Here is a 461373-nt window from a genome sequence, read left to right on the forward strand (position 1 = left end):
CTACAAAATTTTTTGCGCCCTTCAAATCCAAGCTGAGTATTTCCCGAACTGCCTTGAGAATCGCAATCTTTCTATCTGCCGGCACTTCTTGCAAAACCACAGTAAACTCAGTTTTTTCTAGAGTTTCGTCTGTCGTCAAATTAAGCTGATCTGGTAAAACTGGAATGATTAGCTTAGGCGAAGAAGCATCTACGTTAAAGGTTTCTTCAATACGCTTAACCAGTTCAGCCGTCTCCAGCATGGTTAGGGTTTTTAATTGTTCTAAAATTTCAACATTTTTATTAGACATAATGACCCTCCACAGAACGTATCTACGGCATTATAAAATCATGCCGGCACTCAGACATTCCCCAAAACAGCCTTTTGATTAAAATAAAAAAATCACTCCACGCAAGTTCACAAAGCCTTTGCTAAAAACGTGGGAATTGAACCCACATCCCTTGCGGGACTTGATTATCAGTCAAGCGCCTGTACCAATTCGGCTAGTTAGTATGTAAGCTTTGCCGGTTGGGGCGCAGAGTGAAAATTCATCTGGCTGAAAAGGAGCATGAAACTTGAATAAAATATCACTTCGCGCAAGTTGATAAAGCTGTTTGTTCAGACGCAGGATTTGTTCGCGTAAGCGTCTCCGTTCGCGCAGCGTTCCGCAGGAAAGGAGATACCTGCAAGAGCTTGAATTAAAATCAAGTGCCTTATCCATTTGGGCGAGTATGTAAGCTTTGCCGGTTAGGGCGCGAAGTGGAAATTTTAAAATCTGAAAAAACTTACAAAAATTTCAAAAAACCTCAATTTTTGTAGGAGAGAAAGTCACTTCGCGCAAGTTAAGAAAGCCTTGGTGACATATACGGGAGTTGAACCCGTGACAGTTTCCTTAAGAGGGAAATGCTCTACCACTGAGCTAGTATGTAAGCTTCCTTAGTTAGGGCGCGAAGTGAACTTTCAACTACCTGATTTCTCTCTCGCACAAGTTGCTAAAGCTTTTAACATATATGCGCTCTATCCGTTGAGCTACATCCCCAAAAAGAGGGGATGATAGGAGTCGAACCTACAACCTCTGGCTACGAAACCAGATGTATGTAAGCTTTACCTGTTAGGGTACGGGAAAGAAATCTTTTGATATTTTAGATTTAAGATAAATTATCTATCTAAAATCTAAAATTGATTTAGCCGTAAACAGCTTCTGGACGTACAATTAAGTCACCGCTGGGACGCCGATCCAGAACGTAAGAATCAAAGCGATTGCGGCTGACATCAAAATGCTGGGCGAGGCGTTCTTTAATGGCGCTGTCATTCATGCCGGCAGCCACGCCTAGCTGACTTTCGGTAACATCATAAGAACGCCCTTCAAAACGAATGTGAACCATGCCGGCACCTCCTTAAACACTGATTTTTAAGTAATTCAATGGATTTCAACTGAACTGCCTATCTTGGAACGAGTACGCTCAGTTTAATGAACTTGCCAGCAATTAAAATATTCAAAATGCTGAGAAATTCTACAGCAGAAACCGCCGCTCTAAATGATAGACTTGCTGAATGCTCCGGATTTCATCCCCACATTTACTCTGATTAGAGACAGTAAAATTTTCTTGGGTTAGATCCGTAACACATTGACTGAGATTAGGTTGATGCAGTCTAAATTTTGACTCTGAATGAGTCTCGTCCCGACTGCTCAATCTGGTGTAAAGTAACAACATAACACTGTAATCTCTGTTACGAGATTTTCTGAGTTACAACGATTAAATTCCGATTTGTTATTTGATTTTCAAGGTTTAGATGTCGAACTAAATGTCGAAGTTTTTGCCTCTTTTTTGTTCGTCACGTTTTTATGCTACATTTATACTACAAGGTTGTCAATAGATTGGGAAAAAAAGTTTTTAGAGCCTCAAAAGCGATGTAGTTCAAAGACTACACATCTTTAACTGAGGCAACATGATTGTGAACTTTGCCCCAACCGGCATCCTCTAGCGCGAGAGTGGGATGCTACGCCTCACTTTTCGGCTGCCGGTGAATCGAGTAGGTGGTATAGGAGTTGAACCTATCTAGTACCGGTTAAAAGCCGGTTGCACTAACCGCTCTGCCAACCACCCATTAAATTGATGCCAACGAAAGCTAGAGGAATCCTTTGTAGGCAAAGGAACAATTCTGCGTCCCGCCGGCAACAAAAGCCCCTCTGGATGGAATCGAACCATCACAGCCGGTGTTCGTAGCACCAGCGTCATCTCCATTGACAGAGGGAAATCCACCAGAGAGGTACTGCCCCTCCTGTTGCCGCGTTATCAGCACGGTGCCTCACTTTTCGGCCTCTGGTGGGTAAGAAATAAAAAGAAATCGTTAGGAAATACCTTAGTTTTCAAGACAAATTACCGACTATTTAGCAGCATCCTTCTAGAGTGCAGACTTGGAGGAAGATGGAAGAATCGAACTCCTACGGTTATCAGCCGTACCACGGTTTTCAAGACCGCTTGCCGGCCATTCGGCGGCACCTTCCTTAAGGGTGTCTGACGGGAATCGAACCCGCTTTTACTGGCTTCACAAACCAGCGTCTCGACCGCTTTGACTTCAGACACCATTTTGTTAGTGGAGAAACTAAAATTGCGTAAACCTTATATTCTCCACAACAATGGAAACTAGGGGAGTCGAACCCCTATCTCGACTTTGCAAGAGTCGGGTGTTACCGTTACACCAAGTACCCATGAAAACGATTAGTCAGTCAAGCAACTTTTAAAAACAACCGAGAATAATGTGCGATTGCACATCCGAAAGATAGCGTGCAAGTTATTAGAGCATTTTGCGTTTTCTCAGTTACTAAAGGGACTCCGCCGATGAGTTACTACACACTCTTTAAAGGATGGCTACTTCTAAGCCTACCTATCGGGTTCTTTGCACTCCTCGTTCGCAAACGCCCACTGTATTAGAACAGCGTTACTTTTCCTCTCGTACTAAAGTATGTAAGCTCTGAAGATTGGGTCACGCTGCAATGTGCAATCGCTCCATCCCGTGTAATTAATAGCAGAAGAAGACAACCTCCTTTTTGAACTGTATCAAGCACCCCCACCAGGATTCCAACCTGGGACACTCGCCTTAGAAGGGCGCTGCTCTGTGCACTGAGCTATAGGGGTAATAAATGGTAGTCCTGACAGGGTTTGAACCTGTGACATCCTCTTTGTAACAGAGGCACTCTCCCAACTGAGTTACAGGACTACAAAAGCGAGTGATGGGACTCGTTCGCGTAGCGTCTCCAAAGGAGATACCCATGCGCTGAGACTGGCAGACTCAGATGCTAGCCGCTACATCACACCTGCATTGTGGAAAACGGATAACTAGAGCGTTTGTCTAGAGCCTATCCGCATTCTGAAGCTGGTGACAGGAGTTGAACCTGCAACCGACTGATTACAAATCAGTTGCTCTGCCGGTTGAGCTACACCAGCACTGACTTTGGTGACGGGGGTGAGAGTTGCACTCACTGATTTCCAGGGTATGAACCTAGCAAGCCACTCTTGCTTTATCCCCGCAATATCACCCAATACTTCCAACAGGATTTGAAAATTGAAAATTATGTGATAATCATTTTATTGCCATCTCTCATAATTATGAATCAACAAGTAGAAGTAGTATGCAATTACTGCAACCAAAAATTTATGCGCTTTGTTAGTAAGTACAACCAAGATGTAAAAAAAGGCTGGAGGCAGTTCTGTTCAAAAGAATGTCATTGGCTAGCTCAAAGCAAAAGAAAGCAGGTTGTTTGTGCATATTGTGGTACTACATTTATCAAAGAAGAAATCCAAATCAAACAAACAAAAAATAATTTCTGTTCTCGATCTTGCTCTGCTAGCTACTCAAATCGAAATAAAACCAAAGGTAATCGCAGATCAAAACTAGAGATTTGGCTAGAATCTCAGCTATCTATAATCTATCCAGCGTTAGAAATACATTACAATCGTAAAGATGCTGTTAACACTGAGTTAGACATTTATATTCCATCAATCAACCTAGCCATAGAGTTAAATGGAATTTTCCATTATGCTCCTATTTATGGAAAAGACAAACTATCCCAAATTCAAAACAACGATCAAATAAAATTTCAAGCTTGCTTAGAAAAGGGTATAGATCTATGTGTTATTGATACTTCAAGCGTTATCTACTTAAAGATAGATAAGGCTCAGAAGTACCTACAAATAGTTACTCAGGTTATTGAGAATAAATTAGCTCACCCGAAAATTAAAGGGAGTTGACTTATTCCGACTTGAGTAGCGAGGTCGCCACGCTTCACATATTTAGGTTTAACACCTAATACCCCTGACAGGCATCGAACCTGCAAAAACACTCGGTCTGAGCGAGTGATGTTTTCCAATTACATCACAGGGGCAAAGTCGGGATGGTTGGATTTGAACCAACGACTCCATGCTCCCAAAGCATGGCTTCGGGCCACTGAATTACATCCCGTTGATACTTTTGGTGGGAGTCGTTCGCGTAGCGTGCCAAAGGCATACCCACAACAAATAAAACAGATTTTAAATCTGCCGCGTCTGCCAATTCCGCCACAGGAGTGCGTTTTGGCTGCCCCGCCAGGGATCGAACCTGGATCGTCTGAGTCAAAGTCAGATATGCTGCCGAATTACACCACAGGGCAATGAGTGGATGCCGGGGCAGGGAAGTGCTTCGCACCGCTTCGCTAACGAACCTGCATGACTTCTGCTTCAGAGGCAGAGGACTTTACCAATTCGTCTACCCGGCAATCAATGAAAGGCTGCCTCAGTAGGACTTGAACCTACAACCTTGCGGTTAACAGCCGCTTGCTCTGCCATTGAGCTATGAGGCAATGCCGGCCCCCCAGGTCGGTTTCGATCCGACGACCTCCTGTTCTTCAAACAGGCGCTACTACCAACTGAGCTACCGGGGGAAAAGCGGAGAGAGAGGGATTTGAACCCTCGACGGTCGTTAAACCGCTCTTTCTTAGCAGGAAAGCGCCTTAAGCCACTCGGCCACCTCTCCATGTTTGAACGCGGGAGAAAGAATTGTTATCCCGCAAAGGGTCGGGCTGGATTTGAACCAGCAGTGCTGATAGCTCCGGTTTTACAGACCTTTACCTGCGCCAATAGGGAGCCGACCCAGAAAATTTGGTAGTGCTGACGGGACTTGTTCGCATAGCGTGCGCTTTAGCGCATACCCGCAAATCACCTGATCGAAAGTCAAGCGGCTTAATCCATTTGCCTACAGCACTATGATTGGCGAAGGGACTGAGATTTGAACTCAGATCTACGGTTTTGGAGACCGTGATGTTGCCAGTTACACCATCCCTACATTTGGTAGCACCGGCGGGACTTGTTCGCATAGCGTGCGCGTTAGCGCATACCCGCATTACCCGGCTTATGAGGCCGGCGCTTTACCAATTAAGCTACGGTGCGACGCCAGAGGCTGAGGTGGGATTTGTTCGCGTAGCGTCTCCAAAGGCTGAGGTGGGATTTGAACCCACGAGAAAAATCAGTTTTGCAGACTGACGCCTTCAACCACTTGGCTACTCAGCCATTTGAAGTCCCGACGAGATTTGCACTCGCAATCTTCACCTTGAGAGGGTGACGGCTTAAACGAATTCGCCTACGGGACTGTAAATTTGCTTCCCAGAATCACTGCTGAACGAGGCTGACGGGTCTCGATCCCGCGACCTTCTGTTCGACAGACAGATGCTCTACCAACTGAGCTACAGCCCCATGAAATCAGCAGTTTGTCTTCTGGTTTTTGGACTTCTCGGCGGTTGACTCGGTGGAAGATGACCCAAGGGGGCTATCCTCAATGTTGTAGTACGAACCGCCGTTGTCCAATTTTTAATGACATGGCCTTTTACTTATTCAGTTTTCAAGGTTCAGAGTTTGTATTGCTTTCGGGATAAGCTTTTCAGCTCTTTCTCTCTCGCTCCACATTTATATACTACAAACATAATACAAAAAGTGTCAAGGGGTTGTGCAAAAGTTTTTTTACGCGGCACTCTAAAGCAGAAAAGCCTTATAAAATCAAGTATTCAAGAGGTCTATGCCTAGAAAAAGCTCAGACAAGGAGGCAAAGAAGCCAAAAATTTCTTCCGTACTACACCGGCACCGTACTACACCGGCAGATCACAAAGCCGGCATTGAGCCACCCAACCCATATATAAAGACAGCTCATCCCTCTTTCGCTGCTTGAGGAAGGAATTGCTTTCAGTTTGAAACACCAAAAATTACTTCGACTTCACCGGCAGCGCGTTAAACTGGGCCATAAACCGGCGATCAATCCAATCCTTCCACCACCACAGCAATGGCGAAGGGCCAAAACCCCAAGCGCCACGGGATGCAATTGCCGAACCAGTGCCGGTGCCAATTAAAGAGAGATATTGCTTCTGCGGCTGATATGGCTTTAAGGACTCTGCTAGCAAACTTCGCCGCAGGTTTTCATATAAAGGTTTGCCTTGCCGCACTGCAAACACCCCAGCCTTGGGGCAAGGATTCTGTATTATGGTGGCAACATCACCGGCAGCGAAAACCTGGGGGTGAGAGATAGATTGCAGAAATTCGCTCACTTGGATAAAACCGCGCTCATCCGTCGCTAAACCGGCATCTTGAAGCCAAGCCGGTGCGGATGCCTGAGTTACCCAAAAAATGCGATCGCACTCCACACTCAAACCCGACTCAGAATGAACTATTAAAGATGAATTCTGCTTTTCTACCGCACAGACGGTTTCCCCTAGATGTAGTTGAATAGCGCGTTTTCTCAGAATTTTCTGTAAGCGCCGGCGTACCCATCCGTTATAGCTGGGCATAATTTCACCGTCGCGATGGAAGATATGAATTTGTAGAATATCTGCCGGCAATTCAGTCTGCTCAAGAATTTGCCGTAAGCGTGCATCCATAGTCAATGCCAGTTCCACACCACCGGCACCCCCACCAACAATGGCAAGACTGAGGGGTTTTTTAGGAATTTCTGCAATTTCTTCAAGCAGCCGGTGCCAAATCGCTAACAACTGCGGCACCGGCTTTGCTGGAATTGCAAATTCAGTCGCACCGGGTACTGATATTGTGGCGGGAGTGCTGCCAATATCAACCGATACTACATCGAACGCCACCGGCAAACTATTGGCACACAACACTTTATTGTTCGCTAAATCTAAACCGATTGCTTCGTCAATAATTAGTTTAGCTCCGGCAAACTGTGCTAATTTTCGTAAATTTATATGACACTCATCAAATTTATAAAAGCCGGCAACATAACCAGGCAGCATCCCCGAATAAGGCGCATGAGGTGTATTTGAAATCAGCGTTAGCCGGATTCCGGGCAGTGGGTTTATCCCAAATAGTTGCAGTACAATCGCATGACTATGACCGCCGCCAATCAGCACTAAGTCTTGATCAATGGGTTGTGAGATTTGCTGCATTAAAGAGCCGGTGCTGAAACGTTAAATACTTCGATCAAAAGATTATCCACCACAACTTCCACAATCTGCACCGCTATAATTAAGTATTCCACAGGCAAGGTCAGAATGGCAGCCGGCGCATCCCTCCCAAGCTTCAAAGCCGCAGCTAATCGCCTCACAGCCATCTTCAAGAAACTCAGAACAACGACTGTTTGCCAGATTGCCGCCATTCCTATCATGACGCCGACGTTGTGCTTCCTTGTTTGGATCGGGCGTTCCAATCTTAGATTTCAGAACTTGATTGGCAGCTTTGCAAGCTTGCAGCCAATGTCGAGAGATAGCAATCGCCTCAATTAAACCCTGCTCTAAGATAGTACGTTTGATAAATTCCGAGCAAGACTCTTTTCCATGTAGTACCCGATACGCACAGGAAAACCCTTTTTTGGGGGAAATATGTTTTTGATAGCCACGGCTCAAAGCTGCTGCTGAGCTACGAGTGACTGAGTCAACCTTTGTTGTGATAACCATCTGTTGGATACCAATCTTAATGCCAGTATCTACAATGGGGAGCGTTTAACAAATGCTGAGGCACACTTTTTAGTTTTATTTATTATCTGATAACTGTAGGTAAACTGCCGGCATTTTTATAATTTTTTAATTGTTGAGCTTTTTATCCTTTGGTTTTATCTTCATAGGTGTAAGTTTTGTGATTTTCCTATCTTGAACTATGGCTCATAGTAAAAGTCTTGCTTTTGAGGGCGCGAATTGGAAGTAAATGTAACATTTTTTTAAAATTAAATAGATTTAATAAAGCTGGAATCAATCAGGAAACGCTCAAGGCTAGCCAAGCCGCTCTGAAAAGTATGCGGATTTGCACTTAGCAAGTTTTCTTTGCAAGAATTTAACCTTTTAACCATGAAAGTTTAGCTGGCTTCAGAAAATTATTAAAAAATAAGATTTAATTTTTAACAGTCATTTTAATCTTCAGGCTTGACAACTCTTAAAAATCGAGAAAAAATATAAGTTGAAAGTCAAAAAACTATAAGAGCCTTGTTTTAAGCTTTAATTTAAAAAATTTTAAGGTAGCCTATTGTGTTAGAGATTTTATTAATTTTTATCTTGGGTTTAACACCGCCCTTGCTATCTTTATGGAGCCGGCGGCTGGCAGAAGCGCGGGCAACCTCGCGGCTGAGGGCGGCGAGGGAAGCAGCAGCAGCACGGGGGCTGCGAAGCCTCGCACTTTCTCCAGATACGCGTCCTCCTGAAAGGGTGGGCCAATTCCTTGGCGATCCTTCGTGCCGGTTTAATGCCAAATCGGCTTATATTCGCTGTGCGGTTAATCCCATAGGGCCATGCCAGGATTGTCCTCAGTATCAACCACGGGAGGATATCAATTTTGGACTTTGATTTTTAACCGGCCAGTCTACTTAAACTCATTAATTAACCGGAATTTTTACCCAAATTAGCAGTTCCGTGTTTGCGTCGATTTGTCCACCGGCATCACTTTCTACAAGATAATTGTCACAGGCAAAACTGGCCACCTTCAATTAATCCAGCCAATTTCTTGACACAATCGGTAAAAATTTATAACAATTGTAGGTTGGCTGTCTATTCAGGCTCGGATCAGGTATGGCCTACGGTCAGGCTGCGCCAATTGGCAAAGCAAAAGCTGGCCCTCGCCCCATGAGCGGGATCGCTCAGCTACCTGTACGGCAATTTACTCAACAAATCCATGACTTACGCAATTATCGAAACCGGCGGCAAACAATTACGGGTAGAACCGGGCCGCTTCTATGATATCGAGCTGCTTCCTGTAGAACCAGACGTAGACCTCACCATCGACAGAGTCTTGTTCGTTCAGCACGACGGCGGTGTTAGTATCGGTCAGCCCTTCGTCGAAGGCGCAACCGTCGAAGCCACAGTGCTACAACACCGGCGGGGCCGGAAAGTGCTCGTCTACAAGATGAAGCCCAAAAAGAAAACCCGTAATAAGCGGGGACACCGGCAAGAAATCACTCGCCTGATGATTAACTCCATCAGTCTGAATGGCTCAGTGTTCAGCGCCGACGAGTCGGCATCTACCGCGCCAGCGTCTCAGCCAGAAGACGCCTATGAAACTGCGGCAGAATAAGTAAAGGGAATGGGGCATAGGGCATAGGGCATGGCTGCGCCAACCTAAAGGTACGGTTATTGAGAAGTCTTTCTTTCCCTCTTCCCATACCCCTAGCCCCAAAAACAAATTGTAAAGAGACTCGGAGGAAACTATGGCTCATAAGAAAGGAACCGGCAGTACACGCAACGGACGCGACTCTAATGCCCAGCGCCTAGGCGTCAAGCGCTTCGGTGGCCAAACCGTCCGAGCCGGCAATATTTTGGTACGCCAGCGCGGCACCAAGTTTCACCCAGGCAACAACGTCGGCATTGGTTGTGACGATACCTTGTTTGCCCTGATTGATGGCGTTGTCACCTTTGAACGCAAAGGAAAAACCCGCAAGAAAGTAAGTGTTTACGCCAACCCAGTTGCTGAGACTGAACCCGTTGCGGCTCAAGTCTAAGCATCATTGGCTAGTTAAGATAAATCGTGAGGGGTGCATGGCTGTGCACCCCTCTTTTTATGGAAATGTTACAGAACGTTACCTAAATACGCTTTGTTAGGGCAGCGACAAGTTTTAGACTGGATCTTTGATATTTTTTGACCGTTAACAAACGCCATGTTTCCAATCCATCGCCCTCGCCGCCTTCGCAGCCATCCTCAGGTGCGTCGGATGGTACGTGAAAATGTAGTGACCACAAGCGATCTGATTTACCCTCTATTTGCCGTGCCAGGAGAGGGGATTGCTAAAGAGGTCAAATCCATGCCGGGAGTTTACCAACTCTCGGTAGACAAAATCGTACAAGAAGCCAAGGAAGTCTACGACCTCGGCATCCCCGCTATTATTTTATTTGGCATTCCCGAAGATAAGGATATTGACGCCACCGGCGCTTGGCACGATTGCGGAATTGTGCAAAAAGCCACGACAGCCGTTAAAGAAGCGGTGCCGGATCTGGTTGTGGTTGTGGATACTTGCTTGTGTGAATATACCAGTCACGGGCACTGTGGCTTTCTGGAAGTCGGCGACTTGACGGGTCGAGTTTTGAACGATCCCACCCTGGAGTTGTTGAAAAAGACAGCCGTGGCGCAAGCAAAAGCCGGTGCTGATATTATTGCGCCTTCTGGGATGATGGATGGGTTTGTGCAAGCCATTCGGGAAGGATTGGATGCTGCCGGCTACCAGGACACGCCGATTATGTCCTACGCGGCTAAGTATGCCTCGGCTTATTATGGGCCGTTCCGCGATGCTGCTGACTCGGCACCGCAGTTTGGCGATCGCCGGACTTACCAAATGGACCCTGGCAATGGACGGGAAGCGCTGAAGGAAATTGCCCTAGATATCGCAGAAGGGGCGGATATGCTGATGGTGAAACCGGCATTGGCTTATATGGATATCATCTGGCGCGTTAAGGAAGCAACAAACCTGCCGGTGGCTGCTTACAACGTTTCTGGCGAATATTCGATGGTTAAGGCGGCTGCCCTTAATGGTTGGATTGATGAAGAGCGAGTGGTGATGGAAACCTTAACCGGCTTCAAACGTGCCGGTGCTGACTTAATTCTCACCTACCACGCCAAAGACGCCGCCCGCTGGATACGTTAGAGTCCTGAGTGGGAGAGGGGAAGAGTGGGAACACAAGAAAATGCCCCATGCCCCATGCCCAATGCCCATACCTTTAGGTTGGCGCAGCCTTGCCCCATTCCCCATATCCCATTTAGTAAAGGCGCGATCAACCGCGTCTTTATTTTTATCTTTGAACACATTAAAAAAACTTCTCTAATCTATAAGCTAATATTTACAGTTACTAACTCAAGTGCTTGATTAAATGTCAGCAAATCTCAACAAAAATCTCCTGCTAAATCTTCCTAAAGGTTGAAAGTTTCTGTAAAAAGCAATACTATTTTGGATAGAGAATCAAAATTTATCTATGTCAATTTAAAGTTTTAAAGGCGGCTTAAACAGCGCAATCATCGCGACTAGACCGTTGAAAAGCTTGCCGAGACTAAATGAGTAAAAATAGCTAATGATAACTCTTGGTTCTCCAAACCGCGCTAAGCATTCTACAGTGAGACAGCAGGGCAATCATAAACTTAAACATTCCTGACCGTACATTTATGAGCATCTTCTAACATTCATGACCGCACGCTTGCTAGTTTTCCTGTGAAATACAGAAAATATTTCTATTGAAAGATTTATTCTACAGGGGTAGGTGCGGAAAAATGAGTTTGTGCAAGGTATAGTCAGTATCAAAGCAAATCCAGGTAACAGGGAATTAAAAACAATGGATTGCAGTCATATTCAATTTTGCGACCGTAAGTCAAAAATCGATCTCAAGCAACTTCAAGAGCTGTTTAAGTTAGCGGCTTTTTGGGCACAGGAGCGGCAAATCGAAGATTTAGCGATTGCAATTGCCAATAGCGAACCCGCCATTAGTGTTTGGGATGGGGATCGCATGATTGGATTTGCTCGCGCTACATCCGACGGAATCTATCGAGGGACGATCTGGGACGTGGTGATTCATCCAGACTATCAAGGTGCCGGCTTGGGACGCAAGTTAGTGCAAACTGTTTTAAGCCATCCCCGACTGAGTCGCGTTGAGCGGGTTTACCTGATGACAACCCACCAGCAAAAGTTTTACGAACGCATTGGTTTCGAGGAAAACCAAAGTACAACAATGGTACTGCACAATCCTCTGCTCGTTAGTCAGATTCCGGCTCAGGAATTACCAGTGGAAGTGAGCATTGAATTCTGATCTGGTTGGAGGCTTCTGAGGAAGATGTTGGTGGCGCTACAACTTCTAAGCGCCCATTCATCATTTCTAGGAGATTCTGATTCATCAGCAGTTTCATGCCGGTTGATAGATCAAAGTTGGCGCTAAATTCACCGTCTGTCACCGGCACTAATGGTACTGAGTCTAAAGGTTCGTTCCAACCCAAGCAAACAGCTTTATCCCAAACTGCCGGCACGGGGGTATCAATCCAAATGTAGGCGACTCCTGATGCCGGTGACGAATCGGCAGAAATAGCAATGCTGCCGTGTTGCATCTGGGTAATGGCGCTGTCTACCAGATAAACTAACACTTGGGTGAGGCGGCGAGCATCTGCTAAAACGTAAATATCTGGATCAGGCAGTGTGACTGGCAGACGCAAATTGCGATTCTCTGCCGGCAAATGAGTCAAATCTTTAACTGAATTTAAAATCGCAGCTAACTGTAGTGGCTGAATTTGCATCCTATCTGAGCCATGCTCAGTTTTAGCAACAACGAGGATGCTATCTAAAAGTTCTAACAGTTTTAAGGCTGATTCATGAGCTTGTGCTAAAAATTCTCGTTCTTCATTTATGTCGTCACACAGATCAGCCAAAATTAATTGATAGGCACCGATCATGCCATTAAGTGGCGAGCGCAGTTCATGAGAAGTTCTTGCTAAAAAACCCCCTTTAAACCGGCTCATCTCTGATGCCATCTCATACGCTAATGTTGTTTGTTTTAACTTTTCCAAGAGCGCCGGCACGTCTTGATTGGGCGCTGCAGCCTCTAGGCTAACCGGCTCGTTAGATTTTCGCATCGAGCTTTGTGAGCGCAATAGCCAACTCCCGCCAACCCCAAGCCCCAGCCCAAAAAGTAGATATACCCAGTTACTCCAGTCCATAGTTTTGAGTTAAAGCGATTAGCAATTAATAACTAGCATTAACAATTAGCAATTAGCGAATCGCTGGCCGCTAACTCATAACTGATCTTCATTACGCTTAGATTAACTTTAGCGCTCCCTGACGCAAGATTTCCCAACTGCGGCCAGTCCACTTGGCGACGGTGGAAGGAATGCCGGCGTTTGGTGAGATTAACTGGGCTTTATCTAACCGCAGCGTGAAAACTTCAGGGAAGTGCGCTTCAATTTCTGCCATTGTTTGCAATGCCGGCTCACCGCTGCGGTTGGCGCTAGTCGTGGCGAGTGGGCCGGTTTGCGCTAGGATTTGCCTTGCTAGGGCGTAATTTGGCACTCTCACGCCAATAGTCGTGGGTTCTAGGGGGTTCATTACTGCGGGGACGCGTTCGCTTGCCGGCAGCACCAATGTCAGGGCACCGGGCCAGTATTGATCCGCCACTTGTTGCCAAATTTGCAATTCTTCAGGGGTGCCGGTGACATAAGGCCACAGATCGGCTGAGCTTGCCCCCATTAAAATCAAAGGTTTATCGGGTGTGCGCTGCTTGGCAGCAAAAATCAATTCCGCACAGTCAGGCCGGCTAGCCAATGCCGGCACCGTATCCGTTGGAAAACTCACTAATTTGCCAGATTTTGCGCCGATTACGAGCGCGTCGAGTGAAACTTGTGTCATGACTGTTGCACCTTCACCTATCTTGCACTCGCTGATTAACGGGTTGATGCCTGCATCACTAATCACTAAAAATTAAGCGCGAATGTAAGCCATTGCAAAGCGCTCAACACCGGCTAAATCGGGGAATATTTGAATTCTCTCATAACTTTCTTGCCGGCTGAGTAATTCCACCACAGCCTCGGCTTGTCCCGCCATCATTTCAATCAGCCAAATACCACCGGGACGCAAATATGCCGGCGCGGTTTCTACCAAATGCCGGATGCAATCTAAACCATCCTCACCACCGGCAAGCGCCAGATGTGGTTCGTGTTTGGCGACTTCGGGTTGCAACTGCGCTATGATGCCGGCGGGAATATACGGCGGGTTAGAAACCATGCCACTGAGTCGGTTTTTTAGGGCGTCCAAAGGCTCAAACCAAGAACCTTGATAAAACTGAATTCTGTCTGCAAACCCTAACTGCTGGGCGTTTTGTTGCGCGATGGCCAAGGCAGCAGGGCTGAAATCGACTGCATGAATTCGTGATTTTGTCAATGCTTCAGCTAGGCCGATTGCTATCGCACCGCTGCCGGTACCTAAATCTACCCAATGTCCTTGCTGCATCTCCGTTGTAGAACCGGCAACCGCCAAATCGATAATACACTCGGTTTCCGGACGTGGGATTAGGACTGCCGATGAAACAGTGAGGGAAAAATTCCGCCAAGGTGCTCGTCCTACTAAATATTGAACCGGCACTCGTTCTGATAAGCGCCGGTTCCATAGTTGGGTGAGTTCAGGCAAAGGCAGTTGCAGGGGAATTTGCGAACGTTCTTTAAAAGATTCCAGCCGCAGCGCTAAACGGTCAAGACCGGCTACTTCTTGCAGTAGCCAGTCCACTTCTGCCGGTGGGATATCTGCCGCTACCGCACCCGCCTTCGCCTCAACTCGCCACTGCCAAAGCTCTAACCCTGAGACAACCATGCAATTTTAGATTTTAGATTTTAGATGATTCTAAAACCCAAAATCCAAAATTCCTATCGTTGAGGAGCCGGCGCAGGTGCGTTTTGACCTGCTGGAGTTGCCGGTTGGTTGGCGCGTAAATAGTCAATCGTTTCGCGGGGTGGGATCAGCACCAGTTGGTTCAGTTGCGGATCATCACTTTTTTGCAGCGTCTCAATTACGCCTTCGAGATCCACAACCTTAATTTGCACTTTGCCGGCTAAATCAGGCTGTTGTTGCTCAAAGCGGGCAACCATCGTCTGCAAGTCATCTTTGTTAAAGAAGATAGGGATCACGCTTTGCTCACCCTGCTGAATCGTCAGGTAGCCTTTATCTGGCCCACCTGTCGCCACAAACATTGGCACCCCGTTAAATTGGCTAACTTGTTGTCCCTGTTGCTTTAGCAATGCCACGGCTGCATCCACCTGCTGCTTCATCGGCACATAAGCAATTTCCAGCTCATCTGGTTTGTCTTGGCTGGCTTGATCCATCTGGTAAACTTCAGCCAGGGACACCGGCACGACTTTCACGGTTCCTGCCAGTTGAGGATCTTTGGCTTTTAGCTTATCAATGAATGCTTGAGCGTCTAGCTGACTAATAAAAATGCCGGCAACTGAAGTCTGCTTGTCTCCATTGGGAACCGTCGCTGTTAAGGGTGCTCCCTGTGCATCAGTAATGGTGAAGACCGGCACCAGTTTCAGCTTTTCCATAATTTGATCTTCGGGCAATGCCAGCGCTTTGATGCTGCCGGTTAGCGGTGCTAGCAAAACAGTGCCAATTAAACCCAGCGTAGCGCTCCACCGAATCAGTGATTTCATAATTTCTCCGAGTCTTGATATTGCAACAGTGTTAGAAAAAACGGAACTTTTGTGCGCTCAAAACATCTTTATTTTTTTCTCAGATTTATCTGGCTGAACGACTGAGCGGCTAATTTTCCTTAATATATTTTCAGGTTGCTCACTCATCGTCAAGCGTTTAATTTCTTCAATACTCCTACTACTGGTTTATAACCTCTGCCGGCTGCTGTAACTGATCTGAGCGTTAATCGTGCCACCCTTGGCCTGATAAAACAACTTGATCAGGCTAACACAAAATTGTTCTCCACTACAGAATCGTTTAGATCCGTTAATTGTTCCCGAATCTATAGAGTGCTGCCGGCTTTGAGGACTCAACCGTACTTGACTCAGCCTTTTAGGAAAGAGTTCCACTTATAAGTTGAACCCAATTGCCTTTCAATGCATAGGAATTATGTTTATCCCTCGGTAACTGGCTGAGTCTTGCTGGTAGGATGTTAACACAAACGCCGCCCTTTGATTGCTGGAAATCATACTCCTTTCAGGTGATTGCCTCTATTTGGTTTTTCTGAAAGGAAAAATTTACCGGATCGTTCTACTTTCTTTGTGAATGTTTAAACTTATGGTTAATCAATCATGCCTTATGGCTATCACTTTATTTAAAGTATGCTGATAAGTATGCTTTTTATCCTGTTCTTAGCAGAATAAACAGATGCTTGCCATTTACTAATAAAACACTACTTAAACGGAATTATTAATAAATTGTCCTCTCCCTGTTTGGGATAGCCGGCACTTTTCCTAACCGATGATAGGAAAATATCTATCTTTAGGATGAAGCAGTTGCTAAGTTGTTAGACCAATAGCATTCAAGCCGGCAACAGAAGTGCAGTGACGGCTAGTCGGTGTAAAAATTAAATCGGGATGACAGGATTTGAACCTGCGGCATCCTGCTCCCAAAGCAGGCGCGCTACCAAGCTGCGCTACATCCCGTTCTTCTCTCGTTCTATTCTATGGCAGTTAGCACACAGAATGATACACGTTTTTATCTTTCTTCTGATCTTAGCTAACGACGCACCTCTTCCCTAGGGTCAAGGCGACCAAACTCCAAGGCGCGATAATCAGCAAACCCGCATCTCACACAATACAAGGTTTTTTTAAACTTAGCAACCCAAGCAGATGTTTCTTGTCTTCGCTTGTTTTACCGTGCTTGTTTGCAACACCGGCACTGATGACGCCTGTAAGTTTTGCCTTAACGGTAGCACCGGCACCAAAGTTTCCTTCAGATTGCTCGGTTTTACAGGATTTGCAAAGTTTTATTGAACTTGCCAAGCCAGTTACCAAGCCGCGCTTTATTCCAGCAGTTTTAGATTATAGTACACTTTGCCTCCAAATGATCAGATGCCGGCAAAATTTTGTGCTGCGGTGCCGGCTGCTCTATTGGGCAAAACCGGCCTAACCGATAGGATCGAAGGATGTTTTCCGGGACAAATAGCTGTTTGGCCCTCTAAAATGCTCCCTGATCCAGTTGGATAATTAATAAAGAATCCCAGTTGCTTGGGACAGGGGAAACTGCTTTGCCGCTTTTGAGTCGATACAATAGTTGCACCGTTTCTTTTCCCCCGGCTGTTTTGTGAGTGGCCCTCTCTTTTTGAGTTCTTCTGCACTTTCAGTTATTTCTAGCTTGTATACTGCTGAAATTGGCTATCCTCCCTCTCTATTTTCATTTGACGCACCCTAGTCCATTTTTAGAGAATGAATATAATCCCTGCACTGCATGGTTCAGGGGACAGTGAAGAGATTTTCCGGTGAGGCTGATCCTTCATCAAATAAGTGAAAACGAAAGATAAATTTGCTCCATGACAACTCCAAACATTCTCCAATACGAATCTAAAATCTGGGCAACCGCCGATCTGCTGCGAGGCTGTGGCATCAAAGAGTCGGAATGGCCATCATATATGATGCCGTTTTTTGCCCTGGTGATGATTGAAAGCCGTTTGGTCAGGATGTTTGATCTACTAAAGGCAGAAATTGGTGAAGAGGCGTTAGAGGATATTCCTCAAGAAGATTTAATCGAGCTAATTCAGGACAGGGGACAGGGCTATAACGTTTATATTTTTGAGAAGAATCAAACTCTAAAGGATATTTGCCACAACGATAAATCCTTTGATATTGATTTTGAGGCATACCTACACGGCTTTGATGCGGAAACGAAAGATTTGTTGGGAGTGGATGCTGCCGAGGGGGAGAAGTTTCTTGATATTAAAGGCATCATTGCCAAGCTCAAAGCGAAAAAGGTGCTGTTGGGCTATACGAAGGAATGGAGTGGCATTGACCTCAAACCCTTTGATAACTCGGCAATTACGACGCTAGAAGAACACATTAAACGTCGTTGGGCAGACATTTCGGCAGAGACGGCAGGGGAACAGTTCACACCTGACGATGTAATTGGGCTGATTGCTGAGATTATCGCTTCTAAGATTGAGGACTCGGATCGCCTGTTGAAAATCTATGACTGCACCTGTGGCGGCGGTAATTTGCTCTTTGGGGTGGAAGACCGGATTAAGGCCAAGGTAAAGCGGCTAACTCAAACCTTTGGGCAAGACTGGAATGATGCGCTTTACGCCTTAGCCAAGATTGAAAGTCGGTTTCGACTAGATTCTAAGATTGAGCACGGTAACACGCTCACAGATGACAAGTTTTATAACGATGAATTTGATGTGGTGATTGCCAATCCGCCTTATGGGGTGGACTGGAAAGGCTTTAAGAAAGACATTGAGAATGACAAAACTGGGCGGTTTGAGTATCTGCCGTCTATTTCAGATGGCCAATTGCTGTTTATGCAGCATTTGATCTCGAAACTCAATGCCCTAGGTATGGGAGTTGTGGTTCATAATGGCTCGACGCTGTTTAGTGGTGATGCAGGTTCGGCAGAAAGCAATATTCGGAAATGGATGCTGGATTCGGACATTGTGGAAGCGGTGATCCAGTTGCCGACGGATGAGTTTTTTAATACGGGCATTTACACCTATCTCTGGGTACTGAACAAGAATAAACCCGTCAATCGCCGTGATCGCGTGATGTTGATTAATGCCAGTGAGAAATTTAAGCCGCTGAAAAAGAGCAAGGGATCTAAGCGGAAAGAGGTGGATGAAGCTAGCCGATTGGAGATTGTGGAAACTCTAGCTCGATTCGTGGATAACGATTATGCACGAGTGTTTGATAAAGAGTTTTTCTATTTCAATAAGCAGGCGATTAGGCTCACGAATGTGGATGAGCAGGGCAGGACTTTTGCCAGTCGTCTCAAGGAGGGCAAAACCAGTCAGAAGCTGTCGCCGCTGAAGTTGGAAAACGGGGAACGGACGTTAACGGAATTTACGATTACGGAGTATGATTCGGAGCGGTTTGGCTCTTTGGCTGAGGTGTATGAGCAAGATATTAAGCCCTTTGTGAGTTCGCTGGACTACAAAGAGCAGCCATTGGTTGTGACGACGGAAAAGGCGCTGTATAGCTTTGATGCTGACCAGGAAACGCTGATTAAAGAAGGGTTAGGTAAGCGGGAGGCGTTGGGTTGTGGTCAGATTGTTGTGAAAGCAGCGTTTAAGAAGGGGACGAAAACCCAGCCTGAACGAATAGAAATTACGGTGGAATTAACGCCGGATTATCAGAAGGATTATGAGATTATTCCGTTTCATCGAGATGAGGCAGCGAACTGGGCAGAGATCCAGGCGTTTATGGCGAAGTATATTACTAAGCCGTTTGAGTATTTGGAAAATGTGGTGGGAGTGGAAATTAATTTTAATAAGGCGTTTTATAAGCCTGAGAAATTAAGAAGTGTAGAGGAGATTTTAGGAGAAGTTACCGCTCTTGATGAGGAGTTAAATAAGGTTGAAAAGGGGCTGGCATTATGAAAATTGAACGTTATCAAGCCTATAAGGATAGTGGGATTGAGTGGATCGGCGAAGTACCTCATCAGTGGAAAATAACTCATATAAAGCGAATTTGCAAAAAAGTTACTGACGGCGCACATACCTCACCTGACACATCATCAGAAGATTACCCCTTCTTAACTGTAGTAAATCTAAAAAATGGAAGTTTGGATTTCGAGAACTGCTTATATACATCTAATTTGGACTATCAAAAATTAGTTCGCAATGGCTGCAATCCAAAATTGTTTGATGTTCTTTACAGCAAAGATGGAACAATATCTGAATCAGTTGCAATATATGAAGAAAAAGATTTTGTTGTTGGCTCATCGTTTATTATTTTGAGACCAAACAAGAAAGATATTAATTCAAAATATTTCAGTTACTTGCTCACATCTTCTATCATGAGATTTCAAGCCAGTATTTATATTAAAGGTGCTACTTTACCCAGAATCTCTATTTTCAATGTAGCCAAACTATTTTGTATGGTTCCATCTCTCACCGAGCAAAAAACAATTGCCCAATACCTCGACACCAAAACCGGCCAAATAGATCGCAAAATTGACTTACTCACCCAGAAGGCAGCGCTATACGGCGATCTCAAGCAGTCTCTCATCAATGAAACTGTGACACGGGGGCTTGATAAATCTGTGCCGGTGAAGGATAGCGGAATTGAGTGGATCGGTGAAGTGCCTGAGCATTGGGTTATTAAGCGTATCAAAGATTTGTCGTTCCTTCAGAGTGGAGACAACATTGTTTCAGAACAAATAGAAGACACAGGTCAATATCCAGTTTATGGCGGCAATGGTTTGCGAGGCTACTGTTCACAATATACAAACGATGGCGATCATATTCTTATAGGTCGCCAAGGAGCCTTGTGCGGCAATATTAATTATGCCTCTGGAAAGTTTTGGGCATCTGAACATGCAGTAGTTGCATACTTAAAGCCTTTCGTCCACATCAAATGGTATGGAGAAATACTTAGGATTATGAATCTTAATCAGTATTCCCTATCTGCTGCTCAACCTGGCTTGGCGGTAGATAGAGTAAAGCGGCTATTGCTACCTGTTCCACCTCTTACCGAACAAAAAGCGATCGCCGACTACCTCGACACCAAAACCGCCCAAATTGACCAAATTATTCAAACCATCAACACCCAAATCGAAAAACTCAAAGAACTGCGTAAAACCCTGATTAACGATGTTGTCACAGGCAAAATAAAGGTAGTCTGACCTATGAGTGAACTGCACCTGCAAGACAAATTCCTCATCCCCTTTTTTCGAGAAAGTTTAGGCTACCAAGAAGTTAAAGCCAACACAATCACCAATTCCCTGATCATCGAGGAAGACTTACAAACCTTCATCTCCACCACCGAACTCAACGAAAAGCCCTACGAAGCCCTACTCAAAAAATATAGCGGCAACGCCCAACAACTGCTAGCAGATCTAATCGAACTGATCCAAGAGCGCATCGCCAGCAGCCGCAACATGGCCCTCTTCATCAATGCCAACAAATCCGTTACCCTGCAAGGCATCAAACTCCACCTATTCTACACCGACGACAGCGTAATTCACGACAGCAGCCTCTTTGCCCAAAATATCTTCTCTGTTGTTCAAGAACTGCCCTATAAATACCACTATCAAAGCAAACAAATCTTTTCCTTCCGTCCTGATCTCTGCCTCTTTGTTAATGGCATTTACCTCGGCTATAGCGAACTAAAATCTAACCTCAGCAACCAAACCGCCCGTAAGAATGGACGGGGTAAAGTCATCAAAGACTACTTTGATGCTGTCCGAATCTATCACGACACCTTTGATCAAAATCCTCACCTCAGCGACAAAGAAAAAGACTCCTACCGCAAAGACTTTCTCAAAATCTTTGAAAAAGCCATTCACATCACCACCACCGACATAGCCGAAACCTACGTCATTCGGACGCTCTCTGACTATTTCGACGACATCCTCACCACCTGCCGCGAAGGGAAGTTTGATCGCGAAGAGTACGAAAAGAAAGTTGTCAAAGCCTTCAAACCCTATCCACTGCTTAATTCCACCGCTGAACAAAAGGAAAAACTCAAAGAACTCTTCATTGCCCACTACGGCAAAAGCTTCATTGAAAAAGAAATCCTCTACTACAACTTTATTGAGCGGGATGTTTACGTTGTCAACGGTAAAAAGGAACTCAAAAACGAAATTGGGCAACTAATCTCACCCCGTCCCAAACAAAAATTCGGCACCGATAAAATTCTGGCTAAAATTGACGAATTCTTAGAACATGAAGCCGAAGACGACTACTTCATTCACCAGCTAGAACAGCAGCTAGCCCACGTCTCCACCGCCAAACGTCAGGAACTTATCGAAAAGCGCAAAGCCTACGCTAACAACAAAAACGTCTATTCTCTCCTATTGCAATATGCTGCCGGGTTCGGCAAATCCAACATTATTGGCTGGACAGCTCTACAACTCAAAGATCTACGCCGCAACGGTGAATACATTTACGACAAAATTATGATTGTGGTTGATCGCCTGCAACTCCGCAGCCAGATCGACTCGAAAATGCTGAATATGAACATCGATAACCGGATGTACATTGAGGCACATAACAAAAAAACCTTCCAAGAAGCCCTCCGATCCGACACCCGTTTAGTCATCGTCAACCTGCAAAAATTTGGGGCTGTGCGAGAAATGCTCGACTCCGACACCCTACAAAAACTCGCCCAACTCCGCATCGTCTTTTTGATCGACGAGATTCACCGCTCCAACAGTGGCGATCAACACGAAGAAATGGTCAATATCTTTGACGAACTGCAAACCCCCTTTGACTCACAGCAGCAATACAACCAAACCCGCACAAAGAAAAACCTGATAGTCGGCTTCACTGCCACCCCCGACGATCACACCCTCGCCCGCTTTGGTGAATTTAGCGGCTATGCCGAAAGCGAAAAACTCTGGGTTCCCTTCGACTCCTACACCATGAAAGAAGCCATTGAGGACGGCTTTATTCTCAACCCCCTGAAAAATATTGTCCCCGTCGCCTCTAAGATGCTGTTTGACATCCCCAGCAATGAACTGGAGGGCTTCACCGAGCCAAATTACAAAGATGCCGATAAAAAGCAAATTTATGAAAACCGCGAGCGCATCAACGCCATTGCCCAATATGTTGCCGATTTGCTGGTGAAAGATGTCTATCGGCAAATCCGAGGCACCGGCAAAGCAATGCTGGCGGTGTATTCGATTAAAGCAGCAATCGCTTACAAACAAGCTGTAACCCAACATTTCAACGAACTCATCAAACAGCCCAAATACGCCAAATATGCCGGCGCTCCTATCCATATTGTCTACTCCAGCAACCAAGACGAACAAAGCGCCACAGGACTAAACGAAGGACTCACCGAAGAAAAAGTCTTAGAAAGCTTTGCCCTCAAGAAAAATGGCTTAATCATCGTGGTAGCCAAATTACAAACTGGCTTTGACGAGAAAAAACTGCACACCCTATTTTTAGATAAAGAAATTAAAGGCATTGCCGCGATTCAAGCTATCTCACGGGTAAACCGCACTGCCAAATACAAAAATGATTGTAAAATCGTTGATTTTTCCTATAACAATGTCAACGTCCAAAATATCAAAGATGCCTTCGAGCATTTTTCGGATGTCGTTGTTAGTGACTTCGATCCTCACAGTGACAAACGAGTTTTAGAAATTCTGTTTACAGAGCTTAAAAAATCCGATGTTTACGAGCAATTCTTTGAGGTCTTTCTCGCAATTTTCAACAATAACGCTAAACGCAATCATCCTGAAAGTTGCCTCGACTTAGAAAGCAGCATCGAAAAGTATATTGATGCCAACCCCAAGCGCACTGCCGGCACCAAAGCTAAAGCTGCTCAGTATTTCACCATCCTCAACCGCATTGAGTATGTGATTAGCCTAGATGAGAAGTACAGCGAACCTAGCTTGCTAGAATTCCTGCGTCTGTTCAATACCATTTACAATAGACTACACCGGACTGATGATATTAAAGACGCAATCGAAGTCTATTTTGATAACCAAATCGGCATCATTGAAGTTGAAACCCAAGAACCAGAGCCAAAGAAAAAGAAACCCACTAAGGTTGCTGAAGGCAAAGAACCTAGCAATACAGCATATCAATTTGATATTCTTGCTATCCTCGATGCGCGTAATGAACAAGAAGCTTTAAAAGGAGAACGTATTCAAGAATTTGCCTTAAAAATTAGCGATCTCTTTGAATATGTGCGGAATGCTGAGGACGGCAAACGTTTGATTATTAAGATTAAATCAAATGTTACAGAAGAGGAAATCTATGAAGACTTTGCCAAAATCTATCGCAAATATAAAGTATTAAATCGAAAACAAGTGGGAGATTATTTTTTTAGAGAAATGGAAGATCTGGTTAATAAACTTTGCGATGATTTTGAAGTGACGGTTCGTAATGCTGATCAGCAAAGTATTTAAGCACTGAGTGGGTTCTGAGTTGGGCTAGGGTATGTTTTGCTAACCCACCCTACGACACTACTGTCGGCTTGAATGTCTAGATGAATCGACACTTGAAGAATTTCTGCCGGCACCCACTTCAATTAAAAAATCACTGAAAAAACTGCATCGAAAAGTTAGCTCAATTTTAAAATTGAACTGTTAAATTGAGTATTTATATTCAGGGAAGATCGCAATTTCTCTCGTTAAAATCTATTGATAGATTTTGCCATTGGGTAAGGTGGCTCCCTTCAGCTTGATTCCCTGACGATTTGCGTCTGCTACATTGGCATTTCGCAAGTTTGCTCTCGTCAAATCTGCCTCAGACAAATTGGTGCCAATTAGATGTGCGCCACTCAAATTCGCGCCGGCAAGATTAGCACCGCTCAAGTTCGCTTGAATCAAGTAAGCGCCACTGAGATTTGCTAAGCTCAAGCCGGCACCACTCAAGTTCGCGCCGGTTAGCAGTTTTCCGCTTAAATCAGCACCACTCAATTCTGCCCCACTCAGATTAACCCCACTCAAATTAGCCTGCTTTAAACAAGTATTTCTTAAGTCTGTCTTGCTCAAGTTTGTCTTGCTCAAATTAGCACGTCCTAAGGTTGCTTCACTTAAATCGGCTTCACTCAGATTCGCCCCATTTAAGTGCGCGTTGTTTAGATTCGCTGAGCTTAGGTTCGCGCCTGCCAAGTTTGCCTGAGATAAATCAGCCTCGCTCAGGTTCGTTTGCCTTAGCTTCGCCCCCCGGAGGTTTGCCTTGCTTAGGTTAGCCCCACTCAAGTCTGCCTTGCTCAAACTAGCTTGGGTGAGATTGGCTTCCCTCAAATCGGCTTTGCTCAGATTGGTGCCAATCAAGTAGGTGAGACTGAGCTGACTTCCGCTGAGATTGGCTCCGCTGAGGTTAGCGCCGCTCACATCTGCGCTTGTCAGGATCGCTCCAGTCAAGTTGGCTCCGCTCAAGTCTGCCCAATTTAAGTGTGCGCCGCTCAGATCCGCTCCGCTCAAGTCCGCTCCACTCAGATTTGCCCCACTGAGACTTGCTCCATGCAGGTTAGCTTTAATGAGTTTGGCTCCCCTCAAATCGGCTTTGCTCAAACCGGCTCCACTGAGATACGCCCCACTCAAATCTGTCTCACTGAGATCCGCTTTACTTAAGCTTGCCCGACTAAAATCTCTCGCCCCTGATGCATAGCGTTGCAGCAGTTCATCGCGGGTAAAGCTCGGTCTAGGCCCAGTCGTCACGTTAGCTATCATAATAAGTACACTTTGTTAAATTTATTTAGGGTTCTATGAAAATTGTATTGAAAATTACAACTTAGTATAAACTGCAAATTCCCTGAACTTTCATTAAAGTTTATTTAAACGTATAGAATTATTTATTTTTTTAATAAAAATTAACATTTCGACAAATTTTGAGGGATTTTCCACATACTTCCAGAGTTTTATTCTTGCCGGTCGCGGCACTCTTTTTCCTCTGGGCCATAAGGATGAATGGCGCAAATTAAGTAGTGGCCCCCATAGTGCTGACCATGATAGTAGCGGCAGCCTAAGCAAGGCTTTGGAAAAGTATTAAACCGGCTATTGCCGTGTGCTGTGTGATCGCTGCCCTCTGCCGATGCCGGCATCATTGGCCGGATACCATAGTCGATCTGAAGCCGTTGGATCATGCCATCGGCTGAATGGATAGCGCGACGAATCACTTCCAGTGTTGAAAGCGCCGGCATTTGTAATTCCATTAAAAGTTGCCGGTTGAGTGTGTCCGTTTGCACAGTGCAGTGGGTGATGCTACCGCCGTTTTCCTCCAATGTTTGAGAAATGGCCATAAGCACCCCACTAACAGACATACAATAACCAGATAGATGAATGCGTTCTGTGTTGGTGGTGGCTTGAATAATCAAGCTAGCAGGAGTAATGAACTCATCGGGAATTGCTGAGGAGTTCGGCTTAAAAGAATTTATCATTGTTGCTTTTAACTAGGAGTGCGCCCTTCTTTATTAATCAGATGCTTTACATCTAAGGGCGCGAGTGTCTTCTCTAAATCCCCCCAAAGATAGATTTGCAAGTATTTTTGAAAAGTTATTTTCAGCCGTTAAATTTATTTTTTCCTTTCAAATTGCAGCACCCCAAACTTTCACTTGTGTGTTCAGATTGCCAGCCTTTAAACTGATGGAATAAATTAAAGATTGAGCAGCGAATAATATGGCATTAACCCCATCAACAATGTTGGCGCTAAAAACTCAAGCGCCAGATTTTCATCTGCCGGATGTCGTTTCCGGTCAAACAATTTCTCTGGCCACATTTGCCGGCAAAAAAGCCCTACTGGTAATGTTTATTTGCCGGCACTGTCCCTTCGTCAAGCACGTACAAGCAGAACTTGCACAAATTGGCAAAGACTATAGTGGCAAAAATGTTGGCATCCTGGCGATCAGCGCCAACAATGCGGCAACCCATCCAGAAGATGCCCCCGACAAACTTAAAACAATGGCGCAAGAACTCGGCTTCACTTTCCCCTACGGTTATGACGCCAGCCAAGAAACAGCCAAAGCTTACACAGCCGCTTGTACACCAGACTTTTTTGTATTTGACGCCAACCGGCAACTAATCTATCGCGGCCAATTGGATGATAGCCGGCCTAGTAACGGGCTGCCTGTCACAGGCAAAGATTTACGATCTGCGCTTGATGCAGTGCTAGCCGATCAGCCAGTTAACCCAGAACAAAAGCCGAGTATCGGCTGCAATATTAAGTGGAAACCAGGGAATGAACCTGGGTATTAGCAAAATAGAAAACAATCAGGCTAAATTTCTTGCCGGCGCAGAAATGGAATCATTGCATTACACACCTTTTCAGACCAATGTTCTTGGGGGTAATGCCGGCCTTCTTCTAGTTTGACAAATTCTGCATTTTGAAGGCTGTTAGCAAAGGTTTGTGCTTGGGAAAAAGGCAGCCAAGGATCGTTCATTCCCCAGATCATCAAAGTGGGTTGCTGCCATGCAGGAAAGCCGGCGGCAATTTCTGCCATTGCTGGAACCATCTGCATATTTCTGACGGTGTAGAGCAAACTGCGCCCAGCGTCGGAACTCTTGAGAAACGGACGCCGGTAAACATCTAAATCTTTATCAGATATTTGGTAACCACTGCCGCCTTCGAGAGTTCGGTCAACCAGTAGCGGGTCTTGGGTCATCATATCTCCCACCAGCGGCAAACCCAATTGCTTAATCTTCCAAGGCAACTTGGAATCAGTCGTTACCGGCGTATTGAGAATCACCAAGCGCTCAATTTGCTGTGAATGACGCAGCGCATATTGCAAACCGGCAGAACCCAAAAATCCCTGAACAACTAAATAAAATCGCTCAATTTCCAAAGCTTGAATAAAGCCGGCAAGCACGTCAATAAACGCATCTGGGGTATAGGCAAAGTCGCGCCGGTCTGGTTTAGACGATAAGCCAAACCCGATCCAGTCCGGGGCAATTGCGCGAAAACCTTGCTCTGCCAAAGCCGGCAAAACTTCATTCCAGCTGTAACTCTGGGAGGGTAAACCGTGCAGCAACAGCACCGGCAGCTTATCACTTTTGCCAATGGGCTTAGCTTGCCGGTAAAACCACTTCAGCTTGCCTACCTCAATCAATTGTTCGTCAATTGCCACAATGTTTCCCCATGCCCGTGCTCGCTAACTGTTCGAGCTTACCGCCCAACGGGATTACTGAGCAAGCCGCTTGCCGATCAGATCAATTCAGGGCAGGGGAACGCAATCGCGCTAAATTGAATAAATCCCTTAGTCGTTAGCTTTTGGCAAACGCATTGCGAATTGCTAAGTGATAAAACCTTTGTTTGCTGGCTCCTACGATGACTGAAACACCACAAGACACCCCAAATCCCGAACATAAAGACTTAATATTCTCCCTGCGGCGCAAAGAAGGCACCTGGGTAGAATGGGGACAAGCCTGCCAAACCCTGCAAAAAGCCGGTTATCAACCCCAGGAAATATTTGAAGAAACCGGCTTTGAACCGATCCAGCAAAATCAAGTAATCGTCGGTGCTCAAGTCTACAGCTCAATGGTGAGTACCGGCGTTTCAGAGGCAGCGCGAGAATACTTTGAGCGTCGCGGCAGTGAGATCCTGTATGAATTACGCATTCTGACGCAGCCAGAACGCGCCGCCGCCGCCGAATTAATCGTTGCCCAATCGCTGGATGTCGAAGCTGCGCGTGATGTTGCTAAAGCGATCAAAGACTTCTCTCGGCTTGGGAAGTTACCAGAAGGCTTTACCAACCATCCGGGTGATGCTACTGCTTATTACTTTTGGAAACTCGCCAAACAAAAAGCCGACTTACAAGAGCGATCACGTTTCATTGCTCAAGGCTTGAGGTTTGCACACACTCAGACAGCCAGACAACAGGTAGAGAAACTGCTGACAGACTTTAGCGTAGTGTCATCACAACCGGCCCCTCGCTTGCCGGTTTACCGTCTGGAAACCTCCGATGAACTGCCCCGAGTTTTGCCAATTGTCGGCAAGATGCCCCTGACATCAGCAGAATTGGAAGCCGTGATGCCGGTGCAGGAAACCGGGCCATTTAAAATCATTCATTCAGTCGCAAACCAAGCCTGGGTTCCCATCCCCGGCTGGCAAGTGCTGCGCCAAGCCGAAGATCCCATCGTCATTTTGTGTGACAGCGAACAACTGCCTAGTCCACTTCCCGGCAAACCCGAAGAAGTGTTAATCGTTGTAGACAGAACCCAGCAAGAATGGGATGCCAACAACTACTTTTTAGTAGAAACTGCCGGCCAAGCGCAATTGCAGTGGTTTCCAGAAAACCCCGACATTCCCATTATTGGGCGAGTCATCCTGATCATGCGTCCGAAAAAAGTTTTGGATGAAGAGTTTACAAAAGATCCTTGGCAGATTGACGAATAAAAGCATGAGGCAAAACTGCGCCCACCGAAATGGATGGCTTTTGTTATCGTCATTCACCATAACTGAGGAATGAGGCAAGGGATAGGGGTTTAGGAAGTAAAAAGTTTTCTTGATACTTCCCCTTTCCCTCTCTATCTTCTAAACTGTTTTTCCACAGCATTCACCTTTAGGATCGTGCTTAAAAAAGCAAAGGGTGAACTGTCGCACCCTTCGCACTTGAACAGATAACCGGCATCATCGCTAGATAGTTACCGGCTCAAACACCTGCCGGCCCAATTTCACACTTCACTTAGGAAGATAGCCGGCTGCTTCTAACTTCTGCAAAACCTTCATCGCACTTTCTTCCTCACTCTCTTGATCGGTGTGACATTCCACATCCGGGTCAGTGGGTGACTCATACGGGTCATCAATGCCGGTGAAGTTCTTAATTTGTCCCGCCCGCGCCTTTTTGTAAAGCCCTTTCACATCGCGATCTTCACACACTTGCAGAGGCGCATTCACATAAACCTGAACAAAATCCCCGATCCGTCCGCGCACCTCATCCCGAATCTCACGATAGGGCGAGATCGCAGAAACTAAGACAATCACCCCATTACGGGTCAACAGATGCGCTACAAAGCCGATGCGGCGGATATTCTCGTCCCGATCTTCCTTACTGAAACCTAACCCTTTGGTCAAGTTCTCACGCACAATATCCCCGTCGAGAACTTCTACTAAGTACCCGCGCTCGCGCAGTTTGTTTTCCACTGCCCGACTAATCGTGGTCTTACCGGCACCACTGAGTCCTGTAAACCACACTGTCACCCCACGTTGTTCCATCTTTGCTCAACTCTCGACTTTTTGCGATTTTAGATTTTAGACTTTAGATTTTAGCCTTGCGTGCAGTCCAAAATCCAAAATATACTGCAAGCCGGTACAAAAAGTGCGGATTAGGTGGCCGGTCATTTTCCGACATCGCTGAAAAGTCCACCTTTCCATCACCCCGCGTTTGGGCAATCGTACCGGCAGCCAGTGTCAATTACTCTTCCTCAATCCATTCGATTTGTCCTAACATCTTCTCTAATTTGCTAGCCAGCGACGAGGAACCGCTCACCATAACCGTTGTAGGTTTCTGATTTAAAAGGTCTTGAATGTATTTTTGAGGCGACATCTCTTTAACATTCGTTTCCACAGCAATCCCCGCTTGAAAAAACCGGCTTTGCGCTTCCTCTAGAATGTCTGTAGCCAAAGCGCGATAGCCTTCTAACATCGAAGTTTCTAGATTTCGCAACGCCCCAGAACCTAGCCAACCTTGCTGGCCCAAGCCGCGCACTATATCAGCGACAGAACCCGGATCGATTAAAAACACCACATTCATGCCGGCACCGGCAAGCTTAGCTGCCTCCAGCGCCCGATTCAGTCCTTTTTCGTAAGCATAGAGGTTCGTCAACACGAGCACCTGGGTCGCCATCCTACCACCTCAAACCCACGAGAGGCCAGTACAGTTTACTCATCGCTAAAAAAACCAAAAAAGTGAGAATATCCAGCCAAATTCCTAAGCGCAAGACGGCTAGGGGGCGCACGAACCCGCTGCCGACTGCGATCGCAATCGCCGGCGTGCTAACGGGAAACATGAAGCCCAAGCCGGCAGGCACAACAACACCTAGTGTAATCGCATGGGGATCGATGCCGTAGTTAGATGCCAAAGATAGCGCCACCGGCATCAGCATTGCCACCGTTGCCGCATTGCTCATAAACTCTGTCAGGCAAAGCGCTATGAGTACAACCGCAGCAAAAATCAATAGGGGTGATTCAATTCCCAAAGCAAGTAGTTGCTTTGTCAGCGCTTCCGCTGCGCCGGTATCTCGCAATGCTGCACTCAGGGCGATCGCACTGCCATACATCACAAAAATTCCCCAATTTACATCCTCCTCTACCTCGCGCCAATCGGCAATGCCCAGCACAAATGCCAAGGACACCCCTAAAAATCCTACTGTTGCCAGTCCTAAACGATCTCCTTGAAAGATCCATAGAACAATCGTCAGCAGCATCACACCGGCAGTATAAATTTCCCGCCGGGAAATGGAACCCAGCTTGTTATTGCGGGCTTCTAGAAACTGCTGTGCTGCCGGTAGAGAAACCTCTTCGCCTCGCCCCGCGATCACCAGCACGATGCCGGCTGCCAGCAACAGTACCAGCACCACTGGAATTGACCACAGTGTCCACTGCACGAAGCTAATCGTCTGGTTGGTAGCATTCTGCAATATTCCTAAAGCTAGCGGCCCTCTTGCGCCGCCTAGTAACGTTGTATTAGAACCAATCACCGCACCCCACGCCATCGCCAAAAAAGCCGCAAAACCAAAACTCCCTCCCGGCTTGCCACCGGCGGCGCGGACGACCTCAAGCACGATTGGGAACAGCATCGCGGCAACTGCGTGGGCGTTAATAAAACAAGACATCACCGCCGCCAAACCCAAAATAGACAATATCAGCGCACTTTGATTGCGGCCAAACCGGCTCACCACCGCTAGGGCTAAACGAGTGCTGAGTCCGGATCGCATAATGGGGCTGGTGAGGATCAGTGCGCCCAACACGAAAAACACCGCTTGATCGCCAAAGTAAACGTAGGTACTTTTCGTAGAAATCGCGCCGCTAAAGGGTAATAAGAACAGAATCAACAAGCCGGTGACAGCGAGTGGTAGGGTATTAGTCGCCCACAAGAAAACAGCCACGCCAAAGACAGCTAATGATCGCCTAGCTTCTATTGAAAAACCTGGAAGCGGTAACACCAGAATTGTTGCGTAAATTGCCGCTGCCATAATGTACCAGAGCCAGCGGCCCTCTTCAGAGCGGCAAAAGCGCCCAAAAGAGCGCAGACCATCCAATATCAACGAAGAAAACGGTTTGCTGTCCATGCCTCTTTTGAAAATTTACTGAGCCACAGTGATGGGCGAAGTTTGTAATGGAAATTTGGCTTTTTACTGGCTTAGAACTCGCATTATTTACTGTCAGCATTCCAACACTTTTCTAGAATCTCGATTGAAGCTGACACGCAAACTTGGTCGGTGTAGCAGCTTGAGAATACTAACAGACTGATGCACGACTTTAAATCGGCTCATTTTATATTAAGAAAATTTAACCGATTGGGGTAAATTGTTTAATCAGGGTTATACAGTAAAAAGCATTTCTTTAGCTCGCGCTAGATTGCTGTAGCTTAGCGGCCTTCTGGCGGGCACTCTAAAAGCAATCAATCAGTAAGGTTGTGTCGTTATGTCTCGCCTCAATAATCGCGCTTTTGAAATTTTGCGGGTCGAAGTCTTTAAATGCTCTGGAAATGATATCGCCGGCAAAGTACAGCGGGATATTGCCCTGAAGCGGTTAGAAAAGCTGCGGATGCAAAATGGATCGCCGGCTACCTTTGCAGAATTGCGTCAGACAATGAGCGATATTTTGCCAAATTTCAATGAGAAAGTGCTGAAGGAGGCGGCGAATGCCAACAAGCCGAAGGGAATGTTCGGTTTACTCATGTTTGCAACCGTTTCCGTTGCCGGCGCGGCTGGGTTTATCTGGGTGGCAAATCTCCCATTTCCGATGATTCGTAAGCCGGTGGCTTCAGTTGCACCTCTGATCTTGCTGCCCAGCTACATTAAGATGGATAACGACTACCGGCAAGCCATCTCCTTGGTGGAACAGGCAGACCAACTGGTTAACAAAGCAAGCGGGCCGGCTGATATTAATTTAGGCGCAGAAAAAGTTACGAAAGCGCAAAAACACCTGAACGGACTGCCGGTGTGGTTTTTGGGCTATGAACCGAAGTTTTATTGCAGTTTCTTTGGCTGTAGTTGGAAGTTTACCTATGATGAATTTGAAAAAGCCCGTAAACAGATCGGGCGCATGGAAGCAACAATCTTCCAAGAAAAGAATGCTCAAACTTTGTTATCTCAAGCAGAAGAAGGACTGAACGCCGCCAAACAGCAATATCAGCAGGCTAAACCAGGGGCAGATCAACAAAAAGCGATTGCGGCTTGGCAAGTCAGTATTGACCAAATGGGAGAGATTCCAGAATCCACTTTAGCAAATCTCATGGCACGGAAAAAACTGCAAGCTGCTCAACGCGATTTTGCAGAAGTGGTGGGAGACACTGCCGGTCGTCAGCGCACAAATACATTAATTGAAGCTGCCAAAACATTTGCAATGGCAGCAGCAGAATCTTCCCAAAATCCGCCCCATAGTGCAGATGAGTGGGGCCAGATTGCTGATCTGTGGGAACAAGCAATTCATCAACTCAAGCTTGTGCCATTACAAGATTCTGGCTATACCGATGCTGTTGGGAAAATTGCTCAATATCAAAAAAATCTGGGAATTGTCACCACGCGCCAGAAAGCTGAGCAAGAATCTGTGGAAGCGCTGCAACGAGCAAAACGTTCGATTCCAAATTTGCAACGTTTAGCCAGTGCTGAAACTGAAAGTGGTGCGATAGCCGGCCAACTACAGGAAATTATCACCGATTTGGAAAACGTTAAAACCGGCACAACCGCTTATTCAGAAGCCCAAGATTTATTGAAATTCGCACGAGAAAAACTGAAGTAACTTGAGTTTGAAGGAATTTAGATACTTGGGATCAAAGCCGGCTCATTGCAATTCGGGTAAGTCGGCTTTTTTTCTTAACCTATCCCATCGGTGAAAAACCTTTAAAAGAATTTCAATTCCAATAATCAGGCATTTTATTTAAAACATTTCTCTTTTATTATAATTTTTTTAAAAGAAACGGTATGTTAGCCCTCACCCCATTTTGTAAGAAATATGCCGTAATCTTTTTTAGTAACCAAGACTTTTCCTATGAAATCGGTAATCTAAACGGTTAAACTCGACCTTGGAAGAGGATGCGACATCTGCTTATTCGCGCTACAATACCATACTTTAATCGATAACAGCATTTAGCGTGGGTGCGGTAGTGGAACAAGGAGCAGAATTTGTGGCAGAAGTTGCAACACAGCCCCACAGCAGTCGGGGCACTTTTACCTAAAATCGTAAAATCGAATATTTTTAAGCGGTTAAGTGATGAAAATATCGAGTTATTGACGCCGGCATCAAACAGGCAAATATTTTGAAAAGATGCAGTAGGATTTAATTCTGCACTGCCAAGACCCGTGATCTGCTGCCGGCATCAAGCTGGAACATCCCCCAACAAATAAGCATCAAGCGCTAACAACACAGCCAAAGGGCGTTACTCAAACCGCGCACCAGCGATGCCCTCGCCTGGGGTACGGGAAAACTTAACATAGATTCAATCTGCTGATTCCTTGCCAATATGAGCTATTGCCTCAATCCGAGCTGCCCGCAGCCGCAGAATCCGGTTACGGTTAAGTTTTGTCTGAGCTGTGGGACAAAATTACTACTCAAAGATCGTTACCGTGCCATTCAGCCCATCGGGCAGGGGGGTATGGGGCGAACCTTTTTGGCAGTCGATGAACACCGGCTGCGTGCTCGCTGCGTGATTAAGCAATTTTTACCGGCACCGGAAATTCAAGGCAATTCTGATGCAATGGCTAAGGCTGTTGGGCTGTTTGAGCAAGAAGCGAGACGCTTACTGGAACTGGGGGAACAGCACTCGCAAATTCCGGCTTTGCTGGCGTATTTTGAACAAGATAAAAGCTTGTATTTGGTGCAGCAGCTAATTGAAGGGCAAGATTTGTGGCAGGAGTTGGAAGAACAAGGGGCGTTTAGTGAAGAACAGATCCGGCTGCTGTTAAATGATTTGCTGCCGGTGTTGCAGTTTGTCCATGAAAACCAAATCATCCACCGCGATATCAAGCCGATGAATATTATCAGACGTCGCAGAGATGGGCAGCTGGTGGTGATTGATTTTGGTGTCTCCAAACAGTTAAGCAGTACAGGTTTTGCCAGAACGGGAACGCGAGCCGGTACAGAAGGTTACGCACCCATTGAACAGCTTCGCAGTGGCAAAGCCTATCCAGCCAGTGACCTTTACAGTTTAGGCGTGACTTGCATTCATTTGCTGACTCATACAGCGCTCGAAGAATTATTTGATCCGCTGAATGGACGGTGGCTGTGGCGTTCGGTGCTAAGGCAAAAAGGGAAAGATGTCAGCGCTCAACTCGCGCAAGTTTTAGACAAAATGCTGAAAGAGTGGGTGAATGATCGCTATCAGTCGGCATCGGAAGTGCTGAAAGATTTGAAAGCAGAACCCTTGAAGCCGGCAACTTCACCCCATGTGCCGGCCACCTTGCCGATGAGAGGCATTCAAATGCCGCAAACGCCACCCATCACGGTTAGGCCGGCATCCAAACCGCTGATTACCAGTACAGCAGATAGCTTTCTTCCTTTCAACGCACCGACGACGTGGAAACGGGTTCAGATTCTTACGGGACACTCGCGCTTTGTTAATTCGGTTGCGATTAGTCCAGATGGTCAGATCCTTGTCAGTGGTAGTTCTGACAAAACGATTCAACTGTGGCAGCTAGCAACCGGCGAGCATCTGGGTACGTTCACAGGTCATTCAGATGATGTCACCTCGGTTTGCTTTAGTCCAGATGGGCAGACGATCGCCAGTGGCAGTTTGGATAGAACGATTAAGCTGTGGCAGCTTTACACCGGCAAACTATTATGTACGCTCACAGGTCATTCAGACTGGGTGCTGTCGGTTGCTTTCAGTCCGGATGGCAAGACGCTGGCGAGTGGGAGTTGGGATAAGACGATTAAAGTTTTGCATCTGGCAACTGGAAAGCTGATCTACACCCTGACGGGGCATTCTGACGGCGTGAGAGCGATCGCCTTTAGCCCAGACGGGAAGATTCTTGCCAGCGGTAGCTGGGATAGAACCCTTAACTTGTGGAATTTGGCGAATGGGCAACTGCTGCACACGTTAGCCGGTCATACCGATCCGGTGAGTTCTATTGCAATTAGTCCCCGTTCTCTCACCCTTGCTAGTGGCAGTGAGGACAAGACGATTAAACTGTGGCAGTTGGGGAATGGTGGGCAATTGCAACAAACTCCACTCCGCACCCTTGCCGGTCATTCAAATTGGGTGAATACCCTGGCAATGAGTTCCCGCGCCCAGATCCTCGCTAGCGGTAGTCGGGATAAGACGATTAAGATTTGGCATTTGCCCACCGGCAAGCTGTTGCACACGCTTTCTGGGGAATCTTACTCAGTGAATTCGGTTGCTTTCAGTCCGGATGGTCAAACCCTGGTGAGTGGCAGTGAGGATAAGACGATTAAGATTTGGCGGATGTCGCCGGTGGTGGAAGCGTGAGGTGAAGAAAAATTTTAAGTTGTAAAGTATTGCGCCGGTGTTGAAGTGTATGTTATGTTGATAATCCGTTCGGACGCATAGCTCAGTTGGTTAGAGCACTACGTTGACATCGTAGGGGTCACTGGTTCGAGTCCAGTTGTGTCCATTATCTGAAAAGCCTTCATCGAAAGTAATTTAAGCTATTTTTGAAAATAGCGATTGCTAGCGATTTGATGTGGAGAAGGCGCTCGCATTCTTAAAATTTGGTGTGCCGGTGATGCCGGTGTGGTTAAATCAAATTCATCAGCATTTGGCATCTAGGTTAAAGAGATAGCTAAATTTCACTTGGGCGTAACCCGAGTTATTAATATCTAATCAGTAGTTATAGTTTTTATGTCTCGTAACGAAGACCTGACTCGCAAGGAACTAATTGATCCCGTTTTAGACTCTCTAGGTTGGAAAGCCAACCTGATCAGACGTGAAAAAACTCCTGGTGGAGTCGATATTATTGACGGTAAACCTCGTAAGCGTAGTGAGCGAGTTGATTATTTGTTGTGTTTGCCTGCCACGAGAGGCAATCAACCTTTGCCTGTCGCGCTGATTGAAGCCAAGGCAGAAAATAAATTACCAAGTTTAGGGATACAGCAGGCACTAGATTACCAAAAACGATTTAATGTGCCCTTTGTTTTTTCCACTAATGGGCATTTATATGCAACATGGGGTGAAGATACGCGACAAATTGAAACGAATTTGGATATAGCTAATTTTCCAACGCCTGAAGATTTACGCAGCCGATGGGAAGCTATTAAAGGGTTTAAGTTGGATACGAATGCTGCCCGTGCTTTATTTATATCTCCGAAGGGGGGAGCTAGAGCTTTATATTATTTCCAAGATGCAGCGATTAGGTCGGCTTTAGAAAAAATTGCCAGAAGAGGTGATAAGTGGAATAGAATTTTAATTCAACTGGCTACGGGTACAGGTAAAACTATTTTAGCTACTCAATTACTGCATAAATTGGCAGAATCAGAGCAGTTGACTAGAGCTTTATTTGTAGTAGATCGGGACGAGCTTCGCAGCCAAGCTCTAGGCAAACTAATGGCAATTTTTGAGGATAACGCTAGAGTTGTCACGACTGATAAACCTAATACAAATGCTCGGATTCTTGTAGCCAGCTACCAAACTTTATTAGGCAAAGAAGAAAATGAACCGCTGTTTTGGAATCAATATTTTAAAGATTTACCATTGAGCCATATTATTATTGATGAGTGCCATCGCTCGGCTTGGGGTTCGTGGAGTATAATTCTTGAAGATCACTCCGAGGCAGTACATATTGGTTTAACAGCAACACCTCGCATAATTATCGGCGGTGAAGGAGAAACAGCTAGACAGGACGATGAAGAAATTACAGCACATAATTTAGAATATTTCGGTCAACCTGTTTATGAATATGGGATTACTGAAGGTCAAGCAGACGGCTATTTAGCGGCTTGTGAAGTTATTCGCCGTGCAGTAGATTTAGATCAAATAGAAATTACCCGCGAAGATATTGAGATGCGCTCGGTTATCGATCCATATACAGGTAAAACTGTAAATCCTGGGGATATTGCACCGAGTTATAGTGTGAAAAGTTACGATCGCTTGCTGCTTTTACCAGATAGAGTAACCGCGATGAGCGAGGATATTTTTCAACATTTACTAGATACAGGAACACCGTATCAAAAAACAATTATTTTTTGTGCTAGTGATGCTCATGCTTCAAATGTTGCAATTGAACTGAATAATATTTACTCTCGCTGGTGTCAGCAGAGGCAAATTGAATCGTGTGAATGGTTTGCTTTTATGTGTACTGGCAATCCAGACTTAAGACCGCCTGCAAAAAAGCTAATTCCTGAGCTTAGAGATAGTAAACAAAGCCATTATATTGCGACAACGGTTGATTTACTGTCAACTGGGGTGGATCTTCCTAATTTAGAAAATGTAATTTTCTTTCGTTACTTGGAATCACCTATTTTGTTTTATCAAATTATCGGAAGGGGAACCAGAATCGGCGATCCATCAGGATCGAAGGTGATGTTTAGAATTTATGATTATACAAATGCTACGCGCCTATTCGGTCAACCTTTTGAGAGTCGCAATAAACCGACAACAGGAGGGGATGAAGAAGGTGAAGGGAATCAGCCAGAAGGAGATAGCAGCAATAAGGACAGACCAACACGGCGAAAAGCTAATCTGATTCAGGTTAAAGGGTTTACGGTTAGTGTGGCAGGTGAAGGTAAATCAATTTTATGTAACGAAGATGGGACGGATGTTTTAGTACCAGTGGAAGAGTATAAGCAACGGGTAGCGGCTAGGATACTGGCTGAAGCGGAGAATTTAGATTCGTTACGGAAGGTTTGGGTTGTTACCCCCAGGCGGCGTAAGTTGTTGCAAAATCTGCCAAAAGGGGAATTATCCCTGCGATTAATTCGAGAGTTGCAGGATCAGAGGGATTGCGATTTATTTGATGTGTTGGCAGATTTAGTGTATGGTATTGCTGCTAAGAGTCGTGCTGAAAGAACTGCGGCTTTTAGCTATAAAAATCGTAATTGGTTGCGGGAATTACCGGAACCAACTGCTAATGTTTTAAGTGCGATCACGAGACAATTTGAGAAAGGTGGTATTGAGGAACTCGAAAACACAACGATTTATGATGAATATGAGGTAAGAAATGCCGGAGGTTTTGAAGCGTTAATCGGTTTAGATACTCCGCCAGAACAGTTAATTCAAGAAGTAAAATTGAGGCTTTTGAGTGCATGATGGAATTGAAAAAACTTCACAAAAGTTGGAACTTGGTGAAACTAGAGGCATTATGTGAAAAAGATACCGGCACTAGAGATCCTAGCTTGGAATCAGACAAATCTTTTATCTACGTTGATATATCCAGCGTTGATAATGTAACTAAACGCATTATTAATTCTCAAAGTTTACTAGGAAAAGATGCACCAAGTCGAGCTCGTAAAGTAATTCATACAAATGATGTTATTGTTTCGACTACTAGACCGAATCTAAATGCAGTTGCATTAGTGCCGCCTGATTTAAATGAGCAAATATGCAGCACAGGTTTTTGTGTACTGCGTGCTAACAGTGATTTAGATCCCAACTATCTATTTGCTTTTGTTCAGAGTACAAGGTTTGTAGATAGTTTGACTAATCTAGTATCTGGCGCACTATATCCAGCAGTTAATGATGAACAAGTTCGTACGCAACTGATTCCTTTACCCCCCCTCTTGTCAGAACAGAAAGCGCTCGCATCTCGTTTTAAGCGTCAAATGGAAGAAACAGAGCGAATGCGGCGAATCGCAGAACGTCAATTAGAAGCAGCTAAGGCAATACGGGATTCTATACTTCGTGAAGCATTTACTGATTTAGAAATACAAGAAATTCCCATAGTTACGATTGATGAAGTTACATCGTTAGTTATTGATGGCCCTCATGCTACACCTACTTATGTAAAGCAAGGAATACCTTTTGTTACTGTACAAAATATTCGAAATAGAAAGTTATCTTTTGACAACCTCCAATATATTTCGCCTCAAGACCATGAAGAGTTTACCCGTCGTGGAAAAGCAGAAATTGGTGATATCTTAATGACAAAAGATGGAACTTTAGGTATCCCTTGTTTAGTGGATGATGCCCGCGAGTTTAGTTTCTTTGTAAGTGTTGCTTTAATTAAGCCAATAAGAGATCGGATAGACAGCGAATATTTTTTTTACGCTCTTGATAGCCCCTTGGTTCAAAGTCGCATTGATGAACAGTCAGCAGGCGCAGGTCTTAAGCATATTGTTTTAGAAGAGATAAAAGCGCTAGAAATCCCTCTACCAGAGACTAAAGAAGATCAAATTGAATTCGCCCAAAGCCTCAGATGCCGTATAGAAAAATTAGCTCCGATTATTGCTACTGCTGAAAAACAATTAGAAGCAATCAATGCCTTACCCAAAGCATACCTACGCGAAGTCTTTGGCATATTTGAGCCACCGGAACTAGACGAACGGCCAGATATAGATGACGAGGCTGAAGAATGGGAGGAAGAAGATAAGCAGGAAGATTAAAAGAAAAGGAGACGCGGTCAGCGCAATCGCCCTGTAATCATAAAATTTTGACAATTTGAACTAAAAGGTGAAACAAATATGGCAAAAAATAAAAAATCAACTAATGCTAAGGGGCGTGTTATTACAACCCAGGCCCAAATGGATAAAGCGATTTGGAGTATCTGCAATCTTTTACGCCGTGACAAGTGCAAAGGCGCTCGGCTTTATGTACCTGAACTGACCTGGATGCTATTTCTGAAAGCCCTAGATGTCGCTGAACAAAAAGAGAAAATAAAAGCAGTAACGCTCGGAACAGAATTTTCTGCCAGTATTAAAGAGCCTTACCGTTGGGGAGATTGGGTGGTTGGTGATAAACGTAAAGAATTACAAACAGGGGCAATAGGTTCAGTGCTGAAATTTGTTAACGAAGAACTATTCCCCTATTTAAAAAGCTTAGATGACATTGATAAAAATCCCACCCCAACTGGGCAACAGCGAGTTATCGCTGAGATATTCCGCAACAAAGAAAAAACGATTATTTCTAGTGAAACAAACCTCATGGATGTACTCGATGAGGTAGAAAAATTGTCACAAGCCGAATTGAGCGATAAACATATATTTCCGATCTCCCAAGCATTAGAGGGATTATTGCTTCGGATGGGGGACAGAAAAAATGACGGTGGACAATTTTTTACTCCTCGCGAAATCATCCGTGTCATTATTAAGGCAGTAAATCCTCAAATCGGTAAAACAGTTTACGATCCTGCTTGTGGTACAGGTGGATTTTTAATTGAAGCCTTCAAGTATATAATGGCTCAAAAGCCCACGGGTACGCAGATTAAAACTCTGAAAACTGAAACATTTTGGGGAAGAGAAGATGCCCCAGAAGCTATCCCTATTTGTTTAGCAAACATGGTATTACACGGCATAGAATTACCCCGAATTTGGCACGGCAACACTTTAACGGGAATTGCTACCTACGGAGAGTTATTTGAGGGCGCACCTGCTCAGTTTGATTATATCTTCACTAATCCCCCTTTCGGCAGTAAAGAAGGCGAAGCAGCACAGCAAAACTTTAAATATCAGTGCAATAAAGCCCAAGTTCTTTTCATGCAGCATATTATAGATGGTTTAATTGACCATCTCAAAGATGGTGGGACTTGCGGCATGGTAATTGACGAAGGGCTATTATTTCACACCAAAACTGATGCGTTTACCCAAACCAAACGCAAACTGCTAAGTGATTGTAATTTATGGTGTATTGTCAGTTTACCTCCTGGTGTCTTTGTGAACGCAGGAGCCAATGTCAAGACAGATTTACTATTTTTTACCAAGGGTAAACAAACCGATAAAATATGGTATTACGATATAACCATGACAGCAACTTTAGAAGACCGTAAAGTTGGTAAAAAAACACCACTTTTAGCAGAACATTTCGATGATTTCTTTGCCCGATTAGCCTTAGATCCAAACGATCCAGGGCGTGAAAGTGAGCGAAGTTGGACAATAGACTTTACTAAAAGAAAGCGGGAAGCGAAAGCTAAATCTGATACCCTCAAGCAGGAAGCAGAGGAGTTTAATCAAAAAATTAAGCAACATCGGGAAACTCTTAAAGCAATGAAAAAAGCTGGACAAGAGAATACCCAGCAGTATCAAGACCTTGACGAAACAATTAAAGAACTAGACAAAGAAGTAAGAGAATTACTAGCTAAAGCCAAAGCGATCCATGATGCAGTCTATAACATTAAGGCTACTAATCCTAATGCACCAGATCGGACGGATAAGCGAACACCGGAAGAACTTATCGCAATTATTGAGGAAAGCCAAAAGGAAATCATGGCAGGCTTAGAGGCGCTACGAATGATTTAAAGAATATCTTTATATATCTAAATATATCTAATCAACGCCTTTTGATACTTCTCCATTTGTGCAAACCTCATAAAGCAACGCTGATACCACCCATCCACCCACAACACCGGCATCCTATACCTTGGCCTTGCCTTACAATTGAACACTCCGACAGCTAACTTAGCTATCGCACCCCGTTGTCCTCTTCAACCGCCACTCCATCCGATGAGCAGGCGACTGCATAACAATAACGAGTTCCTTCCAAGTCAAAATTACTGGGAGTTAATTGCTTCTGTTAGCTATCTAGTCATGCTCTCGTTCATCTGTGACTTTTCCCCTCTCTTTTCTATTGCCGGCTATGATTTTCCTTGTTGTGGTTGTTTAGACTCCACAATGGCTTTTGTTGGTTCTAGTCTTCCAGTAGATTCAACAGCAGCAGCTACCTCGTAGAGAGCATCAAGCCGGCCAGTAAAAATTTCACAACTCACCACAAGAGATTAACTAATTGTTCGTGGTAACGCTCACTTCTTCTGGGGTAGATTTCGCGGTGGTACAGCACGACCCTCATAAAACCGGCGCTCTAACTTGCCTAACCCCCACCATGCCAATGCCGCAGTAACCGGCAGCAAATTTAGGAACACAGAAGCATGATTCAATAACGGCAGAATCGCCCACAAAATTATGCCTAAGAATGCCACAATCAATCGAATTCGCTTCAAGTTGGCAAGCGCACCACGGCAGCTCGAACAATTCACCGTATGAGAATGGTAGCGGTCAAGCAACACTTCAGTAGATAGCGGCGGCGACAACGATTCACCAGGAAAAGGCTCAGCTGCAAACACGTTCACCCATTGACGTAATTGTGAGACAAAGGCATCTGCTTTCGTAGGCAAATAAAACGCCTTGTTAAAGTGTTCACTACCCCCCTTGGCTTCTAAATAACGCTCTTGGAAATGCAAAAAGATTTGGTCATCTTCTAAGATGTTATTTTGCCCAATGTGGGAATACCAGCGCGGGGTTAGTTTGATAAAAAAGGCGGGAAGTTTGGAGGAAAACTTAAAGGGAAACCGAGCAAACACCCGACACTCACCCTTACGAATCGGTGTAGCATAAACCACGGTCATGGTTCTGCCAAACTGCTTTGAGGTCAGGTCATGCCACATTAAATTGGGAGCAATAAAGCGAGTGTGTTGCTGCCCTAATGTGCCTTTGCGTGGGCCTTCTTCCCACAAGCCGGTGAAACCTTGCTTACTTGATGAGCGCACTTCTAACTCAACCGGCGCAGCATTGGCGCGGTTGCCGACTGATTCATGGTGCGTAAATGGCACATGACTGGCATCCAGCACATTTTCCAGTAGTGTCAGCGCATCATAGGGCAGATCCCGAAATGTGTTGAGGCAAATCCATCCGTCAGGCGATTCCTCAAGCGGTTCAATAATTGGGACTGCAACTTTTGGCGCATTGTCCGGTTGACCCGGATACACAAACAGCAATCCTTGGCGCACCGCAGTCGGCAACGATTGGACACAAGCCCGTTTTGATTGTTCTGGTGCTGTCCCAGTCAGCGCTTGCGGAATACGCTCACACGCACCATCCCCTTGAAATGCCCAGCCGTGATAGGGACATTCCAGCAATCCATCTTCAGCAATTCTCCCTTCAGAAAGCGGCGCTAACCGATGGGGACATTGATCCTCAAAAGCTCGCCAGCAGTTAGCTTGAGTGTCCCACCACAACACCAGGTCTTGACCGAGCAGGGTAAACTTATTGGGCTTAGTCTTGTCTAAATCTTCAACATAATGGACAGGATACCAGGCTTCCTTGCAGTCAAATCGAGTCGGGTCAGTGCCGCCGGCAAGAAATTCATTCGGCTGGTTGACTGAGACTTGCGCTTCGGTCAGCATATTCAAATCTAGCTTAAGAATAAAGATACTTTACACATCTTAACAACTCACTCACCTCATGCAGGGAGTGATGATTGTGCATTGCCAATATTTAGCGATTCATCTTGAAGTCACAGGCTGCTGAGTTTCCTCGCCGGCACATCGCAGGTTATGTAATAGCAATTCTTTAAACGCTCACGAGAGACAGTTGATTAGTCACTTCAACCCGACCACGACGTAGAGAGTAAAGCAGCCGGTCAATGGCGGTGAAATATTCAGAAGCAATTGATTCATCCAGCAGCGCAGCCAGCAATCCATAGCGGTCAGCCTTGGTGATAGGATGAGTGCCGGTGACGGTTGCGCTCGACACTCTAGGTCTGCACCGCAAATTGTTCTGGGTCAATATCCCAGTTCGCCCAGCGGAAGCTTCTCTCTTCAACAATAACGAGTTCCTTCCATTCAAGGTTACTGGGGGTTAATTGCTGCTGTTAGCGATCTAGTCATGCTCTCGTTCATCCGTGACTTTTCCCCTCATCGTCTTCAACTGTGCTCGCTTAGTTTTGCTATCGAGACGTTTCCTTTGAGAACTGCGAGTTGGTTTGCCCTTTCTGCGGGGTTTGGGTAATGCCACTGCTCGTTTAATCAACTCTTGCAGCCGTTGCAACGCTTCTTCTTTGTTTTGCTCTTGGCTACGGTGTTCTTGAGCTTTGATTACTATTACCCCTTCCTTGGTAATGCGCTGGTCATTTAGCTTCAACAGTCGCTCTTTGTAGGGTTCGGGCAATGAGGACGCCATGATGTCAAAGCGCAGGTGAATGGCGGTTGATACCTTGTTCACGTTTTGTCCACCGGCACCCTGAGAGCGCACTGCACTCATCTCAATCTCAGGTTCCGGGACGCTCACGGTGTTAGAAATTTGCAGCATCGTTTATTAATAATTTTAGGAGAAAATCAAAGTGCTGTCCAACTGACAATTCCCAAGCTTCCAGAGTGCAATTGCTGCCGATTCTATATCCATTTTGCATCCAACCGGCAGATGCCTTTACAGTTAAAGAACCCACCTCGATAGGAATGCCGGCAGGTTGCGTTCGCTTAGTCGCAGGAATAATATTGAGCTACAGCCATCCTAAATCGGTTGCCAGAAAATTAAGAATTCCTAATCACCCGAATCTTCTTTTTGCTCTTCAGGGAAAAGCTGAGAAGCAACATATCCTCCCAATTCTAAAAGCTGATCGAGCAAGAAGCTGGTAATGCTGAGATAAAGAATTGCCACAATTAAATCGCTAACTTTCTTAAGCTTATAAGCCTCCCAGATTGAAAAGCCGATTCCTCTAGTGCCGGCCAGCATTTCCGCAGCAATCACGGCAAACCATGCTACCCGAATCCCCAACCTTAAACCTGTAAAAATATAAGAAACACCCAAGCTATTAGAATTTTGTTGAAACTGTCGTACCCCCATTGAAGTATGAATAATAATCTGTAAAAGAGCGCTGATAAAACTGATAAAAATAATCGCAATCTGCGTTTGTTTGAAGGCAAGGAGGGCGAGGGGCAATAAAACAATAGAAGGGATGGTGCCGGGTATTTGAAAGAGTCGCCTAAATATATGATAAGACAAGCGGTTCTTTCCAATCAAAATGGCAATGGGAACTCCCAAAATAACAGCAGGAATATAACCCCAAAACAATAGCTGTAGGCTGGCTAAAATTGCCGAAGGTAAACGCCACTGTGTCTCTAGTTGCACGCTGGCTAAAATTGCCAAAGACATATCCTGATTTATCCTTTCATTGCGAACATTCCGCAGGAATAACCGAAAAGCAAAAGCTTCTAGCAATAACTCAAATCAAAAATGCGGGTAAATTCGCAAATATTCCAGCCAGAAATCAACTGGAAACATCCCAAGCGAATTGCTAATTGGTCATGGGCAATTGCTACCCATTTAAACCCTAAGATTTAAAAATCTAAGATCGGCTATCTCGCCGCCCTAACTCATAGACTCCAGAACCAATACAGGCAATCATCCCCATACTGATCGCCCAACTGCGCCCCAAACCAATTTCCACGCCGTAGTTGCAAAGCGCACCTACTAGGAAAAAGGGCACAATGCTAAACAGGGAAGCATAGAATGAATTTTGCGCTTCTCGACCGGCACGAGTTCTGTCAAACTCCTCGGCAGAAGTGTAAAGAGATCGCTCAGCAAAATTAAACCAGCGGTTTAGCTGTTCTATCACCCATTCACTAACCGGCGAGAAGCCCAAATACAGAGCCAGCGACCACAGACTCACCCCAGCGATTACTGTGGCATCGAGAGCGAACTTAAACGGAAATATTTCAGTCAGCATCGGTCAAAAAACCATTTAAAGCAAGGTATTGGTAATAGTTCTTAAAGATTTTAGCCTTTGTGAGATTTTAACCTAAAATTCCGCCTGAATTTTTTGCACGATTGAACTCAAATCATGCTTTAATAGTCTTCCGGATCGGGTGCGTTGAACTGGAATGATGGGCTAGCTTTGAAGACTGAATTAAGTTAGTGGGCTTAATGAATTTGCAAGCATTTTGCTTGACAAGAATCAAAATATAGTATAATGCGTTGTTCTCAAACTCACCTGGCGGTTGAGGAGTGTCACATAATGAAGGGAATGGGTTTAGCGCGTCTGAGACGCTTATTGTTCGTGGCCGGTTTAAGTGTGTTCGCTGTAGTTGCCTTAGGCTCTCAGCCCGATCCAATCAGAGCGCAAGCCGGTGAACCACAGCAAGTTGCCACCGGCAGCACTTGGCAAGGTGCATCCTTTCCTGTAGAAAATTTTCAAGATTATACCTCTGCCTTTGGCCCACGGGGATATGGAGATTTTCACTACGGACTTGACCTCGCTGCCCCACAAGGCAGCTATATCCGTAACTGGTGGGCCGGCGTCGTTGTAGAAGTCATTGATGATGGTCGATGTGGCACCGGCCTTGTCATTCAATCTGGCCCCTGGGAACACGTCTACTGCCACCTGGAAGGTCAAGTCGCCAAAGCCAACGGTCGGAATTATCTCATTGATCGCGCCGGCGGACTGCAAATTTGGCACGGCCAACAGATCCTAGCCGGTGCCCGGATAGGACGGGTTGGTATGAGCGGTCGTACGAGCGGCCCGCACTTGCACTGGGGGCTGAGATACTCCAACCAGTGGATAGACCCAGCCATTGTCCTACGGGCAATGTACGGCCAGCAAAGAGCCTCAGTTTCCAGCAGAACCCAAGAATAGCGAAGGACTAGGAACGCTTTGAGGGATGAGGGATGAACGCCATAGGCGCATTTCTCCTACTCTCCCACTCCAGTCCCTAGCCCCTATTCCCTCACGCCGAATGGCTTGAGGCCATCTGATGCTCCGGCAGTTGTGTGAATTCACTAACAATTTTGCGGAACTCATCGCCCTCAATGGTTTCCTCGTCTAACAGGAGCTCCACCAGGCGATCCATCAGGGTGCGGTTTTCGCCGATCAGCCGGCAAGCTTCGTGATAACAGCGAAGCGCAATCATCCGAACTTGCTGATCGATTTTAATCGCCACCTCCTCTGAATAATCAGAGCGTGCCATCCAGTCTCGACCCAAAAACACTTCATTATTGTTCGGACTTTCTAAAGCCAGGGGACCCAACTCAGACATCCCGTAGCGTGTGACCATTTCCCGCGCTAAATCGGCCACCACCCGGATATCATTGCTGGCACCCACCGTGATTTCCGCATCGCCAAACACGACTTCCTCAGCCGCCCGACCGCCCAAGGCAATAGTGATTCGATCTCTCAGCCAAGCCCGACTGTAAAGACCGCTATCCACCATCTCTTCATTAAAAACCTGTTGGGCAAAACCGCCAATCCCGCCTGAACGGGGAATAATGGTGACTTTATTCAACGGATCAGAGTTCTTCAGCAGTGTCATCAGCAGAGCGTGGCCCACTTCATGATAGGCAATCAAGCGCTTTTTCTTGCTGTCGAGCAACGGCGTTAGGGTGAGTCCAATGGTGATGCGATCAATGGCATCGTCAACTTCCAATGACCCAATCGCTTCTTTGCGCCGGCGGGCTGTCAAAATCGCCGCTTCGTTGAGTAAATTGGCCAAATCCGCCCCGGAAAAACCGGGTGTGCGCCGCGCGATCGCGTCGAGTGACACTTCCGGTGCCAGCTTCTTATTGCGGGCGTGAACCTCTAAAATCCCCAACCGGCCATTGTAACCGGGTAAATCAACCGTTACCTGCCGGTCAAACCGGCCTGGACGCAGCAAGGCAGCATCAAGCACGTCAGGACGGTTGGTTGCGGCAATAATAATAATGCCGGTGTTCCCCTCAAACCCGTCCATTTCGGTGAGCAACTGATTCAGGGTTTGCTCCCGTTCATCGTTGCCGCCACCAATTCCGGCACCCCGCTGCCGGCCTACTGCGTCAATTTCATCGATGAATACTAGGCAGGGAGCGTTTTCCTTCGCTTTTTTGAATAAATCTCGTACCCGTGAGGCACCCACCCCAACGAACATCTCGACAAATTCCGAACCCGACATACTGAAGAACGGCACACCGGCTTCCCCAGCAATTGCCTTGGCTAGCATGGTTTTGCCGGTTCCGGGAGGGCCAACCAACAGCACGCCTTTGGGAATCTTCGCACCCACGGCTGTGAAGCGTTCTGGCTTCTTCAAAAACGTGACAACTTCTTGAAGTTCTTCTTTCGCTTCTTCAATACCGGCCACGTCATTAAACATCACGCCGGTTTTGGCTTCCATCTGGAACCGCGCGCGAGTTTTGCCAAAATTCATCGCTTGGCTGCCGGCTTGGCTCGACCGGCGCAAGATCATCATCAATCCCCCAATTAACAGCATAATCAGCAGTAAATTGGCAACCAGCCCCACTGCCGCGCTGTGATCTGTAGAGGGCTGCAGATCGAGTTGAATATCCTCGTTAAGCTTGTTTTTTTCGCGAATTGCTTGATAAATCTCTGGGTATTTCTCCAATAAATGCACTTCATACTCTTTTTGCTTCGAGTCCTTCAACTGGACTTTGGCAATTTCTTGAGCGGGATCAATCTCAACTTTTGTGACTTCACCGGCATTTATTTTCTGCAACAGCTGGCTGTAACTGAGCGTTAAACGCTCTGCCGCCGCCAGACTCGGCGTTGCCAACAATAACCCCTGCACCATCAACCAACCAGCAGCGAGAGAGCCAAGGCGGCGTGCCGGCTCACGCAGCATTGAGCCTACGCTTTTCGTTGCTAAAGGCTCTGTCGTCGCCCGATTGACCTCAGATCCGCCTGCCGGTCGCTGCCCCATGCTTGCTTTCATCCAGGAACCTTTCATCTCACTACCGCCTGCTGACTTGTCTAACTCTTGCTTACGATCCTCAGAAGCTCGACCCACCGGCACGAGTTGAGAAAACCTTTTCAATCTTTAGTTTATCTTTCCCGATTCTAGCTTTAGCAGCGGTTGCCTTGCATCTGCACAGCAGTTACCCCCCTGCAACCAAGCCGGCAAGTTGACAGGAAATTTTTCAACTCGCTACAATAAACGTAGTCATAACGACTTCGTTTTACAAAAAAACTTGACTCAATACTGTCCTTACAAAGATCGGAGAAACAGCCACTATGGTGAAAATTGTTGGAATTGCTGGAAGTTTGCGCCCTCAGTCCTACAGTCACCTCGCACTGCAAGCCGCAAGCCGGCGGATAACCGCACTCGGCGCACAGATGGAAATCCTTGATTTGCGCCAGATGCAGTTGCCATTTTGCAGCGGCGAAAAAGAATATCCGGATTACCCAGATGTTGACAAACTTCGCAATGCCGTAAGCCGTGCGGACGGACTGATTTTATCGACTCCGGAATACCACGGCAGCGCCAGCGGTGTGATTAAAAACGCCCTGGATCTGATGAGCTTCGATCAGCTCTCTGATAAAGTTACAGGTTTGATTAGCGTTTTGGGGGGTCAGTCTAACAGCAACGCCCTCAATGACTTGAGAGTAATTATGCGTTGGGTACACGCCTGGGTAATTCCCGAACAAATCGCCATCGGTCAAGCCTGGACAGCGTTTGGCAAAGACGGCAAGATTGTGGATGAAAAACTTTCCCAGCGCTTTGATCAATTTGCTGAAAGTTTGGTAAATAATACCGCCAAACTCCGAAACGTTGCTTGAGAATCTCCTCGTTTTTCTCCGCGTTTGGCAGGAAGCTGAAGCCGCCGCCTCGGTCTTTTCTTAAGAATGTTTTATGCGATGGCAATGAGTAGTAAAGCAGCGAGAGTCAGGGTTAAAGCTTGCAGCGCGATTGTTCCTGCCAGCCATCGCAGCGGTTTCCAAGTAACTTGCATAATTTATTTTCCTCAGCACCTGAGGTGGACTGACGAAAATTATCCTCTAATGCTCCAAAATATGCCAGCGATCCCCAGTTTTTAATACAAGAAATATTTCAATGGTGAAGTTGTTCGCCTTTGCTTCTCAAACCCTCGCTCACAGGCAACTAAAGCCACTTTTAACGGTCTAAAACTCTCTAAGTAAAAACTCGCACACAAGCGCAACTAAAACTTTTCAAAAACTCTCTAACTCACTCAGCGCTCAGCATTCAGCACTCAAAACTTAAATCTGTAGAACCGGCATTAAGAAAAGATTAAAAAAGTAGGGCCGGCATTGCCGACCCTACACAATCTATAGCAATTCTTAATGATGATGGTGGTGATGAGCGCCATCGTGAGCGTGGTCGTGATGGTCGTGATGCTCGTGGTGCTCGTGATGCTCGTGAGTGTGAAGCGCCGGCAACGCCATCTGGGGATTGACAGATAACGCTTGTTCTGAGAGAAGCGCTTCAATTTGGGGAACCGCCCACTCAGCCGCCATCTTGAGAAACTCAGGACTATCGTTCACGCAAGCCATTTGCACATAAGTCACATCTGGATGCCGGCGTTGCAGCGAGTGAATGATGTGATCCACATCTAGCAGCGTTTCGTGATTTTCCGTTGCAAAGCCAATCGGCATCATCACAATTGCTTTGGCACCCAAATCAATCAAATTGCCGGCAGCTTGATCTGCATTCGGCTGAGTCCACTCAATCAACGGCGTGTCATGGTTGAGCCAGCCCACAGAAATTAACGGATAGCGATACATCAGCTTTTCGCGCACCAGTTCGTACATCGCCTCACTTTCAGCGATCCCAGAGGTAAATCCCTTCGCCTTGTGGGGACAGCCGTGGTTCATCAAGATGATGCCAATTTGAGAAGGCAGATATTTATCAGCCAATTCAGCGGCAATTTTCTCCTCAACCAACTGAGCGAGCAAATCGATATAAGCCGGCTCATTATAGAAAGAGGGAATATAGCGCATTCCCTTCACCCAGTGTTCATCCCCATCCGCAAGTTCAGCCAAGGCTTTGTTGACTTGCTCGACGGCAATACCGCTGGTGAAGATAGAATCCACCACTAACAGCGGGTAAATCAGCAGCTTGTCGAAACCTTCCGCCTTTATTTCTGCCAGAACTTGAGACGGCAGAAAAGGGGCGCAGAAGTTAAACGCTTTAAACACACGTACCGACTCACCCCAGCGGTGTTGCAGTTCGTGTTCAATACCGGCACGTTGCCGCTCAAAAATCGCATTATGCGGTGAAATAAAATCGTGATGAGTGTGTCCCCACTCGTGCCGGTCAAAAATCGCCAGCAGTTTTGCTAAGGGCGGGTAGATCCAAGTCGGAACCGGCGCAAATTTAGCCGTGAGGAGATTGAGCGCCTGTTCGTTGTAGTTGGCGAAATCTTCGTAACTTTCAACCTCGCCATAGCCCATTAGCAAGACGGCAACCCGATCATTACCGGCAGCCGAGTCAGGGGGGTGTGCGTGCAGTTTTTCAGGGGTGGCAACCACGTCAGGTTCCTCCAGAGGATTAGTAATGAGGAGTACAGCGCTGGGGCATGGCGTTGTGGTGCTCTTCCAAATTGCCAGCGCTGCACGTCCATTCTCTTAGGTTAGCATCCCCTCCAGGGGCATAGGATAAAAGACTTCACAAATCACCTTAACTTAGGACGCTGTGGCAACGCGATCCCGTCCCTCTTTCTTTGCGCGATACAGCGCCGCATCAGCAGCGCGAACCACCGTCGAAGCATTCACTCCGTGTAAAGGGGAAGTTGCCACCCCCAATGAGAGCGTAATCATTCCCAAAGGCTGCCGGTGGTACTGAACGTGCAAGTGCTTCACACCCTCGCGTAACTGCTCGGCTCGTTGCTGCGTTATCTGCAAAGACGCTTCAGGCAAAATCAGCGTGAACTCTTCACCTCCATAACGGCAGGCAACATCTGAACCTCGGATCGAACCTTGCAAAAATACGGCCAATTCTTGCAGTAGAGTATCCCCGGCTTCATGGCCGAATGTATCGTTGAAGTGCTTAAAGTGGTCAATATCAAGCATGATGATGCCCACCGAGTGTTTTTGGCGTTCAGCTCGGTGTAATTCGCGTTCTAGAGATTCTTCGAGATAGCGCCGGTTAAACAAACCCGTCAGGGGATCGCGAATGCTTTGGTTTTTGAGCGTTTCCCGCAGCCTTAAGTTAGCCAATGACAAGGCAACGTGTTCGGCAACCGTCACTGCCAACTGTTGTTTAGCTTCTGTAAATTTCCCCCGTTCTGATCCACTCAAAAACAACAGCCCCAAGTTTTCTCCCTGTGCTGTCATCGGGACGCAAAAACATTCCGCCGGCAAGGGTTGGGTAAAGTGCTGGCAGGCTAAACCACTATGGGTATTTTCAAATAGATGCGCTCGGCCACATCGAATGGCCCAGCAATCATTAGTTGAGAATACCAACTGGCTGGAAAGCTCCGATCCCCAAGTGGTTGCCGCCTCCACCATATTTCCAGAAGCGCTGATCGCATAAATGCCGCCTGAGTGGTGGGGGAACAGTTTTTGGATTAATCGCGGGATCACCGTGTACGCTTCTTCTAAGGTGAGACACGCTTGGAGTGAATCAGTGATGCGGCTGAGCGAGCGAATTTCAAAGTTAGCCTGTGAGAGTTCTTCGACAAGCTGTTCAACTCTGGACGTGTGGCGCTGGAATCTCAGCAGATAAATCGCAAAACAGCCCGTGAGGATCAGTCCGCTGGCAAGCGCCATCCACGCAATCCAAGGTCTGTGTTTTAAGAGGTATTGAGGGGTTGGGACGATTAGAAGCGACCACTGCCGGCTGCCCACATTCAACAGGCGAGTGCAAGTGCTTGGGTTGGGACAGACCAACTTGCTGTTCATTTTGAGCCGATCTTTGCCGGTGGGTTCTGTTAGAGCGCGATTCGTGCTTGATTCATAAAAAGCAAGGAAGTTTTCTGTAGCGCCTGGAGTTTCGTCGTAAAACGCAATATTGAGATCCTCTAAGTCCAGTCCTGTGATGGAGGTTTTAACAAAATCAGCTAGCAAAAAAATACTGATGACAAACCCTTTCAAGTTCTGCCGGCGTGTCAGAAGTGTGTTGTGGGGAACGCGGTTTTGATAGATGGGCAAGGCGACTAAGAAGCCCGGTTGATTGCTCAGTAAATCGAGCCGGCTGGTGGCGATCGCGTTGCCGGTGTCCCGTGCTTGTTCCAAAGCTGATCGGCGTCTAATCTCTGAGCCATAGTCGAAACCAACTCCCAAGTTGTAGTTTCCCACCGGCTCAATGTAAGCAGCCGGGAAATATTCTGCTCTCGCAGCCGCCCTGACCATTGTCCCCTGACTTTGCTGTTCTGTAATCTGGAAAGAGGCGTCACCTTGCGCCTTACGGACTGTCTCGAAAGCTGCTCGCTGGGCATTTGTGACACGGGGAATCCACCCCAGCGCTTCAATACTGCGATGGCGAGACAGCATCTTCGTGCTTAACTGGCTGAACTCCTGCCGTGTTACCTCTCTAGGGGAAACGGTATAGAAGTCACCAATGGCTAGCAGCGCTTCAAAATTTCTGTCGATATTTTTCTGCAATGAACTCGCTATGTTGTCGGTTCTTTTTTGGAGTTGAAGGTTCAGTCCTTCCTGTTGCCAGTGCCGCACGACAAAAAACGCTACGGCTGATAATCCCACCCCAGCAAAGATCATGAAGCCAGCGGCGAGGTAACGACGCACAAATAAATCCCTGATGGCTACATTTAGCGATTTGCCCTTGGCACTCATTTGATGTACCTGCTGGATGTTTTATCCAGATATAAACTTTTAGTGGACAGGAAAGTGATGTGCACATCACAGCTTTCCCAGGACTAGCGGTGTCGGTTTTAATGTACCCAGTGATTTAAGGGCAGTAACCAGCGCCTTTGATAACAATATTTCACTCTTGAGTCGTACTAAATCTTGTTAAAAATTTGTTTTTAATGAATTAGATTGAAAAGTTAATCTATGCAAAGTAAAAGTGAGTAATATAACAAGGATGAGGGCCACCGGCAAGGAATTGCCCTTAGGTTGTAGGAAAGCAGGCGTTTAATTCACCGGCTTCGTCTCCAGCTCTAGGGTGCTGCGAGTTCCCTCCCGTGTCCGTGAGATAATCTAACAACTTTGACAGCAGAGCGCCTCATCCAACAGCAGTAATTTTTCAGGGTTCCGACTTGTCGGTAGATAGTCATAACATTTTGTTAAGCATGAGACTGGCAACTCAGCAAGTCGGTTCCCGAACACGACATTGTGCGATCCCCATAGGAGAGCAAAGACCTCAATCAGTGTCATTCCTGAAGAGGAGGCATCTAAAATTAACGAGCTTGCAATTCGCAAACGAGAAAATCTGTGAGTTTAATTATTTGTCCGGGCATTCATCACCCACGGTTGACAGAAACCTTTATTAAAGAGTTACTGGATCAACTTCAGGAACGGGGCTCGGCTGCTTGTCAATCCGAGACATTACTGGTTTTCCCAACTCAGGACTACCCAGCTTATTGTGCCCCTGAAATTTTCCAGTTTTTGCAAGCGCATCTGGGCAGTGGCGCAACCCTGAGACAGCCGGAAGCGTCGTTAATCTTTATCAGCTTTAGTGCCGGCGTTGTCGGTGCAATTGGGGCGGCGTGGGCATGGCAGCAAATCGGCGGGAGGGTAAATGCGTTTATCGCCTTGGATGGTTGGGGGGTGCCGCTGTATGGGGATTTTCCCATCTACCGGCTCAGTCACGATTACTTCACCCACTGGAGTTCTGCTTTACTGGGAGGCGGGGATGAGAGTTTCTATGCCTCACCGCCGGTGGAACATTTAGACTTGTGGCGCTCACCGCAAACTGTTCAAGGATGGTGGTTTCGCAAAACCGGCTTCGGGTTTGAACCGCCGATCCCCACAAATGCCGCCCTGTTTTTAGCTACCCTTATAGAGCGTCACGGTGTACTCCTCCCACCTGTTTGTGAGGAATAAATCGTTTTATCTTAAACCACTTATTGCTAGATTGTTTCTATGCTTCCAGTCACTCCTCCCCCCTCTGGCAGCGGGTTTCGCACCTTATTCCAGAATCGACCCTTTATGGCGCTGTGGAGCGGACAAATAGTCTCCCAGGTGGCGGATAAGGTCTTTTTTGTCTTGCTGATTGCGTTACTGGTGGAGTATCAACCACTCCCCGAATTAAGAAATTCTATGCGATCAGCACTGATGGTGGCTGTCACGCTGCCGGCAGTTTTCTTTGGTTCGGCGGCGGGGATCTTTGTGGATCGTTTTAACAAGAAGCAAATTTTGGTCGTCACCAATGCCATGAGAGGGTTATTAACGCTGGCATTGCCACTGCTGCCCAAGCAGTTTATCTTCTTGTTAGCCATTGGATTTTTAGAATCGATTTTGACGCAATTTTTTGCGCCGGCTGAGCAAGCGACAATTCCGCTGTTAGTCCCCAAGCAAGGGTTAATGTCAGCCAACGCTTTGTTTACCACAACAATGTTGGGTTCGATGATTGTCGGTTTTGCCGTCGGGGAACCTTTGCTCAGCCTCAGCCAAAGATGGGGTGGAAATTACGGTCAAGAATTCTCAGTCACAGTGCTGTATTTGATAGCAGCAGCTCTGTTTTACTTGATTCCGCTCAAAGACAATACCAGAGACGATGCGATTGTAGCGGTTCACCCCTGGAGCGATTTCAAAGAGGGCTTGCGCTATCTCAGGAAAAACCGCTTAGTGAGTAATGCAATGCTACAGCTGACCATTCTCTACTCGGTCTTTGCGGCGCTGATGATATTGGCGATCAATCTGGCCCAGGATATTGGCCTTAAGCCAACTCAATTTGGCTTTCTGCTGGCGGCGGCAGGCGTGGGGATGGTATTTGGGGCGGCAGTCTTAGGGCATTGGGGTGAGCGCTTCCACCAAAAGCCTTTGCCATTGATTGGATTTTTGATAATGGGCTTTGTGCTAGGCGTGTTTACCCTGGTTCACGAACTTTGGCTGGGTTTAACGCTGAGCGGGTTATTGGGCTTGGGAGCGTCGCTGATTGGGGTGCCGATGCAGACTTTAATTCAGCAACAAACGCCAGAAAGTATGCGGGGCAAGGTTTTCGGGTTTCAGAATAATGTGGTGAACATTGCTTTGAGCGTGCCCTTGGCAATTGCCGGCCCGCTTACCGATATGGTTGGGTTACGGGGGGTGATGCTGGCGATGAGTTTTGTCGTGTGCATCGTGGGGATTTGGGCTTGGCAAAATACCCGCCGGGTGTTGCAAGATGTAATTTAGGGCAGGGGGCAAGGCTGCGCTAACTGGAAGAAATTGGGAATTGAAAATTTTCTTAACTTTTCCTTCTTGCCCTTTGTTTTCTCTAACTCATTGCGCTTGGTGCTTTTACGCTTCCCCTCGCCCGTTCTGTTTGGCTTTAAAACGCATCAAGATGTTAAAGTCTGATCAAAATTGCGCTATAGTTATACCTTCTAAGGCATGATTATTAAATAAAATCATCGACTATTAATCAATAAAAAAACTCATTGCGTGAGGTTTGTCTGTGCAACTGCAAAGAAGTGTGGCAACCAGTATTGCAACTGGTGCCTTTGCCCTAATTGATAGTCTCAAGCGCCACGGCGTTAAGCATATTTTCGGTTATCCGGGCGGCGCAATTCTGCCGATCTACGATGAGCTGTACCGAGCTGAAGCTGATGGCGGTATTCAGCATATTTTGGTTAGACATGAGCAGGGTGCGGCTCATGCGGCAGATGCGTACTCTCGTGCTACCGGCCAGGTGGGAGTGTGTTTTGCCACGTCTGGCCCCGGAGCGACGAATTTAGTCACCGGCATCGCTAACGCCCACATGGACTCGATCCCGATGGTGATTATCACGGGTCAGGTAAGTCGGGTGGCAATTGGCACGGATGCGTTCCAGGAAACGGATATTTGGGGCATTACGCTGCCGATTGTTAAGCATTCTTATGTGGTGCGCGATCCCAGAGATATGTCGCGGATCGTGGCGGAAGCGTTCCACATCGCCTCCACGGGGCGTCCAGGGCCAGTTTTGGTGGATGTGCCAAAAGATGTGGCGCTGGAGCAATTTGACTATGTGCCGGTGGAACCGGGATCGGTCAAGTTACCGGGATACCGGCCAACGGTAAAGGGCAATCCCCGCCAAATTAATCAAGCGATCACGCTGATTCGGCAATCGCAGCGTCCGCTGTTATACGTGGGAGGCGGTGCAATTGCTGCCGGTGCTCATGAAGAACTTCAGGAATTAGCGGAATACTTCAACATTCCGGTGACAACGACACTGATGGGCAAAGGTTCGTTTGATGAAAATCATTCGCTAGCCTTGGGAATGTTGGGGATGCACGGCACCGCTTACGCAAATTTTGCAGTGAGTGAGTGCGATCTGTTGCTCGCAGTTGGGGCGCGTTTTGATGATCGCGTCACCGGCAAGTTGGATGAGTTTGCCTCCCGCGCTAAGGTAATTCATATTGATATTGACCCGGCTGAGGTCGGGAAAAACCGCGCACCAGAGGTTCCCATTGTCGGGGATGTCAGGAAAGTTTTGCAGGAGTTGCTGCGCCGCATTCGGGAACTGAAGGAGCCGGCTGATCCTAACCAAACGAAAGCATGGCGGGAACGGATTGATCGCTGGCGTGAAGATTATCCGTTGGTGGTGCCTCGGTATGAGGATAGTTTGTCGCCGCAAGAAGTGATTGTGGAATTGGCAACTCAATCTCCCCACGCTTACTACACGACGGATGTAGGCCAACACCAAATGTGGTCGGCGCAATTCTTGAAAAATGGCCCGCGCAAGTGGATTTCTAGCGCCGGCTTGGGAACGATGGGCTTTGGGGTGCCGGCGGCGATGGGTGTCAAGGTGGCACTGCCTGATGAACAGGTGATTTGTATTGCCGGTGATGCCAGTGTCCAGATGAATATTCAGGAGCTGGGAACCCTTGCACAGTATGGCATTAATGTCAAGATTGTGATTGTCAATAACGGCTGGCAGGGGATGGTGCGCCAATGGCAGCAAACGTTCTATCAAGAGCGTTACTCGTCCTCGAATATGGAAGTGGGGATGCCGGATTTCGTGATGCTAGCTCAGGCTTATGGCATCAAGGGAATGAGCGTTAGCAGTCGGGATGAGCTGAAGGATGCGGTTGCTGAAATGCTGGCGCATAACGGGCCGGTTTTGATGAATGTCCACGTCAAGCGCAATGAAAATTGCTACCCGATGGTTGCCCCCGGCAAGAGCAACGCGCAGATGATCGGTTTGCCAGAACGCAGCAAGTTGGAAAAAGCGGCAGAACTGCTTTACTGTAGTAGCTGCGGTGCTAAGAACATTTCTAGCAGTAATTTCTGTCCGGAATGTGGCACGAAGCTGTAACTTAATACCGGCTTGTTGATTAATTTGAAGAGACGCGAGAATTCGCGTCTCTTTTAGTATGAGTAAAAGTGAAGGGTGACGTCAGCTTATCTTTCTATTTGCCGGCTGCCGGCACGAAAGTTAATAATTTTCACGCGCTGCCGGTGTTGAAAAGAAACTTAATTGATTGTTAATTATGATACCCTACACGTTAAATTTTCATGTTTTGTATTATGGCAACTTTACCAGGTTGCCTTATTTTTTTAGAATAAATACCTACTAAGTTGGTAGTCAATAATTACCAATAATTGCTATATATAAAACATAAAGCGCAGTTTAATAAACGTCAAGCAAATTAAGGAGATATTATGCCCAATCCGCGAGGCCGGCCACGACTAGAACGCACCGTCATCATGGCACGGGTTGCCCCGGACACACCCACCGCCTTACGACGCGAAGCGATTAAACTGGGGTTTATTCACGGCAAAGGGGCAGCTTTGGGGAAACTGCTAGATGCTTGGGCAACCGGAGAGTTTGTCTTGATTCGCCGTGAGTACCTGGAAAAACTTTCGATTAAATGATTGACATCAATAAAGCAAGAGTTCTGGATTTTTTTGCTTAAAGCCGCGTTCGCCACGCCCTCCCAATGCTGGGAAATTTTAAATGCTGAGGCCGGCTGGCGAAAATTTTTACTTCCGCTTTCGGCGATCTTAACAGGTCGTCTTTTTTGTTTTTATAGTTTAAGATATTGCTGAAGCCGGCACAGTAACATTTTCAAATCAGAGTCTCTGATAGTTCGCTGTGCTCGGATATTGATGGCTTAAGAATTCAAGTTAAATCACTTGTTAATCGATAAATAATTTACCAACCTAATCTCTCTCTATTTTGAGACAGGTTAAAAGTGAGATCAGCGCTTGTAAATCTTTATCGATTAACGATAGCAACTTGGGTTAATATCTAAACCAACTTTTTAATATCGCCATAGGCACGATAGAAGCCGCCGTGTGCGGACTCCCGCACCTCTTGAACAAGATAACGTTCGCCTTCGTTGCGAATATTCTTGGGAAACTGCACATTCCATGTCGAATTATATCCGGGAGAGACAGCGCGAACCCTGAGCTTTCCTCCCTCCCGGAAGCACTCAACAATCACCCCTTGATCGGTGTTTGATGTGGTTTCTAAAGTGTTAGAAGGTGCGGCACCTTCTGTTTTTGGTGCTTTAATCGTTACAGTTTCCGGAACTGTGCCGGCTTGTGCGGCTTTGATCGCAATTTCGCTGGCGTCAATGCAGGCTAAAGAACCATCTGTCGTGACGATGTAGATGCAATTACCAAAAAACTGCATCGATAAAGCTGATCCGCAACCACTGCCAAGCTTCCACAAACGTTCTCCAGCTTGGTTAAAACAGTAAATTGAGGAAGAGTTGTCGCCGGCAAACACATATTTGCCATCCTCAGCCGTGGCACAAGAGTAAACCGCAGCATCACACTTGTAAACTGTGCGAACTTCGCCTTGCTTGCTAAAAGAATAAACTTTTTTATCACTGGTGCCGGCATAAACAGCCGATGCTTCTTGCCAGCCAAATAGGACAACACCGGCAGTTTTTTGATGCCAAAGCATTCGACCTTCTTTTGCATCATACATCGTCACCCCATTGCTGTGACCATGATAGACACCTGCGCCGTCACAGCGCACCATCCAGCCATCCGAACCCTGACTTAGGCGAGTCCACTGAGACTCGTCCTCATGATCAACTGTTGTCACACCTCCGTTGGCATCAGAGACTCCTAAAAACCCATCTTTGATATCCAACCAATAGATATCAACATTTTCATCAATTTGGTAGGCGACACGCGGGATCTTGCCGTTTAAATCGTAAACATTTCCATCATCGCAGCCGGCATAAATCCAGATATCATCGGCAACCAAACATTTGACCCCATCAGGAAGTTTAAACTGATTCAATACTTGACCATTTTGATCCAGAGCAAACACCTTCCCATTCTGATTTCCGACCCAACAGTGTTCTGCATCAATAAAAATCCCAAAAGCAGACGAACCAGAGGCAAATTTCCAGATCACCGGCGCTTGTTTCGCTGTTGAACTTTGGCTGGCCACTTCCCGCCTGGTTACGGAACGCTTCTGCCGTACTCCCTCAATGGCCGGTTCGTAACCTTTTTTCAGCTTTTCGTTAATCTTTTTAGTTGCATCCGCCTTAGCTTTTTCAACAGAGGGGTACGTTTTGGTCTGAGTTTGTCCAGCATCGCCAATACGACCATATCGGATAGTTACTTGAGTATGATTAATCGTGACTTCATAAAATTTATGACTTCCGCCATCTGTCTCAGAAAGCTCTAGATAGGTCTTTTCTTCAGCCATAATATCCTCCTCTCTAATAAGGATTATTGTTAATCAGCCAAAGGCTTACAAACGCAACTTTCCCGCATCACCTGTTTGGTACGAAAAGAGTCTTGTCTTATCAATAATTTTTAGAAACCTCTAAAAGCAAATAAACAAATGAAAATCTCGCTACAATTTAAACTCTTTTCAAGTCTAAATTAGTTGCTGTAAAAACTTGTTCAATTCCCTGCATCAAATCTAGCGGCTAGCTCCTCACGAGATAATTGCAGGATCAATTGAGTGCGTTCTAGTGTTGAAAGTTGCATTATAGTAGGAATAACTTTAGATATGTTCGTCGATTTTCTCAAACTTTACTTGCAGCAGACTTTCGAGCATCAGTTGCATTCCTCGCTGCTCTCCTTGCTGTAAAGCATCTTCTTTCCATTGCACATAAAGTGGGGATAATTCCATCAGTAACTCCTTCTCTTCTTCATCTAAATTTTGACTGCTTTGCAAATTCGCTCGCAAGTTTGTCAGTAGCTTTAGTGCGTTTGAGCGTAACGGGTTATCTTGGGAAAGTGCGGCAAATTCAGCAATAGCTTGTTTCTGAACATTTCCCTTACCCAAAATCCAGCGAATTTGCAAAAAAGCTATCGGCTACTTTCTAAAAACGCATCCACTTCTTCTGCTGTCGGCTGCGCGGCGATTGCTCCGGGTTTTGTAGCAGTTAGCGCTCCTACCGCACTCGCATACGTCACGACTTTTTTTGCAATTTCAGGATCTTCTAAACTGTGAATTCCATGCCGGCACACTTGATGAACAAAACCGGCAACAAAACCATCCCCCGCGCCGGTTGTATCCACCACATCCACTGAAAAAGCCGGCAGCTTCCCTTCATTGCCTCCCAAACAGTAAGCACTTCCTTGGGCACCGGCAGTCACCAACACACCTTCCAAAGAGTCCAGACGATATTTAATCGCACCGGCATCCGTCGTATTAAACAGCCACTCAGCCTCTTCCTCTGCGATTTTTAAGAAATCAATTTGCTTGATTAACTCTTGAATAATCGGCTGAGCTTGACTCGGATCTGGCCAAAACATCTCACGCCAATTCACATCCACCAAAATCTTAATATCGTACTGATTTGCCAACTTTAAAGCTTGATAAATTGCCTGCCGGGTGTCAGGATAGGCAAGTTCCAAGGTTCCCAAAACCAAAAACTCAGCAGTTTCAAATAATTGCACCGGCAGCCGATTCGCCTGCAAATAAGTATCCGCAAATTCGGTTGTTTTTAACTCCCCAAATCCAGAAAACACCCGTTCGCCGGCTTGGGATCTCACCACATAAATTTGCCGTGTTGGTGCCGTTTCATGGCGCTGCACACCGGCACTATTTACCCCCACTTCTTCTAGCAAATTTACCAGCGTATCCCCTGGTTCATCCTGCCCTACACAGCCAATAAAACCAGTCGGTGTCCCTAACTTTGCCAAAGCGCAAGCAACATTCGCCGGCGCACCTCCCGGATAGGGTGTCCAGGATTCAACCTCTTCTAGTGCTCGCCCTGGTTGATCAGCCAGAACATCGAACAGAATTTCACCGAGGCAGAGTACACGGGGATTAGACATATCAATTTTGGATAGATTTGAGCTAGCAGTTTGTATGGGCAGGTTTTACGGTCAGGTTATGTGTTAAAAGTCAAATTAATTTCCAAAACCCGTCCGACTTTCCACCTTTCACAATCTAATAAGGCAACCCTCTCGTCAAGAGGGTTGCCTCATTTCAGAAATTTCCTAAAACGAACAGATTATGCAGACCGGCTTTCACCTAGCTGGTTTTCTTGGCGCAGATACGCCTCAATATACGGATCAAGATTTCCGTCCATCACATCCGCAATATCAGTCGTTTCAACGCCGGTACGCAGATCCTTTACCATCTGATACGGATGGAACACATAGTTGCGGATTTGGTTACCCCAAGCTGCTTCTACCATGTCCCCCCGAATCTCAGCAATTTCCTTGGCGCGTTGCTCTTGGGCGATAATCAGCAACTTTGCCGTAAGAATAGCCATTGCTTTTTCCTTATTTTGCAGCTGGGAGCGTTCCTCCGTACAGCGTACAGCAAGGCCGGTGGGGATATGAACAATTCGCACAGCCGTTTCCACCTTGTTGACGTTCTGGCCACCTTTACCGCCGGCACGAGACGTGGAAATATCTAAATCCTTGTCTGGAATGTCAAGCTTTACGGATTTATCCAACACCGGCATCACTTCCACGCCGGCAAAACTTGTTTGTCGCTTGCCATTGGCATTAAACGGCGAGATCCGCACCAGCCGATGCGTTCCTTTTTCAGCCTTCAAATAACCATAGGCATAACGCCCTTCAATTTCCAGCGTCACCGATTTAACGCCGGCTTCATCACCCTCAGAAATCTCCGCCAGATGCACCTGATAGCCGTGGTTTTCACCCCAGCGAGTATACATCCGCATCAACTTTTCCGCCCAATCTTGCGCGTCAGTCCCACCAGCGCCGGCATTAATCGTCAGTACCGCACCACTTTCGTCATAAAGCCCAGAAAGCAGCTGTTGCAACTCCCACCGATCCAGTTCTTGGTTCAGCTTGGTAACATTCGTTTGCGCTTCTTGCAGCAAAGCCTCATCTGCTTCTAATTCCAGCAATTCTAAAACCGCCTTGGCGTCTTCCAAACTCGTTCGCCATCGGTCATACTGCTGCAAGTGAGATTTCAAATCGTTAAGTTCTTGCAGGATTTTTTGGGCTGTAGCTTGGTCATCCCAAAAGGCCGGTTGCCCCGCCAACTGCTCCAAATCTTGAATTTTAGCCGTCAGTGCAGGGATGTCAAAGATAGTCCTGGGTTACACCCAGGCGTTGAGACAGCGTTTCGACTTCACGTTTTATGTCTGAGACTTCCATAGTCAAAGCTTTCTAGAGAATATAGTTGCTTACTTCATCAATCCTAATACCATTTTACCGTTTAAATTTTAGATGTTCAGATTTTGAAACGCTGATGGGTAGGGAGTTTCAAAGTCCTGAGTGCTGGGTGCTGAGTAAGTTAGACCGTGCTTTCAACGAAAGCGCACAAAAAAAGGCACGATCACCGTGCCCTTATACTTCTAAATGTGTAAAACGGTTTCAATCTCTGCTATTTAAAGCAAGCAGCAAACGCAGGATGAAAACAAACAAGTTGATGTAGGTCAAGTACATTGACAAAGCCGCACTCAGGTACTGATCATCGCGGTAGGTACGCGGCAGGACGAAGAAATCAACCACTGCAAGGCCGGCAAATATAAACACGCCAATTCCAGAAATGGCGATTTCTAACCAAGTCGGAGTGTAAACCCCAAAAAACGACAGCAATACTTGGCCAACTATCACAACCAGCAGGGCAATCAGCCCTAGCTGGACTGTTTTAGCAACAGCCATGCCGTCTTTTTCAGACAAATTCGAGCCAATTTGTCGCGCCGCAATAAAGGTAACGCCACAACCTAAAGCAGCAGACCCAATTCCAGGCAATCCAACACCGGCATTGCTCAGCGCCAAGAAAACTAACCCGCTGAGGGTATAACCCGTCAGCAAACTGAAGGTCGCTAGCAGAGGCAGTGCAACACCGTTATTTCCTCTTTCTGCAACGCCACGCGCCACAAAAAACAGAATAAAGTACAGCACAAATGCCCCCCACATAGTGGGCATAAATATTTCCGGGTTAACACTCATCACCCTCAAACCGCCATAGGTGCCCAAAGCCGTTAAAACCAGGCCACCTCCCACAAAGGGCAACGCGTTAGCAATGACGTTGGGACCCACCAGTGTTTGGTGTTTGGCATCCCGAATCGCTGCTCGGAAGTTACTGGTACTACTCATAAACTTTCCTCGGATGGGCAAGCAGAAATATCACTACTATGCTTATTTTTACTTATTTTTACTTAAATGGCCGGCACTGAGTTAGAGACAAGAAGGAAGGGTCATAAGTATCTTTCTAAAGAAACGCTAAACCCAATCGCGCTATTGGGCCAAAACTGTACGTGTTTCTGCTGAGACTGGATTGGAGTGCCCCTGGCAATTCAGTAAATGAACGATAGTTTCTCATTGGCTTCTCACGCACAATAAGCTTAGCTTTGATTCAGATGGGATATAAAGCGTCCAGTTTGTTAACCAGCCCAATTCTCTGAACCAAAGGGTTTCTACCTTTGAGGATTTTCTAAGCATGGCAACTCAATCCTCTGTCCGCTCTCGCGGCATGGAACTGTTGATTTCTTACAAACACAATCCCTCTGTCGAAATTCGTAATCAGCTAGTGCGGTTGAATATTGGCTTAGTACGCAAAATCGCTCATCGCGTCAGCCATCAGTGCGCCGAACCTTACGAAGACCTCGAACAAATCGGTTATCTTGGCTTAATCCGGGCGATTGAGCGATTCGATCCGACACAAGGATGCGCCTTTAGCTCGTTTGCCGTTCCCTACATTCGCGGCGAAATGCTGCATTTTCTCCGTGACAAGGGCAGTTCTGTTAGAATTCCCCGCCGGTGGCAAGAATTGCAAAGAGAGGGGCAGAAGGTGCGCGAAGAATTTACCAACAATCAGCGCCGTTCCCCCAGTGAGGCTGAAATTGCCCAACAACTTGGAGTTTCTGTACAAGAATGGCGCGATAGCCAGTTAGCCACACAAAATTGCACTCCCCTCAGTCTGGATGCCACAGTTAGCCAGCAAGTTGAGACACCGATGACGTTGGGTGATACCTTGCTTGATGTGAATTACCAATCACTGCAACGGGCTGAAGAGGAACGTCAACAACTACACAGCGCTTTGGGCGAGTTGGAAGAAAAAACCCGCGAAGTGATTGAATTTGTATTTTTAAATGATATTTCCCGCAAGGATGTGGCCAAGCAAATTGGCGTCAGCCCGATGACCGTAACCCGGCGAATTCAAAGAGGGGTTGAAGAATTAGTCTCGCTGTTGCGACCTCAAATTGCCTGAAAGAAAGGTAAAAGGTAACAAGCCAGCCTAAAAAATATTCTGTTTGCCTTTTTCCTGTTTTCTCCCAGTGGAGGTCGCTTGAGTTCTCAAGATCAAATTAGGGAGCTTTGTTTGGAGGGTTGGCAGACTGGGCGCTAGAATTCACGGGCGACTCAGATGGGACAACATCAGGCAAAGACCGGCCTGCTATGTAAAGCCACGCTAAGCCGGCTAACCCCAAAAGCATCCCCCCAACACTCACCAGTTGAGCGATCCGCACCGGGCCAAGCATTAAGCTATCTGTCCGCAAGCCTTCAATCCAGACTCGACCGGCACTATAAGTTGCAAAGTAAACAAGAAACAATGTGCCCAATTTCAGATGTGGCTTGCCCTTCAGGCTTCGGAAAAATAAGGTAATTAGTAAGCCAAATACCGCCAAGTCCCACAAAGATTCGTAAAGAAAGGTGGGATGGAAGTATTCAAAATTGATGTAGCCTGCAGGACGCTGTGCTGGAGGAATATAGAGTTTCCAAGGCAGATCGGTTGGCCGGCCAAATGCTTCTGAGTTGAAAAAATTTCCCCACCGGCCTATTGCCTGACCCAAAATTACAGAGGGGGCAACAATATCTGCCAATTGCCAAAAGGAAATTTTTTTCAGTCGCGCAAAGATTAAAGCTGCGATGATGCCGCCTATAATCGCGCCGTGAATAGCAATCCCGCCTTTCCAGATCGCAATGATATCGCCTGGATCTTTGGCGTATTGCGGCCACTGAAACAGCACATAGTAAATGCGGGCGCAAGGAATGGCCGCTAAAACCAACCAGATGGCTAAGTCGCCGATTAAGTCTGGGTTGACGTTACGGTACTTGGCCAAATACTGGGAAAGTGTCAATCCTATCAATACTGCCGAGGCGATCAACAGGCCATACCAGCGCACGCTAAGCGGCCCTAGGCTGAAGATAATAGGGCCGGGAGAAGCAAATTGAAAGGCTAAGGGAAAATTGAGAATATCCATCATAAGATTTCTTCAGAGGGCGCAAGCCTGTTTGTCCCAAGGCGAATTAGCGGCAACTCAGTCCACATAATGTCCTGTGGTGAGACCGGCTTTAATTATTATCAATGTTTAACTGGGGTGCAAGGATTCGAACCTCGGAATGGCTGGACCAAAACCAGCTGCCTTACCACTTGGCGACACCCCATTGCTGTCACCTTGATTATATTAACACCCTACCACCTGAAGTTGTCAAGAACTTTTATATTTTTCTGAGAACTTTTTTTAACCCCTCCTTTCTGGCCAGCGAGAGGGCTTAGGAGCCAGGGAGCCGGTGGGGATAGCTTTGCGAGAGTGCCCACTTAATTTAAGGCGTACACTTTTTTGGGAAAGTCACCATTTCTTCAAATAACCTGCCATCTGTAACTTTCTTATCGTAAATTTTTCTAACCTTATTTTTAAAAATAAGGCTTAAAGAAATATGGTCACTTTATAAATGCAGGATAATATCCCCTACAGAAAAGCCCTTTCACCTATCAGCCGGTGAGAGAGCAAACAAGAGTAACAATTTAAATATCATCCCGCCTAAAACCCAATTTTTCGCTCCCTGAGGGCAACACAGGGAGCGAAATAAGATGCCTAAGCGTCAGATCACCACTCTTAACCCTCGCCTATCTCAAAATACTTAGTCTTTTATTAAGCAATTTCTAAGTGTTGTTGCAACTTGTGTGGTAGTCCGGCTGCTTTTTCTAGATTCAGGTATGGTAGTAAGGATGCTGAATAATTAAGCAAATATAAAGACAGGTTCGGCTGATCTTCCAGCCTACCAATTTAAAAACGTGTTCCTCACCATCTCCATCCGAGATGGGTAAACGATAGAAGGAGGTTGTATGACTCCCTCAATGCTTCGTCACCTATGGGTTGTGGTTGAAAAGGCCCAAGCAAACTTTCTGTTAAACCTTGATGATGCCAGCTTAGAGCAGTGGTTGCTCAAGCAGTTCAAACAAGAGCGCTCGCTCAATCATGATGAAGTGAATATTTTAAATTCCTACATCCGATCTAAACTGTCACTGATCCGCGACCTCGCTCAGGAGCGGCAACTGACAGAACTGTTCGGACACGGGTCTCTCTGCTGAAAAGCTTTGGCCCAAGGAAGCGTTTAGGCGTTTTGAGCGCGAGTTCCCCTGCCGGCCACCGGCACCCACTCGCCATAAACTTGACATCAAACGCCTATTATTGCCTTCATTGCTAGCAACCAAGGGCAAGGCTTGTCAGCTTGTCGTTTGTTCCTATTGTGGCTCCGCTTTTTCTACAGATCCATCGTTGACACCAAGGGTTAGTTCCAACGGTGTGCCAGAAGCGTGTGCCTTAATTGCCTGCCGATAGACTTGGTAGTTGGTCGGTAGTGTAACGGTTTGTACGCCCTCTTGATAACTCAGCTTGTACTCCACAGTTTTCTGAAGCTGTGGGGAACTGGCTTTTTCCAGCGGTTTCTGTAGTCGTTTCTCAATGTCATCCACTGTGGGGCGTGGCGGGAGTGCCGGCCACCACAAGCCTTTGTCATCAGGGCCGGTGGTTGCCCCTTCTGGCTTCTCGCCATTACGGTTCAGTAGAAAAGTTGAGCCAAAACTTTCGCGGCGGGGCATTTTATCGCCGGCAGGATTTATTGAATATTCCACTTGCCAAGTATAGGTTGTTAGAGCGGTTGCTTCATAGCGCTCTGCGGTTACAGTGTTGCAACCGGCAACGGTTAATGCCACAACAGTCCCAACCAAACACCGCAGCCTACCCATGCCCATTCTTTCCCTCTGAGTCCGCACTCTTTCGCCTCTGACCCCAGCATTCAGACAATTACTACTGTTTGTCTTAACAATCATATCAAATATATTTGTTGGATAAACACGATTAAACAAAATCCCAGTCTATAGAAGCAATAATAGGAAAAATTACATCAATATATTTCAATTCAAAATTCAAAGTTTAAAATTGATTAAGAAGTACCTACAGCAATTAAAATCGTGCAATTAGCGCCCCTATTTCCGATTGTCTATCAACTTCTCAAGCCGGCCTTTCCCAGCTGCCTGTGGACAGGGCCAAATACTTCCCCTGCCATTGCCCTAACCTTTGATGATGGCCCGCATCTCGAACACACCCCTCAACTGCTAGAAGTTTTAGATCGCTACGGCATTGTCGCCAGTTTCTTTTGGTTAGGGGCGTGCGTTGATCGGGTGCCGGCAATCGCTAAACAAGTTTATCAGCGGGGTCACTGGGTTGGCTTGCATGGATACGAGCATCGTGCCTTTCCCCAGCTTAGCGAAGAAGCTCTCAAACAAAGCTTAAAACAAACCCAAATCGCGATCGCCAATGCTTGCGAACTGGATCTGCAGTATGTCCAGCAGTCTATGCGAGACGTGCGTCCTCCTAATGGGATCTTTACCCCTCAAACTTTGCAGTTGTTGCGCCAGTGGAACTACCGGCCCGTTATGTGGAGTGTAGTCCCAGAAGATTGGGTGCGTCCCGGAGTGGATCTTGTGGTGCAGCGGGTGATGCGGCAAGTTAGACCGGGTTCCGTGATAGTTTTACATGACGGATACTTTGGCGGACAAGACGTGGCGCAGACAACCGCCCAACTAATTCCCCTGTTACTGGAGCAAGGCTATCAATTTGTTAGCATCAACCAGCTGTGGAAGGCAAATCAACTTTAGATTTTAAGTCTAGATTTAGTTTGACCCAAAAAGCTCATAGGCTTTTTAAGCACAAGAACAGTGCGATTTCATAGCAAAGTCAGTTAAATCGATTTTTGATATTACGGATCGAAACCCTCCACTGCCGGCAGCCACCCAATCTTCCCCCACAGCAACTCTATTCGTGGGTTGTCCCATCCGGCATAATCGCTCCTCTGAGATCGGCATCACGCAAATTAACCCGAACCAGATTAGTGTCAATCAAGATAGCATCCCGCAAATTTGCGCCGGTGAGGTTTGACCAACTCAGTTTAGCCCGATACAGCGTCGCCCCAGTCAGATTGACTTCCCGTAAAGTTGACCAACTTACATTGGTTCCGCGCAGTTGAGCCTTACTCATATTGGCTCCCGCTAAGTTAGATCCACTCAGCTTGGCTTTGCTCAAATTTGCCCGACTCAAGTCTGCTCCTGTCAGGTTCGCCCCATTCAAAATCGCATTCGTTAAGTTGACTCCTTCTAGGATAGAGTTAATCAGAATCGCAATTGTGAGGTTGACCCCTTCTAAGTTGGCGCGGCTCAGATCGGCTTCAGTCAGGATAGCCCGACTCAAATTGGCGTCGCTGAGATTGGCTGATTTAAGATTGGCTTTCGTCAGTTTTACCTCACTGGCAATCACCTCACTGAGTGTTGCTCCCTGGAGATTGACCTCACTCAAATTTGCCCGACTCAAGTTTGTCTCACTTAAATTTGCTTTTTCTAAATTGGCTCGGCTCAGATCGGCTCCGATTAAGTTCATCTCACTTAAAATAGCCCCACTCAAGTTCGCACCCTGAAGTTTAACTTCCCGCAAATTGGCTCGGCTGAGCTTAGCTTCTTGCAAATACGCCCCACTGAGATCTGCATCCCGTAAGTTAACTCCACTCAAATCTACTCCCTGTAGGTGGCACCCGCTCAGTTTTAGATCGCGAAAATCTCGTTCACCGGCTGCATATCGCTTTAGAAGTTCGTTGGCATCCATGTCCTGTATCTCACACACTATATAACTTACACAATCTACTGAGGCCGGGTTTTAATTTATCGTCTCAGATGACATAAGATTTTAGTTCTAACCTTTTTCAGTCTGCCCAATAAGTGTCGCTCCATAGCAACCGCCGCAAAGTTGTCTACAAATTGTCTCCTTTCACCGGCACAAACCGCGCAAACAATCATAGATTCTGAGACAATCAGAGTTGTCATGGTCATTGGTCATTGGTCATTGGTCATCAGTCTTGGGTAATGACTGATGATTGACGGTTCATCGTTCATGCCAGCAATGAACAATGAACAATGAACAATGAACAATTAGAAATTAGCAAGCTCACAACTGACAAATGACAAATGACAATTTGAGAAGCAGCGTTGTGACCCAAGGTGTGCAGCGTTCGCCAAACCGGGCAATGCTGCGTGCCGTTGGGTTTGGTGACGGAGATTTCACGAAACCGATTGTGGGAATTGCCAATGGTTACAGCACGATCACACCGTGCAATATGGGATTGAACCAGTTGGCGCTGCGGGCTGAGGCAGGAGCGCGGGCTGCCGGTGCCATGCCCCAGTTATTTGGCACGATTACGATCAGTGATGGCATCTCGATGGGAACAGAGGGGATGAAATATTCCCTGGTATCGCGGGAGGTGATTGCAGACTCGATAGAGACAGTTTGTAATGGCCAAAGTATGGATGGGGTGCTCGCGGTTGGTGGCTGCGATAAAAATATGCCAGGGGCGATGATTGCGATCGCTCGTTTGAATATCCCCGCAGTTTTTGTCTACGGCGGCACGATTAAACCAGGCCATCACAACGGACGGGATCTGACAGTTGTCAGTCCTTTTGAGGCTGTGGGTGAATACAGCGCCGGCAAAATTGATGAGGCAGAACTACTGGAAGTCGAGCGTAAGGCTTGCCCCGGTGCCGGTTCTTGCGGCGGTATGTATACGGCTAATACCATGTCTTCTGCATTTGAGGCAATGGGAATGAGTTTGATGTACTCTTCCACGATGGCGGCTGAGGATGCAGAAAAAGCAGACAGTGCAGAAAAGTCGGCATTTGTTCTGGTTGAGGCAATCAAAAACCAGATTTTGCCCCGTCAAATTTTGACTCGCAAGGCGTTTGAAAATGCGATTTCGGTGATTATGGCCGTGGGTGGATCTACAAATGCAGTGCTGCATTTGCTGGCAATTGCCCATGCGGTAGGTGTCGAGTTAAAGCTTGAGGACTTTGAAACGATTCGCGCCAAGGTGCCGGTGTTGTGCGATCTCAAGCCGAGTGGTCGCTATGTTGCAACAGATTTGCATAAAGCCGGCGGGATTCCGCTGGTGATGAAAATGCTGCTAGAGCACGGCTTACTGCACGGAGATGCGCTAACTGTAACCGGCAAGACGATTGCAGAACAGTTGGCAGATGTCCCATCTGAACCGGCAGCCGGTCAAGATGTGATCCGTCCTTGGAATAATCCGCTTTACGCTCAAGGGCACTTGGCAATTCTCAGCGGAAATCTGGCGACAGAAGGCGCAGTTGCCAAGATTAGCGGTGTCAAAACTCCTAGTATCACCGGCCCTGCACGCGTGTTTGAATCAGAAGAGGAGTGCTTGAAAGCAATTATGGCCGGCAAAATTCAAGCCGGTGACGTGCTGATTGTTCGCTATGAAGGGCCAAAAGGTGGGCCAGGAATGCGAGAAATGCTGGCTCCTACCTCGGCGCTTATCGGTGCCGGCTTGGGAGATAAGGTGGGGTTAATTACTGATGGCCGGTTTTCTGGGGGCACTTATGGCTTGGTGGTTGGCCATGTCGCACCCGAAGCCGCCGTTGGGGGGACAATCGCCCTGGTTCAGGAAAACGATAGCATTACCATTGACGCCCGTACCCGTTCGTTACACCTTCATGTACCTGATGAAGAATTAGAGCGCCGGCGCAGTGCTTGGCAGCCGCCTAAGCCCCGCTATACAAGCGGTGTGCTGGCTAAATACGCCAAGTTGGTTTCTTCCAGCAGTGTTGGGGCGGTTACGGATTTAGGTTTATAGGGGAATTGGGAATGGGGCATTGGGGATTGGGGATTGGGCATAGGAGGGAGTGCTGAGTAAGAGAGGGGGACAGTATTCTCTATATTTATTAACCATTCCCCATGCCCAATGCCCCATGCCCTCTTTAATTATCTTTCAGCAGAATTTGCCGCAACCGTTGTGGCAGCAAGCGAAAGATCAAGCGCTCGATCTTGGGACGCCGGCATTGAGACAAAAGTCCTAAAGAGATAATGGCAATCCCCACAACCGTCAGGGTAAAGGGAGAAAAGACGGAGTCTTGAAAAATTTGATAGGCTAGGTTGCTGAGATATCCCAAAACGCCCATCCCGCCAAACAACAAAAACACTCGCCGTTTTAATAGTGCTGAGAGGACGATTAATCCGCCATTAATTAGGCAGTAAAGGAATCGCTGCAAATCGCTGTCTCCTCCCATGAGCGATAGGGCAATCCAGAAAGAAAGTAACCCGAATAAATATAGCCAAAAAGCATAATCTTCTTGACCTCTTTTAGTGTGAAGATCGACCCAATAAGCAACGACTAAACACGCTAATCCAAACCATAATCCAACCAGCAGTTGCTGTTCCCAAGTAAACGCTATCTGCCCAAACAGCAAAGGCGTTAAATCCATCGACATATACCAGAGGGAGAAGGTAATGGGAGCGCTCAGAAAGGGAAATGGGATAGCTTTGAGAGCGACTGCGCCGGCTAGGATGGTTGCCAGTTCTAAGAGGAACCGGCTGCCTTTAACCCAAATATAGTAATCTTGGTAATTGCCGGGATTGCCTAGTGGCCAAATTCCCAGCCATCTTTGCAGGCTATATGTTGCGAGAGGGGCAAGACAAACGGCTATCGTTACCAGCAAGCCGCCCAGAACTTTCAGGTTTTTTTTGTACCAAAGAATAGTGCCGGCAAGGAAAAAGCAGAGGATGTAGAAGCTTGCTGTTAGACACACCCCGCCACTGCCAAAGGCTTCTTCAGCGAGAAGCATGAACCAACCCATCGCACAGATGACGATGGCGGCACCAAAGGAGTAGGCTGCATTCGCCATGCCAAATTGTGAGCGGCTCTTGTTGCGCTCTGAGAGTGCCTCCCAGAGCGCTTCTGCCTGTTCAGGGGCGATAAGTTCCTGGGAGGCAGCCCATTGAAAATCCTCTTTGGATACTTTCATTTGTCAAAGTTTCAGTGTTCAAGGTCAGCTTCCAGCAATTTTTAATTTTAAAGAACTAAACGGAACTGTACCCAAAAGCTGCCGGCCTTTAATCAATTTTAGATTTTAAAAAATGTCAAAGCCAGTAGAATCCTCTTTCTAATAGGGTTTTAGCGTTTGTTAGCAGATTTAAGCTTAACTTTGCCCCACCGGCTTTGAGGAGAAAGCAAAAAGGGCGCAGTTAATTGCGCCCCGGTTAGTGTTGTCTTGTCAGTCTAAAAGAAGTTTAGGAGTGAGTTGCAGTTGCTCTCTCTGATGCCTCACCGGCTGCCGGTGCCGGCTGCAATGCGACGTAAAGCCGGTTGAGGGCATTTACATAAGCATGAGCGGAAGCGACGATAATATCAGTGTTGGCCGATCGCCCAGAGAACACGCGCTCTCCATGCTTTAGACGAATTGTCACTTCTCCAAGGGCGTCAATGCCGGCAGTTACAGACTGCACCGAAAACTCAATCAACTGATTCGGCACATTCACCACGCGGTTAATCGCTTTATACACAGCATCCACGGGACCTGTACCAATGGCTGCATCGGTTAATTCTTCGCCTGTCGGTGTCCGCAGCGTCACGGTTGCTGTGGGACGAGCACGATCTCCGCAGGAAACCTGAACCAATTCCAGACGGAACATTTCAGGCGGTTGTTGAATTTCATCATTAACAATCGATTCGAGATCCCAATCGGTAATCTCTTTCTTTTTATCCGCAACGGTTTTAAACTTGATAAACGCGTTATTTAGCTCGGTTTCTGACAGTTCAAAACCCAATTCTTTGAGGCGGGTTTGGAAGGCGTGCCGGCCAGAAAGTTTACCCAAAACAATTTGATTCTGGGTCAGCCCAATCGATTGGGCGTCCATGATTTCATAAGTCAATTTGTTTTTGAGAATGCCATCTTGGTGAATCCCTGACTCATGAGAAAAAGCATTTGCCCCAACAATTGCTTTATTCGGCTGCACCAACATCCCGGTGAGGCTAGAAACCAAGCGGGATGTTTTGTAAATTTGCCGCGTGTCAATATTCGTGAGAGGCGCTTCAGAATCAGCCGGACGCCCTAAGAAGGGATTAAAATACTGACGCCGGACGTGTAAAGCCATCACCAATTCTTCCATCGCCGCATTACCGGCGCGTTCACCGATGCCATTGATGGTACATTCTAACTGCCTTGCACCGTTCTTTACGGCTTCTAGAAAGTTGGCAACTGCTAAACCTAAGTCATTATGTCCGTGAACGGAAATAATTGCTTGGTCGATGTTGGGGACATTTTCTTTAATTCCCCGAATGATCGCCCCAAATTCCGAGGGAGTGGTGTAACCGACGGTATCTGGAATATTCACGGTTGTTGCGCCGGCAGCAATGGCTCGTTCTAATACCTGATACAAAAATTCTGGATCTGATCTGCCGGCATCTTCTGGCGAAAATTCCACATCCTCGACAAAAGTTTTGGCGTAGGCAACCATTTCTTCGGCAATCGCCAGCACTTCTGCGCGGGTTTTCTTGAGCTTGTATTCTAAGTGAATATCAGACGTGGCGATAAACGTGTGAATCCGCGCATGAGCTGCCGGTTTCAAAGCGTTTCCAGCGGCTTCAATATCTTTTTTGGTAGCTCTAGCTAAACCGCAAATAATCGGCCCATCTTCTGTTCCCACCAGTTGGGCGATTTTCTGTACGGCTTCAAAATCACCCGGACTGGTAAAGGGGAAGCCGGCTTCAATCACATCCACGCCCAGTCTGGCTAATTGTCGAGCAATGGTTAATTTTTCATCCACATTTAAGGTGGCTCCAGGGGACTGCTCCCCATCCCGAAGTGTCGTGTCAAAAATGATAATTCGGTCTTGTGTTGGTTTCATTTCAATTACCTCTTCTAGCTTGAGCTTTTTGTCTTGTGTATTGTCTCTTTTGTCTGGAATCTTGTGCCTTTTATCCTTAATAAACGAGCGAGGACGGGAATTTAATAATCTATCTTTTCTATATGGTCGCGAATTTCGTTGAGATCGATATACCGATCTGTTGCATTCCGCAGTTCCCTAGCAATCATTCCTTCTGTAGACACTACGGTGATATGAGTATTTTTGGAGCGCAGCAGTTCAATTGCTCGTTCAAAATCTCCATCTCCACTAAATAGAACTACTCGGTCATATTGGTCAACCGTATTAAACATATCAACAACAATTTCTATGTCTAAATTTGCTTTTTGTGAGTAGCGTCCGGAGGAGTCATCGTAATATTCTTTCAGAATTTTTGTGCGGACAGTGTACCCCAAACTAATTAATGCGTCTCGGAACCCGCGCTGATCTTGGGGATCTTTCAGACCTGTATACCAAAAAGCATTGATTAGTCGCACCTCTGGCTGTTCACTTCTGAAATATTCCAACACTCTTCTGGGATCGAAAAACCACCCATTTTTTTGTTGAGCGTAGAACATATTGTTTCCGTCTACAAAAATAGACAGACGGTTCATTGAATAATTCATAGAAAGTTAGGTCTAAAATTTGTAGAAAACTACATTAAGCAGAATAGCCTATTCTAGCAATTCCCTTTCAAAATTGGTACTTATTAATAAGTTTTTAGGGACTAGATGTTTAACCGGCAAGTTCGATTTGGGCAAAACTGCCTGTTAATCGCACTTATGAGGGATTTTTGCTTTTCCTAGACTCGCAGTTCACTCGCTTTTGGGTAAGCGAATGAACACTTAGCTCATGATGGTAAGACGTTATCGGCTGCTAATTGAATGTAACAGAGTGCAATTCTCCTAGATATTTCAGATTTTAATTTAAGTAGCACCTTTAGGATGATAATTTTGTAACCCTTTGAGAAAGATAGATGCTTGGCAAGGCGAGAGATTTCGCACCGGCTGCGTCATCACCATCTTTCAACTTTACCTCTAATTGACACGCTCTAACTCGCAGAAAGCCGGGGTCAGGATTTTGTCTGAGTATGCGAGTGTGTCAAACACGAGCCTGACAAAATGCTAGCCGAGGGCGCTTTTGCCGGCGCGTAGGGGCGCAAGATTGTATGTGCCCAAGAGTTACAGGTTACTTTGGCTGCTGCGATTTTCCCTTGTTGCAAGGTTAACCGTGGGGTTGCACGGGTTGGCAATGGGGGTACTGTGTATGACAACAGAACGTCCAATCTGCCAGTTTTTATGGCATCCACAGGTTACAGCCGGCGAAAACCTTGTATTTATTTTCTCATACTTTGTCTTATCGGCGAGTTCTTGCAAAAGTGCCGGTTGCAACGCTCAACCGCCAGCTTTCTCGCGTCAAAAATGAAGCAAAAGTGGGACTGGGAGGGCGGAAAACCCAATAACTAATCGGCTGTAGATGCCTGTAACCGGCGCAGTGTGTTTTATTATGGTTGCCGGCTATAAGCGCCTACTGGCCTCAGCTTGCAGCTATTGTGGGCGCTGAGGATTACACTATGAACTCGCTTTGCATAACCCGCAGCGTTTGTGATTTCGTGGAGTGATTGCCGGTGCTTCACCCCACAGATTTGATCACCATCAAATTGCTCCCTTGCACCCCTGAAATACATAGACTCAGCCTCAAGCCATGTTGGTTTCAATCGCCCAACGCGCCAACTCTGTGCGGTTGTGAAGACTGGTTTTGCCCAGCATATTGGAGACATGGCTTTCTATTGTCCTTTGGCTGACATTCATCACTTCAGCAATTTCACGGTTTGCCATGCCCCGCGCCACTAACTGAACGACTTTTAGTTCGGTAGGAGTTAATTCCACATCGAAGGGCACCTGAATTTTCGGCCCATTATCTCCTGCTTTGTTTTGATGATTGATCAGGCGGTTTGTGTGTTTGAGGGAAGATTCTACTTGCGCGACGAGTTCTTCTGGCTCAAACGGCTTAACCATATAAACATCAGCCCCTGTGTTTAAGCCTTTCACCTTATCTTGGCTTTGTCCTTTTGCCGAAAGGAATAACACTGGAATCCAATTTGTTTTGGGATCTTGCCGGACGTGCTGTACAAATGCATAGCCGTCCATTTCTGGCATCATCACATCACAAATAATCATGTCTGGATTTTCTTGTTCCAGAATCTCCAGCGCTTCCCGACCGTTTTCTGCTGTGATGACTTCATACCCTCGAAATTCAAGGTAATCCTTGACAAGCAAAATTAGGTTTGGGTCATCATCAATCAGTAAAAGTCGCCGTTGATCTCGTATGCTGGTTTCCTTCATACTGTGCAACTCGTATTGCCTGAATTAAGGGTTTGTGTGAGCGATTTTCTTATCAGTAGAATATACGATTTCATGTCTCTGCGGCTGCACTTGCTTTTCCTTTCTTTATCAAGGAAAAACCTCTATTTTTTTTAGATTATGCCCCTTTAAATTGAGAACAACCGTAGAGATACGGAGGTCATACACTTTACTATGGTGCTATTATATAAGATTTGGCGGTGGTTGGCTACTTTTAAGGAAATTAGGATTGAGACAGTGTGGCTGCCAGTAGATGGGAATAGGAAAAGAGAGAGGGAAAATCTTAGAGTTTTGGCGCTTAATCCCGTTGTGATTCAATCGGCGACTGTCAGAGTTTAGATGCCGGCTGTTCTGGGATCACCGGCTCAAGCGTCCCGCCATCTGCCGGTTTTTGTTCAACAGGTTGCGCTAAATCTGCCGGCACCTCAAGGGGTTGTGGCAAAGGATGCGTTAAAAAGGCATATTCTGCAACCACCTGGTTCCCGATTAAATGTTCTTGAATAATTCGCTCGATCACTTCAGGAGTGGCATTGCGATACCAGACGCCATCTGGATAGACCACAATAATTGGCCCACACGCGCAAACTCGCAGGCAGTTGGCTTTCGTCCGGAAGATGCAGTTGGGGCGAGTTTCAGTGGGTTGATCGAGTTTTAATTGCTTTAGGCGCTTTTTCAAATACTCCCACGATTCTAAACCGGCTTCCTTTGTGCAGCACTTGGCATTGGTTTGATCGGCGCAGATAAAGATGTGTCGCTGAATTTGCGGCAGTCCCAAGCTTTGCACACAAGCTGCTAAAGCTTGGTTATTGAAAGATTCATCGCTCTGGGGTGGTTGAGTGACAGACGAAGTCATATTAAGCGTTCAGAGGTTAAAGGGATTTTGTTCGGGGAGTTTCTAGGGTTGAGCGAAAAGTTTTGTTTAAACCTGCCATGACTTAGAGGCAAGCGGCAGATCGCCCTCACACTGGCTCCACACGTTAAGTATTTCTACTGTATAGCCGGCATAACAGGTTAAGTTCGGGAACCCGTACAGAAAAATTAGTTGCGCTTTGGGCGCTGACTCAGGTAAATTAGCACTCAGGAGTTGAGAGTGCTAACTCAAGACACCAGCTCAGAAAAAGTCGCAACCCCGGAAGGATTGACAAATCGAGAAGCCCTGATAGGTATATCAGCGGTGAGTCGGTAAAATCGAGTACCAGCCTTTAAGGAAATATCGGGCTGACTTCTGAGAAAGGTGCGTTCTCAATTTAATTCAATTTAACCTGTAGTAGGAGCGAATTTTTATGGCAGCTGTATCTCTGAGCGTTTCCACAGTTAAACCTCTAGCCGATCGCGTTTTTGTCAAAGTGACTGCCTCGGAAGAGAAAACCGCTGGTGGCATTCTTCTGCCTGACACCGCCAAAGAAAAGCCCCAAGTTGGTGAAGTGGTGCAAGTTGGCCCTGGCAAGCGGAACGAAGATGGCTCCCGTCAAGAGATGGAAGTCAAACCAGGAGACAAGGTTCTCTACTCGAAGTATGCCGGCACCGATATCAAACTGGGAACCGAAGAATACGTTCTGCTCTCGGAAAAAGATATTCTCGCTATCGTTTCATAGCTTTTGTTAAATGCCAGCAGTCAAATGACTGATGGCAAATGACCTCTGACAGAATTGACACATCCAAAATCTAAAACACGGAATCGCAGACATTTTTATGGCTAAGCGCATCATTTACAACGAAAACGCTCGTCGCGCTCTTGAAAAGGGCATGGACATTCTGGCTGAAGCTGTGGCCGTTACCCTCGGACCCAAAGGCCGCAACGTAGTTCTAGAAAAGAAATTTGGCGCTCCCCAGATTGTGAATGATGGTGTAACCATCGCCAAAGAAATTGAACTGGAAGATCATGTTGAGAACACCGGCGTTTCTTTGATTCGTCAAGCGGCTTCCAAAACCAACGACGCTGCCGGTGATGGCACCACAACCGCAACAGTTCTGGCTCACGCAATGGTGAAAGAAGGGCTGCGGAACGTAGCTGCCGGCGCGAATGCCATTTCCCTAAAGCGCGGGATTGACAAAGCAACCCAATTCTTGGTGAGCAAGATTGCTGAGCACGCCCGTCAGGTAGAAGATTCCAAAGCAATCGCTCAAGTCGCTTCGATCTCTGCCGGCAACGACGAAGAAGTTGGCCGGATGATCGCTGAAGCGATGGACAAGGTGGGTAAGGAAGGCGTCATTTCCTTGGAAGAAGGGAAATCGATGACCACCGAACTGGAAATCACCGAAGGGATGCGCTTTGACAAAGGCTACATCTCTCCTTATTTCGCAACTGATATGGAGCGGATGGAAGCGGTTTTCGATGAGCCGTTTATCCTGCTGACGGATAAGAAGATCGCCTTGGTGCAAGATTTGGTGCCGGTGCTTGAGCAAGTTGCTCGTTCTGGCCGTCCTCTGGTGATCATCGCTGAAGATATTGAGAAAGAAGCTTTGGCAACCTTGGTGGTCAACCGCCTGCGGGGTGTGCTAAATGTGGCCGCTGTGAAGGCTCCTGGCTTTGGCGATCGTCGTAAGGCTATGCTGGAAGATATCGCAGTGCTCACCGGCGGTCAATTGATCACCGAAGATGCCGGTTTGAAGCTGGATAACACCAAGCTGGATATGCTGGGTAAGGCTCGTCGCATCACCCTCACCAAAGACAGCACCACGATTGTTGCAGAAGGCAATGATCAAGCAGTGAAAGCTCGTTGCGAACAAATCCGTCGTCAAATGGACGAAAGTGATTCTTCTTATGACAAGGAAAAGCTGCAAGAACGTCTGGCTAAGCTAGCCGGTGGTGTTGCAGTGGTTAAAGTCGGCGCTGCCACTGAAACCGAAATGAAGGATCGCAAGCTGCGTCTGGAAGATGCCATCAACGCCACCAAGGCGGCTGTGGAAGAAGGGATTGTTCCCGGCGGTGGTACAACCTTGGCTCACTTGGCTCCTCATTTAGAAGAGTGGGCAAATGGCAACTTGATCAATGAAGAATTGACAGGTGCTTTGATTGTCGCTCGTGCCATTCCTGCGCCTCTGAAGCGGATTGCTGAAAATGCCGGCATGAATGGTGCTGTCATTGCTGAGCGCGTCAAAGAGAAGGATTTCAATGTTGGTTACAATGCGGCGACTAATGAGTTCGTCGATATGTTTGAAGCCGGCATTGTTGACCCTGCTAAGGTGACTCGTTCTGCGCTGCAAAATGCTGCTTCTATTGCCGGCATGGTGCTGACAACTGAGTGCATTGTGGTTGACAAGCCTGAACCGAAAGAAGGTGCCGGTGCCGGTGCTGGTGCCGGTATGGGCGGCGGCGACTTCGATTACTAAATCGATAAAGTTTGGGATGCCGGCTATATGCCGGTGTCACAAAATCGTTGCTACATCTAATTTTGGGAATTTTTTCAGCCGCTTCTACACAGAGGCGGCTTTTTTATTGGGGGTTAATTCCGCTAACGGAGTAGAGTAATGTAGGGACGTAACCTCAAACTTTAAATCATATTTAAAATAGACAAATTACTAGGTCTAATACTGAAAATATCTGTTAAACATATCAATTATGGTTCTTGTAAAAGCTTTATATACGACAAATTGCGGTGCTGCCTATGCCGGCGACTCGCTGGAATTACTTGATGAGCTTGAAAGCGATTCGATAAATTTAGTCATGACTTCACCCCCCTTTGCGCTGCAACGAGAGAAGAGTTATGGAAATGTTGATCAAGATGCTTATATAGATTGGCTTTTTGCTTTTTGTAAAAAGGTGTATCGCGTATTGGCACCGGATGGCAGTTTTGTCCTAGATTTGGGCGGCGCTTATCAAAGTAAACGTCCAGTGCGATCACTCTACAATTACCGGCTTTTGATTAAGTTATGCGATGAGTTAGATTTTCGCCTAGCTGAGGAGTTTTTTTGGTATAACCCTTGTAAGTTACCGTCGCCGATAGAATGGGTTAATAAGCGCAAAATTCGGGTTAAGGATGCTGTCAATACGGTTTGGTGGCTGTCAAAAACTGACTATCCTAAAGCTAATGTGAAGAATGTTCTGGTTCCTTATTCGGAACGCATGAAAAAACTGCACCAAAATCCTGCTAAATATTATAAGCCGAAGGAACGGCCTTCAGGTCATGATATCAGCGCCGGCTTTGCTACAGATAATGGCGGCGCAATTCCTTCTAATTTATTGCAAATTCCTAATACTGAAAGCAACTCTCAATATATTCAGATGTGCAAGGCGGTTGGTGTTCCTGCACATCCGGCGCGGTTTCCCCAAAAACTGCCGCTATTTTTTATTAACTTTTTAACAGATCCCGGAGATACTGTTATTGATATCTTTGCCGGCTCGAATACGACTGGATATGTTGCTGAAACTTTAAACCGGCAATGGATTGCTTTTGAGCAGAATCCTTCTTATCTAGCAACCTCTGCGTTTCGATTTATAGATAACAATCAAAATATTGAAGTTATTTCAAGCTTATTTAATACATTGATTAAAAGGCAAGAATCGATCAATATTCCAATTCATTTGCAGTTTTATAACTAAAAATATAGTAATCTTAAAAGAGCTGGGAACAAGCAAATAATATAATAAGCTCGCTGTTTGGGTATTTTGCCGGCTTGCCGCCATTTTCGGGAGCAAGATGCTCTCACTCCCTATATTTTGGCAAATTTGGGATACACTTAACTGGCTTTCTCTGATTTTATCAGCGTTGCTAATTCTTGTAAAAGTAAGTCTTGTTCCTGTTTAATTTTGTCGAGCCGGCTCAGAATGTTTGTCATTCGCTCTTGGCGATCACTAGAGGTATAAATTTCGTTTGAGTTTGTGGCAACTAATCCACTCGCTTTCACTTTTCCTGGAGATTTAGAACCCAAAGCAAAAATAAACTGAATGAGTTTAAACGGTGCTTGCAGGAAAAATAACCAAAGTTTTTCTGTCAAACTGGAAACTGCTTTGAGCAATCCTGAGAAAAGGAATAGAATTAAAAGTAAAATTCCGGCTGTTTGCAGGGGATGATTCACTAACCAAAAAAGTCTGGGGTGATCGTAAATCCAAGCATTGAGGGATGAGCTGATAGCTGATTGAATGCCCTCTGAAAGAGAATGGTTGAGAGATTCGGCTTGTTGAATTGTGTTTTCTAAAGATGCTTTTGCTTTGTCGGTGGCTTCGGTAACGCTATTAACAGCTTGATTCCTTGTTTCAGTAACAGTAGTAAGAGCTTTTGCTGTGGTTTCAGACAAAGCGCCTTTGGCTTTTTCTGTTACCTCAGAAACACTTTCGACTGCTTTATTTGTGACTTGATTGAGGTTGGTGAAAGCTTGGTTGCTTGTTTGAGTGATCGTGTCTTTTGCGTTGCCGGCAGTTTCAGATAAAGATGTTTTAGCTTTTTCAGTTACTTCGGTTACAGAGTTAAGACTTTTGCCGGCAGTCTCAGTAAAAAAATCTTTAGTCTTCTGAAAGTTTTGTGAGATTCCTTGAAGTAAGGCGATTTCTAGCATAAACTCATTTCTGTCTGCTCAATTTACTCTGCCAATCAAAATTCTATCCTTTTTTAAGTTTTTTAACTACAGATAAACGCAGATGATAGCGCAGCGTGCCGGCAGGCATATACAGATTAATGTAGATGGGTGATAACTTTCAAGAAAACGAAAGAAGCGGATTAACAACCCGCTTCTTAGATGTTTAACTAGGCTTTGAAAGAAAGCTTAGAATGCTGTTAGGCGATAACAGATAAACGTTCCATCAAGGCAGAACGGGCGTGTTCACGATCATCGAAGTGAATTTTTTCGGTTCCTAGAATTTGATAGTCTTCATGTCCTTTACCGGCAATTAAAACACCGTCCCCAGGCTTAGCGAGTAAGATCGCTGCACGAATTGCAGTTGCGCGATCACCCAAGACTGCCGGCTCAGCAGATGCGGGAATGCCGGCTAAAATATCTTGCAAAATGCGTTCCGGATCTTCAGTGCGTGGGTTATCTGAAGTCACGACAACTTTATCAGCAAGTTCAGCAACAATCTTACCCATCAACGGGCGCTTGGTGCGGTCACGATCTCCGCCGCAACCAAACACACAAATCATATTACCCGGAATAAAAGGCCGTGCCGCTTTCAGCAAATTCTCCAAACTATCTGGCGTGTGGGCGTAATCTACAATCACGCTGATATCTTGATCAGCTTTGATCTGTACCCGTTCCATCCGTCCCGGTACTCCCGAAAACTGTTCCAGTGCCTTAGCCATTTGTTGCAAGTCTAAACCGAGATGCAAACCGGCACCTACTGCCGCCAACATATTCGCTAAATTGTACTGACCTACCAAGGGCAAATTAAATTCAGCATCTCCAGCCGGCGTGTGCAGAATTCCCTTAACGCCGGTGGGAGAGTATTTTAAATCACTTGCCCACAAATCAGCGGTAGAATCGGAAGTGCTGTAGCTCCAAACTTTTTCTGCCGGCAACTGAGCAATTAACCGTTTGCCATAAGCATCATCCGCGTTAATTACAGCACGTTTTTGCAGATAATTCGGGCTAAATAGCAGCGCCTTCGCCTCAAAATAATCTTCCATATCGCGGTGAAAATCCAGGTGATCCTGAGTCAGATTGGTAAATACCGCGACTTCAAAGGGACATCCCAGCACTCGCCCTTGTGCCAGTGCGTGAGAACTAACTTCCATCACACCAACTTGAGCACCGGCTTTTGCGGCTGATGCCAGTTGTTGCTGCAATTCCACAGCAAAAGGCGTTGTGTGAACCGCCGTTTGCACAAAACCCGGCCAACGCGCGTACAGGGTGCCAAATAAGGCTGTGGGCAGCTGAAGTTGGGTGGTTAAAAATTCTATCAGATGGGTGGTTGTGGTTTTGCCATTGGTGCCGGTGACACCTACCATTTTCAACTGTTGCGCCGGCTGTCCATAAAACGCAGCCGCTACATAAGCACAGGCTTGCGTCATATCCGTTACAGGAATCACACAAGCACCATCCACTGGCCCGTTTTTCTGGGCAGCTTGGGGCGAAACGAGGGCAGCCACAGCGCCGGCAGCCAGCGCACTCGGCCAAAAATCTCCCCCATCCACTCGCGTTCCCGGCATCCCAATAAACAAATCTCCCGGCTTACAAGCGTGAGAATTGGTCGCTAAACCCGTCACTTCAACGTCGGGAAGCATTTCTGTCGGCAATTGCACAACGTTCGCAACACTAGCCAATAATTCGCGCAGTTTCATATCAGTGAGTCCTCACACCACTTCATATTTTGCCTATTGTTAACGATTATTCGGGAAATATTTCTGTAACATTTGTGCCAACTGCCTTAAGGAAGCGCGGGGAGAAGGGCGGGGCAATGGTTCTTCGACTGCCGGCGCTTCGCTTGCAGCGGCAGTTCTGCACAGCACAGGAATCTCATACTGATACGCTTGGAACCAATCCTCACGAGTCGTAATATCCCGGATTTCCAGCTCAAAATCGATTCCTTGAATTTGTTCGAGCTTTTCTTGCAACCCCTCGCACAAATGGCAACCGGGCTTACTGTACAAAATTAAACGCATATCATTTTTGTAAATTTTGTTCGACCGGCAACCGAACGGTGTTAGATCATCCAGAATTATCAGCCTTTAATAGCCGGTAAGTAAACAAGTGCAGGATCAACTTCCGCAGAAACTCAGAGGCTGTTTGTCAAGAAAATCTCAAGGCTTTCAGAAGCGCCTACGTCAAGAAGGACAATGTAGTAAAAGTAACAAACTCAACAAGCCTACTCAAGCGGCTTAAACAATGGGGAGTAGCAGTTACTAGCAACGCTGAGGCCGGCTGCTAAAACAGATGGTAACAAGCACACAGTGCCAAGCCGCATTCGTATCCCAGAGAAAAAAACAGAGAAATCCAGACCTCCTATGGATCTTATTCAGAAATGTTGAATCGAGATACAAAACTTTACTTCATAAACAGCCTCTTAGACCTGGTACGATGGGATAAAACCATTGCTGTACTTACCGCTTGTGGATCGGGATATAGGAGTTACTTCTCAAGAGTATGTTCCTATTAGAGAAATGGACAAATGGATTATTTGACTTGGAATGATTTAATCGCCTCTCATTTCTTCCAAGCAGAAATGGCGGGTAGCACAGTTTATCTGTACGTCACAGAGGAACTAATAATAGAGCTGGGTCAAACAAGGGGTGCTGACCTTGCAGATTTTATCAAGGCAGTTAAGACTGGCCCTATTGGAGTGCATGGGAAGGGCATCTGCCAAAAAGCCTTGCAGAGCATGAATGACTGGAAGTACCGACGCGGACGAAAAGGTTATCCTCTCTACGTCGGCTATTTGGCACTGTTTGTCCTTGCTGCTGGTATAGAAGAAGATTTTGCACCCCATGCCTACTACCCTCGTTTGCGGAGATTATTGGGTGAAGAACATACATCTGGACAATATCGGGACTTTGACCAGATGGGGATACTTTGGGATGACTTAGGGCGGTGGGCGAATGAAGACAAATTAGGTGAAGTGGGGATCTTCAATATCAACATTGCTGGAAATTGGATTCATGTTGGCAGACCGATTGCACAAACTCTTTTGACTGAGGAAGAGCGTCGCTCACTTCCCTATATTTTTGCTTCTGCTGACTTAGATCCGACTGCACCTCCCTCGGAAGAGGTGATCGCATTCCTATTAGTCAAGCACGGAGGTAAGTACCTACGAAACCAGACACTGAAATTATTAAAAGAAAGCAGCGACACCGAGGAATTACGTCAAGCGCTGCTCGGAAGAATTATTGATGAGTTACGCGAGTGGGATGGAACTGCTGAAGTGCCATCATCTGATGGAAGCAAAATTTATGGATTCTTGAAATTGTGCTGCAACCTCGATGAGAGCGCGGGACGTGCTACCTTGAGTCTGCGTTGCACTACCAAACATGAATTTCCTGAAGATGACCTGTTTTTGTCTTTAGAAGATAATTCTCAATCCTTTTCCTGTTACGAAGATGGTGGGAGTTGGTCTTCACAATTAATATCTGAGTCAGACGGAAAACTGCTGGTAGCCTCTGAATTTGATTGGTTGAAAGATTTGCAATTGCGATCTGCTGATTCTAGATGGTGTTTTAGACTGCCACCATCTCCGATTCGAGTATTCGTTGAGGGAGATACTGAGGGATTACCCGATCTCGTTGAAGTGCGGCAACTTCCCACTCAAAAGACATTTTATTTAGCTGCCTATGAAGACTGCTGGGAATTACTAGAAAAATGGGGAAAATCAGAGTGCAAAGACTTTGAAACATTGCGAATCACAGAGGGTTTACCAAGTCGATGGCGCTTCTTCAAAGCGGCATTAGCTTACAGTGACAAACTAATTAAACGTGAATATCCTGTGCTGGCGTTTCCAACCACTGTGCGACTAGAGTTGAGGGGAATACGCCTTGACAGAGGTAATAAATTCTTCAAATTTGCGCCTCCAAAAGTAGTTTTACAAGGGAAGAATGAATCAATTAAATTATATTGGAATGACAAGCTATTACATTCCAAAGACGTAGCAGATATTTATGAATTACCTACAGAAAGCACATTGGATAAACAACTACATATTGAAGCCCGTAGAGGTAAAGAAATACTTAGGCGTTGCTCTCTTTCTTGGGTTGAAGAGTTTTCTTCTGGTAGTTGTTTACCTACGCAAAAGTTAGATTGCTTTGGAAATTTTCAAAAGGATGTAGATAACAACACGGTAGGTGTGAGGGGAGCCTGGATTGAGGGTGTAGATTGCCCTCCGTTTAACTTTAATACTCTTTTGCCGATCCAAGACGGGCAAAAAATTGTCTTTGTCGGGAAAGAAACCGGACAAATTGTCACTTGTCCCGATGAAGCACTTCCTATAGACTGGTATCCTGTTTGGGCGATCGCAAAAGGTCGTCTGCTGAATAAAGCTATGTTTTGTGGCTCCAGTCTCAAGGAATCAGAACCTCATCGCTCAACTTGCAACGACAAGAGAAAATTGCAACAATGGAAAGAAATCTTGTGGGATAGTTCTGGTCGGACTTTACCTCCTATGGAAGATAATCGTCTAAAAGATTTATGGAAAAAGTTCCAAAAGGAGGCAAAGCGTGTCAGAATCTAGTGATGAATTAGTCTACGTTATCTCCGCTAAACAAGAAATGTCTTGGTTAGCTTTTAAACAGGGATTTGATTCTCTTTACACTCTTCATTTTGCAGGGAATCAATTAGAAAAAGAAGAGTTAAAAAGCAAAAGAATGGCAACGGTTCGTACCCTCAACGCATTAGCTCATTGTGAATTTGATTTTACAGAAAATTATAGTAAGGTTTATGCAGCTCCCCCTGTATTGGTGCGATTGCCAAGTGCCGGCTTTCCTCAAGCCATTTTAGCAGGATCGCGATCGCCTACTACTATTCAACAATTATCAGATGCTTGTCAGTCTGTGGGAAATCACATCAACATTGAAATCCAAGAACAAGCGAGTGAATTAGGGCTGATACCGAAGCGAGTGGCTGTACAAGCAGAGGATGTAAGGGAATTGCAGGCGATCGCATCCTCTCTCAGCATACCTTTTATCGAAACGCCCTCAGCCTGGTCTTTGCTGCATTTTGCCGCCAGTATTGACGACTACTTAGCTACTCTCAAATGGGCTAACGCTCCAGAATTGAACTGGAAACACCAAACCTTTGAGCCTAGTTCATTACAATTTAAAACCATCGAAAAAACCGACACTAATATCCGTATCAGCCGATACAGTCATCCCTCTCGAAACACAAAGACTTGTTATCTTTGGCAAGACGAAATGTGTACCGAAATAGACATTGATTGGGGAAGGTATGCCGTTCTCAAAGCACTGCGGCGGAATGTCCTAATCTATGACAAATGCAGATTCACTATGGCAGTACCAGCCAGCGCCAATCTGCCGCGACTCCTGGAAAGAGCCTTAACTCTTTGTTCCGGTTATGCAGCAACATATGTAAAAAAAATGCCGCACGATCCGCAAATTCAGGGATTCAATTTATTTTCCGCTGTACCACCTCAAATAGCAGAAATGACCGCAGCTAAATTAGGGCAAACACTTTTGCCCCAATCTTTAAATATAACATAGTGAGGGAATTTATGCACGACCCAATTAACGCCTTTAACACCATCAGCGACAACTTCCTACTGTACATAAAAACCGCTTTCGGAACTCAATTTCCCGAACTAGAACGAGAACGCGAAAGACTGCTGCGCCAACCCGGTGCATTCCATCAAGAACCCTGGATTGAACCGATGCCCCGCTATCAAAGATCGGGTAAAACTATCTATGATTTAGATATTTCCAATGTGCCGGGATTAGATGAATCAGCCCTTCAAGATTTTAAACAGCTTGCCTCCTGCGGACTTGTAGGCAATTACGAACTGTACAGCCACCAAATCCAAATGCTGCGGCAGGCATTAGCGGGTCAAAATGCTGTAGTAACGGCGGGTACTGGTTCAGGAAAAACTGAATCTTTTATGTTACCGCTATTTGCTTACCTTGCCCAAGAATCGAGGAATTGGACTGCTCCTAAATCAGAACCAGCCTACCTCAATAACTGGTGGGAAAATAAAGATTGGCAGAATGAATGCAGCCCATTGGTGAAGACAAAAGGCAGTTTTAAGAAATCTTATCGCGTCCCTCAGAGAAGTCACGAAAACCGGGATGCTGCTGTTCGTGCCCTGATTTTATATCCCATGAATGCCTTAGTTGAAGACCAACTTACCAGGCTGCGTCGCGCTTTAGATTCTGAAGCGGCGCGAGAGTGGTTTCAAAATAATAGAAAAGGCAACCGAGTTTATTTTGGAAGATACAACGGTGTTACACCCGTACCGGGGCATGAATACACAGAAAATCGTAAACCTAATAGCGAAAAAATAAAAGAACTGCTGGAAGCCATACAAAAAATCGAGGAATCAGCCCACCGAGCTAGTGAACACGCAAGTCAAACTGGCGATAATGATGTGAGGTTCTTTTTCCCGCGTTTAGATGGGTCAGAAATGCGCTGTCGCTGGGACATGAAAGATGCCCCGCCAGATATTTTAATTACTAACTATTCTATGCTCAGTATCATGCTGATGCGCGATATCGATCGAGATATTTTTGAACAAACGAAGCAATGGTTAAACAAAGATGGCAGCGTCTTTCATTTAATTGTTGACGAATTGCACTTATATCGTGGTACTTCGGGGACTGAAGTCGCTTATTTGCTGCGACTGTTGCTACAACGCTTGGGGCTGCATCCAGGTCATCCAAAATTGCGGATTCTTGCCTCTAGCGCATCTCTGGAACCACACGACCCAGAAAGCTTAAAATTCCTGCTTCAATTCTTCGGTATCGAATGGGATTCCCAACAGATTATACCCGGTCATTTAGAACCAATTCCACCAATTGAGGGTCAAGAATTTCTGGAAGCCCAACCGTTCATCTCCTTGGCATCAGCACCAGAAATAAACAATATAGAAACGTTGTCGGAAACGCCTGCATACAATGCTTGTCGCCAAATAGTGGCATCTGAAAATGCGACTGTTGGCGCTAGAATGGTCAATGCTTGTACAGTTGATGACAAAATTCGTGCCGTATCGCTCGCTGATTTTGGTCAAAAAATGTTCGGCAATGACTTAACAAATGAAAATCTCAAACTGGCAGTAAGAGGATTGCTTGTCGCTCGCGGTTTGTCCGACCAAACATCCTTGCCATCCTTCAGGCTGCACTGGTTTTTCAGGAATATCGAGGGGCTTTGGGCTTGCACTAAACCAAATCACGGGTGTCAGGAAAACGAAATCAGTGAAAACAGACCAGTAGGAAAACTATTTGTAGAAAATCCTCCCATACTTTGCGATAATTACCGAGTTTTAGAAGTTCTTTATTGCGAACAGTGCAAAACTGTATTTCTTGGGGGAAACAGGCTAACCAGACAGAATAATGGCGGATGGGAACTTTTGCCTACAGAACCAGATATTGAGGGGATTCCTGATAGACAAGCTGGAAAATTTCTCGCTCGGAGGACGTACAAAGAATTTGCTGTATTTTGGCCGTCCAGACAGAGCGATATTGATGAATATGCGAAGGGTTGGGGACAGTCTAAAAAAGCAGAGTCAGGTTGCTGGAAGAAGGCATGGCTAGATACTCGCAGCGGTATAGTTAGTTTAGGCGACCCTCATTCCTCTGATGACTTAACAGTAAAAGGCTATATTTTTTATCGACCGAACCTGTTACCAGAGGAACAGGAAAAAGTTAAAGCTTTGCCTGCGGTTTGTGCTTGCTGCGGTGCTGACTACAGCAAGCGACTGTATCAAAAATCTCCAATCCGTGGCTTCAGAACAGGTTTTTCTAAAGTGAGTCAACTGCTGTCTAAAGAACTGTTTTATCAGCTACCAGAAGACGCGGAATCCCGCAAATTAGTAGTGTTTTCTGATAGTCGTGAAGATGCCGCTTCTATATCCAATGGAATTGAGCGATCGCACTATGACGATCTAATACGAGAAGCACTTTTTGATGAACTTGGACAACTCGCAATCGGAAAACCCCACCTGTTAGAAGATATTCAACAATACGGTCAGCCTGCTCGTTCTGAATCTATGTTTTTTGTTCAACGTCACCCCAATATAGTAAGCGAGTTAGAGGAAAAGCTTGAATTAGCTAACTCGACCTGGCCAGCAGAACTTTCGCCTGTGGTAGTAAAAAACTTGCAGGAAGATCGAGATAACGCTCAGAAGGTACTCAACGAAATCCAGCAAATAGGCAATACCCGCACAGTTCCTCTCAGAATACTGTTTGAAGGCGACAATCAAGAGCCTGGTTTGCTCATGCAGCGATTGAAAGTTTTGGGGGTCAATCCTGCGGGTAACGATGTCGATTACCAGGAATTTAACTACGACAGTAACTGGCATCATTGGACAACATTATTTGATTTTTCCTCTGATACCGCAGGGTGGAAATCTGATTTATCTTCTGGCGCAGAGGAAAGGCGAGAAAACAAACTCCGATCCAAAGTCAAATCAGAGGTTTGTGACACCGTTTTTAGTCGCCTATACTTTGGCATGGAAGCATCGGGTTTGGGTTATATTCGCCTGAATTTACCTCAAAATCAGAGTGAACATTTAGCAACTAAATGCGGACTTTCAATCTCAATTTTTGAAAGCATATGTGATAGCTGTTTGCGAATTTTAGGTGAATTGTACAGGTATCCGCAAGAACCTCAAGATTATCCGTTAGATGACTGGAAAGACTGGGGTGATGCGCGGTCAAAATTTCGTAAATATATTAAAGAGTGTGCAAAAGCTTGCGGAATTTCAGAACAGGAATTGCAGCAGGCATTAAAATCTGCCATTTGCGAATGCGGTCAGCACCACCACTTTAAACTTAATCCCCGGCATTTATCTGTACGAGTTGCAGTGTCCGATGACCCGGTGTGGCAGTGCGATTCTTGCCAGCGCCCTCACCTGCACAGTGCAGGAGGTATTTGTACTAATTGTTTGGCAAATTTATCAGCGGAACCTAATAAAATATGTGCAGATTTATACGATCGCAATTATTTCGCCACCCAAGCTGTAAATAAGCGTCAACCGTTGCGGTTGCACTGCGAAGAGTTGACCGGACAAACGGACGATCAAGCTGAAAGACAGCGACATTTCCGCAACATCATCGTGAATTTTGGCGAACAAAAAAGAGATTTTATCCCAGCGGTAGATATCATAGATATTTTGAGCGTCACTACCACAATGGAGGTGGGAATTGATATTGGCAGTTTAATGGCTGTTGTGATGGCAAATATGCCGCCGATGCGCTTTAATTACCAGCAGCGTGCGGGTCGCGGGGGTCGCCGCGGTCAGGCTTTCGCGATCGTACTTACTCTCTGTCGGGGTCGATCGCACGATGAATTTTATTACCGCCACCCTGAAAAAATTACGGGCGATCCGCCACCAGTTCCTTTTCTTTCTATGTCACAGGTTGAGATTGTGCAACGCCTCCTAGCCAAAGAATGTTTGAGACGTGCATTTAAGGATGCTAGTGTCACCTGCTGGGAAGTAGAAAAAAAACCGGACAGTCACGGTGAATTTGGAACGCTTAAAAAGTGGAAGGAAACGGAAGAACGCCGCGAACAAGTTCGTAATTGGTTAGAGCAATCAAAGGAAGTCACCGAGATCATAAATTCTCTGCTAGTCGGTGTTGAAGGTATCGATCGCAACAAACTTGAAGAGTATGCACGTCAGGATTTGTTTAAAAAGATTGACGAGTGTGCCAATAACTTAGAATTGACTGGAGATGGATTGGCAGAACGCCTTGCTGAAGGCGGGGTTTTGCCAATGTACGGGATGCCCTCAAGAGTGCGTGATTTGTATCATCACGATCCGTCCCGAAAACAAAAAGTTCCTACTATCGATCGAGATTTAGATTTAGCTGTCTCTGAATTTTCCCCTGGTTCAGAAAAAACTAAAGATAAGCGCATTTATACTGCGATCGGGTTTACAGCATCGTTAATTCCCGACACTAAAAACGGGTTGGTTCCTGCTGGCGAACCTCTGAGCGATCGCCAATGGATGTTAAGATGTCAGCGGTGCCAACATACGGACACTTCTAAGACAACCTTTGAAGATACAATCTGTCCGAAATGTGCGGCAACTGAGGAAGAGGGATTTCGAGTTTTTCAGTGGGCTGTCCCTTTAGCTTTCCGGACCAGCCTCAATCCTGGGGCTGACGCTAAAGATGAATACGATGCGTTAATTACAGGTGCAGCCAGCGTAGCCGAATCACAACCTCAAGATTTTGAGTTAGTAAATAAGACAAATACTCAGACAGCTTTTTCTGAATCCGGCCGCGTTTTCCGGGTGAATGACAATCGAGGACAGCTATTTAAGGGAGCAATCGGAAAAGCAACATTTGGAAGCGGTGATAAACTGTTACCAGATCAGTGGATTGATGAGCGATTTCAGAATAAAAATAATGTGAAGTTTAAACAGCAAGGCGAGTCAGAGCAAATTGCGATCGTTGCCCCAAAAACCACTGGCGTACTACGGATAAAACCCGCTGCTGTACCGGATGGATTGTGCCTCGATCCTATTGCACGCGGTTCCGCTGTCAAAGCTGCTTTCTACTCAGCCGCTTTTATGGTTCGTGCTGTAGCAGCACAGGAGTTAGACATCGATCCTGAAGAATTAGATGTGAGCGGTTTGCGACAGGCTGAATTAGAAGATACTGGGGAAAAAGTAGGAGAAATTGTAATTAGCGATCGGCTTGCTAATGGCTCTGGCTTTACCTACTGGCTAGATAAGCACTGGGAAGACATCCTTTTAGACAAAATTCTGAATTCTCAAAATAGCTTTGCTGAGGCGATAATGTCACCAGAACACCGCCAAAAATGCGACTCTTCTTGTTACGATTGCTTGCAGCAGTACCGCAATATGAACTATCACGGTTTGCTGGATTGGCGTTTGGGGCTTTCCCTACTGCGGGTATTAGCTAATAGTGATTTTCGTTGCGGATTGGATAACGATTTTTCTACTCCTGATTTGGAAAATTGGGTACAGACAGCAACTAAACTGCGTGATACATTTTGTGCATCGTTTAGCCACTGTTCTCCAGAACAATTTGGCATTTTACCAGGTTTGGTAGTAGGTGAGAAAAGAGTTATTATAGTTCATCCTTTATGGAATCAAAACAACAGTATTAGTTTATTGGCTGATGCAATTGCCACCGTAGAAGCTTCCACCCAGATTCGATATCTCGATTCCTTCAATCTCCTGCGTCGGCCAAGTTGGTGTTATCAATCGCTAGGTAATTAGAACGAAACTATAAAATTTTGGTGTTGATTTAATGAAAGTATTTTTCTATGTTCAGCATAGCCTGCGAACCCTGCTGGTACTGACTGTGCTTGCTTCGAGCTTCCTTTTGCTTCTCTGTAGTTTGCTGGAATAATTCTTAGAATTCCCGTGTGTTGAGCAGGTCTTTTTTTTAGGTTACGTGCAGTTCATGTCTATTGACTGTCGGCAACCGAACAGTTTCAGATCATCCAGAATTATCAGCCTTTAACTGCCGGTAAGTAAACAACGGTCGGATCAACTTTCGCTGAAACTCTCGCACCTGAACGGCTGCGCCTGTGATCTCACCTGTTTCCGGTGAAAACTTTGATGGAATAAAACTTACGATTACCCTCTAGGAAATCTTTTGGGGATCTGTAACGCTGACATATTTAATTTTATTAACGGGTGTATCAGTCGGATCGCAGCGATCACCACCCGCCCAATCACGGATAATTGCTGGTTTTAGCACAGGAAAATTCTTATGAACAACTTGAATACATCCGAAAAAGAAGCGTTCAAGCAAGAACGGCGCGAGGTTCTGGAACAGTTAGAAGACTGGCTGGAAACACCCATGCTAATCCTTGGCTTTGTGTGGCTGGTGCTGTTAGTTATTGAGCTGATCTGGGGTCTAAATCGCCTGCTTGAAGTCATCAGCAACGTTATCTGGATCGTCTTCATCTTGGACTTTGCCATGAGATTTAGCCTCGCCCCCAATAAACTCGCCTATGTGCGAAGCCACTGGCTAACAGCGATTTCTCTAGTGCTGCCGGCGTTGCGCGTTTTCCGAATCGTGCGCGTTCTCCGCTTGGTACGGGCTAGCCGGGGGCTGCGGTTGGTGCGTGTGGTGAGTTCGCTTAACCGGGGAATGCGTGCCCTCAGCGGCAGTATGAACCGGCGCGGGTTCGGCTATGTTGTCCTACTGACTCTGGTTGTGACACTGGTGGGGTCAGCAGGAATGTACGCACTTGAAAGCAATCTTCCTGATGGACAAGGCTTGCAAGACTATGGTGAAGCGCTGTGGTGGACGGCAATGCTGATGACCACGCTAGGTTCGGAATACTGGCCAAAAACGCCAGAAGGTCGCGTGCTCTGCTTTATCTTGGCGCTGTATGCTTTTGCCGTGTTTGGCTATATCACGGCAACGATTGCCACATTTTTTGTAGGGCGTGATGCGGAAAACGAGGAGGGAGAGTTAGCGGGGGCTAAATCGATTCAGGCGCTTCATGCTGAGATTGCCGCCTTACGTGCTGATATCGCACTTTCCCGCCAGAACCCTCTAGGATGATGCGTTACTGCTTACAAAACAAAAGGCAGCCGCGTGATTCGCTACTGCCTTTTTTGGGCTTCTATGAGGCTAAGTTTGAAACTGCCGGCTCACAACTTAGCCGGTAAATCAGCGATGGCTTACCAGCGGCCTTCCTGATCAGCGGGGTCGCCGTAAGGATCTTGGCTAGCTGGGAGCACGTTACCGAATCCATCGTCAACATAGCCGCTATCCGCTGGGTCGCCATAAGGATCTTGGCTGGCTGGGATCACGTTCCCATATTGGCCGCCGTATTGATCCGCTGGATCGCCATAAGGATCTTGGCTAGCCGGGATCACGTTACCGAATTGGCCGCCGTATTGATCCGCTGGATCGCCATAAGGATCTTGGCTGGCGGGGATGACGTTGTCATAGTTTCCGTAATCAGCCGGATCACCATAAGGATCTTCACTGGCTGGACGTACCTGCCGATCGTCGTAAGAGCCATCTTGATCAGATTGCTGATCGCCATTGCCGAGGGCATCCTTCATCAATCGCAAAAATCCATCTACCATGATTTATCTCCGTTTTTGTTTTTAAAGTGTTGTAAAACGGCTATTTGAGGGATATCTCCCGCTTGTAAATAGCCGTCTTCTTTCCTTTGTTTCTCGTCCCTTTTCGGGCGCTTGCTGTCAAAACTAATACTGCTGTGCTGGAACTGGGGCGGAACCCAAGCCGGTGAGATCGCGGCCTGTAGGCTGGTTGTTATAGCCTTGGAAGTCACGATATTGTTGCGCCTCTGCCTCTGGAACTTGAATTCCACCCTGAGGCGGCGTTACCCAGTGGGGGCGATTTTGGGCGTCGCGGTAATAAACGCGTCCGTTTTTAGAAAGGTAATACTGTCCCTGCGGCCCTTGGCCTTTGGCGTTCTTTTGCTGGTTGTAGAGATAGTAAAGAGCGGCTGCGCCGGCCAAAATTGCTACTTTTTGGGTATTCGATAATCCCTGACGCGCCCTAGGTTGTTGTGGAGAATTGTAGGGGACTGATCCACCACGGGTGTCGTCAACTGGCGGTGGCGGTGCGGCTGTTTGCGAAGAGCAAGCTGTAAACAGCGGAAGCGCTAGTAAAGCTGTCAGCAGCAGCGCTAGTGGACGTAGAAATTTTCTGCCCTGTGAATAATGTGTTATTTTCATCGGCTCTCGTATTCACTCTACGTTACAGGACGCCATGTTTAGGCGCTATCTTAATGAGCCAGGGCTATTGAATAATAATTCCCCAGCCTAAATCCAAAGAATTTGCTAATTGCCGGCAACACCGCAGGTGCAACATTTCCGGTTCCATTTAATCTTGCTCGACTTTGCCGATCCTTCCATCCCGCTCTAGGCATAACTACTTTTTAAGGTTTCATCCCTGAGGAATATACAAGAATTAATGATGAGTTCGCATATCAATTTATTTTATAATTTAAGCTTTAAAATTCAAGCTTATTTACTTTGAATATTAGTTGTAAATAATAAATTAATTTAATTTAGTTAGATATTTTATTTTATTTTAATCAACAGAAAAGCAAGTTTTAATGAATTATAATACTTTGAGTGAGCAAGATGCCCACATACCCAAATTTTTAGAGGATTTATTACCTAAATTCTAGCCCAGGATGGCACGCTGCGAATTGCGCCCATCCTGGGCTATTTGCAAAAACGGGTGACGACTATTAGACACCGGCAGGTTTTAAAACCTAAACATCAACGTTTGCAAATCATCAAAAATCCAACACATTTTTAAGCCAAAAAACAGGCGGAAGGAAATATCAGATATTCCAAGAAAAAGAGTTTCCAAATAAATTGGTAAAACTGTGCGATTTCGGCTTTATCTCGCAAATCTACCTGCTTGCTGCGCCACCACATCAAACTCAAGGCAATCAGATGCGTGATGGTTAAGAATAGCGGATTAACGCTCGGCAACCAAAGCCAACCGGCAAGCGTGAGGGAAAGGTAGCAGACGGTTAACACCCATCGGGCAAGATTAAATACTGCCGGCGCACCCATTTGCAGGGTAAAAGTGGTGATGTTGTATTGCCGATCACCTTCCATATCGGGGATATCTTTAAAGATGGCAATTGCAAAGGTAAAGACCAAAATAAACAGCGTCAGCGCCCAAATCGTGGGGGGAATGCTCGGGACGCTCAGCTTTTCTAACTGCAAGAACACCCAGTTAAAATGAAGAAACAAGCCTAAATTAACAACCACTCCCCGGACGGTAAAAATACAAAAAGATGCCCAAAAGGGAAAGCGTTTTAAGCGCACCGGCGGCAGGGAATAAGCCGTTCCCAAGGCTAAACTGATACTCACCATGCCCAACAACCACGGCCCTAACAACAGTGCCAGCAGCAGGGCTAGAATGCCGGTAATTGCCACAATCAGCTGGGCTTGCCGGCGCGAAAACTCACCGGCAGCTATCGGCAAATGTGGCTTATTAATTTTGTCAATTTCTACATCTTCTAGCTGGTTTAGCCCGACAATGTAAACATTGCCACACAGACAGGCAATCCAAGTGCCGAAGAGTTGCACCCACGGGATGCCGGTGAAACCAGTGCCGGTGTTTTCAGCATAAGTGATTGAGTACAACGCCAAAACACTCAGACTCGTGCCAACAATTGTGTGGGGGCGAGAGAACTTCCAGAAGGCATAAAGCGAGGAAACTGATTGCTGTAAAAAGCCAGGTTTGGAAGACTCAGGTTGTGAAGTTGGAGATTTTTGAGAAGAAATCTGGCTCATGGACGCCCTAAATGATTATTTTTGCCTAATCTTAAGTTTAGGGGCGCGTGGCAATGCTTCTCTACATCTGTTGCGTCTGCTTTTTAGCGTTAAGGCGTTAGGCAAGCTGGAATCTTTCAACCGCAGCCTCTAACAGATGCGGCTTAAGAATTCTGATTGGGTTAGAACTACGCTCAAATAACTCGATGCAAGGCTCGATCTCAGCGTTTTGCCGGGTATTTGTGGCTGCTATTCCAATTGGGGAATCAGTTGCAGTGGGCCGAGTCCGAGGTCTTTGGCTGACAGTGATCTCACTTCAAACAAAGCCAGCATATCTTTAAGCTTGGGATTACCCCGCGAAGCACCTGTCAGCCCTTGGGCAATTATTAAGCCACAGTAACCCTTCGTTTTTTTACAGCGCTGATCCCACTTTTTGCGGGCAGCGACGTGAACTGGATCGTCTTCAATAAATTCACCAAACAGGTGCAACTGACCATTGCCCGTCTGTAAAATTCCCAGATCGTAGACAACGTCTTCAAATGAGTCTTCTCCGCGATTAAAGCAAATTGCCTTTAACCCGCCGGCATCTTGCAATTGCTGAATCATCGCTTTGGCTTTGGGGCGCGAGGTTTGAATCATTACCACCGGCAGCCCTTCGCCGGCAGCGGTGACTGGGCCAGATTGATAGCACTCAACGCCGCTGCGAAGAAATTCCACGGTGTCCCAAGGCACTACACCCAAACTCAGAAATGAATTTGCCGGCACCAAGTCATCTCGCAGCAGGGGTTGGCCAGCCTCAAAATCCTCATCATCTTCTTCGTCTGCAGCGTTGGCCATTTCCAATAGTTCGCTTTCCAACTCAGGCTGGGTGGCAACTTTAACGGAGATGGTTGCAGGTTTGGCATCATCGACTGCCGGTAGAGGAATGCGATAGCGGCTGTTTAACTTCGGCAACGCCTCCCCTCCCAGTTTTTGACGTGAAGCCCGCCAAAAGCGATGCAGGGCTTCAAGTGCCACCCAAACCGTTAGCGCCTCTTCCTCGTAAAGAAACGAGCGCAGCCCTTCGAGTGGGTGGAGGTTGCCAAAGCTTGGTTGAATTTCAGATAGGGGCAGATCGGCGAGATCAAAGTCGTCTTCATACTCATCTGCGACATCGCCAATACTTTCAAAACTCAGAAACAGGCAGTCTTGACCGAGGAAGGCTTCTTCAAGCTGGTTGATAGACTCATTCGCCAAAACCCGCTGTCGAAAGCGCTTGAGCGAATCGATGGAACGATAAAGCAAAATTCCATAATCGACGCCCAGCATTCCCAAAACGCAGAGATATAGAGTATCGATGTCCCACTGGTTGAGTTCGACCGATAGAATTTGGTGATCGCCTAGTAACTCCCAAGGTGCGTCGCGCCAAATATCATAAGCTTTCTGAGTTAAAACTTCAGCATACTGAGGCGGCAGATGGGGCGGCTTGGTGCTAACAACGTCTTGAAATCCTCTGAAGATTTCGTCAATCAGAGGTAATTCTGGTACATACTCAATGGTAATATCCAGCTCTTGCAAGACACCCCGTAGGTAAAACTTCAGTTCTCGGTCTTTGACAACAATTTTTTGAGGTCGAGCCGGCTGTGCGGGACTGTGGGGGTGTTCGATCGCCCGCAGCAATGTCCGAACGATCGCTTCTGGGCCGGTATCAATTGTCACCATATCCATCGCCCGAACAAATCCTTGTGAACCATCCACCCAAAGAATGCACTCACTGGTGCCGGCTGATGCAGAAACTGGGTCTGCCCACTCTTGGCTCATAGCATCTTCAGCCGATAAGGGGCGACGATCACCCTCCCACACGCTGGGAATTTGCGGTAGATTTTGCAGGCGACGACGGGTAGAGTGATTGAGAGCTGTCATAGACTCAGTCAACTGGATGAGGGAACAATCATACATGAGGGAGTGGCGAGAAGCCGCAGTTTTTGATAAGTCACTTCCTGCTGCGGGCCGTTTTTGAAGTTGATGCAATAGCTGTTCAACTTGCCTGCCGGCACTACCCTATTTCCTTACGGTTGAAGACTTTAAGCAACTGGATAGACTTCAACTTACTATTACCAGCATAGAGAGTTTTTTGCCCCTGCAGTCTGCCAAAAGTCTACAATCTCCGAGTTCTCGATAAAATAGATGGACAAGCTCAAGCAGCCTGTATCATCTCGGCACAAGGAGTCGTGTAAACCAATGACACAAGCAACTCAGTCTCAACAACGGGGTATCCAAATTACAGAAACCGCCTTGCAGCAGGTTAAGTCACTGCAGCAAAGCCAAGGCAAGGAACTCTGTCTGCGTGTGGGAGTGCGCCAAGGTGGCTGCTCAGGGATGTCCTATACGATGGATTTTGAGGATCTCAGTAATATCCGCGAGGATGATGAGGTTTTTGACTACGATGGCTTTAAAGTTATCAGCGACCGGCGCAGCCTGCTATATCTCTACGGTCTAGTGCTTGACTACAGCAATGCTATGATTGGCGGTGGCTTTCAGTTCACCAACCCGAATGCCAATCAGACTTGTGGCTGTGGCAAGTCATTTTCTGCTTAAATTGAAACCCAACCTCCTTGAAATTGGAGCATAAGGTTTGGGGAATTGAGCATTGAGAATTATTTCTACATTTTCTCTGCACAATTCTCCCCGCTTCCCCTCTTTCCTCTCTTTCTTTATTTTCCTATGACTCAAACTGCTGAAACGCTTTTTACTGAAGGAATAGACCGCTATAAAGCCGGTGAAGGCCCAGATACGCTGATTCCAGTTTTTAAAGATATTTGCGAACGCGCCCCTAAAAATAGCCCCGCTTGGACGTGCTTGGCGTGGCTTTATCTGTTGGATAATAAGGCCGCTCAAGCTTTTAAGGCTGCTCAGAAGTCTGTCAAGTTAAATCCGCATGACGCTCAATCTAGAGTCAATCTCGCGATTGCAATGCTTGAAAGTAAGCAAAAAGGCGTGCGGCAGCACATCGACATGGCGCAGCAATTAATCATGGTTTCTTCAGAATTGCGGGATGAAGTTAAAGACAATCTTGAAGAAGGATTAAGTAGAAAAGCGGATTGGGATAGCTTGAAGCGCGTCAAAGCGTGGCTATTTGAGGGTTAGGCCGGCACAAATTGAAGGCCGGTGCCGGTATTTATCCCTAAATTTATTCTATTGTGTAGGAATTGTAATAATTCCTTACTTAAATACACGTAAAAAAAGTGAAATCTAATGATAAGATTTTATGAACCGAAGGATAAAAGAATCTTTTATCTCGTCTTTCAAACATTTTGTACATCATCCGGAGTTAGACTACCATGACTAATGAAAACGTTGAAATCAAACCAGAAACCCGCAACCACAAAGGATTCTTCATTCAAGAAGCTGCTTACAAGCTGATGGGCATTGATGAGTCCGGTTGGGCATTAATTTGCATTGATGACGCAGTTTGCCATTATGTTGACCCAGACAATCTTCAAGCACCAAACGAATCAGGCGGCAGCTTCGAGTAAGCAGACGTCTATGCCACCAGAAGGATTTTTCTCAATATCTTTGGATTGGACGGCTGTACTTGCTTAAAGTGCAGCCAAATTTTTTGAGAAAACGCTATCAATCAAAACTATTTTAGCTTAATTGAAACGAGCTGAACAAAAGTTAAAGCCTTAATTTTTGGCAGTTTATTTAAAAACCTAACAAAAATTAATATTAACCATTATCATTGAGCCGGCAACGCCCTTGTGTCTCGCACTCAATTCGCTTCTGGCGATTGCTAACAATTGTTGCTAAATTTGGTCGCCCAGTCAGACTCAGCCGGTAATCTGCCCAAATTTCATATAACTTATCAACAATTGCCCCAATCACCGGCAACTTGGTAACGGCATAAATCCAACCCATTCCCAGGATTTCATAGACGCGGCGGAAGACTTCCACATTCTTAATAACCGTCCCGTCAGGAAGCACCGCATGGATTCGCCCCATTGCTGTTTCAAAATCAACCCCGCCATGCGCTTCTGGGGTGTAGTCATCGTCAGCAATGTCCACAAACGCCACCAAACCTCGACCGGCATCCCGTCTCTGCAAGAAATTCACCTCTCGCAAACACAAAGGACATTGACCGTCGTAGAGTAGTTCAATCTGCCATGATGGCGAACTGGACTGGGTTTGAGTCGTCACTTCAACGGATTCGGGGAAGTCAGTCTTAGACGGAGGCATCGGCAGTTCTCACTTAAAATATTCCTCAAATGAGGAGAAACACACACACTCAATTATTGTTTTCACCGGCTTTAGATGTACAGTGACAAATTACTGAACACTGTACATCTAGGCTTTACTTTCACTCTAACGCGTTACGCCCTACTTCACAATTTCATTACTCGAAGTTTTGCTGGTTTTACTGGGGTTGGGAGTTAACTCCGCTGGGGGTGATTGAACCGCACCCCAATCAATTAACAAACGATTGAGAAGCACTTCTTGTTGAGCGCGAAATTCATCCTGATTTTCTCCGCCATTCATAATCGCAACCCAGACAGAACCGAGCTTTTGAGTGGGCATGGCACCGGCTAAAGAACTCACCCGATTTAAGGTGCCGGTTTTCAGAACAGTATAGGCAGGAATTTTGCGAGCTTCTAAGACGCCTAAATCTTTACCGGCAATCGCAAATACATCGGCAATGGTCATCTGATAAGGCTGCAAATACCGCTCAATTGCCTGAAACATTCCCACGGCTGCGCGAGGAGAAATTCGATTTTCTTCACCCAATCCAGAACCATTGATTAGTTGAATTTCTTCCGCCGGCACTCCGGCTGCTTCCGCTGCTTTTTGGGCAACGGCTTTTGCACCGCCGGCAGAATCTGCTAACATTTCAGCCATCAAGTTGTTACTGTACATATTCATCTTTTTCAGCAGTTCTGCAACTGGAAAAGAAAGATGCCGCACTAAAGGCTTGAATGACTCAGGAGGAGAAGAGATAACTTGCACTGAACCATCAATTGCAACTTCAGGTCGGGGGGTTCCTTGAGGTAACGTTAAATATTGATCTTCCGCTTCCGCCGGCCAATCTTGAGAATTCAAGCCTTGTTTGAGAAAAGTCCCAGATGTCTGCGGTTTTGGCTCAAAGTTCATGTAAAAATTGCCGGCGATCACCAAATTGCCGGTCACTCGCTTAATACCCATCTGATTTAAGGTATTACCTAAAGCAATTGCTTCTTCCCAAACAAAGAAAGGATCTTCTCCTCCTTGAATGACCAGATCGCCTTTTAATACCCCATTTTCAATCGGGCCGGTTGCGCCAATCAGCGTTACAAATTGATGCTCTGGGCCGAAAGTTTGCAGCACAGCTAGGGTTGTTGCCGCCTTTGTAACTGAAGCTGCCGGTAAAGGAACGGTGCCTTGATGATTCGCTAAAAGCACTTTGTTTGCTTCAATCCACACGCCTTGCTTTTCTTTAGAAAATCCTTGAGCAGCGAGTTTATTGACATATTCCTCAATTTTTTTGTCTGTAACAGAGTCTGGATTATCTGGTGATAAAGCCTTATTGACAGGTTGTGTAAGACTTATCGGCTGTGACCCAGTATTCTCTGCACTTCCTGCGTTATTTCCTAACGGTTGAGTAGCGTCAGACTGAACTGAGACTGAAGCCGCGCCGGATGGATTAGAAGGAGAACATCCAGCTACAAGCGCTAAGATTCCTACAGACAAAACCGCCGTCAAAGATCCGATTTTTAGCATTGTTTCTTGGGATTTAGACAAAATAGAAAGAAAAACTTTAACAGCCATTAACACCTTCTCTGATATTCAACCATTGTTGCTGCAAATCAGTTTCGGTTGGAAGAATTTTTCTCCCTCCTAACTCAGGATGTCTTTGATAAAAAATGTAATCAACGACCGCCGCACATTGTCTGATTTGCGCCCATTCTTGTGCTAAATATGTTTCATTTGGCTGGATTTTTCTCCCTGCTAACTCAGGATATCTTTCGGAAAAAATTCTGTCTGCTATATTATCTAATTCTTTGGCAGTTGGCACCGCCGGCACGGGAGGAGTTGCAATGGGGGTGACGGATGGTGCCGGCATTACAGGGGGATTTGGAGAGGCAACCGGCGCGGGATTGGCTGGCGTAATCTCTGGAGAGGGAACCGGCGCTGTATTGATAGCTGCGGCTGCCGGCATCATCGGTGGATCTGGAGAGGGAACCGGCGCGGGAGTTACTGGAGTTGGATCTGCAGAGGCAACCGGCGCGGGAGTTACTGGAGTTGATTCTATCGCCTCTTCAGATTTTGGTGCCGGTGATGGAGATGCTGCCGGTTGCACAACCACCGCCGGCTGCTGACTTTTTGCTAAAAATACGCCCGTTATCACCGACGCACCCACTAGCAAGCCGGCAACGAGGACATTTTTTAATCTACCTCCTGTTTGGGCGACATGAGTAGCCGGCTGGACTGTTTGGGGTGGTGCTGGGGAAGGAATTGTTGCTTGAGGCGGGGTTGGCGGTAATGTCACCATCGTTGCGGCAACAGTTGCGGAATAGTGCAAAGCATTGAGCATTTCCCTGGCTGTGGGGTAGCGCTGCTGGGGATGGGATTGAATCGCCTTATCTAAGACCGTAACCAGCGCCGGAGTTACATTTAAAGCGTGCCGGTGCCACAGAATTTCGCCAGTGTGCGCGTCTGAATCCAATTGTTGCGGAAGTCTGCCGGTGAGCAAATAAATCGCCGTTAAGCCTAATGCGTACAAATCACTAGAATACACCGGCTTACCGGCTGCTTGCTCTCCTGGCATGAAACCGGGCGTTCCAATCGCAATCGAGCGGCTAGAGTTTTCTTGAGAACTCAACTCTGTATTCATCGTTTCCTTCACCGCGCCGAAATCAATCAGCACCGGCAAGCCATCCCGCTGTCGCCAAATAATATTATCTGGCTTGATATCCCGATGAACAATTCTTTTAGTGTGAACATAATCGAGCACGGGCAGAATATTAGCGAGAAGCGCCCTCACCGAACTTTCGCTGAGTAATCCAGCGGTTTTTAGCTTTTTTGTCAGGGTTTCGCCCTCAACCCACTCTTGCACCAAGTAAAATTGAGCGGCTTCTGAAAAGTAAGCATATAACCGGGGAATCTGAGGGTTGCTATCACCCAATTCTTCTAAAATTGCGGCTTCTCGCTGGAAACGCTCTTGAACAATTTGGTTGATTTGGGGGTTATTCGTCACCGGCTTGAGTTGTTTAATCGCACACCGACGTGCTGATGGCATTTGGGTATCTTCTGCTAGAAAGGTTTCGCCAAACCCGCCGCTTCCTACTGTTTGCAGGATTTGGTAGCGATTGTTTAACAGTGCCGGTGCGATCATCGCAGTTTTTGGGGTAAAAGTTTTCCTTTGAAGATAGCATTCTGTATAAGAAACAGCTACCCGTTAACGGCAAAGTTAACATATTCTGTAAATTGCCTAAAAATTTAATATTTACAACGATAGAAAATTGCCTCTTATAAAGTTTTCTGAGGAAAGTCTGGATTAAAAGATGTGAGAGGCTTTGAGCTGTATTAAAAAGTTAGATTATTGAAGTTTTTGTCTTAAAAAAAATTATTTTTTTATAATTAAATCGATTAAAGTTAAGTGAGTTATTATTAATTTATCAAAGATTTGCCAAAATTCAAACTTTTATCAAATTATAGCCTTGAGCGGTAAGCATCTCATTTAAAATCAAAAATATAAAAAATTTAGAATCAATATGACCGGCAACACAGAACAGTCAACCATTATTAGCAAGTATCCATACTTACAGCTCAACAATCAGGGGCATCTAATCAAACTGGAACTGAAGCAAGACCGGCATATTTTGGGACGTGCGCCAGAACAGGCGGATCTGTTGCTTCCGCCAGATTGGCGAGTGATTTCTGCTTGTCACGCCGTACTTCGCAAAGCCGGTGATGACTATTGTATTTATGACGGCGACACTCAAAATCCCAGTACGAACGGATTGTTTCTTGATCGCACGCGCATCACCCCGTCAGAAGGGCATCATCTGAAGGATGGCACTGAGATTCGCATCGGTCAAGATCCGCGCAACCAAATTTTGCTGACTTATTTTAATCCCTTCAGCCGGCAGCCTCTCACACCACCGCGAGAGCAATTTGTGGTGCTGAAAAATCGCTCTGTTTTGCTCGGTCGCGATCCAAGTGCGACATTGCAGCTAGACGCCCCGACTGTATCGCGCCGGCACGCCACGATTGAACCCGCCGCTCAGGGAGGCTACCAGCTGCAAGACTATAGCGCCAACGGCGTGTTTGTAAACGGGCAAAAGGTAACGAATTCAGCGCATCTAGCAGAAGGCGCAACGGTTCGGATCGGGCCGTTTACCCTCGTTTTGCGGGGTGATCGGCTGGAGGTACTGGATCAAGGCAATCAAATCCGTTTGGATGCTGAAGGTTTGGCGATTCAAAACCGGCTGGATAACATCTCCTTGGCGATTGAACCCGGTCAATTTGTGGCTTTAGTTGGGGGGAGTGGTGCCGGTAAATCAACCTTGATGCGAACGCTACTGGGAATTGAGCAGACGACTGCCGGCAAGGTGTATTTAAACGGAGATGATCTGCGAACCAACTTCAACATCTACCGCACGCAAATTGGCTATGTGCCGCAAGACGACATCATTCACCGGGAATTGACGGTGGCAGAGGTGCTGACTTACGCCGCACAGTTGCGACTGCCGCCGGATCTCGATGTCACAACGGTTGTGGAAAAGACGTTAGCAGATATTGAAATGTCCCATCGCCGCAGCGCTTTAGTAAGCGATCTCAGCGGCGGTCAGCGCAAACGGGTGAGTATTGGGGTGGAATTGCTAGCCGATCCAAAGCTTTTCTTCTTAGATGAACCGACTTCGGGACTCGATCCGGGGTTGGATAAAAAGATGATGTTGCTGTTACGAAAACTGGCAGATCAGGGACGCACAATTGTGCTTGTGACTCATGCAACTGCGAATATTAAACTCTGTGATCGCGTGGTTTTTCTGGGTCGCGGCGGGCACCTCTGCTTTTTTGGCCCTCCGAAAGAAGCCTTTGACTTTTTTGAGGTCAAAACTGAGGATTTTGCGGATATTTACAACAAGTTAGAAGAAAACGACAAAGCACCGCTAGCGTTTGCGAGCCGGTTCGGTCAATCGCCTTATTATAAGCAGTATGTAGAGAATCACCTTAGCCGGCCTGCCGGTCAGCCGCAACAGCCTGCCGGTGTGGTTGCCAAACAGGTGAATCCTTCCCCATTCAAGCAGTTATCGCTCCTCGCTCAACGCTATTTTAAGTTAACTGGACGAGATCCTGTGAATTTAAGTTTAGCGCTTTTAACTGCTCCAATTGGCATTAGTTTAATAACCCTAGCGATTCGAGATAAAAATCCTTTAATTCTGGGAGATGAACCCGATCCGACTTTAGCGCCTTTAGCGTTACGAGTGTTATTTGTCTTTACCTGTGCCGCCATTTGGGTGGGACTTTCGACTTCTCTACAAGAGATTGTTAAAGAATCGGCAATTTATTTGCGGGAACGGCTGGTAAATTTAGGGTTGTTTCCTTATTTGGGTTCTAAAGTCTTAATTTTAGGCGGCTTAGCACTGCTGCAAACACTGTTAATGGTCGGGGTAATTCTAATTGGGTTTAAATCTCCCCAACCCGATTTAATTTCGTGGCCGGTGGGTTTAGGAATCACAACGTTCCTGACTTTATTAACGAGTATGAGTCTGGGATTAATGGTTTCAGCTATCGTTAAAAATGGCAGTCAAGCGAATAGTGCTTTACCGCTGTTATTACTGCCTCAGATTATTTTTTCTGGGGTTTTGTTTAAGATGGAAGGTTTGGCCAGTAAGCTTTCTTGGCTGATGTTAAGCCGGTGGTCTGTGGGCGCTTATGGGGCGTTAGTGAATGTGAATGGGATGGTTCCTGAACCGACTAAATTGCCCGATGGCAGTACAATTCCGCAGCCATTTGAGCCAAGTGCTGTTTACGATCCAACGTGGGAAAATTTAGGTTTAAATTGGGGTTTGCTGTGTTTGCATACAGCGGTTTACTTAGGGGTAACGTGGTGGATGCAAAAGCGTAAGGATATTTTTTAAAATTCCTGGCAATAACAAAAAGAGGGAAAAGCAGCCGGCTTGTAAATTCTCGCTTGTTTCCATACAAAAAGGAAACTCTCCATATAGGGTCATCAGTGACTTTATATGGAGAATTTTAAAAATTCAATACGCTTGCTCTGGTAAAGACGTGCTATCTCACATCCTATTACGAAGCCATTAATTGCCTTTTTCGCCAGAATTGGGCAACTTTTTGCTGCCACCGGCACCAATATTTAGTCAGCTCTTTACCCTCGAATAAGGTTACTTCAGCCTCATCCGGAGTCACGACAACTAAGAAAGCGTGTTTGAGCATTAAACCATACTGCCGGTTTAATGCACCACAATAAGCGGCTAGCTGCAAGGGTTCATCGTAAAGAGGCTTAATTCTATCAGCAAATTTGAAGTCAATTACACAGGGAATATCATAAAAATTGGCAACACAATCAACTCTGCCGGCATATCCTTCGTAGTAGTGGAAAACATTGCCCTCAACGAGTTTAACCTCATTGATTTGTTGCAGTAATGGCAGCAAATGCTCCCAGTGGGGTTTAATAAGTTCAGGGCAGGGTATATTTTCATTCTGAAAGTAGCATTCAAGATGCCGGTGTCCAAGTTTTCCGCGTTGAATCGCCGTGCTAATAATTTGGCTAGCTGTTGCCAATCCGACTTGCTGCCGCCAACGCGAGAGTCGGGCTTTGTCTGTCGGTGTTTTGGTTGCTTCTAGGATAAAGTTATAACTTGGGAGCCGGTTGCCACGGCTATCGGCAAGATATCCGATGCCATTTTCCCGTAGGGGTTTTGCTTCGTAGCGGGTTAAGGGTTTATCAGACCAAATTTTTCGTTCAGTAGATTGTTGCATCATAATGGTTTTAACTCCATTGGGTTTACTAACCAAACCATAATTTCTTAACAGCGGAGTTGTCAGTACGAAAAAGTAGGGAAATTGAATTGTGTACTTTTTGTAGGAAAAAGTAGGTTTATGTAGGTTTGTAGGAAAATGTAGGCTTGTGAGCGCAGAAGCTTGAAAAATTTTTATTAAAATCAAGGTGAAGCATGACCCCCGAAGAAGCATTTGAGTTTGTGAATGGGTTATTTATAGAGAAAAATCAACCCAAATTAAGGCCAGTGGAGAAAGCCGTTTTTATAGGAATTTATAATAATTTTACTTATCCGGAAATTGCTAACGAAACCTGCTGGACTTTTCAATATATAAAAGAGACTGGCCCAAAATTATTTAGAAAGCTAAAAGAAATTTTAGAAATCGACGTTGACAAATATGATTTTGTATCAGAAATTGAGAAACTCTGGAAACAGCACTCTGAGAACAGCCAATCTTCCCAAAAACCACTTACGGAACTACCCAATGTAGCCGTTCAAGAGACGCTGCCTCCAGCTTTTCCATCACAGTCAGAAGCAAGTTTAATCGCTAAAAAAAAGCTTTGTAACCCCTTTATCCCTTTAAATGCCATAGTTGATAATCCTCAACAGTTCTTTAACCGGCACCGTGAGATCGAGCGAGTATTTGAGCTTCTTAACAGCAATAGTAGCGTTGCCTTGATAGGAGAAGAAGGTATCGGCAAATCTTCTCTGCTAATAGAAATTTGTCGGCAGTCAGAAAATCGCCTCTTATCGCCGCGCCAGCCGATTTACTTAGACCTGAATCCACTTCATAATGAAGATGAATTCTACAGCGCTTTGTGCGATGAGATTGGGATTTCTAAAAGCAAAGGATATCCCCTAACTCGCGCTTTGCGACAGCATCAAGATCGATTGTTGCTAACTATCGACAATGCGGGAAAGATGATAGGCAAAGGGTTTACTCGTAACCTCCGTGATCATTTGCGCGGTTTGGCTGAGGGAAGTGATGCACCTTTGCGGCTGATTTTATCTGCCGGCGAACCCCTTGCTCAGCTTTTTAAAGAGAGTCAGGAACAAAGCAAAACATCACCATTTTCTGGCATTTTCCGAGATCAAGACATCAAACCTTGGGATGAAGCGACTGCTCGTACATTTATTGAAAGCCGGCTTAAGACAACTTCTGTGCATTTTACTGAAGAAGAAATAACTCAGTTAGTGCAAAAAAGTGCCGGCCATCCTCGGCAACTGATGCAAGGGTGCTATCGAACTTATGCGCGATACATGGAGCAACTGCAATGAGCCAACATCAAAGTCCTGTTCCCCAGTTAGATTTGGCTCCCAAACTAAAGCGCCCTCTCTCATTGTGGAATCCCCTTGATTACTTACGGTTGCTATACTGGGTGTTTTTCTTCCCCCAAGCGTTGCAGTGGTATGTCGAAACCTTTGGAAATACGCTTGTTCTCAAAGGCAAAATGACTTGGCAAACGCGATGGGAGTGGCTGCGCCAAAATCCTATCGAGCTTCACTTCTTTTTACAAGGGTTATTGCTGACTGTTATAACGCCATTAATTGTAGGTGTACCACTTCAAGAAATAGGCATCCCCCTTAATGGGTCATACGTGACAGCTGGTGTGGCGTTTGGCGTGGCGTTTGGCATAGCGTTAAGTGTGACGGGCGGCGTGGCGGTTGGCGTGGCGTTTGGCGTGGCATTTGGTGTGGCGTTTGGCGTGGCGGGGGGCGTGGCGGGGAGCGTGGCATTTGGTGTGGCGTTTGGCACGGTGCTAGGCGTGGCAGCAGGCGTGGCATTGAGCGTGGTGTTGGGTATGGCGGGGGGCGTGGCGTTAGGCATGACGGGGGGTGTGGCATCGGGTGTGGCGGGGGGCGTGGTGGCAGGCGTGGCCTATGGCGTGGCATCGGGCGTGGCGATACTCCGTCCTGAAAGTTGGCTTTTGAATCTACCGCTCGTGCTGTTACAACCCCAGAATGAACGCTGGCGGTTTTCCCGTCTTACTCTACTTCCTCTAATTCACCTCTCCTTCTATCTAAAAAAGTGGCTGCAACAGGATTGGGAGAGGGGGCTGGATAATGTCAATCAACTGCTGAAGTATACGCTTCAGTTCATCCCTGTTATCAAGGCAGTTAACCACGTACTAGCGGAAACACCGCCAGAGGAAGTTATCTGTCGCGTCACTAAACTGGCTGAAGCTCCCTATGATTGGGACTTAGTGTATTTTGTCTCCGCGTCTTTAAGTGAAAATATAAAGTCAAAGGTTGTGGCCGGTTTCTTTCTTGTTCCGCCTCCCTGGAAGCGGCAGATCCAGGCTCGTCTTTTAACAGAACCCCGTACAGACACACCCGCGCGTGCGGCTGCGGCTGGTTTTTGCCACTTATACAAATTCGAGCCAGCAAAAGCAGCCGAAGCTTTTGCCGTCGTGCGTTTTCTCCCTGATGGAGCCGAACTATTAACCTTAGCTGAAACTCTAACAGCCTTTTACCGCATTGAGTCTCTAGACGATCTGGCGCTGATTGAATTGCCCAATCCTCCCCAGGAACCCCTACTGCGTCCAGCTACTTGGAAAGCGATTGCTAGCTTGCGTCGAGTTGCTGAGGATTTCCGGGCTGTTCGGGGTAGCGTGTCTCGCTCGATCCGCTCTTTCGCCCTCAACCGAGCATTAGGAGAGCTTAAAAGCATTTTAGACGCAGGCGACTGCTTGCCCCAAGCAGAGCGAAAGCTAATCCTTGACATTGCTGAAGCTTTACAAGAATTGCTGCTGAAGGTCGCTACTGAAGTCGGGGAAATATCCATCACTGAACCTGTCCGCAATCCTTATGTTGTGGGCGATCCAGTGCAGGGGAGGCTTTTTGTGGGACGGGAAGATACGATCAGACAGCTAGAAGAGTTGTGGGTATTGGGCAATCAACTACAGTCTGTGGTTCTTTTCGGTCATAGGCGAATGGGCAAAACTTCTATCCTCAAAAATGTGGCAAACTGTCTTGGATCTGGGGTAAAAGTCGCCTACATCAACTCGTTAAACCTGGGAGATATCTCTCAGGGAGTTGGGGAAGTGCTGATGGCAATCAGCGATGAGATTTCTCGGACGGTCAACCTCCCACCCCCTGCGGATGCGGATCTGCTAAATCTTCCCACCCGCACATTTGAACGCTATTTGAAACAAGTTGAGGCAAATCTAACCGGCGGCTTAATTATTGCCTTAGATGAATTCGAGAAAATCGAGGAACTGATAGAAGCCGGGAAAATCTCGAAAGATTTTATGGGAGTTCTGCGGGGGATGGTGCAAATGAGTCCGCGAATTGCTTTTGCATTTGCCGGCCTTCATACCCTCGAAGAAATGACAGCAGATTACTTCCAACCCTTCTTTGCTAGTGTCATCCCGATTAAAGTTGGCTTCATGGAACCTGCGGCAACCGGCTACCTTCTCGCTAACCCGGATGACGATTTCCCCCTCGACTACAAACCAGAAGCGCTGGATTTGATTTATGAACTGACTGTCGGCCAACCTTATCTCGTCCAGTTGATTGGATTCGGACTCGTTCGCCGCTATAACGATCAAGTATTTGAAATCGGACACCCCCGCGAGCCAATTTTCACCGTAGATGATGTGGAAACAGTCATTGATGACCCTGAATTCTTTACCCGGGGACGCTACTACTTCACCGGCGTTTGGGGTCAAGCCGCGCAGGGTGCAGTCCACCAGCAAGCAATCCTAAAAGCACTCGCCCCTCACCCGGAAGGATTGAGCCTAGAAGCGTTAGCTGAGACTGCCGATATTGATGAAACAACATTAGGCGAAGCCCTCAAGACTCTCACACGCCATGATGTCGTTGAAGAAAAGGAGAGCCGGTGGCAGATCATTGTGGAACTGTTCCGCCGGTGGGTTTTAGATTATGTTTAAAAACCTGCAAGGACTTGATAAAAAATCCGTTGCATTTCCGTCAATATTAGCCAGAAATTTATCGTTAATTGAGGGAAAAATAACAAGCTGACAAGGGGGTAAAGTTGAATTCATTTCCCTTTTTACCCCAAATTTCCTAAAAATTTTACTGTTCGCCCCTGCTATCCAACCAAGTTATTAAATCCTGATTTTCTTGAAAATCCAACAATGCTTCACCCAACTCTTCTAATTGAGAAATCGATAATTTCTGAAGCCGGTCTTGTACAGCCGGTTGAATTGCACCCAGCCGGCGAGTAAGCAAACGCATAATTAGCGCTAATTCTCCCTCCTGCCGGCCTTCCTCACGCCCTTCTTGTCTTCCTTGTTCTAAACCTTGCCGCAGAATTCTTTGATAAATTACAGATTCTTGCATATACCTCTCTCCAAACAGTTGGTCAATTAACGCTTCATCAAAACGCAAGCCGGCAAGTACCGTCACACTTGCTGATAAATTTTGCCGCTGTTGGGGTTCTTCAATTCTAGCAACCTGTAGTGCTACTCGCTCTAATAAAGCATTGGGCGACTCGCTTCTTGCTAAACAAGCCAGTGGCAATAAAGCGGGATTTGCTAACAGTGGATCGGGATCTTGCTCCCACAAACGGATGACTCGATAGCGGTGTCTGGTATTGGGTGCCTCAAATAGCTCTGTAAACACAATTTCAGAGGTTGTGGCTTTTAAAAAAATCACCACTTGCTCGATATCAGTTCCGTACTGCCGGCGAAGCCTCACCCAGTAGTCCAGCATTCGGAAAGGAATTGCCGGCTTTGATTCCGGCAAAGTTTGAAATTCTAGATGCAAAATTTGGTCATCAATTTGCAGCAAAATAATCGCATCAGCGCGAATCGGTTCTACGCTTAATTCAGTTTTAAGAATCTGGATATCGGTCACTTCTTTTGAGAGCAACCAGCGAACAAAAGCACCCGGTTCCTGTTCAGCTAAATATTTGCAGATATTATCAATCGTCAATTTTAAACAAATTCTCCTTAAAATTTAGGATAAGTGTGCCGGTAGAGACACGATGAATCGCATCTCTACAAGTTATTCAAGTTTTCCAAATAAGGGGTTTAGTATAAAAGCTATTTTCAATCTTCATAACTAAACCCCTCAATTCTTCCTGCTTTACTCTGCGGCATCCCCACCGACAACAACATTGCGGAGGCGCAAACTTGGCCCACCACAACCTACCGACAAGCCACTTTGGCCGCCTTTCCCGCAACCGCCGGACTCATCCCAGTAGAAATCATCCCCAATGGCTTCAATATCGGCCAAAGTGGTAAACACATTTCCAGAAAGCGTTACATCGCGCACAGGCTCTGCTAATTCGCCATTGCGAATCATCCACGCTTCACCGGCACTAAAGGTAAACATCTCCCCATTGGTCATTCCTCCCAGCCAGTTCCGGGCATAAACACCCTCTTGAATATCTGTAAACAAATCTGGCACTGCTGTATTGCCCCGCTCAATCCAGGTATTAGTCATGCGGACAATGGGAGGATAGTGATAACTCAAACAACGGGCGTTGCCGGTGGCTGCTTCTCCTAACTTTCCAGCCGTCTCGCGGGAGTGCAACCGGCCTACTAAAACCCCATCCTCAATGAGCTGGGTTGTGCTTGCCGGCGTTCCTTCATCATCGTAAAAATAACTCCCGCGATGGCCTTCCGGAGCGGCACCATCAAAAATTTGCAACTCTTTTGGCCCAAACCGGCGGCCTAATGTCATCACCTCCAGCAAATCCGGATTCTCATACGTCATATCCGCTTCCGAGAGGTGCCCAAACGCTTCATGGACAAATAAACCGCTGAGAATCGGGTCAATCACCACTGTGTAAGTATTGCCCTTCACAGAGGGCAAAGAGAGCGCCTGCACAGCCCGTTCTGCCGCGCCGCGCACTTGATCGTCTAGGGTGGTCATATCTTCATACGCCTTGCGCGATCCCGTGGTTTCACGGCCCGTTTGCACCGTGCTGCCGGCCCTGGCAGTGGCCGCAAACCGCATTTCCATATCCACCCAAGATTGTTCCAAAACCGTGCCTTCTGAGGTCACCAGGATGATTTTCTGGGCGCTGTCGCTGTAGCGTACAGACGTGGTGGTGATGCGTTGGTCAACACTGCGAAGAATTTCCCCATAGTGATCGCACAATGCTTTCTTTTGGGTGAGGGAAATCCGGCGGGGATCAGTGCCGGTCATCGGCAACTGGCAAATCGCTTGCACCGGCATCACCTCGGCCAGCAGGGTTTCTTCATCCCCCACCAACCGGGCGGCTGCGATCGCTTCCTCAATTCGTTCTGCCAACGTCCCTAACTGATTGAAACTGGCAAAGCCCCAACCACCCTTATGGCAAGCCCGGACTTGCCCGCCAATCGACACCCCTTCACTGAGGGTTTCAATCTTTTCTCCCCGCAAAAAAATATCAGTGCCTTCAGATTCCTCCAATCGAATCGCCAAATAATCCACATGAGGTGAGAAGCGAGCCATCAAGTCAGACAGCAAATTTTTAGCGTCATTTAGCAAAGTAGACATGAGCGACGGCCAGTTAAATGAACTGCCTTCATTTTGCAACAGCGCAAGGGAGATTGTCCTGATTGGGACTGATGAGCAATTGGCCCATGCACGGAGATTGCGACTAATTAGTTCGGTTCTTCGACTGTCCTTAACTGAAAAATACCGATACTCTGAAGGAGAAGGGTTCTGCCCCCTTGCCCTACAGACGTAATTGAGTTATCGGTTTTACTATTTTGAAGAGCGGTTCTGCTACTAATTGCAATCTGCCAAGAGGGTTTACTGCTATGGATCAATGGTTTTTACCGGCCCTCAGTGAGGTTTTATCCCTTACCGGGGCAGAGTGTGGATTTGAAGCGGTGGCGGGTGGTGGAGATGTTGCCGGCAATGTCTCTTTAAATCGCAACCGGCACCGTTCTGCCGCTGAGGCTACTCAGCAACGCCTCAAGGCGGAACGGGAATGGTGCGGTGCCGTTGCCGCACTTAACTGTCTTTTGCAACAACAATTGGCCATAACTGGGCCGGCCACAATTAAACATCCTGCGATTGGCCAAGAAGCAAGCCACGCCCAAGATTTTGACCCATCACACGGCTTGATCTTATCCGGGCCGATGCCGGTGTTGACTCACCCAGCCCTTGTTTCCCGTGTGGCGTCTTGCACATTCACTTCCGATCCGCTCAACCCAGCCCTTTGGTTACTGGGAGAACGCAATCGGCACAGTATGCCCCTGCTGCCACTCCCGGAAGGATGCGCTGCCCCGGCTTCTCGTACCCGTTCATTGGTTCCCTTACTTTCAGATGACCCTTTGTCAGATGAACAGTTTTGTGTGGTATTAACTCACAAATTGAGTCTGGTGATGGTTCTGGGCGTGGACAGCAACGGGGAACCGGCGTTTCAGTTTTCTTTTGACCCGGAAGTGGTTGCACAAGCTTGGCATTCGCTGCGTCCCCGCGTGTTACTGGCCGGCAGTAATGCTCAGTTGAGCCAGCTGGATGATTTAATGGAGCGGTTTGCGCCGGCAGCCCCAGACTACAAAACTGTGATGCAGTTTAGCCGGCTGCTTCTGAAATATATGCCGGAGCCGGTTGAGTGGGAAAACAGTCGCTCAGACTCCCCAGTGCGTTTGCTATCGGCGGCAGTACACGACTCGCAGCCAGTAGCCACTGTAGAGGCAGCCGGTACATCCAGCAAATCGGCTTGGCGTTCGCGTAACGCTAATCGCAGCCATTCCGACTCTGCCGGTTGCGTGAATGAGCGTACCAAGAGGCCGGCTGCTGTGAAAACAAACTTAAATCGAGAAACCCTTGAGCAGCGCCTAGAGCATCTAGCCGGTGGAACCGGCACGGCAGCGAATGAGCGATCTCAAGCGCAGGATGTGGAATTGCTGCAAGCGATCGCCCACGAAGTTCGCACGCCTTTGGCGACAATTCGCACTTTAACTCGCCTATTGCTAAAACGCCGAAACTTAGAGCCAGAAGTGATTAAGCGTTTGGAAATGATTGATCGCGAGTGTAGCGAACAGATTGATCGTTTTGGTTTAATTTTCCGCGCTGTGGAATTGGAAACTTCTGAAACAAAACGAGCGCCGGTTCATTTAACATCTACTCCCCTGACGCAAGTTTTCGACAGTTGCATTCCTCGGTGGCAAAAACAGGCAAGCCGGCGAAATCTCACCCTAGATGTCGTTTTGCCGCAGAAGATGCCCTCGGTAGTGAGCGATCCGACAATGTTGGATCAGGTACTCACCGGCGTAATTGAAAATTTCACCGCCAGTCAGCCGGCAGGAGGTCATGTGGAAGTGCAAGTGATGCTAGCCGGTGATCAATTAAAAGTGCAGTTGCAATGTCAAACCGGCAGTGAAAAATTGTCGGCAAATGCCTCAACTTCACCACTTAAATCGATTGGTCAGTTGTTGGTATTTCAGCCAGAAACCGGCAATCTCACACTCAATCTCTCGGTCACAAAAAATCTCTTTCAAGCCCTAGGCGCAAAACTAATCGTGCGACAAAGACCTGAACAAGGCGAAGTGCTAACGATTTTCCTGCCCCTAGAATAGCGACTGACAGAGGCGAGTGCTGAGTTGTGAGTGGTAGAGAGGGAGAGCGGCTAAAAATGCCCCATGCCCCTACCTTTAGGTTGGCGAAGCCTTGCCCCATGCCCCATCCCCAATGCCCAATCCCCCTATTCTTTATGATAAATCGGCAGCAAAACGTTAAAAGTCGAACCCTGACCAAGTTGGCTTTTAACGGAAATTGAACCACCGCAGCGCAGCAATAACTGTTGCACAATCGTTAAACCTAAACCGGCACCGCCCGGATCGTCATCGACGGCTTGGCGAACGCGATAAAATCGTTCAAAAATTTTGTGAAGTTCGCTAGCAGGAATGCCGATGCCGGTGTCGCGAAATTCTAATTGGATATAATCTCCCTGCTGCTTTGCCTGCACCCAAACTTGACCGCCGGTGGGGGTAAACTTGATGCCATTATGCAACAAGTTGATCGCGATCTGCTTCAGCCAGGGACGCAAACAGGAAACGGGGGGCAAGTTGTCTGGGATTGTGTAAGCTAGCATCACGCCTTTTTCTTGGGCTAATGGCTGGTAGGTACTGACAACCCCAGGCACCATTTCTGCCAAATACAAAGCTTGCATCGCTGCATGATCTACCAAATGATCGAGCCGCACCAGTTCTAGCAAGCCGTTGATCAGCGAAGTTTGGCGATCGCACTCGGTATTGAGCAGTTGCATATACCGATCACGCTGAGCCGGCTTGAGGTTGGGGGAACCCAGCAGGGTGAGTGCTGTTTTCATATTGGTTAAGGGTGTCCGCAGTGCCTGACCCACATTGCTGAGAAATTCGTCTTTCAGGTGCATCGATTCCAGCAACTCTTGGTTTTGCAGTTGCAAGGCTTCTGCATCGACTGCGTGCTGCCGGTAGTGGGTGATACTGCGCCAAACTTCTTCTTGCTGCTGAATTTGTTTGGCCCATAAGTGCCCTGCGTGAGATGCAAACAAAGAAGTTTTTGTCAAGTCAGAGGATGGGAAACGCAGAAACAGGGAATCCCAATTTTTTAAGAGTTCGTCAGTGGTGACAGAAACCGACGTTGGGATTTGTGCTAGAGGGATTGTTCCTACGGTTGGCTGAGCGGTTGGGAGAGTTTTTGACGGGCTAATGGTAGCGATATGTCGCAAGCCGGCTAATACGTGTTCAACTGCCGGCGCGTCTGTAGAGCAAATTGCTAAAAGTGGTTGTTTACGTTCCGAATTGGTCTCTGTGGCGTCCACCGGCAGCCGGATAGATCGAGGCCGGTGGGCCACGATCACGCTACAAAATTGCTCTGAGAGGACGAAGATAAAATATTCCCGTCTTAAAGAAGATTCAGCCGGCACATTCAGTTCAAAACTTGTTGAGGTTGCCGGTGCCGGTGTGCTTTGTCTCGCCTTATCCTGAATCAGGGATGTCTCGCTGTCAGCGATTGGCGCAGACTGCCTGTGCGTCTGGAATTCAGATGTTGGGCGGGAGTATCTTTGCTTTGCCGGTGGCGATTCGAGTTCTGCTGGGTGCGATAATATTTCCCCTGAATTGTCAGAATTATCCTCATCTGCCAGACTGGCTGCATTGCGCCCAGAAAGGTTGCAAACATAAATTCCTTGACAAACTCCACTTTGCCGGTAACGCTCAAGCTCAGCTTGCCACGCATTCCCGCGCGGGAGTTTGACTAATAATGTTGCCGGTATCTCTTGATCAAGCAACAAGTCAATCAGCGCATCTACCATAGATTTGAGCGTCGCCGGACTGACTTGCAAGGCATGGGGCGGCTGCTGGGCGCTGAGGGCTAGTTCGTACAGGGAGATGTCTTGAGCTGGTGATAAATTCATTGACTCAGGAAGAAAAAGGCCGGCGATATTTGGCACCCTGATGGCACGAATCGAGGCGCAATCGTGATGCGACCTTGATTTTCTCTCGGCTGGAACTCAACTTAGTTTAGCAAGGTTCGAGAACGACCGGGATGACAAATTGCCTAAATCTTTTAACATTTCGACTTAATTAGAAATTTCTTCACCCACAAGTTGCGCGAGTTTTTGTGCCGCACCGGCATCCCCTCTGACACTGCGAAGACGATCTCGCATCGCGTCCAATTTTTCCGGATGGTTGAGGAAATCAATCACCATTTCAGCAACGCTTGCCGGCTGCAATTGCCCCACTAATTCTGGCACGATTTCCGCTTTTGCCCAAATATTCGGCCAAGCAAATAAACGTCCTTGCCGCAATACGATCCAGTTAATTGCTTTAGCAAAAGCTGAACCCACTCCCGGCAAATTTGCTAACAACCCCGGTAAGCCATCCCAAGCCCGCATCGCATCTAATTCTTGGGTGGGAATTAACACAATCATTGGTACAGCCAGAGAACCGAGTTCGGCAGTATTTGCACCGACCGTTGTTAAACAAAGCCGGCATTGCGAGAGCAAATCATAAGCCGGTGCAGTTGTATGAAGTTCGACTTGCAAGCCGGTGCCGGTGATTAAAAAGTATGAAGAATCCTCATCCTTAAATTTTAATTTTGCAGACGCCCATCCCAATTGCTCAATTAGGGGGTTTTGTTGAGGATCGCCAAACCGCGCCAAGGTTGGTAAATCCAAGGTAGGCGCAACGGGAATCACAAACCGTGTTTGAGGGTTGATTGCATGAACTTTCTCGGCAATTGCTAACAGTAACGGCACTCCTTGAGAAAGTTTTGCCGGCTTCGATCCGGGAAGGAGTCCGATTAATTCAATGGTATGGGAAGAATCTTTAATTTCTTCTGTTGCGATTTCTTTAGAAACTTCTGCCATTAAATCACCAACGACGGTAAATTTATGGGCGTATTTTGCGGGGATGCCGGCAATAATTTCAGGCTTCATTACCCCAAATCGGTCTATCCAGCCATGCCATCGGGCATCCCATTCCGCATAAACAACGGTACGATAATCCAGCCGGTGACCAATGATCACCGGAAAAATTTGATCGCCACCGAGAAAGATTACAATGCCCGATTCTCGCCAATCCCAATTTTCTGCGGTTTTTCCCAAAAGTAAAAACTTCCAAAAATCTTTTGCCGCTTGAACTCGGTCTATTTCCGGATAGGAACGGGCAATTTCAACTTCTTTGCCGGTAGCATGAGGACACGGAGACAAAACGACAGAAATGCGAATTTGTGAGCGATCTTCGCCCATTTGCTGCCGCAGTTGTTGCACCACAGGTCGCACCCAAGTCATCAATTCTCCAGGGCCATTGGAGAGAATTAAAATATCAACTGCCGGCACTGAAAAGCCTCCTTTTACGAATTAATGACTACACTAAAATTGGAGGGGAAACAGCAATCCCGCCCCTACCGCTATATCATTATCCTCGCGCACTCGCAGAGTCTGAAACGGTGAGGAACCGACCCGATTTGTTAGGTACAATTCAACTTGAGGCCCAAGATTCCTGGTTATCGGCCAGTTAAATAAAGATGCGGCATTCCAGCGCACCCCTAAAGCCCAAGGAATCAGATTTTTGCGGTCATCATCGACTAAGGCATTGCCATCGCCTGTTAAATTGAAACCGGCTTCCGCAATTGCCGTGAGATTTTGACCCAAAGGAACCGATCCGCCGACATTAAAGCCGGCAATTTCTAATCCATTTCGCTGTACATATCCCAAGGTTGGCGTTAACCAAACTGCACTACCATTTTCTAACTGATAGTGCATGGGTGCAGACAGAGTAATCAATAAACATTCCCCGTCGTTCCCCATAACTCCACCGTTATCGGAACAAGTTTCACTGCTGAAAACAAATCCTTCTTCCTCCAAGCCTCGATTTTCTAATTCATTGCCGTTTCCGCTCAACAAGTTGAGTATGACATTATTTGACTTGGAAACTGTTACCAAACCGCTTAAGGTAAACGGATCGCCATCTGCTTGATGCAAAAAGCGAATTTTTCCACTAAGTCCTATCTCTGATTCGTCTGTATCTCCAGAAACAGAATCTATAAATCCCCCAATTTCAAAATCGTCTAAAAGTCCGTACTGAATCGAGGCCAATAACCCTTGACTACCTGCTTGTAGCGTGGTAATCAATTGCTGATTTGCAATCGTTCCTCCATCCAAAAAGCCAAACCCAGCAGGAATAAAAGGAGGCGGATTTTGTGTGTCTCCAAAATGCTGTGGATACTGGCGATTTGCAGCAGTAAAAGCGGGTAAAAACGTTATCCCTAAACCCAGAGAAATAGACTCTCGATCTGCAATAGCTGATAAAGCGCCGGTGTTACCCAGCGTGTTAGAAATAAATAAATCGGTTGCCAGCCTGGGGTTGACTAAATACCGCAAGCCGGTGTTAAAAGCAATATTACGCGCGGGACGTCCTGTATCTTGATTAAGGCTATTATTTCCAGTAAAGGGAATAAATGTATCTCCCCAGAGGATGAGTCTGGGGTTAACCTGATAGCTGACTGCGCCGGCTAAACCTAAAGTTGTGCTAAAAGAATCATCGTCATTGTCTGGAAGCCTGCGAAAATACAAAGCATTATCTTCTGGCAAAAAAGCAACTTTTGGAGATAAGGTGAATTGCCAGCGATCATCTGTTTTTACAGTAAAAGGTAATTCTAAAGAAACAACAAGTTCTTGCGTATTGCTTCCCTCGGTTAATGCCTGATTTTCACTACTAAAAAATTGGTAAGATCGAATTCCTCTAGAAACAGCTATCACGCCACTTAACGCCGAATTGCCTTCAGCATTTTGCCAAATTCGCTGTTTTGCTTGTAAGGTCAATTCTTGAAAGAAATTCCCACTCCCATTAGCAGTTGTTCTGCGAGCTTGTAAGTCTCCTTGCTCACCAGGCCCAGCATTATCAACTGTCTGAGCGTCAAGGGTAATTTCTAAGTTATCTGTTGCGCCCCAACTAATTGCAAAAGTTGGTTGTCCTGTCAATCCAACATCACTCGCTGAACCGGCAGGAAAGGATTGACGATAACGAAAATTAGTAAGGATTTCTCCCCGCTGTAAGTGATGAGCTGTGGTTAAAACGGTGGGGCGACTTCTTAAAACATCTCCGCGCAATCCCGACTGTGGGGCAGGTTCAATAATAACGGCGTCCTCGCCGGCTCGGTTAATGGGTAAAGTTTCTAATTCAAATTTTTTCTCAGGAGGGAGGGGTTGCACTGTCGGAATTAACTGAGCAGATAGTTCAGGCAAAATAGCGCTATTTACCTTAACATCTTGATCCATTGATGCTATTTTTTTAGGAACCTGACCCACATCTTCGGTATCTGCCAGTACAGCGCTAGACATAACTCCTAGCCATAAGGAAACAGAGCATGAAATTAATCGAGCAAATGTCATAAACTTAAGCTTTTAGATAAGATAAATGGATGTTGGATACTGTATCTGCTTAGATATACCCGCTTTACCTCTGCTAACTGGATTGCGATGGTGTCCTCTTTTGTAGGAAGTGGTTAACTAGCAGCGTTCCGCACTGGATCTGCACGTAATCAGCGCTCTCATGCGGCAATGCCCGAAGTTACTCTACCGCAATCAGTATGCCTTGAGCTTAAGCGGACAGAGGCGGTGGCATTCTTTAAATGGGCAAATCCCTGGGCCGGCCAACCGGCACTCGCCAACTCTTCAGGATTAATCGAGACGCTGAAAATATCAAGGGCGATGCACCCATTACAATCCTGAGTTTTGGCTGTTTTGCTGCCGGTACAAGATCGCTTTGTTCCCAGTCGAGTTCCCCAATTGTTAAATTTGCCAGACAGATCGAGTGACCCAACAAGATGCGAAAATACGTTTTTGGCACAAACTTGTTCAACCGGCATTGGGTTTTGAGGAGCGTGTAAAGCTATGACAGATTTAATCGAAGCAGCAAAAAGCAGTGACGCCCCTACCGTCCAAGCCTTGATAGACCAAGGGGCGGATGTGAATGGCACAGATGCAGAAGGATTGAATGCTTTAACTGCCGCAGCGGAAGCCGGCAATGCTGAAATTGTGCAAACCTTGCTCGCTGCCGGTGCAGATGCAAAAGCCGGTGATGCCGATGGCTGGACAGCGCTGATGAGTGCGGCGGCTGCCGGCCATCTTGAGATCGTTCAGCATTTGCTAGCAGCCGGTGCTGAAGTCAATGCCAAAACTAACTTTGGCTTAACTGCCTTGATGAGTGCTGCCGGTAGCGGACACGCCCAAATCGTGGAAAGTTTACTAGAAGCCGGTGCCGATCTCAAGGCCAAAGACAACAACACCATGACTGCCCTCGTTTGGGCCTCCCAAGAAGGTCACCCGGAAGTGATCAAGATCCTCAAACAAGCTCGTGAGCGCCAGTCTACCTAAACTTTTGTAAAGGAAAAGATGAGTAGTTATTTACATAATTTGTAAATAAATGTAAATAAATATTGAGAGTTTTTTGTCGAATTGTGTCAGATAACGGCCAAAACCCTCATCAGGTGGTCATTTTCTGCTAAAAAAACTCATGTGCCATTTTTTGAAGTGCTGAGTGCTGAGTGCTGAGTCAGCAAAGTTGGAAGGTGTCAAGCAACCCGCCCCACCTGCCGACGCTGTTCCTCAAGACTCAGCATGAAGTCATCAGCACACAGTCCTGAGAAGAGAACGCGCATCGTAAAGGAGCCTACCTGAATGTTCACTCACGTCAAGCCCACCATTCGACACATCGCGCCTGACAACCTCCAAGGGCGAGCCTTACTCAAGGTGGTCTATGTCGTGCTAGAAGCCCAGTATCAGAGCGCTTTGTCTGGGGCGGTTCGTTCGATTAACCAGAACAACCCCAACTTAGCGATCGAAATCAGTGGCTATCTGATCGAAGAATTGCGTGACCCTGAGAACTATGAAAACTTGAAGCGGGATCTTGCCGGTGCCAATGTTTTTATCGCATCCCTGATCTTCATTGAAGACTTGGCCGATAAAGTCGTTGAGGCAGTGGAACCCTACCGCGATGCCTTGGATGTCGCCGTAGTCTTCCCCTCCATGCCGCAGGTGATGCGCCTGAACAAGATGGGCAGCTTCTCGATGGCTCAACTGGGTCAGTCGAAGAGTGCAATTGCACAATTCATGAAAAAACGCAAGGAGCAATCCGGCTCATCCTTCCAAGATGGAATGCTGAAGCTGTTGCAGACCTTGCCGAAAGTTTTGAAATACCTGCCAATGGACAAAGCGCAGGACGCCCGCAACTTCATGCTCAGCTTCCAATATTGGTTGGGAGGTTCTTCCGAGAACTTGGAAAACTTCCTGCTGATGCTGGCAGATAAGTATGTCTTCAAAGGCAACAAGCTGAGCTTTCAGGAGCCGGTGGTTTACCCAGATATGGGTATCTGGCACCCCTTGGCACCGAAGATGTTTGAGGAAGTCAGAGATTACTTTAATTGGTACAACAGCCGTACAGACATCTCTACTGACCTGAAAGACCCCCTAGCGCCTTGCGTAGGCTTAGTGCTACAGCGCACCCACCTTGTCACCGGCGACGATGCCCATTATGTGGCAATGGTGCAGGAACTCGAAGCAATGGGGGCGCGAGTGATCCCCGTGTTCGCCGGCGGCTTAGACTTCTCCAAGCCGGTGGAGGCTTATTTCTGGGAAGTTGGGGCTAAAGGCGTTGCACCGTTACCCTTGGTGGATGCCGTGGTTTCCCTCACCGGCTTCGCCCTAGTCGGCGGGCCGGCGCGTCAAGACCACCCCAAGGCCATCGACTCCCTGAAGCGCTTAAACCGGCCCTACATGGTGGCGCTGCCTTTGGTCTTCCAAACCACGGAAGAGTGGGAAAATAGCGACTTGGGATTGCACCCGATTCAAGTGGCATTGCAAATTGCCATTCCCGAACTGGATGGCGCAATCGAACCGATTATTCTCTCAGGCAGAGATGGCACAACCGGCAAAGCGATCGCTTTGCAAGATCGCATTGAAGCCGTCGCTCAACGGGCCATGAAATGGGCGAACCTGCGCCGCAAGCCCAAATTAGACAAAAAAGTTGCAATTACGGTCTTCAGCTTCCCGCCCGACAAAGGCAACGTGGGAACCGCAGCTTATCTCGATGTGTTCGGTTCCATCTACAAAGTCCTGGAAGCTTTACAGCACAACGGCTATGACGTGCAAGGGTTGCCAGAGTCCGCCGAGGCGCTGATGCAAGAAGTCATCCACGACGCCACGGCACAGTACAGCAGCCCAGAACTGAATATTGCTTACCGGATGTCGGTTCCGGAATATGAAGAACTGACGCCCTACTCCGAACGCTTGCACGAAAACTGGGGTCCACCTCCGGGACATCTCAACACCGATGGGGAAAACTTGCTCGTTTTTGGCAAACAATTCGGCAATGTGTTTATCGGCGTTCAGCCAACCTTTGGCTATGAAGGCGATCCGATGCGCTTGCTGTTCTCTCGTTCTGCCAGCCCTCATCATGGATTTGCCGCCTATTACACTTATTTAGAGCGGATTTGGGGCGCGGATGCGGTGCTGCATTTCGGCACTCACGGTTCCCTGGAATTCATGCCCGGTAAGCAAATGGGGATGTCTGGGGATTGCTATCCCGACAGCTTGATTGGCAAGATTCCGAATTTGTATTACTACGCAGCGAATAATCCCAGCGAAGCCACGATTGCTAAGCGCCGTAGCTATGCCGCGACGATTTCCTACCTAACGCCGCCGGCAGAAAATGCAGGACTTTACAAAGGCTTGCAAGAGTTGAGCGAGTTAATTGCCTCTTATCAAACTTTGAAAGATACGGGGCGCGGGATTCCGATTGTCAGCACGATCATGGATAAGTGCCGGCTGGTGAATTTGGATAAGGATATCGCCCTGCCTGACATTGAGGCCGCAGACATGACTGCGCTGGAGCGGGATAATATTGTCGGTCAGGTGTATCGCCGGCTGATGGAAATTGAATCTCGCTTGTTGCCTTGCGGGTTGCACGTAATTGGTAAGCCGCCAACCGCAGAAGAAGCGATCGCCACGCTGGTGAATATTGCCAATCTTGATCGTGAAGACGAGGAAATCGTTTCTCTCCCCCGAATTATTGCCAATAGCATCGGGCGCAAGATTGAGGATGTTTACCACAATAACGATAAAGGCATTCTTGCCGATGTCGAGTTATTGCAAAACATCACAATGGCAAGCCGTGCGGCTGTTGCGGCTTTGGTGAAAGAGCAAACCGATGCGGATGGACGCGTTTCTTTGGTTTCCAAGCTCAATTTCTTTAATATGGGCAAAAAGGAACCTTGGATTGAAGCGCTTCATGAAGCCGGTTATAAAAAGGTCGATCCTGAACTGATTAAACCGCTGTTTGAGTATTTGGAATTCTGCTTGCAGCAAGTTTGTGCCGATAACGAATTAGGGGCACTGCTGCGGGCGTTGGAAGGCGAATATATTTTACCCGGCCCAGGCGGCGATCCGATTCGTAACCCGGATGTTTTGCCCACCGGCAAGAATATGCACGCCCTCGATCCCCAATCAATTCCTACAGCAGCAGCGGTCAAATCGGCAAAAATTGTCGTAGACCGGCTGTTAGACCGGCAACGGATGGATAATGGCGGAAATTACCCGGAAACGATTGCTTGCGTGCTTTGGGGAACCGACAATATCAAGACGTATGGGGAATCTCTCGCCCAGATTATGTGGATGGTGGGCGTGAAGCCGGTTCCCGATGCTTTGGGACGCATCAATAAGTTGGAATTGATTTCCCTCGAAGAATTGGGACGCCCTCGGATTGATGTGGTGATCAACTGTTCTGGTGTTTTCCGCGACTTGTTTATCAACCAGATGAATCTGTTGGATAAAGCCGTGAAGATGGCAGCAGAAGCAAATGAGCCGGTGGAGATGAACTTTATCCGCAAGCACGCGATGAAGCAAGCTGAGGAAATGGGCATTAATCTGCGGCAAGCGGCAACGCGAGTGTTTTCTAATGCCTCCGGTTCTTATTCTTCTAACGTCAATTTGGCGGTAGAAAATAGCACTTGGGAAAGCGAATCTGAGTTGCAGGAAATGTACCTGACTCGCAAATCCTTTGCGTTTTCTTCAGATAATCCCGGCACGATGGAACAAGATCGGCAGATTTTTGAATCCACTTTGAAAACGGCTGAAGTAACGTTCCAAAATCTGGATTCTTCTGAGATTAGCCTGACCGATGTTTCCCACTATTTCGACTCTGATCCCACCAAGGTTGTGGCGACTTTGCGCGGAGATGGCAAGCAGCCGGCCTCCTTTATTGCCGATACCACAACGGCAAACGCCCAGGTGCGGACGCTATCAGAAACGGTGCGTCTGGATGCACGGACGAAGATGCTCAATCCGAAGTGGTATGAGGGAATGCTTTCCCACGGCTACGAAGGGGTGCGGGAACTCTCGAAGCGTCTAGTTAATACAATGGGGTGGTCTGCGACTGCCGGCGCTGTAGATAACTGGGTGTATGAGGAAACCAATGAGACGTTCATCAAAGATGAGGCGATGCAGCAACGCTTGATGAATCTCAATCCTCACTCATTCCGCAAGATGGTGACTACGCTTTTAGAAGTTAATGGTCGCGGTTACTGGGAGACAAGTGAGAGCAATTTAGACCGCTTGCGCCAGTTGTATCAGGAGGTAGAAGACCGGATTGAAGGGGTAGAATAATTCTAAGATTTGTGAGGCCGGCAAGATGCCGGCCTTTCTATTTAGAACCAAAATTTGCAACGGTTGATATCATATAAGCAGAGGAATAGCAGGATTGGATTATTATCTGACCCTGATTGTCCTTATAATCTCTCTATTGAGCTGTGTTGCTAGATTCTAGAGTGTGATTTTCTATGAATATTCGAGAAGCGCAACTTGAAGATATTGAAACACTCTTCAATATTAGAACTAGCGTCATCGAAAACTATCAGTCTCTTGAAGAGTTAGCTAGTCTGGGAGTTACTCCGGAGACTATTGCTAATATGTTGCAAACGGACTGTCGAGCTTGGATTGCTGAAATTGATGCAATACCGATTGCTTTTTCAATGGCGAATGTAGCGGAAAAAACGATATTTGCTATGTTCGTTCTGCCATCTTTTGAGGGTCGTGGTGCAGGACGTACTTTGATGCAGGAAGCTGAAAAATGGTTATGGCGTCAAGGAGCTAAAGAAATTTGGCTACTGACAGGCAACGATTCAAATTTAAGAGCTTATGGATTCTATCTCCATCTCGGTTGGACACCCGTAGATATACAGCCTGATGGACAAATCAAATTTATTAAACGTATAGTTATAGAAACAGAAACTTTACTGAAAGGTTAATACTGAATCTAAAATTAAAATGATATGACTGCATTAACTGTTAACTTCAACTCAATTATCAAACTGACAGATGAGCAATTTTATCAACTCTGTCAGGATAACAACGATCTGAGGTTTGAACGCAATGCTGAAGGAGAATTAATTATCATGCCGCCGGCAGGAGGAGAAACCAGCAACCGCAATGGTAGACTAACCCAGCAGTTAATGAATTGGACAGATACAAATGGCACCGGCATTGCTTTTGACTCCTCCGGAGGCTTTAAATTACCGAATGGTGCAGATCGTTCCCCTGATGCTTCTTGGGTAAAGTTAGAACGTTGGAATGCTTTAACTTCTGAGCAACAAAAGAAATTCCCTCCAATTTGCCCTGATTTTGTCGTTGAGTTACTTTCTCCAAGTGATAGCTTGAAAGACACTCAAGATAAGATGAAGGAGTACAGGGAGAATGGCGCTCTTTTGGGTTGGTTAATTAATCGGAAAAACCGGCAAGTGGAAATTTACCGTCCTGGTGAAGAAGTTGAGGTGCTTGATAATCCTGAAAGGTTAGCAGGAGAGCCGGTTCTCCCTGGTTTCGTGCTGAATCTCGAATTAATTTGGTGATTGCTAAAATCTATTACAGGTTTTTGAATTAAATAGAAAAATAAAATTTTAAAACCTTACTAGAATATTAGGAGTGTTTCGATATCCCACTTACTAAATATGTAGAGCGAGTTGAAGTAAAGCAAAACCCAACCGGCATCCCGTACTGTTAGGTTTACTATCTCAACCCGCCCCACCGGCAACACTTTTATTTTTCAGATTCGACGGGTTGCCAAACAGGAAATGGATCAAATGCTGAAGGATTCATTAAATTAACTGGACCCAAACCGGCATCCGCCCCTATATAAATTTCACTATAGCCATCGTTAGTAGATGTAACAGTCATTTTAGAAGAAGTTGGATTTTGTGCCTGTCCTGGCTCCTGACTTCCCCAAATTACTAGAAGCATCACCAACACAAACAAGCCAACAAAAGCCCCGAATTTATCAATCAATCTACCCATCTTAGAATTTTCTCACCCAATTTCTATTAGTGGACGCACAAAGTAAAGATGTTGTTACATCTAAATCGAAAGATTAAGGCGTCTTTATCGCCTTGGCGGTTCCCATAAAATAAAAGTGACTTGTCCTCACACCTGATCCCACCTGACTATGAAAGCACTTTGGCTGGAAAACAACCAACTGCAACTTCGCGATAACCTTCCCATTCCCGAACCCCCTGCCGGCGAAGCACTTGTGCGCGTTTTGCGTGCCGGCATCTGCAATACTGACATCGAACTCCTCAAAGGTTACTACCCTTACACTGGCATCTTAGGTCATGAATTTGTCGGTGTGGTAGAACAAGGGCCAGAAAATTTATTGAACCAGCGGGTGGTGGGAGAAATTAACGCAGTTTGTGGCAAATGCCGGTTCTGTCGTAGTGGACAACCCACCCACTGCGAAAACCGTACCGTCCTTGGCATCGTTAACCGCCACGGTGCGTTTGCAGAGTATCTAACGCTGCCGGCACAGAATCTGCATCCCGTACCGGATAATGTTGCCACAGATGTTGCGACATTCACAGAGCCGGTGGCTGCTGCCTTGGAAATTCAGCAACAGGTGCCGGTGCGTCCCGATCATCAAGTTTTGGTTGTAGGGGATGGCAAACTGGGGCAACTGGTGGCACAGACACTCGCACTCACCGGCTGTGACCTCTTAGTAATTGGACGTCATCGTGATAAACTACAAAACTTGGAGGCACGCGGGATCAAAACCGGCCTCGCCGACGCTGTTACAGACCGAACCTTTGACATCTCCGTTGAATGCACCGGCAACCCAGAAGGATTTGCGATTGCCCGTCGCGCCTTACGTCCACGCGGCACCCTCGTCCTTAAAAGCACCTATGCCGGCCACCTAACCTTCGATGCTTCCTCTTTAGTCGTCGATGAAATTACCCTCATCGGCTCCCGATGTGGCCCGTTTCCTCAAGCTCTCCAGTTATTATCGCAAAATGCCGTGGATGTCAAGCATCTAATCCACGCTCATTATCCTTTAGATGAAGCCCTCACAGCCTTTGACCGTGCCCAGCAGAAAGGGGTTTTGAAAATTTTGCTCGATATTGGTTAGGGGCATGGGGCATGGGGCATTGGGCATGGGGCATTGGGCATGGGGCATTGGGCATTACTCCCCTTCTCCAAATCTCACCCACTCAGCACTCAGCACGCAGCACTCAGCCCTACTCCTCCATCTCTATTCCGTATCTCAGGTGCATGGTTGGCCGGTAGTCGGGACAGCCAATTGCATCCTCAGTTAAGGCATTCGTAGGGCGCACGGGACACTTGAGCCGGTAGTCGTTGGTAAAGAATACACAGTTAGCACAAGGAATTTGGTGCATACGCTTGGCTCTAGACATTCCATCAGCGGCGGCGCTGTAGAGACTCCAACCGGCAATAATCACCACCGCCCAAGCGCAGACAAAGCAGATCGGCACCAAAAACGGCTGGATAGCTTGAATCAGAAAGTACAGTAGTTGAAACACGGCAAAATCTTTTTATGAAAGAATAAACATCATAAGTGAGATTCATCCCTCATATTAATACAACAAATTAGATGGAGTGATGAATTGTAAAAAAGAGCTAAAATCCCATCGGATAACCGGGGTTTTATGGCATGATGCCCAAGTAGATCGATCTATAGCTCTTAAACAGACCACAGGAACGCTGCTATGACCCTGCGCTTAGGTGATACCGTACCCAACTTTACTCAAGCTTCGACCCACGGCGACATTAATTTTCATGAATGGGCCGGCGATAGCTGGGTGGTGCTATTCTCCCACCCCAAAGACTTCACGCCGGTTTGCACAACCGAACTCGGCGAAGTCGCCCGCTTGAAACCCGAATTTGACAAGCGCAACGTTAAAGCGCTCGCTCTCAGCGTTGATGACGTTGAATCTCACAACGGCTGGGTGGGAGACATCGAAGAAACCCAAGGGACAGCCCTCAACTACCCCATCTTGGCAGATCCAGATCGGAAGGTTTCTGACCTTTACGACATGATCCACCCCAATGCCAACAATACCTTAACAGTTCGCTCGGTTTTCATCATTGACCCCAGCAAGAAACTGCGTCTAGTGTTCACCTACCCGGCTAGCACAGGACGCAACTTTGATGAAATCCTGCGGGTGATTGACTCACTGCAACTGACTGACAACTACAGCGTTGCCACTCCCGCCAACTGGAAAGATGGCGAAGATTGTGTGATTGTCCCTTCTATCCAAGATCCAGAAGAGTTGAAGGAAAAATTCCCCAAAGGCTACACCCCATTGAAGCCTTACTTGCGGATGACTCCTCAGCCAAACAAATAGGCCATAGGGCAATGCCCGTGCCGGTTTAACCAAAGTAAAATGTTGTAGGGTGGGCGTTGCTCACCCCGCAATATTTTTATTTTGTTCTGTCGCCGGCAGCCCCGATTGATCCGAAGCAAACTCATCTGAAATTTGAGCGAATCATCATGCTTTCATCTCCGATTGTGTTGCGGATGCCACCCGAATTGCAAATGACAGATGACCAGTTTTTTGAGTTCTGTCAGATTAACCGCGATTTAAACATCGAACGCAATAAAACTGGAGAATTGCTGATTATGTCTCCAACCGGCGGAACCACAGGCAATCGTAATTTCAATATTGCTGTACAGCTCGGAATTTGGGCAGAGCAAGATGGCACGGGGATTTGTTTTGATTCTAACAGCGGATTTAAGCTATCAATGGGTGATAAGTCGCCTGATGCTTCGTGGATGAAGCTAGAGCGGTGGAACGCTTTATCAGAAGAACAGCAAGAAAAATTTGTACCCATTTGTCCAGATTTTGTCCTTGAATTACGTTCAGCTTCTGATAACCTGAAACCGTTGCAGGAAAAAATGGAAGAATACATCAGGGAACCTGGATGTCAGCTAGGATGGTTGATTGACCGCAAACACCGGCAAGTCTACATCTACCGTCCGGGACTGCCAACGGAATGTTTAGAAAATCCCGATACCGTCAGCGCAGAGCCGGTATTGCCAGGATTTGTTTTAAATATGAGCAAAGTTTGGTAACTGAAATTTCGCCCTTTTGTTAAAAGGATTTTTTTTTCGAGTTTAAGCGCCTAATCAATTAATATTTTTAAAGAAAACAATTTAGGAAACCGCAAAATGGATATCAAAACCGGCTTTATCGGGGCAGTAGGCAACACACCATTAATTCGGATCAACAGCGTTAGTGAAGAAACCGGCTGCGAAATTTTAGGAAAAGCAGAATTTCTCAATCCGGGTGGCTCGGTGAAGGATCGGGCAGCTTTATATATTATTGAAGATGCTGAGAGAAAAGGCTTATTGAAACCAGGCGGAACCGTTGTTGAAGGAACCGCCGGCAACACCGGCATCGGTTTAGCGCACATCTGCAACGCCAAGGGTTACAAATGCCTGATTGTAATTCCAGATACACAATCTCAAGAGAAAATTGACGCATTAAGAACGCTGGGTGCAGAAGTGCGAACCGTGCCGGCGGTTCCTTATAAAGATCCCAATAACTATGTAAAACTCTCCGGCAGATTGGCATCTGAAATGGAAAATGCCATCTGGGCAAATCAATTTGATAATTTAGCAAATCGGCTGGCGCACTATGAAACAACCGGCCCGGAAATTTGGGAACAGACAGCCGGTAAAATCGATGCTTGGGTAACAGCAACTGGCACCGGAGGAACCTTTGCCGGTGTTGCAATGTTTCTCAAAGAAAAGAAGCCGACGATTAAAAATATATTAGCCGATCCAATGGGTAGCGGACTCTATAGCTACGTTAAAACCGGCGAAATTCACACAGAAGGCAGCTCGATCACCGAAGGCATTGGCAATAGCCGCGTCACCGCCAATATGGAAGGAGTTCCCATCGATGATGCGATCCAAATTGATGATCATGCAGCTGTGCGAGTGATTTACCAACTCCTCAAAAAAGACGGCTTATTTATGGGAGGATCGGTAGGGATTAATATCGCGGCTGCGGTAGAATTAGCGAAACAAATGGGTCCAGGTCACACGATTGTAACCGTACTCTGCGATGGCGGTTCGCGTTACCAGTCTCGGCTGTTTAATCGGGAGTGGCTCGCCTCAAAAGGACTTTCTCCCGATTAGTTAGGATTCAAAATTCAATCGCACAGGATAACAAATTATGCAAATTAAAACACTGGCAGCCCACGAAAAAGGCGCGGAACTCAAGCCGTTTACCTTGGAAGTGGATTCGCCCAAAGGGTATGATTGCATACTAAAAGTGTTAGCTTGCGGCATTTGCCACTCAGATATTCACGTCATTGATAATGACTGGGGAAACTCACGCTATCCCGTCGTTCCAGGTCACGAAGTGGTTGGGGAAGTGATAGAGTTAGGCGACCAAGTTAAGCATTTAAAAGCCGGTGATCGCGTTGGAGTTGGCTGGCAAGGTTCGGCTTGTTTACAGTGTCGTGATTGTCTCAGGGGAAATGAAAATCTCTGTGATAAAAATGAAGGGTTGATTATCAGCGGTTATGGTGGTTTTGCTGACTATTTACGGGTGGATTCTCGGTTTGCTTTTCCGATTCCAGCCGGCATCAAAACTGAAGCAGCCGGCCCTCTGTTGTGCGGAGGAGTTACTGTATACTCGGCTTTGCGATACGCCGGCATGAGTTCAGGTCAAGAAATTGGGGTCATCGGTGTCGGAGGACTGGGGCACATGGCTGTGCAATTTGCGAGTAAATTGGGCAACCGCGTCACGGTTTTTACCACTTCTGACGATAAAGCTGAGTTTGCAAGTAAGTTAGGCGCACATGATGCAATTGTTGTACCTGCCGGCAGTTCACCACCAGAACCAGACCGAAAATTCAATATCTTAATCAGTACCGTTCCTGCTTCTGTCGATTGGGCGGCTTATATAGAATATCTTGATTCTGATGGCACTTTAACGATGGTCGGAGTGCCCGATGAACCCCTCTCAATTCCCTTGTGGTCGTTGCTTACTAAACGTCGCAGAGTCATGAGTTCTCTAATTGGAGGTCGCGCGATTATCACTGAGATGCTTGACGTTGCAGATCGCTTTGGAATTGAGCCGATTATTGAGACGTTTCCCTTGGAACAAGTGAATGAAGCGATGGACAAAGTCCGTAGCAATAAAGTTCGCTATCGGGCTGTTCTTACGGTTAGCTAATCTGATAAATTAATCGTAATGTTGCTATCTCAAAAATAGTCACTTACTATTAACGTTTAAGCTACGCCCGCACAAAAAAACACATGAGCAAAACAAACGTTCAGTTGCCTTATTTTGATGAGCTGCTTGAGCAACTTCGCAAAGGAAATCCTGACGCCATTCAAGCTTTTGGCCGTCATGTCCATTGGGGTTACTGGGAAAACCCTGATGCTGCCGATGGGTCAGTAGCGGACTTTGCAGAGGCGGCTGAACGTTTGTGCCGGCGCGTGTGTGATAGCGGCAGTGTGGGTGATGGAATGCGTATTCTTGACTGCGGTTGCGGTTTTGGTGGCACAATTGCTAGCCTCAATGAGCGCTTTTCTAATGTCCAACTGGTAGGTTTAAATATTGACGAACGCCAGCTTGAAAGAGCAAGAAAAGAAGTCAAACCTCGTGCCGGCAATCAGATTGACTTTGTCCAAGGCGATGCCTGTGAATTGCCGTTTGAAGATGCGTCGTTTGATGTGGTTTTAGCAGTGGAATGTATTTTCCATTTTCCCAGCCGTGAACGATTTTTCAAAGAAGCGCGGCGCGTGCTAAAACCAGGGGGCAAACTAGCAATTTGCGATTTTGTGCCGACATCTTTTATGATGCCTTTCATTAAGTTTATGGATCTTTTTGTTAAAAATTCTGTATCTCAAGTTTACGGCAATGTTAATAGTCACTACACTTTGGGCGATTACCAAAATTTAGCTAAAAATACAGGATTTGTATCTCAAATTGAGGAGAATATTACGAGCAATACCCTGCCAACTTATCCAGTGGTATGCCGGCTAATGCGGGAATCGGGAAATATTGAGGCGGGAAACATCACGATGGGTGCAGATTGGTTAGGTCGGCTTGGTTTAACGCATTATATGATTCTTTCATTTGATGCAAAGTAAAATATTTGCATCAAGCAATAGAGCGAATGTTTATGAAAAGCTAGGATAAATTTTGTTAAAAGGTTATCTGGAAAATGGATAACCTCACCTCTACAGAATATTTTCTGATAAAAATTTTGAACTGGAGTTTAGACTACGAAAAACTAACTTAGTCTTACAGAGTTGCAGTAAGGAGATAAATTGACACTGAGGTGGCATAGCTCAAGCTACCTTGATGTCATCTGTAGGGCAACAGTTGAGCTTGTTTGTTTGCTATGCAGTGTAGTTTGTTGTAACATTGTCTCAGTTTGGAAACCCACAAAGGGGTTATAGATATGAGGCTGTTGCATGAAACCTGCTTTCAATAAAGGGCAACTGACAACCTGGAAAGATGACAGAGGTTTTGGCTTCATTCAACCAGCCGACGGAAGTCAAGAAATTTTTTTGCACATTTCTGAACTGAAAGACTCGACTCGCCGGCCACAAGTAGGCGACACAATTTTTTATTATGCCATAGCTGAAGATGGCAAAGCTCGCGCTTGCAACGCCTTCATTTTAGGAGCAAGAAGTAAGCAAACTTCGACATCTTCTAATAACAAAGCTGCATCTAATAGTGAGTCCAAATCCCCATTTCCAGTGTTGGAGTTATTGCTTCTGTCAATTTTACCTTTGGTTGGCTCACTTCACTTGGTTTGGACGACAGCTAATCCGCTTCCGTTGATTTTCTATCCTGCGATGAGTCTATTAACTTTTATTTTGTATGCAGACGACAAGTCTCGCGCAAAGCGAGGGAAATGGAGAACCGCAGAAACAACGCTACATCTGTGTGAACTAGCGGGTGGATGGTTGGGAGGATTTGCCGCGCAACGAAGGCTTCACCACAAAAGCAGGAAGAAATCCTATCAGTTTGAGTTTTGGACAATTGTCACGCTTCACTATATTGTCTGGTTAGGTTGGTTATTTTTTGGCAAGCTTATAACACGTTAGTCTATGTTTCGGATATTACCTGCTGCCGTTCAGCTTTACCGTTATCTTGCTCTATACGCATAGCTTGCACTCATCCCGCTGGCTAGATCGGTCGAAAGGCAGTGCAAAGCCAGTTGAACATGACTTTATATCAATTTAAATTAATACCAGTTTTAATCTAAACTCCAGTTTAAAGATTAATTTCTTGATTTTGGCACTAAACGAGCAATCAGGGGACGCAGCAGCAGTGCCAAAGCCAAACCCAAGCACAAGTGCAGTACAATATCAAGGGCGCTGTAGGTTAAACCCATTACAGGCCAAGGCTTTATCCCATCTGGATGGGGTTGATTGAGAATAGATTCAATCGGTCGGGGATTGACGGCAGAGGAGACAACACTCACAGCAAAGCCGGCAGCGACAACAGCAACCCATATTTTTAAGTTGCGATCTCGTTCTTTTTCGGCTTCTTCATAGTCTTTTGCCTGTTCCTGCGCGTTGATTTCTATTATTACCCGAATCGCCTCAATCATTTGGTCAAATAATTGCTTACCGGGTTGTAAATAGCGCAAATCTATTTGAATTTGATTTTGAAGTTCTTTAGTTCGATTACAGAAATTCTCTAAAAAATCTAGCTTGTCTTCTGGTAAACTATGAGCGCGAATTTCCTCTAGCTTGGAGAAATACTTTTCAGTAATCGTAACAATTGTGGTGTTGTAATCGTCAATATCATGCAATAGCTTGTTATATTGAAATGCACTCGTTGGGATTTGCTTGAGGCGCTGTTTTAAATCTTCTAGCGTCTCTTCTTGAGATGTAGCAAAATCATCAGCTTTTTGGTTTAATTCTATATAAAGTTCTCGTGCTTTTTGATAGCATAAACGCGCTTGCTCAGTGGCAAAAAGAATTTTATGCCGGCAGTACAACAGTATAAAAATTGAATGATAAGCTTGTTCACCTAAATTCAACGTTGTCGGGTAACAGTCAAACCATACCAAAATATGACATTGATCCGCTGGGTTTTCGCTGCCCGTGTTATATTCAAAGATCGGACTGCCAAATAATTGACCTTCAGCTATCAAACTCACAGAAGTTTTTTCAGCATCTTTTAAAAAAGCTTCAATGCAAGCGTTAGCCAGAGTTTTATAATCGTCTGTATTATCAGATAATTCAGCAAAGATGAGCAAGGTTTGCCCAATAGATGCTTGAATAAAGTGGGGTAATAAGCAACCTTTGGAATTGAATCGGCCTAGTTGGTCTATTTCGACTGTTTCTCCGTAACGAAGAGTTAGATCAACTGCATCGGTATCCTGAATCTTTAAGGGATAAATTTCGCCAATAATTTCAAGCAAATCTGGCTGAGATTCAGACTTTAAACGCAGAAATGGTTCTTTGTCTGATTTATTAGCTTGATTTAATAAAGGAAAATATTCTGCTTTGTCGCCGGTAAATTCATCGAGATGGTTTTTTTCTTCTAAAAGTTCGTTCGGTAAAGATTGGAGTGCGGGAATTTGCAGATGTTTTCCCAAGGCAACACATCGCTGCCAAAGGTGATCTACATTGCCGGCAACTTCTTGAGAATTTTGGGATATTTCGTCACTCCAATGAAAAGCGTAGAGTGTGACACTAGGAGTATTGAGACGTGTATTGCTCATTAGTTTGAGTTTGAGTGTTTGGCAGATATCATATCTTTTAAAGGTAACCGCTTAGCTTGATAAGTTAACTTAAGCTGTTACAGATATTTAAGTTTTACACTTTTTACAGCTATTTAAATAATTTCTACTCAGGCGACCACTGCCAATGTGATAAATTAAAATCTTTACCTTCTATCGCCAAAGCACCCACATAATCGGCAGATGGAATTAAATGTAAAATAGACCACCGGCTGGCTGATTCAACATCACCGGCAACGCTCAACAATCGAGCCGGCTCATCTGGAAGAAACGAAACTTCAATTTGCTCTAGCGGTTTATATAAGCCATCCCCAATGGCTTTTAAAAACGCTTCCTTTCGCGTCCAGCAGTTTAAAAAAGCCGCTTGTTTCTCACTTGCCGGCATTCCCTGAAGTACCGCATATTCTCGCTGAGAAAAAAAGCTTTTCGCGATTGCTTCAGCATCAGGCATCGAACGTACCTGTTCCAGATCAATGCCAACTACCCGATCCAGTACGATTGCATAAAGAGCGAGTCCTTGTGAATGAGATAAATTAAAACAAACCCGCTCATTCATCAAAGCCGGCTTGCCACGTTTTTCATAACAAAACTGTATTTGACTTGGTGCGATCTCTAAATACCGGCTCAAAATATTTCTGAGTATCCCTCTGCCGGCAATAAAACGCTGCCGATCTCGCTCAAAGTAAAACCGCTTAGCGCGATCACCCTCGTCTGCTGAAAGCGTTTCCCGCAAATCATCAATCTGTTGTGCCGGCAGATCGAGTTCAGCAAGCCAAATGTGGACTTCATTTAAAGATAGCCTTAAGTCTGCCGGTGGCTGACACCACAAAATACTGTTTTGAACCATTTGTTATTAGTCGTGAGTCTTGTGTCAAGAATAACTGACAGCAGACACTTGACAAAGGCGCTTAAAATCACTTTTGAGTCTGCTGAGGAGACAATCTGTGCGCGGCTGGGATGTTAAGTTGATTGTGATGTAGAGCCGCTTGCCGGCTGACCGCCCTTGAGCGCATATAAGTATATTTTATAATGGTGATAAATTTTATTAATTTCTGTTAAATTTATAAAAATCGTTTTTACTCAACCTTATCAAACTATCTTGGGAAACAGAATTTAAAATTACCGTATAACCACTTAACTATTTATATTAACTTCATAGAAACTTCATAAACTTTGATACCCTTTTCCAGTATTATACATAGCAAAAAACCAGGTTTTAGAGCTATAAAACAACTTTTTGGCTTAAATCACTTAAGTATTTAAATAGCCTGAAGCCGAGTTATTATAAAGATTTTGTATAAGCGCTAGCAATTAAGAGAAAGGCTATGTAAAAATTTATGAAAGTTATCGGAATATCAATGATTGATTTTTCTGAGGACTGCATACCGCAGGCACTCTGGAAAACTTTCAATCGCTTAACGCCTCTTTGAGGACGTGGCCTGCGTGTTTAAGCATCAGGGAACTTTGAAGCTCTAAAAAAACAACCTTAAAAGCTCCAAGGAAAACGCCGGCTCCTAGTTAATGGGTTTCAGCCTTTAGCTAATTAAAAGAGCTGTGATTTTTCATGCCATTTCATTTTCATTATTGTTTGAGCACCTAAATCAACAACCATGACCCAATCCAAAGTGAATCCAGGCGTTCCCACCGGCACCCCCCCCACGCATCCCGAAATGCTCAGCCAGCCGTCAAACACAGTAGGAAAACAGTCGCAAAAACAGCTTGAGAGCGGAAAATCCCCCTATAGCAACATCCCCTTACTAGATTTGCCGGCAGATCGTCCGCGCTCAGCACTCGGCACGTTTGTAGGTGCATCTCAACATCTCGCACTTTCTCAGACACTCGCGCACAACCTCAAAGCGCTCTCGCAACAGCAAGGAAACCCCCTGTCTATTACCCTGCTGGCAGCATTTAAAGCCTTGCTCTACCGTTACACCGGCACACCAGAAATCGTCGTTGCTTCAGCCGCACCGAAACGCAAGTGGACTAAAAATGAAGGACTGATTGCATTCACCAACACATTAGTTTTACATACTCAAATTGATGGAAATGCAAGTTTTCTGGAATTAGCAGAGCGTGTGCAAACAGTCACCTTAAACGCTTACAACAAGCCAGAATTGCCCTTCGAGACACTGGCGGGTGAGCGGCAATTGCAACAACCCAATCAGACACCCCTATTTCAGGTGATGTTTGCGTTTGACAATCCTAAAATCGCGGACATACTGGATCGTACAGGACTGACGCTGCTCCCCATCAACTTCGACAGTGACGCGGCTGGGTGTGACTTAACGCTGTGCGTGAAGGACACAGAACGAGAAGTGATTGCGGAATTGAAATATAATGCCGAGCTGTTTAACCCAGACACGATTAACCGGCTCATTGGGCATTTCCAAACCTTACTCGAAGGCATTGTTGCAAATCCAGAGCAACCGATTTCACAGCTGCCACTGTTAACCCCAGCAGAAAGGCAGCAGATCCTCATCGAGTGGAATAACACACAGACAGATTACCCCCACGACACCTGTGTTCACCAGCTCTTTGAAGCCCAAGTCGAGCTTACACCCGACGCTGTAGCCGCAGTTTTTCAAGACAAACAATTAACTTACCGGCAGCTCAACACCAAAGCCAATCAGCTTGCACATTACTTGCGTTCGCTCGGTGTAGGGCCAGAAGTTTTCGTCGGGATTTGTCTGGAGCGATCTTTAGAAATGATGGTCGCAATCTTGGGAACGCTCAAAGCCGGCGCTGCTTATGTCCCACTTGATCCAGCCTATCCAACGGAACGATTAGGCTTCATTTTAGAAGATGCTCAGACGCCGGTTCTGCTAACTCAAACACATTTAGTTAAAAATTTTCACCAACATTCGGCACAAGTTGTTTGCTTAGATAAAGATTGGGAAACAATTGCCCAACATAGCGAAGAAAATCCTATTAACTTAGCCGATACCTCTAATCTCGCCTATATTATTTACACCTCGGGTTCCACCGGCAAACCCAAAGGAACCATGATTCCCCATCGGGGATTAGTTAACTATCTGGGTTGGTGTATCAAAGCCTATGCTGTTGCAGAAGGACAAGGCACCCTTGTTCACTCCTCCATCGGATTTGATTTAACGGTTACTAGCTTATTCTCACCCCTACTTGTCGGGAAAAGCGCCGTACTTCTGCCGGAAAATCAAGAAATTGAAGCTCTGGGTGACGCAATTCGCACCGGCGGCGATTATAGCCTCGTTAAAATTACCCCAGCTCACCTAGAAGCGCTTAGCCAATGTTTAACCAGTGAAAAGCCAGCTGGTCAAACCAGAGCATTTATTATTGGCGGCGAAGCACTCTTAGGAAAAACCCTTTCCTACTGGCGCACTCAATCACCACAAACCCGACTGATTAATGAATATGGCCCGACAGAAACCGTTGTAGGATGCTGCATTTATGAAGTGCCCGAAGATGCCCAATTGTTGGGAGCCATGCCCATCGGTACTCCGATTGCAAATACGCAACTTTATATACTAGATAAACATTTGCAACCCGTGCCGGTTGGTCTTCAGGGTGAACTTTATATTGGAGGTGCCGGCCTTGCCAGGGGATATCTAAACCGGCCTGATTTAACGGCTGAAAAATTTATTGCCAATCCCTTCTTTGATACAGGGAAAGAATCGGTTTTCACTTCAAACCGGCTCTACAAAACTGGTGATTTAGCCCGTTATTTACCCGATGGCACAATTGAATATCTCGGTCGCATTGATAATCAAGTTAAACTTCGCGGTTTCCGCATTGAATTAGGCGAAATTGAAGCCGCCCTTAGTCAGCATCCAGCCGTGCGAGAAACCGCAGTTATTGTGCGGGAAGATGTTGCCGGTGACAAACGCTTAGTCGCTTACGTCGTCCCTAGCGAAACGGCTAACTCTGCACTCACAAAAGAACTGCGCCATTTCCTAGAGGCAACCTTACCTCACTACATGGTGCCTTCAGCTTTTGTGCTGCTAGAGGTTTTGCCCCTAACAACCAACGGCAAAGTGGATCGCAAAGCACTGCCGGCACCCGACGCATCTAGCGCACTCGCAGAAACCTTTGTCGCACCCCGCACCCCCATTGAAGCCGCATTAACCGCTATCTGGGCAGACGTGCTGGGACTGCAGCAAGTGGGCATTCAAGACAATTTCTTCGAGTTGGGAGGACACTCCTTATTAGGAATGCAAGTGATCTCCCGCTTGCGTAATAGCTATCAAGTTGAGTTGCCGTTGCGCTCGCTCTTTGAAGCGCCCACGGTTGCGGAACTCGCGCAAAAGGTAGAAACAGCCGGCGAGCAAGAATTGTCAGTGATCGCCCCTGCCATCACCCGGATTTCACGCGATCGCAACCTTCCCCTTTCCTTTGCCCAAGAACAATTGTGGTTTTTCGGGCAACTCGCGCCAGATACCCCGGTTTACAACGAACCGGCCACGATTCGCCTCACCGGCACGATTAATATTCCCGCCCTGGAAAATAGCCTTAACGAAATTATCCGGCGTCATGAAGCACTGCGAACCACGTTTGCAGAAGTTAATGGTCAACCCGTGCAAGTTGTCCATCCAACGCTCACCCTCACGCTGCCGGTGGTGGATCTGCGAGAATTGCCGCACTCAGAACGAGAAGCAGAAGCCCTACGCCTCGCCACAGAAGAGGCACGGCGTCCCTTCGACTTGACAGCCGGCCCGCTAATCCGGGCAACGTTGATCCAGCTAGATGAGTCGGATTGCCGGTTATTCCTGACCCTACACCACATTATCCATGACGGCGTTTCTAACTACAGCGTGCTTGCGCCAGAACTCGCCGCGTTATATGAAGCCTTCTGCGCCGGCAACCCCTCGCCTCTGCCAGAACTGCCGGTACAATATCCAGACTTCGCCCACTGGGAACGGCAATGGCTGCAAACGTCCGTTTTAGCGCCACAATTAGACTATTGGCGGCAACAACTGGCAAATTTGCCGGTGTTGCAACTGCCCACAGATCGCCCCCGCCCCGCAGTGCAAACTTTCCGGGGTGCCAGACAGTGTGTATCTCTCTCCAAATCCTTAACAGAGGCACTGAAAGCCCTCTCGCGCCGGCAAGGTGTCACTTTATATATGACCCTGTTGGCAGCTTTTAAAACCTTGCTGCACCGTTATGCCGGCCAAGATGAGATTGTAATTGGCACTGTCACCTCCAACCGTAGCCGGCCTGAAATTGAAGGGCTGATCGGGTATTTCCTCAACACCCTTGTATTGCGAACCGACTGCTCAGGCAACCCCAGTTTCCAACAGTTACTCGAACGCGTGCGGGAAGTCACGTTAGGCGCTTATGCCCACTCAGACGTACCTTTTGAGCAATTGGTGCAAGCATTACAGCCAGAACGAAGCCTCAATCAAAACCCGCTTTTTCAAGTTTCCTTTGTTCTGGAACCACCCATGCCGGCCCTTGAGTCTGGGTGGACATTAAGCCAACTAGATGTAGAAACCGGCACCGCAAAACTCGATTTAACCCTAGAACTTGACGAAAGACCAGAGGGATTAATTGGTCGCTTTGAATACAGCACAGATTTGTTTGATGATGCCACCATCACCCGCATGGCTGAGCATTTTCAAACTTTACTGGAAGGCATTGTCGCCAACCCAGATCAGCAGATTGAGAATTTACCAATCCTGACAGAATCAGAGCGGCAACAACTCCTCTTTGAGTGGAATTCTACTGATACAAATTACCCGCAAAATGTTTGCATTCACCAGCTATTTGAAGCCCAGGTAGAACAAACACCCGACGCCGTTGCGGTTGTCATTGAAGGCGAACATTTAACATATCAGGAACTCAACGCCAAGGCGAACAAAATCGCTCATTATCTGCGTTTCTTAGGCATTGTTCCAGATACCTTGGTGAGTATCTGCGCTGAGCGATCTTTAGAAATGGTTGCCGGCATCTTGGGAATTCTCAAAGCCGGTGCTGCTTATGTGCCATTAGATCCGGCATATCCTCAAGATCGCCTTAGTTTCATGCTTGAGGATACCCAAGCGCCGGTGCTGCTAACTCAAAGCCGGCTCGTTGAAAAACTGCCCCAACACAACGCCCAAGTTATCTGCCTCGATGCAGACTGGGAAACGATTTCCCAACATAGCGACTGCAAGCCAAACTCTGAGGTAAGCGCCGAAAACCTCGCCTACACAATCTACACATCAGGTTCCACCGGCAAACCCAAGGGCGTACCCATCACCCACCAAAACTTGGTTCATTCCACGTTTGCACGCACTGCATATTACAAAGAACCTGTCAAGGGTTATTTGCTGCTGTCGCCCTTTGCCTTCGACAGTTCAGTTGCCGGCATCTTCTGGACACTCTGCCAAGGCGGAAGTCTGGTTTTACCCCAAGATGGCGCTCAAGCGGATGTGCCACAGCTAATCGAGTTAATTGAGCAAAATCAAGTTTCCCACTGGTTAAGCCTTCCGTCTCTTTACGGGTTGCTTTTATCAATTGCAAAACCCCAACAACTCGGTTCTCTACGCACCGTAATCGTTGCCGGCGAAGCGTGTCAAAAAGACTTAATTGAACGTCACCGGAAACGGCTGCCTCACGCCTGTTTATTTAACGAATACGGGCCGACAGAGGGAACAGTTTGGAGTACCGTTTACGACTGTGGTGATCTCGGAGAAAATACCCTCGTTCCGATTGGTAAACCGATTCCGAATATGCAAGTTTACCTGCTCGATTCTCACTTGCAACCCGTGCCGGTGGGAGTGGCTGGAGAGTTGCATATTGGCGGTGCCGGCTTAGCGCCCGGATACTTAAACCGGCCTGATTTAACGGCAGAGAAATTTATTGCCAATTTATTTAGTCAAGATGCCAATAGCCGGCTATATAAAACTGGCGACTTAGCCCGTTATTTACCCGATGGAAACATCGAATATCTGGGGAGAATTGACCATCAAGTAAAAATTCGCGGCTTCCGTATCGAAATGGGTGAAATTGAAGCCTTGCTCAATTCTCATCCATCCGTGCAAGAAACCGCAGTGATCGCACGAGAAGACGTACCGGGCGATCAGCGCTTAGTCGCCTATATTGTCCCCAGCTTAACGGCTAGTTCAGAAATCATTAAAGAATTGCGTCGCTTCTTAAAAGAGAGACTGCCGGCTTATATGGTGCCTTCTGCCTTCGTGTTGCTGGAAGCTTTGCCACTTACACCCAATGGCAAATTAGATCGCAAAGCATTGCCGGCACCGAATCACCTGAAAGCTGAACGGGAAGAAATTTTTGTTGCGCCTCGCAATCCCGTTGAAAAAATCCTGGCTGACATCTTAGCCCAACTTTTAGGACTTCAAGAAATCGGGATTCATGATAATTTCTTTGAATTAGGCGGACATTCTCTGCTAGCGATTCAATTGATCTCCCGACTAAGTGCTGCATTCGGAATTAAAATTTCCTTACGCTGCTTATTTGAAAACCCGACCCTTGAAGGGATCGCAATTGCAATTGTCAAAAATCCCCAGTACCGCAGCGAAGTTTTCGGCAATCGGCAAATCGTAGAAACTCAAATCCCCAAATCTTTAACTACAGGACTCAAACTCCGCCCAGAAAACATTTATGCCCAAGGTGCAACAGATTTCCTTCCCCTATCTTTCGCCCAAGAACGATTGTGGTTCCTTGAAAAGTTAAGACCGGCAACAGCGTTTTACAATATCGCCACTACCATAAAAATGGTAGGCCGGCTCAACCCAAGCACCCTAGAACAAAGTCTTAACGAGATCCTCCGCCGTCATGAAGCTTTGCGGAGTAGTTTTACAACCGTCGATGGACAGCCGGTGCAAGCCGTCGCCGCAACTGTTCACTTAAAACTTCCCATTTTCGACTTGCGGAGTCTAAGTGAAACTGAGCGAGAAGCAGAAACCGAGCGATTAACCGCACAGGAAGCCCAGCGTCCTTTTGACCTCGCGCAAGCACCTTTAGTCCGGGCAACGCTGCTGCAATTGGCTGAGACAGAACACATCCTGCTGCTGACAGTGCATCACATTGTCTCCGATGGTTGGTCGATGGGGTTACTGCATCGGGAAATGTTAGCAATTTATCAGTCCTTGATGGCAGGAGAACCTTCCTCCTTGGCTGAGGTGCCGGTTCAGTATCCCGACTTTGCAGTTTGGCACCGGCAGTGGTTACAAACTCAGGAAGCCGGTAAAGCATCGCCCCTCGAAACCCAGCTATCTTACTGGAAACAACAACTTCAGGGCGCACCCTCCGCGCTGGAAATGCCCACAGATCGACCGCGCCCGCCCGTTCAAACGTTCCGAGGCGCGACACACCCAGTCGTACTGCCTAAGCCTCTAATTGAAGCGCTGAATCGCTTAAGCCGGCAAACCGGCGCGTCCCTTTACATGACCCTTTTAGCAGCGTTCAACACGTTGCTACACCGTTATACAGCCCAGGAGGATATTGTCCTCGGCACCGTCACGGCTAACCGTAATTGGTCTGAAATTGAGAACCTGATTGGGTTCTTTGTCAATACCCTGCTAGTTCGCACGGATCTTTCAGGAAATGTCTCTTTCCGGGAGTTGCTGGATCGAGTGCGTGAGGTGGCGTTTGGTGCTTACGCTCACCAAGATTTACCTTTTGAAAAGTTAGTGAGCGAACTTCACCCGAATCGGGATTTAAGCCAAAATCCCTTATTCCAAGTAATGTTTGTATTCCAGAAAGATGGGCTGGAAACGTTAGAAATTCCGGGCTTGAATCTGAATTTCTCAAATGTACATTGCGGCACGGCGAAGTTTGATTTAACGCTGCAACTTCAAGAGACACCTAGCGGCGTGAGTGGCTGGTTTGAGTACAGCACAGACTTATTTGATGCCGGCACCATTGAGCGCATGGCCGGCCATTTCCAGACGTTACTGGAAGGCATCGTTGCGAACCCAGAACAGCGCCTCTCAGAGTTGCCAATTCTGACCCCAGAAGAACGGCACAAAATCGTCTTTGAGTGGAATGATGTTTACACTGATTACCCCCACGATGCCTCGATCCAAGCGCTATTTGAAGCGCAGGTAGAACAGACACCCGATGCCATTGCCCTCGTCTTTCATAATTCTCAGGACTCAGGACTCAGGACTCAGCACCCTCAACTAACCTACCGGCAATTAAACGCCAAAGCGAACCAGGTGGCACACTACTTGCGTTCGCTGGGTGTTGGCCCGGATGTGTTGGTGAGCTTGTGTATGGAACGTTCCCTTGAGATGATCATCGGAATCTTGGGGATTCTCAAAGCCGGCGGCGCTTATGTCCCCCTCGATCCTGCTTATCCCCAAGAGCGCTTGGGTTATATGCTAGAGGACTCTCAAGCGCCGGTGTTGCTTGCTCAAGAGCGACTGCTGAACGGTTTGCCGGCACACAAAGCACACACCGTTTGCATCGATACAGACTGGGAAGCCATCGCCCGTGAAAGTGAGGAAAATCCGCCGGTTGAAATTTCTTCACTTCACCTTGCCTATATAATGTACACCTCCGGCTCCACCGGCAAGCCAAAGGGTGTTTGCATTCCTCATCAAGGCGTAGTGCGGTTGGTCAGAAATACCGACTATGCCGACTTGAATTCCGAAGAAGTCCTCCTGCACCTAACCTCAAGTGCCTTCGATCCGGCAACCTTGGAGATTTGGGGCGCTTTGCTCAACGGTGGCCGGCTGGTGATCGCGCCCCCTTACACCCCCTCTTTGGAAGAGTTAGGACAGGTGATTAAGCAACACCAAGTTAGCACCCTGTTTCTCACAACCGGCCTGCTCCATGTGATGATTGATGAGCGGCTTGAGGATTTAAAAGGTGTACGCCAACTGTTAACCGGCGGGGATGTTTTCTCTGTCGCCCACGCCCAAAAGGTTGTGCAAACCCTGAAAGGATGCCGGATGGTTAACGGCTATGGGCCAACCGAAAACTCAATCTATTCCTCTTGCTACACCGTCCCAGCCGTTGATCAGATTGGAAATTCGGTTTCCATCGGTCGTCCGATTGCGAATAGTCCGACTTATATTTTGGATCGCCATTTAAACCCCGTTCCCATCGGTGTCTGGGGTGAACTGTATGTTGGAGGTCCCGGCTTAGCGCGAGGCTATTGGAACCGGCCAGAATTGACGGCTGAAAAATTTATTCCCAACCCCTTCTTTAAAAAAGAGGGAGACTATGTAGACCGGCTCTACAAAACCGGCGACCTCGTCCGATACTTACCGGATGGAAATATCGAGTTCCTAGGACGTATCGACAACCAAGTTAAAATTCGCGGTTTCCGCATTGAATTGGGCGAAATTGAAACCGTCCTCAACCAGCATCCATCTGTACGCGAAACTATTGTGCTTGCTCACAAAGATGCAGCCGGCGACAAACGCTTAGTTGCCTATATCGCTCTTGAAGAAGGCGATGGGCCATCCCTCAATCTCACTTCTAACTCTTTACCCAACTCCCAACTGGGCACTCAAGACTCAGCACTCATTACAGACTTGCGTGGCTTCTTAAAAGAACGGCTGCCGGCATACATGATGCCCTCTGCCTTCGTGCTGCTGGAAGCGTTTCCCCTAACCCCCAACGGTAAAATAGACCGCAAAGCCCTGCCGGCACCTGAGTTTGATCGCTCCCAAGAGCAAGAAGCTTTTGCCGCACCCCGCGATACCTTAGAACTCCAGCTAACGCAAATTTGGGAGACTGTGTTAGGCATTGATTCTATCAGTATTCAAGACAATTTCTTCGATCTCGGAGGGCACTCCTTACTGGCTGTGCGCCTGTTAGATCGCATCGAAAAGGTATTCGGCAAAACGCTTCCCTTGCCTACCTTGTTCAGCGCCCCAACTGTTGAACAATTGGCTAATATTATCCGCGCTTCCGGGGTTGATTCTTCCGAAGAAGCGCTAGTGCCGCTGCGTTTGGGTAAAGATAAACCGCCTCTATTCTGTATTTACGGAATTATGCTTTATCACGCCTTAGCACGCAATTTGGCGGACGATCAGCCGGTTTATGGCGTCTACCTGCAAGCCGAAGTAGATATCTTAAAAGCGGATAACCCAGAAAAACAGATAGCCTCAATCAGTGTTACTTCCCTGGCGAGTCAGTATCTCAAAGAAATCCAAAAACAGCAGCCGGTTGGCCCTTACTATCTCGCCGGTGAATCCTTCGGCGGCTTAGTTGCTTATGAGATCGCTCAGCAGTTGCGTGCAGAAGGGCAAGAAGTGGCTTTATTAGCTTTATTTGATTCTTTTGCGCCGGGAGCTCTGAAAAAAGCGCCAATGCCGGTGCGAGTGATGCTGCATTTGCAAAACTTTTTCCGGCAAGGCTCAACTTATGCTTTCCACAAAGCAAGGCGGAGGCTTCAACTTGCTAAAAAGCAACTGCTTAGACTCACTAACCGGATGTATGGGAAATTAGACTCTATCAATGAGAGTTCTTTATCGAACACCTTCACGGATGCTGTCATCCGCGATCTGCGTGAACTTATTCTTGAGAAGGCATCGAACAATTACGCCCCCCAGCCGTACCTGGACAAAATCACGTTATTCCGGGCGATGGATCGAAATGAATTTGAGGCAACTTACACTGATCCTCAATTAGGTTGGGGTGAGTTTGCTGCCGGCGAATTAGAAATTCACGATATTCCGGGCGATCACATCGGTATCCTTCAAGAACCGAATGTTAAGGTTCTGGCAGAAAAATTGAGTGCTTACTTACAAAAGCCATAGCCAATGAATTGAGCCGGCATCCCTAATTCCTATACGACTGCACTGACATAACGCGGTGCAGTCTTTTTTTTCGGCTATGGCTTCCCGTAATTCCCGCGCTGCCGGCTTAATATCGTGCCGATAAGCTTACCCTAAATTAAGCCCGATTTCTTCCTTGGGTACGCAAGTCACGCACCCGAATGAGCTTTACAATTTGCGAGTCGGCACTCCTGTGAGGGGGATGAAGGCAAGGACTCGCTGTTTTATTTTGATGAAGTCTAACAAACCATTAAAATTCCAAGCGAAATTTTACTGAGTGAAAATACAATTTGTGCTTCCAAATGCTAAAAAAATGCTTTATAACCTCACAAATCTCAATGAAATCGATCTTTTCTGACTGAAACTTTGTTGCTGAATGATCGCAAAAGCAAGAATGAATGCCGATTAAAAAGTCTGTGTAAAGGCTAAAGTTTTTACAGATAAAGTATTGACTGCCGATTCAGCTTTTTTAAGTAATTTCCTCAAAATTTGCCGGTTTCCCGACAGTTCTTGTCTGGGATGCCGGTGAAAAGCCCTGAAACAACCAAAAAAACCAATAATAACAACTTCAAGCCAAGAATCATTTATACTGGGGATTAATAGAAGGCTTGGTCTTAAAGTGTGTAGGTAACACAGAGGCATAAAGCTGCTGAGGCTTTTGTCAAGCAAATTATATAAAATTTTTATTTTTGTCATGTGCCAAAACAACATTCGGCTGCGGTGAACGCTGTCAAAAAAATTACCAAAGCCTCATGGGGCAATGAATTTGGCCGATCTAAACGCCTAGAAATCCATTAATGTTTTATACAATATATTCATGCAACCCCAATCTGCAAGGCGAGAGAATCTGAGACCGTCAAAACAATAGTCAAACGTTGATTGAGCGGAAAATTAGACGAGACAAGGCATTTTAGAAATCGTCCTTAAGGAAGATTGCACCCAGAGAAAGGTTAGTGAATAGGTGGAAAGAGACTCGGAAAAGTTAAGCAAGCCAGTGAGAGGAAGTTCTGATGCAATTAAAAGAGAAGGAAACGCCATCCCAACTGTCAGCAATCGCAATTGCAATTGCAGCGACATTCACGGCTGAGCCGGTGGGGGAATCTCTCGCTTTTTGGATGCAAGAACTAGATATCCCCTCTAAGATTGACTTCGCACCGTATAATCAGGTTTTTCAGCAACTGCTTGCACCTGACAGCCTGCTGGCTCAAAATAACAATGGCATTAATGTTATTTTGGTGCGAATAGAAGATTGGGAAAAGCAGGAAGAACGCGCACACACCGGCATGGCGTTGCAGCCGGCAGCCAAGCAACACATTGAACGAAATGTGGCGGATCTGGTGCGAATTTTGAAATCGGTGGGAGAACGTAGCGCAACCCCTCAACTCGTGTGCTTGTGCCCCGCCTCACCGGCAGCCGTTGCAGACTCCAGCCGGCAGGCATTCTTCCAGCAGATGGAAGACGTGATCGCCTCGGAATTAGACAGCGTTAGAAATACCTTCACTGTTACCCCTCAAGAATTCGCGTCTCTCTATCCCGTTTCCAACTACTACGACGCGCACACAGATGAGTTGGGGCACGTTCCCTACACACCGGCTTTCTTTGCCGCCCTCGGTTCCACCATCGCCCGAAAAATCGCCCGCCTGAGTCGCGCCCCCTACAAGGTAATTTTGCTCGACTGCGACCAAACTTTATGGAAAGGCGTTTGCGGCGAAGATGGGGCGATGGGAATCGAAATTGATGCGCCTCGCAAAGCTCTGCAAGAATTCATGGTAGTCCAGCAACAAGCCGGCACGATCGTTGGGTTATGCAGCAAAAACATAGAAGCCGATGTTTTTGAAGTCTTTGATCGCCGGCCTGAAATGCCCCTCAAACGCGAACATATCGTTTCCTGGCGGATTAACTGGCAACCCAAATCAGAAAATATCAAATCCATCGCCGAAGAACTTAATTTGGGTTTAGACAGTTTCATCTTTATCGATGATAACCCCGTTGAATGCGCGGAAGTGCAAGCCAATTGCCCGGAAGTTCTCACCCTGCTGCTACCTTCGGAAGTCGAAGAGATTCCCAGATTTCTGAATCACATTTGGGCATTTGATCGGCTGAAAGTTACGGAAGAAGACAAGAAGCGCACCGCCCTTTACAAACAAAATGCAGAACGCGAACGATTCCGTAGTTCAGCCTTAACCCTCGATAATTTTTTAGAGGGATTGGGGTTAGAAATTGATATCTCTGAAATGGCAGCGCACCATTTTGCTAGAGTCGCCCAGCTTACGCAGAGAACCAATCAATTTAACTTTACAACCATTCGCCGGTCTGAAAGCGATATTCAACAGCTATGCGAATCGGGACAATTAGAAGGTTTGGTTGTTGAAGTGCGGGATCGGTTTGGCGATTATGGTTTAGTTGGGGTAATGCTTTTTGGCAGCAACCCTGAAGCCATTAATGTCGATACATTCCTACTCAGTTGCCGCGCTTTGGGACGGGGTGTAGAGCATCGAATGCTGGCAAAACTCGGAAAAATTGCTGAGGATCGCGGGCTTTATCGGGTTGATATCGGTTATATTCCAACCAAAAAGAATCAGCCGGCTTTTAATTTTATTGAAAGTATCAGTTCAGTTAAAGAAGCGGTTGGTGATGCCGTGCGTTATCAGGTGCCGGTGGAGGTTGCCGCAGCAGTCAGTTATCAACCCTCAGCAGCATCGGATCTAGCCGAAAGTTCTCCAACTAAAAATGAAACCTCCCCGCAAAACGCGTCGGTACGGTTGCAGGAAAAAGCCGGTCATTCTTCCTCTGCCTTTCACCAAACAGTGATTCGGATTGCCAGGGAATTATATGATGCCGAGCAAATTCTGCAAGTGATTGAATCGCAAAAATTGCGATCTAGGCCGGCAATTGAATCGAGTTACATTGCCCCCCGAACGCCTGTTGAGGAAGTGCTAGAAGGCATTTGGGCGCGTGTTCTCGGCGTAGATAAAGTGGGAGTGGAAGACAACTTTTTCGAGTTGGGCGGTCACTCGCTATTGCTTACCCAATTGATTTCCCGCATTCGCGATAACTTCCAAATTGAGCTATCCATGCAGCGTTTCTTTGAAGCGCCAACGATTTCTGGACTCGCTTTATTGCTGGCCAAAAATCAAGAAGGGCCAATGAATGCCGAAGCGATTGCTGAACTTCTGAAAATGGTTAACCGGCTTTCAGAAGCAGAAGCGAAGGCAATGCTGGAGGCGAAAATGGGAACGTCTATCGTTGATTCTTCACTTTCTCCCAGCACTCAGGATTCAGAACTCAAAGCTCAAGATTCAGCACTGTATACTCAACCCTACCGGATCGGAGATATCGAACGAGTTGCAATTCGCGCCGGCCAAGAATTAGTTTACTCAAGAAACAGCCGCAGAAGTCAACTTTTAAATGCTGATGTTGTGCAAATGCTGTGTGAATGCCGGCAATTCAAAACCATTGAGGAACACGCACAAAATATCTGCCGTAATGTGGGTGGAGATATAGCAGCGATTAAAACTGAGTTAGCCGCATTTGTCGAAGCCGGCTTCTTAATTTCCCAGCAGCAGCTACTAGAAAAATTCGGGCCAAATCAACAGATTACAGTCAAATCTGCTGAGGAATTAAACGCTCATTATCCTGTTGAAAATGACAGTGTAAGAAGTCATTCATTTACGGCTGTCAAAACCCATAGCAATGGGAAACAGTCGGCGGACAAGGATACGACAGACGGCACAGTTGCCTCGGTGGGAATGGTGACGTGCAACCGCATTGAAGGTGCAAAACGCGCCCTGACAAGCTACATCGAAAATAGCCAACAACACGGCAGAACGAATAATTTTGTCCTCATGGATGATTCTGCCAGTTCTCAAACGCGAGATGGCTATCGGCAAATGCTGCGCTCGCTTAAAACGCAGTATGGGGCGGAGATTTTTTATGCCGGCTTAGAGGAAAAACAGCGGTTTGCTCAATCATTAATTCAAAAGGGAGGATTGCCACAAGACGTTGTCAATTTTGCCTTATTTGATGTCGAAAAATCCGGCGCATCTCCGGGTGCAAACCGCAATGCTTTGACGTTGCATACTGCCGGCGACATCATTTTTAGCGCAGATGATGATACGGTGTGCAAGTTAGTGCCTTCTCCAGAATTGCAGGAAGGCTTAACTTTAACTGCCGGCACTGATCCTTCCGATTATTGGGTGTTTGATGACCGCGAAACTGCCTTAAAATCGGTGAAGTTTGTAGATCAAGACCTTTTAGCCCTGCATGAGCAGTTATTGGGTAAAAATGTTGGTGCGATTCTTGAGTCTGCCGGCAATACCGACACCGTTAATATCAACCCAATCGAAAATCAATTTATGCGCCGGTTAGAAGCCGGTGCCGGCAAAGTTTTAGTTACATTTAACGGATTGGTTGGAGACTGTGGATGGGGTGCGCCTTTTGGTTATTGGGGTGCGCCTTTGGGTTATCTTTTACTAGCCGGTAAATCCCACGAACGATTAGTGCAATCAGAGTCAGGATACCGCAATGCGCTGACAAGTCGGGATATTTTAAGAGTCACCAACCGGCTAGGAATTAGCGATGACAGTTTCGGCATGACCACATTTGTGGGATTAGATAATCGGGGAGTGCTGCCGCCATTTATCCCCGTCCGACGCGGGCAAGATTTAATCTTTTCTAATACGGTTTGGAAGTGTTTTCAAAACAGCTTTTTTGGGCACTTACCTTGGGCATTATTACACGAGCCGGTGGAACAACGGAAATTCTGGGCCGGGGAAATTTTCAGAACCGCTTCTGGTTTTGATACCGCTAAATTAATTGTAGAATGCATTAAATCTTGCGAATTCGGGCCGGCATCGCTTGATGAAAAAGAAAGGCTGCGTTCCCTTGGAAAACACCTAATAGAATTAGGTTCACTGCCTCTTGCCGGTTTTGAAGAGTTTCTACGGTTGCAAGTTTGGCGTACCAGCAGTTCCTTTATTTCCCTAGCAGAAGAACATCTGCGAATTTCTGGAGAGTCGCCGGCTTACTGGGCAAATGATGTTAAAAAATACACCGATTTGTTGTGTCAATCTCTAACACGAGATGATTATTTCATTCCCCTAGATTTAGTTCAGGGACGCAATTTAGATGAAGCGCGACAGCTAGCCCAGCGTTTGGTACTTAAATTTGGTCAGTTGTTATACTGGTGGCCAGAAATGATTGAAGTTACCAAACAATTGCGTCATCACGGGGAAAGATTGGGAAGACTAATTTAGCGAACAGGGGGCATGGGGCGTAGGGCATTGCATAGAAAGGTGCTCAGTTGATTTATGTGTGCATACTTGTTGCAAAATCCTATAGCTTCAGCTCAATTTTTATCAGCGTTAATCGGCATCTTAATAAATTGTTCATCAAGAAGGATTCAAAATGGGTGAGTCTATCCAAGATATTGCAACGCTTTCTCCCACTAAGCGGGCACTATTTGAGTTGCTGCTCAAAGAAAAGGGTTTAAATGTCTCTAGAATCCCCAAAATCCTTCGGGGCAGTGAGACTCAATTTTATCCGCTTTCTTTCGCCCAGCAACGGCTATGGTTTCTCGACCGATTAGACCCAGGCAATCCGGTTTATAATGAAACAACCACAGTCCGCCTCACCGGCAGACTTAACATTGTTGCGCTTGAACTAAGTTTGAATGAAATTGTCCGCCGGCATGAAATTTTGCGGACAACTTACGCGCTTGTCGGTGCAGAACCCGTTCAATACATTTCTCCCGCACAACCGATTTCCCTGTCAGTAACCGATTTGAGAAACTTGCCTTTAGAGGAACGCGAACGCTCTTTCTGGCAGTTATCCACTCAAAAAGCGCAGCAGCCTTTTGACTTAGAAACCGGGCCGTTACTTCGGGCTAATTTATTTCAACTCGATGAAGAATCTTATGTATTAGGACTAATCATACATCACATCATTACAGATGGTTGGTCTAGTAGGATACTAATTCGAGAAATGACGGCACTTTATGACTATTATAGTGCCAGCAAACCTTCACTTTTACCCGAACTTTCGATTCAATATATCGACTTCGCCGGCTGGCAGCGCGAATGGATGCAGGGTGAAGTTTTAAACCAGCAACTTTCGTATTGGAAAAAACACTTAGGCGGACGGCTGCCGGTGCTAGATTTGCCAACAGATCGCCCCCGCCCGCCGGTTCAAACATTTCGCGGCGCACGTCAGTCTTTAACCCTTTCCCCTGAATTAAGCACCGCATTGGCTGCATTTAGCCGCGCTGAAGGTGTCACTTTATACATGACGCTGCTAGCCGCATTCCAGACATTGCTAATGCGGCTAAGCGGACAAGACGATATTATTGTGGGATCTCCGATTGCCGGTCGCAATCGCGCAGAAATTGAAGGACTCATTGGATTTTTTATCAATACCTTAGTTCTGCGTACCAATCTTGCAGGCAATCCAACATTTAAAGAAGTTTTGCAGCGAGTGCGCCAAGTTGCTTTAGACGCTTATGCTCATCAAGACTTGCCTTTTGAAAAATTAGTTGAAGAACTACAGCCCGAAAGAGATTTGAGCCGCACACCGCTATTTCAAGTATTTTTTAATATGCTCAGTTTTGAGCAAAATAGCATCGAAATATCAGGATTAACCGTAGAAACGTTACCGCGTCCCGAACTCGAATCAAAGTTCGATATAACACTTTATGCACGAGAAAATCCTGAACGAACTCAGCTAGAATTTGTTTATAATGCCGATTTGTTTGAGCCGGCACGCATGGTTGAAATGCTGGCACAATTCCAGCATATTCTGGCTCAAATTGTCAATAACCCAGAAGAAAAAATAGCTGAAATTTCTTTGGTAACGTCTTCAGTTCAAGCACGCTTACCAAATCCACATGAAACGCTCAATGATTCTTGGGAAGGCGCTGTTCACAGGCAGTTTTCCCAACAAGCAAAGCGAGTGGGAAATAGCACAGCCATCGTTGATCGGCAAGGAAATCTGACTTATTCACAACTCGATAAAATCAGCAATCAACTCGCCGATTATCTGCAAAAACATGGCATTGGTTCTCAGGATGTTGTCGCGATTTACGCATATCGTAGCGCCCCAATAGTCGTGGCTTTGCTGGGAATTCTCAAAGCCGGCGCTGCATTTGTGATTCTCGATGCCAAATATCCCGCCGAGCGATTAATTGATTGTGTTAAGCTAGCTCAGCCGAAGGCTTGGCTGCAAATGTCAGTCGCAGGAAACCTTCCGGAGACTTTAGAAACCTTTATTGGGACATTATCAAGCCAGTGCCGGTTGAATCTACCTGAATCAGCCGTCGAAATTGGCGAGATTTTAAAGGATTATTCAACAGAAAATCCCCATACCGAAATTAACCCCGATGACTTAGCCTATATTGCCTTTACCTCCGGCTCAACCGGCAAGCCCAAAGGTATCTTAGGCACTCACAAACCGCTTTCCCACTTCCTGCAATGGCACGTCCAAACCTTTAATTTAAATCAATCAGATCGATTCAGTGGGCTATCTGGACTCGCCCACGATCCCTTGCTGCGAGACATTTTTACACCCCTATGGTTAGGCGCAACCCTCTGCATTCCTACCCCAGAAGAAATCGGCACTCCAGGCAAGTTAGGCGAGTGGATGAAGCAACAGCAAATCACCATCAGCCACCTAACACCGGCAATGGGACAGCTCTTAACTGAAACTTCCCAAAATCAACAACTAACAAACCTGCGTTATGCCTTCTTTGGAGGCGATGTATTAACAACTCGTGATGTTGAAAAACTGCGAAATATAGCTCCAAATGTTACTTGCGTGAACTTCTATGGAGCCACAGAAACTCCGCAAGCAATGGGGTATTATATCGTTCCGAATCAAGAATTAGAAGAACATACAAACACAGCAACCCATCGACCCGAAAATTCCCTAATACCCCAATCTCGCACTCAATCCCGAATTCCCTTGGGACGAGGCATCCAAGATGTGCAACTGCTAATTTTAAATTCCTCCCATCGGCTGGCAGGAATTGGAGAAATCGGAGAAATATACATCCGCACATCTTATTTATCTCAAGGATATTTGGGAGATGAATCGTTAACTACATCGCGATTTTTCACCAATCCATTTACCAATATCCCCTCAGACCGGCTCTACAAAACCGGAGACTTAGGCCGGTATTTACCTGATGGGAATATATCAGTTGCCGGTCGCGCTGATCATCAAATAAAAATCCGAGGATTCCGCATTGAGCCGGGGGAAATTGAGACAGTATTAAGCCAGCATCCCCATGTGCGGCAAAGTGTGGTGATCGCCCGTGAAGATATACCGGGAGAGAAACGTTTAGTTGCCTATCTTGTCCCCATTCTTGACTTCGGAACGCCAAACAAAACAGCCGACTCAGCACTCAGCACTCAGCACTCAGCACTTAAGAGTGAATTACGCGATTTTGTCAAAGAAAAACTGCCAGATTACATGGTTCCTTCAGCATTTGTGATGCTAGAAAGTGTGCCATTAACACCCAATGGTAAAATCGACCGCAAAGCATTACCGGCACCTGAATACCGCAGTGAATCTGAAAATTCTTTCGTTGCACCCCGCGATGATTTAGAACATCAATTAACAGAAATATGGGAAACCCTGATCCATGTCAAACCGATCAGCGTTAAGGATAACTTCTTTGAACTAGGGGGACACTCGCTGCTAGCGCTGCGTCTGTTCAATCAAATTCAAGAAAAATTCAACAAACTGTTGCCTCTAGCTACCCTTTTCCAAGCACCAACGGTTGAACAACTCGCAAATATTTTACGCTCTTCAGAGCCGTCAGCGCCCATCCGCTCACTCGTTCCCATTCAGCCAAACGGTTCTAAAACGCCCTTATTCTGCATTCATGCCATTGGCGGCAACGTTCTTTCTTACCAAGGTGTAGCCACTTATCTGAGCAAAGATCAGCCGGTTTACGGGTTGCAAGCGCGGGGTATCGCCGGCAAACAGACTCCCCACACACGGGTCGAGGACATGGCATCTGACTATATCAAGGAGATCCGCACGGTTCAGCCTGAAGGGCCATATCTGTTAGCCGGCCACTCGTTAGGAGGAATTATCGCCTTTGAAATGGCTCAGCAGTTAGTGCGGGGTGGTCATAAAGTCGGTTTAGTCGCAGTTTTCGATACCTTCAGTCCCCTGGCATTTGGCAAAGGTACTCCTCCAAAATCTTATCAGTTTGATATTCACCGGCTGAATCTTTCACGACTCAATCGGAAAGATAAGGTACTTTACATTACAGATCGCGTGTACTGGAAAATTGAGGGTTTCATCGAGAAAATTTGGAAAAAGGTTTACAAATTAACAGGTCGAACTTTGCCAGATCCGCTACCCGAACATTTCAAAAAAATCGAAAGTGCAAACCGTGTTGCTGCCACCAACTATGTCCCCCAAGTTTATCCAGGGCAAGTAACCCTTTTACGGGCAATAGAAAGGCCAACTACCAAGTATTATGATCCCCTATTAGGCTGGGGCGAATTAGCAGCAGATGGTGTAGAAGTTCAAGAGATTCCAGGGCATCACAAAACGATCATTTTAGAACCTCGTGTTCGCTACTTAGCTGAAACATTGCAAGCGTGCTTAGAGAGGGCGCAAACAGAGGAAAGATAAGGCGTTAAATCTTTAACTTTTGCCTCTGATATTTGAAGTTCAACCCTGTTTGTATGACAGCTTCTAAAAATGTCTTAGTCTGCCAAAACCGCACCTGTCGCAAGCAGGGTGCGGCGGCGGTACTTGCCAGTTTTGAATCCCACGCCCCAGATGATGTCGCCGTCACCGGCAGCAGTTGTTTGGGACAATGTGGTAATGGGCCGATGGTGCTCGTCACTCCGGAGGAGGTTTGGTACTGCCATGTGCGCCCAGAAGAAGTGCCGGTGGTGGTTGAGCGACATTTGCAGGGGGGGAAGCCGGTGAAGGCAATGCTTTATCCCAAATTTCATCCTCAGTCGTTGAAGTAAAAGTGTAAAAAACGTGATTTGACTATCTTTAAAAGCGCCGATTTGGTTACAAGAAAAGTAGCAAATTAAGGACAATAAAAAAATGAATGGGGGATTTTCTTTCTGGCTTTGTCATGTCAAATTAATGGTTTGTGATCCAGATAAAAGCTCCTGTCATTGGGATTTAGTCTATTGCTCACTTCCTGCAAAAGCCTATGATCATTTACTGGGTTTTCAGAATGAAAATTTAAAAATAATTGCTATTTTTAATTTTCATCCTATGAATCGTTGTGCTATCGCAGAGATTGATGAACCTGAACAGATTAAAGCCTCAATAAAGGTTTTAAGAGTTGAAGATAATTTGTCTAATTTTAGGATATATGCTAAGAGGTTTATTCTAAGATTTAATTTGGTGGCATATTATGGGTTTGACGTAGAAACCGTAATGGAAATTGCAGCTAACAAACAAGTGGATATAATTTTAGTCAATACTGGTTATTCGGGTAAATATAGACAAGTGGATTGGATGGAGAACATCCGAATGTTAAAATCTAACCCAGAAACCGCACAAATTCCCGTTATTTTAACAATGTGGGGTCAAGTCATGGTAGGTGACCGGGACAGATACTTAGAAGAAAGTGGTGCTGATGATGCCATTCGGATGGAGCCTGATAGTTGGGAACTCCTTGTCGAAAAAATAAAATATAACCTCCCTAAGGACGATCCCAGTCCAAACACGAAAATTAATTTAAAAAAAAGATTTAGCCGTTTCCAGACAACTAAAGTAGAAAAAGAATCAGTTTTATTAAATTTTATAGCCCTTAGAATTTACCAGATCATAATATCGATAGCCGGTGGAATTTATCTTTTGATTTCTGCTATTTCACGACGCTACAAGTAATTTAGGAAATGATGCAAATAACTTGTTTGAGTCTAACTGAGAAGTTAGCTCATTTGTCATAACCATATTGCCTAGGGGGAACACAACGTTCAGCAATTCACTTTTATCATTAACGACCAGATGCACTCTTGAAACCAAAGAAGCAGTCAATCGGCCAGTTGACTTCCCACTGAAGTTCAAAGGTTTGACAAAAGTTATCGACACTGAACATGGGACGGGCAGATGGATGAGAATTTAGCACTTTGAGGCTATCTATTTTGCCCTTTCTTGTCCCGAACTGATGTTAGAAAGATGACTGGATTTGTTGCAAAAACACAAGTATCGTGAATTTTTAACCCCAGATTCCGCAGATAAATCATTTATGTTTATCTGCGGTTCAAATAAAAAAACTTACGATTCCTCGCCCTTCAAAAAAGGCACATCCACAACTTCCCCTTCAATATCTCCAACGCGGACTTTCAAACCGGCACCCCCAGCTTTTGTGCGGATATACACCAAACCAAATGGCCCTTGAGCGGTTTCTGTATAACTCGTGAGGGTTCCAACTTTCTCCTCATCTAGCGTCACTACCGTTCCGGGTTCTACCCTAGCACTCAGTCGAACCCCCCAAAGTTGTTGCTTGACGCCTTTGTAGGTTTCCAGACGCGCAATTGTTTCTTGACCGATGTAACAACCTTTGGTAAAGGATAGTGTTTGCAATAAACGCGCTTCTAGCGGATTGTAATCTTCCGTGAGTTCCCGATCTGGTGTGGGGCGTCCCTGTTCAACTCTCAACTGTTCCCAACATTGTTCACCGAGAGGAACCGCACCGGCAGCCGTTAAAGTCTCCCACACGGCGGCTGCGTTGCCGGCTTCGACGATCAGGGTGTAGCCGGCAACTGCTAAGCCACTGCCCACAGCCACACGCACTTGCGCGTCCCCTAGGGGTACTATCTGGTGAGTGCCATAAGGTTGGCCGGCAAGGGCACCGGCACCCAACTGATCCAGTAAAGCATCGCTGTTTGGCCCCATTAAGCTGAATGCAGCCGTTTTTTCGGTTACATCCGTTAATTTCACCTTATCGGCAAAAAAGATATAGCGATCAAGCCACTGCATTAGCTTGGAACGACGATGAGGCGAGACAAGCAGCAGCACCGCATCTTCTGTAAGATATGCGGTTGCTAAGTCAATGGTGCGGGCGGTGGAGGTGACAAAAACCGTATCACAACCCTGTCCAGGCTTAAGGCTGTTGAAATCGTTTGTACTTTGATTGTGCAAAAATCGTAGCCGGTCTGCATCGCCAACTTGAATGCGTCCCCAGTGGGTGCGATCACACAAAGCCACGCCTTCCCGTACCGCGTTGAGGGCGGCTGCATCGTTGCCAAAACTAGCCGGCACCGGCACGCCAGAGGCCGATTCCTCAAATGTTGCCCCACCGGCTGTTTGAAGTTTTTGTAATTCTTGAATCATGCTGTGCCTGAGCGGTTGTCAGTGATTTCTGATGCTAGTGAAACGCAGAAAGCAAACGCGCATCTCATTCGCTATTTTATGCGAGCAGAGCCAATCTCCCTCAAAACTGGGAATTGGGGCATGGGGCATGGGGGATTGGGCATGGGGCATGGGGGATTGGGCATGGGGCACGGGGGATTGGGCAAGGCTTGGGCAACCTAAAGGTATGGGAATTGGGCACTCAAAACTCCTATCCCTTGGGCAAGTTGGCAAAGACTTCTTGTACCAGTTGTTTTGCCTTAGTGTCTAGCCGGTTCCAGTCTACATCGCCGGTTTCATCAAGGAGACTGGTGTCAACTTCAACGTCCACACTCTCCATTTCAGCGTGGGTAGACCTGTAGTTGCTAAAGCATACCTGATAGCACAAATCCCACACATCAAAGGTCACTTGCCGGTCTTGATGTTGCAGACACAGCGTATAACCCGGATAGGGCGTTTGCACTTCTTGATAGGTGCCCTGCCAAGTAGATTCTTCCAGTTGTTTACGGATATTGTCGATGACCCTGATTAGGGCCGGCTGCATCAACACACTAGCTTGTTGCCATGCAACTTCATTTTTAATTTTTGGCTTCATTTGCACACCGCTCGGTATGGGTAAAAAAGCAGACCTCGCCTCTTGCAAAAATCAACTATAGCGGATGCCCCTAGCGCAGGGTGTGCGTCAACAGGCTGCGTTCATCTGTTACAGGCTGCGATTAAGAAAAAAGATATCGACTGTCTGCAAGAGGTTTAGTCTGCCCACGCCTATCCAAAAAGTTAACCAGAGTCAGCTAGGAAGGTTATAAGCGTGGTAGAGGAGTCTTACCGGCATCCCCCTCAGTGCCGGTGTTGGGTGGGGGTGGAGTCTTACCGGCATCTCCCTCAGTGCCGGTGTTGGGTGGGGGTGGAGGTACTTGATCCGCGCTTCCATCCCTTGATGGAGGCATGGGAGTGGTTTCAACTGGGTTGGAATAAGTTGACGCACCCACCGGCTCTAGCAAAGCTCTGAAAAAGTAAACCCGATCACAATATTTGGTATCGCTATTACAGACAGTTTCAACCGCAATATTGCGAACATTGGTGACATCAACCGACAAAGACGCTTTTTCTCCCGGCCCGACTGTGACCGTTTGAGAAGCATCTTGTTCTCCATCTAAGTAAACTCTGACCGTATTGGCAGGGCTACCCCGATCGTTATCTCGCATTCCAAACTCTAATTGCAACGTTTGGAAGTCATATTCTGAAGGCTTCGGTTCGTCTGACTTGATGCGGCACGTCATGCCCGAAAATTCGGAGCCGGCTCCCATGTACAGATAAGAGGTATAAACGGCTCTACCTACAGATACATTTGAAGTAATCCGACGCCAGCGGCCCGGGCCGGTGCTGACACAGCGAGCGTCAAACAGGGAGATAGGCTTTGCCTCTGCCTTTGCGGTTGGCAATAGCGAGGGCGCTATCACCAAAGACAGCACCACACCGAGGAAAAGTTGAGCAATCGACTTGTTTTTTTGCATGGGCACGGGACTGTACAGTTACCCTAACAGGTTTAAATCTCCCTCATAATATCGAATCGCCACGGGCAGTCGCGGCAGTATTACTGCTTCTTTTTCCTAAGTGGGGAGTCCTGAGTCCTGAGTCCTGAGTCCTGAGTCCTGAGTCCCATGCCCAATGCCCAATGCCCAATGCCCAATGCCCCATGCCCCATGCCCCTCTTACCGCTTTGTTGTCCACACGTTGGTGAACATCATCAAAAACGCACCAATTACAATAGCGATAGCAAGACCGCCGGCAATGGCATTTAATAAATCAGTATTTTCCATTGGTTTGTTGAGATATCAGATAAACTAACAGCCTAGCTTATCGTTTTTATGTGATGTTTGACCTTAATACCGTTTCTGAATTCTCCCGCACTCACTGCATCAGCATCTGTGCGTTTCTGGTGCCGGCCAATCTGGTGGCAACCGGCCTGACAGTCGCTTTCACCCTACTGCGTCGCCCTAAAGCACAGGTGTGGAAAGCGGCTGCAATTGCTGCCATTCCCGCTCTGGTCATGGTGTTTCATGTGGTTACTTGGTTTATGATTGGTGTGGTCATGGCTCCCACCTACATCCTGCTATGGCTGGCAGCGACCTGTCTGAGCATTAATTTATGGGCCATTTCCCATCCGCAAAGCATGGTTCGATTGATCAAATGGGCGTGGGGGATGATTTCACCGGCATTCAACCGCCAACATCTCACATAAAGTAATCATTTTGTGCGAAATTTCAGTTGGAAATGATGAAAGATAAATTACTCGATTGGCTAAATCTGTTTTTAGTGGCGGATGTCTTCCTCGTGTTGTTTAGCTTCGCTTGGCTGGCGGCTGCGGTTATAGGGCGCGGGGCTGGGGTTCCTCTAGGACTCGATTTGTGGTACAAGCTTTGGCAGCCGGTTTTTACTCCAGCCATCGGGATTTTGATGGGGGGTGCGATTCTTAGTGGCATTATCAGTCAGATTACTAAGCGCCTGAAATCTAACTAAGCGCTAAGAAAAGCGCAATGCCGACTTTGTAGGGGAAAAGAGATTCTGAATACTTTTCAGAAGAAAGGAATTGCTTAGTGGAATGCAGCGAAGTTCAGCCATCAAACCGGCCTGCCCTTAGCGGAAAATTGGCGTTTAGACAAGCGATCTTGCTGAGGGTCTAGGAGATTCTTAAGGTGGCCAGAATGCGACAACAATCGCATTTAAGGCTTACCTATTTCTTGGAGATTATTAGAAAGTTGAAGAATTGCCAGAAACACCTTGGGGAACAGAAAAGCCAATTTATTAAACAGTCTTCGGACTCATTCAAGCTTGGGCATTTCTGACGAAAAAGTTGATAAAATCCTGCCTAAAGGGTTGATTAATGATACGATATATATACATAAAATAAAATTGCTAATGCCGTCTAATTTCCAACCGCTTCCCCGGCTCAAAGCTAAGCAAGTACGGGAGTATGGGAAGCAATATTATATTAATGAGCAAGGTGTTCGTTTACCGAGTGTGACGACGATTCTGAGTGCCACGAAACCTCAAGAAGATCGGGATCGGCTGGCGCAGTGGCAGCAGCGTGTTGGTGTAGAGGAAGCTTACCGCATTTCTTCAACGGCGGGACGCAGGGGAACGGGCACTCACAAGCACATTGAACGCTATCTTTTGGGTGAGGATGTTATTTGTCCAGATGGGATAAAGCCTTATTGGGAAAGTGTTGAGCCGGTGTTGCAAGAAATTGAGGATGTGCGATTGGTTGAAGGCAATATTTTTCACTACGATTTGCGCTACGCCGGCAGGGTAGATTGTGTTGCGAGTTATCGCGGGATTCCCTGTGTTTGTGACTGGAAAACTGCCGATTCTCCTAAAGGTTCAGTTGAGCGTTTGTACGATTATCCGCTCCAATTAGCTGCCTATGCCGGCGCGGTTAATCATTCTTATCAAGATTGCGGGATTGAAATCAATCATGCAATGTTAGTGGTGGCGATTCCTGAAATGCCGGCTGAGGTGTTTTGGTTTGAGCCGGCAGTCGTCATGGATTATTGGTGCCGGTGGCAAGAAAGAGTCAAGACTTTTTGGCAGCGTCAAAGCTGGTAAAGCTGTAGGAAACATTTACTTTTTTCCCTACAGCTACGCCCATTAAAAACTACTCTTCTACCTACAGCAGAAAATCGATAAATTTATCCAATTTTTCACTATTGTCTGAAGCCGTGTCATTGGCTAATTGTCTCAACTTTTTCAAATTCTCCTCTGACACATTATCCATTTCTGCCATTGGACTGTGATTTGGTATAACCGTATTAATTCTTAGGTATTGTTCTGGGGTTTTGATCGTATCAAAAACCTGAAGTAATTGAAAATGTACGGTTTCGGCAACCCCCGTCATAATGATATTAATAATCGGGTTAACCCATTGGATTTTTCCCCAATCTTTTGCTTGAGCGTAAGAGTAAGATTCTTTAATATCGCCTGTCCCCAAGGATAAGACCACCATATCTTTTGCACTCGGATTTGCTTGTGATGGATCTTCCGGTGTTGGCTTTCGCTGTAATTTTGTTCGGGCTTCGGCATAGGCGCATAGTGTTGGGTTATTTGCAAAAACTCCCCCATCGATATAAGGATAGCTTTTAGAGGCAAGTGATGTAATTTTTGCTACTTCAAAAAACGTGGGCGCGGCAGAAGTCGCTCGCGCTGCATCTCTAACAAAATAATTTTGATCTAAATCTTTTATGGCATCATGCTGAGTAAAAAATCGAGCTTTTCTTGCTTCAATATCATAAGCGGTAATTAAACACGGCTTGAGTAATTGGCTCAGCTTTAAATCTTTAAAGTACTCTGTTAATAAATTCTCTATGGGTGCTGATGGGTATTTTTCATCGGTGATGCCTGCTAAAGATTGCAATTTTTTAAAGAACGGAGCTGAAAAAATTTGGCCTCCTCTATCTAGATAAATATCGACTGCGTTTTTTGCAGTAAATTTAGGTCTTGTTGGATTTTTTTCATCAGGACACAAATAAATGCAGGTTAAAATACCTCCTGTACTGGTGCCGGCAATCAAATCGAAATAATCGGCAATTCTTGCATCTGGATTGCCTGTCCGATTCTTAATTTTTTCTTCCAGTGTTACTAAAACTTGTCCCGGTATAATTCCCCGAATTCCGCCCCCGTCAATTGAAAGAATTCTGGTGTATTTTGACATGGTTATTTGAGTTCCCTGTAGATTGATTTGTTTGCAATCTTAGCAGATGAGAGGTGGAATTTGTTTATCTTGTAACAGATGTTTAAATGTGCCCAATATGGGGATCATAAAAGCTCCGCCAAGCCAATTTTTCGAGCTGCTAGCATATAACGGAAAATATATTCTATCAGCTCAATATAATTATACGCGCTTGCTTGGGAGTCAGCCCAAACCGTGACACCGTGATCTCGGATGAGCAATACCGGCACTTGCGGCGGCTCAACCTGAAAACGCGTGCGAATGTCAGCGGCAATTTCAGGCACTTGGAAATGATTTTCAAACATCGGCACTGTGACTTTAGGATTTTTCTCCCAAATTCCCAGCCCTTTTAGCATTTCGATTGCCGGCAAAGGTAGCCCCTCGTGATTACTCATCCGAGAGATTAAATTTGCTTCAATTGAGTGAACATGATAGCAGGCTTGGGCTTTTGGAAAACAGGCATATATCGCTTCATGAATGCTTGTTTCAGCAGAAGGGCGGGCATCAGGATGGGGCTGCTCTAGCACTGTACCATCAAGTGCTACGCGGATAAAATCGTTAGGTGTTAAATGCCCCTTATTGCGCCCACTGGCAGTAATCCAAAAGCTGCCATCGGGCACCCGCGCCGAGAGGTTGCCGGCGGTGCCAACCATCCAGCCTTGCGTGTAAAAATGGCTGGCTGCTGCAATTAAATTTTGTCTGGGATCGGTGTTCATCTATATAATAGTCCTGAGTTGATGAGTGCTGATTGCTGAGTTTAAGAGAAGAGAGTTTTTGGATAAAAGTTCTGAGTGGAAGCAGAGAGGTTTTTGAGGGGTTTATTAGATTATTTTACAGAAATTTTATTCACTGTCTCTCTCTCCAGCAGAGGCAAGATTTTATTACTTAAGGGGATTGCGAAGATAACCCCAAATGCCGCCCCGGAAATTGGTTTCAACCACTGGATTGGCAGAGGAATCGTATCCTACAGTAGTTTCCCATTTTCCGCCCACATTTACCAGTGCCATGCCATCAGAAAACGAATAAGCGTTGTCAAATTGTGCTGGGAATACAAATTTGCCGGTTTTGTCGATAAAACCGGCTTTGTTGCCGATTCTTACCAGCGCTAACCCTTCCGAAAAGGGTGCGGCTTCAGCTTCTATAGCGTTTTTAGGGCCATAAAATTGCGGCTGAATCACGAGCTTTCCAGTTTTGTCGATATAACCCCATTTTCCCCCCACTCTCGCTGCGGCTAGCCCTTCTGAAAATGAGCGGGAATCTTCAAGTTGTTGGGAAGAAAAGACAAAATTTCCGGTTTTATCAATATAGCCGGTTCCGATATTTGCTAAGCCGTCGGAAAAAGGATAAGCAAAGCTATAGAGTGGCTCAATAACAAAGTTCCCCGTTTTATCAATATACCCCCACTGGGAAAGAGCGCCTTCTCTTTCAGGAGGTGCGTAGACAGCGGCTAACCCTTCGGAAAAGGAATAAGCGAGGCTAAATTTGGGCGGAATAACGAGAGTGCCGGTGGTGTTAATATAGCCGTATTTTTCGCCAATTTTGACTCGCGCCATCCCATCGGAGAAAGCTTCAGCCGCATCAAATTGCTGCGGAGTGACGAAGTCGCCGGTTTTGTTGATATAACCCCATTTTTCGCCTATTTTTGCGGGGGCTAATCCATCGGCAAAGGAACTGGCAGAAGTAAATGGAGGTTGAATGATGAAGTTGCCGGCTCTATCGATATAACCCCATTTTTCGCCTAATTTCGCCGGCGCTAACCCTTCAGAAAAGGAACCGGCGTGATCAAATTTGGGTTGAATGATAAAGTTGCCGGTTTTATCAATAAACCCAGATTTGGTATTAACTGTTACCATTGCTAGTCCTTCTGAAAAGGAAGCCGCCCAATAAAATTGCGGCTGAATGGCAAATAACTCGCTGCCGGCAACATACTGTTTGGGAACTGTATTCGACAGATGTAATGCCTGAGAAAGCATCGCAGCGACTTCCCCTCTCGTTGCATCTTGATTCGGTTTTAGCTGTTTAATATTAGGATAGTTAACAACCAAAAGTCCTGCGGTTGCTGCCGCGACTGCATTGATGGCGTAGTTAGGAATTTGCATTGCATCTTCATAATATCTCTTGAGAATTTCCGAAGAATTTGCAGGGGCGGTATATTTTAGCCCATTTGCTAAGATTACCAATGCTTGTACTCGCTGCAGTTTTCGCGTCGGCTGAAAGGTGCCATCAGGATAGCCGGTAAAAAATTCTTTTTCATAAGCCGTTTTAACCGCTTCGTAAGCCCAGTGAGTTGCCGGCACATCTTTAAAGGTAATAGCGTTGCGTTTTTTTTCTATATTCGGGAACGCTTTGCACATCAAAACAGCAAATTCTGCACGGGTAATGGTTGCATCGGGGCGAAAGCTGCCATCTGGGTAGCCACCAGCTATTTTTAGCGTTTGCAGTTGGGAAATACACGCTTGCGCCCAGTGCTTTTCGATGTCAGAAAAGGAAGATGCCATAAGGTTAGATTAGAAAGTTATATTTGGCATTTTAGATAGAAGCTGATAGGGCTTTCTCTAAAACTTAATGATTTTTCCACCGGCTGGTCAACTGTTTCCGGATATCAACAAAATCATTCCAGGGAATATAAGCTTTTTGCCGCTCATCTAGATAGTCTGCAAGACGATCTCGCGCAAAAACCAGAGATGCTTGCATCGCCATATTTAAATCTGTAACTGAATCTCCAATTGCTATGAATTCATCAGCCTGATATTGTGCCATCACCGGCACCTTTGCCAGTAACTCTGTTTCTCCCTCAAAATCTGAGTGTACTTGCAGATATTCACTGCTCGTTTTGACATCTACAGCATAAATGGCATGGATGCGATTTAACAGGGGTTCAAGCACCGTTTGTACGATCCCCCGCACTCCTCCGGAAACGACGACAAAAGGCACTCCTTCTGCATCCAAGAAATCAAGTAATTCGACTAAACCTGGGCGCATCACTTTGGCGCGGGCGAATTCAATTATTTCGGGATATCTTTGTGAGGGGATAGATTCTAAAAGTTGACGCACGCCTTCTCGCAATGTTAATCGCAAGGCATACATTTCGGGCATGAGTTTGGCGGAAAGTTCGGGGGTAAAGTGTTTGAGCATTCCAACAAAGGTTTCTTCTGCGGTGATGGTGCCGTCAAAGTCACAGAAAACGATTCGTTTCATTTTTGGTTGGTTAAAATTTTTTATATTTTCTCATAGCTTGGGAATTAAAGTTAGGAAAATATGGATTTTTAAATTAACCGCAGATTAACGCAGATTAACGCAGATGGATTATTCTATTGGTGATTAGGTTTTTAAATTTTGATTGGGGAGGATTGCCAGAGGAGGCTGCCGGTTAAACCGAAATGATCAGAAGGAAAGACTTTTGGGTATTTGGGAGAAATTGGCTTTGTTCCCAACATTTCAATCGAATCTGGTTGCCAATTGAGCGAATCTGAGCGGATAAAGATTCGATCAAAGCGGACTTTTCTTTCTTTTCCTTTTCGCTCAAGTCTCATAATATTAATATCTGTATCTTCCGTGTAACCGGCTTCTTCGCTTCTCAAAACTGCCCACATATCTTGGTATCTGCTATCAATATTATCGTTTTCGCTTTTCCAAGAAGAACAAAAGTTAAAATCTCCCATGAGCAAAGCATGAGGTGAATCTTGAATGAGGGGAAAAATTAAAGAAAGCTGTTCGGCGCGAAGAGAGGCGGAAGATTTTTGACTTTCTAAATGTACGGTTGCAATTTTAATAACTTCTCCATTCACACACAGTTCAGAAATTAATAATGTGCGGTTCATGGCGCTAGGTAATTTATAAAAAGATAACCGGCTTATGGGAATTCTCGACAGAAATAACACCCCGTAGGGAGTAACGGTTGCCCCTTTAGCGTCAGAAATATAGTAATTATTTCTTACCCATTCTTGCTGTAAAAGAATTTTCAAAAAGCTGGGGGTGACTTCTTGCAAACTGATGACATCGGCATCGCAATCATGTAATATTTGCAGTAAAGCTTCGCAACGGTTTTTGCGGTAATATTCTGAAAACCAAACATTATAAGTAACCAGCGTTAATTGAGTAGCGGTAATATTAACACCGGCATCTGCATTATCCACCCAAGACCGTTTTTTTTGGTTAAATTTTTGTGGGGTTAGTTGTTTTCCCAAACTTAACTTCATTCGTTCAGGTTGCACCCCACTTTTCAACGGCACGGCGCAAGGGGCCATTTGGTAAAGACTCTAGCTCAAACGCTTTACCTTCTCCCCACCATTCCAGCGCCTCAAAGAAAGCTTGAACCCCTGCTGCCGCCCCATCTGGGTGATCCATGATCCCCGTACCGGCATTAAGAATTACCTGCTGCCCGTAATCTGCCAGCGCTTTGGGGACAATTCCGGGATGGATGCCGGCGGAGGGAACGGGAAAAACATTGCGAACCCGCAAATTATCCCGAATTCGGGCTTCCTCCCCCGCATCAAACGGCAAACTGCCATAGTGGGCGGGATAGAGCACCGCATCTGCCCCGGCATAAGCCATCAGCGTCCCCAACACCACCGAGTAAGCCATGCCATGTTCAGGGGCGGCACACAGGGCACCGGCAAGGGCTGGATGCACAAAAACCGGCACGTCAATTTCCGGATCAGATGCCAGTTGTTCCAAGACTGAAAAGCCGTAGGAAAGCACGTTCAGCAGCAGTGCATTCGCACCTTCTGCAACGAGACGTTTCGCCATTTCTACCGGGTTTTTGCCGGTAACGTTCACCGCATAAAGCACGGTACGCCCGGTTTCTCGCTTCACCGCATCCAGCACTTTGCGGCAAGCTTGCAAGCGTTGCAACGTGGGTGCGCCGGCCAAGTCGCCCATGATTTCATCATCTTTAATAATATCGAGACCGGCACCGGCCACCTCTTTTAAAATCGCGGCATGATCTTCAGCAGAAAGACCCAAAGCCGGTTTAAAAATGGCCATAATTAAAGGCCGATCACGCACACCCAGACGTTCCCGAATGCCGGTGATCCCGAATTTGGGACGTGTGCCATAACCCTCTGGCAGCCGTACCGCCACCACTTTTGCCGCACCTGCCATCGAATATTTCCCGAAAATCATCGTTAGCAGACTGGGTATGTCGTTCTCGACATTCGCCACGGGAAAACGGATCGTCGCTAAACTGTGCCCAGTCGGTTCACTGCTGACGGCAACAACTTCAGCTAAATGCGAACGCAGCGACTCCTCACGGTGGGCAAAACGGGCATCCCAAGTGCCGGCAGTTTGCCCAACTGCAATCATTTTGGCTTGTCGTGAGGCATCGATGCCGGGAGGAAAGCGGTAGTCTACTTCAATCGTCATCGGTCAATTGTCAGGTGTCAGGTGCAATGATATTGATCAACCGGCAACTGCCAGAGGACGGAGGCGAATTTCGGTGCCGGTGTACTCAGGCGTCCATCCCTCGGTGCCGATAAAGTAACGCACTGCTTTAATGCGGCGTCCTTCTGTGAGATAAAACCAGTGTTCCGTGCCGGCGGGTACGTTGATATACTCTTCAGGCTGCACGGTTAGTTCCACCTGACTGCCATCCGGGCGCACAAACCCAAACACGCCTTCGCCGGCGATGATGTAGCGCACTTCGTCATCCGCGTGAGTGTGGCAAGGCTTGAATTTTGACAGCAAGGTGTCGAGATTGGGGATTTCTGGATGCAGTACAATCAGGTCGCGCGATTGATAGCCATCGGTGCGTTGAAGTTCCTCGAAATAGCCATCAAGGTTTTGCAACAATTGCTCTTTTTCAGCATCACCCAGCACATCTTTGGCAAGCAGGGCGCGAGTTTCGGGATTTTCCCCCACCGGCCACCGGCTGAGCTTAATATTTAAAGGCGCTAATTCAGCGGCAATCTCAATCAGATCCGTGAGTTGGGTGCCATTTTCGAGTTGTAGAATGGCCATAGCGCACCTCCGGTTAGTTGTGGGGATAAGCTCAGTGGGCTGAGCGGAACACTGACAACTGTATCAAAAATTTCCCTGGTTTATCGAGTTTAGATGCTGTAATGGTTGGCCGGCGCTGGGTTTAAATCGAGTGCGGCAACGACCGCTTCACAATTCTTAAGAATATCGATTTTGGACGGTAGCCCTACAGGATGTGGCCGGCACCGATAAAGGACTCCGCAAACCTGGCCTGCTTTTCAGCTGATTTATCCAAGAAACAACCAGACTCTTTAACAGGATTTTGTATAGAATAAAATCAATATCTTTCAAAAAAACTTTGATGTAAAGCGGCACAAGATAACTGAAATGAACGTCCTAGTGAGCAGTGTTGGGGAAAACAAAGTCTTTTAAGTCTGTTTTCTAGCAACAGCTTATTTAAAACCCCGATCTTTTTCCATCCGATAACCGTTACAAAACACCTTTTCAGGAGTGTAATTTTACAATGATGCAATCTTTTAAATTAATGAAAAAAAGAACGCAAAGCGTCAATAATGATGAAAGCATGATAGTGCTGGGCGTTCATATGTCAGGAGTGATTGGCTGTGACGTAAAACCACTTCATCTTCCGCGTTCTGTTGTGGAGAAATACTTTAAGTCGCCGCAAGCAAGAATTGCCATACAAAATTGTATAGCCCAAGCCAAAGATAACCCCTTGCAAGTTTACCGGCCAAACATTCAAATTCGAGTGCAAGTCACTCCAGGAATTGCACTCGCCATTAAAACCAGCAATATTCAATCGATCTTGGGTCTTCAACAATTTCTAGAAGAGATCAAGAATGAAACCAATTATTTAACTGTAATAGGCCGCTCTGCAAAAGAAGATGAACTTTTACAAATTTAAATAAAACACAAGGTTAAGCCCAATAAAATGAACTTGTAAAAGTTTTAATTTAAATAATGCCAATTAACCGCATAATTCTTAACAGTAATTAAGCAGCAACCAGCAACATTGCATAGGTAACTGCACCCAAGGCAAATGCCCAAAACTTGCTTTGACGTTGTTCTGGTAATTCTTCTTTAATGACATTGAGAATAATTCCGCCGGCTAAAAAAGCAAAAAGCAGCGCCAGTGCAGGTTTGTGAATGGGAATAGCCAGCCCCATTACCCACCCCACAAGAATTGCAGATGCTAACACCCAACGACCCAATTGATCGTAGGTGGATTTGTGATGTTGCCGCAGGCTGTGATCGTTCACCAGAAAATGCAAAGCCATCGCCATAAAAAAGAAGAAAAGGCTGAGCCAGCCCGGTTCCTCGCGGTGAACAACCAGGTATCCAATTAAAGCGTTATAAGCAGCAAAGGAACCAATATGCAGCCAAAATACTTCTTGACTTGTCACATCTGCGTTTCCTTCTTCCAGATTCTGCCGGCGTGACACTTTTGCCAGTTGTTCCAACCCGTAAAATACGGCAAATCCTAACAAAGCTATGAGGTAAACATGGTGTTCTAAAAAGCCAAGGATAAAAATATTTGTCTTCTCAACAGTCTGTTGTCCCTCGCTAAGTTCGGGGAAAATATGAACAAAAACATAAGCCACAGAAGCGCCGCCGGCAAATGAAAGCCAGCGATGGCGAGGAATGCTATCAAGAAAACGCAGCCGGCCTGAGAAAAGGTGAACAATGGCTAGCCCAGCCGCAAAGAGAAAGTAAAGCATAAATAAAACTTTTACTGATACTTATTGAGGCAACGGCGTTATTGTAGCTTGAGCCGAACTCTCAGCATTCAGCTTCTATGCTAATCTCTACAATCTCAACCCCTCTCTGGCAACAAACTCTTTCCATCTTTAGATAGAGGCAATATTTTAATAATATCTATCTTAAGAGGGATGCAAGTTAATATTTTGTACTAATAAAAGATAATAGCTTCCTGAATAGGGCCTCGGCAACTGTTGAGTCTTCCCAAGTTTATTTTAGGCGAAAGTTCTGTGAAGTGTTAAATAACGCCACTGTCCGCTTTTAGAATTCATCTTCTTCTACTTCAGCGTTACATAGCACTCGATTTTATTTAAAACAGGCAAGGCCATATAATTTTGCTGAGATAGGTTTCAACATAGGTTTCAACAACAGCAATCAATCACAATCTACACCCAAAGGTAGTTTACCTGTTAGCGATCCCAAGGTTAAGTTTATTAATATCAATGAAAATGAAATTGCTTGAGGACAGAGATATGACAATAGAAAAAAAGCCAGTTTCTAAGCATGAAGCTAATGAGAATCCTTTAATCGATAGTCCTTCAACAACCCCGCACTACGATAGAGGACTGATCCCGGCTGAAGTCGCTGCCCGCGAAGAACGGGAGCATGATACGTTCAGACGCACTCCCTCCAAAGAAAACGATCAAGCCGCCAAAACCGACGATCAAACCGATCCAGAGAGCATCGACACCACCTCCGGCTACTCAGTAGACAAAGAAGGTTTGGTTGATAACTTTGCCATTGAACCGGAAATGTACATCAACGAACCCGGTGACTTGCGTGAAAAAGAGGAAGCCCTCAAAAGAGAACACGCTCAAGAACTCAAAGACGCCAACGAAGACGAAGACGGAAAGCTGACAATGGATCGCGATACGCGTCCCAAGGGTCCAGGTCTGATCTAAATTAAAAATTCTGTCTAATTCATTTCTCACAATAACGCTATCACCCGCCTAGCATGAAATTCCAGGCGGGTGATTCTGTTTGGGCACACTCAAAGACACGATTCGCTTAAGCAGAAATAAAGTCTCTGCTAAGTCTTGCTGATTTGGTTTAGCGGTTGGGTAAGCTGATAGGTTCTTGCGGTAAATAACAAACCAACAACTTTAAAAAGTAGATAGGAAGAAACCACTCCATTCCAGGAACTCTTGCGAGAACGTAATTGTGCAGTACAATGCAGCCCATATACAACAAAATTGATTCTGCACGCTGGAGGGGGAGGGGCGAGAGAAGGATGATAGTTGCTGCGATAATCAGGTAACTATAGGCCAATAAAAAGTATGCCCAATCCCCCCCTATATATAACCAGGCGATGACCGCTGGGTGAAGATGGAATGCGATAAACAAGAAGTGATATTTAAACCCGTGTTCTGGCTTATGGTGCCAATTCTTAGTCGTTTGGGTAACGTTGATTATCGCCCCACCCACTAGATCGAAAGCAATGATCGCAGCAATAATCAGTTGCACTGCATTCCATCCGAGTTCATTGATAACTGCATAAAGGGGCACGGTAACCGCAGCTAGAAGGGAAGGAATTAGCCCTAACAATATCTCTGATACGGGCATCCTAGGCCCAACAATTAAGTCCCAGATTCCCAGTAGCCCTTGCCTGGGGATCGGCAAGGCATTCATATCTGTTTTCAGTCCACTCATGGTTTTGTTTATTCTTCTAAATTTCTCAATTTTAATGGATTTTCTATGGCGCTAAGTAACACGGAAAGTTTGCCTTTTAAACTAATTCATTTTGATTTTTTATTTAAATAAAGTTAAGCTATAAAGCTATTGTTCATTCGATTAAAATTTTTTATAATCTTTCTTTTTAAAGGTTATGCCGGCAATCATCACAAACAGACACTGCCCCGCCCATCCTCCTACTTTTGAGCGCGAACCAAGAATTTTGTCGTATCTTCCCAGACTCCCTGATCCGTTGCGAGTCTCTGAATTTCGGCGCTGTACTCAACTTGGAACTGCTCTAATTGTTCCGGTGACAGTTTAGACAGCAGTGGATTGCCTTTAAAGCTTAAATTAATCACCTTCCCTGATAACTTGTCATCACTGAAACTACGATGCCGGCCTGATGGCACAATTTCAATTTGGATATCTCTAAAACCCGCTTGCTGGAGCAAACTTTGACATTTCTTAGGAGTGCCAAGTGGTTCGAGGATATGTGACAGCGATACACCCAAAACTCTAGTGCAGATACTTTTGTAAACATCTGCTAAATAAGCCGTTTCTGGCGGAGAGGTAAATGCAACAAACCCTCCTGGTTTAAGGAAGCGATACCACTTTTGCAAACTTGCAGGGATGTCAGTAAAAAGGACAAATGCCTCACAGCAAAAGATGACATCAAAACTACTATCACTAAAGTTTATAGATTCCGCATCTGCCTCAATTAATTCGATGTTTTGCAAGCCGGCTGCTTCAACCTTTTCTCTAGCTTGATGAAGCATTCCAGGGGTCATATCTATGCCAATGACATAACCCTCTGAACCAACTTTCTCAGCGGCGGGAATCGCAACTAAACCCGTTCCAGTCGCAACATCAAGGATTTTCTGCCCCTTCTGAATTGGGACAGATTCAAGTAGAAGTTTGGCTTCAAGCGGATGGCGAGTTCCTTCCTCCCGATCATAGGCAGTTCTAGAATTGTAAAGTTCTATGACCAACTGCTGATAAGCATCCATAACTCTTTGAAGTGGCAATCTTTCTGAATATCGCTATATTACTTCAATGTGGAGTGAGCCGGTGATCAGGCAGAGGGTGCCGGTGAAGCCGGTGAGGGTATCCAGAAAAGTTTGGCTAAAACCTTGGGGTGCGGCGTGTAGGGGCGACCTAGAAGATGAGAATGGGGTGTCTATCCCACTGTAGGAAGTATTTTTTGACCAGTTGCCGGTAGATATCGGCGGAGACGTTATCGAAGCAAGCTGCCGGCACTTCAGAGGAGTTGGAGGGTTTGGTGGAATCCTTCGGGTAGTAGTAAGATGGAAAAATGAATTCAAGGTTGTTTTATGTCAAATCCTGAATTATTGGCTCAACTTCGCCAGTTATCCCATGCTGAGAAGGTTGAAGTGATGCAGTTTTTAACCGCTGAATTAGCGAAAGAAGAAGGTTTAAAGTTCTTAGATAATGGCGTTCCTTATCGTGCTTGGTCGCCTTATGATTATAGTGAAGCTGCTCAAAAATTAATGAGCTTATTAGAACAAGAAAAAACGACAGAAAATGCGAAATGCTAAACGATTTCCTTTTATCGAACGAAGGAATCAAGCAGGAGAAGCTAATGTTTTTCCCTGCGTACCTATAACTTTAAATCATCAAAATTGCGTTTTAGAAACTGTTACTGAACCAATACCTTCGTGAAGAACTAGGAGGAAATATATGAGCAACATATCTTTTCACGAAATTATAGATTCTATTGAAAAGCTCTCTTTTGAAGAGCAAGATAGTTTGTTTGAACTCATCAAAAAAAGAAGAATTGAAAAGCGACGTTTGGAAATTGCTGCCAATGCTAAAGCTACTTTAGAATTTTTAAAAGAAGGAACAGCAAAAAAAGGAAGTGTAGATGATTTAATTGCAGATTTATTGGACGATAAAGACGATGAAGATAGTTTGGGATAATCGTTTTAAACGTGCTTTTAGAAAGTTTATAAAAAAGAATCCTGAAATGAGCGACAGGATTATTAATGTGCTGACTTTATTAAGTATTGATCATCTGACGCCTTCTTTAAAATCTCATAAATTAACAGGTTCTTTGGAGGGCTTATGGTCTTGTTCGGTTGCTTATGATTGTCGGATTATCTTCACTTTTTCTCAAGACGAGGAATCAGAAGAGTCTCTGATTGTTTTAGTTGATCTTGGCTCCCATGATGAAGTTTATTAATTTGAAACCTCTTATAGATTAGATTTCTAAAATAGTGCGTTGAAGCCAAGTAATAATAGTTTGGATGAGGCGGGGATCTTGGGGTAAGATGGTGGGATGAGGTGTGCCGGCAATCAGGCAGATTGTAGCGTCGAAGTCAATTTTGAGTTCTGTGAGGGTGCGTGGTTTGCCTTCTGTGGATTTAGGGCAGTGGAGTTTTTGATGAGTTGCCGATAGATGCCGGCGGCAGGGTTATCGCAGTTATCGAAGCAAGGTGCCGGCACTTCAGAGGAGTTGGAGGGTTTGGTCGAGGTTGGTTTTGGTGAGTTAGCTTTGTAGGAGTTGGGTAAGCTGGAGGAGGTTGAGGATTGGGATGTCGCTATGCTATAAATATAAAGCTAGCTTCATATTAACTCTCTATGGCTGACACTCACGACTCTATTAGTATTAAAGATTTAATCAATGATTTGGAAAGAGGAAGGATTAGAATTCCGTCTTTTCAACGAGGTTTTGTTTGGGAACCCAGCCGGGTTTGCTACTTCATAGACAGTATTTATAAAGGTTTTCCTTTTGGCTCTGTATTAATTTGGAGAACTAAGACCCCTTTAAAAACTGAAAGAAATCTTGGCCCTTATAAACTTCATAGTAATGATCCAGAGTATCCAATAGATTATGTGCTGGATGGACAACAGAGAATAACTTCTATTTTTGGAATATTTCAAAATTCTCTTACTGCTGAAGATGGTGAAAAGACTGATTGGACTAATCTATTCTTTGAATTCAATAGCAAAGAATCTGTTCCGTTTCAATATTTGGAAGATTATAAAAATTATGATGCTACAAAATTTTTCCCTCTAAAGGATCTTTTTAATCCTGATTATTTGCTGCAATTTTTAGCAGAGAATTCAAATCGTGATTCAGCAATACAGAGAGGAAAACAAATACAGGATTTGTATAACAAATTTAATGATGCTAAGATTCCTGTACAACTGTTTAAAAGTGAAGAACGGAAATATGTTGCAACCGTTTTTGAGAGGATTAATAGGCAAGGGATCGAATTAGATACTTTTCAGCTTTTATCTGTGTGGAACTGGAGTGAAGATTTTGACTTGCAAGAGAAGTTTAGAGAACTTGCTGAAAAATTGGAACCATTCGGCTTTAAACAGGTTGGCTCAGATCTACTTCTAAAATGCTGCTCTGCGGTAGTAATGAATAGTGCAGATCCAGAAGATTTTTTGGAACTTCCTGGTAGTGCCGTTAGAGAAAAATTTGATGAAATTCATACAGGCATATTTAGGGCTATTGACTTTTTGAAGGATGAGCTAAATGTTTTTTCTCTTAAGCTTTTACCAATGGAAAACATATTAGCCGTTTTATCATCTTTCTTCGCGTCTTCACAGAAACAGCCACCGCCTGTACCTCATGAGCAAAATCAAGCTATCAAGAGATGGTTTTGGCGTGCCTGTTTTTCTCAAAGATATGCAAGGGGGGGAGCTAAGAGTACCGATGTAGATTTGGCAGAAGTACAAAATCTTAAGGCTGGAAAACCTCATAAACTTGAAAACTTTGACGTGTCTTTAGAAACTAGCTTCTTTCTCAAAAACTCCTTTCGGATGAGTACAGTTGCAACAAAAACCTTTATTCTTCTTTTAGCACAAGGAAAACCGTTAAATTTTATTTCAGGTACGAGTATATCTTTGGAAAAGGTTTTATCCCAAGGTAATCGAAATGAGTTCCATCATATTTTCCCCAAAGATTACTTAGAAAAGTTGAACAGGTATAAAGATGAGCAAATCAATTGTTTAGCAAACTTTTCATTGCTTGCCAGAGCGGACAACAATAAAATCAAAAATAAACCACCTAGCCAATACCGGACATTAATGCCTGCTGATTCGCAAACTTTCCAGAAAATAATAGCAACACATTTTTGCCATACCAATGCGTTCACAGATGACTACGATAGCTTTCTAAAATTAAGAGCTGAATTGCTACTGCAAAAAGCAAAAGAATTGTCCGAGATTGTTTAGTTTGTAAAGTTCTTTTAGTCTAGCTATCTGCTCATACATTTATTTTTGAGATATCACTGTTGCAAACTGGTAGGAATGTTAATCAAAAGTACAAGTTGATTAGAGCAAAAGATGGCATCAAAACCCCTATATCTAAAGCTTAGGGATGCCGCATCTGCTTAGTTAGTTCGATGTTTTGCAAGCCGGTTGCTTCAACCTTTTCTCTAGCTTGATGAAGCATTTCAGGGTTCATAATCTATACCAATTCGGGTAAACCTTATACCAAATCCGGTTATGACAGACACCCTACAGATTGACCAAATCCTCTTGGAGCAAAGGTTTTGGCTTGGGTGAAAGGAGTTATACCAAAAGGATTTGGTATTAGATCTTGCAGCAACTTCAACAGCACCTTGTCAATAGCACCTCGCAAACCGGCTCGAAAATTAACCAGGCTAATCGCAAAAGTTCTCTTGAAATAAAAGTGGACGATAGCCAAAGGCTGAGCTTTCGGGCTAGTTGAGATGCGACAAACCCAGACACCGGCAACCGGCAGCCGGCTCAAACCCTCTTCGCTCCCCATAAAGACCGTGCTAACCTATACAGCATCGTTAAACTAATTAATAATCCTTTAAGTCTCGCTCACAACCTGGCCACCCAGCCAACATGGTTCACATCAAGCGTCTGGAACTCACCAACTTTAAATCCTTTGGCGGCACAACAGCGATTCCGCTGCTGCCGGTGTTTACCGTCGTTTCGGGACCCAATGGATCGGGCAAATCAAATATTCTCGATGCACTGCTGTTTGCCCTCGGACTTTCCACCTCCAAAGGGATGCGGGCAGAACGGTTGCCCGATTTGGTCAACAACACCCAAAACCCGCGCGGTACAATCGAAGCCAGCGTCACCGTCACCTTCGATCTCACCGATGAACCGGCTTTCCTAGAAGAAAAAGAGGATCAAGAATTCTGGGGAGAAACGGAAAATGGGAATGGGAAAAGCGCCGAAACCGAAGAAACTCCCCCACCGGCACTCCCCTCTCCCCCTTCTACCAGTGAGTGGAGTGTGACGCGCAAACTTCGCGTTACCAAACAAGGCACCTATACCTCCAACTATTACATCAACGGCAGCCCCTGCACCCTCACGGAACTGCACGAACAACTCAACCGGCTGCGAATTTATCCAGAAGGCTACAACGTTGTACTCCAGGGGGATGTCACCAGCATCATTTCCATGAACCCCCGTGAACGGCGAGAGATTATTGACGAACTCGCCGGCGTTGCAGCTTTTGATCGAAAAATAGTTCTGGCTAAAGAAAAGTTAGACGAAGTTAAAGAACACGAAGAACGTAGCCGTATTGTCGAAAAAGAACTGATCGCCCAGCGAGATCGCTTGGCATCGGATCGCAGCAAAGCGGAAAAATACCAAAAGCTGCGAGTAGAACTCCACGAAAAAGAACAATTAGAAATTGTCCTCGTGTGGCGTCAGCTGCAACAGCAGGAGTGGCAACTTCGAGAACATATCGAAGCCGGTGAACGCACTTGCAACGACCTTACCGCTCAAATTAGCACCCTTACAGAAGAAATTTCTCAGGCAACGGCAGAACTCGACCGGCTTAACGCTTGCGTCAAAGCTTTGGGAGAAGAAGAACTCCTCTCGGTGCAATCTACCCTAGCCAGTCAGGCAGCGGAAAACCGGCAACTGCAAAACCGCCGGCAAGAACTGGAAACCGCCCAACGGGAAACAGAAAATTACTTATCACAAACTGAGAAAAAAGTCAAGGAATATCGGCAAACTCTCGAACAACTTACCCAACAGCATCTTCTAGAGACAAAAGCCCTCGCCAGCCGGCAACAAGAACGGGATGAAGCCCAGCAAATCCTTAACGAGCTGCGAGTAAAATCTGAAACAAGCGCCGACGCCTCCGAAGCCTGGGTGCAACAGCAAACCGAACTACACCGGCAGATAGAAACTCTACAGCAAAGCCTCAATCCCCAGCGCACCGAACAAGCAAAACTGCGGGAACGTGCCGATCAGCTAGAACGCCAACTCCAAGAGCAAAGCCAATCCTTGCAAACCTTGGAGGCAGAACTTGCCGGCAAACAAGCTCATCTGGCAGATAACCAACAAACGCGCCATCCCGTATCCCAGCAGCAGGTTGAATTTTTAACCCAGGCGGTTGCTGCTGCTGAACAAGAACTGCAAACCCAGCAAGAAACCCAAAAGCGCCTGCTAGGCGAACAGCGGGAAAAACAGCGCCAGCTTGATAAACTGGAAGCCCAAGCCCAAGCCATGCAAGAAGCAACCGGCACGGGTGCCAGCCAAGTGATTACCGCCGCAGGCATCCGAGGCGTGTGTGGTTCAGTTGCTCAGTTGGGACGCACCGAACCCCGCTTTCAGTTAGCCTTGGAAACCGCTGCGGGGGGGCGTTTGGGAAATTTAGTCGTAGAAGATGATAGCGTTGCCGCCGCCGCGATTGCATTGCTGAAACAAAAACGAGCCGGTCGTGCCACCTTCCTCCCCCTGAATAAAATTCGCCCAGGCCGGTTTTCCCCGCTGAATCAGTTAAACCAAGCCTTGGGATTCATTGACTATGCGATCAATTTAATTGATTGCGATCCCCGCTATGACGACGTTTTTGCCTATGTTTTCGGAAATACCGCCGTTTTCGACATCTTAGACAATGGCCGTCGCTATCTCGGCCAGATTCGCATTGTTACGCTCGAAGGCGATATCCTCGAAAGCACCGGCGCAATGACCGGCGGTAGCACCGGCAGTGCCGGTTCACGCTTGCACTTTGGCACCGGCACTGCAACTGAATCCGGCGAAATCCCGGCCTTACGCTCCCGTTTGCAAGAAATTGAGCAAATTTTAGAACGCTGCACGGCAGCCATTACCCAAGCAACCGTAGCCGTAAAAGCGCGAAATCAGGAGTTAATCGAAGCCAAACAGCAGCAGCGGGAAAGCCAGTTAAAATCTGAGCAAATTCAAACAGAAATCAAAAATTTAACCGCACAACAAGAACAATTGCGGTTGCAACTGGTTAAAAATAACCAAGAGCTATCCGACGCCCAAGGCCGGCTATATATCTTAGAAGTCGAGTTGCCGGCGCAAGAAGCTCAACTGCAACAACACCGGCAAGCCTTAGCCGAACTTGAACAATCGCAAACGCATAGTGAATGGCAGCAAATCCAAGTCAGCATCCGTGCTCAAGAAGCCAAAGTTAATGACTGCCTAAAAGCCGTACGCTCAGTTGAGCAAACTCTGCAAGACTTGGAAAATCAGCGCCAGCGTCTAGAAGAGAAAATTCAAGAAAGCCACCAACGGCTGGAAGAATATAACTCCCAGCGCTCAACCCAACAACAGCAAAACTCAGCACTCACCACTCAGCACTTAACACTACAGCAGCAAATTGTCCAGACAAAAGCATCACTAGCTTTGTTAGAAGAGAAGTTAGGGGAAGAGAAACAGGCGCGGGATCTGGCAGAGTCTCAACTGCGAGAGCGACATTTGGCTAAACAACAGCGGGACTGGCAGCTGCAAAAACACCAGGAAAACCAGCAAGCGCGTCGGGAAAAACTGGAAACCCTGCATGAAGAATTGCAGGCGAAACAGGCGGAATTGCCCGATCCCCTGCCGGCAATCCCGGAAAAAGTCGATGCCAAAGACCTTTCAGCCTTGCAGCAAGACGTGCGATCCCTGCAAAAACGCTTGCAAGCAATGGAGCCGGTGAATATGCTGGCGCTGGAGGAATATGAGCGTACGCAAACACGTCTGGATGAATTAAGTCAGAAATTGGCAACATTAGAAGGCGAACGCACGGAACTGCTGTTGCGGATCGAAAACTTCACAACCCTGCGGCTGCGTGCGTTTAAAGAAGCGTTTGACGCCGTTAACGAAAACTTTCAGACGATTTTTGCCGAACTTTCCGACGGGGATGGCTACCTGCAACTGGATGATCCCGAAGATCCGTTCAGTGCCGGCCTGAATCTCGTCGCTCACCCCAAAGGGAAGCCGGTGCAGCGCCTCGCATCCATGTCTGGGGGCGAAAAATCCCTCACCGCCCTCAGCTTTATCTTTGCCCTGCAACGTTACCGCCCGTCTCCGTTCTATGCTTTTGATGAAGTTGATATGTTCTTAGATGGAGCAAATGTAGAGCGATTAGCTAAAATGATCAAACAACAAGCACAACAGGCGCAATTTATTGTCGTCAGTCTCCGCCGGCCTATGATTGAATCTTCTGAGCGTACCATTGGCGTTACGCAAGCCAGGGGAGCCTACACGCAAGTGATTGGACTGAACCTACAGTCTAAAAGTGCATCTGTGTGATTTTTTTACAGTTACTATGTAATTAGTCTGAAGTCCAGGGTATCGGTGAGCGACCAAAAATCGCTGCAAGCCGGCAAAGGACACTCAGACAAAGATACAAAGGACAATATTAGGATTCGAGAGCAGGACTCGAGCAAGAATGACATCTGAACAAATCCGGCAACGCTCAGACCTCTTAAATACCCAAGTGATCACCCGCACCACCGGCAAGCGCCTAGGGGTGGTTAAGGAGCTATTAGTAGACATTGATCGGCGGGAGGTTGTGGCACTCGGTTTACGAGACAACCTGCTCTCGGTCGCTGGAATGCCCCGGTTTATGCTCCTCACCAGCATCCGGCAGATGGGCGACGTGATTTTAGTTGAGGATGAAAACGTCATTGAAGATATTGACGTTGACGCCTACAGCAGTTTGATCGGCAGCGAAGTGATCACCGAAACCGGCGAACTGTTGGGCAAAGTGCGCGGCTTCAAATTCAACACAGACACCGGCACTGTCGTTTCCCTCATCCTGGCTTCGATAGGCGTTCCGCTGATTCCCGACCAAGTAATCAGTACCTACGAACTGCCGATCGAGGAAATTGTCAGCAGTGGCCCAAACCGGCTGATCGTCTTTGAAGGGGCAGAAGAACGCCTCGTTCAATTAACAGTCGGCGTCCTAGAACGTTTGGGCATTGGCCAAGCGCCTTGGGAACGGGAAGAAGAAGAAACTTATTATGCGCCGGTGGCCCGACCGGAAAACCAATTGGGCACCGGCATCCCCCTCCGCACCCCAGAACCCGTTCGCAGAAGCGAGCCGGTGGTGCAAGCAGCCTGGGATGAAGATGATTGGGAAGAACCGCAACCCGAACCGATTATCGTCCGCCCCTCCCTACGCCAGCAACCGTCTGAATCGATTTACTACGAAGAAGACCTAGAAGAAGAAGAAAACTGGCGCGAAGCCTCCGTGCGGGACGAGTACGAGGAAGAATACGATGATCGCGGCTACACTCCAGCCAAGGTCTACGAGGACGAGTACGAAGAAGAGTATGAGTACGAGGATATAGAGGCCGATGCCTGGGCAGATGATGAATCACCCAAGCCTTATCAAGCCCCCCGCCTCAACATCCCAGAGAAAACCAAGCTGCCAGAGTACGAAGAGGAAACAGGGTACTAGAGGTTAGGGGCTAGGGACGAGGGACGAGGGAAGTAAAGAAAAATGCCCCTCGGCACTCCTCATTCCCCATGCCCCATGCCCTATGCCCCATGCCCCATGCCCCATGCCCAATTCCCTTAACAAGAACGCAAACGAGTCAATAACAGTACAATCTCATCAATTGCTTGACGCTGTTGGCCGGCAGATTGATGAGATTGATTCACGATAATGCTAAAAACTAAAGGCGGATAGTTCAGCGGGCGGGCATATCCTGACAACGCTGAAACCCCGGTAACGGTGCCGGTTTTCGCTTGAACAATTCCTTGGGCGGTTGTATCGCGAAAACGATAGGTGAGAGTGCCACTGACACCGGCAACGGGCAATGAAGTTTGATAAATCTCTGCTGCCGCTGAATTTGCCATTGCCCGAAGAGTTTGCACCAAAGCTTCTGGGCTGACTAAGTTATGACGGGACAACCCAGAACCATCTTCTGGGACGTAGCTTTCTGCGTTAACACCTAATTGAGTTAAGGTGGCTTTGATCGCTTCTAAACCGGCATCTGCGGTATCTTTGCCGGCCATCGCTGCATCTGCCTTGGCAACGGTACCGAGGGAACGCAGCAACACCTCTGCATACAGATTATTACTCTCCTGGTTCGTCTTCATCACCAGTTCAGACAACGGCGGGGATTCAACCGCCGCTAACTCCACTTCACCGGCAGTTGGGGTGCCGGCGGCGATTTGTGCTCGCCCCACAGCAATTCCCTCGGCTGCTAATGCTTGCTGGAAGCGCTGCAAAAAGTTTTCTGCGGGGTTGACAATTGCGACAGCGACCTCTTCCGGTTCTGCGCCGGCACGCAACTGACCTTTAATTCGCAAGATAGGCCGGCTGAAATCGCGCCCTACCTCTAAAAACTCCGGTTCATTTGGCCCAACCGTCACCGAATCGTTCTCAACTCGCCACCCCCTAGCTTCTTTGGGATCATCCCAAGTGACGCGTAAGGGTTGACCGGCAGCTTGGGGGGAGAGCGTCAAATTAATCGCATTTTCATTAACAATTAAACTATTCACCGGCGCACCATAGCCGGCTTGCACATCTTCCCATTCCCAATTCGGGTTCACCGGCTGCCCTTGAAAATAACCATCCTCAACAACCATCTGCCCGACTTGGCGAATTCCCCGACTCTTCAGCTGTTGCGCCAAACTCGCCAGATGGGAATCCGTTAAGCTGGGATCGCCGCGCCCCACAACCCGCAAAGACACCTCTCCTCCATTGACGGGAGTTCCATAAACCGAGGTGCGAATGCGAAATTGAGTCCCCAGTTTCGCCAAAGCAGCAGCAGTGGTAAGCAGTTTTTCATTGGATGCCGGGATGAAATAGTCTTCTCCTTGCCGGTTGTACAGCGTTTGGCCATCTGTGGGGGAAAGCGGTTCCACGAGAATTCCCCAACGCGCCCGACTGAACTGGGGGCGGTTAGCGATGGCATCAATCGCATCGGGCAACTGCGCCGGACAGATCGGCTGCGTTGCTGGTGGTGTTTTTTGCGTCTGGGCAGATGCCGGCACCCCTGCCCATTGCGAACCCAGAATTAGCAGCAGCGCACCAATGGGCTGAGCGAAATTTGCCATCCATTTAACAATCATAGGAAATATTAGAAAGTATTTTTGAACTATACGGCGGAGGAATCTGCCCTATAAACTTCGCACATTACAGCTTCACTCCCGTAAAAAGCCGGCGTAAATTTAAATGAGTTTCCAATGACTTAAAGTGTTTGAGAAAAGGCTTCCGGCTGCAAAGACACTGAGATGAAATGTCTTGCCGGTCTTCGCTGTGGATCTAAATCAAATAAGCTATCGAGCCGATTTTAATTGTTATCTTTCAGCATTCCTCTAAAACTTAGAATTTTTTAGCAGACTTTTGATAAATTTTATTAGTAGGGTTTCAAAAACACAAAACATCTAGATAAAACAAAATAAAATTGATGGGTAGACAAATTCATGCAAGAAATATCTTTAAACAAGTATTCAAAATTGTCTAATAAAAGAAGAGTTTTAAATCGGTTTGAATCGAAAAAATCAAGTTTTATTAACCGGCTGTGCAGATCATTTGAGCAAGCGAGCGGCAGTTAAGGTGAAAGTAAAAAAAAGGGGTGCAGAGGAAACCCTCTATCCGAAGCGATCAATTAGTTTTTTGTTTTTGCTTACTCGTGTGTTTTCAAATGCTTTGGGGATCGAGCCGGCAAATTATTGGCGCAATTGCTCAGACGCGAGGGAGAAGCGCTTAAGTTTTTTTTAACAAAAATCCCCAAGAAAAATAATTCTCTCTTATGGCAGAGGGCACAGACTGCCCGGTTGTATGTAAAGTCTTTAGGATAGCCAAGACTATAGAATACTCATGGTTAGACTGAGCTTATGAAAACACGCAATCAAAATCTTGAAACGTCTAACGGAACCCCCGAAAGTAAACGTCGTGGCAGCAGTTTAAACAGCTTTTTGGCGGGCGGGGCAACGGTACTGGTGCTGTTGCTTGCCGGCGGTGCGTTCTTACTGTATCAAGCCATGAAAGGCGATAGGGTGAACGAACCTGTCAGCCCTGCAGTGAATAATACAGTAGAAACCACCTCCCCTCCCCCGCTTCTAGAAACGCCGGTTCCCCCACCGGCAGTTAATACGGGTGGGCTTCGACCGGGACAATTTGCAGTGGCGGCTTTTGGAGATAAGGCAAGAGTTGAATTACTTTCTGTGCGACGAGTTCCCGGAAAAGCTGAAGAGGTGCGGGTCGAGATGCGAGTCGATCGTCTTGCGGATGAAGCTGCCGGTGAAATTATTGACGTGGGGGCAACAAGCGCTCGTAATTCAGACACCTTCGATACTTACCAACCCATCGATCCCCTAAATCGCTCATCGGGATTAATTTCTTTATTTGAGTTGCGTCGCGGGCAGCCGGTGGAAGGGTATGCGGTGTTGAATGTCCCCCCAACGGTGAATGTGATTGATGTCGTTATCGAAAACGTCGGTGTGTTTAAAAAAGTTCCGATCGCACCGGCAGGGCAAGGAACTAACCCACAAAATAGTTCTTTAGCCAATCCTTCTGTTGGCACATCTACGACGGCCACCTCCCCACTTCCGAAACCGCCTGTTAGCGCCGCTAGTAAAACACCGGCAGCGCAGGCAACAACCGCCGCGACTCCATCACCGAGTCCTACCGCTGCAGCGCCTCAAGCCGGTGCGGAACTGAAACCGGGCGAGTTTGTCCAACAAGCCTACGGCACAAAAGGAGAAGTTGAGCTGCTTTCTGTCCAGCGAATTCAAGATCCAGAAACGGGAAATCGTGATGTAGTCAATGTGCAGATGCGAATTCGCCGCAGTGCGGATCAAGTAGCGGCGACAGACATTATCGGTGTAGGAGAAACAGCCGCCCGTAACCCGCAAACCACCGAATCTTATAAAGCGGTTGATCTGGTCGAACACTCAACCGGCTCGGTTTCTTTATCCCAACTGCGCCCTAATGCGTCGGCAGATGCTTATGTCTGGCTGAGAGTGCCAGAGAATGTGAAAAGTCTGGATATCTTTGTCCCAGAAACAGCGGCATTTAAAAATGTGCCAGTCTCTAATTAGTTTGTTTTTTTCGTGCCTGAGCAGAATGCAAATAAGTTAAGTATTGCTGCATTCTGCTCAAGTGTGAATGCCTAACTTTTTCCCAGAAAGTAAAGTTTTTGATACGACTTTTTAACTCAAAACTTATCACTGAGGACTCAGGACTCAGAACTCAGCACTTCTACTGTAACTTTTGCAAGAATTCTCTCTACGGCAGAGTAGACATTGAACCGTTCCCCACGCAGAAATCCGATTAGGGTGATGCCAAATTCTTGCGCGAGTGCGACGGCTAAACTGCTGGGGGCGGAAACGGCGCAGACAATGGGTACACTGGCAACGAGGCATTTCTGCAATATTTCAAAACTTGTTCGCCCACTCACCATTACAATGTTGCTAGAAAGGGGGAGATAATCTCCGAGAATTGCCCAACCGATGAGTTTATCAAGGGCGTTATGCCGGCCTACATCTTCTCGCAGTGCTAACAGTTTACCTTCTGCATCGAATAAAGCTGCTGCGTGTAAGCCGCCGGTGGTGGCGAAAACTCGCTGTGCACTTCGCAACTTTTCTGGCAGGCTATAAAATATTTCTGTTGAAACTGCCGGCCCTTCAGTAATAACCGGAGAACGTTGCAGACGCAATGCTTCTAAGCTGGTTTTTCCGCACACCCCACAAGCGCTGGTTGTGTAAAAGTGGCGTTCCAAACTGACTAAATCTGGGCAGACATTGCCGGCAAGTTCCACATTCACAATATTATCGTGATTTTCGATATCCACGCCCGGATCGGTGCAGTGAGTCATGCGTTGGATATCTTGCCGGCTGTTAATTACCCCTTCACTGTATAGAAAGCCGGCTGCCAGCTCAAAGTCATTTCCGGGCGTCCGCATGGTAATTGCAATCGTACGCCTCATGCCGGCGACAATCAAGCGAATTTCTAAGGGTTCTTCTGTGGCAAGACGATCTGAACGCGATTGTACTTGCCCATTTTCTACCACCCAGACTTGGGTTTTCGTCTTGCTGCCTGGAGTTGCCTTCATTCGTTGGCTTTTCTTGTTTATTTAGCTAGATATCTTTCAGGTTTGGACTGAAAATTCCGCCGCATCAACTCCCCAATTTACCCAGGAAATTGCCTCTCTCGCTGATTGTACATCAGGCGGAACTCGTAAGGCATAAATGCAGCCGGTGCTAGGGCAAGTCATTTTTATTAAAAATATTGGCTCAACATCAGCATTTTCAATTTTTAAAAGCGTGTATTCTTGCCAAGAATCTAAGGCTTCAGCTTGCAATTCTTGGCAAATTCGCCCGTAACCTATTTCCTGAACTAATACTCGACGAACTTCAGCATTGCGTTCTTCTATTAGCCATTGAGCTTGCCACTGATGTGGCTGTAATTTCCCATATTTTTCAGGTAATGTTACCCCATGATAGGAGTACAGGCTGAATCCATCAGCATACTGAAGGGCGGCTTCGCCTTCCCCATGAAGGCGATTTTCACTATCAAAAGCGAGTTTGACGGGCCGGTTACAAACAATTGCTGTTTTATTATAATAAAAAATCCAGCCAGTATTTTTCACGAGCGACTGAAATAACGACCAAGATTTTTCAGTCAAATTGCAATCTAATACAGTTATACAAAAATCGAATAAGCTTCCACTAGCCGCCCAAGTTTCGGATTTAACAGACTCAGAAAAAGCTAAATTAAGAAAGCTATTTCCGATATCAGGCTCCAAATATCTCTTGAGTTGCGGATAAAAGTTTTCCCACAGTTGTTCCTTGAGTGTTTGCCGAAGTTGGTTTTCTAATTGAGTCAATAATTGATTATCTACTTGACTCAATAATTCGCTTTCCAATTGGCTCAACAGTTGGCTTTTTAACTGATTGCTCAGTGAACTCCATCGGTTCGGGCAAAATTGGTGATGTTTCTTTTTAAGTATGTTTAATGCCTCATAAGGGCTATCATAAAAAAGAATTTCCGGTTCAGGTAAGCCAATCAAAGCATAAGCTTCTTTGACTGTTTCAGAGGCTTTTTTACGATCAATCGGTTGTGTTGCCAGCGAGATTTCTCTCCACTTTTCCTGATAAAGCGGAATTAAAGCTTCTTGAGCAGGCGTTAGTTTTTCAATCTTAATCTTCGACATATCGCCATCCTGCCGGCTCATATTCCCGCTGAATTCGCACCATCCAATCGCCTTGCGGAATGGCAATTGCGTGATGTTCTTCGTGAGTTAAAGTTGCTGTTTCTGATAATATGTGCAGATACAACGTGCCATTTTTTTCATACAATTCAGCGTCTCCTTCACTGATTCGGTGTGCGTGTCCGGTTACTTCCCCTTCTGCGAGCGTTAAATGGGTTAGCTTTTCTCCCTCAATTTGAGGTGCCGACGTTAAAATTACATCGCCTTGTCGTATTGGTTGCATAAGCTTTGTCAACTCATCTTAATTAAATTGAATTTAATCGAATTGAGCGGACGCAGCTATAATTGCCTTTTGTCCCGCTCCAACTCAATTAATTGATTCAAAAATTTACTATTATTTTACTTCATGTTTTAAAGATGTGGGTAAATTTTACCTAGCTCCTAACTCCTGTTTTACCTCAAGCGTGATGCACTGAAGATAAAACCCAGATGAAAATCCTGCCAAAACCCGATTTACTAGCACAGCAATCATCAAGAAACGCTGCTTGATTGTTTGCTGAAATTGAATGCAAGACAAGATACTTCTGATATTAAAGCAATAATCATGGCGGTCGCAGCGGCAATCGCACCCGGCACTCCAAGCTGGACTCCTAAAAACGCGCCTAATAGTAAAATCGTCGTACCAATCCAGGTTGCACGGTTCACGCCTCGCGTCTGACCTGACCCCACCAAAAAGCCCTGAGTGGCATTTTGAGCCGCAACCAGAAGGGGGACAACAGCGCACAACAGCAACACAGGACGGATACCTTCTACCAGAGCAGAATCGTTTCCCACGAAGCTCTGAACAACGATGAGTCCAAATGGGGTCGTGCTGCTCAAAAGCAACAGCAGCGAACACAGCATCCCCACGCTTAGGGCAAATGCGATCAATTGTCGATCAGTAACTAGACCTCTGTTTTTAATAATCACCTGCTGTACCATGCGAGTTGCATTAGCAATCACTAAAACCAATCCCCAAGCTGCCGGCCAAGCAGCTAGTGCAATATCAGCGTCTTGGGCACGGGCGATAATTCCCACCAGCACCGCACGCCCACCCCATAGCACAAGCATCGAACAGGCTAAGGGCCAGTAGAATTTCCAGACGCTTTTGAGATTGGTGGGCAGGTTTTGCACAGAATCGGTCGGTCGAGGGGGACGAGTCGCTCCGAGCCGGCGAGCAGCCCATGTCACGATCACCGCCTCTAAAACGACCCCAGCTATCAAAGCAGTTCCCGCCAGCAGTGCCCCGGCTACCTTCAAGGTAAATCCGACTAAAAGCACAACCGCCACAATCACCAGACGAGCAATGCTAGCGAACGCCACTGCCTGGGAATGGCCGGCATGAATCAACAACCCTTGGAAATAACGTCGCCAAGCAATCGCAAACGGCCACAGAATCATTAACGTCAATACAATACGCACCGTTTCCTGTAATTGGGATGCAATCCCCAACAGGGTGCCACCTAGCGTTGCAAAAACAAATGGCAGCGTCAGTAGCAACAGTAATGCGCTCAATCCGCCCCCAGCTAAAAGCGTAAATCGCCACAAGGCACGCCGTGATCGCTCCATTGGCGCAAGGGCATTCGAGGCGTGCAGGATCGTAATAATCGGACTTTCAAAAAAGATCGCTAGCGATTTGGCGATGCCCAAAGCTGCCAAATTCACCCGTGTGTCGGGTAGGTGAGCTAGAGTGGTGGTCATCATCGGATCGCCGCAAGCCATTGCTACATCGCTGAGGGACAGCGGGATAAACTGCCGCCACAGATTTAAAAAAGTGATTTTAGACGGACTCTGAGAAGCGTTTAAGGTCATGGTCACGCGGGTTGTTGCTGTCGCAGAAGGGTTGCAGGGACGGGTTGGAGGGCGCGAATTGTAGCAGTAAGCGCTGAGTTTGACAAAATTTCAATCCCTTGCTGGGTCAGCCATTGCGGATTGTAGACAGTTTCGAGATAGCGATCTCCCCGATCCGGGTTCAACAATACCATGCGTTGAGAGCTGTGATATTGCGTGCCATAGGCAAGGGCAGCGGCAACGATTGCGCCGGTGGATGCCCCCAGCAGCAACCCCTCTAGACGCGCCAGAGCATGGCAAACGGAGAAGGCAAGGCAATCGGTTACCGAATAAGCTGCATCCAGCACTGTCGCGTCAAAGTTGGGCGGTACAAAGGACAACCCCAACCCCGTCATTTTGTAGGGATGGGAGGGGGTGCCGAAGATAGCTGACCCTGCGACATCTACGCCGACAATTCGGGTTTGAGGATAGCGCTGTTTGAAAAACCGGCTGATTCCCCCCAGTTGTCCAGCAGTGCTGACCCCGATAACGATGACATCCGGTGCGCCGCCAAATGCTTGTTCGATTTCGCGGGCAGTGAATTGCTCATGGGCAGTCGGGTTTTCAGGATTGCGGTGCTGGCAGGGATACCACGCCCCCGGAATGCTCTGGGCGAGTTCTTGTGCTTTTTGCATTCTCGCTACCTGCATCGAACCATTGGCATCTGCCGCACTCAGGGGTACATCCACCATTTCTGCCCCATAGGCAGCTAGCATTCGCCGAAACGGAGGCGCAGTTTTGGCATCGACGACAACAATGACACGATAGCCCCGCGCTGCACCAATCATTGCCAGACCAACGCCGAAGTTACCAGAACTGGATTCAACAATCGTGCCACCAGGGTTGAGCAAGCCGATACGTTCTGCGTGTTGAACCAGATACAGGGCATTTTTCTCTTTAATGCTGCCACCAGGGTTGCAGGATTCCAATTTGAGATAAAATTCGTGATTCTGACAGAGTTCACTCAAGCGGTTGATCCGTACAATCGGGACATTCCCAATCGCCTCCGTGATATCGCTAGACAGGGGCAATTTTGGAGTGTTTTTTAAAACTTGGAGCATAGCTTTAGACCTTCAAAATCGACAATAGCCAGTCATAATGAGCGCTCCGGTAAGCTGGCTCGTTCAGCATCGGAACTCATTAGACATCTTTCCCTTAATGTCAAGCTTTGCCGGAAATAATGAAATTATGATGAAATTGTCGAACCAGATAGATTAGCTGCTCTAAAAACTAAGCGTTGTCTGCAACACGCTAGTTCCTAACTCTACGTTGATACGTGGGCGTTTGCGAACAGTTAACCCATCTACTGTGTTATCCAATTCTGTAATTGCATCAACAATCTGCTATAAATCTCGTTTAAAATTCTGAGGGTAACGGGAATTTTTAGGCAAATCTCGAATGGCTTCTATAGCAATCCTATTTAAGCTGTGAGATATCTGATGTTCAGAGCCTCGACTTCTCTAAGAAGTTGGGTAACTCGTTTTCACGAATTATTAAGGACTGCTATCGTAAAAATTGAATAGATTTCCAAGTTTTCAGCCCAATCATTTAACGGCATTCACTATAATTTTTCCAAACGCACTAAAGCGTTATAATCTGGGATGCCGGCTTGAGGTGAACGCTTGTTTCTATCTAACAAAACATTACCTTCTGGCCAATGAACTTGTAAATTTCCAGGTAATACCGGCGCTGTATGGATTCTTCCTTCCAACTTTCCAAAGTCATTACTTAAAATTACCGCATCTCCCTCTATTAATCCTAAATTCTCCGCATCTTCTTTGCAAATAAAAATTGCTTCTCGCAAAGCGCCGGTGATCGCATCTTTCTTTGCTTGAACCATGCTGTTAAACTGCTTGCCGCGTCGGGTTGTCACGCGGAACATTCCTTGGGGTAACTCTGGCTTAACCGGCAAACCTAAAGCGGCAAAATGAGCTTTTCCATCTGATGTAGAAAAGTTCCAATCTTGGCAGAGATGAGAACCGCCATACTGGAACTGATCACCGGCTTGCTTTAAATGCTGGATGCCATCGTAAAACGGCACAACTTTGGCGATTTCTTCGCGGATGGCTTGAGTGGTATCAGAAGCCGACATTTTATTAGAAAAATGCAGCTTTTCTGCAATTTCTGGGCGTACTTTTCGCGCGATTTCCATCATAACTTCCCATTCAGGACGTGCTTCCCCGATGCGTCGTCCGGGAATTTCTGGACTAAAGATAATTCGGCGTTCGGTACTTGTTGAAGTGACACCGCCGGGGATTTCATAACGAGTGGTTGTCGGCAATAAAACAACGGTATCAGCCGGCTCTAATAGCATTTGGCTGGAAAGTACAATATCCATGTGTACCCGCACCGGCACCCGATTTAAAGCTTCCTCAACATAATCGGGATCTGGCATTACTTCCAAGAAATTCCCGCCGACAGAAAACAGCACATCTAACTGTCCCTCATGGGCAGCTTCAATCATTTCTGAGGCAATTAATCCCGGAGTTGCCGGCACTTCAAAACCCCAAATTTTACTTAATTCTGAGGCACTTTCAGAGGTAATCGGTTTGCCGGCAGGAAAAGCAGTTGCATAAGCGCCCATTTCTGCTCCACCTTGAACCCCAGAATGTCCACGAATTGGCATCAATCCGCACCCTTCCCGTCCAACAAAACCTTTGGTTAGTGCTAAATTTATAATCGCTTTCACATTATCTTCGCCGCATTCATGCTGCGTAATTCCCATACTCCAGACAAACACAGCTTTCTTCGCTTCACCCACCATCTGAGCGAAAGCATACATCTCATCACGAGAAGCACCGGCAGCTTTTTCTAATTCCTCCCAAGATTGGCTATCTAATGCTGCTTTCAACTCCTCAAAGCCGGCAGTAAAGTTTTTAATAAATGACTCATCCAGCCAATTATTTTCAACCAAATGCTTCAGTGTGCCATTAAGAAAAGCAATATCTCCCCCAACATTCACCAAGAAAAAGCGCTCAGCAAATTTCGTGCCAAACAGCGCACTTTCCACAATAGAAGGCACCCAATACCGCTCCATTCCCGGTTCGCGGTAGCTATTAATCACAACAATTTTCGTGCCGGCTTTCTTCGCCCAGTGGAGATATTTAACCGTAACCGGCTGGTTATTCGCCACATTAGAACCGATAAAAACTAATAAATCGGTTCCGATCCAATCTTTATAAGAACAGGTTGTCGCTGCTACTCCTAATGCTTCCTTAATGCCGGCAGTGCTGGGAGAATGACAAATCCGGGCGGCATTATCAATCGAGTTCGTTCCCATCGCCCGCACAGCTTTCTGAGCGGCATAATAAGTCTCGTTAGGAATCCCCCGACTCGTCAGGTAAAACCCCATTCTGTCGCGCTCTTGCACTTTCTTGGCAGCGCGAATGCCATCAGCAACCAAATCTAAAGCGTCATCCCAACTAACTCTACGAAATCCCGCCTCACCTTTTTTGCGTACCATTGGGTAAGGAAGCCGGCCTAAATCGCGCAATTCGGCACTGCGCTTGCCTTTTAACGTAGAAACATCTTCCAGCAGCTTGCTATCGAGTGCCGGCATTGTATTCAATCTGAGCAACCGCAGCCGAACATTGCAAACGTGGATACCATCAACCGTCCAATCTTTCATGCCGGTTGTGCCCAAAGCGCAACCGTCGCAAACGCCCTGATTGAGGATTCGCAGCGCATAGGGAAGTTCGTCTAAATTTTCCCCAATTGCCCGAAACACTTCCCAATAGTTATTCGGATATTGCTCACCAATCCCAAAAGGCTTCCAACTCGCCCAGTGTGCCGGTGTCCAGCCCTTTTCTGGTTTTTTTAACACTTGTTGTGTCTCCCCTAGGATGCGCTGCCTATAAAAATTATAGGGGCATAGGAGAGGGGAGAGCGGGAACTTCGAGTGCCCCATGCCCCATGCCCTATGCCCCATGCCCCATGCCCCATGCCCCATGCCCCATCCCCCATCCCCCATCCCCAATGCCCCAATCCCCAATCCCCAAAGATTCAAGCTACGCTGTAAGTCGCAAGTCACATAGAAACGATGCGGAGAGGGAATTAGGGATGGCTACCCTGGAGTTAGTAAGTCAAGTTGTCGCGCTTGTCAACATAGAACGCAGTCGGGTTGGTTTACCCCCGCTGACTATCGATACTCAGCTTAACAGTGCCGCGCAAGAACACAGCACTGATATGGCTGTTAATGACTTTTTCGGTCAAATCGGCTCAAATGGCTCGAATGCGGCGAGTCGGATTAGAAATGCCGGCTACAACTTTACAACTCATGCACAAAACGTAGAAGCCGGCGAGGAGACAGCAGAGGAAGTTGTTGCTTCTTGGTTTAGCAGTGCTGAGGCGACGAACCTTTTTAGGGCAGATGTTACAAATATTGGCATTGGTTATTACTTTCTCGAAGATGATATCGGCAACTTTAACCAAAATCATTATTGGACTGCGGTGGTTGCCAAACGTTCTCCCGAAGGTGTCTTTATTCCGGGAAGTGAAGGCGTTGATATTGTTGAAGGGGGTGAAGGCAGCAACTTGATCGCCGGGGGACCAGAGAGTGATTCCCTCTATGGAAATATTAGCGATGATGTGATTTTGGGTGGCGGGGGGAATGACTTTATCGATGGCGATCAAGGCAATGATACCCTCGGCGGCAATCCTGGCAACGATACTATTTTCGCCGGCCTGGGCAATGACTTCGTCCTGGGCGGTCAAGAAAATGATATTTTGAATGGCGAGCGAGGCAATGATTCACTCTACGGCGATTTGGGCGACGATACGCTGTTTGGTAATTTAGACAGCGACTTCCTCGACGGGGGCGACGGAAACGACCGTTTGGAAGGGGATTTAGGTTTAGATACGCTGTTTGGTCGAGCCGGCAACGATGTCCTCTTCGGCGGTGTGGATTTAGATTACCTAGATGGGGGCGACGGCGACGATTATTTAGAGGGCAATGAAGGGGCGGATACCCTGTTTGGCGGCATCGGCAACGATCAGATATTCGCCGGCATTGATAACGATGTGGTTGTTGCCGGTGAGGGCAATGATTATGTCGATGGCAACACCGGCATCGATACACTCTTTGGCAATGCCGGCAACGACACCCTCATTGGTGGCACCGAGGACGACTTGGTGTTTGGTGGCAGAGATGCCGATTTTCTCGGCGGCGGCGTCGGCAATGATATTCTCAACGGTAATATCGGGGACGATACCGTTTTAGTAGGAGCCGGCAACGACCTTGCCTTTGGCGGTCAAGATAATGATCGGGTTTATGGCGAATTCGGCGACGATACCCTCAACGGCGATCTCGGAAACGATACCCTCATCGGTGCCTCAAATGCTGACCTCATCTATGGCGGTGATGGCAACGATGTCGTTTATGGCGATTTCATCGATGATAGTTTGGTTGCCGGTCTCAGCCCAGATTCCGTAGCCGGCACTGAAGCCCCTGATACCCTTTATGGCAACGCGGGTGATGATATCCTTGTCGGCGGCTCCGAGGGCGATCTCCTTTACGGCGGCCAAAATAACGATAGCGTGTTGGGTGGTGGTGGTAACGACACGTTATTTGGCAACTTGGGCAATGATACCCTCATCGGCGGCGACGGCAGCGATACGTTTGGCCTACAGCTAGGCGGTGTTGCTCGAATCAACGATCTGCTTCGGGGAAATGATTATTTATTCTTGAGTGAAGGTTTGACGTTTGAGGATCTCGTCTTCCAGCAAGGCTCGGAGTCCAACACTTCAGAAATTTACGCTCAGTTTCCCGCTGAAGATACACTCAGAGGCGGCACCGGCCCGCTTGTCACAGGTTCCGACGGGAAATCTGCCCGCAATGTGCTTATCGGGGTCGTTGTGGGTGTTCAAGCTGAAAACTTCTCCAGCGACAACTTCATCACGACTTTTGAGAGTGACACACTAGCCGGCACCAGTCCCTAGCTCTAAGGCAGTTTAGCCCTTGCTTAGCGTGATCGCTTCTCCCGCAGCTGCCGCCGGCGATCGCGCCACTCGGCGGCTGTTAAATACAGCACTCCACCTGTCACAACGACCATCAGCCCGATAGCCATGAAAATCAGACCATAAAAAACCGTATTTTCCATAAAACCTCCGGCGGTTTTAGATTCTAAACTTTAAATTTTAGACTAATCCAAAATCTGATCGTGAAAATGAGGGGGAGGATCTTCGGGGCTAGGAAGAATAAAAGAACGGATCTCAAGCTCCCCCTCCCTCCTCTCTTCCTCAGTTAGCCCCTCTACGCCTTAGCGGCTGGCTGAGTTACGCCCATGCGAATTTCCGAGCAGAAGGAAGCAAGGCTAAAGCCATCTGAGCGCTTAATGGTGCTGGTACGCAGCCGTAAGTTTGGACTCTCGAACCACAGGCGCTCCTCGACAGACATCGTGGGGCTTTCGGTAATCAGTGTCAGGGCATCGTCACTGCCTAGAATATAACGACCCGTTACCGGCGAATCTTGGTTGGCTGTTTTCTGCAACAGTTGGCCGGTGTTGGGGTTCTGGGGGTTGGCGATGGGAACTAAAACCGTCGAACCGGCTTGTTTGCGCTGATCTGCTCCCACTGTGCCATCCCACTTGACACGCAGACCTAATAATGCCGTAGAAGGATCGATCCGGTACTGTTCGCAGAGTTCGATCACTGCCGGATCGCTGGAAGAAAGAATTTCAATCAATAAGTCTGTCTTACCGGCTTCTAAATGCGGATTCGCCAGATAGTGGTTGCTGCGTTGGGAAAACCATTTGCCAGCACTCTGTTGGAAAAACTCGATAATATCCATGAATGAAGCAGTCCCGCGTCAATCGTTCTCAATCTTTACTATGTTAAGCCCAAGATGACGCCTGCCGATGATGGATGTGGTTGCGCCTTTGGGGAGGATCTGCGGGGATGGAAAATTATTCACCAAGCACTCAGGGGATCGCTCTCCTCCTTGGAGAGGTTGAGTCACCTAAAAGCAAGCCGGTTTTAACTACAGGCATAACTTTCTTTTAAGGCAACTCAACCGCAGCCAAAAATTGCATTTCTATCTATTTCTAGAAGTTGAATAGTATCAATGCAATCCTGGATTCTTCGGTGATTGATAGTAAACCTTAGAACCCTGATCGGGAACAAAATGACAAGCCCAGTAAGAGCGAACAAAACTCTTCCAAATCGGCTCATTTGAGCAGCGATAATAGTCGCCCAACACCGGCTTAATTGCCTCGGTTGCGGTTTTTAAGTGATAGTGGGGGATGTTCAAGAAAATATGATGGGCTACATGGGTGCCAATATCGTGATGGATCGGATTAATAAAGCCGTAGTCACGATCAATGGTAGACAAAGCGCCTTTCAGGAAGTACCAATCATTCCCGCGATACCAGGGAATATCTGATTCTGTGTGATGCAGGAAGGTGACTAAATCCAACCAAATCACAAACACCAGATAAGGAACCAGGTAGTATTTCACCAGAAATAACCAGCCAAACTGATAGGTTAACCCACCCAGAAGGCCGACCATTAGTACCCAGAGTGCAGAACTGGTTAACACATCCCATTTTTCTGAGGGACGGAACAGGGGGCTATTTGGCAGAAAGTGGGAACCCTGCCGGTCAGGTGAGCGCATTACCAGATAAATTGGATAAGCGATCAAGGGTAGATAGAAGCGTAAGAGCTTTTCATACCACGCCATCTGCTCGTACTTCGTCTGCGACACGGGATACCAGCTTTCATCGGTATCAAGGTTACCCGTGTTGGCGTGATGAGTTCTGTGACTGATGCGCCAACCGTGATACGGGACGAGAATGGGGATGTGAGAAAGATGCCCAATTAGGCTATTCAGCCATTTCAATTTAGAAAAGGAACCATGACCACAGTCATGCCCCACCACAAACAATGACCAAAACATGGTTCCTTGCATCAACCAGAAGAGTGGGAAAAATAACCACGAATCTAGCCGATAGGCGAGCACATAGAGTCCAGCGATAATAGAAATATCCAGGAAGAAGTAGCTCAGAGACTTCCAAATAGAAGGTTCAAAACAGGAAGCCGGTATTGCCGCCTTCAAATCTTGGAGGGTAAAGGGTAACTCTGCGGTACGAGTGGATGAGGCTGTAAGCGTTGCCTCTGTGATCACAGTGTTTGCGTTTGCTTGCACGAAATTTCCGATTTAACGTGATTTGAAAACCGACATTTTGCCTTTAACGGCTTGCACTCAGCTATTTGAGGGCAGGATTTCTACTCGGCAACGGTTATAAGTGATAGAACGCCACTGCCAACTCAGGGGCTTGTTGAACGCCTGTTTGGGCAAAAGCGCTGCGATCTCCATTGCTTGATAAAAAATCTTATGGGCCAGTGAAAGTGCAATATGCAGGTTATAAACGGAATTCATTCTACCCCACTCCTGCACATTCTCGACTATCAGGCCGGCTCAAAAAATATTTGCGACCGATAGATTCACTGAATTCAACAACTCTTAACCGTACAAGGAAACAAGCTTTTTTGCAATGTCTTAGCTAGATAAACAAGTCGGATATAAGCACATTGGGGTAGCAGTTTCTCGCGCTTTCTCCGATTTTTGTATCCGAATGCAACACCAGCAAGCGAGCGAGTTCTACTGAATTTTACGAGATCGCTTTTCTCAAAAATGCACTAGAGTTTTATGATATAGCAATCCTAAATCATTCGTGAGATTTTACCGGAGTGCTTTCGCGTAGCGTGTGCGTTGGGTCGCGCTCAAGATGCCGGCACTCCAATATTTGACAATTCAAATAGGATTGCTGTAGCCCTGTCAAGGTGATTTTAACGGTCTTACCATCATTGACGACAAGTTGATTGATAATTTGTAGTTAGTGACAGCGTTAAATTGTAATTGATTGCTTTTCTAGCGGGAGTGAGAATTAAATTTCAGGGCGAATAATTTACACTAAAATAAAATCCTTCATCTTGGGCGTTATTGCCTTTGTCGTCTATTTTAACCAGTGGAATCGCATAATCTATCCGGATGTTTAATCCAGGCAGCAATTCCCACAATACGCCTAAACCGGCCCCGGCTAAAAACCTTTGTTCTGGTAATAAGTTAGGATTTCCTCCACTATTTCGCACCATACCCAAATCAACAAAAGGTGCAATTTGCACGATAGCCGCACCGCTGGCAGAATCTCGTTGCACCGCAATTCGATCTTCAACGGAAAATCGGAAGCCACTGTCACCTGATCGGGCGTTTTGCCGGTAGCCGCGCAAGGATAAACCGCCACCGATCACAAACTGCTGTGAGGACAATAAACTATCCGGAGCAAGCTGCAAGTCGGCTTGCACAATTAGTAAGTTATCATTGCCGATACGCTGCACGCGCTGTACCTGTCCAGTCCAACTGATAAAGCGGCTATCAGGAACGGGGTCTTCATTAATTGTGGCGTCTAGTAAGCCGGTGCCAAAATTAAATTGCGAACGCAATGCCCAAGCGCCCACCGTATCGCGACGCACATAATCTTGACCGAATTTAATGATGCTGGTGCGGCTGATGCCCTTTTCATCTGGCCCAGATCCAAAAGGTGTTGGTTCGCCGGCAAGAAAGGTCTGACTTTCCTGATAAGCAAATCCTAAAGATAAGGCAAATTCTTGACTGGGTGAGCGCAGGATTGGCTGCCGGTAGCTTAGTTCATAAAGCTGGGATTCTCCCTCAATACCAAATGCTTTAAAGGGTTCTTGAACAATTGCATTATTATTAGGTGCAACCCTCACCTGTACTGTGCCGTTCATGGCATTAACCGGCACGCGATAGCTTAATTCATAAACATTGGAATCCCCTAATGATTGATAGTAAGAGGCAAAAACTTCATCTCCAATGCCGGTGAGGTTGCGATAAAGTACGCTTGCGCCGGCTCGTTCTGAACCAACGCTGGGTGGAGAATAATTGTCGATTCCAAAGTTACTAACCAAGGGATTTGCTTCAGTCACGCGCACGGTGAGAATGCTCTGACCAATTTCCTCTCCTGCCCTCAGACTCGCTTCGATATTCTCAAATAATGGGTCTATCCGCAGCAGCCGTAATTGATTTTCTAAGGCGGCGGTGGAAAGGGGTGTGCCGGCTCCCAACCGCAACCGGCTGCGGATATAGTTTGGATTTAAACGGCGCGTTCCTTCAACTTCAATTTCTTCTAAACTGCCTTCAATCACCACAATTTGCACGATGCCGTTTTCAATGGTTTGGTCTGCTAAAACGGCTCTAGAGGTGATGTAGCCTCTGTCAAGATACAATTGGGTGATGGCATCAGCAACTCTTCTCAATTCTTCAAGCGTTACTGTGTTGCCTTCAACCGGCGCTGTGATCGCTTTAATTTCCTCTTCACTAAATAGCGTGCTGCCGGTTACTTCGATTTTTTGAACTGGAATTTTCTGCTCGGTTTCTGCCGGCGGGGTTTCTTGAGACGGTGCCGGCGTCGGTGGGGTTGGCAAAACCGGCTTTTGTTCTTCTGGTTGCGGTGGCTGCGGTTCTGGTTGAGTTTGTGGGATGCGATCGCGGTTCGGATCGGGTTGCGGGTTCACCGGGGGTGCCGGTAGCGTTTGCGTTTGAGCGATCGGATCTTCGTACCACGCTCTTGCCGGTTCTGCGGCAGTCGCCCCACTTGTAAAGATGCCAGCCATCACAACGGCACCTGGAATTGAAACCCCACACCAAAACATTCCAAGGCTTAAACGCCAGTGCATAAAATTATTCTCAAGCTTCAGTTTTTTGTTTGTCTGACATCTTGCATTCGAGGCACTGTAGCAGCTTTTTGGGTCAAGCTTTCGGCTTCAGGCCGCACCTATCGCACCCACCTAACCCAAAATAATATGATTAAAGGAATGAATCATTTTTTTACCTGATTATTTTTTACTCTTTCGCTCATTTTCCTTAGCCGAAATGGCATTTTTATAAAAATGATACTATCTTGTCCATCTTCTTGTCCACTCTTTTTTCACTTTGATTTTTTAAAGTCTTGAAAACTATTAATTTTTGTGATTAAGCTTAATCAGCTTCGTTTCTAATCTGTGCGCTTGCTCTCCTGGTAATTAAAGGCACGCGCTGTTTATAATAAAAAATTATTTAGTTTTTTATTGTCTGATTTTTGCGTTAAACTTAATTCCGTCATAGCTTCTGGAGAGCCAAGGGATGAACTCGATCCCCACAATCTTAGCCGTATAGCCGGCAAAAAGCCAAAATCTAAGCATTTTGATATGAAACACTAACGGCAGCGCTTCTGTGACGTTCAACTAATTTCCGGTTTCGGAAGGAATTTTAACTGACTCTTAATAAATGTAGCTGAAAAGTGGAGAAAAAATCCTAACTGATTTTTGCCGATAGCTTGCCATGAAGCATTACAGCATCTTCTTATCTGAGAACTGAGTAAAATTATGGGGATTAATTATCGGGATCTCTTCAATCCTGAGTTTTATCTAGAAGCGAACCCCGAAGCAGCCGAGGCAATCACCAAAGGCCAGTTTAAAGATGGATTTGAACACTTCGATAAAATTGGCCAATTTTCCGGACTCGCTCCGAGTTCTCTCTTTGATCCAGCATTTTATTTGGCGGCAAATCCAGATGTAGCGGAGGCAATTGCTAAAGGCAGCCTGAAAAGTGCAATTCAACATTTTATCAAGTTTGGTCAATTTGAAGGACGCAACCCCAGCCTTCTGTTTAATTCCCAATTCTATCTCAATAGAAACCCAGACGTAGTCAATGCAATTATGAATGGCCCTTTTAAAAGTGCGATTCAACACTTTATTGAGTACGGTAAATCTGAAAACCGGCAGGCTGCGCCTACCGCACAATTGGCGTTTAGTGTGGCTGAATTCAGCGCAATTGAAGATGGCACACCCATCGCTGCTGTCGTTTTGACTCGCACGGGTGAAGTTAATCAAGCAGTGAGTGCCACTGTGATATTAGCTGATGGCAGTGCTGCCGCCTCAGCAGATTATGAAAATAGCGCTGTTGTAGTCGAGTTCGCTCCGGGAGAAACAGAAAAAATTGTATCAATTCCGCTTCTTGATGATGGTGTGCCAGAAAGCGATGAAATTCTTAATTTAACTTTAAGTGAATCAACGGGTAATACCGCTTTGGGAGCGCAGAAAACGGCACTTCTCACAATTATTGATGATGAAAAGCCGGGTCAATTAGCGTTTGCTGATGCTGAATTTAATGTTTTGGAATTAGATGTTCCGACTTTAGCGGTGAGTGTGATCCGCACTGCCGGCAGTTTCGGAGAAGTTAGTGCCACGATAAACTTGAATGCCGGTACTGCCACCGCCTCTGAAGATTATAATAGCACTCCGATTCCTGTAACCTTTGCAAATGGGGAAATCGAAAAAACGGTCGCGGTTCCCATCGTTGCAGATACTGTAGCAGAAAACATTGATACGGTTAATTTAACTTTAGAAAATCTTACGGGTGGTGCGACCGCCGGCACTCAGAACGCGGCTGTTCTCAATATTCAAAACTTTGATTTTTTTAACGATCCGATAAATTTTCAAACGACTGGAATCAACGTTCAAGACTTAAGGACAGTTGTTTTACAAAATAGTCAAGGTGAATGGCCGGCAGCTACTTTAGGAACAGTTCAGGGGGGTGAAATTGCCGGAGAACTTATTCCCAATGTAGATCGAAATGTTCGACGTGTGGGTTTTCGAGTGCTTGCAGATTCACCTGAAGCAAAGCAAACATGGGTCATTATTCATGGGTGGAATAATAGTTCTCTCACAGAAGGAATTGACTCTTTAGCCAAATCAGTCGCTGCAGCAAGACGTGGAGATCGCGTTTTAGCACTTGACTGGAGAGAAGTTGCTTATAATGCGCTGCGTGAGGATCTCGGCCCAATTGGCACGGCATACGCCTCTGCTGCCGGCGGCAATTTGAGAGCGGCTACATGGATTAGCACTGTTGCAGAATTTGCGGTTAAAAAGTTAAAAGAAGTATGGGGAATTGATTCACAAGAAGCCTTAAAAAGTCTAAATTTAGTTGGACACAGTTTAGGTTCCTTAATGAGTGCGGAAATCGGGCGAATTTATCGAGATGATACGAATAGAGCCGGCACTCGATTAAACCTAACTAATCCTAATGCAGTCGGCGTTAGAACAATTACCGCCCTTGATCCGCCTTCAGAATTTAGAGGAAGGTACGACTTAGACAGTAGATTTGGCGGAGAAGATAGACCTGAAAAATTTAGGGATGTTTCAGAATTTTCTAGAGCATTGGTTGGCTCTAATAGTTTGGCCGGCAATCAAGATTTTGCAGTAACAGCGGATGAATCTTTTCAAATTGATTTTGGCAATCGAGCTGAACGGCTTACTGATATTGGGAATGAACACGGTTGGGTGATAGAAACATTTACCCATTTAACAAATGAACCGGAAAAAATGGGTTCTCTGCTGGGGATGAGAGCTTATGACAATATTGAAGAATTGCCGATTAAAAATTTTGGTGAACTGGAAATTCGGAAACGGGAAACGGGCTGGCATAAAGGAATCCTTGTTGTACCAAATCCAAAATCAAACGAAACAATTCCCAAACCAAATCCGGCTCAAAAACCCACATTATTAATTGCCCGCTCCCCATCAAATCAATATAACGATATTGTGATTGGGAGCTTTGCAAACGATAATATTAAGGGGGCTGATAACTTTAATTTTACAGCCGGCGATATTCGCTACACCGGCTCAGGCAATGATAAATTTTTGGGTGAATCGGGTCATGATCGGCTCAATGGCGACAGCGACAATGACACCTTAAGTGGAGGATCAGGAAACGATCAGCTACTGGGAGGTGGGGGCGCTTTTGATTCGGGAAATGATTGGCTTTATGGAGGAACCGGCAAAGATGAGCTAACAGGTGGTTCGGGCCGGGATACATTTATAATTGAGCGAGATGAACGCAAAGCCGGCAATCAAAATGAAGCCGATCTGATTACAGATTTTAAGGCCGGCACAGATATCATCGGTCTGATCGATCTATCCTTTGAACAGCTCAGTTTTCAACAATTTAATCGCGGGCTATTTGGGATTTCTCAAGATACCGCTATCACTGCCGGTGGGGAATTTTTAGCATTATTGAAAGATGTTCGCCCACAGCAAATTAACAATTCAGCTAACTTTATCTCTGCGGACATCGCAATTTTCGATATTGTCTAAAAAAACTAAGTAGAGACACAGCATTACCGTGTCCCCACATGAGAGAATGAAGCTGTCAATTAACGACTAAATCTCTAGCAAAAACCTCAAGTGCCAATTAACAGATCTGTGATTAAAAAAGACTTTTGCCAGAAGTCTACTCATCACTCAAAACTGAGATTTTAGAACTTTCGACCTTACCAGTTAATTTGTTATGGCTGAGTCGTATCAACAAAGGGTGCGTTTGCCAGATTCCCCAGTTCCACAGAATTCAGCAACTCTTCCCAATTTTTTGCCACCGTTGCATCATCCGGTTCCAGCCGGCGTAACTCAGCGAGAGAGGAAACCGTATCGAACCAGATTGCCTCTCTTGCATAAATACTCGGACGATCAATCGCCTTAGCACTCTCTAATTCCTGCAGGAGTTTAGGGCTAAGCTCAGAGCGTTTAATCCATCCCCCTCGGATAATACTCGCTTCCGGTGCATTATTCTGACAGAGCAATGAAAAAGACCAATAGTAGTTTTTGCCAACTTCTAGCGGTGGTGCGCCTTCCGGCATACTGACGCTAATCACTCCAGGCGTTCCAGTCAGACTAAAAGTTGTCTGATAAACTTCCTTTTCATTTTCTTCATTATTAGCGTCTGTAAACTCAGACAGCGTAAACTCCATCGGGAGTGAGATCGTTGCCGGCACATACAAATAGAATTTAGGCAAAGCTGATGCCGTTAACCCAGCATTTGTTTGAGGGCTTAGAGCAGTGATTTGCTCAGAACCATTGGGACAAGGGCCACGCACACCGCCGCCTTCTTGCCGGCCTCCTGGCAGTCCTGTACTCGGTGGGTTAAACGCATTCCAATTCCCTCCTACTCCTTGACCTTGAGCATTTGCATCTGGCTGCGATATCTGTGCCTGCACCAGAGTTGGGAAACTGGAGGTTGCAGCAAGTCCAAAGGACAGGGCTAACGACAATGGAAGCAAATAGAGAAAAGACTTCTTCCTAGCCATAATATACCAGTCTTCTGGTGAGTCGAGTAACTTTACAAGACGGCTGCATAGGAGCTTGAGTTCCTACACAGCCGTAGAATCAATGTACTCAATACTAACTCGCTTGAGACGGATAAGCATCAAGAAAAAAGTGCCCAGTTCTGAGTCCTGAGTCCTGAGTCCTGAGTGAGAGAGTAAAGAAAAAAGTGATCAGTTCTGGGTTCTTAGTCTTGAGTGAGAGAGTAAAGAGACAAATTCTGAGTGCTGAGTGCTAAGTGCTGGGTTAGACAGTAAACCGATAGAGATTGCCGAGGCTGCAATTTTTGCTGGCTCTTGAAGGATAAATTGAGTTGCCTTCCAAAGCGAGAGACAGCTCACCAGACGTTTTGACCGGCGCATCAAGAAACAATTATTCAAAAATCGGTTACTTTTAACAGGTTCGTTACGATACTACTAATTATCATCTACCATAACTTACCCACCCTATTCAAGATGGCTCCCGATTCCCCAGTTTCCCCCCCGACACAAAATCCCTGGTTACGCACGATTAGACCTCATGCAGCCTATGCGCTGCACGGTATGGCATTTGTTGAAGATGCACTGATAGCCATAGATTCAGCGCGCGGCCATTTGCTCCAGATTGATTGCACAAACGAAAACACCACCATTCTTAATCCCTATCAGGCGGCAGATTTTATCGATGCCACCGGCTTGGCGGTATGGGAGGATACCCTTTGGTTTACCCTTGACGAAAGTGTGTACTTCTGCAAGTTAGGTGAGTTTACACCGCAACATTTTGTGACCTTGCCTTACCTCGCTAATGGCGTGGCAGTGTGGGGTTCAACCGTTTATGTTACCTGCCAAAAAGCCGGCTACATTCTGGTTTTTAATCGCAACACCGGCAAGCAAATTACCAAATTCGACGCCCCTGGTATTGGAATCGAGAATATTACAGTGCGGGAAGAAGAACTTTGGCTGTGCGACACCAGCGAGCAAAGCGTATACTGCTTAGATCGGGGCACCGGCCAGGTTCGCTTTAGTGTGTTGACGCCCTTTGAATCTCCCACCGGCTTAGCATTTCATGCGAACCCCGAAACCGGCCAAGATATTCTTTATGTGGCCTACGCCGGCGAAGAAGCTTATATCCGGGACGATCCCAACTCACCTGATCCTCATCAGCTAACATTTCGAGACCGCACCTTCATTCATCCGCTTTACGTTCACTATGACGAAGCCGGTCGTTACGCCCTCTCCAATGGCTATCTGATCGAGATGTCTTATGTAGAGGAAATGGCCCCCTTAGACGAGGTCAGTGTAGACAATTTAGAATGGCGCATCGCCCTGCCGTCTAACACGCACCGGCAAAAAGTCAGATCCATCGAAGCCGTCGGGTTGCCCTTCACCGAAGAAATTCAAGATGGCGAACGGGTTGCCGTGTTCAAATTTGACACCCTCAAACCCAACGAAGCCCGTATATTTGGTTGGAAAGCTTTGCTGGAAGTCCACAGCATTAAGTATCGCCTGACGCCCCGCGATGTTGAAAACGCGCCCGAAATGCCGCCAACTTATCCCGCGCTTTATCTGGTGGATAATGACAACTTGGCAATGGATACTGAAATGGTTCGCCTAGCTGCCGGTGAAGCAATTGGTACAGAAACCAATTTGCTGCGGAAAGTGCTAAGCATTCGGGATTACGTCTACGACAAGCTATCCTATGGCATTAAACCTTACATTGACACCCCCGATGTGGCCCTAGAACGCGGTGTTGGTTCCTGTGGGGAATATGTGGGAATCTTACTGGCCCTAATGCGCCTGAATGGCATTGCTTGCCGAACGATCGGGCGCTACAAATGCCCAGCCTATGCTGACCGGCTATTAGTACCCCTGATGCCAGACTTTAATCATGTGTGGTTAGAGTTCTACGCACCCGGATTTGGCTGGTTGCCTATGGAATCCAATCCCGATGATATCCAAGAACAAGGCCCATACCCGATGCGATTTTTCATGGGGTTGGCTTGGTATCACATTGAAATTGGGAAAGGAATCCGCTTTGCCACGCTGACGCAATACGGGCAGCCGGTGGACAAAGAAAACGTTTCCATTGGCGATCTTGCCATCAATCACGTCCGGTTCAAAATCTTAGAAGAACTGATGCCGGCAGGAAACTGAGTCAAGAAGTTGGAGAATGCCGGCAGGAAAAGCGTTTCTCCTGCCGGCAGCGCCGAACCCGCTAAAATCCTAGTCTTTTCGCCATCGGTTTCTATCTCCCCATCAGCCACTGAGCAAGGCTTCCACAAACTCATAGCTGGAAAAGGGGCGCAAGTCTTCAATGCCTTCGCCGGCACCGATAAACCGGATGGGCAAACCGAGCTGTTTCACGACAGCCAGGGCAATGCCCCCTTTAGCACTTCCGTCCAGTTTTGTCAAGACTACCCCACTCAACTGGGCGGCTTGTGCGAACACTTCGGCTTGCCGCAGACCGTTTTGGCCCAAAGTTGCATCCAAAACAAGTAGGGATTGAATCTTGGCATTGGGGGCTTTTTTATCGATAATCCGCCGAATCTTACTGAGTTCCTCCATCAGGTTCTTCTTGTTCTGGAGGCGACCTGCCGTGTCTACCAGTAGCAGTTCCGTCCCCCGCGCTTGAGCTGCTGCAATAGCGTCAAACACGACTGCTGCGGGGTCAGTGTTTTGCCCTGGATTGGCAATCACGTCAACTTCACTGCGCTGGCCCCAAATCTTCACCTGTTGGACGGCTGCGGCGCGGAAGGTATCAGCGGCGGCAATCAAGCATTTATAACCGGATTTCTGGCCGATGTGGGCAATTTTGCCGATGGTAGTTGTTTTACCGGCACCATTAACCCCGGTGATTAACCAGATATTCAGCTCGTCTTTTTCCGGGGCAAAGGTGGGATTGTAAGACTTGCCGGTGGGCTGGTCTAGCATATCGCGCAAAATTGTTTTCAGATAGGCAATCGCCTCCTCTGGGTTCAGCGCTTCCTCTCGCAACTTTTTCTGGAGGGCGTTAATAATGTAATCGGTCGCCTCCACCCCAACGTCTGCTTGCAACAGCAGCGACTCAATTTCCATCACCCCAGCTTGATTCAGTGGGCCTTGACCCACAATTGCCTTGAGCTGGTTAATTAAGCTGCGACGGGTTTTATCTAAACTTTGCCGCAGTTTTTTGAGCCAAGTGATTTCTTCGATAGAAATGTCTTCAGGACGCCGGCCTTGAGAGGCCAAAATTTCTGCTGACCAGAGGAAACCCTCGTCAAAGACAAAATCGGTAACATCTTCAGTTTGGACAGCCGCCGGTTTGACAATTTCCGGTTCCGTTGAGTCAACCGCTGAGGCTTTGAGCCGTTCCAGTCGGGCTTGCCGGTCTGCTTCTGCCCTGGCCCACAATGGCAGTGGTGAGTCCTGAGTCCTGAGTTCTGAGTCCTGAGTGGTAAGTTCTGAGTCCTGAGTCCTGAGTTCTGAGTCCTGAGTGCTAAGTGCCGGCTCAGTCGTGGGTTCTTCCTCAGTGATCAGGGCCGGCTCAACCTGTTCAGTCACTTCGCCGGCTGCTGCACTTTCGGCGGCGGTTTCTGTGAGGACGGCTGGTTCCTCTGCTATCGGTTCCTCTGCTGCGATTTCAGGCGCTGCCGGCGTTTCTTCTGCGGCGAGTGCCGGCTCAGCAATCGGGGCTGTTTCCGGTTCTGCTGCCGGTTCAACCTGTTCAGCCACTTCGCCGGCTGCTGCGCTTTCGGCGGCGGTTTCTGTAAGGGTGGCGGGTTCTTCGGCTGTCTGCGCTTCCTCAGTTTGGGTGCCGGCAACCAAGTTGAGATCCTCAGCCGGCGCAACTGCCGGTGTCGGATCAGCCGTTTCTGGTGCTGCCTCGGCTGGGGTTGCCGTTTCCGCTTCTACTCCCTGCTGTTGCTTCTGAATATTTTTGTAAGCTGCCTTCGCCCAGTTGAGGTAATCCGCTGCCACCTCTGGTGATTGCTGCTCAGTTGATGCGGATTCTGAAGCAGATTCAGCAGATTCTACTTCAGGCTGAGTGGCAGCCGGTTGAGACTGCTCCTCTTCTTTTTCGTCAGATTTCTCACTAAACTGGCGGCGGAACCAATTAAACACCATTACCCTTTTCCAAAATGCTGCCGGCGATGTTGATTTTCAATTTTAGATTGTCGGCTGTCAGTTCGTTACCAGCTCAAGGGTGGCGGAAACCCGCCCCTAGCCACTAACGCTTGACGGTTACTGATTTTTCGTGATCCCTTTGGTTGCGTCAGACACCCGGCGCAACACACCATTGATAAATCGGTGTCCGTCGTCGCCGCTGTAGCGTTTGGCAATTTCCACTGCTTCGTTAATGGCAACTTTGTCAGGAACCCCCAGAAACTGCATTTCTACCACCGCGATCCGCAAGATATCTTGGTCAATGCGGGCCAAGCGATTTAACTGCCAATCTACCAGTGCTTCTGAGAGGATGCCATCGATTTGCTGCCGGCGCTCGCTCAGCACGCTGAGAATCTCTAGGGTGTAGGCGCGGACTTCTTTTTGGTTGGCAAGCTGGATAAATTCTGGAAGTTCCAACGCCATCCCCAGCCGGTTAATCGCTGTTTGGCCCAGTTCAACGGCTTCTTTAACCATCACTCTGGCACCTTCGACTTCGGTGGTGCGGGTTTCGCTGCTCAACAGGCGATCGCTGCTTCGTTTCAGTTCTCCTGCAGCGGTTTCGAGTACGTCATGAACTTCTGTCGTTAGGGTACGCACAGCCGCTAATACCACATCTTGTAACTGCTGCGCTGCTAATTTTTCTAAATTGGCACTCAGCTGGCTCTGGCTTAGCAAAGCCAGTTCACGGGAAATTCTTCGAGCTTGCATGACGGCTAACCTTGACCTTTTTTCCTAATTTTTATATATCTTCTTCTGCCGGTATCGGCTGCCGTCGCCCCTCAAAGCGCAATGGTTCCAGTTTTCTGTCTGGGGCGTTAGCCAAAGAACAGGCGATGATTGAGGAGCTTGGACTGACAATTCCACCGGAAATGACCACTTTAAAAGCATCTTCTATGGACATCGAGAGGTTAATCGCCTCTTCTTCTGGGACAATTGCGTACCAGCCGGTGGTGGGATTTGGCGTGGTTGGGATGAAAACGCTGAGCATGGAGCCGGACAAGTGAGACTGAATATCGGTGCTGAGCGTCCCTGTGACAAACGCCAGCGCCCATATACCCTTGCGGGGATACTCCACCAAGATCACGCGGCGAAACTTGCTGTTAGAATCCTTTAGGAGCGTTTCTAGGAGCTGTTTGAGAGTTTTATAAACCGAGCCGGCGAGTGGGATGGCTTGTAGGAGGCGCTCACCGAAATCGAGCAGCCACCGCCCCACAAAGTTGCGAGCCATCAAGCCGATCAATAGGATACTCAGCAATGGTACAGCCAGTCCCACCACTAAATTCAGCACATTGACCAAGATGGGATGCAAACCATCAAAGGGATTAATCTGCTTGGGAATGCGGGTGAGAAAGTTGATCACCCAGTTAGCGATGGTAATTGTCAGCCAGATGGTCGTCGCTAGGGGAATCACCACCAGCAGACCGGCAATTAGATCATTCTTTAAGTCCTGCATGAAGCGCTGGGTCACAGATAGCCTACTCTCCTTGAACTGGCTGTGGAAATTATGGCACTCCCAACTAAGCGCTAGGAGTTGCTGGCGGCATGATCAATGAGATTTTCAACCCAACACCCCGGTGGGGCGAACTGCCAGCGATTCTGCCTTACCGGGCTTTACACGCACCTGTCTCTACTGAGTGGGAGTGGCTGGGAGCTCTACTCATTATTGTGTCAGATTTGTAAAGAACTGTTTCAAATCTATTAAACCCTAAGTCGCATCGCTGCCTCTGGCTGAATCAGCCCAATCTTACATAAAAATAATAACTAACTCGCTCCAGTCCTGAGACGAGGGCGATCCCTTCTATGTTTGAGGTTTGCTTACTGAGGGAAATGAGCAGATGACGAGCTATTTGGATAGCTTAAAATAATTAGTATCAAATTTAACATTAATTTTGATACCGCCGATCTCGGTTAAGCTTGTGGCTCAGAGAGCGCTCTGGCCGAATCAGCGTTGGACTCTTCAGCAGATGGAGTTTTTGGGTCAAGTGTGGGAACCGGCAGATTCTCCATTTCCCAGACTTTCAGCAAAATTAGGTATTCGTAAAAAGCTTGCAAGGTGCACCAGGCAAAGCCGGCCCTGCCATCGAGAAAACCACCCAGCAGGAAATACATATAGAGAAAGCGCAGCAAGGGTCTGAAGGGTAAGCGCAGGGACAAATCTTTGAGGGCGCGGCGTCTGGCGACTTCCGAGTGCCCCAGGACTAAATCCCGTAAACTGACGCTGCCTTTCTCTAGCTGGCGCAGGGTTTCAGCGGCTTCATCGGTGGAGTAGCGGTTATGTTTTTCAATCCACCGGCTCAAACCTTTACTGCAAGTGTAATGGGGGTAAGTTTCTGTGATAAAGCCGGTGGGTCCCTCGCACACTTCTCTTTCGGTATGTCCGTAGTCACTGAACCAGACTTTGTCTTTACGGAATAGCCGCATTTGATAGCGCGGATACTGGGTGCTGCGCCGAATCCACCGATCCATGAAGATAACTTGCTCAGCCACGTAGTAACCGATGTATTCCTCTGTCTTCGTGGCTTCCAGGCATTCTTGAAACAGTGCCGGTGTCATTCGTTCGTCGGCTTCAAGAATATAAACCCATTCATACTTTGTCGGAACAGATTGCAGCATCCAAGTTCGTTGCTTTCCGTGAGTTTCAAACGGGTGCTGCACTAAGCGCACAGGATAGCGGTGGGCAATTTCAACGGTGCGATCCCGACTAAACGAATCCACCACGATAATATCATCCGACATTAGGGCTGATTCAATGCAAGCCGCAATATCAATTTCTTCGTTGTAGGTGAGGATATAAATAGAAAACATTTCTGGGAAGCGCGTGAGGAGCAACGAAGGAATAATTAAGCCTTAAAAATTAAAAATTAAAAAAGAAAAGTTACGTGATCATTTTTTAATTTTTAATTTTGTGGGTTTAACTTCTTCCTTAAGAAAGCGAATGTCTAAAGGAGCGATCCAAGGGTTGATTAACGGGGTGCGTTTTTGCGCCGGCCTACTTTGACATAGCCTAAGTTTTTTAATCCAGTCCAGCCTATGGCCATATAGCCAAATGCCAAAAGCAAACTGCTAATGCCGGTTTGCAATCCAGATTTTAACGAAGTCAGTTTCGTTTGTTCTTCAAGTTGCTGCCGATTGCCCCGAATTCGGCTCAGTTCCCGATTGCTAAGGGTTTCAGCATTGAATTGTTGCTGAACAAATTGGTCAATCGCCTGGGGATCTTGCTTAAATCTCTGAAGTAAATCTGCTTGCTCTTTAGGAACGCGACCGCTTTTAATCGCTTCATCAAGTTTCTGTGGGTCTTTGACGAGTTCGGCTAACTGGGTTTTGACGAGTGTTTGTTGCTTTTCAATTTCCTTTTGGATTTCGGCGTTACTGACTTGACTGGTGACTTGGAGTTCAGCTTGGTCTGCACGGCTCGTAATTTGACCGAGTTTTTCATTCCTGTCAAGACGAACATTGTTGAGATGCAGGGGAAATAGCAATAAGAAAAGCAGTCCCAACAAGCTAGAAAGCACTAAGCTCCAAAATTTTATGTCGAGAAAAGGTTTGCGGTTGGAAGGCGATCCGCCGCCGGCGTTGCTCTCAATCCCATAGCCGGCGAAAATCAGGCCCAAACCTACCATCGGGAGAATTCCCCGCTCGACGATCTGGCTGGTGAAGGCCATCTGCCAGGGTCTGTCTAGGAAGTTGGGCGGAAACAGCACAATCGCACAGTCAAGCAGATAAGCCACGATTAAGATTGTGCCAACAATCGTGAGCGTTCGAGCGGCTATGGAGGAAGGTTGACGGCTATCAATCATAGAATTCTCAGCTTTGTTGCTTGTTGTCTACTTCAAAGTTACCGGATTGCTCTAAAAAAATTCCCGTGTCTAATAGAAATGACACATCTAGTTGGGAAAACCGGCAAGAAAATGGGGGAGAGGGGGATAGGAAAGAGATTTTCTCCCCTTGATTGCCCCAGAAAAGCTTAGAAAGGTTTGTCAGGCAATGATCGGCGGTGGATTGATCAACTTTTTTGCTGCCGGCGATACCAGCGTGCTAGGCGAGTGGGTGCTACGCCTAGGAAATAGCTAATAATCACCAGTTGGTTAATCAATGTGGTTTTCACTACCCCAAGTTTCTGCCACCGGCGTCCCGATGTCAGCACCGGCATCGCTACAATGTTAATCTTTCCCAGCCGTCGCAGCCGGCGCATCATTTCAAAATCTTCCATAATCGCCATTTCTGGAAAGCCGCCGACGCGCTTAAACACCTGTGCCGGCATAAAAATCGCCTGATCGCCGTAGGGCATCCCAAACCACCGTGAACGCCAATTCACGCCGGTTTCAATGAAGCGCAGCCCCCTGTGTTCGCCGTCAATTCGCAATTCAAAGGCACCGGCGATGGTGTCTGAGTTGGAGAGTGTTTCTGTAATTACTTTGTCAAACCCTGGGGGCAGTTGGGTGTCGCCGTGGAGAAATAGCAAAATGTCGCCGGTGGCGATGGCTGCACCGGCATTCATTTGAGCCGCACGACCGGCTGGGGGGTAAATTACTTTTACACCCATCGATCTGGCCAAATCGTCTGTGCCATCCTCACTGCCGCCGTCGGCGACAATAATTTCTACTTGGGTGGATAATTGAGCGGTTCTCAGGGTTTTCTCAAGGGTGCCGGTCTCATTTAATACCGGCACGATGATGGAAATTTTGGGTGTTACGTGCTTGAAATTTGCAAATCGTTCGTCTAAAAGCGCTAAATCTTCTGGTCGATCTATATCGGCTCGCTGCGGCAAAAGGCTGTAGGATAACTGCAATTGATTGGCAATTGTCAAGGTTTGTTGCAAAACGCTGCTGGTGCCCCAGGTGATACCGGCGAACAAATCTGGGATAAATCGGCTTAATCCGATTAAATAATAGCCTCCGTCTTCTGCAGGGCCAAGAACTAAGTCGTGCCGGTGTAGTTCCTCAAAGGCATTGGCAAGCAGGGGGGGATCGATGCTGGGGCAATCTGTGCCAATGATCACGACTCGCTGGCTGCCGGTGGTGAATGCTTCTTGAAATGCCCTTGCCATGCGTTCACCGAGATCGCCTTCTCCTTGAAGTCGGCAGGTAATTTCTGCGCCTAACCAAGCTTGCATTTGCGCTTCTGTGGTGCCGGTAAATCGGATTTCTGTGGTGATCGAGCGGTTATTTGCGAGTTGTTTGACTTGGTTTAGGGTGTGTTCGGCGAGGTGCCGGTGTAGTTCGGCTGCTTTTTCTGATCCGAGGGCGGGGATGAGTCGGGTTTTGGTTTTTCCGGGTTCTGGATACCGGGTAAAGATGATTTGGTGTTCGCGACTGTTTTCTGTTGAGTTCACGGTTTATTTTTGACAGGAAGATTTGGGGGATTTTGTTTGGCCTTAAGTTTTTTAAGATTTAAAGTTTATTTCATTAGATTCCTGGCAAATTTAGATTTTTTTAACCGCAGATAATAGCGTAGGTTTCGGTATAGCCAGATGATAGCGCAGCGTGCCGGCAGGCATATACAGCTGAGGTCTATTATTCTATTTTTAATATTCAGTCATTATTTTGTTCTTTTCTAGAATGTGGTTAATTTTTTTATTTTTTGATTAAAAAGGTTTATTTCCTAAGGTTTTTATGTTACTATTTTTATAATGAAAATCTGTGCAAATTTTTGACAAATGCTGCTATCCCATTATGTAAATAATATCATGTCAATGCCTACTTTTATTATAAAAAATGTAAATATTTCTGCGCCGGCATACCTTGAACACCGGCATGACAGATAATTAGCTAACTCTAGACTAATTTTTAACCTTGGCTTCTGATTTAGAGCTGGCAAAAATTATAAAATCTTATGAAACTAGCGACGATTGCCTCTATTATTTATCCATTGCTTCTAATGACAAGCACAGGGCCGGTAAATGAACCGAATCACCGGCAAGCAGCAAAAACATTTGAGATTCAGCAGCGTTTTTTCCCAGCAGTACGGGAGCTATTTACCCAAATGTTACAGGAAAATCAAATAATTAGTAATCTTGCCGGCCCACGTAGTCGTGTCAGTCTTAATAATAGCTGGAAATTTTTGCGGGAGGATGTTAAAGGGGCGGAACTTCCTCGTTATAATGACGCTGGTTGGTCAGTTGTGAATTTGCCTCATACTTGGAATGCTGAAGATGCGTTTGATGAGGTTCCCGGTTACTATCGGGGTGCCGGCTGGTATCGCAAAACTTTGGAAATTGACAGTAATTTAAAAGGAAAAAATCTTTTTCTTTATTTTGAGGCAGTTAATCAAGTTGCTGATGTCTTTGTGAATGGAAAACTGGCTTGCCATCATGAAGGCGGTTATTCAGCCTTTGCTTGTGAAGTAACAGATTTGGTAAACTTTGGCGGGGAAGCCGGTGGTAATACCATTGCGATTAAAGCAGATAACAGTTTTAACGAGAATATTGCCCCACTTTCAGCAGATTTTACATTTTACGGCGGCATCTACCGGGATGTGTGGCTGATCGCAACTGAGCCTTTACATATCAATGTTTTGGACTTTGCCTCGCCGGGAATTTATATAGATACGCCTACGGTTTCTGAGGAACGCGCAACGGTACGAATTCGAGGAACGGTTGTTAATAGCACAGCCGAAAACAAACAGGTGCGAGTTAAAAATACGATAACAGATGCCAGGGGGAAAACGGTTGCTTCTTTGGAGTCTTCTGTTAACGTGCCGACAAACGGAAAAACTACGTTTGAACAGCTTAGTGAATCTATTAATAATCCGCAACTTTGGTCAACGGATAACCCCTATCTTTACACAGTCGCTACGAATATCTATGACGGTGATAGCGTGGTAGACATCGTTGAAAACCCCCTCGGCTTTCGCTGGTTTTCTTTTGATGCAGAAAAGGGATTTTTTATCAACGGTAAACCTTTGAAACTGCAAGGAACGAACCGGCATCAAGATTACAAAGGCATGGGAAGCGCTGTCAGCAATGAAATTCACCGCAGCGATCTCCAGATGATCAAGGATATGGGGGCAAATTTCCTACGGTTAGCTCATTATCCTCAAGATCCGGTAGTCTTGCAAACTGCAGATCAGCTTGGTTTAATTATATGGGAAGAAATTCCCTTAGTTAACTATATTACTCCGTCTCAAGCATTCACCGAAACAAGCAAAGTGATGCTAACTGAAATGATTCGTCAGCATTATAATCATCCCTCGGTGCTGATGTGGGGTTATATGAATGAAATTTTCCTAAAAGGGCCAGAAAAGACACCAGAATACCAGCAAAAAACCTTAGAATTAGCTCAAATTTTAGAAAAATTGCTACGTCAAGAAGATCCAACAAGAACGAGTGTAATGGCAATGCACCGCATCCCACTTTACAATGAAGCTGGTATCGCAGATGTCCCCCAAGTGGTTGGTTGGAATATCTATGCCGGCTGGTATAGTGGCGTATTTACAGATTTTGGAAAATTTCTAGATAACCAACACGAAAAGTTTCCTAGCCGGCCTATAATTGTCAGTGAGTACGGCGCTGACAGTGACTCAAGGTTGCATTCCTTAAATCCTCAGCGAAGAGATTTTACTGCGGAATATCAACGCAGGCTCCACGAAAGTTATTTACAGCAAATAGAAGCGCGAGCTTTTGTTGCCGGCAGTTCTTTATGGAATCAATTTGATTTCGGTGTTGAAGATCGCGGCGGTTCTATCCCTCATCTTAACCAAAAAGGTATCCAAACCTTTGACCGGCAACCCAAAGATATCTACTTTTTTTATCAAGCCAAATTCTCTAAAAACCCAGTTATTTATATCGCAACGCGCGAATGGTTGCAACGTTCAGGAAGCGCACAAGCAGCCGGTAAAATAAATATAGAAGAATCCCAAAATTCTCAACTGCCGGCAAAAAGTTCACTTTCCACAGTCCAGCCGGTGGAAGTTTACTCAAACTACCCAAAAGTCGAACTGTTTGTCAATAATCAATCTTTAGGAATGAAGGAAATCGACAGTAGCCGGCAGGCAACTTGGGATGTACCTTTTCAAAATGGCATCAATGTTATTAAAGCCTGTGGATTTCAAAATAATTCTTTTTCTAAAGAAGAAACTTGCGACCGCGTTGAGATAAACTTTAATGAGCAACCTTTAAATCTTGCCGATCCATTGCTTCCATTTAAAGAACTAGCCGTGAATGCCGGCTCTGATGCTCAATTTATCGATGATAATGGCATAATTTGGGAGCCAGATCAAGAATATCAACCAGGAAGCTGGGGATATATAGCCGGTGAAAAAACACCGCCAGCAGAAGTTGAAAACATTCGAGGCACAACCGCAGATCCGCTTTATCAAATGATGCGAACCGGCACGCATCGTTATCGATTTGATGTGCCGGATGGAGAGTATGAAATCGAATTACTTTTTGCAGAAAGATTGCTAAAAGAAGCCAATCAACGCGTATTTAATGTTAAAATTAATAATCAGATCCTCCTAGATAATCTGGACTTATTCAAACAATACGGAATGTTTCAAGCAGTGAATCAAACCTTTAAACTAAAAGCTGTTGAAGGAAAGGGAATTGAAATTCAATTGATAGCAGGGATAGGAGAGCCGGTAATGAGTGGAATTCGGGTTCGTCGGCTGCCTTAATTCGTCATTGATTTCTAATTTTTATTTTGATTAAATTACAGAAAAGATTACTCACTAAACAGTTTAAAAAAGACAGCCAAGTCTTCCATTGGCAGGCACCCACATAGTGAGAGGGAAATGGAGAGAAATCCCCATTCCCTATGCTCCCGTTCTATATCAAAATGGCATTTGGATGAAGGTGATAAACAGCAACCGGCTCATCAATTCCTTTCAACTGTAACTGAGACGCTTGCCCAACGTAATCTTTAACCAGCGCGGCGGCATTCGGATCTTCTAAAAAGGTGCCGGTGACGGCGATATCATTGCCGTGGCTGGTAGCTTGCACACGCGCTGCAGTGTTGACAGTGGTGCCAAAATAGTCAGGGCGACCGTTAAGATTAACACTAATACACGGGCCGACTTCTATGCCAATTTTGAGAATCAACTCGTCTTCTGGTGGCAGTTGTAACTGCCGATTTAACTGGGCGAGTTGCTGATGCATAATGATCGCAGCCTGTAAAGCATCTGCCGGCTCCGTAAAGGCTGCCATAATCGCATCACCGATGGTTTTAACCACCACTCCATTGCACTCGTCTACGACGGTAAATAAGTGATCAAAATGGTGCCGTACCAAACTATAAGCCACTGTATCTCCGCGTCGGGAATAAAGTGCAGTTGAGCCGGCCAGATCAGTAAACAAAATCGCCACCCGCCGCACAATCAAACTCTCATTCGGTGGAATTGTTTCGCGGGGAAATAGGTTGCGAAAAGTTTGCAAAGTTAACAGCCGGTGGCCAGAAACTACGCCATACTGAGTATCAATTTTGCCCCTAAACTCTGGATCATCTGCCGATAAATCGAGTTGGCGCAGGCGATCATCAATGCTGAAAGTCACTCGCACAGCTCGATCTGCATCTGTCAGCGCCGATTGACGACAGCCAGGACAAGTGTGATGAGTGTGTAATTCACCCAACCCTTTAATGCTAAGATCAATGCCTCCACAGTGAGCGCATCGAATGTCCCAATTAAGCGTAACAATCCCTTCCTTAAGCGCAAATACTAAAAGTCGCAGCGTTTGCTGCTCGCTCAATTGCAACCGATCAGCAATCCGGCGGGGATTGGCGTGATACAATTCTCGGCTGTCCTCCGCCTGTAAAAAAGTTTTTAGCCGGCCTAACACCTCTGGAGTGATGCCATAAGCAGCTAAGGGATCTGTAGCTTGTGAGAAATTCCGAACCGACTGCCTGCCCCAATTACCCAGCTTTGCAAACGGGTGTCCGTGTTGTTGAAAAAAGTTCAGCATGGTCAGGTCTATCTCCTACCTTGCATTTTGCAGATTTTATCTGGTATTCGACTTTTTTGGTCAAATGCAACCCGCTTAAGCACACTTTAACAAATCTGCTGTGATGAAATTTAATGGCTCTAAATTTCCCCGCTAAATGCTTTTATAATGACTGGTGCCGACTTCTAAGCCGGCGGCTGCCGATTTTAACTTTACACATATAAAAAAATCCCCCAAACTAAGGCGGGGGATTTTTTTTGGAACTCAAGAGAAAGATTGCAAGAAAATCAAGCCATTCACTTAAACTCCCACAAGCATCTAGTTCCTTTTGAGGAGACTGATTGCCCTTTTGATGTGAGTGGCAGCCTGCTGAAACAAGCTCTAAAATCAAGCCAACAATTACTGTTCGCTTTCAATGTAGATAAACAGCAGACCCATCACTACAGCAGGCATCAACCAGGTCACTACAGGAATCAGAATCCAGGGCAGGTACGAAGCTGCGTATGCACCTGTCATATTAAATTCTCCTATCTAAAGTTACAGGGTTTCCGAGAGGAATCTTACTGTACCTTGTACCTAAGATTCTTCCCTCTCAAGATTCTTAACAAAAAAGGATCTGAATGCATGACATTCCGATCCCAATTTGTCAAATAATAGCCGCCTCTAGGAAGGCTGACCATCAAAGAGCCAGAAAGCGACTCGCAAATGAGATTGACTGCCGGCGCAAGTTGGAACAGGACGCCATCAGTGTGAAGGTGGCCCATCCAACCCAAAGAAGGTCTAGCTATTAACCAAACCCCGGAAAATCGCATCCACACCAGAGAAATTCTCTAGCAGGAAGTAGGCAACGAAAGCGCCACCCACAGCACCCAGGAAGAAGCCGGCAGTAAGCTGGCTCCAGCCTTCTGCAGTTTTCAAAGGATTGGGAGCTTGAGGATTTTCGCCTGGATAGCCACTGTCCTGTTGGAAAGAAACGATGCCATAGAGGGACATCCCAGCCGTCGCGATTAAAATCAAACTCAGGGTTGAAATTAATCCGCCTAGATTGGCTGCCTCTTTGTAATCACGCAAAGGACCCAATGCAACCCACGGCCCTACCAGGAAATAACCGTGAGCCAGACCAATTTCCAGACCCCGTTGGATCGCAGAAATGCCTTTACGGTAGGCTGGTAAATTACCAATGAAAGCTTTACTGAAAGCAGAAGAGTTGATGGGAGTTTCGAGATTACCAACAAATGGGTCGCCATTAAACGGCTTGACCACTTCCATATCTCTAGGATCTGCCATGCTTAATTTTTCCTCCCTTTCTGAGAATCGGTAGAAGAACTTAAGCTCATATTCTAAGCAAGGAGGGGTTGCCTAATCGCAGAATTGGTTGTGAGCTTTAGAAAAGTTCATTAAACCGGCTGATGCAACTCGATTTTGTTACAAATTATAAATTTCAGTTGATTTTTCAATTTTTCAGTCAATGTTTTGTCAGGTAAAACCCGCACTTAACCGAGAGCTACCCCAAATTTCCGTGAAATGCTCCATTAATTTTTGTTAAACAGGCCAATGGGATTTGTTTGACCCCAAGCACAAACGAGGACAGAGCGAACGTCCTGATTGTGGCCATTGTGACTGGCAAAGGTAAGGCAGTGTGTGATGGAGTCAAACCCCATGAGCGATCCCTGTCTGCTGGCTATTGGGCTGTTAACCAAAAAACAAATGTTAGACTGCGCTCCACCGGCACCCCCCCGAACGCAGTTAGCAAGTCCATTTAAACTGTCCGATACCCTTGAGGGTGCAAAAGCAACAAAAACAGTCCCAACCGTTGAAATTAGCCCCCTGGAATTCAGCAAACCCGCCTTAAGTCTGCCGGTACTAGCGCTGCCGCCTTTGCCCCCAGCTACGGCCTTTTTACCGGAAAACTCGGCCTTTGAGAACCCCCCCACAGAGCTATCTGAGACGGCCATTCCCTTATCTCAATTTGCCAGCGTCACACCAGAAGCACCCCCTGAGTTGATGGCATTTTCTAGCAGCCGCAACCACAGACCTGTATCCGGTTCTCAGCTTTATCGCCAAAGATTAGCAGCGCTTAACTATGGCCAGACTTACACACGGTTGCCAAGTGATAGCTTTAGGTCATCCTGGGCAAATGCCAGTGAGCAACCGACTTATCAAGATTGGATACGTCTTCTAGAACAAGAAGCCAATGCCCTGGCAAAAGGACAAGGTGGCAATTCTCTCGCCGTCTTGGTAGGAGATTCTCTGAGTATGTGGTTTCCCCCAGAAGGACTGCCAGTCGGTCGGTTGTGGCTCAATCAAGGCATTTCTGGAGATACTGCCGGTGGCATTTTAAACCGGCTAGACACCCTTTCCCAAACCAGAGCCGGTAGCATTTACATCATGGCCGGCATCAACGACTTACGCCGGGGAGAGAGCGATGAAGATTTACTCTGGAATTCCCGCCAGATTGTGCGTCGCCTGCGCCAAGATCACCCCCAAGCGCAAGTAATCGTGCAATCGATTCTGCCCACTCGGCTTGCGGCGATTCCCAGCAGCCGGATTCGTAAACTTAACGAGCAGTTGGCGGAGATTGCCCAACAAGAAGGCGCGAGGTACTTGGACATTTACACTTACTTTACGGATGAGGGAGGAAATTTACGCCGGGAATTAACCACAGACGGCTTGCATCTAAATCCTCGTGGCTATGGAGTCTGGCGGTGGGCGCTGCAAAAAGCGGAATCGTGGATTGCCCTAAATCGAGTGCCCTGAGACAAAATTGCCGGCAGAGATTGCTTATCAATCGCTGAAAACGCTTGAAGTGCCGGCGCACAATCGCTATTCTGATTTAATAAGCACTCTTCTTGGCTGGATAAATTGCAGTAATATTAAAACCGAGAAGGGTTTATGCAAACTTATGGCAACAAAATTCCCAAAATTTAGCCAAGACCTGGCGCAAGACCCAACAACACGCAGGCTATGGTACGGGATAGCAACAGCCCACGACTTTGAAAGCCACGACGGCATGACAGAGGAGAATCTTTACCAAAAGATATTCGCCTCACACTTCGGTCACCTGGCAATCATCTTCCTGTGGACTTCGGGTAGCCTGTTTCACGTAGCATGGCAAGGCAACTTTCCGCAGTGGGTAAAAGACCCGCTAAACGTGAGGCCAATCGCCCACGCAATCTGGGACCCACAATTCGGCGCACCGGCAGTCGAAGCATTCACCCAAGCCGGAGCATCAAACCCAGTGAACATCGCCTATAGCGGTGTATACCACTGGTGGTACACAATCGGGATGCGGACAAACAACGACCTGTATCAAGGGGCAGTATTCCTACTGCTGCTATCAGCCGTATTCCTGTTCGCAGGGTGGCTGCACCTGCAACCAAAATACAGACCATCCCTAGCCTGGTTCAAAAACGCAGAATCGCGACTGAACCACCACCTAGCCGGATTGTTTGGCGTCTCATCCCTAGCCTGGACAGGACACCTAGTGCACGTCGCCATCCCCGAAGCACGCGGACAGCACGTCGGCTGGGACAACTTCCTAACCACCCTGCCGCACCCAGCAGGACTAGGTCCATTCTTTAGCGGGAACTGGGGCGTATACGCCCAAAACCCAGACACAGCAGGACACGTATTCGGAACCACACAAGGAGCCGGCAGCGCCATCCTGACATTCCTGGGCGGATTCCACCCGCAAACAGAATCCCTGTGGCTGACCGACATCGCCCATCACCACCTGGCGATCGCAGTGATCTTCATCATTGCCGGTCACATGTACCGCACAAACTTCGGCATCGGTCACAGCATCCGCGACATCCTCAACACCCACCGGCCCCCAGAAGGCACCCCCTTCGGCGGACGCTTGGGAGACGGACACAAAGGACTGTACGACACCTACAACGAATCGTTGCACTTCCAGTTAGGCATCCACCTAGCAGCATTAGGCGTCGTCACCTCCCTCGTCGCGCAGCACATGTACTCGCTGCCGCCCTACGCCTTCATGGCCAAAGACTTCACCACCCAAGCCTCCCTGTACACCCATCACCAGTACATCGCAGGCTTCCTGATGGTCGGAGCCTTCGCCCACGGCGCAATCTTCTGGGTCAGAGACTACGACCCAGCAGCCAACCAAAACAACGTCCTCGACCGCGTTCTGCGGCACAAAGAAGCGATCATCTCCCACCTGTCCTGGGTCTCGCTATTCCTGGGCTTCCATACCCTAGGCTTATACGTCCATAACGACGTCGTCGTCGCCTTCGGCACCCCAGAAAAGCAAATCCTGATAGAGCCGGTGTTCGCCCAATGGATTCAAGCAGCCCAAGGCAAAGCCCTCTACGGCTTCGACGTGTTGCTGTCCAACCCAGATAGCCTCGCCACCACCGCTTGGCCCAACTACGGCAACGTGTGGTTACCCGGCTGGCTAGATGCGATCAATAGCGGCACCAACTCCCTGTTCCTCACCATTGGCCCTGGAGACTTCCTCGTCCACCACGCCTTCGCCCTCGGTTTGCACACAACGACCTTGATTCTCGTCAAGGGAGCATTGGATGCCCGTGGCTCGAAGTTGATGCCGGACAAAAAAGACTTCGGATACGCCTTCCCCTGCGACGGACCCGGACGCGGCGGCACCTGCGACACCTCAGCCTGGGACTCATTCTTCCTGGCCATGTTCTGGATGCTCAACACCATTGGTTGGGTCACCTTCTACTGGCATTGGAAGCATCTAGGAATCTGGCAAGGAAACGTGGCTCAGTTTAACGAGTCATCAACGTACCTGATGGGTTGGCTGCGTGACTATCTGTGGCTGTATTCAGCTCAGACGATCAACGGTTACACCCCTTATGGGATGAATAATCTGTCGGTCTGGTCTTGGATGTTCCTGTTCGGCCACTTGGTGTGGGCGACCGGCTTTATGTTCTTGATTAGCTGGCGTGGTTATTGGCAAGAGTTGATCGAAACCCTGGTGTGGGCACATGAACGCACACCTTTGGCGAACTTGGTTCGCTGGAAGGATAAGCCCGTGGCCATGAGTATTATTCAAGGTCGTCTGGTGGGCTTGGCTCACTTTACGGTGGGTTATGTCCTCACTTATGCGGCGTTCTTGATTGCTTCGACTGCAGGTAAGTTCGGTTGATTTTTCCCTTGCGCTTTTAGTCTGTTTCTCAAATCCCCCGCCATGAGGCGGGTTTTTTTTTTTCAGCTTTACGGACTGTAACCGGCTTGTCTGTCCCTTGCCACACTTGTTAATACCCAAAGCCAGCCTTTTGCCTCAGCAACGCACAAGCACTTATTTTTTAAAACGGCCTCAAGAATAAATAAGCTAATCTGGAAATAAGGCAAAAAAAGGAGGGAACCGTTGGTACTGTTAAATTTCTGTGACCCTGAAGAAAGACCGTGGCCGAATCCGCGTTTAAAAACGGCTAGCATCATTGGGCATACCACCACGACAAGCGTCCGCCTCTGGCTGCGGGTGCCACAGCCTGGGGATTATTGCTTAGTTGTAGCGAAAAATCCTATTCCAACAGATGGAATCCCACACATTCAGAGTGAGGGAAAAATCGAGAAATTCGCATTAATGACCGGGAATAAAATCAAAGAAATTGATCCAGAATTAATTTATCCACTCAAATTTGTTTATGACAATGATTTAACAAACGTGGTGGATATTAAAGATTTAAAACCCCAATCTCGATATTATTATATTTTATTTCAACCGAATGAAGACCGGCCTTGGATATTAGGACATGAAGAACCGCTTTCTTTTCGGACATTTCCAGAAAATCCCACAGAAGTGAATTTTGGACTGTACAGTTGCCACCAGCCTTATCATGGGCAAACCACAGTTAATTTGAAAATGTGGGATAAATTTTATCAAGAATTGTGGGATGCTAATGCCCAGTTTGTCCTCGCCGCCGGCGATCAGGTGTATGTAGATGGAGAGAAAGAATTAGATATTTGGAAGTGGCTCAAAAATGTCAAAAAGCACAACCCGTCCCGCAATGACATGGTTTCTTGGTATCGGGATATTTACCAAGGTTATTGGGGGTTACCTGAAGTGCAGCGGATTTTTCAAAGTTTTACCACTTACATGATTTGGGACGATCATGAAATTGTGGATGGTTGGGGTTCTTACACACCACAAGAACTGGCTGCCAAGTTAGATGTTTCTTGGGAATTGAGAAACTTCAAAGAACATATAAACTTGGCTCATGAAATGTTCTCGGCTGCCAAGCAAGTATATCGGGAATATGAACATTCTCATAACCCGCATACAGACCCTAACCTGGAGCAATTTGATTATGAATTTAGTTGTGGAATTTCCCATTTTTATGTGCTGGATATGCGAGGTCACCACGATTTTAACCGGCAGGAATTGCGATTACTGGGTGCTGAACAATGGCAACGCTTTGAAACTTGGTTAAACGCTCAGTATGATTCGAGTGCACGCGTTTTGTTTATTGTATCGCCAGTGCCGGTGGCTCACTTCAAAAGCTTTGTTGTCAATACCTTCGACGTTCCTTATTTTAAATACACCGACGACTTCCGAGATCACTGGGATCACGACTCCAACTGGTCAGAACGCAATCAATTACTCGAAAAAGTCTTTCAGTTTTCCCAAGAAACAAAGCGACCTGTGGTTTTTCTCAGTGGGGATGTTCACATGGGCGCAGTTTTTAAAATTTCCCATCAAAAATTCCCTTCAGCTAGAGTATTTCAGCTCACATCTAGCGGCATTTCTTATGCTTCTATGAGCGAATTTGGTCGTCACCTTTTAGAGAATTTAGTTCAAAAAAGAGGCAATCTTGGCGATCACCGAGAAAACATTCCCTACCAGGTAGAAAATTTATATATTTGCCGGCATAATAATTTCGGCATGGTTCGCGTCAAGGAAATGAATAATGGAGAACTATCCATTAGTTACGAGCTATTTTATAGCAGCAAGCAAGCAGAGGGAATCATAGAAATGCAACGAATCGAGCTAGATCAAATTCCTTAAACCGGCATCCTTTCCGATTCTTCAGTAAAAGCAAAGCAGCCAAGCTTGGGTTTCTTAAAACAAACCTCGCTTCCCATTCGGCCTGACTGTCATCCAATTCGTCTTTGCCGTCGCTAACTGCTCATCACTCACTCTAGCACCCGTAAGATTTGCCCCACATAGATTTGCCCCTCGCAAATTTGCGTGAGTAAGATAAGCCTCACTCAAATCCGCACCTCTCATATCCGCCCCTTCTAAATTGGCGTAGCTCATATAAGCTTTCGTCAAATTCGCATCCCGCAGAACCGCCTGATTTAAACTGGCTCTGCCAAAATTAGCATTAGACAAATCGCTTGCCAAAAACTTAGTTTTTACCAAGCTCGCCTGATGAAAAATTGCTTCTGCTAAGCTCGTTCGCGATAAGTCTAGAAGATTGAGATCGCAGGCGGCAAAATCTCGCCGGCCTTTGGTATAAGCTGTTTTTACCCCAATGGCATCCCACTTTATCGGGCCTTTCATTTTCGCACTGGAAGCACCTTTGCCATCAACCGTTGTTGCGGCAGCAGCTTTGGAAACCATCCCCGGATTTCGGCTGTCCCTAATCGGCACACGAGTTCCCCCTGAGCGACCTTTACGTGCCCGAATAGCCTCAGCCAGCCGAGACACTTGCGATCCTCCTGCCCCCCCTCCACCAGACTCGATATCCGTAGGCTCGTCAGAGAGAGTGCCACTACTCTTGGGTTGATTGATCATGCCTTGAGAGAGGCTTTCCCGGTGAAACTCCACCGCCAACGCTCTGAGGACATCGTTAGCAGACTGGTAACGCAGGCGGACAGAAACCTCTAGCATTTTCTCCAGCACATTCACCAAGCGCGAACTCACATTAATGTACTCGCGCCAGCGAATCTCACCCGTAATCGGATCGTAACCAAGGTGATTAGGAGATTTTCCCGTCAGCAAATAAATGCAAGTCACACCCACCGCATAGATATCACTGGCATAAACCGGGCGTAACGCCATCTGTTCTGGGGGTGCGAAACCGGGGGTGCCAATTGCAAAAGAGGTCAAAGCCGTCTGATCTGACGTACTCATCAGCGCTGTTTGACTCACTTGGTCTTTAACCGCGCCAAAGTCGATTAAAACGAGTTTGTGGTCGATTGTGCGGCGAATAATGTTAGCCGGCTTGATATCCCGGTGAATCACTCGGTGATCGTGGAGGTATTGCACCACCGGCAGGATTTCAGTCAAAAACTGTCTGACACCGAGTTCAGTCAAAGGCCCACTGCGCTTCACTTCCTGCTTCAGAGTCGCCCCACTGACATATTCCTGAACTAAATAAAACTGATCATTCGTATCAAAATAATCTAGCAGACGGGGCACTTGAGGATGATTGCCAATCTTGCCGAGGGTTTTCGCTTCTCGCTCAAAAAGCTCCTTCGCCATTTCCAGCACCCGCTCAGAACTGGCCACCGGGCGCAACTGCTTGATCACAGAAGTTGGCTGACCGGGCAAAGAAATATCTTGGGCGATAAAAGTCGCCCCAAACCCACCTTGGCCCAGGGCTTGAGTCACTCGATAGCGATCTCGCAGCAGCAACTTTTCGCCACAGGCTTGACACCGAAGAGCGTTGTCTGGGTTTTCAGGATGGGGACAGGCTGGATTTACACAGTAGCTCATTCAACTTTACCCGGATTATGCTCAGCTGTTGGACAGCTAACAGGCTTACATTAGTAGACGCTCAACTCCCTCTGGCCTCAGGGATTCTTTCTTCTGGGCCGCTTAGGTATACCCTACCTTATATGATGTAAGGCGACTATCGGGGTATGAAGCGGGAATCCCTTGAAGTGTTGCCGAAATAACTTTGCTCGCGTGGAACCTGTTTGGTACTGTCGCCCTCAGTTGGCACCTTCAGACCTTCCAAGTGACACTCTCCCTATATTTAAAATGCCCTAAAATTAGGCTTCCAAACAATAATAATCAATATCTTAGTGGGATATTTACAAAATTGTGTTGGTTCCATGAAGAAGTTTCGCAGTTCCGGCCCTGTGTAACAAAGCTGGGAGGAAGGGTGGCAAACACCGGCAACTCGTGTGAGAGGGCAGTCTCCTAGGAAGGATAAAATGATCAGGCACAAGGATCAGGCTATCAGCCTAGCCTAGGTGAAGGCGAAGCGTCTATAGCGAGCGAATCTCATTGATCAAGGCTGACAACTGACGCCTAGGGCAACTCATGGGAGGTGCCGCTACCAACTGACCACTATATGGGCGGGTTTAGTCGAGACTTTTGGCTTAACTCCAGACGATCGCTGAACAAAACCGGCCCTTACCCACTGACAACTGACAATTAGCAATTAGCAATGCGTATCTCTCTGAACTGGCTGCGGGAATTGGTGGACATTACACTCTCTCCAGAAGAGTTGGCCCAGATGTTGACACTGGCTGGATTTGAGGTAGAAGACATCGAAGACCGGCGCACTTGGGCCGATGGCGTCGTGGTCGGGAAAATCATCGATTGTCAACCCCATCCGAACGCCGATAAACTGCGGGTGTGTCAAGTCGATGTTGGGACTTCTGGCGACCCTTTAAATATTGTTTGCGGCGCACCCAACGCCGGTGTTGATCTCTATGTGCCGGTGGCGACGATTGGCACTTACCTGCCGACGATTGATTTGAAAATTAAGCCGGCCAAATTACGCGGCGTCCCCTCTCAGGGCATGATTTGCTCATTAGCCGAACTGGGACTCGCCAAAGAATCTGCCGGCATTCATATTTTTGCAGAGGGCTTAAAACTAGGTAGCGACGTTCGCCCCCTGCTCGGTCTAGATGATGTAATTTTAGACTTGACAGCAACCGCAAATCGTGCGGATGCCCTGAGTATGGTGGGCATCGCACGGGAAGTGGCAGCGCTCACCGGCACCTCGTTGCGACTGCCGGCAGCCGGATCACAGGAGATCGGGAATTCGGCGGCAGGCTTCTCAATGGACACGTCATTGCAAGGTTGCCCCATTTACATCGGCACCGTCATCGAAGGCGTTAAAATTGGCCCCTCCCCCGAATGGTTGCAACGACGTTTGCAAGCAGCCGGCGTGCGCCCGATTAACAATGTTGTGGATGTCACCAACTACATTTTGCAGGAATGGGGTCAGCCGCTACACGCCTTCGACCGCGAACGCTTGCAAGCCGTTGCCGGCAGTCAAGATTTAACCATTGGCGTGCGGTTTGCCAAAACCGACGAAACCCTCAAAACTTTGGACGGACAAGCCCGCACCCTGCAAGAACAAAACCTGTTAATTACCGCCAATGATAAGCCGGTGGCACTGGCCGGCATCATGGGGGGCGAGGAAACCGAAGTCCATGACGGCACACAAAACTTGATCCTCGAAGCCGCCATATTCGAGCCGGTGGCCATTCGCCGATCTGCCCGGAGCCAAGGGTTGCGAACGGAAGCTTCTACTCGCTATGAACGGGGCGTTAATCAGGCAGAATTAGCAACCGCCTGCCAGCGTGCCGTGCAACTACTGGCAGAACTCGCACAAGGCGTGCCGGTGGCTCAGGAAACCGCCGGCAGCCAAGCGGATAGGTCAGTATTCACTCGCTCCATAGAACTGCGTCTAGACCGCGTTAATCAGCTTTTAGGCGCGATTAAACAGGGAGACGCAACGGGTGAGTTGCAACCGGCAGAAATGGAGCGCACTCTCACCGCCTTGGGATGCAGCGTCACTCCCACAGAACAAGAGCGGGTTTGGCAGGTGACGGTGCCGGCTTACCGCTACCGCGATTTAGAACGCGAAATTGACTTAATTGAAGAAATCGCCCGTCTCTACGGTTACAACAACTTCTGCGAAACCTTGCCGAGTAAAACGGCTGCGGGAGTGCTGCCGGTGGAACAAAAGCTCAACCGGCAAGTGAGAGCGGCTTTTCGGGCTGCCGGTTTGACTGAACTGATGCACTACTCTCTCGTTCGTACTGAGGGAGATAATCAGGTAGTGCTTTCTAACCCGCTATTTGTTGAGTATTCAGCGTTGCGGACAGAGATGCTATCCGGACTGATTGATGCTTTTCAATACAATCTTGAGCAAGGAAATGGCCCCTTGAATGGGTTTGAAATGGGCCGAATTTTCTGGAAAGACGGGGAAGTTTTAAAAGAGACGGATGCGATCGCAGGGATTATCGGTGGCGATCCAACGGAAGGCCGGTGGGTGCGAAGTGGGCGCGAACAGCCGCTAAGCTGGTTTGAAGCCAAAGGCTTGCTGGAAAGTGTGTTTGAGCGCTTAAATCTCGCGGTGGAGTGCAAAGCCGATAGCAGTGATCAGCGTCTGCATCCGGGACGTACCGCTTCACTATGGTTGCGGGGAAGCCGGCTGGGTACATTCGGCCAGTTGCATCCCCAACTCCGGCAAGAACGGGGGTTGCCTGATGAGGTTTACCTGTTCCAGTTAGATTGGGGAGTGCTTTTAGCTTCCCTCTCCCACGAAGCGATCGCGCGCCGGTTCCGTCCCTATTCCACTTTCCCCGCAGCCGGTCGAGATATTGCCTTCTTTGCGCCGGCAAATGTCTCGGTGGCTGAGATTGAAGGAGCGATCGCAAAGGCTGCCGGTGCCTTGCTGGAATCTGTGGAATTGTTTGATGAGTATCGGGGTGAAAATGTGCCGGCAGGACAGCGCAGTTTAGCGTTGCGGTTGGTTTATCGCGGCAGTGATCGCACCTTAACCGATGAAGATGTCGAGCCGGTGCAGCAAAAAGTGCGCGATGCTTTAGTTAAAAACTTCTCTGTCAGCCTGAGAAGTTAAAACCTCGAACGCAGATAAACGCAAATTTTTACATCTGCGTTTATCTGCGTTTATCTGCGGTTAAAAATCCAAATAAATCTAAACCCAATTCCTTGTAAAGGGTGCATCTCATATTTGCAAAAACAAGGGAGTGGGAGCATCTTGCTCCCTAAAATTACACAAGCGAGCGAGATGTTTGTGCTGACGCACACGCTACGCGAACGCACTACAAATTTTCAAAAATGAGATGCTCCGGCTTGTAACCATCTTTAAATCTATCCAAAGAGAGATTTATTCAGATCCCTGATAAAAATTAAATAGAAAAGAGCCTTCTCTTCGCTCAATGGCACTTTTTCAAACGAACTCATGAACAAAAGAATGCGACACCGCAAACGCAAAAATGCCTATTTAAATGAATTAGATGATTTAATTCGGGGTATTTGCGGTGGTTTTTTGTTTGGCATTCCGCTGTTCTATACAATGGAAGTTTGGTGGATTGGCTCATTTGCTGAACCTGTACAAAGAATCAGTAGTCTTGCTGCAACTTTTGTTGGGGTTTTATTACTCAATCGCACCGCCGGCTTTCGTAAAAGTAATAATATCCGCCTTAAAGATGCAGCGATGGATAGTGTGGAAGCAATGGCACTTGGCCTTGTCTGCGCCTTATTTACCCTCATACTTTTGCGCGAAATTACTTTTGATACACCTTGGCGTGAGATTTTGGGAAAAGTCATCTTTGAAGGAATGCCGTTTTCAATAGGAGTTGGGCTTGCGCGTTCATTATTAAGTGGAGATCGCAACCAAGCTCAGTATGAGCAAGATGATCATTCCCAAAGCCAGAAGAAACCAGAGCAAGCTAATTTTAATCCTACTGTCCTAGACCTCAGTGCCACCTTACTCGGCGCAACTTTCTTGGCGTTTAACATTGCGCCAACTGACGAAGTTCCCATGCTGGCTGCTGCGATATCGCCTCCCTGGCTATTAGCAATTATGGCTGCATCACTGCTAATTTCTTATGGAATTGTGTTTCAAGCCGGCTTTACTTCTGAAAACTTGCGCCGGCAGCAGAAAGGACTTTTTCAACGACCGATGAGTGAGACAATTACCGCTTATTTAGTCTCGCTTCTGGCAGCAGCATTGCTCTTAGCTTTTTTCCACAAATTGACCTTTAAAGATCCGTGGCAATTGTGGTTGAGTCACACATTAGTCCTTGGTTTACCGGCAACAATTGGTGGCGCAGCAGGACGGTTAATGGTATGAGTCAGTCAAACTTACAGAAAAATTCTCCTCCCGAACTTAAACATGAAGGAAGATCGCCGGCAGAGTGGGTGACTTTTAGCATTTCTCTTTCCATTTTGGCAGCAATCATCGGACTGGTGTTTTATGACTGGTTTACCAGGCGAGATGAACCGCCGGTTTTAGCAATTGTCCGTGATGGAGAAATTCGTAACACGCAAGGACAATTTTATGTCCCGTTTGAAATTAAGAATACTGGCGGAAATACGGCTGAGTCAGTACAAGTGATTGCTGAATTGCGAATTAATGGAGAAATTGAGGAATCCGGGGAGCAGCAGATTGATTTTTTATCGGGTGGAGAAGCTGAAAACGGCGCGTTTATTTTCACCCGAAATCCGAAAGAGGGTGAGTTAGTTTTACGAGCCGGCAGTTATAAGTCACCTTAATAAGTTGATAACTCTTGATAAAAATTGAAAGACAGCATAGAGGAGAGGAAGGGAAATTTATCTCGTTAACTTTAAGTGTGTGTGAGTTGCAAACCTGCGAGATCCGAGTGGTAATTTCACCTCCTATTGCTATCTATAAACCGGCTCTTAACCTGAAAAAATTATTGTCTGGACGATTAGACAAAAGAAGGGACGCTATTATGAGTCACTTGAACGGCTTGTAACACCTTTTCATCTAAGCTTTCCTTCATAGCTTCCACAGGCAGGAACCGCTGATCACCGGCACTGGGAGTGAGACAAGGAACGGGCTGATCTTGCTTGGGTGTGAGAGTTTTTGTTTTGTCTTGGCGCACAATAGTGCCAGTTTCTAGAATGGTGCCGGTGTTTTGGTAAGAACAGACTGCCGATGCGTCTATCGTAGCGCCAGCGGTGAGGTTAAGAATGCCACAATTGGAAAAGAACCCATTCAGTGTTACCTTACCCTGCAACGTCAGCGGACAGCAGTTGTATAAATCTCGCAACGTCATGCCTTCGATGCCGGCATGAAATGTCTGGGGGTTGGTTCCGTAGAAACCGAAAATGGGGGTTCCTTTCGTCGTACCACCGGCACGAATAAAGTTGCCGTAGAAAATGTAGTAGCTATTGTATTTACTCGCAAAGGAAACTACACCTCCACTCAAGCAAGTATTGCCGTTAATATTTCCCCCATTCCAAGCAACCGTCCCATTTTTAATCGTGAAATTGCCATTAGCAGAAAGGTAGCTGTTGACGGTGCCATTTTCAATGGTGATATCGCCACCGGCTTCCAAGTTGATGTTAACCGTTCCACCCTGGATTAAAGCATTTTCTGACACCGCCAGCTCATGCCAACCCGACAGAGTGCCGGTGTATTCAGGGGAAATCGTCAGGCTTTTAATTTGCGCGGTGATGTTGAGAACCACATCTTTCGTGCCGGCATCGTTGAAGATAACATCATCCTCTGCCTCTGGTACGGCGTCTCCCGACCAGTTTAGCGGGTTACTCCAGTATTTATCCGCGCCGGCACCCTTCCAGTAACGCGTGGTGCCACTGAAAACGTGGCTGTATGACTTGAGGACACTCTCATCAAACGCTAAGGCAACCGTCATTCTTGCCGTGAAGAATTGTAGCTGCCAGTCCCCACCTTTTGCGGCGCTGCCAGTCGGGTTGATGGAAGCGGCAATATTTGCGCCGGTTAACTGGGAAAGCCTCAGTACAAAAGCTTTACCAATTTCGCCGGCTGCCACGTCGCAGCCATAGAGCAGAATTGAGGCTGGACTATTGTTTCCCCCGACAAAATTCCCAATGTTTAAATACTTCACCCATTGTTGCAACGGGTAAGCGTAAAGATCGACGTTGTGCGGGTTCAGTTGTGTATTGCCTAGATACAGACAGCCAGGGGAACCGTGGGAGACGATGTGAATCGTATCGACAAAGGTTTTAGCAGAAGTGCCGGTGCGTTGAGCCAAAAATTCGGTAATTTGCTCGACTCCACACCGTCTGGGGTTGAGGATGAAGACTTCTGTGCCGGCTGCCAACCCGCCAATCAGGCGATCGCACTCCTCAACCGCTGAGTCAATGAAGACGATACTGGCTTTGCTGTTGTGATTGACGATTCTTTCTTTTGAAGCTTGTAAGCTGCTCAGCATTTCAGTTATCCCTTGTGAAAGCGTTTATCTATCAAACTGGGGTGTCCTATTTTGGCGTCGGACTTTTGGTAGAGTACCCCCAGTGTGTACCTTGTGTCTCAAGGTTGCACTTAAAAATACGCGCTTGAAACTCACTATCGGTACAACAATCGCTTGAATCACCTCTCCCCGTGTTTCTTATTATGAAAGAGGGAGCATGATTAATTTGGCTCATTAGTGGCTCAGTTTTTCGGCTCATAAGACGGCTCACTTTACGGCTCAGTAGACGAAGAACCTGAGCTAATACCGAGCGCAAGAGTTGGTATTTTAGAAAAAGCATAGTAGCAGATTAGGATATGGCCGGCAATCTTAGGGCAGCAGTTCTCAGCGCCTCTCAAAAAAAGTTAGAAATTATTGATGAGGCTCGAAAAAAGAAAGGCTGGAAAAAGACATCAATTGCTTGGTGTCAAGCCGCTCACACCACAGAAGCGACGTTGAAACGCTTTTGGCGGAGTATACCGATTCGCCAAGATTCTTTTATTAATATTTGTCAAGCGGTTGGACTGAACAATTGGAAAGAAATTGCTGACGCACTCCCACAAATTGAGGCACATACAGATTGGGGGGAAGCGCCTGATGTGACTGCTTTCTATGGACGTGCCGGCGAACTCACAACGCTTAAAAAATGGGTGGTTGAAGAGAATTGCCGGCTGATAGGAATCCTAGGGATGGGTGGGATTGGCAAAACCGCAGTTTCGGTGAAGTTAGCAAAAGAAGTTCAAGATAATTTTGACTATATAATCTGGCGCAGTCTCCACCAAGCGCCTCCCCTGAATGAACTTTTAACAGATTTACTTGAATTCTTGTCTTACCAGCCGGCACCTGATTTAACCGGCGATGCCAGCGAATTGATTTCGCGTCTCATAGAATGCTTGCGCCGCTATCGTTGCTTGCTGGTACTTGATAATTTAGAAGCGATTCTCAGCAGTGGGGATTTTGTGGGACACTATCAAGCCGGTTATAAAGTTTATGGCGAACTTTTGAAACGGGTAGGAGAAACCCCGCATCAAAGTTGCTTAGTGCTAACGAGCCGCGAAAAACTTAGAGAAGTTGCCTTATTAGAAGGGGAAACTTTACCTGTTCGTTCGTACCAACTGGCAGGTTTAGGGGATGAAGCACGGGAAATTTTTAAAGAAAAAGGCTTAGTTCAAGAAGATAAATGGGGAACGCTCATTAATATTTATCGAGGAAACCCTTTTATGCTAAAAATCGTTTCTGCTTTTATCAAAGAAGTTTTTGACGGCAAAGTTAGCGAGTTTTTGAAAATTGGCACCACGCAAGTAACGCGTGACATTAGTGATTTTATTGAAGTGCATTTTGAGCGACTATCTAAGTTGGAAATGCAAATAGTGTATCAACTTTCTCTAGAAAAAGAGCCAGTGGCGCTGAGTGAGTTGCAAGAAAGCTTATCGGGAGTATCCTCTATTGAATTAACGAATGCGCTGGCATCGTTAGTTGGACGCTCCCTAATTGAAAAAAGTTCTGGTCGTTTTACCTTGCAGCCGGTGGTGCAGGAATATGTCACCAGTTTAGAGCTGAAATATTCCGAATAATTTAGTGAAGCGTTTTATAAATAAATTTCAATATTTTATTTAAGACTTTATCCAATCTAAACTCTAACATCCCCTGAGTGAGTTACTGTATCAATCCCAAATGCATCTGCCGGCAAAATCCTGACAATCTGGCTCATTGCCAGAGCTGTGGCACCCCTCTGCTGATCAATAACCGCTATCGTTTAATTAAACCTCTACGGGAATTAGACGAATTCTGTCCCACAGAAGTTTTTGAAGTCGAGGATGGTGGCAAATTAAAAGTGATGAAAGTGTTGAAACGCCCCAAGTGGAGCCAAATGTTTCAACGAGAAGCGCGGGTTTTGCAGCAGCTCAAGCATCCAGGGATTCCCAAAGTCGAAGTGGATGGATATTTTACTTTAAAATTAGAAGCCATCACCCAAGAGCTACACTGCTTAGTGATGGAAAAAATCGAGGGTCATAATCTAGAGCAGTGGGTGGAAAAATATGGCCGTATCTCACAAAAAATAGCGATTGATTGGCTGATACAGCTCACCAAAATTCTCCAGCTTGTTCACGAAAAAGATTTATTTCACCGAGATTTAAAGCCCTCTAATATTATGGTTCGCTGCCCATTAACGAGCTTAGAGGGGGGCAGCGAACTGGTATTAATTGACTTTGGCACGGTTCGAGAAGTCAGCGGCACCTATTTGGCAAAAGTGGGAAGTCATCAACAAATCACCGGCATCATTTCCCCAGGCTACACGCCACCTGAACAAGCGGGAGGCAAAGCAGTCCCGCAATCGGATTTTTTCGCCCTTGGTCGTACTTTCGTTCATTTACTAACGGAAAAACACCCGGTTGAATTACCAGAAAACCCTGAAACGGGCGAATTGATTTGGCGAGATTACGCCCCCCACATTTCACCACATCTTGCCGGCCTAATTGATGAGCTAATGGCTACGTTTCCCGGTAAACGTCCTGCTAATGCCCAGTTCATTTTAGACCGCTTAGAAATGGTGAAAAATAATCGGGGAGGATGGGTTAAGCCTCCTCGGTGGCTGACGGCGGTGATGTTACTATTAATTGGAACAACCGGCTTGTGGGGGGTGCGTGCCGCCCTAGCAGCTTATTATTACAATCGCGGATTAGAAAATTACTTATCGCGTCAACCCGAACAGGCGGAAGCCGATTACAAGCAAGCGCTAAAATATAATCCAAATTCTGCAAAAGTTTATAACGCTTTGGGATTTATTTGCCAAAACCGGCAAGATTGGGAGTGCGCCCGCAGCCAATACGAAAAGGCGATTACCTTACAACCAAATTTAGCAATCGCTCACTTCAATCTAGGCACTCTTTGCGAAGACCGGCAAGATTGGAATTGCGCCCGAAGCGCTTATCAAAAAGCCAGTGAAAATGGCTTGCAGGCTGCTGATAATAACTTGGCTCGCCTCTACATTCAAGAAGGCGAATATGAACCAGCCGTGCAATTACTTTCCCAAAGTCTTAAGCACGCCAACGATAATAATAAAAAATACGCTATCCTCAAAAACCTGGGCTGGGCACTATTTGGGCAAAAACGCTATCAAGAAGCAGAAGAGAAATTACAAGAGGCGATTTATCTGGACAGACACCGCGCCTCGGCTTACTGCTTGCTGGCACAAGTTCTGGAAGATCAGAATCAGTGGAAAGCAGGACTGGTTGAATGGCAAAATTGTCTCAGATATGCTTCGATATTCAATCTAGATGAAGCAATCTGGATTGACATGGCACGCGCTCGCTTGAACTCCGCTGCAGAGGAAAAATGAAACGCACACTATCGATAGCAATCGCCCTAGCCCTGATGCTGTCCAGCGCCCAATTGTGCGAAAGTCAGCCGATTCAGGCTATAAACCGGATTGCACAATCCGTTCCTCCCGCCCAAGCGGCAGCCGGCGGCTACTGGCTGATCGAGGCTAGGGGTGAAGTGCTGTTGCACCGCGCCGGCGATGAACAGATAACGCAAGTGAGTGGAAATACCCAAATTAATCCCGGCGATTTGCTCATTGTCAGGAAGGGCGCAACCGCTACCGTGCGCTGTGCCGATGGGCGAACCTGGCAGCTACCAGAGGGCGTTTCTGGCGCACTCAATGGCTGCCCGATGCCGAACAATCAAGATCCCAGAGTTCCGACGCTTCGCAGCCCTGTGGATGAAAATTCTCCCTACATTATCAGCCCCCGGCAAACAGTGCTGCTCGATGAGCGGCCAATTTTACGCTGGAATGCTGTCAAAGGTGCCAAACTTTACACCGTCAAAGTCAGGAATGCCACGGGTGTGATCTGGGAGGCGCAAGTCAATTCAGCAAAAATTGCCTATTCTGGCTCATCTCTGCAACCGGGAGGGGAATATCAAATAATTGTCCGGGCAGATGGTAACTTAGCGCCGATGGAATCAGCAATTTTTTTGGTGCTAGAGAGGCACAAGGCTGAAGCAGTGCGGGATAAACTCAACACAGTGGCGCAACAAGGGCTTTCTGAGCCGGCACAAGCGCTGGCTAAAGTTAATATTTACAGTAATTATGGCTTGTTTGCTGATGCGATTGAGACGCTTGAGGCGTTGGTGTTCAGCGGCAAATCAACACCGGCAGTCTACCAGATGCTGGGCGCTCTCTACGACCGGGTGGGGCTAACTCAGCAGGCAGAACGCTATTATTCCCAGGCATTCAACGTTGGCAGTTGATTAGGATTTATAAGGAATTAATATTGATGTTGATGCCTGCCCCTGTTGATGAAATCCCCCATCCGCCACGCCTTCCGGTTCCTCACCGCTATTTTTCTCTACGCCGCCAGTGAGATTACGATTTCCAGTACCAGTTTGGCCCAGAATTTTTCCCCCCAGTTCTGGGATGAGCCGGTGTTATCTAATAATTTTCAGCCCAAAAGGGTTGATAGGTTTGATGGAATTCATTCGCTGCCGATTTCTCAAAAAAATCTAGTTTTATCTAATTTCAGGGTGAATCAATTAAAAACTGATAAAGCTCAAGAGTTTTACCCAGAAATACACAAAAAATTTGTAACTTTAAAACCCCTTTGCCTTAAATTTAGGGGTGTTTGTGATAGCAATTCCGCTTCAGTTTCCCCTCAAGAGCAATCTGTGACGCGCAATCAGTCGAGCGTGTTATTATCATCAGACGAGGGATTACAAGAAGAAATGACTGAACCTGCCGGCAAGCCGCCCAGTTTGCGTTTAGTTACCGTGCAAGAGTCTCAGGCAGATCCCAGCATTTCCGTAGCGATGCCGTTTGCCAGTGGTTTAAACTTCGGTAGTATCGGCATTGGTGCCGGCTGGCAATCTCGTACACGCTACACAAACCTAGCGGATGGAGGTTTAGGAATTGGCATCGGCTTAGGAAATTCCCAAAAATTTGTCGGTTTCGATGTTGTCGCATCAATTTTGGATGTTTCAGATTTTGCCCGCCGGGGTTCCTTGAGTTTTAAAATTCACCGGACTTTATCAGATGATTTTGCCGTTGCCGCTGGGGTGCAAAATGCGATTATCTGGGGGTTTACCGATGCCGGCACCAGTGTTTATGGAGTTGCAACGAAAACATTTAATCTACAAGAAAGTGTAGAGGAACCTTTTAGCTTACTTGTTATTTCTGCCGGCATTGGCGGCGGACAATTTCGCTCAGAATCGGATATTTACAGTGAGATCGAGTCAGTCGGGGTGTTTGGCAGTGCGGCTTTGCGCGTGGTTGAACCTGTCAATGCGATTGCTGAATGGACAGGGCAAGATTTGACTTTAGGATTATCTTATGCACCATTCCCTAACATTCCTGTGGTAGTCACGGGTGCTGTTACGGATCTCACCGGCAATGCCGGCGATGGCAGCCGGTTTCTGCTAAGAGTTGGTTACAGCTTTTCTTTTTAAAAATAAGTGAAATGAAATTTACCAAGCCGATAAGTTGTCAAAAAACAAAAAAACAGAAATTGATTTTTTTGACTCGAAAGGGTTGCCCATTGAATTTACCTAATCGGCTTAGTAGAATTTTATTTAAATTTACTTTAATTTTAATCTTTGCTTTATTGTCGGTCAAGCTAGTTCACGCAAAAACCGTTCAAAACTCAAGCCCCCTTATTCATAAAAATTCATCAATTATTAGTCAGTTTGGTAACTTTTCCGATGCCACAGGGCCATCTTTTATAGAGGGAACTTCAAATTCTGTTAATTCTCAAACTGAAGGTGTAACAAGAACAAATTTTGAAAAGGGAATTCAAACAGCCGGTTCAGTTGATACAGCCCTTCAGTTATTTGAACAATCACAAGCCATTGAATTCGCCCAATACTTCAGGAAAGAAGTTGTGGGAAAACCGCCTTCTGTAGCTGAAATCAGCCAGACGTTATGCAATCTATCCCGAATTACGGGAAATAAGCCGGCGCTGATTTATCTAGCTTCCTTATCAGAAGAACTGCGAAATTTATATGTTTTACCGAATTCTTCCGATGCAGCCGGCTGTGACAAAGTTGCCGAGAAAACCCTCCCAATTGATCGAGTCGGACAACAAGTTATTCCTGACGCGAATCGCAACGCAATTAAGGAAACTGTCACCGCTTGGCGGGAAGAAATTGGACTGCCTCCTATTGGTTCTGGAAATGGGTCGATCAATAACGCTCAAAAACTCTATGAATGGCTTGTTAAGCCTTTAGAAAACGATTTAGAAGCAAACCAGATAGATACGTTAGTTTTCACGATGGATGCGGGTTTGCGGTCGATTCCCATCGCGGCTTTACACGATGGAAAACAGTTTCTCATCGAAAAATATAATGTTGCCTTAATTCCAAGCTTTGGTTTAACAGATACCCGATATGTTGACGTAAGAAACTTACCAATTTTAGCAATGGGTGCGTCAGAATTTGAAGATGCTAGCCCATTGCCGGCAGTGCCGGTGGAACTCTCGACAATTTTAAGACTTCCTTGGCAAGGTGTTCCTTTTCTCAACGAAGAGTTTACCTTAGAAAAGCTAAAATCTGTCTATAATCAGCAGCGTTTCAGGATCATACACTTCGCGACTCACGGGCAATTTGTTCAGGGAAATGTCAGTCAATCTTACATTCAGTTTGCAAACTCAAAACTGCGTTTAGATCGATTGCGAGAAGTCGCCGAAGAATTGAACTGGGCAGAATCTCCAACCGTAGAAATGCTGGTTTTAAGTGCCTGTGAAACCGCCTTGGGAGATGAACCAGAATTAGGGTTTGCCGGCTTAGCCGTTCAAGCCGGCGTCAAATCTGCCTTAGCAAGCCTTTGGCGCGTTGATGACAGAAGCACATTAGCACTCATGAGCGAATTTTATTTACAATGGAGTAAAACACCGATTAAAACAGAAGCCCTCAGACAAGCTCAATTAGGAATGCTGCGCGGAAAAGTCCGAATAAAAGAGGGAAAATTGTGGCTTTCAGAAGGCAATCCGATTACCCTCCCACCCAAAATTTCCGAACAAGGGGATCTAAACTTCTCTCACCCCCACTATTGGGCAGGGTTCACATTAATCGGAAACTGGAATTAAACAAACGAATTATAGTAAAAATAATCCGTAGTGATAGGCATTTATTTACGCTTCTTCAAAAAACAAAGATTTCTCAAAAAAATCATCTATCGGGTTAAAATAAAAATTTATAATCAAAAGAAATTGAATAAAATTAACGAAAAAACCGCAAAAATTGCGCTGACAGGAACTCACTAAAAATAAAACAGTAACCGATATTAAATACTTCTTATGCAAGCACCATTACCAGATAGCGAAGCAGAGAGACTCAAAGCACTAAGAGAGTATAACGTCCTCGACACACCGGCAGAAGCAGACTTAGACGATCTCACCCATTTAGCCGCTTATATTTGTGGCACTCCCATCGCCTTAATCAGCTTAATCGATGCAAACCGGCAGTGGTTCAAGTCGAAGCGGGGTTTGGAAGCCTCAGAAACACCCCGCGACATTGCCTTCTGCGCCCATGCCATCAAGCAACCAGACGTTTTTATTGTTCCCGACGCAACCACTGACGAACGCTTCGCCACAAACCCCCTCGTCACCTCTGAACCCAACGTGCGGTTTTATGCCGGCACCCCCCTAATTAACGCTGAAGGACACGCCTTGGGCACCCTGTGCGTCATTGATCGCGTCCCGCGCAGCCTCAACCCAGAACAGGAGGAGGCATTACGCGCCCTTGGGCGGCAAGTCATTAAACAACTGGAACTGCGGCGCAATTTAGCCACCCTGACCCTTGCCACCACACAGCGCCAACAAGTCCAAAAGCGCAGCCGGCACTTCTTCAAAAGCGTAGCAGGAGGGTTTGGGTTAGCATCAGCAATTCTCGTCCTAATTGGCGTAGTTTCATATCGCAATATCAACGAATTGATTGAAACTTCTAACTTAGTAGAACGTACCCACCAAGTTCTTGAAAGTCTCGAAAGCGTTTTAGCAAATTTGACCTATGCTGAAACCGGGCAGCGCGGCTACATTCTCACCAACGATGAGTCTTATTTAGAACCTTATAACACAGCAATTCCCAGCCTCAATCAAGACCTGGAAATGCTCAAGCAACTGACAGCAGATAGCCCTAAGCAACAGCAACGGCTAATGATGCTGCAACCTGTAATTGGTAAAAGAATTGACGCACTTAGCGAAATCGTTCGCCTGCGAAAAGAGCAAGGATTTGAGCCGGCATTACAGATGATCCAGACGAACCAAGGCAGAATTTTGATGGCTCAAGTTCGCCAGATGCTCGCGGAGATGGAGAACGAAGAAAAGACGTTGTTAAGTCAGCGCAAGGCCGCAGCAAACGCACTAGCTCAACAAACAATCTTCACTTTCTCTATTTGTATTTTTCTGGCTTTTGTCATCCTCGCTGCGGTGTATTATCTCATCTATCGCGAGATCGCCGAACGCAAGTTGACAGAGGAATCACTGAAGCAAGAACGCAATTTTATCTTTGCAGTGATTGATACAGCAAGCGCTCTTGTTGCAGTTTTTGATCCGCAGGGGAATGTTATTCGCTTTAACCGCGCTTGCGAACAGATCACAGGTTACTCAGTCGATGAAGTCAGGGGCCGGTCTTTATGGAACTTATTTTTAGTTCCGGAAGAAATAGAGCGGGTGAAAGAAGTTTTCCAGCAGCTAATAAGCGGTCAGTTCCAAAAGAAGGAGTCTGAAAACTACTGGCTAACCAAAGATAAAAATCGCCGGCTAATTGCCTGGTCAAACACCGTTCTTTTGGACAGTGAAGGAGCCGTTGAATACATCGTCACCAGTGGCATTGATATCACCGAACGTAAACGCGCCGAACAGCGTTTGACAGTACAGCACGCGATCTCACGCATCTTGGCAGAGTCAGCCACCCTCAACGAGGCAGCCCCGAAAATTCTGCAAGCTATCTGCGAAAACCAGGCATGGGATTTCGGCGAACTCTGGAGCATAAACGCCCTAGCCAATACGCTCTACTGTGCCCAAACCTGGCACCAGCCATCAAAAGAAGTCTCGGAGTTTGAAGCACTCGCCCATCTGAGTGTCTTTATAAAAGGCGAGGGAATGCCGGGACGTGTGTGGGCAAGTGGCGAACCGACGTGGATTGAAGATGTTGCGAAAGATGCCAACTTTCAACGCGCCGAAATTGCTCGTCGGGCAGGATTACACGGCGCTTTCGCTTTGCCGGTTCGGGATGAACATGAAACCCTAGGGGTTCTCATTTTCTTTAGCCGGCAGATCGAAGAACCTGACGCAGATTTGCTGCAAATGATGACAGCAATAGGGAGCCAAATCGGTCAATTTGTCAAGCGCAAACGCGCCGAAGAAGGGCGACGCGAAAGTGAAGAAAAATATCGCTCAGTTGTTAACAATATTAAAGAAGTTATTTTCCAAACAGACGCTGCTGGAATGTGGGCTTTTCTCAATCCAGCCTGGTCTGAAATTACCGGATTTGCTATCGAAGAAAGTATTGGAACAAACTTTTTAGATTACATCCATCCAGATGACCGGCAGCGGACTTCCGAACTATTTCAATCCCTGATTTATCGCAAAAAAAAGTCTTGCCGAGCAGAAGTTCGTTATTTAATTAAACATCAAAATCCGCTCCTGGCAATTTCCAAAAATGAAGGAGAGGAAACCCATAGAAATTACCGCTGGATCGAGGTTGATGCCCGTTTAGCAGTAGATAGCACCGGCACGATCTGCGGCACCTTTGGCACCCTCAACGATATCACCGAGCGCCGGCGCACAGAAGAGGCGCTGCGGGTGAGCCAGGAACGATACGAGCTAGCAATCAGTGCCGGTGATGTGGGAGTCTGGGACTGGAATATTGCCACCCATGAAATGTATATTGACCCCACTATTAAAGCCGTACTTGGTTATACAGAACTCGATATTCCCGATACCTTAGAAGGCTGGCGATCTTTAGTGCATCCTGACGATTTACAGCGGGTATTAGAAGTCACTCAGGCACATTTAGAAGGAAAAACCTATCAGTATGAAATCGAACATCGGCGGCTGCATAAAGATGGTAGCTTCCGGTGGTTTCTCTCTCGCGGCAGCGCCTTTCAAGATGCGGAAGGCAAGATGTGTCGCATGACCGGCACTGATACAGATATTACTGAACGTAAGCTCGTACAAGAAGCGCTAGAAAGAGAGCGCCGGCAACTCAAGCAAATTATTGCAAATGCGCCGGTAGCAATGGCAATGTTTGATCGAGAAGTTCGCTATCTTGCATACAGTAATAAGTGGCTAATTGATTATAACTTACAAGGTCAATCGATTATAGGCAAAAGCCATTATGAACTATTTCCCAACATTCATAAACGCTGGAAAGCTATTAATAAGCGGGCGCTTCAAGGTGAGGCAATTTCCAGTCCTGAAGATGTATTTGAAAGCGAAAATAAATCTAAAATTTATTTTCGCTGGGCAGTTCACCCGTGGCTAGAGCGCGATGGTTGTGTGGGCGGCACGGTTGTGGTTACTGATAGAATTAATGAGTTGGTAGAAGCACGGGAAGCCGCTTTAGAAGCCTCTCGATTTAAATCTCTATTCCTGGCAAATATGAGCCACGAAATCCGCACGCCGATGAATGCGGTATTAGGGATGACCGGCTTGCTTTTAGACACCTCTCTAAACCCTGAACAACGAGATTTCGTTGAAACCATTCGGATTAGTGGGGATGCACTCCTGAGCTTGATTAACGAGATTTTGGATCTCTCCAAACTTGAAGCCGGTGAGATAGAGTTAGAAGTCTTAAACTTTGACTTATCGGTTTGTATTGAAGAAATGTTAGATTTGCTGGCTCCTCCAGCTCATGCAAAAGGAATAGAAATCGCTGCGTTAATTGATGAGAATGTTCCCGTTTATATTCAGGGAGATGCCGGTCGCCTACGGCAAATTCTAATGAACTTGATTGGCAATGCTATCAAATTCACCAGTTCTGGAGAGGTGGTAGTCCGCGCAGAATTGCTCTCCAAAACGGAAACAAATGCAAGCCTTTATTTTGCTGTAATAGATACCGGCATTGGGATTCCCCTCGAAGCTCAACGCAAACTTTTTGCCCCCTTCACTCAAGTAGATGCTTCCACAACTCGCAAGTATGGCGGCACGGGTTTAGGCTTAGCAATTTGCAAAGAACTGGTAACTTTAATGGGAGGAAAAATTGGGGTAGAAAGTCAGTTAGGCCAAGGAACTAAGTTTTGGTTTACCATTCCTTTTGTGCTAGGAAGTCAGCCTGTTATTATTTGCAAACAAGATTTTAATTTATTGAGTGGCCGGCGCTTATTAGTCGTTGATGATAATGCCACGAATCGAAAGGTTGTCCACCATCAAGTGACTCGCTGGGGAATGCAGGTGGATGAGGCTGACAGTGCTGCTGCCGCTTTGCAAGCGCTTCAGGAAGCTTGGGAGCAGAAAATGCCTTATGATGTGGCTGTCCTCGATATGCAGATGCCTCAAACAGATGGTTTGAGTTTGGGAGAGCAAATTAAGGCAAATTCAGCTTTAGCAAGGGTGCCTTTAATCATGCTGACTTCTACGAATCAACGAGATGAAGTGAAGCAGGCATTAAAAATAGGATTTGCTGCTTATTTGGTTAAACCTGTTAAGCCATCACGTCTCCTCGATACGATTCTCACGGTTTTGGATACCTCAGAGCGACCTGTTGCGATATCTGATGGGGAGTATTTATCAAAACCGGCAGATCCATTACCAGAGGTTTCTGGAAAGCCTAAGTTAAGAATTTTGATAGCTGAAGATAATTCGATAAATCAGAAAGTCGCTCTTAAACAGCTCAGCAGTGCGGGTTATGAAGCAGATGTTGCTGCAAATGGAGAAGAAGTTTTGCAGCTATTAAAAACGATTCCCTATGATTTGGTTTTAATGGACTGTCAAATGCCCATTCTTGATGGGTTTAATACTACCATTGAAATCAAGCGCCGGCAGGAAAATGCCTTTGCAGCCGGTCGTCGTCCGGTGGTGATTGCGATGACGGCAAATGCAATGAAAGAAGATCGAGATCGGTGTTTGAGTGCCGGCATGGATGACTATCTGAGTAAGCCGGTGTCGAAGGAAAAACTGATAGCAACCATCGAACGCTGGAGTCATTACAAGCAGGCAGAACAGAAAGCAGCTACTGATAAGTTGGCAGATGTCAGTGAGGACAAAGAGGCAGAAGCCGCTGAGTTTGATTGGGAACATTTGCATAGTCTCTCAGAAGGAAATGCAGAATTTGAATTGGAACTGCTGCAAATGTTTGTTGAAGATAGCCAGATCCACTTGGAAAAGGCAAAAACTGCTATTGCCGGTCATAATATTCGGCAGTTGCAGCAAGAATCTCATCACTTGAAAGGTTCTACCGGCAACATTGGTGCCACAGCAATGCATCTAGCCGCCGCGAAGTTAGATCAGCTTGCTCACCAAGAAGAGTTAGAAGGAATGCTAGATTTAGTTTCAGATTTAGAGAAATTTTTAAAACAAATTGAACAACTCATTAATAACAGAATAAATTAAGCTATTTGTTAAAAAATAATGCAGATAATGGAGCAAAATCGAGGATTGTGTTGCCAATTTTCCGTAAAATAACCTGGGGCAAAATCTTTTTAAGAAGGAAGTTTTAAGGAACTCAACTCCTTTATAATAAAAAAATGTTATACCCCTTTTGAATCTGGCCGGCTTCATGTCTCACCTGCTGATTATTGATGATGACCCAATCGTTCGGGCTGCCTTAAAAAGAACCCTACAAAACCAAGGTTATGAGGTGACTGTAGCGAGTAATGGTGAAGAGGGAATCATCCAAGCTCAACAAATTAAGCCGGCTCTGATTATTTGTGATTGGGTTATGCAGCCTGTGGATGGCTTAGAAGTCTGTCGTCAGATTAAAGACAATTCAGAATTATCTGCCACATTCTTTATTTTGCTGACGGCTAAAGGCAAAGGCAGTGATAAAGAATCTGTAGATGAGCGCGTGAAAGGACTCGATGCCGGCGCGGATGAATTTGTTTCCAAACCGATTGATATGGAGGAAGTGAAAGCGCGAGTACGGGCGGGTTTGCGCTTATATGAACTTAACCAAACATTGCAACTCCAAAAGCACGCTTTGGAAGCACTTAACCAGGAGTTACGCGCCGATTTAGATGAAGCAGCGGAATATGTAAGTTCGCTTTTACCGGCACCGTTAGCCGGCAATATCACCACAGAAGCCAAGTTTATTCCATCCGCTCAATTGGGAGGAGATTGCTTTGATTATTACTGGCTTGACAGCGATCATTTAGCAATGTATTTACTTGATGTTTCCGGGCATGGAGTCGGTTCGGCGCTGTTGTCAGTTTCTGTGCTGAATGTTCTCCGGACACAATCTTTACCCAACACCGATTTTTGCCGGCCTAGTGAAGTTTTAAGCGCTCTTAATAATGGTTTTCAAATGAGCGCCCAAGGTGATAAATACTTTACAATTTGGTACGGAGTTTATAACCCGGTAAACCGGCAACTCGTGTATGCCAATGCCGGCCACCCACCAGCGATACTGCTATCGGGTGCATCTGAGACAGCCATACAAGTTCAGCGTTTAGAATCCACCGGGATGCCCATTGGTTTTATCCCTGACGCTGATTTTGATGAGGCTTTTTGTGAGATCCCACCAAGCAGTACGATGTACATTTTTAGTGATGGGGCTTATGAGATTCTTCTGACAGATACCCAAATCTGGGGGCTTGAGTCTTTCATTTCTTTCCTGATAGATTCTCAACAGAAAACAAATTTCTGCTTAGATAAACTTATCGATTATATTCTGTGTTTAAATTCAAAAAAAGTTCTTGATGATGATTTATCCTTGTTACGAGTAAATTTTAACTAAAGCCTAAACTCCTCAATTTTTACTAATATTTAAGACATAATCGGACATTTAAAAATAGAAATTTGTCCTGATTCATGCCACATAAAACCATCAGCTTATTCAGTTTTCAGGATAGCATTGTTAAACTCGTCTTTGTCCGCAAACGACTCTAAAACTCGATCCATTTTCGTTAATTCAAACAGCATTTTCACTTCAGGGTTAATCGAGCAGACAAAAAGTTTACCTCCGACAGTTCTCACCATTTTCCTTGCTGATAAAAGGGAACCTAACCCGGAACTGTCCATAAAGGGCACATCTTGAAGATCGATTAGCACAATATCCGGTTTGCTTTCCACAACATCGCTAATCTCCCGACGTAACTGGTTGCCTTTCGGCCCATCTAAAATACCAGAAGGTTGAACAACTTTGACAACTTTACTCATGTGATTGGACTCTTAGTTTCTCGTAAATTTTCGTGTTTTCTCAGTTTAACTGTAACAAGATTTATGCGCTAGCCTGCACTCACATCTTTGTATAATTCGCAATACAAAGATATGCAACTTCTGGCAAAAATGATTTAAGTTTTTAGCGCCAATTTCCCACCAAAACATAGGGTGCCCAAAAATAGGGGATTTTATACCGGCGCTCTTGCAAAAGACTTAACTGAGCGCGTCTGAGTGCTTCAGCTTTACTGACAGTGCTTTCCTTCGCTAACTCCTCATAAAACCGAACCATCAAAGTTGCAGTAGAATTATCACTCACTTTCCATAAAGTCGCCAATGTGCTGCGTGCTCCTGCTCTCACAGCGATGCCGGCTAATCCCAAGGCTGCGCGACTGTCGCCTTCTGCGGTTTCACACGCACTGAAAACAAGTAATTCAATGGGGCGAGATAAATCTTCTTCTTTTCCTCGAAGTAAGCTGTCTAAATCCTTAACATTAATCACTCCATCCCAACTAAGGACAAATGTTTTCTCGGCTTGGGAGCTAAATTGACCGTGAGTGGCGATATGCACGACCGGAAAAGGAGACAATTTGATTTCTTTTTGCAGATTACTATTCGTAAATTCCTGATTTAACAATATCCGGCTCGGAACTTTATCGTTAATTTGTTGCAATTCTCGTTCCACATTGGGAAGTTCGGAAAACCCTTGACGTTCTTTAGAAATGCCGGCTGTCAGAACTTCAAGTTCCTCTCTCGCCAAAGGTTGCGGAGGAAGTAGCTGTAAGCCAGGAGTTACGGCAATACTGTATTTTTCAATTAAATACTGCTGTCCATCGTGCAACGCACCCATTGGGACATTCCGCAATAAGCCATCCAGCACAAACACCAAAGTTTGCGCGTTGCTTTGCTTGAGTTCTGCCTCTGCCGGTCGGATCAACCAGTCGTATACTTGTTGTGAAGATTGCAAAACTTGCTGATTATTAGCAGCCAGCCGTCCGATATCTTGTTGTAGTTCATTAACAATGCTTTCAATTTCTTGCTGAGGTTTTAGCGTGCTGTAAAGGCGCAAAGAAGATTGTGGTAATGCTAAAATTACCGCTAATCTATCTTTCAAAATAATCGGATAAATAATGGCAGCACCGGCATCTACTTGATCAATCTGCACCGGCTTCGCATCTAAGCAAGCTTCTTGGAAGAAGTTATCCAACTCAGCAAGTTGAAGAGACTCAATAACCTGACGCGCTTGACGCAAATTTTCTTGACTATTTTTGTCTTCTGTGGTAATTAATAAATCAACTAATTCTCGATAAACAGGTTCTACACTTTCTCGAAAAGAAAATTGCACATCTGGATTATCACGATTGATCGCGACTAAATCGCTACGGAGAGATTGGAGGGTTTCAACTGCGACTGAATAAGCCTTGATTGCCTCCTTCTTTTCTCCTCGATCCTTTAATAGCCGTCCTAATTGCCATTGCCAGCGATAAGCAATATCTGAAGCATTCATTGATTGAGCTAAAACAAGGGCTTGCTGGGTGAGATTTTGGGCTTCTTGAGATTGCTTACTTAGCTCATATAATTCCCCCAAACTTCCCAAAGCGTAAGATTCAGCTCGTTGATCTTTTAGAGTTTTGCCTTGTTGAACGGCTATTGCTAAAACGTTTGCAACATCCGTTATTTGCGTTTGATTGTTATTGGTTAATTTGTCTCGATTATTAACAAATGATAGTAAACTGTGGGCCAGATTAATTCGAGCATAGACTGACCGACGACTCGCTGGCAATTGCTCGATTTGCAACTGAATTGCCGGCAGTAAAGATTCAGCCTCACTAAATTGTCGGCTGCCGGCAAGCAAGCTAAACTGGTTAAGCTGTGCTTGCAACCGCATTTTTGATGAAGAAGAAATTTCAGCAGCCGCTTGATAGGCATCAAGAGCAGCTTGGGTTTCGGCTTTTTCTGTTGCTGTATTTTTTAAAACAATTGCTCTTTGGGCTATTGCTCTAGCAGTATTTCCCAAACCCAGTTGAGCAGCGCTGATGGCTGAATTTGAATCTAGTTCTTGCGAAACTTTTAAACTTTGTTGCAACAAGTTGCGGGATTTTTCTAATTCACCACTGACTCGCAAGGCGTTTCCTAAACTTCGTAATCCTGTTGCCTTTATTAAAGAATTGGGTTGATTTTGTAGGGATATTTCTACCTGCTCTAATGTCTTCCTAGCTCGGCGGTAGAGTCCTAAAGCTTGCATCGCTTGAGCTTGATTGATTTGACTGCCAATTGCCCCTTCTGTGTCGCTAATTTGGGAATATGCGGCAGCAGCTTCTTGCCAAGCGGCTAAGGCTTCTTCGGGTTTTCCTAAAGCAAGTTGCAAATGCCCTTGAGTATTTAAAGCTTGAGCGAGAATGGATAACTGTTCTGTGCCGGTGTTGCGATTTTCATTTGTTTGCAGTATAGCAAGACTGGAAGCGATCGCTTCGCTTGCTTCTTGCCATTGTTCGAGTTGTTGATAGGCAAGAGACAAATAGTTGAGTGCTAGTGCCTCATTGAATCTATCTTCCGAAGTTTTGAATACAGTTGCCGCTTGTTGCCAGACGGTTGCGGCTTGTGCAAATTGTTCTGCTTGAAAAAATTCCCGCCCCTGTTGCATGAGCTGTTGGGAACTGGGGGAAGATTGGGCAACAGCAGCTAGGTTTTTAAATTTAGCCAAGCTCCCCTTAAAAAGGGGAAATTCAGTAATTGTTATAAGATTGAATATGGAAAAAATTAAAATTCCCAGAAAAAATTGAAGCACCCACTTTTTGCCGGCACCCCGATCCAAATAGGAGCGAAAGCGAAGAAGTATATTTTTACAAAATTGTCTTAGAGGCATGGTTGTAGAATCTCAGTTTAAAGGACATTGTTGTTGCGTGAAACGGGGATTGTGGGGGGAGGCTCCCGGCACCTGTGCGATGAGTTCCACTTGCCCTTTGGAATTTATGATCCATCCTTGTGCTTCAATCAGTTGGATAGGGCTAGTTGCTGAGTCTTGCCTATTGCCGGCAATTCTTATCTGTTCCTCTGTTCTAGAATTCGCTCGTTCCCCGGCAATGGGTCTTAAATCAATCCAAGTGGCTTCATCCGCAATTGCTTCATAAGGATTCGGAGGTAAACCGCCTCTGCCGGTGACGTTGAATTCGCTTTGATTCTTACCCCGCCGGCAGGTAGAAGCAACTAATTGGGTGGCATCAACTGGAGTTTCTGGTAAGTTTAATAATCCTTGAGCGGGGTCAACATTAGGGGTGTTCACACTGACGGTTCCACTTAGGGATGAATCTGCACCTGTTGCCGTGATGTCACTACTCGGAAGTCGGGCAGGATCTAATAAAAGCGGATCACTGGTGTTGAGCAAACGTTCAAGATCTTCGGGGGTGCGAAACACAGAACCAAAAATGGCTTGAGCATTGATGGTAATGTTGCCGCCACGGGCATCTTCAGAATTGGCGCTGATGTCGCTATTTTCTATTGCAGCAATCACATCAGTATTGACAGCCATGTTCCCGCCTGTGACTTGGGGGCCGGTGGCATTTGTGGTGATCCGACTGCCTTGGCGTAGGATTAAGGCAGAAGAGCGCACATCAATATTTCCCCCACTTTCTCCTCCGCTAGCGTTGGTAGAAATGCTGCTGCCATCACGCAAGGTGATGGAGGGGGAGCGTAACTCGATAGTTCCTCCCCCTGCTGAGGTTTCTGCTGTCAAGCTGCTAGTGTTTGACAGCCCGATAGAACCAGCATCCACTCTGAGGTTGCCTGCTTTTCCTTCTCCAAGACTGCTCACGGTAGCTATCGCCCCATCGGCTACTCGTAAGCGGGCAGTTTCAATGGTCAAATTGCCCCCCTCTCCCGTGGCTTCGGGTCGGACTGAAGCAGACAAGCCGCTGGCATACTGACCATCGGCTGAAGTGCCAATCACTTCCACGCTATCGCTGGCCTTGACCGTCAAATTTCCCGCTTTGCCAGAGCCAAAGGTACTTGTTGATACCCGTGCCCCATCGGATACTCGTAAGCGAGCGGTTTCAATGGTCAAATTGCCCCCCTCTCCGGTGGCTCCGGGTTGGGCTGAAGCACTCAAGCCGCTGGCATACTGACCATTGGCTGTCCTGCCAATTAGTTCCACCGTATCGCTGGCCTTGACCGTCAAATTTCCCGCCTTGCCAGGGCCAAAGGTATCTGTTCCGACCTGTGCCCCATCGGATACTCGTAAGCGAGCGGTTTCAATGCTCACATTGCCCCCCTCTCCCGTGGCTCCCCGTGCGGCTGAAGCACCCAAGGCGCTGGGAATCTGACCATCGGCTGAAGTGCCAATTAGTTCCACCGTATCGCTGGCCTTGACCGTCAAATTTCCCGCCTTGCCAGAGCCAAAGGTATCTGTTCCGACCTGTGCCCCATCGATGATTCGTAAGCGAGCGGTTTCAATGGTCAAATTGCCCCCCTCTCCCGTGGCTCCGGGTTCGGCTGCAGCACCCAAGGCGCTGGAAAGCTGACCATCGGCTGTCGTGCCAATTAGTTCCACCGTATCGCTGGCCTTGACCGTCAAATTTCCCGCCTTGCCAGAGCCATAGGTATTTGTTCCTACCTGTGCCCCATTGATGATTCGCAAGCGAGCGGTTTCAATGGCCAAATTGCCCCCCTCTCCCGTGGCTCCGCGTTGAACTGAAGCAAACAAGCCGCTGGCATACTGACCATCAGTTGAAGTGCCAATTAGTTCCACCGTATCGCTGGCCTTGACCGTCAAATTTCCCCCCTTGCCAGAGCCAAAGGTACCTGTTGATACCTGTGCCCCATCGGATACTCGTAAGCGTGCGGTTTCAATGTTTACATTGCCCCCCTCTCCCGTGGCTTCGGGTGCGGCTGAAGCACCCAAGAGGCTGGGATACTGACCATCGGCTGAAGTGCCAATCAGTTCCACCGTATCGCTGGCCTGGACCGTCAAATTTCCCCCCTTGCCAGGGCCAAAGGTATTTGTTGATACATCTGCCCCATCGACGACTCGTAAGCGAGCGGTTTCAATGGTCAAATTGCCCCCCTCTCCCGTGGCTCCGGGTTCGGCTGAAGCAGCCAAGGCGCTGTAAAACTGACCATCAGTTGAAGTGCCAATTAGTTCCACCGTATCGCTGGCCTGGACCGTCAAATTTCCCACTTTGCCAGAGCCAAAGGTATTTGTTGATACATATGCCCCATCGACGACTCGTAAGCGTGCTGTTTCAATGGTCAAATTGCCCCCCGATCCTGTGGCTCCGGGTTCGGCTGAAGCAGCCAAGGCGCTGGCAGACTGACCATCGGCTGAAGTGCCAATTAGTTCTACCGTATCGCTGGCCTTGACCGTCAAATTTCCCGCCTTGCCAGAGCCATAGGTAGCTGTTGATACATATGCCCCATCGGATACTCGTAAGCGTGCGGTTTCAATGGCCAAATTGCCCCCCTCTCCCGTGGCTCCTTCATTGACTGAAGCACTCAAGGCGCTGGGACCCTGACCATTGGCTGTCCTGCCAATCACTTCCACCGTATTGCTGGCCTTGACCGTCAAATTTCCCCCCTTGCCAGAGCCAAAGGTACCTGTTGATACCAGTGCCCCATCGGATACTCGTAAGCGAGCAGTTTCAATGGTCAAGTTGCCCCCCGATCCTGTGGCTCCGGGTTCGGCTGAAGCAGCCAAGACGCTGGGAATCTGACCATCAGTTGAAGTGCCAATTAGTTCCACCATATCGCTGGCCTGGACGGTCAAATTTCCCGCCTTGCCAGAGCCATAGGTAGTTGTTACTACCTGTGCCCCATCGGATACTCGTAAGCGAGCGGTTTCAATGGTCAAATTGCCCACCTCTCCGGTGGCTCCGGGTGCGGCTGAAGCACGCAAGGCGCTGACATACTGACCATCGGCTCTAGTGCCAATCACTTCCACCGTATCGCTGGCCTGGACGGTCAAATTTCCCCCCTTGCCAGGGCCAAAGGTACTTGTGGATACCTGTGCCCCATCGGATACTCGTAAGCGAGCAGTTTCAATGGTCAAGTTGCCCCCCTCTCCGGTGGCTCCGGGTTGGACTGAAGCACGCAAGCTGCTGGAAAACTGACCATCAGTTGAGATGCCAATCACTTCCACCACCTCCGATGCGCGGACGCTCAGAGTTCCCCCCTGTTCTGAACCTTCGGTGAGAGCCAAAATGGCTGAGCCATCACTCAGCGTTACCCGCCGTCCTGCTACAAAAACATCCCCTCCCCCTGCACCACTGGCATCAACCGATGCCGCCCTTGAAAGACTAATATCCTGAAAATTGTTAATGCCAGGGTAGCTCAATGCCATACCTTGATTCGTGGGGGTTAGCGTCACCAGTGTTTCTGCGGCGACGCTGCCCAATTCTATTCGTCCACCTTCTGCGGTGAGGTTGCCGCCTTCTAGTGCTAGATTACCGCCCAACAGTGCTAAGGTTTGACCGGCTGCCACCTGAAGTCCAACAGGCCGGTTATCCCTGATGGTGGCAAAAGTCTCTGGATCGTAACTGAGATTGTTACCTGGCCCCTGTACCGCAATATTTCCGGGATTTGGCCCCATCTGCAAGCCCACCGGCACACTCACGGTTAATAAAGGCGTGGTTTGAGGTGATGTCGCATTAAATTGTGTGCCATCAGCAAAGTTAATTAGACTTGCTGTACTGGCTAAAAATGAGCCACCAATATTTAATGCAGCATTCGGGCCAAAGATAATTCCGTTCGGATTAATTAAAAATAAATTAGCCGTGCCGTTGGCTTGAATTAACCCATCAATATTAGAGATCGAGCCACCCGTTACCCTTGTCAGGATGTTTTGAATACCGGCAGCGTTATTAAAGAACGCAGTGCCGTTTGTTGGGATAGAAAATTGTTGAAAGCTATGAAATAAATTGGTGCCGGCACTCGTTCCGCCTTCAATCACACTGGTATTTCCCTGTGGAGTAACAGTAGAATTCACCGGCAACGTTGCATCCGGGACAATTTGCGCTTTTACTTGATCAGATAAACTGATAAAAGTCAATAAGAAAAAATAACTAGAATATCTGAGGAAATGAGTTAATTTGTCACTACATATGAGTTTATTGGTCATGGCATTGCTGTGGGATGAATCGGGGATTTTGAGGAGTGGTTGCCGGCACCTGTGCGATGAGTTCCACTTGCCCTTTGGAATTTATTATCCATCCTTGTGCTTCAGTAAGTTGAGGATTAAGAGTTGAGGCAACCTTGTTGGGCGCAGCAGTGAGCGAGGAATTGTCTGATTCTCCCCGGTTTGAGAACTGCCCTAGAGCCGGTCTTAAATCAATCCAAGTCGCTTCATCCGCAATTGCTTCATAAGGATTCGGCGGCAAACCCCCTCTGCCGGTGACGGTGAATTCGCTTTGTTCCTTATCCTGCTGGCAGGTGGAAGCTATCAAGCGCGTCGCATCAACCGGCGCTTCAGGTAATTTCAATAATCCTGAAGTGGGATCAACTTCGGGAGTGTTGATACTAACGGTGCCACTGAGCGAAGAATCTGCACCCGTAGCCGTGATGTCGCTGGTGGCATCGCTTGCTTGTTCTCGGAATTCGGTTCCGAAGATACTTTGAGCGTCAATCGTCACTGTACCCCCCTGAGATTGCTCGGAATTAGCGCTGATATCACTATTTTCTAGGGCCGCGATCACATCGGTGTCGAGGGTGATATTGCCGCCGATAGCGGTGCCGGTGGCGTTGGTGGTGATGCTGCTATTGCGGCGCAGGATTAGCAAATTTGTGGAAACATTGATGTCGCCTTGACTGCCCGATCCAGTTTCAGCAACCAGGCTTGCTTGATTATCGAGCAGGATTGTGTCTGCCATGACAGTAAGCGTACCCGGTGAGAACTCTCCTTGACCACTGACACTGATTTGTGAGCCATCCGAGATTGTTAATTGGCCGGCAATAATCGTCAAGTCTCCAGCATTGCCACTGCCTATCGTTTCAGATGTTATAACCGCTCCATCCGAGAGAATTAACCGGCCTGTTTCTACTGTCAAGTTGCCCCCATTGCCGGTGGCTTCTGAATCGACAAGCGTCTCAAACTGGCTCCCATTCCCAGAGCCATTTAACCCGCTCAAAGTTACTGATTCAGTGGCTCGAACCGTCACATTGCCGGCATTGCCTTGAGCTTCAGTTGAAGAGGAAATGACGGCTCCATCCAAGAGGGTTAACCGGCCTGTTTCTACGATGAGATCGCCTGAATTGCCGGTGGCTTCTGGATTTGGCCCGACTCCAGCCTGCAAAATGCTGGAACCTCCAGAGCCATCTAACCCGCTCAAGGTTACTGATTCTGTGGCGCGAACTATCAGGCTGCCGGCATCACCTTGACCTTCAGTTGTGGCGGAGATGAAGGCTCCATCCATGAGGGTTAATCGGCCTGTTTCTATGGTGAGATCGCCTGAATTGCCGATGCCTTCTGGCCCAGGGCCGGTCTGCACATTGCTGGGAAAGCCAGAGCCATCTAACCCGCTCAAGGTCACTGATTCTGTTGCACGAATCGTTAGGCTGCCGGCATCACCTTGACCTTCAGTTGTGGCGGAGATGAAAGCCCCATCCAAGAGTGTTAACCGGCCTGTTTCTACGGTGAGCGTGCCTGAATTGCCGGTGGCTTCTGAATCGACTCCAGCCCCCAACCTGCTGGCATCTCCTGAGCCATCTAACCCGCTCATGGTCACTGATTCTGTGGCGCGAATTATTAGATCACCTGCATCGCCTTGACCTTCTGTTGTGGCAGAGATGGCGGCCCCATCCATGAGGGTTAATCGGCCTGTTTCTAGGATGAGATCGCCTGAATTGCCGATGGCTTCTGAATCGACTCCAGCCTGCAAAATGCTGGAACCTCCTGAGCCATCTAACCCGCTCATGGTCACTGATTCTGTGGCGCGAATCGTTAGGTTACCCGCATCACCTTGACCTTCAGTTGTGGCGGAGATGAAGGCTCCATCCAAGAGCGTTAACCGGCCTGTTTCTACGATGAGATCGCCTGAATTGCCGATGGCTTCTTGCCCAGGGCCGGTCTGCACATTGCTGGGATCTTCTGAGCCATCTAACCCACTCAAGGTTACTGATTCTGTGGCGCGAATCGTTAGGTTGCCGGCATCGCCTTGACCACGGGTTGTGGCGGAGATAACGGCTCCATCCAAGAGGGTTAACTGGCCTGTTTCTATGGTGAGATCGCCTGAATTGCCGGTGGCTTCTGAATTGACTTCAGCAAACAAACCACTTCCCCTCCCAGACGCATTTAACCCACTTAAACTCACCGATTCAGTCGCGCGAACTGTCAGGTTCCCTCCATCGCCTTGACCGCGAGTGGAAGAGGAAAGAAAGGCTCCATCCAAGAGCGCTAACTGGGCTGTTTCTACGGTGAGAGTGCCGGCATTTTCCGTGGCACTCGGAAAGACTTCTGCTATTACAGCACTCGGAAAACTTAATGGATTAGAACCGCTTAATTCCACGTTTTCCGAGGCGCGTAAAGTCACATCTCCCCCAGGTTGGTTTCTCAACGTCAACGCCACGATCGCTGAACCTTCGGTTAGGAAGATTGATCTTCCTTGCAGTTGGATCTCGCCCCCACCGTCGCTGCTAGCATCTAAAGAGGCGGCTGCTTTTAAGGCAATATCTCGGAACTCCCCGACTTCTGAATATCCAAACGCCCAACCCGTGTCTGTCGAAGTCAAACGAACTGTGCTGTTCTCCGCTACACTGCCGAGTTCAACGTGACCCCCGCCTGTGGTGAGATTTCCCCCAATTAGCTCGATTTCACCGCCGACCAGCGCTAAGGTTTTATCCTGAACCTGTAAGCCAGCCGGTCTATTTTCCCGTCGTAATGCCCGTGTTTCTGGATCTTGGCTCAGGTTATTTCCTGGCCCTTGCACAACGATTTTGCCGGGATCTGACCCCATCTGCAAACCCACCGGCACACTCACCGTTAGTAATGGAGTTTGAGGAGTGAGCGCACTAAATTGTGTGCCATCGGCAAAATTTACATGACTCGCGGTACTTGCTAAAAATGATCCCCCAATATTTAAGGAAGCATTCGGGCCAAATATAATTCCGTTGGGATTAATTAGAAATAAATTGGCGGTGCCATTGGCTTTTATTAATCCATTAATATTAGAAATTGAGCTTCCCGTAACTCGACTAAAAATATTCTGAATATTGAGAGAATTGTTAAATAAAGCCGTACCGTTGGTTGAAATTGAAAATTCTCGAAAGCTATGAAATAAATTTGTGCCGGCACTCGTTCCGCCTTCAATAACACTGGTATTCCCTTGTGGGGTAACGGTAGAATTCACCGGCAACGTTGCATCCGGGACAATTTGCGCTTTTACTTGGGCAGATAAACCCAAATAAGTCAATAGGAGATAATAACTAAAATATCTGAGAAAATAAATTGATTTGTCACAACATATTCGTTGATTGGTCATGGCACTGCTGTGGAATGAATTGGGGAGTTTGAGGGGTGAGTGCCGGCACCTGTGCGACGAGTTCCACTTGCCCTTTTGAATTAATTATCCATCCTTGTGCTTCAATCAGTTGAGGACTGGTCACTATTGAGTCTTGGCTATTGCCGGCAATTCTTGTCTGTTCCTTTATTGCAGAATTCGCTCGTTCCCCGGCAATTGGTCTTAAATCAATCCAAGTGGCTTCATCCGCAATTGCTTCATAAGGATTCGGGGGTAAACCGCCTCTGCCGGTGACACTGAATTCGCTTTGTTCCTTACCTCGCCGGCAGGTAGAAGCAACTAATTGGGTTGCATCCACAGGCGTTTCGGGTAAGTTTAGTAATCCTTGAGTGGGGTCAACATCAGGGGTATTGACACTCACGCTCCCACTTAAGGAAGAATTCGCTCCAGTGGCGGTGATGTCACTACTCGGAAGTAAGAAAGGATCTAACAGAAGCGGATCAGTGGTGTTGAGCAAACGTTCAAGATCTTCGCGAGTACGAAACACAGAACCAAAATTAGCTTGAGCATTGATGGTGACAGTTCCCCCTTGAGCTTGCTGAGAATTAGCTCTAATGTCACTATTTTCTAAAGCCGCAAGAATGTCGGTGTTGATATTAATATTGCCGCCCGTTGCGGTGCCAAACGCATCGCTGATGATAGCACTGCCACCACGCAGAATTAATAGTTGAGCATTAAGATTGATGTTACCTTGATTGCCAGATTCAGTTTGTGCCAACAAACCAGCATTATTATCCAGCAGAACATTTTCTGCGTTAACAGTCAGAGTGCCGGCAGAAAAACCACCCCTAGCACCTACGCTGAGTAGCGAGCCATCTTTTAATGTTAACTGCTTAGCATCAATTTCTAAGTTTCCAGCATTGCCATTACCAATTGTTTCAGATGTGATGGCGGCGCCATCCAAAAGCGTTAACTGACCTGTTCGTACTGTTAGGCTGCCGGCATCCCCAATGGCTTCTGAACCGACAACTGCCTGTAAGTTGCTGCCAAACCCAGAGGCACTTAATCCGCTTAAGGTCACCGATTCCGTGGCGCGAACAGTCAAGTTACCCCCATTGCCTTGACCCAATGTTGAGGAGATGATGCGGGCACCATCCAAAAGGTTTAACTGAGCTGTTTCTATTGTTAAATTGCCGGCATCCCCAATGGCTTCTGAATCAACCCTCGTCTGTAAATTGCTGCCAAACCCAGAGGCACTTAATCCGCTTAAGGTCACCGATTCCGTGGCACGAACGGTCAAGTTACCCCCATTGCCTTGACCCAATGTTGACGAGGAGATGCTGGCACCATCCAAAAGGTTTAACTGAGCGGTTTCTACTGTCAAATTACCGGCATCCCCAGTGGCTTGTGGACCGACAACAGCCGTATTTAAATTGCTGGCAGTCCCAGAGGCAGTTAACCCGCTTAAAGTTACCGATTCCGTGGCCCAAATTGTCAAGTTACCCCCATTGCCTTGACCCGATGTTGAGGAGATGATACTGGCACCATCCAAAAGGGTTAACCGACCTGTTCGTACTGTTAGGCTGCCGGCATCCCCAGTGGCTTTTGAACCGACTCTCGTCTGTAAATTGCTGACAATCCCAAAGGCATCTAACCCGCTTAAGGTCACCGATTCTGTAGCGCTAACTGTCAAGTTACCCCCATTGCCTTGAGCCAATGTTGACGAGGAGATGCTGGCGCCATCCAAAAGCGTTAACTGAGCTGTTTCTACGGTTAGGCTGCCGGCATCCCCAAAGGCTTCTGAACCGACAGCCGTATTTAAATTGCTGCCAAACCCAAAGGCATTTAACCCGCTTAAGGTCACCGATTCCGTGGCGCTAACTGTCAAGTTCCCCCCATTGCCTTGACCCAATGTTGACGAGGAGATGCTGGCACCATCCGAAAGGTTTAACTGAGCGGTTTCTACTGTTAGGCTGCCGGCATCCCCAGTGGCTTTTGGACCGACGACATCCGTCTGTAAATTGCTGCCAATTCCAGAGGCAGTTAACCCGCTTAAGGTCACCGATTCCGTGGCCCGAATTGTCAAGTTACCCCCATTGCCTTGACCCCCAGTTGAGGAGGAGATGCTGGCACCATCCAAAAGGGTTAACTGAGCGGTTTCTACTGTTAAATTGCCAGCATCCCCAATGGCTTCTGAACTGAGGACACCCGTATTTAAAGTGCTGCTAAACCCAGAGGCATCTAACCCGCTTAAAGTCACCGATTCCGTAGCGCTAACGGTCAAGTTACCCCCATTACCTTGACCCAATGTTGAGGAGATGATGCCGGCGCCATCCGAAAGGGTTAAGCGACCTGTTTCTACTGTTAAATTGCCGCCATCCCCAGTGGCTTTTGGACCGACAACCGTATTTAAAGTGCTGCTCAACCCAGAGGCATTTAATCCGCTTAAGGTCACCGATTCCGTGGCGCGAACGGTCAAGTTACCCCCATTGCCTTGACCCAATGTTGAGGAGCCAATGGCGGCGCCATCCAAAAGGGTTAACCGAGCTGTTTCTACTGTCAAATTGCCGGCATCCCCAGTGACTTCTGAAGCGACTATAGCCAGTAAAGTGCTGGCGTTCCCAGAGGCATCTAACCCGCTTAAAGTTACCGATTCCGTGGCCCAAATTGTCAAGTTACCCCCATTGCCTTGACCCGATGTTGAGGAGCCAATACGGGCACCATCCAAAAGGGTTAAGCGACCTGTTTCTACTGTCAAATTGCCGGCATTGCCAATGGCTTCTGAACCGACGACACCCGTCTGTAAATTGCTGCCCAACCCAGAGGCATCTAACCCGCTTAAAGTTACCGATTCCGTGGCGCTAACTGTCAAGTTACCCCCATTGCCTTGACCCAATGTTGAGGAGGCAATAGTGGCACCATCCAAAAGCGTTAACTGAGCGGTTTCTACTGTTAAATTGCCGGCATCCCCAACGGCTTCTGGACGGACTATAGTTTGTAAATTGCTGACGCCCCCAGAGGCATCTAACCCGCTTAAGGTTACCGATTCCGTGGCGCTAACTGTCAAGTTACCCCCATTGCCTTGACCCAATGTTGAGGAGATGATGCTGGCACCATCCAAAAGCGTTAACTGAGCTGTTTCTACTGTTAAATTGCCGGCATCCCCAGTGGCTTGTGGACCGACAGCCGCCTGTAAAGTGCTGCCCAACCCAGAGACATCTAACCCACTTAAGGTCACCGATTCCGTGGCGCTAACTGTCAAGTTACCCCCATTGCCTTGACCAAATGTTGAGGAGCCAATGCGGGCACCATCCAAAAGGGTTAACTGAGCTGTTTCTACTGTCAAATTGCCCCCGTCGCTAGTACCTTCTTGAGCAACTTCTGTTGTTAAAATACTTGGAAAGCTTAATGGATTAGAACCGCTTAATTCCACTTTCTCAGAAGCACGTAAAGTGACATCTCGCCCCGGTTGGTTTCCCAAAGTCAACGCCATGATTGCTGAGCCTTCACTTAAGGAAATCGATCTCCCTTGCACTTGGATATCACCACCGCCATCGCCACTGGAATCCAAAGATGCTGCGGCTTTTAGCTGGATGTCTCGAAACTCCTCAACTCCTGAATATCCTAAACTCCAACCATTATCTGTGGCCGTTAGGCTAACGGTGCTGTTATCTGCCACACTGCCAAGTTCTATTCGTCCGCCATCAGTTGTCAGATTTCCCCCTATCAGCTCTATTTCACCGCCTACTAGGGCTATGGTTTTATTCTCAACCTCTAATCCTGCCGGTCTGTTATCTCTGATCAGCGCTCCCGTCAATTGGCTTCGCGTGATATTATTTCCTGAACCCTGCACCACGATTTTTCCGGGATTTGGCCCCATTTGCAAGCCCACCGGCACACTCACGGTTAATAAAGGCGTGGTTTGAGGTGATGTCGCATTAAATTGTGTCCCATCAGCAAAGTTAATTTGATTGGCTGTACTGGCTAAAAATGAGCCACCAATATTTAATGCAGCATTCGGGCCAAAGATAATTCCGTTCGGATTAATTAAAAATAAATTGGCCGTGCCGTTGGCTTGAATTAACCCATCAATATTAGAGATCGAGCCACCCGTTACCCTTGTCAGGATGTTTTGAATACCGGCAGCGTTATTAAAGAATGCAGTGCCATTGGTTGGAATTGAAAATTGTTGAAAGCTGTGGAATAAATTTGTGCCGGCACTCGTTCCGCCTTCAATCACACTGGTATTGCCCTGTGGGGTAACGGTAGAATTCACCGGCAACGTTGCATCTGGAACAATTTGCGCCCCAGCTTTTGGAAAAAAGGACGAAAAGCTTAACAGTAAAAAGCCAAAAGATAAAAAAACTTTTTGGCTTAAACTTTTTGAGTTTTTATCTTCTTTGATAGTTAGCCGGCTATGGGTTAAAGTGGCAAACAGTCGGCGATTTGCTGTAACAGATGCTTTCATGTCTTGCTGGTTCATAAGCCCCGATTGAGAAAATGCCAATCAAAATAGCACAAACCGTTTCAATTAAAAAAACGGTTTAGGGTAAACTTTCCCTTTATTCAGGGTGAACTTTCTAGCACAGTAATAGTAACGGGAAGATCAACCGGCAACTCAGCCATTTGTTTCAAGCCGGCTGACTCTAAAAGTGTTTTCCACTCTTGCGCTAATGCTGGATCGTCAGGGTTTTCGCGGCGTAATTCAGCCAAACTTGCCACAGCTTCATGCCAAATTCCCGCTTCAGCATATAATTTTGCGCGTTCTTGGGGTGCTGCTTTCTGGATCTGACTCGCCACCTCTGAACTCATTTCAGTGTGCTGAGTCCACCCCTCTACAAAAATATCTTTCCGTCGGTTATCTGGGTTACAAACGACTGAAAAATACCAGTGATAATTCTTGCCAGATTCTAACTTTATTTGATTTTTTGGTAAGCTGACACTGACGATGGCCGGTTGCCCAGAAATTGGGATATTTTCTGATCTGTAAATATCCTCTTCGTTTTCATCCTTCAACACAAATTCTGCCATTCGAGCGGAAGTTTGAGGAATATAAACAAAAAATTGAGGAGACTCTGACACCGTTACCCCAAATTCAGCAGTTCCTGGCGTCAAATCTGGCATCAGTGCAGTTAACAGCGGCGCGGAAGTTTTTTCGTCCTGTTCGCAGTTGCCGCTACGAGTTCCCCCACCTACTGTTTCCGGTGCCCCTATGCCTTTTGGCGGTTTATAATCCGCTACCTCAATGGCTTTGCTAGGCAATGCTTTCCCTTGGCTGAGTGAGGTGATCGCTAGAGCGGGAATCGGTATAAAATTAATCGTTAATGCATTAAAAATTACAAGCAAGAAAAATACAGGATGCCGGCGTGAGTTTAGTTCCGTCATTCTAAAGCCTCCTTTTTTAGGAATATCCTTGATTGCTTCACTTTTAACTGAAGGGGAAGTGAATTAACGATGATTTGCTATAAAAGTTTACACTATCGGGCATTTACTTGGAAAGATCACTCTGCCGGCACTTGATAAACCTTAACTGGCTGTTCACGGCCTTTCAATAAAACAGTCCCAATCAGTTCTGTGGGAAATTTGTCCTGAGTGTATTGGCAAGTTTCTTCAGCAATTAAAATCCGGCAAATGCCGCCATCAATCGACTTATCAAAACTTTCTAGGCGCGAGGCGATATTAACCGTATCGCCAATAATGGTGTAATCTTGCCTCTGATTAGATCCCAAGCTCCCAACAACCACTGTGCCGGTGGCGATTCCAACTCGCATGGCAACAGTCGGCTTCCCTTGAATTCGCCACTGCCGATTCAGTGATTTCAAAGCTTCTGCCATTCCCAAGGCACACTTCACCGCTTTTTGAGCATCTAACGCAATTTCTTCAGGAGTGGTGGCGGCAATGGGAATGCCGAAAACTGCCATGACTGCATCCCCAATAAATTTATCAATTGCGCCGTCACAATCCAGAACAATTTGAGCCATTGCACTCATATATTCGTTCAACCAAGACATTAAAAATTTGGGTTCTATTCCTTCGGCAATACTGCTGAAACCTTTTAAATCTGTAAACAGAACGGTTGCCATCATTTCTTGCCCCTGGAGCTGTCCTTCTTCGAGAATTTTATCCCGATCTTGCCAGATTGCTTCTGCTATTTTGGGAGTAACGTGCCGGCCAAATAAATTCATCACTGTTTGGCGTTCTGCACGTTCAATATTCGCAATATAAGCTGTAATTGCGGTCGCAGAGCCGGCCAAGGCAAGGACTGAGGGAACAACCGGAATCCACCAACCCGCTAGAAAAGCGATGAAGGAACCTCCTATGAGAATGGTGCCGGCAATTATAATTGTGATACCTGTCCAAGAAACTGAGTAATAAGTCTTTTTGCCGGCAGCATATCGCCCCATCCAAACTGAGGTTGCCCCAATGATTGACCAACTAAAAATCCATAACATTTCTAATGGTTCAGACCAAACTTTAATCAGAGGCCGGTTATCCAGTGCCGCACTTATAATTTGGCTGATTAAGTTAGCATGAATTTCTACGCCAGAGGTCGGGTTAGGAGATGTATTCAGGCCGCTATCATAAGGAGTATTAAAATAATCTTGTAAACTGAGAGCCGTTGAGCCGATTAATACCACTCGATTGCGGGCGAAATTTGGTGCCACTCTATTTTCCAATACATCGGTCATTGATACAATTTGGAAAGTCTTTCGCGGCCCCCTAAAGTTCATTAATATCTGGTAGCCTTGGTCATTTGTGCGGATATAACTGCCATCATTTGCTCTTAAACGCACAAAGACTGCTTGAGCTAATTGTAAATAGTCGGAATTGACGGCTGCATTTTCAGGTTTAATTCCCTTACTTTCAAGATAAATGAAAGCCAACCTCAGCCCAAAGCTCATTATAGTTTCACCATCTTTTGTTTCCAAAAATAACAAGCCGCGACGGATTTTTCCGTCGGGATCTAATACGAGATTATTTGCTCCAACTTGATCAAGTTTAGTCAAGATTGGTGAGGGATTGACTGCAAAGCCGGTGCCATCTCGACTGACTCTTTTAACTCCAATCAGGTTAGGCGTACTTTTTAAGACTTTGATTAGATTTTGATGACCGGCTCCTACAGGTAAATCTCGATAAATATCTAGTCCAATGGCGCTTGGCTGCTGTTGTTTCAGTTTTTCAATTAACTCGGCAACAGTAGCATCAGGGATAGGCCATTGACCAACTTTTTGGATATCGGATTCAGAAATTCCAACAATAAGGATGCGAGAATCTGCCGGCTCTAGGGGCCGCAGGTGAAAAAACTGATCGAGTGCTGCCCACTCTACAAGCTGTAGTAAGCCGGTTAAGCGCAAGGCTATTAACAGGCCGGCAACACCAAAAGCTCTAAGCAAGACACTGGGCGATTCTCTAACTAGGATATGTCTGATTTTTTCCCACATATCGCTCTTGAGTCTATTTTGAAAAAATATAAAATTTTATTTTATTATAATAAATTAATTATAATCTTTAAATTAGATTGGCGAATTAATTAAACAATTAAATTTACTTATTGGACATTTAGTAACTAAAAAAATAAAATTAATGAAGTCAAAGTAAATGCACTAAAACTACATTTCTTATAAAATTAAGTTTTATTTGATGCAGTTTTAAAGTTTAAGCTCAATAATTGATACTTAGAAGGCTTTCGACGCGCACTAACCTAATTGGGTTAAGGTAGAACTGGTGTGTGAGGCGAGAAAGACTCGGAAAAATTCAGTTATTTGTAACAATGTGAATTCTGATTTTACTAGCCTCTCGCAACACCCCTAGGACTAGAACCTCTGAAATTCTAAATTTATCAACCTCTAAATGAACGCAAAAGGCACTGTAGTATTCGACATCATCGGCACCTGCTTTAGTTTGGACAAGCCCCGCCAGAGATTGGTTGAATTGGGTGCTCCTCCTTATGCTCTCCAACTCTGGTTTGCTCAAACCTTACGGGATGCCTTCGCCCTCTCTCATGCCGGCGGCTACCGACCGCTTAAGGAAGTTCTGGAGGCAGAACTGCCTCGGACGCTCAAAGTGCTGGGCATTGAGGCAGATGCTCAGCAGCGATCACATATAGTAGATGCTTTCTCGGAACTGGAACTGCAACCCAGTGCTTTAGAGGCTTTTCGCATTTTGACGACAGCCGGCTGGAAGCTAGTTGCCCTCACCAACGGCAGTGAAGACTCCACCCGTAAGCTACTAGCCGGTGCGAATGCCCTGGAATACTTCACCGGCATCTTTTCCTGTGATGCCATCAAGAAGACGAAGCCACACCCGGATGTCTACGCCTTGGCGAAGCAGGATGTCTTGGGCGATGTTTGGATGGTTGCTGTTCATGCCTGGGATATTGCCGGTGCTGCCGGTGCCGGCTTGCGAACTGCTTTCATCACGGCGGAGGAGAAAGACTACCTCCATGTTTACCCCCAACCAGAGGTTGTTGCCAGCGACTTAGCAGAAGCCGCACACAAGATCGTGAAGGCTACTGGGCAATAGTTGTTCCTACTGGTTTGAACAAAAACGTTATAGATAGCTTATAGGGCGGGTTTGATCGCTAATTTTTTCTTTGACAGACAAAGCGCCGGTTTTAAATCTGCCTCAAATGATCACTTCTACCTAACTCTTTTGAAAACCGCTAGATTGATGCACGATGATGTCACTAGGGCGATTAACTCTATCTTTTGAATGCTTTTTTCTCTGCCTGTGGGTGGATTAGGTTAACTGTAAATCTTCTCTAAAATCCTAGTAACTTCAAAGTAAAAAACAGAAGAAATTAAATCAAAATAGGGGAATTATAATGAGAATTTTCTTTTGGGTGAGTTTGGCTTTTGTCGGTGTTGGAGCGATCATGCTTCTTCAACCGGCTATTGATTTTCATTAATTCAGATTGGCTTTCCCACAAAAAGACCAATCGATAGTTCACGTTAACCCTTACAAAGGTCTATTTCGGTGGAAACCTGCTTATACAAAAATTCTCTGGGATAAGATGACGCTTCATAACCCAGAGAATAATATATAGCTTATTTATTGAGTGAGGATTTCAAAGTTACTCAACGGTTACAGACTTCGCCAAATTTCTTGGTTGATCCACATCCAACCCACGACGCGCGGCAATATGATAAGCCAGTAATTGTAAGGGAATAACTGTCAATATTGGAGACAGCAACTCATCAACCACCGGCACCGGCAGCAGCTTATCAAATGTCTCAGCCGCCTCGCGATCATTCATGGGTGTTACCCCAATTAATTGCGAGTCTCGCGCCTTGGCTTCCTGGGCATTAGAAAGCACCTTTTCATAAACACTTCCCGGCATTGCAATCGCAACCACCGGCACCTTCGCATCTAGCAGCGCGATCGGTCCGTGCTTCATTTCCCCAGCGGGATAGCCTTCGGCGTGAATATAACTGATTTCCTTCAGTTTCAGCGCCCCTTCTAAAGCGATGGGAAAATTAATTCCGCGCCCTAAAAAGATAAAATCTTTCGTGTCGGCAAACTCGTGGGCTAACTCCTCGATATAACGTTCCTGACTCTCCAAAATCAACTCAATTTGCGCCGGCAGCTGGCGCAACCCTTGAATAATTTCCTCAATTCGGGTTAGTGGCAAAGTTTTGCGCCGATAGGCCAAATCTAACGCTAACCCATAAAACGCCATGAGCTGAGAGACAAACGTTTTCGTTGCAGCCACGCCAATTTCGATGCCGGCACACGTATCAATAATGTGAGGAACTAAGTGACCCAGAGACGACTCAGGCCGGTTTGTAATTCCCAAAAGTCTAGCGTGAAACTTTTCCGATTTGGCGAGACGGCGCTGCACCTCCATTGCCAAAGCCGCCAGGGTATCCGCCGTTTCCCCAGACTGACTGATGCCAACGGTTAGTGTGTTGGGTGTCAGCGGTGCCGGTGCGTAACGAAATTCCGAGGCATACTGCACCATTGTCGGAATTTCCGCCAGCTGCTCTAACAGATATTTACCCACCAAACCGGCGTGCCAACTCGTGCCACAAGCCAAAATTTGAATGTGTTCCAAATCTGCCAGCAGTTCATCTGGCAAACCTAATTTTACGGGGGAATGGCCGGCTTCTGGCTGCCAATCACTATGAAAATATGCCTCTAAACAAGAGCGCACAACACCCGGTTGTTCATAAATTTCCTTCACCATGAAGTGCCGGAAGCCCTGCTTTTCAACAAGCACCGGGTTCCAACTCAGGGTGCGGGGAGTTTTCTTTAAGCGATCACCCGAAAAATTGTAAACTTCAACTCCTAGCGGGGTCAGCCGTGCCAGTTCGCCATTTTCTAGCGGCAGCACCGCACGGGTATGAGCCACCAATGCCGGCGTATCTGAAGCACAGAAAAACTCACCTTGCCCGAAACCGATCACCAGCGGAGCCTGCTGTCTGGCGACAACCATTTCGTCGGGATATTCGGCACAGACAACGGCGATCGCAAACGCCCCTTTTAGGTGATTAACTGCTTTCCGCACCGCTTCTACAAACGGAGATAGCAAAGGGACAAATGCCGGTGCCTCCACGAGCGGTTCCGCTAGATACTCAGCGATTAAGTGGGGGATCACCTCAGTATCGGTATCCGAGCGAAATTCGTGACCCCTAGATTTTAGAGCGTCGCGCAACTCGCGGTAGTTTTCAATAATCCCATTTTGTACAACCGCCACGCGTCTTGCCGTATCCGTATGCGGGTGGGCGTTGTACTCCTCTGGTTTGCCGTGAGTTGCCCAGCGGGTATGTCCGATGCCAATCTGGGCGGGGGTTTCCATACCGGCAAGCTTTTCTCGCAGGTTTTGGAGTTTACCTTTCGCCCGGACGCAGTGAATTTCACCTTCCCAGACAGTCGCAAGGCCGGCAGAATCGTAACCCCGGTATTCGAGTTTCTCTAAGCCTGCCAGCAAAATTTCGCTTGCGTTTTGGGTGCCAATATAGCCAACGATTCCGCACATCTAGAATCCAACTCCTGCTCCGCACATGATGATCAGAATCTACTTGCTACAAACTAAAGGGCTATCAGGAAAACGTCAAGAATCTGGAGGCACAGAAGCCTCAAGACTAGCTTGCCGCCAAAAAAAGAGGGGGCGAGTGGCTCCCTCTGTCACTTTAACCTGAAAGGTCTTGTTTGATGACTGCCAATTCCTCTCAGGGAATGAGTGTTTTGGCCGGTGGCTTAGTACGCCAAGCCCATGCTGCGAGTTGTTTCCGCCCCTAGGTAAACCCGGATGCTCAGAAAGTCGGTAGGGCAAGCCGTTTCACAACGTTTGCAACCGACACAATCTTCAGTCCGAGGAGATGAAGCGATCTGGCCGGCTTTGCAGCCATCCCAGGGCACCATTTCCAAAACGTCTGTAGGGCAAGCGCGGACGCACTGAGTGCAGCCAATGCAGGTATCGTAGATTTTGACTGTATGAGACATGGAATTAAGGCTCCAAACGAGTTCTCAACACTTTTGTACTATGAGTGCGGCTAGCAAATTTAACGACTAGCTTCGCCGCTGTTGAAGGTTAACATCGAAACACTATCTGACTTTCGGGCCAGCGGAAAAAATTCCCAAATGCTTCGACTTCAACCTCCAAGCCGCGTTTGGGATCTGCGGCCTAGTTCTGAATCAAGGCTTAGTTTATCGTAGGGTCGATCCACCGTCCTACAAAAGGCTGCAAAACTTCAAATACCTTAATACTGCGGGTTTGAGCCAGGGGTGGGCCGGAGGGGAAAATTTTGAACGAGTGGCTAGGATCTACGGGCTAGATATCGTCGGATAAAACGTTGTTAACATCCTGACTTTTTAAGGCAGCCAGCCGCCCTCAATTCCGTGCAGGAACTGTTGATCACCTCATGTTGTGATCCCTAGCCCCGGCTCCCTTTTTCCTCCTCCCTGACGTGAACCGGCAGATAAACGCTGAAAGTAGAACCGGCTCCCAACTCGCTTTCAACGATAATTTCACCGCCCATCATTTGACAAAAACTGCGGCTGATTGCTAGTCCCATGCCGGTGCCTCCGTAGCGGCGCGTCGTAGACTCATCTGCCTGGGTGAATGCCTGAAAAATTGTCGGCAGTTGTTCTTGTGTCATCCCAATGCCGGTGTCACGGACTTGAAACCTGATCCAACCCTCAGTGCCGGTGTTAGAAGCCGGTTTCCCATTTGCCCCAGAAGTTAGCAATTGCACCTCAGGATCGTCTTCACGGGAAACATCAAGGATAATCGAGCCATGCTCTGTAAATTTGGTTGCGTTGTCCAGCAAGTTTAAGAGTATCTGCCGCACCTTGATCCAATCAGCGTGCATCGTGCCCATATTATTGGGGCAATTTACAATCAACGTGTTGCTGTTGGCAGTGAGCAACGGTTGAACCCGGTTCTCCACTTCCTTAATTAAGGCTGCTACATCGAACGTATTGAGGTCGAGTTCCATTTGACCCGATTCAATTTTCGAGAAGTCGAGAATTTCGCTGAGCACACCCAGTAATTGCTTGCCAGCTGTATTAATAGTCTGGAGGTCAGCAATAAAATCCATCTGGCCCAAGCCTAACTCGTGGGCATCTTCTTGGAGCAGTTCGCTGTAGCCAATAATGGCCGTCAAGGGTGTGCGGAGTTCATGACTCATATTTGCCAAAAACGAACTTCTGGCTCGATTAGCCGCTTCCGCTGCCGTCTTGGCCTGGTACAATTCTGCCTCGGCTTGCTTGCGCTCGGTGATGTCCCGCGCAAAAATGCAATTGTACTCATGACCATTGACTTTAAAATAATTGATGGTTAGCTCCACAGGGAAAATGTGGCCATCTTTAGTACAGTGCTGAGATTCCAGGCGAATAGAGCCAAGTTGCTTGATTTCTTCCCAATATTCCGACCAGATATAAGGGGGAAAATCTGGGTTGATGTGCTGCAATGAGCGCGAGAGCAACTCCTCGCGGGAGTAGCCCAACGACAGGCAAGCGGCATCGTTGACGTAAAATAACTGCGCCTCTGGTGTGACCCAAAACACAGCATCCGCTGCCCGATTGATGGAGAATTGTAGGACTTTGTGAACTTCTGCGATCCGCTGGCGTTCTACCCGCTCTGCCTGCAAAGCAATGGTGGTATGTCTTAAATGGGTGGCGCACGCCTCCGCTCTCATTTCTAACTCTTCATTGATTTGTCTGAGTTCGGCTTCGGTTTGTTTGTGTTCTGTAATGTCAGACCGGCTCAAAATCAGGCCACCAATTTCACCGGCTGCTGTTTTCCAAGGTTGAATTTGCCACTCGATCCAAACCGACACACCGTCTGATCGGGTGAAATACTCTCGTTCTCGGTATTCTCCTGATCCTGCTAAACACGAAGCGTAAATGTCCTGCCACCGAGACAAATCCTGTTTTTGAAATAGGGGCAGAAACTCATAATGAGAGCGACCAATAATATTCTGATCGCCCTGGCCGCAATCCGTCAGCCACCTGCGAGAAGTCAGCAGGTAGCGCATCTGGCGATCAAGCATTGCTACCGCCGCAGGGGCGTGTTCCAAAAACCGCTGGAAGACCTCTGGATTGTCTGGGGCGTACATGGGTCAGTTCAATGAAGAGTGAAGATTAGAGTGAATTTTCAACATCTTTGTGTCAGGAGTCCCTCGCTTGAGAAATAGGTCGGGACTTATATATTAATAAAGATGCCGATAGTGTGGTTGAGGCGTTTGACTCGGTTGGGACTGAATTGCCCCGTTTATTTCTAAGCCTCCTGCCCTTGATGTCCCCGCCGGCATCCCAGAAGAACAATCTGGCAATAAAACTGATACTCGTTCCATAGATATCATCCTCACGAGTGAGTGCTAAGTCCTTTACCGCATCTCTGCTAAGATGTCCTTTCTGCAAATGCTCATAACCAGTGAGCTTCTAGATCGCCTGAATCCGGGAATGATTCGGCAGTTTGTACTGATCACGGGCTTGTGTGGCAGACAACACTTGCACCTGAGAAATGGCCTTCTCACTCCCCCGCTATCCCGTTGGTTTTGCAGGGGTTGTTAATGTCTTACTTCTTCATTGTCTTAGCTGCTTCTGGATTTGGCAGCTAAAAGCTAAGATTGGCTGTGCGAGGCAAGCAACTATTGCTTTGGAGCAGATCGTAACTGGCACTTGGGAGAATCGCTAGTTGAGCACCGGCAATTTTTCTGATGGTGTTTGGGCTGCGCCACGGTTCGCCTTTCATCACCCTCTGCCGGCAGTTGCAGTCGGTGGATGTCTTTCTCCACTGTATCAACGGCGTCTTCAGGTCGCATCCGCTCCAGTATAAAGGAGCCGGTGACGGGTTGAGTCATTGTTCTCCCATCAGCACCGGCAGGCCACTTTTTCTCTTAACCTACAGTTCAAGCTACTTTACATTTCTTAATATCTATCCCCGAAAATCGTTAAGCTTCATTGCAAAATCAAAAGAAAGCGAAACCGACATGATAACTTTTATCATTGTTGGAAATGGCGCAGAATAAGAGAGGAAAACACTTTGAATTCGCATCTGCCTCAATATCCCAGCTGTTTACTACGGGAAGATATCGGTGAGTACGTGGCCCACCTTCAGCTTCACATGACTTTACAGGCCCGGAATTTGGTTCCGACTCTCACTCAGGCTGGGGATAGCCGCGAGTTGCTTTTGCAGCAAACCCAGGCTCATTTTGAAAAGTTGGTTTCTCGCCAGCCCCTTTAGATTGTTTTAATAAAAATATTTGCAATATTTCAGCAAGTGTGTTGTGAGACAATCGGAGCTTTGTAGCTCCGATTTTTTTTTGCTGCTCACAGTTGAGCCGGTTCGCTCGCAGTCGGGGCAAATGCCCACCTGACGGTAGGTGCAGCCTGTCTATTTGGGAAGCAGTTCCTTCAAAGCCAGGAAATCCGGCAACCCCCTACAAGTTTGAAGGCAACTCAGTATAAACTTCTGAAGCGTGGGGGAAGGCAAGCAAAAATTCCTAATTAAGCGTGACTCGTGCTTTATTCCCAAGTATTATTTGCCTGATCTAACAAAAGACTACCCCGGTTTTAAACGTCTGCTAACTTTTTTCGAGTGATTGGGTGCTGTCAAACTTTACTGATATGAGTCTTCGTTCGGTTGCCATTTTGACTTTGGTGACGCTAGCTGCCGGTGATCTAACTCAAAAAGCTGATGCCTGGAGCTTTGATTTAGACAATCCCCGGCTTAACTGCCTAGCCAAGAAGCAGGCAATCTCGCTTCGGGATACACCGGCACAAAATAAAATACGCCCCTCTTGTATCGAACCCCTCTCAGATGCTCAGTTACTTAAGCCGCCGGCAGTAGTTAACGATAGTTCCTTCTCCCTCGCTGCCGGTGACATCCTCCCCCCTTCTCCTTGGCTGCTCAAAAAAGCCGTTGGGGTAAATGAGCCAATAGTTACAGATGTCAAGATCCGTTTTTTGAATCAACAGGGTGAGACGATTGATGAGAATGGTCAGTTAGTTGCCGGTCGTACCCAAGCGGATTTTATTCTTGCTGAGTTAGAACTCCAGCCCGGTAAGGTGTTTCGTGAAGATGTGCTGGAGGCAGACTTGCGCCGGCTTAGGCGTATGGATTTATTTAACGAGGTGAGGGTTTCTCGTACCCAGAGTGCTGCCGGTGTTGAGCTTGTCTATGAACTCAAAGAGGGCCGTTCCCGTTCCGTTACGCCGAGTTTTGGACGTGATGAGGATATTGGAACTTACGGAGCACTCAGCTATCAAGATAGAAATATTAATGGGATTAACCAGGCGTTTCGGGCGAGGGTGCAAGCAAGCGATCGAGACTTGCAGTATAGTTTGCGCTTTATCGATCCTTACCGCGCCGTGACGCCCAATCGTTTAGGTTACAGAATTGAAGGTTTTCGGCAGCGGGGCTTTTCCAACACATTTAATGAAGGCATTGACTTACCGAATGGTAACTCCATCCGAGAGGGGCGTCTTGGTGGCAGCGTGGCACTGCTGAAGTCTTTTAATCAATGGGATGCGGCACTGGGATTAAATTACACTCGCATTAGTATTCGCGATAAAAACTGGAATCTTGCGCCGGTGGATGAATTTGGTACTCCGCTAAGTGTTAGCGGCACCGGCATTGATGAGCTAGTGACAGTGTCTTTAGGGATGGTGAGAGACGAGCGAAACCGGCGATCTTATCCGTCTGAAGGCTCTCTGCTGAGTTTAAGTATGGAGCAGTCACTGCCAATTGGATTGGGGAATATTTTTCTCAACCGGCTCAAGGCGAATTATCTTCAGTATGTGCCGTTGCAGTTGGTTAGCGGGGGTGCGTCGGCAGATTTGCCAGACGAGTTACAAGAAATGTTTGCATTTAATTTGCAAGCCGGTACGGTAATTGGAGATTTGCCACCCGCTGAGGCATTTAATCTGGGTGGTTTAAATTCAGTACGGGGTTATGAGTTTGGCGATATCGGCAGCGGTCGTAGTTTTGTGTTAGGAGTTATGGAGTATCGTTTCCCAATTATTTCGCCGGTGGGGGGAGTTTTGTTTGCTGATTTTGCCTCTGATTTAGGTTCAGGTGATACAGTGTTGGGCGAGCCGGGTGTGTTGCGGAATAAGCCTGGAAGCGGTTTTGGATATGGGTTTGGCTTACGGGTAAAATCGCCTTTGGGATTGCTGCGGCTTGATTATGGAATTAACGAGCGCGGAGAAAGCCGAATTGAATTGACAACCGGGCAGCGGTTTTAACAAGTACCTTTTAAAAACTAGAAGCCGTACTTTTTATAATTCATAGAAATAAACATTCAGTTTATTAAAGTGGATTTTAGCGATGATCCCACTACTTAAGGGCGAGATTTGAGACTTAAAGTAATATTATTATTGTGTCTCAACTTCAATTCGAGAGCCTTGCGGGGACTTGTAAACCTTGATTTGAGTGGGCAATCTTTCTGCCAAGGCTCGAACATGGGTAATCACTCCAATTAACCGCGATTGCTGCCGCAAAGATTCTAAAATTTGCGTAACAGTTTCCAAAGTTTCTCCATCTAAAGTCCCAAATCCCTCATCCAGAAACAGACTGCCTAGCTGCGCCCCTTGGGATAACTTTTCTGATAAAGCCAGCGCCATTGATAAAGAAGTGGCAAAGGTTTCACCGCCAGAAAGGGTTCGCACGCGCCTGAGTTCACCGCCATTCCAGTTATCTTCTACCCAATATTCTCCATCTTGAATCGTTAGGGCGTAACGGTTTTCTGTGAGTTCCCGTAGCAAAAGTGTGGCGCGAGTCACTAACTCATCTTCTAAATGCTCCAAAATATAGGCTTGAAATTCATTAGATTTGAGATTTTGAGCGAGGGTGTGATAGGTTTCTTCGTGTTCCGCTAAATTTGATTGCTCGGTAAGTAGCCTTTCAGTTTCTTCTAGTTTTTGTTCGGCGACTTGAATCCAAGTTGAAAGTTCTGTTCGCCTGTTTTGCGCTTGTTTAACGTTATCTTCAGCTGCAAGCTTTGCTGTTCGATACTGCGCGATCATCTTGGAAAGCTCAGCGATTTCTCCTTCATCTGTCAGCCGATTTCCGATAACTTCAGTTAAATCTTTAATTCGCGTTTCTAACTGAAGCTTAGATTCCCGATGTTCACGGATAGCAAGCTCCCATTTTGATTGTTCTTTGGTGCCGGCACCGGCAGCTAAAAATGTCTCTTCGGTAAAATTAACAATTAAAAGTTTTTCTTGCCACTCAGCATTTAACTGTTCTTGTTTTTTACCAGCTCGCTCAAGGGCAACGTTTGCTTGCTTGGCTCTTTCTTCTAATTGAATAAAATTGTTATAAGCAGTTTGATAGGTAGTTTCCGCGACTTTCAACCGGCTTGCCAATTCTTGCTGCTGCTGTGCTAAATTACTTGCCAAAGTTTCGTAAGGCTGATTGTCTGTTAGTTCATAAAGTTTGGCAGCAATGGATTGTAACTGTTGCTGCCGGCGCTCGACTTCTGCGGTTGCGGTTTGATATTCTGTTTGTGCCGTAATCTCAGTCTGTTGGGCAAACTGTAGCGTTTGTTGTGCCGATTCCACTTCAGCAGAGGCTTTTTGTAATTGTTGCTCTGCTTGCCGGTATTTTACATCGCCGGCTTGAAGCGCCTCCTGTTCCCGCGTTAGCTCTTTAGCTTGCCACTCCTCAACCCCCAGCACAGCACTGATTTGTTCCTGTAATGCGCCGATCCTTCGCTGCGTCTGTGCCGTTGCCTGAGCCAAATCCAGCGCTTTCTGCTTGTGCGCCTCCAGTGCTGCTTCCGCCTTCGTTGCCGCCATCTGAGCCGCTAGCAGTGCCCGTTGAGCGGCAGTTTCACGTCCTCGCAATGGGGCGATATCTACAACCGTGACTGCCGGCACCGGCGGCAAATTCTCTATTTCCGGATGTTCGCTTCCGCATACGGGGCAAGAATCTCCCGGTTTTAACAACATCCGTAAGCCAGCAGCGCGATCTCGAAGTGCCGCTTCAGCATTTGCCTGCTCAGCCGCTTCTAACGCCGCCCGAATCTGTTGTAAATCCCGTTGAGTTTCTATCAGATTCAAATCGGCTGCTTTGTAAGTTTGCTCAGCAGTTTCCCGATCTTGATTTATTTTTTCTAACTGCTTTTGCTGTGTGGTTACTTGTTGCTCTATCACTTGATATTCTATCAATAAAGGAGCAACCTTGTTAAGCTGTTCTAACCGTTCTCCTCCAGGTGAGTGCTGAGACAGTAATGCCCTCGATTCGGCCATTTGCAGGTTAGCATTTTGAACTTTAGTTTCAGCCGCTTTTATCTGTTTTTGAGCAGCTTGTAACTGACGATTTTTTTCCTGTAGCGTTGCTTGTGCCATCGCCACTTCTTTGGCTAGTGAAGTGCGCTGTTCCTCATAAGCTTTGGCAGCCGCAAGGGCATCTTCACGGGCTTTTAGTTGAGGAGCTACTGCCTCATTATGCGCTCGGACTTCCTCAAGTTGCTGCTGTTGAATGCTGAGTTTAAATTGTGCTTGATTGAAAGCAACGGATGCAGTGCGAGCAATATTTTCAGCATTTGTAAATGAAGCACGAGCCTCTTGGACTAAAGCCCAATCTTTTTCTAACTGACTGGCAGCTTGCGCTCGCTCTAAGCGCACTTGCAAGGCTGCTATTTCAGAGGATTTAATATTTAAATTAGCGAGTTGCTGCTGTAACTCTTTGAAGCGGGTGATTTGCGTGAATATCCGCTCAGATTCATCAAGCGCTTTCTGAGCATTTAAAACTGCTTGATTGAATGCCGGCATCTCTTGCTCTAGAAGGGTGAGTTGTGCTTGCTTTTCATCCACTTCCGTAAGAGCCGGCGCATCCAATTCAGCAAGCCGGCGTTCGAGCATTTCCCGCTCTTGTTTCAGCAGTTTTGCTAACTCAGCCGCCTCCTTCCGCATCCGCTCAAAAATCTCAAATCCTGCCAAAGATCGCAAGATTTCCCGGCGTTTTGCTGTGTCACCTTTTAAAAATTCATCAAACTTGCCTTGTGGCAGGACAATCACCCGTGTGAAGGTGTCAAAATCCATCCCCAAAATCTGTTCTAGTGTTTTTTGAACAGCAACCGTGCTAGTTCCTAAAGTTTCCCATTCGCTATTTTGCCACCCTTCCAACAGCACTTTATTTTCCGGAGAACTCGCACGATATCGCCACCGGCGCGTTACTCGATATTGCGATCCACCCACTGCAAAACGCAGTTGAACTTTTAAATTAGTTGCTCCCTGACTGACTAAATCGCTAACTTGTTTTCCTGTGCGGGCAGTTGTGCCATAAAGCGCGTAAGTCATGGCATCCAGCAAGGAAGATTTACCGGCACCTGTTGCGCCGGTGATTGCGAATAAATCTAGATCTGAAAAATCCAGACGTTGTTCACGGCGAAAGCTGGTAAATCCTTCAAGTAAAAGTTCTAGGGGACGCATAAAGGTTTAGGTTTTATATCAAGTCGCGCTGGGAAAGGTGTGGTTGGGGATGGGGCATGGGGCATTGGGCATGGGGCAAGGCTTCGCCAACCTAAAGGTATGGGCATTGGGCATTGGGCATGGGAAGAAGGCACGTTGCGCTAACGCCCTACTGCTGCAAAATTGGGATACTGCCTTGGAAACAGGAAATTAATTAGACAGATTTGTTTCTTTTTGCTTATTATATAAATTACTAAATTCCTCCAAAACTGAAGATTTAGGCGTTAAACCTAGTCGGCTCTGATAATAGTTGAAAAATTCCTCTGCCGGCTCAAAGTGATTCGGGTCAATATTAACCGCTCTTTTCTGGCGTTCTTGCGGCACTTCTGAATAGCGAGGTTCAACTAACAGCGCTTGTGGGCAAATTTGGCGCACGCGATCCGCCAGTCCCATACTAGGACTCTCCATCTGGACAATTACCTTTAAATATCCCGGATGATATTGATGCGCTTCTAACGTCTCATCTAGCGCATCAATATGACATTGAATCACTTTTAAAGGCTTGTGGGCTAATAACGGTTTAAACTCCACTTCTGGCTGCGATCCTGGCTCAAGCGAAATCAAACAAAATCCTTTTTGCTGCTCAGCTTCTCCAAAATCTAATTGAATCAGAGAACCGGAATAATAAGCCGGTGAATTTGCTGCAATGCGCTGATGAATGTGAATGTGACCAAGCGCCATGTATTGAGCGGCTGCCGGCAAGGCTTGTGATGAAAGAAGATATTTATCTCGCGTGTAATACGGAACTTCTGAATGGGCAATTCTGGCTCCATCAACGCTCATGTGTCCCATCAGAACGTTAACAGTATTATCTCTAAAATCCCTGGCTAAATCTTCGAGGAGATATGCCACAATTTCTCGATAACTTTGGCGTCGCTCCACATCATCAGCGTGCCATAAAGCATCTGCATCTAGCAGCCTTTGTTCTGAAGCAAACGGCATGGCTCCGACACAAAGTTTACCGCTCTTTGTGTTAAGCGTCATGCTGCCGCCATCCGCAGCCGTGCGAGGTTTGCCTAAAGCGCGAACACCGGCAAGCGAAAGCAGTTGAGCAATACTGTCAATCCGGGCGTGACTGTCATGATTGCCGGCAATCGCAATTGCAGGAATGCCGGCTTGTTGCAAATCACAAAAAAATCGATAAGCAATTCGTTCAGCATACGCCGGCGGGTTAGGGACATCAAAAATATCTCCCGCAATTAGCACAGCATCGACCTCTTCCGCAATTGCCTGTTTTAAAAGTTGTTGCAATGCGGCGGCAATTTCAGGAGTGCGATCAATGCCTCTAAGCCGGCGTCCAAGATGCCAGTCAGCGGTGTGAATTATTCGCATAATGTGAGGAGCTTTTTTTGGGGCTAAAGAAGGAAAGCGGACTGTTAATCCCGACCGATTTTTAAAGGCAAAGCCCGCTGCATTTCGGCAATTTCATCTCGATGCGCTTTGATTGCGATCGCGCTTTGCATCCCCGGTTCAACACCGGCAGCCGTTTCAACTTTCACAGACACTTTCTCTGTGCGCCCAGCTTTTTGCCAGTAAAAAAATCCAGATGCCGGTGCCAGAAGCAGCAATCCTAGAAAGACGCGCCCGATCTGGGGAAACACCACCGACAAAATCAGCGCTAGACAGAGAATGCCAACTGCCGCCAGCAGCGTTAAAAAGATGGCCAAAAACCAACTCGGACGGACATATCCTTCAAACGTGACTTGGTTCTGTGCCGCATCCACTGTCGCAACTCGGTAGGCGCGTTGGGAGAAATACTGCCGCAATTCGCTTAAAAGAGAGTCTTCTGCTTGCTCAGAAAAGAGTTTGACTTCCTCGGTTCTGTCTTTGACAGAGGCTCGAATAAAGAAAAACAAACCAACTGCCAACAGCAATGTCAGCAGGAATGTCGATGAAAGAATCGGAGGATTCATAAACTCAATTACACTGTCGTACTTTACATAAGTTTATAAGTTACGGAGATAAACTGCACGAGAAAAAAGGCCGGTGGGGGCATTTGGCAGCGTCCCTGCCGAAAGAAAAGGGGATAAACCCTACCCCTACAACACCGGCTGCGAATTTCTTAGGTTAAATTTCAGGGCGTTACATTTGCCCATCCGCGTATTTCTGCCAAAGATGGGCTAATTTCTTGGCCTCAGAGTGCCACTTCGCAGAAACTAAGTACATCCGCCTAGGGCGTCCGCGTCCTTCCACTTTTTTCCAATAACCTTCGATCGCCCCTTCGTCTTCAAGAAATTTGAGAGCGCTGTAAAGTACGGTGTCAGACAGCCGGTAATTTGGGTACTCCGCCTCTAGCTTTTGAATCAGTTCTGTCCCGTAAGAGTCGCCTCGCAGCAACATGGATAAGACATAACACACCGTGAGTTCCTTATTCAAATAGATGGGGCGAGGCTCTTGAAAAAATTTATAGACATCGTCAATTCTCATCGGCTTCTCCCCTTGAACCTGCCATCTGACAGTGACTCAAACACTTCACTGTTGCTGTGAACTTTGACATGACAACGACCCCAAAACCCCAATATCAAAACTTTGTCGTGAAGCACACGAAAGATACAGCAGGGAAATTTCAACCGCTGTCTTTTGTTACTCTCGTCAGAGCAAAATATCCAACCCTTTGTTTCCAAGGCTTTGGCGCTCTTGAGCCATGTTGGGGAACCCCCAAACCATTTGCTCTCACCCTCAATTCAGACATAATTTTGCTTTCAGCACAAAAAAATATTTTTCTTTTTCCAAAGTGATAAAAGCTGGAGAAACTCTGGTGCATTTGTTACGGCTATGAGTCTTGCATTGCCCTCTGCATAACGAATTGGGCCGCTCGGTGGCCTCAGATAATTGAGTTGGTGTAATTCCGTAAAAGTTGAAACTGCTGAACATTACGCTCTCATTCACCGTTGAATTTTACCGTCGTCAATCAAAATAGCATAGACAAAGAAAAAACCCGCTACGCTTAAATCTTCTAAGTTCAAAATTTTAAAAAAATTACTTCTTACATAGATTTCCCTTTAAAAATTACAGTCAATGAACAGAAGCAATGCACAACTCTCCTGCTCACCAAAAGCTAATAATTTTGGTGTCAGGACAGCACATAGGAATATGGGTAATGACTAAAGCTTAAGCCTCAAAGTAAACCAGCGGGTGCCAATGTGCAAAACGGCGTGCAGCTTAAAGATTAGGGTGGGCTTAAGTACATTTAGGAGCGTGAAGTTTGCAGCCGGCAAGAGGCTGTCTTCTTTCTATGGCTAACTCGTCAGATGCCTAAATCGCCTCAGTAAATTCACTAATTTCGTTATCTAGTGAATTTACTGAATAAATTTTTCTTACAATTAGAGGCTGCGGCAAATCTTGAAAAGTAATATTTTTAAACAGAAATGAAACCAATATTTTGATATAATTACTAGCTTTTATTTTAAATATTCGATGAACTGCGTACCTATAAGAACATTGGGTTGGCACTGCTTTCGCATCTCGCCGGCAGCTCTGAGACAAAATGCGATAATCCTAACAACAGCACATCTGACTCCTGACGGACTAACAGGAAATTTGTTCATCAACCTCTGATTAAAAATTTAGAAAGCTCGATGCCGGCAAGGTCAGGGAAAGAGGGAATCAGTATTGAGAGGGAGAGAAGGGGAGAGAAATTAATAACAGTTATTTTCGCGAACTTGATGTTAAAGAAATTTACACATTTGCACGTCACAGATTGCCGCCACAGAGGTTGGGCGGGAAAATCTATGTGCAGTAGATTGGCATAAAAATTATCTTCGCATCTCAACTGGATGCGAGCCGGTTGTAGCGAGATTAACGAGTCGGCTTACGTTTAAATAACCTGGACTTTCTTTGCAGAATTACCTTTTCAATATTTGTGATTCCTTCTTCCTTTCCTCCCGCTTGACTGCCAAAGCGAATTGGGATGGACATCGTCCACCCCATAATTCGACGCGCGAGTAATAGAATTTAAAACTCGATGCTTAAGGGTGCTCTGGGGAAGGGAATTACATCGCGGATATTGCCCATGCCGGTCATAAATTGCACCAAGCGTTCAAACCCCAAACCAAAGCCGGCGTGAGGCACTGTCCCATACCGGCGCAGATCGAGATACCACCATAATTCTTCTGGATTCATGCCTTGAGCTTGAATGCGTCGTTCTAAAATGTCTAGGCGTTCTTCCCGCTGCGATCCGCCAATGATTTCTCCTATTTTGGGAGCGAGGACATCCATTGCCCGAACGGTTTTCTCATCATCGTTCAAACGCATATAAAACGCTTTGATGCCTACTGGATAGTCTGTAACAATTGTCGGTTTTTTGAATAATTCTTCAGCGAGATAGCGCTCGTGTTCTGACTGCAAATCTACACCCCAGGTGGCGGGATACTCAAATTGCCGGTCTGCTTTTTCCAGTAAGGCGATCGCGTCTGTATAGGTGATGCGCTCAAACTGATTATTGATAATATTGTCAGCAGTGGCAAGAACTGAATTATCAATTCGCTGGTTGAAAAACTCCATATCTTCAGGGCAATTTTCCAACACGGATTTGAAGATGTGCTTCAGGAACGCCTCGGCTAAATCCATATTTCCTTCGAGATCGCAGAAGGCCATTTCTGGCTCAACCATCCAAAATTCTGCGAGGTGCCGCGAGGTGTTGGAGTTTTCCGCTCGGAAAGTTGGGCCAAAGGTGTAGACATCGCTAAACGCCATTGCCATCACTTCGGCTTCTAGCTGTCCACTGACGGTTAAATAAGCCGGCTTGCCAAAAAAGTCTTGGGTATAGTCTACTTCTTGTTGATCGGTGTGGGGGATCTGCTTGAGGTTTAAGCCGGTGACGCTAAACATTTCACCGGCACCTTCGCAGTCGCTGGCGGTGATAATGGGCGTGTGCACCCACAGGAAACCCCGTTCTTGAAAAAACTGGTGAATGGCGGTGGCACAGGCATTGCGGACTCGGAAAACTGCACCGAGGGTGTTGGTGCGTGCGCGTAAATGGCCAATTGTCCGCAGAAATTCAAAGGAGTGGCGTTTTTTCTGGAGGGGATAGGTTTCGGGATCGGCTTCGCCATAAACCTTGAGCTCTGAGGCTTTTAACTCAATTCGCTGTCCTTTGGCGGGGGAGGCGACTAAGCTGCCGGTGACTTCTACGGATGCGCCGGTGTTGAGCTTTTTGAGGCTTTCTTCATAAGCCGGCAAATCTGGATTGAGTACGACTTGCAGGTTGGCCATTGACGAGCCATCATTGACCTCGACAAAGGTGAATTCTTTCAATTCTCGTTTGGTGCGTACCCAACCTTGAATGGTTGCCGGCTCATCAGGTTGGCCATTCCGCAATATTTCTGCAATGCGTCGAGTTACCATAAAAAATTTTAAATTTTGAGTGATGGCTGATTTGCCTGCCCGCATAGGGCAGACAAGGGATAATTTTTTAGCGTCTATCCCGTACAAGATTTTAATATCCAGCCTACAACAATGCCGAGTCCTCCGAAGCGCACGGCTTGCCAAAAGGGTTCTTTGAGGCTACCCCAAGTGAACAGGCTGCTTTCTAAATTAAGTTCTATGGTTTCTAATTCTTCTTGAATTCGCCGCAATTCGTCTTGCAGTTGCCGGCTGCGAGTTTGCCGCAGTTCTTTCTTCACTTGCTTTTGGCGTTCCTGAAGTTCTGCCTGCCGGCTACGATCTTGCTGAATTTGCTGATAACGTTCTTTGAGCGCTTGAAGATAGCTCTCAGTTTCTAACAGCGCTTGCTCAAAGTCTTGCTCCTCTGGGTTGCTTGAGGCGGGATGAGCGGGATCACTGGAGGAGGGTTCAGGAGTGGAGTTCATGCCGGCATTGTAGAGTATAGGTAAATGTCAACCCTGGATGCTGCTTTTAGTATGCCTGACTCTACGCCCACTCGCGCCATCGTTTCTGCCGGTTTAGAGAGTCCTCGTACCGGCAACCTGCAAGAATTTAGCACTTTGGAATTAGCCCAAGCACTAGCAGAGCGATTGGCCATCACTGAAAAAGATTGGCACCGATTAAAGTCTAACCGCCCCGCGCGGGCACGTGAGCAAGTCGCCGCCGCTCTGGTATTTCTGCTTAAAGACAACCCGGAGGAAGCGATCGGGAGGCTCCAACAAGCGGTTGGCTGGTTAGATCGCTCGGTATCCGCACCGCCTTGCCCGACTCATGGCCACAAGCGGGAACAATAAGGTTTGTGTTTGGTCGGTTGTTAAGCGCCGGCAATTTTAAGAAACAAGGGGTAGCCGGGAACGACTACCCACTTTTTTGCAAAGTCTGAGTTCTGTCCCTTCGGAGTTCCAGTGGACTTGATCAAAAATTTGATATAAGATAAACAATCCGCGCCCACACTCTCCCTCATCGCAGGGTAGCTGATCGTTGTACTCTGTTGGGCAATTGCACGGCGGAGGCGTAAAGCCATCACCTTGATCGGTGATTGTCCACCAGTATTGATCGGCGATTGCGGAGAAACGGACGGCAACCGTTTTACTGGGATCGAGCTGATTCCCATGCTTCGCGGCGTTTACTAATGCTTCTTGAAGACCTAAGCGGAGTTCCGCTCGCCATTGTTCGGGAATCTCTGCAAGCAGTAAATCTAGAATTGGGCAAAGATAGAGTGTGGAGGCAAAGCTAATAGTTCCCAAGGTACGTTCCTGGGGACGAATTGAGATAGCAATCACAAGTAAAACCCCGCAGCTTAGACGTGGATAGACTTAATTTGGCTGTGCAATGCCCCTGAAATCATTGAACGGTCATGTTGCACTCCTGCCTTGAGTCAGTCAACAACTCATTGCGCTCACCAGAGTTCACAAGCTGGGTTCCAATATTTACAATTCACAGTTAGAAAATGCTATGCTGCCGGTGAAGCAGAGTGTTTAGTTCATAAAGCGGGCAGTTACCAGAAGGATTCAGCCTTCAGGCCGGCTCTGCCTAGCTGAGTCGTTAGCTGGATTCAACGCTTGGTTGTTGGTGATTCTCATCAGCAGGCTTGGTTCGCTTCAAGGTATTTTTAATCTCCAGATAAACCACACCATGCTTGTGACCTGAATCACTAACTGCCTTCCTCTTTTATTGTACAGAAATGCTCTGAAAAAACTAGAGGGTTTGGCCTAGAAGCTGATAAAAATAGGCTTCCCTCTTCCTTTATAACGCTTGGAACCTTGATAAATCAAGAGGTTCAAGCGATCATAAATTTATAGACGAGCGGACTCAGCGAAGCGGGGCATTCGGATTGCGGGCGCGTTGCAACTGCTCCTCAGCGCTGGCAGCCCACTGAGCGTTACCTTGAGCAGCATAGAGACTTTTGGCGTATTGCAGAACTTGTTGCGCCTCGCTATAGCGACCCTGGCGCAGAAACACCAGCCCAGCACCATAATAGGCATTGGCATAGTTAGGATTGGCTTCAGAGGCGCGGCGGAAGGACTTGATGGCTTCTTCTAGCTCACCTTGGTTGAATTGGATGGAGCCGAGATTGTAGTGGGCTTCTGGGTAATTGGGGGTGATTTTAATCGCTCTGCGGAAAGCGTCTTTGGCTTTATCGAGGTTGCCTTGTTGCAGGTAAGCTAAGCCCAAATGGTAAGCCGGCTCTGGTGCTTTGGGGCTGTACTGGATCGCCTGTGTATGGGAGGTAATGGCTTCTTCTACTAAGCCTTGCTGCGCTAGCACCAAACCGAGGTTATAGCGGGCTAATCCGAGTTGGGGATCAAGTTCGACTGCGCGTTGCAAGTATTCTCGCGCTTGGGTGAGGTTGTTGCCTTCTAAAAGCGCTGCCCCTAAATTTGCGTAGGCAAGGGCAAAACGGGGATCGGCTTGCGTTGCTCTGTGAAAGGCATCGGCGGCGGCTTGTAGCTGTCCCTGCTGCCGCAAAGCGAGTCCTAAGTTGTAATGTGCCGGTGCCAAGTTTGGCTCTAATTCGGTTGCTTGCCGGAAAGCGGCTGTTGCTTGGGGAACATGGCCACGTTGAATTAACTGCAGCCCTTGGTTGACCAATTCACCGGCTGTCCTGCCATTTTGCTGAGCTTGAGCGATTGGCTCAGCAAACACCGGCATTAAGGCTGCCGGTGTGCCAAACCCGACGCACAGCATTACAGCCAGCCACCCTCTGCGCTTGGGTTTAAATGATAATTGCATCCAGTTTTCTGCCTCCAACTTTCGGTTTCACACAGTTCTATTAATTTTTTTAACTGTTATTTGCCTAAATGTTAAGGCTTCCTAGAGTGCTCAGTCCTGAGTCCTGAGTCCTGAGTCCTGAGTCCTGAGTGGGAAAGAGTAAGAGAGTAGAAGAGTAGGAGAGAGTCAGAGAGTGGTAATGTGATCCGGGGAATGGAAAAAAAACTTGTCAGTACAAACTTGTTCTAACTTTTTGGATAGCATCTTGTTGATAGTTTTTGTGATTGCATTGGGTTTGAATTACAAAAGTTAGCAATAATTTGCAATAATTTATATATTTTAACTTGTATGAAAAATAAGTTTAAGAGAAACTACAGTTTTTATTTCAAAGGCGTAAGAATAAGGTAATCTCAAAAACATAAAGGAGACGTTAAAGAACTCATCAGGAACTGCTGGGATCGCTAAGCGCAGGGGCGGCAGCGATCAGATTGGCAAACTAACCTACACCGGCTTCCTGATATCTAACGCCAACAGCAAACTCATCTGTTGCGAGGAAACCTAGCGGATTGAGAAAATTAGGGATCAAATTTTTCGACTGATTGTTATCAGAAAATTCTTGGAGAACATTCAGCCAGTTGCTTAATTTATTAAACACTTGCATCGTATGGATTTTCGGGAGGAAGTATGAACCAAAAAGTTGTTTCGGGCTTGCGTAACGTCGCAATTGTTGGCCCATATTTAAGTGGAAAAACGACATTACTCGAAAGTTTATTGTTCGTCACCGGCACGATTTCTCGTAAAGGTAGTGTCAAAGAAGGAAACACAGTTGGCGACAGTTCAACTGAAGCGCGTGACCGGCAGATGAGTGTAGAGGTTTCTGCCGCGAGTACAGAATACGGTGATATTCGCTTCACGTTTCTCGACTGTCCGGGATCAGTAGAATTTGCTCAAGAAACTTATAATGCTTTAATCGGTGCCGGCGCGGCGGTTGTTGTCTGTGAACCCGATCCGGCACGGGTTCTAACTTTAGCGCCTTTGTTTAAATTCCTTGATGATTGGCAGATCCCGCACTTAGTCTTCATTAATAAAATGGATCGGGTCTGTACAGACGAGGTTCGCTGCACGACCAACTTTATAGAAGTGCTAAATGCGCTTAAGTCGGTTTCTTCTCGTCCCATCGTGCCGCATCAATACCCCATTGGCCAAGGGGATCAGGTGGTCGGCTTTATCGATTTGGTGAGTGAACAGGCTTACCACTACCACCCTGGTGCGCCGGCAGATCCGGTACCGATGCCAGAGTCTTTAAAAGAGCAGGAACAAGCGGCGCGAACTCAAATGTTAGAAGAGTTGGCCAATTTTGACGATCACCTGCTAGAAGAATTGCTAGAGGAAATTAATCCGTCCCAAGAAGAAATTATCCAAGATTTGAAGATGGAATTGGGGGCGGATTTAATTGTGCCGGTGTTTATTGGCGTAGCTGAGCAAGATTATGGAGTGCGCCCGCTTTTAGAGGCGCTGTTGCGGGAAGCACCGGCACCGGAAACAACGGCAGAACGCCGAGGTATTATCCTCCATGCCACGGAACCCTTGGCCCAAGTGCTGAAAACGTATTACACACCTCAAGGCGGTAAGATGTCGCTGGTGCGGGTTTGGCAGGGTCAGCTTACGGATGGAATGGTACTCAATGGCGTGCGTGCCGGCGGCCTTTACCGGATGATGGGCCAGCAAACGCAAGGTTTGCAGACAGCTGGTGCCGGCGAGGTTGTGGCGCTGGCGCGGATGGAGGGGATCAAAACCGGCGATACGTTAACCACCAGTGGGCAGGCATCGAGTGAATTGCCCAAAGCGGAACAGTTGAAGCCGGTGTTCGCGTTGGCCATTGCCCCCGAAAAGCGCAACGATGAAGTGAAACTGACCGGCGCACTGTCCAAGTTGTTGGAAGAAGATCCCGCCCTGGCTTGGGAGCAACATGGAGACACCCACGAAATTATTCTTTGGGGACAAGGTGAGATTCACCTGAAGGTTGCCCTGGATCGGCTACGGCGCAAATATAATCTGCCGATGGTGACGCATCTGCCGCACGTTCCGTATAAGGAAACGATTCGCAAGCCAGTTTCCTCGGTACATGGGCGCTACAAGCATCAAAGCGGCGGACATGGCCAGTTTGGGGATGTTTATCTAGATATTAAGCCGGTGTCTCGTGGAGAAGGCTTTAATTTCAGTGAGACAATTGTGGGCGGTGCAGTGCCGAGGCAGTATATCCCTGGCGTAGAAACCGGCGTGCGGGAATTTCTGGAACATGGCCCGCTAGGATTCCCCGTGGTGGATATTGCGGTGACGCTCACGAATGGGTCTTACCACACGGTGGACAGTTCGGAACAGGCGTTTAAGCAAGCGGCGCGTCTGGCGATGCAAGAGGGGATGGCCAAGTGTGAGCCAACACTGCTGGAACCAATCTCCTCGGTTGAGATTTGTGCGCCAAATGAGTTTACTTCTAAAATGATGCAGCTAATTAGCGGGCGTCGTGGCCAAATTTTGGGCTATGAACCGATCTCTGATTGGAAGGGATGGGATAAGGTTTCGGCTTATTTGCCGCAAGCAGAAATGCAGGATTTAATTGTGGAGTTGCGTTCCCTGACGATGGGGGTTGGTTTCTTCCACTGGCAGTTTGATCACTTGCAAGAGGTGCCAGAACCTTTGGCGAAGCGGGTGCTAGGGAATGGCAATGGTAATGGTAAGAATAATCACTAATTTGCCTGCCGATTAATTTAGCAATGACAAATGAAGCCCGTGCCGGCACACGGGCTTTTTTTTGCCGGCTTACAATTGGTTGGGATCAACGCCCATTTCCCGCAGTCGTGCTTCTAAGGCTTGTGCTCGCCGGCGTTCTTCTTCTAGCTGAGTTTCTGCCTGTTGAGCGCGATCTTCTGCTTGGTGTGCGCGGTTTTCTGCCTCTTGTCGCTGCCGGTCAAGTTCTATAAAGTTGAGAAATGGCTGGTTATCTGGGCGATAAATAATCAGAATATCTTGCGATAGCTCAAAGCGCACACCAAGTCTAGGACTGACCCAATCGGTCATGTCGTCAATTAATTCTAATTTATCGTTGTGACGCTGCCAGCCGGTTAAGTCTGCTGTATCCGGGTCATATATATAGTATTCTTCGACGCCGTAGCGTTCGTAAAAATCGAATTTTTTGGCCATTTGAGAAGGCCGGTTTCGCGGCGACCAAATTTCAAAGGCGACTTGCGGAGGAATATTGTTTTCTTCCCATTGTTTATAGGAACCCCGGTGTCCTTTTGGCCGGCCTAAAGCGACCATAACATCGGGTGCTTGACGGATTTTATTATCACCTTGGACGGGATACCATAAAAGATCGCCGGCGACGAATACATTGGGTTCATTGGCAAACAGTAACTCTAAGTTTTCTTTGATATATACAATTAATTCAAATTGTTTGGTATTGTCTGCCATCGGTTCGCCGTCGCTGTCGGGGTAGATGATGTCTTCTGAGATAGAAGATGGCTCTTGGATCAGCATAGGATTTTGGGCGATTCGGTTAATTTAAGTTTATCAGTTTCAACTTTTGCGAGTCTGGACTGAATTTTGATGCTGGGTGCACAAATAATAAGTCAACCAACCAGTAAACCCATCAAAAAGCAGGCCAAATATGAAAAATTCTAGCCAAATTAATCCAGTGGAAGTAGATGGAACTGTACTTAGTTATTCGGGAAAATTAAAGATATTATGGAAACAAATTTTGAGGCAATTATGGAAAATTCACAAACTTGGTATATCGTCAAACGTCCGCAGGGTAGCTGTGATATACTTCCTGCCGGACAGATTGAACAAAAAGAAGACCCCAACATTGTTGAAAGCTGGGGTCCCTATACATCACCCGACGAAGCAATTGCCCGTCGTGTAGGGTTAATTAGAACCGGCAAATGCAAGCCTCAGTAAAAGTCTTGAATTGAGGACTTTTTACTATTTAGCTTTAGCAGGTGTTTTAGCCGGCTTAACCGCTTTCGCCGGCACTGCTGTTTCTGCGCGGTTTCCTCCTTGTTTTTCCGCAATTTCTTGCTTTAACACTTCTAGCGCTTTCGCATATTGAGCATCTTCTAAAGAGCCGATTTTCGTGATATCTTTACGCAACACGAGCTTCTGCTCTTCCGACAGTTCCAGCACGACATCTGGATCGATTCCATGCTTATTAATATCTCTCCCACTGGGAGTGAGATACTTAGCAATCGTCACAGCTAACCCCGAACCATCGCCCAATCCGCGCACAGATTGCACCAAACCTTTGCCGAAGGTTTTAGTCCCGATTAAAACCGCCCGTTTGTTATCTTGCAATGCCCCAGAGAGAATCTCGCTAGCACTTGCAGAACCCCCATCCACCAGCACCACCAAAGGTTTATCCGTTAAAGCCCGCTGATTGGCACTTTGACGATCCATTTCGCCGCGTCGGTTGACGGTTGAAACAATGGTGCCCTCTTGCAGCCACATCCGGGCAATATCAATGCTACCGTTCAGCAATCCACCGGGGTTAGAACGCAGATCCAAAACATAGCCGGTCACATTTTGCTTTTCTAAATCTTGGATCGCATCGCGCATTTCCTTGGCAGCATTAGAACTAAATTGGTTCAGGCGAATATAGCCAATGTCTCCCGTCGGAGTTTTGCGTAAAGAGTGGCGGACTGGATGAATCTCAATTCGCTCACGTTTCAGCCGAAAATCTAACTGTTCCTTACCGCGTAAAACCGTTAGGGTTACTTCTGTGCCGGCCTGCCCCCGGATCAGGTTCACTGCCTGATTCACATCCATGCCTTCGGTACTTGCGCCATCAATTTTGACGATAAAATCTTTAGCCAAAATCCCTGCACGGAATGCCGGTGTTTCTTCTATCGGCGAAATCACGACCAGCTTTTTCGTTTCCTCATCTTGAGCTAACTGAAGCCCTACGCCGGTGAGTTCCCCTTGCGTATCAATCTGCATATTCCGGAACTCTTGGGGGTCCATGAACCGGGTGTAGGGATCGTTGAGCTTCTCCAGCATTTCTCGGACTGCTTTGTAAGCATCCTCTTTGCTGTTATAGGGCCGGCCCAGATACTCACTACGAATGGCCTGCCAATCTACTTGGTTGAAGGTCGCATCCACATAGTTGCGATCAATTATCTGCCAAACTTCATCAACCAGTTCTTTGGGGCTATCCTGAAAGAAAGCCTGACCTTTGAGGTGAATACTAGCTCCTGTAATTGCGACCGCGCTAACCATAACGACAGTCGCGCCTACAACGAGTCCACGTCTTGTTAGTTCCATAGGATTGCTGAGCCGGAAAGGAAACATTGCAATGGCATTTCGCTCACTCTAACACAGGCGATGGGACGACGTGTTCAACACTTCTGTCAACCCTCGCCAGTTAAGTCATTTTGGATAAATTTTTAGGGATCAACCCACCGATCATCTGCTTTGATTAAATTAATTAACTCCTCAACTCCCTGATCTTCTGGGACTTTTTTGATTTCTTCCCGCCCGCGATATAAAGAAATGTAGCCGGCTTGTTTTCCGACATAGCCATAGTCAGCGTCCGCCATTTCTCCAGGGCCATTGACAATACAGCCCATGACTGCGATATCTAGGCCGGTGAGGTGTTTGGTTGCTTCTCGCACTTTATGCAGCACTTCTTCTAAGTTAAACAAAGTGCGACCACAAGAAGGACAGGCAACATACTCCACCATTGTTTTCCGCAAACCCAGCGCTTGCAGAATGCTGTAGCAAACAGGAATTTCTTTTTCAGGGGCTTCCGTGAGGGAGACGCGAATCGTATCCCCAATGCCATCGGCTAACAGGGTAGCAATACCGGCAGTTGACTTAATCCGCCCGTATTCCCCATCCCCGGCTTCTGTAACGCCCAAATGCAGGGGGTAATCCATTCCCAATCCATCCATGCGCTGTGCCATTAGCCGGTAGGCAGCTAACATCACCGGCACCCGCGATGCTTTCATGGAAATCACGATATTGCGGAAATCTAACGACTCACAGATGCGGATGAATTCTAAAGCCGATTCCACCATGCCTTCTGGGGTGTCGCCGTAGGTAAACAGCATCCGTTCGGCTAAGGAACCATGATTCACGCCAATTCGCATTGCCTTGCCTTGATCGCGCAAGGAAACCACCAAAGGTTCTAAGGTTTCGCGTATTTTTTCCCCAATTTCCTCAAATTCGGCTTGAGTATATTCAGTTTTATCCGCTTTGGGCTTTTCAAACACATAGAGTCCCGGATTGATCCGCACCTTATCAACGTGCTTCGCCACTTCCAAGGCGATCTTCATGCCGTTGTGATGCACGTCGGCAACTAGGGGGACTTGCTGGTAAGTAGCAATCAGTTTTTGCTTAATTTCCGCCAAGGCTTTGGCGTGTGCCATACTGGGCACGGTAACACGGACGATCTCACAGCCAATTTCATGCAGGCGACGAATGCCGGCAACCGATCCGTCGATATCAAGGGTGTCTTCATTAATCATCGACTGCACCACCACGGGGTTGCTGCCGCCGATGGTAACATTGCCCACCTTAACAGGGCGTGTTTTGCGCCGGTGGATGGTGGTATCGGTAGAGAATTGACTGGTAGAGGCGTTAGAAGTTGTTAAAGTGGGCAGAGTTTGCATAAAGCTATCGTTAATTGCTGCGATCCTCTCTGTTTATCAGGTTGCCACAGAAGGTGCCGGTTTGGTTGACAAAGTTGGGTGAAGGCAGGAAGTAAGCAATTTTACTCTAGCTATTGTTGTTCTCAAGAGCCTAGCCGGCTGAGAATTTTGTGCCAAAATTGAGATCCACACGCGATTCGACAAGCGGAATCGACTACGCTGCGTGAATTTAATGCTAGGAAATACATTAGGCGGACGTTACGAAATTATTAATTACTTAGGAGGAGGAGGTTTCGGAACGACCTTCGTAGCTGAAGATAGACATCTACCAGGCAAGCCGTTGTGCGTCGTCAAGCACCTCAAACCGAAAGCTGTAGACGATCCATTGGCTTTGCAGGCGGCAAGGCGTCTGTTTAACCGGGAAGCCGAAGTTTTATATTTATTGGGAAGTCACAATCAAATTCCTCGCCTTTTTGCTCATTTTGAACAAGAGCAAGAATTTTATTTAGTTCAAGAATTCATAGAAGGGCATGAGCTGCGTCAAGAACTTCCAATTGGCCAGAAAATAAGCGAAGGCCAAGTTCTTGGGTTGCTGCGAGAAATTCTAGAAGTTTTAGTTTTTGTTCATCAGCAAGATGTCATCCATCGAGATATTAAGCCTTCTAATTTGATCCGCCGCAAGCAAGATGGAAAAATAGTTTTGATTGATTTTGGAGCAGTCAAACAAATTGGCAATCAATTGATTACGTCTCACAGCCAAACAAGCTTAACAATTGCCGTTGGTTCACTCGGCTATATGCCTAGCGAACAGATAGCAGGAAAACCACGCTTTAGTAGTGATATTTATGCGGTGGGAATGATGGGGCTATCTGCCCTGACTGGGTTAAGTCCTAGGGATTTACCAGAAGATTCCAGAACCAGTGAAATTATCTGGCGTGATCGAGTAGAAGTTCATCCAGAGTTTGCTAAGGTTTTAGATAGAATGGTGAGCTATGACTTTCGTGATCGCTATCAATCAGCGGCGGAGGTTCTTGAAAACCTTAATTCTATAAACTTACGAACTGCTGCTATAAATAGTGCTTTTTATATAAACTCCGAAAAGCTCAGCGATGACTTACCCAGCACTGAATTTTTTGTAAACGAAGAGTTGCGATCTGAGCGGGGAGTTAACTACACTCAATTGCAGTATTTACTAGCAACTAGAAATTGGAAAGAAGCTGATATTGAAACGAAGTCTGTGATGTTGAAGGTTGCAGATAGAGAGCAGGAAGGTTCACTAAGGTTTGAAGATATAGAAAAATTTCCTTGTGTTGACCTTCGCACGATTAACCAGCTTTGGGTGAAATATAGCCAAGGACGCTTTGGTTTTAGCGTACAACATAACATCTGGCATAGTGCTGGAGGAGAGGTTAATGCTGATGCTGCAACTTGCCGGCGTTTCGGTAATCAAGTTGGATGGTATGTTAATGAAAATTGGCTGGGTAACAATGACTTAAGTTTTACTCAAGATGCGCCGGTGGGACACTTGCCAGTGTGCGATCTTTGGGGAAATGAACGGATGGTTTGGGGTTGGGTTTTAGTGTGGGTATGTTTGTTCTTTCGCGTCGAAACTTGTAATATAAATTACTAGAATTTAATTTGACAACGCCCAACATCAAGGCTGATATTTCAACTGCTTCTAAAAACTTTTACTTGGGTGATGAATACCGGCAATCACTCTGTATTAATAGAAAATTAAAAGAATGAATACCACACTCAAAAGGCAAAGGTCAAACGATTTGTTTGCCTTTTGCCTTTGTGTGATTTTACAAGACTAATATGCAGTTTAATTGCATATTAACTTTCTTGGGCCTTGGCCACCGGCTTTGCCGGCTCAGTGTCTTTCTTGCCCACTTTCTTCGCCCGCTGCTCAGCATCTGCCATCACTTCGGACATCTTCTCCAGCATCTCTCCGGGGTAATTTTCCAAAACACGGGTAGAGAGGGAAATCCGGCCTTTCCATTCATCCAGCTCAATGATCACAGCTTTGATCGGCTGACCCAGCTTAAACACATCTGGAAGAGAGGAAATGTAGGTTTGGCTCACCTGCTTGATGTGCAGCAAGGCAGTGACGCCATCTAAACTAACAAACACTCCAAACGGTTTAATGCTGACAATTTCACCTTCAACCAGCTCACCAACTGACAACTGACTAACGCGATTTGCTTGAGCCACTAAGCGCTGAGAGAGCACCAATTTATTCGTGTCTTCATTGATTTCTAAAAAGTTGGCAGTCAGGCGTTGCCCAATCAATTCGTCTAAATTGTCTCGCGCCACTAAATGCGATCGCGGAATAAACCCCCGCAACCCTCGCACATCTACCGTGACGCCTCCCTTATTGGTGCCGGTGACACGCGCCTGGACGGATTGGCCACTTTCCTGCACCTGGAGAATCTCTTGCCAGACTTGTTTCAGTTCAAGCTGCCGCAGAGAAAGTGTTACTTGGCCATCAGAATTTTGCTCTCGGATGATCAGGAAGTCCCGTTCTTCCTGCAACGGCAGCACTTCAGACAAATTCGTAACCCGTCTCAAGGAAGCCTCTGTGATGGGGAGAAATGCCGGTGATTTGCCACCGATATCAACATACGCGCCCTCCGGATCGTATTCAAACGCCTTGCCGCGTACCACCTTTCCCTTTGGAAACTCGTAGTCGTGTTGTTCGAGGGCTTTGGCAAAATCGTCCATCGAGAAGGACGCGTTTGCCGCTTGAGAACGGAGCGATTCTGGATTCATGACAGTTCAAAGCAAGGAAACAGAGATTAAGTGAGGTTGCTTACCCCAACTGTGCCGGCTGTGTTGCCTTTGGGAAGGGAAAGTCGGCGGCTGACGTTAGGAGCAAACCTTGGCTTACTCACTATAGCCAATTCTCCACTGATTCAAAATAGGCAGCGATCTAGGTAAAACTCACGCCACAGGGAATGCTTGGGCTAACAGAGGCAACACCGGCACATAAATTAACAATTAAACGCCTGAATGTTTAATTATTAATTTTGGCCGGCTAAACCAATGTGAAATCAGCACTGGTTATTGTCTCAAACGAAATTCCTGTCAGCTTTGCCAAAAATTCGCCATCTTGAGCCACTCGGATAAATGTATCAGCACCGGCTCCTTCAATCAGAATGTTGTTAAAAGCCAGCCCCGAACTTAAACCCAATAAATCTTCCCCATCTTTGAAATCTGTGATCGTGTCAGCCGCACCGGCAGTCAAACCGCCGTCACCCCTAGCGAACACAAAAGTATCCGTGCCGGCACCCCCCGTCAGGATATCAGCCCCACTGGCACCTGTGAGCCGATCAGCGCCTTCATTTCCGGATATTGTGTTCCCCACCTCGTTGCCATAAATAAAGTCATTGCCTGGGGAACCCAACACATTTTCAATGATGGCGGCATAGGCAATCGTGGTGGCAAAAATATCAGTCGGGTAATTCGCCCTAGAAGGATCGCTAGAAGCAACATAAGTTGCGCCGTTTAAGGCACTGGTTGTCGTATTGTGCCCTCCCGGATTGATGTCAATGAAATAGCTTTCCGTTGTCGGCAGCGCAGAAAAATTAAACGTATCGTTGCCGCCGGCATCCCAAATACTTTGTTTAACCCCAAGAAATGTACTGCTATCAAACTGATACGTTGTATTATCAGAGTTGTAATCGCTCACCCCATAAATAAACTGCAAAGCACGGCTATCATAAGCCATCGGCGTACTCGCTCCAGCGCCGGCAAAGTTATAACTCATCACCGTGTTGGTGTTGTTATCTTTGGGAAAAGAAAGATAGGGACCCTCATCCTCCTCATCCTCCCCATCCTCTTCACCCTCTTCTGGAGCGTTAAGGGCAGACTCCTCGTAATTATTGGGATGTTTTAAGCCGAAAGCATGACCAAGTTCATGCACTAATGTTTCGTAACCAAATGATCCAGGGCCGGCAGAAAATGCCTCAGGTGTGCCTTCAAAATCACGGCTTAAATGCAAATCTCCTCCAATTCCTTCACCTGGGCCATAGCCATAGGCATAGAAGTTAGGTGTTCCATTCCCATCAGAAAACATGATCCGGATCTGACCCTCATTGGGTGGCCGGTCTGGCACCTCAACAAGATTGAAGGGAAGAACTTTATCATACTCTTGCATGATTTTGCGGACATTATTTTTAATGGCATCATTGACTTCTCCTACAGCCCCTTCTTCGCCTGGATATTGAAAAGCGCTCGAAGTTGTCACAAAACTGTAAGTGAGGGTGCCACCCTTTGGTACGTCCCAAATTTCATCCGGCAAAATTAATGCCCCGATTGCCTCGGCATCAAAAAAAATTGAGGGCTGCCGATTTTCATTTTGCCCGTATTCTACATAGTGTTCAAATGCCTGCCGGAAGTTAAAATTTTGGGTTGCCAGGTCTTGGTTTGTATTTAAATAATACTGAGGGTCAAATACCAGCGAGGCTCGGCGTCCCTCGTTTATCCCGTAGTTGGCATAGTGGAACAGCAGTTCCCGATTGTTTAAACCGGCTGCTACGAGATCCGAGTTATTCTGCCGGTAGGAATTCGGATCAAACAATGTTGAAGCGACGCGTCCTTCCCTAACCCCATTTTCTATATAATGTTCAAACAATGCTTGATCGTCTAGCTGTGCCTCAACAAGATCAGGGTTAGCAAACCGATAGTGTTCATAACTAAAAAATGGGGACGGATCGCGTCCTTCTGTAATTCCAATATCTTGAAAATGAACCACCAATGCCCGGTTGTTCAGACTTGCTAAATCTGGGTTGGTTCTGCGGTAGAATTCGACATCAAAGAACGGGGAAAACCTACGTCCTTCTTCCAAACCGTGCTGTTCAAAATGTTCTCTTGCTGCTTCATCGCTAAAGCCGGCGATGTCAGAATAGCTAGCACGGTAGAAGTCCGCATTAAAAATATTGATTGTGATCCGTGGTTCAACGGGTTGCAGAACAGCTGTGGGCATGAATTATCTCCTAGGGTGCACCCTCCCTTTTACTCAACAGTAGCGGGAGGCATCGTGTTAGAAATGAGCGATCTTTCGGAACAGAAAGCCTCCTGAGCTTAACCGGCTATGGGGAGGTACTGATACGGGTAGATTCTAGCAATTTGTATCATCAGTTACAGCAAATAGCGGAAACCGGGTGACATCAAATCCTAATGATTACCCGTCATTAACATTAAAGCCGGCAGGAGAAAGAAAGGGGAAAGGGCAAATCAGATAAAAATGGCAAGATTTTAGCCAAATGCTCAGTTATGTCGAGCATTTGCATCAAAACCGGCCTAAAAAAGAGAAGGACAAAAACAATGACTGGCCAAAAACTCATCGCATCAATCTAGCAAAATCAAATCGAGTGAGTTAGGGTGGGGTTCTGCCATCGGCAGGCTTGCCAGCCAGATTTAAACCGCTTGGAGAACTTGGCTAAATAACTGCTTCACCTGAATCCAGGCATCAGCAGCGGCAGTGGGGTTGTAGCTAGCGCGGCGATCACAAAAAAAACCGTGTTCAGCGCCGTCGTAAACAAAGACGCGATGAGAGATGCGATGTTTCTGGAGTTCTGCCTCAATCTGCTCAACTGCGGAGGCGGGAATACTGGCATCCTGATTGCCAAAGAAGGCGTAAAGGGTGCCGGCAATCTCAGAAGTTCGTGCTAGGGTAGGTTGACCGCTGCCCGGAGTCCAAGTCGTGATGCCGGCACCGTAAAATGAAGCAGTCGCCTTAATCTCTGGCAAAGTGGCGGCGAGGTAGGCAACGTGACCACCAAAGCAGAAGCCAATGCAGCCAATTGCATCGCCTTTCACGGAAGATTGGCTTTTGAGGTAGGCGATCGCAGCTTGGATATCACCCAGAAGCTCTGATGCCTTGGTTTGTTCTTTATAGCGCCGGCCCAGTTCTACGTCTTCGGCAGTGTAACCGATTTCAAAATCTGGAGCAAGACGCTGGTAAAGTGCCGGTGCAATGGCCACATAGCCTTCAGATGCAATGCGTTCTGTGACGTCTCGAATATGGGCATTCACCCCAAATATTTCTTGCAAAATGACAATGGCTGGGAAAGTCCCTTCGCCGACAGGGTAGGCTATATATGAGGAAATTTGTAAATCTCCATTAGGAACTTTAACGTGTTCGCAAGAAATCTCAAAGTTTGCCATCGTGATTATCTTTGATGTTGTGGAACTGTCAACAATCCAGGTTGTCACATTTAGTGTCCACCGGCAAAGTTTATAGTAAAAAACATCGCCACTCAGACATTTAGACAGTTTTTGTTTGTTACAAAATCTAAAGAAACGTGCGGTTTTCTTTCCTTAATTTTTTGCCCTTAAGCGCCTCGGAGGTTCCGCGATGGTTCAATTTCACATTCAACCAGACAGTGATATTCCCGCATCAACTCAGCTATTTAACCAGATCCGGTTTGCGATTGCCTCTAGGCAGTTTCCGCCTGGACACCGGCTGCCAAGTACGCGAGCGCTGGCCATGCAGACCGGCCTGCACCGCAACACCATCAGCAAAGTATATCGGCAATTAGAAGATATCGGCCTGGTTGACGCTCAAGCCGGTTCTGGCATTTATGTCCGCGCTCAAGGTAACGAAATCAGCGGTGCGCGTCTGCGATCTCCCATCTTGGAACAGCATCCCCAAGCTTACAAGGTTGTGCAAAAAGGTCTTGACGAGCTGCTTAACCAGGGTTGTTCGCTTAATCAAGCTAGAGAGCTATTTCTTGCGGAAATTGACTGGCGACTGCGCTGTAGTGCGCGAGTGCTGGTAACGGCACCCGGTCAGGATATTGGTGTGGGAGAATTGATGACCCAGGAATTGGAGCAGGCGCTTCGCATACCTGTGCAATTGGTGCCAATGGAACAGCTCAGCGATGCGTTGGATCAAGCTCACTCAGGTACAGTGGTCACGAGCCGTTATTTTATTGGCGAAGCAGAAGCTAAGGCAGCGCCTAAATCGGTTCGGGTTATCCCGATTGATATCTACAACTACGCCAAAGAAATTCACTTGGTAAGAACTCTTCCTAAAGATACTTGCTTTGGAATTGTTAGTCTTAGTTCCGGCATTTTGCGAGCGGCTGAGGTGATTATTCACAGCTTGCGAGGAGACGATCTGCTGGTGATGACGGCTCAAACCGGCGACGCCTACAAATTAAATGCTTTAGTTCGCACCGCACGGACGATTATTTGCGATCAGGCGAGTGCCGGTGCGGTGAAAACTGCAATTACGGCGGCTAGAGACGATCTAATTCGCCCGCCTCAAGTTGTTCCCTGTGAGAATTACATCGGGGCAGAATCAATTAGCTTGCTCAAACGCGAACTAGGTTTAAGTTGAGTGTATTTTGTCCTAGGTGCGGTTGCCTTTTATCCTTTGCTAGGTGAAGGACAAAGGGCAACCGTTCTAGGAACTTTTTAAATAACCTGAAGAATCATCCCTTCACGGGCAAGAAATCCTTTGGGGAAAGCCTCTTTAACATCCGCTTCGATATTATCTAAGAAATCATCATCATGAGCCGGATCGTGATGAAAGATCACTAAGTTTTTAACGCCGGCAGCTTTCGCTAATTCTACCCCCACTTGCCATGTTGAGTGCCCCCAGCCGACTTTCGGTGTTTTCGGGTGATGATACTCTTCGTCTGTATAGGTGGCATCGTAAATAAAATAATCGGCTTCACGGGCTAAATGCAGAACGTTTTCATCTAAGCGATCTGGAAAGTGTTCTGTATCGGTGCAATAAACGGCGCTGTGTCCCTGCCAAGTCACACGATACCCAATCGCAGTGCTGGGGTGGTTGAGGTGAACTGTCTCAATTGTGATATCGTCTAAGTTGACGACATCCCCAGGATGAAGGTTATAAAACTTCATCTCTGATCGCATCCCCTGAAGTGGTATGGGAAAGTTGGGATGGAGCATTTGGTCAGATAGACGCTGTTTTAAAGTTGCGCCGTTGGGGGCGACTGCGCCGTAAATGTGGAAGCAATTGCCTGGAACAAAAGCGGGGATAAAAAAGGGAAATCCTTGGATGTGATCCCAGTGAGAGTGGCTAAAAAATATATAAGCCTCAACCGGCATCTGCGGCAGCAAGGTTTTTCCCAAGACTCGCAAGCCGGTGCCGCCATCAAAGATTAGACGTTTACCCCCCACCTGCATTTCCACACAGGAGGTATTGCCACCATAACGAACCGTTTCTTTACCGGGTGTGGCAATACTGCCGCGCACGCCCCAGAACTGGACAACAAAATCAGAGTAAGGGCTGGTTTGCATACTGGCTTTCCCATCAAAAGGCTGCGGATACAGATGAAAATCGGGCATCTTCAGGCATCTTTAAGATTAGGTTAGCCTTGGATTTGAAGTTCATTGTAACGGCTAATTTTCACAGATCGGTTACGCTCGTCCACTAGCACCACTGTGGGCGAATGGTCTTTGAGTTGTTCTGGGGTGAATTGCGCGTAGGTCATAATAATCAGGCGATCGCCTTTCATCCCCAAACGCGCCGCCGCCCCATTAAGTTCAATTGCCCCTGAATCAGCCGGTGCCGCAATTGCATAAGTAATTAGCCGCTCCCCGTTGGCCACGTTAACCACTTGCACCTGCTCGTAGGGTAAAATGCCGGCGGCATCTAATAAAGTTTGATCGATACTGATACTGCCGATGTAGTCTAAATTGGCAGAGGTGAGTGTGCAATGATGAATTTTGGCCAAAAGGAGCGTTCGCTGCATGATGATCTCGAAGTAGTCACCTTCGGCTAAAAACCAACCCTACCGTTCGTGCATAAAATAAAATTATTGTCAAGCACAAACTTTCCTTTCTAAGATAACCCATCTACAGCGGCTAGTGCTAGATTTTGCCAGAATCTGCCCTAACTGCCGGTTTAGAAAGTGGGGTTTGCCGGCTCTTGTGTTTTCAAAAGCACGCTCGATATCCAGGTTTTGTTCTCGCACCCCCTAAAGACGTTTTAGGCAACGTCTTTAAAACTGGCAGATTCGATTGGTTTTTCCCAAAGATTGTTAGAAGTCTTTATGGGTTCTATCAAAATTTACAACATACTAGCCACATTCTCGTAGCCATTCTATTTTTTTAGGGAAAAATTTTTGGAAAGCTAGTGATATTTAAGATTATATCTTCAAGGTTTCTAATTGACAAGTTTACTACCTCTAAAGCTTGTGAAACTTTGAATAAAATGCAAATCTACAGCAAAGGGAAAGAAATGGGATTGAAAAGATCCTTCACATTAAGCAGCATTAGTCAATGTTGTTGCCCATCTTTGCTATGAGTTTAGCCGAGGGCGAGTGTCCGAGTCGCCTTTCCACAGCCGAATGTTTTGCGAGGGTCGCACTGGTCTGGCCCAGTGCGCTAAATTGCAGGGGCGAGGGTTGCCTCACCCCGCTTCAACTTCATTTACTGGCGGCTTTGATGCATTTCTCTACAAGAGGCATGACTTGATCGACATCCTGCCAACCCTGAATTTCTGTTACCTTCTTTTCTAAATTTTTGTAGGTTTTGAAAAATTCAGCAATTTCATCCAGGCGGTGGGGTGCCACATCTTGAAGGCTTTTAATGTGAGAGTAGCGCGGATCTTTGTCGGGAACGCAAAGAATTTTTTCATCGTGATCTCCCCCGTCGATCATCAGCAGCATTCCAATGGGCCGCGCTGCAATGACACATCCTGGAAAGGTTGGCTGATCGATTAATACCATGCCATCGAGGGGATCGCCGTCATCGGCTAGGGTGTTGGGCACAAAACCGTAGTCGTAGGGATACTGAACGGAAGAATAAAGTACCCGGTCTAGGGCAAAGGCTTGTAAGTCTTTGTCAAACTCATACTTGTTTTTGCTGCCGGCGGGAATCTCAACCAGAACGTTGATCAGACCCGGTTTTGGTTGAGCAGGAATGCGCGATAAATCCACAATGATTCTCCAAGCTAATAGCGGCTAAGGGGTGCCGTTCCAAGCTCATTCTCAGGCGCTTTGTCGCACCGAGAGCGTTCAGCCGTCCCCCGAATAGCATTTTAGGGGAAGACGGTGTGTGCAAACTCCTTAACCGGCTATAAATATATCGCTGAACAAGATAGATGGCATGATGAGGCTCAATCTTGTAACACTCGCAGCACATAGGGGGCCGGTTGCAGCACTTCGGCTTTGCTCGAAGAATAATGGGCGATGATAAATAGGGGTAAAGTCAGGGTTAACACAGCAATTAAGGTTCCCACGAAGTCTGCCAGCTTATGAGGAGGCGGGTCAGCACTATTAGCAGGGTCACTACCTGAGTCCATGATCAAAAGAATGTTATCAACCAGTTACAGCAAATTCACGTAGAGGATATTGATGCACCCTCTAATCTTTATTCTAACGATTTACCGCAGAAGGACTGTCTTCTAGTAAACAATCTCAAGGAAATCTTCACAGGTGTGATGGGATGGCTGGTTGAAAGTGAGCGGGTTCTCAGTGCCGGCGCTGCGGCGTTCTGGGAGTGGCTAACAGACCGTAAAACCCGCTTTAGACGCTGGTTTGCGTCTTTAGGGTTTAACTGAGCGTCCAAGCCCCGTCCCAGTCCTCTGGAGGCGGTGATTTGATCCAGTGCTGGCAACGCTTTAACTGGATAGCTGCCGCTTTGTCGCTGCTGTCAATTTCCATAACGGTTGCAAATTCGCCCATCGCAATGGCAAACTTACGCTTTAGATAATACTCGCGCCCTTTATAGTAGTGATCTAGTACCTTCTGCTTCTGTTCAGAGATAGATTGAGAGCGCAGCCCTAGTAGTTCATAAACAGCAACGGCACGATTGTTTCCTTGGACGCGAATTGAGTCAAGTTCTCGAACCCAAACGCGTTCCGTACAGCGTTGATACGTGTTTTCACTGATGACAATATTGCAGCCATATTGCTTGCAAACGCCTTCCAAGCGATAGCCGAGATGAACGCCGGCACCAATGGCCATAAAATCCATGCCTCGGTTGGCCACAAGGTTGTTGCTGAAGACCTTGTCAGTATTAATGCCGATGCCAATTTTGACAATAGGCTTGTTGGCTGCTTCGCGACCGGCATTAAATTCGGCCAAATACTGATTCATGTCTAGGGCAGTTTGTACGGCACACCAAGCATGATCATCTAAGGGTTGGGGAGATCCAAAGACAACGAGAATGCGATTGCCAATGCAGGCTGAATTGATTTGTTGCTTAAGGGTTTGTTTGTACTTAAAAACTGCATCCCCCATTGCTTCAAAATATTTGTTGAGCAAGCTGCTCATCTCTTCATACTCTATGCTGCCGGCCAGGTTGGAGTAGCCGCTAATATCAGAGAATAAAATTGAAACATCTTTGTGTTCGCCAAGGGTCTCTGACGGCGTTACCTGTGCAAACGGCATAGAATTTTCGCCTGCCAAGGTTGAATCAAAATTCGCTTGGGGAGAAGCAGTTTTGTCAGAGTAGTTGGCAGACGGACTACCTAATTCCATATTCCATAAAAAACGTAAACCTACTTAAAACTGAGAAGTCACAATTCTGGAGCCAAAATTTTTCGATTGATCGATTTCAGCTCCTCAACTGCACTCTCTGCGACCAGAATACTATTTTTCTGTGAGTTTCCAGACACCATCCCAATTATCGGCGGGTGGTTCGACGAGAAAATGATTGCAACGTTCGATGTGTAATTCAGCGGCTTTGTTTTTCGGATCGATTTCCAGAACTTGACCGAACTCAGCCAAAGCTTGGGCAAACCGGCGACTGCGGTAATACAGTCGTCCTTGTTCGTAATGTTCCATTATTGCCAGCTTTTTGGGTTCAATGTCCTCACAGCGCAGTCCCACGAGTTCATAGATTTTCACCGGCTCGTTTTTTCCTTTAACTGTAATATAGTCCAGTTCCCTGACATAAAGCCGGTCGGCACAAGGCAGATAGGTTTTTTCACTGATGACAATATCAGTGCCGTACATTTTGCTGGTTCCTTCCAAGCGAGAGCCCAGGTTCACCCCATCCCCAATCGAGGTGAGTTCCATCCGCTTGCTCGAACCGATATTGCCACTCACTACTTCATCCGAGTGAATGCCAATTCCAATGCTAATCGGTGCCTTACCATTTTCGACGCGTTCCTCATTGAATTTTATCAACCGGGAGCGCATCTCAATTGCCGTTTGCACGGCACACCAGGCGTGATCCGCCAGAGGTAAGGGCGATCCAAACACTGCCATGATCGCGTCACCGATGTATTTATCGAGGGTGCCTTTGTATTTAAAGACGGCATCAACCATCGATTCAAAATATTCGTTGAGCATCGCCACGACTTGTTCGGCTTCCATGCCTTCAGTTAAGGTGGTGTAGCTGCGAATATCTGAGAATAAAACGGAAACTTCTTTGCGCTTGCCACCGAGTCCGGTGTCGCCACTTGCGAGCAACTGTTCAGCCACTTCTTGGGTCATGTAGCGATACATGGTACTCTTGAGCCGTTTTTCATCGCTAATGTCGTCCATGACCACTAAAGCACCATTGACGATGTTGGCGTCAATTGCACTTGCCATTGTACTAATCGTCAGATTAATACTATGTTGTTCTTTTCCTTGGGAAAGTAAAGTTTGCTCTGGGTAATATTGCTGCCGTGCTTTTTCATCCTTGGCTTCTAACGCCGCTGTGAACCACTTGGAGAAGTCTGCCTCTTCAATTTTGACCAGATCAATCACGTATTGACCTTCAATCCGATCGCTTTCTTGTAAGCCCAACATTTTCTTGGCACTTTCATTGGCTGCAATAATGTGCCCGCTTCTGTCGGTGGAGATGATGCCATTGGAAATGCTGCGGAGAATATCTCGCTGCATTTGTTCTTGTTGCTTGACTGTGGCGAAGAGGGAGGCATTTTGTAAGGCGACGCCGGCTTGAATATTAAATGCGTGCATGAATTCCATGTCGCCGCGATTAAAACTTGCCCGCCAGCATTCAGGCGCATTTGGCCAGTCTTCGGGATTGTAGGGGGGATACTCTCCTTGTTTTTTCTTATTAATTAATTGTGTAACTCCGATCAACTCGTGATCCGCGTTGTACACCGGCATACACAACATACTGCAAGTGCGGTATCGAGTTGTTTGGTCGGTTTTTTTCGCTTGTTCAGCGCCGGGATGATCGTACAAGTCAAAGCTAATTAAAAGGGGTTCTCCCGATTCCGCAACTTGGCCGGCAAAGCCTGCGGTTCTCGGAATCCGCATTTCTTTTAAAGTGCCGTTAATCGGAATTTTCGTCCACAGCTCGCTTTTCTCTTTATCTAACAGCCACAATGTGCTGCGATCCGCGTTCATGAGTTTCTTCGCCTCATCCATCACTTTGGTGAGGGTATCTTCGAGATCCAAACTGCTTTGGCTAAGCGATTGTGTGGCATTGATCAACGCTGAAGCCGCACGCTGTTTTTGAGTGGCTTTATAAAACGAGCGGGACGACTCTAGAATTAATCGAATTGAAGGGGCAAAGTCGGCAAAGACCTCTTCATCAGCCTCAGTAAATCCCTTTGTATCGATTCTGTCGGCTAAGGGAGCGCCAGGATCGTGAAGTTTTTTCAGCTTATTAAGCAATTGCACAACAGCGACGATATCTCCTTGTTCGCTTAACAAGGGTAGACAGAGCATCGTGTAAGTGCGGTATCCAGTTTTTTTGTAAGTTTTCTTCGATTCAGCCGAGCGCGGATCGTCAAAGAAATCGAAAGGAATATTAACAACTTTTTTAAAAGTAGCCGATTCGCCGGCGATTCCTTTATCTGCTGGAATCCGGATTTCTAGGGTTCCACCACCCTCACCTTTGGCGACGATCGACCAAAGTTCGTTTTTTTCTTCATCTAGTAAAAAAATAGTCGTTCGATCCGCACCCAGTAGTTCGCCCGTTTTTAACGTAATCGAGCGCAGCATCTCATCTAGAATCGCATCAAAGCCTTGGCTGTCAAGCATACTGTCCAACATAGACAGGGTTTGATTGACAACCTTGAGTTTGTCCTCTACTTCAGTAACAACTTGCTTAAAGTTTTCCTGATTGAGGGTGGAAAGGTAAGACGTGAAGGTGCCTTGCGATCTGCTAAGGGCACCGCCCTGCGACGTTGTGTTAGATGAACTGGTAGATGCACTGACGGGGGATGCCGATTTAGGAGGGGGATTTTTTTTACCCTCTACTTGGGCTGTGACATCAATGACTGCGCCGTTTTGATGATCCCAAGTATTTGATTTTGGAGATGCAGCTGTCATAGCTCTTTACTCTTAAAATGATGCCTGGAGTTAGAGAACGACTTTAACTGTGTAAGTATTCTGCCAATACCGCCTGACGGGTAGGTTTCACCGAGCAAGCAGATTCAAGACTACTCCCCCAGTTTACTCGGTCGTTGAGAATGGGATGATAGATGACGATGTTGTTAAAGTGATAGCACGTTTTGCCAGATAAAAGTGTGTTATCTCGACACTGAAGCCGGCTCGCATTAAGCTTTCAATCATGATTTTGGCATCCTTAAGGGAATTATGTGTGTTAATTTCTACCAAGTATTTCCTTTATGAGAGTTTTGGGAATATGTAACCGGGGCATTGGCAAGACTGGGGCGTTTGGGCCGGCGATCCATCACAGGTCAAATCCATCACACCGTAAGTTTAAGAATTTTTTGCAGTAGATTGGGATGGTGTTTTTACCGGCATTGCGGTTGAATTTTTCCCCAATTGAGTGCCGGCAGGCATGGCGTTCTCGTTAGTGCGGAGATTTGCCGCTTGAACCAAGAGAGAATCTGCAAATGCAATCGATTGTTGCGCGGACTGGCCCCCTGCTAGCTGGGCCAGTTCTTCGCGGCGTTGGTGAGGGTTGAGCTTTGCGACTCGAACCACCGTCCGCACATCGGGGATCAAGAATTCTTGATGATTGTTGTCGGTTTCTGCTTCTGGACAATCAATGGTTTGTTTGTCCACTCGGTAATGATGATCCGCCATCGCCGCGACTAGAGGCTGGTGGGTGACGCAAAGGACTTGATGCCGGTGACTGAGTTGGTAAAGCTTTTGGGCGATGGCTTGGGCGACTCGTCCAGAAACGCCCACATCAATTTCATCAAAAACCAGCACGCCGGCATCATCGACCTGAGCGAAACAGGCTTTCAAGGCCAAGAGGAAACGACTCATTTCCCCACCAGAGGCAATTTCTGTAAGCGGTTGTAAGGGTTCACCGGCATTTGGGCTAAATTTAAAAGTAATTCGGTCTGCACCGGCAGCGGTGGGAGGACAGGGGGCAATTTCGACTTGAAACTGCACTTTCTCCATCGCCAGGGGCTTAAGTTGTTTAATCAAGCGAGATTCCAGCTCACCGGCAGCCGTCTGGCGCAACTTGTTTAACGCGCTACAGGCTTCTGCTAGCTGGCTTTGAGCGACTTGATAAGCTTTTTCCAAAACTTCTAAGGACTGACCTTCGCCAGTGAGTTCCTCTAGCTCGGTTTGAATCCGCTCATGGTAGGCGATGGCATCGCCCAACCCTGGCCCGTATTTGCGACAGATTTGTTTAAGTTCCAAGATCCGCTGCTCAACGTCTTGCAGCCGCTGGGGATCAGCCTCCAAACTCGCCTCGTAGGTCGATATTTGCCGGCCTGCTTCCATTATATCGGCTAAGGCGTTACTCACTAAATCGAGGACTGATTGCAGCTCGCTGTCGTAGCGCACCATATCTGTCAGGCTTGCTTCCGCTTGCCCCAATAAATCGGCAGCGGCTTCTGATCCGGTGTCGTTTTGATAAAGTGCTTGATAAACTTGATAGCTTTGCTGTTGCAGCTCTACGACGTGTCCCAGGCGTCTGCGCTCACCTTCTAATTGTTCTAATTCCTCGGCATCGCCCAAACCGGCAGCACTAAGTTCTTTAATTTGATAATCAATCAAATCGAGTCGTTGCAGTCGTTGCTGTTCTGACTGCCGCCGCTGTTCAAGTGCTTGTAATGCTTGCTGGGAAATGGCAAAGGCTGCTGCAACTTTTTGCCGGTTTTCCAAAATAGCGGTTCCCCCAAAGGCGTCTAGCCAGTCGCGCTGGCGGGCCGGTTGGCCAAGTTGCACGGTTTGACCTTGGGCGGTGATTTCCACCAGGCGTTCCCGCAGCTGATCCATGAGCTGGCGGTTGACGAGCACCCCATTCAGGCGAGATCGGCTGCGGAGGCTGGTTTGACCGGCTACCAGTTCCCGGCAGGCAACGAGTAAGGTGCCATCGAAAAGGTCAATTTCCTGCTCTCGTACCCACTCTGCTACGGCTGGATCAAGCTCAAATGTGGCTTCGACCAAAGCACGTTCTGCGCCGGTGCGGATGGCCCGACCTGTGACTTTGCCACCCAAGGCAGCATCAAGGGCATCTAGAATAATCGATTTTCCTGCGCCGGTTTCGCCGGTGAGGACGTTGAGGCTGGTGCCAAATTCCAGTTCCAGCCGATCTATCAAGGCAAAATTTTCAATCCGTAAGGATATCAGCATGGGTCAAAATTCAGCTTAAAGGCAATATGCCGGGTAGCACACAAATACGGTTGTTTCAATCTGCCGGTGTGAGGCTGACGCATTCCTTGATATTACACAAAAGTTTTACCCAAGTTGTTTTTTTTGAAATTGCTTGGAATCCTATCAAATTTGGTTAAACAAGCGAATTAATCAAGATATTGGAAAATAAAAAAACTTTAATCTAAACTTAACTTTGTCTAAAAAAATTATGGGGTAAAGCTTAAATTTTTCAAGTTTCAGTGATTTGAATTTTAAACATTGAGATTGAATTCAGTTAAAGCAGATATCTTGAGTGAGTTTTTTTGGCTTTATTTTCTTGATCTCTGGCAGCACCCAAAGTGAGCCTGCAGGCTGCCGCTTTTGGGCCTGGGTGAGGGGGAATTCGCCCCCACAGGAGAAAACCCAGCGCGAGCAAGCCGATTTTCCCCTTCACTTTAACTTGACACGCTGCTGTTTTTTGACACACAGGCGGTTTGTTGCGCCGGCAGCCACTCCTGAACTGAGATTCTACCTTGGGAATTATGGTGCGCCACCGGCAAATTGTTACAATGTTTAACATCGTTACCTCTAGTCGGTTCCTAACTCATGGATGTCAAGACGGTATCACCTACCTCAGCCCAGTTGAATTCAGCGACAATGACCGAGCAGCCGATATCTGCAGCCACAACCCAGGAGGCAAGCTCGGCAGTTGCCACTATCACGGTTGAGAGTGAGCGCATCCCCAGAGTGGTGGAGCTAACAGACATCGCCGTGCCGGTGCCGGCAGATAACTTTTCAGCAGATGCGCTGCAGTACGATGCAGTCGCGATTAACGAATATTACAGCACCAGACCGCTGCCAGTGTGGCGGCGCAGGCTAAGCATTGTGTCGAAACTGGCTAGCTTTGGCATAAATCTGTGGTGGGATCGCCAAACCGGCAGATTGGTCAAAAATCAGCCGGCGAGAGCTGAGCAGTTGCGGAAAATGCTGACTCAGTTAGGCCCAGCCTTCATCAAAATCGGGCAAGCTTTATCAACACGTCCTGACTTGGTGCCACCGGGTTATTTGGAAGAGTTGGCAAAATTGCAAGATCAACTGCCTCCCTTCGCCAACAAAATTGCCTACCAATTTATTGAAGAAGAACTTGGCGCTCATCCTGATGAGATTTATGCCGAACTTTCACTAGAGCCGGTGGCGGCGGCGTCCCTGGGGCAAGTTTACAAAGGCAAACTGAAAACCGGCGAAACGGTGGCGGTGAAGGTACAACGACCCGGTTTAGCTGAAAGCATCACTTTAGATGTTTACATCTTGCGGCGGTTGGCTGCTTGGGCACAAAGAAATATGAAACAAGTTCGCAGCGACTTAGTGGCAATTGCCGATGAGTTTGCCGCCCGCTTGTTTGAGGAAATGGACTACACCCACGAGGGTCATAATGCCGAACGATTCGCCGAGTTATACGGCCATTTGAAAGACATTTACGTGCCTAAAATTTACTGGCCTTACACGGGCCGGCGGGTGCTGACAATGGAGTGGATCGACGGCACCAAACTAACCAATTTAGAATCGCTAAGCGCTCAAGGAATTGACGCTTCATACCTCATTGAATTAGGCGTTCAGTGTTCCCTGCGCCAGTTGCTAGAACACGGCTTTTTCCATGCCGATCCCCATCCGGGTAATTTGATGGCAACGCGAGATGGCCAGTTAGCTTACCTCGACTTTGGCATGATGAGCGAGGTGAAACCTTATCAGCGTTACGGTTTAATTCAAGCTATTGTTCACCTCGTCAACCGCGATTTTGAAGGCTTGGCTCACGATTATGTGAAGCTAGAGTTTTTGACACCGGATACTGACCTAACGCCAATTATTCCAGCACTAGCCGGCGTGTTTGGTAATGCTTTGGGAGCAAGTGTTGCAGAACTGAATTTCAAGAGCATTACTGACGAGTTATCGCAAGTGATGTATGACTATCCCTTCCGCGTGCCGGCTTACTACGCATTGATTATCCGGTCGCTCGTGACCTTAGAAGGGATTGCAATTAATGTCGATCCCAACTTTAAGGTACTCAGTAAAGCTTATCCGTATGTGGCAAAGCGGCTGTTAACAGATACATCCCCAGAATTGCGATCTTCTTTGCGAGATTTGCTGTTTAAGGAAGGTAGTTTCCGCTGGAACCGGCTGGAGAATTTATTAAAGAATGCGAAAAGTAGCGATGATTATGATATCAGTCAAGCGCTGAATCAAGCATTAGAATTTTTGTTCTCCGAAAGGGGAGATTTCATTCGGGATTACTTGATTGATGAGATTGTTAAGACTTTAGATACCCTCTCGCGCCAAAGTTTTCAAAATGCGACTTCTGTTGTGGGAGAGTGGTTTGGTTTAAGGGTAAACAAGCCGGCGATGACTCCTGCAGAAGAGAAAAATATGGAGCATTTCCAACGCATTTTGGGAATTCTTCAAGAAACAAAAGGTTTCGATCCGGTAAAGGTGGCTTCAGTGCTTCCCCAGCTCATCCTCAAGCCAGAAACTCAGCGCATGGGTAAGCAAATTGCCGGTGGTTTAGCTCAGCGTGCTTTAGCGCGGTTGATTCGTGATGTTTTACTGCGCGATCAACCGAGTGAAACTAAGGGTTACAACGGCAGCCAACAACGCCCCTTATCTCTGCCGGCTCAAAGAACAAAATAATCCAAAAATTACACAGATGAAGCTATCAGCCGGTTAACTTTATCTGCGTTTATCTGCGGTTAAAAACCAAAAATCAACCTATTCTCTCACCGGCTAACTCCTTACCATCTTAGTTAAGTTAAACTCAAAGACATTGATTCTAGGTGCATCGCTGCCATATCAGCATGGACACAATTCAAGGATGCCGGAAACTGCTCATCAAGCGGTTCAAACTCAGCGTCTAGGGCGTTGTAAGCAAATACTTTCCCCCGTCTCAATTTTATAAACCCAAGCGTGAATGTGGATTTGACGCGCACGCAGTTTGGCACGAATAACCGGATAAGTTCGCAAATTGTCTATTTGAGTCAAAACGTTTTCTTGAAGCGATTGCAGTTAAAAGCTGTAGAATTTAATTTTTAATCGCTTATTTGTTTAAATATTTTTGTTTACGGACTTAGCTATTTTCTATTATGGAAGTCATCGATTTTAAGTAAAGATATTTCACATAAGTTAATAAAAATTTCTGAAGGATGAAAGAAATAAACCCTAATCTTCAAATGCCGGCTTCATGTCTAGACAGTCACGACGCGGAATTTCCTCTCGCTTGTAACTGAGCAGCCAGCAATTCTAGTGTGCGTTTTTGCTGTTTGAGTTTTTCTTCTAACTCTTGAATTTGTTCGCGACGCGCTTCAAGTTCGATGCTACGACGGGCGAGATCCTGACTTTGTAAGGTGAGGGACTGCCGCCAGTGTTCAACTCGCTCAGCTTCTTGTTGTAAGAATGCCGGCGAAAAGCCTTTAGTTAAATATTGCTGAACTAAATCCAAAATCCAAGGAACGGCTTCTTGAATTTTCACAATTTGGCGAGTAGGAGAAAGCTCGACCAAAACAAGGAAACCATCGGTTAAAGGGCTGGGTTCTGTTAAAAATATAATGTCTTCACCGGGAACAAGTGCCCAAGTGTCTTCTGATTTTTGGCGAGCCAAAAGTCGGATGCCGGTTTTACCTAAGAACCCTTTTCTTTGCACCTGAGCTAAATAAAGCATTGCCTAATTTTCTCGCTCGATTAGATTTTTAATGGTTTACTTAGCGCACATTGATATTTGAGGAAATTGGTAAGTTTCAAGGTGCCAACCGGCACAGGATTTGTGCGGAGGCACCTTGACAAAACGCTGAGAATCTCAGGAGGTAATACTAGATGCTATTGCTAGAGGTTATTGAGCCGGCTCTGCAAAATTTCCACCTGTTTCTCGGCTTCTGCTAGTGCATCCCGCGCTCCCTGCACCACTTCTGGTTTAGCATTATCAACAAAAGCAGCATTACTCAGCCGAGCGCTTAAAGATTTAGCTTCTGCGTCTACTTTCGCTAAACTTTTTTCTAATTTAGATCGCAGTGCCGCAACATCAACAACGCCGGCTAAAGGAATGACAACTTGAACAGTTCCCACCACACCGGCAATTGAGCCGCCTTCTCCTTCTTGAGTTTGGAGAGAATCAGAATCAATTGTCTCAGCGATGGTTAATTGCTCAACTTTCGCTAAATCTTGAATGTAAGATTGCCCTAATGTGAGAATTTGTCGTTCGCGCTCACTTTCACTTTGTAAAATCGCCGACACTTTCACCGCCGGCTTGATATCCGCTTCAGCGCGAAGATTGCGAACTGTGCGGATTGTGCCCATCAGCAAATCAAAATCTGACTCTAACTCTAGATTGAGCAAAGTTGCATCAACCTCTGGATAGATTTGTAAGGCTAACGTTTGATTTTCACCGGCTTGCGTTAGGGTGTGCCAAACTTCCTCAGTAATGTGAGGCATAAAGGGATGCAGCAGTTTTAAAATTCCTTCCAAAACAACTGCCAAGGTTTGCTGCGCCACCTGCCGCGAGGCTGTATCCTCACCTTGTAAACGCGACTTCACTAGCTCAATATACCAATCGCAGAAATCGCCCCAGAAGAATTCATAGAGTGCTTTTGCAGCTTCTCCGATGCCGTAATTTTCGATGGAATCGCCGCTTTGCCGCACCATCTGATGATAGCGAGACAGAATCCAGCGATCACACAATTCTAGGGCATCTGCTGCCGGCTGGCCTAATTGTTGGGGTGTTTGCCCATCTAGATTCATCATCACAAACCGGGCGGCATTCCACAACTTATTGGTGAAGTTACGAGAGGCTTCTACGGTTGCCGATTCTTGTTTTTTGCGATTATATTCCAGCCGGATATCTTGGCCGGCACCGGCAACTTCTCGCACCAAAGCATAGCGCAAGGCATCTGTCCCATATTTATCCATTAGTAACAGCGGATCGATGCCATTATTAGCAGATTTTGACATTTTCTTGCCGTTTTCATCGAGCACTAACCCGTGAATATAAACGTCTTTAAACGGCATTTGATCCGTGAAATGTCCTGCCATCATTGTCATCCGGGCAACCCAGAAGAAGATGATATCAAAGCCGGTGACAAGGGTGGCAGTGGGATAATAAGTGGTGAAATCTGTGGTTTGTTCTGGCCAACCCAAGGTTGAGAAGGGCCAAAGTCCAGAAGAAAACCAGGTATCGAGGACATCGGGATCTTGCTCTAACTTGACATTTTCACCAAATTGTGAATCGGCTTTTTCTCGCGCCTCGGCTTCATTTCGTCCCACGACAAAGGGGGTGCTGTCGGTAATTTCGCCGCCGGTTTCACTGACGACATACCAGGCGGGGATTTGATGCCCCCACCACAACTGCCGGGAAATGCACCAATCTTTTATTTTTACTAGCCAGTCGCGGTAAACTTTCGTCCAGCGCTGAGGCACAAATTCCGGGGAGTTTTGGTTGTCTAGGGAGTCTAGCGCCTTGTCAGCGAGGGGGCGAATTTTGACGAACCACTGGGTAGAGAGGAGGGGTTCCACCGGCACCTTTCCTCGATCGCTATAAGGGACGCTGTGGTTGTAATCCTCGATTTTTACGAGCACGCCGTCTTCTTCTAGCCGCTTTACGACATTTTTGCGGGCGGTAAAGCGGGGTTGTCCTTGGAATGGGCCGGCATTTTCGTTTAAGGAGCCATCTTTGTTCATAATATTGATGAACGGCAGTTGATGGCGCTGGCCCATTTCAAAGTCATTTGGGTCATGTGCCGGCGTGACTTTGACGCAGCCGGTGCCGAATTCGGGATCAACTAATTCATCGGCAATAATCGGAATTTCTCGCCCCATAATTGGCAGCGTCAGGGTTTTCCCGATTAAATGCTTGTAGCGATCATCGTTGGGATTAACAGCAACGGCGGTATCTCCCAACATGGTTTCTGGGCGGGTTGTTGCCACTTCCAGGTAGCCAGAATTGTCGCTGAGGGGATAGCGGAAGTGCCAGAGATTGCCTTTAACTTCTTTATTTTCGACTTCTAAGTCAGAGACGGCAGACTGGGACTCTGGGCACCAATTCACGAGATAATTGCCGCGATAGATTAGCCCTTGTTCGTAGAGTTGGACGAACGCTTGTGAAACAGCTTGGGATAAGCCCTCATCCATTGTGAAGCGTTCCCGCGACCAATCGACTGACACACCCAGCCGGCGAAGTTGGCCAACAATTGTCCCCTTGGATTTTGCTTTCCACGCCCAAGCCCGTTCTAAGAATTGTTCGCGCCCCAAATCGTAGCGGGTTTTACCTTCTTCCTTGAGCTGTTTTTCCAGAATCGTTTGTACTGCGATACTGGCGTGATCGGTTCCGGGAACCCATAGGGTGTTGCGTCCTTTCATGCGGTGGTAGCGCACGAGGATATCCATAATGGTATCGCCGAGGGTGTGGCCTATGTGCAAGCTGCCGGTGACATTGGGCGGCGGGATAACCATGCAATAGGGTTCGCCCGGATGATTTGGATCAGCTTTGAATACTTGATTTTCTTCCCAGAATTTTTGCCACTTGGCTTCTGTGGTTGCTGGATCGTATTGAGGGGGGAGGGTTGGAGTCATCAGTGGAGAAAGGGCAGGGTTTCTTTATAAGATTGTGCCATAGGGCTGAGGATAGGGCGGCTTCCGCTTGCCGGCGCTGAGATGCCGGTGAGGAGTGAGAGCAACTGGCGTTTGGGGCGTGGGATGGTAAAGTTGAAATTTCTTGCGCCGGCTTTGCAATTTCCGGCACAAGGGAATATTTTTTTGATCAGCATCTTTTACTGAATCTGAATGCTGGATTAGGGTAAGTCATTAGTTTCCTTTGGAGAAAACCATCCTCTCGATTTTTGTCAGTTTACGCTTTGTTTTGCTGATTTTTAACACTTTTCTTCAGCCAGAGTTGCTGCCGAAGCAGAAAAATTTTTGCTAAAATTGTTTTTAGAGTCTAACATAAAAATTTTATCTCGTTCCCCCATTAAATTTATTAGAGGAGACCCCGTATGCCGGCAAAACAATTGTATGAACAAGGTTTGCACAAAGCCCGTCAGGGCAACTACTGGGGAGCCATTGACGACTTCAACCAGACGCTGGAGCTGCAACCAGGAGCGGTTAGAGCTTACCATCAGCGCGGTCTTGCTTATTATTATTTACAAGACTATGAAAGGGCAATTGAAGATTTTAATAAAGCCTTGTATCTCAATGCGAAACTATCTAAAACATATTTTTATCGGGGGAATGCTTGGCGCAAATTAGGAGAGCATCAACAAGCCATTGAAGATTTTAATCGAGCCATTGCGAACAATTATAATTTGGAGGCCGGTTATAACAACCGGGGGCTGGCTTTTGCTCATTTAGGGGAATACGAATCGGCTATTCAAGATTACGATCGCTCAATAGCTATCAATCCCAATAACTACAAGTTTTATTACAATCGTGGCCGAGCTTACTATCTTTTGGGAAATAAACAAGCCGCAATTTTAGATTTCGAGCGAACTTTGCAATTAAATACAAAATATATCAAAGCTTATATTAATCGCGGCCTTTCTTATTATCACTTAAAAGATTATCAACAAGCAATTAACGATTACAATCAAGCGTTGATAATTGATCCAAAAAACGTTTATGCTTACTACAATCGAGGCTGTGTTCGAGCTAAATTAGGAGATTACGGGGGAGCCATTGAAGATTACAATCAAGCGGTAGTGATCGATCCCACCTATGCAAAAGCTTATATGAATCGAGGATTAGCCCGTTATAAATTGGGAGATGAACCTGGGGCGAATAAAGATTTTTATCACGTCATGTGTATTAATGCTGAAGCTTATACCTACTACCAAGCTCAGCGGGGTACTTCTGATGCGAAGACTTATTCTAAAGAAGCTCCGCGAGTTGAGCAGAATCATGGGGGAGAATACTTTAATACTACCTTAAATTCTACTTGGGAGAAAGAAGATTTAAGTAATCTTGAAGACTTGCTTTCTGAAGGAGAATTTATTAATTCATAAAATTTGCCCATTGGAATTATAAGCTTGCAATTGATAAATTTTAACCGGCACTGCTTTCAGACTTATATTTTCTTAGATAAAGCGAAGCCATTATAAAAGCTTCGCTCCCTTGCTTTATTTTTCCTATTTTTGATTTCTAGCCGGCACCCCAAGTTTAAATTCATCAAATTTCACCACGTTTGATTGCGGCAACCGCGTATCAAAGTAATAGCTGCTCACCGTGCCGGCACCCGTATCTAATATGCTAAAAACTGTTAGATCGTTACTCGCAATATAAGACACCGACTTCCCATTTTCATCAAGAATTGGCGCAATTGTTGGCATCACCGGCTCTAACCCATTGGGATTGCCGGTTGCTGCATATTCTTCCTGATAGCCGGCTGGGACGTTTCGCGGATTTTCTGCCACCGCCGCGCCATAAGAATTCCCGACATTTGAGGTTTCTAAAAAGTGGATTCCCTGAGAATCCAGGAATCGATTCCATAAATGGGAATGTCCATAGAATACCAACTGCACACCGGCAGCCTCTAGCAAAGGGACAACATCCCGAATAATATAATCAGCATCCTTCGGGTATTCATAGCGAATTGCCTGAATATTGCCACTAGAATTACGCTCAATCATCTGCACCGGATCTGTATATGCCGGCACAATATTTCCCCCAAGCGTATGCGGCGGATGGTGGAACATGACAATCTTGTATTTTGCCTGCTTAAACTCTGAACTATTCAGCTCTTTTTCCAGCCAATTATATTGAACGCTTCCCTTGACAATTGGCTCAAAAATATGCTGCCCATATCCCCAGGCAGCCGGATTATTTAAATCTTGCTCTCGTTCCCGATATCTTCCCTTCGCATCAGCATTTAGGCTTTCAACTCGCCAGACGTTTGTTATGAAAGGAACTACCAACCGCACATCCCCAAAGGTTACAGCATAATACTTTTCTCCACCTTCATTACTTTCAGGAAGCGAAAAAATCTCTTCGTAAGTGTCCGTATTAAAAGAATTATTTTTTAGCCAGGTTTCATCTGCATTTTGGTCGAGTTGTTGAGCGGCTGTGCGAGGATAAGCATCATACAACTGCTCATTCAGGCTGCTTTCCATCGAAAAGCGTCCCATAACTTCATGATTTCCAATCGTCGTAAATAGTGGGGCGTGTTGAATTAATTCTCCGCCTTTATAAACAGTTTTAACGTTATTTTTTTCTAATTCGTAGTTAGCGCGTCCTTGCATACACGGAAAAAAAGCGCCCCCCCGATCATCATCAAACCATTCTGAAGCCCGATCAGGAATGTTTACCAAGTCTCCAGCGTGAAAAACGGCATCTACCTTACCCACTGTTTCGACAACTTTCTCAAGATTAGCCGCCGTCATTGGCATTAACTGATGATCGGACGTTAATAAGATTTTTAAAGGTTGTTTCGCAGAAGGTGCCGGGGTAAGGGTAAACACAGCACTTTCAACTTTCTCCCCATTTTCTCGCACACTTGCGACAGAATAAGGCACCTTTTTATCTGGAATTAAATTCTCAATTTTTGCTTCGTGACGCCAGATGTTTCGCCTTGTTGGCTGCGTAAAAATAGGATTATCTTTAGTTTGACCTTTAACTTGTGAGCGGCTATCTTCACGAGTGCGGCTTAACTGGGTAGTAGTCGCGATCACTTCTTGATCCAAATTTTTGCCATAAATAACCGTGTGGCGAGAACCGGCAAACTCGGTAAACCAAACGACTCGCACCGAATTTTCAGCCGGCATTTGTAAAAAAGGATCGGTTAGCAGTTGAGAATGAGTTGTCATAGAAAGCGATGCCTGATATGTACTAAAAACCCAAAAAAGTGAGATAAGAATAACGAAGCCGGCAACTGTGTTTGCCATGTGCCGGTTGAGGCGCTTGAACCTAAGCGATTTTCTATAAACAGAATTCCATCGCATTTCACTCACTCCCAGCTTATAGAAACCATCTGCCTGGTTTATTCTAAAATAACGCCTATTGCGTATTCGTTTTATTTACCATAAAAATCATCCCCCGATAGTTATACCGGAGGATGATTTTTTAACGTGTTTTAAGGTTAAAGGGCGGTTAAGGTTCGCGCCCCAAGGGAGGGAAGCAAATCTTTGTGTTTGTTGCATATTCTAGATATTTAGCCCTAGGATTCGCAGCGTTTGACAGAACCATCCGTATATAGCTCCATTGGCACTAATTCTTCTCTTCCGTTGACTTTGACTTTAGAGTAGACAATTTTCAAGAAAGAGGGTTTTTTGGGGGTTTGGGTGTACAACATGGTGGGTTTCCTCAATTCGGTCTTGTACCTTTTCTTAACTATTAGTATGAACGATAGACTTATTAGATTAAGTGATTTAAGGCTTTAAAGAATGTGATAAGTTTTTAACAGACCCGTGATTTCAAGATAAACACTGTGTGAGTGCAAGCTGCCATCGGGGTGATACCGATCACAATGGCCATCTGAGAGAGACAGCCGGCAAGCGTCTGGGAATGTAACGAAAACGCTCCAGAACCGCAGATCGGCGCTAAGCTACATTAAAAGGCGTGATTGCCGGCACCATCTAACAGGCTAATGTGAGCCAGTAGCCCCAAACCTATGCCCAGAACTCAACGGAACGACAACTTCATCGACAAAAGCTTCACGGTGATGGCAGATATCATCCTGAAGATCCTGCCTACTAACCAAAAAGCGAAAGAAGCTTTCGCCTACTACCGCGATGGGATGTCTGCCCAGGCGGATGGGGAATATGCAGAAGCTTTAGAAAACTACTTGGAAGCGCTGAAGCTGGAAGAAGATCCCAATGATCGCAGCTATATCCTCTACAACATCGGGCTGATCCATACCAGCAACGGTGAACAGGATAAAGCGATGGAATACTATCTCGAAGCCCTTGAACTCAACCCTCGCTTGCCCCAGGCGCTGAACAATATTGCTGTGATTTATCACTATCGCGGCGATAAAGCGAAGGAAGCGGGTCAAGATGAGGAAGCCGAAGAAATGTACCAGAAAGCTGCTGAGTATTGGAAGCGAGCAATTCGCATTGCACCCAATAACTACATTGAAGCTCAAAACTGGCTGAAGACGACTGGGCGATCTGCGATGGACGTGTATTTCTAGGGAATTGGGAATTGGGTAAGGCTGCACCAACCTAAAGGTATGGGAATTATTACGATGATTGCCCCCTACCCATTCCTAAGCGACTAGCTAATTAAAAGTCAAAATTCAACCTTTAAGATTCACATGATTGATCGCGATCAAGTCCGCAAAGTCGCTCATCTAGCGAGATTAGAACTCACAGCCGAGGAAGAGGAGCAATTTACAACTCAACTCGGTAGCATTCTGGATTATTTTGAGCAATTGAGCGAACTCAACACCGAGAATGTGCTTCCAACAACGCGAGTCATTGATGTTAGCAATGTAACGCGCCCGGATGATCTTCAGCCCTATCCTTATCGAGAAGAAATCCTAAGCTGCGCCCCCGATCAAGAGGGTGAATTCTTCAAAGTGCCAAAAATTATTGGCGAAAGTTAGCCTTTTTTGGCAAAAATAACCGGCTAGGAATGACGAAAGCGGGAGAAGAACAAAACTCGAAAATCTGAGGTTTGTTCTTCTCCCACTTTGGCTTGATTTTATTCGATTTGCCGGCAACAGGATGGCTCAAGTTTGCTCTTGGGAAGTATTTTCATGATTGTTAGTCATGCCAACTTCCTCAGATGAACGACTCAGCATAGACTGATGCTGTTTTTCATCGTGCTGCCGGTGCTGAGCCATTAATTCTCGTGCGTGTTCTGAAGTCTGCTCGTTGTCTTGCGCTGCATGAACTTCGGCTTCAGAGCGGTTCAGCATGGACTGATGGTGTCTTTCGTCCTGCTGACGCTGCTGAAGCATTCGTTCTCTGGCCGGTTCTGGCGTACTCATGGAAGAATCTCCGATTGAGTGGCAAAAATGCCTTTTGTATCAACCTCACATAATTGAGCCAGAATGTAGCCAATTCTACAGAAAAGTTTACGCAAGCTTTAAAATCTGCCGTTGCCGGTTAAAGTACACGCAGAATACTCGGAATGCTATCGACAGCATCTAGCGTGCGAATTTCTTCTAAAGCTTGTCGGAAATTCCCTTCACGAACATCGTGCGTAACTACAACAATTTCTGCTAAATGATCGCGCATTCCTGTTTGTACGATAGATTCTAAGCTAACGCCGTGGTTGCCAAAACTGGTGCCTAATTTGCCAATCACACCGGGTTGATCTCGTGTTAGGAAACGGGCGTAAAACCGGCTCACCACTTCTTCCATTGGGGCGATGGTGCAGTAATGCTGGTGAGAGCAACTAATTAATGGATGAGGTATGGTTTCAGTTTCGGTTTTTAGAACCGCCGCAATATTCATAATATCTGCGACAACCGCACTCGCAGTCGGGCCGGCACCGGCACCCCGTCCATAAAACATCACCTGTCCGAGGGGTTCTCCCTCTATCAAAATTGCATTATAAACACCGTTAATACTGGCGAGTGGATGCGTTTTTGGTACTAAGGTTGGATGCACTCTCAGTTGCAGATTATCTTGAGTAGAAGGTTGAGAATTCCCAGAGGTTGTAACTTCACGCTTGGCAATTGCCAGCAATTTAATTACAAAATCTAATTTTTCGGCATAGGCAATATCGGCTGCACTGATTTGCCGAATGCCTTCACGGTAAATTTGTTCAAGTTTAATGCGTCCGTTAAAGGCTAAACTTGCCAGAATTGCGATTTTATCGGCAGCGTCAAAACCATCAACATCTGCGGTGGGATCGGCTTCCGCATAACCAAGTTTTTGGGCATCGGCGAGCACATCGGCAAAGTCCGCCCCTTCTGTTGCCATTCGGGTGAGGATGTAGTTGGTGGTGCCGTTAACGATGCCGGTGACGCTTTGAATGCGGTTCGCACCCAAGGATTGTTTGAGGGGTTGAATGACGGGGATGCCACCGCCAACAGCGGCTTCTAGAAGGACGTAGACGCCTTTTTCATTGGCTGCGGTGAAGATTTCGTCGCCATAGCGGGCGATGACTGCTTTGTTGGCGGTGACAACGTGTTTACCGCCGGCAATGGCTTTGAGAATGAGGCTGCGTGCCGGTTCAAGTCCCCCGATCACCTCTACCACAATGTCAACAGCCGGATCAGTGACGATTGATTCAAGGTCTGTTGTATACACATTTTTGTCTATTTGTAAAGTGCGACCTTTATCAAGGGAACGCACTCCAATTTTATAGATTTCCAACTCTTGCAACAGTGGATGACGCCCTTCTGGGGAGAGTAAAATCTCCGCCGTGCCGGTGCCAACTGTGCCTAATCCCAACAAACCTACTTTGAAAGCCACGATTTCAATCCGTATTGACTAAATTCTTGCCAAAACTATTGTGACAGTTACCCGCGCCTAAAGGTTAAGCTTAGAACAATTCGACCGATTTGGTGGAGGCAATCAATGGTAACCTCACCAAAAACTTCCCAGCAAGCCATTATCTAGCTAAACACTGACGGTCAGCCAATCACAGATAATACAAAGCAGTTTAAGTGGATTGTTTACATCAAGCAGGCACTGTAATTATTTTTTGCTGATGAGGCTGATGTTTTTGCTGCCGGTGATTTATTGTGGTATCCGGTAGAAAGGCAGAACACGCTTAAAAAAGCGCCGGATGTCATGATATTCTTTGGCCGGCATAAAGGTGACAGTGGTTCTTATTAGCAATAGCAAGAAAATAATATTCCGCGTCGTGTCGTGTTTGAGGTTATTTTAAAAAAAAAGAGGTTCTTGAAACTAACTATCTTCGTTTCAAGAGGTCGGCATAAAATCAGTAATTGGTTTAATAACGACACCTGCATCACTTGCGGCATTTAATTGTCGCTCGTCTACTGTAATTAAAGGGCAATTTAGATTTAATGCTAATGCAATATAAAGCGAGTCGTACACAGCTAATTAATGCGTTAAACCAATTTGCAACGCCCGAGCCAGCAAAGTGTTAACTCGCACAACTTGAAAAGGTAGCGCCAACAGTTCATGAATGAATTGCTCGGCGTCTGTCTGCGGCAGTCCCTGAAAGCGAACTTTCTTCCACAGAACATTAACGCACTCAAGCAGACAAAACTCAGGCACATACAAATCATCACTTTGGTACATCCGAGCAAACAAAACCTTTACCTCTGGCGTGTAAGGCTCTATGATGAAGCGCCGAATCACCACACTGGCATCAACTACATAGATTGCCATTATCTGCCTCGATCCTCACGCAGCATTTCCAGCGTCGATGGCGCTCCTGGTGGCGGTGTCCACATATGGCTGTCAATCGACTCTAAAGTCTTCTTCAAAGCTTCTTTGTCCACTGGACGTTGCGGTTGCTGCTCGTGTCGTAACCGTTGATCGACAACCTGAGCGATCAAACCTTTGAGTTCTTCTAAGGTTAAGTCTGCGACTTGTTTATCTGCCATCTGACCGGCTCCTTTTAATCTCTAAAATTATTATCACACCGGCATCCCGAATTCTCCCCAACAGCAAAGGCGAGGCATCTATTGATACCTCGCCCTTACATTTGATATTAAAAAGTTACCAAAACCGTGAGAATAATCTAACTTGCAATATTAGATTTTTTATTTCCTGTGGGATAGGCATTTTGCCCGCCCCACGGAATGCAAATTAGATGCAGATCAACTGAGCTTAGTAGGTTTCTACGTGCCAGCGGTCTTCCTTCTTCATCTGCTTCTGGTAATCCGTCCAATTAACACCATGCTTGCCGGCAGCCGCAGACATCCCCTCATCAATGCCGCCTTCCATACCCTTCAAACCGCAAATATAAACATGGGTATTTGGCTTCTGAACCAACTCCCACAATTCATCTGCGTTTTCTTGAATCCGGTTTTGGATATACATTTTGCCGCCTTGAGCATTCTTCTGTTCGCGGCTAATGGCACGGGTCAAGCGGAAATTATCTGGGTACTTGTTCTCCAACTCCTCCAACTCATCCTTATATAAGAGATTGGGAGTGTAGGCAACACCAAAGAACAGCCAAGCCAAACCGTTGAACTTGTAGTCTTCGTGCTGTTCCTTAAACATCCGCCACAGGTAAGCGCGGAAGGGTGCAATGCCGGTGCCGGTGGCCATCATAATTATGGTGGCGTTCGGGTCTTCTGGCAACAGCATTTCCTTACCGACAGGGCCGGTGATTTTCACCTCATCCCCGACATTGAGATTGCAGAGGTAGGTCGAGCAAACACCTTCAACTTTTTCGCCGGTTTCTGGATGCTTGTACACCAACTGCCGGACACACAGCGAGATAGTCTTGTCATCAACATCGTCCCCGTGGCGAGTTGAAGCAATGGAGTACAGTCTCAGCTTGTGAGGTTTGCCGTTTTTATCGGTGCCGGCTGGAATCATCCCGATACTCTGACCTTCGAGATAGCGCAAATCCCCGCCAGAAATGTCGAATTTCAGGTGACGGACGGTGCCTTCTCCACCCTCGCGCACTAACTCTTCATTAGACAGACATTTTCCAACATAAGGATTGTTGGGCCGATAAATATTAACCGGAATGTCAGTTTTATGCTTGGCTTGAGTCATAGGCTTGCTTTTTTCTTCTGACTTTGTAGCCTGCGAGCCATCCATAGGCTTGCTTTCTGTTTCTGACTTTGGAGCCTGCGAGCCATTGGCTTGCGTGCTTTGGCCATTCGCTTCGCTGTCAGCACTCAAGGGCCGGATGCTGACAATCTGGCCACCCATGCGAGTGATCCGTCGCATTTCCTGATTCATGCGGTTGTAGGGCACCGTGATAAACACACTGCCACTGCGACGAATGGGGGGAGCCATTTGGTCGGTTACTTCGTTCTGACTCAGACCAACCACTTCATAAACAAAGAGGCGATTACCAGACACCGTATTAGCAGGACTCCCCGCTGCGCTTGGATTGTACATTGCTTAATCTTCCCTCACCTTACCGGGTAACTAACTCAAAGAATGTAACTATTGAGTCAATTTTAATTTTTTTTAAGACGCAATTAACCTTAGCATAGGTACTGAACTCAATTATTCAACTGACCCTCAGCCTTGTAGGGGTAAGCCTGTTCTGGTAAGATCGACCTCAACACTTAGTATTAAATACTCAGCTTAGGGAAGCTAGAGCCTTCACGAACCGGCAGACATTAGACTGCTGTGTGAAACGTGTTGACTCTGTCTTTGCAGTCGATTGAGAAAAGCGATAGCTTATGCGTCAGCCGAATCGCGTAGCATCTGTTAGAGATCGCTACACTCCAGAACACCGGGGTCTCCTCTGGGCTGCGGAGTGAATTTGCTTAGGACTCAGTTAGGAAACAATCTTTATCGATAGAGGGAATCTATGACCAGTAAGCCGGATCGCGTGGTTTTAATTGGCGTCGCCGGAGACTCCGGATGCGGTAAGTCCACATTTTTGCGCCGCTTGACAGATTTGTTCGGGGAAGATTTTGTCACCGTAATCTGTTTAGACGACTACCACAGCTTAGATCGCAAACAGCGTAAAGAAACTGGAATTACGGCGCTTAACCCTAAGGCTAACAACTTTGACCTGATGTATGAGCAAATCAAAGCGCTCAAGAACGGTCAAGCAATCGACAAGCCTATCTACAATCACGAAACCGGCATGATTGACCCACCCGAACGGGTTGATCCCAATCACATCATTGTGGTAGAAGGGCTTCACCCCCTGTATGACGAACGGGTGCGATCACTGCTGGACTTCAGCGTTTACCTCGACATCAGCGATGATGTCAAAATTGCTTGGAAAATTCAGCGAGATATGGCAGAGCGTGGTCATCGTTATGAAGATGTCATTGCTGCCATCAACGCCCGCCGGCCAGACTTTAGTGCCTACATCGAACCGCAAAAAGAATTTGCGGATGTCGTGATCCAAGTGTTGCCGACAGAATTAATCAAAGAGGACAAAGAACGCAAGGTGCTGCGAGTCCGCTTACTCCAGCGCTTTGGCGTAGAAGGCTTTGAGCCGGCATACCTGTTTGATGAAGGCTCAACCATTAACTGGACTCCTTGTGGCCGAAAACTCACCTGCTCTTATCCTGGTATCAGGATGTTCTATGGCCCCGATACCTACTATGGCCACGAAGTCTCCGTACTAGAAGTAGACGGTCAATTCGACAATCTCGAAGAGGTGATCTATATTGAAGGCCACCTCAGCAATACCGCTACTAAATACTACGGGGAGCTGACTCATCTACTGCTTCAACACAAAGAATATCCCGGTTCTAACAATGGCACCGGCTTGTTCCAAGTGCTAACCGGCCTGAAAATGCGGGCAACCTACGAGCGCTTAACAGCCGGTGAAGCCAAGATGACTGCGAAAGTTTAGTGCCCATTACTCTGTTGTGAGTGCTGAGTGTGGAGTTCTGAGTTCTGAGTTAAGTGTTTGACTGAGCACCAAAAACTCCACACTCTAAATTAGTTATTCGTGCCCACTGCTGAGTGTGGATCTCACAGTGAAGTTTTTGACTGAGCACCAAAAACTCCACACTCTAAGTTAGTGGATGGCAATAAAAAATAAAACTTAAAAAAACTTAGTAAATCTTGAGCCGGATCTCGGAATTTCGCCTACCCTCGAAGTAGAGACGCTCTTGAGAAACGCAAAAGCTGGCGTTTCTAAGGCGTTGAGGTGTTCTCGTCAATTCCGAGATTTTCTATGCAAGTTTCTCCAGACACAGCGCACGCCAATCACAAAGGCAATGCGGGGAAAATGGCCGCCGCCCAAGAAATGATTACCTTGGATGTCGCCGGCATGAAATGTGCTGGCTGCGTGACGGTTGTAGAACGGCAGCTGATCCAGCATCCGGGCGTAATTTCAGCTTGTGTGAATTTGGCCACTGAGGTGGCAAGTGTGGCCTGTGAAACCGGCATTGTAGACCCAGATGCGCTAGCAAATCAGTTGACTTTAGCCGGCTTTCCCACTCAGCCGCGCAAGGGCCAAAGTGAATCAGCCACCAACCTTGAAAGAACCGGCCCAATTTCCCCCGCTGAGCGACGCCGGCAGTCCTTCCAGCAGCAATTATGGCGCGTTGCCTTTGCCGGCATTCTGATCCTGCTGTCCGGAATTGGCCATCTAGGACAAATGGGTTGGGCAGACCTTCCCTTCCTCAGCACGATTTGGTTCCACTGGGGATTAGCGACCGTCGCCCTCCTAGGGCCAGGAAGATCAATTTTTATAGATGGCTGGCGGGGGTTGCGGCGCAATGCTCCCAATATGAATACCCTCGTCGGATTAGGAGCGATGAGCGCTTACCTGGCTAGCTGTGTGGCCCTCCTATTCCCTCAACTGGGATGGGAGTGTTTTTTCGATGAGCCGGTGATGCTGCTAGGCTTCATCCTACTAGGGCGGACGCTGGAGCAGCTAGCCAGACGACGTGCTGCCAATGCGCTTGAAGCTCTAATTAGCTTACAACCGGCCACCGCTCGTTTAGTTGCCGATCCAGCCAAGAACGGCAGCACCACTGAAGGCGTAGAAATTCCAGTTGCTCAAGTCCGAGTTGGGGAATGGTTGCAAGTGCTTCCAGGTGAGAAAATTCCCGTTGATGGGGAAGTGGTAGCCGGCACCACAACGGTCGATGAATCAATGCTGACCGGCGAAGCGGTGCCGGTGATTAAACAACCCGCTTCACTCGTTGCCGCCGGCACCCTGAATCAGTCAGGTGCAATCGTTGTGAGGGCGACACGCACCGGCAAGGACACCACCCTAGCTCAGATTGTCACCTTAGTCGAAGACGCCCAAACCCGTAAGGCACCCGTGCAAAAGCTAGCGGATATGGTGGCTGGTTACTTCACTTATGGCGTGATGACAATTGCCCTGCTCACCTTTATCTTCTGGTATTTTGCCGGCACCCACCTGTGGCCATTAGAAACGCTGCCCCAAGCGCAACATATTGCCTCTGTTCACCATGAAATGCCGGTCATTTCCCCTGACTCGGCGCTTAGCACTCAGGACTCAGGACTACTGCTGAGTTTGAAGTTAACCATCGCCGTGTTAGTGATTGCCTGTCCCTGTGCTTTGGGACTCGCCACCCCAACTGCTATCCTCGTCGGCACCGGCATCGGCGCGGAACGCGGACTTTTAATTCGTGGCGGCGACGTTTTAGAAAAAGTCCACCAGTTAGATACCGTCGTATTTGATAAAACCGGCACTTTAACAACAGGTCATCCTGCGCTAACTGATTGCCTGCCGATAGGCAATTATTCCAAATTTTTAATGTTAAATCCTGAATTCATTAAAAATTCAAATCTAAAACCGGAAAATTTTCTTCTCCAGCTAGCCGCCACTGTCGAAAGTGGGGCCAGCCATCCTCTCGCAGTGGCCATTGTCGAGGAAGCCCATCGGCTTGAATTGCCGTTGCTGAGCGCACAGGATTTTCACACTGAACCAGGGCTGGGGGTTCGCGCCTTAGTTAATGGCTTAATGGTAGTTTTAGGCACGGATGAGTGGCTGATACAGCAGGGAATTGCCATCACAGAGGCCGAGCGAACTCGCGTTTTGGAGTTGGCATCTGCCGGCAAAACGGTGGTTTACGTGGCGGCTGCCGGTGTTTTAGTAGGGCTAATTGCCTGTCGAGACACATTGCGCTCTGATGCTAAAGCCACCTTAGAACGCTTGCGGCAGATGGGGCTAAGCGTGATGCTGCTCACCGGCGATCGCCAAGAAGCGGCTGACGCCATTGCCCAACAACTGGGGCTGACAGCGACAGATGTGATCGCCGGGGTTCGTCCGGATGGCAAAGCCACTGCCATTGCCCGCCTACAGGCTCAGGGGCATCGGGTGGCAATGGTGGGAGACGGGATTAATGATGCACCTGCCCTGGCGCAAGCAGATGTCGGGATTGCCTTGCACTCAGGCACAGATGTGGCTGTGGAAACTGCTGGCATTGTGCTGATGCACAATCATTTGATGGATACAGTCAAATCAATTGAGCTAAGCCGGCGCACCCTTCTCACAATCCGTCAGAATTTGTTCTGGGCGTTTGCTTACAACACCCTCGGTATTCCCGTTGCAGCCGGTGCCCTGCTACCTGGCTTTGGTATTGTGCTTAGCCCTGCTGCTGCCGGTGCACTGATGGCTTTTAGCTCTATTAGCGTCGTTGGAAATTCTCTACTTTTGCGGCGGACTTTCTCCCGGTTGGATGGCTGATGCGGCTGCCGGTGCCCACACTCAGCCGTCGCACTCACCGTTCAACTTTGCTGATAATTTCAGCCCACTGGCAGATGCAGGGGGCAATCAGCTCGCTGCTGTTAGGTTGCATTTCTCTTCTCTTTAAGCACACCCGCCGAAGAGACTGAATGAAGGAAATTAACAAAATCCGGGAGAGTTGTCTTCTTTATTACTTTTCAGTATTTCAGTGACAACCCTCATAAGCTGCTGATTTTGAGTGAATGATCTCTTTAAAAAGCCAACTTATAAAATGAGTTTTTGACCGGGGATAACTCTCGTCAACTCAAGAGCATTAGCTGATGGTACTTTCGACAACGTGCCACTGACGGTTTCGTTCAATGGCTTGCTGGATCTGATTGAACATTTGCCGGCAATGGTTGTCAGCGTGCAGGGGCAGTTCTTCATTTTTAGTCACAAAGTTCATCCGAATTTCGTCGTTCTCGCCATTCGGGCGATCAATGAGGACTTCCACTTTCACTAATTTGGTATAGGAGATTTGACCGGGCACTTCGCGGGCCATTATATAATCCCCAGTGTCGTAGATAATTTCACAACTGCAGGATTCTAGAACGTCAATCAGTAATTGCCGGAGACGATCAATCGGAACTGCAACAATAAATAAACCAGTGTAGCGAGCCATAGGCAACTCCGGAGGCGCAATATTAAAACCCTCCTGATCATACCGAACCGAGAACCTCAGTTTAGAATGATACTAAGGGTAGAACACACTAGCTGCCAGCATAAGGTATCTTTAGAAATTGAACTCTAAATTCAACTATCCACTGCTCAGCTTTGGTACGCTAATAACATAGCAGCCTCAGGAGCAGACTGTTGGCGAGTTCACTAGGTCGGTTGAAATTCAGATGAACACAGCTTTGCCCAAAAATTTTCTCTGTGCGTTAGGATAGCTATAATCATCGGCTAGGCAAGGTAAGGTTATTGATCGCTCAGCAATTGGTGCATTGTGCGATTTTTTATGCGAGTACGGGTTACCCACCCAAAAACAACTTGCCAAAACCAGATATAGTACGATAAAAGATTAGAAGGTACATTGCAGACCCCCTTGAAATCTACGCACAGGGAATAAATCTGTAGTGCAAAGCATCAAAAGCATCAATAGATATTTGCAAAATTCAATCATGGTAAAAGGTTGTATGAACCAGCAGGTTATTCACCCGATGGAGAAATTTCAGCGTCAGGTGCGTTCTCTTGTGGACTCAAAGATTATCAAGCCAACAGATAGCCTCTGGAAGATTTCCCTACTCTATGGCGACGAATGGCCTTACTGGAAAAAAGAATTGCAGGAATTTGAGTTTTCCATGCAAGATCCCGTCAGCGAGTTGCTAGCGGTGGAAACTTGGGAAGAAGAAGCCTAGAGCGATTTCCGGCTCTATGGGTAATCGGGCGGCTATTACACACAAGTGGCCAACGCTTGAGTGAGTTCTCCAGCATTTTGGTAGCGATGACTCGGTTTAGGTTCTGTTACCCGCTCGATTACCGCCCGTAATTTTGGCGTGATCGTGGGCACAGTTTCCACATTAAATCGATAGTCATTGCCTTGCCGACTAAAAAACCTGTGAGGGCTTTCGCCGGTCAACAGAAAGATCAGAGTCGGGCCAATTGCATAAAGGTCTGACTGGGTGAGCGGCTGACCCCGGTTTTGCTCTGGGGCACTGTAATCTGGGGCACCGATACGAGTACCTAAAGGCGTGCCAATTTCTTTAACTGCACCAAAGTCTAAAACCACAACGCGGTTGTCTACATGGCGAACCATCAAATTTGCCGGCTTAATATCCCGGTGAATAATTGGAGGAGTTTGGCTGTGAATGTAGTCTAAAATGTCACAGGTTTGAATCATCCAGTCAACAGCTTGTGCCGGCGTCACAGGGCCGCGCTGGTAAACCCGCTTCTCTAAATCCTGACCGTGGATTAATTCCATTGCCAGGTATTTTTTATTACCTTCAACAAAAAAATCAAAAAATTGCGGAATTCCCGGATGGTTAAGTCCTTGGAGGATACGCGCTTCCCGTTCAAACAGTTCGCGGGCTTTGGCAACTTTTGCCATATCCGCATTCATCTCTTTGAGTACCAAAAGTTGAGGTTGGCGGGCAGAGTTAACTGTTTCCTGACACGCTAAATAAGTTGTGCCCATCCCGCCCTTTCCCAGAGTACGCAAGACCTGATACTGGTGGATCGTCCATTCAACTTTAATTGGTTGACCGCAGTGGATACAAAACAAGTTCCCGACTGGATTACCGGCATGAGTACAATTATTTGCAGACGTACCTGCTGCCGGTGAGGGCGTTCCTTGCTGGACTACCGTTTCGTTTTGAACTTCCAACTTCAGCCGAGGGCCGCCCGAAGCCAGCTGGATCACCGCGCCATCCGAAACTAGCCCTTGCGACATTAAAGTGCCATCAACAAACGTGCCATTTGTGCCCTTATTAACCAGTACCCACATCCCACCGGCACCTAAACGAAGTTCCAAATGCAGCCGGGAGACTAGCAGATCGTGCAGAATTACCTGATTGTCAGGAGACCGGCCAATGCGGATAACCGTCTCGTTCTCAAACTGCCACTGTTGCAGTGGGATTTGTTTTTCGGGATGTAAAAGGGTGAGAGTTAACAACGCTATAGTCCTAGACTCAATAAACTTTCTCAATCTTTTTCATATCTGAACAACTGCATCCCCTAAAGGAAGCCGGTGAGCAGATGCCAATGCTTTTGACCCATAGGAGAATGAGTGGCTTCTTACAGATGCCCTGTACCATTTTAGATTTTCAATTTTCGATTTTGAATGGGGCGTTCGCTGCTTGAAATAGCAGAAACTCAAGCGCTGTCACACTTGCCGGTATGACCTGATTTTCGACTCAGTTCATCTAATTTCTCGCTGAAAAATAGCAAATTTCCTTTAACCGCAGGGAAAAAGGGAACCCTGAAACATTAATTGCCTGTAACCAGGGGAAGAGTGAAGTGTGTTCAGTTTACCCTTCACCCTTTTTTTGAGTCACTTAAAATTCCCGCTTGCTGGGTTGAACCAGCGCCCGAATCAGGATAGCGGTGATATTGTCGTGGCCATTATGCTGATTAGCAAGATTGATCAGTTCACTGACTCCTTGTTCCAAACTAGCCTCATAACGAAGCAAGGGTTCTAGATGAGTGGATTTGTGGGTTTCCAGCAAATCATTATCCGTAAGTCCGTCTGATGCCAGGATCAGCAACGTGTCTTCGTTGAGTTCTAAGAACTGCACATCAGGATGAACGAAATCCTCGTCTCGTGGCCCTAGGGCTTGCGTGAGTTGATAAGCATCAGGGCGAGAGTAGGCAGTTTCCGGATCGATACCCCGCTTAATTTCCCGCTGACCGACTTCGTGATCAACCGTAACTTGCCTGAGTCCCTGCCGGCGGCTGAGACGGTAAAGCCGGCTATCTCCCACATGGGCAACCGCAACTTGGGTATCTTGCACTAACACCAAGACTAAGGTGGTGCCCATCCGGCCACTACCAGAACGCACTTCTTTTTGATTGACATCAAAAATAGCTTGGTTTGCCAGCAACACTGCCTCACGAATGGTCGCTTCCTTCGGGAGTTGGTCTTGCCAGTGAGTTTGAAAATACTGCCTTAGGGTTTCAACCGCTTGGGCGCTGGCAACTTCACCGCCGGCGTGTCCCCCCATCCCATCACAGAGAATATAAAGGCATCGGGCACGAACGGCGCGGCCTAAAGGGCTTTCTATCGTAGAGATATTCGTTACAATCCCGTAGCAGTCTTCATTGTGAGCGCGTTGCCGGCCTACATCAGTAGCCCCGGCACTTTGGAGATTGACCAATTGCATAGGTAAAACCACCGTAGGCATATCTTCATCATCGTCATCCGCATCCACCGGCACAGGTGCAGAAGCGGTTTCAATTTCCTCGGCGATCGCGACTAAACGACCGCGCAACTCTTCAACAGTGAGGATCACACCTTCCTTGCAATCTAGCAGCAACTGGGTTATCGATCCCAGTTGAGTACGCTGGGATTGAGAAAATAACATCTGCCACAAGTCCCCTAAATCTGACAGCGGCAAGGAAACATCAGATTTTTCACAATATAAACGTTGTAAACAGAGATTGCGATCCTCATTCACCCGGAGATTAGTCACCTCTAGCAGGCTGCGCCGGCAGTGCCAAGGTTCTAATGCTGCCCACAGTTCCGTCATTTCATACAGCCACTGCAATAACTGGAGGGGGAGAATTTCATCACGGCCCCACTCGGCTAACAGCAAAGGTAAATCTGAACGATCTTCCAGCAACACCACCGTCTGGCCGTTTTGCTGCCAAGCATCGTGAATGGCTGGCAAGTTAAGGTCAAACTGCGTCTGTAAGGCCAAATAAGGCTGAGCTGGCACGGGAATTGCTAAGTCCGCCAGGGTTGGGGTAATCGCTGGGGGTTCCGACGGCGGTCTGGATTGAACTGCCCCACCTGATCTAACGAGGGCAGCCAAAGGAGACATCTGGAAAGGCTGACAGTCTAGGACTTTTACCACCGTTTCACTGGTGCCGGCTTGGATTTGCGGGAGAGATTTTAGGAGTTTGTAGCGTTGTTGGGGATCTAAATATTCTGAGGTGAGAAGGAGAGTGCTTGCCTCTGAGTCATCTTCCGGCATTGGATCAGCGGCTTCTTGCAGTGGGTTGAGAGGGGGCACTTCTGCTGTATCAGCCCTGACGCTTTCGGGCGTAGGATGGATTGAATTCACCGGCTCAGTCACGGCTTCTGGGACAGTGGTTGCGGGGGTTGACTCGGTTGCTGGATCTGGAAACGATGAAGCAGGAAAGATTTCATTTTCCTCGATGTCGTTCACCGGCAGTTGACTTTCCCATTCATCAATACCGGCATCGGGTGTCAATGCTGGTTCTTGAGCGGTGCTGACCACGAAACTTTCAGGCGCTTGGCTTGCCGCTAGAGGGATTGTTTCAGCCCCGCTGGGGGTTGAACTCGCAATGGGTGCAGAAGTCTGTGTTGCCGCTTTAGCCGCCTCTTTTGAGATGATAGCCAACCATACCGTTCCTGCCTCAGCACCGCAATTCGGGCAGTTTTGGGCACTTAAAGCAACTTGGCTTTGACACTGGGGACAATTCTTGGAACTTAAGGAAGTGCCGCATTTTTGACAAAACTTATTCGTATTCGGGTTTTCAAACTGACATTGGGGACAGACAAGCATGGTGAGTTATGAGTTGATAGGGGCGGATTTACTGTTCAGTATCAAGGGTTCCACCGACATTTTAGTGAAACCCGCCTGTAATCAGTTTTGAGTTATGAGTGTAATTCAAAATTCACGCACGGATGAATTTGCAAGTTTTAATGCTTAAAATTCTCAAAAAATCGCCAATAACACATTGAAGACGGAAGTTTTGGGTGAGTCAGTGAGGTTCAGGAAAAAATCCCTCCCAAGTGATAGGGTCTCCTGATGTTCGCAGACAGGCCGGTTGAAGGAAACCCCAAACTGGTTTTGATTCAGCAAGTCATTTAAAGGTTTAGGAGAAAATATCTGCCAAAAATGATAAAATCTCCCACTTTCCAGACATACCCCGATTGAATGAAAGCCCAAAACAAAGAATAAAAATCTCGCTACCCTTATTTGCCTATTTTCTGAAGATTTTAGGTTAGGGGCAGTTCTACCGTAAAGCAAGTTTGACCGGCAGCACTTCCCACCTGAATCGTGCCCCCCAAATGATCGATCAGTTTTTGCACCAGCGCTAAGCCCAAGCCGGTGCCGCCCTGTTTCCAAGGATCTGCACTCGGAACCCGATAAAACTTCTCGAAAATATGGGGCAGCTCAGATGCAGGAATTTCCGTTCCGGAATTAGTAACCTTTAACTGCATTTTTCCACTTTCCACGCCGGCACTGAGTGTGATTTGTTCGTGGGGCGGAGTATATTTGCAGGCATTATTTAACAATTCTGCCAGAATGCGCTCCAGACTGGAAGCGTCAGACATTAAAGGGGGTAAGTTCGCTGCTAAGTGAACCGCTAACCTTTGGTGCCGATTGCGAGCTCGATCTAGAAAAGGCCGCACGATTTGAGGAATCCACTCCTGAAGCTCAATCCTTCCTAATGCCAACGGCTGCACACCGGCATCAAGTCGCTGCAAATCCAGCAAATCATTAATTAAACTAATTTCTCGTTCGCACTCGTCATGCAAGATTTGGAGGTAACGAGCGGTTTTCTCATTGCAAAAATTTTCAGGGGATGGACTTACGGCTTGGTTGCCGGTTTTGAAGGCTGAAAGTTTGCAGCCTCCAGCGATCTCCAACATCTGAATTGCCATTTTCATGTTAGACATGGGTGTTCGCAATTCATGGGAAACTGTGCTGAGAAACTCATCTTTGAGCCGGCTAAGTTTTTGCAGTTCGTCCACCTGCGCTTGAGCCGCCTGATATAGTCGGGCTTGACGCAGGGCGATGGCGCATTGAGAAGCCACCTGCCCCGCCAAGAGAATTTCCGTGTTGCTAAACACCCGGCTGGCTTTATTTAAGACAGCCAGGTGGCCGATCGTGCCGCGATCATCAAAAATCGGACATAGCAGTTTAGCCGATAGGGGCTGGGCCAAATCGGGACAGGCGAGATCGCCCAACTCAGCGCCTTGAAACAAATGATAGCGTCCAGATTCATAGGCGGCAAAATACTGTCCATCTAAGAGCTGCTCATACACCGCCGGCGCATCTGCCATTGGCAGAATTTGCCCCAAAGCTGAACCTAAAGCCGCTTGGGTATACTCATAGCTAATACTGGCAGTGGTGCGCTCACTGTTATACAGAGCCGCACAACAGTAATCCACCTTGAGCACACTGGCAACTTCCTGTACAGCAGTTTGCAAAATCTGGTTTTCATCCAAGCTTTCGCGCACCCGTTCGGTAATTCGCTTTAGCACCTCTGCAAAGTTCAGCGACTCTTGTAATTCTCCGGTGCGCTCCTGTATTTGACCCTCAAGCTGAGTGTTAAGCAACTGCACCTGCTGGTACAGTTCTGATTGCTGGATGGCAATTCCCACCTGGATTGCTAGGGACTTGAGCAGATCAATTTCCAGCTGCTGCCACCGGCGCGGCGCACAGCAGTGATGGGCGATCAACAATCCCCATAAGTTTTCGCCCTGCAAAACCGGCACGACTAAGTTGGCTTTCACCTGAAACTGACTGAGTAAATCGATGTAACATTGTTCTAAATCTGTAGTCGCCAGATCCTCAATCGTTCGGACGCGACCTTGTTTGTAGCAATCCACATAAGTCTGGGCAAAGCAGGGGTCATAAATAACGGTTCCTAGCAGCGGTATGCACTGCTCATCAACTGACTCTACCGCGACTACCCCACTCCAGTTTGGCTCAAAGCGGTAAATCAGCACTCGGTCGGTTGCCAAAAATTGCCGCACTTCGGCAACGGTGGTGTTCAGAATTTCATCCAGGTTAAGAGATTGGCGGATGCGCGTTTGCACCTGCCCCATCAGCCGCTCTCGTTCGCTTTGATGTTGCAAAGCAACTTCAGCAGCTTTACGCTCTGTGATATCCGTAATCATCTTCAAGGAGCCAGCGTATTGCCCCGCTGCATCGAAGATGGGATTGGCGGAGATGATCGCCCACATTTCGGAGTCATCTTTGCGGCGAAGTTTAAGATCGTAGCGCTCTTCGATTCCTTGCCGGCGGTTCTCTAAATAATGCTGGGCGCTAACGCGGCTCGACTCGTCCACAAATGCCAAAAATGGCTGCCCTAACATTTCTCCATCCGTCCAGCCCAGCATTTGCGCCATCTGAGGATTGACAAAATTGGTATTTCCTTGAGCATCCAGCACCCAAACGCCTTCGGTTGTGGTTTCCACGATCCGGCGATACCGTGTTTCGCTTTCTCGCAGCGCTCGTTCGGCTTGCCGGCGGGCGAAGTAGCTGGAAATCATCTCTGCAATGACGCGCAGCACACGAAGGTCTTCACCGGACCACTGTCGGCATTTTTCTGTATCGTCAAACCCAATAAATCCGAGTAGTTCGCCGCTATCAAATTTTATCGGTACGATGAGCAGCGAGCGAACGCTTCGGGCGTGCAGAATCGCTTTTTCTGAGCCGGCAAGATCCGGTAAAGTTTCCACATCGCTAATTTCGATGGTTTGAGCGCTCACCAGCTGCTTCATAAACCAGGGAAATAAGGCGCTGTCCTGATTTTGGAAGTTGTCGATCTGCGATGGTGTCCGCTCGTCACACCACTCACAGGTATTATCCACTTTGGTGGTGTTTTCTCGAAATTGGAAAATATAGGCGCGATTGGCTACCACCGCTTTTCCTAACATTTGGAGGATTAGATTTAAATCGGTGTCGCCGGTGGAGACAAACAATCTCGATACCTGTGCCAGTGCCTCTTCGAGTCCTAAGCGATGTCGCAGTCCCTCTTCTGTTTGCTTGCTTTCTGTAATTTCAGTAAAGTAAACCGCCAGTCCATCGGCAGCCGGATAGGCGTGAACTGCAAACCAGGCACCCAGCGGCGGATAAAATTCTTCAAATTTTACGGCGACTTGTTCGCTTAAAGCTTTATGGTATTCCACATAAAAGGTTGAGCCGACTGTTTCGGGGAACTTATCCCACAACCGCTCACCGATAAGTGATTCGCCCCGTTGGTGCAGCAGCTGTTCGGCTTCCTGATTGACGTAGGTGAAGCGGAACTGGTGATCTACAGCAAAAAAGGCGTCGGTGATGCTTTCAAGGATGTTAATTGTTTGCCGGTGAGAGCGCTGCAATTCTTGTTCGGCTTGCTTTCGCTCTGTCACATCGCGAGCAACTGCATAAATAATGTGTTCTTCAAAACAAACGGTGGAATTCCACCCAAGCCACTTATAAGAGCCATCCGCGCAGCGATAGCGATTCTCAAAAGCGAGGGTATTGCTTCCACTGGCTAATTTTGCCGTTTCCGCTAAGGTTGCGGCGCGATCGTCTGGATGGACAAATTCGATAAATGGTTTGGCTTGCAGTTGTTCTTTACTCCAGCCTAAAACTTTTTCCCAGGCGGGATTTAAGCGTTTGAAGTAGCCATCGAAGCCGGCGATACACAGCATATCGAGGGAAAGGGTAAAGAAACGATCTCGCTCCTCTTCTGCTCGCTTGCGCTCGGTTATGTCCTTCTGGACGCCGACAAAGTTAACCACTTGACCGGCAGCATCCCTGACCGGCGAAATGTATAATTCATTCCAAAATAATGTGCCATCTTTACGGTAATTTTGCAGGATGGCGTGACACTCTCGTTGCTCTGCCATTGCTCGCCGCAGGGGTTCGAGGGCAGCTTGGTCTCGATTGCTTCCCTGCAAGAACCGGCAATTACGACCAATAATTTCAGCTTGTTTATAGCCGGTTATGCGTTCAAAACCAGGATTGGCATAAATAATCGGGTTCTCTGGCTGGGTGGGATCGGTGATGATGATGCCGTTACTGCTGGCGGTGATTGCCCGTTCTAGCAAGTGCCGGTGTGCCTCTGATCTATTGCGTTCGATCGCAGTGGCTAACACATTGGAGATCGCTTGCAGAAAGTAAATGTCATCTTGGGTGAAGGTGGGCGGATGGGTAGTCTCTGGCTCTAAAACTTTTAAGTGAGATTGTGAGACTTGTGACTCTATGTGAGAACCTTCGTCTTCTTGACCAAGCTTGACCTGTTTTCCCCGCTTCTGATTGCTGCCGGCAATTACGCTGATGCCGCTGACTGCGCTGTTGCCATGAAGCAGGGGGGGTGAACTGAATCGCGTTTCGGTACGCAAGGTTTCCATCGCCGGCTCGCTTGAAAGTAAAGTGCTGCCGGCATCGCCATACTCTCCGGTTTCTTCCTGGCAACCGACACCGGCTTTCAGTAGCACGGCTTTACCATCGGGTCGTAATTCTAAAATTTTGCAAGACTCTACCGCTAATATTTGGGTCACTAAGATAACTGCTTGCTCCATCAGCCTATCTAAAGGGCTGCCGGCTAGTGCTAGCTGACCTAATTGAGCGACGGCGGCTTGCTGGCGGGCGTGTACTTGTAAAGCTGTAATTAAGTCTGTCTTTTCTGCTTCTGAGCGTTTGCGCCCGGTGATGTCGCGCAGCACAACTTGAATTGCCGGTTGGTTTTCATAGGTGATGGGAATGGCGGCAACTTCTACATCTACAGTTGACCCGTCGAGGCGGATGAATTGTTCTTCCATGAGCGGTACTCCCTTAACTTCTTCGAGAATTTGCCGCATTCTGGCCTTAAAGTTCTCTTGGTCGTCTGCATGGACAAAATCTAAGAGGGATCTTCCGAGCAACTGGTTGGTATGACTTGCTCCCAGGAGTTTAGCCCCAGCAGAGTTTATACAAACAATCTTTCCGTTTTGATGAATCCAGATCGCCTCGAATGACAGCTCCAGTAGCTGCTGGTAACGATCTTCGCTTTCTCGCAGCGCCTCCTCTACGTGGCAGCGCTCGGTGATGTCAATGCCGGTACAGATTATGTAGTTAAGCTCGCCGTTTGCATTGTGCAAAGCTGTTTTAGTCCAAGCGATGCGCCGGTGAGTTCCATTTTTTGTGAGTAATACACTTGCGCTATCCCTTTGGAGAGGTTGATCTATCGGCTCGGCTCGGTACGCATCCCGTTGGGTTAAAAGTGAGAGATGTTCGGCTTTTCTATTTTCTGAGTTTTCTGCTTCAGGTACTGAGAATAATTCAGAGAAAAGCCGGCCTTGCACTTCTTCAAATTGATAACCGATTGTTGTCAAGCTCGTTTGATTGCACAGTAATATCCGTTCTTGCCGGTCAAGAACGACTACGTTTGGCTCTTTTATTCCTCCTAGCGATTCGCCGGTTGGGATGTTATCAGTATTGCCGGCAGGTAAAATTGCCCATTGGGGGATGACTTCTAACAAGCGAGAGACAAACTCAGGAACTAAGATATCGGTGCTATCGAGAAGCGTAAAAACAAATTGGCGAGCTTCTACCAGTGCTGCCTCTGCTTGCTTGCTAGCAGTTATATCTTCACAAACCAACACAATAACTGAGGGGATATTGCTCTGCGAGTTTGAGTGCGAACCGATAGGATCACTTGCTAGACGTGGCAATGAGCCAATTTCTTTGGCAAGCGCATTTTGAGTTTGATTTTTTGACAGATGCAACTCGATATTACAGTTAGCGCAAAGCTGCTCTAAGCAATCGCAGTTTTCATATAATTGCTCGTTAATGGTTAGCTTTACTGAGGTTCTAACCCATAAGATGCTGCCATCTTGCCGCATCAGCCGAAATTCCCATTCACCCTCCGCAGCTGGCATCTGCCACCAATCTGCAAAGGTTGATCGCACCTTTGCTTGGTCTTGGGAGTGAATCCGCTCAAAAAGTGAGCTACACTTTAATTCCTCAACGCTATAACCCAAAAGGGCTGCACCATTGTGATTGACCGCCAGCACCACGCCAGCTGAGTTTAAGGTGAAGTATATGGCAGGACTATTTTCGTACAGGTTGCGATACCACTCTAATTCTGCTCTCCTGCTGCCTCGTGCTTCTTCCATTTGCCGAAAATTTGCATTCTCTTGGGCCGGCTCAAACGGCGCGGCGGGCGCTTCATTTTGAGAGTGGCCGTATTTAAAAAACGGGGAGTTGGGGACCATAGGTCAACTCCTACCCTCCAATGAGTTTGTAGGTGGTTCACTTCAGGATTCCATAATTAAATAAGAAATTTACAAATTTCACACAAAATGTAACTAATTCAACAAAAATAAATAGAAATAAAGGCTTAATGCACTGCTGGCAGGGGTTTTATCCCCAAGCTGGTGAGACTGAAAGGATATCAGGCTTTTATAATTAGCTAAGGGAAACATTGACTCATTTGCCACCTAGATAGGGCAAGCCATTGCTTGTGCTTTAAAGTGATGAGTATGGTTGCCGACTTTGCAACTAAGCGGTTGCTAGGTCGGTGTGTGAAGCAAGTAGATGATAACCTGATAAATTGATAGATTAAATTTAAATTTTTTAGGATTAAAGTATGATTTTTTAGTAAAAAAAGATTGATTACTTAGCCGCCCATAGCAGCCCAAACGCTCGCGTAGTATTAACATTCGACGTAAGCAATGATTTATATTTTTTAAATAAGCTTAAATTTTGTTATTGTTTGAGTTTGATTTATATTGATTTTTATTTTTAGAATTAACTTTATATTAATTAAAATTTTTATTTTTAATTTTCGTAGTTTTAATTTTTATCTTAAAATTAATTAAACAAATAAGGTTATAAAAATTCACTGTTTAAAATTATTTAAATAAGTTTTTTCAATTTAAATTTTACACTTTTATATGCTTTAATTGGATAATTTAAATGCATTTTTTAATTAAAATTTCGGCTAAAATATTATTTTGAAAATGAGCAGCTAGGGCTATTCATCTTTTCCGAAACTTAAAAAATTATCGGCTCTGGCTAGAGTTCTGCATTTTACCATTTTGACGGTGTTAAGATTGGTTAGCGGCGTTCCCTCTACCAGAAGCATCACGATGTCTCTCACCCAAACTGGCAATTTCTATAATTGGGGTTATAACATTGCCGCGAGGGGAAAACTGCTGTATATAAATTTGCCCCCTTTAATGTGTGGATTCTCGGTAGTTTTTAGTTAATGAATGGGATCACGGATGCTGAGGTTTCGTGTTTTCCTAGCGCCTTTTCTTATAATTTTTAATATTTGGGTTAAGAGAGGGCCGGCTTGAAGTTTTGTTGAGCTGATGTAGTGCTTGCAGTTCATCAGAAGTTAAATCTCGCCACTGGCCGGGTTCTAAGTCCTGTAAGCGCAGAGGGCCAATGGCAGCCCGCACGAGTCGCAATGTCGGAAACCCTACGGCTGCTGTCATCCGCCTAACCTGACGGTTTCGACCTTCTGTAAGGGTTATTTCTAGCCATGCCGTCGGGACATTTTTACGGAAGCGAATCGGTGGATCGCGAGGCGGTAGAGAAGGTTCAACCGGCAATAACTTGACTGATGCCGGTCGGGTGCGGTAATCCTGAATTTTCACCCCTTGGCTCAGCTGTGTGAGCGCTGCAGCGTCCGGAATACGCTCTACTTGCACCCAGTAGGTGCGTGGATGGCCAAACTGAGGCTCAAGCAGCCGGTGTTGCAATTGCCCGTCATTAGTCAGTAACAGCAATCCTTCGCTGTCAAGATCCAGACGACCTGCAGGATAAACCGAAGGCACCGGCACGTAATTTTTAAGTGTCAGCCGGTCGGTATCACAAGTTTCGGCGTCTGTGAACTGGCATAAGACACCGTAGGGTTTATAAAACAGCAAATATCGGTAGGACACGCTCAGAATTTTAGATTTAAGAGTTTGCATTGTAGCTAAAATCTAAGATTCCAAACGCAGTGGTTTATTCTTAAGAATCCTGTCCCTGAGAAATTGAAACTGGCTGACTCAGGATAGGCACTGTATTATCGTGCCATTTAGATACTGGAGCTTTATGGCTGGCGTCAGGAGAAGATAAAGCCATCAGCAGATTGAGCAAAAGTGTGAGGATAGCAGCTTGTCGCAGTTTTTCCAGCATCGCAGTCACCCCTCCATTTAAATGGCATCCCTGAAACTATCGTTGGCCGATACGAGAACGCTTTCTCCGGCTTCCTTAAGCTGACGGGGTGATATTTGGAGGGGTTCCCACCGATGCTAGCCGTTAAGCCCGTTCTGGATCTGGGGTGGCTGCTTCTTCCGGGTGAAGCTGCGGTGCGGATGTTTCGTCTGAGGGTGCCGGCAGCAGTTCTACGGGGGAGAGTGGGTCTGAGGGTGCTGCCGGTTCTGGAAGAATTTCAGATGCCGGTGGTAGCAATTCTGGAATGGCTGCCGGTTCTGGAAGAATTTCAGATGCCGGTGGTAGCAATTCTGGAGTCGCTGCCGGTTCGGGGAGAATTTCAGATGCTGGTGGTAGCAATTCTGGAGTCGCTGCCGGTTCTGGTGAGGCTACAGGCTTCTGGGCGCTGTAGTTTGGCTCGACAATACCACGAGCGGCGGTAGTAGACAGTTCACCGCGAATGAGCTTGGAAAGGGTATCTTTTCCTTTCGGTTCATAAGTAATCAGGCGCACTGTGTTGTTGAAGGCGTTTTTAACCGGGTTGCCCAGTTCATCGAGAAACTCTAGCTGCACCCAGTTCTTGCCCGGTTTGAAGCCTTTGAGATAAATTGGCTCCCAGCGATCAATAACAAAGCTTTCGCCGTCGATGGTGACGCGAATTCGCCAGTCTGCAATCTCATCTTCTGAGTTTTGTTGGGCAACAAGATGAAGTGGAGCATTGGTGAGGTAGAAGTCCAGCATGATAGGTTCTGCCCCGTAGGTGCCGGTGGGCCGGCTGTAGGTTAGCAGTGGCAGGGCTGGATCGGGGTTGTTGTCTTGAGTTTTGGTGAACAGGTGAAAGGTGGTTTGGGTATAGGCACCTTCATTTTTGAAACTTTCATGCCAAGGGCGGGAGGCAAAGACTCGCAAGGTATGGGTTCCGGGGGCTAAATCCTGGAATGTTAGCGGCTCATTGAGGTCATAAACTGCGATATAGGGTTGATTGTCTAGGATGACGTGCAAATGCGGCCCTAGCCCTAAGTCTGGGTTTTTGAAGATGGGCAGATCCTGCACCTGGAAGCGCACGTTAACAGTTGTGTCTTGCAACACTTCATCTGGCTGGGGGCTTAAAATCGCCACTTGAGGTCGGTAGATTTTTAAGCTGTCACGCAGTTCTTGAATGACTGCCGGTGGGGAAACTTCCGAGATGTTCTGCGCCAACTGGGTGGGCGCAGTTTTAGCGCCCAATTCTTTTGGCTGCTCGATTCGAGCGCTACAGCTCATTAAATTTAATACCAAAGCGGCTGCCATTAGTGACGTTAGTAGCACTTTTGCAGCAGTTCCTCGCCAGTTCATGCCTAACACGCAAGCTAACTCCTAAGCGATCAATTCAGTTATTTAATGACTACCATAGAAGATTTTACTGACGCTCTCCGCCGTTCCCTTACGGGATAGCGGTAAATTCTCCAGAGATTTTCACTCTTGAAGGTTGCGTCAAAGTTCTCCAGCTCACTCTACATGAATTCTGGACTGTGGCTGGTTTTTGTCTAGATGCTAGCAGCATGATTTGTATCACCGGCATCCGTCACTTGGTTTGTGTTTGAGGCAAACTTCTTTTCATCGCGTTGCCGGTGAGTGCATGATCTTTCCCGCGAAGAGGTTTAGAAAGTTCGAGCGCTCATCGTTGGACTGTCGGCCCATTTGCCTGGAAGTTGAAATTATAAACTTCCAGTCTCTATGTCTCTATCGAGTCTCTATATAGAGTTTTCTAATGGTTGCAGGGTTACCTGATCATCTTGTGGGACAGATACTTTCACTCGACAATTTTGTTTTGTTAAGTCAGCCACATCGGACCATTGAGCTAGGGGCCGGCAATTATAGCGGAAACATCAATCAAAGTATACACCTAGGGAGCGGGCTTGTTCTTCCAAGCTGGGTTAGCTGGGGTAATAGGACTATTGATTTTGCGGAGGTGCTAGCTCGAAAAGCTTAACTGACAAGGGTTTTGGCTTTTTATAAAATGTGCTACCTCTGTAGAGAGCGCAAATACTTAAGTACAAAAACTTATTTAGTTTGAGGGGGGTTAACTGAACAAAATGTTTAGTTTTGTGAACTTGCTGTAAACCCCCTTGACTTTTTTCAAGGACTTAGGAGTTGCAACTCAAGGTACACAAACACTTTGCCTTTTTGAATTATTGTTAAGCACTCTGAAACACAGTCGGCTACAAGACCTATAATTCACCAACAGTACCCCACCAATGCGGTTTCAAAAACGCAGCCAGCCAAAAGCTGGTTTACTAAGGGGGTTCCCTCTCTGACGTTTGAAGGTTGCACTAAACTATAAAAAGTTCAGAAGCTCAACATGAGTTTCATAAGAGCATCGTCTTCCAAATGTCTGCCACCGACAGCTCAACAGAGAGGGAAACCGTTGCCGGTAGGTAACGCTTCTGGTGGTGTATTGCTCGTTCCCTGTCTACAGAGAGGAGAGTCTCCATGACAATCAGTCCTCCGGAGCGAGAGGCAAAAAAAGTCAAGGTTGTTGTCGATAAAGACCCAGTTCCTACATCCTTTGAGCGGTGGGGAAAACCCGGTCACTTTGATCGCACCTTGGCTAGAGGACCCAAAACCACAACCTGGATTTGGAATCTACACGCCCTCGCCCACGATTTCGACAGTCATACCAGTGACTTAGAAGACGTATCCCGCAAGATATTTAGTGCCCACTTCGGTCACTTGGCTATCATCTTTATTTGGTTAAGCGGTGCTTATTTTCACGGCGCTCGTTTCTCCAACTATGAAGCTTGGCTGACTAACCCGACCGGCATTAGGCCGAGCGCCCAAGTGGTTTGGCCAATCGTCGGTCAAGAAATTTTGAACGCTGACGTGGGAGGTGGCTTCCACGGGATTCAAATTACATCCGGCTTGTTCCAAATTTGGCGGGCTTCTGGCATCACCAACGAATTCCAGCTGTACTGCACCGCTATCGGCGGTTTGGTCATGGCTGCGCTGATGCTGTTCGCCGGTTGGTTCCACTATCACAAACGCGCTCCCAAACTGGAATGGTTCCAGAATGTGGAGTCGATGTTGAACCACCACTTAGCCGGCTTGCTGGGTCTGGGCTGCCTGTCTTGGGCCGGTCACCAGATTCACGTCGCTCTGCCAATCAACAAGCTGCTTGATGCTGGGGTTGATCCTAATCAAATTCCCCTGCCTCAAGAGTTCATCTTGAACCCTAGCTTGATGACAGAGCTATATCCCAGCGTGGATTGGGGTTTCTTCAAGGGTGTAATTCCCTTCTTTACCCTCAACTGGGGCGCATATACAGACTTCCTAACCTTCAAGGGCGGTTTAAACCCTGTCACTGGCGGTTTGTGGCTGTCGGATTCGGCGCACCATCACCTGGCACTGGCAGTGCTGTTCATTATTGCTGGCCATCAGTACCGGACTAACTGGGGCATTGGTCACAGCATTAAGGAAATCCTAGAAAACCACAAAGGCCCCTTCACTGGAGAAGGCCACAAAGGTCTCTATGAAGTCCTCACCAGCTCTTGGCACGCTCAGCTAGCCATTAACTTGGCAATGTTGGGTTCTCTGAGCATCATCGTGGCGCATCACATGTATTCGATGCCGCCCTACCCCTACATCGCAACTGACTATGCGACCCAGCTGTCCATATTCACACATCATATGTGGATTGGTGGGTTCTGTATTGTTGGGGGCGCAGCTCACGGTGCCATCTTTATGGTGCGTGACTATGACCCAGCCAAAAATGTCAATAATTTGATTGATCGGGTGATCCGTCACCGAGATGCGATCATCTCTCACCTCAACTGGGTGTGCATGTTCTTAGGCTTCCACAGCTTCGGGTTGTACGTTCATAACGACACCATGCGGGCTTTCGGTCGTCCTCAAGATATGTTCTCCGATACCGCAATTCAATTGCAGCCGGTGTTTGCCCAGTGGGTGCAAAACATCCACACCTTGGCTCCTGGCAATACCGCTCCGAACGCACTGGAACCCGCTAGCTATGCTTTCGGCGGTGGCGTGATGGCAGTTGCCGGCAAGGTCGCAATGATGCCGATTGCTCTGGGAACCGCTGATTTCATGGTGCACCATATCCATGCGTTCACCATTCACGTTACAGTTCTGATCCTGCTGAAGGGTGTGCTGTTTGCCCGTAGTTCCCGCCTGATTCCTGACAAGGCGAATTTGGGCTTCCGCTTCCCCTGTGATGGACCCGGACGGGGTGGCACCTGCCAAGTTTCTGGTTGGGACCATGTCTTCCTAGGTCTGTTCTGGATGTACAACTCCATCTCTATCGTGATTTTCCACTTTAGCTGGAAGATGCAATCAGATGTGTGGGGCACTGTTGATCCAGATGGCAGCATCTCGCACATTACCGGCGGTAATTTTGCACAGAGTGCGATCACCATTAATGGGTGGTTGCGTGACTTCCTCTGGGCACAAGCTTCTCAGGTGATTCAGTCTTACGGAACGGCACTCTCTGCATACGGCTTGCTGTTCCTAGGCGCTCACTTTGTCTGGGCATTCAGTCTAATGTTCCTGTTCAGCGGTCGCGGCTACTGGCAAGAACTGATTGAGTCGATCGTTTGGGCACACAACAAGCTCAAAGTCGCCCCAGCCATTCAACCCCGCGCTCTGAGCATCATTCACGGTCGCGCTGTAGGGGTAGCTCACTACCTCTTGGGAGGAATTGTCACGACATGGGCATTCTTCCTAGCTCGCATCATTTCTGTTGGATGAGAGCGATTGTAGATGTACGGATTTTGGATTAGGGTTCAAGCGATCCCTAATCTAAAATCCAAAATCTCAAGTCCCCGCGAGAGTTAGAAGGACCTATGGCAACAAAATTCCCAAAATTTAGCCAAGACCTGGCGCAAGACCCAACAACACGCAGGCTATGGTACGGGATAGCAACAGCCCACGACTTTGAAAGCCACGACGGCATGACAGAGGAGAATCTTTACCAAAAGATATTCGCCTCACACTTCGGTCACCTGGCAATCATCTTCCTGTGGACTTCGGGTAGCCTGTTTCACGTAGCATGGCAAGGCAACTTTCCGCAGTGGGTAAAAGACCCGCTAAACGTGAGGCCAATCGCCCACGCAATCTGGGACCCACAATTCGGCGCACCGGCAGTCGAAGCATTCACCCAAGCCGGAGCATCAAACCCAGTGAACATCGCCTATAGCGGTGTATACCACTGGTGGTACACAATCGGGATGCGGACAAACAACGACCTGTATCAAGGGGCAGTATTCCTACTGCTGCTATCAGCCGTATTCCTGTTCGCAGGGTGGCTGCACCTGCAACCAAAATACAGACCATCCCTAGCCTGGTTCAAAAACGCAGAATCGCGACTGAACCACCACCTAGCCGGATTGTTTGGCGTCTCATCCCTAGCCTGGACAGGACACCTAGTGCACGTCGCCATCCCCGAAGCACGCGGACAGCACGTCGGCTGGGACAACTTCCTAACCACCCTGCCGCACCCAGCAGGACTAGGTCCATTCTTTAGCGGGAACTGGGGCGTATACGCCCAAAACCCAGACACAGCAGGACACGTATTCGGAACCACACAAGGAGCCGGCAGCGCCATCCTGACATTCCTGGGCGGATTCCACCCGCAAACAGAATCCCTGTGGCTGACCGACATCGCCCATCACCACCTGGCGATCGCAGTGATCTTCATCATTGCCGGTCACATGTACCGCACAAACTTCGGCATCGGTCACAGCATCCGCGACATCCTCAACACCCACCGGCCCCCAGAAGGCACCCCCTTCGGCGGACGCTTGGGAGACGGACACAAAGGACTGTACGACACCTACAACGAATCGTTGCACTTCCAGTTAGGCATCCACCTAGCAGCATTAGGCGTCGTCACCTCCCTCGTCGCGCAGCACATGTACTCGCTGCCGCCCTACGCCTTCATGGCCAAAGACTTCACCACCCAAGCCTCCCTGTACACCCATCACCAGTACATCGCAGGCTTCCTGATGGTCGGAGCCTTCGCCCACGGCGCAATCTTCTGGGTCAGAGACTACGACCCAGCAGCCAACCAAAACAACGTCCTCGACCGCGTTCTGCGGCACAAAGAAGCGATCATCTCCCACCTGTCCTGGGTCTCGCTATTCCTGGGCTTCCATACCCTAGGCTTATACGTCCATAACGACGTCGTCGTCGCCTTCGGCACCCCAGAAAAGCAAATCCTGATAGAGCCGGTGTTCGCCCAATGGATTCAAGCAGCCCAAGGCAAAGCCCTCTACGGCTTCGACGTGTTGCTGTCCAACCCAGATAGCCTCGCCACCACCGCTTGGCCCAACTACGGCAACGTGTGGTTACCCGGCTGGCTAGATGCGATCAATAGCGGCACCAACTCCCTGTTCCTCACCATTGGCCCTGGAGACTTCCTCGTCCACCACGCCTTCGCCCTCGGTTTGCACACAACGACCTTGATTCTCGTCAAGGGAGCATTGGATGCCCGTGGCTCGAAGTTGATGCCGGACAAAAAAGACTTCGGATACGCCTTCCCCTGCGACGGACCCGGACGCGGCGGCACCTGCGACACCTCAGCCTGGGACTCATTCTTCCTGGCCATGTTCTGGATGCTCAACACCATTGGTTGGGTCACCTTCTACTGGCACTGGAAGCATCTAGGAATCTGGCAAGGAAACGTGGCTCAGTTTAACGAGTCATCAACGTACCTGATGGGTTGGCTGCGTGACTATCTGTGGCTGTATTCAGCCCAGACGATCAACGGTTACACCCCTTATGGGATGAATAATCTGTCGGTCTGGTCTTGGATGTTCCTGTTCGGCCACTTGGTGTGGGCGACCGGCTTTATGTTCTTGATTAGCTGGCGTGGTTATTGGCAAGAGTTGATCGAAACCCTGGTGTGGGCACATGAACGCACACCTTTGGCGAACTTGGTTCGCTGGAAGGATAAGCCCGTGGCCATGAGTATTATTCAAGGTCGTCTGGTGGGCTTGGCTCACTTCACGGTGGGTTATGTCCTCACTTATGCGGCGTTCTTGATTGCTTCGACTGCAGGTAAGTTCGGTTGATTTTCAACTCAAACTTTTAGCTTGTTGCTGATGAATCCCCTGCCCTCCGGCGGGGGGTTTTTTGTCAGAGGGACGGAAGTAGACAGTAGGATTTTCCACGATCAGCAATTGTCCCGGCTCAGTGAGTGACGCTTTCGCATTAAGTGTGACTGTTAACTTTTAGCAAGGGGAGTTTGTGTACAACACCGGCTTGGTACTAGCCTAGAAGCAAGAAAATTTATCCTCCTTGGCTTGCCTATAACCATGCAGAAAAAAGTTGAAGTCTTAACAGATCGGGGCGCACTAATACAACGGGCGCTAGAGGTCGTCTTAGATAAGATGCAAGCCGCCATCTCAGAGCGGAATCGGTTTACCATCGCTCTTGCCGGCGGTGGCACCCCTAAGCCGCTGTATGAAGCGATTGCCGCTCAACCGCTGCCTTGGGAAAAAATTCATGTTTTTTGGGGTGATGAGCGCTATGTCCCGCCCGATGACTCGGATAGCAATCAGCGGATGGCTAGATTAGCTTGGCTGGATAAAGTGCCCATTCCAGCCGGCAATATCCACCCCATCCCCACCGGCGCTGCTGACCCCGCTGCCGACGCTCAAAAGCATGACGCCGAGTTGCAGGAGTTTTTTGGGGTGCCGACGGGTGGATTTGCTAGCTTCGATTTAATTCTGTTGGGGATCGGGGATGATGCCCACACGGCATCTCTGTTTCCGCACACAGATGCTTTGCAAGTGCGCGACCGCATGGTTACAGTAGGAAACAAAGACGGTCAACCTCGAATTACTTTCACCGTGCCCCTGATTAACCACGCCCGGTGCGTCATGTTTCTGATCACGGGTGCTGGCAAACAACCGGCTCTGGCTCAAATTTTTGCTTCCACAGCCGACGACATGACCTATCCAGCTCGACTGATTCAGCCGACTGGTGAGCTTTGGTGGCTGCTTGATGAGCCGGCAGGGCGAGAATTAAAACAAGAATATTAAAATCAGCCCACGAATGTGGTGCTGTGGCTCAAAACTCCTCTAGGATAATCTCGATGGGAGAAAAAAATGCGATGATTGTCTGCCCAAATTGCAACCACCAAAACCCCGATGGAGCGAATCAGTGTGAGGCTTGCTACACACCCTTACCTGCCATGAGTAGTTGCCCGAACTGTGGGTCATCCGTTCAAACGGATGCGACTTTCTGCGGACAGTGTGGCTGTGATCTGCGTTCAAGCGCGTCTGTGTCAGGGGAGGAGCAAGCAACTGCATCCGAGCAGGCTCTTCCTCCCACGGCGGTATCCTTTCCGGACATTCCCGCTACCGTAGCGATGCCGGCTCTCGATCCGCCTGAACCACTGGTTCAACCTGAACCAGTGGGAAGCAGTGCCGGCGTTCCAAGTACAGCAAGTTCGAGTGCGAGTGCTGCTGAGGCGGCTTCTAGCGCTAGCAACCAACCTGTTGCGCCACCAGCACCAAGCCCGATGCCGACTGCCCCCGCACCCACACCGGCTGCCGGCGGTTCTAAAACTCAACTCCAGCAGCAGACTGCTAAACTGCTGCACATCCAAACCAACACTGAGTTAGAACTTCCCCAGCAGTTATCGGTGATTCATTTGGGTAAACCCAATGAGCGGATACCACCGGATATTGATGTTTCAGGATTTCCTAATTCTGAAGTCGTTTCTCGCGTTCATGCAGATATCCGGGTTGAGGGAGATGGTTTCTACTTGGAAGATGTCGGAAGTGCAAATGGCACCTACGTTAATAACTTCCCGTTGCCGGCTGGCAATCGGCACCGCTTGCGCCCCGGCGATCGGATCGCGCTTGGTAAAGGAGATATGGTGACATTTCTGTTCCAAATTTCTTAGCCGGCACTGCTTAAATGTCGTGCTTCTCAGGTGATTTCAGAGTGCCTTTTAAATGTGTAGAAATACGCCCCCCTAAAGCAGGAAAGGCACCCTGAACAACCCTGGAGCTGTGGCAGGCTCACTGCCTGCCTTAATATCTGGTGTATTTACATCAACCGAGTTTCTCTCGTGATTACACTCATTTTGCTGCATCCATTTCAGTATGTCCCTGCTCAGAGCTGGTCTTTTGAACAGGAATCAGTTGTTCGGATCGGGCGCTCAACTGATAATCATGTGGTGCTCTATAGCGCGGTTGTCTCTCGTTACCATGTCGAATTGCGCCGGCAGAATACGACGTGGGAAATTGTTAACTTAGGCACCAATGGCACCTATCTGGAGGGTAAACCGATTACCCAAGTTCCTGTTGTGGATGGGGTGATTATTCATCTTGCTCGTTCCGGCCCTAAAATTCAAATTCGCCTCGGTAAAAAGGCTCTAGAGGAACTCAAAGCGATCTCCGCAGAAGAAACGATGGCCCAGCAAGTTAAGGATGCGTCAGTGCCTGTTGAAGCTGTCCCAGAGGAAGTAACGTTAGTTCCAGCACATCAGCAACAAAAAGAGATGCCCCCTAAAACTGAAACATTTTCACACTTGAATTAGCCCGATAGTGAATAGCGCTCATTTGAGCAACCGTGATATAACCCTTTTTGAAAAGGTCGCTTTGTTTTATTCTTAAAAAAAGATAAATTAAAGCCAATTAGTTATAAATAATCCATCAAAATAAACATGGATGACGAATTTCTTTAAGCAACTTAAATGTATCGCAGCTTGGCTTAAGGAAGCGTGATCTTGAGAATGGGGCCTTAATAGCGCTCTCTCAAGCGGCCTTCTTTTTCCCCTTAAGGGCGAGAAAAGCCTTCCTATTTTTATCCTTGCTGTAGTGGCAATGAAGGATGCTCGGAGTTTTCGGCACAATAAGTAAGTAGAGACAAAAATTTCAACCCAGGGTAGGTTCAGCAGTTTACCTGTACTGACAACTCGTTCGCTGAATTTTAAGTTTTGTATCAAACTCGGTTGAAAAGGTTGGGGAATTTTGAATTAAAGTGACAGCGGGAGGAGCGTTCCATCTGACATTTGGGCTTTTTCTGCAAACGCGCTTTCAAAACTTTGCTAACCCCTGTATGGGTGAACCGCCGGCTGAGCGCTACCAACGAACTATCACTGAGGAATTTATCCATGAGTGCAGAACAAAAGTTGACAAAGCAAACCGAGTTGCTCAATCGGCTAGTGATTGATCGCCGGACAGCAGACGAAGTCGGGCGTGTAGATCAATTGTGGCTCGTCCCTCAATCCCATTTAGTGATGGGGTTTAGTTGCAAATCAGGGTTTCTGGGCAAAAACAAACGCGCGTTTACTTGGGCGCAAATTGAGAGCATTGGGGCTGACAGCATTATGGTTAACACCAGCCCTGACGCAATTGATCCAGAAAAGTCTGATGCGATCATTTCTTTGATCAGTCATGAAGTTTGGACAGAGAGCGGCAACAAAGTAGGCAAGATCGTCGATTACTTGCTCATTCCCCAGACCGGCACTGTCGTCTATTACCTATTTAGCTCTAGCGGCTGGCGTGGGGTAATGGAAGGAATTTACCTACTGCCACCTGAAGCGGTATCCAGCGCCGGCAGCAAACGGGTGATTGTCAAAGACGATGCTGTGCTCAACCCCCATCAGTACGCGGCAGGACTGACTGAAAAAGTGGGTCAAGCAGCAGAGTATTTGCAAGAAGATTATGAAAAAACCGTGGATCACTGGGAAAATTTAAAGCGCCGGACTCAAGCCGGCACGGAAGGCGTGAAGCGCGGTGCTCAACAGCTGGCGGAGGAACTCCAAGAAAGAGCACAAGAGGTGCAAGCCCAAGTGCAAACTCGCCGGCACAACCCGTCGGAACCGGCAGCCATCGAGCCGGCTGAGGAAGTGACGATTCAGCCATCTAAGGAGCAAGACATCCTTTAAACCATTGTCAATCGTTTTCATGCCGGCACTATCGAGCGAGCGTGTGACTCATTCGCCAGTGCCGGCACTTTTTTTGCCTTCTCTGGTAATGCAGACATTTCAACCCTCCCATTTAAACCGCACTCCCAGCAGCAATTAAATTCTTGCCACCCAATAAAAAACATAAACTGCCAAAAGACCTTCTCAGCAAGAATGAATTGCCCGAATAACCAAGCTTTTTTTAAAAAAATGTTAAAACTGAGAGATATTATTAAGCTGATCCTGCTTTAACTTGCGGTGAGGCTCTCTGTAAAACACTGCCGATGCCGGCTTCTCACAGTCAGTTAAACGCTCATTCGCTAATTAATCTCTCAAACTCACAGAAATCCTAAAAAAGACACAATGACTGCAGTCGAAACCAAAAACACCGAATCAATTCAATATCCCCGCCGTACAATCGAACGGGCAGAACGAGCAATGCGTTGCTCACCCTTCCAACTACAGTTATTTGCAGCGATGCGTTCACAAAGCGTTGTTCTCAATACCATTGCCGGTGAGTCTGGTATAAAGCGGGAGTACACGCACTCGCCCCTATCTGAGTTAGCCGCTGAAAATGCCCTGCTGTGGCTGATACAAGTGGGTTTACTGCGGCGGGAAGTGGATGGGCAAGGAATTACCGACGGTTTTCGCCTAACGCCCTTAGGACGGCAGTTAGTTGAGAAATGGCAGAGTTTTGGAGGCAAGCTGCCGGCTCCGACATTCGGCGATCGCCTTTATAATGCGATGAGTCGATGGTTCCGACTTTTCTAAAGAATAAAGCATGAAAGCTCGACAGTAAAATTCTCACTGCATCTTTCCTTCTGAACCTCTGCATTGCTCACTCCTCACTCCTCACGTTTATATGAAAGCCATTATGGTAGTGGGCACGACATCCCACGCAGGAAAATCTACGATCACAACAGCCCTGTGTCGCCTTCTGTCGCGGCGGGGTTGGCGGGTAACGCCATTTAAAGGTCAAAACATGGCTTTAAATGCTTATGTGACGACGAGCGGTGGCGAGATCGGCTATGCTCAGGCGGTGCAAGCTTGGGCTGCCGGTGTCACGCCTTGGGTGGAGATGAACCCAATTTTATTGAAGCCTCAAGGCGACATGACTTCCCAAGTAATTATTAAAGGGAAATCAGTCGGGAAAGTTAGTGCGACTGATTATTACGAGCAGTATTTTGACAGAGGTTGGCAGGCAATTGAGGAATCTTTACAACAATTAGCCGGCGAATTTGACCTAATTATCTGTGAGGGAGCCGGTAGTCCGGCTGAGATTAATCTCAAGCATCGTGACTTAACAAATATGCGCGTGGCTCGTTATTTAAACGCTCCAACGCTGCTTGTTGTTGATATTGATAGAGGCGGTGCTTTTGCTCATGTTGTTGGCACGTTAGAGTTACTGGAACCAGAGGAACGCGCTTTAATTCGCGGAGTTGTGATCAATAAGTTTCGGGGACAACGATCAATCCTTGATCCGGGTATTACCTGGTTAGAAAAGCGAACCGGCATTCCTGTTTTGGGTGTTATTCCCTGGATTGACCAATTCTTCCCAGCCGAAGATTCTCTATCTTTATTAGAACGTCAGCCTCGGAAACTTAATAGCGAACTGACAATCGCAGTGATTCGCTTGCCTCGCATTTCTAATTTTACGGATTTTGACCCCCTGGAAGCCGAATCAAGTGTCACGGTGAAATATATTGGCCCTAAACAATCTTTGGGGCATCCAGATGCCGTAATTATTCCGGGTTCTAAAACAACAATTGCCGATATGCTTGTCCTGCAACAAACGGGACTCGCCCAAGAAATTAAAAATTATGTGGCAGCCGGCGGCACTGTCATGGGCATTTGCGGAGGCTATCAAATGCTGGGACAAATGTTAGCTGATCCAGAGGGAATCGAAGGTCAGGAAGGCCGGTATGAAGGGCTGGGATTGCTTCCCTTAAAAACAATGATTACTTCACAAAAAATTGCCCGTCAGCGGCACGTAACTTCTAATTTGCCTCAAGTTGGCTTACCCGTAATTGGATATGAAATTCATCAAGGTCGCACTCAAATCATAGATGATAAAATTATCAACCCGCTGTTTGATGATGTGAATTTAGGGGTTGTTGATGCTGATCGCTCGGTTTGGGGGACTTATCTACACGGTTTATTTGATAACGGCCCTTGGCGGCGGGCTTGGTTGAATCGTCTGCGCCAGCAAAGGGGTTTAAAATCTCTGCCCACCGGCATCCCTAACTACCGCGAACAACGGGAAGCTTTACTGGACTCTCTGGCAAATGTTGTGGGAGAGCATTTAGATTTAACTCCGATATTGTCTCAGTAAGCATAAAAAGTTAGGGGAAAAGAAAAATTATCCCCTTTATCAAACTTTTCTTGAGTCGAGAGAGAATAGCTAATCGTTAAATTATGAGCGTTTTAATTCGATTTTTGCCGGATAATGTAACAGTAGAAGCCGAAGTTGGAGAACCGATTTTGGATGTCGCTGAACGTGCCGGCATTTCTATCCCCACCGGCTGCCTGATGGGTTCCTGTCACGCCTGCGAAGTGGAAATTGAGGATGGGCCAACGATTTGTTCTTGCATCACCGGCGTTCCACCGGGTCGAGAAAAATTGACCATCAATCTTTATAGTGATCCAACTTGGTAGATATCATCATCAGTAGACAAGCGCACCCGTAAGACGCAGAAACGGGGAAACAGTCAGGGTTTTAATATGCAACCAGCGGCAGGAAGCAAACTTTTAATGCGGCGCAGGGATGTACTTCTGATGCCGATGGCATTGTTATTTACCCTGTTGTGCCGGCACAAAGGGCAAGCTGCTGAAGTTACCAAACTCCGAGGCTATTTCGTTTTGCCACAACTCAAAGCACAGGGGATGCTGCGCCGGCTGGGGCGTGGTGTCATCCGTAATGTGATTCCTTTAAGTAACGAGTTAGTGGTTGTGTGTGCTGCCGGCGGAGCAACACTCTTTAATATGATCAGTGGCGAGGCACTGTGGGAAATCGATTGCCCTGCAGAGTGCGGTGCTGTGAGTGCGGATGGCACGTTGCTGGCATTAGGTGGGAAGCCAGATATTTATTTATGGGATTTACGCACCGGCACACTTTTGCGGCAATTAACCGGACATACCAATGTGGTGGCTAGCCTTGCCTTCTCCTCGAATAGTAAAGTTTTGGCGTCCGGGAGTGGCGATGCCACTGTGCGACTGTGGGATGTAGCAGCCGGCACGCAATTGCAACAGTTCAAAGGACATAACGCTTCAATTAGTCGCCTCGACTTCTCCCCCGACAGCAAATTACTGGCATCTGGGAGTTGGGATGGCATTGTGCGACTGTGGGATATAAAAGCCGGCACTCAACTGCGGCAGTTTGATACAAATACAGGTGGATCGACACGCTTGGGGTGGGCAAACAGCGTCGCCTTCTCCCCAGATGGCAAGACAGTCGCATCAGCAGCTGACGATAAGAGTGTGCGAGTCTGGGATGTGGCGAGTGGCAAACAATTGCAGCAGTTCAAAGGACATACAGATTTAGTCGGTAGTCTTACCTTCTCCCCGGATGGCAAGTTAGTAGCATCAGGGAGTGGGGATAAGACGGTGCGAGTGTGGGATGTAACTGCCGGCAAACAATTGCAACAACTGACTGGACATGAGTCTGGGCTAAATAGCGTCGCCTTCTCCCCAGATGGCAAGACATTAACATCAGGAAGTGGCGATAACAGCGTGCGAGTGTGGGATGTAGCTACCGGCACCCAACTGCACCAAATTGCCGGTTATACAAATTGGGTCAATGAATTTGCCTTTTCCCGCGATGGGAAGATCCTGGTATCGGTTGATAATTTCCTGCGAGTGTGGGATGTGGCGAGTGGTAAACAACTGCGGCAGTTCCCTAAATATGAGTTTGCGTTAAGCAGCCTTGCCCTGTCGCCAGATGGCAAAACACTGGCATCGGGAAGCAGCAATGGCATGGTGGGACTGTGGGATATAAATGCCGGCACTTCACTGCGTCAGATCAGCGGACATACAGCAGCCATTAATAGCCTCGCTTTCTCCCCGGATGGCAAACTGCTGGCATCCGGAGGTGAAGATAATACCGCACGACTGTGGGATGTGGCAGCCGGCACTCAACTGCGGCTTCTCGACGGACATACGGATTTAGTCATCAGCGTTGTCTTTTCCCCGGATGGCAAGTTACTGGCATCCGGGTGTTGGGATAGCATTGTGCGACTGTGGGACGTAGCTACCGGCACTCTACTACGGCAGCTTACAGGACATTCCAATTACATCAACAGCGTTGCCTTTTCGCCCAATGGCAAGCTTTTGGCATCCGGAGGACAGGATAATACTTTGCAGTTGTGGGATGTGGCTACCGGCAACCAACTGCGGCAGATCGGCACAGATGAGTTTGCCGTGGAGAATGTTGCTTTCTCCCCAGATGGCAAGCTTTTAGCTTCTGGGAGTTGGGAGAGTGTGCGAGTGTGGGATGTGGCCAGTGGCAAACAACTGCGGCAGTTAACCGGCCATACCCAGTTGATTCATGCCGGTTTCTCACCCGACGGCAAGCTGATCGCATCGGCTGGGATGGATGGGGTGGTGCGGTTGTGGCAGGTTTAACCCAAGCTGCCGGTGTTGTTGCACCCAGATATAATTTCCCCCATCGACGCCACTAAACGAATTAAAAAACATTGGTTGATAATTGAACCGATGGCAAAAATCTTAAAAACCCAAAATTAAACGCATTAAACTTTTAATCTTATCTACGGTAAGAAAAACAATTTTTGCAAATAAGGCATTTTTTTAAACATCTAAAAAATAGATAAATTTACGATAAAATTATCGCAAAAAAAAGTTTAGCTCACCTAAAAAAATTCGCTCACTTACCCTAAAGCATCTCAAATAACCACCCTCAGTTACTTTCCGTTGGCAGCATTAGGATTAAAACAGGCTTTATAAAATCAGCAGTTCAAAGTTCTGCTAGTTCGGAGAAAGTAAACCTAAATTCGTGTATGAAATAGGAATTATAACTCTAAATAGATGAGTCGGCGTGAGCCTGCAAGGCATACTCTCGAAATCGCTCTAAATCCGCTTCAATCGTGGATTCAACAGCGCGACCTAAAAATAAATTATCCATCAACTGACCGAGAATCCCCGGAATCGCGTAGGAAATGGTTAATTTAACAATACTGCTGCCGTGCCGGTCATAAAAACGAACGGCCCCTCGATTGGGTAAACCATCAACAGATTCCCACTGAATGATTTGATGGGGAACTATCTTTGTAATCTTGGAAAGCCAGCTAAATTCTAAACTGCCGGTGGCGAGTTTCCAGCGAGATAAATCTGGGTCTTCTTCCAAAATTTTCACCGAGTCAATCCACTTCATCCATCGTGGCATTTGCTCTAAATCAGACCAGAGTTTCCATGACAGTTCAATAGGAACTGCTACCTCTATTTGCACACTATGCTCTAACCAATTAGACATTCGATTTTAGATTTTAAATAAGGGATGGATGACTGGGGATAAAAAATTTCCTATCCCCATTTTTGTGAGTTTGTTAATTGAACCCGGCACTTACTAGAGGTTTCGAGATAATGTTTTGTGCATTATCCAAAATCGCCCTTGCCGCTTGGCGTCCAGAAATTGTCGCACCTTCCATGCTATCGATATAATCTTGCTGCGTGTAGCTGCCGGCTAAAAAGAAATTGGCAACCGGCGTCTTTTGCGGCGGACGGTAAGGGTCCATTCCCGGTGCTTCCCGATACAGCGATTGTGCCAGCTTCACCACACTGTACCAGGTCATGTTCAGCTCTCGTGAAGATGGGAAAAGGTCATGAACTTGCTTGAGAACGTGCTGGGCGATCGCCTCGTTGCTTTCTTTAATAAACGGATCTCCTGGCGTCAGCACTAACTGTAACAGAGAACCTTGCCCTGGCCGGTAGTAATCTCCCGGACTGGTTAACGCCAAATCTGCAAAACAGGAGAAATCGGCATCGGCTGTATAAAGCAAATTATCGATTCCTGCGGCTTCCTTCAGTTGTGTGCGCTTTTCCGCGTCTTCTAGTTCTGTTACCCAGCCATCAAACCTCAGTTGCACCGTTGCCACCGGCACCGTATCCAACTTATAAATATTGTCAAACTCTGGCCATTTGCGCCATGCTTGCGGCAAAATCTTCTGAATGCCGGGGACATCGCAGGCGAATACATAAGCATCGGCGGTGATAGTTTCTTCCGTTTCGCCGGCTGCCACCACAATGCCGGTGACGCGCGTTTCCCCGCCGGCATCTTCAAAGAACACGTCCCGAACCCTGCGCCGCGTATGAATTTTACCGCCCCGCGCCTCTATATAGTTAACAATCGGTTTGTGTAAATACTCATTCGGCGAACCTTCCAGCATTCGCAACACCGATGCTTCGGTTTTGGCTGCGAAAAACTGGAAAATGGTCAACATACACCGGGCAGAAATATTTTCGCAATCAATAAAACCCAATGCGTAAGCGATGGGGTTCCACATCCGCTTGAGACTGCCATCGTTCCCGCCTTGCTTGCGGAACCAATCGGCAAAACTGATGCGATCCAGTTCGCGGATGGTTTTCATTGCCCCCTCAAAGTCAATCAGACCCCGAACGATAGGGCTGGTGCTGAGTGCAAGGGAATTGTGAAATTTATCTTGCAAGGAGAGTTGAGAGGTGGTGAAAAAGGCTTTAAGACCGTGAAAAGGTGCGCCGGTGAAGAAGCGGAAGTCTAAAGCGCCGGTGACGCCACCCCGATTGATAAAAATGTGGGTGTGCTCCTTCAAAAGCAAGCTGTCCAGTGCACCCACCTTCTTCATCAAATCAAACAGCTGGTAGTAGCAGCCGAAAAAGACGTGCAACCCCATTTCAACGTGGTTGCCTTCGGGGTCAACCCAACTGCCTACTTTGCCACCCACAAAAGGCCGAGACTCAAAGATTTCGACTTCGTGGCCGGCATCGACTAAATCGACTGCCGTGGCCATCCCTGCCAGTCCCGCGCCGACGATCGCTACTCGCATTCTGCCTGTCCTGTTGAATTTCTTTACATATTTTAATTGGAATGGGGAATTGAGAAATGCTGATTATGCTGCTTAATGAACCCGCATCTCATGGAATCAGGCAGACAAGTGAGTAAAAATCCTTAGTTGCTTTCCTCGCAGCGCGTGAAGATGGCACCCTAGTTTCGGCTATTGACAAACCTTACAAAATATGCTGCTTAATAAACGAAAGATCCACCGAGCCAAAATTAATCACCAAAGCAACATTTAAATTTTCCAAAGATTTCACAAACCACAAAATTTCATTAACTTTGTGAGATTCATAATGGTTAAACAGAATAGACAATCGTTTTTCCAGATAAGGTTTGACATGGCGGGAAAGCAGCACAATCTTCAGCAGCAAACTCGTGGTTCCCAGAGGGCCAATATTAGAAATCAGATCGATAAAAACATAGTGGTTTGGAGATTGCGGACTTTCCACTACTAGAAAATTAAACAACTGAGTGCAAGTTCGCATTAGTAAAAAGTCGTTTAATTTGTGAGAATCACTTTCTGGACAGGTATTTTTCAGTTGTTTAGACAATCGGCTGTTAAACTGGCGCTTTCCGTATTCGGGTTCAATGGAAGCGATCAAGTATTCGTATAAATCGGCTTTAAAATCCCGGTAAGATGGAGTTTGGCTTGTATGAGTCAAGAAGACTTGAGCCAAGTCTCGGTAAGTATAAGAGCCTTCAATTTTTCCAACAAATTGCTTTAAAGCCAAATACAGTTCCCGATCACTTAGCAGGGTGGGGTTTGGCACCGGCTGTATAATTCGTGCCGCTTTGGTTGAAGAAGCCTTAGCCGCAACTTGCACTCGCCTTACCAAGTAAGTTACATAATGAGAAAGATTGACTTCAAACTGCCACTGCTTTTCAGATTGAATTTGGCGAATTGTTTGCTGATGTTCGTAAGAGCTATCTTGACTTAAAAGAGAATGGGTGTATAAGTAAGGATAGCGAGAAATCATTCGTCCCAGAGAAGTATTAACGGGTTTAGTCTCACTTTCCGGACTGTCTGATACCACTTGAATTAAGCGTTGTAATGTCTGGTATTCCTCACTCTTTGTAAATAAAGATATCTGTTCTCGCAAGCGTTTGATTGATTTAGAACGAGTAGTCTGCGCTCTATTAAATGCGGGAGAATCCTTAAATAAAGCAACCACATCAGCAACAACAGATTGCTGTTGGGAGTGCATTTGCCAGCGGTTAATTAGGATGTGGCAACAGCGGTTGAGAATATACTTAAAGTCTTGATCATTGCGTAAGCTATTGATAATCCTGTCAAGCGCTTCTGCAATCTCTGTATCCGAGTATTCTGTGCCGTCGATAAACAGCTTGCGAAAGCGCTCTATCGATTGGCTTGGTGATTCAATTTGTACTGTGTAAAGCAGGTGATCGTATAATATTTGCTCATCACTGCTCGTGCGCCGGTTTTCAGCAACTTTAGCATCTGCAAATTGATGGGATTTGGGAGGAGCTAATTTTTTGCTCGTTAAAGCTTGTTTTTGAGCGGCACTCAAAAACTCATAACTTCCAGAGCTTAATCTTTTATTGCCGGTGGCTCCTTCATTTCGCAGATTTTCAATTTCTTTTTCTACCCAGCTTCCATTAAAAATGGATTCATAAATGCGATTATATACGATTAACTTGTTCTTGTCTTTGACTACTAATCCCGATAGTCGCAACTCTATCTGTTCTGGTGTTTCCTCAGCCGTAATTTCGCCATTCAGCAAAATTTCTCGGTAGAGCAATAGAAGCCGGCTGGTGCTGTTGCGACTTTCCAGAAGGCGATCCCGGATTGTTTTCAAATGTTCCGGTTCATCCTGCGCTTCCCAGGTTTCAATAATGCGGGTTCGCACTAAATTTTCTACCCATTCAGCTTCGCAGCCGGCTGGAATATAAAAAGGTAACGTCGTCACCAGTTGGCAAAGCTTTTGAGTGAGAAAAGGTTGCCCCCCCGTCCAATTCAATATTTCTTGAACCACGGCCTGGGGGTTGTTGGCTTTCTGAGTTAATCCTTGGACTAAAGGCAAACTTTCCGGCAGTTGAAAGCCTGTAAGTTGAATTGCTCGACCGATATTAAATGGGGTGCGATTTTTATCTTTGATTAACTCCGAAGGCTTGGCGGAACCCAGTAAAGCAAACGTAAGGCGGTTGTAGTCGGGATGATCGGCGCGATAATTATAACAAAGACGAATCGCCGCAAAAAAATCATCAACTCGAAAATTTAAGCTGAGAATGCTGTCAATTTCATCGACAAAAATAACGATGTTTTGAGAAAATTGTGTTAAAACAACCTGTTCGATAAATTCGCTGAATCGTTGCGCCGGCGAGAGCAAATCACGTTCGCGCCACCACTCCCGTAAATTAATTTTACCCGCAAGATTGAAACCGATTGCTAAGGAGCGAATAATGCCGGCATACCACTGTAGCGGGGTAAGATTTTGACAGCCGATCTTCGTCAAGTCAATGGCAGCACAGGCGATCCCTTCGAGTTGCAGCCGGCGCATCGTTCTTACCCGCAAACTCGATTTACCCATCTGCCGGGAATTGAACACATAACAAAACTCCCCGGCTTTCAACCCCGCATAGAGATCCAAGTCCGCTTGCCGCTGCACATAGGTTGGTGCATTGGCTGCTAAACTCCCTCCGACTTGGTAGTCGCAGGCTAAACTGTTTTTTGTTGTCATAGATGCACTGATACTGAATTGGTTAGGCAAAGCAGAGATAACATAACATCGCACTCCGGCTGTCGTTTTTAGACGACAAGCTTGGTGAGAAGCGATCTCCTCCAAAGTAGAGTCTAACCTTCCACCCCAATGGGTGTCATGAGTAACAAGGGATTATTTTATCGAAAATTCTAGCCAAAAACTAATATTTGAAAATGCCATCCTGCCAAAATCGGCTCTTTTGGCATTAAAGATGCCTTACTGAACGCATCCAGCCGCAATTTTTATCTGGATGATTACGCTTGATTAATCATTGTTATAAATTAGAATTTTAAGTTTAAGGCAATAGCGGAAATCCTGGCAGTCTCAACCCCTTTGAGGCATCTCATTGCCTTGTAGACCTGCTAACTTCATGATGTGCAATTTAAACGCTGGCGCTGCCGGCAAATAGATCCATTCTTTGGCAGTCACCACTTCTTGCATGGCTGCTGGATAGCAGCTATTGCAGGCTTTTGAAAGCATTTATAACCCTGATGGTGCTAGACAAAGCAATTTCTATGTGGTATTATTAAACACCTATAAACAAAATTACTTTTCTCCATTACCATCACCCGCTTAACCCGATTGTCTCGCTAATTCGCCCGTGCCATCGCACTCAATCATAATCGATCTCTACAATGGAAGTGATGGACTTAGTAAATGCGCTTTATTCACATAACTTTAGGTCAGATCGTATTGAGGAAAGAGGATGCTAACCCAATTACCTGTCAGTGACATCATCCGTCAGCAACGCCAGTTTTTTGCTGCCGGCAAAACCAAAGACTTAGCTTTTCGCATTGAACAACTCAAGCGTCTCAAACAAGCAGTTTTAGATAATAAAACCGCTATTATGGACGCCCTTAAAGCTGACTTGAACAAACCGACATTTGAGGCGTATGCCACGGAAATTGGTGTCATTCGAGAAATTGACTACGCCCTGAAAAACATTAAATCTTGGGTTAAGCCAAAAAAAGTCTCCACCTCCATTGATTTATTCCCCTCATCTGCCCAAATTTACCCAGAACCGCTGGGAGTTGTGCTGATTATTGGGCCTTGGAATTATCCATTTCAGTTAATGATTTCTCCCTTAGTTGGTGCGATTTCTGCCGGCAACTGTGCAACGATCAAACCATCCGAAATGGCTGCCAATACCTCGCGGGTCGTTCGTGAAATCATTGAAAAAACCTTTGAACCGGCTTATATAGCAGTCGTTGAAGGCGGCGTCGAAACCAGCCAACAGCTACTCGCCGAAAAGTTCGATCACATCTTTTTCACCGGCGGCACAAAAATCGGGCAAATCGTTATGGAGGCAGCGGCTAAAAACTTAACGCCGGTGACACTAGAATTAGGCGGCAAAACCCCGTGCATTGTCGATACCGAAGTTAACCTCGAACACACCGCAAAACGCATCGTTTGGGGTAAATTCATCAATACCGGCCAAACGTGCATCGCCCCCGATTATCTGTTAGTGGATCGAAGCATCAAAAAAGATTTACTCGCGGGAATCGAAAACTGCATTAAAGAATTTTACGGTGAAGATCCGGCCAAAAGCCCAGACTATGGCAGAATTATTAACCCAAAACAATTTGATCGGCTAGCCGGCTTGCTAAAAGATGGTGAAATTATCACCGGCGGTAAAACCAACCGAGAAGATCGTTACATCGCCCCCACAGTCATTGATCAAGTTTCCTGGGATGCCCCCATTATGGAAGACGAAATCTTTGGCCCCATTCTGCCGGTGCTTGAATACACAGATTTAACCGATGCTATTACCAAAATAAACGACCGACCCAAACCTTTAGCCCTTTATCTTTTCTCCAAAAACAAAGAAAAACAACAGCGAGTCTTGCAAGAAACTTCATCCGGGGGTGTTTGCATAAACGACACCGTCATGCAGGTTGGCGTCTCAGAATTACCCTTTGGCGGCGTTGGTAATAGCGGCATCGGTAGCTATCACGGCAAAGCCAGCTTTGATACCTTTTCCCATCAGAAAAGCGTGTTGAAAAGATCCTTTCTCCTCGATCTTGACTGGCGATACGCCCCTTATCAAGGAAAATTGGATTTGCTCAAAAAGATTATTGGGTAATAAAATAACCACAGATAAACATAAATTGCCTTTCGTTCATCTGTGGTTAAAAATTACTTAATTTTTCCTAAGAACCGAACAAACCACTATAACGTTCCTCAGCCCAAGGTTCACCGCGCCGGTGGTAGCCATTGCGTTCCCAAAAGCCCGATTGTTCCTTATCTAGAAATTGCAGCCCATTAATCCATTTGGCACTTTTCCAAGCATAAAGATGAGGCACAACAAGCCGTAGAGGACCCCCGTGTTCTGCCGGCAGCGGTTCGCCAAATACAGTATGGGCGAAAAAATTCTCCTCTCGCAGGAAATCTTCTAGCGGAATGTTAGTCGTGTAGCCGCCATAGCAGTGTTCCATCAGGTGAACGGCTTTCGGATCTACTTCAATATGCTTCATGAAGTCTGTCACCTTAACCCCTGTCCACTGCACATCCAATTTTGACCAGCGGGTAACACAGTGAAAATCTGCTGTGAAGTTGCTTTGAGGCATCGCCATAAAGTCATCCCAGCTAAAGGTTGCCGGTTTCGCTAAACCCCAGACTTTAAATTCCCAGTCTTCAATGGTGACATGGGGGGTGTCGCCATAAGTCAATACCGGAAATCCTTTGGTTAAATATTGCCCAGGAGGAACGCGATCACTTTGTTCTGCATCTGGCTTTTTGAAAAATTTACCCAGCATCGTTAAATGGTTCTTAACTACTTACTTAAAGTCCAGTATAACGCGCGATAGCCGGCCAAACTTCTTCCTCTAAGCTGTTGCCAATGAGTTGCTGCTGCTTTTTAAGCAGATTTCACTCTTTATAAAATCCTTAATATTAACGTTCAGAATATACAACTATACGTCACATTTTTCCAAATTATACTTTTTTATTAAAACTTTTAAATTATAAAAATTAGATTAAAGTTTTATAGAAAATTTTTCTAATCTCGAAATTAAATCATCCCTGATTATAATAGGTTTAATTTCATAAATTTTGATAAATTATTGATTTCTTTCGATTAAGAATATATCTTAAGAGAGATTGACTCAAAGCAAAGAAGAGAATTTTGAAACTTGCTTAGGAAAATTCTGCTCAATTCCTGGCATTGGAAGAAAATCTAATTCAAAGCAGAAGTTGACGACACAATCACAAGTAAATTCAAGTCAAATTGGATATAAAACTCAGAGTGCATAATACTGCGATCTATGTCTGAAATACATCAACGGATTTATGTTCTGGTTGCCGGCTTCCTTTGTGCCGGTTCAGTGTCCCAAAATCCTGCCCTAGCTTTCCAGGTGCCGGTAAATCTATTCAACCAAGAAAATACCATTTCGCGGGTTGATTCGAGCAATCAATCTCTCTCCCCCTCTGCCCCTGAGAACACACTCGCCCAATCTATCAAAGATTTGAGGGATGCAGAGGTTCAAAATCAATTTGGAAATACTTTAAAAGCCCAAAACCGGCTCAATGAAGCAATCGCTGCTTATCAAGAAGCGATTCGCCTCAATCCCAACGCCGGCAAATTTTACAATAACTTAGGCGTTGCCCTCAAAGCCCAAGGCCGGCTGTCAGACGCCATCGTTGCCTATCAAAGTGGACTTCTCCTTGAGCCGCGCAATGCCCCGATTTACTATAATTTAGGGCTGGCACTCTCAGATAATGGTCAATTGCTAGAGGCAACGGAGGCGCTGCAACAAGCGATCCGCCTCAATCCTTACTTTGGTGAAGCTTACAACAACTTGGGAATGGTTCTGCTAGCGCAAGGACAGCCGGTGGAAGCAGTAATTGCACTGAGGCAAGCGGTTAATGTCAATCCCCGGTTGCCCAACGCTTACTTGAATTTAGGCAATGTATTATTGCAGCAACGCCAACTGCCAGAGGCGGTTGCAGCGTTCCAACAAGCAACTCTTATCGATCCGAATTTAGCAATCGCTCAATATCAATTAGGCAACACCTTACGAGATTTAGGCCGGCAAAGAGAAGCGATTGCAGCCTATCAGGCAGTTATTCGCCTCAATCCTAACAATGCAGACGCGCAGGCAAATTTAGCAGTGCTCCTGCAACAGCAAGGTCAGTTAAAAGAGGCGATTACAGCCTACCAAGCAGCAATCGCAGCTCAACCGGGCTTAGCCCTACAGCTCAATCCTCAGCTAGCAGAAGCGCGTAACCAATTGGGCATACAGCTTGCCGGTGGGGGGCAGTTAGCACAAGCGATTACCGAATGGCAAGAAGCGGCAAGGCTTGACCCAAACGCAGGCGAAGTGCGTAAAAACCTGGGAGATGCTTTTATGCAACAGCGCCAGTATCCGCAAGCGATCACTGCCTATCGAGAAGCCCTTCGCCTGAATTTTCCAACCCCCCAACTTTATAACAATTTAGGAATTGCTTTCTCTCAAACCGGCCAACGAGGGGAAGCGATCTCCGCATGGAAAGAAGCCGTTCGTCTCGATCCAAACTTTGCCGAAGCTTACCTAAATTTAGGGAATGCCTTGCAGCAGTAAGGCAGCCATTTTATTTAGGGAAAGCAGCAAGCGTTAAATTTAAATCGGTAAGCGATTGATATCTTTGTTACAGCCGATCACCACCGCCGCTGTTCCCCTTTTCAGGCGCGTGTTAGGTGATGGGTTAATCTCAAACTTGTTATCATGACTCACCGCGAGCAAATTCAGACCATACCGGCTACGAAGTTGGAGTTCTGCAATCGTTTTGCCGTGAAATTCCTCCGGAACAATAAGTTCGACAATACTGTTATCAGGGTCTAACTCAAAACGGTCGAGAATGCTAGGTTTGGTCAGCGTTCTCGCCAAAGTACAGCCCATCTCATGTTCTGGAAATATTACATGATCTGCCCCGACTTTCTTCAGAAGTTTTTCATGAATTTCAGAAGATGCCTTTGCCACCACATGAGGAACACCGCCTTCCTTGAGGTTAAGGGCGGTAATTACGCTTTCCTCAACATAATTGCCAATCGCCACAATGACTGTATCAAACTCAAAGACGCCTGCCTGCTTAAGGGCACTAGGGTCTGTGCTGTCTAATTGCAAGGCATGAGCAGCGATTTGATCGCTCATGGCTTGCGCTACTCGCTTTTCATCAGAATCCACACCTAACACTTCATATCCCAAGCCATGCAGTGTTGCAGAAACAGCTCGACCAAACCGGCCTAAGCCTACCACGGCAAATTGTTTGTTCTCTGTACGAAGACTGCGGAAGAAACCTAAAGACGATAAATTCACGCCAAGCACCTGAAACTAATCTTGAAAAACTAACCTTGAAAACAGTGGAGAAAAGGCAGAGGGGGAGCGGGATAGGGGAGCAGAAAGCGTTTCATGTTCTCGTTGTCTATGCCGGCAGAAGGTGGGAGTCTCTATTAAAAATTGTATCAAAAGCCTGAGAGCGTTCTCGCTACCCCACCAACAAATTCTCTTCTGGATAGCGGATCGCGCTGGGTTTGGGGTCTCCCAGAATTGCACTCATTAAGAGCAATATCCCGACCCGACCGATGTACATTGTGGTGATTATAACCAGTTCAGGGAACAGTGAAAGTTTAGCGGTGATGCCGGTAGACAGGCCAACCGTAGCAAACGCCGACACAACCTCAAGCAGAATATCGATAAATCCGATATTTTTGTCAAACAGGGCAATTAAAACGGTTGCAATAATCACCACCAGCATTGAACCGACCTGTACAGCAACCGCTTTCAAAATCAGTGCGGGTGGGATCTGGCGCTGATAAGCCAGCACTTCTTCTTTCCCTTGGAGCACCGCTTTGGTGCAGTTGAATAAAATCCTGACGGTGGTTGTTTTAATTCCGCCGCCGGTGCTGCCGGGACTGGCACCCATAAACATCAGGGCAATCGTAAGCCACAGGCCGGCGTTGGTCATTTTCCCATAGTCAACGGTATTAAACCCTGCTGTGCGCGGCACGACGGATTGAAACCAAGCTGCCATGATCTTATTGCCGAAGCTTAAAGGCGCAAAGGTTCCTGGATTGTTGAATTCTGTGAGAAAAAAGCCGATTGTTCCTACTATTAACAGAAAAAGGGTTGTACTTGTAACGACCTTAAAGTTAAGAGAAAAAACAATGCAGGTTTGATTTTTGGATAGGCGATCTCGCACCCACAAAAATACTTCCATAATGACTTGATAGCCAATACCTCCCAGGATAATCAGGCTGCTAATCACAAAATTGACTAAGGGAGAATTGACATAATTGATCAAATTATTGGAAAAGAGACTGAATCCAGCATTGTTAAAAGCATTGACGCTGTGAAAGATTGAAAGCCACAGTCCCTGGCTGAAGCCGAAGTCTGGTACAAAAGCAGGAAGCAGCAAGAAAATGCCAGTGATTTCAATAATGACAATCATGGCGATAATCGAGCGCACTAAATCGCCAGCGCCGGCTAACCCCGGCTGATCTAAAGATTGTTGAACTGCCAGTTTATCTCGCAATCCCAACTTCCGACCCACCAGTAAGATCAGAACGGTTGTGGCCGTCATGTAGCCTAAACCGCCCACCTGAACGAGGCAAACCATAATCAGCTGGCCCCAAAACGAATAAAACTTCCCAACATCTACCACCGATAAACCCGTCACACAGACGCAAGATGTGGTTGTAAATAATGCTGTGACTGGATCGCTCCATGTCCCATCACTTGTTGAGAAAGGCAGGGTCAGCAGGATAGTACCAATGGCAAGAAGAGCCAAAAATCCTAAGCAAATCGTTCTAGAGATTGTCATGAAGCGAGTGTAGTTGAGAATCTGAGTGGCAGGTACTCAATGAATATTTATAAAGCTTACTCCTGAGTGATCTCTTTTTAATCACCGGCACTTTCCCACGCTGCCTGAAAGAAATCTCGCTCGCACAGCATGGCGTAGCGATAAGTCGAATGCGTCGCCGGCAGCGGTTCAGCATAGCGATCCAGCAAGCGTTCTAGCTGTTCGGCCAGTGGCTCAAATTCCGGACTACTGTAGGTGCGAATCCAGCCGGCATAGGGATGATCCCGAATGCCATCTTTGGCGATTTGCCGGCCTAAAAAGGTATACAGCCGCATACACGGGGCCATCGCAGCTGCAATCAGACCGGCTTCATGACTCCAAGCAGTAGCCATCAAAAAGTCGGTGTAGCGGCGCGTTGCCGGTGCCGGTTCGGTTTCCCGCAAATCTACGCCCCACTCGGCTGCATAGCCTTGATGCAGCTTAAGTTCTTCTAAAACGCCGCCGGCAAGGGCGTGGAACACTTCAAACGCCTCCCAGTCAGGTGCTTTCGCCCCGGCAATGCTGTAGGCGCGGGCAAAGGCTTCTAAGAAAAAAGCATCTTGTCCGACGTAATAGGCAAACCGGCTTTTGGGCAGAGTGCCGGTGGCAATTCCTTGCACAAACGGATGTTCCAGGCAAGCTACTGCTAAATCTTCATGGGTTTGCCACAGTTCACTAGAAAGCGTCATGACTAATTTGGGATTAGGGATTTTAGATTAATCTAAAATTTACAATCTAAAATCTAAAATCGCCGATGACCTCAACTCTGAATCAGCAAATTCAACAATTTTACGATGCCTCTTCCGGTTTGTGGGAGCAAATTTGGGGAGAGCATATGCACCACGGTTACTATGGGCCAAGTGGCACCTGGAAAAAAGAGCGCCGGCAGGCTCAAATTGATTTAATTGAGGAATTGCTGAAATGGGCGCAAGTCAAGTCAGCCCAAAAAATTCTTGATGTGGGCTGCGGAATAGGGGGCAGCACCCTTTATTTAGCGCAAAAGTTCAACGCCTCCGCCACTGGCATCACCCTCAGTCCTGTACAAGCCGGTCGGGCAACCGAACGCGCCCAAGCTGCCGGATTAGGTGAAACAACGCAATTTCAAGTGGCAGATGCCCTGAATATGCCCTTTACAGACGATTCTTTTGATTTAGTCTGGTCGCTGGAAAGTGGCGAACACATGGCAGATAAGCAGAAATTTTTACAAGAATGCTATCGAGTCCTGAAGCCGGGAGGAACCTTGATCTTTGTTACCTGGTGTCACCGGCCTACCGATGAACCTGCCGGCCCGCTGACAGCCGATGAGCGAAAACACTTAGAGGAGATTTACCGCGTTTATCGTTTGCCCTATGTGATTTCGCTGCCAGACTATGAAGAAATCGCTCAACAGCAGAAATTTCAAAATATCCGTACCGCCGATTGGTCAGCCGCCGTGGCACCTTTCTGGGATGTTGTGATTGATTCAGCCTTCAACCCCGCTGCGATTTTCGGTTTGCTCACCTCCGGTTGGTCAACCATTGAAGCAGCGCTTTCTCTCCATCTCATGAGTCGCGGCTATGAACGCGGGTTAGTTCGATTTGGCTTACTGTCTGCGACTAAATCCTAACTTAAGCGATGTCATCCCTGAATCAGTCCGTGATTTTGATCCTTAGCCTTAGCCGGCTGCTTTGAGCTTGTTTCTGCCCAACACCCGCTAAGTCTTTAAACCTACCCTTGTCAGCTTTCCCCTCTCCTCCTTACAAGGGCCGGTTTTTTTTAGCCTGCCGGCAGCGCCAGATCGTTTCTCGCTTTATTTCCTTCTCCCCCTCTCTCGCACAACAACGGGAAACTGACGCCTGATAAAGTAAGTCTGAGGCTGTATTGTGCTGCCGGCGCAATAGTTTTGACCGTTCTGCTCCATTTAGCTATAAAATCACCGCCTGTTATTGAGTTGATGAAATTTAAGGTGAATCACACAATTATCAATTTCTTGAAATCTTGCCAGAAGCATCCAGCGATTGCTTGGACGCTGTCTATGCTGTGGTTATTTTTAATTTGCTGGCTGGCTTTTCTGTGGAATTTAGGCAAATTCGGCTTAATTGATGAAACGGAACCGCTATTTGCAGAAGCCGCCCGTCAGATGACCGTTACCGGCGATTGGATTACTCCATATTTTAATGAGGAGACGCGCTTCGATAAGCCCCCATTAATTTACTGGTTGATGGCAATTTTTTATAAAATTGTCGGCGTTAATGAGTGGGCGGTACGCTTGCCTTCAGCCCTGTCTGCAATTGCTCTGGCCGGCTTAGGTTTTTATACGCTACGATATTTTACCCCGCAGAATCCATTTTCTAATTCTGAGTTAGAAACTGAACCGACAGAAACGATTTCTGAAAATTTAGACGCGCAAAAATCTTCTTCTGTTGAGCCGGCAAAACCTTGGTTAATTGCCCTCATCGGTTCATCTTTGATCGCCTTGAATCCCGAAACCATTGCTTGGGCGAGAGTCGGTGTCTCTGATATGCTGCTCACCGGCTGTATGGGTTCGGCATTGTTAGCCTTTTTTATCGGTTATGCCAAAGCTGAAAACAGCCAGTTACCAGAAACCCATAAAACAAAGCCTTTTCCTTGGAATTTTCTTCTGTTTACTTCCCCGTGGTATCTCGCCTTTTATGTACTCGTTGCCTTAGCAATTCTCGCCAAAGGGCCGGTGGGAATTGTGTTGCCGGCATTAATTATTGCGGCGTTTTTACTTTACCTTGGTAATTTTCGAGAAGTTTGGCGGGAAATGCGACCGATTTACGGCGCTATTTTGATGCTTGCTATCGCGCTACCTTGGTATATTTTGGTGATTTTAGCCAATGGTGAAGACTATATTAATTCGTTTTTTGGTTATCACAATTTAGAACGATTTACACGTGTCGTCAATCACCATTGGGCACCTTGGTATTTTTATTTTGTGGTCGTGCTGGTTGGATTTGCGCCGTGGTCTGTTTATTTGCCGGTAGCTATTGCGCGACTACGCTTTTGGAAACGTTCAATTTGGCGTCGGCAACCGCGTTCCAATCAGTTAGGTTTATTTGCCCTATTTTGGTTTGCTGTCATTTTTGGCTTTTTCACCATTGCGGTTACTAAATTACCCAGCTACGTTCTGCCTTTAATGCCGGCTGCTGCTATTTTAGTTGCTTTGCTTTGGGGCGATATTATCCTCTCGATTCCCGCTAATTTTGCTAAGAACCAAGAAAGCAAAGCAGTAGAAATTACGCCAACTGAAAGCATCGGAGAACCTCCCCCAAGTAAAACAAAATTTTATTCTAATTTCTTAGGCTTGACTTTCTGGCTAAATGTAGCTTTTTGGGCGTTAGGTGCGGCAGCGTTTTTCTCTCATATTCTCTGGCTGAAAAAGGTCAAAGATCCAGCGATTCCCAATATATCTGAAGTAATTCAGCAGTCGGGTTTATTGATAGCCGGCGGAGTGATTTGGGCGATTGTTGCCGGTGTCGGCGCGTTTGTTTTGCTGAACCGAAAGAAACGCTGGCTTTGGACAGTTAATTTAGTAGGATTTCTCGCCTTTTTAATCTTTGTGATGATGCCGGCTTTTTTCCTAATGGATCGCTACCGTCAGATGCCGCTGCGACAACTTGCTGAAACGGTCATTCAAATCAAGCAACCCGGTGAAGAACTGGTAATGATTGGGTTTGAAAAACCAAGTTTGGTCTTTTACACTCGGCAGCCGGTGCAGTTCTTTCGTAGAGCGAGATCAGGCGTTAATTATATTAAAAAAATTCCTGATACTCAAGCAGATTCAACCTCTGTGTTGATGGTGGGATACCCTTCAAAATTTGAAGAAGGCGGGTTACAACCCAATCAATATACAGTTTTGGACAAAGCCGGCGCTTATCAACTTGTTCGAGTATCCAAACAAGTTGTTGCTAGGATTAATCAATCTGATCTATCCATTGACAAAAATTAAAAACTGACCTTTTTTTGCCCCATAAGAAGTGAAAACCGGCTTCAGAAAATCACGCAAATCAATGATCTGTGTGATTCTGTTTTAGCCAAAATTCAGACTTTCTCCTTAATGCGGAATTCTTAAAGTCTGGTTAATTTGCTCTAATAAAGCCGCCATTGACAAATTAGAGGGCAAAACCTGAGTCGCAATCTCCTTGAGAATTTGATTAATCTGAACGTCTGCCGGCCCAAATTTTTCGGAGACATTCCCAGAATGAGATGGAGTATCACCGGCTGGCTGACGTGTTGAAGGATGACCCGAATAAAAAGCACTTTGAGACGAAGAATTAATTTCATGCCCGTTCAAATTGCTCTGTGCAGATTGCAGGGCAACTTCTGATTTCCTTTCATAAGGCTGGTTAAACGGACTCTCCCCATTTTTTGTTTCCCCATCACTTTGCTGGGTGAGTACCAAAATCGGAGGTTTAACTTCGAGCTGATTCAAATTAGCCAGTGCTTGTAAGAAGGTGGATTCGGGTTTGGGTTCTCGCCAGTAAATCAAAAGTAAATCAATACTTTGGTTTTGCAACTGTTGTAAAACCTCAGCCCAAGATCGGCTAGTCAACCCTCGAAATCCAGCGGTTTGAATATACTGAATCAGCGCTTGCTGCCAGTCGCTTTTGAGGTCTAAGTTTCCAGATCCCAAAGGCACAGAAACCTGCAAATCTGGCAGAGTCGAGACATCCACCACTAAAATACTCGGCTTCCAATTCCGGCCATCGGCGATTTGAATCACCTGCAATAAGGTAGACAGTGCCGGCCAAGAGGAATCGGAGTTGGCTGAGTTGTCATCTGCACTCCCTAACCAGGGATAAATTTGGAGAGGCCGGCCTCCAGGTGCTAAGGTCACTTGATTGGCGGCTTGAGTGGTTTTGCGATCAAGGGTGACAAGGGGCAAAGAGGCCAATTTACTGTGACCGATCAGTTCTTGTAGGTACTCCAGCGGATCGTCGAGTCCGGCGGTGGTATCGAGCAAGACAACATCAGGGTGCCAAACACGGGCCAGCAATTCTGCTTGTTCGAGATCATCGGCTTCTAGGACACGGTAATGATGCCGGTGCAATACACTGTTGAGGTCTGCTATCAGCTGCGGAATTTCATCACTCACCTGGGAGGGATCGGGGTTAAGGGCGAGTGAAACTGAATTGGCACACAGGCGCAGAACCGTCAGCTTGGCGGGGGGATTTTCCTTGGGCTGGGTTAGCGCAGTTAACTTGTGTCGCAACGCTTCAGGTTGCACCGGCAGCGTCAAAAAGCCCTCCGCACTGTTTTGGGTGGCGAGTTCTTTTTCTGCTTGGGTGGCGGTGACGATCACCGGGATATGGCAAGTGCCGGCATCGGACTTGAGCAAAGTCAGCACATCCCACCCCGACAGCAGCGGCAGCACGGGATTAAGGAAAATCACCTCCGGACTAAACCGGCGGGCTTTCTCCAGTGCTTCTGTGCCGGCACGGGCCACCACTACGCGATAGCCTAAACTGCTCAGCTGTTCTGTCAATTCTTCGATAAACCGGGGAACAGTTTCCACGATCAGCACCAGGCGATGCCGGTTGGCTGCCGGTTCTTCCCGCGAAGCCGCCGGTTGCGGTGGACACGGTGGCAGCAGCAAGGTAAATTGACTGCCTTCGGCTTCTTTAGAAACAAAGGTGACATCTCCCCCGTGCTGACGGGCAAGGCGCTGGGTTAATACCAGTCCTAACCCCGCACCCTCAAACCGGCGCGTCAGGGGATTTTCTAATTGCTGGAATTTTTGAAAGATTAAATGCTGTTTGTCGTTAGCAATGCCAATGCCGGTATCCCAAACCGTAAAAGCAATCCAGCCTTCCCAGCGGCTAACTTTTAAGCCGGTTGCTCCCGTCGGTTCTGTGAATTTGAAGGCGTTTGATAGCAGGTGGACGAGCATCTGTCGTAGGCGCAACTCATCGGCAACCAGTGTCTCCAGTCCCGGTTCGATTTCGATGGAAAACTGCGTTTCTAAAACGGGTTCGTCGTCACTGTCTTGGTCGATCTCTGTATCCTGACGTTCTGAGGCCGATTGCTGCCATGCTTGTTTGAAGGCGCGATCACAGACGTTAGTGATGTTCACCGGCTCTACAATCAGTTCCATTTGACCTGTTTCGATGCGGGTCAGATCCAAAATGTCATTAACCACCGTCATCAAATGACGCCCGCTTTGATAGATCAGCCGCGCATAACGGGCTTGGCGTTCGTTCAGTTCTCCTATTGAGCGGTCTTTAAGTAAGCTAGATAATCCTAAAACAGCCGTGAGCGGAGTTTTAAGTTCGTGACTAATACAGGCTAAAAATTCATCTTTTAACCGATTTAGCTGGACTAAATCTGCATTTTTACCCGCCAGTTCTTTGGCGACTTGCTGGTGTTCTGTGACATCTTCTGCAAGTACCAACCACAGCCTTTCTTCTGATTGCGAAGTGAAGCCTGAAGCGTGGGTGTTTAATGCTTCGCTTTCATTTTTAATCGGTTCTTTCGAGCCGGCAAAGAATGAGAAAGCCTCCTCACCGGATGCCGTCCCACTGCCTATTGAATGCGCTTCGCCGGCAGATGCTCGCTTTGCCGAGTGCCGGTAGGCGGCAGACATTTGGCCCATCCGTTCTTCTGGGCCGGCACTTTCTGAGGGTTCTGGTTTGGGTAAAGCAATGCCCAGCGGCATTTTCACAAATTGCCAAACTTTCTCTTGCCCAGTCGGCATGGAGCAAACGCCTAAGCTAGCAGCCAATTCTAAATCGAGCTGGCTCCAGTTAGTTACAGCGTTTTCACTTCCTATCGCATTTGTGCTTTCTTGACGTTGCCAGAGCGTGTGTTTGAAGGTTTCAACGCTGGCAGCTTCCTGTTCGTTACTTTCACTTTTTTCCGGAGATTTTTGTCTTTGTTTTTCTTTGTTTCCCTCCCCGTGAGCAGTGGTTTCCCAACCGGGAAATTCTGAAAATTGCCGGCTCCACGCTAAGTTGCAAGTAACGATTTCACCTGTATTGCTTTGCACACATAAGGGCAACGGCAGGCGTTCTAGAAGTTGGATCAGGGAATTGAGCGTTTTGAAGTGGGAGGTTTCAATGGTGAATGCCGGCTTATATTCAGCACTGTTTTCACTGCCCATGCCGGTTTCTAAGCTGGGGGTTAAATGCTCTGCCAAAAATTTTAAGAGCCGCCCGCGATCCAAAAGTCCCAAAAACTTGCCGGCGGCATCAACCAAAGCTAAATCGGGGTTTGACTGCGCTTGAAGGTGTGGCCACAATTGATTTAGGCTAAGACTCGCGCTCAGTCCAGTTAAAGGCTGGATCAGAGGGGGTCCTGTAGCCCACAGGGGTTGTTGCGGGTCTAAATCGCCAGAAACCGGGGTTCTGTGGTCTTTCCTGGCATGAGATTCTTGCTGAGGGGATAAGTGGCCATTTATCAGATAGGGTAGGCAGTTCCGCAAGGATATGATGCCCAAGGGAGATTGGCGCTCACTGACGAGCACGATTTGATCGCACTGCCCTTGACGGAATATCTCTAGCACTGTTGCCAGCCGGGATGTCTGAGTTACAGTGGGCACAGACGCTATAAATGTTTGCAGATAGGAAGTAGGGATTGACATTACAAAAGTTGCATTTACAGATAAGTTACAGCCCCTACATATCGTGCGGTGGCAAGGGTTCGGCGCAGTCAAGCCGGTGGCCACACTTCGAGCCTTGGCTCAAAGCTCTCAATTGTGAGGGACAAAGGCCGTAGAAACTTGCAAGGGGGGACAGCTCAATTATTACTTGTTAGCGAGGAAATCGAACGCTTTGCCCTTACAATTGGTTACAATTAAGAGTTGAATATTGAAGCAAATATTAAGCTTCTGGTTTAGGCGGCTCCTGTTATCACAAATGCTGTAACACAAACAGCAACTCTGTTCATTTATCGGCTACGTCTTTGCGCCCTCAACTCTCTATTTGTATTTTCCTGCATTCCAACCAAATCGCCGAGTCTCTGACACGACTTTTGGTTAATGAGCGATATTCTGTCAGTTCCTTCACCTCTGAAGCAGAATTTTTGCACTTTGTCGAGAGCAAAAAACAACAACTTGATTGTTTGATTTTAGAAGATGATCCCGCTTGGCAGCCGGTGGCTAGTCATCTGCGCCAGGAAGTTATCGTGTTGCCGGCAGTCATTGTGGATGTGAGTCAGCCACAGATCAACAACGACGAAATGCCGGCAAATCCCACCATCAGTGCGGTTGAGGTTGCAATGTCTCAAAGGTCTGCGGTGGTGGACGAGGCTGTTTTGAGCTGCTTTTACCACAGTGCGGAGGTTAGGGTATCCACAGCCCAGTTTAACCAGATTACAGATTTTATTCACCAAGCACTGACGGAATTTCTCAGTCTTTCTCCCTACGGAGACTTGACAAGACCGGCATCTGGGGGCAACTCTGCGGCCACATCCCTCACCCAGCATTTACTCCTGCAACAGCAGCGCCGGCTGTCCGAGAAGTTGAGGGAACGATTAGGATACTTAGGTGTGTATTATAAAAGGAATCCCCAAGGATTTTTACGGCATCTGCCCCCAGCAGAAAGGCGCGAATTTTTAGACAGTCTAAAAGCAGATTACCGGGAGATTGTTTTAAGTTATTTTTCTGATGATAATAATTTAAATCAAAAAATTGATAATTTTGTAAACATCGCCTTTTTTGCCGATGTGCCGGTAACAAATATAGTTGAGATACACATGGAATTAATGGATGATTTTGCCAAACAGCTAAAATTAGAAGGTCGGAATGAAGAAATTCTGCTTGACTACCGCTTAACCTTGATTGATACCATTGCTCATCTGTGCGAGATGTATCGCCGATCTCTCCCCCAAGAGTCGTGAGAACGTGTAAGAAGTGAAGGGCTGCGTTCCGTGAAACGTTTTGACTCGAAAGAAATCGCTTGCCCTTTACTTTATTTGCTACGCGCACGCTGCGCTATCACCCTTCACCCATGTACAGACATGGCACAGCCACGCTCCTACTTTAACCTTCACCCTTGTTATACTTATGTCTTCTCTAAAAAAAACTTATATTCTCAAGCTCTACGTGGCCGGCAATACTCCCAACTCTGTCCGGGCTTTAAAAACTCTCAAAAATATCCTAGAAGAGGAGTTTCAGGGTGTATACGCGCTGAAAGTGATTGACGTTCTTAAAAATCCGCAACTGGCTGAGGAAGACAAAATTTTGGCAACTCCAACCTTGTCAAAAATCTTGCCGCCGCCGGTTCGCAAAATTATTGGCGATCTGTCGGATCGAGAGAAAGTTTTAATTGGGTTAGACCTTCTTTATGAAGAACTGTGTGAAGAAGAACAAAAGCTTAGTTAAATAAAGGGTTGAAAGCACGCTTTTCCCTATCGTGCGGGTTTTGTGGTAAAAAAAATTAGGGCAAATATTCAATTCGTAAATTTACATTCAGTTTTGAACAACTAAAGCTATGAATAAACTTCAGCAAATAGGGCAACCCAATCAATTGCCAGCCAGGGGAGTCCAGAAAATTCGCACGATGATAGAAGGCTTTGATGACATCAGTCATGGAGGTCTGCCGGTGGGGAGAACCACCTTAGTCAGCGGCACTTCTGGAACCGGCAAGACGATGCTAGCTGTTCAGTTTCTTTATAACGGGATCACAATATTTGATGAAGCCGGCGTCTTTGTAACCTTTGAAGAATCTCCTGCCGATATTATTAAAAATGCCTCAAGTTTTGGTTGGGATTTACAGGGTTTGATCGATGAAGGAAAATTATTTATTCTGGATGCTTCTCCTGATCCAGAAGGGCAAGATGTGGTGGGAAGTTTTGACCTATCTGCCCTGATCGAGCGGATTCAGTATGCGATTCGTAAATATAAGGCAAAACGAGTTTCCATCGACTCCGTAACAGCGGTATTTCAGCAGTATGATGCAGCCTCTGTGGTGCGACGGGAAATCTTTCGTTTAGTTGCCCGCCTTAAACAAGTTGGCGTCACAACGATTATGACAACAGAACGGGTGGAAGAATATGGGCCGGTTGCCCGGTTTGGCGTAGAAGAATTTGTTTCAGATAATGTTGTGATTGTCCGAAATGTATTAGAAGGCGAACGCCGGCGTCGCACGATGGAAATTTTGAAGCTGCGCGGAACAACTCACATGAAAGGGGAATATCCTTTCACGATGACTGATGAAGGCATCAATATTTTCCCACTCGGCGCGATGCGACTGACTCAGCGATCTTCCAACATTCGCGTCTCTTCTGGTGTCAAAACTCTGGACGAAATGTGCGGCGGTGGTTTCTTTAAAGATTCGATTATTTTGGCAACTGGGGCAACCGGCACCGGCAAGACACTATTGGTGAGCAAATTTGTTGAAAATGCTTGCAAAAATGGCGAACGTGCTTTGCTATTTGCCTACGAAGAATCCCGCGCCCAGTTATTGCGAAATGCTTACTCATGGGGCATTGATTTTGAAGAATGGGAACAGAAAGGATTGCTAAAAATCCGCTGTGCTTACCCGGAATCTGCCGGCTTAGAAGACCACTTGCAAATTATTAAATCAGAATTGACGGATTTTAAACCGGCTCGTCTTGCGATTGACTCTCTCTCGGCTTTAGAACGCGGAATCAGCAACAATGCCTTTCGTCAGTTTGTCATTGGCGTCACCGGCTATGCCAAGCAAGAAGAAATCACCGGCTTCTTCACCAACACCACCGACCAATTTATGGGTTCTCATTCGATTACAGACTCCCATATTTCCACCATTACCGATACGATTATCATGTTGCAGTATGTGGAAATTCGCGGAGACATGGCGCGGGCGATTAATGTCTTCAAAATGCGGGGTTCCTGGCATGATAAAGGCATTCGTGAGTACACCATTAGTCAAAATGGCCCAGAGATTAAAGATTCTTTCCGCAATTACGAACGAATTATTAGTGGATCTCCCAGCCGAATCTCAATTGATGAAAAGAGCGAACTGTCCCGAATTGTAAAAGGTGTCCAGGGCAAGAAAAACGAGGATTTAGACAGTTAAATAAACTTTAGTTGCAGCCAGCCGTCCTAGTTTTACAGAGAGGGGGTGAGAGGAAAAAATACTCAATTTCTCACCTAATTTCCCCTTTCTTACTCTGGGGTAAATTATCCCAAACTCGTCGGCTACCTAATGCTCAATGCGCCTTTGCTGTTTTTAAACATGATAGGTAAAAGCCAGATGGCAATAAATGTCAGTGTACCCGAAGCAACAAGACAGTTTACTGAATTACTTCAGCGAGTTAGACAAGGTGAAGAAGTCATCATTTCTGAAGCGGGGATGCCTGTGGCGCGACTGCTTCCCATCTCTGCCAAATCTCCTCGTATTCCCGGACAAGATCGCGGTAAAGTAATCGTTTCACCTGATTTTGATCATCCTCTGCCAGAAGATGTCATCAACGATTTTATTAATCCGACGACACCTCAATTATGAGAGTTGTGCTGGATACTCATACATTTCTCTGGTGGGTGACTGATGCGCCTCAGTTATCCAATACTGTGCGCGGAATTATTGCAGATTCAGACAATACTATACTTTTTAGTGCTGCTAGCGCGTGGGAAATTGTGATTAAAGTCCGTACAGGGAAGCTGATCTTACCCGAAGAACCAGAATCCTATATTCCTTCTAGATTAGCTGCTAATCAGTTTGAGAGCTTGCCAATTCAGATGAATCATGTTTTGCAAGTTGCTAAGCTACCAGGCTATCATAAAGATCCCTTTGATCGGATTTTAATCGCTCAAAGTCAAATTGAAAAAATTCCTATTTTAACGATAGATAATCTAATTACTCAATATGCCGTGAGCAGCATTTGGTAAGACTTATTGCAATTCTAGGCAAGTGCTTTTGGTAATCTACGAAGCTTTGATTGCTGCCAGCTAAATAAGAACAATTGATCAGAAAGACCCATAATTGGATGATGGCAACAGCCTTAATCAGCAATTATGAGCCACTGTAAGTTTAACGAACACGGAGGGATTTGAACCCCCGACCCTTAGAACCGGAATCTAATGCTCTATCCACTGAGCTACGTGTCCTAACATTTAAGTAGTATAGCACTTATTAAGCCGGCTGACCAGTAACCTGATCCGAAAGAGGGGAAGAAGGCAGCCGGCAGCCGTTGGTTAAGAACAGATCGCCAAAGTTAGCTGAGATTCGCGCCAGCCGGCTAAGTCAGCCAATGCGCGATCTCGATACTTGCCATAGCGTTCTTGCTTGCTGCGAATTTTCACCGGCAACTCTGGCAAAATTCCAAAATTCGGCGGCATCGGCTGAAAATGCTTCGGTTCAGCGGAACTGATGAACTCAAACAGCGAACCCATCATCGTTGTCACCGGCAGCTTCACGGTTTCCAACCCTAGCGCCAGCCGCGCCGCATTGGTTCCCGCCAGCCAACCTCCCGCCGCTGCTGCTGTGTAACCTTCTGTGCCGGTTAATTGTCCTGCCGCCAATAAGGTTGGACGCTGCTTAAATTGCAGGGTTGGATAAAGTAGTTGCGGCGCATTGATAAACGTGTTGCGATGCATCACACCCATCCGCACAAATTCCGCCTCTTCCAACCCCGGAATCATCCGAAATACGCGCGTTTGTTCACCCCATCGCAAATTTGTTTGGAATCCCACCATATTCCACAATTGGCCGGCTTTGTCTTCTTGGCGCAATTGCACCACCGCGTAGCAGTTGTGGATTTTAAACTTTCGCGCTTCGATGGGGTCATCTCCCAACTCGGCTTTTTTACGGGGATCGAATAATCCCACCGGCTTTAAAGGGCCATAGCGCATCGTATCTTCGCCTCGCTTAGCCATTTCTTCAATCGGCAAACACGCTTCAAAAAATTTGGCTGTTTCCCGTTCAAAATCCTTTAATTCTGCCTGTTCTGCCGCACATATTTCTCGCCAAAAGTTTAGATACTGCTCTTTCGTCATGGGGCAGTTGATATAATCTGCGTCGCCTTTGTCGTAGCGAGAAGCACGAAACGCGATATCAAAATTAATTGACTCTCCCACAACAATTGGGCTGGCGGCATCAAAAAAACTCATGTATTCCATGCCGGTGAACCGCTGCAAATCTGCCGCCAAATTGTGAGTGGTGAGCGGGCCGGTTGTCAGGACAGTAATCCCGTCTGGGGGAATTTGGTGAACTTCGTCTCGGCGCAATTCGATTAAGGGATGAGCGTCGAGGGTTTCTGTTAAATTCCGGCTAAATACCGCTCGATCTACGGCTAAAGCACCGCCTGCCGGCACATTATGTTCGTCTGCTTTGCCGATAATAATTGAACCGAGTTGCCGCAATTCTTCGTGGAGTAAACCGGCAGCGCGATCCGTTGCTTTTGCGCCAAATGAGTTACTACAAACTAATTCTGCTAATTCGCCGGTGTGATGCGCTGGACTGAGGTGATTGGGGCGCATTTCGTGTAAAATTACCGGCACTCCTGCTTGTGCGATTTGCCAAGCTGCTTCGGTGCCGGCGAGTCCCCCGCCAATTACGTGAATCGGTTGTTTTTCTGTCATTTTTAGCGGTGATTCTGATAACAGCGTTGCCGATAAATTTGAGCGACTTGATCGCCTGGGTTGAGGCGCAGACACTCTTCAAACAATTGCGCCGCTTTGTTGAACTGTTCTAAGTTGTAGAGCGATAAGGCTTCTGTAAATGATTGTAGCGTATTTAATTTGCCGTTTTTGAGTGCCGGCGGGTCAGCTTCAAAGATTTCATAGACTGTGACGGATTGGGATTTACCTTTAACGTTTACGGTGTCTATGGTGCGAATTGCATAATCTGCCGGTTTCGTCAATCGTTCATAAGTTTGTTGGGTTATTAATAATGGCAGGCCATAATTTTTGGTTAAACCTTCTACGCGCGAAGCTAAATTTACCGCATCACTAATTACGGTGCCATCCATGCGATTTTGTCCGCCAACCGTTCCTAACATTAAGGTGCCGGTGTTGATACCAATGCCAATTTGAATAGGATGATAGCCCGAATGGATGCGATGTTGGTTGTATTGGGCAAGCCGATGAAGCATCGAAATGCCGGCTTTCACTGCATTATCTGCCTCGCCACTAAATAAGGCCATAATTGCATCACCGATATATTTATCGATAAAACCATTATTTTCAACGATTGCCGGTTCCATGCAAGACAGATAAGAATTAATAAACTTGAAATTATCTGCCGGATTCAGACTTTCTGATAAGGTTGTGAAGTCGCGGATATCGGAGAAGAGAATCGACATCTCTAGCTGTACGGCATCACCTAATTTGATCTCCGTAAGGCTTTCATAGCCCAGAAAAGATAGAAATTGATTGGGCACAAAGCGACTCGCTGCTTCGGCTAATTCTAATTCGTTATCTAGAGCTTTTTCTAAGTCATGATTTACTTCAGACAGCTCAGAATAAAGTTTGGCATTTTGAATTGAAATAGCAGCAGAGGAAGATAACAATTTTAAAACTTCCACTCGTTCAGGCGTAAAACTTCCTCTTGTTAAGTTATTTTCTAAATAAACAATACTAACGATTTTTCCTTGATTAATTAGTGGGACGCACAGAATTGATTTAGGTCGGCATTCTTTGATATAAGGATCGTTACTAAACTTTTCCTCACAACTCGCGTCATTTAATACGATAGTTTCTTTCGTTCTAGAAACATAATTAATAATTGTTGCAGCCAAGTTTTGAGAAGTTTCAACAGGAATTGATTGCAACACGGTTATCTGTTCAGAACTTACTGTTTCTATCGCATTATCGTGCGACGCTTCGCTAACCGCTTCAATCAGCAACCTTCCCTGACTTTCTAGAATCAGGTAGCCTTTTTGTGCCCCCGCATTTTCAATAAGAATTTTCATCAAACTAGACAGCAACTTATCCAGCACGATTTCACCAGAAATCGCTTGAGAAGCTTTCATTACTGAAGCAATATCAAGTGATGAACTTGAGCCACTGCTAGTTAGAGAGATAGAAATTTTAGTGTCTTTAATTCCGCCTTGAGCTGTCACCAATAACTGCCGATATCGTGTCTCTAAATTCTTAACCTTAGCAGTGGCACCCCATAGCTGATAACAGTAACGCGCTTCCTGCATATAGGCTTTGGCATTCAGATCCTTCCCTTTAGATAAATAAAATTTGGCTGCCAGTTCATAAGCAAATGCAGATTCATGGATATATTCATGTTCTTTGGCTAGGGAAATGGCGCGCTCATAATAGTCTAGAGCTAATGCACTTTTACCAAGAACTCGACACAGCTCTGCTTCCACCAGATAAAAGTTGTTTAAGTAGTTTATTGGAGCTAATTTTGCCCATTTCTTTATTTTATTTTGATTAGCTTTTACTTTCTGAAGTAATTGTTTTTGCTCAGTTTTAACAACAGTGGGATAGACAGCTAGCCGGGTTAAAGAGTCATAAAAATAAAAATAACCGATGCAAAGCGTTGCCGTAGCACTATCTAAATACTGCTCAGTAAAAGTTGCATTTGATAAAGCTTCAGGATACTGCTCTAATATGTAACAAAGAATTAGCTTATTTAAGTAAAGCGCAAAAAGTGAGGTGCGATCCTTTGCTTCAATTAGTAGAGGTATCACACTTTCTTCGTTGCACGCATCACCGGCTAAATTACAGGGATTTTCTGCTTGACTTAATAAGTTAAGAACGGCTTGGTGATAAGATTTTAACAAAGAAAGCGCTTGTTCCTGCTTCAATTGCTTCATCGCTTGGCTGTATGCTGCCATCTGAAGTTCTAGAGCCGGCAAGTCTTTGCCAATCATATACGAGTAACAGCAATAAGCAAAAGCTGCATAGGTAGCATACTCAAAATCTCCGGTTTCTAGCCCACTTTTATAAGCCTCTACTAAAGGTAATAGCTGTGCTGTAGCCGGTGCTTTCCAATGGCTGATGAAACAGCTCACAATATGGAGAGTTTTAGACTTAAACTCTCTGAGGCTGAATTTATCTAGTAACCTTAAAGATAATTGACCAAATTCATAACCCGACTCAATCTCTTGCACCACTCCACAAAGAATTAATCCATAACTACTATAGGCATCGATACACTTAGGACTGTTGCCGTGCTTGATTGAGAGAATAACCTGTTGAAACACAATCAACGGTAGAAGTTTAGGTGCGGCAAAATAGGCAGGAGAAAATATCCTTGACAGAATACGCATCGCTGCTAGTTTGTAAGGATCGGTCATTTGAGGTAGATCGACTAAATCTAAAATTTGTTTTCCTACCATCGCTAGCTTGATTTCCATTAATCCCATTAAAATATTTAAGGTATTCGGGTTTTTGGGGAGTTTCACGCCCACTTGCCTTAAAAATTTCAGTCCGATATCAATTGCTTCTTCTAGCTGGCTTTTTGCCGTAAATGCGGTTATTTTTACCTCAACAACTTTGATTTGATCCAGAACAGTTTTTGCTTTTTGCACCACAACTTCAACGATTTTGTCCATTTGTTCAAAATCGCCATTAAGATAAGCTGTTTCTGCGGCTTCTATAGATAATTCTAGAACCAACTCATACTGCCTCCGCCAGCCTTCTTTTCCTAACAGTTCTATGCCTGTTTGCAGATAACTGAAAGCTGCTTCATAGGCAGTAGATGCTTTAGCTTTTTTACCGGCTATGAGATTTAACTGAGCTAATTCGTCTTTTTCTTTTCGTTCAGTGATTAGTTCAATCCCAAAATTGAGTTGGTTAACAATGTCAAAGATTTTCTCTTCTCGCTTATCTAGAAGCGTATTTTGCAATAGCAGTCGCCCGATTTGCCGATGGATAATTAATTTCTCAGCTTCGGGAATCAAAGAATAAGCGGCTTGCTGAATTCTATCATGAACAAATTTATATTCTAGAGCGTGCAAATTAAGAGGAAGGACATCGTCAGAAAAGCCAAAATCACTGAGATTGCTCAGGATTACGACTAAACTTTTGGCAACTGCTGCCTCCAAGCTGCTCACAACGTCTTGCAAAGGTTTTTCACTACAAATTGCTAAGGTTGCTAACTCAAATTGATTGCCCGTACAGGCAGCGAGCTTTAACATCTCTTGAGTATTATTGGGCAGTTTTTGAATTTTGCTTGCCATCAACTCGACGACGTTATCAGTAAAGTCTCTAGCTAGAATTTCTGCTAAATCCCACTGCCACGTTCCCCGATCCATGAGAATTTTTGAATCTTGAGATTTAGATTCTGGTTGTTTAAAATTTAGTAAATTATCAGTGTATAGAGATTTTAAAAACTCACTCAAGAAAAAGGGATTGCCATCCGTCTTGAAAAGCAATAATTCGGCAAGTGGCTTGGCGATTTCTGCTTCACAATTAAGGGTATCTGAAATGAGTTGAATAACAGTAGTTAGCTCCAAGGGTGACAGAAAAATTCGATTAATAACTACACCATTTTTAGCGATCTCATCTAAAGTCAACGTTAACGGATGAGCTGAAGAAACTTCATTATCTCGATAAGCCCCAATTAAAAATAGCCCGCTTGGGGCAGCGCTCATTAACAGTTGCATCAGCTTTAAAGAAGCTCCATCTGCCCATTGCAAATCGTCTAAAAAGATGGCTAAAGGGTGCGAGGGTTGAGTAAAGACTTTGATGAAGTTCTGAAAGACTAAATTAAAGCGATTTAGAGATTCTGTTGGGCCTAATTCTGGAACGGCGGGTTGCTTGCCGGTGATTAATTCCACTTCAGGAATAACGTCTACAATTACTTGGGCATTAATCCCCAAGGCATCTAACAATTTCTCTCGCCATTCTTGAAGCGACTGGGTATTTTCTGTTAACAATTGTTTGACTAATTCGCGAAAAGCACTAACAATCGCACTATAGGGAATATTGCGCTGATACTGGTCAAATTTTCCTGAGATGAAATAGCCGCGCTTCTGGGTAACGGGTTTATAAAGTTCCTGTACTAACGCGGATTTGCCGATGCCAGAATAACCGGCTACTAACATCATTTCAGTTTGCCCCAAACAAACTTGCTCAAAAGCGGTTAGTAAAGTCTCAACTTCTCGTTCTCTGCCATAAAGTTTTTGTGAAATTTGAAATTTATCGGAAATATCTTGACCGGCAACCAAAAAATCTGATATCTTTCCGTTGCATTGAAGTTGATTCAAGCATTCTTTTAAATCTGCTAAAATTCCATAAACGCTCTGATATCGATCTTCAGCAGTTTTTGCCATCAACTTCATGACAATTGCTGAAACAGCGTTGGGAATTTCTGGATTGAGTTCTGATGGCGACACCGGCACTCTGGCAATATGACAGTGAACTAATTCCAGCGCATCATCCGTTTCAAAAGGCAATTGATTTGTTAGCAATTCATAAAACGTAACGCCAAGCGAGTAAAAATCTGTACGATAATCTAAAGCCCGATTCATTCTGCCGGTTTGTTCCGGCGACATATAGGCAAGTGTGCCTTCTAAAACGTTAGGATTTTTTAAAGCCGGTGTTTCCCGCGTTAACTTGGTGGAGATCCCGAAATCAATAATTTTTAATTGATGGGTTTCTTTGTTAAAAACAACATTAGAGGGATTAATATCTTTGTGGATAACATTTGCTGCATGAATCTGCCCTAATGCGTCTGTTGTAGCGATGGCAATTTGCAGAAATTCTTCTAAAGTAAATCGGCCCTGCTGCATCCAATATTTCAAAGATTTGCCGCCAAAATCTTCGAGAAACATCACAAGGGTATTTTGATATTTCTGTAAATCATAAACTTGAACAACCCCCGCCAGATTCAGCAACTTCGTGATTTGATATTCTGTGCGATAGCGAGTGAGTTCAGCCGGCGTCGGGTAATCTTGTTTGAGAACTTTGAGAATAACGGGTTGATGATCTGACTCCCGAATCCCTCCATATACTAGGGAGTTGGCGCTTTCATAAATTTGAGCTTTAACAGAAATGCCGGCAAGGGTGATCATATCAATAGTTTTTTGCTGTAAATAATCATTAATCTATCTTAGGATAGATACAATTATCATAAAACTTTAACTTATAAAATAACTTGTCTGCAATCGGCTCCCCAAGTAGCTTCAGCAATCCCCTAATTTTGGCTTCAACCCAATCCCCAAGCATCTGAGGGTAACTCTTGATCAGGTACGGTTTTGGGAGCCAACAACACAATAGTTTATGACTCCTCAAACTCATTGAAATTATTCGGTTAATGGGGACAGGGTTGAAGCCAGAAATTTGAGCCTTTAATTAAAAAGAATTCGAGGTGCCGGCAAAAGAATTAACACCAACAAAGCCAATGCGATTAATCCTAAAAAATCGCGTCGGTTATCAAGTTCACTGACATCATTAAGCGCCGGCTCATCACGGATAGGCATCACGATTAACAGCAGCGCCCACAGCAACAATTCAGGCCGGATAAAAGACAAAATTAACATCAAGAACCGGGCGACTTGACCCACAACTAAACTGGTGCGCTGTCCGAACATGGCATGAACGATGTGGCCGCCATCAAGCGGGCCAACCGGCATCAAATTGAACGCAGTAACAATCATCCCGACATAGCCGGCAACCGCAACCGGATGCAGCGAGATCGCCTTACCGGCACCCAGCGCACCGCCCAACGCCAGCTTACTCAACAGACTCAGCAACAGAAAAAAGTTAGGATTGAGCGCATCAAACGTTAACATCCCACCACTGGGAAGCGAGGGAACCACTTGAGAGTGAGCCAACCCCCAAACCAGCAGCGGCACCGTTACGACGAAGCCTGCTAAAGGGCCGGCAATACTGATATCAAACAGCGCTTTGCGATTCGGCACCGGCGATCGCATCTGTATAAACGCGCCAAACGTGCCCAAGAAAAAAGGCAAAGGAATAAAATAGGGCAGCGTCGTGCGAATTTGATAAAACCGAGCTGTCAAGTAATGGGCCAACTCGTGAACGCCCAAAATCGCCATCAGTGCCAAAGCGTATGGTAGTCCCTTAAGCAGTAAAGCTGGATTCGCCGGCAGCTTGTCAGCCATCCCAACCAGTTGAACCCCAAATCGCGTCGTCGTGAACAGCGTAATTACCAGCAGCGCTAACGCAAAAACAGGGCGCGTGATCAACTCAGGTTTTTGCCCTTCAGCCGCCTCACGGTAGGGGTTTGGCACCAGTGCAAAGAAAGGTTTGCGATTAAGAGTTTCTCGAAACACCAGTAAAAACCGATCACCAAATAAGGCGGTTATTTTTTCTTCAACAGTCTGGTAAGCCTCCTGTGGATTTGTCCGCAGCCGGCCCCAGCAGATCACCGCTTGAGGCCGGTATTCAATGTTTTGCAAATAATAAGTAGACCAGGGAAAACAATCGCGTAGCTGGGTTTCTTCAGCTTGAGTAATCGGACGCACAGACGGGCGATCCTTCTTAGAATCGTCTGTCTGAGGCGATTCATCAGCTAAATCTGGCTCAACCGGCTGCTTTGGTGGCATTGCCTCGCGCCGGCCCAAGTGAATTAGCCACCAGTAAATAGGCGGACAAATTACAAATGGGCCAATTGCCAGTGCCAGAGGCATGGGTTGGTCTTGGCCATAAATTAACACCCACGCGCACCAAACCAAAGCCGGTGCCATCATCACCAGCCACAAAATCCACACCGGCGTGCGGGTTACAGTAGCGACAGAGCGCTGCAAAATGAGATATGTAAACAGTCCTAGAAACAGGAGCAACCAGAGAACCATGCTATGCCCAAGCAACCACAGGCTGCCCTCGATACCGTTTATGCGTTTTCACCCAACCGAGATACCTTGGGAGCAACAGCCTATCTCATTGTAGAAAACCGTGCCAATATCCTCATCGACTGTCCGGCAATTGATGAGCTTAACTTAGAATTTTTGCAGCAGCAAGGCGGCGTGCGGTCGTTATTCCTCACGCATCGGGGCGCGATTGGCAAGGCAGAGAAAATTCAGCAAGAAACCGGCTGTGAAATCGTCATTCAAGAGCAAGAAGCCTATCTTTTGCCGGAATTAGCCGTAAAAAACTTTTCTGACGAGTTTACTTTCAGCCCTAGCTGCCAAGCCATTTGGACACCCGGACACTCTCCCGGTTCGTCTTGCCTGTATTATGCCGGCAGTGGCGGAGTGCTGTTCACCGGGCGTCATTTGCTGCCAAATCAACAAGGTGAGCCGGTGCCTTTGCGAACCTCAAAAACCTTTCACTGGCCACGACAAATCCGCAGCGTTCAGTCACTCATCGACCGTTTCACACCGGCAACCCTAAGTTATATCTGCCCTGGTGCCAACACCGGCTACCTGCGCGGTCAACGAGTCATTGATCGCGCTTACGGGCGATTAGCCCAGCTTGACTTAGAAGGTTGCCGGCAGTCTCAAGCCTTAGTTTAGTGCTGAGTCCTGAGTCCTGAGTCCTGAGTAGGGAAAGGCAGTGGCTAGTGGTTAGTAGTCAACTCTAGCCCCTAACCCCATGCCCAATGCCCCATGCCCCATGCCCCATGCCCCATGCCCAATCCCCCATGCCCAATGCCCAATCCCCAATGCCCCTTAATCCCGCGCTATCCCCTCTCGACGGGCAGCGTGTTGCACAGCAGCAGCAACAGTCGTGGCAACGCGCTTATCAAAGACTGAGGGAATAATATGCTCTCGATCTAAATCGGCAGGATTGACTAAAGACGCAATCGCCATTGCGGCTTCTAAATACATGGTTGTTGTGAGTGCTTGCGCCCGACAGTCAAGCGCCCCGCGAAAGATGCCTGGAAAGGCTAGGACGTTATTAATTTGGTTGGGGTAGTCACTGCGCCCTGTGGCCATAACAGCGACATCCATCGATACTAATTCTGGCTGTATTTCCGGGATGGGATTGGCCATTGCGAAAACAATCGGGTCTTTGGCCATTGAACGCACCATTTTGGTAGTGACAACTCCCGGAGCGCTGACGCCGATAAACACATCCGAACCTTCCATCGCATCCGCTAGAGTGCCGGCTTGCTCAACCGCAAATTCCCGCTTCTGCGAGTTTAAATCGGCCCGATCTTTGGAAAGAATGCCTCTGGAGTCGCACATCATGATAGCTTCAGCGCCGGCTTTATGCAGCAGGCGGGCAATAGCTACCCCAGCAGCACCGGCTCCATTAATCACGATTCGCACGCTATCCAGGGGCTTTTTCACCAGCTTCAGGGCGTTAATCAAGGCGGCTAAGGTGACGATGGCGGTTCCGTGTTGGTCATCGTGAAACACAGGAATATCTAGTTCTTGCCGCAACCGCGCTTCAATTTCAAAACACCGGGGTGCTGCAATGTCTTCTAAATTGACGCCGCCAAATACAGGGGCAAGATTTTTGACAGTTTCGACAATAGCATCCGTGTCTTGGGTGGCTAAACAGATGGGAAAAGCATCCAAGCCGGCAAATTCTTTAAACAGCATTGCTTTGCCTTCCATCACCGGCAAGGCTGCTGCTGGGCCAAGGTTGCCCAATCCTAAGACAGCACTGCCATCGGTGACAATCGCAACGGTATTTTGTTTAATGGTGAGGTTATAAACTTGTTCTGGGTCTTGTGCAATTGCCATACAGATCCGGCCCACTCCAGGGGTGTAGGCCATTGCCAGATCCGAATGGCTGTTGATCACCATTTTGCTCTCTATGCTGATTTTGCCGCCCCGGTGCAGGTGGAAAGTTCGGTCATACACGTTGATCAGTTGCACATCTGGCAGCGCTTTGACTGCTTCTACAATGGTTTCGATATGTTCTGTGCAAGTGGCATCGACGGTAATATCGCGAACGGATGTCTGGCGCGTTTGATCGACTAAATCAATTTGACCCAGGTTGCCGCCGACAGATCCAATAGCGTGGGTGACGCTAGCCAGCATACCCGCGCGATTGGGTAGCTGCAAACGAATCGTTAAACTAAAACTGGGGGTGGGTGTCAGATCTACCATGACTGCTTGCGTTCTCCTGTGGGGGGTCAAAATCTGGCAAGTAAATTTTTGTGTAGCGACATAACATAGCATATCTCTACGACAATCGTTCATAGCTTATGGGAACAACCGGCTCATAACTGTATTTATCTGCACCAATAAACACTTCTACCCTCATGCCAAGTCTCTATGTGGAAATCGAGATTAATGCACCCAAGCAGCGAGTTTGGCAGGTTTTGATTCAAAAAGACCAGTGGTTGCACTGGAATACGTTTTTGTTTGATCGCGAGCCGGCTCTGCCATTTGAGCAGGGGAAAGAAGTGGTACTTTGTGTGCAGCGCGTGCGCGGTGAGGAAGAGACAGAATTTGAGCCGGTGGTGACTTTAGTTCTGCCGGCAGTTTGTTTAAAATGGGTTTCTGCAATTCCGGGGTTTCGCCACGAATACATTTTTGAGCTGCAAGAAATTGGCGTTGGCCGCACTAAATACATACATCGAGAAAATTTTTCCGGTTTTCTGACTCGCGTATTTTTACCTTTTCTTCGTGATGATGAGAAAAAAGGCATGGAACGCATGGCCAAAGAATTGAAGCGCTATGCAGAGCGGTCTTAATGCCGGTATTTGAGCGTAATCAATCTTGTTTTTGTTGTTTTTCAAGTCTAAATAAATAAAAACTAACCAAATTTTAATATCATGTTTAAATATTTTCAATTTATTTATTAAAAAATAACTAAAATGATAAAATTGAGACAGGTTTAATTAATTTGAGGAAATTGCTCATGACAGTTTCAAACAGTCAAACCTCAACCGAGATTAAATATTCTTATACAGACAAGCACAAGCAAGGCGGGAAGCGATTCCCCGGTTGTTAGAATAGGGGTTAAATGTAGAACAAATGGCAGCAGCATTAAGCTTACCGGCATCTGAAGTAAAAGAAGTCGCTGAAGAACAGAGATAAGCACAGACCGCTTAAAACCGTACCCTAAAGCTTGCCGGCTATTCAATACCCTGATATGTTGACAAAAGCACTAAAAACTCAGCGGGAAAGCGCTATGACACAATCAGGGGGCAAAGTCTATCTAGTAGGTGCAGGACCGGCAGGTGCGTCCTACCTCACCGTGCGAGCGCAACAATTGCTCGCTCAAGCAGAAGTATTAATTTATGACGCACTTGTAGATGAGCAACTGCTGCAATTAGTGCCGGCAAACGCCACCTTATTTGATGTCGGCAAACGCGGAGGAAAACCCAGCACCCCGCAAGCAGAAATTGACTGGCTACTCGTGGAACAATGCCGGCAAGGAAAACAAGTTGTGCGGCTAAAAAGCGGCGATCCGTTTATTTTTGGCCGCTGCACCTCAGAGATCCAAGCACTAATAGAAACCGACTGTTCCTTTGAAGTCATCCCCGGACTTTCTTCTGCCCTAGCAGCACCTTTACTAGCAGGAATTCCCCTCACAGATCCAGTTTTAAGCCGATGTTTTGCCGTCTTAAGCGCCCACGAACCGGCTGAATTAGACTGGCAAACACTCACAGGTATAGAAACTTTAGTAATTTTAATGGGAGGACGCCAGCTTAGCGAAATTATTTACCAACTTCAGCGGCATGGAAAACCTCAGCAAACCCCCATTGCCATTATCCGCTGGGCCGGCCATCTTCAACAACAAATTTGGACCGGCACCTTAGCCGATATTCTTGAGCAAACAGCCGGTAAATCTTTACCGCCGGCAGTTATTGTCATTGGAGAAGTTGTGCGTCTCCGGCAGTTTTTGCAATTACCTGATTCGGAAAATCAGCAGCAGAAAACTGATTTTAACTTGCAACAGCCTTTAAGCAATAAAACCATTTTAGTCACCCGATCTGCCGGCCAGTCAAGCGAAGTTTGTGAAAGCTTGCAAAAAGTTGGCGCACAAGTTATCGAAATGCCGGCTATCGAAATTGGCCCCCCTTCCTCTTGGGAAGCGTTAGATCACGCCATTTCAAACTTAAAGGAATTTGACTGGTTAATTCTTACCTCCACCAACGGCGTAGACTACTTTTTCGAGCGATTAATTGCTTTAAAAAAAGACGCCCGCGATTTAGCCGGCCTTAAAATTGCTGTCGTTGGTGAAAAAACAGCAGCCAGCCTTAAACAACGCTATTTGCAGCCTGATTTCATTCCGCCCAATTTTGTTGCAGATGCCCTAGTTGATTATTTCCCGGAAAGCGTCGAAGGCAAAAAATTTCTATTTCCCAGAGTAGAAACCGGCGGGCGAGAAGTGCTTGTAAAAGAATTCACCGCAAAAGGTGCAAATGTAGTCGAAGTCGCCGCTTATGAGTCACGCTGTCCTGCCGTAATTGCCGCCGATGCCTGGGAAGCGCTGCAACAAAATTCAGTGGATGTCATTACCTTTGCCAGTTCCAAAACAGTGAAATATTTTTACCAACTTTTACAAAAAGCTGGTGTAGAAACTCACGGAATTACCTATTTATTGGGAGGTGTTTGTATTGCTTCAATTGGGCCACAAACTTCCAAAACCTGTAAAGAACTTCTAGGGCGCGTCGATATAGAAGCTCAAGAATACACAATAGAAGGATTGTGCCAAGCCATAATAGAAGCGCAAAGAAACTGAACTTATTTGAATGATGCCGGCAGACAAACAAACAAGTCAAAGAAACTTCCGCGCCCAATCCATTAAACCGCTGACCCTTAACTCATCTGTATATGCCGTCTGCACGCTGCGCTATCGTCTGTGTATGCCTATGCCTCCGGCACGCTACGCTTAACGGCTCGCTGCGCTATCCTCTGTGTATGGCTACGCCTAACGGCAGGCTGCGCTATCATCTGTGGTTAAAAATTACAAAATCCCCCTTAAATCTTACCTGAATAGCAGTCGGCTCAAATGTAAAACCTAACAAACTAAAAATTTGAATGCCTCTTTTCAACTGCCAGCAAAGTTTAATTTTTTATGAGCGGGTGAGATAAATCGATTCAACTAGGGAAAACTAGAAAAATCAGAGAGATGCAATTCCTGCCGGCACTTCCTCTTTTTTAAAGCCGGTGATTTAGCCCTCTTATTGACGAGTGAGGAAAACGCCCCCACACAGTCTCAGAGGAAGCTAAAAACGATGCCGGCGGGAATATCTTTGATAGACAATATCCTAGAACCCGTATTAGCCACCCTTACCCAATAAAAGCAACAATCGCTTATCAGATATGCTATGCCGCAACACATGAAAGGGGAATTTTCCCGGTTTAATACATTTTTCTACGGGCTGGCAGGAATGGCTGTCGTTGCCGGCACACTTGCCCTAACACCGCCGACAGCAGCGATCAGTCAGCCGACACCAGCCGCGACGCCAACCGTACCGAACCCAGCGGAAACACCCGCAACTCCCAGCACGAATCCTAACTATGATCGTGGGATCGAACTCCTGAAGCAAGGAAATTATAAGGCAGCAATTAAAGCCTTTACCCAAGCCTTGCGGACAAATCCTAATGATGCCAGCGCATACTACCAACGGGCAAATAGCTACTATGCCCTCAAAAACTACAAAGCCGCAATTGCTGACTATACTGAAACGCTTAAAAGAAATTTCAACGAAGCAGATGTCTACCAAAGGCGCGGCAACGCCCAATACGCCCTTAAAGACTATCAGGCAGCAATTGCAGATTACACAGAAGCTATCGCAAAAAATCCCCAAGAAGCTGATACTTATCAGCGCAGAGGGAACGCCCAATACGCCCTCAAAAATTATCAGGCAGCGCTTGCTGATTACACTGCAGCGATTGAGCGAAATCCTGAAAAAGCCGAAACTTACCAGCGCCGGGGCAATGCCCACTACGCTCTAAAAGACTACAAAACAGCCATTGTTGATTACAGCGAAGCAATTAAAAGAAATCCCGAAGAAGTTGGTGCTTACCAACAGCGAGGTAATGCTTACTACGCCCTCGCTGACTACAAAGCAGCACTCGCTGATTATACCGAGGTGATTGGGCGAAATCCCAAGGAAGCCGCCGCTTACCGCCAGCGAGGACACGCCCGTTACGCAACCAAGGATTATCAAGGCGCAATTGGGGATTTTTCTAAAGCGATCCAGAATAACTCCAACGATGCCAATGCTTATATGGGGCGAAGTGTCGCTCGCTTTGTGATTGCAGACTACGAAGGAACGATTGTCGATTGTACCAAAGCGATTCAGATAGAAACGAATAATCCGGATGCTTACTATTACAGGGGTATGGCTCACAGCAAATTAGGGAAAAATCCTACAGCAATTGAGGATCTACGAAAAGCTGCGGATATCTACAAACAACAAGGCGATAGGGATGCTTACCAAAGGGCACAGGCTCAAATTCAAAAGCTGCAATAGTAGCGAGTGAAAAAGAGAAGACAGTGCCGGAGTGGATCGCAGTTTTCACATCTCGAAGGTATAGGCCAACTGTAGGGGCGGGTTTAGGAAAGGATAGCTGTTTTTAAAGGAACAAACTCTCTATCAAACCCGCTCTATACTATCGGTGTGTTTTGGGAACTGGCAAAACGCTATACCAAAAATTTATTTTGGAGCTTTATGTTTTGTTTCCTGTTGCTCAACGCGTTTGAAACCTGATCGTTAAACTGTTAAAAAATATACTGATTTCTTATGATTTATTATCGGTTGCGAACCCTAGAAATGCTGCCAAAGATCGCTAAAATTCATCAAAAATGGTATTGCTTGGGAGCCGGTATTGCAGCCGGCATGATACTGGCGCTAATGCCACCGGCACCGAGTATAGCTCAATCAACTAGCGATTTTCTGGCTCAGCTCGGCAGTTCCAGCGAAGCAAGAATTTACAACGAGCGGGGGGTGAGTCGCTATCAGCAGGGAAATTATCAAGCGGCGATTGAGGACTTTACCCAAGCAATCGAGATGAATCCCAATTTGGCAGAAGTGTACGTTAACCGGGGAGTCACTCGCCGACAAGTGAACGATCTAATCGGCTCGATTGCGGATTACACAAAAGCAATTGAGCTGCAACCCAACTTTGCCGGCACCTACTACAACCGGGGAAATGTCCGTGCTCAGGTGGGAGACTATGAGGGCGCGATTGAGGATTATAATCGGGCAGTGCAGCTCAATCCAGAACTCGCTGAAGCTTTCTACGGGCGGGGTTTGGCGCATCGCCGGCTGGGAAACAATGAAGGGGCAATTGCCGATTATAGTAAGGCGATTCAGCTACAGCCGAATAACGCCCTTGCTTACCAAAACCGGGCAGTGGTTCGCGCTTTGCAAGGAGATCATCAAGCGGCGCTGACAGACTACACCCAAGCGATTCAGATTAATCCCAGTGATGCCGGTGCTTACATTAGCCGGGGACGTTCTCGTTTTGCCTTGGGAGACAAGCAAGGCGCGATTACCGATTATGACCAAGCATTGCAGCAAAATCGCAATTACTCTTTGGCTTGGTTCCACCGGGGTAATGCTTTTATGGATTTGGGAGACTATGAAAATGCGCTTTCTTCCTATGATCTGGCGATTAAAGCGGATAGTAATTGGGGAAACACCAGTCTTGCCGATGCGTACAGCAACCGAGGAAATGCACGTTCTAAACTCGGCAATTTTCAGGCAGCAATTGAAGATTACAATCAGGCTATTAAGATGAATTTTGAGGATGCCGGTGCTTACTATAGCCGAGGAATGGCACGATTTGCTTTGAAAGATAAGCAAAGGGCACGTCAGGATTTAAGCAAAGCCGCAGAACTTTATCAAAAACTTGGCAATACTGAAAAATACCAAGAGGTTGTAGATGCCATTAAAACTATCCAGTAATCACCCTAGCGAATTTATGCCGGCAAATTCCGAGCCGGTTACAACTGAACCCTCAAAACTCAACCCTCAAAACTCACAAACCCCTCAAAACTCAGCACTCATTAGGCGCATCATCGGTCTCACCGGCAGCATTAGCACTGGCAAAACAACGGTTTCTAACTATCTTGCCAATACCCACAAATTGCCGGTATTTGATGCTGATATTTATGCCCGTGAAGCGGTTAATTTAGATTCTCCGATTTTGAGACAAATTAGCGAACGTTATAGTGATGATATCCTGCTATCTGATGGCAATCTCGACCGCAAAAAACTCGGCCAAATCATCTTTAATAACCCAGATGAACGCCGCTGGCTAGAGCTACAAATTCATCCTTATGTGCGTGAACGCTTAATTAATTCATCTAAAAGTTATATTTGTCAAGGGGAAAATTCAAAATCTCCCATTATTTTAGTGGTGCCTTTACTGTTTGAATCGAATATGACAGATTTAGTCACAGAAATTTGGGTGGTTTCCTGTGCGCCGGCACATCAACTAGAGCGACTGATGCAGCGCGATCACTTAACTTTAGAACAAGCGCAAGCCCGAATTAATAGTCAAATGCCGATTGAGGAAAAATGCGCTCGCGCTGATGTGGTTTTAGATAATTCATCAACCCTGGAAAACCTCCTACAACAGGTTGATAGTGCTTTAAACCGGCAACCTCTACCCTAACAGTCACATTCTGCTTTTTTCTCAAGTTTTGATATGAACAGTTTTAACTAATTCGTGGCTTAAAATTCCGCAAACGTAGGGCATTTGTTACAACAGAAACTGAACTAAAAGCCATTGCCGCACCGGCAAGAATTGGATTAAGCAACCAACCCGTGAATGGATAAAGCACCCCAGCAGCAATGGGAATACCCGCAGTATTATAAACAAAAGCAAAAAACAAATTTTGCCGTATATTTGCCATTGTGGCGCGGCTCAACTGAATTGCTGTGACAATGCCGGCTAAATCCCCAGAAATTAAAGTAATATCACTTGCAGCAATTGCCACATCTGTCCCCGTTCCGATGGCAATTCCCACATCAGCTTGAGCTAAAGCCGGCGCATCATTAATTCCATCTCCCACCATCGCCACAATTCGATTTTCAATTCCTTGCTTTTCCATCTGAAGCGATTTGATAATTTCCGCTTTTCGATCAGGACGCACTTCTGCAAAAATGCGACTGATGCCAACTTCTTGAGCGATTGCTTCCGCTGTCTGCCGGTTGTCGCCGGTAAGCATTACAACTTCTAAATTCATACTTTTTAACGCCCTGACAGCGGCAGCAGAAGAACGTTTGAGAGCATCTGCAATTCCCACTAATCCCTCAATTTTCCCATCAACTGCAATCCAGGCAGTGGTTTTACCGGCAGCTTCCCATTTATCTTGATGAATTTGTAATTTCTCCGTCTCAATTCCTAAATCATTCATCCACCGAGAGTTGCCAATTTGCACAAATTGCCCTGCCACAAAACCCTCTACACCGGCACCGGCAATTGCCCCAAATTTCTCCGCTGCCGGCAAGGGAAACTCGACCCCTTGAGACTTGGCATATTGAACAATTGCCTCTGCTAGCGGATGCTCAGAATTTCGCTCAACTGTTGCCGCTAAGCGCAAAAGTTTAATTTCGTTGCCCCAGGCTGTCCCTTGAACCGTCACATAATCCGTAACGGTTGGTTTTCCTTCAGTCAGAGTGCCGGTTTTATCTAACACGATTGTCTGAATTTTATGGGCAAGTTCTAAACTTTCAGCATCTTGGATCAAAATGCCATTTTCTGCACCTTTGCCGGTTCCCACCATCACAGATGTCGGAGTTGCTAAACCTAGGGCACAAGGACAGGCGATAATTAAAACACCGACCGTTGCACTGACGGTCATTTTTAAGTCAGCAGTCGCACTAATCCACACGATGAAAGTTAAAAGCGCGACGACCATCACTGCCGGCACAAACACTCCCGTTACCCGATCTGCCAAGTGTTGCACCGGCGCTTTTGATCCTTGTGCTTGTTGCACCATCTGCACAATTTGAGCCAGAAATGTATCTTGTCCAACTCGCGTTGCTCGAAATTTAAAGCTGCCGGTTTTGTTAATGGTTCCCCCAATAACTTCATCGGAAAATTGCTTTTTCACCGGCATACTTTCCCCCGTCACCATCGCCTCATCTACCATCGAGTTTCCCTCGATGACTTCGCCATCCACGGGAATTTTCTCGCCGGGACGGACTAAAATCACCTCACCCACGGTAACGGCGGCAACGGGAATATCCATCTCTTTTCCCTCACGAATGACTCGCGCTGTCTTCGCCTGCAAACCCATGAGTTTGTGCATCGCTTGGGAGGTTTGAGATTTCGCCCGACTTTCTAGCAGCCGGCCTAAGAGAATCATGGTAATAATGACGGTGACGCAATCATAGTAAAGATCGCCGCATGACAATACCGGCACACTGCCATTAATCATCGGCTTAGCAAAAAATTGCGGAAAAAACGTGGCAAACACCGAGTATAAAAACGCCGCGCCGGTGCCGGTGGCAATCAATGTGTTCATGTCCGCAGCGCCACTTCTGACCGCTTTCCAGCCCCGTTGGAAGAAGATTTGACCGCAAAAGACCATCACTGGCGTCGCCAGCATCAGGCCACTCCAAGGACTATGCAGCCATGCCGGCACCGGCAGTGGCCACTTTGTGAGTAATTGCACCGTCGCTGCCGTTAGCATGAAGCTGATCGAGCCGGCGATCACCACTTGGCGCAACAGATCCGCTTGTTCGGCTTCTCGTTCCTCCCGTTCAGCATCCAGGGTTTCGCCGCTCATTTCCTGAACCGGCTGTACTCCATATCCCGCATCTGTTACGGCTTGCTGAATTTGCTCTAAATTTGTTTGGGTGGGATTGTATTGAACAGTAGCTTGTTCCGCACCAAAGCTGACATTGCATTCAGCAACGCCACTAACCGAGTGGATGACTCGCTCGATTCTGCCGGCGCAAGCAGCACAACCCATGCCTTTGACTTTCAGATAGAGCGTTTCCATTGTTGAAACTTTCCAGAAGGGGGTTTTAGTTGCCGGGATTGGGACTTTAGGGGACAAGAAGCCTCATCCCGGCAGTGTGTGGGCGATGCTCAATAATTTAACTAAATCTATGTGCCGGCTGGTTGCCTAAATGGCAATTTGTTGATTTTTTTTAAGCGTGCCGGTATTGGCAATATCACCACGCGTTGAGAACCGCTATAAAATAAAGCCGGTGAAGCTCCTATCTTAACGCCCCCAATTACTTAGCTGCTGTCACTTCGATTTCAACCAACCATCCCGGCTGCACTAATTGGGTCACTTGTGTACGCGTTCGTACGGGTATTTCAGGCTGTTGGTTATTGCCGAAAAACTCAGCGTAAGCTTCCTGAAACGCGCCGAAGTCGGCTTTTCCGTTGAGCGCTGGATCACCCACCAAGTATCCATGTACCTTAATCACGTCACCCATTGAGTATCCGCGCTTCTGAAGAATTGATTGAATATTGGTGAGAATATTTCTGGTTTGAGTCTTCGTGTCTCCATAGGCTTGAGGCGTATTTGGATCGGCAGTTTGATTGATAGCCGGCGGCACCATACCGCTTAGAAATAGCAAGCTTTTGTTACCAGGAACCGCAACCGATTCTAAAAACTGATTGACATAAGGTGAGCTGGGGTCAAGCCGGTAACGTACTATTTCCGCTGCATCGACTCGCCACACGAAAGCCAGCAACGTTGCCACAATTCCGACAACTAGCAGAATTGGCTTAACTCGGCTAATACTTTTCATTTGATCAACTCCTTGTGAGTTTAAATCATGTTACCGATCAGTTTGCCCCTAAACTGCTAGCTGCTAACGTTAAGAATTCTTTCCAGTTTGAGAAGGGCGGAATAGCAATAGGGTTGAGAAAGGGATTTCTAGGATTTAGTTTTCTTTAAAAACAACTTTTTTTTATGGCTCAGGCTTCAACAGCAAAGATTCCAGTCACAGAATTTAGATAACGATTTGAAGTTGAAAAGGCGATACGTCTGCACTCAGCCCACGCTGAAGCTTAAAATCATTTTCTGTTCTGTAAATATAAGCGGGTTCTTCTGTATAATATAAAATTACTAACGCTGCTTTTTTCCTGCGTTCTGTATTTCTTAACCCACTGGCCTAATCGCCCACTCTAAGAGAGACTTTAAGATCCACAGTTTTGCAGACTGTACTTGCGCTAGCTTTGTTGTACCTGTAAATAGCTTAGACCTTCCCCTAATGATTACTACACCGCACTTGTGCATTTGAGCACAGTGACGGGGAAAAATAAAACCATTCACTGTCATCTGCGAATTAACGAGCTATGACTGTCATACGGCAACTTCAGCAACTGACAAATAGGCAGAAGCTTAATCACGGGTGGCGACGTCGAGATCTGCAAGAAAGAAACCCTCGCGAAGAGGCAGCGCCAACGCCCCAAAACTTGGTGATGCGGTTGATTATTGGCGGGACAACTTTAATTGTCAGTCTATGTGCTTATTATAGCTATCAGGTCGTGCGGAACCTGATGCTAGAAAACTTGAAGGAAAAAGCATTTTTAGGGGTTAAAGAAGGGACTCAAGAAATTGACAGTTGGATTGCGAAATACAAGGCTGCATTAGAGTCCAGCGCTAACAACCCAATATTCCGAACGATGGATTGGGAAAAAATAGAGCCGTATCTGCTTTCGGAACAGCAGCGTCTGCCTGAATTTATGTATTTTGGGATGATTGATGCGAAGGGTTTCCTGTACACCACCCTCAAGGATCAGCCTCAAGGAAGCATCAACCTCAAAGATCGTAAACACGTTCAGGGAGCAATGGCAGGAACGAGTAGTTTGTCTAATCCGTTAATTGCCCGCGTCCCTGTAGGAGAGAAAATCGTCGCTTATGCAGTCCCTGTTTGGTCGGGCATTGCAGTACCTGAAAAGCCTTTGGGAAAGGTTATTGGTGCCATCAATGGCGTGATTAATATTAACAAAGTTGTTGAGGTAGTCAATGATTTGCAATATGGGAAAGACAGCTATGCTTTTGCGCTCAATTCCAATGGAGAAGCGATTGTTCATCCCAATCCAGCATTGATGTCTACCTTAGAAAAACCCGCCCCTAGTTTCTTAAAGCTGCCAGATTCAAGTTTGGCGATGATCGCCCAAAATATGGTAAATCGGCAACAGGGCATCCAGCTAATTTTGATTGATGGGAAGCAGCAATATGTCGCCTATATGCCGCTTGACCAAGCCAATTGGTCGGTTGCTTTAGTGATTCCCCGGCAAAATATTGAAGCGCAACTTCGTCCCCTCGACTTAATCGCAGTCGTTGTACTAGGACTAACCGGCACAATGATTGCAGTTTTGTGGCAGATACAATCTTTTGAGCAGTCCCAACTCAAAAAATCAAAGATCACGGCTGAGGCGGCTAAAAAAGCAGCAGATGCTGCTAACAAAGCAAAAAGTGAATTTCTGGCTAACATGAGTCATGAATTGCGTACCCCTCTCAACGGCATTTTGGGTTACGCTCAAATTCTCCAACGCAGTAAAAACCTGACCTCAAAGCAACAAGATGGCTTGGAAATTATCTACCAGTGTGGTTCCCACTTGCTGACTTTAATTAATGACATTTTAGACTTGTCGAAAATTGAAGCGCGGCGAATGGAACTGGAAAAGAGTGATTTTCATTTTCCTTCCTTCCTTCAATGTGTCGAAGAAATTTGCTCGATTAAAGCGGAACAGAAAGGAATATATTTCAATTATTTGCCGGCATCTAACCTACCGGAAGCCATTCATACCGATGAAAAGCGGCTACGCCAAGTGTTGATTAATCTCTTGGGCAATGCGATTAAATTCACAGATAAGGGGGGCGTTACGTTTAAAGTAGAAGCTAGCAGGTTGGCACTTCAATCGTTCGAGATTCAGGAAATTGAACTTATTCAAAATTTATATAAAATCCGCTTCCAAATTGAGGATACCGGCGTTGGCATCAGTCCCGAAGAAGTAGACAAAATCTTTATGCCTTTTGAACAGGTGGGAGATCGAAAGCGCCGCGCCGAAGGGACAGGATTAGGATTGGCAATTAGCCATAACATTGTTAACCTCATGGGTAGCCAAATTCAGGTGCAAAGCCAAGTGGGTGCCGGCAGCACTTTTTCTTTTGAAGTTGATCTGCCCCTAGCCTATGGGTGGAGACAGGATACACTAGCAATAGATGGAAAAAAAATTGCTGGCTATCATGGAGATCGTCAAATCATTTTAGTTGTAGACGATAAGTGGGAAAATCGTTCCGTATTGGTGAATTTGTTGGAACCGCTAGGCTTTGAAGTTATAGAGGCTGAAAATGGTCAAGAAGGGTTAGAAAAAGCGCTCGAATCGCTCCCCAATTTAATCATCTTAGATATTCTAATGCCGGTTATGAATGGATATGAAATGTTGCAGCAATTGCGTGATTTAGAGCCACTCAAAGCTATAAGAACTATCGTCTTATCTGCCTCTGTTTCAGTGACTGAGCGGCAAAAAAGTCTCGAAGCAGGAGGAGATGAGTTTCTGGCTAAGCCTCTCCAAGTAGATGAGTTGTTCCACGTATTAGAAAAACATCTGGCGATTAGCTGGAAATATGAAACATCAGCCACAGAATTTTATTCTAATTTAATATCATCCTCAACAAGAACAGGACTCAAAAATCTAGAAATGGAAATTACGGCTCCCCCTCTAGAATCTTTAAATAAAATGCTGGTATTTGTTCAACAAGGGCGGCTGAAAAAAGTCCTAGAGGAAGCGAAAGAAATTGAAAAACTAGATCTAAAATATGGGCAGTTTGTTCAAGAAGTTATGCAATTATCACAGAAATTTCAGGGAGAAAAAATTGAGATTTTAATTAAAAGATGTATAGAAATGCAACAAAATTGACAATTCTTCTTTAAAAAACTTGAAACTTTCAAATTTTGAAGCTAAAAATGATAGAGAGCAGGCAAAAAACTTCCAAAATTTGTGCAAATTAATGATTGACTGCGAAAATATTAACTCCCTAACTCTTATAAACTGATTTGAGCTACTACCCATGTCTGAACCCACCTTAATCTTAGTCGTCGATGATACGCCTGCCAATTTAGAAGTCATGTCTGAAGTCTTGAGCGATGCCGGTTATGAAGTTGCCATCGCGATTGATGGGGAACGAGCACTCAAACAAATTCAGTATAGTTTACCTGATCTGATCTTGCTAGACGTGATGATGCCAGGAATCGATGGTTTTGAAACTTGCAAGCAGTTAAAAGAAAATCCAAAAACGTTTGAGATTCCCATAATTTTCATGACAGCGCTTTCTGATATCGAAAATAAAGTTAAAGGCTTTAATGCCGGCGCAGTTGATTACATTACAAAACCCTTTCAAGAAATTGAAGTTTTAGCGCGAGTCAAACTTCATCTCAAGCTTCACTCTTTAACCAAAAACTTAGAAGAGAAAGTCTCTTTAAGAACCGCAGAACTTTCCTTAGCCCTCGAACAATTACAAAAATCTCAATTGCAGCTTGTGCAAAAAGAAAAATTGTCTACACTCGGACAATTAGTAGCCGGCGTGGCTCACGAAATCAATAATCCAGTTGGCTTTGTTAGCGGCAATCTTGACTATGCTGAACAATATGTTACCGAGTTACTATCTTTAATTGAACTTTATCAACAACACTATCCCAATCCAGTTGTTGAAATTCAAGAGGCCGTCGAATCCCTTGAATTAGATTATTTGAAAGAAGATTTTCCTAATTTAATTTTATCGATGAAGGAAGGCATTGAGCGGATTCGGAATATCAGCACCAGTTTACGCACGTTTTCCCGGTCAGATAGTGATTGTCCGACTTCCTTTAATATCCATGAGGGGATTGATAGCACCCTCATGATTTTGAAATATCGATTAAAAGAAAATAACACCCGTCCAGCTATTCTTATTGAAAAAAACTACGGAAATTTGTCTAAAATTGAATGTTTCCCTGGAAAACTCAATCAGGTATTTATGAATCTGATCGCAAATGCTATCGATGCTTTGGAAGAGAGCAACTGGGGACGCACTTTTGCGGAAATTAAGGCTCATCCTAATCGAATTATCATCCAGACAGAGTGTTCAGATAATGGTGAACAGGTCTTAATTCGGATTCAAGACAATGGGATAGGAATGTCGGATGAAGTTCAAAGTCAAGTATTTCAGCATCTGTTTACGACAAAAGCCGTAGGTCAAGGAACTGGGCTGGGATTATCAATCGCCTATCAAATTGTTGTTGAAAAGCATGGCGGCAAGCTAGATGTTAAGTCGCAATTGGGAAAAGGTTCAGAGTTTATTATTACCCTTCCGATTAGGCAAGAGGGAGAAGATCGGTTAGGGGAAGAAAACTCATGCCCGCTTGCCACAGTAATGTGATTAAAAAAGCACTATCCTGCTTCCATCACCGATATTAACAACTACATAACCGGCTCAAACTGAAAACTCCCACCCTAACGGATAGGCTAATTCGAGGTAATTTAGATAATCGGTTGGGAATTTGTGCGACGAATCGCCACGACGGCTGGTTTGGGTGGATCGTTGGCACCTTTACCGGGCCAGTTGGAACCGATTGGCACTTGACGCTTTTGCATGAATTGCTTGCCATCAGTGGTTAGCATGGCAAATTCTCGCGTTTCTGCTGCCATGTTCTGGCGAATGCCCTTTGCTTCCCCTGGATGCTGCACAGCTAAAAATAATGTCTGTTGATCGTTTGTGAAGAATGGCCCTGTGGTTTCGCAATCCATTGGCCCACAGCCGAACAAAAATGCTTTACCGGCATCGTCCCCAGAGGTTGGCATATACCAAATTGAGTTGTTCCCAAATAAACCAAGCATTTTAGAAGTTTCTACAGGTTTACCGGCTTCTACACGGCTAGGAACGGCTTTATTATGTCCGCCGGTGCCCATATCTGTCACCATCCAGATGTTGCCCTTCGGATCAATTAACAGATTATCTGGGTTGGAAAATCCCATGCCACCGCCAGCCGGTTCACCGCCGGTTGCTGCCATTTTCCAGCTAAATTTTGAGGCAGCAGGGTCATTGTTTTCTTCCTCTAAGCGCATGATCCAGCCGTAAGGATAGGGCGTTTCGCCTTGCGGGCCTTTAAAAATGCGCTGATCTGGCCCGCCTTCTTTCCCGGAAAGGCCGGCAGTAAAGGTGATGTACAGTGACCCATCAGGCGCGATTTCCGTGTCTTCCGGGCGGGCTGTGCAGGTGGCACCGGCAGCGTTGCCGGCATAATGAGCATCAATTAAAATTGCCCCTTGTTTCTCTTCCGGGTTGCCGGTGTACAAATCCCCCAAAGTTTTAAATTGCTGTTTAAACTGGGTAACTTGTTCGTTATTTTCAACTTGAATATAAGGATTTGTGCCGGGATTAGAGGATTTTGGGGGTTGAGATTCGTTCTCGTTTCTCTGCTTGCCCACTGTCACGTTTCCCGGTTCCCGATAAGGTAGCAAGAGGCTATTTCCGATAATATTGTTAGGCAGATCAGGATTAACTGCAGTATCTGCTTTTAGGGGAATCCAACTGCCGGTGCCGTCTGAGTTGAATTTAGCGGCGTATAGTTGGCCGGTTGCTAGTAACTTGGAGTTGGCTTTGTCGGTGGGGTTGCTAACAGCATCTTTGCTAACAAATTTATAGACGTGTCCACCCTGGCGATCACAGCCGGAATAAAAGGCAAGCGGTTTACCGGCTTCTACGCGTACGCCGACGGCTTCATGCCGGTAGCGTCCTAACCAGGTATGTTTGGTGCCATAGTCTTTAGGATTGGCCGGGTCTACTTCTACGATCCAACCATATTTGTTGCCGGCAAGTCCAAATACATTGCCTTGTGCGTCGAGACTTGCTGTGTTGAAAGGCAGTTCTGCCGGCGGATAAGATGTGCCATCAGGATAGACGGGTTCAGGGACTTGGGACTGAAAGTTTTCTTCCCCACTTAAAACCGTTCCCCACGGCGTTGTTCCACCGGCACAGTTACCAAAGGTGCCAATAATTTGATCACCTAATTTATCAATATAGCCTTGCCCTTGCTGTTTCTTAAAAATCGCCACTGCTGGGCCGGTTGTTTTCAGATAACGCCCATCTTCTAATCCTGAGATGCCGGTGATTCGCCGATCCGCTGCGGAATTGGTTCTTTCCCAACTGCCGTCTGGTTGCCGGCGCAAGGAAATCACTCCCATTCCTTGATCAATTAAGGCTTCTTTGCAAATTTCCCGAATCTTAACTTTGATCGGGTCACTATCCGCAAGTGCAAAGGCATTTAGCCCATCTTTACCGGCTTTTTTAACAGCAGCGTCTACTTCCTCAAAAGGTAGGGTTTTGCCAATTACTTGTTGAAAGCTTTGCAGCCAAGGACGTTCGCTAATATATTCAAAGTTAATTGTTAGATAACCTTCATCAGGGCCGGTTTGCACAAAGGATAGGTAATCGTTGTTATAACCAAAGCGGGAATCCCCGACTTTATCACCCCAAGCGGCAATAATTTGATAGGTAAAACCATCTGGCAAAACCAGGTCATCCGCCACTTCATAGGTGCTATAGGCTTGCGGTTGTTTGGCCGGCTCAACCCCATCTGTGAACAGCGGCATCGGCCCTTTAACGGGCAGAAATAGCCGTTTCAGAGCGTTTTGAGAGGAAGTCTGTGTGGGTGAATTTGGCCCACACGATTGCAAGGAATTCAAGGCAACTGCGCCGGCAGCACTTCCCAGAAATACTAAAAAATCCCGACGTTTAACACTCATATTGATTTGTAATTTTAGATGAGTTGATAGCTGGTGCAGTTTTTAATCTGAAACAATTTTAGAAGTGAGACGGCAGATTTTTACATAACAATTAATTATCCGGAAAATTGATAGAGTTTTAACTGAGCAAAACTGCTGCCCGAATGCAAGGCTATGCAAAATGGCGGTCAGGCGATGCGAACGCAAAAAACAACCTCTATTTTAAAACTTCCTGTGTAGGCAGAATTAATCTTTTGGTAATGCCGAGGTTAACGATGTCCTGTAACAATATAAGCCACTCGCTGACCAATATTGGTCGCATGATCGGCCATGCGTTCCAAATGACGGATTACCAGCGTCAGCAATAGAATCGGTTCAACCACCCCTTTAATATCTCGCTGGTGGGCTAAAGTGTCATAAAGGTTTTCGTAGGCATCATCGACGGTAGAATCTTGCTCTTTTACCTGCCTTCCCGCCTCAGCATCTAAATCGGCTAAAGCTACCAAACTCATTGCCAGCATGGCTTGTGCGTGCTGGGACATTTCTGCCACTTGCGGCATACAAGGCTGGGTGGCATAGGGAAACAGTTTAATCGCGATTTCTGCTAAATCTTTTGCATAATCACCGATGCGTTCTAAATCTCGCACCAGCTGCATAAACGCCCCTAACAAGCGGGAATCCTGGGCTGCCGGTGCTTGAAGCGTCATCATCAGCACGCAATCTGATTCTATCTGCCGGTAAAATTGATCGATTTGCTTATCTAGTAAAGGAATTTCCTTCGCTGCACACAAATCTCGACTAAACAGAGCTTCATGACTCAGGCGAAATGTATTTTCTACCAAAGCACCCATCCGCAAAACATCCCGTTCTAAACGCTTAATCTGGCGCTCAAAATGGGTTCTCTCACAATTTTGATTAGAAGAAGCTGAATTCACGCCAGTTACTTTAAAAAACTATAAAAAGAACGACTATATGCAGCGTAACTCCACTCTTTTAGAGAGTGCATTTTCAAGTACAGCAAGCGCCTGCTCATGGGTCAAAGCCTGACCCGCTCAGTAGCTCAGCCGTAAGCAAAGGGAAATAACTTTCAGCAAATTTATAGCCTCAATGCGTTACAAACTACAATAATAACTGAAATTTACAAAGATAGAATTAATCTAAAGATAGAAAAAGCAATTAGACAAAGGAAGAACTTGGTTATGAAGGTTTTTCCTTAAAGGCATCCACAGTCAGAAATATCCTAATCTTCTGCTACCGGCCTGTGATAAATAGTAATTTACGCTACAAAAACTGCAAAGCAGTCTTAACTCCTTCTGGCAGTTACTTCTTCATAGGGTAAATGGATTTGTAGCCAAGCGCCTCTGGTTTCCGGATGGTTGTGGGCAGTAATGGAACCGCCGTGAGCGAGGACGATTTGCCGAACAATCGCTAAACCGAGTCCACTGCCGGCACTCACTGAGGTTGCCGCTGTTTGGGAATTGCTGGATGGCTGCTGCTGAGAGGTTCTATCTGTTGCTCTGCCGGCAGGATTTGCGGTGTCTTTCTGGTAGTCAGAAACGCTGCGTGAACGTGATGGCTCCCCGCGATACAATCGCTCAAAAACATGGGGTAAATCTGCTTCTGGGAAGCCTTGGCCTGAATCAAAGATATCGATTTGGACATGGGTGGGAGCGTTCTGAGAAGGCAGCAGGACAATCTTCGCTTGAATGGTACTTTGGGGCGGACTGTAACGAATACTGTTGTCGAATAAGTTGAGGAAGACTTGGGTCAGACGGGACTCGTCTGCTACGAGGGCCAGCCGGTCAGGGCCAGAATAGGCAAAATCCAGTTGTTTCTGTTTGGCAAGCGGCTCTAAAGTCAGCCATGCTGATTGAATTAAAACCGGCAGTTCTAAGGGTCTAGACGTGAGGTTTTTACTCGGATCTGCTTCAATCTGAATTAAATCTAGCCAGTCTTGTACCAGCTTAATCAGTCGGTTCGTTTCTAAAAGTAACCGCTCCGCCCAATTCCGCATCGGCGGTTCCAGACGTTCCTGTAAGGCTTCTGCAACTAAACGAATGGAGGTTAGGGGGGTTCTGAGTTCATGGGTTAAGTCTGTCACCCAGCGGTTGCGACTGTGGGCGAGTGTTACCAAGTCTTGCCGGTTTTCTAAGAACACTCCTACTTGGCCATCTGGCAGCGGCCAACTGTACCCGCGCAAAGTTGTGGATCGCTGCCGGCTCAGAGCTTCAGCATCGGAAATAGCAGGATGGAACACCCACTCACACTGACACTGCTGCTGCTGGTGGCGGGTTTGCTCGATGAGTTCGTCTAATTCAAAGGAACGCACGACTTTGAGGAGCAAACGCGACCGTTCAGGCTCCCAGTTTTGAATATTTAACAGCTGTCGCGCTTGCTCGTTACACCAGAGCAGTTGATTTTCTTCATCAACTTGCAAATAGCCCATCGGTGCGACTTGGAGAAGTTGCCGCCATAATTGCAGTTGCACTTCTAGCTGTTGCCGCTCGATGTTTGCTTGGACGATTGATCGCCGCAAGCGAACCAGGCTTGGCAAGGAATCTCCTACGTCATCAGCTGGCAAGATTGCAAGCAGTCGTTGAAGCTGCCGGTGAAGCCACAGCCGTTGAGACAGGCACACTCCAAGCCCTAGAGCTAAACCCAAGAAAAATGCGACTAGAGCCATTTTGGTGGTTAAGGGTGAGTGGTCAGCGGTTAGGTTAGTTTCCCCAAAAGGCAACTAACAACTAATAACTAACAACTAACCTAACCGATAGCCAAAGCCTCGGACTGTAATGACGTACTCTGGCTGGCTGGGATCTCGCTCGACTTTCTCGCGCAACCAGCGAATGTGAACATCTACGGTTTTGCTATCGCCAATAAAATCTTGCCCCCAAACTTGGTCGAGCAATTGATCGCGGGACCAAACCCGGCGGGGATAACTCATGAATAATTCCAGTAGCCGGTATTCTTTGGGCGAGAGGGTGAGTTCTTCGCCCCGCACGATGACGCGGCACTCTTGGGGATAAAGGGTGATGTCTCCAAATTGCAACACCGACGGCTGAGGTAAGTAGTTTAAGCGCTGCCGGCGCAACAACGCCCGACACCGGGCAATGAGTTCGCGCATACTAAAGGGTTTGGTTAGATAGTCATCCGCTCCCACTTCTAGCCCTAAAACGCGATCAGTTTCACTCCCCTTGGCGCTCAATATTAAAATCGGTACGGCATAACCTTGATGACGTAACAATCGGCACAGATCGAGTCCGTTGACCTGGGGCAACATTAAATCGAGAACAATCAAGTCAAAGGGTAATTCCCCCGCCCTTGGCTCAATCTCGTAGAGCAAAGACATGGCCGTTCGCCCATCTATCGCGCTGGTTACTGCGTAGCCTTCCCCTTCTAACGCTAAAACCAGCATATCGCGGATCAAGTCTTCATCTTCAACCACCAAAACTCGGCCTGTTTGCCCTATATCTGGCATCGATGGGCTTTTCATGGAGTCTATAGAGAACATAATTAGGGAGCGTTGTTTTTAGTTCCACCCCCATTCATACAATAAAATATTAACCCTGGCTGATCTAGGCAAGAAATTTTTTAAATGATCATGAACAGACTGTTCACAAATTCCTCAAGTCGGCTAATTCTGAAGCTAAGGCACATCTTATTCGCTATTTAATCCAAATTTAATCTCAGCGCTTCAAACTTGGTGTATTTTTATAACCCGCTCTCCCTCTCAGCACTCAGCACTTAGTTTCGGGTAACGGCTTATTGACCGGCTGCTAGCGCCGAACTCTTGCAGATAAATCCTTAAGTATTTTTCCCAGCGTTAATTTCAAGGGCACGATTGGCTACCACAAGCGTCTGCTGCGCTGCTTTCTCCTTACGTTCACTGTAGCGATCTGTTAGGTAATTAACTTGATCACGCAGGAGCATTGTAAATTTGTAAAGCTCCTCCATAACATCAATGAGACGATCTCGATAAGGTGAATCCTTCATCGTGCCATCTTCATTAAACTCTTGATAAGCTTTAGCAACAGAAGACTGATTAGGTATGGTGAACATCCGCATCCATCGCCCCAGAATTCGCAGCGTATTAACGGCATTAAAAGACTGAGAACCCCCACTTACTTGCATCACAGCCAAGGTTCTTCCTTGAGTGGGTCTCACTGCCCCAATACTTAAGGGAATCCAATCAATTTGGTTTTTCATAATGCCGCTAATATTGCCATGCAGCTCAGGACTCGACCACACCTGACCTTCAGACCACAAGCTCAATTCTCGTAACTCCTGCACCTTGGGATGTGTATCTTCTACACTGCCGTATATTGGTAATTCAAGAGGGTTGAAAAACCGGACTTCCGCACCAAATTCTTCGAGAATTCGAGCGGCTTCTTCTGCTAAGAGCCGGCTATAAGAACGCTCTCGTAAAGAGCCATACAAAAATAAAATTCTGGGCGGATGATCAAAAGTTGTCATAGAAATCAGCCTTCTTTAACTGAGAGTTTCAACGAGTTTTGCGACTCTTTCCTTAATTTCATCCCGCACTCGGTGAAATGTTTCCACCGGCTGTCCATCTGGATCGTCTAGTTGCCAATCTTCAAATACGTCTCGTAGCACCCAAGCTTCTGGTAAATTAACACCACAGCCGCATAGGGAAATCACCGCGTCATAGTTTTCTGCATTAAAATCACTTAACTGTTTGGAAGTTTGATCGGTTATATCAATACCGATTTCAGACATAACTTCCACAGCGGTGGGATGAACTCTGCTGCCTTCCAATCCGGAACTGGTGACAGAAATTTTGTCTTTTCCCAAGGTTCTGGCAAATCCCTCTGCCATCTGGGAACGGCAGGAATTTCTTTTGCAAACAAACATCACTCGTTTCATGGCTGTTTTTAAAGATTAGTTATTAGATAATAGGGGAGATAGCGGCGTAACTAATTGACAGAACTTTCTGGGTTTCATTTAATATCTTGAAATCCCTGAGAAAGCTGCCGATAGACCAGCACAGCAAGTTGCGCTCCTAAAATAGGTGCAACCCAATAAACCCAATGATGCTGCCAAATACCGGCAGCTAAGGCGGGGCCAAACGATCTGGCGGGATTCATGCTTGCTCCTGTAATAGGACCCATGAAAGTTGCTTCCATTCCAACTGTTAACCCAATCGCTAAGCCGGCAAAGCCAATATGAGCGCGGCGATCAAGGCCAGACCCTAAAATGACCAGCATCAAGATGAAGGTGAGAATAGTTTCGAGCACAAAAGATTGTGACCAGTTACCGTTGAGTGGCAAAGTCGCCCCCAGTTTGGCAACCGATCCCAACGCAATTAGCAGCACCGTTGAGCCGGCAAACGCACCGATGCACTGCGCCAAAATATAGGGCAGTATCTTGTGTTTGGGAAAATAACCGCTTATCCAAAAACCCAGAGTCACAGCAGGGTTGAAATGAGCGCCGCTGAGATGTCCCATTGTGTAAATTAAAGCGGCCACAACTGCCCCAAAGACGAAACTAACCCCAAGATGAGTAACAGCACCGCCGCTAAGTTGGTTTACCATGACTGCGCCGGTGCCGGCAAACACCAGAATGAACGTACCGATACCCTCTGCAAGCGCCTCTCGCCAGCAGTAAAAAATCGATTTCTGTAAAGCCATGTTAAAGTCTGACTTTTTGCCCATCTGATGTATCCGCAGCTTTTATGATTAGACTTTTTCTTGTTTGCGTAAGAACTCGCCTAGCGTCAAGTTAAGCTGAGCCTTGCCTTCAAATACTGTCCCGGCCCCAATATCCTTTCTAAGGCGCACAAAGTTATCATATCAATAAAAATTGATTTATGAAAATATTTAAATAAAAATTGATAAATATAGATAATCCTTGCTAAAACGTAGCTTTGGGGCTTTTCATAAAACTAATTTTTTTGCTATGCGCCCTCTATCAATTAGCTATTTCAAAATAAATTGATATAACGTGATAGCGTTTTTGTATAAAATTTTTAAATAAATGACGGTATGTTATATAAAATTACATAACTTATGTATAAAGCGAGAATAATCAAAACTACTAAATCAGTTCCGATGAAATTCAATATTTAAGCACTAAGTATCGAATGATCACTTTGGCTTTTTGAATAGGGTTTATAGCAGTTACCACAAACCCTGAACAATGAACCCTTAACAGATTGATAGGAGTTAATAGACTTTACGAGCCGTAGCGAAACGGGAAATAATGCTGGTGAGCAAGACAAGCAGCACGAGGATGAGCGCTGCTGCCCAAGCAAGCTCTTTCTGGTTTTCGTAGGGACGAGTGGCGAAGTTATAGACTAAAACGGCGAGAGAAGCTGCCGGCTGATTCAACGCTTCTACTCCATTCTGCGTAATTGGCAAGTAATACTGGCTGAAAAGCGCGGTAAACAGAAGGGGTGCGGTTTCTCCAGCCGCACGAGCAACTGCTAGGGTGGTGCCGGTGACAATGGCGGGTAAGGCTGCCGGTAAAACAACCCGCGCCACCGTTTGAAAGTTAGTGGCTCCCAAACCCAGTGCGCCTTGTCTGGTTTCCTGGGGCACGAGCTTGAGTGATTCTTCTGTGGCTCGGACAATGATGGGCAACATCAGCACGGATAAGGCAAAGCCGCCGGCGAAAGCTGAGTAATTTTTTGTCGTGAGTACGAAGACGCCGTAAGCAAATACGCCCACAATGATCGAAGGGACGCCACTAAGAACGTTGGTGAAAAAGCGAATCCAGCTCGCAAACTGAGTGCCGGCAGCAAATTCAGATACATAGACTGCTGCCAAGACGCCAACGGGAATGCTGATCAGCGCTCCAAACGCCACCATAATCAGTGTTCCTTGGATGGCATTGCCAAAGCCTCCACCCGCCTGTAATGCCACCGGCGGCAGTTCAGTGAAGACGCCCAGGTTGATTCGGCTGGCTCCTTTGATAATGACGTAGGAAAGGACTGCAACGAGCGGCAGCAGGGCGATGGCAGCCGCAGAGAATGTCAAGCCGGTCATGAGCGTCCCAAACAGCGTCCGGGGAGAATTAGGTGAGCGCGTTAGGGTATTGCTAGGGTAGCCAGAAGCGGTGCGATTTGGGTTGGCAGGCATGATAGTTAAGAATGAAAAATGAAGAAGGAAGAAAGCAGAATGAGAAATTAATTCTGCTTTCTGCATTTTTAGATTCGCTGAACCCGCCGCACTAGAATTTCAGCCAGGATATTGACTAATAGCGTCAGCGCAAACAGCATTAAGGATGCATACATCAGTGCAGAGACTTGCAAACCACTCGCCTCTGCGAATTGATTCGCCAGCAGCGAGGCAACGGTATTCGCCGGCTTTAAAATCGAAACATTGATATTGTTGGCATTTCCGATGAGCATCGTTACCGCCATTGTCTCGCCCAAAGCGCGGCCTAATGCCAGCATGACTGCCCCTACAATTCCAGAAAAGGCTGCCGGGACGAGGATTTTAATAATCGTTTCCCAACGAGTTGCGCCCAAACCCATTGACGCTTGTCGCAGATCCGGTGGCAGGGAAATTAACGAATCGCGGGAGATGACAGCAATTGTCGGTAAAACCATAATTGCCAAAACCACCCCTGCCGGCAGCATTCCTAAACCTGTAGCGCTCGGAGGCTCATTAAAAATCGGTATCCAGGGAAAAGCTTCGTAGAGCCAACGACCGACCTCTTTAAAAATAGGAACGATCACAAACAGCCCCCAAAGCCCATACACAACGCTGGGAATGGCTGCTAAGAGTTCTACCAAGAAAGCTAAGGCTACTTGAACCTTGGGCGGCAAGAAGTCCTCGCTCAGAAATAGCGCGACTCCCAATCCTACGGGGATCGCAAAAAATAGGGCGATGACTGCACTGATGAGAGTGCCGTAGAGCTGAGGCAGTGCCCCAAACTGATCACGCACAGGGTCCCAGCTTGTAGAAAAAAGAAACCCCAAGCCAAACTTTTCAATTGCCGGCAGCGCTTGCATCCCTACTAAGAAGGTGATCCACAGCAAAATTCCCACAATGGAGAGGGCGCAAAATAGGGTGAGCGGGACAAAGATTTTATTCATCCACAGCTCAAGGGTTTCTCCAAAATTGAGCGAACGATTTTTCCCGCTGCTTTGCGAATGACTGCTCATAATTAACCTTTTTACAGAAAAAGCTGAAAATGGCCGTTCAGCTAAAAAACAAAATTGTTTAGGTATTTACAGCTTGCTCAGCAATCATCAATTATTTGTATTAACCCAATGACTGATGATAAAAAACTGAAATATTTATTGATGCAGTTAAATGCTTAGCCGCTTATATATTTTACTGGTAAGCAGCCAAAAACAAAAAGTCAAAAGGTAAAAGACCCTGAGCTTTTACCTTTGGCTTTTTGACACTTAGCCTGGACTACAGGCAGGAAATTGTCTTAGCCGGCACAAACCTAGGAAGGGCTAATGGCCTCAACTGCCGGTTGAACTTTGTCAACAACTTCTTTTGGCAGGGGGATATAGCCGAGGTCTGAGCTGAACTTCTGTCCGTCAGTCAGCCCCCATTTAATCACATCCTCCATTGCTTTGGCTTTGGCTGGATCGCTGAACTCCTTGGGCACCAACAACCAAGTATAGGTGACGATGGGATAGGATTCATTTCCTTCCGGGTCAGCAATGAACGCGCGGAAATTTTCGGGAAGTTGAACCGCAGCAAGGGTTTTGGAGGATGCTTCGGGAGTCGGTTCAACGAACTGACCGGCTTTGTTTTCCAACGATGCCATACTCAAGCCGTTGTTTTTGGCGTAGCCGTATTCAACATAACCGATGGCACCTTCAGTCTGCTTCAGCAGTTCTGTGACGCCTTCGTTACCCTTTGCACCGCTGCCAACCGGCCACTGCACGGTTTTCCCTTCACCTGGGCCGGCCTTCCAATCGGCGCTAATCGCACTCAGGTGTTTGGTGAACACGCCGGTGGTGCCGCTACCGTCTGAACGGTAAATCACGCTGATCGCTTTGTCTGGCAGTTTTGCATCCGGATTGGCTGCCGCGATCGCAGGGTCGTTCCAATTCGTGATTTTGCCGAGGAGAATATCGCTATAAACTTGGCGCGGGAGTTTGAGATTCTCAACGCCCGGAACATTGTAAGCGAGCACGATACTGCCGGCTGTCATCGGCACCATGAGAACGCCTTTTTGGGCTTTCGTGATTTCATCGTCCTTCATGGCGGTGTCGCTGGCCCCAAAGTCTACCGTTCCTTCGGTAAACTGGTTCACCCCAGCTCCACTACCAACAGATTGGTAGCTAACTTGGACGTTGGGATTTGCTTTGTTGTACTCATTAAACCAAACTTCATACAACGGTGCTGGAAACGAAGCACCCGCTCCATTAAGTCTGACATTCTCACCCCCAGCTGCCGTTGTTGCGGCTGGAGATGCGTTCGATCCAGATGTTGTGCTGCCGGTGTTACCCGCGTTATTAGAATTTGTGCCGCTACAAGCAGCTAAGCTAAATGAAAGTGCGATCGCCGAGGCGACAAACGCACTGCGAGTTGAGCGAAGTTGAGACAACATATTATTCCCTGAACACACTTACAGGTGAATTCTCCCAAGCGTACGGGTTAACTGTAAACATCAAAGTCAATAATTGAGTTAAAATTCTATTAACTTCCGGTTAAATCCAAGTAAACTGCTAAGCCGTCTTGCCTTCCCTAAAAGGCTTTCCAGACTCCCTTGAGATTATTTACCGGCGGGGATTGACATTTGCAACTGATTAAGTATCGCTTCTGCAATGATCCCTAGCGTGCTAAAATTCCTAACCTTGATATTAACGCACTCTCTCAATGTCCGATGTGCCGGTTAGAGAACTAAAACTTTTCCTGTTTGCGTAATAACTCGCCCAGTGTCAAGTTGAACTGAGCTTTTCCATCAAAAGTCAGGGCATCAAATGCAATGGGTAATTCTATATAAGGTACACCAGCGTTTCTGCAAGCTTCCATCTCTTTGGGTTGGATGGGGCGAGAGGCGTTGCTGATATCGGTTTCACCGGCACAAAATTTTCTCAACCCACCGCCGGTGCCGGTGAAGTCCACGTTGATCGCAACGTCCTCTGTTTGCCTTTGTTGAAACTCTTTTGCTACCGCCTGCGTAATCGGAAACACGGTGCTAGATCCATCAATTAAAATTGATAATGGCTGCGACCTAGCACGACTACAGGCGTTGAGCGTCACACCGGCACCGCTCGTTAGCACGAAAAGACACAGCCCAAAAGCAACCTGTTTCGTTGTTGTTTTCATTGGCTTAATCCGAATGACAAGACTGAGGGAACTCCTCTATCATTTCAAATAAATTTGATTTAACAAGCCAAAGTTAGCTGGGATGAGGCAGGAAGAATATTAAGAAAGTTAATGAATTAAGAGGCGTCCTGGCATCGGCGCACCGGCAGAATTGCACTAAAGCGCCGGTATTCGGCCAAATATTGCTCAAGCACTACAAATTGAGGCAAATTAAGACTGTAGTAAATCCAGCGTCCTTCCTGACGGGCGCGAACCAGCGCCGCTTCTTTGAGCGTTTTCAGGTGAAAAGACAGCTTAGACTGACTCACTTCCAACTGTTCGCAGAGATCGCACACGCATAACTCGCGATCGCGCAGCAGATCCAAAACTTGCAGCCGGATCGGGTCAGATAGGGCGTGAAAACCGGCAATCATTTCAGCCGATGTTGTGGTCGAAGGTTGTCCCATCAATTTTTTTGAACTTTAACTTCATTCTAAACGTCCCTAGCAGGGGTACCGTTAACCTCGCTAGGATCAAACCTGTACGCTTACTCTAAATCCCAATGCTGCTGCACTTAAGTACCTGGCCAGAAGTTGAGGCTTACCTCGAAACATCCACCGGCATCATCCTTCCCATCGGTTCGACGGAACAACATGGCCCAACCGGCTTGATCGGCACCGATGCCATTTGTGCCGAAGCGATTTCACGGGGGGTTGGAGAAGCCTGCAATGCCCTAGTTGGCCCAACAATTAATGTCGGCATGGCACTACACCACACCGGCTTTCCTGGCACGATTAGCCTGCGTCCTAGCACGATGATTTTGTTGGTTCGTGATTATGTTGCCGGCTTAGCCAAAGCCGGATTTACCAAGTTTTTCTTTATTAATGGCCACGGTGGCAACATCGCTACGCTCAAGGCCGGTTTCTCCGAAACTTATGCAATCTTGGCAGAGTTAAATATTACTAATGCAGATCGGGTGCGGTGTCAAGTTGGCAACTGGTTCATGTGCGGATCAGTTTATAAACTTGCCAAGGAGTTATATGGCGACCAAGAAGGTTCCCATGCGACACCCAGCGAGGTCGCGCTGACTCAGTATGTCTATCCAGAGGCGATTAAACAAGCACCGCTTTCAGCAGAGGTAGCCGGTGGTCATGCAATTTATGGGGCTGCTGACTTTCGCCGGCGCTACCCTGACGGTCGAATGGGTTCAAATCCTGCTTTGGCAACGCCTGAACATGGCAAGCAATTTTATGAGCTGGCGGTCAAAGAATTGAGTAATTCCTATTTGGAGTTTCTTACAGCAGAATAAGAAATTCAACCTGCCAAATTGCCAACTTTAAAAAATTACCAAGCCTGATAGCGGCATCAATTTGAGAGACTTTATAGCGTGATGTCAAAATTCTAGAAAACTGGAAAACCCTATAATTCCTGTGTGTGTTGTTACCCTTGTTCTCTGTCATCGTTGATTAACCGCACGCTGAAATAACCAGCAGAGCTAGGTTGATAGAGTTGCACCCCAGAGCTGACTAAGGTGCTAATGGTTGCGCTCGCTTGCTTTTTTGCCAAGCGAGCATTAGATAAATATATCTAGAGATAGATACGGATATCAAGACTATAATGATTAATAGAATTGTAAGTAATAATTCACTCATTTTCTACACCACCAACTCAAGAAGAAAACGCCTCTATATGTTTTGTTACCAATGATACAACCTGAATTTTGATTGCTTGATATTGGCCGGCACTAAGCAGACTCAAATTCATTGTAAAAGTTCCAGAGGCAGGTGTTTGGATACTTTTTCAGAGAAGCTTAGGTTATAGAGCAAGGTTGCAATAAGCAAGCAATAAAATTAATAAATTCAGGTAGAATAGTGAAAACGATCGCTTAGAATCGGCTAGGTGCCGATGCAGTCAGCTGTGTAATTTATCACAGCATCATGTTAAGCACGTTTTTTTTGCCCAAAATTGAGTGATTGAGGACTTAGTCAAATAGAAAGAGGTGAGATCAAACCTAAAAAACGAATCATTCAAGCGATTGTTAGCAATAAAGAAAGAAACGAATAGTTTTAGACAAAAGTCATTGTGCGGTTAAAAGTTTAAGCTGAGGATAGACGGTGAATTACAACTCAACAGCTACAATAGAACGTTTAAAAGTTACGGGAGTGGCTCAAATCTTTGAGGTTCAGGCCGAACTTACTCCCGATGCGATCGCGGTGAGGTGTGAAGAGCGGCAGCTAACTTACCGAGAACTCAATGCAAAAGCGAACCAGCTTGCAAATTATCTCAAAACCTGCGGCATTGAACCAGAAGTGCGAGTCGGAATTTGCGCGGAACGTTCACTGGAAATGGTGATTGGAATTTTGGGCATTCTTAAGGCCGGTGGCGCTTATGTTCCCCTAGATCCCGCCTATCCACAAGAACGCCTAAGTTTTATTCTGCAAGAAACTCAACTGCCCCTACTGCTGACTCAGAGCCATCTGGTGAAAGCAATCCCGCAGCAAGCAACACAGCTGCTCTGCTTAGACACAGACTGGGAAACTATTGCCCTACATAGCGATCAGCAGCCAGCCATAGAGGTAAAACCGGAAAACCTCGCCTATGTCATGTATACGTCTGGCTCCACCGGCAAGCCAAAAGGCGTGCAAATTACCCACGCAAATGTCTGGTACTATATTCAGGCGATTGCCAAAGTCTTAGAAGTCAACGCACAAGATGTCTATCTCCACACGGCATCTTTCTCCTTTTCCTCATCCGTTCGGCAGTTAATGCTGCCCCTGTCGCAAGGCGCGACCAGTATCATCGCCACCCGCGAACAAATAAAAAATCCCCTCAGCCTTTTCGAGCTGATCCAGAAACAAGGTGTCACCGTCTCAGACACAGTCCCTTCAGTTTGGCGTTATGGACTACAAGCAGTCGAAGGGCTAGATCCAGTCCGCGCCGAGGCACTGATGTCATCTAAATTACGGATGATTCTGCTTTCTGGGGAAATAACGCCGTGTCAACTGTTGCAAAAAATACGTGGCAAATTAAAAAATCAGCCCCGCATTTTCAACATTTACGGTCAAACAGAAACCATTGGCACCTGCGCTTATCCCATCCCAGAACACTTTGACCGGGAACAAGGATATGTACCTGTAGGCTATCCTTACCCTCATAACCAAGCTTACATACTCAATGCCAAGGGGCAGGGCGTCGCAGTTGGGGAGATCGGTGAGCTGCATATAGCCGGTGCTTGCCTGACTCGCGGCTATCTCAACCGGCCCGAACTCAATGCTGAAAAGTTTATCTCAAATACCTTTGCCGGCAGACCCTCAAGCCCATCACAGTCCTCGTCCAAACTCTTCAAAACCGGCGATCTGGCTCGTTGGTTGCCGGATGGGGCCATAGAACTTGTTGGGCGGACTGACTTTCAGGTAAAAATCCGGGGGATGCGCGTTGAGATCGGGGAAATCGAATCATTACTCGAACAGCACCCCGCGATTAAAGAAACTGCGGTGACAGCGAGAGAGGATGTACCCGGTGATAAGCGTCTAGTCGCTTATATCGTTGCCCACTCACCCTCAAATCACAGCGACGAAAGCGAGTTTAGCGCTGAACTCCGCAGATTTTTAACTGACAAGTTACCAGACTTCATGGTGCCTTCTAGCTTCGTGGTGCTCAAGGCACTACCACTGACGCCCAACGGCAAACTAGATCGCCGCGCATTGCCGGCTCTCTATTCTTCCCGCGCCGGCAGCGAAAGAAACGTCGTGTTTCCTCGCAACGGCTTAGAACGCCTGCTCAAAGAAGTTTGGGAAAGAGTGTTAGAAGTCAAGCCGATCAGCGTTAAAGACAACTTCTTCGATTTGGGGGGGCACTCCTTAGTCGCCGTACGCTTGCTCTCAGAAATCGAGAATATCTGCGGCAAAAGTCTTCCCTTGGCGACGCTGCTGCAAGCCCCGACGATTGAAAAGCTGGCTAGAATTATCGAATCAGAAGGTGGGGCGATGCCGGCACAATCCTTGGTGCCGCTGAATCGCGCGACTGGCAAGCCGCCTTTATTCTGTATTTACGGAATGTTACTTTACCGCGATTTGGCTCGCCATTTCGATGCCGACTGGCCGGTTTACGGGGTCTATCTAGACGCTGAAATTGAGCTGCTCAAAGCCGGCAAACTGGACGCGCAAACGTCTTCTTTAACCAGTGTCGAGGACGTAGCTAGCCACTACCTCAAAGAAATCCGAACCCTTCAGCCGACGGGTCCCTATTATCTAGCCGGTGAATCCTTTGGCGGCTTAGTTGCCTTCGAGATGGGGCAGCAGCTACGCGCAGCCGGTGAGCGAGTGGAACTTGTGGCCTTGTTTGATACCCGATTTCCAGGCGAGACGCCGGAAATGACCTTCCAAAAGCGGCTTTCTCTTCATGTAGAGAAGCTTGGCCAAGAGGGATTTTCCTACGTTTTAGAAAAAGTTGGCCGCAAGCTCAAGTCCAGTAAGGGTAAGCTTGTTCGCATTGGCGGCAAACTTTCTGGCAAGTCAAACAAGGGCAACGCTCAGCCAGAATTAAGCCAACCCGAAGAATCAATTGCCCCTGATGTGCGTATTGCCGTTCGAGAACGGGCGATTGAAAAATACTCCCCCGAACCCTATGCCGGCAAGCTGGTTTTATTCCGGGCGATGGATCGCACGGCATTTGAGAAATATTACACTGACCCTCAATTGTGGGGTTCCCTGGCTGCTGATGGGCTAGAAGTGCACGAAATTGGAGGCGATCACCTTGGCATACTTAAAGAGCCTCACGTAAAAGTTTTGGCTGACAAATTGAAGGAGTCTTTAAAGAGCACACAGCCAACAGAAGTTGCACAGCCGGTTGAGATCATCAGGTCTTAAATTCCAGAATAGAATGCAGCCGGTGTCATTTCGATGCCGGCAATGTCGGGTGCATGACTCATGCACCCGATTTTGCTATCTAGAACACCGGCTCGTCATCCTCTTCTCCAAATACATCATCCTCCTCGTCTTCCTCATCCGCATAGGAATCTGCCGGCATAGAAGACTGAGAAGGTTGACCGGGAATTGCCTCCAAAATCGCATCGAGTACCTTAGCAACCGGCACAATATCTAATCCCAAATCAGGCGTCATTTGTCCCTTCGGAACAATCGCCCGTTTGAAACCAAGTTTTGCCGCCTCCCGCAGCCGCAATTCCAACTGAGAAACCGGGCGAACTTGGCCCCCTAAGCCGACTTCCCCAATGATCACGGTGTGCGGATCAACGACGCGATCCCGGAAAGATGCAACCACTGCGATGGCAACGCCTAAGTCAGCAGCCGGCTCATGTACACCGATCCCGCCGACTGTGGCGACATAGGTATCTAACTTAGATAAGGGAACCCCTACCCGTTTTTCCAGCACAGCCAGAATTTGCACCAGCCGGTTGCTATCAACGCCGGTAGTGGATCGGCGCGGCGAACCAAAGCTGGCAGGACTAACCAAAGCTTGCACTTCCACCACAATCGGTCGCGTTCCCTCACACGCCACGACGGTAGAACTACCGGAGATCAAGTCATCCCGGCTGCCTAAGAATAGCTCTGATGGGTTCTCGATTTCCCGCAACCCGTTGGCAACCATTTCAAAGACGCCGATTTCGTGGGTCGCGCCAAAGCGGTTTTTCATTGAGCGTAAGAGCCGGTGAGAGGCAAAGCGATCGCCTTCAAAGAAAAGCACGGTATCGACAAGGTGTTCTAAAACTCTGGGACCGGCAATTCCGCCTTCTTTGGTTACGTGTCCAACAATAAACAAGGTGATATTCTCCCGCTTCGCCACCTGCATCAGCGCGTTTGTGCATTCACGCACCTGCGCCACTGATCCCGGCGCTGAAGTGAGTGAGGGAAAGTAAATCGTTTGGATACTATCAATCACTGCCAAATTGGGTTTGAGCGATTCGAGTTCCCTGAGGATTTCTTCCAAATTGGTTTCTGGCAGCAGGTAGAAACTTGGATCAAAATGGGAATGAGGGACGAGTTTACCGGCATCATTTTCGTTTCCCCTCTCGTCGGCTTCGGGAGCAACATCGGGATCATCATCTGCCGGCGCGTAAGCCTGCAGGCGTTGCGCTCGCAATTTCACCTGCTGTCCCGACTCTTCCCCAGAAATATAGAGGACGCGAGAATTGTAGGACAGTTGATTGGCCACTTGCAGCAACAGGGTTGATTTCCCAATTCCTGGTTCTCCGCCGATCAGTACCAGAGAACCAGGGACGATGCCACCTCCCAACACCCGATCTAATTCCCCAAAGCCAGAGGGAGAGCGAGTTAGGCTAGTGTCGGCAATTTGAGAGAGCTTGAAGGAGGATCTGGGTTGACCGGCTTGTTTATCTGGCGCTTGCCCGTTTTCCTTCATCCAGGTACTGCCGTTTAAGCTGGGGCGATAAGGATTAGCCGGCACCGAGGTTGTTACCTGCTCAACCAAAGCGTTCCAGCTCTCGCAGGCTGGACATTTACCAAAGTATTGCGGGAACTCTGCACCGCATTCGTTACAAATGTACTGGGTTCGAGGCTTCGGCATTCCTTTAGTTGTTAAAAACCCTGAATATTGATATAAATCTTAAAAAAGCCTGAAATCTAAGATAGACAAGAATTCCAGCCCTCTTAAGACTACGGAATGTGAGACAATTCTAATGATAGAGTAGTAAAAATTAATCCTTAGAAATCACACTTAAGGAGCGTTGGGTAGCTTGGAAAACCATAAGGAAAAGATACTGGTAGTTGATGACGAAGCCAGTATCCGTCGGATTTTGGAAACGCGCCTTTCCATGATTGGCTATGACGTGGTAACAGCGGCTGACGGAGAAGAAGCCCTGGAGACTTTTCGCAGCGCGATTCCCGATCTGGTCGTTCTGGATGTGATGATGCCGAAGCTCGATGGCTACGGTGTCTGTCAAGAGTTGCGAAAAGAATCAGATGTGCCCATCATCATGCTAACAGCCTTGGGAGATGTGGCGGATCGGATCACCGGCCTGGAGTTGGGGGCTGATGATTATGTAGTCAAGCCGTTCTCTCCAAAAGAACTAGAAGCTCGTATTCGCTCAGTGTTGCGTCGCGTAGACAAAACCGGCGCATCAGGGATTCCCAGTTCTGGAGTCATTCATGTCAGCAGCTTGCGAATTGACACGAACAAGCGGCAAGTCTACAAGGGAGATGAGCGCATTCGTCTCACCGGCATGGAGTTCAGTTTACTGGAACTGTTGGTCAGCCGGTCGGGTGAGCCGTTCTCTCGCTCGGAGATTTTGCAGGAAGTGTGGGGCTACACCCCAGAGCGTCATGTGGATACGCGGGTGGTGGATGTTCACATCTCGCGTCTGAGAGCAAAGTTAGAAGATGACCCCAGTAATCCAGAGCTGATTCTCACAGCACGCGGCACCGGCTATTTATTCCAAAGGATCGTTGAACCTGGGGAAGAGTGATTTCACACTCCGTTGTCAGTTGTCAGGGCTGAAACAATACCACAAAATCAAAATTTTGTCAAGCTGGCTTTGTCAGTTGTAAAGGACAGAGGACAAATGACACAGAACAAAAAGCATGGCTAAACCTGATCAAAATCAAGTGCTACGCCAGTTGCCTCTCGTTGCGGGTGGGCTGGCGGGTGTGCTGCTGCTGCTCAACCGCTTTCTGACACCGCAGTTAACCGAGTCACAAGCTCGCTCAGATGCCTTGGGGGTGCTGTTAAGTGCGTTGTTAATTTTGACAGGGTTGCTATGGCAGCAGGTGCAGCCGCGCTCGCCGGAGGTGGTTGAGCTGGTGGGCGAAGAAGGCTTTGAACTGGCACCCGATTTGCCAGAGCCGGTGAAAACTGAACTCGCCTGGGCGTCTCGTCAACTGCTCACGAACACAGTAACGCGCTCGCTGGTTGTTTGGTATCAGGGGCGTGTGCTGCTGCGGCGGGGCGTTTTGGGCGCAAATTCACAAGTGAAACCGGGAGCGATTTTGCAGCGGGTTTTAGATAAACAACAGCCGGTTTATTTAGTGGCGCTCAAGCTTTATCCAGGGCGCATCGAGTTTGACTATTTGCCAGAAAATACTCAGGGTGTGATCTGTCAGCCGGTGGGAAATCGAGGCGTCATGGTGTTGGGCGCAAATGCCCCTCGCAGTTATACGAAACAAGATGAAAACTGGATTGAGGGAATTGCCAATAAACTAGACGATACCCTGAGCCGGTATCTTGAAGCGTGAAGAAGCGAACACAGCGTTTGGCTTAAATAATGATGTTGCACCAGTGGAGATTTAAAATTCGATGACAATTCTCTATGGGCTGCTTATTTTAGTGATGCTCGTGGGTGTGGTGGGGGCAGTGGTTCCCGGCATTCCGGGGGTGAGTTTAATTTTAGGGGCAATTGTTGTTTGGGGCGTCGTTCAGGGCTTCGCCGGCTTAGCATGGCCCTTGGGAGTGGCAATCGTGGTTTTGCTGGTCAGTATTGGCGTTGATTTTCTGGCGACTTACTGGGGGGCAAAACAAGCCGGCGCGAGCAAGTGGGGGCAGATTGGTGCCGTTGTCGGCTTAGTTTTGGGGTTTTTAGGCTTGCTGCCGGCACTCCCGTTGGGTGGCCCGTTGCTGGGCATTTTGCTGGGTCCGCTATTAGGTGCGATTATTGGTGAATATCTCTACCAGCGAGACTTAAACTTAGCCATTAAAGCCGCTGTTGGAATTTTGGTGGGTTCACTTATTGGAAATTTGATTCAAGGAGTCCTGGCAATTGCAACAGTGGTGGTTTTTGTGGTTTCCACTTGGTCGCAAATTGCTGGGGCGTAGAAACACAATTGACAGGCGTGCCGGCACCTAGTTTTTAACTTTGAAATGCGATTACCATTCATTAAGTTATGCCGGCACGTTTGTTCTAATTTGTTTAGTTCGCTGTCTCCTGTTTTCGTATTATAAAAACTCGTCGTTCAAACTTCTAGCCGGCTAACCCAGCATTAACAAATCAGATGGGTTCTGGATCACACAGTGGGGGCCACCATGAATCAAGATGAAATTGTAGCGTTAGGAGCTTCATTGCACCGCATCGATCAGAAGCTATTAAAACCGAAAAGCAAAGGTTTTATTATCCGAATTTGGTATCAAGGAGAAGAACCTTATTTTGATATGTTTCTTGATCTTCTAGGTAATGATGTTGTTTGGTTTCAGTTTACGCTTCGAGGGAAAACTCTTTCGTGGAATCAAAAGCAATCATGTCTGCAAACCGGCTCAACAAATGAGTTAGTGGTTGATGATATCACCTACTATTCGGCGAGTAAAGTTATTAAAAGTGACAGCAATCCAGACATTGATTTTATTAAATTAGCGCAAGCAATTCTAAAAACCCGTGCCGGTGACGCTATTTTCGATAAAGCGCTCGCACTCTTCCATACAAAAAATTAAATAAATGCTTAAATTGAAAGAACTGCGGCCCAAAAATGATATCTAACAGCTACTCATAACAATTTCTATACCGATCTATAGCTATTATTAATATTTTGATATTAGCACAAATGCCCACTTAGTTTTGAAATGAGAGCTAGCCGGGTAAGTTAACTTGGGCACGGCTAAGGTTGTCGTCAAAACGTTATAATACGTCGGTTCCTATCTAACGGATGACATGACTCTGTCCAAGCTCGCTGTTCCCAAAATCACGTTTTCTAAAAGCATTGGTTTCAGAAAAGAACTCAACCGACGAGTTGAAGCTTATTTTGAAACAGAAAATATTTCTCAACGAGATAATTTGGCCATGTACCTGAAAACCGCAATTATTTGCGCTTGGGTGCTTTCGGCGTGGCTATTTATTCTCTTCGTGCCATCATCTGGGTTGGTAAAAATTCTCGGCTGTGTGGTTCTAGCTTTGGGGATGGTTGCCTTTGCCTTCAATGTCGGACATGATGCCAATCATGGCAGTTATTCCTCTCGCAAATGGGTCAATAGTCTATTTGGTTTCGCTTTAGATGTCTTAGGAGCCTCTAGCTATTTATGGCGATACAGCCATAATAAACTTCACCATACTTATACCAACATAGCTGAGCATGATTTTGATATAAACGGTGAGGGTTTGGTGCGTTTGTCTCCCGATCAAGAGTCCCGATGGTTTTATCGTTACCAACATATTTACACTTGGTTGTTATATGGATTTTTGCAGACTCACTGGTTTGTTGAGGATATCAATGTCCTGTTACTCAAACGCAAATATTACAACCACGAGATCCCCACACCAAAACCTGCAGATGTTATTACCTTTTTTGCCTTTAAGGTATTTTGGTTGGCTTATGTCATAGGTTTGCCTTTATGGCTGGGTTACACTCCATTACAGATTATTGTGGGGTTTGTAATTACTACAGTGATCTTTAGTTTTATAGTCGCGCTGGTTTTCCGAGTGGCTCATGTGGTGGACAACGCCGAGTTTATCACTCCCGACCCAGAAACCAGCAATGTTGATGACGAATGGGCGATTTGTCAAGTTAGAACGACCGTTGATTTTGCGCCAAAAAATCATTTTTTAAACTGGTATCTTGGCGGTTTAAACTATCAAGTCATTCATCATCTTTTCCCCCATATCTGCCATATTCATTACCCCAAACTCTCCAAAATTGTGAAAGAAGTTTGCGATGAGTTTGAGGTTGAATATCGAGTGAACGAAACGTTTGCAGAAGCTATCGTTTCAAACTATCGTTTGGTAAAAGCTTTAGGAAATAGCTAAGCTTTGCACAAAAAAGTAAAGAGTGAGGAGAGGATCAGGTTTTCTCTCTTCACTCTTTCTTTTTATTAACCTCTGCTGATTTCTGTAAGAAAATCCTAGGGCTTCGGTGCCGGCTGTTCCTTCTTGGACGTAGCTAGCATTAAATTAGACTCATTAACTTGATACTTGTAGCCAATGCCAAAATCTAGGGGTTTGATGCTGCTATCACTCTTATAGATATCCCTTAAATCTCCCTGATACCGAGTGCTGAACAGATCGATGGGTTGTGTGTAGTTGCCGTAAAACTTCAAGTTCCACTGAGAACTGTCGACATATTTAACCGGCATTCCAGAATCATCCTGCAACAAATTGCTGCTTTCTGACAAAATCAAATCCCGAATGTTAGAAAAATCTTCCCGGTGCATCAAATAAGAGGCAGCTTTCAGGTAAGTGATCGGTTCGGGAAACTGTTTGACAAACGTATTGAATTCCGGTGTTTTTTGTAAAGCAGCGTTGGATAAATCGATGGAGAAATAGTAGAGGGTTCGCGGCTTCGATTCTCCTTGGGGTAGAAATGAAATTTTAATCCCAGGAATTAAGTTTTTATCCTCACGAGCCTTTTGTGCGTTCTCAAATGCTTGAATCTTAGCGTCCTTTTGCAGCGTAATGTGCTGCACATCCAGAATCTTATTATTTGTTCGTGCTAGAAAGACAAACAGGACAGGTAAAACACCTTTTTCCGCCAAATCTACCTTCATATCATTGGTGCGGAAAAAGCTTAATTGCAGGATGGCATTTAGCGAGGTGGTGATTTCCTGCAATTTTCTATCCATCTGTTCCGGGGGGATTTTCTCAATTTCAGGGATATCTCCCACCGGCTCTAATCCCGCTAAAACGTAATCACTTCCTTTCGGGAAGAAAGAATAGGCATATAAGAAATCAGGCCCACTGAATGGATAAAATATTGGCTCTGAAGATTGGTTGAGAGATGTTAGCTCATTACTAGACCATTTTCTGATTTTAGACAGTTGTTGAGCGTCCAGTCTTTGCCATGCGCTGTCAAAATAGTAGGCGTGATCGTTCCATGCTTTACTTTGTTGCACAGATGCCAGGGGACTGCCGGCATCCACCTTTATGCCGGCAAGAAATTTAGCCGTATCTGTGAACTTTTCCGCTTTTGCTTTATCTACAGGAATGTCAGTGACAACCCCATTTTTAGAATTCTCACCCTCACTTTTCTGATTCGTATTGATGACGGCAGTAGAAGCTACTTGCTTCTCAGCATTTTGACTGCCATTCGGCTGATTGGACTTGCTATTTTCTCCAACGGAGTTGCCACAAGCAGATACAAAAAATTGGAGCGTCATTGTTGCGCTCAGGACGTACAGTAAGTGCTTTCGATTCATGGAAGTTCGCTCAACAAAGAATTAAAGAATTACCTAGTTTTTAGATCCTGAAGACACCAGCCGCTTGTTTTTTGACACAAAGAAGTAAACCAGCAAACCCACAAAAATCGTCATCAATCCTGCCAGCGATTCCTGAGGTTTGTCGAGTAAAATATAGATCAACATCCAAGCACTGATTCCTAGAAAGATCAGCGGCGTTACGGGATATCCCCATGTTTTGTAAGGCCGGGGCGCATCGGGATACCTTAGCCGGTGAACAAACACACCCAGAACAGTGATAAATGAAGACAAGGTGAGGGTAAATCCCAAATAGGTTAAAACTGTCTCAAACGAAGAAGTAATCACCAGCACCAAGACAATTGCCAGTTGCAAGAGAATCGCGTAATAAGGAACCCCATTTTTATTTTTGCTGGCTAGCACTTTAAAAAACGGAATATCCTCTCCGATGACTTGAGTAACTCTCGGACCGGCCCAAATCATTGAGCTAATCGAAGAAATCAGCCCAAACGAGATCAGCAAGCTCATAATCTTACCGCCGGAAACCCCAAAGATCCGCGTAGCGGATATATATCCAACTTCCAGTTGTCCCGCTAGCTCATCAATGGGCGCAGTATACAAAAACGTAAAGTTGATCAGCAGGTACAAGACGAGAACGATTAAAGTTCCTGCGATTAAAGATCGCGGTACATTTTTTTCCGGTTCTGCTACCTCACTGGCAATGTAAGTAGACGCATTCCAACCAGAATAGGAATACATGACAAACACAAGGGAAATCGCAAAGGGAGAACTTAATATCACATTCATATCTCCCGGAGCCGGCAAGAAATTGATATCTTGAGGTTGTGCGATAAACAATCCGCTAACAACCAAAAAGACAATCAGTAAAACTTTTAAAACCGTGAAAACATTCTGGAAGTAACTGCCAAGTTTACGATCACTCGTATGAACGATGGAAACACCAATGACAGTTAAGGACGCAACTAACAGGGGATTAAATATTGGGGAAACTTTTGATAAATACTGCCCCAATGCCATCGCTGCTGCGGCGATGGGTGCGGCAAAACCGACTGTAACAGAAACCCAACCTGAAAGAAAGCCAATTGCTGGATGATAAATCTTGGATAGATAGTGAAATTCACCACCCGATCTGGGCATCGCTGCTCCCAGTTCGCTGTAAGAAAGTGCACCACAAAGGGCGAAGATTCCACCGACTACCCACAAGCACAGCAAGGCGAAACCGGACTTTATTTCTGCTGCTTGGAAGCCCAAACTTGTAAAAACGCCCGTTCCGATCATATTAGCTACCACAATCGAGATAGCTGTAAACAGGCTGATGAGCCGTTTGTCTTGTTGCTGGTTTGAATTCACGCGGTTTTCAGGATTTTGTTGGCCTTCAATTGAGATCCCCAGCGAGGGGGGGACTGTATCTAATCCAATCTCTAGATGTTCTAGCCCGGATGGTTTTTCTTGGACTGAGCTTACCTGTCAGCCTGCAAACTCACCTATTAAAACTCAGATTTCGTTACCTGTCTAGACCGGCACTCTGAAACACTGTCGCTGGCTTATTCTAAGGATTTGTCACACCGGCACGTCTTTACCTCTGAATTGGCAAACCGCTGTGTCCGGCTTTAACTGGCGCTTCTCTCCTACTCATTGAGAATTTTGTCAAATCGTTGACAATCGTTCTCATTCTCGTCAAAATAAACCCCACAATGGTATAGCTCAGATCGGCACAAATCAACTCTCAAAACGCGTTGACTCTCAACTAATATTTCCGCATGAGAGTCTTGTACAACTAAATTTTGGCAATTTAAAGGGTGTGAGGATAAACAATAAAAATGGCAAAAATTTTGTGCAAATCTTTACAATCAATACCGAGTATGGTACTGGCATTACTCGCGGTTTATGCCGGCGCGACAGTGGCAGCAGAAGCCCCAGCATCTGTGGAATCGGCAGACAAAAAAGACATAACGCTCAGTGAGCCGGTTAACCGTAACCTCCTGGTTCAGATGCCGGTGAGGCAAAGCCCGAACGATTTAGAGCAGATTGACCAATTTAGCCCAGAAGACAACCCCACCGGCAACGTCAGCGATTTAGAACAGATTAACCAGCCCAACGCTGAAGGCAGCGTTATGGAGCAAGTAACCTCAGTTTCTCAGCTATCCGACGTTCAACCCACAGACTGGGCATTTCAAGCCTTACAAAATTTGGTTGAGCGATATGGCTGTATCGCAGGATATCCAGATGGCACATTCCGGGGAAACCGTGCCATCACGCGATATGAATTCGCTGCCGGTTTAAATGCCTGCTTAGAGGCAATTACCCAGCTTATTCAGCCAGGAGGAGACTTTGTTAGCAAAGAAGACTTAGCACTCCTCAATCGGCTGCTAGAGGAATTTCAAGCCGAACTCGCCACCTTGCGGGGTCGGGTTGATGCCTTAGAAGCGCGTGCGGATGAACTCGAAGCCAATCAATTTTCCACCACCACCAAACTCGACGGGGAAATCGTCTTTGCCGCCGTTGACGCTATCGGGCAAGGTTCTAGCAGTGTCCCCCACTTCGGACACCGAACTCGCTTTAACTTAGAAACCAGCTTCACCGGCGAAGATTTGCTCAGAACCCGACTGCAAACCGGCAACTTGGATGCCTTATCCCTCAATTCCACACCAGCACCGGAAGGGGATCTGTTTTTCGCAACCGATGCTTACGGTGAAAGCGACGGCAATCTTTTTAATGTAGACGCCCTGCTGTACACATTTCCCTTGGGCGAACGCTTGGAAGTCACCATTGCCGCCAATGCCGGTGCTGCAGATGACTTTGCTAGTACCGTCAACCAATACCTTGATGGTGACGGCGCATTTGGCGCACTGTCTCGCTTTGCCACCCGCCATCCGATTTATTACATGATCGGGGGTGCCGGTGTTGGGGCAAGGTATGAGTTCAGCGATAACTTAGAACTGAACCTCGGTTATATGGCTGCTGACGGCTTCGATCCTGATCCGGGTTTTGGATTTTTCAATGGCGCTTACGGTGCGATGGCTCAATTGCTGATCAAACCCAGCGAAAGACTTAACATTGGCTTAACCTACCTAAATTCCTACAACAACGAAATGGGTGCCGGTAGTAACCGCGCTAATTTGCGAACCGTTTTGGGGAATGAAGCAGATTTGGATCTGCCAATTATCAGCAATGCCTTAGGGGTTGAAGCTTCTTGGCAACTCAGCAAGCGGTTTGTCGTGGGGGGTTGGGTTGGCTACGTCAACAAAACTGTTCTCTCCACACTTGGCGGACAAATTGATCGCGGTGATATGGAAATTTGGAACGCCAATATTAACTTTGCCTTCCCCGATTTGGGTAAAGAAGGGAATTTGGCCGCTATCATCGTGGGTGTAGAGCCGATGGTTCGCAATTCTAGCGTGAGTGCTGCTGTCCCCGGACTGCCTGATGTATTTGGCACAGATAAGGACACGTCCCTGCACATAGAGGCTTTGTATCAGTATCAGGTGACAGATAACATCTTGATTACCCCCGGCGTTGTCTGGCTCACCGCACCCGACCACAACAATGATAATGAAGATATTGTGATCGGTACGATCCGGACAACCTTTACTTTTTAAGCTCCTACAATCCTTTTGAATTGTTGAGGTTTGGATGAGTGAGCCGGCAGATAAAAATACTGGGGATGTGAGTTATAAATTGGAGATGAGACAACTTATCAGATTCACAGGTCTGTGGTTGAAACTTTGTTTTATCAAGCCGGCTCATTCATCCAAAAGCAAGAGTCAGTCATAATAAAGCCACCTGCGGAAAAGATGAGACGAACGCCATGCTAGAAACTCAAATTTTGTTAGAAACTCCGACAGAATCAACCGAAAAAGGATCGATTTCCTTAGAAGAATTTTTGATTCATCCTCCTGAGAGAATGGAGTGGGTTGACGGCAAACTGGTGGAGAAAACAGGTATGACATCTAAGCATGGCGCAGCTCAAGCTAAGCTGGCTCGTTATTGGGGAAATTATATGATCTCCAATGGAGAGGGGGGCGAAGTTTATACAGAAACACTTTGTCGCACTCGCAAGCAAGCTCGTCGTCCTGATGTTGCTTACATCACTCCTGAAGTTTTACAGCAGTTAGGCAGCAATTTTACTGTCCTTCCCCAAAGTTTTCCCCTCATTGCTGAAATTGCGTCTCCCGATGACAGTGCTGAAGAGTTATTTGCTAAAGCCAAAGAATATTTAGAATCTGGTTGTTTGGAAGTTTGGTTGCTGTTTCCTGAAGCTCAACTAATTATGATTCACACAGAACAGCGCTGGCTTTTATTTAATGCTGATGAATCGGTAAGCACTCAAACTATTTTACAGGGATTTAATGTAGCAGTGATTGAATTGCTCGCTTAATTAATCCTAGATAATTTTTTATTTATATCACCTAATTGATAGCTCCTGAAAAATCCAGTTTCCCTGCTGGCAAAATGTCAGGAACACCCCCACCGGCCCGAAAGTCTTGCCGAACCCAGAAGGGCATTGATGTAAAGATTCGTAAAGTTTTAAAAATTTTCTGTGGAACAGAAAGCCGGTCAAGGCCACAAGCGTAAATTTACAGGCTCCGCCGCGATAAGATAGCAATAAAACTACTGAAGTGAGGGGCCAGATTCCCTGGTCAAAAGCGCCTATCGAAACCATCTACGGCAACCTGCAAGGTCTAAAATCCAGCCAGCTTAAACAGCTACAAAAGCTTTACCATCAACGGCTACCGGCCAACTTCATCACAACAGCCGAATTTGCTCAGCGAGTCGCTGCCATCAGTACAGAAATTGGTCAGCCGGTGTCTGCCTACATCAACCGGCGCGGACAGCTGATTCGAGTTGGCGTTGGTACACCTCGCCAAACCCAAATCCCGCCACTGGAATTACCCCGTTATGGTGCCGGTCGTCTTAGTGGCATCCGCTGCATTGCCACCCAATTAAAGCCGGCTGCACCAGACGAATCGGCCCTCACCGCAATGGCCATTCAACGGCTGGACGCATTGGTACTCCTCACCCTCACCGGCGCAGGTTTTGAACGTCGGGGTGGGGGTGCCACCGGCTATGTGAAAGAAACCTACTTGGCGCATCTGGTGACTCAGGAAGAGGGGGAGAAGGGAAGAGGAGGAGACGGGGAGAAAGAGAATCTTCCCGGTGAACACTCAGCCCTCAGCACCTTCGTGTCGCCGCCGATGAGTCTTGATGTTTTGGCTAACCAAGACTTTCTCGACTTGGTAGAAGGACTCGAAGCAGAGTTTGAGCGAGAATTTGTTGCCCAACAGGTAGACGCCGATCATGATCGGGTGCTGCTGGTGGGTGTGATCACCGGCGACAGTACGCCTCAGCGGTTTCAAGATGGGTTGGCGGAACTAGCGCGGTTAGTGGATACCGCCGGCGGCCAAGTGCTGCAAACCGTTCAGCAGAAGCGTCCCCGCCCCCATCCACAAACTGTAGTAGGTGAAGGTAAAGTTCAAGAAATTGCCTTGGCTGCACAAACAGTTGGGGCTAACCTAATCGTGTTTGATCGCGAACTCTCGCCGGCACAAGTGAGAAACTTGGAAATTCAAATCGGCATTCGCGTTGTTGATCGCACAGAAGTTATTTTAGATATTTTTGCTCAACGTGCCGGCACCGGCGCAGGTAAATTGCAAGTCGAATTGGCCCAGTTGGAATATATGTTGCCCCGCCTCACCGGCAGAGGTCAAGCCATGTCCCGTTTGGGCGGTGGTATCGGCACCAGAGGGCCAGGTGAAACGAAACTTGAAACCGAACGCCGGTCAATTCAGCGCCGCATTGCCCGACTGCAACAGGAAGTGAACCAGTTGCAAGCCCATCGATCCCGGTTGAGAAACCGCCGGCAGCACGAAGACGTGCCCTCGGTGGCGATTGTGGGTTACACCAATGCCGGTAAATCTACGCTGCTCAATGTGCTAACGAATGCGGCAGTTTATACCGCTGACCAGCTATTTGCCACCCTTGACCCCACCACTCGCCGCCTAGTGATTCCCGATGCTGTCACCAGCGAACCGCGATCCATTGTGATAACGGATACAGTCGGTTTTATCCACGAACTGCCCCCCGCCCTGGTAGATGCCTTCCGCGCCACTTTGGAGGAAGTCACCGAAGCTGACGCTTTGCTGCATTTAGTGGATTTATCCCATCCGGCTTGGCACAGTCAGATTCGCTCTGTGATGGCGATTTTGGCTGAAATGCCCGTAACACCAGGGCCGGCACTGGTTGCATTTAATAAGATTGATCGCGTTGATGGAGATACTTTGGCCCTAGCCCATGAGGAATTTCCCCAGGCTGTGTTCATCTCAGCAGCCAATGCTCTGGGCTTAGAAACTCTGCGGCAACGACTTGCCCAACTCATTCACTACGCGGTTGCACCTGAGTAAATTTATTGACGAGACCGGCTGAAAATCACCCTTAAGTAGGATTACTGAGACTGCTGTAGACCACAATAATGTGTATCAGCCCAGTTACATTTGCTATCATTGCAACTAAGTAATCTTACTTATGATACGCTGACGGGGCAATATCTGGGACTAAGTTATAAACTGCTCTCAAAGGTTACAAAGCATTTGGCCAGATATTGTCCCGTCTCAAAATAGTCCGGTAATCAACCGCGTAGAAAGATGTTTAGGCCACCTTTAAAACTCGCCATTGGTGCCGTTGTTCTCGCTACAACCGGAATTTCAGCGATGGCGATAGCTGCGCCGGCTTCAGCTATTACGCTCAATGCAGGTCGTATTGAAATTGATGCTAGCAAAGATGTTATCGGTAGCACTTTCAAAACGACCTTTGATGGTAATGTCAACAACCAGACTGTTGCCGGCCTTTCCTCAGAAGCAGTTTGGACATTTCTAGGCATCACAAATACTGGCGATAAAACCGAGGCGAGCTTTGAAATTACCCTCGAAAATACTTCTAGCAATGGCATCTTGTCCAGAACTTCTGCCTTGGGCTTCAATGTAACGGATTTAGAGGGCAATCAACTTGACTTACTTGGTGTTGGAAGTGCCGGCGGCAGTGGCAACACCCATTCCACAGGACTATTTGCAAACGATCACACCGGCAGCTTTTCCAATGAGTTTGGCCCGATAGATGTCTGCTTTACCGGCGGCAACAACTGCGAGGAGAAAAGCAACGGCGGTGTTGACAACGATCCCAACACCCGGCTTGCCCAGAAAGGCAGTTTTACAACCACCTTGGCTTTCGAGGGTTCTGTTAGCAAGTTTGCTCTAAATAACTTTGGGATAAGCTATCAAAGCATTAACGGCGAAGGTTATGTGGATGCCGGCGGGACAGGTAAATTTATATACGTTCAGTCTTCGGATAAAAAAACCATCCCTGAACCCGGTACACTCACTGCACTCTTACTGACAGGACTGGCGATGCTCAACTCCTGGCGCAAAAAACAACCCGTCACATCGTAACTGTCAGCCAAAACTTGTTCTATTTAAAAAACAACTTTGCCCCCTCTAACCTCAAACAGGGGGTTTTGTTTTTTATCTCTAAGGCTTTTCCCGATGCAACACCGGCACTCTTTAACTATAGGTTAAACTTGGGTTAGATCGAGGTTAATCACCAGGGGCAGCGACCGTTTACAATTGAAAAAATAAAACTTAAACGATGAGGATACGATGACTCCTAAAGTAGAAATTTATACCTGGAGAACCTGCCCTTTCTGCATCCGCGCTAAGGACTTGCTGAGAAAGAAAAACGTTGAGTTTATAGAATACAGCATCGATGGGGATGAAGACGCGCGGGATGCAATGGCCCAACGCGCCAATGGCCGGCGTTCTGTGCCGCAAATTTTCATCAATGACCGGCACATCGGCGGTTGCGACGATATTCATGCGCTGAACTCCCAAGGCAAGCTCGATGAACTCCTCTAACAGCCTTCTGCCCAGTCAAAAGGCTTCTTAAACAAGTTAACAAGAGCGATCTCTGCTTGGGGATCGCTCTTTCGTGTCTGCGGGTGTAATAAACTAGGGAACGCTGCACGCGCTCATGCACGATTCAGAGGAAACTAGGCGTGAAACTTGCCTTTATCATAGACCCGCTCAAACAGCTCGATCCCGGTCACGATACCAGCGTGGCACTCATGGAGGCAGCTCAAGCGTTGGGACACGAAGTTTGGGTGACACAAGCCAATCATTTAAGCGTTGTGGGTGGCAAAGCTTATGCCATCCTCGAACAGGTGAAGCTGACACCCGTAGAGTTGGGCGAGGCTGGATGGATAAAAGCACCCGACTGGTACGAGCTCGGAGAGCGTGCCTTACAGCCGCTTGAGGAAATGGATGCAGTCTTCATGCGTACCGATCCCCCGGTGAACGTTCCTTACCTCTACGCTACTTACATTTTGGATTACATTGACCCGACTAAAACCCTGGTGATTAATTCTCCCAAAGGGTTACGGGCAGCTAACGAAAAAATGTATGCTCTGCAATTTACAGAAGCAATTCCGGAAACAATTGTTAGCCAAGATAAATCGGTCATTCGAGAATTTTTAGACCGCAAAGGATCGGCGGTGCTTAAACCTTTGGGAGGGAAAGCCGGCGAAGGAATTTTATTTTTACAACCGAACGATCCTAATTTCAATTCTCTGATTGAAATTAGCACCCAAAACAGTAAAACTCCCGTCATGGTTCAAACCTATCTGCCGGCAGCCAAGGAGGGAGACAAACGAATTGTTTTGCTCAATGGCAATCCCATTGGTGCTGTAAATCGGATTCCCACCGGCAGCGAATTTCGCGGCAACATGGCTGTGGGTGGCAGAGTAGCTAAAACTGAAATTACCGAACGAGAACATCAGATGTGCGCTTATCTCGCGCCTAAATTGCGCGAAGATGGGTTAATATTTGTTGGCATTGATGTTATCGGCGGTTACTTAACCGAAGTGAATGTCACCAGCCCAACCGGCGTTCGAGAAATTGATCGGCTAGATGACGTTCGCCTGGGACATCAAGTGATTGAATGGGTAGAAGAAGCTAGCGCCACCCTGAAAAGCCAACAAAAAGGAAATTTCCAGGAGAGCCGGTGATGGCGGAAGAAAACAAAAATGAACCGGCCCGAACATGGGCAATGCTCTGCCATCTTTCTTCCCTTTTGTGGATACCTTTATCACTTTTTCCAATCTTGCTGATTGGCCTTCCCATTCCCCTAATTTTTCTCAACATTTTAGGGCCACTAATTATTTGGCTACTAAAGAAAAAACAACACCCGTCGATTGATACCCACGGCAAGGAATCTTTAAACTTTCAAATTACCATGCTCCTCTACAGTCTCGTTATTGGCGTTGTATTGTTGCTGGGGGTGGGGAGTTGTTGGCTGGGATTTAGCACCAATTCCAATGCGACTTTAGCGTTTGTGGGTTTAGGGCTAATCATTGCAGGAGTAGGACTGGCAATTCTAGGAGGGTTGATGGGCTTGCTTGTTTGGCTGGGGCATTTGTTTTTGACACTTTTTGCGTCCTTTAAAGCGAAAAAAAGCGAGTTTTACCGTTATCCCTACACCATTCGGTTGTTGAGGTAAAAGATGTTTTCTTCTTCCAGTTCTTCCACAGAAAAACCAGTCATCGGCGTAGCAATTGCCGGCACCGGCTTCGGTCAAAAAGTCCACATTCCAGCATTTCAAGAACACCATCGAACCCAAGTAGTAGCGATTTACAACCGGCAGATTGATAAAGCAAAAGCGATTGCAGATGCTCAAAAAATTCCCCATGCTTGTGATACAATAGAGGAGCTTATCGCCTTACCAGAAGTAAAGGCGGTTAGCATCTCAACTCCCCCGTTTTTGCACTATGAAATGGCAAAACAGGTGTTAAGTGCCGGCAAGCATCTCTTCTTAGAAAAACCCACAACTCTCGCAGCAGCAGAGGCGCGAGAACTGTACAAATTGGCACAATCTACCGGCGCAATCGCCGCAATGGATTTTGAATTTCGCTTTGTGCCGGCGTGGCAGCATCTTGCCGAACTTTTGGCAGAAGGCTATGTGGGGCAGACTCGTCTAATTAAGATTGATTGGTTAGTTGCCAGTCGCGCTGATGCCAGCCGGCCTTGGAATTGGTACGCTCAAAAAGACAAAGGCGGCGGTGCGCTAGGTGCAATCGGTTCCCACAGTTTCGACTATATTAGCTGGTTGTTTGGGCCGGTGCGCCGGCTGTGCGCCCAGCTAAGCACCGCGATTCCTGCACGCCCCGATCCGGCTGCCGGTGGGGAATTAAAGCCGGTGGATGCGGATGATACTTGCACGCTGATGCTTGAATTGGCAGATGGCACACCCTGTCAGGTTTGCCTGAGTTCCGTGGCGTATCAGGGACGTGGGCATTGGGTTGAGGTGTACGGCGAACGCGGCACTTTAGTTTTAGGCAGTGACAACCAGCAGGATTATGTACACGGATTTCGGCTGTGGGGAAGTCAGGCTGGGCAACCCTTAGCGGTGATTGAGGTTCCACACCGGCTGGAATTTCCCCGTACCTACCCCGACGGGCGGATCGCGCCGATTGTTCGGGTGATCGATCATTGGGTGCAAGCGATTGATCGGGGCACTTCACCGATATCAGGCTTGCGCGAGGGGGTTTACTCGCAGCTTTTAATGGATTTAACTCAAGAATCTCACGCCACCGGCTGCTGGGTGGATGTACCGGCGCTGGAGGATTTTTTGGCTGCAGGTTAGTAGTTCAATCGGGTTTATTCTCTCGCCGGCACTTTGATCAAGGCTTTTCCGGTGCCGGTGGAATTTTATACTGACCGGCAACCTTATAGAAAAGCCGGTAGTAATCGGCAAATTTTTCGCTGGGAGATTGGGCGTAACAGTTATATTCCAATTTTCCTTGCACCAGGGTTAAGGTCATCGAACTGATTTGTGGCCCTAAATTCACTTCCAATTCCCCTGCTACCCCTTGCTGGGTTGTAAAGTTCTGCTTCAAGGCTTCTGACTTGTCTTTTGATTGCTTGTGCTTGCCGCGCTTTCCGCTACTTGAGACACGATAGCCGGCCCAACCTCGAATCTCAACTTGTGGGTTCTGTGGATCGCTAAACGCTTGCCCATCCTGATTTGTCGGGGGTTCAGCGGCAACCCACGCTTTGGGATAGGGAAACTCAAACTCATAACGCGGGTTGCGATAAGTCTCTAAATTGGTTGCCGGTTGAAACTCAGAGGGCCGGCACCCCGACAGCATTGCCGCCACAACCAGCCCAGTGACGGCATAACGCCTGATGTAATGAGTGACAGACATCTTTGCAAGTGCTCTCGTTTTGTTCGCCCCGATCCAACATTCAAATCCCTAGGCATGAGGAACCGGGCAATCAATGTAACGAAATATTACAGTAATGCCGTCAAAGCGCTTTAGCATCTTGACAGCTCAAAATTGAGCCGCTATTCTGAAATGCATACCCGGGTACACAAATTCACAGTCATATGCAAGATAAGCAAAAGGTTACGTTGTATCTTCCACCCGAACTGCATCGCCAGCTTAAAATCCGAGCTGCAGTTGACTCCGAACCGATGTCTGCCATTGCAGAAAGAGCAATAGTCTTTTACTTAGCCAATCCAGAAGTGGTAGACGAGGTAGAGGCAGCTCATGGAGGAGCTCATCGGGTATATAACTGCCCAGAATGCACAAACTCGGTGGTTCTGCGAGAGGGAGAAATGGTTTCTCTCAAAGATCAGCCAGGAGTCTTAGCTGAAGAGGGTATTTCGGTTGAAAGGGTACAAAAAGTCAATTCTACCCCTGAACAAGGAGAGCAAGAATTGGTTCCCTGCTAGAGCTTAGCTTTCTGAAGGCGAGCGCAAAAAGCACTTCCACTTCAGCAGCGACGAGCGTCCCGATCCAGCAATGTTTGCACCGTCTCTAAAAGGTCGATTGGTCATGAAAGAAGAGCTCAGTATTCTAATTCAAGCTCAATATCCTTTAATTTACCTCGTGACCTCCGAGGAAGAGCGGGCCGAGCAAGCAATTGCAACGATTGCTCAGAGCAAGCCCCAACACAAAGTTTTTATCTGGACAGTCACCCACGGGATCGTGGAATACGGGCAACCGCGCAATACAACCCAGCACAACACTGTTTCTCCAGAAGCAGCGATTGAGTGGGTAATTCGGCAGCGCGAACCAGGTATCTTTATATTTAAAGATTTACACCCCTTTATTGATGCCCCAGCGACAACCCGATGGTTACGGGATGCGATCGCAAGCTTTAAAGGCACCCTAAAAACAATTATTCTCATGTCTCCGGTGCAGCAGGTTCCGATTGAGCTAGAAAAAGAAGTTGTTGTGTTAGACTTCGCCCTGCCGACAATGGCAGAACTCAATCAAGTTTTGTCAAGTCAATTAACAGAAACCCGAACCCGCCGCATTACCACCGAGACCAGAGAAAAACTGCTCAAAGCAGCCTTGGGTTTAACGCGAGATGAAGCAGAAAAAGTCTATCGCAAAGCTCAAGTCAGTGCCGGTCGCCTTACTGAAGCCGAAGTAGATATTGTTCTTTCCGAGAAAAAGCAGCTGATTCGGCGCAACGGCATCCTCGAATATATAGAAGAAGACGAAACCATCGATTCGGTGGGGGGTCTAGAAGAATTGAAACGATGGCTGAGGCAGCGTTCTGACGCCTTTACAGAACGGGCGAGGGAATATGGCTTACCTCAACCAAAAGGGATGTTGATTTTGGGGGTACCGGGTTGCGGTAAATCTTTAATCGCCAAAACGACCTGCCGGCTGTGGGGATTACCCCTGCTGCGCCTGGATATGGGGCGAGTGTATGACGGGTCAATGGTCGGGAGATCAGAAGCGAATCTCCGCAATGCCTTGAAAACAGCCGAGTCCATCTCGCCGGTGATTTTATTCATCGATGAACTAGATAAAGCCTTCGCCGGCACGTCAGGTTCCGCTGACTCGGATGGGGGAACGTCTAGCCGCATCTTTGGTTCCTTCCTGACTTGGATGCAAGAGAAAACATCACCCGTCTTTGTGATGGCCACTGCTAACCGGGTTGAGCGCTTGCCTGGAGAGTTTCTCAGAAAGGGCCGGTTTGATGAAATCTTCTTTGTGGATTTGCCCACAAGTGAAGAGCGCCAAGAAATATTTAAAATTCACCTGAAAAAGCGGAATCGAGACATTGCTCGGTTTGATATCGAGCAACTCGCGAATGTCTCCGATGGCTTCTCAGGAGCAGAAATTGAGCAAGGACTGATCGCAGCCATGTACGAAGCCTTCGCTCAAGATAGAGAATTCACGCAGCTGGATATTATCGCCGCCATTAAGTCAACGCTGCCACTGTCAAAGACGATGACAGAGCAAGTCACCGCCCTGCGAGATTGGGCGAGGCAGCGAGCGAGACCGGCTGCATCTTCCGTCGCCGAATATCAGCGACTGGAGTTCTAAAAGCTTTCTCCTGTCTCCCAACAGGAGCAAAGGCTAGCCAGTAAAGGGCTAGCAGTTTGACAAAACGCCGTATATGTGCATCCACACAGCGGCCTGCTTCAAATCCAAACGTTGTCGTATCTCTCAAAGTCCTTAGGAGGAAATCCAAATGTCTCACTTCAGCACCCTGCGTACCAAAATCACCGATGCCGAAATCCTGAAAGCTTCTCTGCGTGACTTGGGCATTAATGTTAAGACCGAAGCTGATGTCCGGGGATACAATGGCCAACGAGTTCGTTCAGACATCGTTGCAGTGTTGGAAGGTGAATACGATCTGGGCTGGTCTCGCAATGCCGATGGTTCCTTTGACTTGATCGCTGACCTCTGGGGCGTTGCCAAAAAGCACAATCAGACCGAACTGATTAACTCCATCAATCAGAAGTACGCAGTCAACAAGACCTTGGCTGAAGTTCGTCGCCCCGGCCTGCAAAATGCCAATGTCAAATTGGTTCTGCAAAAGTAATATCACGGAGCGCGTTCCCAAGCTTGCGGGTTAACCAATTACGGGTTAGCCCGTTTTTTTATGCGAATTTTTGTGAAACTGCGTCGAGAAAGCGGGGATTTTGACGGTGTGGGAACTCAAGCGCTAGATCGCTGTCCTTGTAATTTCAATTCCTCTGCTCTTTACCTGCATGAAATCCTACCCTACACTAAGGTGATTTCTAGCAATCTCAACAAAAATCGGTATTATTGTATTTTCTATGAAATCTTTGGCTTTTGAGCTAGAGCAACAAATCCGGCAGTTAATGCGTTCTGGCGGTCAACAGGCCGCACAAATGGCAAAAGAGCAATTTCAGGTTGCCGAAAAAGGGCCTGATGACTATGTAACGAGTGTTGATCGATGGCTAGACCGGCACCTGGCAACCGCCTTTGCTAAACTGTTTCCCCACGAAGGCATCATTACCGAGGAAAACGAACAGTCACGAACCGCATTTGGGTCAGACTACTCCCGGTTGTGGTTGATCGATCCCCTGGATGGCACCGAAGATTTTATTCAAGGACAGCCCCACTACGCTGTAATGGTGGGGTTGCTATCGCATCACGAACCGATTGCCGGCTGGATCTACGCGCCGGCAGAGGATCGGCTGTACTATGGCGGTCGGGATTGGGGTTTGTTTCAAACCGCTGGAGATGCCCCCCCACAACCCTTGCCGGTGAAAGAACCCTTGGCCCCTTCATCGTCATTCTGTCCGGTGATCGTGGGCACCAAAGATCAGCGAAACTTTGGCAGTGCGCTTACACAGTTGATTCCTGAAGCTCAATTTTACTCGCTGGGCAGCTTTGGCCTCAAAGTTCTGGAAGTGATTCAAGGACGAGCCGGCCTTTATATCTATCTAAACCGGCGCGTCAAGCTCTGGGATACCACCGGCCCGATCGCCTTAGCAAAAGCAGCCCAGTTAACCTGTTGCGACTTAGAGGGCCGACCTTTAAGCTTTCAGCCCGATGCCATCGATCCAGCCACCTTAGCCCATAAACAAACCATTGTTATTGGCTGGCCCCACTACGTTGAGTCGCTGCTGCCAAGAATTCAGAAAGCAGTTGCCGGCACCACGGCCTAAGCAACGTCTCAGAAAGTGAGCAACCAACAGGGGAAAGCGCTTGAAGATAAGTTAATAGATCGAGAATCCTCGCACTATTTTCCGATTGTGGCGGGTAGTATGTCAACATCAATAAATAGGAATCTATGTTGTTGGTTTTTGCAACCCAAATTCCCTAGCCGTTGACTCCTACCCATCCTGATTTCTTATCTTGACGAGCTCTCATGCAGACAGAAGCTTTTAGTGAGCTTTTCCCTCTTTTCAGTGCCGCCAACCCAGAGACATTGGAATGGCTACTCTCCGTTGCCGTAGAACACGAGTACCCATCCAACCGAGCCGTCCTGATGGAGGATGCCTGGGGAAATGCTGTTTACTTCTTAGTATCCGGCTGGGTCAAAGTCCGACGCCTTGCCGGTGAGAACGTGGTAACGCTGGCCATTCTGGGCCGGGGTGATTTCTTTGGCGAAATGGCCATTCTGGATGAATCTCCCCGCTCCACAGATGTGATCGCCCTCTCGCCGGTGCAGCTACTTAGTGTCTCCGCTCAGCGATTTATTCAAACCCTTTCTAAGGATGCTCAGTTGCACCACCGGATGCTGCAACTGATGGTGCGGCGTTTGCGACAGACTAACTTTCGCTTCCAACTGCGGAACCGGCCTCCAGCTGTCAAACTCGCAAATACTTTAGTTTCTTTAGCAGAAAACTACGGTCAGCCAACTGATAAGGGAATAGAAATTTTTAACATTCCCTTCAAAGATTTAGCCGATGTTACAGACATCGGGGTAGAAGAAACCAGCAAAATTATGCAAAAACTCAATGAAAAAGGCTGGCTCAAGATCGATACTGATCGTGAGGCTATTTACTTACTCAATATCAAGCAGTTGACCCATCTAGCTGGACACGTTTAAAGGAGAGGGACTAGGGGCTAGGGACTAGGGGCTAGGGACTAGGGAGGAGGAGAAGGGAATAAGTGCCCCATGCCCCATGCCCTATGCCCAACGCCCCATGCCCCATGCCCCATGCCCTATGCCCCATGCCCCATGCCCCATGCCTAAATGAAATGACTGAAGCAACTCAAACACGCCCTAGCAAAACACCCAGCGTAGCACCGGCAATTCATTACCTGGTGGCAATGCCCCAGCCGGAATCGCATTTATTTGAAGTGACGCTACGCGTACTCAACTGGCATCAGCCGGTACTGGATTTAAAAATGCCGGTTTGGACACCAGGTTCCTACTTGGTGCGAGAATATGCCAAAAACCTGCAAAACTTCGGCGCTCAAACGGCTGACGAGCAACCGTTGAGCTGGCGCAAGGTGAAAAAAAACTACTGGCAAATTGATACAGCCGGTGTTTCTGAAATCATCGTGCGCTACCGGCTCTATGCTAATGAGCTGACAGTTCGGACAAATCACCTAGATAGCACCCACGGTTATTTTAACGGTGCCGCCCTGTTCTTCTATCTGCCCGGATTTGAGCAGCAACCCGTTTCTGTCACCATTGTGCCACCTCGACCGGAATGGCGCGTCTCCACCTCTTTAAGCCCTGTCTCCGGCCAACCTAACACCTTTTACGCTCCGGATTTTGACACTCTGGTAGATAGCCCGTTTGAAATTGGCACCCACCGGCTCTATCCCTTTGAAGTTTTAGGCAAACAGCATGAGCTGGTCATTTGGGGGCAGGGCAATGCTAAACCCAAGCAAATTATCCCTGATATTGAAAAAATCATCCAAGTCGAAGCCGAGATGTTTGGCGGGCTGCCCTACAATCGCTATGTGTTTCTGCTGCATCTATCGGCTCAAGGATTTGGCGGTCTGGAACACAAAGACAGCTGCACCTTAAACTATAATCGCTTGGGTTTCCGTGCGAGAGATAAATACGAGCGTTTCATGCAATTGGTAGCGCACGAATTTTTCCACCTATGGAATGTCAAACGCATTCGACCGAAAGCGCTGGAAGTGTTTGATTATGAAGGTGAAAACTACACCCCTTCCCTGTGGTTTAGTGAGGGAACCACTAGCTATTACGATTTGGTGATTCCTCTACGTGCCGGCATTTACGACGTCAACACTTATTTAGAAAACTTGAGCAAGGAAATCACTCGCTTGCAAACAATACCGGGACGCCAAGTGCAACCGGCAAGTGAGTCGAGTTTTGATGCCTGGATTAAGCTATACCGCCCGGATGCTAACTCTGGCAATTCCCAAATTTCCTATTATTTAAAAGGAGAAATGGTGTCGCTCTTGCTCGATTTGCTAATTCGGCAGCGTCATAATAATCAGCGTTCCCTCGATGATGTAATGCGCGTGATGTGGCAGCAATTTGGGCAACCTGAAATTGGTTTCACCCCAGAACAACTGCGGAACATTCTTGAATCAGTTTCTGAGATAGATTTAGGGGATTTCTTCGTTCGTTACATTGACGGAACTGAAGAACTGCCCTTTGATGAGTATCTAGAGCCTTTTGGTCTGCGGCTGTCTGCTGATGATAGCAATTCTGTGGTGCCATTCTTAGGCTTGACAGTAAAAGCAGAACATGGTAAAGATATCATCAAATTTGTTGAGATGGGTTCACCGGCTCAGGTGGCGGGAATCGATGCCGGTGATGAATTACTGGCAATTGACGGAATTCGGGTATCAGCAGATCAACTCACTGAGCGACTGAAAGACTATCAACCCAACGAGACAATTCAGGTGGCAGTCTTCCATCAAGATGAATTGCGCTGTCTGTCCGTTACTTTAGCATTACCGCGTCCCAACCGCTATCAAGTAGTGCCGGTGGAAGATCCAACGCCGGCGCAGGCAGAAAACTTTGCTGGTTGGTTAGGGGTGCCGGTTTCAACCATTCGCGCTAAGTCTTAAGTTTTGAGGCTTGAGCACCCAATGCCCCTACCTTTAGGTTGGCGAAGCCTTGACCCATGCCCCATACCAGCAACAGTCGTTAAAAAGATCATTACGTCTTGGCAACCTGTTGCGATCGCGTGGTAGGTTGTTGGCAACTTTGTACCTAAAACACTGTTAAATCAAGAAGGAATAATTATGCCACTACAACCACCCCCACCCCCACCGATCACCCCCCGTCAGATGACTCTGCTGCGAGTTGTGACAGCTATGGCATGGGCTGATGGGGAGCTTGCCACAGAAGAAGTAGATTTTATGCTACAGCGCTTTAGTCAGCTGTTTGCTACCAAATCAGATCAGCAGCAAAAATTGCAACAAGAATTGCGGGATTATCTCATGCAGAATATCCCGCTCAATGAGTTGATTCCCAAACTGGCAAGCAACGAAGAGCGGGAATTAGTGCTGCGGCTCGGTTATGAAGTCATTTCTTCGAGTGCTCGTACCCCTGATGAGCCGGCAATTAATACGGAAGAAGCCGAAGTTTACCAAAACTTGGTGAGCTTACTTAACTTGCCGGCAGATGTGGTTAAACGCATCGAGTCAGAAATTGCAGCCGCACCCGATAGCGATGAAGGACTTGTTGATAAACTCACTCATCAAATCGAGGAATTTATCCAAGGCTGAGCTTCCTTAAACGGGATACAAAAGGATGAATTCAGAATTTTTATTCATCCTTTTGCACTCATCTAAGCACTCATTTCTAGCATTCGCTGCATTGGTTGCAATGCGGCTAGTCGTGTCTCTTCTGGAAGAGTAATTTCTGGGGCACGATTTTTCATTGCCAGATAAAGCTTTTCTAGCGTATTTAACCTCATGTGAGGGCATTCGTTGCAGGCGCAAGTGCCGTTCACCGGCGGTGCTGGAATAAACTGTTTGTGGGGCGTTTGCTTTTGCATCTGGTGAATGATTCCCGGTTCCGTCGCAACAATAAACGCACTCGCGGAACTTTGCTGAGCGTATTTTAGTAACGCAGATGTGGAACCAATATAATTAGCATGGCGCAACACCGGCTCCTCACATTCAGGGTGGGCAATGATTTCAGCCTCTGGATGTTCGATTTTGAGCTGGACTATTCTCTTCTCAGAGAATGTTTCATGCACCATGCAACTGCCTTGCCACAGCACTAAATCTCTGCCGGTTTGCTGCATCACATATCGCCCTAAATTCCGATCTGGGGCAAAAATAATCGGCTGATCTTCGGGAATTTGCTGGACTATTTTAACGGCGTTGGAACTGGTGCAGATGATATCGCTCATTGCCTTAATTGCGGCTGAGCAGTTGATATAGGAAATCACCAAATGTCCGGGATGAGCGGCTTTAAACTCCCCAAAAGCTGCCGGTGGGCAAGTGTCTGCCAAGGAACAACCGGCATCTAAATCGGGCAACAATACCAGTTTGTTGGGATTAAGAATTTTTGCCGTTTCTGCCATGAAGTGAACGCCGGCGAAGACGATTGTATCCGCATTCGTGTTGGCAGCTTTACGAGAAAGCTCCAGAGAATCGCCGATATAGTCTGCAATATCCTGAATATCGGAATCTTGGTAATAATGAGCCAGAATCACGGCGTTTAGCTCCTGTTTCAGGGCATTAATCGCCGCAAACAAGTCATGGGGCAGATCAGATGTTTGATCGCGTCGGAGAAGTGCAGTCGTAAACACAGTTTAGGAGTTGCCTCAGCCGGAATGGGGTTAGTCTGTAAAGGAATTATAGTAGTTTTTACCAAAAATTGCAGGGGACAAGCAGAGCCGGTTAAATCCCCCACGCCCAATTCCCCATGCCCCATTCCCCATGCCCCATGCCCAATTCCCCATGCCCAATCCCCAATTCCCCATTCCCAATCCTGCCAAAACCGGCCATGCTTGCCTATGCTGGAAAGGAGATGGGCACAGGAATTGGCATGGTTATTAATCAGAATCATCAGGATAAACCGATTAAAATCGCCGTAGTTGGGGACATTCATGATCAGTGGGAAGAGGCAGATGGACTCGCCCTGAAGCATTTAGGCGTTGATCTGGTGCTATTTGTCGGGGACTTTGGCAACGAGTCGGTGCCGGTGGTGCGGGAGATCGCATCTCTTGATCTTCCCAAAGCAGCGATCATGGGCAACCATGACGCATGGTACACGGCAACAGATTGGGGGCGCAGCAAGTGTCCCTACAACCGGCAGGAAGAAGACTGGGTGCAGCAACAGCTAGATTTATTAGGGGAAACCCATGTCGGTTACAGCAAGTTAGACTTTCCCAATTTAGATTTAACCGTCGTGGGAAGCCGGCCTTTTAGCTGGGGTGGCCCACAGTGGAAATATAGCGACTTTTACCGGCGCTTTGATGTGGCCGGCTTTGAAGCATCCACCAACCGCATTGTCGCTGCTGCTAAAAGTTCGGCTTGCGAAACCGTGATTTTTCTCGGTCATAATGGCCCTACCGGCTTAGGTGATTTGCCAGAAGATCCCTGCGGCAAGGATTGGAACCCGATTGGCGGAGACTTTGGCGATCCAGATTTCGAGGCAGCAATCGCGCAAACACAGGCTTTGGGTAAACAGGTTGCGTTAGTAACTTTTGGCCATATGCACCACACCTTACGCCACACCAAGCAGCGGTTGCGCCGGGGTGTCCATGTCAGTTCTGAAGGCACAGTTTATTTGAATGCCGCCAGTGTGCCTCGGATTGTGCAAACTGAAAATGACCGCCGGCGTAACTTCTCGATTGTTTCCCTCAGTAACGGGGTGGTGTCCGAGATTACCTTAGTTTGGGTGTCTCAAGATTTCTCCATCGCGTCAGAGCAAGTTCTTTTCCAAAGCAGTAGTACGGTGGGGATGCCGGCTTAAAGGATCTTAAAGTGTTGGATTTACCCAGGATGCTTAACAAATTGGGGCAGAGCCGGCTAATATTAAACTATGCCCACTTGGAGAGGTGGTAGAGTGGTCGATTGCGCTCGACTTGAAATCGAGTGAACCGAAAGGTTCCGTGGGTTCAAATCCCACCCTCTCCGTTTAATTCACCGCACCCACACATTTCAATGCTGAAGAGGATTGAGAGGAAGATGGGGGGTGAATTCTATAGCTTCCTTAACTCGTTCGTTAAGCCCTGATTCCAAAGATTAGGGCCAAACCTTTAATGACACAATATATATATTTTAATACTTAGTATATTTTTTGAGTTGAAATATTGAGGCTATCGTTACTTTTCATAGATAGGAGTCAAGAAAGTGATGCACCTTGACTTTAAAGGACAAGTGTGAGAACTTTAATTAACTTACTATATCATCGCGGATCAGATAAGTTTTTAATATCGAGTGCTCACTAACTATCTGCGGATATTTCGCTTGTGGTGTAGGCTACTAAACAATTCTTTAAACCTTCGATTATTCCTCTCTAACTGAGCTGTGCCGGTTGCAGCCAGTAGGCTATTCAATTCGCAGTCACAAACCCCTTCGGGACGAAATATAAGACAATTAAATATAAAACAACTCATTCACCTGTAGCCAAGCTCCACCTTATGATTAGCTCCTCCAGGAAGAAAAAAACGATTCTGTTTTTGGCTGCTAACCCCAAAAATACGACTTATGTAGACTTACAAAAAGAGGCTCAAGAAATTTCCCAGGGGTTGGAACTCGCTAAAAAGGGTGACAAGTTTCAATTAGAGCAACAGTGGGCAGTGACGCCACGGGATATGCAGCGAGCTGTACTCGATTGTAACCCAGAGATTGTCCATTTCTCCGGGCATGGTGCAGGAGAAGACGGTTTAGCGCTAGAGGATGAGACGGGGAAGGTTAAACTGGTCGATGCAACAGCGTTATCCGCTTTGTTTGAGCTGTTTATGGATCGGGTAGAATGCGTGGTACTCAACGCCTGCTATTCGGACGTGCAAGCAAATGCAATCGCTCGTCACATTCCCTATGTGATTGGGATGAAGCAAGCGGTGGGAAACAATGCTGCCAGGGAATTCACCGTAGGATTTTATGATGCACTGGCAGCCGGTGAATCTATCGAGTTCGCTTATAAGTCAGGTTGCGTCAGCATTGCGATGGCCGGCATTGCGGAAGAACTCACTCCAGTTTTAAAGAAGAAATCAGAATTTTCTGACTTAGAGATAGCAGAAGTCGCGATCTCTCCGGTTATTGACAATATAGTTGAGGAGCAGCCGGCTCCAGTTGGGAATCCGCGATCACTCGATTCACCTCCCGTTTCTATGTCAAATTTAGACAACCCAGAAGGTTCTGTTAGTTTAGATTCACCCCTATATATTGACCGGCCTCCCATTGAATCGGATTGCTACCAAACGATTGTCAAACCCGGAGCTTTAATCCGAATCAAAGCTCCCCGGGAAATGGGAAAAACTTCCTTAGTGCAGCGAATTTTATACGAGGCAAATAAACAGGGATATCAAACGGCTTATTTAAACTTCCAATCGGCTGATAGCAGTTTTCTCACCAATATTGATGAGTTGCTACTGTGGTTTTGTGGTGAGATTACTAATGAATTAAATTTAGAAGATAAGTTAGGAGAATATTGGAAAGGCGTTCTCGGCAGTAAAAATAAAAGCACGAAGTATTTCCAACGCTATCTACTATCCGAGAGTGAGCAGCCTGTTGTTTTAGGGTTAGATGAAGTTGATCAGATTTTTCAGCATCCCGAAATAGCCACCGACTTCTTTGGGCTATTACGAGCTTGGCACGAGCGGGGAAAAAATGAGGAAATTTGGAAAAGGCTGAGGTTAGTCATTTCTCACTCTCAAGAAGTTTATATTCCTCTCAATATTAATCAGTCGCCATTTAATGTTGGATTGCCCATAGAGTTACCTGAACTCAATCAGAGACAGGTAACAGATTTAGTGAATCGACACCAATTAAATTTGTCAGATCAAGAGATTTGTGACCTGATGGAAATGGTGGGGGGTCATCCTTATTTAGTTCGAGTTGCTCTCTACCAAGTTGCCAGGGGGAGAATTACCTTAGAGCGCTTGCTAAAAGTCGCTCCTACTGAAGAAGGCCCTTACTACGATCATTTACGCCGTCATTTAGTTAATTTGGAAACAGACGCAGAACTAGCAGCAACAATTAGACAAGTGATTAACAGCGAAAAACCTGTAGAAATTAATACCCGACAGGCTTTTAAATTGCGAAGCATGGGGTTGATCAAATTTCAGGGGAATGCTGTAATGCCCTTGTGTGGTTTGTATCGTCAATATTTTCGACATCGCCTAGCCTCTACTCAACCGAAGATGACTGCTGTGCAACAAACGAATAACCAATCAAGTTTGAACATAGAGAGTAATTTAGGAGCGATTATTTTCTCGGATGTCGTTAATTCCACCGCTTTATCAGCTGCAAACCAAAAGCTGACACTAGAATTAGTGAATCGAGATTTCAGCATCATCCGAAGCATCTGCGATAAACATCAAGGCAAAGTCCTTAAAGAAATGGGCGATGGTTTATTAATTTTCTTTCCAGAAAGTGCCGTAAAAGCTGTCGCCTGTGCGCTAGAAATACAACGAAATTTAGCTGAAGCTGCTAAAACCTTACCTGCGAGTCATGTTCTGCAACACCGCATTGGTATTCACTTGGGGGAAATATTCTTTCTTAATAATGATATCAGGGGCACTGGTGTAAATCTAGCGGCTCGTTTGGAAGGGAAAGCAGATCCAGGAGGAATCTGTATTTCTGAAAC

The 461373-nt window shown here is 46.8% G+C and carries 344 protein-coding genes and 26 tRNA genes (2 of these 370 running past the window's edge); 161 read left to right on the forward strand and 209 right to left on the reverse strand.

Going from position 1 to position 461373, the window contains the following annotated elements; all coding sequences use genetic code 11:
• The 11 genes from rplL to H6F73_RS09585 form a co-directional block, all read right to left on the reverse strand.
• On the reverse strand, positions 1 to 289 hold the 5' portion of the coding sequence (rplL, locus tag H6F73_RS09535; RefSeq protein ID WP_190758570.1) for a 50S ribosomal protein L7/L12. The gene continues 101 nt to the left of window position 1, outside the view; 289 of the gene's 390 nt are visible here — the first part of the coding sequence; it begins with the start codon at positions 287 to 289; the stop codon falls past the left edge of the window.
• A gap of 122 nt (positions 290 to 411) precedes the next feature.
• Positions 412 to 487, reverse strand: a tRNA-Ile gene (locus H6F73_RS09540).
• A gap of 676 nt (positions 488 to 1163) precedes the next feature.
• The gene (locus H6F73_RS09545; RefSeq protein ID WP_190758571.1) at positions 1164 to 1364 is read right to left on the reverse strand and encodes a hypothetical protein; all 201 of its coding nucleotides are present in this window, start codon (positions 1362 to 1364) and stop codon (positions 1164 to 1166) included.
• A gap of 650 nt (positions 1365 to 2014) precedes the next feature.
• Positions 2015 to 2087: transfer RNA gene (locus H6F73_RS09550), tRNA-Lys, on the reverse strand.
• Between the two features lie 22 nt (positions 2088 to 2109).
• On the reverse strand, positions 2110 to 2283 hold the full coding sequence (locus H6F73_RS09555; protein ID WP_190758572.1) for a hypothetical protein: 174 nt from the start codon (positions 2281 to 2283) through the stop codon (positions 2110 to 2112).
• 210 nt (positions 2284 to 2493) lie between these two features.
• Positions 2494 to 2567 (reverse strand) — tRNA-His (locus H6F73_RS09560).
• A 54-nt stretch (positions 2568 to 2621) separates the two neighbouring features.
• A tRNA-Ala gene (locus H6F73_RS09565) sits at positions 2622 to 2692 on the reverse strand.
• A 354-nt stretch (positions 2693 to 3046) separates the two neighbouring features.
• Positions 3047 to 3119 (reverse strand) — tRNA-Arg (locus H6F73_RS09570).
• Positions 3120 to 3125: 6 nt separating this feature from the next.
• Positions 3126 to 3201 (reverse strand) — tRNA-Val (locus H6F73_RS09575).
• A 154-nt stretch (positions 3202 to 3355) separates the two neighbouring features.
• A tRNA-Thr gene (locus tag H6F73_RS09580) sits at positions 3356 to 3428 on the reverse strand.
• An 8-nt stretch (positions 3429 to 3436) separates the two neighbouring features.
• Positions 3437 to 3512: transfer RNA gene (locus H6F73_RS09585), tRNA-Met, on the reverse strand.
• A 78-nt stretch (positions 3513 to 3590) separates the two neighbouring features.
• On the opposite strand from H6F73_RS09585, the gene H6F73_RS09590 reads away from it, so the two are divergent.
• Positions 3591 to 4232, forward strand: a complete 642-nt coding sequence (locus H6F73_RS09590) for a hypothetical protein (RefSeq protein WP_190758573.1) — start codon at positions 3591 to 3593, stop codon at positions 4230 to 4232.
• A gap of 59 nt (positions 4233 to 4291) precedes the next feature.
• On the opposite strand, the gene H6F73_RS09595 is transcribed toward H6F73_RS09590, so the two are convergent.
• The 13 genes from H6F73_RS09595 to H6F73_RS09655 form a co-directional block, all read right to left on the reverse strand.
• Positions 4292 to 4366: transfer RNA gene (locus tag H6F73_RS09595), tRNA-Leu, on the reverse strand.
• A 4-nt stretch (positions 4367 to 4370) separates the two neighbouring features.
• Positions 4371 to 4443 (reverse strand) — tRNA-Pro (locus H6F73_RS09600).
• Positions 4444 to 4554: 111 nt separating this feature from the next.
• Positions 4555 to 4630, reverse strand: a tRNA-Gln gene (locus tag H6F73_RS09605).
• A gap of 5 nt (positions 4631 to 4635) precedes the next feature.
• A tRNA-Gln gene (locus H6F73_RS09610) sits at positions 4636 to 4735 on the reverse strand.
• Between the two features lie 12 nt (positions 4736 to 4747).
• A tRNA-Asn gene (locus H6F73_RS09615) sits at positions 4748 to 4819 on the reverse strand.
• A 7-nt stretch (positions 4820 to 4826) separates the two neighbouring features.
• Positions 4827 to 4900, reverse strand: a tRNA-Phe gene (locus H6F73_RS09620).
• A 5-nt stretch (positions 4901 to 4905) separates the two neighbouring features.
• Positions 4906 to 4992 (reverse strand) — tRNA-Ser (locus H6F73_RS09625).
• 126 nt (positions 4993 to 5118) lie between these two features.
• Positions 5119 to 5221: transfer RNA gene (locus tag H6F73_RS09630), tRNA-Glu, on the reverse strand.
• A gap of 5 nt (positions 5222 to 5226) precedes the next feature.
• A tRNA-Trp gene (locus H6F73_RS09635) sits at positions 5227 to 5301 on the reverse strand.
• A gap of 3 nt (positions 5302 to 5304) precedes the next feature.
• Positions 5305 to 5405, reverse strand: a tRNA-Ile gene (locus H6F73_RS09640).
• 43 nt (positions 5406 to 5448) lie between these two features.
• A tRNA-Cys gene (locus H6F73_RS09645) sits at positions 5449 to 5525 on the reverse strand.
• 5 nt (positions 5526 to 5530) lie between these two features.
• Positions 5531 to 5605 (reverse strand) — tRNA-Glu (locus tag H6F73_RS09650).
• A gap of 30 nt (positions 5606 to 5635) precedes the next feature.
• Positions 5636 to 5708 (reverse strand) — tRNA-Asp (locus H6F73_RS09655).
• Positions 5709 to 6027: 319 nt separating this feature from the next.
• Here H6F73_RS09655 and H6F73_RS09660 point away from each other — a divergent pair.
• The gene (locus H6F73_RS09660; protein ID WP_190758574.1) at positions 6028 to 6177 is read left to right on the forward strand and encodes a hypothetical protein; all 150 of its coding nucleotides are present in this window, start codon (positions 6028 to 6030) and stop codon (positions 6175 to 6177) included.
• A 34-nt stretch (positions 6178 to 6211) separates the two neighbouring features.
• On the opposite strand, the gene H6F73_RS09665 is transcribed toward H6F73_RS09660, so the two are convergent.
• Together H6F73_RS09665 and yidD are read right to left on the reverse strand one after the other, a co-directional pair.
• Positions 6212 to 7402 (reverse strand): FAD-dependent oxidoreductase, encoded by a 1191-nt coding sequence (locus H6F73_RS09665; protein WP_190758575.1) that lies wholly within the window; start codon positions 7400 to 7402, stop codon positions 6212 to 6214.
• Positions 7403 to 7444: 42 nt separating this feature from the next.
• Complete coding sequence (gene yidD, locus H6F73_RS09670) at positions 7445 to 7909, reverse strand: membrane protein insertion efficiency factor YidD (RefSeq protein ID WP_190758576.1); 465 nt, start codon at positions 7907 to 7909, stop codon at positions 7445 to 7447.
• Between the two features lie 564 nt (positions 7910 to 8473).
• Here yidD and H6F73_RS09675 point away from each other — a divergent pair.
• The 4 genes from H6F73_RS09675 (at position 8474) to hemB (ending at position 11073) form a co-directional block, all read left to right on the forward strand.
• On the forward strand, positions 8474 to 8788 hold the full coding sequence (locus tag H6F73_RS09675; RefSeq protein WP_190758577.1) for a DUF6464 family protein: 315 nt from the start codon (positions 8474 to 8476) through the stop codon (positions 8786 to 8788).
• Positions 8789 to 9113: 325 nt separating this feature from the next.
• Positions 9114 to 9512 carry a 50S ribosomal protein L21 gene (gene rplU, locus H6F73_RS09680; RefSeq protein WP_190758578.1) on the forward strand — a complete coding sequence of 133 codons (399 nt, stop codon included), beginning with the start codon at positions 9114 to 9116 and terminating at the stop codon, positions 9510 to 9512.
• Positions 9513 to 9645: 133 nt separating this feature from the next.
• Positions 9646 to 9936 (forward strand): 50S ribosomal protein L27, encoded by a 291-nt coding sequence (rpmA, locus tag H6F73_RS09685; RefSeq protein WP_190758579.1) that lies wholly within the window; start codon positions 9646 to 9648, stop codon positions 9934 to 9936.
• A gap of 156 nt (positions 9937 to 10092) precedes the next feature.
• On the forward strand, positions 10093 to 11073 hold the full coding sequence (hemB, locus tag H6F73_RS09690) for a porphobilinogen synthase (protein ID WP_190758580.1): 981 nt from the start codon (positions 10093 to 10095) through the stop codon (positions 11071 to 11073).
• On the opposite strand, the gene H6F73_RS09695 is transcribed toward hemB, so the two are convergent.
• Positions 11070 to 11234 (reverse strand): hypothetical protein, encoded by a 165-nt coding sequence (locus tag H6F73_RS09695; RefSeq protein ID WP_190758581.1) that lies wholly within the window; start codon positions 11232 to 11234, stop codon positions 11070 to 11072. The genes hemB and H6F73_RS09695 overlap by 4 nt on opposite strands.
• Positions 11235 to 11752: 518 nt before the next feature.
• On the opposite strand from H6F73_RS09695, the gene H6F73_RS09700 reads away from it, so the two are divergent.
• Positions 11753 to 12223, forward strand: coding sequence for a GNAT family N-acetyltransferase (locus H6F73_RS09700; protein ID WP_190758582.1), 471 nt, complete (start codon positions 11753 to 11755; stop codon positions 12221 to 12223).
• On the opposite strand, the gene H6F73_RS09705 is transcribed toward H6F73_RS09700, so the two are convergent.
• The 5 genes from H6F73_RS09705 to H6F73_RS09725 form a co-directional block, all read right to left on the reverse strand.
• Positions 12171 to 13037, reverse strand: coding sequence for a HAMP domain-containing sensor histidine kinase (locus H6F73_RS09705; protein ID WP_347239511.1), 867 nt, complete (start codon positions 13035 to 13037; stop codon positions 12171 to 12173). The two genes, H6F73_RS09700 and H6F73_RS09705, sit on opposite strands and share 53 nt — an antisense overlap.
• Before the next feature lie 181 nt (positions 13038 to 13218).
• On the reverse strand, positions 13219 to 13806 hold the full coding sequence (locus H6F73_RS09710; protein ID WP_190758584.1) for an L-threonylcarbamoyladenylate synthase: 588 nt from the start codon (positions 13804 to 13806) through the stop codon (positions 13219 to 13221).
• Positions 13807 to 13878: 72 nt separating this feature from the next.
• Entirely contained in the window at positions 13879 to 14763 is an 885-nt protein-coding gene (gene prmC, locus H6F73_RS09715) for a peptide chain release factor N(5)-glutamine methyltransferase (protein WP_190758585.1), read from the reverse strand.
• A gap of 53 nt (positions 14764 to 14816) precedes the next feature.
• The gene (locus tag H6F73_RS09720) at positions 14817 to 15599 is read right to left on the reverse strand and encodes a Tic22 family protein (RefSeq protein ID WP_190758586.1); all 783 of its coding nucleotides are present in this window, start codon (positions 15597 to 15599) and stop codon (positions 14817 to 14819) included.
• Positions 15600 to 16491: 892 nt separating this feature from the next.
• A tRNA-Pro gene (locus H6F73_RS09725) sits at positions 16492 to 16565 on the reverse strand.
• 193 nt (positions 16566 to 16758) lie between these two features.
• Here H6F73_RS09725 and H6F73_RS09730 point away from each other — a divergent pair.
• From H6F73_RS09730 to H6F73_RS09745, 4 genes are all read left to right on the forward strand, one after another.
• The gene (locus H6F73_RS09730) at positions 16759 to 17031 is read left to right on the forward strand and encodes a hypothetical protein (RefSeq protein ID WP_190758587.1); all 273 of its coding nucleotides are present in this window, start codon (positions 16759 to 16761) and stop codon (positions 17029 to 17031) included.
• A gap of 400 nt (positions 17032 to 17431) precedes the next feature.
• A complete protein-coding gene (locus tag H6F73_RS09735) occupies positions 17432 to 19483 on the forward strand; it encodes an N-6 DNA methylase (RefSeq protein WP_190758588.1) in 2052 nt (683 codons plus the stop codon).
• Positions 19480 to 20730: a restriction endonuclease subunit S gene (locus H6F73_RS09740; protein ID WP_190758589.1), complete on the forward strand. Its 1251-nt coding sequence runs from the start codon at positions 19480 to 19482 to the stop codon at positions 20728 to 20730. Before H6F73_RS09735 ends, H6F73_RS09740 begins: the two co-directional genes overlap by 4 nt.
• Positions 20731 to 20733: 3 nt before the next feature.
• On the forward strand, positions 20734 to 23967 hold the full coding sequence (locus tag H6F73_RS09745) for a DEAD/DEAH box helicase family protein (protein WP_190758590.1): 3234 nt from the start codon (positions 20734 to 20736) through the stop codon (positions 23965 to 23967).
• A 231-nt stretch (positions 23968 to 24198) separates the two neighbouring features.
• Here the strand turns inward: H6F73_RS09745 and H6F73_RS09750 are convergent, their stop codons facing one another.
• Positions 24199 to 25239, reverse strand: a complete 1041-nt coding sequence (locus H6F73_RS09750) for a pentapeptide repeat-containing protein (protein WP_190758591.1) — start codon at positions 25237 to 25239, stop codon at positions 24199 to 24201.
• A 188-nt stretch (positions 25240 to 25427) separates the two neighbouring features.
• The gene (locus H6F73_RS09755; RefSeq protein ID WP_190758592.1) at positions 25428 to 25946 is read right to left on the reverse strand and encodes a hypothetical protein; all 519 of its coding nucleotides are present in this window, start codon (positions 25944 to 25946) and stop codon (positions 25428 to 25430) included.
• Between the two features lie 238 nt (positions 25947 to 26184).
• On the opposite strand from H6F73_RS09755, the gene H6F73_RS09760 reads away from it, so the two are divergent.
• Positions 26185 to 26760 carry a thioredoxin family protein gene (locus H6F73_RS09760; RefSeq protein WP_190758593.1) on the forward strand — a complete coding sequence of 192 codons (576 nt, stop codon included), beginning with the start codon at positions 26185 to 26187 and terminating at the stop codon, positions 26758 to 26760.
• 20 nt (positions 26761 to 26780) lie between these two features.
• On the opposite strand, the gene H6F73_RS09765 is transcribed toward H6F73_RS09760, so the two are convergent.
• Complete coding sequence (locus tag H6F73_RS09765; RefSeq protein ID WP_190758594.1) at positions 26781 to 27629, reverse strand: alpha/beta fold hydrolase; 849 nt, start codon at positions 27627 to 27629, stop codon at positions 26781 to 26783.
• A gap of 200 nt (positions 27630 to 27829) precedes the next feature.
• Between H6F73_RS09765 and H6F73_RS09770 the strand changes: the two genes are divergently transcribed.
• A complete protein-coding gene (locus H6F73_RS09770) occupies positions 27830 to 28897 on the forward strand; it encodes a RuBisCO accumulation factor 1 (protein WP_190758595.1) in 1068 nt (355 codons plus the stop codon).
• A gap of 285 nt (positions 28898 to 29182) precedes the next feature.
• Here H6F73_RS09770 and cysC read toward each other — a convergent pair whose 3' ends face one another.
• The 3 genes from cysC to H6F73_RS09785 form a co-directional block, all read right to left on the reverse strand.
• Positions 29183 to 29716 (reverse strand): adenylyl-sulfate kinase, encoded by a 534-nt coding sequence (cysC, locus tag H6F73_RS09775; RefSeq protein WP_190758596.1) that lies wholly within the window; start codon positions 29714 to 29716, stop codon positions 29183 to 29185.
• Between the two features lie 199 nt (positions 29717 to 29915).
• Positions 29916 to 30347, reverse strand: coding sequence for a hypothetical protein (locus H6F73_RS09780; protein WP_190758597.1), 432 nt, complete (start codon positions 30345 to 30347; stop codon positions 29916 to 29918).
• A 1-nt stretch (position 30348) separates the two neighbouring features.
• Positions 30349 to 31791, reverse strand: coding sequence for a DASS family sodium-coupled anion symporter (locus H6F73_RS09785; RefSeq protein WP_190758598.1), 1443 nt, complete (start codon positions 31789 to 31791; stop codon positions 30349 to 30351).
• Between the two features lie 355 nt (positions 31792 to 32146).
• Between H6F73_RS09785 and H6F73_RS09790 the strand changes: the two genes are divergently transcribed.
• From H6F73_RS09790 to H6F73_RS09815, 6 genes are all read left to right on the forward strand, one after another.
• Positions 32147 to 33466 carry a hypothetical protein gene (locus tag H6F73_RS09790; RefSeq protein WP_190758599.1) on the forward strand — a complete coding sequence of 440 codons (1320 nt, stop codon included), beginning with the start codon at positions 32147 to 32149 and terminating at the stop codon, positions 33464 to 33466.
• 721 nt (positions 33467 to 34187) lie between these two features.
• On the forward strand, positions 34188 to 36152 hold the full coding sequence (locus H6F73_RS09795) for a serine/threonine-protein kinase (protein ID WP_190758600.1): 1965 nt from the start codon (positions 34188 to 34190) through the stop codon (positions 36150 to 36152).
• A gap of 71 nt (positions 36153 to 36223) precedes the next feature.
• Positions 36224 to 36297, forward strand: a tRNA-Val gene (locus tag H6F73_RS09800).
• A 227-nt stretch (positions 36298 to 36524) separates the two neighbouring features.
• On the forward strand, positions 36525 to 38927 hold the full coding sequence (locus tag H6F73_RS09805; protein ID WP_190758601.1) for a DEAD/DEAH box helicase family protein: 2403 nt from the start codon (positions 36525 to 36527) through the stop codon (positions 38925 to 38927).
• A complete protein-coding gene (locus H6F73_RS09810; protein ID WP_190758602.1) occupies positions 38924 to 40219 on the forward strand; it encodes a restriction endonuclease subunit S in 1296 nt (431 codons plus the stop codon). The genes H6F73_RS09805 and H6F73_RS09810 overlap by 4 nt, the downstream gene beginning before the upstream one ends.
• A gap of 78 nt (positions 40220 to 40297) precedes the next feature.
• Entirely contained in the window at positions 40298 to 42067 is a 1770-nt protein-coding gene (locus tag H6F73_RS09815; RefSeq protein WP_190758603.1) for an N-6 DNA methylase, read from the forward strand.
• A gap of 500 nt (positions 42068 to 42567) precedes the next feature.
• Here the strand turns inward: H6F73_RS09815 and H6F73_RS09820 are convergent, their stop codons facing one another.
• From H6F73_RS09820 to H6F73_RS09840, 5 genes are all read right to left on the reverse strand, one after another.
• Positions 42568 to 43947: a Rieske 2Fe-2S domain-containing protein gene (locus H6F73_RS09820; RefSeq protein ID WP_190758604.1), complete on the reverse strand. Its 1380-nt coding sequence runs from the start codon at positions 43945 to 43947 to the stop codon at positions 42568 to 42570.
• A gap of 166 nt (positions 43948 to 44113) precedes the next feature.
• On the reverse strand, positions 44114 to 44296 hold the full coding sequence (locus H6F73_RS09825) for a hypothetical protein (protein WP_242072502.1): 183 nt from the start codon (positions 44294 to 44296) through the stop codon (positions 44114 to 44116).
• Positions 44297 to 44422: 126 nt separating this feature from the next.
• A complete protein-coding gene (gene arfB, locus H6F73_RS09830; RefSeq protein ID WP_190758605.1) occupies positions 44423 to 44851 on the reverse strand; it encodes an alternative ribosome rescue aminoacyl-tRNA hydrolase ArfB in 429 nt (142 codons plus the stop codon).
• A gap of 231 nt (positions 44852 to 45082) precedes the next feature.
• The gene (locus H6F73_RS09835) at positions 45083 to 45694 is read right to left on the reverse strand and encodes a nitrate transporter (RefSeq protein WP_190758606.1); all 612 of its coding nucleotides are present in this window, start codon (positions 45692 to 45694) and stop codon (positions 45083 to 45085) included.
• A gap of 193 nt (positions 45695 to 45887) precedes the next feature.
• Positions 45888 to 46268 (reverse strand): hypothetical protein, encoded by a 381-nt coding sequence (locus H6F73_RS09840; protein WP_190758607.1) that lies wholly within the window; start codon positions 46266 to 46268, stop codon positions 45888 to 45890.
• A 288-nt stretch (positions 46269 to 46556) separates the two neighbouring features.
• Between H6F73_RS09840 and H6F73_RS09845 the strand changes: the two genes are divergently transcribed.
• Complete coding sequence (locus H6F73_RS09845; protein WP_190758608.1) at positions 46557 to 47174, forward strand: M23 family metallopeptidase; 618 nt, start codon at positions 46557 to 46559, stop codon at positions 47172 to 47174.
• Between the two features lie 91 nt (positions 47175 to 47265).
• Here H6F73_RS09845 and ftsH read toward each other — a convergent pair whose 3' ends face one another.
• Positions 47266 to 49146, reverse strand: a complete 1881-nt coding sequence (gene ftsH / locus H6F73_RS09850; RefSeq protein WP_190759593.1) for an ATP-dependent zinc metalloprotease FtsH — start codon at positions 49144 to 49146, stop codon at positions 47266 to 47268.
• Positions 49147 to 49535: 389 nt separating this feature from the next.
• On the opposite strand from ftsH, the gene H6F73_RS09855 reads away from it, so the two are divergent.
• Positions 49536 to 50081 carry an NADPH-dependent FMN reductase gene (locus H6F73_RS09855; protein WP_190758609.1) on the forward strand — a complete coding sequence of 182 codons (546 nt, stop codon included), beginning with the start codon at positions 49536 to 49538 and terminating at the stop codon, positions 50079 to 50081.
• A 519-nt stretch (positions 50082 to 50600) separates the two neighbouring features.
• Here the strand turns inward: H6F73_RS09855 and H6F73_RS09860 are convergent.
• Both H6F73_RS09860 and H6F73_RS09865 read right to left on the reverse strand, forming a co-directional pair.
• Positions 50601 to 51791, reverse strand: a complete 1191-nt coding sequence (locus H6F73_RS09860) for a ferrochelatase (RefSeq protein WP_190758610.1) — start codon at positions 51789 to 51791, stop codon at positions 50601 to 50603.
• 153 nt (positions 51792 to 51944) lie between these two features.
• Entirely contained in the window at positions 51945 to 54053 is a 2109-nt protein-coding gene (locus H6F73_RS09865) for a diguanylate cyclase (protein ID WP_190758611.1), read from the reverse strand.
• A gap of 600 nt (positions 54054 to 54653) precedes the next feature.
• On the opposite strand from H6F73_RS09865, the gene H6F73_RS09870 reads away from it, so the two are divergent.
• The 4 genes from H6F73_RS09870 (at position 54654) to H6F73_RS09885 (ending at position 59219) form a co-directional block, all read left to right on the forward strand.
• On the forward strand, positions 54654 to 55265 hold the full coding sequence (locus H6F73_RS09870; protein ID WP_190758612.1) for a hypothetical protein: 612 nt from the start codon (positions 54654 to 54656) through the stop codon (positions 55263 to 55265).
• Between the two features lie 39 nt (positions 55266 to 55304).
• The gene (locus H6F73_RS09875) at positions 55305 to 56558 is read left to right on the forward strand and encodes an MFS transporter (RefSeq protein ID WP_190758613.1); all 1254 of its coding nucleotides are present in this window, start codon (positions 55305 to 55307) and stop codon (positions 56556 to 56558) included.
• A 262-nt stretch (positions 56559 to 56820) separates the two neighbouring features.
• Positions 56821 to 58659, forward strand: coding sequence for a biosynthetic-type acetolactate synthase large subunit (gene ilvB, locus H6F73_RS09880; RefSeq protein WP_190758614.1), 1839 nt, complete (start codon positions 56821 to 56823; stop codon positions 58657 to 58659).
• Between the two features lie 347 nt (positions 58660 to 59006).
• Positions 59007 to 59219 carry a hypothetical protein gene (locus H6F73_RS09885; protein WP_190758615.1) on the forward strand — a complete coding sequence of 71 codons (213 nt, stop codon included), beginning with the start codon at positions 59007 to 59009 and terminating at the stop codon, positions 59217 to 59219.
• Positions 59220 to 59595: 376 nt separating this feature from the next.
• On the opposite strand, the gene H6F73_RS09890 is transcribed toward H6F73_RS09885, so the two are convergent.
• From H6F73_RS09890 to H6F73_RS09910, 5 genes are all read right to left on the reverse strand, one after another.
• The gene (locus tag H6F73_RS09890) at positions 59596 to 61017 is read right to left on the reverse strand and encodes a WGR domain-containing protein (protein WP_190758616.1); all 1422 of its coding nucleotides are present in this window, start codon (positions 61015 to 61017) and stop codon (positions 59596 to 59598) included.
• Between the two features lie 303 nt (positions 61018 to 61320).
• Positions 61321 to 61623: a hypothetical protein gene (locus H6F73_RS09895; protein ID WP_242072406.1), complete on the reverse strand. Its 303-nt coding sequence runs from the start codon at positions 61621 to 61623 to the stop codon at positions 61321 to 61323.
• A gap of 5 nt (positions 61624 to 61628) precedes the next feature.
• On the reverse strand, positions 61629 to 62603 hold the full coding sequence (locus tag H6F73_RS09900) for a carbohydrate kinase (RefSeq protein WP_190758617.1): 975 nt from the start codon (positions 62601 to 62603) through the stop codon (positions 61629 to 61631).
• A 179-nt stretch (positions 62604 to 62782) separates the two neighbouring features.
• Positions 62783 to 63905 (reverse strand): peptide chain release factor 2 gene (gene prfB, locus H6F73_RS09905; protein WP_190758618.1). Its coding sequence is split into 2 segments (ribosomal slippage): positions 62783 to 63832 and positions 63834 to 63905, totalling 1122 coding nucleotides; the frame shifts between segments, so codons are not numbered across the junction.
• Positions 63906 to 64124: 219 nt separating this feature from the next.
• The gene (locus H6F73_RS09910) at positions 64125 to 64853 is read right to left on the reverse strand and encodes a Bax inhibitor-1 family protein (RefSeq protein ID WP_190758619.1); all 729 of its coding nucleotides are present in this window, start codon (positions 64851 to 64853) and stop codon (positions 64125 to 64127) included.
• Between the two features lie 343 nt (positions 64854 to 65196).
• Between H6F73_RS09910 and H6F73_RS09915 the strand changes: the two genes are divergently transcribed.
• Positions 65197 to 65967: an RNA polymerase sigma factor SigF gene (locus tag H6F73_RS09915; protein ID WP_190758620.1), complete on the forward strand. Its 771-nt coding sequence runs from the start codon at positions 65197 to 65199 to the stop codon at positions 65965 to 65967.
• 97 nt (positions 65968 to 66064) lie between these two features.
• Here H6F73_RS09915 and lgt read toward each other — a convergent pair whose 3' ends face one another.
• Positions 66065 to 66961 (reverse strand): prolipoprotein diacylglyceryl transferase, encoded by an 897-nt coding sequence (lgt, locus tag H6F73_RS09920; protein WP_190759594.1) that lies wholly within the window; start codon positions 66959 to 66961, stop codon positions 66065 to 66067.
• A gap of 112 nt (positions 66962 to 67073) precedes the next feature.
• A tRNA-Gln gene (locus tag H6F73_RS09925) sits at positions 67074 to 67145 on the reverse strand.
• Positions 67146 to 67827: 682 nt separating this feature from the next.
• On the opposite strand from H6F73_RS09925, the gene H6F73_RS09930 reads away from it, so the two are divergent.
• Positions 67828 to 68073, forward strand: a complete 246-nt coding sequence (locus H6F73_RS09930; protein WP_190758621.1) for a hypothetical protein — start codon at positions 67828 to 67830, stop codon at positions 68071 to 68073.
• Between the two features lie 153 nt (positions 68074 to 68226).
• Here the strand turns inward: H6F73_RS09930 and H6F73_RS09935 are convergent, their stop codons facing one another.
• Positions 68227 to 68814, reverse strand: a complete 588-nt coding sequence (locus H6F73_RS09935) for a hypothetical protein (RefSeq protein WP_242072407.1) — start codon at positions 68812 to 68814, stop codon at positions 68227 to 68229.
• A gap of 141 nt (positions 68815 to 68955) precedes the next feature.
• Here H6F73_RS09935 and H6F73_RS09940 point away from each other — a divergent pair, with 141 nt between their 5' ends.
• Complete coding sequence (locus tag H6F73_RS09940; protein ID WP_190758622.1) at positions 68956 to 69642, forward strand: polysaccharide deacetylase family protein; 687 nt, start codon at positions 68956 to 68958, stop codon at positions 69640 to 69642.
• A gap of 157 nt (positions 69643 to 69799) precedes the next feature.
• On the opposite strand, the gene H6F73_RS09945 is transcribed toward H6F73_RS09940, so the two are convergent.
• Positions 69800 to 70639, reverse strand: coding sequence for a pentapeptide repeat-containing protein (locus H6F73_RS09945; RefSeq protein WP_190758623.1), 840 nt, complete (start codon positions 70637 to 70639; stop codon positions 69800 to 69802).
• A 352-nt stretch (positions 70640 to 70991) separates the two neighbouring features.
• Here H6F73_RS09945 and ilvD point away from each other — a divergent pair, with 352 nt between their 5' ends.
• Positions 70992 to 72677 carry a dihydroxy-acid dehydratase gene (gene ilvD / locus H6F73_RS09950; protein ID WP_190758624.1) on the forward strand — a complete coding sequence of 562 codons (1686 nt, stop codon included), beginning with the start codon at positions 70992 to 70994 and terminating at the stop codon, positions 72675 to 72677.
• A 124-nt stretch (positions 72678 to 72801) separates the two neighbouring features.
• On the opposite strand, the gene H6F73_RS09955 is transcribed toward ilvD, so the two are convergent.
• The 3 genes from H6F73_RS09955 to H6F73_RS09965 all read right to left on the reverse strand — a co-directional run bounded on the left by H6F73_RS09955 (position 72802) and on the right by H6F73_RS09965 (position 76350).
• Positions 72802 to 73845 (reverse strand): DUF2157 domain-containing protein, encoded by a 1044-nt coding sequence (locus H6F73_RS09955; protein ID WP_190758625.1) that lies wholly within the window; start codon positions 73843 to 73845, stop codon positions 72802 to 72804.
• A 265-nt stretch (positions 73846 to 74110) separates the two neighbouring features.
• A complete protein-coding gene (locus tag H6F73_RS09960) occupies positions 74111 to 75733 on the reverse strand; it encodes a 2-isopropylmalate synthase (RefSeq protein WP_347239545.1) in 1623 nt (540 codons plus the stop codon).
• Between the two features lie 95 nt (positions 75734 to 75828).
• Entirely contained in the window at positions 75829 to 76350 is a 522-nt protein-coding gene (locus tag H6F73_RS09965) for an NYN domain-containing protein (RefSeq protein WP_190672405.1), read from the reverse strand.
• A gap of 704 nt (positions 76351 to 77054) precedes the next feature.
• Here H6F73_RS09965 and H6F73_RS26950 point away from each other — a divergent pair.
• Complete coding sequence (locus H6F73_RS26950) at positions 77055 to 77186, forward strand: hypothetical protein (protein ID WP_277882596.1); 132 nt, start codon at positions 77055 to 77057, stop codon at positions 77184 to 77186.
• 235 nt (positions 77187 to 77421) lie between these two features.
• On the opposite strand, the gene H6F73_RS09970 is transcribed toward H6F73_RS26950, so the two are convergent.
• Positions 77422 to 78069: a response regulator transcription factor gene (locus H6F73_RS09970; protein WP_190758627.1), complete on the reverse strand. Its 648-nt coding sequence runs from the start codon at positions 78067 to 78069 to the stop codon at positions 77422 to 77424.
• 346 nt (positions 78070 to 78415) lie between these two features.
• Positions 78416 to 78940: a ferredoxin gene (locus tag H6F73_RS09975; RefSeq protein ID WP_242072408.1), complete on the reverse strand. Its 525-nt coding sequence runs from the start codon at positions 78938 to 78940 to the stop codon at positions 78416 to 78418.
• Between the two features lie 430 nt (positions 78941 to 79370).
• Here H6F73_RS09975 and groES point away from each other — a divergent pair, with 430 nt between their 5' ends.
• From groES to H6F73_RS09990, 3 genes are all read left to right on the forward strand, one after another.
• Entirely contained in the window at positions 79371 to 79682 is a 312-nt protein-coding gene (gene groES, locus H6F73_RS09980; protein WP_190672396.1) for a co-chaperone GroES, read from the forward strand.
• Between the two features lie 97 nt (positions 79683 to 79779).
• A complete protein-coding gene (gene groL / locus H6F73_RS09985; RefSeq protein ID WP_190758628.1) occupies positions 79780 to 81420 on the forward strand; it encodes a chaperonin GroEL in 1641 nt (546 codons plus the stop codon).
• Positions 81421 to 81649: 229 nt separating this feature from the next.
• A complete protein-coding gene (locus tag H6F73_RS09990) occupies positions 81650 to 82630 on the forward strand; it encodes a site-specific DNA-methyltransferase (RefSeq protein ID WP_190758629.1) in 981 nt (326 codons plus the stop codon).
• A 137-nt stretch (positions 82631 to 82767) separates the two neighbouring features.
• On the opposite strand, the gene H6F73_RS09995 is transcribed toward H6F73_RS09990, so the two are convergent.
• The 3 genes from H6F73_RS09995 to H6F73_RS10005 all read right to left on the reverse strand — a co-directional run bounded on the left by H6F73_RS09995 (position 82768) and on the right by H6F73_RS10005 (position 85622).
• Complete coding sequence (locus H6F73_RS09995) at positions 82768 to 83583, reverse strand: hypothetical protein (protein ID WP_190758630.1); 816 nt, start codon at positions 83581 to 83583, stop codon at positions 82768 to 82770.
• A gap of 218 nt (positions 83584 to 83801) precedes the next feature.
• Entirely contained in the window at positions 83802 to 85301 is a 1500-nt protein-coding gene (locus tag H6F73_RS10000; RefSeq protein WP_190758631.1) for a UDP-N-acetylmuramoyl-L-alanyl-D-glutamate--2,6-diaminopimelate ligase, read from the reverse strand.
• A 39-nt stretch (positions 85302 to 85340) separates the two neighbouring features.
• Positions 85341 to 85622, reverse strand: a complete 282-nt coding sequence (locus tag H6F73_RS10005) for a glutaredoxin family protein (protein ID WP_190758632.1) — start codon at positions 85620 to 85622, stop codon at positions 85341 to 85343.
• A 506-nt stretch (positions 85623 to 86128) separates the two neighbouring features.
• Between H6F73_RS10005 and H6F73_RS10010 the strand changes: the two genes are divergently transcribed.
• The 4 genes from H6F73_RS10010 to H6F73_RS10025 all read left to right on the forward strand — a co-directional run bounded on the left by H6F73_RS10010 (position 86129) and on the right by H6F73_RS10025 (position 96164).
• Positions 86129 to 88177 carry a hypothetical protein gene (locus H6F73_RS10010; RefSeq protein ID WP_190758633.1) on the forward strand — a complete coding sequence of 683 codons (2049 nt, stop codon included), beginning with the start codon at positions 86129 to 86131 and terminating at the stop codon, positions 88175 to 88177.
• Positions 88164 to 89162, forward strand: coding sequence for a hypothetical protein (locus H6F73_RS10015; RefSeq protein ID WP_190758634.1), 999 nt, complete (start codon positions 88164 to 88166; stop codon positions 89160 to 89162). Before H6F73_RS10010 ends, H6F73_RS10015 begins: the two co-directional genes overlap by 14 nt.
• 11 nt (positions 89163 to 89173) lie before the next feature.
• Entirely contained in the window at positions 89174 to 94861 is a 5688-nt protein-coding gene (locus tag H6F73_RS10020; protein ID WP_190758635.1) for a DEAD/DEAH box helicase, read from the forward strand.
• Between the two features lie 499 nt (positions 94862 to 95360).
• On the forward strand, positions 95361 to 96164 hold the full coding sequence (locus H6F73_RS10025; protein WP_190758636.1) for a potassium channel family protein: 804 nt from the start codon (positions 95361 to 95363) through the stop codon (positions 96162 to 96164).
• 119 nt (positions 96165 to 96283) lie between these two features.
• On the opposite strand, the gene H6F73_RS10030 is transcribed toward H6F73_RS10025, so the two are convergent.
• The 3 genes from H6F73_RS10030 to H6F73_RS10040 form a co-directional block, all read right to left on the reverse strand.
• On the reverse strand, positions 96284 to 96697 hold the full coding sequence (locus H6F73_RS10030; RefSeq protein WP_190758637.1) for a translation initiation factor: 414 nt from the start codon (positions 96695 to 96697) through the stop codon (positions 96284 to 96286).
• 123 nt (positions 96698 to 96820) lie between these two features.
• Positions 96821 to 97315 carry a hypothetical protein gene (locus H6F73_RS10035; protein ID WP_190758638.1) on the reverse strand — a complete coding sequence of 165 codons (495 nt, stop codon included), beginning with the start codon at positions 97313 to 97315 and terminating at the stop codon, positions 96821 to 96823.
• A gap of 588 nt (positions 97316 to 97903) precedes the next feature.
• Positions 97904 to 98899, reverse strand: coding sequence for a homogentisate phytyltransferase (locus H6F73_RS10040; RefSeq protein ID WP_190758639.1), 996 nt, complete (start codon positions 98897 to 98899; stop codon positions 97904 to 97906).
• On the opposite strand from H6F73_RS10040, the gene H6F73_RS26955 reads away from it, so the two are divergent.
• Positions 98898 to 99032: a hypothetical protein gene (locus H6F73_RS26955; RefSeq protein WP_277882597.1), complete on the forward strand. Its 135-nt coding sequence runs from the start codon at positions 98898 to 98900 to the stop codon at positions 99030 to 99032. The two genes, H6F73_RS10040 and H6F73_RS26955, sit on opposite strands and share 2 nt — an antisense overlap.
• A 95-nt stretch (positions 99033 to 99127) precedes the next feature.
• Here H6F73_RS26955 and H6F73_RS10045 read toward each other — a convergent pair whose 3' ends face one another.
• Positions 99128 to 100780 (reverse strand): hypothetical protein, encoded by a 1653-nt coding sequence (locus tag H6F73_RS10045; RefSeq protein ID WP_190758640.1) that lies wholly within the window; start codon positions 100778 to 100780, stop codon positions 99128 to 99130.
• A 318-nt stretch (positions 100781 to 101098) separates the two neighbouring features.
• On the opposite strand from H6F73_RS10045, the gene H6F73_RS10050 reads away from it, so the two are divergent.
• From H6F73_RS10050 to H6F73_RS10060, 3 genes are all read left to right on the forward strand, one after another.
• A complete protein-coding gene (locus H6F73_RS10050) occupies positions 101099 to 101455 on the forward strand; it encodes an iron-sulfur cluster assembly accessory protein (RefSeq protein WP_190758641.1) in 357 nt (118 codons plus the stop codon).
• Positions 101456 to 101581: 126 nt separating this feature from the next.
• On the forward strand, positions 101582 to 102004 hold the full coding sequence (locus H6F73_RS10055) for a tetratricopeptide repeat protein (RefSeq protein WP_190758642.1): 423 nt from the start codon (positions 101582 to 101584) through the stop codon (positions 102002 to 102004).
• Between the two features lie 194 nt (positions 102005 to 102198).
• Positions 102199 to 102393, forward strand: a complete 195-nt coding sequence (locus H6F73_RS10060; RefSeq protein ID WP_190758646.1) for a hypothetical protein — start codon at positions 102199 to 102201, stop codon at positions 102391 to 102393.
• A gap of 193 nt (positions 102394 to 102586) precedes the next feature.
• Here the strand turns inward: H6F73_RS10060 and H6F73_RS10065 are convergent, their stop codons facing one another.
• The 3 genes from H6F73_RS10065 to H6F73_RS26960 form a co-directional block, all read right to left on the reverse strand.
• Positions 102587 to 103093 carry a DUF393 domain-containing protein gene (locus tag H6F73_RS10065; protein ID WP_190758647.1) on the reverse strand — a complete coding sequence of 169 codons (507 nt, stop codon included), beginning with the start codon at positions 103091 to 103093 and terminating at the stop codon, positions 102587 to 102589.
• A gap of 141 nt (positions 103094 to 103234) precedes the next feature.
• Positions 103235 to 104656 carry a D-alanyl-D-alanine carboxypeptidase gene (locus H6F73_RS10070; protein WP_347239512.1) on the reverse strand — a complete coding sequence of 474 codons (1422 nt, stop codon included), beginning with the start codon at positions 104654 to 104656 and terminating at the stop codon, positions 103235 to 103237.
• The gene (locus H6F73_RS26960; protein WP_190758648.1) at positions 104646 to 106223 is read right to left on the reverse strand and encodes a serine/threonine-protein kinase; all 1578 of its coding nucleotides are present in this window, start codon (positions 106221 to 106223) and stop codon (positions 104646 to 104648) included. The genes H6F73_RS10070 and H6F73_RS26960 overlap by 11 nt, the downstream gene beginning before the upstream one ends.
• Positions 106224 to 106602: 379 nt before the next feature.
• On the opposite strand from H6F73_RS26960, the gene H6F73_RS10080 reads away from it, so the two are divergent.
• Positions 106603 to 108975 (forward strand): ATP-binding cassette domain-containing protein, encoded by a 2373-nt coding sequence (locus H6F73_RS10080; RefSeq protein WP_190758649.1) that lies wholly within the window; start codon positions 106603 to 106605, stop codon positions 108973 to 108975.
• Between the two features lie 166 nt (positions 108976 to 109141).
• Here the strand turns inward: H6F73_RS10080 and H6F73_RS10085 are convergent, their stop codons facing one another.
• Entirely contained in the window at positions 109142 to 109837 is a 696-nt protein-coding gene (locus H6F73_RS10085) for an exonuclease (protein WP_190758650.1), read from the reverse strand.
• Between the two features lie 191 nt (positions 109838 to 110028).
• Between H6F73_RS10085 and H6F73_RS10090 the strand changes: the two genes are divergently transcribed.
• Both H6F73_RS10090 and H6F73_RS10095 read left to right on the forward strand, forming a co-directional pair.
• The gene (locus tag H6F73_RS10090; protein ID WP_190758651.1) at positions 110029 to 111132 is read left to right on the forward strand and encodes an ATP-binding protein; all 1104 of its coding nucleotides are present in this window, start codon (positions 110029 to 110031) and stop codon (positions 111130 to 111132) included.
• Positions 111129 to 113747, forward strand: coding sequence for an ATP-binding protein (locus H6F73_RS10095; RefSeq protein ID WP_190758652.1), 2619 nt, complete (start codon positions 111129 to 111131; stop codon positions 113745 to 113747). The genes H6F73_RS10090 and H6F73_RS10095 overlap by 4 nt, the downstream gene beginning before the upstream one ends.
• A 145-nt stretch (positions 113748 to 113892) precedes the next feature.
• On the opposite strand, the gene H6F73_RS10100 is transcribed toward H6F73_RS10095, so the two are convergent.
• Together H6F73_RS10100 and H6F73_RS10105 are read right to left on the reverse strand one after the other, a co-directional pair.
• Entirely contained in the window at positions 113893 to 114753 is an 861-nt protein-coding gene (locus H6F73_RS10100) for an Rpn family recombination-promoting nuclease/putative transposase (RefSeq protein ID WP_190758653.1), read from the reverse strand.
• A 153-nt stretch (positions 114754 to 114906) separates the two neighbouring features.
• Entirely contained in the window at positions 114907 to 116307 is a 1401-nt protein-coding gene (locus tag H6F73_RS10105) for a TldD/PmbA family protein (protein WP_190758654.1), read from the reverse strand.
• Between the two features lie 266 nt (positions 116308 to 116573).
• Between H6F73_RS10105 and H6F73_RS26490 the strand changes: the two genes are divergently transcribed.
• The gene (locus tag H6F73_RS26490) at positions 116574 to 118343 is read left to right on the forward strand and encodes a HAMP domain-containing sensor histidine kinase (protein WP_242072409.1); all 1770 of its coding nucleotides are present in this window, start codon (positions 116574 to 116576) and stop codon (positions 118341 to 118343) included.
• Between the two features lie 125 nt (positions 118344 to 118468).
• Here H6F73_RS26490 and H6F73_RS10115 read toward each other — a convergent pair whose 3' ends face one another.
• The 4 genes from H6F73_RS10115 to H6F73_RS10130 all read right to left on the reverse strand — a co-directional run bounded on the left by H6F73_RS10115 (position 118469) and on the right by H6F73_RS10130 (position 124119).
• Positions 118469 to 120163, reverse strand: coding sequence for a DICT sensory domain-containing protein (locus H6F73_RS10115; protein WP_190758655.1), 1695 nt, complete (start codon positions 120161 to 120163; stop codon positions 118469 to 118471).
• 165 nt (positions 120164 to 120328) lie between these two features.
• Positions 120329 to 121540: a lipid-A-disaccharide synthase gene (locus H6F73_RS10120; RefSeq protein ID WP_199330548.1), complete on the reverse strand. Its 1212-nt coding sequence runs from the start codon at positions 121538 to 121540 to the stop codon at positions 120329 to 120331.
• An 81-nt stretch (positions 121541 to 121621) separates the two neighbouring features.
• Entirely contained in the window at positions 121622 to 123592 is a 1971-nt protein-coding gene (locus tag H6F73_RS10125; protein WP_190758657.1) for a hypothetical protein, read from the reverse strand.
• Between the two features lie 209 nt (positions 123593 to 123801).
• Positions 123802 to 124119, reverse strand: a complete 318-nt coding sequence (locus tag H6F73_RS10130; RefSeq protein WP_190758658.1) for a hypothetical protein — start codon at positions 124117 to 124119, stop codon at positions 123802 to 123804.
• A gap of 25 nt (positions 124120 to 124144) precedes the next feature.
• Here H6F73_RS10130 and H6F73_RS10135 point away from each other — a divergent pair, with 25 nt between their 5' ends.
• From H6F73_RS10135 to H6F73_RS10150, 4 genes are all read left to right on the forward strand, one after another.
• Entirely contained in the window at positions 124145 to 124627 is a 483-nt protein-coding gene (locus H6F73_RS10135; protein ID WP_190758659.1) for an ankyrin repeat domain-containing protein, read from the forward strand.
• A gap of 303 nt (positions 124628 to 124930) precedes the next feature.
• Positions 124931 to 128911, forward strand: a complete 3981-nt coding sequence (locus H6F73_RS10140) for a magnesium chelatase subunit H (protein ID WP_190758660.1) — start codon at positions 124931 to 124933, stop codon at positions 128909 to 128911.
• Between the two features lie 173 nt (positions 128912 to 129084).
• A complete protein-coding gene (locus H6F73_RS10145) occupies positions 129085 to 129552 on the forward strand; it encodes a GNAT family N-acetyltransferase (protein ID WP_190758661.1) in 468 nt (155 codons plus the stop codon).
• A 24-nt stretch (positions 129553 to 129576) separates the two neighbouring features.
• A complete protein-coding gene (locus tag H6F73_RS10150; protein ID WP_190758662.1) occupies positions 129577 to 130152 on the forward strand; it encodes a Uma2 family endonuclease in 576 nt (191 codons plus the stop codon).
• A gap of 187 nt (positions 130153 to 130339) precedes the next feature.
• Here the strand turns inward: H6F73_RS10150 and H6F73_RS10155 are convergent, their stop codons facing one another.
• Positions 130340 to 130594: a hypothetical protein gene (locus H6F73_RS10155; RefSeq protein ID WP_147682514.1), complete on the reverse strand. Its 255-nt coding sequence runs from the start codon at positions 130592 to 130594 to the stop codon at positions 130340 to 130342.
• A gap of 148 nt (positions 130595 to 130742) precedes the next feature.
• On the opposite strand from H6F73_RS10155, the gene H6F73_RS10160 reads away from it, so the two are divergent.
• The gene (locus tag H6F73_RS10160; RefSeq protein ID WP_190758663.1) at positions 130743 to 131696 is read left to right on the forward strand and encodes an alcohol dehydrogenase catalytic domain-containing protein; all 954 of its coding nucleotides are present in this window, start codon (positions 130743 to 130745) and stop codon (positions 131694 to 131696) included.
• A gap of 109 nt (positions 131697 to 131805) precedes the next feature.
• Here the strand turns inward: H6F73_RS10160 and H6F73_RS10165 are convergent, their stop codons facing one another.
• The gene (locus tag H6F73_RS10165; protein ID WP_147688704.1) at positions 131806 to 132108 is read right to left on the reverse strand and encodes a hypothetical protein; all 303 of its coding nucleotides are present in this window, start codon (positions 132106 to 132108) and stop codon (positions 131806 to 131808) included.
• Between the two features lie 186 nt (positions 132109 to 132294).
• Between H6F73_RS10165 and H6F73_RS10170 the strand changes: the two genes are divergently transcribed.
• From H6F73_RS10170 to H6F73_RS10195, 6 genes are all read left to right on the forward strand, one after another.
• Positions 132295 to 132933, forward strand: coding sequence for a peroxiredoxin (locus tag H6F73_RS10170; RefSeq protein WP_190758664.1), 639 nt, complete (start codon positions 132295 to 132297; stop codon positions 132931 to 132933).
• 146 nt (positions 132934 to 133079) lie between these two features.
• Positions 133080 to 133661 carry a Uma2 family endonuclease gene (locus H6F73_RS10175; protein WP_190759597.1) on the forward strand — a complete coding sequence of 194 codons (582 nt, stop codon included), beginning with the start codon at positions 133080 to 133082 and terminating at the stop codon, positions 133659 to 133661.
• A gap of 96 nt (positions 133662 to 133757) precedes the next feature.
• Positions 133758 to 134732: a cysteine synthase A gene (locus H6F73_RS10180; protein ID WP_190758665.1), complete on the forward strand. Its 975-nt coding sequence runs from the start codon at positions 133758 to 133760 to the stop codon at positions 134730 to 134732.
• A 37-nt stretch (positions 134733 to 134769) separates the two neighbouring features.
• On the forward strand, positions 134770 to 135777 hold the full coding sequence (locus H6F73_RS10185; RefSeq protein ID WP_190758666.1) for an NAD(P)-dependent alcohol dehydrogenase: 1008 nt from the start codon (positions 134770 to 134772) through the stop codon (positions 135775 to 135777).
• A gap of 83 nt (positions 135778 to 135860) precedes the next feature.
• Positions 135861 to 136700: a class I SAM-dependent methyltransferase gene (locus tag H6F73_RS10190; protein WP_190758667.1), complete on the forward strand. Its 840-nt coding sequence runs from the start codon at positions 135861 to 135863 to the stop codon at positions 136698 to 136700.
• A gap of 327 nt (positions 136701 to 137027) precedes the next feature.
• On the forward strand, positions 137028 to 137666 hold the full coding sequence (locus H6F73_RS10195) for a cold shock and DUF1294 domain-containing protein (RefSeq protein WP_190758668.1): 639 nt from the start codon (positions 137028 to 137030) through the stop codon (positions 137664 to 137666).
• Between the two features lie 176 nt (positions 137667 to 137842).
• Here the strand turns inward: H6F73_RS10195 and H6F73_RS10200 are convergent, their stop codons facing one another.
• Together H6F73_RS10200 and H6F73_RS10205 are read right to left on the reverse strand one after the other, a co-directional pair.
• Positions 137843 to 139297, reverse strand: a complete 1455-nt coding sequence (locus tag H6F73_RS10200) for a hypothetical protein (protein WP_190758669.1) — start codon at positions 139295 to 139297, stop codon at positions 137843 to 137845.
• Between the two features lie 124 nt (positions 139298 to 139421).
• Positions 139422 to 140162 (reverse strand): 4'-phosphopantetheinyl transferase superfamily protein, encoded by a 741-nt coding sequence (locus tag H6F73_RS10205; protein ID WP_190758670.1) that lies wholly within the window; start codon positions 140160 to 140162, stop codon positions 139422 to 139424.
• A 763-nt stretch (positions 140163 to 140925) separates the two neighbouring features.
• Between H6F73_RS10205 and H6F73_RS10210 the strand changes: the two genes are divergently transcribed.
• The 5 genes from H6F73_RS10210 to H6F73_RS10230 all read left to right on the forward strand — a co-directional run bounded on the left by H6F73_RS10210 (position 140926) and on the right by H6F73_RS10230 (position 161898).
• Positions 140926 to 151011: a non-ribosomal peptide synthetase gene (locus H6F73_RS10210; protein ID WP_190758671.1), complete on the forward strand. Its 10086-nt coding sequence runs from the start codon at positions 140926 to 140928 to the stop codon at positions 151009 to 151011.
• Between the two features lie 1028 nt (positions 151012 to 152039).
• A complete protein-coding gene (locus H6F73_RS26495) occupies positions 152040 to 156284 on the forward strand; it encodes an HAD-IIIC family phosphatase (RefSeq protein ID WP_190758672.1) in 4245 nt (1414 codons plus the stop codon).
• Between the two features lie 151 nt (positions 156285 to 156435).
• The gene (locus H6F73_RS10220; protein WP_190758673.1) at positions 156436 to 160671 is read left to right on the forward strand and encodes a non-ribosomal peptide synthetase; all 4236 of its coding nucleotides are present in this window, start codon (positions 156436 to 156438) and stop codon (positions 160669 to 160671) included.
• Positions 160672 to 160724: 53 nt separating this feature from the next.
• On the forward strand, positions 160725 to 161018 hold the full coding sequence (locus H6F73_RS10225) for an NAD(P)H-dependent oxidoreductase subunit E (RefSeq protein ID WP_190758674.1): 294 nt from the start codon (positions 160725 to 160727) through the stop codon (positions 161016 to 161018).
• 82 nt (positions 161019 to 161100) lie between these two features.
• The gene (locus H6F73_RS10230; RefSeq protein WP_190758675.1) at positions 161101 to 161898 is read left to right on the forward strand and encodes a hypothetical protein; all 798 of its coding nucleotides are present in this window, start codon (positions 161101 to 161103) and stop codon (positions 161896 to 161898) included.
• 390 nt (positions 161899 to 162288) lie between these two features.
• On the opposite strand, the gene H6F73_RS10235 is transcribed toward H6F73_RS10230, so the two are convergent.
• A complete protein-coding gene (locus H6F73_RS10235) occupies positions 162289 to 163347 on the reverse strand; it encodes a folate-binding protein YgfZ (RefSeq protein ID WP_190758676.1) in 1059 nt (352 codons plus the stop codon).
• A gap of 3 nt (positions 163348 to 163350) precedes the next feature.
• Here H6F73_RS10235 and H6F73_RS10240 point away from each other — a divergent pair, with 3 nt between their 5' ends.
• Entirely contained in the window at positions 163351 to 163548 is a 198-nt protein-coding gene (locus H6F73_RS10240; protein ID WP_190758677.1) for a hypothetical protein, read from the forward strand.
• A 28-nt stretch (positions 163549 to 163576) separates the two neighbouring features.
• Here H6F73_RS10240 and H6F73_RS10245 read toward each other — a convergent pair whose 3' ends face one another.
• From H6F73_RS10245 to H6F73_RS10255, 3 genes are all read right to left on the reverse strand, one after another.
• A complete protein-coding gene (locus H6F73_RS10245) occupies positions 163577 to 163960 on the reverse strand; it encodes a hypothetical protein (protein WP_190758678.1) in 384 nt (127 codons plus the stop codon).
• 205 nt (positions 163961 to 164165) lie between these two features.
• Entirely contained in the window at positions 164166 to 164879 is a 714-nt protein-coding gene (locus tag H6F73_RS10250) for a hypothetical protein (protein WP_190758679.1), read from the reverse strand.
• Positions 164880 to 164922: 43 nt separating this feature from the next.
• Positions 164923 to 165096: a hypothetical protein gene (locus H6F73_RS10255; protein WP_190758680.1), complete on the reverse strand. Its 174-nt coding sequence runs from the start codon at positions 165094 to 165096 to the stop codon at positions 164923 to 164925.
• Positions 165097 to 165238: 142 nt separating this feature from the next.
• On the opposite strand from H6F73_RS10255, the gene H6F73_RS10260 reads away from it, so the two are divergent.
• From H6F73_RS10260 to H6F73_RS10270, 3 genes are all read left to right on the forward strand, one after another.
• Complete coding sequence (locus tag H6F73_RS10260; protein WP_190758681.1) at positions 165239 to 165607, forward strand: hypothetical protein; 369 nt, start codon at positions 165239 to 165241, stop codon at positions 165605 to 165607.
• 35 nt (positions 165608 to 165642) lie between these two features.
• On the forward strand, positions 165643 to 165885 hold the full coding sequence (locus tag H6F73_RS10265) for a hypothetical protein (protein ID WP_190759598.1): 243 nt from the start codon (positions 165643 to 165645) through the stop codon (positions 165883 to 165885).
• A 399-nt stretch (positions 165886 to 166284) separates the two neighbouring features.
• Positions 166285 to 166971 carry a PD-(D/E)XK nuclease family protein gene (locus H6F73_RS10270; RefSeq protein ID WP_190758682.1) on the forward strand — a complete coding sequence of 229 codons (687 nt, stop codon included), beginning with the start codon at positions 166285 to 166287 and terminating at the stop codon, positions 166969 to 166971.
• A 61-nt stretch (positions 166972 to 167032) separates the two neighbouring features.
• On the opposite strand, the gene H6F73_RS10275 is transcribed toward H6F73_RS10270, so the two are convergent.
• The 7 genes from H6F73_RS10275 to H6F73_RS10305 all read right to left on the reverse strand — a co-directional run bounded on the left by H6F73_RS10275 (position 167033) and on the right by H6F73_RS10305 (position 174049).
• Positions 167033 to 168073: a patatin-like phospholipase family protein gene (locus tag H6F73_RS10275; RefSeq protein WP_190758683.1), complete on the reverse strand. Its 1041-nt coding sequence runs from the start codon at positions 168071 to 168073 to the stop codon at positions 167033 to 167035.
• 104 nt (positions 168074 to 168177) lie between these two features.
• Positions 168178 to 168807: a methylthioribulose 1-phosphate dehydratase gene (gene mtnB, locus H6F73_RS10280; RefSeq protein ID WP_190758684.1), complete on the reverse strand. Its 630-nt coding sequence runs from the start codon at positions 168805 to 168807 to the stop codon at positions 168178 to 168180.
• Positions 168808 to 168972: 165 nt separating this feature from the next.
• Entirely contained in the window at positions 168973 to 170589 is a 1617-nt protein-coding gene (locus H6F73_RS10285) for a WG repeat-containing protein (protein ID WP_190758685.1), read from the reverse strand.
• Between the two features lie 64 nt (positions 170590 to 170653).
• The gene (locus H6F73_RS10290; protein ID WP_190758686.1) at positions 170654 to 171289 is read right to left on the reverse strand and encodes an HAD-IB family phosphatase; all 636 of its coding nucleotides are present in this window, start codon (positions 171287 to 171289) and stop codon (positions 170654 to 170656) included.
• Positions 171290 to 171420: 131 nt separating this feature from the next.
• Positions 171421 to 172305: an endonuclease/exonuclease/phosphatase family protein gene (locus H6F73_RS10295; protein WP_190758687.1), complete on the reverse strand. Its 885-nt coding sequence runs from the start codon at positions 172303 to 172305 to the stop codon at positions 171421 to 171423.
• Positions 172295 to 173455 (reverse strand): RuBisCO large subunit C-terminal-like domain-containing protein, encoded by a 1161-nt coding sequence (locus H6F73_RS10300; RefSeq protein WP_190758688.1) that lies wholly within the window; start codon positions 173453 to 173455, stop codon positions 172295 to 172297. The genes H6F73_RS10295 and H6F73_RS10300 overlap by 11 nt, the downstream gene beginning before the upstream one ends.
• Before the next feature lie 36 nt (positions 173456 to 173491).
• On the reverse strand, positions 173492 to 174049 hold the full coding sequence (locus H6F73_RS10305) for a cupin domain-containing protein (RefSeq protein WP_190758689.1): 558 nt from the start codon (positions 174047 to 174049) through the stop codon (positions 173492 to 173494).
• 481 nt (positions 174050 to 174530) lie between these two features.
• On the opposite strand from H6F73_RS10305, the gene H6F73_RS10310 reads away from it, so the two are divergent.
• Positions 174531 to 174929 (forward strand): hypothetical protein, encoded by a 399-nt coding sequence (locus H6F73_RS10310; protein WP_190758690.1) that lies wholly within the window; start codon positions 174531 to 174533, stop codon positions 174927 to 174929.
• A gap of 88 nt (positions 174930 to 175017) precedes the next feature.
• Here H6F73_RS10310 and H6F73_RS10315 read toward each other — a convergent pair whose 3' ends face one another.
• A complete protein-coding gene (locus H6F73_RS10315) occupies positions 175018 to 175743 on the reverse strand; it encodes a hypothetical protein (RefSeq protein WP_190758691.1) in 726 nt (241 codons plus the stop codon).
• 513 nt (positions 175744 to 176256) lie between these two features.
• Here H6F73_RS10315 and H6F73_RS10320 point away from each other — a divergent pair.
• Complete coding sequence (locus tag H6F73_RS10320; protein ID WP_242072410.1) at positions 176257 to 176685, forward strand: hypothetical protein; 429 nt, start codon at positions 176257 to 176259, stop codon at positions 176683 to 176685.
• A 148-nt stretch (positions 176686 to 176833) separates the two neighbouring features.
• Here the strand turns inward: H6F73_RS10320 and H6F73_RS10325 are convergent, their stop codons facing one another.
• The 3 genes from H6F73_RS10325 to H6F73_RS10335 all read right to left on the reverse strand — a co-directional run bounded on the left by H6F73_RS10325 (position 176834) and on the right by H6F73_RS10335 (position 178776).
• A complete protein-coding gene (locus tag H6F73_RS10325) occupies positions 176834 to 177433 on the reverse strand; it encodes a hypothetical protein (protein ID WP_190758692.1) in 600 nt (199 codons plus the stop codon).
• A 218-nt stretch (positions 177434 to 177651) separates the two neighbouring features.
• Positions 177652 to 178461 (reverse strand): methyltransferase domain-containing protein, encoded by an 810-nt coding sequence (locus tag H6F73_RS10330; RefSeq protein ID WP_190758693.1) that lies wholly within the window; start codon positions 178459 to 178461, stop codon positions 177652 to 177654.
• A 33-nt stretch (positions 178462 to 178494) separates the two neighbouring features.
• Complete coding sequence (locus H6F73_RS10335; RefSeq protein WP_190758694.1) at positions 178495 to 178776, reverse strand: hypothetical protein; 282 nt, start codon at positions 178774 to 178776, stop codon at positions 178495 to 178497.
• A 9-nt stretch (positions 178777 to 178785) separates the two neighbouring features.
• Here H6F73_RS10335 and H6F73_RS10340 point away from each other — a divergent pair, with 9 nt between their 5' ends.
• The 4 genes from H6F73_RS10340 (at position 178786) to H6F73_RS10355 (ending at position 181660) form a co-directional block, all read left to right on the forward strand.
• Positions 178786 to 179010 (forward strand): hypothetical protein, encoded by a 225-nt coding sequence (locus H6F73_RS10340; RefSeq protein ID WP_190758695.1) that lies wholly within the window; start codon positions 178786 to 178788, stop codon positions 179008 to 179010.
• A gap of 142 nt (positions 179011 to 179152) precedes the next feature.
• On the forward strand, positions 179153 to 179392 hold the full coding sequence (locus tag H6F73_RS10345) for a hypothetical protein (protein ID WP_190758696.1): 240 nt from the start codon (positions 179153 to 179155) through the stop codon (positions 179390 to 179392).
• Positions 179373 to 179654 (forward strand): type II toxin-antitoxin system mRNA interferase toxin, RelE/StbE family, encoded by a 282-nt coding sequence (locus H6F73_RS10350; RefSeq protein ID WP_190758697.1) that lies wholly within the window; start codon positions 179373 to 179375, stop codon positions 179652 to 179654. Before H6F73_RS10345 ends, H6F73_RS10350 begins: the two co-directional genes overlap by 20 nt.
• A gap of 398 nt (positions 179655 to 180052) precedes the next feature.
• Positions 180053 to 181660 carry a DUF262 domain-containing protein gene (locus H6F73_RS10355; protein ID WP_190758698.1) on the forward strand — a complete coding sequence of 536 codons (1608 nt, stop codon included), beginning with the start codon at positions 180053 to 180055 and terminating at the stop codon, positions 181658 to 181660.
• A 271-nt stretch (positions 181661 to 181931) separates the two neighbouring features.
• On the opposite strand, the gene H6F73_RS10360 is transcribed toward H6F73_RS10355, so the two are convergent.
• Positions 181932 to 182219, reverse strand: a complete 288-nt coding sequence (locus H6F73_RS10360; protein ID WP_190758699.1) for a hypothetical protein — start codon at positions 182217 to 182219, stop codon at positions 181932 to 181934.
• A gap of 83 nt (positions 182220 to 182302) precedes the next feature.
• Here H6F73_RS10360 and smc point away from each other — a divergent pair, with 83 nt between their 5' ends.
• Positions 182303 to 185965: a chromosome segregation protein SMC gene (gene smc / locus H6F73_RS10365; RefSeq protein WP_190758700.1), complete on the forward strand. Its 3663-nt coding sequence runs from the start codon at positions 182303 to 182305 to the stop codon at positions 185963 to 185965.
• A 139-nt stretch (positions 185966 to 186104) separates the two neighbouring features.
• Positions 186105 to 187118: a PRC-barrel domain-containing protein gene (locus H6F73_RS10370; protein ID WP_190758701.1), complete on the forward strand. Its 1014-nt coding sequence runs from the start codon at positions 186105 to 186107 to the stop codon at positions 187116 to 187118.
• A gap of 116 nt (positions 187119 to 187234) precedes the next feature.
• On the opposite strand, the gene dacB is transcribed toward H6F73_RS10370, so the two are convergent.
• The gene (gene dacB / locus H6F73_RS10375; protein WP_190758702.1) at positions 187235 to 188740 is read right to left on the reverse strand and encodes a D-alanyl-D-alanine carboxypeptidase/D-alanyl-D-alanine-endopeptidase; all 1506 of its coding nucleotides are present in this window, start codon (positions 188738 to 188740) and stop codon (positions 187235 to 187237) included.
• A 768-nt stretch (positions 188741 to 189508) separates the two neighbouring features.
• Between dacB and H6F73_RS10380 the strand changes: the two genes are divergently transcribed.
• Complete coding sequence (locus H6F73_RS10380) at positions 189509 to 190714, forward strand: hypothetical protein (protein WP_190758703.1); 1206 nt, start codon at positions 189509 to 189511, stop codon at positions 190712 to 190714.
• Between the two features lie 137 nt (positions 190715 to 190851).
• On the opposite strand, the gene fdhD is transcribed toward H6F73_RS10380, so the two are convergent.
• The 6 genes from fdhD to H6F73_RS10410 all read right to left on the reverse strand — a co-directional run bounded on the left by fdhD (position 190852) and on the right by H6F73_RS10410 (position 198724).
• Positions 190852 to 191727: a formate dehydrogenase accessory sulfurtransferase FdhD gene (gene fdhD / locus H6F73_RS10385; protein WP_190758704.1), complete on the reverse strand. Its 876-nt coding sequence runs from the start codon at positions 191725 to 191727 to the stop codon at positions 190852 to 190854.
• A 36-nt stretch (positions 191728 to 191763) separates the two neighbouring features.
• A complete protein-coding gene (locus H6F73_RS10390) occupies positions 191764 to 192828 on the reverse strand; it encodes a DUF6745 domain-containing protein (protein WP_190758705.1) in 1065 nt (354 codons plus the stop codon).
• Entirely contained in the window at positions 192815 to 193108 is a 294-nt protein-coding gene (locus H6F73_RS10395; protein ID WP_190758706.1) for a hypothetical protein, read from the reverse strand. The genes H6F73_RS10390 and H6F73_RS10395 overlap by 14 nt, the downstream gene beginning before the upstream one ends.
• A 248-nt stretch (positions 193109 to 193356) precedes the next feature.
• Positions 193357 to 194676, reverse strand: coding sequence for a hypothetical protein (locus tag H6F73_RS10400; protein ID WP_190759600.1), 1320 nt, complete (start codon positions 194674 to 194676; stop codon positions 193357 to 193359).
• 2 nt (positions 194677 to 194678) lie between these two features.
• Entirely contained in the window at positions 194679 to 195755 is a 1077-nt protein-coding gene (locus tag H6F73_RS10405; protein WP_190758707.1) for a cysteine synthase family protein, read from the reverse strand.
• A gap of 500 nt (positions 195756 to 196255) precedes the next feature.
• Positions 196256 to 198724, reverse strand: coding sequence for an FdhF/YdeP family oxidoreductase (locus tag H6F73_RS10410; RefSeq protein WP_347239513.1), 2469 nt, complete (start codon positions 198722 to 198724; stop codon positions 196256 to 196258).
• A gap of 29 nt (positions 198725 to 198753) precedes the next feature.
• Here H6F73_RS10410 and H6F73_RS10415 point away from each other — a divergent pair, with 29 nt between their 5' ends.
• On the forward strand, positions 198754 to 200631 hold the full coding sequence (locus H6F73_RS10415; RefSeq protein WP_190758708.1) for a CAP domain-containing protein: 1878 nt from the start codon (positions 198754 to 198756) through the stop codon (positions 200629 to 200631).
• 23 nt (positions 200632 to 200654) lie between these two features.
• Here the strand turns inward: H6F73_RS10415 and H6F73_RS10420 are convergent, their stop codons facing one another.
• From H6F73_RS10420 to H6F73_RS10435, 4 genes are all read right to left on the reverse strand, one after another.
• Positions 200655 to 200792, reverse strand: a complete 138-nt coding sequence (locus tag H6F73_RS10420; protein WP_190667478.1) for a hypothetical protein — start codon at positions 200790 to 200792, stop codon at positions 200655 to 200657.
• Positions 200793 to 200944: 152 nt separating this feature from the next.
• Positions 200945 to 201481 carry a phycobiliprotein lyase gene (locus H6F73_RS10425; protein WP_190758709.1) on the reverse strand — a complete coding sequence of 179 codons (537 nt, stop codon included), beginning with the start codon at positions 201479 to 201481 and terminating at the stop codon, positions 200945 to 200947.
• A gap of 270 nt (positions 201482 to 201751) precedes the next feature.
• Positions 201752 to 202834 carry a DUF3474 domain-containing protein gene (locus H6F73_RS10430; RefSeq protein ID WP_190758710.1) on the reverse strand — a complete coding sequence of 361 codons (1083 nt, stop codon included), beginning with the start codon at positions 202832 to 202834 and terminating at the stop codon, positions 201752 to 201754.
• 749 nt (positions 202835 to 203583) lie between these two features.
• A complete protein-coding gene (locus H6F73_RS10435) occupies positions 203584 to 205386 on the reverse strand; it encodes a ShlB/FhaC/HecB family hemolysin secretion/activation protein (protein ID WP_199330494.1) in 1803 nt (600 codons plus the stop codon).
• Between the two features lie 687 nt (positions 205387 to 206073).
• On the opposite strand from H6F73_RS10435, the gene H6F73_RS10440 reads away from it, so the two are divergent.
• Positions 206074 to 208842 (forward strand): Calx-beta domain-containing protein, encoded by a 2769-nt coding sequence (locus tag H6F73_RS10440; RefSeq protein ID WP_190758711.1) that lies wholly within the window; start codon positions 206074 to 206076, stop codon positions 208840 to 208842.
• Between the two features lie 191 nt (positions 208843 to 209033).
• On the opposite strand, the gene H6F73_RS10445 is transcribed toward H6F73_RS10440, so the two are convergent.
• Positions 209034 to 209828 (reverse strand): DUF928 domain-containing protein, encoded by a 795-nt coding sequence (locus H6F73_RS10445; RefSeq protein ID WP_190758712.1) that lies wholly within the window; start codon positions 209826 to 209828, stop codon positions 209034 to 209036.
• Positions 209829 to 210299: 471 nt separating this feature from the next.
• Here H6F73_RS10445 and H6F73_RS10450 point away from each other — a divergent pair, with 471 nt between their 5' ends.
• Positions 210300 to 211976, forward strand: coding sequence for a transglutaminase domain-containing protein (locus H6F73_RS10450; protein WP_190758713.1), 1677 nt, complete (start codon positions 210300 to 210302; stop codon positions 211974 to 211976).
• Here the strand turns inward: H6F73_RS10450 and H6F73_RS10455 are convergent.
• The 4 genes from H6F73_RS10455 to H6F73_RS10470 form a co-directional block, all read right to left on the reverse strand.
• On the reverse strand, positions 211928 to 212086 hold the full coding sequence (locus H6F73_RS10455; RefSeq protein WP_190758714.1) for a hypothetical protein: 159 nt from the start codon (positions 212084 to 212086) through the stop codon (positions 211928 to 211930). The genes H6F73_RS10450 and H6F73_RS10455 overlap by 49 nt on opposite strands.
• Positions 212079 to 213926 (reverse strand): signal recognition particle-docking protein FtsY, encoded by a 1848-nt coding sequence (gene ftsY / locus H6F73_RS10460; RefSeq protein WP_190758715.1) that lies wholly within the window; start codon positions 213924 to 213926, stop codon positions 212079 to 212081. Before ftsY ends, H6F73_RS10455 begins: the two co-directional genes overlap by 8 nt.
• Positions 213927 to 214043: 117 nt before the next feature.
• Positions 214044 to 214673 (reverse strand): transcription antitermination factor NusB, encoded by a 630-nt coding sequence (gene nusB / locus H6F73_RS10465; RefSeq protein ID WP_190758716.1) that lies wholly within the window; start codon positions 214671 to 214673, stop codon positions 214044 to 214046.
• Between the two features lie 31 nt (positions 214674 to 214704).
• Complete coding sequence (locus H6F73_RS10470) at positions 214705 to 215433, reverse strand: DUF502 domain-containing protein (RefSeq protein WP_347239514.1); 729 nt, start codon at positions 215431 to 215433, stop codon at positions 214705 to 214707.
• Between the two features lie 74 nt (positions 215434 to 215507).
• Here H6F73_RS10470 and H6F73_RS10475 point away from each other — a divergent pair, with 74 nt between their 5' ends.
• Positions 215508 to 215645, forward strand: coding sequence for a hypothetical protein (locus H6F73_RS10475; protein ID WP_190758717.1), 138 nt, complete (start codon positions 215508 to 215510; stop codon positions 215643 to 215645).
• 228 nt (positions 215646 to 215873) lie between these two features.
• Here H6F73_RS10475 and H6F73_RS10480 read toward each other — a convergent pair whose 3' ends face one another.
• The 3 genes from H6F73_RS10480 to H6F73_RS27255 form a co-directional block, all read right to left on the reverse strand.
• Positions 215874 to 216770: a glycosyltransferase family 2 protein gene (locus H6F73_RS10480; RefSeq protein WP_190758718.1), complete on the reverse strand. Its 897-nt coding sequence runs from the start codon at positions 216768 to 216770 to the stop codon at positions 215874 to 215876.
• Between the two features lie 158 nt (positions 216771 to 216928).
• Complete coding sequence (locus H6F73_RS10485; protein WP_190758719.1) at positions 216929 to 217762, reverse strand: HpsJ family protein; 834 nt, start codon at positions 217760 to 217762, stop codon at positions 216929 to 216931.
• Between the two features lie 206 nt (positions 217763 to 217968).
• A complete protein-coding gene (locus tag H6F73_RS27255; protein ID WP_190758720.1) occupies positions 217969 to 219297 on the reverse strand; it encodes a TIGR04283 family arsenosugar biosynthesis glycosyltransferase in 1329 nt (442 codons plus the stop codon).
• A gap of 500 nt (positions 219298 to 219797) precedes the next feature.
• Here H6F73_RS27255 and H6F73_RS10495 point away from each other — a divergent pair, with 500 nt between their 5' ends.
• Entirely contained in the window at positions 219798 to 222578 is a 2781-nt protein-coding gene (locus H6F73_RS10495; protein ID WP_190758721.1) for a glycoside hydrolase family 2 TIM barrel-domain containing protein, read from the forward strand.
• 151 nt (positions 222579 to 222729) lie between these two features.
• Here the strand turns inward: H6F73_RS10495 and H6F73_RS10500 are convergent, their stop codons facing one another.
• The 3 genes from H6F73_RS10500 to H6F73_RS10510 all read right to left on the reverse strand — a co-directional run bounded on the left by H6F73_RS10500 (position 222730) and on the right by H6F73_RS10510 (position 225126).
• Positions 222730 to 223860 carry an adenylate/guanylate cyclase domain-containing protein gene (locus H6F73_RS10500; RefSeq protein ID WP_190758722.1) on the reverse strand — a complete coding sequence of 377 codons (1131 nt, stop codon included), beginning with the start codon at positions 223858 to 223860 and terminating at the stop codon, positions 222730 to 222732.
• Between the two features lie 378 nt (positions 223861 to 224238).
• Positions 224239 to 224355, reverse strand: coding sequence for a photosystem I reaction center subunit VIII (locus H6F73_RS10505; protein WP_190758723.1), 117 nt, complete (start codon positions 224353 to 224355; stop codon positions 224239 to 224241).
• A 264-nt stretch (positions 224356 to 224619) separates the two neighbouring features.
• Positions 224620 to 225126 carry a photosystem I reaction center protein subunit XI gene (locus H6F73_RS10510; protein WP_190758724.1) on the reverse strand — a complete coding sequence of 169 codons (507 nt, stop codon included), beginning with the start codon at positions 225124 to 225126 and terminating at the stop codon, positions 224620 to 224622.
• 372 nt (positions 225127 to 225498) lie between these two features.
• Between H6F73_RS10510 and H6F73_RS10515 the strand changes: the two genes are divergently transcribed.
• The 3 genes from H6F73_RS10515 (at position 225499) to H6F73_RS10525 (ending at position 230833) form a co-directional block, all read left to right on the forward strand.
• Complete coding sequence (locus tag H6F73_RS10515; RefSeq protein ID WP_190758725.1) at positions 225499 to 226596, forward strand: SGNH/GDSL hydrolase family protein; 1098 nt, start codon at positions 225499 to 225501, stop codon at positions 226594 to 226596.
• A gap of 145 nt (positions 226597 to 226741) precedes the next feature.
• Positions 226742 to 228970: a photosystem I core protein PsaB gene (gene psaB, locus H6F73_RS10520; protein ID WP_147683310.1), complete on the forward strand. Its 2229-nt coding sequence runs from the start codon at positions 226742 to 226744 to the stop codon at positions 228968 to 228970.
• Between the two features lie 222 nt (positions 228971 to 229192).
• On the forward strand, positions 229193 to 230833 hold the full coding sequence (locus H6F73_RS10525; protein ID WP_190758726.1) for an alkaline phosphatase D family protein: 1641 nt from the start codon (positions 229193 to 229195) through the stop codon (positions 230831 to 230833).
• A 54-nt stretch (positions 230834 to 230887) separates the two neighbouring features.
• On the opposite strand, the gene H6F73_RS10530 is transcribed toward H6F73_RS10525, so the two are convergent.
• Complete coding sequence (locus tag H6F73_RS10530) at positions 230888 to 232489, reverse strand: serine/threonine-protein kinase (protein ID WP_190758727.1); 1602 nt, start codon at positions 232487 to 232489, stop codon at positions 230888 to 230890.
• A gap of 679 nt (positions 232490 to 233168) precedes the next feature.
• Here H6F73_RS10530 and pheT point away from each other — a divergent pair.
• From pheT to H6F73_RS10545, 3 genes are all read left to right on the forward strand, one after another.
• Positions 233169 to 235601 carry a phenylalanine--tRNA ligase subunit beta gene (pheT, locus tag H6F73_RS10535; RefSeq protein WP_190758728.1) on the forward strand — a complete coding sequence of 811 codons (2433 nt, stop codon included), beginning with the start codon at positions 233169 to 233171 and terminating at the stop codon, positions 235599 to 235601.
• Between the two features lie 345 nt (positions 235602 to 235946).
• Positions 235947 to 236840 carry a TIGR02587 family membrane protein gene (locus H6F73_RS10540; RefSeq protein ID WP_190758729.1) on the forward strand — a complete coding sequence of 298 codons (894 nt, stop codon included), beginning with the start codon at positions 235947 to 235949 and terminating at the stop codon, positions 236838 to 236840.
• A complete protein-coding gene (locus H6F73_RS10545) occupies positions 236837 to 237262 on the forward strand; it encodes a TIGR02588 family protein (RefSeq protein WP_190758730.1) in 426 nt (141 codons plus the stop codon). Before H6F73_RS10540 ends, H6F73_RS10545 begins: the two co-directional genes overlap by 4 nt.
• Positions 237263 to 237438: 176 nt before the next feature.
• Here the strand turns inward: H6F73_RS10545 and H6F73_RS10550 are convergent, their stop codons facing one another.
• Positions 237439 to 238929, reverse strand: coding sequence for a DUF4347 domain-containing protein (locus H6F73_RS10550; protein WP_190758731.1), 1491 nt, complete (start codon positions 238927 to 238929; stop codon positions 237439 to 237441).
• Positions 238930 to 239264: 335 nt separating this feature from the next.
• Between H6F73_RS10550 and H6F73_RS10555 the strand changes: the two genes are divergently transcribed.
• From H6F73_RS10555 to H6F73_RS10585, 7 genes are all read left to right on the forward strand, one after another.
• Positions 239265 to 240521 carry an NB-ARC domain-containing protein gene (locus tag H6F73_RS10555; RefSeq protein WP_190758732.1) on the forward strand — a complete coding sequence of 419 codons (1257 nt, stop codon included), beginning with the start codon at positions 239265 to 239267 and terminating at the stop codon, positions 240519 to 240521.
• Between the two features lie 77 nt (positions 240522 to 240598).
• Positions 240599 to 242287, forward strand: coding sequence for a serine/threonine-protein kinase (locus H6F73_RS10560; RefSeq protein WP_190758733.1), 1689 nt, complete (start codon positions 240599 to 240601; stop codon positions 242285 to 242287).
• Positions 242284 to 243198 carry a hypothetical protein gene (locus tag H6F73_RS10565; RefSeq protein ID WP_190758734.1) on the forward strand — a complete coding sequence of 305 codons (915 nt, stop codon included), beginning with the start codon at positions 242284 to 242286 and terminating at the stop codon, positions 243196 to 243198. Before H6F73_RS10560 ends, H6F73_RS10565 begins: the two co-directional genes overlap by 4 nt.
• A gap of 48 nt (positions 243199 to 243246) precedes the next feature.
• The gene (locus H6F73_RS10570) at positions 243247 to 244389 is read left to right on the forward strand and encodes a hypothetical protein (RefSeq protein ID WP_190758735.1); all 1143 of its coding nucleotides are present in this window, start codon (positions 243247 to 243249) and stop codon (positions 244387 to 244389) included.
• Between the two features lie 89 nt (positions 244390 to 244478).
• Entirely contained in the window at positions 244479 to 246023 is a 1545-nt protein-coding gene (locus tag H6F73_RS10575; protein WP_190758736.1) for a CHAT domain-containing protein, read from the forward strand.
• Between the two features lie 210 nt (positions 246024 to 246233).
• Positions 246234 to 251489 carry a PAS domain S-box protein gene (locus H6F73_RS10580; RefSeq protein WP_190758737.1) on the forward strand — a complete coding sequence of 1752 codons (5256 nt, stop codon included), beginning with the start codon at positions 246234 to 246236 and terminating at the stop codon, positions 251487 to 251489.
• A gap of 166 nt (positions 251490 to 251655) precedes the next feature.
• Entirely contained in the window at positions 251656 to 252831 is a 1176-nt protein-coding gene (locus H6F73_RS10585) for a SpoIIE family protein phosphatase (RefSeq protein ID WP_190758738.1), read from the forward strand.
• A gap of 95 nt (positions 252832 to 252926) precedes the next feature.
• Here H6F73_RS10585 and H6F73_RS10590 read toward each other — a convergent pair whose 3' ends face one another.
• The 7 genes from H6F73_RS10590 to H6F73_RS10620 all read right to left on the reverse strand — a co-directional run bounded on the left by H6F73_RS10590 (position 252927) and on the right by H6F73_RS10620 (position 271089).
• Positions 252927 to 253253, reverse strand: coding sequence for an STAS domain-containing protein (locus H6F73_RS10590; RefSeq protein WP_190758739.1), 327 nt, complete (start codon positions 253251 to 253253; stop codon positions 252927 to 252929).
• 142 nt (positions 253254 to 253395) lie between these two features.
• Positions 253396 to 255957 (reverse strand): CHAT domain-containing protein, encoded by a 2562-nt coding sequence (locus tag H6F73_RS10595; RefSeq protein WP_242072411.1) that lies wholly within the window; start codon positions 255955 to 255957, stop codon positions 253396 to 253398.
• A 174-nt stretch (positions 255958 to 256131) separates the two neighbouring features.
• A complete protein-coding gene (locus H6F73_RS10600; RefSeq protein ID WP_190758741.1) occupies positions 256132 to 260361 on the reverse strand; it encodes a filamentous hemagglutinin N-terminal domain-containing protein in 4230 nt (1409 codons plus the stop codon).
• Entirely contained in the window at positions 260351 to 263716 is a 3366-nt protein-coding gene (locus H6F73_RS10605; RefSeq protein WP_190758742.1) for a filamentous hemagglutinin N-terminal domain-containing protein, read from the reverse strand. The genes H6F73_RS10600 and H6F73_RS10605 overlap by 11 nt, the downstream gene beginning before the upstream one ends.
• Complete coding sequence (locus tag H6F73_RS10610) at positions 263691 to 268178, reverse strand: filamentous hemagglutinin N-terminal domain-containing protein (protein WP_190758743.1); 4488 nt, start codon at positions 268176 to 268178, stop codon at positions 263691 to 263693. The genes H6F73_RS10605 and H6F73_RS10610 overlap by 26 nt, the downstream gene beginning before the upstream one ends.
• 83 nt (positions 268179 to 268261) lie before the next feature.
• Positions 268262 to 269080: a DUF928 domain-containing protein gene (locus H6F73_RS10615; protein ID WP_190758744.1), complete on the reverse strand. Its 819-nt coding sequence runs from the start codon at positions 269078 to 269080 to the stop codon at positions 268262 to 268264.
• 116 nt (positions 269081 to 269196) lie between these two features.
• Positions 269197 to 271089, reverse strand: a complete 1893-nt coding sequence (locus H6F73_RS10620; protein ID WP_242072412.1) for an adenylate/guanylate cyclase domain-containing protein — start codon at positions 271087 to 271089, stop codon at positions 269197 to 269199.
• Between the two features lie 457 nt (positions 271090 to 271546).
• Here H6F73_RS10620 and H6F73_RS10625 point away from each other — a divergent pair, with 457 nt between their 5' ends.
• Positions 271547 to 272218 (forward strand): HAD family hydrolase, encoded by a 672-nt coding sequence (locus H6F73_RS10625; RefSeq protein ID WP_190758746.1) that lies wholly within the window; start codon positions 271547 to 271549, stop codon positions 272216 to 272218.
• A 550-nt stretch (positions 272219 to 272768) separates the two neighbouring features.
• On the opposite strand, the gene glmS is transcribed toward H6F73_RS10625, so the two are convergent.
• The 5 genes from glmS to H6F73_RS10650 form a co-directional block, all read right to left on the reverse strand.
• Complete coding sequence (gene glmS / locus H6F73_RS10630; protein ID WP_190758747.1) at positions 272769 to 274673, reverse strand: glutamine--fructose-6-phosphate transaminase (isomerizing); 1905 nt, start codon at positions 274671 to 274673, stop codon at positions 272769 to 272771.
• 221 nt (positions 274674 to 274894) lie between these two features.
• Positions 274895 to 275140, reverse strand: coding sequence for a photosystem I iron-sulfur center protein PsaC (gene psaC, locus H6F73_RS10635; protein ID WP_009556083.1), 246 nt, complete (start codon positions 275138 to 275140; stop codon positions 274895 to 274897).
• Between the two features lie 431 nt (positions 275141 to 275571).
• On the reverse strand, positions 275572 to 277257 hold the full coding sequence (locus H6F73_RS10640) for a PAS domain S-box protein (protein WP_190758748.1): 1686 nt from the start codon (positions 277255 to 277257) through the stop codon (positions 275572 to 275574).
• A 93-nt stretch (positions 277258 to 277350) separates the two neighbouring features.
• A complete protein-coding gene (locus H6F73_RS10645; RefSeq protein WP_190758749.1) occupies positions 277351 to 277494 on the reverse strand; it encodes a hypothetical protein in 144 nt (47 codons plus the stop codon).
• A 297-nt stretch (positions 277495 to 277791) separates the two neighbouring features.
• On the reverse strand, positions 277792 to 278004 hold the full coding sequence (locus H6F73_RS10650) for a hypothetical protein (protein WP_190758750.1): 213 nt from the start codon (positions 278002 to 278004) through the stop codon (positions 277792 to 277794).
• 182 nt (positions 278005 to 278186) lie between these two features.
• Between H6F73_RS10650 and H6F73_RS26510 the strand changes: the two genes are divergently transcribed.
• Both H6F73_RS26510 and H6F73_RS10655 read left to right on the forward strand, forming a co-directional pair.
• Positions 278187 to 278387, forward strand: a complete 201-nt coding sequence (locus H6F73_RS26510; protein ID WP_242072413.1) for a hypothetical protein — start codon at positions 278187 to 278189, stop codon at positions 278385 to 278387.
• 383 nt (positions 278388 to 278770) lie between these two features.
• Positions 278771 to 280390, forward strand: a complete 1620-nt coding sequence (locus H6F73_RS10655; RefSeq protein ID WP_190758751.1) for a BamA/TamA family outer membrane protein — start codon at positions 278771 to 278773, stop codon at positions 280388 to 280390.
• A gap of 129 nt (positions 280391 to 280519) precedes the next feature.
• Here H6F73_RS10655 and H6F73_RS10660 read toward each other — a convergent pair whose 3' ends face one another.
• Positions 280520 to 283582 (reverse strand): SMC family ATPase, encoded by a 3063-nt coding sequence (locus H6F73_RS10660; protein WP_190758752.1) that lies wholly within the window; start codon positions 283580 to 283582, stop codon positions 280520 to 280522.
• A 49-nt stretch (positions 283583 to 283631) separates the two neighbouring features.
• Here H6F73_RS10660 and H6F73_RS10665 point away from each other — a divergent pair, with 49 nt between their 5' ends.
• Complete coding sequence (locus H6F73_RS10665) at positions 283632 to 283775, forward strand: hypothetical protein (protein WP_190758753.1); 144 nt, start codon at positions 283632 to 283634, stop codon at positions 283773 to 283775.
• On the opposite strand, the gene H6F73_RS10670 is transcribed toward H6F73_RS10665, so the two are convergent.
• The 5 genes from H6F73_RS10670 to H6F73_RS10690 all read right to left on the reverse strand — a co-directional run bounded on the left by H6F73_RS10670 (position 283772) and on the right by H6F73_RS10690 (position 289431).
• Positions 283772 to 284953, reverse strand: coding sequence for an exonuclease SbcCD subunit D (locus tag H6F73_RS10670; RefSeq protein ID WP_190758754.1), 1182 nt, complete (start codon positions 284951 to 284953; stop codon positions 283772 to 283774). The genes H6F73_RS10665 and H6F73_RS10670 overlap by 4 nt on opposite strands.
• A 44-nt stretch (positions 284954 to 284997) precedes the next feature.
• Positions 284998 to 285534, reverse strand: coding sequence for a cofactor assembly of complex C subunit B (locus H6F73_RS10675; protein ID WP_190758755.1), 537 nt, complete (start codon positions 285532 to 285534; stop codon positions 284998 to 285000).
• Between the two features lie 169 nt (positions 285535 to 285703).
• The gene (locus H6F73_RS10680; protein WP_190758756.1) at positions 285704 to 286048 is read right to left on the reverse strand and encodes a PadR family transcriptional regulator; all 345 of its coding nucleotides are present in this window, start codon (positions 286046 to 286048) and stop codon (positions 285704 to 285706) included.
• A gap of 1527 nt (positions 286049 to 287575) precedes the next feature.
• Positions 287576 to 288967 carry an asparagine--tRNA ligase gene (asnS, locus tag H6F73_RS10685; RefSeq protein WP_190758757.1) on the reverse strand — a complete coding sequence of 464 codons (1392 nt, stop codon included), beginning with the start codon at positions 288965 to 288967 and terminating at the stop codon, positions 287576 to 287578.
• A 74-nt stretch (positions 288968 to 289041) separates the two neighbouring features.
• Complete coding sequence (locus tag H6F73_RS10690; RefSeq protein ID WP_190758758.1) at positions 289042 to 289431, reverse strand: DUF2203 domain-containing protein; 390 nt, start codon at positions 289429 to 289431, stop codon at positions 289042 to 289044.
• Positions 289432 to 289482: 51 nt separating this feature from the next.
• On the opposite strand from H6F73_RS10690, the gene H6F73_RS10695 reads away from it, so the two are divergent.
• Complete coding sequence (locus H6F73_RS10695; protein WP_190759604.1) at positions 289483 to 289800, forward strand: DUF6439 family protein; 318 nt, start codon at positions 289483 to 289485, stop codon at positions 289798 to 289800.
• Between the two features lie 36 nt (positions 289801 to 289836).
• Here the strand turns inward: H6F73_RS10695 and H6F73_RS10700 are convergent, their stop codons facing one another.
• The 3 genes from H6F73_RS10700 to H6F73_RS10710 all read right to left on the reverse strand — a co-directional run bounded on the left by H6F73_RS10700 (position 289837) and on the right by H6F73_RS10710 (position 292379).
• Positions 289837 to 290289: an ATP-binding protein gene (locus H6F73_RS10700; RefSeq protein ID WP_190758759.1), complete on the reverse strand. Its 453-nt coding sequence runs from the start codon at positions 290287 to 290289 to the stop codon at positions 289837 to 289839.
• A 529-nt stretch (positions 290290 to 290818) separates the two neighbouring features.
• Complete coding sequence (locus H6F73_RS10705; RefSeq protein ID WP_190758760.1) at positions 290819 to 291739, reverse strand: tetratricopeptide repeat protein; 921 nt, start codon at positions 291737 to 291739, stop codon at positions 290819 to 290821.
• A gap of 475 nt (positions 291740 to 292214) precedes the next feature.
• The gene (locus H6F73_RS10710) at positions 292215 to 292379 is read right to left on the reverse strand and encodes a hypothetical protein (protein WP_190758761.1); all 165 of its coding nucleotides are present in this window, start codon (positions 292377 to 292379) and stop codon (positions 292215 to 292217) included.
• A gap of 23 nt (positions 292380 to 292402) precedes the next feature.
• Here H6F73_RS10710 and H6F73_RS10715 point away from each other — a divergent pair, with 23 nt between their 5' ends.
• The gene (locus H6F73_RS10715) at positions 292403 to 294469 is read left to right on the forward strand and encodes an elongation factor G (protein WP_190758762.1); all 2067 of its coding nucleotides are present in this window, start codon (positions 292403 to 292405) and stop codon (positions 294467 to 294469) included.
• A 69-nt stretch (positions 294470 to 294538) separates the two neighbouring features.
• On the opposite strand, the gene H6F73_RS10720 is transcribed toward H6F73_RS10715, so the two are convergent.
• Complete coding sequence (locus H6F73_RS10720) at positions 294539 to 295255, reverse strand: Uma2 family endonuclease (RefSeq protein WP_190758763.1); 717 nt, start codon at positions 295253 to 295255, stop codon at positions 294539 to 294541.
• Between the two features lie 207 nt (positions 295256 to 295462).
• On the opposite strand from H6F73_RS10720, the gene H6F73_RS10725 reads away from it, so the two are divergent.
• Positions 295463 to 295675, forward strand: a complete 213-nt coding sequence (locus H6F73_RS10725; RefSeq protein WP_347239515.1) for a DDE transposase family protein — start codon at positions 295463 to 295465, stop codon at positions 295673 to 295675.
• Positions 295676 to 295699: 24 nt separating this feature from the next.
• On the opposite strand, the gene ctpC is transcribed toward H6F73_RS10725, so the two are convergent.
• Positions 295700 to 297034 (reverse strand): carboxyl-terminal processing protease CtpC, encoded by a 1335-nt coding sequence (gene ctpC / locus H6F73_RS10730; RefSeq protein ID WP_190758764.1) that lies wholly within the window; start codon positions 297032 to 297034, stop codon positions 295700 to 295702.
• A 122-nt stretch (positions 297035 to 297156) separates the two neighbouring features.
• Positions 297157 to 298383, reverse strand: coding sequence for a (E)-4-hydroxy-3-methylbut-2-enyl-diphosphate synthase (gene ispG / locus H6F73_RS10735; RefSeq protein WP_190758765.1), 1227 nt, complete (start codon positions 298381 to 298383; stop codon positions 297157 to 297159).
• Positions 298384 to 298594: 211 nt separating this feature from the next.
• On the opposite strand from ispG, the gene H6F73_RS27260 reads away from it, so the two are divergent.
• Positions 298595 to 299992: a serine/threonine-protein kinase gene (locus H6F73_RS27260; protein WP_347239546.1), complete on the forward strand. Its 1398-nt coding sequence runs from the start codon at positions 298595 to 298597 to the stop codon at positions 299990 to 299992.
• A gap of 206 nt (positions 299993 to 300198) precedes the next feature.
• Here H6F73_RS27260 and H6F73_RS10745 read toward each other — a convergent pair whose 3' ends face one another.
• The 3 genes from H6F73_RS10745 to H6F73_RS10755 all read right to left on the reverse strand — a co-directional run bounded on the left by H6F73_RS10745 (position 300199) and on the right by H6F73_RS10755 (position 304533).
• A complete protein-coding gene (locus tag H6F73_RS10745) occupies positions 300199 to 301134 on the reverse strand; it encodes a S1 RNA-binding domain-containing protein (protein ID WP_190758767.1) in 936 nt (311 codons plus the stop codon).
• A 265-nt stretch (positions 301135 to 301399) separates the two neighbouring features.
• Positions 301400 to 303349, reverse strand: a complete 1950-nt coding sequence (locus tag H6F73_RS26965) for a M10 family metallopeptidase (protein WP_190758768.1) — start codon at positions 303347 to 303349, stop codon at positions 301400 to 301402.
• A gap of 434 nt (positions 303350 to 303783) precedes the next feature.
• Complete coding sequence (locus H6F73_RS10755) at positions 303784 to 304533, reverse strand: dienelactone hydrolase family protein (RefSeq protein WP_147682446.1); 750 nt, start codon at positions 304531 to 304533, stop codon at positions 303784 to 303786.
• Positions 304534 to 304723: 190 nt separating this feature from the next.
• Here H6F73_RS10755 and H6F73_RS10760 point away from each other — a divergent pair, with 190 nt between their 5' ends.
• Positions 304724 to 305710, forward strand: coding sequence for a GntR family transcriptional regulator (locus H6F73_RS10760; RefSeq protein WP_190758769.1), 987 nt, complete (start codon positions 304724 to 304726; stop codon positions 305708 to 305710).
• A gap of 77 nt (positions 305711 to 305787) precedes the next feature.
• Here H6F73_RS10760 and H6F73_RS10765 read toward each other — a convergent pair whose 3' ends face one another.
• The 7 genes from H6F73_RS10765 to recN all read right to left on the reverse strand — a co-directional run bounded on the left by H6F73_RS10765 (position 305788) and on the right by recN (position 314816).
• The gene (locus H6F73_RS10765) at positions 305788 to 306639 is read right to left on the reverse strand and encodes an MBL fold metallo-hydrolase (RefSeq protein ID WP_190759606.1); all 852 of its coding nucleotides are present in this window, start codon (positions 306637 to 306639) and stop codon (positions 305788 to 305790) included.
• A 71-nt stretch (positions 306640 to 306710) separates the two neighbouring features.
• Positions 306711 to 307094, reverse strand: a complete 384-nt coding sequence (panD, locus tag H6F73_RS10770; RefSeq protein ID WP_190667606.1) for an aspartate 1-decarboxylase — start codon at positions 307092 to 307094, stop codon at positions 306711 to 306713.
• A 675-nt stretch (positions 307095 to 307769) separates the two neighbouring features.
• On the reverse strand, positions 307770 to 308282 hold the full coding sequence (locus tag H6F73_RS10775) for an inorganic diphosphatase (protein ID WP_190667608.1): 513 nt from the start codon (positions 308280 to 308282) through the stop codon (positions 307770 to 307772).
• A 179-nt stretch (positions 308283 to 308461) separates the two neighbouring features.
• Positions 308462 to 308647, reverse strand: coding sequence for a hypothetical protein (locus H6F73_RS10780; RefSeq protein ID WP_190758770.1), 186 nt, complete (start codon positions 308645 to 308647; stop codon positions 308462 to 308464).
• 250 nt (positions 308648 to 308897) lie between these two features.
• The gene (locus tag H6F73_RS10785) at positions 308898 to 309827 is read right to left on the reverse strand and encodes an adenylate/guanylate cyclase domain-containing protein (protein ID WP_242072414.1); all 930 of its coding nucleotides are present in this window, start codon (positions 309825 to 309827) and stop codon (positions 308898 to 308900) included.
• A gap of 111 nt (positions 309828 to 309938) precedes the next feature.
• Positions 309939 to 312584, reverse strand: a complete 2646-nt coding sequence (locus H6F73_RS10790; protein ID WP_190758771.1) for an adenylate/guanylate cyclase domain-containing protein — start codon at positions 312582 to 312584, stop codon at positions 309939 to 309941.
• Between the two features lie 393 nt (positions 312585 to 312977).
• Entirely contained in the window at positions 312978 to 314816 is a 1839-nt protein-coding gene (gene recN, locus H6F73_RS10795; protein ID WP_190758772.1) for a DNA repair protein RecN, read from the reverse strand.
• A gap of 606 nt (positions 314817 to 315422) precedes the next feature.
• Between recN and H6F73_RS10800 the strand changes: the two genes are divergently transcribed.
• Complete coding sequence (locus tag H6F73_RS10800; protein WP_190758773.1) at positions 315423 to 317498, forward strand: AarF/ABC1/UbiB kinase family protein; 2076 nt, start codon at positions 315423 to 315425, stop codon at positions 317496 to 317498.
• A 213-nt stretch (positions 317499 to 317711) separates the two neighbouring features.
• On the opposite strand, the gene H6F73_RS26535 is transcribed toward H6F73_RS10800, so the two are convergent.
• From H6F73_RS26535 to H6F73_RS10820, 4 genes are all read right to left on the reverse strand, one after another.
• On the reverse strand, positions 317712 to 317846 hold the full coding sequence (locus H6F73_RS26535) for a carbonic anhydrase (protein ID WP_347239516.1): 135 nt from the start codon (positions 317844 to 317846) through the stop codon (positions 317712 to 317714).
• Between the two features lie 211 nt (positions 317847 to 318057).
• A complete protein-coding gene (locus H6F73_RS10810; protein WP_190758774.1) occupies positions 318058 to 318522 on the reverse strand; it encodes a hypothetical protein in 465 nt (154 codons plus the stop codon).
• 161 nt (positions 318523 to 318683) lie between these two features.
• Positions 318684 to 321422, reverse strand: coding sequence for a valine--tRNA ligase (locus H6F73_RS10815; protein ID WP_190758775.1), 2739 nt, complete (start codon positions 321420 to 321422; stop codon positions 318684 to 318686).
• Positions 321423 to 321446: 24 nt separating this feature from the next.
• Positions 321447 to 321593, reverse strand: coding sequence for a hypothetical protein (locus tag H6F73_RS10820; protein ID WP_190758776.1), 147 nt, complete (start codon positions 321591 to 321593; stop codon positions 321447 to 321449).
• Positions 321594 to 321841: 248 nt separating this feature from the next.
• Here H6F73_RS10820 and H6F73_RS10825 point away from each other — a divergent pair, with 248 nt between their 5' ends.
• Positions 321842 to 322846 (forward strand): tetratricopeptide repeat protein, encoded by a 1005-nt coding sequence (locus tag H6F73_RS10825; protein ID WP_190758777.1) that lies wholly within the window; start codon positions 321842 to 321844, stop codon positions 322844 to 322846.
• A 123-nt stretch (positions 322847 to 322969) separates the two neighbouring features.
• Here H6F73_RS10825 and H6F73_RS10830 read toward each other — a convergent pair whose 3' ends face one another.
• Positions 322970 to 324643 (reverse strand): metallophosphoesterase, encoded by a 1674-nt coding sequence (locus H6F73_RS10830; RefSeq protein ID WP_190758778.1) that lies wholly within the window; start codon positions 324641 to 324643, stop codon positions 322970 to 322972.
• Positions 324644 to 324993: 350 nt separating this feature from the next.
• Positions 324994 to 325128, reverse strand: coding sequence for a hypothetical protein (locus H6F73_RS26970; RefSeq protein ID WP_277882598.1), 135 nt, complete (start codon positions 325126 to 325128; stop codon positions 324994 to 324996).
• A 318-nt stretch (positions 325129 to 325446) separates the two neighbouring features.
• Between H6F73_RS26970 and H6F73_RS10835 the strand changes: the two genes are divergently transcribed.
• Positions 325447 to 325968, forward strand: a complete 522-nt coding sequence (locus H6F73_RS10835; protein WP_190758779.1) for a photosystem I assembly protein Ycf3 — start codon at positions 325447 to 325449, stop codon at positions 325966 to 325968.
• Between the two features lie 123 nt (positions 325969 to 326091).
• Positions 326092 to 326382 carry an Asp-tRNA(Asn)/Glu-tRNA(Gln) amidotransferase subunit GatC gene (gene gatC / locus H6F73_RS10840; RefSeq protein WP_190758780.1) on the forward strand — a complete coding sequence of 97 codons (291 nt, stop codon included), beginning with the start codon at positions 326092 to 326094 and terminating at the stop codon, positions 326380 to 326382.
• 126 nt (positions 326383 to 326508) lie between these two features.
• Here the strand turns inward: gatC and H6F73_RS10845 are convergent, their stop codons facing one another.
• The 5 genes from H6F73_RS10845 to petH all read right to left on the reverse strand — a co-directional run bounded on the left by H6F73_RS10845 (position 326509) and on the right by petH (position 330787).
• Positions 326509 to 326769 carry a hypothetical protein gene (locus H6F73_RS10845; RefSeq protein ID WP_190758781.1) on the reverse strand — a complete coding sequence of 87 codons (261 nt, stop codon included), beginning with the start codon at positions 326767 to 326769 and terminating at the stop codon, positions 326509 to 326511.
• 118 nt (positions 326770 to 326887) lie between these two features.
• Positions 326888 to 328204, reverse strand: coding sequence for a homoserine dehydrogenase (locus H6F73_RS10850; RefSeq protein ID WP_190758782.1), 1317 nt, complete (start codon positions 328202 to 328204; stop codon positions 326888 to 326890).
• A 597-nt stretch (positions 328205 to 328801) separates the two neighbouring features.
• Positions 328802 to 329092, reverse strand: a complete 291-nt coding sequence (locus tag H6F73_RS10855; RefSeq protein WP_199330495.1) for a type II toxin-antitoxin system VapC family toxin — start codon at positions 329090 to 329092, stop codon at positions 328802 to 328804.
• A complete protein-coding gene (locus tag H6F73_RS10860; protein WP_190758783.1) occupies positions 329092 to 329310 on the reverse strand; it encodes a hypothetical protein in 219 nt (72 codons plus the stop codon). Before H6F73_RS10860 ends, H6F73_RS10855 begins: the two co-directional genes overlap by 1 nt.
• A gap of 226 nt (positions 329311 to 329536) precedes the next feature.
• Positions 329537 to 330787: a ferredoxin--NADP reductase gene (petH, locus tag H6F73_RS10865; protein ID WP_190758784.1), complete on the reverse strand. Its 1251-nt coding sequence runs from the start codon at positions 330785 to 330787 to the stop codon at positions 329537 to 329539.
• 421 nt (positions 330788 to 331208) lie between these two features.
• On the opposite strand from petH, the gene H6F73_RS10870 reads away from it, so the two are divergent.
• Both H6F73_RS10870 and H6F73_RS10875 read left to right on the forward strand, forming a co-directional pair.
• On the forward strand, positions 331209 to 332213 hold the full coding sequence (locus H6F73_RS10870; RefSeq protein ID WP_190758785.1) for a phosphoribulokinase: 1005 nt from the start codon (positions 331209 to 331211) through the stop codon (positions 332211 to 332213).
• A 381-nt stretch (positions 332214 to 332594) separates the two neighbouring features.
• Positions 332595 to 335030, forward strand: a complete 2436-nt coding sequence (locus H6F73_RS10875) for a heavy metal translocating P-type ATPase (protein WP_242072467.1) — start codon at positions 332595 to 332597, stop codon at positions 335028 to 335030.
• Between the two features lie 313 nt (positions 335031 to 335343).
• Here H6F73_RS10875 and H6F73_RS10880 read toward each other — a convergent pair whose 3' ends face one another.
• Entirely contained in the window at positions 335344 to 335691 is a 348-nt protein-coding gene (locus H6F73_RS10880; RefSeq protein ID WP_190758787.1) for a hypothetical protein, read from the reverse strand.
• A gap of 514 nt (positions 335692 to 336205) precedes the next feature.
• Between H6F73_RS10880 and H6F73_RS10885 the strand changes: the two genes are divergently transcribed.
• On the forward strand, positions 336206 to 336427 hold the full coding sequence (locus H6F73_RS10885) for a DUF4327 family protein (RefSeq protein WP_190759608.1): 222 nt from the start codon (positions 336206 to 336208) through the stop codon (positions 336425 to 336427).
• Between the two features lie 35 nt (positions 336428 to 336462).
• Here H6F73_RS10885 and H6F73_RS10890 read toward each other — a convergent pair whose 3' ends face one another.
• The 7 genes from H6F73_RS10890 to H6F73_RS26975 form a co-directional block, all read right to left on the reverse strand.
• A complete protein-coding gene (locus tag H6F73_RS10890; protein ID WP_190758788.1) occupies positions 336463 to 337680 on the reverse strand; it encodes a protein kinase in 1218 nt (405 codons plus the stop codon).
• Between the two features lie 382 nt (positions 337681 to 338062).
• A complete protein-coding gene (locus H6F73_RS10895; RefSeq protein ID WP_190758789.1) occupies positions 338063 to 340255 on the reverse strand; it encodes a serine/threonine phosphatase in 2193 nt (730 codons plus the stop codon).
• 437 nt (positions 340256 to 340692) lie between these two features.
• The gene (locus H6F73_RS25960) at positions 340693 to 346671 is read right to left on the reverse strand and encodes a PAS domain S-box protein (RefSeq protein WP_199330496.1); all 5979 of its coding nucleotides are present in this window, start codon (positions 346669 to 346671) and stop codon (positions 340693 to 340695) included.
• Positions 346672 to 347703: 1032 nt separating this feature from the next.
• On the reverse strand, positions 347704 to 348348 hold the full coding sequence (locus tag H6F73_RS10930) for a pseudouridine synthase (protein WP_347239547.1): 645 nt from the start codon (positions 348346 to 348348) through the stop codon (positions 347704 to 347706).
• 70 nt (positions 348349 to 348418) lie between these two features.
• Positions 348419 to 348586, reverse strand: coding sequence for a hypothetical protein (locus H6F73_RS10935; protein WP_190758791.1), 168 nt, complete (start codon positions 348584 to 348586; stop codon positions 348419 to 348421).
• A gap of 123 nt (positions 348587 to 348709) precedes the next feature.
• Positions 348710 to 349939 (reverse strand): hypothetical protein, encoded by a 1230-nt coding sequence (locus H6F73_RS10940; RefSeq protein ID WP_242072468.1) that lies wholly within the window; start codon positions 349937 to 349939, stop codon positions 348710 to 348712.
• A gap of 1013 nt (positions 349940 to 350952) precedes the next feature.
• Complete coding sequence (locus tag H6F73_RS26975) at positions 350953 to 351078, reverse strand: hypothetical protein (protein WP_255513706.1); 126 nt, start codon at positions 351076 to 351078, stop codon at positions 350953 to 350955.
• Between H6F73_RS26975 and psaA the strand changes: the two genes are divergently transcribed.
• The 6 genes from psaA to H6F73_RS10970 all read left to right on the forward strand — a co-directional run bounded on the left by psaA (position 351077) and on the right by H6F73_RS10970 (position 359504).
• Positions 351077 to 353347: a photosystem I core protein PsaA gene (psaA, locus tag H6F73_RS10945; protein WP_190758793.1), complete on the forward strand. Its 2271-nt coding sequence runs from the start codon at positions 351077 to 351079 to the stop codon at positions 353345 to 353347. The genes H6F73_RS26975 and psaA overlap by 2 nt on opposite strands.
• Positions 353348 to 353442: 95 nt before the next feature.
• On the forward strand, positions 353443 to 355671 hold the full coding sequence (gene psaB / locus H6F73_RS10950; protein ID WP_147683310.1) for a photosystem I core protein PsaB: 2229 nt from the start codon (positions 353443 to 353445) through the stop codon (positions 355669 to 355671).
• A 243-nt stretch (positions 355672 to 355914) separates the two neighbouring features.
• Entirely contained in the window at positions 355915 to 356643 is a 729-nt protein-coding gene (gene pgl / locus H6F73_RS10955) for a 6-phosphogluconolactonase (RefSeq protein WP_190758794.1), read from the forward strand.
• A 71-nt stretch (positions 356644 to 356714) separates the two neighbouring features.
• Entirely contained in the window at positions 356715 to 357512 is a 798-nt protein-coding gene (locus H6F73_RS10960) for an FHA domain-containing protein (protein ID WP_190759610.1), read from the forward strand.
• Between the two features lie 168 nt (positions 357513 to 357680).
• Entirely contained in the window at positions 357681 to 358151 is a 471-nt protein-coding gene (locus H6F73_RS10965) for an FHA domain-containing protein (protein ID WP_190758795.1), read from the forward strand.
• A 576-nt stretch (positions 358152 to 358727) separates the two neighbouring features.
• Positions 358728 to 359504: a PRC-barrel domain-containing protein gene (locus H6F73_RS10970; RefSeq protein WP_190758796.1), complete on the forward strand. Its 777-nt coding sequence runs from the start codon at positions 358728 to 358730 to the stop codon at positions 359502 to 359504.
• Positions 359505 to 359521: 17 nt separating this feature from the next.
• Here the strand turns inward: H6F73_RS10970 and H6F73_RS10975 are convergent, their stop codons facing one another.
• A complete protein-coding gene (locus H6F73_RS10975) occupies positions 359522 to 359668 on the reverse strand; it encodes a hypothetical protein (protein WP_190758797.1) in 147 nt (48 codons plus the stop codon).
• Between the two features lie 217 nt (positions 359669 to 359885).
• Here H6F73_RS10975 and H6F73_RS10980 point away from each other — a divergent pair, with 217 nt between their 5' ends.
• The 4 genes from H6F73_RS10980 (at position 359886) to H6F73_RS10995 (ending at position 364142) form a co-directional block, all read left to right on the forward strand.
• Positions 359886 to 360293: an Npun_F0494 family protein gene (locus tag H6F73_RS10980; protein ID WP_190758798.1), complete on the forward strand. Its 408-nt coding sequence runs from the start codon at positions 359886 to 359888 to the stop codon at positions 360291 to 360293.
• A 91-nt stretch (positions 360294 to 360384) separates the two neighbouring features.
• The gene (cobQ, locus tag H6F73_RS10985) at positions 360385 to 361854 is read left to right on the forward strand and encodes a cobyric acid synthase CobQ (RefSeq protein ID WP_190758799.1); all 1470 of its coding nucleotides are present in this window, start codon (positions 360385 to 360387) and stop codon (positions 361852 to 361854) included.
• 83 nt (positions 361855 to 361937) lie between these two features.
• Entirely contained in the window at positions 361938 to 362177 is a 240-nt protein-coding gene (locus H6F73_RS10990; protein ID WP_190758800.1) for a 2Fe-2S iron-sulfur cluster-binding protein, read from the forward strand.
• 66 nt (positions 362178 to 362243) lie between these two features.
• Positions 362244 to 364142 (forward strand): WD40 repeat domain-containing protein, encoded by a 1899-nt coding sequence (locus tag H6F73_RS10995; RefSeq protein WP_190758801.1) that lies wholly within the window; start codon positions 362244 to 362246, stop codon positions 364140 to 364142.
• A 412-nt stretch (positions 364143 to 364554) separates the two neighbouring features.
• Here H6F73_RS10995 and H6F73_RS11000 read toward each other — a convergent pair whose 3' ends face one another.
• The 4 genes from H6F73_RS11000 to H6F73_RS11015 all read right to left on the reverse strand — a co-directional run bounded on the left by H6F73_RS11000 (position 364555) and on the right by H6F73_RS11015 (position 369767).
• Positions 364555 to 365007: an SRPBCC family protein gene (locus H6F73_RS11000; RefSeq protein WP_190758802.1), complete on the reverse strand. Its 453-nt coding sequence runs from the start codon at positions 365005 to 365007 to the stop codon at positions 364555 to 364557.
• Positions 365008 to 365080: 73 nt separating this feature from the next.
• Entirely contained in the window at positions 365081 to 366556 is a 1476-nt protein-coding gene (gene zds, locus H6F73_RS11005; protein WP_190758803.1) for a 9,9'-di-cis-zeta-carotene desaturase, read from the reverse strand.
• A gap of 181 nt (positions 366557 to 366737) precedes the next feature.
• Positions 366738 to 369266, reverse strand: coding sequence for an AAA-like domain-containing protein (locus tag H6F73_RS11010; protein ID WP_190758804.1), 2529 nt, complete (start codon positions 369264 to 369266; stop codon positions 366738 to 366740).
• Positions 369267 to 369611: 345 nt separating this feature from the next.
• Positions 369612 to 369767 (reverse strand): hypothetical protein, encoded by a 156-nt coding sequence (locus H6F73_RS11015; protein WP_190758805.1) that lies wholly within the window; start codon positions 369765 to 369767, stop codon positions 369612 to 369614.
• Between the two features lie 226 nt (positions 369768 to 369993).
• On the opposite strand from H6F73_RS11015, the gene H6F73_RS11020 reads away from it, so the two are divergent.
• Positions 369994 to 371370 (forward strand): aldehyde dehydrogenase, encoded by a 1377-nt coding sequence (locus tag H6F73_RS11020; RefSeq protein WP_190758806.1) that lies wholly within the window; start codon positions 369994 to 369996, stop codon positions 371368 to 371370.
• Positions 371371 to 371437: 67 nt separating this feature from the next.
• On the opposite strand, the gene H6F73_RS11025 is transcribed toward H6F73_RS11020, so the two are convergent.
• On the reverse strand, positions 371438 to 372043 hold the full coding sequence (locus H6F73_RS11025; protein WP_190758807.1) for a sulfite oxidase-like oxidoreductase: 606 nt from the start codon (positions 372041 to 372043) through the stop codon (positions 371438 to 371440).
• Positions 372044 to 372550: 507 nt separating this feature from the next.
• Between H6F73_RS11025 and H6F73_RS11030 the strand changes: the two genes are divergently transcribed.
• Positions 372551 to 373846 carry a tetratricopeptide repeat protein gene (locus H6F73_RS11030; protein WP_190758808.1) on the forward strand — a complete coding sequence of 432 codons (1296 nt, stop codon included), beginning with the start codon at positions 372551 to 372553 and terminating at the stop codon, positions 373844 to 373846.
• A gap of 39 nt (positions 373847 to 373885) precedes the next feature.
• Here the strand turns inward: H6F73_RS11030 and H6F73_RS11035 are convergent, their stop codons facing one another.
• The 3 genes from H6F73_RS11035 to H6F73_RS11045 all read right to left on the reverse strand — a co-directional run bounded on the left by H6F73_RS11035 (position 373886) and on the right by H6F73_RS11045 (position 376792).
• Positions 373886 to 374581, reverse strand: a complete 696-nt coding sequence (locus H6F73_RS11035) for an NAD-binding protein (RefSeq protein ID WP_190758809.1) — start codon at positions 374579 to 374581, stop codon at positions 373886 to 373888.
• Positions 374582 to 374750: 169 nt separating this feature from the next.
• On the reverse strand, positions 374751 to 376085 hold the full coding sequence (locus H6F73_RS11040; RefSeq protein ID WP_190758810.1) for a TrkH family potassium uptake protein: 1335 nt from the start codon (positions 376083 to 376085) through the stop codon (positions 374751 to 374753).
• Positions 376086 to 376162: 77 nt separating this feature from the next.
• Positions 376163 to 376792, reverse strand: coding sequence for a TenA family protein (locus H6F73_RS11045; RefSeq protein WP_190758811.1), 630 nt, complete (start codon positions 376790 to 376792; stop codon positions 376163 to 376165).
• Positions 376793 to 376857: 65 nt separating this feature from the next.
• Here H6F73_RS11045 and H6F73_RS11050 point away from each other — a divergent pair, with 65 nt between their 5' ends.
• The gene (locus tag H6F73_RS11050) at positions 376858 to 377709 is read left to right on the forward strand and encodes a methyltransferase domain-containing protein (protein WP_190758812.1); all 852 of its coding nucleotides are present in this window, start codon (positions 376858 to 376860) and stop codon (positions 377707 to 377709) included.
• A 339-nt stretch (positions 377710 to 378048) separates the two neighbouring features.
• On the forward strand, positions 378049 to 380055 hold the full coding sequence (locus tag H6F73_RS11055) for a glycosyltransferase family 39 protein (protein WP_347239517.1): 2007 nt from the start codon (positions 378049 to 378051) through the stop codon (positions 380053 to 380055).
• A 105-nt stretch (positions 380056 to 380160) separates the two neighbouring features.
• Here the strand turns inward: H6F73_RS11055 and H6F73_RS11060 are convergent, their stop codons facing one another.
• The gene (locus H6F73_RS11060) at positions 380161 to 383685 is read right to left on the reverse strand and encodes an ATP-binding protein (protein WP_190758814.1); all 3525 of its coding nucleotides are present in this window, start codon (positions 383683 to 383685) and stop codon (positions 380161 to 380163) included.
• A gap of 320 nt (positions 383686 to 384005) precedes the next feature.
• Between H6F73_RS11060 and H6F73_RS11065 the strand changes: the two genes are divergently transcribed.
• The 5 genes from H6F73_RS11065 to H6F73_RS11085 all read left to right on the forward strand — a co-directional run bounded on the left by H6F73_RS11065 (position 384006) and on the right by H6F73_RS11085 (position 387915).
• Positions 384006 to 384941 carry a circadian clock protein KaiA gene (locus H6F73_RS11065; RefSeq protein ID WP_190758815.1) on the forward strand — a complete coding sequence of 312 codons (936 nt, stop codon included), beginning with the start codon at positions 384006 to 384008 and terminating at the stop codon, positions 384939 to 384941.
• 166 nt (positions 384942 to 385107) lie between these two features.
• The gene (gene kaiB / locus H6F73_RS11070) at positions 385108 to 385425 is read left to right on the forward strand and encodes a circadian clock protein KaiB (RefSeq protein WP_190759611.1); all 318 of its coding nucleotides are present in this window, start codon (positions 385108 to 385110) and stop codon (positions 385423 to 385425) included.
• Positions 385426 to 385534: 109 nt separating this feature from the next.
• The gene (gene kaiC, locus H6F73_RS11075; RefSeq protein ID WP_190758816.1) at positions 385535 to 387103 is read left to right on the forward strand and encodes a circadian clock protein KaiC; all 1569 of its coding nucleotides are present in this window, start codon (positions 385535 to 385537) and stop codon (positions 387101 to 387103) included.
• A 177-nt stretch (positions 387104 to 387280) separates the two neighbouring features.
• Positions 387281 to 387532 (forward strand): type II toxin-antitoxin system prevent-host-death family antitoxin, encoded by a 252-nt coding sequence (locus H6F73_RS11080; RefSeq protein WP_190758817.1) that lies wholly within the window; start codon positions 387281 to 387283, stop codon positions 387530 to 387532.
• Positions 387529 to 387915 carry a type II toxin-antitoxin system VapC family toxin gene (locus tag H6F73_RS11085; RefSeq protein ID WP_190758818.1) on the forward strand — a complete coding sequence of 129 codons (387 nt, stop codon included), beginning with the start codon at positions 387529 to 387531 and terminating at the stop codon, positions 387913 to 387915. Before H6F73_RS11080 ends, H6F73_RS11085 begins: the two co-directional genes overlap by 4 nt.
• A 146-nt stretch (positions 387916 to 388061) precedes the next feature.
• On the opposite strand, the gene H6F73_RS11090 is transcribed toward H6F73_RS11085, so the two are convergent.
• The 4 genes from H6F73_RS11090 to H6F73_RS11105 all read right to left on the reverse strand — a co-directional run bounded on the left by H6F73_RS11090 (position 388062) and on the right by H6F73_RS11105 (position 396746).
• A tRNA-Arg gene (locus H6F73_RS11090) sits at positions 388062 to 388134 on the reverse strand.
• Between the two features lie 87 nt (positions 388135 to 388221).
• Positions 388222 to 389607, reverse strand: coding sequence for an FADH(2)-oxidizing methylenetetrahydrofolate--tRNA-(uracil(54)-C(5))-methyltransferase TrmFO (gene trmFO, locus H6F73_RS11095; RefSeq protein WP_190758819.1), 1386 nt, complete (start codon positions 389605 to 389607; stop codon positions 388222 to 388224).
• A 2-nt stretch (positions 389608 to 389609) separates the two neighbouring features.
• Positions 389610 to 395000, reverse strand: a complete 5391-nt coding sequence (locus H6F73_RS11100) for an AAA family ATPase (RefSeq protein WP_190758820.1) — start codon at positions 394998 to 395000, stop codon at positions 389610 to 389612.
• 276 nt (positions 395001 to 395276) lie between these two features.
• Complete coding sequence (locus H6F73_RS11105; protein ID WP_190758821.1) at positions 395277 to 396746, reverse strand: site-2 protease family protein; 1470 nt, start codon at positions 396744 to 396746, stop codon at positions 395277 to 395279.
• A 3-nt stretch (positions 396747 to 396749) separates the two neighbouring features.
• Here H6F73_RS11105 and H6F73_RS11110 point away from each other — a divergent pair, with 3 nt between their 5' ends.
• On the forward strand, positions 396750 to 397406 hold the full coding sequence (locus H6F73_RS11110; RefSeq protein ID WP_190758822.1) for an MBL fold metallo-hydrolase: 657 nt from the start codon (positions 396750 to 396752) through the stop codon (positions 397404 to 397406).
• Between the two features lie 156 nt (positions 397407 to 397562).
• On the opposite strand, the gene H6F73_RS11115 is transcribed toward H6F73_RS11110, so the two are convergent.
• Positions 397563 to 398954 carry a malic enzyme-like NAD(P)-binding protein gene (locus H6F73_RS11115; RefSeq protein WP_190758823.1) on the reverse strand — a complete coding sequence of 464 codons (1392 nt, stop codon included), beginning with the start codon at positions 398952 to 398954 and terminating at the stop codon, positions 397563 to 397565.
• A gap of 155 nt (positions 398955 to 399109) precedes the next feature.
• Between H6F73_RS11115 and H6F73_RS11120 the strand changes: the two genes are divergently transcribed.
• The 5 genes from H6F73_RS11120 (at position 399110) to coaE (ending at position 405431) form a co-directional block, all read left to right on the forward strand.
• Positions 399110 to 399544, forward strand: coding sequence for an SRPBCC domain-containing protein (locus H6F73_RS11120; RefSeq protein ID WP_190758824.1), 435 nt, complete (start codon positions 399110 to 399112; stop codon positions 399542 to 399544).
• A 440-nt stretch (positions 399545 to 399984) separates the two neighbouring features.
• Positions 399985 to 401541, forward strand: a complete 1557-nt coding sequence (gene cobA / locus H6F73_RS11125; RefSeq protein ID WP_190758825.1) for a uroporphyrinogen-III C-methyltransferase — start codon at positions 399985 to 399987, stop codon at positions 401539 to 401541.
• 589 nt (positions 401542 to 402130) lie between these two features.
• On the forward strand, positions 402131 to 403282 hold the full coding sequence (locus tag H6F73_RS11130) for a tetratricopeptide repeat protein (protein ID WP_190758826.1): 1152 nt from the start codon (positions 402131 to 402133) through the stop codon (positions 403280 to 403282).
• 270 nt (positions 403283 to 403552) lie between these two features.
• Positions 403553 to 404719: a tetratricopeptide repeat protein gene (locus tag H6F73_RS11135; RefSeq protein ID WP_190758827.1), complete on the forward strand. Its 1167-nt coding sequence runs from the start codon at positions 403553 to 403555 to the stop codon at positions 404717 to 404719.
• Positions 404697 to 405431: a dephospho-CoA kinase gene (coaE, locus tag H6F73_RS11140; protein ID WP_242072415.1), complete on the forward strand. Its 735-nt coding sequence runs from the start codon at positions 404697 to 404699 to the stop codon at positions 405429 to 405431. The genes H6F73_RS11135 and coaE overlap by 23 nt, the downstream gene beginning before the upstream one ends.
• 43 nt (positions 405432 to 405474) lie before the next feature.
• Here the strand turns inward: coaE and H6F73_RS11145 are convergent, their stop codons facing one another.
• The gene (locus H6F73_RS11145) at positions 405475 to 407769 is read right to left on the reverse strand and encodes a heavy metal translocating P-type ATPase (RefSeq protein WP_190758828.1); all 2295 of its coding nucleotides are present in this window, start codon (positions 407767 to 407769) and stop codon (positions 405475 to 405477) included.
• Between the two features lie 238 nt (positions 407770 to 408007).
• A complete protein-coding gene (locus H6F73_RS11150; RefSeq protein ID WP_190758829.1) occupies positions 408008 to 408532 on the reverse strand; it encodes a RidA family protein in 525 nt (174 codons plus the stop codon).
• 550 nt (positions 408533 to 409082) lie between these two features.
• Between H6F73_RS11150 and H6F73_RS11155 the strand changes: the two genes are divergently transcribed.
• Positions 409083 to 411656 (forward strand): ATP-binding protein, encoded by a 2574-nt coding sequence (locus H6F73_RS11155; RefSeq protein ID WP_242072416.1) that lies wholly within the window; start codon positions 409083 to 409085, stop codon positions 411654 to 411656.
• Between the two features lie 151 nt (positions 411657 to 411807).
• A complete protein-coding gene (locus H6F73_RS11160; protein WP_190758830.1) occupies positions 411808 to 413154 on the forward strand; it encodes a response regulator in 1347 nt (448 codons plus the stop codon).
• Between the two features lie 101 nt (positions 413155 to 413255).
• Here H6F73_RS11160 and H6F73_RS11165 read toward each other — a convergent pair whose 3' ends face one another.
• The 3 genes from H6F73_RS11165 to H6F73_RS11175 form a co-directional block, all read right to left on the reverse strand.
• On the reverse strand, positions 413256 to 415520 hold the full coding sequence (locus H6F73_RS11165; RefSeq protein WP_190758831.1) for an alkaline phosphatase PhoX: 2265 nt from the start codon (positions 415518 to 415520) through the stop codon (positions 413256 to 413258).
• 248 nt (positions 415521 to 415768) lie between these two features.
• Positions 415769 to 416434 (reverse strand): phosphate signaling complex protein PhoU, encoded by a 666-nt coding sequence (gene phoU, locus H6F73_RS11170; RefSeq protein ID WP_190758832.1) that lies wholly within the window; start codon positions 416432 to 416434, stop codon positions 415769 to 415771.
• A gap of 368 nt (positions 416435 to 416802) precedes the next feature.
• Entirely contained in the window at positions 416803 to 418053 is a 1251-nt protein-coding gene (locus tag H6F73_RS11175) for an ATP-binding protein (RefSeq protein ID WP_242072417.1), read from the reverse strand.
• On the opposite strand from H6F73_RS11175, the gene H6F73_RS26540 reads away from it, so the two are divergent.
• Positions 418047 to 418220, forward strand: coding sequence for a hypothetical protein (locus H6F73_RS26540; protein ID WP_242072418.1), 174 nt, complete (start codon positions 418047 to 418049; stop codon positions 418218 to 418220). The genes H6F73_RS11175 and H6F73_RS26540 overlap by 7 nt on opposite strands.
• A 37-nt stretch (positions 418221 to 418257) precedes the next feature.
• Here the strand turns inward: H6F73_RS26540 and H6F73_RS11180 are convergent, their stop codons facing one another.
• From H6F73_RS11180 to H6F73_RS11220, 9 genes are all read right to left on the reverse strand, one after another.
• Positions 418258 to 419010: a response regulator transcription factor gene (locus tag H6F73_RS11180; protein WP_190758834.1), complete on the reverse strand. Its 753-nt coding sequence runs from the start codon at positions 419008 to 419010 to the stop codon at positions 418258 to 418260.
• A 293-nt stretch (positions 419011 to 419303) separates the two neighbouring features.
• Positions 419304 to 419972 carry an arsenical resistance protein ArsH gene (arsH, locus tag H6F73_RS11185; protein WP_190758835.1) on the reverse strand — a complete coding sequence of 223 codons (669 nt, stop codon included), beginning with the start codon at positions 419970 to 419972 and terminating at the stop codon, positions 419304 to 419306.
• Between the two features lie 15 nt (positions 419973 to 419987).
• Positions 419988 to 420383, reverse strand: a complete 396-nt coding sequence (arsC, locus tag H6F73_RS11190; protein ID WP_190758836.1) for an arsenate reductase, glutathione/glutaredoxin type — start codon at positions 420381 to 420383, stop codon at positions 419988 to 419990.
• Between the two features lie 74 nt (positions 420384 to 420457).
• Complete coding sequence (locus H6F73_RS11195) at positions 420458 to 421171, reverse strand: MIP/aquaporin family protein (protein ID WP_242072419.1); 714 nt, start codon at positions 421169 to 421171, stop codon at positions 420458 to 420460.
• 510 nt (positions 421172 to 421681) lie between these two features.
• Entirely contained in the window at positions 421682 to 422662 is a 981-nt protein-coding gene (gene pstA, locus H6F73_RS11200; protein WP_347239518.1) for a phosphate ABC transporter permease PstA, read from the reverse strand.
• A 2-nt stretch (positions 422663 to 422664) separates the two neighbouring features.
• Positions 422665 to 423627, reverse strand: coding sequence for a phosphate ABC transporter permease subunit PstC (gene pstC / locus H6F73_RS11205; protein WP_190758837.1), 963 nt, complete (start codon positions 423625 to 423627; stop codon positions 422665 to 422667).
• 290 nt (positions 423628 to 423917) lie between these two features.
• Positions 423918 to 425036 carry a phosphate ABC transporter substrate-binding protein PstS gene (gene pstS, locus H6F73_RS11210; RefSeq protein ID WP_190758838.1) on the reverse strand — a complete coding sequence of 373 codons (1119 nt, stop codon included), beginning with the start codon at positions 425034 to 425036 and terminating at the stop codon, positions 423918 to 423920.
• A 293-nt stretch (positions 425037 to 425329) separates the two neighbouring features.
• Positions 425330 to 425758 carry a substrate-binding domain-containing protein gene (locus tag H6F73_RS11215; RefSeq protein WP_190758839.1) on the reverse strand — a complete coding sequence of 143 codons (429 nt, stop codon included), beginning with the start codon at positions 425756 to 425758 and terminating at the stop codon, positions 425330 to 425332.
• Positions 425759 to 425874: 116 nt separating this feature from the next.
• Positions 425875 to 426204 (reverse strand): metalloregulator ArsR/SmtB family transcription factor, encoded by a 330-nt coding sequence (locus H6F73_RS11220; RefSeq protein ID WP_190758840.1) that lies wholly within the window; start codon positions 426202 to 426204, stop codon positions 425875 to 425877.
• A gap of 95 nt (positions 426205 to 426299) precedes the next feature.
• Between H6F73_RS11220 and H6F73_RS11225 the strand changes: the two genes are divergently transcribed.
• Together H6F73_RS11225 and H6F73_RS27265 are read left to right on the forward strand one after the other, a co-directional pair.
• On the forward strand, positions 426300 to 427046 hold the full coding sequence (locus tag H6F73_RS11225; protein WP_190758841.1) for a creatininase family protein: 747 nt from the start codon (positions 426300 to 426302) through the stop codon (positions 427044 to 427046).
• Positions 427047 to 427851: 805 nt separating this feature from the next.
• The gene (locus H6F73_RS27265) at positions 427852 to 430605 is read left to right on the forward strand and encodes an amino acid adenylation domain-containing protein (RefSeq protein WP_190758842.1); all 2754 of its coding nucleotides are present in this window, start codon (positions 427852 to 427854) and stop codon (positions 430603 to 430605) included.
• Positions 430606 to 430684: 79 nt separating this feature from the next.
• Here H6F73_RS27265 and radA read toward each other — a convergent pair whose 3' ends face one another.
• A complete protein-coding gene (radA, locus tag H6F73_RS11235; protein ID WP_190758843.1) occupies positions 430685 to 432280 on the reverse strand; it encodes a DNA repair protein RadA in 1596 nt (531 codons plus the stop codon).
• A 169-nt stretch (positions 432281 to 432449) separates the two neighbouring features.
• Between radA and rpaB the strand changes: the two genes are divergently transcribed.
• The 5 genes from rpaB (at position 432450) to H6F73_RS11260 (ending at position 436436) form a co-directional block, all read left to right on the forward strand.
• Complete coding sequence (rpaB, locus tag H6F73_RS11240) at positions 432450 to 433178, forward strand: response regulator transcription factor RpaB (RefSeq protein ID WP_190667770.1); 729 nt, start codon at positions 432450 to 432452, stop codon at positions 433176 to 433178.
• A 115-nt stretch (positions 433179 to 433293) separates the two neighbouring features.
• Positions 433294 to 433944 carry a cofactor assembly of complex C subunit B gene (locus tag H6F73_RS11245; RefSeq protein ID WP_190758844.1) on the forward strand — a complete coding sequence of 217 codons (651 nt, stop codon included), beginning with the start codon at positions 433294 to 433296 and terminating at the stop codon, positions 433942 to 433944.
• A 61-nt stretch (positions 433945 to 434005) separates the two neighbouring features.
• Positions 434006 to 434521 (forward strand): DUF456 family protein, encoded by a 516-nt coding sequence (locus H6F73_RS11250; RefSeq protein ID WP_190758845.1) that lies wholly within the window; start codon positions 434006 to 434008, stop codon positions 434519 to 434521.
• Between the two features lie 207 nt (positions 434522 to 434728).
• Complete coding sequence (locus H6F73_RS11255; protein ID WP_190758846.1) at positions 434729 to 435130, forward strand: hypothetical protein; 402 nt, start codon at positions 434729 to 434731, stop codon at positions 435128 to 435130.
• A gap of 217 nt (positions 435131 to 435347) precedes the next feature.
• Positions 435348 to 436436: an acyl-CoA desaturase gene (locus H6F73_RS11260; RefSeq protein ID WP_190758847.1), complete on the forward strand. Its 1089-nt coding sequence runs from the start codon at positions 435348 to 435350 to the stop codon at positions 436434 to 436436.
• A 95-nt stretch (positions 436437 to 436531) separates the two neighbouring features.
• Here the strand turns inward: H6F73_RS11260 and H6F73_RS11265 are convergent, their stop codons facing one another.
• Positions 436532 to 437821, reverse strand: coding sequence for a hypothetical protein (locus H6F73_RS11265; RefSeq protein ID WP_190758848.1), 1290 nt, complete (start codon positions 437819 to 437821; stop codon positions 436532 to 436534).
• Positions 437822 to 437854: 33 nt separating this feature from the next.
• Positions 437855 to 439189 (reverse strand): amino acid permease, encoded by a 1335-nt coding sequence (locus H6F73_RS11270; RefSeq protein ID WP_190758849.1) that lies wholly within the window; start codon positions 439187 to 439189, stop codon positions 437855 to 437857.
• Between the two features lie 470 nt (positions 439190 to 439659).
• Here H6F73_RS11270 and H6F73_RS11275 point away from each other — a divergent pair, with 470 nt between their 5' ends.
• The 8 genes from H6F73_RS11275 to H6F73_RS11310 all read left to right on the forward strand — a co-directional run bounded on the left by H6F73_RS11275 (position 439660) and on the right by H6F73_RS11310 (position 448525).
• Positions 439660 to 441438: an iron uptake porin gene (locus tag H6F73_RS11275; RefSeq protein ID WP_190758850.1), complete on the forward strand. Its 1779-nt coding sequence runs from the start codon at positions 439660 to 439662 to the stop codon at positions 441436 to 441438.
• 209 nt (positions 441439 to 441647) lie between these two features.
• Positions 441648 to 442217: a Uma2 family endonuclease gene (locus H6F73_RS11280; RefSeq protein ID WP_190758851.1), complete on the forward strand. Its 570-nt coding sequence runs from the start codon at positions 441648 to 441650 to the stop codon at positions 442215 to 442217.
• Between the two features lie 241 nt (positions 442218 to 442458).
• A complete protein-coding gene (gene hflX, locus H6F73_RS11285; protein ID WP_347239519.1) occupies positions 442459 to 444240 on the forward strand; it encodes a GTPase HflX in 1782 nt (593 codons plus the stop codon).
• Between the two features lie 240 nt (positions 444241 to 444480).
• Positions 444481 to 445281: a cistern family PEP-CTERM protein gene (locus H6F73_RS11290; protein ID WP_190758852.1), complete on the forward strand. Its 801-nt coding sequence runs from the start codon at positions 444481 to 444483 to the stop codon at positions 445279 to 445281.
• Between the two features lie 207 nt (positions 445282 to 445488).
• Positions 445489 to 445743, forward strand: a complete 255-nt coding sequence (gene grxC, locus H6F73_RS11295) for a glutaredoxin 3 (RefSeq protein WP_147686809.1) — start codon at positions 445489 to 445491, stop codon at positions 445741 to 445743.
• 140 nt (positions 445744 to 445883) lie between these two features.
• The gene (gene gshB / locus H6F73_RS11300) at positions 445884 to 446891 is read left to right on the forward strand and encodes a glutathione synthase (protein ID WP_190758853.1); all 1008 of its coding nucleotides are present in this window, start codon (positions 445884 to 445886) and stop codon (positions 446889 to 446891) included.
• Positions 446891 to 447382: a DUF4870 domain-containing protein gene (locus H6F73_RS11305; protein ID WP_190758854.1), complete on the forward strand. Its 492-nt coding sequence runs from the start codon at positions 446891 to 446893 to the stop codon at positions 447380 to 447382. Before gshB ends, H6F73_RS11305 begins: the two co-directional genes overlap by 1 nt.
• A gap of 3 nt (positions 447383 to 447385) precedes the next feature.
• Positions 447386 to 448525 (forward strand): Gfo/Idh/MocA family oxidoreductase, encoded by a 1140-nt coding sequence (locus H6F73_RS11310; RefSeq protein WP_190758855.1) that lies wholly within the window; start codon positions 447386 to 447388, stop codon positions 448523 to 448525.
• 37 nt (positions 448526 to 448562) lie between these two features.
• Here H6F73_RS11310 and H6F73_RS11315 read toward each other — a convergent pair whose 3' ends face one another.
• Entirely contained in the window at positions 448563 to 449087 is a 525-nt protein-coding gene (locus H6F73_RS11315; protein ID WP_190758856.1) for a hypothetical protein, read from the reverse strand.
• Positions 449088 to 449269: 182 nt separating this feature from the next.
• On the opposite strand from H6F73_RS11315, the gene H6F73_RS11320 reads away from it, so the two are divergent.
• From H6F73_RS11320 to H6F73_RS11350, 7 genes are all read left to right on the forward strand, one after another.
• Positions 449270 to 449617 carry a hypothetical protein gene (locus H6F73_RS11320; protein WP_190758857.1) on the forward strand — a complete coding sequence of 116 codons (348 nt, stop codon included), beginning with the start codon at positions 449270 to 449272 and terminating at the stop codon, positions 449615 to 449617.
• A 103-nt stretch (positions 449618 to 449720) separates the two neighbouring features.
• A complete protein-coding gene (locus tag H6F73_RS11325; RefSeq protein ID WP_190758858.1) occupies positions 449721 to 451229 on the forward strand; it encodes an AAA family ATPase in 1509 nt (502 codons plus the stop codon).
• A gap of 148 nt (positions 451230 to 451377) precedes the next feature.
• Positions 451378 to 451731, forward strand: coding sequence for a DUF1257 domain-containing protein (locus tag H6F73_RS11330; RefSeq protein WP_190667799.1), 354 nt, complete (start codon positions 451378 to 451380; stop codon positions 451729 to 451731).
• Positions 451732 to 451969: 238 nt separating this feature from the next.
• Positions 451970 to 452827, forward strand: coding sequence for an inositol monophosphatase family protein (locus H6F73_RS11335; RefSeq protein WP_190758859.1), 858 nt, complete (start codon positions 451970 to 451972; stop codon positions 452825 to 452827).
• A gap of 203 nt (positions 452828 to 453030) precedes the next feature.
• Positions 453031 to 453714, forward strand: a complete 684-nt coding sequence (locus H6F73_RS11340) for a Crp/Fnr family transcriptional regulator (RefSeq protein ID WP_190758860.1) — start codon at positions 453031 to 453033, stop codon at positions 453712 to 453714.
• A gap of 152 nt (positions 453715 to 453866) precedes the next feature.
• Positions 453867 to 455666 carry a M61 family metallopeptidase gene (locus H6F73_RS11345; protein WP_190758861.1) on the forward strand — a complete coding sequence of 600 codons (1800 nt, stop codon included), beginning with the start codon at positions 453867 to 453869 and terminating at the stop codon, positions 455664 to 455666.
• A gap of 177 nt (positions 455667 to 455843) precedes the next feature.
• Positions 455844 to 456329 (forward strand): TerB family tellurite resistance protein, encoded by a 486-nt coding sequence (locus H6F73_RS11350; RefSeq protein ID WP_190758862.1) that lies wholly within the window; start codon positions 455844 to 455846, stop codon positions 456327 to 456329.
• Positions 456330 to 456391: 62 nt separating this feature from the next.
• Here H6F73_RS11350 and nadA read toward each other — a convergent pair whose 3' ends face one another.
• Together nadA and H6F73_RS11360 are read right to left on the reverse strand one after the other, a co-directional pair.
• On the reverse strand, positions 456392 to 457363 hold the full coding sequence (nadA, locus tag H6F73_RS11355) for a quinolinate synthase NadA (protein ID WP_190758863.1): 972 nt from the start codon (positions 457361 to 457363) through the stop codon (positions 456392 to 456394).
• Positions 457285 to 457623, reverse strand: coding sequence for a hypothetical protein (locus H6F73_RS11360; protein ID WP_190759680.1), 339 nt, complete (start codon positions 457621 to 457623; stop codon positions 457285 to 457287). Before H6F73_RS11360 ends, nadA begins: the two co-directional genes overlap by 79 nt.
• Between H6F73_RS11360 and H6F73_RS11365 the strand changes: the two genes are divergently transcribed.
• From H6F73_RS11365 to H6F73_RS11375, 3 genes are all read left to right on the forward strand, one after another.
• A complete protein-coding gene (locus H6F73_RS11365) occupies positions 457603 to 458532 on the forward strand; it encodes a TIGR04168 family protein (RefSeq protein WP_199330497.1) in 930 nt (309 codons plus the stop codon). The genes H6F73_RS11360 and H6F73_RS11365 overlap by 21 nt on opposite strands.
• Positions 458533 to 458611: 79 nt before the next feature.
• Positions 458612 to 458696, forward strand: a tRNA-Ser gene (locus H6F73_RS11370).
• 506 nt (positions 458697 to 459202) lie between these two features.
• Positions 459203 to 461373, forward strand: the 5' portion of a protein-coding gene (locus H6F73_RS11375) for an AAA-like domain-containing protein (RefSeq protein WP_190758865.1). 109 nt of this gene lie beyond the right edge of the window; the window shows 2171 of its 2280 coding nt (coding positions 1–2171); its start codon is at positions 459203 to 459205; the stop codon falls past the right edge of the window.

The organism is Microcoleus sp. FACHB-68 (genome assembly GCF_014695715.1).
Lineage (GTDB): Bacteria > Cyanobacteriota > Cyanobacteriia > Cyanobacteriales > Oscillatoriaceae > FACHB-68.

Bases quoted from the DNA above. Each gene is read 5' to 3' on its own strand.
- H6F73_RS11115 (WP_190758823.1), bottom strand. From the start codon at position 398,954: ATGGTAGATCTGACACCCACCCCCAGTTTTAGTTTAACGATTCGTTTG.
- H6F73_RS11050 (WP_190758812.1), top strand. From the start codon at position 376,858: ATGACCTCAACTCTGAATCAGCAAATTCAACAATTTTACGATGCCTCT.
- H6F73_RS10815 (WP_190758775.1), bottom strand. From the start codon at position 321,422: ATGACTCCAACCCTCCCCCCTCAATACGATCCAGCAACCACAGAAGCC.
- H6F73_RS11080 (WP_190758817.1), top strand. From the start codon at position 387,281: ATGGCAATAAATGTCAGTGTACCCGAAGCAACAAGACAGTTTACTGAA.
- H6F73_RS10140 (WP_190758660.1), top strand. From the start codon at position 124,931: ATGTTCACTCACGTCAAGCCCACCATTCGACACATCGCGCCTGACAAC.
- H6F73_RS09855 (WP_190758609.1), top strand. From the start codon at position 49,536: ATGGTGAAAATTGTTGGAATTGCTGGAAGTTTGCGCCCTCAGTCCTAC.
- glmS (WP_190758747.1), bottom strand. From the start codon at position 274,673: ATGTGCGGAATCGTTGGCTATATTGGCACCCAAAACGCAAGCGAAATT.
- H6F73_RS11280 (WP_190758851.1), top strand. From the start codon at position 441,648: ATGCTAGAAACTCAAATTTTGTTAGAAACTCCGACAGAATCAACCGAA.
- H6F73_RS10425 (WP_190758709.1), bottom strand. From the start codon at position 201,481: ATGGATATTATCGAGTTTTTCCAACAGAGTGCTGGCAAATGGTTTTCC.
- H6F73_RS09590 (WP_190758573.1), top strand. From the start codon at position 3,591: ATGAATCAACAAGTAGAAGTAGTATGCAATTACTGCAACCAAAAATTT.
- smc (WP_190758700.1), top strand. From the start codon at position 182,303: ATGGTTCACATCAAGCGTCTGGAACTCACCAACTTTAAATCCTTTGGC.
- H6F73_RS10070 (WP_347239512.1), bottom strand. From the start codon at position 104,656: ATGGCTGTTAAAGTTTTTCTTTCTATTTTGTCTAAATCCCAAGAAACA.
- H6F73_RS09755 (WP_190758592.1), bottom strand. From the start codon at position 25,946: ATGATAAATTCTTTTAAGCCGAACTCCTCAGCAATTCCCGATGAGTTC.
- H6F73_RS09935 (WP_242072407.1), bottom strand. From the start codon at position 68,814: ATGATTGTTAAGACAAACAGTAGTAATTGTCTGAATGCTGGGGTCAGA.
- H6F73_RS10835 (WP_190758779.1), top strand. From the start codon at position 325,447: ATGCCCAGAACTCAACGGAACGACAACTTCATCGACAAAAGCTTCACG.
- H6F73_RS10390 (WP_190758705.1), bottom strand. From the start codon at position 192,828: ATGTCGAAGATTAAGATTGAAAAACTAACGCCTGCTCAAGAAGCTTTA.
- H6F73_RS10705 (WP_190758760.1), bottom strand. From the start codon at position 291,739: ATGCAATTATCATTTAAACCCAAGCGCAGAGGGTGGCTGGCTGTAATG.
- rpmA (WP_190758579.1), top strand. From the start codon at position 9,646: ATGGCTCATAAGAAAGGAACCGGCAGTACACGCAACGGACGCGACTCT.
- H6F73_RS10540 (WP_190758729.1), top strand. From the start codon at position 235,947: ATGAACAAAAGAATGCGACACCGCAAACGCAAAAATGCCTATTTAAAT.
- H6F73_RS09890 (WP_190758616.1), bottom strand. From the start codon at position 61,017: ATGGCTGAAGAAAAGACCTATCTAGAGCTTTCTGAGACAGATGGCGGA.
- H6F73_RS10640 (WP_190758748.1), bottom strand. From the start codon at position 277,257: ATGTACGCCCCAGACAATCCAGAGGTCTTCCAGCGGTTTTTGGAACAC.
- H6F73_RS10095 (WP_190758652.1), top strand. From the start codon at position 111,129: ATGAGCCAACATCAAAGTCCTGTTCCCCAGTTAGATTTGGCTCCCAAA.
- trmFO (WP_190758819.1), bottom strand. From the start codon at position 389,607: ATGACAGAAAAACAACCGATTCACGTAATTGGCGGGGGACTCGCCGGC.
- H6F73_RS09795 (WP_190758600.1), top strand. From the start codon at position 34,188: ATGAGCTATTGCCTCAATCCGAGCTGCCCGCAGCCGCAGAATCCGGTT.
- H6F73_RS10980 (WP_190758798.1), top strand. From the start codon at position 359,886: ATGACTGCAGTCGAAACCAAAAACACCGAATCAATTCAATATCCCCGC.
- prmC (WP_190758585.1), bottom strand. From the start codon at position 14,763: ATGGTTGTCTCAGGGTTAGAGCTTTGGCAGTGGCGAGTTGAGGCGAAG.
- H6F73_RS11310 (WP_190758855.1), top strand. From the start codon at position 447,386: ATGTTTTCTTCTTCCAGTTCTTCCACAGAAAAACCAGTCATCGGCGTA.
- H6F73_RS10290 (WP_190758686.1), bottom strand. From the start codon at position 171,289: ATGAAACGAATCGTTTTCTGTGACTTTGACGGCACCATCACCGCAGAA.
- groES (WP_190672396.1), top strand. From the start codon at position 79,371: ATGGCAGCTGTATCTCTGAGCGTTTCCACAGTTAAACCTCTAGCCGAT.
- H6F73_RS09900 (WP_190758617.1), bottom strand. From the start codon at position 62,603: ATGTCTAATCCCCGTGTACTCTGCCTCGGTGAAATTCTGTTCGATGTT.
- H6F73_RS10115 (WP_190758655.1), bottom strand. From the start codon at position 120,163: ATGAATTTATCACCAGCTCAAGACATCTCCCTGTACGAACTAGCCCTC.
- arsC (WP_190758836.1), bottom strand. From the start codon at position 420,383: ATGAAACGAGTGATGTTTGTTTGCAAAAGAAATTCCTGCCGTTCCCAG.
- H6F73_RS10825 (WP_190758777.1), top strand. From the start codon at position 321,842: ATGCCGGCAAAACAATTGTATGAACAAGGTTTGCACAAAGCCCGTCAG.
- H6F73_RS10660 (WP_190758752.1), bottom strand. From the start codon at position 283,582: ATGCGTCCCCTAGAACTTTTACTTGAAGGATTTACCAGCTTTCGCCGT.
- H6F73_RS11025 (WP_190758807.1), bottom strand. From the start codon at position 372,043: ATGCTGGGTAAATTTTTCAAAAAGCCAGATGCAGAACAAAGTGATCGC.
- H6F73_RS11315 (WP_190758856.1), bottom strand. From the start codon at position 449,087: ATGTCTGTCACTCATTACATCAGGCGTTATGCCGTCACTGGGCTGGTT.
- H6F73_RS10270 (WP_190758682.1), top strand. From the start codon at position 166,285: ATGCCGTCTAATTTCCAACCGCTTCCCCGGCTCAAAGCTAAGCAAGTA.
- H6F73_RS11255 (WP_190758846.1), top strand. From the start codon at position 434,729: ATGAATCAAGATGAAATTGTAGCGTTAGGAGCTTCATTGCACCGCATC.
- H6F73_RS10810 (WP_190758774.1), bottom strand. From the start codon at position 318,522: ATGCTTTATTTAGCTCAGGTGCAAAGAAAAGGGTTCTTAGGTAAAACC.
- H6F73_RS10310 (WP_190758690.1), top strand. From the start codon at position 174,531: ATGATGCAATCTTTTAAATTAATGAAAAAAAGAACGCAAAGCGTCAAT.
- H6F73_RS10545 (WP_190758730.1), top strand. From the start codon at position 236,837: ATGAGTCAGTCAAACTTACAGAAAAATTCTCCTCCCGAACTTAAACAT.
- H6F73_RS10440 (WP_190758711.1), top strand. From the start codon at position 206,074: ATGGGGATTAATTATCGGGATCTCTTCAATCCTGAGTTTTATCTAGAA.
- H6F73_RS10300 (WP_190758688.1), bottom strand. From the start codon at position 173,455: ATGACGATTGAAGTAGACTACCGCTTTCCTCCCGGCATCGATGCCTCA.
- H6F73_RS09545 (WP_190758571.1), bottom strand. From the start codon at position 1,364: ATGGTTCACATTCGTTTTGAAGGGCGTTCTTATGATGTTACCGAAAGT.
- H6F73_RS10180 (WP_190758665.1), top strand. From the start codon at position 133,758: ATGGATATCAAAACCGGCTTTATCGGGGCAGTAGGCAACACACCATTA.
- H6F73_RS10175 (WP_190759597.1), top strand. From the start codon at position 133,080: ATGCTTTCATCTCCGATTGTGTTGCGGATGCCACCCGAATTGCAAATG.
- H6F73_RS10650 (WP_190758750.1), bottom strand. From the start codon at position 278,004: ATGACTCAACCCGTCACCGGCTCCTTTATACTGGAGCGGATGCGACCT.
- H6F73_RS09995 (WP_190758630.1), bottom strand. From the start codon at position 83,583: ATGCTAGAAATCGCCTTACTTCAAGGAATCTCACAAAACTTTCAGAAG.
- H6F73_RS10325 (WP_190758692.1), bottom strand. From the start codon at position 177,433: ATGAGTGGACTGAAAACAGATATGAATGCCTTGCCGATCCCCAGGCAA.
- H6F73_RS09750 (WP_190758591.1), bottom strand. From the start codon at position 25,239: ATGATAGCTAACGTGACGACTGGGCCTAGACCGAGCTTTACCCGCGAT.
- recN (WP_190758772.1), bottom strand. From the start codon at position 314,816: ATGCTGATATCCTTACGGATTGAAAATTTTGCCTTGATAGATCGGCTG.
- H6F73_RS09930 (WP_190758621.1), top strand. From the start codon at position 67,828: ATGACTCCCTCAATGCTTCGTCACCTATGGGTTGTGGTTGAAAAGGCC.
- H6F73_RS10275 (WP_190758683.1), bottom strand. From the start codon at position 168,073: ATGTCAAAATACACCAGAATTCTTTCAATTGACGGGGGCGGAATTCGG.
- H6F73_RS09660 (WP_190758574.1), top strand. From the start codon at position 6,028: ATGCCTAGAAAAAGCTCAGACAAGGAGGCAAAGAAGCCAAAAATTTCT.
- H6F73_RS11045 (WP_190758811.1), bottom strand. From the start codon at position 376,792: ATGACGCTTTCTAGTGAACTGTGGCAAACCCATGAAGATTTAGCAGTA.
- H6F73_RS11225 (WP_190758841.1), top strand. From the start codon at position 426,300: ATGCTGCTGCACTTAAGTACCTGGCCAGAAGTTGAGGCTTACCTCGAA.
- psaB (WP_147683310.1), top strand. From the start codon at position 353,443: ATGGCAACAAAATTCCCAAAATTTAGCCAAGACCTGGCGCAAGACCCA.
- H6F73_RS10995 (WP_190758801.1), top strand. From the start codon at position 362,244: ATGCAACCAGCGGCAGGAAGCAAACTTTTAATGCGGCGCAGGGATGTA.
- H6F73_RS10515 (WP_190758725.1), top strand. From the start codon at position 225,499: ATGAGCGATCCCTGTCTGCTGGCTATTGGGCTGTTAACCAAAAAACAA.
- H6F73_RS10220 (WP_190758673.1), top strand. From the start codon at position 156,436: ATGGGTGAGTCTATCCAAGATATTGCAACGCTTTCTCCCACTAAGCGG.
- H6F73_RS10330 (WP_190758693.1), bottom strand. From the start codon at position 178,461: ATGGATGCTTATCAGCAGTTGGTCATAGAACTTTACAATTCTAGAACT.
- H6F73_RS11000 (WP_190758802.1), bottom strand. From the start codon at position 365,007: ATGTCTAATTGGTTAGAGCATAGTGTGCAAATAGAGGTAGCAGTTCCT.
- asnS (WP_190758757.1), bottom strand. From the start codon at position 288,967: ATGGTAACTCGACGCATTGCAGAAATATTGCGGAATGGCCAACCTGAT.
- H6F73_RS10005 (WP_190758632.1), bottom strand. From the start codon at position 85,622: ATGCGTTTAATTTTGTACAGTAAGCCCGGTTGCCATTTGTGCGAGGGG.
- H6F73_RS11220 (WP_190758840.1), bottom strand. From the start codon at position 426,204: ATGGGACAACCTTCGACCACAACATCGGCTGAAATGATTGCCGGTTTT.
- H6F73_RS10565 (WP_190758734.1), top strand. From the start codon at position 242,284: ATGAAACGCACACTATCGATAGCAATCGCCCTAGCCCTGATGCTGTCC.
- H6F73_RS11120 (WP_190758824.1), top strand. From the start codon at position 399,110: ATGCCAAGTCTCTATGTGGAAATCGAGATTAATGCACCCAAGCAGCGA.
- radA (WP_190758843.1), bottom strand. From the start codon at position 432,280: ATGCCGAAGCCTCGAACCCAGTACATTTGTAACGAATGCGGTGCAGAG.
- H6F73_RS10880 (WP_190758787.1), bottom strand. From the start codon at position 335,691: ATGGCTCGCTACACTGGTTTATTTATTGTTGCAGTTCCGATTGATCGT.
- petH (WP_190758784.1), bottom strand. From the start codon at position 330,787: ATGTACAATCCAAGCGCAGCGGGGAGTCCTGCTAATACGGTGTCTGGT.
- H6F73_RS10185 (WP_190758666.1), top strand. From the start codon at position 134,770: ATGCAAATTAAAACACTGGCAGCCCACGAAAAAGGCGCGGAACTCAAG.
- H6F73_RS10715 (WP_190758762.1), top strand. From the start codon at position 292,403: ATGAACCAAAAAGTTGTTTCGGGCTTGCGTAACGTCGCAATTGTTGGC.
- H6F73_RS09815 (WP_190758603.1), top strand. From the start codon at position 40,298: ATGGCAAAAAATAAAAAATCAACTAATGCTAAGGGGCGTGTTATTACA.
- H6F73_RS10645 (WP_190758749.1), bottom strand. From the start codon at position 277,494: ATGGAACGAGTATCAGTTTTATTGCCAGATTGTTCTTCTGGGATGCCG.
- H6F73_RS09945 (WP_190758623.1), bottom strand. From the start codon at position 70,639: ATGGATGCCAACGAACTTCTAAAGCGATATGCAGCCGGTGAACGAGAT.
- H6F73_RS10245 (WP_190758678.1), bottom strand. From the start codon at position 163,960: ATGAAGCCAAAAATTAAAAATGAAGTTGCATGGCAACAAGCTAGTGTG.
- H6F73_RS10320 (WP_242072410.1), top strand. From the start codon at position 176,257: ATGACAATAGAAAAAAAGCCAGTTTCTAAGCATGAAGCTAATGAGAAT.
- H6F73_RS10105 (WP_190758654.1), bottom strand. From the start codon at position 116,307: ATGTCTACTTTGCTAAATGACGCTAAAAATTTGCTGTCTGACTTGATG.
- H6F73_RS11135 (WP_190758827.1), top strand. From the start codon at position 403,553: ATGATTTATTATCGGTTGCGAACCCTAGAAATGCTGCCAAAGATCGCT.
- lgt (WP_190759594.1), bottom strand. From the start codon at position 66,961: ATGGATATTCTCAATTTTCCCTTAGCCTTTCAATTTGCTTCTCCCGGC.
- H6F73_RS11305 (WP_190758854.1), top strand. From the start codon at position 446,891: ATGGCGGAAGAAAACAAAAATGAACCGGCCCGAACATGGGCAATGCTC.
- H6F73_RS26970 (WP_277882598.1), bottom strand. From the start codon at position 325,128: ATGTTGTACACCCAAACCCCCAAAAAACCCTCTTTCTTGAAAATTGTC.
- H6F73_RS10260 (WP_190758681.1), top strand. From the start codon at position 165,239: ATGTTTGACCTTAATACCGTTTCTGAATTCTCCCGCACTCACTGCATC.
- H6F73_RS11155 (WP_242072416.1), top strand. From the start codon at position 409,083: ATGACTGTCATACGGCAACTTCAGCAACTGACAAATAGGCAGAAGCTT.
- zds (WP_190758803.1), bottom strand. From the start codon at position 366,556: ATGCGAGTAGCGATCGTCGGCGCGGGACTGGCAGGGATGGCCACGGCA.
- H6F73_RS11110 (WP_190758822.1), top strand. From the start codon at position 396,750: ATGCCCAAGCAACCACAGGCTGCCCTCGATACCGTTTATGCGTTTTCA.
- H6F73_RS09835 (WP_190758606.1), bottom strand. From the start codon at position 45,694: ATGTCTTTGGCAATTTTAGCCAGCGTGCAACTAGAGACACAGTGGCGT.
- H6F73_RS09735 (WP_190758588.1), top strand. From the start codon at position 17,432: ATGACAACTCCAAACATTCTCCAATACGAATCTAAAATCTGGGCAACC.
- H6F73_RS10555 (WP_190758732.1), top strand. From the start codon at position 239,265: ATGGCCGGCAATCTTAGGGCAGCAGTTCTCAGCGCCTCTCAAAAAAAG.
- psaA (WP_190758793.1), top strand. From the start codon at position 351,077: ATGACAATCAGTCCTCCGGAGCGAGAGGCAAAAAAAGTCAAGGTTGTT.
- H6F73_RS10125 (WP_190758657.1), bottom strand. From the start codon at position 123,592: ATGTCTAGCGCTGTACTGGCAGATACCGAAGATGTGGGTCAGGTTCCT.
- H6F73_RS09845 (WP_190758608.1), top strand. From the start codon at position 46,557: ATGAAGGGAATGGGTTTAGCGCGTCTGAGACGCTTATTGTTCGTGGCC.
- H6F73_RS10510 (WP_190758724.1), bottom strand. From the start codon at position 225,126: ATGGCAGATCCTAGAGATATGGAAGTGGTCAAGCCGTTTAATGGCGAC.
- H6F73_RS10225 (WP_190758674.1), top strand. From the start codon at position 160,725: ATGACAGCTTCTAAAAATGTCTTAGTCTGCCAAAACCGCACCTGTCGC.
- H6F73_RS27260 (WP_347239546.1), top strand. From the start codon at position 298,595: ATGCTAGGAAATACATTAGGCGGACGTTACGAAATTATTAATTACTTA.
- H6F73_RS10500 (WP_190758722.1), bottom strand. From the start codon at position 223,860: ATGCTGAACTTTTTTCAACAACACGGACACCCGTTTGCAAAGCTGGGT.
- H6F73_RS10800 (WP_190758773.1), top strand. From the start codon at position 315,423: ATGGATGTCAAGACGGTATCACCTACCTCAGCCCAGTTGAATTCAGCG.
- H6F73_RS10405 (WP_190758707.1), bottom strand. From the start codon at position 195,755: ATGCTCCAAGTTTTAAAAAACACTCCAAAATTGCCCCTGTCTAGCGAT.
- H6F73_RS10935 (WP_190758791.1), bottom strand. From the start codon at position 348,586: ATGCTGGAAAAACTGCGACAAGCTGCTATCCTCACACTTTTGCTCAAT.
- ispG (WP_190758765.1), bottom strand. From the start codon at position 298,383: ATGCAAACTCTGCCCACTTTAACAACTTCTAACGCCTCTACCAGTCAA.
- H6F73_RS10495 (WP_190758721.1), top strand. From the start codon at position 219,798: ATGAAACTAGCGACGATTGCCTCTATTATTTATCCATTGCTTCTAATG.
- cobA (WP_190758825.1), top strand. From the start codon at position 399,985: ATGACACAATCAGGGGGCAAAGTCTATCTAGTAGGTGCAGGACCGGCA.
- H6F73_RS10725 (WP_347239515.1), top strand. From the start codon at position 295,463: ATGGAAACAAATTTTGAGGCAATTATGGAAAATTCACAAACTTGGTAT.
- H6F73_RS11250 (WP_190758845.1), top strand. From the start codon at position 434,006: ATGACAATTCTCTATGGGCTGCTTATTTTAGTGATGCTCGTGGGTGTG.
- H6F73_RS10765 (WP_190759606.1), bottom strand. From the start codon at position 306,639: ATGCAAACCAGCCCTTACTCTGATTTTGTTGTCCAGTTCTGGGGCGTG.
- H6F73_RS10025 (WP_190758636.1), top strand. From the start codon at position 95,361: ATGAACAACTTGAATACATCCGAAAAAGAAGCGTTCAAGCAAGAACGG.
- H6F73_RS10420 (WP_190667478.1), bottom strand. From the start codon at position 200,792: ATGGAAAATACGGTTTTTTATGGTCTGATTTTCATGGCTATCGGGCTG.
- ilvD (WP_190758624.1), top strand. From the start codon at position 70,992: ATGACAAATGACAATTTGAGAAGCAGCGTTGTGACCCAAGGTGTGCAG.
- H6F73_RS09970 (WP_190758627.1), bottom strand. From the start codon at position 78,069: ATGAAGGAAACCAGCATACGAGATCAACGGCGACTTTTACTGATTGAT.
- H6F73_RS11320 (WP_190758857.1), top strand. From the start codon at position 449,270: ATGCAAGATAAGCAAAAGGTTACGTTGTATCTTCCACCCGAACTGCAT.
- H6F73_RS10285 (WP_190758685.1), bottom strand. From the start codon at position 170,589: ATGGCATCTTCCTTTTCTGACATCGAAAAGCACTGGGCGCAAGCGTGT.
- H6F73_RS10435 (WP_199330494.1), bottom strand. From the start codon at position 205,386: ATGCACTGGCGTTTAAGCCTTGGAATGTTTTGGTGTGGGGTTTCAATT.
- rplU (WP_190758578.1), top strand. From the start codon at position 9,114: ATGACTTACGCAATTATCGAAACCGGCGGCAAACAATTACGGGTAGAA.
- H6F73_RS10485 (WP_190758719.1), bottom strand. From the start codon at position 217,762: ATGATTGATAGCCGTCAACCTTCCTCCATAGCCGCTCGAACGCTCACG.
- H6F73_RS10860 (WP_190758783.1), bottom strand. From the start codon at position 329,310: ATGGCAGATAAACAAGTCGCAGACTTAACCTTAGAAGAACTCAAAGGT.
- H6F73_RS11275 (WP_190758850.1), top strand. From the start codon at position 439,660: ATGGCAAAAATTTTGTGCAAATCTTTACAATCAATACCGAGTATGGTA.
- hemB (WP_190758580.1), top strand. From the start codon at position 10,093: ATGTTTCCAATCCATCGCCCTCGCCGCCTTCGCAGCCATCCTCAGGTG.
- psaC (WP_009556083.1), bottom strand. From the start codon at position 275,140: ATGTCTCATACAGTCAAAATCTACGATACCTGCATTGGCTGCACTCAG.
- H6F73_RS10090 (WP_190758651.1), top strand. From the start codon at position 110,029: ATGACCCCCGAAGAAGCATTTGAGTTTGTGAATGGGTTATTTATAGAG.
- H6F73_RS10340 (WP_190758695.1), top strand. From the start codon at position 178,786: ATGTCAAATCCTGAATTATTGGCTCAACTTCGCCAGTTATCCCATGCT.
- H6F73_RS11215 (WP_190758839.1), bottom strand. From the start codon at position 425,758: ATGAAAACAACAACGAAACAGGTTGCTTTTGGGCTGTGTCTTTTCGTG.
- H6F73_RS10020 (WP_190758635.1), top strand. From the start codon at position 89,174: ATGCACGACCCAATTAACGCCTTTAACACCATCAGCGACAACTTCCTA.
- H6F73_RS10235 (WP_190758676.1), bottom strand. From the start codon at position 163,347: ATGATTCAAGAATTACAAAAACTTCAAACAGCCGGTGGGGCAACATTT.
- H6F73_RS09745 (WP_190758590.1), top strand. From the start codon at position 20,734: ATGAGTGAACTGCACCTGCAAGACAAATTCCTCATCCCCTTTTTTCGA.
- H6F73_RS11340 (WP_190758860.1), top strand. From the start codon at position 453,031: ATGCAGACAGAAGCTTTTAGTGAGCTTTTCCCTCTTTTCAGTGCCGCC.
- H6F73_RS11165 (WP_190758831.1), bottom strand. From the start codon at position 415,520: ATGAGTGTTAAACGTCGGGATTTTTTAGTATTTCTGGGAAGTGCTGCC.
- H6F73_RS09885 (WP_190758615.1), top strand. From the start codon at position 59,007: ATGCCCAATCCGCGAGGCCGGCCACGACTAGAACGCACCGTCATCATG.
- H6F73_RS10990 (WP_190758800.1), top strand. From the start codon at position 361,938: ATGAGCGTTTTAATTCGATTTTTGCCGGATAATGTAACAGTAGAAGCC.
- H6F73_RS10360 (WP_190758699.1), bottom strand. From the start codon at position 182,219: ATGGGGAGCGAAGAGGGTTTGAGCCGGCTGCCGGTTGCCGGTGTCTGG.
- H6F73_RS11360 (WP_190759680.1), bottom strand. From the start codon at position 457,623: ATGATTCTGATTAATAACCATGCCAATTCCTGTGCCCATCTCCTTTCC.
- ctpC (WP_190758764.1), bottom strand. From the start codon at position 297,034: ATGGAACTAACAAGACGTGGACTCGTTGTAGGCGCGACTGTCGTTATG.
- H6F73_RS10265 (WP_190759598.1), top strand. From the start codon at position 165,643: ATGAAAGATAAATTACTCGATTGGCTAAATCTGTTTTTAGTGGCGGAT.
- H6F73_RS11130 (WP_190758826.1), top strand. From the start codon at position 402,131: ATGCCGCAACACATGAAAGGGGAATTTTCCCGGTTTAATACATTTTTC.
- mtnB (WP_190758684.1), bottom strand. From the start codon at position 168,807: ATGAACACCGATCCCAGACAAAATTTAATTGCAGCAGCCAGCCATTTT.
- H6F73_RS11325 (WP_190758858.1), top strand. From the start codon at position 449,721: ATGAAAGAAGAGCTCAGTATTCTAATTCAAGCTCAATATCCTTTAATT.
- H6F73_RS10450 (WP_190758713.1), top strand. From the start codon at position 210,300: ATGGCTCCCGATTCCCCAGTTTCCCCCCCGACACAAAATCCCTGGTTA.
- H6F73_RS10195 (WP_190758668.1), top strand. From the start codon at position 137,028: ATGAAACCTGCTTTCAATAAAGGGCAACTGACAACCTGGAAAGATGAC.
- H6F73_RS10000 (WP_190758631.1), bottom strand. From the start codon at position 85,301: ATGAAACTGCGCGAATTATTGGCTAGTGTTGCGAACGTTGTGCAATTG.
- H6F73_RS10610 (WP_190758743.1), bottom strand. From the start codon at position 268,178: ATGAACCAGCAAGACATGAAAGCATCTGTTACAGCAAATCGCCGACTG.
- coaE (WP_242072415.1), top strand. From the start codon at position 404,697: ATGCCATTAAAACTATCCAGTAATCACCCTAGCGAATTTATGCCGGCA.
- H6F73_RS10305 (WP_190758689.1), bottom strand. From the start codon at position 174,049: ATGGCCATTCTACAACTCGAAAATGGCACCCAACTCACGGATCTGATT.
- psaB (WP_147683310.1), top strand. From the start codon at position 226,742: ATGGCAACAAAATTCCCAAAATTTAGCCAAGACCTGGCGCAAGACCCA.
- H6F73_RS11030 (WP_190758808.1), top strand. From the start codon at position 372,551: ATGTCTGAAATACATCAACGGATTTATGTTCTGGTTGCCGGCTTCCTT.
- H6F73_RS11010 (WP_190758804.1), bottom strand. From the start codon at position 369,266: ATGACAACAAAAAACAGTTTAGCCTGCGACTACCAAGTCGGAGGGAGT.
- H6F73_RS10720 (WP_190758763.1), bottom strand. From the start codon at position 295,255: ATGCTGATCCAAGAGCCATCTTCTATCTCAGAAGACATCATCTACCCC.
- arfB (WP_190758605.1), bottom strand. From the start codon at position 44,851: ATGCTGCAAATTTCTAACACCGTGAGCGTCCCGGAACCTGAGATTGAG.
- H6F73_RS11345 (WP_190758861.1), top strand. From the start codon at position 453,867: ATGACTGAAGCAACTCAAACACGCCCTAGCAAAACACCCAGCGTAGCA.
- H6F73_RS10615 (WP_190758744.1), bottom strand. From the start codon at position 269,080: ATGACGGAACTAAACTCACGCCGGCATCCTGTATTTTTCTTGCTTGTA.
- H6F73_RS11145 (WP_190758828.1), bottom strand. From the start codon at position 407,769: ATGGAAACGCTCTATCTGAAAGTCAAAGGCATGGGTTGTGCTGCTTGC.
- H6F73_RS09910 (WP_190758619.1), bottom strand. From the start codon at position 64,853: ATGAGTAGTACCAGTAACTTCCGAGCAGCGATTCGGGATGCCAAACAC.
- H6F73_RS10755 (WP_147682446.1), bottom strand. From the start codon at position 304,533: ATGGCAAACTTTGAGATTTCTTGCGAACACGTTAAAGTTCCTAATGGA.
- H6F73_RS25960 (WP_199330496.1), bottom strand. From the start codon at position 346,671: ATGGTCCCCAACTCCCCGTTTTTTAAATACGGCCACTCTCAAAATGAA.
- H6F73_RS10060 (WP_190758646.1), top strand. From the start codon at position 102,199: ATGACTAATGAAAACGTTGAAATCAAACCAGAAACCCGCAACCACAAA.
- H6F73_RS10380 (WP_190758703.1), top strand. From the start codon at position 189,509: ATGAAAACACGCAATCAAAATCTTGAAACGTCTAACGGAACCCCCGAA.
- H6F73_RS11150 (WP_190758829.1), bottom strand. From the start codon at position 408,532: ATGAAAAGTATTAGCCGAGTTAAGCCAATTCTGCTAGTTGTCGGAATT.
- H6F73_RS10855 (WP_199330495.1), bottom strand. From the start codon at position 329,092: ATGGCAATCTATGTAGTTGATGCCAGTGTGGTGATTCGGCGCTTCATC.
- panD (WP_190667606.1), bottom strand. From the start codon at position 307,094: ATGCAGCGAACGCTCCTTTTGGCCAAAATTCATCATTGCACACTCACC.
- H6F73_RS10975 (WP_190758797.1), bottom strand. From the start codon at position 359,668: ATGTTTTTTATTGGGTGGCAAGAATTTAATTGCTGCTGGGAGTGCGGT.
- H6F73_RS09720 (WP_190758586.1), bottom strand. From the start codon at position 15,599: ATGAAATCACTGATTCGGTGGAGCGCTACGCTGGGTTTAATTGGCACT.
- arsH (WP_190758835.1), bottom strand. From the start codon at position 419,972: ATGACAACTTTTGATCATCCGCCCAGAATTTTATTTTTGTATGGCTCT.
- H6F73_RS10655 (WP_190758751.1), top strand. From the start codon at position 278,771: ATGAGTCTTCGTTCGGTTGCCATTTTGACTTTGGTGACGCTAGCTGCC.
- H6F73_RS10790 (WP_190758771.1), bottom strand. From the start codon at position 312,584: ATGACAGCTGCATCTCCAAAATCAAATACTTGGGATCATCAAAACGGC.
- pstC (WP_190758837.1), bottom strand. From the start codon at position 423,627: ATGAGCAGTCATTCGCAAAGCAGCGGGAAAAATCGTTCGCTCAATTTT.
- H6F73_RS10150 (WP_190758662.1), top strand. From the start codon at position 129,577: ATGACTGCATTAACTGTTAACTTCAACTCAATTATCAAACTGACAGAT.
- H6F73_RS09955 (WP_190758625.1), bottom strand. From the start codon at position 73,845: ATGAAAGTATCCAAAGAGGATTTTCAATGGGCTGCCTCCCAGGAACTT.
- H6F73_RS11180 (WP_190758834.1), bottom strand. From the start codon at position 419,010: ATGTTCTCTATAGACTCCATGAAAAGCCCATCGATGCCAGATATAGGG.
- H6F73_RS10605 (WP_190758742.1), bottom strand. From the start codon at position 263,716: ATGACCAATCAACGAATATGTTGTGACAAATCAATTTATTTTCTCAGA.
- H6F73_RS10145 (WP_190758661.1), top strand. From the start codon at position 129,085: ATGAATATTCGAGAAGCGCAACTTGAAGATATTGAAACACTCTTCAAT.
- H6F73_RS10870 (WP_190758785.1), top strand. From the start codon at position 331,209: ATGACCAGTAAGCCGGATCGCGTGGTTTTAATTGGCGTCGCCGGAGAC.
- H6F73_RS10370 (WP_190758701.1), top strand. From the start codon at position 186,105: ATGACATCTGAACAAATCCGGCAACGCTCAGACCTCTTAAATACCCAA.
- H6F73_RS09965 (WP_190672405.1), bottom strand. From the start codon at position 76,350: ATGAATTATTCAATGAACCGTCTGTCTATTTTTGTAGACGGAAACAAT.
- kaiB (WP_190759611.1), top strand. From the start codon at position 385,108: ATGTCTTCTCTAAAAAAAACTTATATTCTCAAGCTCTACGTGGCCGGC.
- H6F73_RS09770 (WP_190758595.1), top strand. From the start codon at position 27,830: ATGACTGAAACACCACAAGACACCCCAAATCCCGAACATAAAGACTTA.
- H6F73_RS10160 (WP_190758663.1), top strand. From the start codon at position 130,743: ATGAAAGCACTTTGGCTGGAAAACAACCAACTGCAACTTCGCGATAAC.
- H6F73_RS10210 (WP_190758671.1), top strand. From the start codon at position 140,926: ATGACCCAATCCAAAGTGAATCCAGGCGTTCCCACCGGCACCCCCCCC.
- H6F73_RS09790 (WP_190758599.1), top strand. From the start codon at position 32,147: ATGTCTCGCCTCAATAATCGCGCTTTTGAAATTTTGCGGGTCGAAGTC.
- H6F73_RS11040 (WP_190758810.1), bottom strand. From the start codon at position 376,085: ATGACAATCTCTAGAACGATTTGCTTAGGATTTTTGGCTCTTCTTGCC.
- H6F73_RS11085 (WP_190758818.1), top strand. From the start codon at position 387,529: ATGAGAGTTGTGCTGGATACTCATACATTTCTCTGGTGGGTGACTGAT.
- H6F73_RS10120 (WP_199330548.1), bottom strand. From the start codon at position 121,540: ATGACTTGGGTGCGACCTGTGGTGCAACAACTGCGGCAGCAAATGGGC.
- H6F73_RS10085 (WP_190758650.1), bottom strand. From the start codon at position 109,837: ATGATGCAACAATCTACTGAACGAAAAATTTGGTCTGATAAACCCTTA.
- H6F73_RS26955 (WP_277882597.1), top strand. From the start codon at position 98,898: ATGGACGCCCTAAATGATTATTTTTGCCTAATCTTAAGTTTAGGGGCG.
- H6F73_RS11015 (WP_190758805.1), bottom strand. From the start codon at position 369,767: ATGCTTTCAAAAGCCTGCAATAGCTGCTATCCAGCAGCCATGCAAGAA.
- H6F73_RS10055 (WP_190758642.1), top strand. From the start codon at position 101,582: ATGACTCAAACTGCTGAAACGCTTTTTACTGAAGGAATAGACCGCTAT.
- H6F73_RS10895 (WP_190758789.1), bottom strand. From the start codon at position 340,255: ATGCTTGTCTGTCCCCAATGTCAGTTTGAAAACCCGAATACGAATAAG.
- H6F73_RS10960 (WP_190759610.1), top strand. From the start codon at position 356,715: ATGATTGTCTGCCCAAATTGCAACCACCAAAACCCCGATGGAGCGAAT.
- H6F73_RS10690 (WP_190758758.1), bottom strand. From the start codon at position 289,431: ATGAACTCCACTCCTGAACCCTCCTCCAGTGATCCCGCTCATCCCGCC.
- H6F73_RS10875 (WP_242072467.1), top strand. From the start codon at position 332,595: ATGGCCGCCGCCCAAGAAATGATTACCTTGGATGTCGCCGGCATGAAA.
- H6F73_RS10580 (WP_190758737.1), top strand. From the start codon at position 246,234: ATGCAAGCACCATTACCAGATAGCGAAGCAGAGAGACTCAAAGCACTA.
- H6F73_RS10480 (WP_190758718.1), bottom strand. From the start codon at position 216,770: ATGTTTTCTATTTATATCCTCACCTACAACGAAGAAATTGATATTGCG.
- pstA (WP_347239518.1), bottom strand. From the start codon at position 422,662: ATGCAGAAAGCAGAATTAATTTCTCATTCTGCTTTCTTCCTTCTTCAT.
- H6F73_RS10050 (WP_190758641.1), top strand. From the start codon at position 101,099: ATGACACAAGCAACTCAGTCTCAACAACGGGGTATCCAAATTACAGAA.
- H6F73_RS11265 (WP_190758848.1), bottom strand. From the start codon at position 437,821: ATGAATCGAAAGCACTTACTGTACGTCCTGAGCGCAACAATGACGCTC.
- H6F73_RS26975 (WP_255513706.1), bottom strand. From the start codon at position 351,078: ATGGAGACTCTCCTCTCTGTAGACAGGGAACGAGCAATACACCACCAG.
- kaiC (WP_190758816.1), top strand. From the start codon at position 385,535: ATGAATAAACTTCAGCAAATAGGGCAACCCAATCAATTGCCAGCCAGG.
- cysC (WP_190758596.1), bottom strand. From the start codon at position 29,716: ATGGAACAACGTGGGGTGACAGTGTGGTTTACAGGACTCAGTGGTGCC.
- H6F73_RS10785 (WP_242072414.1), bottom strand. From the start codon at position 309,827: ATGGAATTAGGTAGTCCGTCTGCCAACTACTCTGACAAAACTGCTTCT.
- H6F73_RS11100 (WP_190758820.1), bottom strand. From the start codon at position 395,000: ATGATCACCCTTGCCGGCATTTCTGTTAAAGCTCAAATTTATGAAAGC.
- H6F73_RS09760 (WP_190758593.1), top strand. From the start codon at position 26,185: ATGGCATTAACCCCATCAACAATGTTGGCGCTAAAAACTCAAGCGCCA.
- pgl (WP_190758794.1), top strand. From the start codon at position 355,915: ATGCAGAAAAAAGTTGAAGTCTTAACAGATCGGGGCGCACTAATACAA.
- H6F73_RS11105 (WP_190758821.1), bottom strand. From the start codon at position 396,746: ATGGTTCTCTGGTTGCTCCTGTTTCTAGGACTGTTTACATATCTCATT.
- H6F73_RS10585 (WP_190758738.1), top strand. From the start codon at position 251,656: ATGTCTCACCTGCTGATTATTGATGATGACCCAATCGTTCGGGCTGCC.
- H6F73_RS10350 (WP_190758697.1), top strand. From the start codon at position 179,373: ATGAAGATAGTTTGGGATAATCGTTTTAAACGTGCTTTTAGAAAGTTT.
- H6F73_RS09695 (WP_190758581.1), bottom strand. From the start codon at position 11,234: ATGTGTTCAAAGATAAAAATAAAGACGCGGTTGATCGCGCCTTTACTA.
- H6F73_RS09705 (WP_347239511.1), bottom strand. From the start codon at position 13,037: ATGCGAAAATCTAACGAGCCGGTTAGCCTAGAGGCTGCAGCGCCCAAT.
- H6F73_RS10205 (WP_190758670.1), bottom strand. From the start codon at position 140,162: ATGGTTCAAAACAGTATTTTGTGGTGTCAGCCACCGGCAGACTTAAGG.
- H6F73_RS10970 (WP_190758796.1), top strand. From the start codon at position 358,728: ATGAGTGCAGAACAAAAGTTGACAAAGCAAACCGAGTTGCTCAATCGG.
- ftsY (WP_190758715.1), bottom strand. From the start codon at position 213,926: ATGGTGTTTAATTGGTTCCGCCGCCAGTTTAGTGAGAAATCTGACGAA.
- H6F73_RS10550 (WP_190758731.1), bottom strand. From the start codon at position 238,929: ATGCTGAGCAGCTTACAAGCTTCAAAAGAAAGAATCGTCAATCACAAC.
- H6F73_RS11195 (WP_242072419.1), bottom strand. From the start codon at position 421,171: ATGGGCAAAAAGTCAGACTTTAACATGGCTTTACAGAAATCGATTTTT.
- H6F73_RS10155 (WP_147682514.1), bottom strand. From the start codon at position 130,594: ATGGGTAGATTGATTGATAAATTCGGGGCTTTTGTTGGCTTGTTTGTG.
- H6F73_RS10200 (WP_190758669.1), bottom strand. From the start codon at position 139,297: ATGAGCAATACACGTCTCAATACTCCTAGTGTCACACTCTACGCTTTT.
- H6F73_RS10030 (WP_190758637.1), bottom strand. From the start codon at position 96,697: ATGGTAGATGGATTTTTGCGATTGATGAAGGATGCCCTCGGCAATGGC.
- H6F73_RS10035 (WP_190758638.1), bottom strand. From the start codon at position 97,315: ATGAAAATAACACATTATTCACAGGGCAGAAAATTTCTACGTCCACTA.
- yidD (WP_190758576.1), bottom strand. From the start codon at position 7,909: ATGGTTATCACAACAAAGGTTGACTCAGTCACTCGTAGCTCAGCAGCA.
- H6F73_RS10505 (WP_190758723.1), bottom strand. From the start codon at position 224,355: ATGACAGGTGCATACGCAGCTTCGTACCTGCCCTGGATTCTGATTCCT.
- H6F73_RS10695 (WP_190759604.1), top strand. From the start codon at position 289,483: ATGCCTGACTCTACGCCCACTCGCGCCATCGTTTCTGCCGGTTTAGAG.
- H6F73_RS11330 (WP_190667799.1), top strand. From the start codon at position 451,378: ATGTCTCACTTCAGCACCCTGCGTACCAAAATCACCGATGCCGAAATC.
- H6F73_RS11160 (WP_190758830.1), top strand. From the start codon at position 411,808: ATGTCTGAACCCACCTTAATCTTAGTCGTCGATGATACGCCTGCCAAT.
- H6F73_RS10415 (WP_190758708.1), top strand. From the start codon at position 198,754: ATGGCTACCCTGGAGTTAGTAAGTCAAGTTGTCGCGCTTGTCAACATA.
- H6F73_RS09700 (WP_190758582.1), top strand. From the start codon at position 11,753: ATGGATTGCAGTCATATTCAATTTTGCGACCGTAAGTCAAAAATCGAT.
- H6F73_RS11350 (WP_190758862.1), top strand. From the start codon at position 455,844: ATGCCACTACAACCACCCCCACCCCCACCGATCACCCCCCGTCAGATG.
- H6F73_RS10710 (WP_190758761.1), bottom strand. From the start codon at position 292,379: ATGCAAGTGTTTAATAAATTAAGCAACTGGCTGAATGTTCTCCAAGAA.
- H6F73_RS09990 (WP_190758629.1), top strand. From the start codon at position 81,650: ATGGTTCTTGTAAAAGCTTTATATACGACAAATTGCGGTGCTGCCTAT.
- H6F73_RS10135 (WP_190758659.1), top strand. From the start codon at position 124,145: ATGACAGATTTAATCGAAGCAGCAAAAAGCAGTGACGCCCCTACCGTC.
- H6F73_RS10080 (WP_190758649.1), top strand. From the start codon at position 106,603: ATGACCGGCAACACAGAACAGTCAACCATTATTAGCAAGTATCCATAC.
- H6F73_RS10190 (WP_190758667.1), top strand. From the start codon at position 135,861: ATGAGCAAAACAAACGTTCAGTTGCCTTATTTTGATGAGCTGCTTGAG.
- H6F73_RS10590 (WP_190758739.1), bottom strand. From the start codon at position 253,253: ATGAGTAAAGTTGTCAAAGTTGTTCAACCTTCTGGTATTTTAGATGGG.
- H6F73_RS10250 (WP_190758679.1), bottom strand. From the start codon at position 164,879: ATGCAAAAAAACAAGTCGATTGCTCAACTTTTCCTCGGTGTGGTGCTG.
- H6F73_RS09710 (WP_190758584.1), bottom strand. From the start codon at position 13,806: ATGACACAAGTTTCACTCGACGCGCTCGTAATCGGCGCAAAATCTGGC.
- pstS (WP_190758838.1), bottom strand. From the start codon at position 425,036: ATGTTGTCTCAACTTCGCTCAACTCGCAGTGCGTTTGTCGCCTCGGCG.
- H6F73_RS10940 (WP_242072468.1), bottom strand. From the start codon at position 349,939: ATGAACTGGCGAGGAACTGCTGCAAAAGTGCTACTAACGTCACTAATG.
- H6F73_RS11335 (WP_190758859.1), top strand. From the start codon at position 451,970: ATGAAATCTTTGGCTTTTGAGCTAGAGCAACAAATCCGGCAGTTAATG.
- H6F73_RS10760 (WP_190758769.1), top strand. From the start codon at position 304,724: ATGGTTCAATTTCACATTCAACCAGACAGTGATATTCCCGCATCAACT.
- H6F73_RS11020 (WP_190758806.1), top strand. From the start codon at position 369,994: ATGCTAACCCAATTACCTGTCAGTGACATCATCCGTCAGCAACGCCAG.
- H6F73_RS09875 (WP_190758613.1), top strand. From the start codon at position 55,305: ATGCTTCCAGTCACTCCTCCCCCCTCTGGCAGCGGGTTTCGCACCTTA.
- cobQ (WP_190758799.1), top strand. From the start codon at position 360,385: ATGAAAGCCATTATGGTAGTGGGCACGACATCCCACGCAGGAAAATCT.
- nusB (WP_190758716.1), bottom strand. From the start codon at position 214,673: ATGCAAGCTCGAAGAATTTCCCGTGAACTGGCTTTGCTAAGCCAGAGC.
- H6F73_RS11290 (WP_190758852.1), top strand. From the start codon at position 444,481: ATGTTTAGGCCACCTTTAAAACTCGCCATTGGTGCCGTTGTTCTCGCT.
- H6F73_RS10445 (WP_190758712.1), bottom strand. From the start codon at position 209,828: ATGGCTAGGAAGAAGTCTTTTCTCTATTTGCTTCCATTGTCGTTAGCC.
- H6F73_RS09740 (WP_190758589.1), top strand. From the start codon at position 19,480: ATGAAAATTGAACGTTATCAAGCCTATAAGGATAGTGGGATTGAGTGG.
- H6F73_RS09785 (WP_190758598.1), bottom strand. From the start codon at position 31,791: ATGGACAGCAAACCGTTTTCTTCGTTGATATTGGATGGTCTGCGCTCT.
- dacB (WP_190758702.1), bottom strand. From the start codon at position 188,740: ATGATTGTTAAATGGATGGCAAATTTCGCTCAGCCCATTGGTGCGCTG.
- H6F73_RS11260 (WP_190758847.1), top strand. From the start codon at position 435,348: ATGACTCTGTCCAAGCTCGCTGTTCCCAAAATCACGTTTTCTAAAAGC.
- H6F73_RS10010 (WP_190758633.1), top strand. From the start codon at position 86,129: ATGGATTATTTGACTTGGAATGATTTAATCGCCTCTCATTTCTTCCAA.
- H6F73_RS09780 (WP_190758597.1), bottom strand. From the start codon at position 30,347: ATGGCGACCCAGGTGCTCGTGTTGACGAACCTCTATGCTTACGAAAAA.
- H6F73_RS09975 (WP_242072408.1), bottom strand. From the start codon at position 78,940: ATGACTTCGTCTGTCACTCAACCACCCCAGAGCGATGAATCTTTCAAT.
- fdhD (WP_190758704.1), bottom strand. From the start codon at position 191,727: ATGAAGGCAACTCCAGGCAGCAAGACGAAAACCCAAGTCTGGGTGGTA.
- H6F73_RS11365 (WP_199330497.1), top strand. From the start codon at position 457,603: ATGGTTATTAATCAGAATCATCAGGATAAACCGATTAAAATCGCCGTA.
- ftsH (WP_190759593.1), bottom strand. From the start codon at position 49,146: ATGCTGCGTGAGCCGGCACGCCGCCTTGGCTCTCTCGCTGCTGGTTGG.
- H6F73_RS09820 (WP_190758604.1), bottom strand. From the start codon at position 43,947: ATGCTGACCGAAGCGCAAGTCTCAGTCAACCAGCCGAATGAATTTCTT.
- gatC (WP_190758780.1), top strand. From the start codon at position 326,092: ATGATTGATCGCGATCAAGTCCGCAAAGTCGCTCATCTAGCGAGATTA.
- H6F73_RS10170 (WP_190758664.1), top strand. From the start codon at position 132,295: ATGACCCTGCGCTTAGGTGATACCGTACCCAACTTTACTCAAGCTTCG.
- H6F73_RS10570 (WP_190758735.1), top strand. From the start codon at position 243,247: ATGAAATCCCCCATCCGCCACGCCTTCCGGTTCCTCACCGCTATTTTT.
- H6F73_RS26490 (WP_242072409.1), top strand. From the start codon at position 116,574: ATGGATCAATGGTTTTTACCGGCCCTCAGTGAGGTTTTATCCCTTACC.
- H6F73_RS10230 (WP_190758675.1), top strand. From the start codon at position 161,101: ATGAATGGGGGATTTTCTTTCTGGCTTTGTCATGTCAAATTAATGGTT.
- H6F73_RS26965 (WP_190758768.1), bottom strand. From the start codon at position 303,349: ATGCCCACAGCTGTTCTGCAACCCGTTGAACCACGGATCACAATCAAT.
- groL (WP_190758628.1), top strand. From the start codon at position 79,780: ATGGCTAAGCGCATCATTTACAACGAAAACGCTCGTCGCGCTCTTGAA.
- H6F73_RS11060 (WP_190758814.1), bottom strand. From the start codon at position 383,685: ATGTCAATCCCTACTTCCTATCTGCAAACATTTATAGCGTCTGTGCCC.
- H6F73_RS10475 (WP_190758717.1), top strand. From the start codon at position 215,508: ATGATCAATGAGATTTTCAACCCAACACCCCGGTGGGGCGAACTGCCA.
- H6F73_RS10625 (WP_190758746.1), top strand. From the start codon at position 271,547: ATGAACGCAAAAGGCACTGTAGTATTCGACATCATCGGCACCTGCTTT.
- H6F73_RS09865 (WP_190758611.1), bottom strand. From the start codon at position 54,053: ATGAGTGCCAAGGGCAAATCGCTAAATGTAGCCATCAGGGATTTATTT.
- pheT (WP_190758728.1), top strand. From the start codon at position 233,169: ATGCGTATCTCTCTGAACTGGCTGCGGGAATTGGTGGACATTACACTC.
- H6F73_RS09840 (WP_190758607.1), bottom strand. From the start codon at position 46,268: ATGCTGACTGAAATATTTCCGTTTAAGTTCGCTCTCGATGCCACAGTA.
- H6F73_RS09915 (WP_190758620.1), top strand. From the start codon at position 65,197: ATGGCAACTCAATCCTCTGTCCGCTCTCGCGGCATGGAACTGTTGATT.
- H6F73_RS10745 (WP_190758767.1), bottom strand. From the start codon at position 301,134: ATGAATCCAGAATCGCTCCGTTCTCAAGCGGCAAACGCGTCCTTCTCG.
- grxC (WP_147686809.1), top strand. From the start codon at position 445,489: ATGACTCCTAAAGTAGAAATTTATACCTGGAGAACCTGCCCTTTCTGC.
- H6F73_RS10670 (WP_190758754.1), bottom strand. From the start codon at position 284,953: ATGCGAATAATTCACACCGCTGACTGGCATCTTGGACGCCGGCTTAGA.
- H6F73_RS10355 (WP_190758698.1), top strand. From the start codon at position 180,053: ATGGCTGACACTCACGACTCTATTAGTATTAAAGATTTAATCAATGAT.
- H6F73_RS10045 (WP_190758640.1), bottom strand. From the start codon at position 100,780: ATGACAGCTCTCAATCACTCTACCCGTCGTCGCCTGCAAAATCTACCG.
- H6F73_RS10665 (WP_190758753.1), top strand. From the start codon at position 283,632: ATGGGGCATGGGGCATTGGGCATGGGGCAAGGCTTCGCCAACCTAAAG.
- H6F73_RS26495 (WP_190758672.1), top strand. From the start codon at position 152,040: ATGCAATTAAAAGAGAAGGAAACGCCATCCCAACTGTCAGCAATCGCA.
- H6F73_RS09810 (WP_190758602.1), top strand. From the start codon at position 38,924: ATGATGGAATTGAAAAAACTTCACAAAAGTTGGAACTTGGTGAAACTA.
- H6F73_RS09665 (WP_190758575.1), bottom strand. From the start codon at position 7,402: ATGCAGCAAATCTCACAACCCATTGATCAAGACTTAGTGCTGATTGGC.
- H6F73_RS10830 (WP_190758778.1), bottom strand. From the start codon at position 324,643: ATGACAACTCATTCTCAACTGCTAACCGATCCTTTTTTACAAATGCCG.
- H6F73_RS10130 (WP_190758658.1), bottom strand. From the start codon at position 124,119: ATGCCGGTTGAACAAGTTTGTGCCAAAAACGTATTTTCGCATCTTGTT.
- H6F73_RS10675 (WP_190758755.1), bottom strand. From the start codon at position 285,534: ATGAATCCTCCGATTCTTTCATCGACATTCCTGCTGACATTGCTGTTG.
- H6F73_RS10530 (WP_190758727.1), bottom strand. From the start codon at position 232,489: ATGAGCTACTGTGTAAATCCAGCCTGTCCCCATCCTGAAAACCCAGAC.
- H6F73_RS26960 (WP_190758648.1), bottom strand. From the start codon at position 106,223: ATGATCGCACCGGCACTGTTAAACAATCGCTACCAAATCCTGCAAACA.
- H6F73_RS10065 (WP_190758647.1), bottom strand. From the start codon at position 103,093: ATGCCTCCGTCTAAGACTGACTTCCCCGAATCCGTTGAAGTGACGACT.
- H6F73_RS10400 (WP_190759600.1), bottom strand. From the start codon at position 194,676: ATGACCTTAAACGCTTCTCAGAGTCCGTCTAAAATCACTTTTTTAAAT.
- H6F73_RS10780 (WP_190758770.1), bottom strand. From the start codon at position 308,647: ATGGACTCAGGTAGTGACCCTGCTAATAGTGCTGACCCGCCTCCTCAT.
- H6F73_RS09805 (WP_190758601.1), top strand. From the start codon at position 36,525: ATGTCTCGTAACGAAGACCTGACTCGCAAGGAACTAATTGATCCCGTT.
- H6F73_RS10395 (WP_190758706.1), bottom strand. From the start codon at position 193,108: ATGCAACCAATACGACAAGGCGATGTAATTTTAACGTCGGCACCTCAA.
- H6F73_RS10885 (WP_190759608.1), top strand. From the start codon at position 336,206: ATGAACCAGCAGGTTATTCACCCGATGGAGAAATTTCAGCGTCAGGTG.
- H6F73_RS10680 (WP_190758756.1), bottom strand. From the start codon at position 286,048: ATGAGAATTGACGATGTCTATAAATTTTTTCAAGAGCCTCGCCCCATC.
- H6F73_RS10600 (WP_190758741.1), bottom strand. From the start codon at position 260,361: ATGACCAATAAACTCATATGTAGTGACAAATTAACTCATTTCCTCAGA.
- H6F73_RS10845 (WP_190758781.1), bottom strand. From the start codon at position 326,769: ATGAGTACGCCAGAACCGGCCAGAGAACGAATGCTTCAGCAGCGTCAG.
- H6F73_RS11245 (WP_190758844.1), top strand. From the start codon at position 433,294: ATGGCTAAACCTGATCAAAATCAAGTGCTACGCCAGTTGCCTCTCGTT.
- H6F73_RS10345 (WP_190758696.1), top strand. From the start codon at position 179,153: ATGAGCAACATATCTTTTCACGAAATTATAGATTCTATTGAAAAGCTC.
- H6F73_RS10315 (WP_190758691.1), bottom strand. From the start codon at position 175,743: ATGCTTTACTTTCTCTTTGCGGCTGGGCTAGCCATTGTTCACCTTTTC.
- H6F73_RS10040 (WP_190758639.1), bottom strand. From the start codon at position 98,899: ATGAGCCAGATTTCTTCTCAAAAATCTCCAACTTCACAACCTGAGTCT.